At 49.8% G+C, this 461,373-nt stretch carries 460 protein-coding genes, 6 tRNA genes, 2 other RNA genes, 8 pseudogenes, 4 riboswitches and 4 other annotated features (2 of these 484 only partly in view); of the genes and pseudogenes, 386 read left to right on the top strand and 90 right to left on the bottom strand.

Annotated features, from left to right (window positions below; all coding sequences use genetic code 11):
- Window positions 1-408, bottom strand: partial view of a transglycosylase domain-containing protein gene (locus NYR52_RS12985; RefSeq protein ID WP_132222826.1) — the 5' portion only. 1,941 nt of this gene lie to the left of the window's left edge; the window shows 408 of its 2,349 coding nt (coding positions 1-408); it begins with the start codon at window positions 406-408; the stop codon falls past the left edge of the window.
- A gap of 81 nt (window positions 409-489) precedes the next feature.
- Window positions 490-707 (top strand) — a binding site (T-box leader).
- Between the two features lie 44 nt (window positions 708-751).
- Here NYR52_RS12985 and tyrS point away from each other — a divergent pair.
- Together tyrS and NYR52_RS12975 are read left to right on the top strand one after the other, a co-directional pair.
- The gene (tyrS, locus tag NYR52_RS12980) at window positions 752-2,011 is read left to right on the top strand and encodes a tyrosine--tRNA ligase (protein WP_259435780.1); all 1,260 of its coding nucleotides are present in this window, start codon (window positions 752-754) and stop codon (window positions 2,009-2,011) included.
- Window positions 2,012-2,201: 190 nt separating this feature from the next.
- A complete protein-coding gene (locus NYR52_RS12975) occupies window positions 2,202-2,585 on the top strand; it encodes a hypothetical protein (RefSeq protein ID WP_259435779.1) in 384 nt (127 codons plus the stop codon).
- 68 nt (window positions 2,586-2,653) lie between these two features.
- On the opposite strand, the gene NYR52_RS12970 is transcribed toward NYR52_RS12975, so the two are convergent.
- From NYR52_RS12970 to trmB, 3 genes are all read right to left on the bottom strand, one after another.
- Window positions 2,654-3,064: an NUDIX hydrolase gene (locus tag NYR52_RS12970; RefSeq protein ID WP_132222820.1), complete on the bottom strand. Its 411-nt coding sequence runs from the start codon at window positions 3,062-3,064 to the stop codon at window positions 2,654-2,656.
- A 350-nt stretch (window positions 3,065-3,414) separates the two neighbouring features.
- The gene (gene rpsD / locus NYR52_RS12965) at window positions 3,415-4,017 is read right to left on the bottom strand and encodes a 30S ribosomal protein S4 (RefSeq protein WP_022736862.1); all 603 of its coding nucleotides are present in this window, start codon (window positions 4,015-4,017) and stop codon (window positions 3,415-3,417) included.
- A gap of 261 nt (window positions 4,018-4,278) precedes the next feature.
- Complete coding sequence (trmB, locus tag NYR52_RS12960; protein ID WP_246026946.1) at window positions 4,279-4,959, bottom strand: tRNA (guanosine(46)-N7)-methyltransferase TrmB; 681 nt, start codon at window positions 4,957-4,959, stop codon at window positions 4,279-4,281.
- Window positions 4,960-5,132: 173 nt separating this feature from the next.
- On the opposite strand from trmB, the gene holB reads away from it, so the two are divergent.
- Entirely contained in the window at window positions 5,133-6,143 is a 1,011-nt protein-coding gene (gene holB, locus NYR52_RS12955; RefSeq protein ID WP_158283377.1) for a DNA polymerase III subunit delta', read from the top strand.
- Between the two features lie 179 nt (window positions 6,144-6,322).
- Entirely contained in the window at window positions 6,323-6,925 is a 603-nt protein-coding gene (locus NYR52_RS12950) for a histidine phosphatase family protein (protein ID WP_132222814.1), read from the top strand.
- On the opposite strand, the gene NYR52_RS12945 is transcribed toward NYR52_RS12950, so the two are convergent.
- Complete coding sequence (locus tag NYR52_RS12945; RefSeq protein WP_132222812.1) at window positions 6,907-7,749, bottom strand: diacylglycerol/lipid kinase family protein; 843 nt, start codon at window positions 7,747-7,749, stop codon at window positions 6,907-6,909. The genes NYR52_RS12950 and NYR52_RS12945 overlap by 19 nt on opposite strands.
- Window positions 7,750-7,799: 50 nt before the next feature.
- Here NYR52_RS12945 and NYR52_RS12940 point away from each other — a divergent pair, with 50 nt between their 5' ends.
- The 3 genes from NYR52_RS12940 to NYR52_RS12930 all read left to right on the top strand — a co-directional run bounded on the left by NYR52_RS12940 (window position 7,800) and on the right by NYR52_RS12930 (window position 9,387).
- Window positions 7,800-8,276 carry a PaaI family thioesterase gene (locus tag NYR52_RS12940; RefSeq protein WP_132222810.1) on the top strand — a complete coding sequence of 159 codons (477 nt, stop codon included), beginning with the start codon at window positions 7,800-7,802 and terminating at the stop codon, window positions 8,274-8,276.
- Between the two features lie 12 nt (window positions 8,277-8,288).
- A complete protein-coding gene (locus NYR52_RS12935; RefSeq protein WP_054095940.1) occupies window positions 8,289-8,723 on the top strand; it encodes an NUDIX hydrolase in 435 nt (144 codons plus the stop codon).
- A gap of 106 nt (window positions 8,724-8,829) precedes the next feature.
- Window positions 8,830-9,387 (top strand): hypothetical protein, encoded by a 558-nt coding sequence (locus NYR52_RS12930; protein WP_132222808.1) that lies wholly within the window; start codon window positions 8,830-8,832, stop codon window positions 9,385-9,387.
- Between the two features lie 26 nt (window positions 9,388-9,413).
- Here NYR52_RS12930 and msrC read toward each other — a convergent pair whose 3' ends face one another.
- Window positions 9,414-9,914: a free L-methionine (R)-S-oxide reductase MsrC gene (msrC, locus tag NYR52_RS12925; protein ID WP_132222806.1), complete on the bottom strand. Its 501-nt coding sequence runs from the start codon at window positions 9,912-9,914 to the stop codon at window positions 9,414-9,416.
- A 149-nt stretch (window positions 9,915-10,063) separates the two neighbouring features.
- On the opposite strand from msrC, the gene NYR52_RS12920 reads away from it, so the two are divergent.
- The 6 genes from NYR52_RS12920 (at window position 10,064) to hfq (ending at window position 16,615) form a co-directional block, all read left to right on the top strand.
- Entirely contained in the window at window positions 10,064-11,194 is a 1,131-nt protein-coding gene (locus NYR52_RS12920; RefSeq protein WP_132222804.1) for an aminopeptidase, read from the top strand.
- A gap of 22 nt (window positions 11,195-11,216) precedes the next feature.
- The gene (locus tag NYR52_RS12915) at window positions 11,217-11,699 is read left to right on the top strand and encodes a PTS sugar transporter subunit IIA (RefSeq protein ID WP_022736852.1); all 483 of its coding nucleotides are present in this window, start codon (window positions 11,217-11,219) and stop codon (window positions 11,697-11,699) included.
- A 79-nt stretch (window positions 11,700-11,778) separates the two neighbouring features.
- Window positions 11,779-12,825, top strand: a complete 1,047-nt coding sequence (locus tag NYR52_RS12910; RefSeq protein WP_132222802.1) for a M42 family metallopeptidase — start codon at window positions 11,779-11,781, stop codon at window positions 12,823-12,825.
- 193 nt (window positions 12,826-13,018) lie between these two features.
- Window positions 13,019-15,478 (top strand): DNRLRE domain-containing protein, encoded by a 2,460-nt coding sequence (locus NYR52_RS12905; protein WP_132222800.1) that lies wholly within the window; start codon window positions 13,019-13,021, stop codon window positions 15,476-15,478.
- Between the two features lie 230 nt (window positions 15,479-15,708).
- On the top strand, window positions 15,709-16,188 hold the full coding sequence (locus NYR52_RS12900) for a PaaI family thioesterase (RefSeq protein ID WP_022736849.1): 480 nt from the start codon (window positions 15,709-15,711) through the stop codon (window positions 16,186-16,188).
- A gap of 196 nt (window positions 16,189-16,384) precedes the next feature.
- Window positions 16,385-16,615 carry an RNA chaperone Hfq gene (gene hfq / locus NYR52_RS12895; protein WP_132222798.1) on the top strand — a complete coding sequence of 77 codons (231 nt, stop codon included), beginning with the start codon at window positions 16,385-16,387 and terminating at the stop codon, window positions 16,613-16,615.
- 65 nt (window positions 16,616-16,680) lie between these two features.
- Here hfq and NYR52_RS12890 read toward each other — a convergent pair whose 3' ends face one another.
- The gene (locus NYR52_RS12890) at window positions 16,681-17,046 is read right to left on the bottom strand and encodes a hypothetical protein (protein ID WP_259435778.1); all 366 of its coding nucleotides are present in this window, start codon (window positions 17,044-17,046) and stop codon (window positions 16,681-16,683) included.
- Between the two features lie 304 nt (window positions 17,047-17,350).
- Between NYR52_RS12890 and NYR52_RS12885 the strand changes: the two genes are divergently transcribed.
- On the top strand, window positions 17,351-17,632 hold the full coding sequence (locus tag NYR52_RS12885) for an Fpa/YlaN family protein (RefSeq protein ID WP_022736846.1): 282 nt from the start codon (window positions 17,351-17,353) through the stop codon (window positions 17,630-17,632).
- Window positions 17,633-17,732: 100 nt separating this feature from the next.
- Here NYR52_RS12885 and cax read toward each other — a convergent pair whose 3' ends face one another.
- Window positions 17,733-18,794 (bottom strand): calcium/proton exchanger, encoded by a 1,062-nt coding sequence (cax, locus tag NYR52_RS12880; RefSeq protein ID WP_022736845.1) that lies wholly within the window; start codon window positions 18,792-18,794, stop codon window positions 17,733-17,735.
- A gap of 227 nt (window positions 18,795-19,021) precedes the next feature.
- Between cax and NYR52_RS12875 the strand changes: the two genes are divergently transcribed.
- Entirely contained in the window at window positions 19,022-19,840 is an 819-nt protein-coding gene (locus NYR52_RS12875; protein WP_022736844.1) for an NYN domain-containing protein, read from the top strand.
- A 123-nt stretch (window positions 19,841-19,963) separates the two neighbouring features.
- Window positions 19,964-20,335, top strand: coding sequence for an Asp23/Gls24 family envelope stress response protein (locus NYR52_RS12870; protein WP_132222792.1), 372 nt, complete (start codon window positions 19,964-19,966; stop codon window positions 20,333-20,335).
- A 54-nt stretch (window positions 20,336-20,389) separates the two neighbouring features.
- On the opposite strand, the gene NYR52_RS12865 is transcribed toward NYR52_RS12870, so the two are convergent.
- On the bottom strand, window positions 20,390-20,734 hold the full coding sequence (locus NYR52_RS12865) for a YugN family protein (RefSeq protein WP_022736842.1): 345 nt from the start codon (window positions 20,732-20,734) through the stop codon (window positions 20,390-20,392).
- 185 nt (window positions 20,735-20,919) lie between these two features.
- Between NYR52_RS12865 and NYR52_RS12860 the strand changes: the two genes are divergently transcribed.
- The 8 genes from NYR52_RS12860 to NYR52_RS12825 all read left to right on the top strand — a co-directional run bounded on the left by NYR52_RS12860 (window position 20,920) and on the right by NYR52_RS12825 (window position 27,331).
- Complete coding sequence (locus NYR52_RS12860; RefSeq protein ID WP_259435777.1) at window positions 20,920-22,083, top strand: M20 metallopeptidase family protein; 1,164 nt, start codon at window positions 20,920-20,922, stop codon at window positions 22,081-22,083.
- A gap of 58 nt (window positions 22,084-22,141) precedes the next feature.
- The gene (locus tag NYR52_RS12855; RefSeq protein WP_310795320.1) at window positions 22,142-22,591 is read left to right on the top strand and encodes a CBS domain-containing protein; all 450 of its coding nucleotides are present in this window, start codon (window positions 22,142-22,144) and stop codon (window positions 22,589-22,591) included.
- Window positions 22,592-22,805: 214 nt separating this feature from the next.
- Entirely contained in the window at window positions 22,806-23,153 is a 348-nt protein-coding gene (locus NYR52_RS12850) for a cupin domain-containing protein (protein ID WP_132222788.1), read from the top strand.
- A gap of 226 nt (window positions 23,154-23,379) precedes the next feature.
- Window positions 23,380-24,423, top strand: a complete 1,044-nt coding sequence (spoVAD, locus tag NYR52_RS12845) for a stage V sporulation protein AD (RefSeq protein ID WP_259435776.1) — start codon at window positions 23,380-23,382, stop codon at window positions 24,421-24,423.
- Window positions 24,407-25,057 carry an SGNH/GDSL hydrolase family protein gene (locus tag NYR52_RS12840; protein ID WP_158283375.1) on the top strand — a complete coding sequence of 217 codons (651 nt, stop codon included), beginning with the start codon at window positions 24,407-24,409 and terminating at the stop codon, window positions 25,055-25,057. The genes spoVAD and NYR52_RS12840 overlap by 17 nt, the downstream gene beginning before the upstream one ends.
- Before the next feature lie 121 nt (window positions 25,058-25,178).
- Window positions 25,179-26,027: an SPFH domain-containing protein gene (locus NYR52_RS12835; RefSeq protein ID WP_132223018.1), complete on the top strand. Its 849-nt coding sequence runs from the start codon at window positions 25,179-25,181 to the stop codon at window positions 26,025-26,027.
- On the top strand, window positions 26,024-26,209 hold the full coding sequence (locus NYR52_RS12830; protein ID WP_022736833.1) for a type II toxin-antitoxin system antitoxin: 186 nt from the start codon (window positions 26,024-26,026) through the stop codon (window positions 26,207-26,209). The genes NYR52_RS12835 and NYR52_RS12830 overlap by 4 nt, the downstream gene beginning before the upstream one ends.
- A gap of 75 nt (window positions 26,210-26,284) precedes the next feature.
- A complete protein-coding gene (locus NYR52_RS12825; protein ID WP_132222782.1) occupies window positions 26,285-27,331 on the top strand; it encodes a S8 family peptidase in 1,047 nt (348 codons plus the stop codon).
- Here the strand turns inward: NYR52_RS12825 and NYR52_RS12820 are convergent.
- Both NYR52_RS12820 and mgtE read right to left on the bottom strand, forming a co-directional pair.
- Window positions 27,328-28,629 carry a hemolysin family protein gene (locus tag NYR52_RS12820; protein WP_132223016.1) on the bottom strand — a complete coding sequence of 434 codons (1,302 nt, stop codon included), beginning with the start codon at window positions 28,627-28,629 and terminating at the stop codon, window positions 27,328-27,330. The two genes, NYR52_RS12825 and NYR52_RS12820, sit on opposite strands and share 4 nt — an antisense overlap.
- Before the next feature lie 48 nt (window positions 28,630-28,677).
- A complete protein-coding gene (gene mgtE, locus NYR52_RS12815) occupies window positions 28,678-30,036 on the bottom strand; it encodes a magnesium transporter (RefSeq protein WP_259435775.1) in 1,359 nt (452 codons plus the stop codon).
- 88 nt (window positions 30,037-30,124) lie between these two features.
- Between mgtE and NYR52_RS12810 the strand changes: the two genes are divergently transcribed.
- Together NYR52_RS12810 and NYR52_RS12805 are read left to right on the top strand one after the other, a co-directional pair.
- Window positions 30,125-30,487 (top strand): hypothetical protein, encoded by a 363-nt coding sequence (locus tag NYR52_RS12810; protein WP_132222778.1) that lies wholly within the window; start codon window positions 30,125-30,127, stop codon window positions 30,485-30,487.
- A 125-nt stretch (window positions 30,488-30,612) separates the two neighbouring features.
- Window positions 30,613-30,750: a hypothetical protein gene (locus tag NYR52_RS12805; RefSeq protein ID WP_259435774.1), complete on the top strand. Its 138-nt coding sequence runs from the start codon at window positions 30,613-30,615 to the stop codon at window positions 30,748-30,750.
- 46 nt (window positions 30,751-30,796) lie between these two features.
- On the opposite strand, the gene NYR52_RS12800 is transcribed toward NYR52_RS12805, so the two are convergent.
- The gene (locus tag NYR52_RS12800) at window positions 30,797-31,138 is read right to left on the bottom strand and encodes a protease complex subunit PrcB family protein (protein ID WP_158283372.1); all 342 of its coding nucleotides are present in this window, start codon (window positions 31,136-31,138) and stop codon (window positions 30,797-30,799) included.
- A gap of 238 nt (window positions 31,139-31,376) precedes the next feature.
- On the opposite strand from NYR52_RS12800, the gene NYR52_RS12795 reads away from it, so the two are divergent.
- The 3 genes from NYR52_RS12795 to NYR52_RS12785 all read left to right on the top strand — a co-directional run bounded on the left by NYR52_RS12795 (window position 31,377) and on the right by NYR52_RS12785 (window position 35,233).
- On the top strand, window positions 31,377-32,864 hold the full coding sequence (locus NYR52_RS12795; protein ID WP_259435773.1) for a DEAD/DEAH box helicase: 1,488 nt from the start codon (window positions 31,377-31,379) through the stop codon (window positions 32,862-32,864).
- Window positions 32,848-34,710, top strand: a complete 1,863-nt coding sequence (locus tag NYR52_RS12790) for a helicase-associated domain-containing protein (protein WP_259435772.1) — start codon at window positions 32,848-32,850, stop codon at window positions 34,708-34,710. Before NYR52_RS12795 ends, NYR52_RS12790 begins: the two co-directional genes overlap by 17 nt.
- A gap of 100 nt (window positions 34,711-34,810) precedes the next feature.
- Window positions 34,811-35,233 carry a YlbF/YmcA family competence regulator gene (locus NYR52_RS12785; protein WP_022736824.1) on the top strand — a complete coding sequence of 141 codons (423 nt, stop codon included), beginning with the start codon at window positions 34,811-34,813 and terminating at the stop codon, window positions 35,231-35,233.
- Here the strand turns inward: NYR52_RS12785 and NYR52_RS12780 are convergent.
- Window positions 35,230-35,556, bottom strand: a complete 327-nt coding sequence (locus NYR52_RS12780; protein WP_132222768.1) for a hypothetical protein — start codon at window positions 35,554-35,556, stop codon at window positions 35,230-35,232. The genes NYR52_RS12785 and NYR52_RS12780 overlap by 4 nt on opposite strands.
- A 221-nt stretch (window positions 35,557-35,777) precedes the next feature.
- On the opposite strand from NYR52_RS12780, the gene NYR52_RS12775 reads away from it, so the two are divergent.
- The 6 genes from NYR52_RS12775 to NYR52_RS12750 all read left to right on the top strand — a co-directional run bounded on the left by NYR52_RS12775 (window position 35,778) and on the right by NYR52_RS12750 (window position 39,937).
- Window positions 35,778-36,032: a YlbG family protein gene (locus tag NYR52_RS12775; protein WP_022736822.1), complete on the top strand. Its 255-nt coding sequence runs from the start codon at window positions 35,778-35,780 to the stop codon at window positions 36,030-36,032.
- 224 nt (window positions 36,033-36,256) lie between these two features.
- Entirely contained in the window at window positions 36,257-37,471 is a 1,215-nt protein-coding gene (locus NYR52_RS12770; RefSeq protein ID WP_022736821.1) for an MFS transporter, read from the top strand.
- Window positions 37,472-37,706: 235 nt separating this feature from the next.
- Window positions 37,707-38,225, top strand: a complete 519-nt coding sequence (locus NYR52_RS12765; RefSeq protein ID WP_022736820.1) for a hypothetical protein — start codon at window positions 37,707-37,709, stop codon at window positions 38,223-38,225.
- 56 nt (window positions 38,226-38,281) lie between these two features.
- Window positions 38,282-38,641, top strand: a complete 360-nt coding sequence (locus tag NYR52_RS12760; protein WP_158283371.1) for a YkvA family protein — start codon at window positions 38,282-38,284, stop codon at window positions 38,639-38,641.
- A gap of 212 nt (window positions 38,642-38,853) precedes the next feature.
- Complete coding sequence (minD, locus tag NYR52_RS12755) at window positions 38,854-39,654, top strand: septum site-determining protein MinD (protein WP_022736818.1); 801 nt, start codon at window positions 38,854-38,856, stop codon at window positions 39,652-39,654.
- Between the two features lie 22 nt (window positions 39,655-39,676).
- Window positions 39,677-39,937 (top strand): cell division topological specificity factor MinE, encoded by a 261-nt coding sequence (locus NYR52_RS12750; RefSeq protein WP_054095945.1) that lies wholly within the window; start codon window positions 39,677-39,679, stop codon window positions 39,935-39,937.
- Window positions 39,938-39,990: 53 nt separating this feature from the next.
- Here the strand turns inward: NYR52_RS12750 and NYR52_RS12745 are convergent, their stop codons facing one another.
- On the bottom strand, window positions 39,991-40,839 hold the full coding sequence (locus NYR52_RS12745) for a hypothetical protein (RefSeq protein WP_132222764.1): 849 nt from the start codon (window positions 40,837-40,839) through the stop codon (window positions 39,991-39,993).
- A 301-nt stretch (window positions 40,840-41,140) separates the two neighbouring features.
- Between NYR52_RS12745 and NYR52_RS12740 the strand changes: the two genes are divergently transcribed.
- Window positions 41,141-41,563, top strand: a complete 423-nt coding sequence (locus NYR52_RS12740) for a hypothetical protein (RefSeq protein WP_132222762.1) — start codon at window positions 41,141-41,143, stop codon at window positions 41,561-41,563.
- 37 nt (window positions 41,564-41,600) lie between these two features.
- Here the strand turns inward: NYR52_RS12740 and NYR52_RS12735 are convergent, their stop codons facing one another.
- Entirely contained in the window at window positions 41,601-41,819 is a 219-nt protein-coding gene (locus tag NYR52_RS12735; RefSeq protein ID WP_022736814.1) for a hypothetical protein, read from the bottom strand.
- Between the two features lie 426 nt (window positions 41,820-42,245).
- Between NYR52_RS12735 and NYR52_RS12730 the strand changes: the two genes are divergently transcribed.
- Window positions 42,246-42,413: a hypothetical protein gene (locus NYR52_RS12730; protein WP_022736812.1), complete on the top strand. Its 168-nt coding sequence runs from the start codon at window positions 42,246-42,248 to the stop codon at window positions 42,411-42,413.
- A gap of 277 nt (window positions 42,414-42,690) precedes the next feature.
- On the top strand, window positions 42,691-46,266 hold the full coding sequence (locus NYR52_RS12725; RefSeq protein WP_259435771.1) for a bifunctional 2',3'-cyclic-nucleotide 2'-phosphodiesterase/3'-nucleotidase: 3,576 nt from the start codon (window positions 42,691-42,693) through the stop codon (window positions 46,264-46,266).
- A gap of 76 nt (window positions 46,267-46,342) precedes the next feature.
- On the opposite strand, the pseudogene NYR52_RS12720 reads toward NYR52_RS12725, so the two are convergent.
- Window positions 46,343-47,008: pseudogene (locus NYR52_RS12720) on the bottom strand (SOS response-associated peptidase).
- Between the two features lie 458 nt (window positions 47,009-47,466).
- Between NYR52_RS12720 and NYR52_RS12715 the strand changes: the two are divergent.
- Complete coding sequence (locus NYR52_RS12715) at window positions 47,467-47,715, top strand: hypothetical protein (protein ID WP_259435770.1); 249 nt, start codon at window positions 47,467-47,469, stop codon at window positions 47,713-47,715.
- A gap of 52 nt (window positions 47,716-47,767) precedes the next feature.
- Here NYR52_RS12715 and NYR52_RS12710 read toward each other — a convergent pair.
- From NYR52_RS12710 to NYR52_RS12700, 3 genes and pseudogenes are all read right to left on the bottom strand, one after another.
- Window positions 47,768-48,118: pseudogene (locus NYR52_RS12710) on the bottom strand (manganese catalase family protein); the annotation flags it as partial.
- 27 nt (window positions 48,119-48,145) lie between these two features.
- Window positions 48,146-49,123, bottom strand: coding sequence for a 3'-5' exoribonuclease YhaM family protein (locus tag NYR52_RS12705; RefSeq protein ID WP_259435769.1), 978 nt, complete (start codon window positions 49,121-49,123; stop codon window positions 48,146-48,148).
- Between the two features lie 203 nt (window positions 49,124-49,326).
- Window positions 49,327-50,871: a recombinase family protein gene (locus NYR52_RS12700; RefSeq protein WP_259435768.1), complete on the bottom strand. Its 1,545-nt coding sequence runs from the start codon at window positions 50,869-50,871 to the stop codon at window positions 49,327-49,329.
- 235 nt (window positions 50,872-51,106) lie between these two features.
- Between NYR52_RS12700 and NYR52_RS12695 the strand changes: the two genes are divergently transcribed.
- Entirely contained in the window at window positions 51,107-51,250 is a 144-nt protein-coding gene (locus NYR52_RS12695) for a hypothetical protein (RefSeq protein WP_022736805.1), read from the top strand.
- 128 nt (window positions 51,251-51,378) lie between these two features.
- Here NYR52_RS12695 and NYR52_RS12690 read toward each other — a convergent pair whose 3' ends face one another.
- A complete protein-coding gene (locus tag NYR52_RS12690; protein WP_259435767.1) occupies window positions 51,379-52,326 on the bottom strand; it encodes an alpha/beta hydrolase in 948 nt (315 codons plus the stop codon).
- 213 nt (window positions 52,327-52,539) lie between these two features.
- On the opposite strand from NYR52_RS12690, the gene NYR52_RS12685 reads away from it, so the two are divergent.
- The 4 genes from NYR52_RS12685 (at window position 52,540) to NYR52_RS12670 (ending at window position 55,620) form a co-directional block, all read left to right on the top strand.
- Complete coding sequence (locus NYR52_RS12685) at window positions 52,540-52,965, top strand: RrF2 family transcriptional regulator (RefSeq protein ID WP_158283370.1); 426 nt, start codon at window positions 52,540-52,542, stop codon at window positions 52,963-52,965.
- A gap of 526 nt (window positions 52,966-53,491) precedes the next feature.
- Window positions 53,492-54,076, top strand: a complete 585-nt coding sequence (locus NYR52_RS12680) for a hypothetical protein (RefSeq protein WP_022736802.1) — start codon at window positions 53,492-53,494, stop codon at window positions 54,074-54,076.
- 15 nt (window positions 54,077-54,091) lie between these two features.
- Window positions 54,092-54,970, top strand: a complete 879-nt coding sequence (locus tag NYR52_RS12675) for a nucleotidyl transferase AbiEii/AbiGii toxin family protein (RefSeq protein WP_022736801.1) — start codon at window positions 54,092-54,094, stop codon at window positions 54,968-54,970.
- A gap of 32 nt (window positions 54,971-55,002) precedes the next feature.
- Window positions 55,003-55,620, top strand: a complete 618-nt coding sequence (locus NYR52_RS12670) for a CHAT domain-containing protein (protein WP_022736800.1) — start codon at window positions 55,003-55,005, stop codon at window positions 55,618-55,620.
- Window positions 55,621-55,774: 154 nt separating this feature from the next.
- On the opposite strand, the pseudogene NYR52_RS12665 reads toward NYR52_RS12670, so the two are convergent.
- The 3 genes and pseudogenes from NYR52_RS12665 to NYR52_RS12655 all read right to left on the bottom strand — a co-directional run.
- Window positions 55,775-56,005: pseudogene (locus NYR52_RS12665) on the bottom strand (manganese catalase family protein); the annotation flags it as partial.
- A 12-nt stretch (window positions 56,006-56,017) separates the two neighbouring features.
- A complete protein-coding gene (locus NYR52_RS12660) occupies window positions 56,018-56,275 on the bottom strand; it encodes a spore coat protein CotJB (protein ID WP_029071875.1) in 258 nt (85 codons plus the stop codon).
- Window positions 56,272-56,529 (bottom strand): spore coat associated protein CotJA, encoded by a 258-nt coding sequence (locus NYR52_RS12655; RefSeq protein WP_022736797.1) that lies wholly within the window; start codon window positions 56,527-56,529, stop codon window positions 56,272-56,274. Before NYR52_RS12655 ends, NYR52_RS12660 begins: the two co-directional genes overlap by 4 nt.
- Window positions 56,530-56,874: 345 nt before the next feature.
- Here NYR52_RS12655 and deoR point away from each other — a divergent pair, with 345 nt between their 5' ends.
- The 9 genes from deoR to NYR52_RS12610 all read left to right on the top strand — a co-directional run bounded on the left by deoR (window position 56,875) and on the right by NYR52_RS12610 (window position 65,112).
- Window positions 56,875-57,816 (top strand): DNA-binding transcriptional repressor DeoR, encoded by a 942-nt coding sequence (gene deoR, locus NYR52_RS12650; RefSeq protein ID WP_132222737.1) that lies wholly within the window; start codon window positions 56,875-56,877, stop codon window positions 57,814-57,816.
- A gap of 310 nt (window positions 57,817-58,126) precedes the next feature.
- Window positions 58,127-58,792: a deoxyribose-phosphate aldolase gene (gene deoC / locus NYR52_RS12645; RefSeq protein WP_259435766.1), complete on the top strand. Its 666-nt coding sequence runs from the start codon at window positions 58,127-58,129 to the stop codon at window positions 58,790-58,792.
- A gap of 29 nt (window positions 58,793-58,821) precedes the next feature.
- Window positions 58,822-59,217 (top strand): cytidine deaminase, encoded by a 396-nt coding sequence (locus tag NYR52_RS12640; RefSeq protein WP_189319056.1) that lies wholly within the window; start codon window positions 58,822-58,824, stop codon window positions 59,215-59,217.
- A 78-nt stretch (window positions 59,218-59,295) separates the two neighbouring features.
- A complete protein-coding gene (locus tag NYR52_RS12635) occupies window positions 59,296-60,474 on the top strand; it encodes a NupC/NupG family nucleoside CNT transporter (protein ID WP_259435765.1) in 1,179 nt (392 codons plus the stop codon).
- A 184-nt stretch (window positions 60,475-60,658) separates the two neighbouring features.
- A complete protein-coding gene (locus tag NYR52_RS12630; protein WP_259435764.1) occupies window positions 60,659-61,960 on the top strand; it encodes a pyrimidine-nucleoside phosphorylase in 1,302 nt (433 codons plus the stop codon).
- A gap of 178 nt (window positions 61,961-62,138) precedes the next feature.
- Window positions 62,139-62,354 (top strand): alpha/beta-type small acid-soluble spore protein, encoded by a 216-nt coding sequence (locus NYR52_RS12625; protein WP_022736790.1) that lies wholly within the window; start codon window positions 62,139-62,141, stop codon window positions 62,352-62,354.
- Window positions 62,355-62,490: 136 nt separating this feature from the next.
- Complete coding sequence (locus NYR52_RS12620) at window positions 62,491-64,056, top strand: acetate--CoA ligase (protein WP_259435763.1); 1,566 nt, start codon at window positions 62,491-62,493, stop codon at window positions 64,054-64,056.
- Between the two features lie 65 nt (window positions 64,057-64,121).
- The gene (locus tag NYR52_RS12615; RefSeq protein ID WP_022736788.1) at window positions 64,122-64,658 is read left to right on the top strand and encodes a hypothetical protein; all 537 of its coding nucleotides are present in this window, start codon (window positions 64,122-64,124) and stop codon (window positions 64,656-64,658) included.
- A 124-nt stretch (window positions 64,659-64,782) separates the two neighbouring features.
- On the top strand, window positions 64,783-65,112 hold the full coding sequence (locus NYR52_RS12610) for a hypothetical protein (protein WP_132222721.1): 330 nt from the start codon (window positions 64,783-64,785) through the stop codon (window positions 65,110-65,112).
- On the opposite strand, the gene NYR52_RS12605 is transcribed toward NYR52_RS12610, so the two are convergent.
- A complete protein-coding gene (locus NYR52_RS12605; protein WP_259435762.1) occupies window positions 65,113-65,487 on the bottom strand; it encodes a hypothetical protein in 375 nt (124 codons plus the stop codon). It abuts the gene before it with no gap.
- Between the two features lie 77 nt (window positions 65,488-65,564).
- Here NYR52_RS12605 and NYR52_RS12600 point away from each other — a divergent pair, with 77 nt between their 5' ends.
- The 3 genes from NYR52_RS12600 (at window position 65,565) to NYR52_RS12590 (ending at window position 69,476) form a co-directional block, all read left to right on the top strand.
- Window positions 65,565-66,692: a S8 family peptidase gene (locus NYR52_RS12600; protein ID WP_158283369.1), complete on the top strand. Its 1,128-nt coding sequence runs from the start codon at window positions 65,565-65,567 to the stop codon at window positions 66,690-66,692.
- Window positions 66,693-66,891: 199 nt separating this feature from the next.
- Window positions 66,892-68,865, top strand: coding sequence for a peptidoglycan D,D-transpeptidase FtsI family protein (locus NYR52_RS12595; protein ID WP_132222715.1), 1,974 nt, complete (start codon window positions 66,892-66,894; stop codon window positions 68,863-68,865).
- A gap of 11 nt (window positions 68,866-68,876) precedes the next feature.
- Window positions 68,877-69,476 (top strand): DUF502 domain-containing protein, encoded by a 600-nt coding sequence (locus NYR52_RS12590; protein ID WP_022736783.1) that lies wholly within the window; start codon window positions 68,877-68,879, stop codon window positions 69,474-69,476.
- A gap of 43 nt (window positions 69,477-69,519) precedes the next feature.
- On the opposite strand, the gene NYR52_RS12585 is transcribed toward NYR52_RS12590, so the two are convergent.
- Window positions 69,520-69,810 carry a gamma-type small acid-soluble spore protein gene (locus NYR52_RS12585; RefSeq protein WP_132222713.1) on the bottom strand — a complete coding sequence of 97 codons (291 nt, stop codon included), beginning with the start codon at window positions 69,808-69,810 and terminating at the stop codon, window positions 69,520-69,522.
- 82 nt (window positions 69,811-69,892) lie between these two features.
- Between NYR52_RS12585 and asd the strand changes: the two genes are divergently transcribed.
- From asd to NYR52_RS12570, 3 genes are all read left to right on the top strand, one after another.
- A complete protein-coding gene (gene asd, locus NYR52_RS12580; protein WP_132222711.1) occupies window positions 69,893-70,771 on the top strand; it encodes an archaetidylserine decarboxylase in 879 nt (292 codons plus the stop codon).
- Window positions 70,753-71,364, top strand: a complete 612-nt coding sequence (locus NYR52_RS12575; RefSeq protein WP_259435761.1) for a rhomboid family intramembrane serine protease — start codon at window positions 70,753-70,755, stop codon at window positions 71,362-71,364. Before asd ends, NYR52_RS12575 begins: the two co-directional genes overlap by 19 nt.
- Window positions 71,365-71,434: 70 nt before the next feature.
- Window positions 71,435-72,694, top strand: coding sequence for an MFS transporter (locus NYR52_RS12570; protein ID WP_259435760.1), 1,260 nt, complete (start codon window positions 71,435-71,437; stop codon window positions 72,692-72,694).
- 126 nt (window positions 72,695-72,820) lie between these two features.
- Here NYR52_RS12570 and NYR52_RS12565 read toward each other — a convergent pair.
- Window positions 72,821-74,170, bottom strand: a pseudogene (locus NYR52_RS12565) (IS1182 family transposase); the annotation flags it as partial.
- A 232-nt stretch (window positions 74,171-74,402) separates the two neighbouring features.
- Between NYR52_RS12565 and NYR52_RS12560 the strand changes: the two are divergent.
- Together NYR52_RS12560 and NYR52_RS12555 are read left to right on the top strand one after the other, a co-directional pair.
- Window positions 74,403-74,879 (top strand): gamma-glutamylcyclotransferase family protein, encoded by a 477-nt coding sequence (locus tag NYR52_RS12560; RefSeq protein ID WP_259435759.1) that lies wholly within the window; start codon window positions 74,403-74,405, stop codon window positions 74,877-74,879.
- A gap of 76 nt (window positions 74,880-74,955) precedes the next feature.
- Complete coding sequence (locus NYR52_RS12555) at window positions 74,956-76,323, top strand: aldehyde dehydrogenase (protein WP_259435758.1); 1,368 nt, start codon at window positions 74,956-74,958, stop codon at window positions 76,321-76,323.
- 47 nt (window positions 76,324-76,370) lie between these two features.
- Here the strand turns inward: NYR52_RS12555 and NYR52_RS12550 are convergent, their stop codons facing one another.
- From NYR52_RS12550 to NYR52_RS12535, 4 genes are all read right to left on the bottom strand, one after another.
- Window positions 76,371-77,207, bottom strand: a complete 837-nt coding sequence (locus NYR52_RS12550) for a sulfurtransferase (RefSeq protein ID WP_259435757.1) — start codon at window positions 77,205-77,207, stop codon at window positions 76,371-76,373.
- Window positions 77,208-77,325: 118 nt separating this feature from the next.
- The gene (locus tag NYR52_RS12545; RefSeq protein ID WP_259435756.1) at window positions 77,326-78,198 is read right to left on the bottom strand and encodes a metal-dependent hydrolase; all 873 of its coding nucleotides are present in this window, start codon (window positions 78,196-78,198) and stop codon (window positions 77,326-77,328) included.
- Window positions 78,199-78,361: 163 nt separating this feature from the next.
- Window positions 78,362-78,748, bottom strand: coding sequence for a DoxX family protein (locus NYR52_RS12540; protein WP_158283367.1), 387 nt, complete (start codon window positions 78,746-78,748; stop codon window positions 78,362-78,364).
- A gap of 168 nt (window positions 78,749-78,916) precedes the next feature.
- Entirely contained in the window at window positions 78,917-79,960 is a 1,044-nt protein-coding gene (locus NYR52_RS12535) for an oxidoreductase (protein WP_211341932.1), read from the bottom strand.
- Between the two features lie 453 nt (window positions 79,961-80,413).
- Here NYR52_RS12535 and NYR52_RS12530 point away from each other — a divergent pair, with 453 nt between their 5' ends.
- Both NYR52_RS12530 and greA read left to right on the top strand, forming a co-directional pair.
- Window positions 80,414-81,367: a 2-hydroxyacid dehydrogenase gene (locus NYR52_RS12530; RefSeq protein ID WP_259435755.1), complete on the top strand. Its 954-nt coding sequence runs from the start codon at window positions 80,414-80,416 to the stop codon at window positions 81,365-81,367.
- A gap of 242 nt (window positions 81,368-81,609) precedes the next feature.
- Complete coding sequence (gene greA / locus NYR52_RS12525) at window positions 81,610-82,086, top strand: transcription elongation factor GreA (RefSeq protein WP_022736771.1); 477 nt, start codon at window positions 81,610-81,612, stop codon at window positions 82,084-82,086.
- A gap of 286 nt (window positions 82,087-82,372) precedes the next feature.
- On the opposite strand, the gene NYR52_RS12520 is transcribed toward greA, so the two are convergent.
- Window positions 82,373-82,747, bottom strand: coding sequence for a group I truncated hemoglobin (locus NYR52_RS12520; protein WP_132222691.1), 375 nt, complete (start codon window positions 82,745-82,747; stop codon window positions 82,373-82,375).
- Between the two features lie 369 nt (window positions 82,748-83,116).
- Window positions 83,117-83,272 carry a hypothetical protein gene (locus NYR52_RS12515; RefSeq protein ID WP_022736769.1) on the bottom strand — a complete coding sequence of 52 codons (156 nt, stop codon included), beginning with the start codon at window positions 83,270-83,272 and terminating at the stop codon, window positions 83,117-83,119.
- A gap of 179 nt (window positions 83,273-83,451) precedes the next feature.
- Here NYR52_RS12515 and NYR52_RS12510 point away from each other — a divergent pair, with 179 nt between their 5' ends.
- The 4 genes from NYR52_RS12510 to tkt all read left to right on the top strand — a co-directional run bounded on the left by NYR52_RS12510 (window position 83,452) and on the right by tkt (window position 88,662).
- On the top strand, window positions 83,452-83,808 hold the full coding sequence (locus NYR52_RS12510; protein ID WP_022736768.1) for a hypothetical protein: 357 nt from the start codon (window positions 83,452-83,454) through the stop codon (window positions 83,806-83,808).
- Between the two features lie 166 nt (window positions 83,809-83,974).
- Window positions 83,975-86,131, top strand: coding sequence for a RelA/SpoT family protein (locus tag NYR52_RS12505; RefSeq protein ID WP_132222689.1), 2,157 nt, complete (start codon window positions 83,975-83,977; stop codon window positions 86,129-86,131).
- Between the two features lie 12 nt (window positions 86,132-86,143).
- Complete coding sequence (dtd, locus tag NYR52_RS12500; RefSeq protein WP_132222687.1) at window positions 86,144-86,587, top strand: D-aminoacyl-tRNA deacylase; 444 nt, start codon at window positions 86,144-86,146, stop codon at window positions 86,585-86,587.
- Between the two features lie 68 nt (window positions 86,588-86,655).
- Complete coding sequence (tkt, locus tag NYR52_RS12495; RefSeq protein ID WP_259436769.1) at window positions 86,656-88,662, top strand: transketolase; 2,007 nt, start codon at window positions 86,656-86,658, stop codon at window positions 88,660-88,662.
- Window positions 88,663-88,979: 317 nt separating this feature from the next.
- Here the strand turns inward: tkt and NYR52_RS12490 are convergent, their stop codons facing one another.
- Complete coding sequence (locus NYR52_RS12490; RefSeq protein ID WP_259435754.1) at window positions 88,980-89,354, bottom strand: DUF423 domain-containing protein; 375 nt, start codon at window positions 89,352-89,354, stop codon at window positions 88,980-88,982.
- A 474-nt stretch (window positions 89,355-89,828) separates the two neighbouring features.
- On the opposite strand from NYR52_RS12490, the gene hisS reads away from it, so the two are divergent.
- From hisS to NYR52_RS12470, 4 genes are all read left to right on the top strand, one after another.
- The gene (hisS, locus tag NYR52_RS12485; protein WP_259435753.1) at window positions 89,829-91,142 is read left to right on the top strand and encodes a histidine--tRNA ligase; all 1,314 of its coding nucleotides are present in this window, start codon (window positions 89,829-89,831) and stop codon (window positions 91,140-91,142) included.
- A 13-nt stretch (window positions 91,143-91,155) separates the two neighbouring features.
- The gene (gene aspS, locus NYR52_RS12480; RefSeq protein WP_259436768.1) at window positions 91,156-92,928 is read left to right on the top strand and encodes an aspartate--tRNA ligase; all 1,773 of its coding nucleotides are present in this window, start codon (window positions 91,156-91,158) and stop codon (window positions 92,926-92,928) included.
- A gap of 70 nt (window positions 92,929-92,998) precedes the next feature.
- A non-coding RNA gene (gene ssrS, locus NYR52_RS12475) (6S RNA) lies at window positions 92,999-93,179 on the top strand.
- Between the two features lie 79 nt (window positions 93,180-93,258).
- Window positions 93,259-93,837, top strand: coding sequence for a 5' nucleotidase, NT5C type (locus tag NYR52_RS12470; protein WP_132222678.1), 579 nt, complete (start codon window positions 93,259-93,261; stop codon window positions 93,835-93,837).
- 110 nt (window positions 93,838-93,947) lie between these two features.
- Here NYR52_RS12470 and NYR52_RS12465 read toward each other — a convergent pair whose 3' ends face one another.
- Complete coding sequence (locus NYR52_RS12465; RefSeq protein ID WP_375163205.1) at window positions 93,948-94,577, bottom strand: spore coat protein; 630 nt, start codon at window positions 94,575-94,577, stop codon at window positions 93,948-93,950.
- Window positions 94,578-94,686: 109 nt separating this feature from the next.
- Window positions 94,687-96,021, bottom strand: a complete 1,335-nt coding sequence (locus tag NYR52_RS12460; RefSeq protein ID WP_259436767.1) for an AAA family ATPase — start codon at window positions 96,019-96,021, stop codon at window positions 94,687-94,689.
- Window positions 96,022-96,203: 182 nt separating this feature from the next.
- Here NYR52_RS12460 and NYR52_RS12455 point away from each other — a divergent pair, with 182 nt between their 5' ends.
- The 16 genes from NYR52_RS12455 to mltG (NYR52_RS12380) all read left to right on the top strand — a co-directional run bounded on the left by NYR52_RS12455 (window position 96,204) and on the right by mltG (NYR52_RS12380) (window position 110,908).
- The gene (locus tag NYR52_RS12455; RefSeq protein ID WP_259435752.1) at window positions 96,204-96,893 is read left to right on the top strand and encodes a YczE/YyaS/YitT family protein; all 690 of its coding nucleotides are present in this window, start codon (window positions 96,204-96,206) and stop codon (window positions 96,891-96,893) included.
- Window positions 96,835-97,254 carry a cysteine metabolism transcriptional regulator CymR gene (gene cymR / locus NYR52_RS12450; RefSeq protein ID WP_022736758.1) on the top strand — a complete coding sequence of 140 codons (420 nt, stop codon included), beginning with the start codon at window positions 96,835-96,837 and terminating at the stop codon, window positions 97,252-97,254. Before NYR52_RS12455 ends, cymR begins: the two co-directional genes overlap by 59 nt.
- 10 nt (window positions 97,255-97,264) lie before the next feature.
- Window positions 97,265-98,419, top strand: coding sequence for a cysteine desulfurase family protein (locus tag NYR52_RS12445; RefSeq protein WP_259435751.1), 1,155 nt, complete (start codon window positions 97,265-97,267; stop codon window positions 98,417-98,419).
- A gap of 13 nt (window positions 98,420-98,432) precedes the next feature.
- The gene (locus NYR52_RS12440; RefSeq protein ID WP_259435750.1) at window positions 98,433-98,939 is read left to right on the top strand and encodes a hypothetical protein; all 507 of its coding nucleotides are present in this window, start codon (window positions 98,433-98,435) and stop codon (window positions 98,937-98,939) included.
- Between the two features lie 594 nt (window positions 98,940-99,533).
- A complete protein-coding gene (gene recD2, locus NYR52_RS12435; RefSeq protein WP_259435749.1) occupies window positions 99,534-101,792 on the top strand; it encodes an SF1B family DNA helicase RecD2 in 2,259 nt (752 codons plus the stop codon).
- Window positions 101,793-101,924: 132 nt separating this feature from the next.
- Window positions 101,925-102,425 carry a PRC-barrel domain-containing protein gene (locus tag NYR52_RS12430; protein ID WP_259435748.1) on the top strand — a complete coding sequence of 167 codons (501 nt, stop codon included), beginning with the start codon at window positions 101,925-101,927 and terminating at the stop codon, window positions 102,423-102,425.
- A gap of 20 nt (window positions 102,426-102,445) precedes the next feature.
- The gene (locus NYR52_RS12425) at window positions 102,446-102,646 is read left to right on the top strand and encodes a YrzR-like zinc ribbon domain (protein WP_022736753.1); all 201 of its coding nucleotides are present in this window, start codon (window positions 102,446-102,448) and stop codon (window positions 102,644-102,646) included.
- A gap of 35 nt (window positions 102,647-102,681) precedes the next feature.
- On the top strand, window positions 102,682-102,864 hold the full coding sequence (locus NYR52_RS12420) for a hypothetical protein (RefSeq protein WP_022736752.1): 183 nt from the start codon (window positions 102,682-102,684) through the stop codon (window positions 102,862-102,864).
- A 145-nt stretch (window positions 102,865-103,009) separates the two neighbouring features.
- Window positions 103,010-104,083 carry an AI-2E family transporter gene (locus NYR52_RS12415; protein ID WP_259435747.1) on the top strand — a complete coding sequence of 358 codons (1,074 nt, stop codon included), beginning with the start codon at window positions 103,010-103,012 and terminating at the stop codon, window positions 104,081-104,083.
- Window positions 104,084-104,417: 334 nt separating this feature from the next.
- The gene (gene alaS / locus NYR52_RS12410) at window positions 104,418-107,042 is read left to right on the top strand and encodes an alanine--tRNA ligase (protein WP_132222664.1); all 2,625 of its coding nucleotides are present in this window, start codon (window positions 104,418-104,420) and stop codon (window positions 107,040-107,042) included.
- 78 nt (window positions 107,043-107,120) lie between these two features.
- Entirely contained in the window at window positions 107,121-107,372 is a 252-nt protein-coding gene (locus tag NYR52_RS12405) for an IreB family regulatory phosphoprotein (protein WP_022736749.1), read from the top strand.
- Window positions 107,373-107,414: 42 nt separating this feature from the next.
- Window positions 107,415-107,843 carry a Holliday junction resolvase RuvX gene (ruvX, locus tag NYR52_RS12400; protein ID WP_029071864.1) on the top strand — a complete coding sequence of 143 codons (429 nt, stop codon included), beginning with the start codon at window positions 107,415-107,417 and terminating at the stop codon, window positions 107,841-107,843.
- A gap of 2 nt (window positions 107,844-107,845) precedes the next feature.
- The gene (locus NYR52_RS12395) at window positions 107,846-108,163 is read left to right on the top strand and encodes a DUF1292 domain-containing protein (protein ID WP_022736747.1); all 318 of its coding nucleotides are present in this window, start codon (window positions 107,846-107,848) and stop codon (window positions 108,161-108,163) included.
- 16 nt (window positions 108,164-108,179) lie between these two features.
- Complete coding sequence (locus tag NYR52_RS12390; protein WP_132222662.1) at window positions 108,180-108,452, top strand: DUF1292 domain-containing protein; 273 nt, start codon at window positions 108,180-108,182, stop codon at window positions 108,450-108,452.
- Between the two features lie 111 nt (window positions 108,453-108,563).
- Complete coding sequence (gene mltG / locus NYR52_RS12385) at window positions 108,564-109,640, top strand: endolytic transglycosylase MltG (RefSeq protein ID WP_259435746.1); 1,077 nt, start codon at window positions 108,564-108,566, stop codon at window positions 109,638-109,640.
- A 197-nt stretch (window positions 109,641-109,837) separates the two neighbouring features.
- Window positions 109,838-110,908 carry an endolytic transglycosylase MltG gene (gene mltG / locus NYR52_RS12380; protein WP_132222658.1) on the top strand — a complete coding sequence of 357 codons (1,071 nt, stop codon included), beginning with the start codon at window positions 109,838-109,840 and terminating at the stop codon, window positions 110,906-110,908.
- 70 nt (window positions 110,909-110,978) lie between these two features.
- Here mltG (NYR52_RS12380) and NYR52_RS12375 read toward each other — a convergent pair whose 3' ends face one another.
- Window positions 110,979-111,536 (bottom strand): hypothetical protein, encoded by a 558-nt coding sequence (locus NYR52_RS12375; protein WP_132222656.1) that lies wholly within the window; start codon window positions 111,534-111,536, stop codon window positions 110,979-110,981.
- 49 nt (window positions 111,537-111,585) lie between these two features.
- Window positions 111,586-112,092, bottom strand: a complete 507-nt coding sequence (locus tag NYR52_RS12370; protein ID WP_132222654.1) for a M57 family metalloprotease — start codon at window positions 112,090-112,092, stop codon at window positions 111,586-111,588.
- 477 nt (window positions 112,093-112,569) lie between these two features.
- On the opposite strand from NYR52_RS12370, the gene NYR52_RS12365 reads away from it, so the two are divergent.
- From NYR52_RS12365 to NYR52_RS12340, 6 genes are all read left to right on the top strand, one after another.
- Window positions 112,570-114,156, top strand: coding sequence for a PhoX family protein (locus tag NYR52_RS12365; protein WP_259435745.1), 1,587 nt, complete (start codon window positions 112,570-112,572; stop codon window positions 114,154-114,156).
- 99 nt (window positions 114,157-114,255) lie between these two features.
- Complete coding sequence (locus tag NYR52_RS12360; protein ID WP_259435744.1) at window positions 114,256-116,085, top strand: peptidoglycan D,D-transpeptidase FtsI family protein; 1,830 nt, start codon at window positions 114,256-114,258, stop codon at window positions 116,083-116,085.
- Window positions 116,086-116,193: 108 nt separating this feature from the next.
- A complete protein-coding gene (locus tag NYR52_RS12355) occupies window positions 116,194-116,529 on the top strand; it encodes a hypothetical protein (protein WP_022736738.1) in 336 nt (111 codons plus the stop codon).
- Between the two features lie 319 nt (window positions 116,530-116,848).
- On the top strand, window positions 116,849-117,679 hold the full coding sequence (locus tag NYR52_RS12350) for a hypothetical protein (protein WP_259435743.1): 831 nt from the start codon (window positions 116,849-116,851) through the stop codon (window positions 117,677-117,679).
- Window positions 117,680-117,969: 290 nt separating this feature from the next.
- Entirely contained in the window at window positions 117,970-118,791 is an 822-nt protein-coding gene (locus NYR52_RS12345; protein WP_259435742.1) for a MerR family transcriptional regulator, read from the top strand.
- A gap of 67 nt (window positions 118,792-118,858) precedes the next feature.
- Window positions 118,859-120,619: a CocE/NonD family hydrolase gene (locus tag NYR52_RS12340; RefSeq protein WP_259435741.1), complete on the top strand. Its 1,761-nt coding sequence runs from the start codon at window positions 118,859-118,861 to the stop codon at window positions 120,617-120,619.
- A gap of 275 nt (window positions 120,620-120,894) precedes the next feature.
- On the opposite strand, the gene NYR52_RS12335 is transcribed toward NYR52_RS12340, so the two are convergent.
- Window positions 120,895-121,194: a MerR family transcriptional regulator gene (locus NYR52_RS12335; protein ID WP_054095956.1), complete on the bottom strand. Its 300-nt coding sequence runs from the start codon at window positions 121,192-121,194 to the stop codon at window positions 120,895-120,897.
- A 250-nt stretch (window positions 121,195-121,444) separates the two neighbouring features.
- Between NYR52_RS12335 and NYR52_RS12330 the strand changes: the two genes are divergently transcribed.
- From NYR52_RS12330 to sigK, 3 genes are all read left to right on the top strand, one after another.
- Window positions 121,445-121,792 carry an HPr family phosphocarrier protein gene (locus NYR52_RS12330; protein ID WP_259435740.1) on the top strand — a complete coding sequence of 116 codons (348 nt, stop codon included), beginning with the start codon at window positions 121,445-121,447 and terminating at the stop codon, window positions 121,790-121,792.
- Window positions 121,793-122,179: 387 nt separating this feature from the next.
- A complete protein-coding gene (locus NYR52_RS12325; protein WP_259435739.1) occupies window positions 122,180-122,554 on the top strand; it encodes a hypothetical protein in 375 nt (124 codons plus the stop codon).
- Between the two features lie 333 nt (window positions 122,555-122,887).
- Complete coding sequence (sigK, locus tag NYR52_RS12320; protein WP_022736728.1) at window positions 122,888-123,595, top strand: RNA polymerase sporulation sigma factor SigK; 708 nt, start codon at window positions 122,888-122,890, stop codon at window positions 123,593-123,595.
- Between the two features lie 224 nt (window positions 123,596-123,819).
- Here the strand turns inward: sigK and NYR52_RS12315 are convergent, their stop codons facing one another.
- Window positions 123,820-125,322: a malate:quinone oxidoreductase gene (locus NYR52_RS12315; protein ID WP_132222638.1), complete on the bottom strand. Its 1,503-nt coding sequence runs from the start codon at window positions 125,320-125,322 to the stop codon at window positions 123,820-123,822.
- Window positions 125,323-125,801: 479 nt separating this feature from the next.
- Between NYR52_RS12315 and NYR52_RS12310 the strand changes: the two are divergent.
- From NYR52_RS12310 to NYR52_RS12300, 3 genes and pseudogenes are all read left to right on the top strand, one after another.
- Window positions 125,802-125,966: pseudogene (locus tag NYR52_RS12310) on the top strand (DUF2975 domain-containing protein); the annotation flags it as partial.
- A gap of 25 nt (window positions 125,967-125,991) precedes the next feature.
- A complete protein-coding gene (locus NYR52_RS12305) occupies window positions 125,992-126,180 on the top strand; it encodes a helix-turn-helix domain-containing protein (protein WP_259435738.1) in 189 nt (62 codons plus the stop codon).
- Window positions 126,181-126,287: 107 nt separating this feature from the next.
- Window positions 126,288-127,466, top strand: a complete 1,179-nt coding sequence (locus NYR52_RS12300; RefSeq protein WP_310795318.1) for a NupC/NupG family nucleoside CNT transporter — start codon at window positions 126,288-126,290, stop codon at window positions 127,464-127,466.
- A 121-nt stretch (window positions 127,467-127,587) separates the two neighbouring features.
- On the opposite strand, the gene NYR52_RS12295 is transcribed toward NYR52_RS12300, so the two are convergent.
- The 5 genes from NYR52_RS12295 to NYR52_RS12275 form a co-directional block, all read right to left on the bottom strand.
- Complete coding sequence (locus NYR52_RS12295) at window positions 127,588-128,979, bottom strand: peptide MFS transporter (RefSeq protein WP_132222632.1); 1,392 nt, start codon at window positions 128,977-128,979, stop codon at window positions 127,588-127,590.
- 668 nt (window positions 128,980-129,647) lie between these two features.
- Window positions 129,648-129,944 (bottom strand): hypothetical protein, encoded by a 297-nt coding sequence (locus NYR52_RS12290; RefSeq protein WP_132222630.1) that lies wholly within the window; start codon window positions 129,942-129,944, stop codon window positions 129,648-129,650.
- 89 nt (window positions 129,945-130,033) lie between these two features.
- Window positions 130,034-131,527 carry a protein kinase domain-containing protein gene (locus tag NYR52_RS12285; RefSeq protein WP_259435737.1) on the bottom strand — a complete coding sequence of 498 codons (1,494 nt, stop codon included), beginning with the start codon at window positions 131,525-131,527 and terminating at the stop codon, window positions 130,034-130,036.
- A gap of 307 nt (window positions 131,528-131,834) precedes the next feature.
- Entirely contained in the window at window positions 131,835-133,292 is a 1,458-nt protein-coding gene (locus NYR52_RS12280) for a hypothetical protein (protein WP_259435736.1), read from the bottom strand.
- Window positions 133,293-133,411: 119 nt separating this feature from the next.
- Window positions 133,412-135,142, bottom strand: coding sequence for an aromatic amino acid hydroxylase (locus tag NYR52_RS12275; RefSeq protein ID WP_132222624.1), 1,731 nt, complete (start codon window positions 135,140-135,142; stop codon window positions 133,412-133,414).
- Window positions 135,143-135,366: 224 nt separating this feature from the next.
- On the opposite strand from NYR52_RS12275, the gene NYR52_RS12270 reads away from it, so the two are divergent.
- Window positions 135,367-136,194 (top strand): aldo/keto reductase, encoded by an 828-nt coding sequence (locus NYR52_RS12270; protein ID WP_259435735.1) that lies wholly within the window; start codon window positions 135,367-135,369, stop codon window positions 136,192-136,194.
- A gap of 48 nt (window positions 136,195-136,242) precedes the next feature.
- Window positions 136,243-137,073 (top strand): TatD family hydrolase, encoded by an 831-nt coding sequence (locus tag NYR52_RS12265; protein ID WP_259435734.1) that lies wholly within the window; start codon window positions 136,243-136,245, stop codon window positions 137,071-137,073.
- Between the two features lie 56 nt (window positions 137,074-137,129).
- Here NYR52_RS12265 and mtnA read toward each other — a convergent pair whose 3' ends face one another.
- The 3 genes from mtnA to NYR52_RS12250 form a co-directional block, all read right to left on the bottom strand.
- A complete protein-coding gene (mtnA, locus tag NYR52_RS12260; RefSeq protein WP_132222618.1) occupies window positions 137,130-138,176 on the bottom strand; it encodes an S-methyl-5-thioribose-1-phosphate isomerase in 1,047 nt (348 codons plus the stop codon).
- On the bottom strand, window positions 138,169-139,389 hold the full coding sequence (gene mtnK / locus NYR52_RS12255) for an S-methyl-5-thioribose kinase (protein WP_259435733.1): 1,221 nt from the start codon (window positions 139,387-139,389) through the stop codon (window positions 138,169-138,171). Before mtnK ends, mtnA begins: the two co-directional genes overlap by 8 nt.
- 69 nt (window positions 139,390-139,458) lie before the next feature.
- A riboswitch (SAM riboswitch) is annotated at window positions 139,459-139,621 on the bottom strand.
- A gap of 155 nt (window positions 139,622-139,776) precedes the next feature.
- Window positions 139,777-140,559: a carbon-nitrogen family hydrolase gene (locus NYR52_RS12250; RefSeq protein WP_132222614.1), complete on the bottom strand. Its 783-nt coding sequence runs from the start codon at window positions 140,557-140,559 to the stop codon at window positions 139,777-139,779.
- Between the two features lie 105 nt (window positions 140,560-140,664).
- Here NYR52_RS12250 and NYR52_RS12245 point away from each other — a divergent pair, with 105 nt between their 5' ends.
- From NYR52_RS12245 to mtnD, 5 genes are all read left to right on the top strand, one after another.
- The gene (locus NYR52_RS12245) at window positions 140,665-141,852 is read left to right on the top strand and encodes a pyridoxal phosphate-dependent aminotransferase (RefSeq protein ID WP_259435732.1); all 1,188 of its coding nucleotides are present in this window, start codon (window positions 140,665-140,667) and stop codon (window positions 141,850-141,852) included.
- Between the two features lie 60 nt (window positions 141,853-141,912).
- A riboswitch (SAM riboswitch) is annotated at window positions 141,913-142,071 on the top strand.
- A gap of 65 nt (window positions 142,072-142,136) precedes the next feature.
- On the top strand, window positions 142,137-143,354 hold the full coding sequence (locus tag NYR52_RS12240; protein ID WP_259435731.1) for a 2,3-diketo-5-methylthiopentyl-1-phosphate enolase: 1,218 nt from the start codon (window positions 142,137-142,139) through the stop codon (window positions 143,352-143,354).
- The gene (locus NYR52_RS12235; protein ID WP_132222608.1) at window positions 143,351-144,013 is read left to right on the top strand and encodes a 2-hydroxy-3-keto-5-methylthiopentenyl-1-phosphate phosphatase; all 663 of its coding nucleotides are present in this window, start codon (window positions 143,351-143,353) and stop codon (window positions 144,011-144,013) included. The genes NYR52_RS12240 and NYR52_RS12235 overlap by 4 nt, the downstream gene beginning before the upstream one ends.
- Complete coding sequence (locus NYR52_RS12230) at window positions 144,010-144,660, top strand: methylthioribulose 1-phosphate dehydratase (protein WP_259435730.1); 651 nt, start codon at window positions 144,010-144,012, stop codon at window positions 144,658-144,660. Before NYR52_RS12235 ends, NYR52_RS12230 begins: the two co-directional genes overlap by 4 nt.
- Before the next feature lie 12 nt (window positions 144,661-144,672).
- Complete coding sequence (mtnD, locus tag NYR52_RS12225; RefSeq protein WP_132222604.1) at window positions 144,673-145,185, top strand: acireductone dioxygenase; 513 nt, start codon at window positions 144,673-144,675, stop codon at window positions 145,183-145,185.
- 48 nt (window positions 145,186-145,233) lie between these two features.
- Here mtnD and NYR52_RS12220 read toward each other — a convergent pair whose 3' ends face one another.
- Window positions 145,234-145,422, bottom strand: a complete 189-nt coding sequence (locus tag NYR52_RS12220; RefSeq protein WP_132222602.1) for a hypothetical protein — start codon at window positions 145,420-145,422, stop codon at window positions 145,234-145,236.
- A 261-nt stretch (window positions 145,423-145,683) separates the two neighbouring features.
- On the opposite strand from NYR52_RS12220, the gene NYR52_RS12215 reads away from it, so the two are divergent.
- The 12 genes from NYR52_RS12215 to NYR52_RS12160 all read left to right on the top strand — a co-directional run bounded on the left by NYR52_RS12215 (window position 145,684) and on the right by NYR52_RS12160 (window position 156,749).
- On the top strand, window positions 145,684-146,784 hold the full coding sequence (locus NYR52_RS12215) for a M24 family metallopeptidase (protein WP_259436765.1): 1,101 nt from the start codon (window positions 145,684-145,686) through the stop codon (window positions 146,782-146,784).
- 170 nt (window positions 146,785-146,954) lie between these two features.
- Window positions 146,955-147,404 carry a riboflavin biosynthesis intermediates N-glycosidase gene (gene ybiA / locus NYR52_RS12210; RefSeq protein WP_259435729.1) on the top strand — a complete coding sequence of 150 codons (450 nt, stop codon included), beginning with the start codon at window positions 146,955-146,957 and terminating at the stop codon, window positions 147,402-147,404.
- Window positions 147,405-147,771: 367 nt separating this feature from the next.
- Window positions 147,772-148,362 carry a DedA family protein gene (locus NYR52_RS12205; protein ID WP_132222599.1) on the top strand — a complete coding sequence of 197 codons (591 nt, stop codon included), beginning with the start codon at window positions 147,772-147,774 and terminating at the stop codon, window positions 148,360-148,362.
- 227 nt (window positions 148,363-148,589) lie between these two features.
- Window positions 148,590-148,769 carry a hypothetical protein gene (locus tag NYR52_RS12200; protein ID WP_022736705.1) on the top strand — a complete coding sequence of 60 codons (180 nt, stop codon included), beginning with the start codon at window positions 148,590-148,592 and terminating at the stop codon, window positions 148,767-148,769.
- Between the two features lie 292 nt (window positions 148,770-149,061).
- Complete coding sequence (locus NYR52_RS12195) at window positions 149,062-149,586, top strand: YqeG family HAD IIIA-type phosphatase (RefSeq protein WP_132223010.1); 525 nt, start codon at window positions 149,062-149,064, stop codon at window positions 149,584-149,586.
- Between the two features lie 29 nt (window positions 149,587-149,615).
- Window positions 149,616-150,716: a ribosome biogenesis GTPase YqeH gene (gene yqeH, locus NYR52_RS12190; protein ID WP_211341935.1), complete on the top strand. Its 1,101-nt coding sequence runs from the start codon at window positions 149,616-149,618 to the stop codon at window positions 150,714-150,716.
- A 53-nt stretch (window positions 150,717-150,769) separates the two neighbouring features.
- Window positions 150,770-151,639 carry a shikimate dehydrogenase gene (locus NYR52_RS12185; RefSeq protein ID WP_259435728.1) on the top strand — a complete coding sequence of 290 codons (870 nt, stop codon included), beginning with the start codon at window positions 150,770-150,772 and terminating at the stop codon, window positions 151,637-151,639.
- Between the two features lie 6 nt (window positions 151,640-151,645).
- Window positions 151,646-152,230, top strand: a complete 585-nt coding sequence (locus NYR52_RS12180) for a nicotinate-nucleotide adenylyltransferase (RefSeq protein ID WP_022736701.1) — start codon at window positions 151,646-151,648, stop codon at window positions 152,228-152,230.
- Window positions 152,220-152,816, top strand: a complete 597-nt coding sequence (gene yqeK / locus NYR52_RS12175; RefSeq protein ID WP_259435727.1) for a bis(5'-nucleosyl)-tetraphosphatase (symmetrical) YqeK — start codon at window positions 152,220-152,222, stop codon at window positions 152,814-152,816. Before NYR52_RS12180 ends, yqeK begins: the two co-directional genes overlap by 11 nt.
- Window positions 152,813-153,154, top strand: coding sequence for a ribosome silencing factor (gene rsfS / locus NYR52_RS12170; RefSeq protein WP_022736699.1), 342 nt, complete (start codon window positions 152,813-152,815; stop codon window positions 153,152-153,154). The genes yqeK and rsfS overlap by 4 nt, the downstream gene beginning before the upstream one ends.
- A 51-nt stretch (window positions 153,155-153,205) precedes the next feature.
- Window positions 153,206-153,436, top strand: a binding site (T-box leader).
- Window positions 153,437-153,489: 53 nt separating this feature from the next.
- Entirely contained in the window at window positions 153,490-155,958 is a 2,469-nt protein-coding gene (leuS, locus tag NYR52_RS12165; protein WP_259435726.1) for a leucine--tRNA ligase, read from the top strand.
- Window positions 155,959-156,116: 158 nt separating this feature from the next.
- Window positions 156,117-156,749, top strand: coding sequence for a helix-hairpin-helix domain-containing protein (locus tag NYR52_RS12160; protein ID WP_259435725.1), 633 nt, complete (start codon window positions 156,117-156,119; stop codon window positions 156,747-156,749).
- A 47-nt stretch (window positions 156,750-156,796) separates the two neighbouring features.
- On the opposite strand, the gene NYR52_RS12155 is transcribed toward NYR52_RS12160, so the two are convergent.
- Window positions 156,797-157,990, bottom strand: coding sequence for an ornithine--oxo-acid transaminase (locus NYR52_RS12155; RefSeq protein WP_154987205.1), 1,194 nt, complete (start codon window positions 157,988-157,990; stop codon window positions 156,797-156,799).
- A 184-nt stretch (window positions 157,991-158,174) separates the two neighbouring features.
- Window positions 158,175-158,287: riboswitch (SAM riboswitch) on the top strand.
- Between the two features lie 92 nt (window positions 158,288-158,379).
- Here NYR52_RS12155 and NYR52_RS12150 point away from each other — a divergent pair.
- The 8 genes from NYR52_RS12150 (at window position 158,380) to NYR52_RS12115 (ending at window position 167,033) form a co-directional block, all read left to right on the top strand.
- Window positions 158,380-159,513 carry an aminotransferase class I/II-fold pyridoxal phosphate-dependent enzyme gene (locus NYR52_RS12150; protein WP_259435724.1) on the top strand — a complete coding sequence of 378 codons (1,134 nt, stop codon included), beginning with the start codon at window positions 158,380-158,382 and terminating at the stop codon, window positions 159,511-159,513.
- Window positions 159,514-159,594: 81 nt separating this feature from the next.
- Window positions 159,595-160,755, top strand: coding sequence for an aminotransferase class I/II-fold pyridoxal phosphate-dependent enzyme (locus NYR52_RS12145; RefSeq protein WP_259435723.1), 1,161 nt, complete (start codon window positions 159,595-159,597; stop codon window positions 160,753-160,755).
- Between the two features lie 179 nt (window positions 160,756-160,934).
- Entirely contained in the window at window positions 160,935-161,492 is a 558-nt protein-coding gene (dcd, locus tag NYR52_RS12140; RefSeq protein ID WP_132222583.1) for a dCTP deaminase, read from the top strand.
- 149 nt (window positions 161,493-161,641) lie between these two features.
- The gene (locus tag NYR52_RS12135; RefSeq protein ID WP_259435722.1) at window positions 161,642-164,047 is read left to right on the top strand and encodes a DNA internalization-related competence protein ComEC/Rec2; all 2,406 of its coding nucleotides are present in this window, start codon (window positions 161,642-161,644) and stop codon (window positions 164,045-164,047) included.
- 114 nt (window positions 164,048-164,161) lie between these two features.
- A complete protein-coding gene (locus tag NYR52_RS12130; RefSeq protein ID WP_022736691.1) occupies window positions 164,162-164,713 on the top strand; it encodes an RNA polymerase sigma factor in 552 nt (183 codons plus the stop codon).
- A complete protein-coding gene (locus NYR52_RS12125) occupies window positions 164,703-165,404 on the top strand; it encodes an anti-sigma factor family protein (RefSeq protein WP_259435721.1) in 702 nt (233 codons plus the stop codon). The genes NYR52_RS12130 and NYR52_RS12125 overlap by 11 nt, the downstream gene beginning before the upstream one ends.
- A gap of 18 nt (window positions 165,405-165,422) precedes the next feature.
- The gene (gene holA, locus NYR52_RS12120) at window positions 165,423-166,445 is read left to right on the top strand and encodes a DNA polymerase III subunit delta (RefSeq protein WP_158283360.1); all 1,023 of its coding nucleotides are present in this window, start codon (window positions 165,423-165,425) and stop codon (window positions 166,443-166,445) included.
- A gap of 12 nt (window positions 166,446-166,457) precedes the next feature.
- Window positions 166,458-167,033: a hypothetical protein gene (locus tag NYR52_RS12115; RefSeq protein ID WP_259435720.1), complete on the top strand. Its 576-nt coding sequence runs from the start codon at window positions 166,458-166,460 to the stop codon at window positions 167,031-167,033.
- A 52-nt stretch (window positions 167,034-167,085) separates the two neighbouring features.
- On the opposite strand, the gene NYR52_RS12110 is transcribed toward NYR52_RS12115, so the two are convergent.
- Window positions 167,086-168,387: a phytoene desaturase family protein gene (locus NYR52_RS12110; RefSeq protein ID WP_132222573.1), complete on the bottom strand. Its 1,302-nt coding sequence runs from the start codon at window positions 168,385-168,387 to the stop codon at window positions 167,086-167,088.
- Window positions 168,388-168,627: 240 nt separating this feature from the next.
- Here NYR52_RS12110 and NYR52_RS12105 point away from each other — a divergent pair, with 240 nt between their 5' ends.
- Window positions 168,628-169,089, top strand: coding sequence for a 2-thiouracil desulfurase family protein (locus NYR52_RS12105; protein WP_132222571.1), 462 nt, complete (start codon window positions 168,628-168,630; stop codon window positions 169,087-169,089).
- Between the two features lie 85 nt (window positions 169,090-169,174).
- On the opposite strand, the gene NYR52_RS12100 is transcribed toward NYR52_RS12105, so the two are convergent.
- Window positions 169,175-169,687 (bottom strand): CcdC family protein, encoded by a 513-nt coding sequence (locus tag NYR52_RS12100; RefSeq protein WP_259435719.1) that lies wholly within the window; start codon window positions 169,685-169,687, stop codon window positions 169,175-169,177.
- A 141-nt stretch (window positions 169,688-169,828) separates the two neighbouring features.
- Window positions 169,829-170,073: a binding site (T-box leader), on the top strand.
- Window positions 170,074-170,114: 41 nt separating this feature from the next.
- Here NYR52_RS12100 and trpS point away from each other — a divergent pair.
- Window positions 170,115-171,092 (top strand): tryptophan--tRNA ligase, encoded by a 978-nt coding sequence (trpS, locus tag NYR52_RS12095; protein WP_259435718.1) that lies wholly within the window; start codon window positions 170,115-170,117, stop codon window positions 171,090-171,092.
- Window positions 171,093-171,175: 83 nt separating this feature from the next.
- On the opposite strand, the gene rpsT is transcribed toward trpS, so the two are convergent.
- Window positions 171,176-171,442, bottom strand: a complete 267-nt coding sequence (rpsT, locus tag NYR52_RS12090) for a 30S ribosomal protein S20 (protein ID WP_022736683.1) — start codon at window positions 171,440-171,442, stop codon at window positions 171,176-171,178.
- 205 nt (window positions 171,443-171,647) lie between these two features.
- On the opposite strand from rpsT, the pseudogene gpr reads away from it, so the two are divergent.
- From gpr to NYR52_RS12065, 5 genes and pseudogenes are all read left to right on the top strand, one after another.
- Window positions 171,648-172,391, top strand: a pseudogene (gene gpr, locus NYR52_RS12085) (GPR endopeptidase); the annotation flags it as partial.
- A gap of 443 nt (window positions 172,392-172,834) precedes the next feature.
- Entirely contained in the window at window positions 172,835-178,558 is a 5,724-nt protein-coding gene (locus NYR52_RS12080) for a DNRLRE domain-containing protein (RefSeq protein ID WP_259435717.1), read from the top strand.
- Between the two features lie 70 nt (window positions 178,559-178,628).
- On the top strand, window positions 178,629-179,099 hold the full coding sequence (locus NYR52_RS12075; RefSeq protein WP_102992999.1) for a tol-pal system YbgF family protein: 471 nt from the start codon (window positions 178,629-178,631) through the stop codon (window positions 179,097-179,099).
- Between the two features lie 460 nt (window positions 179,100-179,559).
- Window positions 179,560-179,844, top strand: a complete 285-nt coding sequence (locus NYR52_RS12070) for a hypothetical protein (protein WP_259435716.1) — start codon at window positions 179,560-179,562, stop codon at window positions 179,842-179,844.
- A 59-nt stretch (window positions 179,845-179,903) separates the two neighbouring features.
- Entirely contained in the window at window positions 179,904-180,221 is a 318-nt protein-coding gene (locus NYR52_RS12065) for a hypothetical protein (RefSeq protein WP_146130565.1), read from the top strand.
- Window positions 180,222-180,929: 708 nt separating this feature from the next.
- Here NYR52_RS12065 and NYR52_RS12060 read toward each other — a convergent pair.
- On the bottom strand, window positions 180,930-181,256 hold the full coding sequence (locus NYR52_RS12060) for an immunity protein CdiI family protein (protein WP_259435715.1): 327 nt from the start codon (window positions 181,254-181,256) through the stop codon (window positions 180,930-180,932).
- A 433-nt stretch (window positions 181,257-181,689) separates the two neighbouring features.
- Between NYR52_RS12060 and NYR52_RS12055 the strand changes: the two genes are divergently transcribed.
- The 16 genes and pseudogenes from NYR52_RS12055 (at window position 181,690) to deoC (NYR52_RS11980) (ending at window position 199,586) form a co-directional block, all read left to right on the top strand.
- Window positions 181,690-183,465 (top strand): recombinase family protein, encoded by a 1,776-nt coding sequence (locus NYR52_RS12055; protein ID WP_259435714.1) that lies wholly within the window; start codon window positions 181,690-181,692, stop codon window positions 183,463-183,465.
- Window positions 183,434-183,826: pseudogene (locus NYR52_RS12050) on the top strand (GPR endopeptidase); the annotation flags it as partial. The gene NYR52_RS12055 and the pseudogene NYR52_RS12050, both read left to right, overlap by 32 nt.
- A 179-nt stretch (window positions 183,827-184,005) precedes the next feature.
- Window positions 184,006-185,139: a stage II sporulation protein P gene (gene spoIIP / locus NYR52_RS12045; protein ID WP_259435712.1), complete on the top strand. Its 1,134-nt coding sequence runs from the start codon at window positions 184,006-184,008 to the stop codon at window positions 185,137-185,139.
- Between the two features lies 1 nt (window position 185,140).
- On the top strand, window positions 185,141-185,491 hold the full coding sequence (locus NYR52_RS12040; protein ID WP_259435711.1) for a DUF3679 domain-containing protein: 351 nt from the start codon (window positions 185,141-185,143) through the stop codon (window positions 185,489-185,491).
- Between the two features lie 130 nt (window positions 185,492-185,621).
- The gene (lepA, locus tag NYR52_RS12035; protein ID WP_132222555.1) at window positions 185,622-187,439 is read left to right on the top strand and encodes a translation elongation factor 4; all 1,818 of its coding nucleotides are present in this window, start codon (window positions 185,622-185,624) and stop codon (window positions 187,437-187,439) included.
- Window positions 187,440-187,514: 75 nt separating this feature from the next.
- On the top strand, window positions 187,515-188,666 hold the full coding sequence (gene hemW, locus NYR52_RS12030) for a radical SAM family heme chaperone HemW (protein WP_132222553.1): 1,152 nt from the start codon (window positions 187,515-187,517) through the stop codon (window positions 188,664-188,666).
- A 93-nt stretch (window positions 188,667-188,759) separates the two neighbouring features.
- Window positions 188,760-189,791 carry a heat-inducible transcriptional repressor HrcA gene (gene hrcA, locus NYR52_RS12025; protein WP_106341466.1) on the top strand — a complete coding sequence of 344 codons (1,032 nt, stop codon included), beginning with the start codon at window positions 188,760-188,762 and terminating at the stop codon, window positions 189,789-189,791.
- 86 nt (window positions 189,792-189,877) lie between these two features.
- Complete coding sequence (locus tag NYR52_RS12020; RefSeq protein WP_132222551.1) at window positions 189,878-191,416, top strand: TCP-1/cpn60 chaperonin family protein; 1,539 nt, start codon at window positions 189,878-189,880, stop codon at window positions 191,414-191,416.
- 17 nt (window positions 191,417-191,433) lie between these two features.
- The gene (grpE, locus tag NYR52_RS12015; protein ID WP_246026939.1) at window positions 191,434-192,033 is read left to right on the top strand and encodes a nucleotide exchange factor GrpE; all 600 of its coding nucleotides are present in this window, start codon (window positions 191,434-191,436) and stop codon (window positions 192,031-192,033) included.
- A gap of 43 nt (window positions 192,034-192,076) precedes the next feature.
- Window positions 192,077-193,912: a molecular chaperone DnaK gene (gene dnaK / locus NYR52_RS12010; protein ID WP_132222549.1), complete on the top strand. Its 1,836-nt coding sequence runs from the start codon at window positions 192,077-192,079 to the stop codon at window positions 193,910-193,912.
- Window positions 193,913-194,036: 124 nt separating this feature from the next.
- On the top strand, window positions 194,037-195,167 hold the full coding sequence (dnaJ, locus tag NYR52_RS12005) for a molecular chaperone DnaJ (RefSeq protein WP_022736664.1): 1,131 nt from the start codon (window positions 194,037-194,039) through the stop codon (window positions 195,165-195,167).
- Between the two features lie 54 nt (window positions 195,168-195,221).
- Entirely contained in the window at window positions 195,222-196,166 is a 945-nt protein-coding gene (gene prmA / locus NYR52_RS12000) for a 50S ribosomal protein L11 methyltransferase (RefSeq protein WP_132222548.1), read from the top strand.
- A 17-nt stretch (window positions 196,167-196,183) separates the two neighbouring features.
- Window positions 196,184-196,921: a 16S rRNA (uracil(1498)-N(3))-methyltransferase gene (locus tag NYR52_RS11995; protein WP_132222546.1), complete on the top strand. Its 738-nt coding sequence runs from the start codon at window positions 196,184-196,186 to the stop codon at window positions 196,919-196,921.
- Between the two features lies 1 nt (window position 196,922).
- Window positions 196,923-198,272, top strand: coding sequence for a tRNA (N(6)-L-threonylcarbamoyladenosine(37)-C(2))-methylthiotransferase MtaB (gene mtaB, locus NYR52_RS11990; protein WP_132222544.1), 1,350 nt, complete (start codon window positions 196,923-196,925; stop codon window positions 198,270-198,272).
- Window positions 198,273-198,474: 202 nt separating this feature from the next.
- The gene (locus NYR52_RS11985) at window positions 198,475-198,918 is read left to right on the top strand and encodes an NUDIX hydrolase (RefSeq protein WP_132222542.1); all 444 of its coding nucleotides are present in this window, start codon (window positions 198,475-198,477) and stop codon (window positions 198,916-198,918) included.
- Window positions 198,915-199,586 carry a deoxyribose-phosphate aldolase gene (deoC, locus tag NYR52_RS11980; RefSeq protein WP_132222540.1) on the top strand — a complete coding sequence of 224 codons (672 nt, stop codon included), beginning with the start codon at window positions 198,915-198,917 and terminating at the stop codon, window positions 199,584-199,586. The genes NYR52_RS11985 and deoC (NYR52_RS11980) overlap by 4 nt, the downstream gene beginning before the upstream one ends.
- On the opposite strand, the gene NYR52_RS11975 is transcribed toward deoC (NYR52_RS11980), so the two are convergent.
- Both NYR52_RS11975 and NYR52_RS11970 read right to left on the bottom strand, forming a co-directional pair.
- The gene (locus NYR52_RS11975) at window positions 199,580-200,560 is read right to left on the bottom strand and encodes a Na/Pi cotransporter family protein (RefSeq protein WP_132222538.1); all 981 of its coding nucleotides are present in this window, start codon (window positions 200,558-200,560) and stop codon (window positions 199,580-199,582) included. The genes deoC (NYR52_RS11980) and NYR52_RS11975 overlap by 7 nt on opposite strands.
- Before the next feature lie 337 nt (window positions 200,561-200,897).
- Window positions 200,898-201,242, bottom strand: coding sequence for a hypothetical protein (locus NYR52_RS11970; RefSeq protein ID WP_132222536.1), 345 nt, complete (start codon window positions 201,240-201,242; stop codon window positions 200,898-200,900).
- A 96-nt stretch (window positions 201,243-201,338) separates the two neighbouring features.
- Between NYR52_RS11970 and NYR52_RS11965 the strand changes: the two genes are divergently transcribed.
- The 21 genes from NYR52_RS11965 to NYR52_RS11865 all read left to right on the top strand — a co-directional run bounded on the left by NYR52_RS11965 (window position 201,339) and on the right by NYR52_RS11865 (window position 217,905).
- Window positions 201,339-201,683: a histidine triad nucleotide-binding protein gene (locus NYR52_RS11965; protein ID WP_132222534.1), complete on the top strand. Its 345-nt coding sequence runs from the start codon at window positions 201,339-201,341 to the stop codon at window positions 201,681-201,683.
- A 240-nt stretch (window positions 201,684-201,923) separates the two neighbouring features.
- Window positions 201,924-202,106: a 30S ribosomal protein S21 gene (gene rpsU / locus NYR52_RS11960; protein ID WP_022736655.1), complete on the top strand. Its 183-nt coding sequence runs from the start codon at window positions 201,924-201,926 to the stop codon at window positions 202,104-202,106.
- A 14-nt stretch (window positions 202,107-202,120) separates the two neighbouring features.
- Entirely contained in the window at window positions 202,121-202,567 is a 447-nt protein-coding gene (locus tag NYR52_RS11955; protein ID WP_022736654.1) for a GatB/YqeY domain-containing protein, read from the top strand.
- Between the two features lie 56 nt (window positions 202,568-202,623).
- A complete protein-coding gene (locus NYR52_RS11950; protein ID WP_132222532.1) occupies window positions 202,624-203,265 on the top strand; it encodes an NfeD family protein in 642 nt (213 codons plus the stop codon).
- Window positions 203,266-203,324: 59 nt separating this feature from the next.
- Complete coding sequence (gene floA, locus NYR52_RS11945; RefSeq protein WP_132222530.1) at window positions 203,325-204,308, top strand: flotillin-like protein FloA; 984 nt, start codon at window positions 203,325-203,327, stop codon at window positions 204,306-204,308.
- Complete coding sequence (locus NYR52_RS11940) at window positions 204,305-204,484, top strand: hypothetical protein (protein WP_259435710.1); 180 nt, start codon at window positions 204,305-204,307, stop codon at window positions 204,482-204,484. The genes floA and NYR52_RS11940 overlap by 4 nt, the downstream gene beginning before the upstream one ends.
- A 78-nt stretch (window positions 204,485-204,562) precedes the next feature.
- Complete coding sequence (locus tag NYR52_RS11935; protein ID WP_022736650.1) at window positions 204,563-204,754, top strand: alpha/beta-type small acid-soluble spore protein; 192 nt, start codon at window positions 204,563-204,565, stop codon at window positions 204,752-204,754.
- Window positions 204,755-204,862: 108 nt separating this feature from the next.
- Entirely contained in the window at window positions 204,863-205,120 is a 258-nt protein-coding gene (gene yqfC, locus NYR52_RS11930) for a sporulation protein YqfC (RefSeq protein ID WP_035951802.1), read from the top strand.
- Window positions 205,121-205,133: 13 nt separating this feature from the next.
- Complete coding sequence (gene yqfD / locus NYR52_RS11925; protein ID WP_158283359.1) at window positions 205,134-206,327, top strand: sporulation protein YqfD; 1,194 nt, start codon at window positions 205,134-205,136, stop codon at window positions 206,325-206,327.
- Window positions 206,328-206,331: 4 nt separating this feature from the next.
- Window positions 206,332-207,300: a PhoH family protein gene (locus NYR52_RS11920; RefSeq protein WP_132222524.1), complete on the top strand. Its 969-nt coding sequence runs from the start codon at window positions 206,332-206,334 to the stop codon at window positions 207,298-207,300.
- Between the two features lie 22 nt (window positions 207,301-207,322).
- Complete coding sequence (locus tag NYR52_RS11915; RefSeq protein WP_259435709.1) at window positions 207,323-209,479, top strand: HD family phosphohydrolase; 2,157 nt, start codon at window positions 207,323-207,325, stop codon at window positions 209,477-209,479.
- Window positions 209,476-209,946 carry an rRNA maturation RNase YbeY gene (gene ybeY, locus NYR52_RS11910; RefSeq protein WP_132222520.1) on the top strand — a complete coding sequence of 157 codons (471 nt, stop codon included), beginning with the start codon at window positions 209,476-209,478 and terminating at the stop codon, window positions 209,944-209,946. Before NYR52_RS11915 ends, ybeY begins: the two co-directional genes overlap by 4 nt.
- A gap of 11 nt (window positions 209,947-209,957) precedes the next feature.
- A complete protein-coding gene (locus NYR52_RS11905) occupies window positions 209,958-210,653 on the top strand; it encodes a diacylglycerol kinase (protein ID WP_022736644.1) in 696 nt (231 codons plus the stop codon).
- A gap of 69 nt (window positions 210,654-210,722) precedes the next feature.
- Window positions 210,723-211,130 (top strand): cytidine deaminase, encoded by a 408-nt coding sequence (locus NYR52_RS11900; protein ID WP_132222516.1) that lies wholly within the window; start codon window positions 210,723-210,725, stop codon window positions 211,128-211,130.
- Window positions 211,120-212,022 (top strand): GTPase Era, encoded by a 903-nt coding sequence (era, locus tag NYR52_RS11895; protein ID WP_054096030.1) that lies wholly within the window; start codon window positions 211,120-211,122, stop codon window positions 212,020-212,022. Before NYR52_RS11900 ends, era begins: the two co-directional genes overlap by 11 nt.
- 82 nt (window positions 212,023-212,104) lie before the next feature.
- Window positions 212,105-212,236, top strand: coding sequence for a YqzL family protein (locus NYR52_RS11890; protein ID WP_083464992.1), 132 nt, complete (start codon window positions 212,105-212,107; stop codon window positions 212,234-212,236).
- A gap of 17 nt (window positions 212,237-212,253) precedes the next feature.
- The gene (recO, locus tag NYR52_RS11885) at window positions 212,254-213,006 is read left to right on the top strand and encodes a DNA repair protein RecO (RefSeq protein ID WP_158283358.1); all 753 of its coding nucleotides are present in this window, start codon (window positions 212,254-212,256) and stop codon (window positions 213,004-213,006) included.
- A gap of 342 nt (window positions 213,007-213,348) precedes the next feature.
- Complete coding sequence (glyQ, locus tag NYR52_RS11880; protein ID WP_029071852.1) at window positions 213,349-214,236, top strand: glycine--tRNA ligase subunit alpha; 888 nt, start codon at window positions 213,349-213,351, stop codon at window positions 214,234-214,236.
- Window positions 214,233-216,314 carry a glycine--tRNA ligase subunit beta gene (gene glyS / locus NYR52_RS11875; protein ID WP_259435708.1) on the top strand — a complete coding sequence of 694 codons (2,082 nt, stop codon included), beginning with the start codon at window positions 214,233-214,235 and terminating at the stop codon, window positions 216,312-216,314. The genes glyQ and glyS overlap by 4 nt, the downstream gene beginning before the upstream one ends.
- 87 nt (window positions 216,315-216,401) lie before the next feature.
- Complete coding sequence (locus tag NYR52_RS11870) at window positions 216,402-216,980, top strand: GNAT family N-acetyltransferase (protein WP_132222506.1); 579 nt, start codon at window positions 216,402-216,404, stop codon at window positions 216,978-216,980.
- Between the two features lie 190 nt (window positions 216,981-217,170).
- Complete coding sequence (locus tag NYR52_RS11865) at window positions 217,171-217,905, top strand: Imm26 family immunity protein (RefSeq protein ID WP_132222504.1); 735 nt, start codon at window positions 217,171-217,173, stop codon at window positions 217,903-217,905.
- 62 nt (window positions 217,906-217,967) lie between these two features.
- Here NYR52_RS11865 and NYR52_RS11860 read toward each other — a convergent pair whose 3' ends face one another.
- Window positions 217,968-218,882 carry an IolE/MocC family protein gene (locus NYR52_RS11860; RefSeq protein ID WP_158283357.1) on the bottom strand — a complete coding sequence of 305 codons (915 nt, stop codon included), beginning with the start codon at window positions 218,880-218,882 and terminating at the stop codon, window positions 217,968-217,970.
- A gap of 210 nt (window positions 218,883-219,092) precedes the next feature.
- On the opposite strand from NYR52_RS11860, the gene ccpN reads away from it, so the two are divergent.
- The 13 genes from ccpN to NYR52_RS11795 all read left to right on the top strand — a co-directional run bounded on the left by ccpN (window position 219,093) and on the right by NYR52_RS11795 (window position 234,415).
- Complete coding sequence (gene ccpN, locus NYR52_RS11855) at window positions 219,093-219,716, top strand: transcriptional regulator CcpN (protein WP_029071851.1); 624 nt, start codon at window positions 219,093-219,095, stop codon at window positions 219,714-219,716.
- Window positions 219,717-219,743: 27 nt separating this feature from the next.
- Window positions 219,744-220,565: a pyruvate, water dikinase regulatory protein gene (locus NYR52_RS11850; RefSeq protein WP_259435707.1), complete on the top strand. Its 822-nt coding sequence runs from the start codon at window positions 219,744-219,746 to the stop codon at window positions 220,563-220,565.
- Window positions 220,562-223,213: a pyruvate, phosphate dikinase gene (ppdK, locus tag NYR52_RS11845; protein WP_259435706.1), complete on the top strand. Its 2,652-nt coding sequence runs from the start codon at window positions 220,562-220,564 to the stop codon at window positions 223,211-223,213. Before NYR52_RS11850 ends, ppdK begins: the two co-directional genes overlap by 4 nt.
- A 403-nt stretch (window positions 223,214-223,616) precedes the next feature.
- Window positions 223,617-225,455: a DNA primase gene (gene dnaG / locus NYR52_RS11840; protein WP_259435705.1), complete on the top strand. Its 1,839-nt coding sequence runs from the start codon at window positions 223,617-223,619 to the stop codon at window positions 225,453-225,455.
- Between the two features lie 58 nt (window positions 225,456-225,513).
- Window positions 225,514-226,608 carry an RNA polymerase sigma factor RpoD gene (gene rpoD, locus NYR52_RS11835; RefSeq protein WP_375163204.1) on the top strand — a complete coding sequence of 365 codons (1,095 nt, stop codon included), beginning with the start codon at window positions 225,514-225,516 and terminating at the stop codon, window positions 226,606-226,608.
- Window positions 226,609-226,837: 229 nt separating this feature from the next.
- A complete protein-coding gene (locus tag NYR52_RS11830; protein WP_022736629.1) occupies window positions 226,838-227,980 on the top strand; it encodes an acyl-CoA dehydrogenase in 1,143 nt (380 codons plus the stop codon).
- Window positions 227,981-228,152: 172 nt separating this feature from the next.
- The gene (locus NYR52_RS11825) at window positions 228,153-228,758 is read left to right on the top strand and encodes a GNAT family N-acetyltransferase (protein WP_054096031.1); all 606 of its coding nucleotides are present in this window, start codon (window positions 228,153-228,155) and stop codon (window positions 228,756-228,758) included.
- Between the two features lie 70 nt (window positions 228,759-228,828).
- Window positions 228,829-229,944 (top strand): 4-hydroxyphenylpyruvate dioxygenase, encoded by a 1,116-nt coding sequence (gene hppD, locus NYR52_RS11820; protein WP_132222494.1) that lies wholly within the window; start codon window positions 228,829-228,831, stop codon window positions 229,942-229,944.
- A gap of 113 nt (window positions 229,945-230,057) precedes the next feature.
- Complete coding sequence (locus NYR52_RS11815; RefSeq protein ID WP_259435704.1) at window positions 230,058-231,527, top strand: M1 family metallopeptidase; 1,470 nt, start codon at window positions 230,058-230,060, stop codon at window positions 231,525-231,527.
- A 100-nt stretch (window positions 231,528-231,627) separates the two neighbouring features.
- Window positions 231,628-232,371: a tRNA (adenine(22)-N(1))-methyltransferase gene (locus NYR52_RS11810; protein WP_259435703.1), complete on the top strand. Its 744-nt coding sequence runs from the start codon at window positions 231,628-231,630 to the stop codon at window positions 232,369-232,371.
- Window positions 232,347-233,453: a Nif3-like dinuclear metal center hexameric protein gene (locus tag NYR52_RS11805; protein WP_259435702.1), complete on the top strand. Its 1,107-nt coding sequence runs from the start codon at window positions 232,347-232,349 to the stop codon at window positions 233,451-233,453. The genes NYR52_RS11810 and NYR52_RS11805 overlap by 25 nt, the downstream gene beginning before the upstream one ends.
- 67 nt (window positions 233,454-233,520) lie before the next feature.
- Window positions 233,521-233,942, top strand: an RNA gene (gene rnpB / locus NYR52_RS11800) — RNase P RNA component class A.
- Between the two features lie 194 nt (window positions 233,943-234,136).
- A complete protein-coding gene (locus NYR52_RS11795) occupies window positions 234,137-234,415 on the top strand; it encodes a hypothetical protein (protein WP_132222486.1) in 279 nt (92 codons plus the stop codon).
- A 40-nt stretch (window positions 234,416-234,455) separates the two neighbouring features.
- Here NYR52_RS11795 and NYR52_RS11790 read toward each other — a convergent pair whose 3' ends face one another.
- Window positions 234,456-236,120: a hypothetical protein gene (locus NYR52_RS11790; RefSeq protein WP_132222484.1), complete on the bottom strand. Its 1,665-nt coding sequence runs from the start codon at window positions 236,118-236,120 to the stop codon at window positions 234,456-234,458.
- A 154-nt stretch (window positions 236,121-236,274) separates the two neighbouring features.
- Between NYR52_RS11790 and NYR52_RS11785 the strand changes: the two genes are divergently transcribed.
- The 9 genes from NYR52_RS11785 (at window position 236,275) to NYR52_RS11745 (ending at window position 242,561) form a co-directional block, all read left to right on the top strand.
- Window positions 236,275-237,339 (top strand): M42 family metallopeptidase, encoded by a 1,065-nt coding sequence (locus tag NYR52_RS11785; protein ID WP_132222483.1) that lies wholly within the window; start codon window positions 236,275-236,277, stop codon window positions 237,337-237,339.
- Between the two features lie 75 nt (window positions 237,340-237,414).
- Window positions 237,415-238,146, top strand: coding sequence for an isochorismatase family protein (locus NYR52_RS11780; protein WP_132222481.1), 732 nt, complete (start codon window positions 237,415-237,417; stop codon window positions 238,144-238,146).
- Window positions 238,147-238,232: 86 nt separating this feature from the next.
- Entirely contained in the window at window positions 238,233-238,847 is a 615-nt protein-coding gene (locus NYR52_RS11775; RefSeq protein ID WP_132222479.1) for a DedA family protein, read from the top strand.
- A 63-nt stretch (window positions 238,848-238,910) separates the two neighbouring features.
- Window positions 238,911-239,195 carry a 2Fe-2S iron-sulfur cluster-binding protein gene (locus NYR52_RS11770; RefSeq protein ID WP_211341929.1) on the top strand — a complete coding sequence of 95 codons (285 nt, stop codon included), beginning with the start codon at window positions 238,911-238,913 and terminating at the stop codon, window positions 239,193-239,195.
- 15 nt (window positions 239,196-239,210) lie between these two features.
- Complete coding sequence (locus tag NYR52_RS11765) at window positions 239,211-239,654, top strand: GNAT family N-acetyltransferase (RefSeq protein WP_132222477.1); 444 nt, start codon at window positions 239,211-239,213, stop codon at window positions 239,652-239,654.
- A 41-nt stretch (window positions 239,655-239,695) separates the two neighbouring features.
- Window positions 239,696-239,806, top strand: a riboswitch (TPP riboswitch).
- 60 nt (window positions 239,807-239,866) lie between these two features.
- A complete protein-coding gene (locus NYR52_RS11760) occupies window positions 239,867-240,466 on the top strand; it encodes a thiamine phosphate synthase (protein WP_259436764.1) in 600 nt (199 codons plus the stop codon).
- Entirely contained in the window at window positions 240,453-241,583 is a 1,131-nt protein-coding gene (thiO, locus tag NYR52_RS11755; protein WP_259435701.1) for a glycine oxidase ThiO, read from the top strand. The genes NYR52_RS11760 and thiO overlap by 14 nt, the downstream gene beginning before the upstream one ends.
- A gap of 4 nt (window positions 241,584-241,587) precedes the next feature.
- Entirely contained in the window at window positions 241,588-241,791 is a 204-nt protein-coding gene (thiS, locus tag NYR52_RS11750; RefSeq protein ID WP_022736614.1) for a sulfur carrier protein ThiS, read from the top strand.
- Between the two features lie 5 nt (window positions 241,792-241,796).
- Window positions 241,797-242,561, top strand: coding sequence for a thiazole synthase (locus tag NYR52_RS11745; protein WP_132222469.1), 765 nt, complete (start codon window positions 241,797-241,799; stop codon window positions 242,559-242,561).
- A 48-nt stretch (window positions 242,562-242,609) separates the two neighbouring features.
- Here NYR52_RS11745 and ftsW read toward each other — a convergent pair whose 3' ends face one another.
- Window positions 242,610-243,746 carry a putative lipid II flippase FtsW gene (ftsW, locus tag NYR52_RS11740; RefSeq protein WP_132222467.1) on the bottom strand — a complete coding sequence of 379 codons (1,137 nt, stop codon included), beginning with the start codon at window positions 243,744-243,746 and terminating at the stop codon, window positions 242,610-242,612.
- A gap of 289 nt (window positions 243,747-244,035) precedes the next feature.
- Here ftsW and rodA point away from each other — a divergent pair, with 289 nt between their 5' ends.
- The 9 genes from rodA to NYR52_RS11695 all read left to right on the top strand — a co-directional run bounded on the left by rodA (window position 244,036) and on the right by NYR52_RS11695 (window position 251,179).
- The gene (gene rodA / locus NYR52_RS11735; RefSeq protein ID WP_054095977.1) at window positions 244,036-245,193 is read left to right on the top strand and encodes a rod shape-determining protein RodA; all 1,158 of its coding nucleotides are present in this window, start codon (window positions 244,036-244,038) and stop codon (window positions 245,191-245,193) included.
- Window positions 245,194-245,362: 169 nt separating this feature from the next.
- Window positions 245,363-246,055 (top strand): zinc metallopeptidase, encoded by a 693-nt coding sequence (locus NYR52_RS11730; RefSeq protein WP_132222463.1) that lies wholly within the window; start codon window positions 245,363-245,365, stop codon window positions 246,053-246,055.
- Window positions 246,056-246,203: 148 nt separating this feature from the next.
- Entirely contained in the window at window positions 246,204-246,761 is a 558-nt protein-coding gene (locus NYR52_RS11725) for a YhcN/YlaJ family sporulation lipoprotein (protein ID WP_132222461.1), read from the top strand.
- A gap of 398 nt (window positions 246,762-247,159) precedes the next feature.
- The gene (locus NYR52_RS11720; RefSeq protein ID WP_132222459.1) at window positions 247,160-247,456 is read left to right on the top strand and encodes a DivIVA domain-containing protein; all 297 of its coding nucleotides are present in this window, start codon (window positions 247,160-247,162) and stop codon (window positions 247,454-247,456) included.
- Between the two features lie 15 nt (window positions 247,457-247,471).
- Complete coding sequence (locus NYR52_RS11715) at window positions 247,472-247,855, top strand: hypothetical protein (RefSeq protein WP_132222457.1); 384 nt, start codon at window positions 247,472-247,474, stop codon at window positions 247,853-247,855.
- 139 nt (window positions 247,856-247,994) lie between these two features.
- Window positions 247,995-249,611 carry a peptide ABC transporter substrate-binding protein gene (locus NYR52_RS11710; RefSeq protein WP_259435700.1) on the top strand — a complete coding sequence of 539 codons (1,617 nt, stop codon included), beginning with the start codon at window positions 247,995-247,997 and terminating at the stop codon, window positions 249,609-249,611.
- 299 nt (window positions 249,612-249,910) lie between these two features.
- Window positions 249,911-250,276, top strand: a complete 366-nt coding sequence (locus tag NYR52_RS11705; protein WP_259435699.1) for a hypothetical protein — start codon at window positions 249,911-249,913, stop codon at window positions 250,274-250,276.
- A gap of 94 nt (window positions 250,277-250,370) precedes the next feature.
- A tRNA-Gly gene (locus NYR52_RS11700) sits at window positions 250,371-250,441 on the top strand.
- A gap of 105 nt (window positions 250,442-250,546) precedes the next feature.
- The gene (locus NYR52_RS11695; RefSeq protein WP_259435698.1) at window positions 250,547-251,179 is read left to right on the top strand and encodes an O-methyltransferase; all 633 of its coding nucleotides are present in this window, start codon (window positions 250,547-250,549) and stop codon (window positions 251,177-251,179) included.
- A gap of 205 nt (window positions 251,180-251,384) precedes the next feature.
- On the opposite strand, the gene NYR52_RS11690 is transcribed toward NYR52_RS11695, so the two are convergent.
- Window positions 251,385-251,678: a PGPGW domain-containing protein gene (locus tag NYR52_RS11690; protein WP_259435697.1), complete on the bottom strand. Its 294-nt coding sequence runs from the start codon at window positions 251,676-251,678 to the stop codon at window positions 251,385-251,387.
- A 101-nt stretch (window positions 251,679-251,779) separates the two neighbouring features.
- Here NYR52_RS11690 and NYR52_RS11685 point away from each other — a divergent pair, with 101 nt between their 5' ends.
- The 7 genes from NYR52_RS11685 to NYR52_RS11655 all read left to right on the top strand — a co-directional run bounded on the left by NYR52_RS11685 (window position 251,780) and on the right by NYR52_RS11655 (window position 257,961).
- The gene (locus NYR52_RS11685; RefSeq protein WP_132222449.1) at window positions 251,780-252,340 is read left to right on the top strand and encodes a beta-class carbonic anhydrase; all 561 of its coding nucleotides are present in this window, start codon (window positions 251,780-251,782) and stop codon (window positions 252,338-252,340) included.
- A 15-nt stretch (window positions 252,341-252,355) separates the two neighbouring features.
- Window positions 252,356-252,826, top strand: a complete 471-nt coding sequence (msrA, locus tag NYR52_RS11680) for a peptide-methionine (S)-S-oxide reductase MsrA (RefSeq protein WP_259435696.1) — start codon at window positions 252,356-252,358, stop codon at window positions 252,824-252,826.
- A gap of 119 nt (window positions 252,827-252,945) precedes the next feature.
- The gene (locus tag NYR52_RS11675) at window positions 252,946-253,293 is read left to right on the top strand and encodes a CHY zinc finger protein (RefSeq protein ID WP_375163151.1); all 348 of its coding nucleotides are present in this window, start codon (window positions 252,946-252,948) and stop codon (window positions 253,291-253,293) included.
- Between the two features lie 106 nt (window positions 253,294-253,399).
- Window positions 253,400-254,440: a LacI family DNA-binding transcriptional regulator gene (locus NYR52_RS11670; protein WP_259435695.1), complete on the top strand. Its 1,041-nt coding sequence runs from the start codon at window positions 253,400-253,402 to the stop codon at window positions 254,438-254,440.
- 219 nt (window positions 254,441-254,659) lie between these two features.
- A complete protein-coding gene (locus tag NYR52_RS11665; RefSeq protein WP_132222445.1) occupies window positions 254,660-255,823 on the top strand; it encodes a cysteine desulfurase family protein in 1,164 nt (387 codons plus the stop codon).
- Window positions 255,820-257,019, top strand: a complete 1,200-nt coding sequence (thiI, locus tag NYR52_RS11660) for a tRNA uracil 4-sulfurtransferase ThiI (RefSeq protein ID WP_132222443.1) — start codon at window positions 255,820-255,822, stop codon at window positions 257,017-257,019. The genes NYR52_RS11665 and thiI overlap by 4 nt, the downstream gene beginning before the upstream one ends.
- Window positions 257,020-257,268: 249 nt before the next feature.
- Entirely contained in the window at window positions 257,269-257,961 is a 693-nt protein-coding gene (locus NYR52_RS11655; protein WP_259435694.1) for a TerC family protein, read from the top strand.
- Window positions 257,962-258,055: 94 nt separating this feature from the next.
- On the opposite strand, the gene NYR52_RS11650 is transcribed toward NYR52_RS11655, so the two are convergent.
- Window positions 258,056-258,130 (bottom strand) — tRNA-Gln (locus tag NYR52_RS11650).
- 189 nt (window positions 258,131-258,319) lie between these two features.
- Between NYR52_RS11650 and NYR52_RS11645 the strand changes: the two genes are divergently transcribed.
- The 12 genes from NYR52_RS11645 (at window position 258,320) to NYR52_RS11590 (ending at window position 265,797) form a co-directional block, all read left to right on the top strand.
- Complete coding sequence (locus NYR52_RS11645; RefSeq protein WP_158283355.1) at window positions 258,320-259,435, top strand: GspE/PulE family protein; 1,116 nt, start codon at window positions 258,320-258,322, stop codon at window positions 259,433-259,435.
- Window positions 259,407-260,450, top strand: coding sequence for a type II secretion system F family protein (locus tag NYR52_RS11640; RefSeq protein WP_259435693.1), 1,044 nt, complete (start codon window positions 259,407-259,409; stop codon window positions 260,448-260,450). The genes NYR52_RS11645 and NYR52_RS11640 overlap by 29 nt, the downstream gene beginning before the upstream one ends.
- Before the next feature lie 13 nt (window positions 260,451-260,463).
- Window positions 260,464-260,799 (top strand): competence type IV pilus major pilin ComGC, encoded by a 336-nt coding sequence (locus NYR52_RS11635; protein ID WP_132222439.1) that lies wholly within the window; start codon window positions 260,464-260,466, stop codon window positions 260,797-260,799.
- Window positions 260,796-261,233 carry a prepilin-type N-terminal cleavage/methylation domain-containing protein gene (locus NYR52_RS11630; RefSeq protein ID WP_259435692.1) on the top strand — a complete coding sequence of 146 codons (438 nt, stop codon included), beginning with the start codon at window positions 260,796-260,798 and terminating at the stop codon, window positions 261,231-261,233. Before NYR52_RS11635 ends, NYR52_RS11630 begins: the two co-directional genes overlap by 4 nt.
- Entirely contained in the window at window positions 261,230-261,607 is a 378-nt protein-coding gene (locus tag NYR52_RS11625; RefSeq protein ID WP_259435691.1) for a type II secretion system protein, read from the top strand. The genes NYR52_RS11630 and NYR52_RS11625 overlap by 4 nt, the downstream gene beginning before the upstream one ends.
- Window positions 261,549-262,079 carry a hypothetical protein gene (locus NYR52_RS11620; RefSeq protein ID WP_259435690.1) on the top strand — a complete coding sequence of 177 codons (531 nt, stop codon included), beginning with the start codon at window positions 261,549-261,551 and terminating at the stop codon, window positions 262,077-262,079. The genes NYR52_RS11625 and NYR52_RS11620 overlap by 59 nt, the downstream gene beginning before the upstream one ends.
- A complete protein-coding gene (locus tag NYR52_RS11615) occupies window positions 262,063-262,440 on the top strand; it encodes a hypothetical protein (protein ID WP_259435689.1) in 378 nt (125 codons plus the stop codon). The genes NYR52_RS11620 and NYR52_RS11615 overlap by 17 nt, the downstream gene beginning before the upstream one ends.
- 27 nt (window positions 262,441-262,467) lie before the next feature.
- The gene (locus tag NYR52_RS11610) at window positions 262,468-262,989 is read left to right on the top strand and encodes a shikimate kinase (protein WP_132222434.1); all 522 of its coding nucleotides are present in this window, start codon (window positions 262,468-262,470) and stop codon (window positions 262,987-262,989) included.
- Window positions 262,990-263,031: 42 nt separating this feature from the next.
- The gene (locus tag NYR52_RS11605; RefSeq protein WP_158283354.1) at window positions 263,032-263,253 is read left to right on the top strand and encodes a YqzE family protein; all 222 of its coding nucleotides are present in this window, start codon (window positions 263,032-263,034) and stop codon (window positions 263,251-263,253) included.
- A 166-nt stretch (window positions 263,254-263,419) separates the two neighbouring features.
- On the top strand, window positions 263,420-264,526 hold the full coding sequence (gene ispG, locus NYR52_RS11600; RefSeq protein ID WP_132222432.1) for a flavodoxin-dependent (E)-4-hydroxy-3-methylbut-2-enyl-diphosphate synthase: 1,107 nt from the start codon (window positions 263,420-263,422) through the stop codon (window positions 264,524-264,526).
- A gap of 133 nt (window positions 264,527-264,659) precedes the next feature.
- Window positions 264,660-264,872 (top strand): DUF378 domain-containing protein, encoded by a 213-nt coding sequence (locus tag NYR52_RS11595; RefSeq protein WP_102992916.1) that lies wholly within the window; start codon window positions 264,660-264,662, stop codon window positions 264,870-264,872.
- Between the two features lie 217 nt (window positions 264,873-265,089).
- Window positions 265,090-265,797, top strand: a complete 708-nt coding sequence (locus tag NYR52_RS11590) for a gamma-glutamyl-gamma-aminobutyrate hydrolase family protein (RefSeq protein ID WP_259435688.1) — start codon at window positions 265,090-265,092, stop codon at window positions 265,795-265,797.
- Between the two features lie 52 nt (window positions 265,798-265,849).
- Here NYR52_RS11590 and NYR52_RS11585 read toward each other — a convergent pair whose 3' ends face one another.
- Both NYR52_RS11585 and NYR52_RS11580 read right to left on the bottom strand, forming a co-directional pair.
- Window positions 265,850-266,863, bottom strand: coding sequence for a cytochrome d ubiquinol oxidase subunit II (locus NYR52_RS11585; protein WP_102992914.1), 1,014 nt, complete (start codon window positions 266,861-266,863; stop codon window positions 265,850-265,852).
- A 6-nt stretch (window positions 266,864-266,869) separates the two neighbouring features.
- On the bottom strand, window positions 266,870-268,210 hold the full coding sequence (locus NYR52_RS11580; protein WP_132222428.1) for a cytochrome ubiquinol oxidase subunit I: 1,341 nt from the start codon (window positions 268,208-268,210) through the stop codon (window positions 266,870-266,872).
- A 275-nt stretch (window positions 268,211-268,485) separates the two neighbouring features.
- On the opposite strand from NYR52_RS11580, the gene NYR52_RS11575 reads away from it, so the two are divergent.
- The 6 genes and pseudogenes from NYR52_RS11575 to NYR52_RS11555 all read left to right on the top strand — a co-directional run bounded on the left by NYR52_RS11575 (window position 268,486) and on the right by NYR52_RS11555 (window position 274,050).
- Window positions 268,486-269,460, top strand: coding sequence for a VanW family protein (locus tag NYR52_RS11575; RefSeq protein WP_259435687.1), 975 nt, complete (start codon window positions 268,486-268,488; stop codon window positions 269,458-269,460).
- Between the two features lie 154 nt (window positions 269,461-269,614).
- Entirely contained in the window at window positions 269,615-270,592 is a 978-nt protein-coding gene (locus NYR52_RS11570; protein WP_158283352.1) for a 3D domain-containing protein, read from the top strand.
- A gap of 411 nt (window positions 270,593-271,003) precedes the next feature.
- Window positions 271,004-271,069: pseudogene (locus NYR52_RS16780) on the top strand (SEC-C metal-binding domain-containing protein); the annotation flags it as partial.
- Window positions 271,070-271,180: 111 nt separating this feature from the next.
- The gene (locus tag NYR52_RS11565; RefSeq protein ID WP_259435686.1) at window positions 271,181-272,440 is read left to right on the top strand and encodes a hypothetical protein; all 1,260 of its coding nucleotides are present in this window, start codon (window positions 271,181-271,183) and stop codon (window positions 272,438-272,440) included.
- A gap of 106 nt (window positions 272,441-272,546) precedes the next feature.
- Window positions 272,547-272,858, top strand: coding sequence for a hypothetical protein (locus NYR52_RS11560; RefSeq protein ID WP_132222422.1), 312 nt, complete (start codon window positions 272,547-272,549; stop codon window positions 272,856-272,858).
- A gap of 370 nt (window positions 272,859-273,228) precedes the next feature.
- Complete coding sequence (locus tag NYR52_RS11555) at window positions 273,229-274,050, top strand: PHP domain-containing protein (protein ID WP_132222420.1); 822 nt, start codon at window positions 273,229-273,231, stop codon at window positions 274,048-274,050.
- On the opposite strand, the gene NYR52_RS11550 is transcribed toward NYR52_RS11555, so the two are convergent.
- Entirely contained in the window at window positions 274,047-274,481 is a 435-nt protein-coding gene (locus NYR52_RS11550) for a GNAT family N-acetyltransferase (RefSeq protein WP_132222418.1), read from the bottom strand. The genes NYR52_RS11555 and NYR52_RS11550 overlap by 4 nt on opposite strands.
- 24 nt (window positions 274,482-274,505) lie before the next feature.
- Window positions 274,506-275,015, bottom strand: coding sequence for a 2'-5' RNA ligase family protein (locus tag NYR52_RS11545; protein WP_022736572.1), 510 nt, complete (start codon window positions 275,013-275,015; stop codon window positions 274,506-274,508).
- Between the two features lie 120 nt (window positions 275,016-275,135).
- Between NYR52_RS11545 and NYR52_RS11540 the strand changes: the two genes are divergently transcribed.
- The 6 genes from NYR52_RS11540 (at window position 275,136) to NYR52_RS11515 (ending at window position 276,509) form a co-directional block, all read left to right on the top strand.
- Complete coding sequence (locus NYR52_RS11540) at window positions 275,136-275,663, top strand: phosphatidylglycerophosphatase A family protein (protein WP_132222416.1); 528 nt, start codon at window positions 275,136-275,138, stop codon at window positions 275,661-275,663.
- A gap of 241 nt (window positions 275,664-275,904) precedes the next feature.
- The gene (locus NYR52_RS11535; RefSeq protein WP_132222414.1) at window positions 275,905-276,084 is read left to right on the top strand and encodes a hypothetical protein; all 180 of its coding nucleotides are present in this window, start codon (window positions 275,905-275,907) and stop codon (window positions 276,082-276,084) included.
- A gap of 75 nt (window positions 276,085-276,159) precedes the next feature.
- Window positions 276,160-276,236: transfer RNA gene (locus NYR52_RS11530), tRNA-Met, on the top strand.
- Between the two features lie 4 nt (window positions 276,237-276,240).
- Window positions 276,241-276,317, top strand: a tRNA-Asp gene (locus NYR52_RS11525).
- A 12-nt stretch (window positions 276,318-276,329) separates the two neighbouring features.
- A tRNA-Ile gene (locus NYR52_RS11520) sits at window positions 276,330-276,405 on the top strand.
- A 29-nt stretch (window positions 276,406-276,434) separates the two neighbouring features.
- A tRNA-Val gene (locus NYR52_RS11515) sits at window positions 276,435-276,509 on the top strand.
- An 884-nt stretch (window positions 276,510-277,393) separates the two neighbouring features.
- Here NYR52_RS11515 and NYR52_RS11510 read toward each other — a convergent pair.
- Entirely contained in the window at window positions 277,394-278,602 is a 1,209-nt protein-coding gene (locus NYR52_RS11510; RefSeq protein ID WP_259435685.1) for an aminotransferase class V-fold PLP-dependent enzyme, read from the bottom strand.
- 998 nt (window positions 278,603-279,600) lie between these two features.
- Between NYR52_RS11510 and NYR52_RS11505 the strand changes: the two genes are divergently transcribed.
- Window positions 279,601-280,812: an ATP-grasp domain-containing protein gene (locus NYR52_RS11505; protein WP_259435684.1), complete on the top strand. Its 1,212-nt coding sequence runs from the start codon at window positions 279,601-279,603 to the stop codon at window positions 280,810-280,812.
- Between the two features lie 112 nt (window positions 280,813-280,924).
- Here the strand turns inward: NYR52_RS11505 and NYR52_RS11500 are convergent, their stop codons facing one another.
- Entirely contained in the window at window positions 280,925-282,247 is a 1,323-nt protein-coding gene (locus NYR52_RS11500; protein WP_054095986.1) for a DNA recombination protein RmuC, read from the bottom strand.
- Between the two features lie 185 nt (window positions 282,248-282,432).
- On the opposite strand from NYR52_RS11500, the gene NYR52_RS11495 reads away from it, so the two are divergent.
- The 3 genes from NYR52_RS11495 (at window position 282,433) to NYR52_RS11485 (ending at window position 288,258) form a co-directional block, all read left to right on the top strand.
- On the top strand, window positions 282,433-286,065 hold the full coding sequence (locus tag NYR52_RS11495; RefSeq protein ID WP_259435683.1) for a dynamin family protein: 3,633 nt from the start codon (window positions 282,433-282,435) through the stop codon (window positions 286,063-286,065).
- A gap of 329 nt (window positions 286,066-286,394) precedes the next feature.
- A complete protein-coding gene (locus tag NYR52_RS11490) occupies window positions 286,395-287,597 on the top strand; it encodes a M23 family metallopeptidase (RefSeq protein ID WP_259435682.1) in 1,203 nt (400 codons plus the stop codon).
- Between the two features lie 127 nt (window positions 287,598-287,724).
- Window positions 287,725-288,258, top strand: a complete 534-nt coding sequence (locus NYR52_RS11485) for a phosphatase PAP2 family protein (RefSeq protein ID WP_259435681.1) — start codon at window positions 287,725-287,727, stop codon at window positions 288,256-288,258.
- Between the two features lie 151 nt (window positions 288,259-288,409).
- Here the strand turns inward: NYR52_RS11485 and NYR52_RS11480 are convergent, their stop codons facing one another.
- Window positions 288,410-288,709 carry a hypothetical protein gene (locus NYR52_RS11480; RefSeq protein ID WP_259435680.1) on the bottom strand — a complete coding sequence of 100 codons (300 nt, stop codon included), beginning with the start codon at window positions 288,707-288,709 and terminating at the stop codon, window positions 288,410-288,412.
- A 199-nt stretch (window positions 288,710-288,908) separates the two neighbouring features.
- Here NYR52_RS11480 and NYR52_RS11475 point away from each other — a divergent pair, with 199 nt between their 5' ends.
- Window positions 288,909-290,231, top strand: a complete 1,323-nt coding sequence (locus tag NYR52_RS11475; protein ID WP_102992897.1) for a helix-turn-helix domain-containing protein — start codon at window positions 288,909-288,911, stop codon at window positions 290,229-290,231.
- A gap of 79 nt (window positions 290,232-290,310) precedes the next feature.
- Here NYR52_RS11475 and NYR52_RS11470 read toward each other — a convergent pair whose 3' ends face one another.
- Window positions 290,311-290,727 carry a DUF1885 family protein gene (locus NYR52_RS11470; protein WP_154987912.1) on the bottom strand — a complete coding sequence of 139 codons (417 nt, stop codon included), beginning with the start codon at window positions 290,725-290,727 and terminating at the stop codon, window positions 290,311-290,313.
- A 313-nt stretch (window positions 290,728-291,040) separates the two neighbouring features.
- Between NYR52_RS11470 and NYR52_RS11465 the strand changes: the two genes are divergently transcribed.
- The 3 genes from NYR52_RS11465 (at window position 291,041) to NYR52_RS11455 (ending at window position 292,226) form a co-directional block, all read left to right on the top strand.
- On the top strand, window positions 291,041-291,481 hold the full coding sequence (locus NYR52_RS11465) for a GAF domain-containing protein (RefSeq protein ID WP_154987911.1): 441 nt from the start codon (window positions 291,041-291,043) through the stop codon (window positions 291,479-291,481).
- 140 nt (window positions 291,482-291,621) lie between these two features.
- On the top strand, window positions 291,622-291,924 hold the full coding sequence (locus NYR52_RS11460; RefSeq protein ID WP_022736556.1) for a DUF3055 domain-containing protein: 303 nt from the start codon (window positions 291,622-291,624) through the stop codon (window positions 291,922-291,924).
- A 170-nt stretch (window positions 291,925-292,094) separates the two neighbouring features.
- Window positions 292,095-292,226, top strand: a complete 132-nt coding sequence (locus NYR52_RS11455) for a GapA-binding peptide SR1P (RefSeq protein ID WP_154987910.1) — start codon at window positions 292,095-292,097, stop codon at window positions 292,224-292,226.
- A 156-nt stretch (window positions 292,227-292,382) separates the two neighbouring features.
- Here the strand turns inward: NYR52_RS11455 and NYR52_RS11450 are convergent, their stop codons facing one another.
- Window positions 292,383-293,840, bottom strand: a complete 1,458-nt coding sequence (locus NYR52_RS11450; protein WP_259435679.1) for an aminotransferase class I/II-fold pyridoxal phosphate-dependent enzyme — start codon at window positions 293,838-293,840, stop codon at window positions 292,383-292,385.
- A gap of 539 nt (window positions 293,841-294,379) precedes the next feature.
- Complete coding sequence (locus NYR52_RS11445; RefSeq protein WP_259435678.1) at window positions 294,380-295,006, bottom strand: YktB family protein; 627 nt, start codon at window positions 295,004-295,006, stop codon at window positions 294,380-294,382.
- A 320-nt stretch (window positions 295,007-295,326) separates the two neighbouring features.
- Between NYR52_RS11445 and NYR52_RS11440 the strand changes: the two genes are divergently transcribed.
- The 6 genes from NYR52_RS11440 to NYR52_RS11415 all read left to right on the top strand — a co-directional run bounded on the left by NYR52_RS11440 (window position 295,327) and on the right by NYR52_RS11415 (window position 299,200).
- Window positions 295,327-295,518 carry a YkzI domain-containing protein gene (locus NYR52_RS11440; protein ID WP_102992891.1) on the top strand — a complete coding sequence of 64 codons (192 nt, stop codon included), beginning with the start codon at window positions 295,327-295,329 and terminating at the stop codon, window positions 295,516-295,518.
- Window positions 295,519-295,650: 132 nt separating this feature from the next.
- Entirely contained in the window at window positions 295,651-297,141 is a 1,491-nt protein-coding gene (locus NYR52_RS11435) for a leucyl aminopeptidase (protein ID WP_259435677.1), read from the top strand.
- Between the two features lie 94 nt (window positions 297,142-297,235).
- On the top strand, window positions 297,236-297,550 hold the full coding sequence (locus NYR52_RS11430) for an iron-sulfur cluster biosynthesis family protein (RefSeq protein WP_259435676.1): 315 nt from the start codon (window positions 297,236-297,238) through the stop codon (window positions 297,548-297,550).
- A gap of 117 nt (window positions 297,551-297,667) precedes the next feature.
- Window positions 297,668-298,504 (top strand): deoxyribonuclease IV, encoded by an 837-nt coding sequence (locus NYR52_RS11425; RefSeq protein ID WP_106341392.1) that lies wholly within the window; start codon window positions 297,668-297,670, stop codon window positions 298,502-298,504.
- A gap of 15 nt (window positions 298,505-298,519) precedes the next feature.
- Entirely contained in the window at window positions 298,520-298,792 is a 273-nt protein-coding gene (locus NYR52_RS11420; protein ID WP_022736490.1) for a YlaH-like family protein, read from the top strand.
- A gap of 123 nt (window positions 298,793-298,915) precedes the next feature.
- The gene (locus NYR52_RS11415; RefSeq protein ID WP_102992887.1) at window positions 298,916-299,200 is read left to right on the top strand and encodes a hypothetical protein; all 285 of its coding nucleotides are present in this window, start codon (window positions 298,916-298,918) and stop codon (window positions 299,198-299,200) included.
- Here NYR52_RS11415 and NYR52_RS11410 read toward each other — a convergent pair.
- Both NYR52_RS11410 and NYR52_RS11405 read right to left on the bottom strand, forming a co-directional pair.
- A complete protein-coding gene (locus tag NYR52_RS11410) occupies window positions 299,182-299,394 on the bottom strand; it encodes a YlaI family protein (RefSeq protein ID WP_181352746.1) in 213 nt (70 codons plus the stop codon). The two genes, NYR52_RS11415 and NYR52_RS11410, sit on opposite strands and share 19 nt — an antisense overlap.
- A gap of 299 nt (window positions 299,395-299,693) precedes the next feature.
- The gene (locus NYR52_RS11405; protein ID WP_106341390.1) at window positions 299,694-300,281 is read right to left on the bottom strand and encodes a YhcN/YlaJ family sporulation lipoprotein; all 588 of its coding nucleotides are present in this window, start codon (window positions 300,279-300,281) and stop codon (window positions 299,694-299,696) included.
- A gap of 132 nt (window positions 300,282-300,413) precedes the next feature.
- Here NYR52_RS11405 and NYR52_RS11400 point away from each other — a divergent pair, with 132 nt between their 5' ends.
- The 8 genes from NYR52_RS11400 to fabV all read left to right on the top strand — a co-directional run bounded on the left by NYR52_RS11400 (window position 300,414) and on the right by fabV (window position 306,598).
- Window positions 300,414-301,055, top strand: coding sequence for an MBL fold metallo-hydrolase (locus NYR52_RS11400; RefSeq protein ID WP_259435675.1), 642 nt, complete (start codon window positions 300,414-300,416; stop codon window positions 301,053-301,055).
- A 14-nt stretch (window positions 301,056-301,069) separates the two neighbouring features.
- Window positions 301,070-301,654 carry a TlpA family protein disulfide reductase gene (locus NYR52_RS11395; RefSeq protein WP_154986230.1) on the top strand — a complete coding sequence of 195 codons (585 nt, stop codon included), beginning with the start codon at window positions 301,070-301,072 and terminating at the stop codon, window positions 301,652-301,654.
- Window positions 301,655-301,668: 14 nt separating this feature from the next.
- A complete protein-coding gene (locus NYR52_RS11390; protein ID WP_022736484.1) occupies window positions 301,669-302,379 on the top strand; it encodes a cytochrome c biogenesis CcdA family protein in 711 nt (236 codons plus the stop codon).
- 62 nt (window positions 302,380-302,441) lie between these two features.
- Window positions 302,442-302,975 carry a thiol-disulfide oxidoreductase ResA gene (gene resA / locus NYR52_RS11385; protein WP_259435674.1) on the top strand — a complete coding sequence of 178 codons (534 nt, stop codon included), beginning with the start codon at window positions 302,442-302,444 and terminating at the stop codon, window positions 302,973-302,975.
- A gap of 15 nt (window positions 302,976-302,990) precedes the next feature.
- Window positions 302,991-303,311 carry a rhodanese-like domain-containing protein gene (locus NYR52_RS11380; RefSeq protein WP_228502743.1) on the top strand — a complete coding sequence of 107 codons (321 nt, stop codon included), beginning with the start codon at window positions 302,991-302,993 and terminating at the stop codon, window positions 303,309-303,311.
- 23 nt (window positions 303,312-303,334) lie between these two features.
- Entirely contained in the window at window positions 303,335-304,252 is a 918-nt protein-coding gene (gene cysK, locus NYR52_RS11375; protein WP_259436763.1) for a cysteine synthase A, read from the top strand.
- Between the two features lie 14 nt (window positions 304,253-304,266).
- Entirely contained in the window at window positions 304,267-305,388 is a 1,122-nt protein-coding gene (locus tag NYR52_RS11370) for a class I SAM-dependent methyltransferase (RefSeq protein ID WP_259435673.1), read from the top strand.
- 19 nt (window positions 305,389-305,407) lie between these two features.
- Window positions 305,408-306,598, top strand: coding sequence for an enoyl-ACP reductase FabV (fabV, locus tag NYR52_RS11365; protein ID WP_259435672.1), 1,191 nt, complete (start codon window positions 305,408-305,410; stop codon window positions 306,596-306,598).
- Between the two features lie 94 nt (window positions 306,599-306,692).
- Here fabV and NYR52_RS11360 read toward each other — a convergent pair whose 3' ends face one another.
- Window positions 306,693-306,920 (bottom strand): DUF2626 family protein, encoded by a 228-nt coding sequence (locus NYR52_RS11360; RefSeq protein ID WP_022736478.1) that lies wholly within the window; start codon window positions 306,918-306,920, stop codon window positions 306,693-306,695.
- Window positions 306,921-307,041: 121 nt separating this feature from the next.
- On the opposite strand from NYR52_RS11360, the gene NYR52_RS11355 reads away from it, so the two are divergent.
- Together NYR52_RS11355 and NYR52_RS11350 are read left to right on the top strand one after the other, a co-directional pair.
- Window positions 307,042-307,806: an enoyl-CoA hydratase/isomerase family protein gene (locus tag NYR52_RS11355; protein WP_181352745.1), complete on the top strand. Its 765-nt coding sequence runs from the start codon at window positions 307,042-307,044 to the stop codon at window positions 307,804-307,806.
- A gap of 188 nt (window positions 307,807-307,994) precedes the next feature.
- Window positions 307,995-308,612: an RsfA family transcriptional regulator gene (locus tag NYR52_RS11350; protein WP_102992879.1), complete on the top strand. Its 618-nt coding sequence runs from the start codon at window positions 307,995-307,997 to the stop codon at window positions 308,610-308,612.
- Between the two features lie 139 nt (window positions 308,613-308,751).
- On the opposite strand, the gene NYR52_RS16775 is transcribed toward NYR52_RS11350, so the two are convergent.
- Window positions 308,752-308,886 (bottom strand): hypothetical protein, encoded by a 135-nt coding sequence (locus NYR52_RS16775; protein WP_259435671.1) that lies wholly within the window; start codon window positions 308,884-308,886, stop codon window positions 308,752-308,754.
- 306 nt (window positions 308,887-309,192) lie between these two features.
- On the opposite strand from NYR52_RS16775, the gene NYR52_RS11340 reads away from it, so the two are divergent.
- The 36 genes from NYR52_RS11340 to ileS all read left to right on the top strand — a co-directional run bounded on the left by NYR52_RS11340 (window position 309,193) and on the right by ileS (window position 349,652).
- Window positions 309,193-310,512, top strand: a complete 1,320-nt coding sequence (locus tag NYR52_RS11340) for an acetyl-CoA carboxylase biotin carboxylase subunit (RefSeq protein ID WP_310795345.1) — start codon at window positions 309,193-309,195, stop codon at window positions 310,510-310,512.
- A gap of 12 nt (window positions 310,513-310,524) precedes the next feature.
- Window positions 310,525-310,737: a biotin/lipoyl-containing protein gene (locus tag NYR52_RS11335; protein WP_102992876.1), complete on the top strand. Its 213-nt coding sequence runs from the start codon at window positions 310,525-310,527 to the stop codon at window positions 310,735-310,737.
- 16 nt (window positions 310,738-310,753) lie between these two features.
- A complete protein-coding gene (locus NYR52_RS11330; protein ID WP_259435669.1) occupies window positions 310,754-311,671 on the top strand; it encodes a hydroxymethylglutaryl-CoA lyase in 918 nt (305 codons plus the stop codon).
- On the top strand, window positions 311,668-312,444 hold the full coding sequence (locus NYR52_RS11325) for an enoyl-CoA hydratase-related protein (RefSeq protein WP_259435668.1): 777 nt from the start codon (window positions 311,668-311,670) through the stop codon (window positions 312,442-312,444). Before NYR52_RS11330 ends, NYR52_RS11325 begins: the two co-directional genes overlap by 4 nt.
- 12 nt (window positions 312,445-312,456) lie before the next feature.
- Entirely contained in the window at window positions 312,457-313,992 is a 1,536-nt protein-coding gene (locus NYR52_RS11320; RefSeq protein ID WP_259435667.1) for an acyl-CoA carboxylase subunit beta, read from the top strand.
- A 69-nt stretch (window positions 313,993-314,061) separates the two neighbouring features.
- On the top strand, window positions 314,062-314,982 hold the full coding sequence (locus tag NYR52_RS11315) for a ketopantoate reductase family protein (protein ID WP_259435666.1): 921 nt from the start codon (window positions 314,062-314,064) through the stop codon (window positions 314,980-314,982).
- A 22-nt stretch (window positions 314,983-315,004) separates the two neighbouring features.
- Window positions 315,005-316,399, top strand: coding sequence for an MFS transporter (locus tag NYR52_RS11310; protein WP_259435665.1), 1,395 nt, complete (start codon window positions 315,005-315,007; stop codon window positions 316,397-316,399).
- A gap of 59 nt (window positions 316,400-316,458) precedes the next feature.
- On the top strand, window positions 316,459-318,099 hold the full coding sequence (gene bshC, locus NYR52_RS11305) for a bacillithiol biosynthesis cysteine-adding enzyme BshC (protein WP_259435664.1): 1,641 nt from the start codon (window positions 316,459-316,461) through the stop codon (window positions 318,097-318,099).
- Window positions 318,100-318,181: 82 nt separating this feature from the next.
- On the top strand, window positions 318,182-319,444 hold the full coding sequence (locus NYR52_RS11300; RefSeq protein WP_022736467.1) for an adenosylhomocysteinase: 1,263 nt from the start codon (window positions 318,182-318,184) through the stop codon (window positions 319,442-319,444).
- A gap of 139 nt (window positions 319,445-319,583) precedes the next feature.
- Window positions 319,584-320,015 (top strand): division/cell wall cluster transcriptional repressor MraZ, encoded by a 432-nt coding sequence (mraZ, locus tag NYR52_RS11295; protein ID WP_022736466.1) that lies wholly within the window; start codon window positions 319,584-319,586, stop codon window positions 320,013-320,015.
- A 16-nt stretch (window positions 320,016-320,031) separates the two neighbouring features.
- A complete protein-coding gene (rsmH, locus tag NYR52_RS11290; RefSeq protein WP_022736465.1) occupies window positions 320,032-320,964 on the top strand; it encodes a 16S rRNA (cytosine(1402)-N(4))-methyltransferase RsmH in 933 nt (310 codons plus the stop codon).
- Between the two features lie 47 nt (window positions 320,965-321,011).
- A complete protein-coding gene (gene ftsL, locus NYR52_RS11285; RefSeq protein WP_022736464.1) occupies window positions 321,012-321,377 on the top strand; it encodes a cell division protein FtsL in 366 nt (121 codons plus the stop codon).
- Window positions 321,378-321,444: 67 nt separating this feature from the next.
- Entirely contained in the window at window positions 321,445-323,208 is a 1,764-nt protein-coding gene (locus NYR52_RS11280) for a peptidoglycan D,D-transpeptidase FtsI family protein (protein WP_022736463.1), read from the top strand.
- A 202-nt stretch (window positions 323,209-323,410) separates the two neighbouring features.
- A complete protein-coding gene (locus tag NYR52_RS11275) occupies window positions 323,411-325,384 on the top strand; it encodes a stage V sporulation protein D (protein ID WP_022736462.1) in 1,974 nt (657 codons plus the stop codon).
- 243 nt (window positions 325,385-325,627) lie between these two features.
- Window positions 325,628-327,124, top strand: coding sequence for a UDP-N-acetylmuramoyl-L-alanyl-D-glutamate--2,6-diaminopimelate ligase (locus NYR52_RS11270; protein ID WP_132222343.1), 1,497 nt, complete (start codon window positions 325,628-325,630; stop codon window positions 327,122-327,124).
- Entirely contained in the window at window positions 327,121-328,515 is a 1,395-nt protein-coding gene (locus NYR52_RS11265; RefSeq protein WP_246026934.1) for a UDP-N-acetylmuramoyl-tripeptide--D-alanyl-D-alanine ligase, read from the top strand. Before NYR52_RS11270 ends, NYR52_RS11265 begins: the two co-directional genes overlap by 4 nt.
- A 9-nt stretch (window positions 328,516-328,524) precedes the next feature.
- Window positions 328,525-329,544 carry a phospho-N-acetylmuramoyl-pentapeptide-transferase gene (gene mraY / locus NYR52_RS11260; RefSeq protein WP_022736459.1) on the top strand — a complete coding sequence of 340 codons (1,020 nt, stop codon included), beginning with the start codon at window positions 328,525-328,527 and terminating at the stop codon, window positions 329,542-329,544.
- The gene (gene murD / locus NYR52_RS11255; protein WP_259435663.1) at window positions 329,541-330,917 is read left to right on the top strand and encodes a UDP-N-acetylmuramoyl-L-alanine--D-glutamate ligase; all 1,377 of its coding nucleotides are present in this window, start codon (window positions 329,541-329,543) and stop codon (window positions 330,915-330,917) included. The genes mraY and murD overlap by 4 nt, the downstream gene beginning before the upstream one ends.
- Window positions 330,918-330,953: 36 nt before the next feature.
- A complete protein-coding gene (gene spoVE / locus NYR52_RS11250) occupies window positions 330,954-332,054 on the top strand; it encodes a stage V sporulation protein E (RefSeq protein WP_022736457.1) in 1,101 nt (366 codons plus the stop codon).
- A 21-nt stretch (window positions 332,055-332,075) separates the two neighbouring features.
- A complete protein-coding gene (gene murG, locus NYR52_RS11245; RefSeq protein WP_132222337.1) occupies window positions 332,076-333,188 on the top strand; it encodes an undecaprenyldiphospho-muramoylpentapeptide beta-N-acetylglucosaminyltransferase in 1,113 nt (370 codons plus the stop codon).
- A 117-nt stretch (window positions 333,189-333,305) separates the two neighbouring features.
- The gene (gene murB, locus NYR52_RS11240; RefSeq protein WP_132222335.1) at window positions 333,306-334,214 is read left to right on the top strand and encodes a UDP-N-acetylmuramate dehydrogenase; all 909 of its coding nucleotides are present in this window, start codon (window positions 333,306-333,308) and stop codon (window positions 334,212-334,214) included.
- Window positions 334,215-334,228: 14 nt separating this feature from the next.
- A complete protein-coding gene (murA, locus tag NYR52_RS11235; protein ID WP_132222333.1) occupies window positions 334,229-335,494 on the top strand; it encodes a UDP-N-acetylglucosamine 1-carboxyvinyltransferase in 1,266 nt (421 codons plus the stop codon).
- A gap of 135 nt (window positions 335,495-335,629) precedes the next feature.
- Window positions 335,630-336,379: a cell division protein FtsQ/DivIB gene (locus tag NYR52_RS11230; protein WP_259435662.1), complete on the top strand. Its 750-nt coding sequence runs from the start codon at window positions 335,630-335,632 to the stop codon at window positions 336,377-336,379.
- Window positions 336,380-336,554: 175 nt separating this feature from the next.
- Window positions 336,555-337,793 (top strand): cell division protein FtsA, encoded by a 1,239-nt coding sequence (ftsA, locus tag NYR52_RS11225; RefSeq protein ID WP_132222329.1) that lies wholly within the window; start codon window positions 336,555-336,557, stop codon window positions 337,791-337,793.
- Window positions 337,794-337,844: 51 nt separating this feature from the next.
- The gene (gene ftsZ / locus NYR52_RS11220; RefSeq protein WP_022736451.1) at window positions 337,845-338,996 is read left to right on the top strand and encodes a cell division protein FtsZ; all 1,152 of its coding nucleotides are present in this window, start codon (window positions 337,845-337,847) and stop codon (window positions 338,994-338,996) included.
- Window positions 338,997-339,330: 334 nt separating this feature from the next.
- A complete protein-coding gene (gene spoIIGA / locus NYR52_RS11215) occupies window positions 339,331-340,275 on the top strand; it encodes a sigma-E processing peptidase SpoIIGA (protein WP_259435661.1) in 945 nt (314 codons plus the stop codon).
- A 2-nt stretch (window positions 340,276-340,277) separates the two neighbouring features.
- On the top strand, window positions 340,278-341,000 hold the full coding sequence (gene sigE / locus NYR52_RS11210) for an RNA polymerase sporulation sigma factor SigE (protein WP_022736449.1): 723 nt from the start codon (window positions 340,278-340,280) through the stop codon (window positions 340,998-341,000).
- Window positions 341,001-341,071: 71 nt separating this feature from the next.
- Entirely contained in the window at window positions 341,072-341,848 is a 777-nt protein-coding gene (sigG, locus tag NYR52_RS11205; protein ID WP_022736448.1) for an RNA polymerase sporulation sigma factor SigG, read from the top strand.
- A gap of 142 nt (window positions 341,849-341,990) precedes the next feature.
- Complete coding sequence (locus NYR52_RS11200) at window positions 341,991-342,272, top strand: YlmC/YmxH family sporulation protein (protein WP_223247953.1); 282 nt, start codon at window positions 341,991-341,993, stop codon at window positions 342,270-342,272.
- Window positions 342,273-342,370: 98 nt separating this feature from the next.
- On the top strand, window positions 342,371-343,192 hold the full coding sequence (gene pgeF, locus NYR52_RS11195; RefSeq protein WP_132222323.1) for a peptidoglycan editing factor PgeF: 822 nt from the start codon (window positions 342,371-342,373) through the stop codon (window positions 343,190-343,192).
- A 5-nt stretch (window positions 343,193-343,197) separates the two neighbouring features.
- Window positions 343,198-343,899: a YggS family pyridoxal phosphate-dependent enzyme gene (locus tag NYR52_RS11190; RefSeq protein ID WP_132222321.1), complete on the top strand. Its 702-nt coding sequence runs from the start codon at window positions 343,198-343,200 to the stop codon at window positions 343,897-343,899.
- Between the two features lie 21 nt (window positions 343,900-343,920).
- A complete protein-coding gene (locus NYR52_RS11185; protein ID WP_132222319.1) occupies window positions 343,921-344,343 on the top strand; it encodes a cell division protein SepF in 423 nt (140 codons plus the stop codon).
- 11 nt (window positions 344,344-344,354) lie between these two features.
- Entirely contained in the window at window positions 344,355-344,615 is a 261-nt protein-coding gene (locus tag NYR52_RS11180) for a YggT family protein (protein WP_022736443.1), read from the top strand.
- 4 nt (window positions 344,616-344,619) lie between these two features.
- Entirely contained in the window at window positions 344,620-345,405 is a 786-nt protein-coding gene (locus tag NYR52_RS11175) for a YlmH family RNA-binding protein (protein ID WP_132222317.1), read from the top strand.
- A 99-nt stretch (window positions 345,406-345,504) separates the two neighbouring features.
- Complete coding sequence (locus NYR52_RS11165; RefSeq protein ID WP_375163203.1) at window positions 345,505-346,479, top strand: DivIVA domain-containing protein; 975 nt, start codon at window positions 345,505-345,507, stop codon at window positions 346,477-346,479.
- A gap of 48 nt (window positions 346,480-346,527) precedes the next feature.
- Window positions 346,528-346,760, top strand: a binding site (T-box leader).
- Between the two features lie 117 nt (window positions 346,761-346,877).
- Entirely contained in the window at window positions 346,878-349,652 is a 2,775-nt protein-coding gene (ileS, locus tag NYR52_RS11160) for an isoleucine--tRNA ligase (RefSeq protein WP_132222315.1), read from the top strand.
- 231 nt (window positions 349,653-349,883) lie between these two features.
- Here ileS and NYR52_RS11155 read toward each other — a convergent pair whose 3' ends face one another.
- Entirely contained in the window at window positions 349,884-351,233 is a 1,350-nt protein-coding gene (locus tag NYR52_RS11155) for an amino acid permease (protein WP_132222313.1), read from the bottom strand.
- A 242-nt stretch (window positions 351,234-351,475) separates the two neighbouring features.
- Here NYR52_RS11155 and NYR52_RS11150 point away from each other — a divergent pair, with 242 nt between their 5' ends.
- From NYR52_RS11150 to pyrE, 11 genes are all read left to right on the top strand, one after another.
- Window positions 351,476-352,156: a TraR/DksA C4-type zinc finger protein gene (locus NYR52_RS11150; RefSeq protein ID WP_259435660.1), complete on the top strand. Its 681-nt coding sequence runs from the start codon at window positions 351,476-351,478 to the stop codon at window positions 352,154-352,156.
- 118 nt (window positions 352,157-352,274) lie between these two features.
- On the top strand, window positions 352,275-352,760 hold the full coding sequence (lspA, locus tag NYR52_RS11145) for a signal peptidase II (RefSeq protein WP_022736437.1): 486 nt from the start codon (window positions 352,275-352,277) through the stop codon (window positions 352,758-352,760).
- Window positions 352,761-353,699 carry an RluA family pseudouridine synthase gene (locus NYR52_RS11140; protein WP_246026933.1) on the top strand — a complete coding sequence of 313 codons (939 nt, stop codon included), beginning with the start codon at window positions 352,761-352,763 and terminating at the stop codon, window positions 353,697-353,699.
- Window positions 353,700-353,877: 178 nt separating this feature from the next.
- Entirely contained in the window at window positions 353,878-354,435 is a 558-nt protein-coding gene (pyrR, locus tag NYR52_RS11135; protein WP_375163150.1) for a bifunctional pyr operon transcriptional regulator/uracil phosphoribosyltransferase PyrR, read from the top strand.
- Window positions 354,436-354,575: 140 nt separating this feature from the next.
- Window positions 354,576-355,943, top strand: a complete 1,368-nt coding sequence (uraA, locus tag NYR52_RS11130; protein ID WP_259435659.1) for a uracil permease — start codon at window positions 354,576-354,578, stop codon at window positions 355,941-355,943.
- 62 nt (window positions 355,944-356,005) lie between these two features.
- Window positions 356,006-356,935, top strand: coding sequence for an aspartate carbamoyltransferase catalytic subunit (locus NYR52_RS11125; protein WP_259435658.1), 930 nt, complete (start codon window positions 356,006-356,008; stop codon window positions 356,933-356,935).
- On the top strand, window positions 356,932-358,209 hold the full coding sequence (gene pyrC / locus NYR52_RS11120; RefSeq protein ID WP_259435657.1) for a dihydroorotase: 1,278 nt from the start codon (window positions 356,932-356,934) through the stop codon (window positions 358,207-358,209). The genes NYR52_RS11125 and pyrC overlap by 4 nt, the downstream gene beginning before the upstream one ends.
- Window positions 358,210-358,243: 34 nt before the next feature.
- The gene (gene carA / locus NYR52_RS11115) at window positions 358,244-359,338 is read left to right on the top strand and encodes a glutamine-hydrolyzing carbamoyl-phosphate synthase small subunit (protein WP_259436762.1); all 1,095 of its coding nucleotides are present in this window, start codon (window positions 358,244-358,246) and stop codon (window positions 359,336-359,338) included.
- The gene (gene carB / locus NYR52_RS11110; RefSeq protein ID WP_259435656.1) at window positions 359,331-362,549 is read left to right on the top strand and encodes a carbamoyl-phosphate synthase large subunit; all 3,219 of its coding nucleotides are present in this window, start codon (window positions 359,331-359,333) and stop codon (window positions 362,547-362,549) included. Before carA ends, carB begins: the two co-directional genes overlap by 8 nt.
- 22 nt (window positions 362,550-362,571) lie before the next feature.
- On the top strand, window positions 362,572-363,288 hold the full coding sequence (gene pyrF, locus NYR52_RS11105) for an orotidine-5'-phosphate decarboxylase (protein WP_259435655.1): 717 nt from the start codon (window positions 362,572-362,574) through the stop codon (window positions 363,286-363,288).
- Between the two features lie 12 nt (window positions 363,289-363,300).
- Entirely contained in the window at window positions 363,301-363,879 is a 579-nt protein-coding gene (gene pyrE, locus NYR52_RS11100; RefSeq protein WP_022736428.1) for an orotate phosphoribosyltransferase, read from the top strand.
- A gap of 32 nt (window positions 363,880-363,911) precedes the next feature.
- On the opposite strand, the gene NYR52_RS11095 is transcribed toward pyrE, so the two are convergent.
- The 4 genes from NYR52_RS11095 to NYR52_RS11080 form a co-directional block, all read right to left on the bottom strand.
- Window positions 363,912-364,331: a GNAT family N-acetyltransferase gene (locus NYR52_RS11095; RefSeq protein WP_022736427.1), complete on the bottom strand. Its 420-nt coding sequence runs from the start codon at window positions 364,329-364,331 to the stop codon at window positions 363,912-363,914.
- Window positions 364,332-364,385: 54 nt separating this feature from the next.
- The gene (locus tag NYR52_RS11090; RefSeq protein WP_259435654.1) at window positions 364,386-365,033 is read right to left on the bottom strand and encodes an SdpI family protein; all 648 of its coding nucleotides are present in this window, start codon (window positions 365,031-365,033) and stop codon (window positions 364,386-364,388) included.
- Window positions 365,030-365,302 (bottom strand): autorepressor SdpR family transcription factor, encoded by a 273-nt coding sequence (locus NYR52_RS11085; protein WP_022736425.1) that lies wholly within the window; start codon window positions 365,300-365,302, stop codon window positions 365,030-365,032. Before NYR52_RS11085 ends, NYR52_RS11090 begins: the two co-directional genes overlap by 4 nt.
- Window positions 365,303-365,441: 139 nt before the next feature.
- Window positions 365,442-367,178 carry an Rqc2 family fibronectin-binding protein gene (locus NYR52_RS11080; RefSeq protein WP_259435653.1) on the bottom strand — a complete coding sequence of 579 codons (1,737 nt, stop codon included), beginning with the start codon at window positions 367,176-367,178 and terminating at the stop codon, window positions 365,442-365,444.
- A 97-nt stretch (window positions 367,179-367,275) separates the two neighbouring features.
- Between NYR52_RS11080 and NYR52_RS11075 the strand changes: the two genes are divergently transcribed.
- Both NYR52_RS11075 and dapF read left to right on the top strand, forming a co-directional pair.
- On the top strand, window positions 367,276-370,083 hold the full coding sequence (locus NYR52_RS11075) for a calcium-translocating P-type ATPase, SERCA-type (RefSeq protein ID WP_259436761.1): 2,808 nt from the start codon (window positions 367,276-367,278) through the stop codon (window positions 370,081-370,083).
- Window positions 370,084-370,101: 18 nt separating this feature from the next.
- Complete coding sequence (gene dapF / locus NYR52_RS11070; protein ID WP_132222295.1) at window positions 370,102-370,938, top strand: diaminopimelate epimerase; 837 nt, start codon at window positions 370,102-370,104, stop codon at window positions 370,936-370,938.
- A 55-nt stretch (window positions 370,939-370,993) separates the two neighbouring features.
- Here the strand turns inward: dapF and NYR52_RS11065 are convergent, their stop codons facing one another.
- On the bottom strand, window positions 370,994-371,677 hold the full coding sequence (locus NYR52_RS11065) for a DUF3153 domain-containing protein (protein ID WP_132222293.1): 684 nt from the start codon (window positions 371,675-371,677) through the stop codon (window positions 370,994-370,996).
- A 431-nt stretch (window positions 371,678-372,108) separates the two neighbouring features.
- Here NYR52_RS11065 and NYR52_RS11060 point away from each other — a divergent pair, with 431 nt between their 5' ends.
- The 5 genes from NYR52_RS11060 to bcaP all read left to right on the top strand — a co-directional run bounded on the left by NYR52_RS11060 (window position 372,109) and on the right by bcaP (window position 378,846).
- Window positions 372,109-372,621: a GNAT family N-acetyltransferase gene (locus tag NYR52_RS11060; protein WP_259435652.1), complete on the top strand. Its 513-nt coding sequence runs from the start codon at window positions 372,109-372,111 to the stop codon at window positions 372,619-372,621.
- A 182-nt stretch (window positions 372,622-372,803) separates the two neighbouring features.
- Window positions 372,804-374,156: a glucose-6-phosphate isomerase gene (locus tag NYR52_RS11055; protein WP_259435651.1), complete on the top strand. Its 1,353-nt coding sequence runs from the start codon at window positions 372,804-372,806 to the stop codon at window positions 374,154-374,156.
- A gap of 233 nt (window positions 374,157-374,389) precedes the next feature.
- A complete protein-coding gene (locus NYR52_RS11050; protein ID WP_259435650.1) occupies window positions 374,390-375,595 on the top strand; it encodes an ROK family transcriptional regulator in 1,206 nt (401 codons plus the stop codon).
- A gap of 399 nt (window positions 375,596-375,994) precedes the next feature.
- Entirely contained in the window at window positions 375,995-377,068 is a 1,074-nt protein-coding gene (locus NYR52_RS11045; protein ID WP_259435649.1) for a M42 family metallopeptidase, read from the top strand.
- Between the two features lie 365 nt (window positions 377,069-377,433).
- On the top strand, window positions 377,434-378,846 hold the full coding sequence (gene bcaP / locus NYR52_RS11040) for a branched-chain amino acid transporter BcaP (RefSeq protein ID WP_132222283.1): 1,413 nt from the start codon (window positions 377,434-377,436) through the stop codon (window positions 378,844-378,846).
- Window positions 378,847-378,892: 46 nt separating this feature from the next.
- On the opposite strand, the gene NYR52_RS11035 is transcribed toward bcaP, so the two are convergent.
- Together NYR52_RS11035 and NYR52_RS11030 are read right to left on the bottom strand one after the other, a co-directional pair.
- Entirely contained in the window at window positions 378,893-379,351 is a 459-nt protein-coding gene (locus tag NYR52_RS11035) for an Hsp20/alpha crystallin family protein (RefSeq protein ID WP_259435648.1), read from the bottom strand.
- Window positions 379,352-379,487: 136 nt separating this feature from the next.
- Window positions 379,488-381,119 (bottom strand): putative polysaccharide biosynthesis protein, encoded by a 1,632-nt coding sequence (locus tag NYR52_RS11030; protein ID WP_259435647.1) that lies wholly within the window; start codon window positions 381,117-381,119, stop codon window positions 379,488-379,490.
- Between the two features lie 166 nt (window positions 381,120-381,285).
- On the opposite strand from NYR52_RS11030, the gene NYR52_RS11025 reads away from it, so the two are divergent.
- The 23 genes from NYR52_RS11025 (at window position 381,286) to spoVM (ending at window position 402,243) form a co-directional block, all read left to right on the top strand.
- Entirely contained in the window at window positions 381,286-382,185 is a 900-nt protein-coding gene (locus tag NYR52_RS11025; protein WP_259435646.1) for a YicC/YloC family endoribonuclease, read from the top strand.
- A 118-nt stretch (window positions 382,186-382,303) separates the two neighbouring features.
- A complete protein-coding gene (gene remA, locus NYR52_RS11020; protein ID WP_029071822.1) occupies window positions 382,304-382,570 on the top strand; it encodes an extracellular matrix/biofilm regulator RemA in 267 nt (88 codons plus the stop codon).
- A gap of 12 nt (window positions 382,571-382,582) precedes the next feature.
- On the top strand, window positions 382,583-383,185 hold the full coding sequence (gene gmk / locus NYR52_RS11015; RefSeq protein ID WP_022736411.1) for a guanylate kinase: 603 nt from the start codon (window positions 382,583-382,585) through the stop codon (window positions 383,183-383,185).
- A 16-nt stretch (window positions 383,186-383,201) separates the two neighbouring features.
- Window positions 383,202-383,405 carry a DNA-directed RNA polymerase subunit omega gene (gene rpoZ, locus NYR52_RS11010; protein ID WP_022736410.1) on the top strand — a complete coding sequence of 68 codons (204 nt, stop codon included), beginning with the start codon at window positions 383,202-383,204 and terminating at the stop codon, window positions 383,403-383,405.
- 150 nt (window positions 383,406-383,555) lie between these two features.
- Window positions 383,556-384,764 (top strand): bifunctional phosphopantothenoylcysteine decarboxylase/phosphopantothenate--cysteine ligase CoaBC, encoded by a 1,209-nt coding sequence (gene coaBC, locus NYR52_RS11005; RefSeq protein WP_259435645.1) that lies wholly within the window; start codon window positions 383,556-383,558, stop codon window positions 384,762-384,764.
- Entirely contained in the window at window positions 384,751-387,246 is a 2,496-nt protein-coding gene (priA, locus tag NYR52_RS11000; RefSeq protein ID WP_259435644.1) for a primosomal protein N', read from the top strand. Before coaBC ends, priA begins: the two co-directional genes overlap by 14 nt.
- Window positions 387,247-387,330: 84 nt before the next feature.
- Window positions 387,331-387,807 carry a peptide deformylase gene (gene def / locus NYR52_RS10995; protein WP_259435643.1) on the top strand — a complete coding sequence of 159 codons (477 nt, stop codon included), beginning with the start codon at window positions 387,331-387,333 and terminating at the stop codon, window positions 387,805-387,807.
- A gap of 23 nt (window positions 387,808-387,830) precedes the next feature.
- The gene (gene fmt / locus NYR52_RS10990) at window positions 387,831-388,751 is read left to right on the top strand and encodes a methionyl-tRNA formyltransferase (RefSeq protein WP_259436760.1); all 921 of its coding nucleotides are present in this window, start codon (window positions 387,831-387,833) and stop codon (window positions 388,749-388,751) included.
- Entirely contained in the window at window positions 388,748-390,115 is a 1,368-nt protein-coding gene (gene rsmB, locus NYR52_RS10985; protein ID WP_310795316.1) for a 16S rRNA (cytosine(967)-C(5))-methyltransferase RsmB, read from the top strand. Before fmt ends, rsmB begins: the two co-directional genes overlap by 4 nt.
- A 181-nt stretch (window positions 390,116-390,296) precedes the next feature.
- The gene (locus NYR52_RS10980; protein ID WP_259435642.1) at window positions 390,297-390,995 is read left to right on the top strand and encodes a pirin family protein; all 699 of its coding nucleotides are present in this window, start codon (window positions 390,297-390,299) and stop codon (window positions 390,993-390,995) included.
- Window positions 390,996-391,188: 193 nt separating this feature from the next.
- Complete coding sequence (locus tag NYR52_RS10975; protein WP_022736403.1) at window positions 391,189-391,437, top strand: hypothetical protein; 249 nt, start codon at window positions 391,189-391,191, stop codon at window positions 391,435-391,437.
- 111 nt (window positions 391,438-391,548) lie between these two features.
- A complete protein-coding gene (locus tag NYR52_RS10970) occupies window positions 391,549-393,123 on the top strand; it encodes a spore germination protein (RefSeq protein ID WP_259435641.1) in 1,575 nt (524 codons plus the stop codon).
- A complete protein-coding gene (locus NYR52_RS10965; RefSeq protein WP_259435640.1) occupies window positions 393,120-394,283 on the top strand; it encodes a GerAB/ArcD/ProY family transporter in 1,164 nt (387 codons plus the stop codon). Before NYR52_RS10970 ends, NYR52_RS10965 begins: the two co-directional genes overlap by 4 nt.
- On the top strand, window positions 394,264-395,385 hold the full coding sequence (locus tag NYR52_RS10960; RefSeq protein ID WP_259435639.1) for a Ger(x)C family spore germination protein: 1,122 nt from the start codon (window positions 394,264-394,266) through the stop codon (window positions 395,383-395,385). Before NYR52_RS10965 ends, NYR52_RS10960 begins: the two co-directional genes overlap by 20 nt.
- Before the next feature lie 138 nt (window positions 395,386-395,523).
- Window positions 395,524-396,567: a dual-specificity RNA methyltransferase RlmN gene (rlmN, locus tag NYR52_RS10955; protein ID WP_106341662.1), complete on the top strand. Its 1,044-nt coding sequence runs from the start codon at window positions 395,524-395,526 to the stop codon at window positions 396,565-396,567.
- Complete coding sequence (locus NYR52_RS10950) at window positions 396,560-396,727, top strand: hypothetical protein (protein ID WP_158283344.1); 168 nt, start codon at window positions 396,560-396,562, stop codon at window positions 396,725-396,727. The genes rlmN and NYR52_RS10950 overlap by 8 nt, the downstream gene beginning before the upstream one ends.
- On the top strand, window positions 396,705-397,457 hold the full coding sequence (locus NYR52_RS10945; RefSeq protein WP_022736398.1) for a Stp1/IreP family PP2C-type Ser/Thr phosphatase: 753 nt from the start codon (window positions 396,705-396,707) through the stop codon (window positions 397,455-397,457). The genes NYR52_RS10950 and NYR52_RS10945 overlap by 23 nt, the downstream gene beginning before the upstream one ends.
- A gap of 33 nt (window positions 397,458-397,490) precedes the next feature.
- Window positions 397,491-399,179 (top strand): Stk1 family PASTA domain-containing Ser/Thr kinase, encoded by a 1,689-nt coding sequence (gene pknB / locus NYR52_RS10940; protein ID WP_259436758.1) that lies wholly within the window; start codon window positions 397,491-397,493, stop codon window positions 399,177-399,179.
- A gap of 22 nt (window positions 399,180-399,201) precedes the next feature.
- On the top strand, window positions 399,202-400,092 hold the full coding sequence (gene rsgA / locus NYR52_RS10935) for a ribosome small subunit-dependent GTPase A (protein ID WP_132222265.1): 891 nt from the start codon (window positions 399,202-399,204) through the stop codon (window positions 400,090-400,092).
- Window positions 400,093-400,094: 2 nt separating this feature from the next.
- Window positions 400,095-400,769 (top strand): ribulose-phosphate 3-epimerase, encoded by a 675-nt coding sequence (rpe, locus tag NYR52_RS10930; protein WP_259435638.1) that lies wholly within the window; start codon window positions 400,095-400,097, stop codon window positions 400,767-400,769.
- Between the two features lie 65 nt (window positions 400,770-400,834).
- Window positions 400,835-401,395, top strand: a complete 561-nt coding sequence (gene thiT, locus NYR52_RS10925; protein ID WP_132222261.1) for an energy-coupled thiamine transporter ThiT — start codon at window positions 400,835-400,837, stop codon at window positions 401,393-401,395.
- A 3-nt stretch (window positions 401,396-401,398) separates the two neighbouring features.
- Complete coding sequence (locus NYR52_RS10920) at window positions 401,399-402,064, top strand: thiamine diphosphokinase (RefSeq protein ID WP_259435637.1); 666 nt, start codon at window positions 401,399-401,401, stop codon at window positions 402,062-402,064.
- 89 nt (window positions 402,065-402,153) lie between these two features.
- Complete coding sequence (spoVM, locus tag NYR52_RS10915; protein ID WP_083465010.1) at window positions 402,154-402,243, top strand: stage V sporulation protein SpoVM; 90 nt, start codon at window positions 402,154-402,156, stop codon at window positions 402,241-402,243.
- A gap of 64 nt (window positions 402,244-402,307) precedes the next feature.
- Here the strand turns inward: spoVM and rpmB are convergent, their stop codons facing one another.
- Window positions 402,308-402,496, bottom strand: coding sequence for a 50S ribosomal protein L28 (gene rpmB / locus NYR52_RS10910; RefSeq protein WP_022736392.1), 189 nt, complete (start codon window positions 402,494-402,496; stop codon window positions 402,308-402,310).
- A 445-nt stretch (window positions 402,497-402,941) separates the two neighbouring features.
- Here rpmB and NYR52_RS10905 point away from each other — a divergent pair, with 445 nt between their 5' ends.
- The 10 genes from NYR52_RS10905 (at window position 402,942) to coaD (ending at window position 412,049) form a co-directional block, all read left to right on the top strand.
- Window positions 402,942-403,307: an Asp23/Gls24 family envelope stress response protein gene (locus NYR52_RS10905; RefSeq protein ID WP_022736391.1), complete on the top strand. Its 366-nt coding sequence runs from the start codon at window positions 402,942-402,944 to the stop codon at window positions 403,305-403,307.
- Between the two features lie 12 nt (window positions 403,308-403,319).
- Entirely contained in the window at window positions 403,320-404,999 is a 1,680-nt protein-coding gene (gene fakA / locus NYR52_RS10900) for a fatty acid kinase ATP-binding subunit FakA (protein ID WP_375163149.1), read from the top strand.
- A gap of 19 nt (window positions 405,000-405,018) precedes the next feature.
- The gene (gene fakB, locus NYR52_RS10895; protein ID WP_132222257.1) at window positions 405,019-405,888 is read left to right on the top strand and encodes a fatty acid kinase binding subunit FakB; all 870 of its coding nucleotides are present in this window, start codon (window positions 405,019-405,021) and stop codon (window positions 405,886-405,888) included.
- Window positions 405,889-405,914: 26 nt separating this feature from the next.
- The gene (gene sdaAB, locus NYR52_RS10890) at window positions 405,915-406,571 is read left to right on the top strand and encodes an L-serine ammonia-lyase, iron-sulfur-dependent subunit beta (protein WP_054096012.1); all 657 of its coding nucleotides are present in this window, start codon (window positions 405,915-405,917) and stop codon (window positions 406,569-406,571) included.
- A gap of 209 nt (window positions 406,572-406,780) precedes the next feature.
- Window positions 406,781-407,674 (top strand): L-serine ammonia-lyase, iron-sulfur-dependent, subunit alpha, encoded by an 894-nt coding sequence (gene sdaAA, locus NYR52_RS10885; protein ID WP_259435636.1) that lies wholly within the window; start codon window positions 406,781-406,783, stop codon window positions 407,672-407,674.
- Complete coding sequence (gene recG / locus NYR52_RS10880; protein ID WP_259435635.1) at window positions 407,671-409,719, top strand: ATP-dependent DNA helicase RecG; 2,049 nt, start codon at window positions 407,671-407,673, stop codon at window positions 409,717-409,719. The genes sdaAA and recG overlap by 4 nt, the downstream gene beginning before the upstream one ends.
- Before the next feature lie 114 nt (window positions 409,720-409,833).
- Window positions 409,834-410,136 (top strand): hypothetical protein, encoded by a 303-nt coding sequence (locus tag NYR52_RS10875; protein WP_022736385.1) that lies wholly within the window; start codon window positions 409,834-409,836, stop codon window positions 410,134-410,136.
- Window positions 410,137-410,241: 105 nt separating this feature from the next.
- On the top strand, window positions 410,242-410,724 hold the full coding sequence (locus NYR52_RS10870; protein WP_132222253.1) for a hypothetical protein: 483 nt from the start codon (window positions 410,242-410,244) through the stop codon (window positions 410,722-410,724).
- 273 nt (window positions 410,725-410,997) lie between these two features.
- Window positions 410,998-411,570 carry a 16S rRNA (guanine(966)-N(2))-methyltransferase RsmD gene (gene rsmD / locus NYR52_RS10865; protein ID WP_132222251.1) on the top strand — a complete coding sequence of 191 codons (573 nt, stop codon included), beginning with the start codon at window positions 410,998-411,000 and terminating at the stop codon, window positions 411,568-411,570.
- On the top strand, window positions 411,567-412,049 hold the full coding sequence (gene coaD / locus NYR52_RS10860; protein ID WP_132222249.1) for a pantetheine-phosphate adenylyltransferase: 483 nt from the start codon (window positions 411,567-411,569) through the stop codon (window positions 412,047-412,049). Before rsmD ends, coaD begins: the two co-directional genes overlap by 4 nt.
- Window positions 412,050-412,252: 203 nt before the next feature.
- On the opposite strand, the gene spoVV is transcribed toward coaD, so the two are convergent.
- On the bottom strand, window positions 412,253-413,464 hold the full coding sequence (gene spoVV, locus NYR52_RS10855) for a dipicolinic acid transporter SpoVV (protein WP_246026932.1): 1,212 nt from the start codon (window positions 413,462-413,464) through the stop codon (window positions 412,253-412,255).
- Window positions 413,465-413,558: 94 nt separating this feature from the next.
- Here spoVV and NYR52_RS10850 point away from each other — a divergent pair, with 94 nt between their 5' ends.
- The 35 genes from NYR52_RS10850 (at window position 413,559) to NYR52_RS10685 (ending at window position 443,509) form a co-directional block, all read left to right on the top strand.
- Window positions 413,559-414,368, top strand: coding sequence for a patatin-like phospholipase family protein (locus NYR52_RS10850; RefSeq protein WP_132222247.1), 810 nt, complete (start codon window positions 413,559-413,561; stop codon window positions 414,366-414,368).
- A complete protein-coding gene (locus tag NYR52_RS10845) occupies window positions 414,349-415,437 on the top strand; it encodes a SepM family pheromone-processing serine protease (protein WP_132222245.1) in 1,089 nt (362 codons plus the stop codon). Before NYR52_RS10850 ends, NYR52_RS10845 begins: the two co-directional genes overlap by 20 nt.
- A 41-nt stretch (window positions 415,438-415,478) precedes the next feature.
- On the top strand, window positions 415,479-415,997 hold the full coding sequence (locus NYR52_RS10840) for a YceD family protein (protein WP_132222243.1): 519 nt from the start codon (window positions 415,479-415,481) through the stop codon (window positions 415,995-415,997).
- 56 nt (window positions 415,998-416,053) lie between these two features.
- Window positions 416,054-416,236: a 50S ribosomal protein L32 gene (gene rpmF / locus NYR52_RS10835; protein ID WP_083465011.1), complete on the top strand. Its 183-nt coding sequence runs from the start codon at window positions 416,054-416,056 to the stop codon at window positions 416,234-416,236.
- 128 nt (window positions 416,237-416,364) lie between these two features.
- Window positions 416,365-416,937, top strand: a complete 573-nt coding sequence (gene fapR, locus NYR52_RS10830; protein WP_022736377.1) for a transcription factor FapR — start codon at window positions 416,365-416,367, stop codon at window positions 416,935-416,937.
- A gap of 12 nt (window positions 416,938-416,949) precedes the next feature.
- Window positions 416,950-417,939, top strand: a complete 990-nt coding sequence (plsX, locus tag NYR52_RS10825; RefSeq protein WP_259435634.1) for a phosphate acyltransferase PlsX — start codon at window positions 416,950-416,952, stop codon at window positions 417,937-417,939.
- Entirely contained in the window at window positions 417,890-418,933 is a 1,044-nt protein-coding gene (locus NYR52_RS10820) for a beta-ketoacyl-ACP synthase III (protein ID WP_132222984.1), read from the top strand. The genes plsX and NYR52_RS10820 overlap by 50 nt, the downstream gene beginning before the upstream one ends.
- A gap of 20 nt (window positions 418,934-418,953) precedes the next feature.
- Window positions 418,954-419,901 carry an ACP S-malonyltransferase gene (gene fabD, locus NYR52_RS10815; RefSeq protein ID WP_259435633.1) on the top strand — a complete coding sequence of 316 codons (948 nt, stop codon included), beginning with the start codon at window positions 418,954-418,956 and terminating at the stop codon, window positions 419,899-419,901.
- 22 nt (window positions 419,902-419,923) lie between these two features.
- A complete protein-coding gene (gene fabG, locus NYR52_RS10810) occupies window positions 419,924-420,667 on the top strand; it encodes a 3-oxoacyl-[acyl-carrier-protein] reductase (RefSeq protein WP_259435632.1) in 744 nt (247 codons plus the stop codon).
- A gap of 56 nt (window positions 420,668-420,723) precedes the next feature.
- On the top strand, window positions 420,724-420,957 hold the full coding sequence (locus NYR52_RS10805; protein WP_022736372.1) for an acyl carrier protein: 234 nt from the start codon (window positions 420,724-420,726) through the stop codon (window positions 420,955-420,957).
- A gap of 104 nt (window positions 420,958-421,061) precedes the next feature.
- Complete coding sequence (fabF, locus tag NYR52_RS10800) at window positions 421,062-422,306, top strand: beta-ketoacyl-ACP synthase II (RefSeq protein WP_259435631.1); 1,245 nt, start codon at window positions 421,062-421,064, stop codon at window positions 422,304-422,306.
- 15 nt (window positions 422,307-422,321) lie between these two features.
- A complete protein-coding gene (gene rnc / locus NYR52_RS10795; RefSeq protein WP_375163202.1) occupies window positions 422,322-423,011 on the top strand; it encodes a ribonuclease III in 690 nt (229 codons plus the stop codon).
- Between the two features lie 170 nt (window positions 423,012-423,181).
- Window positions 423,182-423,307 carry a hypothetical protein gene (locus NYR52_RS10790; protein WP_259435630.1) on the top strand — a complete coding sequence of 42 codons (126 nt, stop codon included), beginning with the start codon at window positions 423,182-423,184 and terminating at the stop codon, window positions 423,305-423,307.
- A 264-nt stretch (window positions 423,308-423,571) separates the two neighbouring features.
- On the top strand, window positions 423,572-424,369 hold the full coding sequence (locus NYR52_RS10785; RefSeq protein WP_259435629.1) for an IucA/IucC family C-terminal-domain containing protein: 798 nt from the start codon (window positions 423,572-423,574) through the stop codon (window positions 424,367-424,369).
- A 174-nt stretch (window positions 424,370-424,543) separates the two neighbouring features.
- A complete protein-coding gene (locus tag NYR52_RS10780; protein ID WP_132222231.1) occupies window positions 424,544-424,882 on the top strand; it encodes a tRNA-binding protein in 339 nt (112 codons plus the stop codon).
- 280 nt (window positions 424,883-425,162) lie between these two features.
- A complete protein-coding gene (smc, locus tag NYR52_RS10775; protein ID WP_259435628.1) occupies window positions 425,163-428,762 on the top strand; it encodes a chromosome segregation protein SMC in 3,600 nt (1,199 codons plus the stop codon).
- Window position 428,763: 1 nt separating this feature from the next.
- Complete coding sequence (gene ftsY / locus NYR52_RS10770) at window positions 428,764-429,750, top strand: signal recognition particle-docking protein FtsY (protein ID WP_259435627.1); 987 nt, start codon at window positions 428,764-428,766, stop codon at window positions 429,748-429,750.
- Between the two features lie 152 nt (window positions 429,751-429,902).
- The gene (gene ylxM / locus NYR52_RS10765) at window positions 429,903-430,235 is read left to right on the top strand and encodes a YlxM family DNA-binding protein (protein ID WP_132222225.1); all 333 of its coding nucleotides are present in this window, start codon (window positions 429,903-429,905) and stop codon (window positions 430,233-430,235) included.
- Window positions 430,236-430,259: 24 nt separating this feature from the next.
- Window positions 430,260-431,612 carry a signal recognition particle protein gene (gene ffh, locus NYR52_RS10760; protein WP_022736363.1) on the top strand — a complete coding sequence of 451 codons (1,353 nt, stop codon included), beginning with the start codon at window positions 430,260-430,262 and terminating at the stop codon, window positions 431,610-431,612.
- A gap of 36 nt (window positions 431,613-431,648) precedes the next feature.
- Window positions 431,649-431,906 carry a 30S ribosomal protein S16 gene (gene rpsP, locus NYR52_RS10755; RefSeq protein WP_022736362.1) on the top strand — a complete coding sequence of 86 codons (258 nt, stop codon included), beginning with the start codon at window positions 431,649-431,651 and terminating at the stop codon, window positions 431,904-431,906.
- 44 nt (window positions 431,907-431,950) lie between these two features.
- Complete coding sequence (locus NYR52_RS10750; protein ID WP_259435626.1) at window positions 431,951-432,178, top strand: KH domain-containing protein; 228 nt, start codon at window positions 431,951-431,953, stop codon at window positions 432,176-432,178.
- 15 nt (window positions 432,179-432,193) lie between these two features.
- Window positions 432,194-432,724 carry a ribosome maturation factor RimM gene (gene rimM, locus NYR52_RS10745; protein WP_022736360.1) on the top strand — a complete coding sequence of 177 codons (531 nt, stop codon included), beginning with the start codon at window positions 432,194-432,196 and terminating at the stop codon, window positions 432,722-432,724.
- A 10-nt stretch (window positions 432,725-432,734) separates the two neighbouring features.
- On the top strand, window positions 432,735-433,481 hold the full coding sequence (gene trmD, locus NYR52_RS10740; protein WP_029071815.1) for a tRNA (guanosine(37)-N1)-methyltransferase TrmD: 747 nt from the start codon (window positions 432,735-432,737) through the stop codon (window positions 433,479-433,481).
- Between the two features lie 95 nt (window positions 433,482-433,576).
- Window positions 433,577-433,924 (top strand): 50S ribosomal protein L19, encoded by a 348-nt coding sequence (rplS, locus tag NYR52_RS10735; protein WP_022736358.1) that lies wholly within the window; start codon window positions 433,577-433,579, stop codon window positions 433,922-433,924.
- Between the two features lie 91 nt (window positions 433,925-434,015).
- Window positions 434,016-434,558 (top strand): signal peptidase I, encoded by a 543-nt coding sequence (gene lepB / locus NYR52_RS10730; protein ID WP_246026931.1) that lies wholly within the window; start codon window positions 434,016-434,018, stop codon window positions 434,556-434,558.
- Window positions 434,559-434,646: 88 nt separating this feature from the next.
- Window positions 434,647-435,552 (top strand): ribosome biogenesis GTPase YlqF, encoded by a 906-nt coding sequence (gene ylqF / locus NYR52_RS10725; RefSeq protein WP_259435625.1) that lies wholly within the window; start codon window positions 434,647-434,649, stop codon window positions 435,550-435,552.
- Window positions 435,527-436,342, top strand: coding sequence for a ribonuclease HII (gene rnhB / locus NYR52_RS10720; RefSeq protein ID WP_132222217.1), 816 nt, complete (start codon window positions 435,527-435,529; stop codon window positions 436,340-436,342). Before ylqF ends, rnhB begins: the two co-directional genes overlap by 26 nt.
- Window positions 436,342-436,707, top strand: coding sequence for a YraN family protein (locus NYR52_RS10715; RefSeq protein ID WP_132222216.1), 366 nt, complete (start codon window positions 436,342-436,344; stop codon window positions 436,705-436,707). The genes rnhB and NYR52_RS10715 overlap by 1 nt, the downstream gene beginning before the upstream one ends.
- Before the next feature lie 402 nt (window positions 436,708-437,109).
- The gene (locus tag NYR52_RS10710) at window positions 437,110-437,964 is read left to right on the top strand and encodes a tyrosine-type recombinase/integrase (RefSeq protein ID WP_259436756.1); all 855 of its coding nucleotides are present in this window, start codon (window positions 437,110-437,112) and stop codon (window positions 437,962-437,964) included.
- A gap of 720 nt (window positions 437,965-438,684) precedes the next feature.
- Window positions 438,685-439,383, top strand: coding sequence for a thermonuclease family protein (locus NYR52_RS10705; protein WP_259435624.1), 699 nt, complete (start codon window positions 438,685-438,687; stop codon window positions 439,381-439,383).
- 291 nt (window positions 439,384-439,674) lie between these two features.
- Complete coding sequence (locus NYR52_RS10700) at window positions 439,675-440,430, top strand: YVTN family beta-propeller repeat protein (RefSeq protein ID WP_259435623.1); 756 nt, start codon at window positions 439,675-439,677, stop codon at window positions 440,428-440,430.
- Window positions 440,431-440,446: 16 nt separating this feature from the next.
- Window positions 440,447-440,626 carry a hypothetical protein gene (locus NYR52_RS16770; RefSeq protein WP_375163148.1) on the top strand — a complete coding sequence of 60 codons (180 nt, stop codon included), beginning with the start codon at window positions 440,447-440,449 and terminating at the stop codon, window positions 440,624-440,626.
- A gap of 635 nt (window positions 440,627-441,261) precedes the next feature.
- Window positions 441,262-441,618 (top strand): hypothetical protein, encoded by a 357-nt coding sequence (locus NYR52_RS10695; protein WP_132222210.1) that lies wholly within the window; start codon window positions 441,262-441,264, stop codon window positions 441,616-441,618.
- A 221-nt stretch (window positions 441,619-441,839) separates the two neighbouring features.
- The gene (locus NYR52_RS10690; protein WP_259435622.1) at window positions 441,840-442,802 is read left to right on the top strand and encodes a hypothetical protein; all 963 of its coding nucleotides are present in this window, start codon (window positions 441,840-441,842) and stop codon (window positions 442,800-442,802) included.
- Window positions 442,803-442,936: 134 nt separating this feature from the next.
- Window positions 442,937-443,509 carry a hypothetical protein gene (locus NYR52_RS10685; protein WP_259435621.1) on the top strand — a complete coding sequence of 191 codons (573 nt, stop codon included), beginning with the start codon at window positions 442,937-442,939 and terminating at the stop codon, window positions 443,507-443,509.
- 157 nt (window positions 443,510-443,666) lie between these two features.
- Here NYR52_RS10685 and NYR52_RS10680 read toward each other — a convergent pair.
- From NYR52_RS10680 to NYR52_RS10665, 4 genes are all read right to left on the bottom strand, one after another.
- A protein-coding gene (locus tag NYR52_RS10680) for an IS5 family transposase (protein ID WP_375163144.1) occupies window positions 443,667-444,507 on the bottom strand; the annotation gives its coding sequence in 2 pieces (ribosomal slippage) (window positions 443,667-444,170 and window positions 444,172-444,507; 840 coding nt in all).
- 288 nt (window positions 444,508-444,795) lie between these two features.
- Window positions 444,796-446,061 carry a PTS ascorbate transporter subunit IIC gene (ulaA, locus tag NYR52_RS10675; RefSeq protein ID WP_375163147.1) on the bottom strand — a complete coding sequence of 422 codons (1,266 nt, stop codon included), beginning with the start codon at window positions 446,059-446,061 and terminating at the stop codon, window positions 444,796-444,798.
- Between the two features lie 32 nt (window positions 446,062-446,093).
- Complete coding sequence (locus NYR52_RS10670; RefSeq protein WP_132222204.1) at window positions 446,094-446,360, bottom strand: PTS sugar transporter subunit IIB; 267 nt, start codon at window positions 446,358-446,360, stop codon at window positions 446,094-446,096.
- Window positions 446,357-448,426, bottom strand: a complete 2,070-nt coding sequence (locus NYR52_RS10665; protein ID WP_259435620.1) for a BglG family transcription antiterminator — start codon at window positions 448,424-448,426, stop codon at window positions 446,357-446,359. Before NYR52_RS10665 ends, NYR52_RS10670 begins: the two co-directional genes overlap by 4 nt.
- 829 nt (window positions 448,427-449,255) lie before the next feature.
- Here NYR52_RS10665 and NYR52_RS10660 point away from each other — a divergent pair.
- The 3 genes from NYR52_RS10660 (at window position 449,256) to NYR52_RS10650 (ending at window position 453,163) form a co-directional block, all read left to right on the top strand.
- On the top strand, window positions 449,256-450,782 hold the full coding sequence (locus NYR52_RS10660; RefSeq protein WP_259435619.1) for a YifB family Mg chelatase-like AAA ATPase: 1,527 nt from the start codon (window positions 449,256-449,258) through the stop codon (window positions 450,780-450,782).
- Window positions 450,783-451,018: 236 nt separating this feature from the next.
- Window positions 451,019-452,467 (top strand): glutamate--tRNA ligase, encoded by a 1,449-nt coding sequence (gltX, locus tag NYR52_RS10655; protein ID WP_259435618.1) that lies wholly within the window; start codon window positions 451,019-451,021, stop codon window positions 452,465-452,467.
- Between the two features lie 351 nt (window positions 452,468-452,818).
- Window positions 452,819-453,163, top strand: coding sequence for a GNAT family N-acetyltransferase (locus tag NYR52_RS10650; RefSeq protein WP_259435617.1), 345 nt, complete (start codon window positions 452,819-452,821; stop codon window positions 453,161-453,163).
- Between the two features lie 190 nt (window positions 453,164-453,353).
- On the opposite strand, the gene NYR52_RS10645 is transcribed toward NYR52_RS10650, so the two are convergent.
- Together NYR52_RS10645 and NYR52_RS10640 are read right to left on the bottom strand one after the other, a co-directional pair.
- Window positions 453,354-454,256, bottom strand: coding sequence for a sulfite exporter TauE/SafE family protein (locus NYR52_RS10645; RefSeq protein ID WP_259435616.1), 903 nt, complete (start codon window positions 454,254-454,256; stop codon window positions 453,354-453,356).
- Between the two features lie 557 nt (window positions 454,257-454,813).
- Window positions 454,814-455,677, bottom strand: a complete 864-nt coding sequence (locus tag NYR52_RS10640; RefSeq protein WP_132222192.1) for an AraC family transcriptional regulator — start codon at window positions 455,675-455,677, stop codon at window positions 454,814-454,816.
- 586 nt (window positions 455,678-456,263) lie between these two features.
- Here NYR52_RS10640 and NYR52_RS10635 point away from each other — a divergent pair.
- The 5 genes from NYR52_RS10635 to NYR52_RS10615 all read left to right on the top strand — a co-directional run.
- The gene (locus tag NYR52_RS10635; RefSeq protein WP_259435615.1) at window positions 456,264-457,337 is read left to right on the top strand and encodes a WD40/YVTN/BNR-like repeat-containing protein; all 1,074 of its coding nucleotides are present in this window, start codon (window positions 456,264-456,266) and stop codon (window positions 457,335-457,337) included.
- A gap of 310 nt (window positions 457,338-457,647) precedes the next feature.
- Window positions 457,648-458,457, top strand: coding sequence for an ABC transporter ATP-binding protein (locus tag NYR52_RS10630; RefSeq protein ID WP_259435614.1), 810 nt, complete (start codon window positions 457,648-457,650; stop codon window positions 458,455-458,457).
- An 86-nt stretch (window positions 458,458-458,543) separates the two neighbouring features.
- Window positions 458,544-459,476 (top strand): iron-hydroxamate ABC transporter substrate-binding protein, encoded by a 933-nt coding sequence (locus tag NYR52_RS10625; protein ID WP_022736331.1) that lies wholly within the window; start codon window positions 458,544-458,546, stop codon window positions 459,474-459,476.
- A 29-nt stretch (window positions 459,477-459,505) separates the two neighbouring features.
- Window positions 459,506-460,546, top strand: coding sequence for a FecCD family ABC transporter permease (locus NYR52_RS10620; protein ID WP_259435613.1), 1,041 nt, complete (start codon window positions 459,506-459,508; stop codon window positions 460,544-460,546).
- A gap of 2 nt (window positions 460,547-460,548) precedes the next feature.
- On the top strand, window positions 460,549-461,373 hold the 5' portion of the coding sequence (locus NYR52_RS10615) for a FecCD family ABC transporter permease (protein ID WP_259436754.1). It continues 183 nt past the right edge of the window; the window shows 825 of its 1,008 coding nt (coding positions 1-825); it begins with the start codon at window positions 460,549-460,551; the stop codon falls past the right edge of the window.

Here is a 461,373-nt window from a genome sequence, read left to right as displayed (position 1 = left end):
TAATAGAGATCGGGGAACCACACCTTTGTGCTTGTAAAAGTCGCGGTCTTCGACGGAGATAAAGGCATCTACCAGATACTTGCTCACATCGTTTTTGGATCGAATCAGTTTGCGCATGTCGCCACCATTGCGAAATGCGCCAATTCTCAGGGGTTGGCCTTGTCCGTCTTGGGTTTGGAAGTAAGCGTAGCTGTTTTGGAACAGACTGTCCAATTCCTTTTGGAAATCTTCTTTGGTGCGAATCGGTTCATCCTTCACCATGGCGGACACGATCCCCGCCCCGACTCCGATTCCCGCCGCAACCAAAATCAGTGCGACGGCGAATAAGACGTAAAGGGCCCCAAGGATTTTCTTGAATATGCGAGTATTGGAACTCTTGCGAGAACGCCGCATTTGGTGTTTATCCATTCACTTGATACCCTCCTCGTTCTAGGGTAATATTATAGCATAATCGCATGTCACAAGCCCCTGACTCGTCAGGTAACATATTGAAAAGCTGTGAACAAGCGCAGTAGTCGATGGATGGAATCCATGTCAGAGAGCTGGTGGTTGGTGCGAACCAGTGGATCGCTATCGATGAATTACACTTGGGAGCTGATGCCGGCCTAATGAGGTCGGTGTACGGAGCGATCCGTTATGCAATGAGGGGAAAGCCAATTCGTGCTTTCAATTAGGGTGGTACCGCGGAAATAAACTCCGTCCCTTTTGGGGGGCGGGGTTTTTTTATATTTCAAAAAGGTTGGTGGTAAACATGGGTACGCAAGAGCAAGCGATGAAGCCTGAAGTTCAGGCTGAATTGGAGAAACAACTGAAAATTATTCAACGAGGAGCGGCAGAAATCCTTCCAGCAGAAGGATTGATTTCCAAATTGCGCCGTTCGATTGAAACGGGAGAGCCGCTCAAGGTTAAATTAGGTTTGGACCCGACTGCGCCGGACTTGCATATCGGCCACACGGTGGTCTTCAACAAGCTGCGCGACTTTCAGAAACTGGGGCACATTGTGCAGTTGGTCATCGGTGATTTCACGGCCCAAATCGGCGACCCGACAGGCAAGTCGGAGACGCGCAAACAGTTGACGGAAGCGGAAGTAAAGGAAAACGCCAAAACGTACGCGGAGCAACTGTTCAAAGTGTTGGACCCGGACAAGACGGAAATCCACTTCAACAGCTCTTGGTTGAGCCCGCTCACTTTTGCCGATGTGACATTCCTCGCTTCCAAGTGCACGGTGGCTCGCATGTTGGAGCGGGATGACTTCTCCAAACGTTACCAAAGTGGGCAAGCGATCAGCATTCATGAATTTTTCTACCCGCTCATGCAAGGATACGACTCGGTGGCGCTCAAAAGTGATATCGAGTTAGGTGGAACGGACCAGACTTTTAACCTGCTCATGGGGCGTCAACTACAAAAAGAATATGCGCAAGAGGAACAAGTGATTCTCACCATGCCGTTGTTGGAAGGCTTAGACGGCGTGAAGAAGATGAGCAAAAGCTTGGGCAACTACATTGGGGTGGATGAGGACCCCAACAACATGTACGGCAAGGCGATGTCTATCCCAGATGAGTTGATGGTAAAATACTTTGAACTGGCCACGGATCTGTCGTTGGAGGAGTTGGAGGAGCTGAAACAAGGGTTGGCTGAGGGAACCATCCACCCGCGGGATGCCAAGATGCGCCTCGGTCGCACGCTGGTGCGGATGTACCACGGCGAACAAGCGGCGCAAGAAGCTGAGAACCACTTCAAGACCGTGTTCCAACAGCGAGACTTGCCGGATGACATGCCCGAAGTGCAGGTCAATGCCGCCGACTTGGAGGATGGACGGATGTGGATTGTCGCTTTGCTCAGCAAATTGGGGCTTGTGGCCACCAATGGAGAAGGTCGCCGCATGATCCAGCAAGGGGGCGTACGCATCAACCAACAGAAAGTGACGGACCCGCAGGCAAAAGTGGAAGTGCAAGATGGGATGGTTGTGCAAGTAGGTCGGCGAAAGTTTGCCAAAGTGATCTTGGGTTGATGTAAACTCGATACCAGGACGGCATGCCGATGGAGGATGCCTCCGTCGGCTTGTTTGTCCCGGTGTGATGACAAGCTGGCACGGAGCCAAATTCGGATAAATAAATCATCATCCTTTTACCGATTTTTCTCACTTTTCAGTATAATAGAGGTGAGTTTAAATCCGATTAAAAGGATGGGGATGATTTATTTTGGCTAAGCGAAGCAATAAAGGATTGCAGTCGCACGATCATGGACTGCGGGTGTGGGAGAAGTTGCACCATGAGTATTGGCATGAAGAGTTGATGGAAGAGATCAAGGCTGAATTGGAGGAAGCGGTGGCTAAAATGGAAGCCCACATGAAAGAGGAATGTGTGTGCGGGGACAGTCGTCTGGATGTAGCGTTTTATCGAGAAATGCTGTCATTGGTACAGACAGGGCATCACGAGCGCAACTTTCGGGTCTTGCCGTTCGTAGAAGAATCCTTGCGTCGGTATGTGGAGACGAAGCTGTCTGATCACAAGTGTCTTCGCCATCTTCTGAGGACGCGGCACCGTTGGGGACAGGATGTGTTAAATCAAACGCATGGCTGCTAACTGATGCTCAACGACTGGGAGAAACATGCTGGCTCCGCCTCCGGCCCATCAGAAGGCGGAGCCGACCCTTAATATTCTACAAAGAATGGATGTCTGCGTTCATCTAAACAGTAGAGAATCCGTTGTTTCATATGTCGCCATGTGACAAGGCGCATCGCTGTTTCAACCGGGAAATAGCCAGCATCTTCGTATTCATCGCCATTGGTGGAGATGCGGCCGCCGATCGGTTTGCCGATGAATAGAAAGTTGCAGATATTCGAGCGCACATTTTGGAATATGCCGCAGTATTTGACAAGTTTGATGAGAACCCCGGTATCTTCCTTGACCTCGCGAATGGCGGCAAGGCGGATGGATTCATTCTCTTTTACTTGACCACCGGGAAGCTCCCAACCGCGTTGAGGGTGTTTGATAAGCAGGATTTCCGCGTCATAGTTAAGGATCAACACATATGCGGCGAGAATATGCTTAGGTGGTGTCACAGGGATCACCTAACCTTTGAGGATTTTAAAAACGTTCTAACCGGTATGGAAAAGGGGTTTGGGGTTAAGCACCGGGAAACGGTGCAAAAAAGCGATATCTGATTTGAGCGGCGTTTTTGGAATGTTGAAACAACAGTAAGGCGAAGGAATGAAGAGATGGAGGATGAGATGGGGTAGTGAGAAGAGAAACAAACCCCTGTATCTATATTTTAGCAAAAATTGCTAATGAGTTATATATAGAAAGGGATAAATATATGTTAAATAAGATTCATAGTTCTCGCTGACACTTCATCACCATGAAAAAACGGCTGATCCATGGGATCAGCCGTTTTTTTATCAAATCCCCCAAATTAACGGGAGTAGAACTCAACGATCATGGTTTCGTTGATTTCGGATGGCATTTCGGAACGCTCTGGCAGGCGGTTGTAGGTAGCCTCCAGTTTGTTCTCATCGAAAGACATGAACTCTGGCAGGTATTGACGCTCTTCCAGAGCTTCTTTGATGATGCTCAGATTGCGGCTTTTTTCACGCAATCCGATCACTTCGCCAGGTTGTACTTGGTAAGACGGACGGTCGAGCTTTTTGCCGTTTACCGTGATGTGGCCATGCACCACCAATTGGCGGGCTTGGGCACGGGTGCGGGCGAAACCAGCGCGGTAAACGAGGTTGTCAAGGCGAGATTCCAGGAGTTTCATGAAGTTTTCACCATGAATCCCTTTCATCTTGCCTGCACGCACAAACAAGTTGCGGAATTGTTTTTCGCCCACGCCGTACATCAGGCGCAGTTTTTGTTTTTCTTGAAGCTGAAGTCCGTACTCACTTAATTTTTTGCGTTGGCCTGGTCCGTGTTGACCTGGGGCATATGGGCGTTTAGCCAACTCTTTACCGGTTCCGGAAAGAGAGATACCCAGGCGACGGCTCAGTTTCCATGTTGGTCCAGTGTAACGTGCCATTGTTATTGCTCCTTTCATCATTTGCATTTGTTTCTTGCAAATGACAGGGTGCTGATTCGCTAACGTTATCCGCGCCTTCCGGATAGCGGCGAAAGGCAGGACACCCATGAAGAGCTCATGGGGCGAATCAGTGAGGGTGATCCTCTCACCTATCGTTTGCATGCTATCCTCAAATTCCCTCGGAGGCAGTTTGAGCCATACAAAGAATAATTATAGGGGAAATCCATGAAAAGTCAATGTGCCGGCGGTTTGTTCCAGCTGTTAATTTTCGTCAGCTACAGCCCGCTCTTTGGGCGGAGTAACCCTCACATAGTGAATAGGCATGCCTCGGGAAGAGAACTTATCTTCGTATTCCGTGGTGATGTTGGTGGGGGCATAGGGACTGTGGTGCAGATCGCGGCTGATTTCGACCACTTCCCACCCCCGCTCTTCAAATTCTTCCAACGAGAAGTCGAACAGGGAGACGCTATCCGTTTTTAAGATCAGGTCGCCAGCCGGCGCCAACACTTGTTCATATAAATCAAGAAACCGGCGGTAAGTTAAGCGACGCTTGGCATGCCGCTTTTTGGGCCAAGGATCGCTAAAGTGCAGATAGATGCGGTCGACTTCTCCGGTTGCGAAAATGTCGGTTAAGTTTTCCACATCGGCCCATATATAGCGGAGGTTGGTGTTTTCGGTTGCTTCGCCCTTGCGAACAGCCTGCAAGAGCGGCTCTTCAATTCGTTCCACCCCGATCCAATTAATATCAGGTCGCAATGTTGATGCTTTGGCCAGGAATTGGCCTTTTCCCGTGCCGAGCTCTACATGAAGCGGATGGGTTTCATGAGGGAAGGCGGAGCGCCACTGGCCTTGCATCTGCCCTTTGTTGTCTTCTGTTGGGGTGAAGACAAGGGGATGTTCCATCAATTTTTGCTTTGCTTCAGGTTTTCTTCTTAATCTCATCGTTAGCCTCAACCATTCTTCCAAGTATTTTCGTGTTTTATTATAAACGGGCGGAACACGGAAAACAAAAGATTTATCCAGACAAGGTCGGAGCATAGGCTACTCGCGCCTTGCTTTTTCACCGCGCCCATGTGATGATAAAACCAAAATGGTGCGAGCGGAGGCTTGGTCAGATGTCTTTCCAAAATGCGATGCAACCCCGTTTGGCGGAGTTTTTCCAGCGCGCGATCCGGCAAAACAAGCTGGCGCACGCGTTTATTTTTTACGGCAAGCCGGGGACAGGCAAAAGGGAATTGGCGTTGGAATTGGCGAAAGCCGTCAACTGTGAAGAGAGCAAGGGGGACCCGTGCGACCGCTGTCCTTCATGCCTGCAAATTGCTCACGGCAATCATCCCGATGTGGTAACCATCCAGCCGGACGGGAATGTGATCAAAATCGCCCAGGTGAGGGAGCTGCAAGCCAAGTTTAAATACAGCGCGCGCCAAGGCATCACCCGCGTCGCCGTGCTGGAACAGGCAGACAAGATGCGCGATGAAACGGCCAACAGTCTATTGAAATTCATTGAAGAACCCAGCTCCCCCATGGTGGTGGTGTTGATTACGGAGAATTTATCCGACTTGCTTCCCACCATCCGATCCCGGTGCCAACGCATCCGCTTTCCTGAACTTTCTCCGGAGCAAAAGCGTCAGAAACTGGTGGAGGACGGTTTGCCGGCTAAAGTGGCAAGTGTGATGGCGCACCTGCCAGGAAAAGTGGATATGGAGGAGTTTGACCCGCAAGCGTTTGAAGAGACATGCCGGCGAATCATTGACTGGGGTAACCAAATTTTGGCCGGACAAATGAGCGCGCTGTTGACCCCGACTGAAAAATGGTTTCAAACTGAAGTGGAGCAAGGGCGAGCGGAGCAGCTTCTCGATGTCCTGCTCCTTTGGTATCGTGATGTACTTATGCATGTGACGGTAGATGGGGCGCGTGTTTTCCGGGAGTGGGAGGTGCGCTTTCCCGACCGATACGGGCAGGATCAATTGTTGCTTGCTATGGATAATGTCATGATCGCCCGTCGGTTGTTGATTCGACCGCAATACAACAACCAGAGCATTATCGAGCAGATGGTCATGTCGATCCAAGAAGGGCGGCTGACCATGGAGAACGGCTGGCAACTGATCTCCCTGTCCAAGGTTTGAGAGCGGGGCTCTTTTGTGAAAGAGCCCCGTTTTTTTTATGTCAAACGTGTGCGAGGTCGGTGTAAACAACAGATCACAGCAGGGTAAGCCGTAGGCTGAAAATCGGGCGGGGCACTTTTGTCAATAGATTCAATATATAATAGAAAAAAGCAGATCATATAGCAGAGAGGAAGACGAAAATGGAAACCCATGTATTTCTAGTGCGTCATGGTGTCACCGAGTGGAACCAAACAAAGCGCTATCAAGGGCATCAGGATGTGCCGTTGAGCGAGCTGGGGCGACAACAAGCGGAACGGGTTGCCGCCTATTTGGCCGATCAGCCGTTTGCCGCCATTTACTCCAGTGATTTGGAGCGGGCTCATGAAACCGCGAGGTGTATCGCGGCCAAACAGGGGATATCCGTCACTTGTTTTCCCGAATTTCGCGAGCGCCACGGTGGAGAATGGGAAGGACGCACGGTGGAAGAAGTGTTGCGGGAGTATCCTGACTGGGAGACGGTGCGGCTGACGGGTGGCGTGTACGGAGTGGAACCCACCACAGCGGTGCAGGAGCGGTTTGTGCGCAAGTGTGAAGAATTGGTGCACAAGCACCGCGGCGAACGGATTCTGATTGTGGCCCATGGCATGTGTATTACCGCCGCGTTAGGCGTGCTGACTCAAGGAGAAATCGACTTTGGGAAAACCAGGCTGGAAAATACAGCCATTTCCCATCTGACCCATCATGAATTGGATGGGTGGAAATTACGGTCGTTTAACCAGACCCCTCACTTGGAAGCAGAATAGAAGTCCGGCCAGATCAACATGCGCAGATGGCCTGGTAATACTTGCAGGCGAGTGGGGATAAACATATTTTTCTCCCCGTCGCAGTCCACCTTCAAGCTCGGCTCTGTGATGACTTCGAGGTGGGGAGTCTTGAACGAAATCAACCCTTCGGCACTCGGTCTTTCCGCTGTGAACAGCGAATAGGTGAGGGAAGTGACGGCAGAGAGGGAGAGTTCTTTGAAGATCAAGAAGTCCAACAACCCATCATTGACTTGGCTGTATGGGAAATACGCTTCCACTCCGCCGACATAGGAACCGTTTCCCACCAGTACCATTACTGCTTCGCCTTTGAAATGTATCCCATCTCCGTTTACTTCCACGTGGAAGCTTCGTTGTTCTTGGATCATGTGAAAGGCACTCAAGTAATAGACGATGCGGCCAAACTGCTTTTTTATTTCGCTGTCGATCTGTTCAGACACTTGCGTGATCAGCCCGATCCCCCAGAAGTTAAGAAAATAGCGGTCTTCATACTTTCCGACATCCATGGCTTCTCCCCTGCCTTCAAGCAAGGTCTCAACCGCCTCGTCAATGTTTTGGGGAATGCTGAGCGTACGCGAAAAGTCATTACAAGTGCCTAAGGGTAAGATGCCAAACACTGGGCGCCTTTCTAATTTGATGCATTCATGCACGATGCCGTCCCCACCAGTGGCGATAATGAGGTCGACGTCCGCCGCCTGCGAGGTGATGGCCCTGGCTCCATCACCGGGGCGATTGGTGTGAACCACTTCAATCGATCCCAACGCATGGCGGTGCGAGCTGGGGTTGCTTGCTAACCCTTTTTTGATTCGTTAATATAAAGTAAGACATAAAACAGTTGGCAAGGTAGGAAAGCGCGATGACATTGGAAACCTTATATCAAGAGATGCAAGACTTGACCCCATCGGAAGTGAAGACGATCCACAAATTGGTGCAAGCTTTGAAACGCACTCGTGTCAGCCCGCTTGCCTATATCGAAGAGATGATGAATTTTCAAGTGCTCGGTTATGATGCAGACAAAGGAGTTTACTTGCACCGCATGTTCATCACTGATGAATTGCGCAACCGCTTCAACATGTTGCATGGTGGCGTGACAGCGACGTTTATTGACACGGCGATGGGTTCGACCGTCATCCAAGCCGAGGGGAGCCAGGCGAAAGCGGTGACGCTGGATTTGAACGTGCATTTCCTCGCGCCGGGCGAAACGGGATGGCTGACGGCAGAAACGTCCGTCATCAAAAAGGGAAAAACCATCATCGTGATGGATACGAAAGTAACCGACGAGCGGGAAAAGTTAATCGCCACAGCTTCCTCAACCTTTTTTCGCTTGAAGTAGGTGGGGGCTAATATGAATAAACCTTATAAGATTGCTGCGAAAGCTATTATTTTCGATCGGGACCACGTGCTGATCTTACGCAAGTCTGAGGAAGAGCGGACGAGAAAAGAGACGCATGGGTGGGATTTTCCGGGAGGCGGATTGGAGCCTTCCGAACCGTTGATGGACGCGTTGTCCAGAGAAGTGATGGAAGAGACGGGTTTGCAAGTAAAGGTGGTTGCACCGGCTTACATCTATGATGAGATTCAAGAGGAGAAGCACTTGATTATCGTCAAGTTTGCCTGCGACCAGCCGTTGGGCCAAGTGCGGTTGAGCGCCGAGCATGAGAGTTACCACTGGGTGCCGTTGGCCGACTTGGATCAAGGAGAATTTCCCGATTGGATGAAAGAGGAGATCCGCCGCGCTTACCGCGTGTATACCGATTTTCGCGGGATCGAGCGCGAATGAAACCTTCCGCCGCTAGGAAGGTTTTTTTCTTGTTCACTGTAATGACAAGCTCTCAGCCCGAAAACATGCTATTATTTTTCTGATGAGGTTTTAGGAGGGGTATTTCTTGAAAAAAGGTTGGAAAGTGTTGGCCGCGATATGTTTGTCCAGCGCCCTCCTTCTGGGCTGCCAAGAAACTGAAGAGCTTGGAACAGGCACGGTCGTGGGCAATGAGAACAAAGTCGCGTTAGCCGAAGAGAGCAACCTAATGCAATTAAGTCCAGACGAATTGAAGGTGTATGCCGCCTTTAAAAAGAAATTTGATGACCGTGTGCTCAAAGAAGCCGACCCCATCATGGTCGCCAAGCTCTACTTCCATGCGATTGAAACCCATGATTACAACACGCAGTATGAACTGTTTGTTGACGATGTGGAACAAAGGGAATGGAGCAAGCAAGAGCATATGCAAATGATGAAAGAAGAAGGCCCCAAGATGGCTGAAAAGATGCGCAAGCTCTTCGCCCGGATGCAAGAAGTTAAGTTTATCGAAGTGGATCAAAAAACAGGCTATCTGGAATTTCCGGAAGAAGGGGAGAATCTGGGCCAGTTCCAGATGGTGAAGAACAAGGCCGGAATCTGGAAAGTCAAATTCCGCCCGATGCAATGGGGATACAATATGAAGTGAGGAAAGCCACGCGAATCGTGGCTTTTTTATTTTAATAAACTACTCCAGTCACACCCTTGGCACAAAAGCTCTGCTACCCGCTCCAGCGCCGTGCGGTCGGTGTCGTCGAAGCGGTTAATGACCGGGCTGTCAATATCTAGTACGCCAATGATCTGACCATCCACTTTCAAAGGAATAACCATTTCCGAGCGGGTGGCGGCGTCGCAGGCGATGTGGCCTGGGAAGGCATGTACATCTTCCACCAGCAACGTTTTTGCTTCTTGTACAGCTGTTCCGCACACGCCTTTCCCCACTGGGATGCGAATGCAGGCCGGCAAGCCATGGAACGGTCCGAGGACCAGTTCGTTTCCCTTCATGAGGTAAAATCCAACCCAGTTGACTTCACCGAGGGTATGGTAGAGGTGGGAAGCTGTATTGGACAAATTGGCCAACCAGTCCCTTTCCCCGTCAATCAGATGGACTACTTGGTTCACGATGCTGTTCAACCGGGTTTGCTTGTCTCCGGCCGCTTTTTCAAATGTGAACAATTCAATTCCTCCCAGTTATGGCATTTGTCATCAGGAAAATTCATGATAAAATAAATTATTGAGGGTTCGATTGTGCTGGAATTAGGCTTGACCATTTGATCTCGTGTCATTGTACAATGATCACTCACAAATGAAAAGGGGATGAAGTCATGCGGGATTCTCGTATTTCCAAATTGGCCAAAATACTGGTTGAACATTCGTGCAAGGTGCAAAAAGGGGAACGCGTTTTAATTGATGTTTTCGGAAAAGAGCGTGAACTGGCGCGCGAGCTGATCGCCGCTGTGTATGACGCTGGCGGTTATCCGTATGTGCAACTTCATGATGAGAAGATCACGCGTGCGCTGTTGCTCGGAACCTCTGAGGAGCACCAAGAAATCTGGGCGCGTCATGCACTCAACCAGATGAAAGACATGGATTGTTACATCGGCATCCGCGGAAGCGACAACGTTTCTGAGACGAGCGATGTGCCGGATGACAAAATGAGTCTGTATGCGCGCATGTTCAAACAGCCAGTACATAGCAACGAGCGGGTCAAAAACACCAAGTGGGTTGTGCTACGGTACCCGAACTCTTCCATGGCACAATTGGCCAACATGAGTACGGAGGCGTTTGAAGACTTTTATTTCCAAGTGTGCAATGTGGATTACGAGCGCATGGCGGAAGTAATGGAACCACTGGTGAAACGGATGGAGCAAGCAGATCAAGTGCGGATCGTCGGGCCTGGCACAGATTTGACATTCTCAATCAAAGACATCCCCGTGATTAAGTGTGCCGGGGAGTGCAATATTCCTGACGGTGAAGTGTACACGGCACCCGTTAAGGACTCGGTCAACGGAAAGATCACGTTTAACACGCCGTCCGTGTACCAAGGCGTCACCTTCGAAAACATCTGTTTCGAATTTGAAAACGGCAAAATCGTAAAAGCGAAAGCCAACGATACCGAGCGCATCAACCAAGTGTTGGATACGGATGAAGGCGCCCGCTTTATCGGCGAATTCAGCATCGGGGTCAATCCATACATCAACCACCCGATGAAAGATACGCTGTTTGATGAGAAGATCAATGGCAGCTTCCACTTTACGCCGGGTAACGCGTATGAAGATGCTGACAATGGCAACCGCTCCTCCGTGCATTGGGATCTGGTTTGCATCCAACGTCCCGAATACGGCGGTGGGGAGATTTACTTCGACGGAGAATTGATCAGAAAAGACGGGTTGTTTGTGGTTGATGACTTGATTCCGCTCAATCCGGAGAACCTAAAAAACAGCAATTCATTTTAAAAGAAGGTAGGAACTAGCACGCATGTTTTTTTGGAAGCGCAAGAAAGAAACCGAGATTTTGTCACCGCTCTCAGGACGGAAAATACCGCTGGAGCAAGTGCCAGATCAAGTGTTTTCTCAGAAAATGATGGGCGATGGCTTTGCCGTGGAACCGGATGCGGGCCTCGTGTGCGCGCCGGCGGACGGGGAAGTGATCAATCTGTTTCCAACCAAACACGCCATCGGTTTAAAAACTGCCGCAGGTGTGGAAATGCTGATCCATGTGGGAATTGATACCGTCGAATTAAACGGTGAAGGGTTTGTCGCCCATGTATCGGAAGGGGACAAAGTCAAAGCAGGTCAGATGTTGCTTGAGTTCGATATGGATTACATCAAGGAAAAAGGCAAGCCGTTAACCACACCGGTCATTTTTCCTCAACTAGCGGATTGGACCATTCGCGACCAAGTGCAGGAAAAAGTAGAAGCAGGAAAAACGGTGGCCGCCATCCTTGAACCGAAGAAATAAAATAATCGTGAATGGGGCTTCCTTCTGATATTGGGCAAGGCGAAGGAAGCCTTTATTCTGATTGCGGGGAGGGTGCCTAATGGCCTTTTTTCGAGAGAAAGAGACACGCCGGACATTGGTTCAATTGTTAAATATTCAAAGCCCCACAGGTTGTGCGCATGAGGCGATCCAATATATTGAACAGCGCATGGATGCCTTGGGTTTGCCGTGCAAAAAAAACAACAAAGGCAGTTTGATGGTGACCATAAAAGGGGAGGATGACGATGTCCATCGCTTGGTCACTGTGCATGTAGACACATTGGGGGCCATGGTGAAAGAGATCAAGGCCAACGGACGGTTGCGGTTGAGTAAAATTGGCGGATTTGGTTGGTTTTCCGTCGATGGGGCATATTGCTTTGTCAAAACGCGGTCGGGACAGGTTGTGCCGGGAACGATTTTGGCGACTCATACCTCTGTGCATGTGTATGCGGACGCCGAAGAGCAGAAACGGTCGGATGAGCATATCGAAGTTCGGCTAGACGCCAAAGTGAGCAACGCGGATGATGTGAAAGCACTGGGAATCAGCGTAGGTGATTATGTCGCATTTGATCCACAAGTGGTAGAAACAGAATCAGGCTTTATCAAAGCCCGTCATTTGGATGATAAGGCAAGTGCGGCCATTTTAATAGAATTAATGGCTGATATTAAAGAAAATAATATAAAATTACCGCATACAACGCATTTTTTCTTTAGTAATTTTGAAGAAGTGGGGTTTGGCGCCAATTCCAATATCCCTGCTCAAGTGCGTGAATATCTGGCGATTGACATGGGTGCCATCGGGGAAGGGCAGACGACGGATGAATTTTGTGTCTCTATTTGTGCCAAAGATGGAAGCGGCCCTTATCATTATGAACTGACCAGCAAATTGATCCGGTTGGCGGAAGAGCACGGAATTTATTATCAAGTGGACCTTTATCCGTATTATGCGTCCGATGGCAGCGCGGCTGTCAGAGCCGGATTTGATGTGATGCATGCATTGATCGGCCCTGGTGTGGACGCTTCCCATGCCTATGAGCGGACCCACCGAGACGCTTTGGAACACACTTATCGGCTTCTGTATCATTACTTGCAATCCGCCTCGCTTTGATGTGACGCGGTTGTGGAGAAAAACAAATCATTGAAATAAGCCTCAGTGATGAGGCTTATTTTAATTTTTCAACAAACCGTAATAAGTATTCAGTTGGAAGTGGTGCATGATGCAATAAAATGCAAATTGAGCCCTTAAAACCCCATAAAAATGCATCAACACGGGGCATGGGTTCCAGAGAGGAGTGAAGGAATTGAAACGACCTGCCAAGCGGCGCCAATGGCTGTCTGTTCCATTGCTGACTGCGATGGTGGCCATGTTGTTTCTATCGCCCAATCCGTCCGTTTTCGCGCAAAACAAAACCACTCCTGAACCGATGGGCAAAGTGAAGGAATTGGTCGAACTTCGGACGGAAAAGTCCAAAACTTATATCAAAAACGACGGAAAAACCTATGTCACGGAGCAGTACTTAGAGCCGGTTCATTATAAGAAGAACGGCACATGGATGGATATTCGGGAGCAACGCAAAGCCGAAATAAAGGCTAAAACGGCGGGGGCAGGGATGACTTATATCGAGTTGGGACATGCCACCCGCTTTGCGTTTGCCGGGATTTCCACTTCTCCTTCGCTGATCCGGTTTGAACAAGGCCCAGTAAAAGTTGATTTCGGATTGATCGATGGCAAGCGGGTAGCGGTTAGCCCATTGGATCATGGCATTCGCTATCCCAATGTGTATGAAGGGACAGATCTGGTCTACAAAGTTGGAGCTACAGGCGTCAAAGAAGAATGGGTGTTGCATAAGTACACGGGTCGATCCGTTTTTACTATGGCATTGAAAGTCAAACACGCCAAACCAAAGTTGCAAAAAGACGGTTCTATTCAGTTTATCAACGCGAAGGGACAATCGGTCTTTGAAGTTCCCGTCCCATTTATGTACGATCAGCAGGATGCTTCTTCCCACAAGGTGAAATTTGCCTTGCGTCAGCAAAATGGTGTCACTTATCTGGATATCAAAGTGGATGACAAGTGGTTGAGAGATCCAAAACGGGTTTATCCGGTGGTGATTGACCCAACAGTGGGTCTGCAAGGGGTGAATCAGACGTATGACAACCTCGTCTCCAGCAAAAACCCTACCCAAAATTATCGCTTGTATCCTTTTGTGATTACGGGTACCCACGCGGATTATGGCGTTGCGCGTACTTATCTCAAATTTGATTTGCCCGCACTTCCCACAGGAGCAAAGATTAAGGATGCTAAATTGTTTTTGCACCAATACGCCACCGCGCAAGAAGAGCAGGTGGATGTGCATCCGGTTACATCGGAGTGGATCAGCGGCGAGCTCACCTGGCAGAATCAGCCGACCGTGGGAGCCGCGGTGACCCAAACAAATGTGGCCGGTGCAGGGGAATACGCTTGGGATTTGACAGAACTGAGCAAAAACTGGTACAGCGGCACCCCTAACTATGGCATTTCTTTGCGCCATCATACGGAAAGCAATGACCGCAAATCTTTCCGCTCCAGCGATTATGTGGATGATATCACCAAAAGACCGAAGCTGTTGATCACCTATCAGGTAGATCCAAATGTCCCGATCGCCGAGCCGAAGATGGAGGCTAAATCGTATATTCTGATGGATTATCAGACAGGATTACCCCTTTTCGGTAGTCAGATGGATCAACCTCTCCCGCCTGCTAGCATGACCAAAATGATGACCGAATACATTGTGCTAGAGGAAATTCGCAACAATAAGTTGACTTGGGATGAAATGGTGCAAGTTAGCCCGCGGGTGGCGGGAATTAATGAAGCCCAGATCGATCTGGAAGCCGGCGAGTTGATGAGTGTAAAAGACTTGTTCATGGGCATGGTTGTATATTCGGCGAATGACGCTACTGCGGCTTTGGCCGAGAGGGTGTCGGGAAGCGAAACGCAATTTGTGCACCGGATGAATGAGACAGCCAAGGCATTGGGACTTAGAAACACGCATTTTCGCAATGCAACGGGGTTGGAGATGACCGATTACCCTGATCCGCCGCAAGTGGATGGGGAGCATGTGATGTCTGCGCGGGATGCTGCGATCCTGGCACGAACATTATTGCAAGAGCATCCTGAATTCACGCAGATGGTTTCCGTTTCCCAATATACGTTCCGCCCGGGGACGGAACGGGAAAAGAAAGTGGTCAACTGGAATCGCATGCTACCAGGCTTTGACCATTACTACCCTGGTGTTGACGGCTTGAAGACCGGTTCTACCCAAGCCGCTGGCTATTGCTTCACCGGAACGGCGCAACAGGAAGGGCGTCGACTGATCTCAGTTGTCATGGGTACTAGCTCTGAAGATGGCCGTTTCTTGGAGACGAAGAAGCTGTTTGATTATGGATTTAATCAATTTGAAACAGCCACTTTGTTAAAACGCGGTGAAGTGATCCAAGGAGCGAAGTTACGGGTTCCAAATGGGGACGGGCAATATGTCCCGGTCGTCAGCAAGTACGACATTCGCTTGCCGATTCACCGGGGTGAGCGAGATCAGTATGAGATTAAAGTCCGCTTCTTCACTGGCTTGAAAGCTCCGCTCAAAGCAGGGGCGATTGTCGGCGAAGCGCAAGTGTTATACCGTGGGAAGCCTTTGCAGACGATGACCACATTTCCGATCAGCATCACCCAGCGGGTCGAACCGGCAGGGCAATTGGAGAAGTTTTTCCAAAAGTTGTGGTAAACCAGTTTTGTCCAAGCCAAGGAACTGAGTCGCATACCCACCTTTGCTAAAAAGCGGAGGTGGGTTTTGCTTTGCCTCAGCCTCTTCTCTGACTTGTCAAGCTTTTCTTTATTAGGTGGGGGATATTGTTTAAAATAAGAATGATGATTAGCCTAGAGCGTGTCTGGTGGTAGCCAGCGACTCCCAGACACTCCCTGGAAAAAGCAGTAGGGGAAAGGAAACGGTGAGCCATGAATTTGGATGGAGAATTGCAACAGATCTTGCAGAATGGGACAGATGAAGAAAAGCAACTGTTGGCGCTAGCTGTGCAGGCGATCAAACAGAAGCGGGAGCGGAACAGCGCTTATATATCAGGGTTCATGGGGTTGAAAGGCCGGTTTGTGGAAGACGATGTATATGAATTTCGCGTTCCGGTAACCCCCTTCACCCTGAACAGGGCAGGAATTGTGCACGGGGGCATTACGGCGACACTGGCCGATTCGACGATTGGTTCGCTGATTAATCAGCGGTTGCCGGAAGGGTATAAAGGTGCCGTCACCGTGGAGTTAAAAGTGAATTATTTAAAACAGGGACTGGGAAAAGAGCTGATCTCTCGCGCACGATTGGTACATATGGGGTCTACTTTGGCCACGGCCACCTGTGAGATCACCAATGAAAAAAACAAATTGATCGCATTCACCACAGGGACGTTTTACATGATTAGAAAATAAGGATATGAGAGACATTCCGATGAGGGATGTCTCTCAGCTATGTTTGGGAAAGTGGGGTTTGTGGTAAATGGAATATAAATTCAAAATTTTTTATTTTATTTTTGCGGCGCCCTGCCGCTGTTCTCATATAGAGGAGGACCCCAGGGCGGCGCGGTGCCGGTCGGTTTAACCCTTTATGAAAGGATGAGCGCAGGGGATGTCGAACATCCTAGATCGTTTGCTGGATCAAATGCGAAAGGAACGCATCTTGGTCACCGTTTTCATGGGCACCGGAGTGACCGTTCGGGGGTATATTGCCGCTTTTGACCCCTTCATCGTTCTTCTTATCGATGACAAAGGTCGGCAGCAACTCATTTTTAAACACGCTATTTCCTCGATCCAACCCATGCGTTATGTTGACATTGATACAAAACAACCTGATAACTGAGCGGACGAATAAGCGAAAGGAGACATCTGCTCCCACTGGAGAGGAAGCGGATGTCTCCTTGCTTGTTACACCAGTTCCAGTTCTCTGATGTAATCGATGGGTTGCTCTTTGTTGCTCCCGTCAGCGAGATAGAGCAAGGCTGGTCCTCCTTCGCGAATTGGGCGACCGTCCTTAGCAAAACAGAGAATGGCGGTGCGCGCCTGATCGAGCGTCAGGGTGACCGCCTCATTTTGTTCACGGTGGCAGATGACTTTGGTCACCGACGCATCCGGTTCAGCCTTGTCCAAATAGGGACCCAACTCCATTGCTAATCCTTCCGTCCCTGCAATGCGTTCCTGCAGTGGAAAGCGGCGGTCATCCAAGATCCAAATGGAGGGGTCGAGATTGATGCGAAATGTGACATTGCCGGTAATAAGGATGATCGGACTCATGATATGCGATGCTCCTTTAAAAAATCACGTAATTTGTCAGTAAGGTTGAAGCTGTTCTACTTTAACTCACGATTACAGCTTCAGTTACCTCATTATAGCAGATGTCTATCAACTCACGCGTCGAAAAGGAGATGCACGAGAAGCGGGTGAAATTATTGGAAAAGCAATGAGTGCTTGCGGGGTGCGGTTTCTCGCAAGTTCTGTTTTTTTTGCAAAGAAATGTTGATCGTGATACACTGTGTTTAGTGTAAAGTATGGGCCGTTACTTATAGACCGATCGGAACGGTCGCTGGGGGGGGTTACTTTGACCACGCCAACACAGACCGATTTAAATCTAAAAGCCTTACAACTCTTGCAAGAGGATGCGGAAAAAATCGCTCAGCTGATTTCGGTGCAATTGCAAAACCTGATGTTACCGAAGTGTCCTCTTTATGAAGAAGTGTTAGACACACAGATGTTCGGTTTGTCACGCGAAATCGACTTTGCCGTTCGAGCTGGGCTCATCACTCGCGACCAAGGTCAACAGATTATTCATGATCTGGAACGGAAGTTAGCAGATTTATATTCCAAAATTCTCCCGTCTTGATGGGAGTGTGAACGTATGACTCCAATCGCGGAGTCTTTTTTTGTGCTAAACAAATCGGTCAGAAAAAAACGGACTTCCCTGTTGGAAGTCCGTTTGCTCATTACACCACGAAAAACACGGTGCCCAAAATCGTATATACGATCAACAGCAGAACCCCTTCATACCAGTTGGTCGATCCATCGCGAGAGATGGAGCTGGCGATAAAGGCGGACACGGCGATGGCCGCGATTTCGTATGTGCTGAAAATGATGTTCATGGGATTGCCGAACAGCCAGCTGATAAACACCAACATGGGCGCCACGAACAAGGAGATTTGCAAACTACTACCAATGGCGATCTCCACAGCTGCCCCGATGCGGTTTTTCATGGCCAAGAAAATGGCGGCGCTATGTTCGGCGGCGTTGCCGATAATGGCGATCAAAAAGGCGCCGACAAACAGTTCAGACCAGCCCAGCGCTTGGGCTACGGCTTCTACGCTATGTACGAGCCATTCACTCTGCAAGGCAACAAATGCGGTGGACACGACGAGTAGCAAGATGGAGACTCCTTTGCTCCATTCCGGCTCTTCTCCCTCGACATGGTCCGGCATGCCGTCAATTTTTTCACCCAACTCTTCTTTATGGGTAACAAGAGAGAAATACAACCACAAGAAGTAACCCAGGATGAGAGCACCGGAAATGATTAAGCTCACATTGTTGATCTTGGCCGAGGGCAATTGTTGCAAGAACACCGCGGGTACAAACAGGGCGATGACGGAAAGCATCATCAAAGATGCGTTGTGACCGGCCAGCATGGGATTGAATTGCTGCGTTTTGAATTTCAAACCGCCGGCGAACAAGCTAAGTCCAAGCACCAAGAGTAAGTTCCCTATAATCGACCCGGTTACGCTCGCTTTCACCATGTCAAAGAATCCTTCTTTGACCAGAAAGATGGCGATAATCAATTCGGCCGCATTGCCAAATGTCGCATTGAGCAGGCCGCCCAACCGCTCACCAGCGTAGTGAGCCACGTTTTCGGTCGCTTTTCCCAGCATAGCTGCCCAGAATAAAAGGGACAAACAGGCTGTCGCGAATTGCAATGGTTGGTTGTGAACGGTAAAATGAACAACGGTACTGATGAGAGTAGATAAGATCAAAACTGGATAAAACCACTTTTTGTTCAAGGTAGTCACCCCTTTAGTATAATGGTTGATCGACCTATTCGTTTGTCCCTCGACAAGAATAGAGAATGAATGATAAATACCACACCCAATCTAGCATACGAATTAGTGGAAAAATGTCAAATTCGATCAAAGAACGTTTGAGACGATTTTGGGCTGTTTTGGCAGGAAAACACTCGGAAAGATCGAAATAGTTCAACATGCTTGATAGATGGGAAAGGGGGGGGACGATGAGCGCCAAGGTTAAGGATACGGCGATATTTATTGATTTGGAAAATGTCTATTACGGCTTAAAAAAATATCATATGGATCCCGATCATCCCGATGAAACGCACAACCTCTTCCTGAGATTGCAGGAGTATTACGGCCGGGAAGCGATCCGGATGGTTGAAGCCTATGCCGACTTTGAGCAACTGGAGATATCGATGATGAGCTTGCAGAAAAAGCGCGTTCATGTGCATCAGGTATACGGAAACGGGCGGGACGGCAAAGAGCGCAAAAACGCGGCGGACATCCAGCTATGTTTGGATGCGATGGAAGTGCTTCACCAAATCCCGGAAATCCACACGTTTGTCATTGTCAGTGCGGATCAGGACATGATCCCGCTACTCGACCGGCTGTGGTCCAAAGGGAAGCGGGTGGAACTTTTTTGTTTATATGACGAAAGTTTGTCCAGATCAGCGCAATTACATGAGTTTTGTGATAATACCCACAATTTATTTGAATTTTTGAATATTCGTGAATTCCAAACGCTATCCCGGGTGGATCGGCTGATTCACAATGCTGTGGTCCAAATCTATGAGTGGTACCACGATCCGAACAACATTGGCAAAAGTTACGGAAGCACGTGGATCAAGAACGATTTCATGAGGAAGTTTCATGTGACGGATTTGGAAGCGAACGAGCTGTTCACCAAGTTGCTCAAGGGCAAGTACATTGTCCCGGTGGAGATCGAAATGGATGATAAAACGTATTATGGCTATAAAGTGAATTTGTCACACCCGCAAGTGCAGTTAATGGTCAAAATCGCTGGTTACAAAGTGAGTTGACAAGCGAAAAAGCAGGCGGGGCTTTTTTTTCCGTACAGCAGGAAAGCAGGCCGCGAACAGGCAATTTCATGTTACACTACAGGTGGGGATGCTTTGGAGCGCTTCACGAAAAGGAGGCTTCACATGGCTGAATCCAATGGAGGTTCCATACGGATCACCGACGGCGTGGTTGCGGTTATCGCCGGACTCGCGGCCGCGCAAACACAAGGGATCAGCGGTATGTCCAGTGGGATGACGGAAGGGATTAAAAAACGCGTCAGCGGCAAAGGGAACATGCGCGGGGTGCAGGTGGTTGTCCAGGACACCCAAGCCTCTATCAACCTGCGGGTGATCGTTCAATATGGATGCAGGATCAACGAGGTTTGCCACCGACTGCAACGCGATGTCAAGCAGGCCGTCGAGAATATGACAGGGCTGGAAGTGACACGGGTCAACGTGCGGGTGGATGGGGTGGAGTGGACAAAGGAAAAGCGGGGTTCGCAAACGGAGAAGTGAGAGAAGAGGGGGAATGGGTTCCGCCCTCTTTTTGTGCGTCTGAACGGATGAACGTCACGCCGTAAGCGCTTTTTCCAATTCAGCCAATTTCGCGTCCACTTCTTCTTTCAACGCGTCTGGAACTTCTGCGTTGTGATCCAGACCGTGTGGGAAAAAGTGGCGAACAAATGAAGGATGATCCAATTCTACCAACGCTTTGGGGTTTTCCAACATGTAGTTGTTGACGACTGTTCCCCGCAGGCGCAAGTAATAGTCCACGCCGTCCACTGTGTATTTTATTTCATAGGTCACTTTTTCAAAATCCCAGGTCCAGCGGATAAATTGAAGTTGCTTCATCAATTTTTCCAGTTCACGAAACTCTTTTCGAATACCTTTGGTTTTGATCTCTTGAAATATCATGGGAAATGTGCGCCTCCTTTGACTGGCACCATAGTAAGTCCTTATTAATGATAGTATGAACTTCCAGATCGCGCAACTGCAACACGCGTGACAGAAGTCCGACAACTGGCGAAAAGAAGCGTGGGATCAGCGTATTGGCGAGAGGTTAAACCAACCATTTCCATGGAGAAGGAAGGGACGGGAAAATGGAAGGATTAAAAAAAAGGGTGGCTGACCTGTTTCCGCAAATGGTTGAGTGGCGTAGGGATTTTCACCAGCATCCCGAGCTTTCGTTTCAGGAACAACAGACGCAACGCAAGTTGATCGCCTTCATGGAGTCGTGCGGACTGGAAGTAAAAACGGGTTGGGGCGGTTATGGGGTGACCGGATTATTGCGGGGGGCCGAGCCCGGTCCCACCATCGCGCTCAGAGCTGATATGGATGCGTTGCCCATCCAAGACGAGAAAATAGTCTCTTATCGCTCGCAAGTGACTGGGGTGATGCATGCCTGTGGGCATGATGGGCACATGACGATGCTGATGGGAGCGGCCCGCTTGTTGACCGAAATGCGGGATAGATTGGCGGGGAACGTATTGTTTTTGTTCCAGCATGCCGAGGAGTTGTTGCCGGGCGGCGCTAGGCAAATGATCGAAGCGGGGGTGCTGGAGGGAGTGGATGCCATTTTCGGCATTCACTTGTGGACGCCACATCCCGTCGGAACGATCAGCTTTTGTAGCGGCGAGCTCATGGCGGCGGCTGATTCGTTTGAAGTGGAAATCATCGGCAAGGGCGGGCATGGCGGCTTGCCACATGAAGCGACAGATGCGGTAGTGATTGCCGCGCACGTGATTACCCATTTACAAACCATCATTTCGCGGCAAGTAGACCCATTGGATTCGGGGGTTATCTCTGTCGGGGCGATTGAAGGTGGAAACGCGTTTAATGTTATCGCCGAGCGGTGCCGGATGAAGGGCACGGTGCGCAGTTTCAACAAAGGCGTCCGCGAAGCATTGGCCAAGCGCATGGAAGAAGTGGTTCGACATACCTGCCATATGTTTGGAGCTGATTATCAGTTTCAATATGGTTGGGGATATCCTCCGCTCATCAATCATGAAAAAGAGACGCGACAGCTGATGGAAGTTGCTCGCCAGGTGGGAACGGTTCAAGAGATGAAGCCGATCATGGGTGGGGAAGATTTCGCCTATTACTTGGAACAAATTCCTGGAGCGTTCTGTTTTGTGGGAGCAGGTAACCCCGACAAAGGGATCACCGCTCCGCATCACCATCCCCGGTTTGATATTGATGAAGAAGCATTGAAAGTGGGCACGGAGCTGTTTGTCCGCTTGATCTTGGAGCGCATTGGGCGTTAAAAGATGCCAAGTATGGCTAAAGAGAATCGGGCAATGATAAAGGGCAGGGAGGGGATCCATGATGCACAAACTGCGCGATATCATGTCCACCAATGTGACGGCGGTCAATCCGCAAGAAAACGTCTACAGTGTTGCCAGCAAAATGAGGGAACAGAACATCGGCATGGTGCCTGTCGTGGAAAACGGCCGGTTGCTGGGCGTTGTGACTGACAGAGACTTGGTGACACGCGGAATCGCCAACAAAATGCCCAACTCCAGTTCGGTCAGAGACATCATGTCCACCCACATTGTCAGCGGCACACCGGATATGACAGTGGATGAGGCGTCCCGGATCATGGCGGAAGCGCAAGTGCGTCGTCTTCCGGTTGTTGAAAACAATCAGGTGGTCGGCGTCGTTTCCTTGGGTGACCTGGCCGTCAACCAACCCTACCAGGATGAAGCGAGCCAGGCTCTCAGCGAGATTTCGGAGACGCATAACCCGCATGCATCAAATGATCTCCATTCATGATAGCAGGCTACCGGCTCCGGCTGGTGGCCTTTTTTTGTTTTTAGTGACAGAAATGGTTTGAATAATGCAGAAAAGGGATATTAGATTGGGTAAAGATGGAACGTTGCGGTTCGCAAGCGCGAACCAGTAGGAAGACGCTTGTGAACGGCGGCCAACCCAGCTTGATGGTGTAAAGAACTAGAGGAGCAAAAAAGGAAAGTTGGGGGTTTTTCAAGTGAACAAAATCTACTTAATCCGGCGCAATGAACGCGATTATATTCAAGTTGGTTCTGGCGTTTCAATGTCGTATTTGCGCAAAGAGGCGGACGAATACAGCTTGGTGCTAAAAATGGAGCCGGGGAGCCGTTTCCCTATGCATGGACATCACGGGGGCGAACAAATCTACGTGGTCAATGGACGGGTAAAAATCGGCCAGTATGAATTGAATGAAGGCGATTATTTTTTCACTCCGTTCAATCACACCCAAACGCTGGAAACAGAAGAAGGATGCAATCTGTTGGTGTGTTCAGCCAAAAAAGTGGATGCCGCGCACCATTTTTCACAAGCGGAAACAACCGCATAAAAACAAAGGGACACTCTGGACAGGGTGTCCCTTTTTTTGTGCATAAAGACAAATGGAAAACTGCACGATAAAAGAGAGGACGAGGGAATGGGAAACGATGGCCTCAAAGGAAAGGCGTTCTTGGTCAGCCTGATTGCGATCTAAGTGATGGGGACGGAGATCGCCATTATCTTTTGAATAACCGGCATGACATTCAACTTGATTACTAAATAAGGGGAAGAGAACCATGGCGAGTAACAAAATCGGGCAATGCACTTGGAAATTTGCAAATCATGTTCATGTCTTGTCCAGTGCAGCCACGGTGGGCCCCATGGAAGGGGAAGGAAAGCTTAAAGATAGTTACGACCGGATTTACCCCGATTTGTACGCAGGGCAGGACACGTGGGAAAAAGCGGAGCGCACCATGATGGAAGATGCGGTGACCATCGCCATACATAAAGCCGGGCTTACAGAGCGAGAAATCGATGTGTTCTTGGCTGGGGATTTGTTGAATCAAAACATCTCCTCCTCCTTTACGGCCAAGACGAACCAAATACCGTTTATGGGTGTGTACGGTGCCTGCTCTACTTCTATGTTGTCTCTCACATTGGCAGCGGCATTGGTGGACGCAGGGTTTGCTAAGTATGCGGTAGCGGCAGTCAGCAGCCACAATTGCACTGCCGAGAAACAATATCGGTATCCCACAGAATACGGGGGGCAAAAGCCTGATACGGCGCAGTGGACAGTGACGGGTGCGGGCGCTTGTGTGGTAGGCTCGGCGCACCAAGGCCCACGGATTACCCATGCCACGATCGGCAGTGTACAGGATATGGGGATCAAAGATCCGTTTGATATGGGATCGGCCATGGCCCCTGCGGCGGCGGACACGATCCAAAAGCATTTTCAGGACACAGGACGCTCACCCAAAGATTACGATCTGATCGTCACTGGAGATCTGGCCTCCGTCGGTTTGCCCATCGCCCGCGAACTGCTGGAGAAAGCCGGCTATGTTATGGGGGAGCGTTTCCAAGATTGTGGGTTGATGATCTATACCTCGGAACAAGACACTTTTGCCGGCGGAAGTGGGTGTGCCAGCAGTGCGGTAGTCACGTACGGGCATTTGCTACATGAAATGTATGTTGGCAAATACCAGCGGATACTGGTGGTGGCCACAGGTGCGCTCTTAAGTCCAATCTCTTACCAGCAGGGGGAATCAATCCCATGTATTGCCCATGCGGTGGTGTTTGAGAATGAAAAGGGGGGAGAACAAACAGATGCGGGAAGGTATTAAGCCAGTTTCTTATTTGGCATTGGGAGATTCATTAACGGAAGGAATTGGGGCGGAAAGCCCGACTAAGAGCTTCGTGTCCCAATTCTTCCAGCATATCAAACATTCGGATCGGTGCCATATGCGCAATTGGGGTGTATCAGGAATGACATCGGAGGAATTGTTGAGTTTGGTCAACAGCCCCGGCATGCACAAGCTATTTCCCAAAATGACCCATATTTCGGTCACCACCGGCGGATGTGACTTTATCGAGCTATATGAGCGCGGTCATTTCGGGTTGCGAGATTTGTTGAATACATCACGGCAAATCATTGATCGCGTGAAATCTATCTTATCTATTATCGTGATGAATAACCCGGCATCGAGAATTAGCCTGATGGGATTTTATCTGCCTCCTCCCGCCTATGAATGGGGATTTCAAACCAGTGCGGCGATTGTACAGATGATGAATCGCTCCTATGCCAAAATTTGTGAGGAAGTGGGTTGCCATTTTTTCAACCCCTACGATGTCTTCTTGCATCGGCAAGATTATTTTTTCGATGAAGTGCATCCCAATCAAGTAGGGCATGACGAATTGGCCAAATTGGCCATCCAAACAGTGGCCGGGGAATCCGGAACGATCCAAGCCCAAGTATGAAACAAAAAGCATCCTTGCCAAAAATCAATTTTGGGGGATGTCTTTTTATTATCAATGTGATATCATATGAATATAACAATGATAAATTTCTGAAAAAAGGAGTCGGTGACGCGTGAATAATATCAGGGAAAAAAAAGCGTTCCAAATGAACGGATTTCTCTTTCTGCTCATTGAATTGTTTTTATTGGGGGCGGGCCTTATCTTGATCTTTGGGATGGAAAGTTTGGCCTTGGGCATCATCTGCATCGCGCTGGTGCTCATCTGCGCCAACGGGTTTGGTTTAATCCAGCCCAATGAAGCCCATGTGTTAACGTTTTTCGGTCGTTATGTGGGGACGATTCGAAAGGATGGGTTTTACTGGACGAATCCGCTGGTGGGCCGCAAAAAGCTTTCTTTGCGGGTACGCAACTTTCACAGTGACAAGATCAAAGTAAACGATGCGGATGGGAATCCGATTATCATCGGTGCCGTGATTGTGTGGCGTGTAGTGGATACGGCCAAAGCGGTGTTTGATGTGGAGAACTTCAGTGCGTTTGTCGATGTGCAGAGTGAAACGGCGATTCGGGCGCTGGCTAGCCGGTATCCATATGATAGTCATGAGGAAGGCAATCCATCATTGCGCGGGGCACCAGAAGATGTAGTGGAAACATTGCGCGAGGAATTACAAGAACGATTGGAAATCGCTGGTGTGGAAGTGTTGGAAGCTCGGATCAGCCACTTGGCGTATGCGCCAGAGATCGCTCAGGCGATGTTGCGGCGCCAGCAAGCGCAAGCGGTAATCGCTGCCCGCAAGCAAATTGTCGAAGGGGCGATGGGTATGGTTAAGATGGCTTTGCAAGGTTTAGAACAGCAAGGAGTAGTGGAGTTGGACGAAGAGAGAAAAGCGGCAATGGTCAATAACTTATTGGTGGCTTTGGTCTCTGAAGGAGAAACGACTCCGGTGATCAACACCGGTTCGCTGTATTCATGAGTGCAAGTAAAAAACGCTTTCTCCTTCGGATTGATCAGCAACTCTATGACTCACTTGAGAAATGGGCAGCCGATGAATTTCGTAGTGTTAACGGGCAAATTGAGTTTTTGCTGAAGGAAGCAGTGCGTAAAGCAGGTAGGGCGCCTAAAAAGCGGACGGAAAATGGGCAGGATGAAAACTGAAAATCAACGGTTCTCTGGAGTAGAATCCAAGCAAAATCACCCCTTTATTCATAACTAGGATAAAGGGGTGATATTATGTTAGCGAATCATTGGCAGAGAGTGAACCTCGCCGATTTGACGGCTGAGCCAGCGGAAGATGCGATGGAAACGGTCAGCTGCCAAGAGAGACTGACCGCTTCCTCCTCTAAAAAAACGCGACGCCCCCGGCCATTGGTGGCGCAAACGAGCCTGACCTTGCCCTATTTCAAGGTAGAACGGGTGTTGGCGAAAGCACGGATATCCAACCAACGGCGTGCTACATCTCGCCAGATCTCTCCTTGGAACATCACCCGTGTCATCGGAAATGGACGCCCCAATCAGGGGGAAGGGGTGCGGGTGGCGATACTGGATACCGGGATCGACTTGTTGCACCCCGATTTGGCGGGCAATATCAAAGGGGGAATCAATATTGTCGAACCCAATCGCTATCCGCAGGATGACAATGGGCATGGCACGCATATCGCAGGGGTGATCGGTGCGCTGAACAATCAATTTGGTGTGGTGGGGATCGCGCCAAAGGTATCGCTGTATGCGGTAAAAGTGTTAGACCGCAACGGAAGCGGCACGATTAACAATCTGATCAAGGGGATTGAATGGGCGATTGACAATGGCATGCACATTCTCAATATCAGCATCAGCGGTGGCATGATTATTCCGCCCGCATTGGCGCAAGTAATTCAAGAGGCTACCAACCGCGACATATTAGTCGTCGCTGCCGCCGGTAACGCAGGCAATCCGTCTGGCAGCGGAGACACGGTCGAGATTCCTGCCCGCATCCCGCCCGTGATCTCGGTTGCGGCGTTGACGAGAGCCAATCGGAGAGCTTATTATTCAGCCACGGGCAAGGTGGATATCGCCGCGCCGGGTTCGCAGATTTTAAGCACGTACGCCAACCAACGGTATGCCGTACTGAGTGGCACTTCCATGGCAGCCGCTCATGTGAGTGGTGTACTGGCGGTGTATCGAGCGGCGTATCCGCGCGTGCCAGCGACGGCGCTCAAAAATCTCTTGTACGCCCGGGCAATCGATTTGCCTCCGCGCGGAGCGGACCCTTATACCGGCAGGGGATTGGTCCAAATCTAGTCTTCCGGCGACGCGGTTGGTTCGACTGCGGGCGGTAGGGGTTTGACCAAGATGCGGGTCACGCGCCTACCTTCCATTTCCTGCACGGAAAAGCGGTGTCCGTGGGCTTCAATCGCGGAGCCGGGCTTGGGTATTTCCTGCAACTGGGAAAAAAACCATCCGCCGATCGTATCATTGTCCTCATCTTCGATGGCGATGTGAAAATGTTCATTTACCTCTTCGATTAACAGTTGAGCGGAAATCGATGTTTCGTCCCCTTTTTGTTGAAAAAAAGGCCGTTCGTTGTCAAATTCGTCTTGAATCTCACCCACAATCTCCTCAACAATATCTTCAATCGTGATTAGACCCGCCGTTCCCCCGAATTCATCAATGATGAGAGCGAGTTCAGTGTGATGTTTTTGCAGGGTACGCAAGACATCTTTGATTTCCATCCCTTCGGGAACGAAAACGGGTGGACGCGCTACCTCAGTCAATACCGGAACTTTTTGGTTGACGATATCATTGTACACGTCGCGAATGTGAATGATGCCCAGGATGTCGTCTTTGTCTTTGTGACACAGGGGATAACGGGTGAAGGGGCTTTTCTGTATGATGTTCAGGTTTTCTTCCAAAGAGCGATCCCGATACAAGCAAACCATGTTCACGCGGGGAACCATCACTTCCCTGGCAATCCGGTTAGTGAAATCAAAAATATTGTCAAACAAGGACAGTTCGGTTTGGTCGATCATTCCGCTTTTATGGCTTTGTTCCACTAACATCCGAATTTCTTCTTCTGTGTGTGCTTGTTGCTGATCGGGTACCAATTCCACACCAATCCATTTCAAAATAAGGTTAGCCGCACCGTTTAAGAGCCAGATGGTCGGCTTGAAAATGACAAAAAACCAGTGCAACGGCTTGGCCGTCCATAACGCAGTAGCTTCTGCCCTGCGAATTGCCAATGACTTTGGTGCCATCTCTCCAAGGACGATATGTAGGAAAGTGATGATGGAAAAGGCGAGCACGAAGGAAACCACATGGATGAGCGGTTTGGTCATTCCCAGCCAAGCAAGCGCGGGGGTGAGCAAACGAGCCAAATAAGGCTCACCAATCCAACCCAAGCCAAGTGAAGCCAAAGTGATCCCCAATTGGGTTGCGGATAGGTAGGCATCCAGATCAGCCAATATTTTTTGCGCTGTTTTTGCACGGTGATGCCCTTCTTCGCTCAATTGTGCGATCCGGGTGTGTCTCACTTTGACAATGGCAAACTCGGATGCCACAAAAAAGCCGTTTAGCAAAACCAAAAATAGGATCATCACCATCTGTGACAAAAACGTCAAAATATCGGTAGCCAAGGAAGATTCACCCCCTTATGGATGTGTAAGTTGGTCGATGAATAGCGTGGCCAAGCCAAAATAGATCAACAAAGACAAGATATCGTTTAACGTGGTGATTACCGGTCCGGAAGCAGCCGTGGGATCAATGTTCATACGGTTGAGCAACAACGGGATCAACGTCCCGATTAAAGTGCCCAATAACAAGGTGGCAAACATGGCACCGCCGATGACCAGGCCCAGACGAGGTTGATGAAAGGCTAAGGCAACCAAAAGAACGAACAAAAAACTGCAAACCATGCTTACGAGAAACCCCGCCAGCCCTTCTTGCTTTAACATTTTTGCCATGAACGAAACACCAGTCCGTTCGTGTGGGAGTCGTTGGATTATTAAGGCCAAAGATTGCGTGGCAGCATTGCCGGTCATGCCCGCTACCATCGGCATGAAAGCGGTAAGCGCTGGTACCGCGGCGATTGTCGGTTGAAATAGATTGATTAAATTGGCGGTTGCCAAGCCGATAGCCAACAATAGCATCAGCCATGGGATTCGTTTTTGCGCCGAGCGCCAAGAGGAGACGGCTTGTTCATCCAGTCCGGAAGTTAATCCTGACAGGTGCTGGATATCTTCCTCTGCTTCTTGAATCAGCACGTCGATGATGTCGTCGACTGTCACGATGCCGAGCAACCGACGAGACGGGTCAATCACCGGGAGAGCCAAGAAATGATAGCGGCTCATAATGCGGGCCACTTCTTCTTGGTCCATGTTCACCGGAACAGATATTACCCGTTCCACCATGATTTCTTCGATGGACTGTTCCGGCTCAGCCAAAATCAATTCCCTCAGTGATAAAACCCCCACCAACGTTCCATCTGATTGCTGGACATAAAGATAATAGATCGTTTCCGACTCCTCCGCTTTGTGGCGCAACAAGCTGACTGCATCTTGTACACTCGCTTTGGGATGAATGCTGACGAATTCGTCTGTCATCAACCCGCCCGCACTGTCCTCCGGATAATCGAGCAAAGCGCGAACCTTGGCCGCTTCACGGTGTTCCATTTGCGTGAGCAAGTTTGTTCGCTCTGCGCTTTCCATGCTTCCCAACAGATCGACCACATCATCCCGCGACATCAATGCCAACACGTCGGCGATTTGATGTTTACCAAGACTGTGGATGATGTGGCGTTGCGTATGGAGATCGCATTCTTCCAATAGCGTCGCTACTTCTTCGGTTTCCAATAAGTACAAGAAACGGCGCCGTTCAAATTCGTTGAGGCGGAGAAAGAACTGTTCAAGGTCGTAGGGTTGCATTTCCTCCACCAGCTGACGGAAAGCGGCTTGGTCTTTGCGCCGCAGATGGTTGAGCAGGCGTTCCGATTCCTGGGTTCCCTTATTCATTGACCTGCGCTCCTTCTCCGTTTGACATAAGACAAGCTTGGTTGGCATAGGGTGAAATGAAGAATGATTGGATAAAGGAGGATTTTTAATGCACAATCAAGCTGTTCCCCCCTATATTCGGCCTTATTATGAGGGAGCGCATGTGCATGGCACGCCGCCTCATCATCACTACCATTACCCACCCATGCCGATGACGTCGGGGTGCTGCGGTGGCCCGATGGCTCATGTTATTCCGCACCCGGTAGCGCCAATGGTTCCCATGTGGCCATGGGGAATGCCATATGCGCCGAATCCGGTTTATCAGCCAACTACTCCTATGATGCCACCAGGACAGGGAAGTTATAGGCCGCCAGGTTACTATTCTCCGGTGTGGGAATCTCCTGAATCTCCGGAATCTCCTTGGATTCGAGCTTACCGCAAGCAAGAGCAAAATCAGAAGGGGAAAGAATAGCGAAGATAAAAGGAACGGGAATAGGATGTCTTGTTTGCTGAGTAATTTGGAAAAAGATGCCTCGGTAAACGGCTTATCAGAGGGGAAACTACCGACAGAACTTTAAACAAGGAGGAAAACGCATCATGAGAATCCCCGATCTGACACCGCTTACCGATCCGGAGATATATCAACCTCCGTTGCCGGAAATCATGACTCCCCAAGAGCCCGAACCGCTCCGCCACGAAGAACCTCACGCGCCAGAGCGGGTGAAGGAGGACTGAACACAAAAGGAACGGCCCTCGTGATGAGGGCCGTTCCTTTTGTGTGTCAGGATTTGCTCAGTCTGACTTCTACTTCGGCCGATCCGATGTTTTCTTGCAATTTGACCACTGCTTGCGGATAGCTGAAGGCTTGGGTTACCATCATGCCTTCTTTGGGCGGGATCTCTGTCGCGTTCACTATGATACGCGATCCTTGTTTGATGATACGATTCACCCGCACATCATAGCCGCCGGTCGGGCGCTCGCCGATGCTGACAATGATATGGTCACCAGAAACCACTTTGGCTGTGGCTTCGTGGGCGCGCCATTGTTCTCCTTCCCGTTTCACATTCTCAGGGATTTGGTCTGGTTTCAACTGGGTGAAAGGCAACGATTTTTCATTATCCATAGGTGATCCTCCTGAAGGTGGGGCATGATTCGTGCATCCAATGACAAACATCATGATAAGCAAGGGGAACCAAAACCAACGAAAAAAGGTTTTCAAGGGTATTCCTCCTTATATACCAAGAAATTTATATACTATAAGACGGTTTTCCTGCATGGGTTGTTGCGTAGTTCTCATGCCCACCCACCGCACATGGGTTTTCATGGAAACGGGCAAACTATGAGCGAGTGGAGGGAGTTAGATGAACCAAGAACAGCGACCATTTATTATCCATAGTGATGGGACGATTTTTGTCGAAAGGCGGCACCCGGACATCGTTAGCCTGTGCCGCGAATTGCGGATGCTGGCTTATCAGGTGAAAGAGACAGAGCAACTTTTCATGTTTCGACTGAACATCGATTCGGCCAGAGTGCGCCGTGCTACCGAGGAACGGACAGCGGAAGCTTGGATTCATTGGCTCCGTCAACATAGCAAATTGCCAGTGCCATCGCAAATTGCGCAGCGGATCAAAAAGGAATTTGCATCGACTCCATCGCCACCGTTTCCGGAGCCAAAAGAATTTCTTGATATAAACCTGGAGAGTTCGTCGCGCTTTGCCGATTTGCGCGATTATCAGCGACAGGCGGTGGAGGCTTACCTCGGATTGGCCCGTCAGGAGGGGGGTGGGATTATCCTGTTGCCTTGCGGTGCAGGTAAAACGGTGGTCGGCTTGGGAGTGATGGCCAAACTGCAAACGGAAACCCTGATTCTGGCCCCTAATGCAACTTCAGTCAAACAGTGGGAGCGGGAATTGTTGAACAAAACGACGTTGCGCGCGACGGAGGTGGGAACATATACCGCAGACCGGAAACAGATTCGCCCAGTCACCGTGACAACCTACCAGATGTTGACTCATCGAGATGTTCAAGAAGATACATATCCGCATTTACAGGCTTTGTGTCAACGGAATTGGGGGTTGGTGATATACGATGAAGTGCACATGTTGCCCGCGCCCGTGTTTCGCCTGACTGCTGAATTACATGCGGCGCGCCGCTTGGGATTGACGGCGACACTGATACGTGAAGATGGTAAGCAGAATGAAGTTTTTTCTTTGATCGGCCCATTGGCATACCAATGTTCATGGAAAGACTTGGAGCGACAAGGTTGGATTCGGGAGGCTGTATGCCGTGAGATGCGCATCCCCATGCCAGCAGATGCCGAGCGTGCTTACCAGATGGCAGATAAGAAACAACAGGTGCGAATCGCTGCCGAAAACCCAGCCAAACTGGAGGCTATCGCTCGCTTGCTGGCGTTGCACGAAGGTGAGCAGATGTTAATCATCGGCCATTATTTGCGGCAATTGGAAGAGATCGCCGGTCGGTTTGGCTTTCCGCTCATCACGGGGCGCATGCCGCAAGCGTTGCGGGAGGAATGGTATGAGAAGTTTCGTTCGCGGGAAATCCCTGTGCTGGTGGTGTCCAAAGTGGCAAATTTAGCAGTGGATCTTCCTTCTGCATCAGTCGGCATCCAAGTATCAGGCACGTATGGTTCCAGGCAGGAGGAAGCGCAACGGCTTGGTCGTGTTCTGCGAAGTTCGTCCTCTGGGGGTAAAGCCTATTTTTATCAGCTTGTGACAGAGAATACGGTAGAGGAAGAATATGCATGGCGGCGGCAGTGCTTTTTGGCGGAACAAGGATATCGCTATGAATTGGTTGAGTTGGAGGGATGGATGAATGGCACAGGAGCTTAGCCATTGTCTGAATCAGTTGTCAGATGGTGCGGTGGCTCAGATCGGTTTGCAATACGGGTGCCAAACGCGCAACGAACTGTGCCGCGCATTGCTCCAGGTGTCTCATTTTACTCAAGCGTGGGAGCAATTGGACCAGGTGGAGCGACAGGTGTTTCTATCGTTTCTGTTTGCCGCACGCGCGGGTGCTATTCCAGAAAGGGAAGGAGAAGTATGGGCGCGGGAGCACCGTCTCTCCCACTCGGCATGGCAGAGAGCGCTGGTGGGTTTAAGACACCGGGGCTGGATTTATGCCTTTCGGGATAAACATCGGCAACGCATCTATGTATGCCCTTTGGAAATCAGGCAATTGCTGAGTCGCGTTCTGTTTAAAGAGGATGAGGAGCCATGGCACAGGAAAGGGAATGTATCGGTTGAGGGAGAGCCCAGCTATGGATTGGGACAGGCGCTGTTTCATTTGTTAGCCCGATTGGAGCAGGAACCTTGGCGCCTGACGCGGACAGGAGGAATTCATAAGACAGATGCGCAAAAAATGGATGTGGAGTTGGGGTTGGATTCAGAAGCCCTGCGCTACACGCCTTGGTGGGGAACGGAGATGCCTCCTTGGGTAGCCTTTTTGCTCGATCTGGGTCGGCAGCTTGGGTTGATTGTGGAGGACGGGCACATCCTTACCGTTGATGCCAGTAGTTGGTGCCAATGGACGGATCAAGATTGGGAAGAATGGATGAACGGATTGTATTGGGAGGCACGAGAGTTGCTCTCGCAGCGGATTCCTGGTTTGGAGGCCGACTTTCTCCTGATGGAAGAAGTGGAGCCGCGCCAGTGGTTGCCATTGTCGCAATGGAAGGCAATAAAGCGGTGCTGGTACAGGGAAAAAGGGCGCAAGGCGCGGGAGGAAGAAGAACGGTTGGACGCGTTTGTCGCCGTGATGGCATCCGCCGGATGGCTGGAGATGGGTTTGACGAAATCGGGGGAACGGTGTGTACGGCTGACGGAGATGCCGCCATGGCAACAAGCCCCGCTTCCGGAGATGCCAATATATGTCCAACCGGATATGGAACTGATCGTGCCCGGCCATTTTCCACCGTCCCACCGTAGGCAGTTGGAGAAATTGGCTGATTTTATGGGAGGCGAACAAGTGCTGTTTTATCTGATTACGGAAGAGTCTTTGCACAGGGCGCGACGGCATGGCATGACCACCGAGCAGCAACTTGATTTTCTGGCAACCTGGAGCGGCCAACCGGTTCCGGAGGGGGTGGCGAGAAAAATCCGTGACGAAGCCAAGCGATCCCCGCTTGTTTTTCGCGAAACGCTGGTTCAATATGCCTTACCCCTGTCCCTGCCGCGAGAGCGGATTACTCCGCATTTGTCCGCATGGCAAGCGGTGCTGATGGAGGACGGACGGCTACTTGTTCCGCAAACGAAGACAACAGCGGTGGATCGTTGGCTGACTGAGGCCGGATTGGAAGTGGTAGAGCGAAAGCCGGAAAGCAGGGAGTCCGCCGAAAACGACGCGCGCGCGACAGGGGGGCACGATCGCATGCGCGATTGGCAAATAGAGGAGGAGCTGCCTGATCCCGATGCCGTTTCCCGGGGGCTCGAACATCTACCTAAGCTCTGGTGGAGCGGAATGCGCGCCTACCGGTTGCCGATGAAGCGGGAATTATTGCAACACGGGATTCATGGCGGCTTGCGTGTCAAAGTGGAGTGTGGCGGAGAAAGACAAGTGTTATATCCGCTTCGTATCGAGGAGCGTTCCGGTGATTGGTGGCTGACAGCGGAGCACAGCGGGCGTGAAGTGCAGTTGCCGCTGGCACAGCTGGAGAAACTCCAACTCATCGACGAATGAGAGCGGGCGCAGAGGATGGATGGTGCCATACGCTACCAGCTGGTTATAGATGCGAACGGGGAACTGTTAAGGTAGAATGGGGAGAGGGAGGAAAGTTAAAATGGAAACGTTAGATATGGCAGAAATACTCCTTGGCGCATACAAATTGGCCGATAAGATAAATGACTCAGAAGAAGTGGAAAGATATTTGGAGTGCAAACGGCGGTTGCAAGAAGATCAGGAAGCGCAACAGATCATTAAAGATTTTCAGCGGGTGAAAGAACGGTATGAGGAAGCGAAGCGGTTTGGCATTTTTCATCCCAATTACCATGAAGCGAAGGAAGAAGCTTTGCGTTTTCAAGAGAAGTTGCAAGCCCACCCCACCATTCAAGCCTTTCTGAAGGCTGAGGAAGAGTTGGATACGCTGTTGCACGATGTTTCAACGTTGATCGCCCAAGCGGTGTCGGATACGATCAAGGTGCCTTCTAACGATCCCAATCCAGTCGTCAAATCGGGACGCCGACCATGCGGCGGAGGGGCTTAAAGGTTTCTGTATAGGATGCAGTGGGGACACTGGTTTCCGCAACAAAAGCTTTTCTCATTGGGAACGGACAGCTGAAACCGGTAGATCAATCCCCGCCGCTCTGAATGGCGTACAAACGAAAGAGACGCTTGCCAAGCAGTTCCGTCAGTGAAGCGGGCTGCTTCTTTTTCTATGAACGATTCCACATGTTTTTGGTCAGATTGGCCTTCCACTTGAATATAGAAAAAAGAGGCCCCGGCAAAAGTCTTGTGCTCCAGCCGTTCAAACGGCAGGGAGTCCAAGTGCATCAAATGATCGACAAACAGATCCACAGGATGAATCATCAACTCTCACTCCACAGATGGGATATGCATTCATTTTAACAAAGTCGTGTGTGGATGGAACAGTACTGGAGCAATCGGAAAACGGTGTAATGGTTTCCGTTGAATCTGGCCGGCTCCAATGGTACCATGAGATTAGACAGATTTGTTACAAATCGTACCGTGTATTGACAAGATGGCAGCGCCCTCCGGACATATGGTATTGGCAAAGGAGATAATCACATATGGATATTGTGGAACGGTTAGGTCTGGCTGTGTGGGTTAAAGACATCAAGGCAGCCCGTTCGTTGGGACGCATGGGAAATATCCATTACATTTCTAAACGGTTAAAATACGTTTACCTGTATGTGGACGGCAAAACCGCTGATCAGGTGATTCACCGGATTGAGCGTTTGCCCTATGTGCAACGAGTTGAAAGATCGCAACGCACGAATATATCGTTTGATTTTGCCAAAAACAAGAGAACACAACAAGCATGAGTTCGCTCCTGCCACGATCGTGTGGCAGGTTTTTTGTGTTTATAACGGAATGTCGGTTGCATGGACATGGTTTTTCGCGGCGCAAGGATGCAACAAAGTGCCATCTGTTTATATTCCCGAGCCGATACACGGCATGACGGCCTTTTATCACGTGCAGGGAAAACAGATCCGGTTTGATGTTTCTGTACACGAAATTTAAAATGAACGTAAGGAGAGGATAGCGAATGGAGCAGTGGAAAAGAAATTTATATATCTTGATGTTTTCCCAGTTTCTCGTGTTGGGGGCCATGTCCATGGTCATCCCGTTTTTGCCGTTGTATTTGAAAGAGATGGGCACCAAACCGTCGGACATCAACTTTTGGGCCGGGATTATATTCGGTGCCAATTTTCTGTCGGCGTTTATCGTGGCACCCATCTGGGGTCGCCTGGCAGACCGGCATGGCAGGAAAATCATGATTTTGCGGTCAGGTTTCGGCATGGCGATCGTCATTTTTTTGACTGGCCTAGCCACATCGCCGTGGCAATTGTTGATTCTTCGTTTGTTGAACGGTACCATCTCCGGGTTTATTCCCGCTTCGATTTCCCTTGTCGCTACCAATACCCCGAAAGAACGGGTTGGTTACGCTTTAGGGATGTTGTCGTCAGGAGCTGTGGCGGGGTCGATTATGGGACCATTTGTTGGGGGAATGATGGCTGAGGTTATCGGATATAGCGAAATCTTTTTCTGGACCTCCGCTTGCCTGATGACGGCCAGCTTCATCGTATTGTTTGCGGTGAAAGAGGAATTTGTCCCAGTCAAAGAGGAGAAGCGGGCGAGCTTTTGGGCGGAAGGGTCTATGATTTTGCACCAACGCCCATTGGTGATTATGTTTACCGTGGCCATCTTATTGCAGTTCGCGACGTTGGGTCCGGGACCCCAAATGTCGTTGTTTGTGACGGAACTGGGCGTACCGGGAGGGTATGTCGCTTTTTTTGCAGGGCTGGTCATTTCTATTACCAGTTTTTCAAACATGATCTTTGCTCCGATTTTGGGCAAATTGGGAGACCGATACGGTTCGGAGAAAGTTTTGTTCGGTTGTTTGATTGCCACTGCATTGTTTTTTATTCCGCATGTGTTTGTCCATTCTGTCTGGCAACTGTTGATTTGCCGATTTTTATTGGGGCTTTGCTTAGGAGGATTGATGCCTTCGGTAAGCACGCTAATTCGAAAGTTTGCGCCGGCTGGTAAGGAGAGTACAGTCTTCGGCTATCTGACAAGTGCCAACTGCATTGGAAATATGCTGGGGCCAGCCACGTATGGGGTGCTGTCTGGTCTTATCGGGATTCGCGGCATCTTCTTGATTACGTCAGTCATTCTCTTGGTGGCAGCCTTATGGCTGAAAGCAGGATTGAAAGGCGCAGGCAAGGAGTCGATGGCGACGATGAAAAGCTCCGCTTGACGATCTGTGAACGCATTTTGGATAAAATGGTGAAATCTCGTCTAATCGGATAGAAATGTCGCCAGAAGGGGTATATGATGAACGGAACCGCGTTTCTCCGGTGCGCTCCCGGGGAGATGAGAGGACGCGGCATTTTTTGCGTGACAGGAAACGATTCTGCTCGAAATCATTCTTGTGCAAGGAAGAACGACTGGTTAATATTAATACCAGCAAGGTGCACTTAAGGAGCGATAGGATGAGTTTTTTACAAGAATTGAAACAGAAACTGGAAAAAGGGGTAGAAACGGCGGGTCAAATGTCTCAACAGATGTTGGAAATCAGCCGTTTGACATTGCGGATAAAAGGAAAAAAAGATGATATCGATCGGCTCATCGCCAATTTGGGCCGGGAAGTTTATCAAACGTGGGAACAAAATCAGGATCTGTCTGAGTCGGAAGCGATCAATCAGCTCTTAAAAACGGTGCGTGATCAATATGAACAGTTGCATGCCTTGCAACAGGAATTGGAAGTGTTGAAGCGGTCTAACCAACAGGCCGATCACGCGGAAGAAGTCACTCCGACGCTGGTAGAGGAGAGAGCAGATGATCTGGCCACCGTTGAAGCGCTCCCACAAGCTGAGGAGCACCAAGACGCGCCGGCCTCTATCGATATGGGTGGAACCCGCGTGGCTGTGTTATATCTTTGTCCTTTCTGCGCGCATCAGGTAGAGAGCGAAGCGACCAGTTGTTCGCATTGTCACAAGCGGTTTTATTGAGATGAATCTGCATTCGCCGTTTCATCCGCACGATCATGTTTGAGGAGGGGCTCTCGTTGGCTGAACATCCAGATCGACAACGCATTTGGAGCAAGCTGATGGCATTTAAACGTCGGGCCATGACCAAAGAAGGCTCGCAAACCATTGTGAATGAGTTTAACCACAAAGTGGAACGAGTCGGCGGGATCGACGCCATCATCGACAAATTGAAGATCATGTATCAATATTTTCGGGATCCAGAAGTACACGCAGCTAAAAAAGGGTTGATCGGGGCGGCGCTTCTGTACTTCATCATACCGACGGATGTTGTTCTGGACGTGTTGCCGGCGGTGGGGTATGTGGACGATATGACAGCCGTCCTCCTTGTTTGGCGCTTATTGTCGAGTGAACTAGAAGCTTATAAACATACCCGTTGACAACCGGTTGCTCGGTTGCGGCGTGAAAGTCCGATGGGTAAGGAGTCGGCAAGCGAACCTGCAAGGGTTTGGGGCTGATTTCTTACTTTTTTTATTTCTGCGGGTTTGCTACAATAATGTTGAATCTTGTAGAAAAACGCGGGAAACAGCCAATGTGAAAAACGAGTGGCGCTTCAGATACATAAGAGGGTTAGGAAAGGGGTAATCGCGGAATGAACCACAGGTCAATGGCTATCACCGTGACAAGTGGCAAGGGCGGAGTGGGGAAATCGACGACAGTCGCCTCGCTTGGTCTAGGCCTTGCCCAGCTTGGCTACAAAGTGTGCCTGGTGGATACCGATATCGGACTCCGCAAGTTGGATTTAATGCTGGGATTGGAAAACCGGATTGTGTATGACTTGGTTGATGTTATCGAAGGTGTGTGCCAATTGCGCCAATCACTGGTCAGACACAAAGAGTTTCCGGAGCTGGCCCTGTTGCCGGCAGCCCAGACAAGATACAAAGAAGAGGTCTCACCCGATCAGCTTACGGCAGTCGTAGATGAACTGCGTAAGGAATTTGATTACATCTTGATTGATTCTCCTGCCGGAATCGAGGGTGGGTTTCGTAATGCCATAGCCCCTGCAGATCGTGCCATCCTCGTAGTGAACCCCGAGATCCCGTCGGTACGTGATTCAGACCGAGTCATTGGATTGTTGGAAGCGGCCAATGTCAAACATATTGATTTGGTGGTCAACCGGGTTCAACCCGGCATGGTGCGAGATGGGGACATGTTGAGTGTTGAGCGTGTGCAAAGCCATCTGGCGATCAGCTTGCTCGGGGTGGTGCCGGAAGACAAACGGATCATCCGTTCGTCCAATACAGGAGAACCGGTGATTTTGGATGCCAAATCGATGGCCGGCAAAGCTTTTTCCAATATCGCACGCAGAATTGCTGGTGAAGATGTGCCTTTTTTGGAATTAGAGGAAACCAACCTGATCACAAAAATCAAACGTCTATTCAGTATTGCTTGAGTAGGCCATTGGGGTGAGCATTGTGGCTTTTTTAAACATGTTCGGTCGTGATAAAGACGAGCCGACCGCAGTGACGGCGGATGACCGGTTGTCACTGGTACTGAGCTTTCAACGTTCAGATATTGACGAGAAAAAAATCAAGATGTTTCGCACGCGCCTGATCGAGTTGTGCGATGAGTTCGGGTATGATGTGGTGGGGCATGTTGAAGTGATCCCACAGGCAAAAGAGAGAACCACTATTATCAACGCAAGCATCCCAGTCAGATTGAAAGAGCCGATTTAAAAGAGCACGGACCGTAATAGGTTCGTGCTTTTTTGTTGAGTTCGTTTACCATTTCACAAAAACTTATGATTGCGTAACCGCCGCTCCAAGAATTCCAGAATATAAACAGGAAAGGCTTTGTCTTCTGCAAGGGTGAAAATGGCGATGGAGACGCGGGTGCTGCCGTATGTACGCATCAGATCGATCATTTTGTTACGCGATTCGGGATTGAGGTGTCCATAACGTTCCGTGAAGGCTTTGATTACCATTTCTTCCTCATTGGTCAAAGCAGCTGCTTGATCTTTGTTGTTAAACGAAATGGGTTTGAATAGGGATTTGTTGTATGTATGAAGGTGGTCGATAGCGGTGGCTAGCTGTTGCTCTGCAGTCGACGAGAAATGGTCAAAGCCTGATTGATTGCGTGCGCTGTACTCATCAAGTGAAGGAATCGAGGCATGTTGCGGTTCCCAATCATGTATTTTCCGCCGGCGTCGCGGTCGTCTTTCGGGGAGATGAGTAAATTTGTCTGGATGCTTCCGTCTGAGCGTGTAAATGCGTTGATAGATGGCACCCTGGGTGCGGGAGAGCTGGCTTTCCAGTTCGGCAATGGCTTGGGACAACGGTTTTCCTTCCTCCAAAAATTGATTCACGGTCTTGATCACGAGTTCCTCTTCTTCTTCACTCCAGCTGTTCAAACGGTTTCCATCTCCCTGGTCATCATATGCGTGGAAGCGGTCGGGATATTCCGATCTCAGCTTTCGAACATGGGACATGATGCCCGCATAGCCTCGTTTTAATTGTTGTGACAATTCTTTTAAAATCTCACGCTCCCGTTTTCCTTCTTTTAATCCTTGATTCATCGTTTCAATGATAATTTGATTTTCCTCGTCAGTATATTTACCTTTTTTTGTATCAAAAATCATTGGGTTCGCCCCCTTTTGTCGATAATTATCGTCGAAATCTTTACTTATAAATATAACAGAAAAGACATAATCTTTTCTAGCACCCATCGTAAAAACTTTTCATACTCTGGTATTTTACAGTAAAACGGGAGGTTCGGCATATTGTTTGGTAAGAAAATTTAAGTAAATGAACATGAAATTATATATACAGCAGATGTTTAAATGGACAGGTATATAATGGCGGACTTTTGACCATAACCCATATTAGGCGCTATAAATTGGTTTTTTTTGGTTTTGTTCACTGCGGAAAGGGGAGATTTTCGTGAAACCGTTGTCAGTGAATGAGATGAGCGCATATTTGCGTTCGCGACCTGTCCAGTCTGAACAGGAAGAAATGTATCCCCATCGGTTGTGGGAACCATCAAAAAGGGCGGCCCTTGTTATTTTATGGGGTTTATTGATTTATCCACAACTGGACCCGGATTTGCGCCAACAAAAGAGAACTTATTCCATCCATGTCAGCCAGCTGATCAACTTGTTTGGCGACGCGCTTGGGCCTGATGGCGAGAATGCGTGGCCGGCCACGTTACGACTGTTAGCGCGCCATGATTATATCCGCATCAATGGAGAGATGATTACGCCGGGCACGGGCTTGTTTGTGGCTGTCGATGCGGCAAAAATGTATAAGATGTTCCGGTCTTCTGTTTTGTCGCGGGACATATTTCAGAGGCGGTTTGGTACATGACAAGCACCCCTACTTTCATTGTTGAAGGTAGGGGTGTTTAGTCGTGTTTGAGGGATTCGATGAAGAGTCTCAGGGTTTTGCGCTGCTCAGGTGATAATTCGAGGGCGATCTGAATAAGATGTTGAATATCTTCAGGGAGGTGATGGACGAATTGTTGCTGTTGTCCCAACTGATTAATCAGCTGCTCCAATAGATTACGCGACTCATTAATATGTTTGTAGGTTTGAATTAACAATTTTTCTGTCGGTTGAGTCATACGGTTCATCCTACTCTTTTTCAGAATGAAGGAGTTCATCAATTTCCTTTTTGATTCGGATAAGCTCCTCATGGCTCAATTTGTGAAGATCGCGAATCATCATTTCCAGTTTCATTGTGCGAAATTCTTCCAGAAAAGAAGGCATATATTGAGGGTTTACGGACACGAGCCAATAACTCCTTTCATATAATCGCTAGTTTGCCAGATTACTATTTTAACAGAGATTCGACGTGGGTCAATGTGAATATAGTGGGTTTTTTCCAGTTTTTTGTCGTGCTTTCGCCCCGTATTCAGTTTTTTCTCTCATTTAGGCGAAATTGTTTGAGAATGTGTCAAAAAATGTGGTTTAGCTTGTTTGCAATTGGGGTAAGTAAGCTTTAGTTCCTGAAAAACTATTATTAAAAAGAATGAATCGAGGTGCTTGCGATGGTTGAACAATTGAAAGCACTGGAGGAGCGTCTCTTTTCCGTGAAGCAGGAGTATCTTCTGGCAAAAGAGCGCCATGAATTTTTGGCGCAATACGACTTATATGAAGAGTTGAAACAGTTGAAACAAAAACGGCGGGAACTGAAAACAAAATTGGGATTAATGTAATAGATAGACAACGCAAAAGGTTGGCTTTCCGAGTGGGAGCCAACCTTTTGTTATGTGCGGAACCAGTATTTTTCAGGTTTGAGAACGAGAATGCCGTCAGCGCAAATGGACAAAACACCACTTTGTGTTAAAAAAAGGGAATTTTAAGAGAATATTTTTTGTTTGTGTATTAATTTATATTCATATTAATTGGTATCGTTTATTTGCTATACTATTTATTGCGAGTTTTTAATATAGCATGTCAAAGTCTGCAAATTGTTAAAAGGGTGAATGATGGATGAAAATGCGAATGTCCAGCCATGCCAGAAAGGTTTTATCTGCTTCAATCGCCTTGAGCCTCATTGCGGCACCTTTGATTTCAAATAAAGCAGAGGCTGCCAAATTTGACAAACACCATCTGCTGAAGTTGCGCATCATGGAAACAACAGATGTGCATACCAATCTCTTGAACTACGACTATTACAAAAACGCAGATTATGAGAAAGTGGGTTTGGCCAAAACGGCGACGCTGGTGAAAGAAGCGCGCAAAGAAGTGAAAAATACCGTACTCGTCGACAATGGGGATTTGATCCAAGGAACGCCGCTTGGAACGTACAAAGCGAAAATCAAGCCTTTGAAAAAAGGAGAAGTGCATCCCGTCTTCAAGGCTATGAACCTCATGGGTTATGATATCGCGACATTGGGCAACCATGAGTTCAACTATGGACTGGATTTCCTTGAGGAAGCTTATAACGACGCCAAATTCCCTTATGTGAACGCCAATGTGTATGTAGATGATCATGACAAGAATCCCAAGAATGACAAGAACCGGTTTAAACCGTATCAAATCATGAAAAAGAAAGTGGTCGATGAGCGGGGCAAAACCCATATGCTGAAAATTGGCTTCATCGGCTTTGTTCCGCCACAAATCAATGAATGGGACAAAACGAACCTGGAAGGGAAAGTCATCGCCAAAGATGTGGTGCAAACAGCCAAAAAATTCGTGCCTGAAATGAGAAAAAAAGGGGCCGATTTGGTTGTGGCCATGGCCCATTCCGGCTTTAGCGGCAACAAGAACAATACGGAAAATGTGATTTATTCCTTGAGCGAAGTGCCCGGCATCGACGCCATCACGTTCTCTCACACGCACAAGGTGTTTCCAGCGAAAAGTGAGGCCGCGCTTGATGAACTGTTCCTCGGCCCCGACAAGAAGCCGTTACCCGGCGTTAACAACCAACGAGGCACCATTAACGGGGTTCCGGCGGTGCAAGCTGGCTACGGCGGAGGCTCTCTGGGCATCATCGACCTCGTCTTGACCAAGGAAAAAGGAAAATGGCGGGTGGTCACTTCCCAGTCATTTACACGCGAGATATGGAAAGATATCAAGGACCCAGCCACCGGAAAAAACAAAACCGTCAGCACGGTTCAGCCTGATCGAGATGTGGTCAAAGCCATCAAAAAAGATCATGAAGCAACCGTTGCTTACGTGAATACCCCCATCGGCAAAACCACCGGCGACATTCACAGTTACTTTTCGCTGGTTCAGGACGACCCTTCGATCCAAGTGGTGACCAACGCGCAGAAGTGGTATGTGGAGAAATTGATCGCCACGTCGAAACCTGAATATAAAGATTTGCCCATTTTGTCTGTCGGCGCGCCATTCAAAGCCGGGCGCAACGGACCAGATGAATATACCGAGATTAAAAAAGGTGATCTTACGATTCGTAGCGCCGGGGATTTGTATTTGTACGACAACACATTGAAAGCGATCAAAGTCACCGGTTCCACGGTGAAAGAGTGGCTGGAAATGTCAGCAGGCAAATTTAATCAGATCATTCCCGGCAAGGCCGAAGAGCAGCCGCTGTTAAATCCGTCGTTTGCAGTGTACAACTTTGACGTGATCGACGGCGTACGTTATCAGATTGATGTCACGCAACCTGCGAAGTATGACACGAATGGCAACCTGATCAACGCCAAAGCGAACCGCATTGTCAATTTGACTTATAACGGTCAACCAGTCAATCCTGAACAGGAATTTATCGTGGTCACCAACAATTACCGCGCCAATGGAGGCGGCAACTTCCCTGGCGTCAAGGAAAGCGAATGGGTGTTGGACTCCACGGAAGAAAACCGCCAAGTTCTCATGGACTATATCGCTGAGCAAAAAGAGATCAATCCCACGGCCGACGGCAACTGGTCGATTGCCCCGATCGCCGGTGAAGCGCATGTTACTTTCACCACATCGCCACGTGCGGAAGCTTATCTTGAAGAGGGAAGCAATATCAAGCCGACGAACCAAACCGATGACAAAGGGTTTGCCATTTTCTCCATCGATTTGGGACAAGCGCCGCAACCGGAAGACAAAGTGAAAGTACAGTTGCTAGGCTTAAATGATTTGCATGGCCAACTTGACACTGACACCAAAGTGAAGCTGGACGGGCAAGAGGTTCTAGCTGGTAGCATGGAATACACGGCGGCAGCCATGAAACAGCGTGAAGCTGAAAACAAGAACACCCTGTTGGTTCACGCTGGCGACATGATCGGCGGTAGCCCACTTATCTCGGCATTGTATCAAGATGAGCCGACGGTAGAAGTGATGGAAGCGATGGGTTTTGACGTGGGCACACTGGGGAATCACGAGTTTGATGAAGGAATTGCTGAGTTGCGCCGGATGATTAAAGGTGGCGAACATCCCAAAGGGACGAAAGGCTACGATGGCATGAACTTCCCGATTGTTGCCGCCAATGCGTATGATACGTCGACAGGGGAGTTGATCACCGAACCATACACGATCAAAGAAGTGGGTGGCCAAAAAATCGGTTTCATCGGCGTGGTAACCCAGGAGACGCCACACATGATCGTCAAAAAAGGGAATGAAACCCTGGAGATCCGCAGTGAGGTAGAAGCCATCAACAAATATGTAGGCGAATTGAAAAAACAAGGGATTAAAGCGATTGTTGTGCTTGCACACAACCCCGCGGTGCAAGGTGGCAAAGCTGACGCTTTTGACGCATCAGAGATCGCTGAGCAAGTGGATGATGAAGTAGATGTGATTTTTGCTGCCCACAACCATGTACGTGTCAACCAAGTGGTGGATAACAAACTGATCGTGCAAGCGTATTCTTATGGTTCCGCATTTTCAGATGTGGATTTGGAAATTGACCCCGCCACGGGAGAAATCGTCAACAAGAAAGCCGAAATCGTCACCGTATACCAAAAAGATTACACACCGGACGCCACTGTGGCCTCCATCATTAAAAAGTATGAAGATCTGATCGCTCCGATCAAAGCGGAAGTGGTTGGTGTCTCCGCAACGGATCTGCCCAAAGGCTATCCGAGCACGGCGGCGATTGGTGATCTCGGGTTGGGCAATTTGATCGCAGACGGCATGAAAGCGGCAATGGACGCTGATTTTGCCCTGATGAATGGCGGCGGTGTTCGGTCTCCGTTAGATGCCGGGGATGTCACTTTTGGCGAACTGTTTGCGGTTCAACCATTTGGCAATGTGTTGAATAAAGTCAAGTTGAGTGGAGCAGATCTGGAAGAGATTTTAAACAATCAGATTAGCGACAGTGGTCTCGATTTTCATATCGCAGGTTTCAAATACACTTGGGATGCCAATACCAAACGGGTAGTGGACATCATCTTGCCAGATGGTAGCCGGATTGACAAAACCAAAGAGTACACGGTAGTGGTCAATAACTACATGTATGGCAATGAGAAATACGGCATTGCGGCTCGCGCCACCGATATGGAAGTGGGTCTGGAAGACTTGGAGGCAACCGTAGCATTCGTCAAAACGCTTCCCAAACCGTTTACGTATAAGCCGGAAGGGCGCATCCAGAAAGTGGGGAGTACCCCACTGACCCAATAAAGCGTTACTTGGGAATGTGTATGGAAAAAGACAAGGCGACGTTAACGCCTTGTCTTTTTTATGTCAAAAAGTAGCCTCAATGGGCAAGTGGCAACAAGATGGAGGGGTCATCGTTTTTTGGTGAATTGACCCGTGTGGATACGGGGAAAGCCTTCATTTCATCTGCGGGATAGGGTTGCAGCAAGGATTTTAGAAGTGCCAAATCCTCCATGTCTGGGTGCAACCAAGTTTCATAATCTTCGGTTCGAAGGATGGCCGGCATGCGGTCGTGCACTTCTTTGGCGATGGCATTGGGCGCGGTGGTGATAATGGTACAAGAAACGAGGGTTTGGTCTTCATGGCTCCAATGATCCCACAGCCCGGCAAAGGCAAACGGCTTGCCGTCAGCCATCTGAAAGCGGTACGGTTGTTTTTCTTTCCCGGTTTTCTTCCATTCATAAAAGCCATCGGCCAAGATCAAGCAACGGCGTCTTTTCAGCAGACCTTTGAATGTCGGCTTCTCGTCAAGGGTTTCGGCTCTGGCGTTGATCATTTTGTAGCCGATTTTCACATCTTTGGCCCAACCAGGAACGAGACCCTAGCGCATGTGTCGCCCCACCCGGGCTCCCTCTTCCAGCACCACCGACAGAATGGGTTGGGTGGGAGCGATATTGTAGCGGGGACTCACCTCATCGATCAACATCATCTCAAATTGCTTTTCCAATTGGTCAAGTTCAGCGGACAAGGAAAAACGGCCGCACATAGGATCACCTCCTTTTCATTGTAGCCTAGACACAAGCGAATCAAACAATAAAAATGAACCTAAGGGTTACACCTTTCCAGTCAATGGGAAACAAGGTCAAAGCGCCCCTAGCTATGATTCGTGTTTCATATTGGTTCATAAAGTTGATGAATAAAGGATTTTTTTATCATCAGTTGAATAGGAGCGTAAGTGATGTTCTTTCGACGAAAGGGAGGGGCATTTGTTTCAACAAAAGTTCGATATGACGGTGGCGCATCGTCAGCCATCTTTGCGCAAGGAGGGAGTATACGAACGTAAAATATGTTATTTCCCTGCTCGCCACCATAGCGACAGAATGGTTATGCAGTTACTTATGTGCCAAGTTGCTTGATGTCGCACTGGTGGAGGTTGCGTGCTTTGTTGGATCAATGTTTCTTATCCTTTTTATTTGTTCAACACCAAGGGAGGCTCCTGAGTAAGTGGATGGATGCGGAGATTCAGGCGACGACGGGGTTGAAAACGGAGAACGCCGCGATCCGGATTCGATTCACTCCGGTTTTGGCAGGGCTTGTCCTCTGTTTCATCATCACCATGGTGTGGACGCTGGTCGCGTTTGGACCAGACCTTATTGCGTAACTGGAAGGCAGTTTTGGACAGAAAAAATCCATGCTGATCCGTTAGCCAAAAATAAAAAAAGCCTGGAGACGCCTGCGCTTACCGCCTTGTGACCGCAGGCAGTCCCAGGCTTTTTCCGTTTTGCCGCAACCCACACAGATTAGCCTAAAAAAACTTCTTCTGGTCCCGATACTCCTTGAGCAACTCCACTGCTTCTCGAAAGCGTTGCGAGTGAACCACTTCCCGTTCGCGCAGGAATTTCAGCGCATCATTAATGTCCGGATCATCAGAAATGTCGATCAGCCATTGGTAAGTGGCGCGTGCTTTTTCCTCAGCGGCAATGTCTTCATACAAATCGGCGATCGGGTCGCCCTTGGCTTGGATATAGGTGGCGGTAAACGGAACCCCCGCCGCATTGTGATAGAAGAGAGCAGAGTCATGATCGACAAAATGTTCGCCCAGTCCGGCTTCCTTAAGTTGCTCAGGGGTGGCGTCTTTGGTTAATTTATATGCTATCGCATCATGGAGACGGAAAATGGTTACTTAACTGAAATAATCTTCTGTTTCATTGAGCAGTGAATGTTTTAACATGTCATTCTCAAGGGATTTTGTCCGTTTCACCCATTCCCCGGACTGGAGCGATTGCATTTCACTAAATATGCAGAACATCATCGCATCCAGCTTGTCAATCATATGCAGAACCACCGCTTCTGGAATTTTCGGCGTCACCGGTGATCCCCATTCCAACTTTCCATGGTGGGACAAAACCATGTGTTGGAGCAACTTGAACGCTTCCGTTTTTATCACGCCTTGCTGTTGCCCGAATCGTTGTAACAGTGTGGCGGAAAAATGGATATGGCCGTGCAGTTTTCCCTCCAGCGTATAATCCCCACCATCGCGGAGATGGGTCAATTCGCCGATTTTTCCCAGATCATGGTACAAGACACCGGCCAGGAGAAGATCCCGATTTAAGAAAGGATATTGCTGCTGCACTTTATTGGCGCATTCCATCATGGAGACAATGTGATGTAGTAACCCGTGAAGGGTTGCGTGATGATTCGTTTTCGCGGCAGGGTAGGAATATAAGCGCTCAGAGATTTCACGATCAGAGAGAACAGCTTCAGCGAGCGCTCGCAAAATGGGGTGCTCCATGGAGCTAACCATACCATGCAACCGTTGCTTGAGGCGGTCGGCTGATTGTTTGGGACGCGGCAATAATTGGTCGACCCAGGTGGCTTTGTCTTCGTCCCGCCATTCAAGGTGATCGACGCGGATTTGTATTTGTTTTTGATATTCGCTGGCTTCCCCTGTGATGTGAATAACATCGCCTTGCTGAATCTCACGCTCATACATTTTGATTTTTTCCTGCCAATCCCAAATTCGCCCGGGAAAGCTTTCACCGGATTGCGCAAACATAACTAGCTCTACATACTTCCGTTGTTCAGAGTTTTTATAAGTACGCACTTGCACAGCTTTCACAAAGAAGGGTTGATTGACGGAATCGCCGTGTTTAAATGTCAATGAGAATCACCTTTCTATGGTTGGTGTAGAATTCTTATGTTAATTCGGCTAAACAAACAAATGTTCCTCTTTTTTGGTGGAAAGTACAGGGGCATTAGGGTGTTAAACAAAAGAATGGGAGAAACATGAATGAAGGGATTCTTATAACTAAAAGAATCCCTTTTTAACAATGAAAAGGTGATAAGGAGTGGATATGCGGTCAATTATTTTAGCCGCGGATACAACTGTAGCTCGAATTCATCATTTTTCTGATGTTTCTCTTTGAGATAAACACATTTGTCTAGAATCAGCTTGAGCAATTGATTTTGTTGGTACGTTTTCGCGGCAGGGTAGACATCCAGTACGTGTTGGATTTCGCTGACCTTAGGTTGGAGGCATGCCGATGCACTTTGCTCCTGCCTTATGTCCGCTTCGACTTGTTTTAGCGCGGCCTCTGCTGCTTGCAGACGGTTGGTAATGCTTTGTGACCGTTTTAGAAACGTGGTTTCATCATAGATGCCTCTTTCCAACAGGTCATGAAGTTTTTCTTGCTGTGTTTGTAAGTGGGAGATTTCTTGGCGCAGGTTTTTTTCGAGCAACAAGTAAGTTTCCACTTTTTTTCCCTTTTCCGCGTCTGTGATCTCCGAAGGTTCGATAGTCATTTTGCAATGGGTTAGCCATTGGCGAAGCTGATTTAATATATGTTTTTCGACCAAGTCCAGGCGACTGCTTTTATTTGTACAGCCGGCTCCATTGCGATCACAGGCCAGGTATTGGTGCCGATTTTTGGTTCTCCCGTATTTCATCACCATAGCGGACCTGCACTTGCCGCAGATGATGAGTCCGGCCAAAGGGTTTTTCAAGGCTGTGCCAAGTTTCCAATGGGGATGAATTTTGTTTTTGCGAATGGCCTCAGCTCTGAAAAAGACGTCTTCAGGAATGAGCGGGGGGTGTTTGCCGTCGACAATGATGGCTTCCTCTTCGTTTCTCCGTTTTGCGGTCACGTTTTTTCCCGGTTCTTTGGATTTTTTTCGTTCAATGTGTCTCCAGCGGATTTTACCGATATAGACTGGATTGCGCAAGATTTGCAGGACAACATTATTCGTCCAATCCTTTCCGTTTGCCGAGGGTACACCCATGTCGTTTAATTTTTTGGCAATCTTGAGTGAGCCCAACCCGTCGTGGATATACCAGTCAAAGATCATCCTCACTATAGCCGCCTGTTCTTCGTTGATCGTTAAGGTATGGTCTTTGCCTACTTTTGTTTTATTGTAACCATAGGGCGCGCGAGCCCCGATGTAATTGCCATCCTTGACGGAGCGGATACGCCCTTGGTGCAGGCGCCGTTTGATGATTTTGAACTCTTTTCGGGCCATGAACGCTTCAAACTCCGAATACTCTTCATCAAATTCATCATCTAAGTTGTATGTTTTTCTTGGGGTAATAATGGCTGTTTTTGCCTGTTTAAATGTTTCCAATATGATACCTTGATCTTGCATGTTGCCCCGCCCCAGGCGGTCAATGTCCATGACCAAGACGGCATCGTAGTGACCAGATTCTACTTCTTGCAAAAGAGCCACCATCTCGGGGCGGTGTTGTATGCTTTCTCCTGAAGCGATTTCCTCCCTGACTTTGACTACATGGAGGTTTCTTTCCCGAGCCACATCGAACAGCACTTTCCGGTGTTTGGACAGTGTTTCACCTTCTCCGCGCTCCTCAGCTTCTTGGTCGGCGCGGGACTTCCTCAGATAGATGCACACCCGCTCCATCCGCTTCACTCCTTGCCTTTCTCTGGAGAATTTCCCACGACTGATGAGTTAGCTTGCCAGATCTTTCTATGCCATTTCTATTCTGCGTTTGGACACTTTATCGCTAAGATGTTATACGCTATGTGACCATTTACTTGATGGCATGGGACAAGTTGCTGAAAAATAAATTGAACTAAGCGCTTTTGCCAAGCGGAAAAGCTATTCTATCCATGTGATTGTGGGGGAGTGATGCGCGATGATTGAGAAGCAGATTGGCAAGACCAAAATCGTGATAATTCCGCCCAACATTTCAGATGAAGAGAATGAGCAACGCTGGAGTGACGTAAGAAGCTTGGTGGTTTCCATTTTGCAATCAAACCTGAAAAAAGAAGCCGGCTAGTAATAAATATGCTGGGCGGTGGAGAAGCCCAAATGGTAAAACGATAGATCCAAGATTTCGCATGCACAAAGACAGGCTACCCCATATGAGAGGTAGCCTGTTCGTATTCATCTGTTTCGCTGTTCCAATCATTCGGAAGCTGGAGCGGGATGCAATGCTCTTTTTAACGCGTTCATATATTCCATTCCGGCTCGTTTGCTAACCTCTGCTTCCGGTGCAAATACTTCAAAACCGTGGAAACAACCTGGATATAAATGGAATTCTACATCAACACCAGCTTCAACGAGTCGGGAAACATATTCGATGGTTTCATCACGGAAGGGATCTAATTGTCCTACACAGGTATAAGTGGGTGGAAGTCCTTTGAAATTATCGGCATGGATCGGTGCGGCATAAGGAGAAACTTCGCCTGAAGCATGTTCGCCCAAATACATTTTCCAGGCGGCGATGTTGTGGTCACGGTTCCAGACAGCTTTGGGTGATGTGATTTCCCGGCTGGAAGGAGAGGTGTTGCGGTTGTCAATCATGGGATATAACGGCATTTGGAAACAAATCGCAGGGCCCCCTTTATCACGGGCCATCAGTGTAACAGCGGCAGTCAATCCGCCTCCTGCGCTCCCTCCGCCAACAGCAATGCGTTTCTTATCTATGTTCAATTCCGCTGCAGAGTCTGCCATCCATTTCAAAGCGGCATAACAATCCTCAATTGCCGCAGGATAAGGATGTTCTGGAGCGAGACGATAATCGACGGACACAACGACACAATTGACTTCCAAAACTGTAATTTCGCAGTTGATATCATCTCGATCCGGATGACCGAGAACATAACCGCCACCGTGAATGTACAATAACCCAGGCAAAGGGGTGTCTGGCCGGTTTGCTGGTTCGTATACCTTCACCATTATCTCGCCAACCGGCCCGGCGATCATGCGTGTAGTCGTAATCACATGAGGGGACTTTTCATATTCGGGAATAGGGGCGTTACGCATCTTTTGGAGGTCCTCAGGTAACTTCATTTGCGGGAGAAGCGCTAAAACGGGTCTCAGTTCGGGCAAGACTCTGCTTTCAAAATCCATATGAATCATCCTCCATGGACATGGCCCTAATTTTTAAATTGTGACTACATTTGTCACAGTTGAATTATCAATTACCGGGGGAAAGTTGTCAAGACTTTTTCCTGATGTGATATAGTGAATGTAATTAGGGCTTGTCTAAGTATTGCTTTTGCCACTTGGCGTAACTGCCAGGCATGCCCTAAACGATCATCAACTGACATAGAGGTGGATAAGTTGCAGTTACTTATTCAATCTGGTGATCTGGGCCCGAGCTGGTTTCATGTGTCCCTTCGCGCGTTGGTGCTGCTATCCAAATCAGATTCGCTTATGAAAAGCCACGTCATTGCGGAAGCCTTGGGCGTGGATACTACATACATCAGGAAGATCTTGGCTTCGTTGTCCAAGGCCCAATTAGTGACGACAGTCAGCGGGCGGTACGGTGGATACGCTTTGTCCAAGAAAGCTTCAGATATCACTGTGGGCGACGTGTACCGTGCTCCTGGCAAGGGACAAACAACCCCCTATTGGTCGGTTCCGAAAACCGGTACGGAAAAAATGATTTCCATGATTCTCGCAAAAGCGGAAGAGCAATTTCAATCTGTGTTAAACAGCTATACGATTGAGGATGTCGCCCAACAAGCGCACCTGTTTGGGTCCTGATTGTGGATTATGGATATTTTTCATGTGGAAAATGCTCATACAGGATAGATGAATGATGAACGGAGGTGGAAAGCGGGCAGTGAAGCGAGAGCGACAACGAATATGATGATTGCCCGCGCCGCCTTTCAGGAAAGAAGCGGTTTTCAAATGGTTGGTTGTTTTATGGTGAGGAGAAGGTAATTTTTTGAAAGGGATATTTAACTTGAAAATTTATTAGCACTCGTTTTATTTTTCTTCTATTTATATTTTTTTGATTTTTTATAAACACATATTAACTAAGTATGCAAGCTGGCAATGTCGTTTCTTTAATCAGTATACCCAGCTTATTTTTTATTTCTCTATTTTTGGCTTTATTTGTCAGAGAACTGCTTGATCATTAGCATTTCATTGACAGTAAAAGACGGCATGGTATCAGGATTTATTTCAATATATGAAAAAGAATGCTAGAATGAAATGATAAACGAACATTTAGTGAGTTGTGCACAATATTGCTTGCTGAATGACAGAAAGGCTTAGGAGTGGGAGCATGGAATTTGAATTTCACATCACCGTGAATGATTTAACACTTGCTGAAAAAGATGCCTTTGTAGAGTTATGCAAATCGGAACAGGTGAAACCGCTCATGATTGTCCTGGATAAAGGAAATTACATCAATCAACCGATGTGTACGGGCGTGATTAAGCGCGCTGATTTCCATGAAGCAAAAAAAGAAATTGACCGCATCGCAAACGTGTTTCAAGAGCACGGGTTTACCGTCATGAGAACAAAAGTGGAGACATCTCCCAATGAAGAAACGTATTTTCACCAACCGCTGACCAAACACACCAAGCCTTATTTTGAGTGGCATGGCAAGGTGGAAGTGGAGGATGTTGCGATGGTGAAGCGTTTATGTGAGGGGTTGGGGGGACACGTTTCCCGGAACTCTTTAAATGCCAATGGCAAAGTGAGATTTATCACTGTCAGAGAATACGAAAGTAAAGAAATATTTTATGATAGAGTCAAGAAGATCCATGCTATTTTGCAAGCGAATGAGATTTCGTTGTTAAAAGAGCAATATGAATTATGCATCTATGACAGCAGAGAAGAGTTAGATAGTGGATGGCTTTCATGAAATGGGGGAATAGCTGTGATTAAACGAGAAGATATAAAAAAGATGGATTATGATGATAGAGAACTAGTTGTGTTAGAGGCGCTGTTGCGAAGAATTGCGTTGGTGAACGAGCCATTTGTGTTGAAAGGCAGCCTGTTGACGAGGCAATACTTGGAGGATCCAGGCATTCGATATGTAGAAGATATCGACTTTTTGTATCTGGGCAAAATTAAAGATACCAACCATGCGAATGAAACATTTACCAACTGGATGATTCAAGTGACGGAAATGGATTTGAACGACGGAATTAAGTTCACCAGCTTTCGGGAGAATGCGTTTTGGAGATACATAGATTATGCCATGGCGGATGACTTTCCGACGATCAATACCGATCTCACTTATGTGTTCACCGATGAGCCGGATGAGTATCATGAGTTGTACCTGGATATCTCGTTTAACTTAGAGATGGACTTAGAGCCCGTTCCGTTGGAGTATCGTCCCGTCTTCGGTGACTCTTTTATTGTTCCGTATTCTGTGCCGCTCTCTATCCAGGTCGCTTGGAAGCTACATCAAACGATTGTGAGACCGCGGTTCAAAGATCTTTATGATTTGAAATATTTGTTATCCCATCCATCCTATGACGACCAGGCGTTGCAAGTCACCTTGCAAACGCTCGTCAACGAATGCAGTATGGATGTCTCCACCACCAAAGCAGACATCAAAAAAGTCCTAGTGGATGATTTACGCGGTTTGTACCCTTCACTATCCAAGGATTATTTCTTGAGTAAATATGCCGCGGGTGAGAACCAAGAAGATTATTTCAACGCATTTGTAGCTGAGTTGCGAAAAATCATGGATCTTGCTGGCATTAACCAGAAGGCGTTTGATCAGTTGCCTGAGCCAACATGTAAATAATGATGGCAGACGGCTTAAAGGAGAGCATGGTTATGTGGAACCCTGTGGATACCCGCTTTTACGCTAAAAAGCTTCCCGTGGCCATCGCCGCCATCGATGATGGTTCGGAAGCCAATTTTATCCGCACATTGCTTGAACAGCTGAACATCGTCACGCTTTTGCATACGATCGGTACGCCGAACGACTTTTTGCAAGTGATCGGTCAGGAAGAAGAGGCGCCTCCGTTTTTGGTCATCAGCGCTCACGGTGACCAAGGGGGATTGATTTTTGGCGAATATATCGATGAGATTGATGTGTCTAGCCTACAGAACGGGGTCATGTATCCTTCGACCATTGCTGAGGCGATTCGCCTGCCAGGTACGGTAGTGATTAATACGGCTTGTTCGGCTGGCGTGAAAGAAGCTGGCGTAGCGTTTATGAAAGGAGAAATTCAGGCGTACATTGCGGCGGATGAGGATGTGACCGGGGAAACGACCGCATTGTTCCTTATGCATTTTTTCCATCAGTTGGTAAATGGGCGCTCGGTAGAAGAAGCGTGGGAACATGCCGCGGCCTATGATGAGGAGAGTCGTTTATACCGGTTGTATCTGCGAGAGGGGATTTATAAAGTAAGGGATGACGGGAAAAAGATACGTATTGAAGGGGAATAAAGCCAACGCCAACAAGTAATATCTATCGCATATGGGATATACCAAAAAAAGCTAGAGGGTAAAACCTCTGGCTTTTTTTTATAACCACATATGGCAAGGCCAACAAGCGCATGCTTTGCTTTTTCGAGTGAAATCTCCATGATGCGACAATTGATTTGTAAACCATGGTGGCGATCATTTCCAAATGGGCAAGCTCCTCCGTGCCGATGTCGGTGAGGAGGCCTTTGACTTTGGCGGGTAGGGTGTACCGTTGATTCAGGTAACGCAAGGCCGCGGCGAGTTCACCGTCGGCTCCGCCGTATTGTTCGATAAGGTATTTGGCCAAGGTGGGGTTGCATTTGCCCACTCTGACCGGGTATTGTAGTTTCTTTTCATAAATCCACATCGTTTCACACCTCTAAATTTCCCAAGGCCAAGGACTTTCATCCCAGCCGCACGGATATTGGTTAAGACTGTGACCGAAATTGGTCAGGGGACCGTATTGCTGCTCGTAGGCGGCCGCCAGTTTGGCCCTCTCTTGCGCATACCAATTGAACTGTTGCAAGGCGTTCATGTCGCCTGGGTGGGTGTCGAGATAAAGATTGAGCTCAACTAAGACGAAATCGATTTCTTGCAACTGTTTTAGCTGTTCAAATTGTTGTTTGCGGTCCATCATTGATCACCTTTATGGCGTTTGGATTTTTTACGGTAAGGACTGTAGAAAATCGGCCACAATGTGCCCCGTTTTAAGGCTTCGTTGGGGGGGAATTGCGGCAGGTCGGGTGGCTGAAAGCCGAGAAATAGGTTGGGTGGCACAACATATGTTTTTTTGCACAGGGGCGGGCAAGGGTCAAACGGGCTGACATAGGGATACCATGTTCGCTCTTGGTTGACAAAAGGATTGGGGTGGTGCCTGTGTGAACGTTCCAAGTGGATCATCCTTTCGCAGTTGCAGAATTCGATGAGGTCTTGGTTTCACTATATGACTGGGCGGTGAGAATATGCTTGTTCAACAGAAAATATCAGGGAGACGTGATGGTTTTTTGTTTCCTGGACAAAGGGATCTCCTTGAGAGTGGATGATGAGCAGATGTGGTATCCACTAGCTGTTAACACACAGCGGCGTGGCTTCATCAATGGATGGCAATCGTGGTAAACTGTGATTGGCAAGTGACAGCAAGCTGGGGTGCGTGGCCGATTTTGTACGTATAGCCGGTGGCACCGGATTGTGGGGAACAGGATAGAGACAGATCAAGTCGCAGGAGGGGGTGAGCTGATGGATCGTGAAAAACAACGGCTAAGCATCGAGGCGGCGAGACTCTATTATTTGTCTGATTACAGCCAGCAGGAAATTGCGGCCAGACTGGGGGTCTCCCGTCCGACGGTTTCCCGGTTGCTTCAGTACGCGAAAGCCCGGGGTTATGTGCGTATCGATATTGTTGATCCGCTGGAGGATTTGGCTTCCCTGGGAAAGGACCTGAAGAAAAAGTACAAGTTGGACGAGGTGTTCATCAGCTATTCGCCGGTGAATGAGTACAAGGAGATCCAGAAGCACATCAGCCGCAAGGCGGCAGAGTATCTTCATGAAACGGTGCAAGATGGGGACATTATCGGGGTGACATGGGGAACGACGATGTACTCCGTCGCACGCAATCTGCAACCGAAGCCGGTTAAAGGAGTAGAGGTTGTCCAGCTAAAAGGGGGAGTTAGTCACTCCCACATCAATACGTATGCCGCGGAGACGGTATATCTGTTCGCTGAGGCGTTTCACACGGTGGCCCGGTATCTTCCGTTGCCCGTCATTTTTGATAGCATTGAGTTAAAGCAATTGGTGGAAAAAGACCGGCACATCCAGCGGATCATCGAGCTGGGCAGACAAGCCAACATTGCTGTGTTCACGGTTGGTACGGTCAAGGAGGATGCGCTGTTGTTCCGTCTCGATTATTTTAGTAAAGAGGAACAGGAATTGTTGCAGCAGATCGGTGCCGGAGATATCTGTTCGCGGTTTTTTGATGCAGAAGGAAAGATCTGCATTGAGGAAATGGACAACCGCACGGTGGGAGTCAATCTCTCTGATTTGCGCAAGAAAGAAAAAGCGATTTTGGTGGCTGGTGGACAAAATAAGTTTGAAGCGATTCACGCTGCCCTGATCGGTAGATACGCCAATATCTTGGTGACAGACCAGTTCACGGCCAAAGCCTTGTTGGAGCATGGATAAAAACCTATATGGGATCACAAAACCTGTCGTAGACTTACGGCAGGTTTTTTATGGTGTGTGCCATGAGTTTTTGTATACAGGTAAAGTGAACCAAATTTCATAAGGTGTTTCACATTTGTTCAAAACGTGCTATGATAGCCATGAACTTAAAAACCAGCTAATAAAATCAGACAAAAATCAATTGGAATGAGAGCGTTCCGACTAAAATATGATAGCGGCTTCAAAAGAGATTCTACACATTTGCCAACGGAGCACTGTTTTTTTGCCGCCTGCGCTTAGCCGGATGCGCTCATATAAAGGAGAGATTCAGATGAATTTAGCCGGCATGATTGACCACACCTTGTTGAAAGCGGATGCGACCCAAGCAGAAATTGCCAAATTGATCGATGAAGCTAAGAAATACCAATTTGCATCGGTCTGTGTTAATCCGACTTGGGTATCTTATGCTGCGGAACAGCTTGCGGGCACACCGGTAAAAGTGTGCACTGTCATCGGGTTTCCACTTGGAGCGACCACTTCGGAAACCAAAGCGTTTGAAGCCAAAGACGCGGTTGCCAAAGGGGCTTCTGAGGTGGACATGGTGATTAACATCGGCGCGTTGAAAGACGGGGATGACAACCGGGTGATGCAAGATATCAAAGCGGTAGTTGACGCTGTCTCGGGCAAAGCGTTGGTGAAAGTGATCATCGAGACGTGTCTTTTGACTGATGAGGAAAAAGTGCGCGCTTGTGAACTGGCAGCGAAAGCGGGCGCAGACTTCGTAAAAACGTCGACCGGATTTTCCACGGGTGGTGCGACGGTAGAAGATGTTGCGTTGATGCGCAAAACGGTTGGTGAACAGTTGGGCGTAAAAGCTTCTGGTGGTGTACGTAGCTTGGACGACATGAAGAAAATGATGGAGGCTGGCGCTACCCGGATCGGAACGAGCTCCGGTGCTAAGATTTTGGAAGGCGGTCAAGCCACTTCTTCTTATTAAACCTTCGTGCCAAGGAGGAACCGACCATGTTGAAACAGCAGCTGATCAAAGAGGCGATTGAGGCTCGCAAGCAGGCCTACACCCCATATTCACATTTTCCGGTGGGCGCCGCGGTGTTGGCTGGCGGCAAGATTTATCGGGGATGCAATATCGAAAACGCTTCTTTTGGTTTGACTAATTGCGCGGAACGCACAGCCTTGTTTAAAGCGATTTCAGATGGCGAGCGCACCATTGAAGCAATCGCCATCGTGGCTGATACTGATGGCCCGGTGTCTCCGTGCGGAGCTTGCCGGCAAGTGTTAGCCGAGTTTTGCGATAAAAACACCAAAATCTATTTAACCAACCTTCACGGCGACACCGAGGAATGGACCATATCTCAGCTGCTTCCGGGCGCTTTTCAGGCCGGAGACATGGAGAGGGATTAATCCGCTGAGCGGTTCCTTCTCTGAAGGAGTTGAAAGCGCTTCAGACTCGGTTGCCCAATCATAGGAGAGGATTTAGTCATGAAATATATTATTGCCATTTTGGGCGTGCTTGTTGTGTTTATCTTGACATATGCGGTAAGTAACAATAGAAAAGAGATCCGTTATAAGCCGCTCTTTATCATGATTGCTTTGCAGATGTTATTCGCTTTTGCCTTGTTGAACACTGGCGCCGGCGAATTCCTCATCAGAGGGTTTGCGTCGGTATTTGAGAAGTTGTTGGCCTATGCGGCTGAAGGGGTTAATTTCGTATTCGGTGGCATGGCTAATGAAGGGCAAATGCCGTTCTTCTTGTCCGTCTTGTTGCCAATCGTATTCATTTCGGCACTGATCGGGATTTTGCAGTATACTAAAATTTTGCCGTTTGTCATCAAGTATATTGGCTTGGTGTTAAGCAAAGTGAACGGAATGGGCAAACTGGAGTCATATAACGCAGTTGCTTCCGCGATTTTGGGGCAGTCTGAAGTGTTCATTTCCGTCAAAAAACAATTCGGGATGTTGCCGAAGCACCGCTTGTATACCATGTGCGCCTCGGCTATGTCCACAGTATCGATGTCGATTGTCGGCGCCTACATGCAAATCATCGATCCAAAGTATGTTGTGACAGCACTTATTCTCAACCTGTTCGGCGGTTTCATCATCGCTTCCATCCTCAATCCATATGCGGTTGCCAAGGAAGAGGATATCCTCGAAGTACAAGATGAAGAAAGACAATCGTTTTTTGAAATGCTCGGGGAATATATTATGGACGGGTTTAAGGTGGCTTTCACTGTTGCGGCGATGCTGATCGGGTTTGTGGCGATCATTGCCATGGTCAATGGGATCTTCATGGGTATTGTTGGGATTTCGTTCCAAGAACTATTGGGGTATGTGTTCGCGCCGATTGCGTTCGTGATGGGCGTGCCATGGCATGAAGCAGTGACTGCAGGGAGCATCATGGCGACGAAGCTGGTGTCCAATGAATTTGTAGCAATGCTTGACCTTAGTAAACAGACGGCGCTATCTGCGCGGACAGTCGGCATTGTGTCTGTGTTCTTGGTTTCATTTGCCAATTTCTCGTCGATTGGTATTATTGCCGGCGCTGTAAAAGGGCTACATGAAAAACAAGGAAACGTGGTTGCCCGCTTCGGCCTGAAATTGCTGTACGGAGCGACGATGGTTAGTGTTTTGTCTGCAACGGTGGCCGGGTTGTTCCTGTGATTTTTGAACTGAGGTAAGACGTCTGACTTAGTGATGGCTTATCACCTGCGGGGGTGTGTCCAGCAAACTTTGTATTGTTTGTATAGACATACCCCGGTTTCCGTGATTTGGTGACAAATCACTTGTGGCGTGGCCGGGTTGGCTTAAAGCGGTTTAAACTGTCTAAAGCGAGGAGAGAATAAAGATGAGAATGGTCGATTTGATTGAGAAAAAACGCGATGGTGGAGAGTTGACCACCGAAGAGATCAATTTCTTTGTCCAAGGGTACACCAGAGGCGAAATACCCGATTATCAAGTTAGTGCCTTAGCTATGGCCATCTATTTCAGAGACATGACAGATCGGGAACGGGCCGATTTGACCATGGCTATGGTACGTTCGGGTGAAACCATCGATCTGTCGGCGATTGAAGGGATCAAGGTGGACAAACATTCCACCGGCGGTGTAGGCGACACAACCACGCTGGTTTTGGCTCCGCTTGTTGCCGCGCTGGACATTCCAGTGGCGAAGATGTCTGGTCGGGGACTAGGTCATACCGGTGGCACGATCGATAAGTTGGAAGCAGTGGAAGGGTTCCATGTTGAGATTAGCAAGGAACAATTCGTGGAGTTGGTGAACAAGCACAAAATCGCGGTGATCGGACAAACCGGCGATTTGACTCCGGCAGACAAGAAGTTATACGCCCTGCGCGATGTGACAGGCACGGTGAGTTCCATCCCCCTTATCGCCAGTTCGATCATGAGCAAAAAAATTGCGGCGGGTGCCGATGCCATTGTGCTTGACGTGAAGACGGGGGCCGGGGCATTTATGAAGACGGTGGAAGACGCCAAAAAATTGGCCCAAGCGATGGTGCGGATCGGTAACAATGTGGGCCGCAAGACGATGGCTGTAATCTCCGACATGAGCCAGCCACTGGGACGAGCTATCGGTAATGCGCTGGAAGTGAAGGAAGCGATTGATACATTGCGTGGGAAAGGGCCTAAGGATTTGGAAGAGCTTTGCTTAGCGCTCGGGCGGCAAATGGTATTTTTAGCCGGCAAAGCCGAATCGCTGGAAGAGGCGGAAGAGTTGATCAGAGGTGTCATACAAAACGGTAAGGCCTTGGAGAAATTTAAAGAGTTTCTTGCCAATCAGGGGGGTGACCCTTCCGTTGTGGATCATCCGGAAAAATTGCCGCAAGCGGCTTATCAAATTGAAGTGCCGGCCAAAACAGACGGCGTAGTCGCGGAGATGATTGCGGATGAGATCGGTACAGCCGCAATGTGGCTTGGTGCGGGCCGGGCAACCAAAGAATCTGAAATCGACTTGGCGGTCGGCCTGGTAATGAACAAAAAAATCGGCGATCCAGTTAAGGCCGGAGAGTCCCTAGTGACCATCCACGCTAACCGGGAGAATGTGGATGATGTGATCGAGAAGCTTTATGCCAGCATCCGCATCGACAAGGAAGCGCAAGCGCCAGTATTGATTCATGACATTGTGACAGAATAACACGCGCCGCAAAGGGCGACGCAAATCATATGGATGAAAGGGTTGCGGATGGCCGCAACCCTTTTTCTTTTGCCTAAGAAACAAGCCTTTGCAGCCCAGTTTATCCATAATTTCCTAGCATGCATTCGGGGCAAACGACGCAATATAAGACCAACAAGACATAAGGAGGTGAAAACACATGGCACAACAAGGACGCAACCGTAGCTCCAACCAACTGCTGGTTGCTGGTGCAGCCCAAGCGATTGATCAAATGAAATTTGAGATCGCACAAGAATTTGGTGTAACCCTGGGTGCTGACACCACTTCCCGCGCTAACGGTTCGGTTGGGGGAGAAATCACCAAACGTCTGGTTTCTTTGGCTCAGCAACAACTGGGTGGTGGCACGAGCTTCTAATAATTGAATAACTGGTTCCCAGTAGCGACCCGCGAGGGTCGCTACTTATTGTGCATTAAAAAGGATTTAACACTCATTTGAAAGAATATTTCTATAGATACCTTTTCTTTGATCTGATCTTTGGGGAGGGAATGGGATGACAATACGTTATAATATTGCTCAGGATATCGACCGACATGCTGCTGTAACTGGAAAGGTCGCGATTCATTGGCGAAATGAGGCAGGGGAAGAAAAACAAATTACATATGCGGAATTAAAGAAAAAATCTGATTCCTTGGCCCGAGGATTGGTTGCTTTGGGGCTCGCCAAAGGGGAGCGGGTGATGATTTTATTGCCGCGCGTGCCGGAAGCGTATATTGCCTATCTGGCTTGCTTAAAAGCGGGATTGGTGTTGTTGCCGGGGTCAGAAATGTTGCGATCCGGTGACATCGCCTACCGCATCCGACATGCTGAAGCCAAAGCGGTGATCGCTGACGCAACCTTGACGGCAGGGGTAGATGAGGCTTTGCGCGAAATTGGAAGCGCTGCCATCCGAATCGTCCACGGCCAAGCACAGGAAGGATGGTTGGCGCTGGATGAATGCACAGGGGATGCCAGCATTGCCTTGCCGGAAACAACAGCGGATGACCCCGCGTTTATCTCATACACTTCCGGGACCACAGGGGGACCCAAAGGAGTGGTTCACCATCACAGCTGGGCAGTTGCCCACCAACAGACGGCTACACAAGCGTGGCTTGGCATTCAAAATGGGGACAAAGTGTGGGCCACGGCGGGACCAGGTTGGGCCAAATGGATTTGGAGCCCGTTCGTTTCCACGCTGGGGGCAGGTGCGACAGCATTTGTTTACCAAGGTTCGTTTCATCCGGAAACCTATCTTCGCTTGCTAGAAGAACAAAAAATCAATGTCTTGTGCTGTACGCCGACGGAATACCGGTTAATGGCCAAGTGCGAGAAGCTCTTGGAGTATCGTCTCCCGACTCTGCGTAGCGCGGTCAGCGCCGGAGAACCGCTGAACAGGGAAGTGATCGATACTTTTCTCAACGCGTTTGGAGTGCAAGTGCGTGATGGCTATGGACAGACCGAGAACACCCTCCTGATTGCCAACTTGACTGGAATGCCGGTGAAGCTGGGCTCGATGGGGAAACCGACTCCCGGCAATCGGATTGCGGTGGTTGATGACGAGGGACAAGAAGTGAAGCAAGGGGAGGTAGGTCATATCGCTGTCCACCGCTCTTCTCCCGCCCTATTTAAAGGATATTATCAAGATCCGGAGCGGACCCAAGCGGCGTTTCGCGGGGATTGGTATCTCACCGGAGACCGAGCCAGAGTGGATGAAGAGGGTTACTTTTGGTTTGAGGGGCGGGCTGATGACATAATTATCAGCTCAGGTTATACGATCGGCCCCTTTGAAGTGGAGGACGCCCTCGTCAAACATCCGGCGGTGAAAGAATGTGCGGTAGTGGCCAGCCCGGATCCCATCAGGGGAACCATTGTCAAAGCATTTGTCGTGTTAAAGGAGAGCGCCATACCTACAGCAGAACTCATTCCCGAATTGCAAGACCATGTCAAAGCGTTGACTGCTCCGTATAAGTATCCGCGCGAGGTGGAATTCGTCACTTCCCTACCGAAAACGGCCAGTGGGAAGATTCGGCGAGTGGAATTGCGGGAATTGGAAAGAAAACGAAAAGGAACGGCTTCTTGAAAAGCGTTTTTTCTCTTCGATATAATAGATGCGATGTGCACGGTTGATCAAAGGAGCTAATGTTGATGAAATCATTTACTCATGGGATGTTGTTCAACTTTCAAGAAGCGGCCAGGGAGATGTTTGCCCGGGACATCAATCGCAAAGTGAACGACTATCTGGCCGCATATCCCCAAAGTTTGTTTGGTACGATTGACTTGGATAGTGAATCGATCTATGTGTACGGCCATCTACGCCAAGCTTCGTTTGATGAGGAGGCGGACCGCTGCGAGTTTGATTATGTAGCGGCCGAGGGGGAGCAGGGAGTGGAATCCTGCTCTTACGAAGAATTACTCATCACCCACGAGGCCGGTTTTGATATTATCGAAGAGGAAGACGGGTCTCCACTTTATTACGACGTGCTGTATGTGACGTTTATGGATGACGCGACCGGGAAAGAAACAACTTATTTCATCGCCGACGAAAAACGGGTGAACCAACCCTTAGCATATGTGGGCGAGTATTGGCGGCAAGTCTCGGAAGTGGCACGCGACATCGATTTCCAGATGTCTGGATGCAGCAAAGTTGATCTCGGCAAGGGCCCATGCGGCGGTGGAAAGTAAATGAAAAGGCAGAAGCTAACAGGCTTCTGCCTTTTTTTGTGGCCTATGGGTGTTTATCGTGCGAATGTGCAGGCGAATTTCATATTACTAAGATAAACGCTGGCGGTTGGTTAGGGGGGAGTGCGTGATGCAGCATACGCAAGCGCTGAAAGCTTTTGCCGATTGGATGAATCAATTAGTGGGAAAGCCGTTCATGGATGAGAGTCAATTGGAGCAGTTCATGTTCAAAGCGATGGAACGTTATCAGAAGCATGGAATACCCGGCTTTATTGAATATATAAGCCAAGTCGTCCATATGCCCATATCGCAAGAAGCGATGATGGGATTGATGAAACAAATGATGACACCAGAAGGCATGCGTGAGATATTGGGCCAATTGAACATGACGCCACCGGCACAGGTCAATGAGCTGATGTTGAAAAGAAAACAGAAGCAACCCCGCCGAGACCGATAATCACCAATGACGCTTTCTCTGTTTTAACACCGTCTGCACGATGTCGCGCATCGCTGGTGAGTTGAACATGTCCATCAAGCTGTTGCCAGTTTGGATTGGTTCTTGTGAGGTTTTGGAGTCGTCCGCTTTCGTTTTCTTTTGCGCCTGAATTTTGTTTAGTTTGGCCAAAGAAGTGATGATTTCTTTTAAAGTTTCTTTGTCCTTGGCGGCAAGATGCAGGGATTGCAGTGCATGGGCAAGATCATCAAGGTGGTTGGTTGTCTTTGAGAGCCGGTTGGTCCATTTTTGGATTGTCGACCAATGGTCTATTGCATTGTCGTCGCTGAGGGACAGTCGCAGTGAATCGTCAGATTGGGGTGGTTTCGCTTTGCTCATTCGTTATCACCCGCTTTGTTTTTTGTATGTACCATATTCAAGGTTTGGGCATTGAGTGCAGATGGGAGTGTGAGATCATGAATGATTCTGATTGGAGGCTCCCTTTCCCATGCAACCAAGCGTCATGCAAGAAGCGGATACGCAAGATCTACTATTTGCGAGATGGCATCCAGTTGGAGCGTTGTTTGAATAATCTGCGCCGTTTGGGTGTGCGGCCGATCCGCTATCTGTCCCAATTGGGCATGGTTATCGGGGAATATCAAGCTCCCGTCGTCCCCACAGAGTCGGTGCCTGATGTAGCTTACACGGAGCCGGATATTCGGCTGACAATCACGGAACCATATGTAGGCACCATGCTGTCGGTCAAGGAGCAAAATTTGCCGTGGGGCGTGCAGATGATTGAAGCGCCCAAAGTTTGGCCCGTCAGCCAGGGGCGAGGAGTGAAAGTAGCGGTCATCGACACGGGGATTTCAGCGGATCATCCGGCGATAAAAGACAATTATCGGGGCGGGGTGAACATTTTGTCCCCTTATTTCGCCCCTCAGGATTACAATGGGCACGGCACCCATGTAGCGGGGATCATCGCCGGCAACGGGGCGGGCTTGGGCATCATCGGGACGGCGCCAAAAACGGAAGTATATGCGGTAAAAGCATTTAACCGCAAGGGTAGCGCCAATTTGTCCGATTTATTGAGCGCCATCAATTGGTGCATTGAAAACGGCATGCAAGTGATTAACATGAGTTTCGGCATGGAAAAATTGAGCGAATCGTTGCGGCAAGCGATTCAGATCGCCCACCGCCGGGGTATTGTGATGGTGGCGGCCACAGGGAACCGGGGCCTCCCGTCAAGCATTGATTTTCCAGCTCGTTACCCAGAGACGATTGCCGTGGCTTCTGTTTCGCGTGAAGGTGTCTTATCTCAATTTAGCAATATGGGCAAAGGCGTGGATCTCGCCGCACCGGGGGAGAGAATTCCGTCGGCGTGGTTAAACGGGGCCAAGCGGGAAATGAGTGGCACTTCCATGGCCGTGCCGCATGTATCCGGCACGATCGCCCTCTTGCTCCAACTAAACCCTTATCTGAATCCTGAGCAAATTCGGTACATTTTGTTGCAGTCGGCGCTGAAGACATCGCGGTTGGAACGGGTGAGCGTGTTGAATTCATACCAAGCGGTGGAGTTTTATCGCAGGTTTTGGAATCGTTAAAAAATGAAAGGGCGGAGCTTTCTCCTGACGGGAAGAGCTCTGCCTGCTCTCCAACCCACTTATTTGGACAAGCCTGTACACTCCGCACAAAATTGTCGCTGGTTGGATGTGGGAATCCCCTCCCTCTTTTTCCTTGTGATGTGATACACTAATAACGAGTTGGAAATGCACTATAGGTTGCAAAGGATTGAGTGGTGGCATGTTTCAAGGCAGACGCAAAACTAGCTCAGCCGGGCTGCTCTCCGGAAGGTTGCACGGATTGTGGCTCATTGTCATCCTGTTGTTCGTTGTATTGATTCTACGCCTTAGCTCGATTCAGCTGGGGGCTGGAGCTGAATACAACCAGTTGGCGGTGGAAAATAATTTTAAGCAAGTGCCGCTGGTTGCATCGCGGGGAAAGATCTATGATCGGAACGGCAACATATTGGTTGAGAACCGTTCTCTGTTCACTGCGATTTACCTCGAACCGGACAGCGATAAAAAGAAAAAACTAGCAACGGCTAAGGAATTGGCCAATGTGTTAAAGATGCCGCTGAAAGATGTGCTGGAAGCGATGGATATCGGCTTGGATGCCAAGGGGAAACCCACCATGCGAAAACAGCCGCCTTACTATCCTAAAAAACTGAAGGACCGCTTGTCCGATGAAGAGATCGTGAAGATTTCGGAAAATCCGGATCGGTTTCCGGGCGTCAACATTTTTTCCGAACCGTTGCGCCAGTATCGGAAGGATAGCATCGCCGTCCAAACGATTGGTTATGTGCGTCCATACGCCGGGGCAAAAACCTCGATGAAGAAGTACAAAGCCTTGGCAGCGCAACCGAATCAAGCGGGTTACTTGGATTGGGAACAAGTGGGGATGGACGGCATCGAATACAGTTATCAAGATGAATTACGAGGAAAAAATGGTTACCGCTTAGTGCGGGTGAACTCGCAAGGGAAATTGGTTGAGGTATTGAAAGAAGTCTCCCCTAAACCGGGCAATGACCTGATAACAACCCTTGACCAGGATATGCAGTTAGAAGCGGAGGCATTTGTAGAGCAACACTTGGCTCGCTTACGCACACAAGCGGGGAACAAACGTGCCCCATATGCCCGCAACGCCTATGCGGTGGCAATGGAAGTAAAAACGGGGAGAATCAGGTCGATGGTTAGCTATCCTGATTACGACCCCAACATCTGGAACGGAAAAGTGGGAAGCGAAGATTATCGGAACCTCAGCTTTGTTATCAATAACGGCACGATCCGAGAGGCGCCATATGATGCCCGGGGATCTGCCTCTCCTCAATCGGAAGTGAAGCGCCACCCATTTTCCGTCTTACCGTCAGGCTCCACTTTTAAACCGTTGACGGTGCTGATGGGCATGATGGAAGGAGTAATTAAACCGACCACCTATTGGCGCGATCCAGGCGCTTTTTATTACGCCAAAGCGACCCCACCAATACGTAACTCAGGTCGTCACAATTACGGCCTGCTTGATCCTGTCAAAGCGATTCAAAAATCGTCTAACACGTTTATGGCTTGGTTGGGAACCAAGTGGTACCGCAGAGACAAGTTGGAAGCCGTCGAAAAGTTTGAGCAGTTGGCCCATGCCTTTGGACTGGGTATCAAGACCGGTGTTCCCTTGCCACGCGAACAAGATGGTTTGGAAGACTACAAGATCATCGCTAAGCGAAATTCGGGTATGGGGGCCATGGCGCTGGCTTCGTTTGGGCAAGCGCAGCGGTATACGGCATTGCAGTTAGCGCAGTATATGCAAACGTTGGGAAACAAAGGAACGCGCTTACGTCCGCAATTGGTTGAAAAAGTGGTGAATCCCACCACCGGGAAGACGAAAGAAATCAAACCGGAAGTGATGCAACGCACCCCGATTAAAGAGAACTACTACCAAACGGTAGTTCGCGGCATGGTACAAGTGACCAAGCCGGGGGGGACCGCGGCGGAACTGTTCAACCATTTGCCGTTTGATGTAGCGGCCAAAACGGGAACATCAGAACAGGACATCCCAGGTCGCGGACGAGTGGAAAATTCGGTGTTCGTCGCTTTCGCCCCTGCGAATGATCCGCAAATCGCCGTGGCCGTGATTGTGCCCGAAGGGGGTTATGGTGCGGTGGCGGCAGGCCCCATCGCCGACCACTTGATTACTTCTTACTATGAGAAGTTCATGAAGAAATGAGGTGGTTGTTTTTGCGGCGAAATGGTTTGATCAAACGCCTCAGCATCTATTTCCTAAATGGATTGCTTGTGTTTTTGCCGATTGCCCTCACTGTTTACCTCGTTCGTTACATTTACCAGCTTCTTAACAACTTAGGCATGAATTGGGCAGAAAAGGTGCTACCTTGGTCCTTTCCAGGGATGGGGTTGCTCTTTGTCATCGCTTTAATTTTGGTTATCGGTTTTTTGACCAAATTGTGGCTAACCAAAAAACTCTTTGATATGATTGAGGCGATATTAGATAAAATCCCCCTGGTCAGAGATTTGTACGGAACGCTCAAAGATACCATCCATTCGTTTATCGGTGAAAAGAAATCGTTTGACACCGTTGTATTTGTTCACCTGGGCGGTTCGCGCAAGCTTGGCTTTTTGACGGTGAAAGCGCCGGTATTTCGTACGGCGGACGGCAAAGAGTACGTGGGGGTTTATTTCCCGCAAAGCTATCAATTTTCAGGGGATTTACATTGGTATGAGCGGGAACAAGTGGAAGAATTGGATATGTCGGTGGATGATGCCTTGCGGCTCATCATTTCCGGCGGCGTCACACACAACCATAAATCCCATCTGCCATAATGGCGGATGGGATTTATGGGTGAAGCATGTACCACAAGCTTGATTATTGTTGGTTGTTACGCTTTTTAGCCTCAGATTGTTGGTTTTGTTGACGGACTTGTTGTACGTTGGTTTCGCTAGCGAACTCCGTGTTGAAGCCGCCTGCGGTCGCACCGGACATGCGGCCAGCTTGAGCGGATTGTTGGTTTTGTTGACGGACTTGTTGTGCATTGGTTTCGCTGGCGAACTCATTTGCAAAACCGCTGGAAGTACCTTGAGCGGATTGCTGGTTTTGTTGGCGAACTTGTTGTGCATTGGTTCTCGATTCTTGTGGAGTAAAGTTTTTGGTGTTCATTTTTTCACCTCCTTGTCGCTTATTATGGTGTCCGGTTAAGGTGAAGATATTACTGCCGAAATTTTCCTGTGAGGAGGATTATATGAAGCAAAGCATAACCAAAGCGATTTGGCGGGGGTTGCCCAAAAAAGGGCTCTCGCGCCTGATGGGAAAGGTGGCGCGGCATCCATTCAGTCGTCACCTGATACCCTTGTACATACGTCATTTTGACATTGACCTGGCTCCTGTAAAGAAACCACTAGATCAATTTGAGCATCTGCTTGACTTTTTTGTTCGCGAGCTTCATCCCGAAGCGCGCCCGATCTGCGGTGGGAAAGCCCAAGTGGTGAGCCCGGTGGACGGCACTGTGTCCGAGGGTGGGACGATCACGGAGGGTCGGTTGATCCAAGCCAAGGGGATTTCTTACTCATTGTCCCAATTGCTGGGTGGAAATGAAGCCGCGGTGAAACGCTTTGATGGCGGGCAATTTGTCACCATCTATTTAAGCCCGCGGGATTACCACCGCATTCATATGCCGATTGCCGGGAGAGTTGTTTCATCCACCTACATACCGGGTGAGTTGTATCCCGTCAATGAGATGGGCGTCCGGCTGGTGCCGGGACTATTTGCAGTGAATGAGCGGGTCATCACTTATATTGAAGGAGAGAGTGGGCTCACGGCACTCATTAAGGTGGGGGCCACCAATGTCGGTAGCATCAAAGTGACCTACGATCAAGCGATCGCTACCAATCCCAAACCGAGCCGACCTTTCGCGCACAAGGATTATGCTACTCCAGAACGCTTGGCCAAAGGAGCGGAGGTGGGGCGGTTTGAGTTCGGTTCCACTGTGATTCTTCTGTTTGAACCGGGACAAATCGAGTGGAGCATTCCTCTGGCCAAAGGAACGAGCGTGCGGATGGGACAAGAGATCGCCCGATTGGTCAGATTGGAGGAGGAAGCTTCTTGTTCAGACACACATTGATTCCGGTTCGGCGTTTTCCACAGCTATTTCCTGTTGTGACAGGTATCATCTTGGTTCAAATTGTCGTCTTCCTCATGTATGCCTTTAGTGGCAAAGGTGTTGGTCCGGCTGCTTGGGTCCAATTTGGGGCATTTGTGCAATGGCGCATTCAGGATGGGGAGTATTGGAGATTGGTCTCTTCTCTTTTTTTGCACGTCCATTTGCTTCAATTGTTGATGATGGGAGTTTCCTTGTATTTGTTTGCGCCCCAATTGGAATGGTTGTTTGGTAAGCTCTCATTTTTATTCATTTATTTGTGTGCGGGAATCGCTGGATATTGGGGTATTTATTTGACTGGCGTCGACGGGGTGATTACCGGAGCCAATGAAGCGATATATGGCCTGTTAGGCGTATATCTGTTTTTGGCGTTGCGGGGGATGATTCATCCCGTCATGGGCCGGATGGTTCTCGTTTTCGTGGTAATCAATTTAGCGTTTGGTTGGAATCTGCTGTTTGGACATATTGTTGCCCTGACTACGGGCTTTGTCTTGGCGATGATTTTCATTCAGTTCAAAAGTATGCAGTTTGATCAAGATGAGGATGATTGGCAGTAGGGGTGGAGCATTCCACCCCTTTTTCATATTCGAGGGGCAGTTGGTTAAGCTAAGACTGGTGAGCTAACCTATGCGACGAATAAACACATGGAGTAAACTGGATCGTTCAGCATGGCTATTGTTGCTGGAAAACGGCTTGTTTGCTGTAGCTACTGCTTTGTCTGGAACATTTGTCAATGTCTTTCTGTGGAAGATCAAAAAAGATTGGAGCATGATCAGCTGGTTTAATCTCATCCATTTCGTGGTGGCGGCGCTTACTTTCGTCGTGGCCGGATGGATGGTGAAAAAGGTTGACCGCGTGGTGTCGATTCGCTTGGGTGTGGCTATCTTGTCCTTGTTTTATTTGGTGGTTTGGTTGCTTGGCAAAAATGCGGCCGCTTATGTCTACTTGCTCGGTGCGCTGCTGGGGTTGGGAGCGGGGTTTTTCTGGCTGGCCTACAATGTGCTTTATTTTGAAATCACTGAGCGGGACAACCGTGATATTTTTAATGGGGCAAATGGACTGGTTACATCCATCACGGGGATCGTTGCCCCGTTTATTTCCGGTTTGTTGATTCGCAACATGGGACAGGTGCGCGGTTACCATTTCATTTTTGGACTGTCGTTATCTATTTTCCTAGCGGCGGTGGTGGTCAGCTTTCTTTTCAAGTCCCGATTGGCTCGGGGTGAATTCCAATTAGCCCGGGTGTTGCGTCTATTGGGGAAGCGTGATGCCCATTGGCGTTATGTCGGTCTGGCTATGGCCGCGCAAGGGTTGCGTGAAGGGGTGTTCTCCTTTCTCATCAGTTTGCTGGTGTATGTCACCACTAAAGATGAATTCACTGTAGGTAGTTTCTATACAGTGGGCTCCCTTGTGTCTATGCTGTCGTATTTTGTGGTCGGCAGAATGATGAAACCGAAATCACGAAATATGTTTATCTTGGTTGGGGCCTTGATGATGGGTTTGGTCATTTTGCCATTTGCGTTTCACATGAGTGAATGGACGATGTGGGTGATGGGTGTGGGTGGCGCGCTGTTTTATCCGTTTTACCTGGCGCCTCTCACTTCTACTGTGTTTGATGTGATCGGTGAGACCGAACAATCGGCGGCTTTGCGGGTGGAGTATGTGGTTTCGCGGGAGTTGATGTTAAATGTGGGACGTGTCACAGGGATTTTGCTCTTTATTTTGTGGGTTGCCCAAATCAAGGATCCCACCGAGTTGCGGTGGTTTGTGCTGGCCATCGGTTTTACTCAATTGCTGACATGGTTGGCGATTCGCAAGGTGCCGCTGGTTGGACGGGTGAAGAAACCATTGCCCGCGAACCCGGCACATCAGGGAACGGGGCGTTAACGCCCCTGAGAATGTTGACAAACCCTGCGAATCAACTTTGTTGATCGCAGGGTTTTTGTATATAAAAGGGATATAAACAATTAATGGATGAATATCAACCCATATAAACTTAAAACCACCTCCCTTACCTGCTCTCGAAAGCAGCATAGCCAACTTTTTTATGTTTTGAGCCACAGCAGTTAGGAGGCATTGCTCTTGAATTTTTGCAAGCCCCCTGTAGCGTGCGTATCGAAGACCATGAAGTTCCTTCGCGTCAGCGAAGCTACGTTCAATCGTTTCTTTTCGACGCTTATATAAAGTTTTTCCACGTGGGCTCAAGCGATTTTGTCTAACCCACTCTTTTGCATCTTCCCATACATGACGTGTTAGGATTTTTGTGTGGTTCTTTGACTTTGTGCAATTCTTAAGAAAAGGACATTGCTTACAAATCTCGGGATTGGATTTGTACTGTCTGTATCCTTCACGGTTGGTCGTTCGATATGTAAGTTGATGCTTTGCTGGACAAAGATATACATCTTGCTCAGGAATATACTTAAATCTCCATTTCGGAAAGAGGTCTTTATCTGGTCGAAAACTCCGATGTGCAATAACCGTAAAGATTCCTTGTCCTCTCAATTCACGACAAATAGGCATAGTTAAATAACCAGAATCCAGAGCAACAGCTTTCACCGAAAAGCCGAAGCGGCTTTTCTGACGATTTAACCTTTCTAAATAAGGAACTGAATCATGGACATTTCCTGGTGTAACAAATACATCTGTAATGAAGTTATGTAAACCATCGACAGTACGATGATCGAGATAGAAAAAGCCTTCGGGTTTTCCATCTCGAACCATATAACCACTATCTGGATCGGTCGTACTTACACGAATTTCTTTCGTTTCAACCTTTATGGGCTTTTTTTTTAAAGGCTTCTTTCCGTGCTCTTCTCGATCTTGCTCAATTGCTTGTTCTAAATCATCCATATATCCTTTGGGAGTAACTTTAACTAATTGTTTTTTGAACTTTCCTTTATTGGCATTGGCTTTAAGAAAAGTGGAGTCACTAAAAAGCTCTTTTCCTTGAATAAATCCATGTTGGATCGCCTGAATGACAATTTCATCAAATATTTCCTGATAAATAGTGGAGCTTTGGAACCGTCTTCGACGGTTTTGACTGAAAGTAGATGCATGTGGGACTGGGTCGGTTAGAGATAACCCTACAAACCAACGGTAAGCGATGTTAACTTTAATCTCCTCAATGAGTCGGCGTTCGGAACGAATGCCGAACAAATATCCAATGAGTAGCATTTTAAATAACATAATTGGGTCAAGACATGGACGCCCATTATCTTGGCAGTATAATTCTTTACATTTCTCAGCAATGAAGGAGAAGTCGATCGTTTCATTAATTTTCCGTAACAAGTGATCTCGTGGAACTAATTCTTCTATGTTAACTAGTTCTGGTTGATGTTCTTTACTCGGGTTTGTTCTAAACATAGAAAAAACTCCTTATAGAGTGTTTTTTATTGATTCGACAAAAAAGGCTGCTGACCCTGCCTTTCAAGGCAGTTTGTCAGCAGCCTCCGGGGCGTTAACGCCCCTTTTTTTGTGTATTTTCCCAGCTGAACGGGTAAAGAAGATGGACGGTTAAACATATGATGGTTAGAGCGCGTTCGGCCATTCGCGTTGACCGGTAGACAGAAGTCTCCGGATGAAGGGAGAGGAGAGCGTGTTATATTATTTTGCATACGGTTCATGCATGGATGAAGAGAGCTTCAAAGGGACGGTGGGCGAAGGGCGCTATCAGGTGCTTGGCTCGGCGACGCTTCCCGACCATCGGCTTGCGTTTACCATGTACAGCGAATATCGGCAGGGTGGGGTGGCAGACATTGTGCCGGCGCCAGGAGAAGAGGTAGAAGGTGTGCTTTATCGCCTCGATCAAGAAGCCTTGCCGGAATTGGATAAACGGGAAGGTGTGGATGTTGGCCATTATCGGCGCATTCGCGTGAAGGTGCGACATCGGGAAAGCTGGTTCGAAGCGGAAACATACACAGTGGTTAACAAATCTGAGGAAGAAATCCGGCCTAGCCTCGCTTATTTGCGTTTGATTCATCAAGGGGCCGTTCAGCAACTGAGTGAATCATACCGTCTCCGTTTGGTGGAACACTGGCGTGAACGGTTTGGGGTGCATTCGACATTTAAATGAATTGCTTTTCTTGAGAAAGTGAGGCTCATTTTCTATACTGAAGCTGATAACATCTGAGTGGGGGCGTGGTGAATGGATGCGACATAAAGAGATTTTTGAGAAGCAGAAGGAGTTTTACCTGACGGGGAAAACCAAGGAAATCGCCTTTCGCTTGGAGAGCTTGCGCAAATTGCAATCAGCCATCAAACGATATGAGCCTGACATTACCACCGCATTAAAAAAGGATTTGCATCGTTCAGAGTTTGATGCATATTTGTCGGAAATCGGACCGACGCTGGATGAGATCAAATATGTTAGCAAGCGTTTGAAAACATGGGCCAAGCCGAGAAAAGTTCCGACACCGCAAGTGCTGATGGGATCGAAGAGTTATGTGTATCCTGAGCCGTATGGGCTCACCCTGATTATTTCCCCTTGGAATTATCCATTCAATCTCGCGGTGATGCCGCTGATTGGAGCGATTGCGGCAGGGAACTGCGTCACACTCAAGCCATCGGAATGGGCACCGCATACGTCCCAAGTGATCATGCAAATGATTAAGGGGATTTTCGAGGAGGAATACATTGCGGTGATTGAAGGAGATGTGGAGACGAGCAAAGCGCTGTTAGATCTGCCGTTTGATCATATCTTCTTCACCGGAAGTGCGCAGGTAGGCAAAACGATTATGGAAAAGGCGGCCCAAACATTGACTCCGGTGACGTTGGAGCTGGGGGGCAAAAGTCCGGTCATCATCGATAAAGATGCCAATATTGAGCTGGCTGCCCGCAGAATTGTATGGGGCAAATGGTTGAATGCGGGCCAGACGTGCGTCGCGCCAGATTATGTGTTGATTCATGAAGAACGCAAAGATGTGTGGTTGGCGCAGTTAAAACAAGAAATCGCGCGATTTTACGGGAAAGATCCGCTGACGAGCGAGAATTATGGGCATATTGTGAATGAACGCCATTTTTCACGATTGGAGGCGTTCTTGGCTGATGGGGAGGTTGTCATTGGTGGCAAAACCGATGCGCAACGGCGTGTCATTGAGCCGACGGTGTTGACAGGAGTAAGCTGGGAGGCACCGGTGATGCAAGAAGAGATTTTTGGGCCGATTTTGCCGGTGTTTACTTTTACCGATCTGGATGAAGCGATTGCGGCAATTCGCAAGAAGGAAAAGCCATTAGCGTTATACTTTTTTTCGGAGAACGAGCAAAACCAAGAAAAAGTGATACGTTCCTTGCCATTTGGTGGTGGCTGCATCAATGACACCATTGTACACATCGGCAATCCACATCTGCCGTTCGGTGGTGTTGGCATGAGCGGGTTGGGTAATTACCATGGAAAGTACAGCTTTGATTGCTTCAGCCACGAAAAAGCGATTGTTAAGCAGACGACGCAGTTTGACATGCCCTTGCGATATTCTTTTACTAAGAATGCGCTCAACTGGTTGAAAAAATTTTACGGTTGATAAGATGGGAAAGGGATTCGCCCGTACAAGGCGAATCCCTTTTTTGTTTATTCATCTCCAGTGGCGACCGGATTGTCTTGGTATGAAATCCATTCACTCCAACTGCCAGCGTATAGCTTGACCTGTTGGTAACCGGCCTCCATGAGGGCGATAACATTGGGGGTCGCTGTTACCCCAGAACCACAATAGACGATCACTTCCTGTTCTTTGGAAATGCCGGCGAAGTGTTCAGCAAGCGCTTCTCCCGATTTGAAACGGCCGTCAGCGAGCTGGGTTTCTTTGAAGAAATAGTGTTTCGCGCCTGGTATATGTCCGGCCACGGGATCGATCGGTTCCTGTTCGCCGCGGTAACGTGCGCCTTCGCGAGAGTCGATGATCACCGTGTGTGAATCGTTAAGCTTAGCCTTCACCTCTTCCATGGAGGCCAACCAGCGGTGGTTGATCTGTGGATGGAAGGTGCGGGGCTGTGCTGTTGGCCGTTCGGCGGTAATCGGCAAGCCTTGTTTTTTCCATAAGGTGTAAGAGCCGTTCAACACTTTGGCCCGATGGTGCCCGAAATAATGAAGCAACCACCACAAACGTCCAGCCATGGCTCCCCCTTGATCGTCATAAGCGACGACGGTGACGTTGTCACCGATGCCGATGGCTCCCGCCTTGGCGGCGAACATATGGGGATCAGGCAGGGGATGACGTCCGCCGTGGACGGATGGGGGAGCGGACAAGTCTTGGTCAAGATCAAGATAAAAGGCGCCTGGGATATGATCACGGAGATAAGCTTCCTTTCCGGCGGTAGGTTGTCCAAGCTGGAAACGGCAATCCACGATAATCAATTGCGGATCGTTCAGGTGGTTGTATAGCCATTCAAGAGAAACGAGCTGAGTCATAAGCCGAGTCCCCCTTTTGAGAAATGTGTTAAAACGGGTATAACGCGACAATGCCTGACATCGGTGTTGGCGTCATGGTTCAGCGATTTGAAAACAGGGGTTGGATGGCCCTTTCGCTTCACCGTTTTTCGATGTATTCACTGAGGAACGATTCCCCGTCGCGGTAAAAACGCGGATCATAAATGCCCAAGCGTTTGCTGTCATTGACGATGACGACAAACGGCGACCATTCGTAGAGAACTTTTGCTTTGGGATTTTGATTGAACAAGGGGGACAAATCGGCTTCTTCATGCGATTTGAGAGAAGCCACTGGTTGGCTGGTCGACCATACGGTGGCATCCGTCAATTCCACATGGTTTCCGCTTTTGCCGATTACCCGAAAATGCCAAGGAACAAAGCTGGCTGCCAGTTCGACGCGGTCATAACGTTGCTCGGCCCGTTGTTCCACAATCAACCCTTGTGCTGTTTGGATGCTGAAATGAAGGAGCATTCCCAAAGCCACCCATTGGAAAATTCGCTGTTTGGGGATGTGTTTTTTTATATAAGAGAGCAAAAAACCGGCCAGGAAGATACCCCAAAAGACGAAGTCGACAATGGGAAGGGTTCCCAAGGTGATGCGTGCGGAGGAAAATGGCTCAAATAAGCCGGTGCCCCAGGCGTTGAAACAATCGACAAAATCATGAAGGGCGACTCCGAACAAAGACAGGTGGAAGAAGCGCCATTCTTTTTCTTTGAACATCAGCCGCACCAAAACGTAAAGAAGCAAAGCCCAAATAGGAATGAACAACAAGGAATGAGTTAGCCCGCGATGCCACATCTGTTCCATGATACGGCCCGTTTCGGTTACGCGGACAACCACGTCGATATCGGGGATTTGGTTACTGACCAATGACATAAACAACAGGGCTTTCCCTTCTTTGACGGGCATGTCCTCTTTTTTTAAGCACTGATACATCGTATAGCCAAACAGGCCGTGTGTGATTGTATCCATCGTGTCCCTCACTCTGTTTGTTGGAAGTTCATCATTTATTATAAAGGAAATAAAAAAAATCGTCATATGACGATGGAATGGAAGCAATATCAGACGAGCGCGAATTTTAAAAGGCAGTGGTTGTTTCCGGCTTGCGAATGGGATAGCCGAAAAGCCAAAAGCACTAGGGATGATGAGAGATATGGGAGATACTATATTCGCCAGGCCCAGTGAACATGAGAGAAATGGCGTTCACTATGATTAAGGCGTCAAATTCATACCCATCGATAAAGCCTTTGGCCCCTTTCACCGTGATGATGGTGCCACACATCAGCAGAATGGTACACAATCCGGCCAACCGGATGTGAATCCCCAAATAAAACGCGATGCCGCACAAAGTTTCCATCGTGGCGATGCCATAGGCGGATAAGGTGGGGAAAGGAATGCCAATCAGCTCGAAAAATTCCATGGTTCGGCTGATGAACAAGAGTTTTTGCAGTCCGTGGGCGAAAAGGATGCTCCCTAGGCCGATGCGAAGCATCAAGGGAGCAAGTGCGTTGGGTTGTAACATGATTTTCTCCTTTCTGTCTGTCATGCACCAGTGAGTGTGACCACATTCTACCTGCCGATTGTTGAAGAATGATGAAGGGATTTTTAAAAGCTAACAAATAATGCGGCTCCGCCTTTCGGTCGAGCCGCATTTCAATGAGATATAGAAGTAAATGTTGAATGGATTGATTTATATTTTTACTACTCTTCCTTCGTGTGCGCTGGTGATTGCTGCCGAAATGACTTGCATCGTTAGTCGCGCATCTTGAGCTGAGACGGGCACTTCGGCTTGTCCCCTGATCGCTTGGGCCAATTGTTGATAATACCTTTCATATCCTCCAGTCAGAGTAGGAACGGTACCTTGCAATTCTACCCCTTGCACAGTGGTGGAGAGAGTGGCTTGGAATTCCGGAGATTCCTGCCCCCACCCTGGATCGCCGGGTTTCATCCCTTGTTTCAACATTTCTTCTTGCGGGTCCATCCCGTATTTGGTCAATGTGCCAAGGCTGCCGTGCACCTGATATCGCGGCCCAGGTGCTTTAACCAGACAGCCGGCACGCAAAATGGCACGCAACCCTTTTTCGTATCCGAGGATGAGATGGAAGCAGTCAGTTACTAGGGCTTGCGGGCGTTGCTTCAAGAGGTCAGCCCACACTGTTTGAGGTGGACCGAACAATTGGATGGCCTGATCGATCAGATGAGGCCCGAGATCGTACAACACTCCGGCGCCTGGTACATCTTGTTCGCGCCAACGAATGCGCACCTCCGGGCGATACCGGTCAAAATGCGCTTCATATGTATGAACCGTACCGAGCAAACCTTGCTCAATCACCTGCTTGACCGTGAGGAAATCACTGTCGTAGCGGCGGTTGTGGTATACGCTTAGGATGCGGTTTTGCTCGGCGGCAAGTTTGATCAATTCATCAGCTTCAGCGACATCAACCACGAAGGGCTTTTCTATTACCACGTGTTTCCCGCTCAGCAAGGCTTCTTTGGCGTAAGGGAAGTGTGTGTCGTTAGGCGTGGTGATCACGACCAACTCGATGTCGGGATGCTCCCACAACGCACGGGGGTCGGCCAGTACCTCTACTTGGGGGAGCTGACGATGCACTTTGCTGGGATCAGAAGAAACGACATGAGTCAGGTTGAGGCCAGGCACCTGTGTGATGACGGGGGCGTGAAAGGTGGACCCCGAGAAGCCAAAGCCGATTAGTCCAACTTGTATTGCTTGCAATAGTATCACTCCTTGCATCGAACATAAGTTTGACAGAGAAAGACGGTGAGGAGAAAGTTTTGCCAGTAAAGCGGCTGAGAGCCGATGTTTTATCCGTCCTTTAAAGCATGCGTATGCGACAAACACCGGTAGCGGGCAATGCGTTGGCCCGCTTTTCCCACTTGTGCGAAGATGCTCCTGGGGATTGCCTTTGATCATGGTGGCGAATTGTTGATTAACCTCTTGCCAGCACTGCCATATTTGTTATTATAGCATTACGGGTTCACCAAGCAGTGAACGCCGGGAATGCATCCCAGAATAGTTGGTTTATCATTACCAACAAGAAAAATGATTATCATTTGATGATTATATAGGTTTTTTAGCAGGATATATAGGTCATTTTGTGGAATATTATAATAATTGCCAAAATAGTTCTTGGTTGTTGAACAGGTGAGGTCGAGGAGGAACGAAGGATTGAGACCGCGAGTCGTAGTGACCAAAGACATAGGGAAAGAACCGTTGGCCCGGTTGGCTAAGCATGCTGAAGTGGTGCTGTTGCCACCGGGTTGGACGGCTGTGGAGCTGATCCATCATTTGCAAACAAGCGAGGCCTTGCTCTGTAACGTGACTGACACTATCGACGAGGCTCTGCTTCGCGCTTGTCCCCGTTTGCGAATGATCAGCAATTACGGAGTGGGATTCAATCATATCGACATCGCTTACGCCCGCGAACAACAGATCATTGTGACCAATACGCCCGGGGTGTTGACGGAAGCCACGGCTGATTTGACATGGGCGTTGCTTTTGGATGTTTCGCGGAGGGTGAGTGAAGGCGACCGATTGGTGCGCGAAGGGAAATGGACCGGTTGGGAGCCTTTGTTCATGTTGGGAAGGGAAGTGTCCGGCAAATGCCTAGGCATCATCGGCATGGGACGCATCGGGCAAGCGGTGGCACAGAGGGCCAAAGGTTTTCGAATGCCAGTCATTTATCATTCGAGACGCCGCTTGCCAGAAGAACTAGAAAAGGAGCTAGGGGTTCAATATGTCGATTTGGAGCAGTGTTTGAGCGAGGCTGATTATGTTTCCATCCATTGCCCTTACACGCCCGAGACCCATCATCTGATCGGTGCGGCCGAATTGGAACGGATGAAGCCCACGGCGTTTTTGGTCAACACGGCCCGCGGCCCGATTGTGGATGAGACCGCCCTGATCAAGGCATTAAAGGCTGGGCGCATCGCTGGAGCCGCGCTGGATGTATATGAAGATGAGCCTTATGTGCCCATGGAATTGCGGCAATTGGAACAAGTGGTGCTGGCTCCCCATCTGGGTAGTGCCACAGAAGAAACCCGCTTAGCGATGGCTGATATGGCGGTGAACAATTTGATCGCCTATTTCCAAGGCGAAACTCCACCCAATGTTGTTTGTTAACCAAAAAACTTTAAGTATTCACTTGGAGTATTGATATAAATGTGCTAATATATTGTCCAGCTTGGCTTTTTAGTGAGTATTGCTGATGCGACATCACTAAATGGATGTGAAATCGTTACCAATGAATCTTTTGATCTGCGTAAAGTGACTAGAAGTATGCATAATACTGGCTGGTTTGGCATATGCATTTGACGGGGATCTATCACATTTGCAAGCTTATGTGATTAAGGAGGAAACGTTTGATGTCTCAAAATAAAAAAGAAGTTTTATTAACTGAAGAAGGCCTAGAAAAAGTAAAACAAGAACTAGAACTCCTAAAAACGCAGAAGCGCCACGAAGTAGCGGAACGCTTGAAAGAAGCGATTGCGCAGGGAGACCTCAGCGAGAATTCGGAATACGATGCGGCGAAGGAAGAGCAAGCCTTTATCGAATCACGGATCATTACGTTAGAGAACATGATTCGCAATGCGAAAATCATCGCTTCCAATCAAAATACGGGAGTGGTGAGTGTCGGTTCCAAAGTGACGATTGAGGAAATTCCGGATGGGGACAAAGAAACATATACTATCGTGGGCAGTGCGGAATCGGATCCCTCTTCATTTAAGATTTCCAATGAATCTCCGATCGGTGCAGAACTGATTGGCAAAAAAGTGGGCGAAGTGATCAACGTATCCACTCCGGGTGGGACGATTCAATTTAAAATCATCGAGATCGAGTAAAGTGAACCCCCGTTGGCGCGGGGGTTTTTTTACGCATGTCCAGAAGCGGAGCATAAGTCTAAAGCGATTGTAAACTTCAAATGTTTTATTTTTGCGAATCCATTGTAAAAAAGTTTGAAGCCGGATCAACGAGAAGGTAGAAGCGGCTCCCCAAGAGTGGGCAGGTTTTGACCTGCAATGGGCGGAGGGGTGCCTTGGTGCATGAGCGAAAACAGGGTGCGCAGACGATACAGATCCGTATGAGTGCAAGGCGGTGTGAGATGTCCGCCGGGGAAAACGGGTTCTCTCACTTATTGATGATATGCGGCTTTACGCTACGCAAGAAGGCTTCAATCCGCGCAATGTCTTCCAACGCGATTTGGTTTTTTCGCAATGCGCTGTTGAGGTGTTTAATGGCGATTTCATATTCCTCCGACGTGATGTTCAAACCACTGTGTGCTTTGCGCAAGGTATTTCCTTCATAGTGTATGGGTCCGCCCAACGCGTAACTCATGAAATAGGTGACTTGGTGGCGCTTTAGCACATCCATGTTCACGCCGATGAAGTGATGGTTGACACGGTCGTCTTCAAGCATGCGATCATAAAATTCATTGATCACAATAGTGATCAATTCTTCCCCACCCAGTCTCTCGTACAAGGTGCTTCGCGTGCTTCTCAGCATGATGGGTCCCCCATTCCCAAAGTGAAATAGACTAAAAATTTAATCAAATGAATGCGGATTAAGTTCTTCTCAATTATTTATGTAAGTTCTAGAACATCATTTGAAACTTAAAAGGAAGCAAATCATTTCTTTTCCAAAAACGCCCATTTAACTGATAATTGGTTTGCCAGAGCATGGTTGATCAAAACGTGCGCAGTTATAGAACCTTAACGGGGTCTTTTCATATTTTCAAGTGCAAATAGAATGTTGCGTCAATGTTTGATAAATTTCGTATATCATCATATGATATTTTTTACATTTGCGCAATGGTATTTCTATTTCATTAGAGCGAATTAAGTCCCATGATACCCATGGGACTTAATTAAATTCTTACTCATTATCATGATTTCCTGCTTGGCTATACATTTGTTGAATGGCGTTTTGCACATGGCGGATGCCCTCATCCAGACTGGAGTCCACCGCAAAGGAGGATTCCGCCGGTTGGGGGGAGAAATGGTGTTCCGTCTCTTGGCGCGGGTTGTGCATGGAAAGTCACCTCCTGAAGCGGATGTGGTGTTGACAATGGTTAACCTATCACCGCGCCTAATGGAATATGCGTGTCAGCCAACTGTATAATTATTGTAAATTGCCAGCAGGAAAAGGTTTGTCTTATGATGGAATGGGTATGATCATCTGAAAAACATCTGTTAAGGAGAGTATGGAAAGTGGAAGCGTTGCAAGAGGGATTTTCCGCATTTATTTCTGGATTTGCTCGCGTTTTTTTGGTATCGATTGTCATTTGGATGATTGGCTTGGTAGTGATTCTGTTTAAAGAAATGTTCCACTCGAGAGAGCTCAATTTACGCGATTACTTGCAAAAAGTGTGGAAAATGTTACTTTCGTCCTTTGAGTTTACCGCCTATGGGGCCGTGGTTGTCGGGCCCATTTTGTTCCTGCGGGCTGAAGAAGAAGAGCGGTTGACTTATGGGATGTTGACGGTGGCGGCGGTGATCCTGTCCATTATCTATTTGTATATTCGCAAACAGACAGGCGGGTTCAAGAAAGCCAAGCAAAGTGAATAGCCGCCACGTTTGCCGGTCGGTGTCAGCCGACCGGTTTTTTGCACACGTGGGAGGAGGCATTGTTTTCTGGTTTCCCGATACAGCAGTCTTTTCCAACGCTTTACTTTCCTATTGGTCTGAGTAATAATAATAGGAAAATTTCATTCTAGGTACGGAAGTGAGCGAAATGCCGGTAGAACAATTACTAAGCTTAGCCGCCACATATTTGACAGAGGATGACCTTGTGCAGCTGAGACGGGCTTATGAGTTTGCGGATGAAGCGCACAAAGGGCAATATCGTAAGTCAGGGGAACCTTATATTTTGCATCCCATCGCGGTGGCGGAAATTCTTGCCGATCTGCGCATGGATGTTCCTACGCTGATCGCCGCTTTGTTGCATGACGTGGTGGAAGACACGGGAGTGACGTTGGAAGAGATTGAAGAGCGCTTTGGGTCTGCGGTACGCCATTTGGTCGATGGTGTGACGAAACTGAAGAAACGGATGAAATTCAAATCGAACGAGGAGCATCAGGCGGAAAACCATCGCAAAATGTTTGTGGCCATGGCACAAGATGTGCGCGTAATCTTGATTAAATTGGCTGACCGCTTGCATAACATGCGGACACTCAAATATATGCCAGAACACAAGCAACGGCAGAAATCAACGGAGACATTGGAAATATTTGCTCCGTTGGCTCATCGCTTGGGGATTTCCAAAATCAAATGGGAGCTGGAAGACATCTCGCTCCGCTACTTAAAGCCCCAGCAGTATTACCGAATCGTCCATTTGATGAAGAAAAAGCGGGCGGAGCGGGAAAAATATCTCGACGAAATTATCGATACGTTGAAGACGCGCTTGGAGGAAATGGATGTCAAGGTAATGGACATCTCTGGTCGACCCAAACATATTTATAGCATTTATAAAAAAATGGTTACGCAAAATAAAGAGTTTAATGAGATATATGATCTGATGGCCGTACGGGTCATCGTCGATACCGTCCGCGACTGCTATGCCGTCCTAGGTATCATTCATACGGTGTGGAAGCCGATGCCAGGCCGTTTCAAGGATTATATCGCCATGCCCAAGACGAATATGTATCAATCCTTGCACACCACGGTTATCGGGCCGAAAGGGGAACCGATCGAGGTGCAGATCCGCACATTGGATATGCATCGAACAGCCGAGTACGGGATTGCGGCTCACTGGGCTTACAAAGAGGGGTCAGCGGTAGAGAAATCCAAGTTTGACGAGAAATTGAAATGGTTCCGTGAAATGATGGAGTTGCAACAGGAAGCATCTGATGCGAAGGAATTTGTGGAAAACCTCAAGATGGATTGGTTTTCTGATTCTGTCTTCGTTTTCACCCCGAAAGGCGATGTGATCGAATTGCCGATGGGTTCGGTTCCGCTGGATTTTGCTTATCGAATTCACACGGATATCGGTAACATGTGCATCGGGGCGAAGGTAAACGGCAAGATCGTCCCCTTGGATTATCCACTAAAAACGGGCGATATCGTCGAGATTTTAACGTCAAAGCACAGCTATGGGCCAAGCCAAGATTGGCTCAGCCTAGTCAAATCTTCCCATGCCCGGAGCAAAATCCGCAATTGGTTTAAGAAACAGCGTCGCGAAGAGAGTGTGGCCAAGGGCCGGGAGATGGTTGAGGCCTTGTTGAAAAAACATGATTTCACAGTGAGTGACGTGTTGACGTCGGATCGGATCGAAGATGTCACCAAAAAGTTTAATTTCAATGAGGAAGAAGATTTGTTTGCCGCTGTGGGATACGGAGGCATTTCTACCGCCCAGGTGGTTCATCGCTTAACGGATGGGTTGAAAGAAGAGCAGCAGCCCGTTGTCCTACCGGAAGTCAAGGCGTTGCCGATTCGCAAACATAAACTGGATCAAGGGGTTCGCGTAAAGGGTGTAGACAACTTATTGATCCGCTTGTCGCGTTGTTGCAATCCAGTGCCAGGGGACGAGATTGCTGGCTATGTGACGCATGGGCGGGGTGTAACGGTTCATCGGATTGACTGTCCCAATCTCAGTACCGTCCCGGATGAGCGCCGCATCGATGTCGAGTGGGACAGTCATGCAACCAAACATTATTATCAGGTGGACATCGAAGTGTCTGGGTTTGACCGCCAGGGTTTGTTAAATGAGGTATTGCAGGCGCTGACTGATTCCAAGACGGAATTGGCGGCCATCAGTGCCCGCGGTGACCGCAGAGGCATCGCTTCGATTCATGTCCGTATCAGCATTCAAAATATCAACCACCTCAAGTCAGTGGTGGAACGGGTCAAGCGCGTGCGTGACATTTACAGCGTGAGAAGAATCATTCAGTAAGGAGGACACCTGATGAAAATCGTGTTGCAGCGCGTGCGGGAAGCAAGTGTTACCGTGGAGGGCCAGACGACGGGAGCAATCGGGCCAGGCGTGATGTTGCTCGTCGGCGTGGCTGAAGGGGACACAGAAGAAGATGTGCGCTATTTAGCGGAAAAAGTAGTTCATCTGCGCATTTTTGAAGATGAGACGGGCAAGATGAACCGCTCTCTGTTGGACGTGGGCGGGAGCATCCTGTCCGTTTCCCAATTTACTTTATACGGGGACTGCCGCAAAGGGCGGCGCCCCAATTTCATGAACGCGGCGAAACCGGAACTCGCCCGGCCGTTGTATGAACAGTTCAACGCATGCTTAGCCCAATACGGCGTCACCGTGGAAACGGGCGTGTTTGGGGCGATGATGCAGGTTTCGTTGGTTAATGACGGCCCAGTCACACTTATTTTAGAGAGTAAAGCGTGAGTGGGTTAAAGTGGGTTGTGCTATAATAACCAAGAACATGTTGATGTGAGTATAGTTAAGGGGGATACATAGTGACAAAAGTAGAACAACAAGCGATCAATACCATCCGGATGTTGTCCATCGATCAAATTGAAGCTGCGAATTCAGGGCATCCGGGGTTGCCGATGGGAGCGGCGCCCATGGCTTACACACTGTGGGCACATCATATGAGCCATAATCCGGCCAATCCGGAATGGATAAACCGTGACCGCTTTGTTCTCTCTGCAGGGCATGGATCAGCCCTGTTATATAGCATGTTGCATTTGTTTGGATATGGCTTGCCGTTGGAAGAGTTGAAGCAGTTCCGGCAATGGGGAAGCTTGACGCCAGGGCATCCGGAAGTGAAGCACACCCCGGGGGTGGAAGCGACGACTGGCCCGCTGGGACAAGGGATCGCTAACGGTGTCGGTATGGCTATGGCCGAAGCGCATCTTGCCGCTACCTTCAACCGGGATGGGTTGAACATCATCGACCATTTCACCTATGTGTTGTGCGGCGATGGCGACTTGATGGAAGGGGTGGCTGCAGAAGCCGCATCGCTGGCTGGTCATCTCAAGCTGGGCAAGCTGATCGCTTTGTACGATTCCAATGACATTTCCTTGGATGGGGAACTGGCGCATTCGTTTACCGAAAGTGTGCAAAAGCGGTTTGAGTCATACGGGTGGCAAGTATTGCGCGTCGAAGATGGCAATGATGTGGAAGCGATTGGCCGCGCAATTGTTGAAGCGCAACAAGAAACCAGCCGTCCCACATTGATTGAAGTGCGTACGGTGATCGGGTACGGAAGCCCCAATCGCGCTGGTACTTCCGAAGCACATGGAAAACCCTTGGGCCAGGAAGAAGTAGCCGAAGTCCGGAAGTCTTACAACTGGGCTTATGAAGAGCCGTTTACGGTTCCGGCGGAAGTGAGAGCGCATTTTGAAGCGATCCAATCCCGACTTGCGGAAAAGGAAGCGGCTTGGAATGACCTGATGAAGCAATATGAGACAAAGTACCCTGAATTGGCACGTGCCTTGCGTCAAGCGATGAATGGGGAACTGCCGGAAGGATGGGATGCTGAACTGCCCAAATTCCAAGTAGGCGACAAGGCGATTGCGACTCGCGCCGCTTCTGGTGCAGCGCTTCAAGCTTTGGCCAAAGGCGTGCCGTCGTTGATCGGGGGATCGGCCGACTTGGCTTCGTCCAACAATACCATGATGAAAAGCGAGGGTATCTTCCATGCCGAAGATTACAGCGGCCGCAACATTTGGTTTGGTGTGCGCGAACATGCTATGGCGGCGGCGATGAATGGAATGATGCTCCACGGGGGCGTACGGGTTTATGGCGGTACGTTCTTGGTGTTTTCTGATTACTTGCGCCCGTCTGTTCGCCTGTCTGCGCTGTCCAAGCTACCCGTTGTCTATGTGTTGACACATGACAGCATTGCAGTCGGCGAAGATGGGCCAACCCATGAACCGGTGGAACATGTGCCGTCTCTGCGCCTGATTCCGGGCTTAAAGGTAATTCGCCCTGCGGATGCCAACGAAACGGTAGCCGCTTGGCAGTATGCGCTTAACCAAAATGAATATCCGGTCGCGCTGATCCTGTCCCGCCAAAATCTGCCCATTCTGCCGGGCACTGTGGACAAAGACCAAGAAATCATTGCAAAAGGTGCATACATTGTATCCGAAGCGGATGGTGACCGCTTGGATGGTATCATCATCGCGACGGGCTCTGAGGTGAGCTTGGGTGTGGAAGCACAAGCGAAACTGAAAGAAAAAGGTTTGAACGTGCGCGTGGTCAGCATGCCGTGCCGTGAGAACTTTGACGCACTCCCAGAAAGCGAACGCGAAGCGATTCTGCCTAAAGCCGTTCGTGCGCGCTTGGCTGTGGAAGCGGCTCATCCGATGGGTTGGGACCGCTATGTTGGCGAACATGGCGCTGTGATTGGAATCGAACAATTTGGTGCTTCTGCACCGGGCGGATTGCTCATGAAAGAGTACGGTTTCAGTGTGGAGAATGTGGTAGCGAAAATGGAAGCCATTTGCAAAAAATAATAACGGATAGAAAGTTAAACGGCCGCTGTGCAAACAGCGGCCGTTTGATTTGTCTGTGCGGGGGCAAGACTAAGATCGATCAATGAAATGGAAGAGGTGAACGAGATGCGGCGTTCCCCCCGCGAGATTGATATGCAATCGCACATGGTGCTCCATGGCTGGGCCGATCGGTTACAACCGATGCCACTCACAGACTTTCGCACTGTGGGCGGCGACAGGTACACGCAAATGAATAAAAAGCAGGCAAGCACTTTGCAGGCGATAAGGTGAAGACTATGATGGCCTAAGAATGATCGACCAGCTTCATGAAGCGTGCATCACAGGTGCTTGACTGCGGTGACGGCGACCAGAATCCAACCGGCGATAAACGCGACACCGCCAATCGGTGTGATGGCTCCCCACGTTTTGACTCCAGTGAGCACCATTGCGTACAAGCTCCCAGAAAAGAACAGAATCCCGGCGACAATCAACCATCCGCCGATATTCAGCAGGGAAGAGGATCCGTTTATTTTGGACATCAACAGGCCAATGGCCAAGAGGGCTAAGGCGTGAATGATGTGGTAATGGGCACCCGTATTCCAGTTTTGCAGCATTTTTTCGGTCACTTTGCCGGCCAGCCCATGGGCGCCGAATGCCCCGATGGCCACGGCGAGCGCCATGTTGATGCTACCTAGCATGATGAACAGTTTCATCCGTTTGGTCACTCCTCATTTCAACATAGGTTCTCCCCATACTATACCACATCCCCTGTTGTAAAAGCCGCGATCCCTACGTCATGGTGAAGGGGGGGGAGTGTTGCAAAAAAAACTTTTTTTCATTTCTTGACAAACCGATAACACCTGTTTAAAATGAGTTAACAAATCCGCATGAATCAACTACATACTTGACTCCTATGAAGGGAAAAGTAACCGTTTGACGGGCAACCAGAGAGGAGAACCCATCGGCTGCAAGGTTCTCTATGTTACGAAGCGGCGAAAGACACCTGGAGGATCTAACCGAACGCCGCATGCCGCGGTTAGTAGACTTAGACGTCATCCTGGCGATAACAGGATTTGAAGCGGGAAACTCCGGCAGATCGGGGTTTTCAATTAGGGTGGTACCACGGGAAACGTTAAACCAATCTCTCGTCCCTGACAATGAGGTCAGTGGCGGGAGATTTTTTATTTATGAGCCAAGTTGATCGAGGGGGGTACGCGGCAGTGAAGTTTCAAACTTCAACCAAATTGCAAATTCCTCGCGGCACGGATGATATCATGCCGGGGGAAGTTGAGCAGTGGCAGTGGATAGAGCAAAAAGCGCGAGAAATTTGCAGCTTATATGATTATCATGAGATTCGGACGCCGATGTTTGAACACACCGAGTTATTCCAACGCGGCGTAGGGGAAGCGACCGACATTGTTGAGAAAGAGATGTACACGTTCACCGATCGCGGCAATCGGCAGATTTCCTTGCGTCCTGAAGGCACCGCCGGTGTGGTGCGTTCGTTTGTGGAGAAGAAAGTGTTTGGTCAGCCTCAACCGACCAAATGGTACTATATGGGGCCGATGTTCCGGTATGAGAATCCACAGGCGGGGCGGCGCCGCCAATTTCACCAGTTTGGCGTAGAAGCTTTCGGTAGCCCGGACCCGTTGTTGGATGCGGAAGTGATTGCGCTCGGGATGCATTATTTCCAAGCGCTGGGGCTGAAAGATGTGCGGGTGGAAGTGAACACATTGGGAGATGTGGAAAGCCGATTGCAATATCGGGAGAAATTGATCGCTTATTTCGAGAAGCATATCGATAAGTTGTCTGCCGAGGCCAAATCACGGCTTTACAAAAATCCGCTCCGCATTTTGGATAGCAAGGATGAACGGACCAAAGAGATTGCGGCAGGGGCGCCGTCCTTACACGATCATTTGAATGACGACAGCCGCAAACACTTTGACACGGTGTTGCGTGCACTTGACTTGCTTGGCGTGCCCTATGTGGTCAATCACCGTCTGGTGCGCGGCTTGGATTATTACACGCACACCGCGTTTGAATACACGGTGGACATCCCAGGGGCGCAGGCAGGGAGCATCGGTGGCGGCGGCCGATACAACGGCTTGATCGAACAATTTGGCGGGCCAAGCATGCCGGGAGTCGGCTTCGGCATCGGATTAGAACGGGTGCTCTTGGCACTAGGGGTGCAACAAGTGGAAACACCGTCGAAAGCTGGGCTGGATTGTTATCTTATCACCATGGGAGAAGAAGCCAAGCTGGTCGGTATGAAAGTGTTGCAAACGATGCGCCAAGCAGGGTTGCGTGCAGAGCGCGATTATCTGGACCGCAAGATGAAAGCGCAATTTAAGGCCGCTGACCGTTTGCAAGCGAAGACGGTGGCCATTTTGGGCGAAGATGAATTGAAGCAAAATCAAATCAATGTAAAACAGCTCGCGACCGGGGAGCAGGTGACTATTGCACTGGATGAACTGGTCGCTTACATCAAGCAATTGCCTTAAGGGGGAGAACGTGATGGAAGGTGTCCATCGTACACATTTTGCAACAGAGTGCACAAAAGAATTAGTTGGGCAAAGAGTCACCTTAAACGGATGGGTCCATAAGCGCCGTGATCTGGGGGGATTGATTTTCTTGGACTTGCGTGACCGTTCGGGGCGGGTGCAAGTGGTGTTTAATCCGGAAATCTCCCCAGAAGCCGTCCGCATCGCTGAACAGGTGCGCTCGGAATATGTTTTGGCGATCACGGGGAAAGTGGTGGAGCGTGAACCAGGCACCGTCAACCCTAACATGAAGACGGGTGAAATCGAAATTCAAGGCGAGCAAGTGCATGTGTTTAACGCCGCAAAAACTCCGCCGTTCATGATCCAAGATGATCTGGATGTGGATGAATCGATTCGGTTGAAGTACCGTTATTTGGATTTGCGCCGTAGCAAAATGCAGAAGACGATGCTGATTCGGCACCGGGCGATGCAAATCGTGCGCCAATTCTTAGACCAGCACGGATTTGTCGAAATGGAAACACCCATGTTGACCCGTAGCACACCGGAAGGGGCGAGAGATTACTTGGTGCCGAGCCGGGTGCATGAAGGTTCGTTCTATGCATTGCCGCAATCCCCACAGTTGTTTAAGCAATTGTTTATGGTGGCGGGCATGGAGCGGTACTTCCAGTTTGCACGTTGTTTCCGCGATGAGGATTTGCGGGCTGACCGGCAACCGGAATTCACCCAGATCGACATTGAAGCCTCTTTCTTGCCGACGGAGACGTTCTTGTCGATGATGGAAGAGATGGTGGCAAAGCTGTTCCAAGAGACAATCGGTGTGGAGGTGCCTCGCCCGTTCCCGCGGTTGACGTATAAAGAGGCGATGGAACGGTATGGTTCAGACAAGCCGGATTTGCGCTTTGGGATGGAGTTGATCGACTTATCCGACATTCTGCGTGACTCTTCATTCAAAGTGTTTAGCGGAGCGATCGCTTCCGGTGGTCAGGTCAAGGCGATCACGGTGAAAGGTTGCGCTGATTGGAGCCGTAAAGAAGTGGACAACTGGGGTCAAGTCGCCCAGGCTTTCGGAGCCAAAGGGCTGGCATGGCTGGCTTTAAAAGAGGGCGGCTTGAAAGGATCGGTCGCCAAATTCCTCAGTGAGGAAGAAGTGACTGCGATCCAAAAAGCAACCGGGGCAGAGACGGGTGACATGCTGTTCTTCGTGGCCGACAACAAAAAAGTGGTTGCCGATGTACTGGGAGAATTGCGTGTTCGCTTGGCAAAAGCACTTAACCTCATCGACCCTGACCGTTATGCCTTCGCATGGGTGACCGAGTTCCCGCTGTTGGAGTACTCGGAAGAAGACAACCGCTATTATGCGATGCATCATCCATTCACCATGCCTATGGAAGAGGATGTGCCGCTGTTGGAGACTGATCCGGGACGGGTGCGCGCCAAAGCTTACGATATGGTCTTAAACGGTTTTGAAATCGGCGGCGGTAGCCAGCGGATTTACCAGCGCGACATCCAAGAGAAGATGTTTCAAGCGTTGGGACTTTCCATGGAAGACGCCAAAGAGAAATTTGGCTTCCTGCTTGAAGCGTTTGAGTATGGTGCACCGCCGCACGGTGGGATTGCCTTTGGCTTCGACCGCATTGTCATGTTGCTTGCAGGCCGCACCAACTTGCGTGAGTGCATCGCCTTCCCCAAAACGACAAGCGGCACTTGCTTGCTGACAGAAGCTCCGGCGCCGGTGGATGAACAACAGTTAAACGACTTGCACATCCAAATAACGACACAAAAATAGGCTTTCCTGTAATTGTAACAGCTGACAGCTTGATCTTGGCGCTGTGATCTGATAACATAAAATCAACAAACGAGTCCTGCGATGTTCGTGACACCCGAAAGTTTTGAGCCAACACGTTGACAAAGGGAGCTTGAAGTCACCCGAGGGAGTGGAAGCCACCGCCGAGTGGACCCATGAACTGCGGGTTCAGGGCACCCACCTGCTGATGAGGCAGGTTCAAAACTGACGGAGCACGGCATAATGGGGCTCCTTTTTTTGCGCATATCTCGCTGATTTTGGGGAAAATGTTATATGAAATGACTGATCTTGAGAGAAGGCAGGCGAGATGGCATGATCTTAGGTGTAGATATCGACGGCACGATTAAGGATACCCAACGCGCCGCTGTCGAAGTACATAACCGGGTCTTGAAGCGCAATGTTAAATTGGAAGATATCAGCGATTTATATCTTGATAAAGCATACGGAATTACTCCTAAGGAAGCGTCGCGCTTGTGGCGAAAGCTGGAGGTAGAGATTTATTCGCTTGGCGTTCCACTTCAGCATGCGGCTGAGGTGTTGAATGAACTGGTCAAGCAAGGGCATCGCGTTTATTTTATCACGGCCCGGCCAGGCTTTCCCAACGTCACGAAAGTGACAAAAGAGTGGTTGAAGAAACATGGGTTTCCCTACACTGGAGACAACTTGGTCATGAATTCGCAAGATAAAGCACGCAAAGCCAAAGAACTCGGTGTAGAATTGTTTTTTGAAGATGCCCCTAACCATATAGAAAATCTTGTTAAAAACAACGTACCCACGGTGATTGTCGATGCCGTGTACAACCGTAAAATGCCAAAGGAAATCAAACGAATTACCGATTGGCGGCAAGTGTATGCCCTGGTAGAAGAACATGTGAATCAGAATGAAGCATGATGAAATGAGTCCGCGTTTTGGTCAGAATGCGGGCTTTCTTTGCGTAGCCAAAAATTAGCTCAAGCAAAAACAGCCTAGCGAAAATGCTAGGCTGTTTTGCGCACTTATGGTCACTGCAGGGGAAGTTGGGGAGGAGTGGCCGGGCCGAAGGATGTGGTGAGTTGTTGCATTTCTTGTTGGGAGAATTGAGGCACTTGGTAGTAGCCCCGCTTATTTTGATAAAGGAAGACTTCATACGCCATCTCAATACAGTTAGGAATGCTGTCAGCCAATACGCGGCGCACAACTGGGTTGGTTGTTTCTGTGGCGGCCACGGCTTTATGGCTTGCTCCAGTCTTCAGCATACCCAGTATTTGCGACGAAATCCGTTGGTCGTTGATTTCGGACGGGTTGGTCATGGGCTTATGCGGTTGCCCTTGCTGCTTCATACCGTAGATTACGTTGTTGCCTTGTTTCATTTGATAGCGTGAAGTTGGTGTGGCAGGATCACGTCCCGTAGAGAAGCAGTCCACCAACGTGTTATATTCGTTCACCATGTACTGGTGTTGGCGTTGCATGATATCCGCCAACTCGGGATCTTGCACATGAGGCCGCAACATGACATAAGTGTTCATCGTGTTAACCGCATGCGACAAAATCTCATGTACGTCCAACACTTCATGCCCCGCATGGTTCATGACCGGTGGCACCGGATTCACCGTTTGGTTTTCCATTTGATTGTTCGCGTTCATCGGTTGCATGTGCATGTCAGAACTCCTCCTTCCTGAATGTGACATTAAGTAATATGTCCAAGTGAGGGGGTTCTACACATCATTGCCGATGGGAAGGAGAGGAAACCGGCGAATCGTTTCATTCCGGTCGGCCGTGATCCTCCCCTTTCATCCAGCGCAGGAATGCTTGCAATTTATGCTCATATCCATGCGAGCTGGGATGGTACAGGCGTTTGCCGAGGTGCTCGTCTGGCAGGTATTGCTGGGCGACATAGCCCCGAGGATAATCATGCGGATAGCGGTAACCTTTGCCCCTGCCCTGGGCTTTAGCCCCCGCGCCATGAGCGTCGCGCAGATGTGGGGGAACATCCCCGCGATGTTCTTGTTTAACCAAGGTGTTCGCTTCATTGATTCCCCGCACGGCTGAATTGCTTTTGGGAGCCGTGGCGATGTAGATGACCGCTTGCGCCAATGGGATTTGCGCTTCGGGCAAGCCAATGAAATCAACGGCATGTGCGGCGGCGGAAGCGATTAAGAGAGCGCGGGGGTCGGCCATGCCCACGTCTTCTGCGGCGTGGATGAAGATACGCCGGGCGATAAAACGAGGATCTTCGCCAGCTTGCAACATTTTGGCCAAGTAATAGAGTGCGGCGTCGGCGTCTGATCCACGCATGCTTTTGACGAAAGCGGAAATGGTGTCATAATGCTGGTCGCCGCTTTTGTCATAGCGAATGACTTTGCGTTGGATTGACTCTTCCGCCACTTCCAACGTGATGCGGCGAATGCCTGAATCGTCAGGTGGTGTGGTGACGACCGCCAATTCCAGTGCATTTAAGGCTGTGCGGCTGTCTCCTCCTGCACAGCGAATGAGGTGAGCTTTGGCCTCCGGTTCCAACTCAACTCGATACGCGCCCAGCCCGCGTTCGGAATCGGCCAGGGCGCGGTCCAACACGAGGCCCAGTTCCTCTTCGGATAGTGGCTTTAACGTAAAGAGCCGCGAACGCGACAGCAACGCGGCGTTCACTTCGTATGAGGGATTTTCAGTGGTTGCGCCAATTAAGATGACGGTTCCGTCCTCGACATGGGGAAGCAAGGCATCCTGCTGAGAACGGTTGAAGCGATGGATTTCGTCGATGAACAACACGGTTCGTTGCTCGTACATGTTGATTCGTTGCTTCGCCTCTTCTATGATCCGGCGGATGTCGCTGACACCGGCTGTAACCGCATTGATGCGTTCAAAGTAGGCACTGGTCTGATTGGCGATCACATGGGCAAGCGTGGTTTTGCCTGTTCCGGGCGGCCCATAAAAGATGATTGATGACAGCTGATCGGCTTCAATCATCCGTCTCAGCAATTTTCCTTTGCCAATGATATGGGTTTGCCCCGCAACTTCATCCAAGCAGCGGGGACGCATGCGGGCGGCAAGCGGCTCGCTTCGCCGCGATTGCTCCCGGCTGTATTCAAATAAATCCACCGTTTTTTCCGCCTTTCTGTCCATCCTGATTCTCCTATTTATGATAGTGTGAATTCCACACATTGGCTAGAGCGGGATGGATGGATTTTTTGCATGCGGGAAAAAATCATGTCGAAACGTAATAATCCTATGATAAACTTGACAAGTGTGGCCGTAAAATAACAGCTGAAGGATCGATGAGGATGCATAAGAGAAAGCGGGCTTGGGTTTGGCAGTGGATGTTTTTCTTCAGCGGATTGTGGACCATTTCTTTCGGCACGGTCTTTGCCATAAAATCAGATCTGGGTGTGGCGCCTTGGGATGTGCTACATATCGGATTGGCTCGGGTTTCATCGTTATCCATCGGCACATGGGTGACCGTCTTGGGAATCGTGATTGTGGCTGTTACGTGTTGGTTGAAACGTTCATATCCACAATGGGGAACGTTTCTTAATATGTTGCTCTTGGGTCCGTTTATTGATTTGATTATGTTTTTGAACCTGATTCCCGCTGTAAGTGGATGGGTGTTGCGCTTGGTTTACTTGACGGTCGGGGTGGCCTTGGTCGCCTTTGGGGTAGGGTTGTACATTGCGCCGCGCACCGGGGCGGGACCCCGCGACGGGTTGACTCTGGAGTTGGCAAAACGGACTGGCTGGTCGATTCGTGCCGTTCGTACTATAATGGAGGTAATCGTTGGAGGGACCGGCTGGCTTCTGGGTGGACCTGTACATATTGGAACACTCTTTTTTTGTTTTTTGACGGGGCCGTTAATGCAATGGTCCATTTCTTACTGTGAGCGGTTGTTAGAAAGAATAACGAAAAGGGGTGCCATTCTTGAAAATCTCAACCAAAGGAAGGTACGGACTTACCATCATGATGGATTTGGCTGCTAGGTACGGCAAGGGACCGGTACCATTGAAAAGTGTGGCCGAGCGTCACGCTTTGTCTGAGCATTATCTGGAACAGTTGATCGCTCCGCTTCGCAATGCCGGATTGGTACGGAGTGTGCGGGGGGCTTACGGTGGTTACAAGCTGGCGAAGGCTCCAGAGGAGATTTCGGCGGGAGATATCATCCGCGTGTTGGAAGGGCCGATCAGTCCGGTCGAGTTCAATGAAGAGGAAGATCCTGCCCGTCGTGACCTGTGGAAGCGGATTCGTGATGCGATCGCTAAAGAATTGGATACGACGACGCTTGCTTCTTTGATCAATTTCACGCATGATGGACACAATGACAACTATATGTTTTATATTTAGCGGGTGAAACATGATGGCAATTTATTTGGATCATGCCGCAACGACACCGATCCATCCACTGGTGAAAGAAGCCATGCTCCCCTATTTGGAGGAGGCGTTCGGCAATCCGTCCAGCATGCATCAATATGGCCGCGACGTGCGTGTGGCCATCGACCAAGCACGCGACCAAGTGGCGCGCGCGTTGGGAGCGGATGCTGGGCAGCTGGTGTTCACTAGCGGTGGGACTGAAGCGGACAATATGGCTTTGCTTGGCGTGGCTGCGGCATATGCGGAGACAGGAAAAAAACATCTCATTACCACTCAAATCGAGCATCATGCGGTGTTGGATGCCTGCCGGTATTTGGAGCGGATTGGCTTTGAAGTTACTTATCTGCCGGTCGATCACACCGGTATGATTGATCTCGAGCAACTGCGGCGAGTGATTCGCAACGACACGGCGTTGATTTCGATTATGATGGCCAACAATGAGATCGGTACGGTGCAACCCATTGAACAAATCGGCGAATTGGCGCGCGAGCGGGGTGTGCTGTTCCATACGGATGCGGTGCAGGCTTTCGGTTCTCTTGAGATCGATGTTAAGCGCCTGCCGGTGGATTTAATCTCGGTATCAGGTCATAAGATCAACGGGCCGAAAGGGATTGGAGCGCTTTATCTGGGGAAGAATGTGAAGTTTATCCCGAGGACTTTCGGTGGCTCCCAAGAACGACGCCGTCGACCCGGCACAGAGAACGTGATGGGGATCATCGGCTTCGCCAAAGCGGTTGAGCTGTCGCAAGCCTCCCGGGAACAACATATGGCGGACATGCGCGTCCTGCGCCAAGCGTTTGTGGAAGAGTTAAACAGACAACCCATTGAGTTTGTCGTCAACGGCCATCCCACAAAGAGTTTGCCCCATATTTTGAACGTCAGCTTCCCGGGAACCGATTCCGAGACCCTGCTCATGAATTTCGACTTGGCGGGAATCGCATGCGCAAGCGGCTCAGCTTGCACTTCTGGTACGCTGGAAGTATCCCATGTGCTTCAAAGCATGCATTTATCTGAAGAAAGAACCCGGTCAGCCATTCGCTTCAGTTTTGGGCGCGGCAACACCGTTGATGAAATCAAACGCGCCGCTGAAATGGTAGCCAGCATTGTTCACAGATTACAACGACATGAAGAGATTTGAGGGGAGAGGGACTGTGAATTTCAAAGAGCTAGATCAAATGGTGGGCTGGGAACAGGAAGTGGATAACATCGATTGGAAGTCGATGTTGGAGGATATTGATCGCGCTTTAATGGACAACTTGGCCGCGGAACTGGGCTTTCGCACATATGAACAACTGGAACACGCATCAGAGCGGATTGTCCAGGATTACTACATCGTTTACCTCTCCGACGGAAGATACGCATGGTGGAACCCGTTGAAGTATGCTACGGAAGATCCGCTGTACTTTGCCGACAAAGAGGAAATTGAACAATACATCACGGGTTTGCTGAGACTGGATAATGAACAGCGCGCCCAATTGCGGAGCGGACTGGCCCGCATTCCGCAGATGCATCGTTGCATCGTGTGCGAATATGAGTTCAATCCCAAAGATCCTGAGCGGCGTAAGTGGGACAGCTCAGAAGAACGGAATGAATTCTGCTCTGCGGAATGTGCGATGGAACATGTGATGACAGAAATGAAAGAAGACTTCACCGGATGACGTGACCTCTAGCAACTAGAGGTCGTTTTTGTAAGTCCTTCTTACCGAGCGTTTTTTGCGAGGTTAGAAGGACTACACTCCGCCGAGCGGAGTAACCGCAACACTTCTTACCGAGCGTTTTTTGCGAGGTTAGAAGGACTACACTCCGCCGAGCGGAGTAACCGCAACACTTCTTACCGAGCGTTTTTTGCGAGGTTAGAAGGACTACACTCCGCCGAGCGGAGTAACCGCAACACTTCTTACCGAGCGTTTTTTGCGAGGTTAGAAGGACTACACTCCGCCGAGCGGAGTAACCGCAACACTTCTTACCGAGCGTTTTTTGCGAGGTTAGAAGGACTACACTCCGCCGAGCGGAGTAACCGCAACACTTCTTACCGAGCGTTTTTTGCGAGGTTAGAAGGACTACACTCCGCCGAGCGGAGTAACCGCTACACTTCTTACCGAGCGTTGTTTGCGAGGTTAGAAGGACTACACTCCGCTGAAGCGGAGTAACCGCAACACTTCTTACCGAGCGTTTTTTGCGAGGTTAGAAGGAGGACGCTTTCGCATGGGGGCGATGATGAGGCGCATGATGAGAATAAGGTGTGCATGGAAATGAAGCAAGCGGAATTGGAATTGTATAAAGACAATTTCATCAAAGGCTCATTCATTCAAGAGATTTTTTACAACGAGGACAATGGATACGGTGTTTTTTTGATGCGCGTCAGCGAAGCGTCCGACGATAGGGTGGATGAAGAAGTGACGGTGGTGGGCCATATGTTGCGCCCGCATGAGGATGAGGTGTACACCTGTCATGGCGAATGGCGTGAACATCCCAAGTTCGGGCGGCAATATTATGCGCATCAAGTGAAGAAAGAAGTGCCGCGCTCAAAAGAGGCGATTGTGAAATATTTGGCGAGCGGCTTGTTTGAAGGCGTTGGCAAAAAAACAGCGGAGAAAATCGTTGCGCACTTGGGTTCTGACGCGTTGGACAAAATCGCTCAAAATCCCGAGGTTTTGACGGAGATCCGGGGCATCTCCCGTTCCAAAGCGCAGCGGATCGCCGAGCATCTGTATGAGCATCAGGCATTGGAACAGGCGATGGTTTATTTGTATCAGTTCGGCATCGGCGCGACCATGGCTCTAAAAATCGTCCAGGCATACAAGCACCAGACGATCCCCATCCTGAAGGAAAATCCTTATCGGTTGATAGATGATATCGATGGGATTGGTTTTCGACGCGCTGATGAGATCGCCCAAGTCCAAGGATTGGACGAATCGGCCACGGAACGGTTTCAGGCTGCCGTTTTGTATGCCATCAAAGAGGCATCCATGTCACAAGGGCATGTGTACCTCACTTGGGAGCAGCTAAACGCGCAAGTGAATGATCTGTTGGGCGAGCGAGCCGATGAGCTGTTTCCAGAAGATGCGCGTAAGCAAGGGTTGGAAAAGCTGCTGGACGACGAACGTCTGCTGTGTGAGGAAGACAGGTATTATATGCCGTCCCTGTATTATGCGGAATACGGTTGCGCGCTTCGGGTGAAACAATTGCTGGAGCAGGAATTGGATCTTGAATTTAGCGTGGCAGATCTCTACCGAGCGATCGGGGAGATTGAAGAGGAATTGGGTGTCAGCTATGCCGACAAACAGCGCGATGCGATGATTACGGCGCTGACGTCTCCGTTTATGATCTTGACGGGAGGGCCGGGCACGGGTAAAACGACCGTCATCCAGGGAATTTGCCAACTATATGCCCGTTTGCGGGAAATTTCCATTGACCCCGCAGATTATGAAGGGACGGATACGCCATATCCCATTCGCCTTGTGGCGCCGACAGGCAGAGCGGCAAAACGGATGTCTGAAACCACGGGTCTGCCGGCCATGACTATCCATCGTTGTTTGGGTTGGAAAGGCGATTTTTTTGAACATGATGCTGAACACCCGATCAGCGGAGCACTCCTGATTGTGGATGAAACGTCCATGTTGGACATCTGGTTGGCCAACCAATTGTTGCGTGCCTTGCCGAAAGGGATGCAAGTGATTTTTGTCGGAGACCAAGACCAGTTGCCCTCAGTCGGTCCGGGGCAGGTGTTGCACCATCTCCTGCAAGTACAAGCAATCCCCCGGGTTGAATTAAATGAAATATTTCGCCAGGCAGAAGGATCGTCCATCATTCGGTTGGCTCACTCCCTCAAACGGGGAGAGGTTCCTGATGATCTGATGGAGCGGTGGGCAGATCGACGCTTCTTTCCCTGCAAGAAAGAACAAGCTTTGCCGATCATCGTGAAAACGGTGGAAAATGCCATCAAAAAGGGTTACACCTTATTTGATGTGCAAGTGCTGGCTCCCATCTATAAGGGGCCGGTAGGGGTGGATCGCATCAACCAAGAGATTCAAGCTGCTCTCAATCCCAAATCCCCTGACAAAAAAGAGGTGACTTGGGGTGAAACAGTATTCCGATTTGGTGATAAAGTGCTCCAACTGGTCAATCATCCCGAACATCCCGTTTACAACGGGGATATGGGGATTATTTCGGCCATCGATGAAGATGCCGGCGGGGACCAGCCCGTGCTATGGGTGCGGTACGATCAGCTAGAAGTCCCCTACAAACGGACGCAATTGAATCAGATCGCTTTGGCTTATGCTTGTTCGGTCCATAAATCGCAAGGGTCCGAATTCGCGATTGTGGTGTTTCCCCTGTTGCACGCATACCGTCGGATGTTGGAACGCAATTTGGTTTATACCGGCATCACGCGCAGCAAGTCTTATTTGATCATGTGCGGCGAGCAAGAGGCGTTTGCGGAAGGGGTAAAGCGGCAGCGGGTCGATGGGCGAAACAGCTGTTTGAAAGATTTAATTGAAGAGGATTGGTAAACAGGGCTTCCCATGCACTGGGTGTGCGGGAAGCTTTTTTTATTTTGCCGGGAATTCGGCTTCCAACATCTCCCCCACATGCTTCAGCCCGCCTTACCCATACTATTCATTAGGCGGAGGAGGCGATCATCCTTGCGCAAATCCCAGGAAGTGATTGGGCTATCCATCATCCACCGCTACACAGGCAAACAGTTGGGGACGGTTTCCGATGTGCTCTTTGATTCCGCCAATGTCTGGCAAGGGATTTTATTGGAGCAGGGGGGCTTATTCAAACGGCGCAAGTTCATCCCGGCCAAGCGATTGTGTTCGGTCGGGGTGGATGCTGTCGTCGTTGAGAGCGAAGCGGACATACAAGATCTTCCCAAAGAAGCGGAGTCCTGGATCGGTCTTTGTTCCGGAGAGAAAAAGCTAAAAGGGCGCACCATTATGCTCAGCAACGGTCGAGAATTGGGGATGGTAGAAAATGTCTATTTCCAAGAAGAAGTGGGAACGCTGGTAGGGTACGAAGTATCCGAAGGGCTCCTGGCCGATCTCAGACAGGGGCGCAAAGTGCTGAGATGTGCTCATCCCCTTGTGTGGGGGGATGATGTGCTGATCGCGCCATTGGACGGGATCCGTATCAAAGAAAGTTAGCTTGAAGGAAGGGAAAAAGTATGCTTCGTTGCCCCAACTGCAATTCGCACGACCTGGGAAAAGTGGGAACCAACCAGTTGTATTGCTGGCAATGTTTTGTAGAGATGACGACAGATGATAAAGGGATTTCCTCCATCTACCAAGTGGAGGAAGACGGAAGTTTGACGTCCCTCAACGACCTGTTTTTTGAAGAGGATAGCCGAACGGTTTATTTGGATTAACTCATCTTTCAACCGTGCCAAAAGGAGGGAACCACATGAATCGCCCGATGGTGATCACCCTGATGCTGGGTAGCTTGCTGGCGATCGGAGCCAACGCTTTGATGAATGCGAGACGGCGGAAAAACAAATGGTTCCGTTATGTGTATCCCATGTTGAAGCAAATCAATGGGAACCGCATGATGAAACGGATGATGAGAAATCTCCCGCTGGCTAGGTAAACACCGCACCCTGGGCCGTATGGCGCGGCCCGGGTTTTTTCCGTTTGTGAGTGAAATGGCGGACATGTCGGAGATGCGATCATAAACTCTCTTTTTTTCTCGTATCTTAAGGGTAGCAAGTCTTGTCCGATTGGAGGGGGAGCTGTTGGAAAGGTGGAACCTCAGTAAAGCGCTACAAGTGTCCTTGCTGATATTGGTGCTACTGGGGATATTGTTCATGCTGTATCAGATCAACCCGTGGCTGCAAGTGGTGTTTCAGTTTTTGCGTGCCGTGTTGGGTCCCTTCTTTATTGCGATGGTCATCTCTTACCTCCTCCATCCGATCGTCAATTTGTTGAGCCACAAAGGCTTGTCCCGCTCATTGTCCGTTTTGTTGATTTACACGCTGTTCATCGCATCGTTGGTGATCCTCACGATGAAGACCGTGCCGATCCTTGAAGAGCAAATACAAGAACTGTCCGAGCATTTGCCGCAATGGAGCCAAAAGTTCCAACAGATGATGAAAGAATATAATGATCACAGTAGTGAATTGCTTCCGTATGGGGTTAAGCAAGGAATTGAAAATTCGCTGGGCCGGTTGGAAACGAAATTGACAGAACATGTTGAGAAGATGATGAGCGGGTTGGGAGCCACATTAAACCAGCTGTTTTTGTTATTTATCACTCCTTTCTTGGCTTTCTATATGTTAAAAGATATTCACTCCATCGAACGCTCCTTTTTTTCGCTGTTTCCCAAACAGCGACGCCGTGAACTGGTTCGGTTGATAAGAGATATGGATCAAGCGTTGGGAAACTATGTACGCGGTCAGTTTCTCGTGTGCTTGGTGATCGGGGTATTGGCGTATATCGGATACCTGATCGTGGGAGTGCCGTATGCGCTGTTGTTGGCGGCGATGGTAGCCGTGTTTAACATCATTCCGTATCTGGGACCGATTTTTGGAGCGATACCCGCTGTATTCGTCGCTTTGTTCCATTCGCCGCGCATGCTCGTGGGAGTGGTGCTGGTCAACTTGGCGGTGCAGGTTCTGGAGGGAAATGTAATTTCGCCGCAGATCGTGGGCCGTAGCCTTCACCTTCATCCTCTCGCCATCATTTTCGCGCTGTTGGTGGGTGGAGAATTGGGGGGAGTGTGGGGATTGATTCTGGCTGTACCCGTTTTCGCCATGGGCAAAGTGATGTTGGAACACATCGTGGATCATTTGACGAAAGTTAGGGTTTGAAACTTTCCATGCAAGCTTGTATAATGGGAAAAGACAATGCAAAAGCGAACAAGATGGTGATGAAACCGAGCGATCCTATCCCCCGTCAGAGAGAAAAGCCCTTGGCTGAAAGGCTTTTTCGGTTCAGGTTGGTTCGCGGCCAGTTTCGGAATGCAGCTAATCCCTGCCGGCATTGACCATGCCGTTATCCAAATGAAGTGACCGTGTTACATAGTCGGCTGTTGGCCGCTTGCATAAATGCGGTAAATAGGGTGGTACCGCGGAAACCTTTCCGTCCCTTACTGACAGGGGATGGAAAGGTTTTTTCTTTGCAAAGAAAAGGAGGCATACACACATGAAAGCAAGTGAGATTCGTCGCAAATACCTGGAGTTTTTCAAACAAAAAGGGCACGCAATTGAACCCAGTGCGTCGTTGGTTCCGGTCGATGATCCCACCTTGCTGTGGATCAACAGCGGAGTGGCAACACTTAAAAAGTATTTTGATGGCCGGGTCACACCAGAAAATCCACGCATTGTCAATTCACAGAAATCCATTCGTACTAACGATATAGAGAATGTGGGCTACACTGCACGTCACCACACCTTTTTTGAGATGTTGGGCAACTTCTCCATCGGTGATTACTTTAAAGAAGAAGCGATCACCTGGGCTTGGGAATTCCTGACTTCGCCCCAATGGATGGGTCTGGACCCCGATCGCCTATCGGTGACTGTCCATCCGGAAGATGAGGAAGCGTACCGTTATTGGCATGAGAAGATCGGCATCCCCAAAGAGCGCATTGTCAAGCTGGAAGGCAACTTCTGGGATATTGGCGAAGGGCCAAGCGGACCCAATACGGAGATCTTTTATGACCGCGGTGCGCACATCGGCGATCCCAACGATCCTGAGATGTATCCCGGCGGTGAAAATGAACGCTATCTGGAAATCTGGAACTTGGTGTTTTCTCAGTACAACCACAACCCAGATGGCACATACACCCCCTTGCCGAAAAAGAACATCGATACCGGGATGGGATTGGAACGGATGGCTTCAGTGATGCAAGATGTGCCGACCAATTATGACACCGATCTGTTCCTGCCGATCATCGAAGAAACCTGTCGCATCACCGGAGCGACTTACCGGCAGAACGAAGAGACCGACATCGCGTTGAAGGTGATTGCCGACCATATCCGCACCATTGTGTTTGCCGTGGGCGATGGCGTTTTGCCATCCAATGAAGGACGTGGGTATGTCCTGCGTCGCTTGTTGCGCCGCGCCGTCAGATACGGACGGAAGCTTGGCATGGAACGCCCATTCCTGCACGAGCTGACTTCGGTGGTAGCGGAAATCATGCGCGACTACTATCCAGAGCCAAGTGAGAAGAAAGCATTCATCGAACGGGTTATCAAAAGCGAAGAAGAGCGTTTCTTGGAAACCTTGAGCGAAGGTTTGCATATCTTGGAAAACGTAGTGGCTGAGGCGAAACGTGAAGGGCGCACCGTGATTGGCGGAGTTGACGCGTTCAAACTGTATGATACCTATGGGTTCCCCGTCGACCTGACCGAAGATTTCGCGAGGGAGCATGGGTTGGAAGTGGATCGTGCTGGCTTTGACCGGGAAATGGAATCGCAACGGGAGCGTGCCCGTGCTGCTCGTCAAGAAGTGGACAGCATGCAAGTGCAAGGGGGCGCTTTGAGTGAGCTTGAAGTCGCTTCGCAATTTGTGGGTTACACCGAACGTGTGCGGCAAACCCGAGTGAGTGCGATCATCATCGACGATCAGCTGTCCGAGTCGATTCAAGCGGGCCAAAAAGGACTCATCATTCTAGATGAGACGCCCTTCTATGCAGAAAGCGGTGGCCAAGTAGCCGATACGGGCTGGATTGCGTCTGCTGGCGGCAAGCTTCGGGTTGAAGAAGTGAAAAAAGGTCCGCGTGGCGAACATGTGCACACCGTTGTAGCTGAGGAAGGAACCGTGCGGCAAGGGGACGAGGTTCGCGCTGCTATCGATGAAACCTTGCGTCAGGACATTGTCAGAAACCACACCGCTACGCATTTGTTGCACAAAGCACTCAAAGAAGTACTGGGTGAGCATGTGAACCAAGCCGGTTCCTTGGTGGCGCCGGATCGGCTTCGCTTCGACTTCTCGCATATCGGCGCGATGACGGATGATGAAGTTCGTGAAGTGGAACGACGTGTAAACGAACAAATTTGGGTGAATACTAAGGTCAACATTATGCAAAAATCTCTGTCTGAAGCGAAAGCGATGGGTGCAATGGCCTTGTTTGGCGAGAAATACGGTGAAGTTGTGCGCGTCGTTCAAGTTGGCGACTACAGCTTGGAACTCTGCGGAGGCACCCACGTTGAGAGCACAGGGGAGATCGGTCTATTCAAAATTCTGAGCGAAAGTGGCATCGGTTCAGGAACACGACGCATTGAAGCGGTGACGGGCCGCCGGGCTTACGCTTATTTGGAAGAACAGATGGCGCTGTTGGGCAAAGCGGCAGCCTTGCTCAAAACCAAGCCGGCTGATGTGGCGGAACGCATTGAGCAATTGCAAGAACGAAATAAAGAATTGGCACGGGAAAACGAGTCGCTCCAAGCGAAGCTCAACCAAGCGGCAGTCGGCGAACTCATCAACCGGGTGCATGAAGTGAAAGGCGTGCCAGTACTGTGGGCGCAAGTCGATGCCAACAGCATGGATCAATTGCGTTCGATGGTGGACGATCTGCGTCAAAAGATGGGGCAGGGCGTCATTGTGCTCGGTTCCAATGCCGATGGCAAAGTGCAGATTGTCGCTTCCGTATCGCAAGATTATGTGAAAGCTGGCTTACACGCAGGCAAATTGGTAAAAGAAGTGGCTACCCTTTGCGGTGGTGGCGGTGGTGGCCGCCCCGATATGGCGCAAGCAGGAGGAAAACAGCCTGAGCGGTTGCCGGATGCGCTGAATCGGGTTGATGAATTCGTTGAAGCGCAAATATAGAATTTGACAGGAGAATGTCCGGGCTAGGGAGAAGAAAGTAAACGCTGGTCATCCAAACAGAGAGGTGTGAAATCATCCATGGATGAAACAATGAAGTTTAATTTTCGGGGTGATCAAGACCTTGACCCTAAGGATGTCTTGTTTCAAGTGTATGGGGCGCTACAGGAAAAAGGGTATAACCCGGTCAACCAAATCGTTGGCTATCTCATTTCCGGAGACCCGGCATACATTCCCCGCCACAAGAACGCCCGGACATTGATCCGCCGGCTTGAACGCGATGAAATCATCGAGGAATTGGTCAAATTCTACATCGAACAAAACAGTCAATAATAGCGAGGAAACCAACATATGGGGTTTGAGGAGTTCTCTTCATTGGATATAGATGCCCCTCGCATCCTCGGCTTGGATGTGGGGGAGCGGAGAATCGGTGTCGCGGTGAGTGATTCCTTGGGTTGGACGGCTCAGGGAGTCACCGTGATCGACCGCAAAGCGGGTGATTGGTGGCAGGCACTGGATCGCTTGGTTCAGGAATACCGCGTTAAAGAGATCGTGGTGGGACTGCCCCGCAACATGAATGGGACACTCGGTCCGCGCGGGGAAGCGTGCCAAGCGCTGGCCGAGCAAATCCGTACCCGTTATTCCCTGCCCGTCCACTTGTGGGATGAGCGCTTATCCACCGCCGCGGCGGAGCGGACGCTGATTGACGCAGACATGTCCCGGAAGAAACGAAAACAAGTGGTTGACCAGTTGGCGGCTACTTGGATCTTGCAAGGATATATTGATGCAAACAGGAGGATTTAAACATGGCAGAACAACAAGAATTTCTTATGATTCCCAACGAAGACGGCACTGAAGAAAAGTTTGAGATCCTGTATACATTTGAAAGTGATGAAACGGGCAAAAAATACATGTTCGTCGCGCCGGCGGATGAGTTGGAAAACGAACGGAACAACGAAGACGAAGAAGGCGTGGAAGTGCTTGCTTTCCGTTATACCGAAGAAGGCGACGATATCACGCTGGAGATGATTGAAGAAGACAACGAGCAGGAATGGGATCTCGTGGAGGAAATGTTTAACACCCTATTTTCCGGCATCGAACTAGAAGACGAAGAACATCAGTAAGCGAGGTTTTGGCACGATGGATGGACTGGGAGCGCGCGAGGTTCAGATCTTGCGGCAACAATTGGCCGACAGGCCGATGATTCATCAAGAAACCCCATATCATTTGGTGAATGAAGTGGACGTGGGGGGGCAACATTACGCCCTGTTACGCAAAGAGGGCGACCCTGCGGATGATGCTTATCTTTTTCGTGTCAACCAAGGAAGGTTGGAAGAAATTGAAGATGACAATGAATGGGAGAATATTGCCGAAGCTGTAGATGAAATGTTATATTTTCATGAATTTCAGTAAAAACGGGGAAATTTCCCCGTTTTTTTTTAAGCCATGTGTGATACCCTATAAAAGAGTTTTTTGACAAAAGAAGATCCTATTTTCACTGAAGTAGAAGGGGTACAAAGACATATGACATGGTTTTGGCGCATCTTCTTTACCTTTGTTCTCCTTGCCGGGTGGGGGGTATTAGGTTACTTCTATGTTGATTTTACGCTGGGATCACCAAAACGAACCAAACCAGTGGAAGTTGAAATCCCAAGCGAGTCCACCTTGCAAGAGATTGGAGAGATTCTTGAACAGAAGCGATTGTTGCGAGAGTCAACTTTTTTCCGTTATTATGCGAAATGGAAGAATAAGACCAATTTGCGTGCGGGAACGTTTGAAATCCTGCCGAATGAAACATTGGACCAAATATTGGTGAAGATTGCCGAAGGAAAAGAAAACAAAGTCAAAATCGTCGTCCCTCCAGGCTGGACGGTATATGAAATTGCTGATCGCTTGGAAGCTAAAGGCTTTGATAAAAAGGCGTTTTTGGAAGCGTTAAATAATAAGAAACCTCGGTATGCCTTTGAACATAAAATCGCCAAAAGCCCGGATCGCAAATATAAGCTGGAAGGTTATTTATATCCAGATACATATTATTTTAAGCCAAGTGAAAAACCCGAAGAGATCATTAACACGATGCTGGGACAATTTAATACCTATTATGAGAAACTCAATCTCGAACAGAAACTGCAAAACAATCCGCGTCTCAAGAACATGACGCTTGATAAGGTGGTCACTGTAGCATCGCTCATTCAGCGCGAGGGGCAAGACAAACAAGAATTGCCACGCATCGCCGGCGTTATTTATAACCGGTTGGATATTCGGATGCCGTTGCAAGTGGACGCATCGATTGTTTTCATGTACAGGGAGCAGGGGAAAAAAGTTACCCGGGTGTATCAAAATATGTACAAAGGCGTCAATCATCCATATAATACGTACATCAATTACGGCTTGCCCCCCGGACCAATCTCCAATACTACGGCGGAGGCGTTGGCAGCAGCTGTAAATCCGGAGAAACATAAATACCTGTACTACGTGACAAGGGAAGATGGGACAAAACGCCACTTCTTTGCCACAAAATTCCAACAGCATCAACAGTATAATGCAATTAGTAAAAGAAATAGAGAAAAAGGCCAAGCTATGCCGACAATCGGAGAGTAAATGGCCAGACCAAAATCACCTTCTCCCTCGGAAGGTGATTTTTACATTGGAGCAGATGGTCGAGATAAGGAGGGGGATCACGGCTACAAGTTCATTGGATGACTTTTCTTTGTGTGGATGTGGGGTCAGTTATGTTAATATGAAATAAAGTTTCGCAAAGACGATTGACTCTATATTAATAAAAGGAGTACTAGATAATGAAATGGTTTTTACGTATTTTCTTTACCTTGGTGCTCTTGGCGGGATGGGTTGGATTAGGCTTGCTCTATGTGGATTTCACATTAGGATCGCCTAAGCGGACAGAACCAGTACAATTAAAAATTCCGCCGCAAACCTCCTTGGAGGGCATTGGCCGGATTTTGGAAGAAAAAGGCTTGATTCGGAAATCCACCTTTTTCCGATATTATGTTATATGGAAAAACAAAACCAATCTGCGCGCGGGCAACTATGAAATCGCCCCAGGAGAAACACTGGATCAAATGCTGACCCGGTTTGCTGAGGGAAAGGAAAATACCGTTCGCATAGATGTTATTCCTGGTTTTACTGCTTATGACATAGCGGATCGCTTAACAAAAAATGGATTGGATGGACAGGGCTTTCTCAATGCGCTAAACAACAAGCCACCCAAGTTCGCCTTTGAAAAATCGATCCCTAAGCATCCGCAGCGCCCTTATAAGCTGGAGGGGTATCTGTATCCGGATACGTATTATTTTCCCAAAAAGGAAAAACCGGAAAATATCGTTAATGCAATGTTAGAGCGCTTCAACGAGCAATTGGTTGCATTAGATATCGAGAGAGAATTGAGGGAAAAGTCTCCGCTTTCTGGCAAAAGGATGACATTGGATCAATTGGTGACGGTCGCTTCCCTTATCCAACGCGAAGGCCAAGTGGCGAGTGAAAAGCCGATTATCGCTGGTGTGATTTACAACCGGTTGAATAAGAACAAAAAATTGCAAGTGGATGCGACCATCGTGTTTATGTACCGGATGAAAGGGCAAAAAATCAAGACGGTGCTGGAGCGGATGTATTATGAGAAGCATCCCTACAGTACGTATGCGATCACAGGATTGCCGCCAGGCCCGATTTCCACACCGACCAAGGTGGAATTGGAAGCGGCATTGCATCCGCAGAAACACCGGTATTTATTTTATGTGACCAGAGACGATGGTTCCAACCTGCATTATTTCGCAGAGACGGATCAAGGCCATCGGGCCAATCTCCAGAAGCGAGAGCGCAACCGCAAAAGCGCCCAAGCGAACAGCCAATAGGCGCATTGGCGCATGAGCTGATGCATGCTAATAAAAAGAAAGGTGCCGAATGAGATCGGCACCTTTCTTTTTATTGATCTTGGATGTCTTTGATCAGGGCTTGCTTTGTTTCCAGCTTTGCGATGGCCGGGGCGACTTTATGGGCGGGGGAGATGGTGTTGCCATCGACGGCGAATTTCCCTTGGTATGCGCCGATGATTACATAAGCATCTTGATTGGTGACGGAGCCTTGATATTTTTGCAAGAACAGGACATAAGACTGGTTCTTGTCCATAATCTTATTCCCTTCAATGGTTAAGTAGTTTTTACCGTCGAATCCGCCCGTTTCCAAAATGCGAATCGTTTTTTTGTCCGCATGGCCTTTGATTGTATTGTTGATATGAAAGTCCGTAACTGTAAAAAGCATGTTTTGATAGCGGATGCCTTGCTGTTTGGTCGATGCCGTACCTTCAACAATCAATTGGGCTTCTTGCTTCATTTCATCTACGCTGCTGTATTGCTTGTCCAAGGAGACGCCAACTTCCACCTCTTTTGGAGCGACGAAGGAAAAGTATATTCCACCCACCAGCAAAAGCCCGAGAGCGGTCATCATCAGGGTGTAAGCATTGCGCTTGATGCGTTTAACCATGGGATGGTTCCTCCTTTATGATCGGGATTGGGTTTGGGATGAAAGGGGATCAATAAATCGCATTTACCCCGTTAATATCGTCTTGTGTGGGGGAGTAAACGGTTCTTCCATCATTGTCATACATGACGGAACCTCCAGGCCCCAAGCGGTTTTCATGGCTCAGGCCCAAGGCGTGCCCCAATTCGTGGGTAATTACCCCTTTGCGTTTTTGGGAGGAATAACTATCTGTATAGTATGTGTTAATGGAGATATCCATGCGGTAAACCGTGCTTCCCGAGCTGGAGCCGACTGAGCATAATCCACTCCAAGACACGTTGCCGTAGTTGCCTGCTGTAGTGGTGATGCCAGGATTGGAACTGTAGGATAAATTGACATCGGTCCAGTTGCTCCATTCTGTTTTGCCGTTGTTGCACTGTGTGGTGTAATCGCCGTACATGTCGCACTCGTACGTGATATTGGGACTTGCCCATTTGTAACCCCATAGTACATAAGCGAATGTGGGAGACCAAGCACCTAAGACCAGTAAAAACGCGAAAATAGCCAACCCTTTTTTCATGTTGTGAACCTCCTGTGGCCAATAGGTTGATTGTGTTAATAATTTAATAATTAGATATCGAATTAAAATTACCTTTATTAAAATGAAAAATTATTATAATAGTATAATTATTACAATGAAATTTAATTATCTATCAAAATTGATCGTTAGCGTGTGTCCGTTGCATAGGATCGTGGTTCGCGGGCGCGTTTTCCCACTCATCTCAACGGTAAAAGGACTTCCTCGCCGCTTTGATCCCTCAGCAAGATTTGCGAGACACGTCCAGGATGCAATGTATCGGTTTTTGATATTTCTCAAGAGAGAGATGATGTTTCACCAAATATCGCGTGTGATTGAGATAGAAATAATTATTGAAATAGTATAACTATGTGATTCAAAACGGGATCTTTATCGTTCGTTTACGCGTTATTAACATCTTTCCATTAATTTAGAACATGATAGAAGATTGACATTTCCGGATGGAGAGTGAGTGTCAGCATGGCAGAAAATCATATTACGCGACGCGAATTCATGAAGTTTGTTGGTGTGGGGACGGCAGCATTGGTCGGAGCGACCACTGGACTGGAACAAGTCGCGGAAGCAGCGGAGAAGGGTACAACTGATGCGTTTAAAAAGATGGCCCACCGCCCCCCATTTCGCCCCATTTCCCCATCGGATCACGATAAGCTTGTTTTGCCCAAGGGATTTCGGCAGGATCTCATTGCCGCTTGGGGTGACGATATCGGCAATGGTGAAAAGTTTGGCTACAATTGTGACCTGACCGTTTACTTTCCCATCAATGGATCATCAAAACACGGACTGTTGTGGGTGAATCATGAGTATATCGGCACTGGGGCGCTCTTCATGTATGACGCTGACACGCCGGAAGCGGAGAAACATGCGATTGAACAATACAATGTCGGTGGAAGTGTCATTGAGATCAAGCTATCTGACGGCAAGTGGCGGTTGGTAAAAGGCAGTCGGTATGCGCGCCGGATTACAGCCAACACCATGATGGAATTGACCGGTCCCGCACGCGGGGATGCTGCCGTTGGCGGAGTCCATAATGTGAAAGGGACATTTGCCAATTGCAGTGGAGGCCGCACGCTGTGGGGTACGGTTCTCACTTGCGAAGAAAATTTTGAAGAAGATGCAAAGCGCTGGGGCCGCAATGACACCCATTATGGCTGGGTGGTGGAGGTGGACCCGTTTGATCCGTCTTCCACTCCGCAGAAGCATACGGCATTGGGACGGTTTTCCCATGAAAACGCAGCGATGACGTTGTCAAAGGATGGTCGATTGGTCGTCTACATGGGCGATGATTCCAATGACCAGTATTTTTACAAGTATGTGAGCAAGAAGAAGTATCAGCCGTCCCGGGGGAAAGACAATCGGTCACTGCTCAGTGAAGGCACGCTCTATGTGGCCAACTTGGCTGATGGCAAATGGGTGCCTTTGGATTTAGAAGAGAGTCCTACTTTAAAAGCTAGGTTTAAGACGCAAGGGGAAGTATTGGTGCATGCACGGGATGCGGCCAAGCTGGTGGGAGCGACCCCGCTTGACCGGCCGGAGGATGTGGAAGTAAATCCGCGTGACGGCAGTGTGTACCTCGCGTTGACTAACAACACCAATCATGGCAACTTCCATGGGCAAATCCTGCGTCTGATTGAAGATGGGGATGATGCCGCCGCGAAACGCTTCGTCTTTGAGGTATTTGCCGTGGGGGGACGGCAAAGCGGGTTTTCTTGCCCCGACAATTTGCTGTTTGACAAACAAGGTAACCTATGGGTGTGCACGGATATTTCATCTGGCAAGATGAACAAGGACAATACCTATGAATCGTTTAAAAACAACGGCCTTTTCTTTATCGCGACCCAAGGGCGACAAGCGGGAGAAGCTTTCCAATTCGCGTCCGGCCCCCGGGAAGCGGAAATGACTGGACCCGATTTCACCCCGGATCAGCGCACGTTGTTTATCGCCGTTCAGCATCCAGGTGAAGAGACCAAAGACCCAAAAAATCCAACTAGCCATTGGCCGTATGGAGATATTCCCCGTCCGGCTGTTGTAGCGATTCGTGGATTCTGAGACAAACCGGTTTTGAAACAACTTTGACAACAGGACTTATGCGTATACCCCGCTCATTTCCTGTCCAAGATGGAGAGAGAAGAGCGGGGTGTTCATGTTATGAGGAAGTGGCGTACTTGGCTTATCAGCTTTGGTATGATCGCCGCGTTTGGTTTGATTGTGTGGCGGCTTTATTATATCCAAATTGAGGCGACGCGCTCATTTTCCATGCGTGATCAGAAGGTGGATCTCATTCGTCTGGCGGAAGAGCGCCAACGGGAGGAGATGCTACTGAATAGCGGTCGTGGCGCGATCTTGGATCGCCATGGGGAGCGGTTGGCCGGAGGGGACGATTATCACCTCCTTGTGTTTCCGCAAACACTCCACCTGATGAAAGCGAAGCGGCAACAGTTTGCCCAATTGGCCTCGTTGATCCATATGCCACTAACCCAACTGGAGATTCAATTGGCGCAAATCCGGTTTCCGGGGCTGTTGTCCGGGCCAGCGGGGGAAGAGATTGTGTTGTCGCAGGCCGATAAGGAACAGATTCACCGCTTGCAATTGCCCGGCGTGATGGTGGTGCGTTCCGATTACCGGATGTCCATCAATCATCCGGCGCAACAGGTGTTGGGACGATTGGTTCAAAATCCGGGCTTAATGAAATCGTGGTATCCAGAGCAGGTGGCGAGTGGCAAGTGGACCCCCGATTCTCACTTAGGTGTGACTGGCATTGAGGCTGCGTTTGAACCTTTCTTGCATGGCAATGTTGAAGAGCGGTTGGCTTACACGACCATGGGTAGTGGACTGCCGTTAATCGGCGGGGGGATGAAACGAATAACGAGCAGAGCAGGAAACGATGAACATCCTTACACAGTGGTTACCACGTTGGACAAAAAGCTGCAATTGCGGGTCGAACAGATTTTGCGCCAGGAAAATGTGCAAGATGGCGCCGTTGTGGTGCAAGATGTTGCCAGCGGGGATGTGTTGGCGATGGCCAGCCGACCCGCTGTTCGTAAAGGTGTGCATGAGAACCAACCTTGGGATAACCGGGCGTTGCTGGAGACTGTACCTGGGTCCATTTTTAAGACGGTCGTCGCGGTGGCTGCATTGGAACAAGGGATTGTGAAGCCGGATACTGTTTTCCAATGCGACGGAGAATTGGAACAAGCCAGGTTAACTGACGACAAACATGGAGGACATGGTCGTCAAACGTTTGCAGAGGCTTATGCCAACTCCTGCAATGTAGTGATGGGGATGGTGGCCCAGAAGTTGGGGGCCGAGCATCTTGAAGCATATGCCAAAAGGCTAGGGTTGGCGCAAGAAGTACTTTGGTCAGGCAAAGTGTTCCATGATGAGCATTTCACCCAATTGCCCCAAGAACAGAAGGGCATGGTTTTTGCCAAGACAACGCCGAAGAACGATCCTGGAGTCATGGCGCAAACAGGTATCGGGCAGCGGGACGTACGGGTGACCCCGCTTCAGGCCGTCAATATGGTGACAGCCCTGTTTCACCAGGGAAAGCCTTTCAAACCGAGAGTGGTTAAGGAAATTCGCGATGGAACGGGGCGGGTGGTATATCAGTTTAAACCACAAGTATTGCCTGGGGCCAAGACGTTAAAGCCGGAGACGATTCAGGCGATGAAACAAATGATGCGGTTGGTGGTGGTGAAGGGGACTGCCAAATCGGTAGCCGGTACGACATGGTCACTGGCCGCAAAAACAGGGACAGCGCAAATCGGATTGGATAAAAGACGCTATAACAAGTGGATGATCGGCTTCGGCCCCTTCGAGAGGCCACAAGTGGCAATCTCCATTGTGTTGAGAAATATCTCGGATTCTGAAGATCCACGGGCCAAGCGTGTATTTAGAGCAGTGATGGAAGAGATCGCTAAACAGAAACCTACCGATGAAAAAGAGCATGTAGCAAAGAAGCAATCTGCCAAGAAATAGAAGATTATATGAATATAAAAGCAACCAGCGTGTGTTCTGGTTGTTTTGTTATGTCGTTATGATTATCATATAGGTAGGTTAAAAGGATAAGTCAAAGGAGTAGACACAATGAAGATCACCGTGAATCTGACAAAGGCTGAACTAGATTTGATTGAAGAGGCGCTCTTGCAATATCAAAATCTTTTGCTGAAATCGAAAGATCAGGATGAGATGGTATCGGATGAGCTAAAATTAGTTCAACGCGTATTGGAAGAATTTGGGATGGAAGGTTTGGAAAGTGAAGAGATGGATCAGGCGCAAGCACAACCTCAATCGCAAAAAGCGCTACCCATCCCACCTGCCAACAATCAATACCCAACCCAACCCAATCAGTTTCCAGGCCCGAATCAATATCATGGCCCAGGGACGTTTGTCACGCCAAACCAATACCCATTTTCCCGATAAGGTTAACCACTTCATTGGGAAGTTAGGGAACGTTTCGTTCGGTGGAAGGATGAAACGGCTAGCTATGACAGGATAAAGGAGTTGCACTCACCAGAGGCAACTCCTTTTTATGTTTGTCACTCTAAGTGAAAGTTCAAATATGTGAAAAGAAAAAACTGCTATGTTAATGTATAATCTTTTTATATAAAAGTGTGTTGATTACCCATTGAATGGAAAAGGTGATTGGAATTGGGTGGCCGAATATATATGAAATAGCGCCTTACCAGTTTTCCAGAGGCCGGACTCACCACACGAAGACATGATGCTTCGGGAGGCGTTTATGCAAGTCATACGAACGGGTGTGTTAGCCCTCGCACTGGTCATGGTACTATCAGCGTGTACCATGTCTTGGCAAGATGTGAAAACCGGATGGGGAAAAATAGACCCTACTTTGCGCGAGCCGACATTGGCGGAAATATTGGAATTGACCCAGACGACACTCAAAAAAGAAGCGGGTTGGACTTACCAGGTCAAACGTCAGGAGAAGTTGACCAGGAATCAACAGCAAACGGCGTCACAGTATGAAGCCAAGATCAATGTGACCAGTGACCCTTATGCGATGAGAAGTCAGGGCACGATCACATCCACTGGAAAAAGCGAATCCGAACAATTAGTGATGATTGGAGATAAAGGATATCTAAAGACCGGGAATGCACCGTGGAAAACGGGCACGCGTGCGGAAATGCGGACAAGTGTTGAAGACCCGACACAAGCACTCATTGAATTGGCGGCAGCTGTCAAACAAAAAAGCGCCACATTTCGCATGGTTGAAACCAATGGATTTTTCCGTGTCACTGCGGAGTTACCTCCCGGACGGGCGGCGGGGATATTAGGAAACAATGCCCGGGCCGAATTGGAGCCTTCCTTGGCGCAGCTACGGGGATGGGGCATCCGGGTGGATCCAGCAAATATACGTTTGAAATCTTATAAGAGAGAAGTACATATTGATTCGAAAACCCACGTGTTGCATGCTGTGTTGACCCAGTTCTCATTTGAGATTCCAACCCCGACTGGGACGGTGACGTATCAACAAACGCAAACGGCAGAAGTGGGTGGTGTGTTTAAGGAGAAAATCACTCTACCGATTGAGTTGAGGCCAAAAGCGAAGTGAGGTGCGGTTGTCGTTCATGTGGAGGGCCAATTGGCCGGAAAGGTTCCTTGTGTGAGGAACCTTTTTTTATTTTACCGTCATCATCTCGGTATTGTAATCCAGCAGATCTTACCGATGCGATGGGCTTCGTGGTCAGGGAATCAACAAGGATTCCCTATGGATTCTTCGTGGATTCCCCTTAATTGGGTGGCAGTAGCAAACGGGCGATTGTGGTCGGCTTGCAATTTTTTTACTTGACTTTCCACTTATATGGAAGGTTTATACTTCTAGTACAGAAAGGAGCTATTCCCATGTTTAAGGTCAGCGAGTTCTCAAAGTTAAGCCAAGTGCCCGCTAAAACATTACGTTTTTATGATCAAATTGAACTTTTAAAACCGGCCTACACGGATCAACAGAGCGGTTACCGTTACTACAAGAGCGAACAGTTGCTCGATCTGCATCGGATTCTGGCGTTTAAGGAGCTTGGCTTTACCCTTGAACAAATCAAACAGCTCTTGAAAGACAACGTATCTACAGTTGAAATGCGAGGAATGCTTCGTCTTAAGCAAGCAGAACTTCACTCGCTGATTCAGTCGGAAATGGAGCGTTTAAGGCGGATTGAGGTGAGACTTGTACAAATTGAACGGCAAAGTGACGGTCTTTCTCCGTATGAGGTTGTGGTGAAGAAGGTGGAGCCCTTATTGGTTGCGACGCTGAAAGAGACCACTAGCAGAGCAAGTATTCCCGAACTGTTTGAAGAAATTGATGAATATCTAAAGTGGAATAACTTACCACTCCCTGTCACCCATATGGTGATGTGGCATGGTTGTCCGGAATGTGAAAGCAACATCGATTTAGAAATCGCTTGCCCCATTCCGCGCAAGCTTCAAGATACCGCACGTTTTCGTACAGTGGAATTGCCGGGATTGACTGTTGCGGCGGTGACTCATATCAGCCGACCGGATGTGGATACGCCAGTGAGCATCGATCTGGGATCATGGATTGAGGAGAACGGCTATCAGATCAGCCCGGAAATGCCAAGCAGAGAAGTATATTTATCAACTGAAGAGGGTGACAAGCTGCGGTATGTAACTGAGAGTCAGATGCCCATTTTGAGAGCCGGGTGTATGTAATAAACCAGTATGCCAATATTTTAGTCAGTCAAGCATCAATGACAAAGCAAAAAAAGGAGCATGTGATATGACTGATTATCAGATGATTTCGGAATTTGATGTGCCCGTTAAGATGAGAGATGGGATTGTGTTGCGTGCAAATATTTATCGGCCCAATCGGGAAGGAAAATGGCCCGTTCTACTCCATCGCCATCCGTATAATAAAGATAACCCTCCTGTTTCTTTTGGGTTATACGATATTTCTCGTGCCGTTCGGCAGGGATATGTGGTCATCGTTCAAGATACAAGGGGAAGATTTGCTTCTGAGGGAGAGTGGGAGCTTTTTTCGACCAGTCAACAAGAAGCTTCTGATACCGTTGAGACCATCCGCTGGGCAAGCACGCTTCCCTATAGCAATGGTAAAATTGGTTCGTTTGGTGAATCTTATTCCGCATTTGTACAGTGGGCAGGCATGCTGCATCATCCACCTGAACTAAAAGCAGCAGCGCCTTCTTTTTCTTGGAGCGACCCCTTTGATGAATTGATATACCGGGGAGGAGCGCTGGAACTTGGGTTTTTGTCCTATTGGCAATTAGGAATGTATTTGGACACGCTCTCAAGAATTTATGCCGATGAGCAAGAACGATCCATTGCTTTGGCGCAGTTAATTTCAGACATTGATCAACTAAAAACGGAGATCAACGCACTACCATTGAAAAATTTTGCGCCTTTTGCCCGAAATAAGGTAGCTCCAGTCATTCTTCAACATTTTGAGCGAGGCATGGCTCAAGATGATGTAGATGCATTATCGTTGAAGGGGAAATATGACAAATTTACAGTTCCTACACTTAACATGGCAGGTTTGTACGATATCTTCTTGCAAGGAACCATTGAAAACTTTTTGCACATGCGTAACACAGGCGGTAGTCCAGAAGCTCGGCAGAGCAAATTAGTTATTGGGCCATGGGTGCATTTGGATCATAGCCATCAAGCTGGTGAAATAAATTTTGGAATGGCTGCCAACGTTGCTGTCGTGGATTTGGTCGGGCTCCAGTTGCGATGGTTTAATCATTTCTTAAAAGGAATGGATACAGGTTTCCTCAATGAAGCACCTGTCAAGCTATTTGTGATGGGCGAAAATGTTTGGCGCGATGAATATAAGTGGCCGCTTGCTCGAACTATTTATACTCCGTATTACTTGCACAGCCAAGGACATGCCAATACGCTTCTAGGTGATGGCGTACTTAGTACAATCGCACCCGATCAAGAGGCGGCCGATCATTATACGTATGATCCCTTGAATCCGGTCATCACGAAAGGTGGAGCGATCATGATGCCTCCTGACTTTCCTGGCGGTGCAATGGATCAGCGAGAGATTGAATCACGCGATGACGTATTGGTTTATACCACTCCCGTATTAGAAGAAGACATAGAAGTGACAGGGCCGGTGAAAGTGAAACTGTGGGCAAGCTCAAGTGCCTTAGACACCGACTTTGTTGCACGATTAGTTGATGTTCATCCCAATGGGTATGCACAAAATTTGACTGATGGCATTATTCGTGCCCGTTATCGCAATGTTGCTAAGGGGGAGGCTCCTAGCTTAATCGAGCCTGGAAAAGTTTATTTATATGAAATCGATTTATGGGCAACCAGCAATCTCTTCAAAAAAGGACATCGCATTCGCTTGGATATAACGAGCAGCAATTTCCCGCGTTGGGACCGGAATCCTAACACTGGCAGAAATCCGGGTGAAGATCAGGCTGCAGATGTTGTGATCGCTCGGCAAACCATCTATCATGATGCAGAACATCCTTCTTCTGTTATTCTGCCGATCATACCAAGAAAATAAGGTACTGTCTGTACTTTTGATTGGTTGGTCGTTTTTGGACGTATCTCCGATTTTCACTCAGTTAAAAAGAAATTACCGCTAATAATGAAAAAAGAGGAATCTTGCGCATTCCTCAAATATGTTTATTTATCCTTTGGTTTTCTATAAACCAGATAAATATCATATGATTATTGAATATTTGCTTATTTGTGTTTGGAAATCCTCGAAGAAGCAGCTGGAGCATGGCATCCGGCTGCTTCTTTTAGATCGCGTCTGCTGGTAAGTTGAGTTGCACTTCATTTACGCATGCCAAATGCGGCGTTGATTTGGCCCCGGATCATTTGATTCCGTAGCTGGCGGTGCTTCCGCTGGTTTTCCATTCGTTTGATCTCCACTGTTTGCAGTCCGTCTTCTATGTGGTTGGCAATATCCATCAACTTCTCAATATCCGAAAAGGAAAACTTTCGCGTCCCGCCTTTTGTCCGCTCAGGAAAGATTAATTGTCGTTCTTCATAATAGCGGATCTGTCTGACGGACAGCCCGGTCATCTCGCTAACCGTTCCGATATTGATGACTTTGCGATCTTTGTAAGACATAAGCCGCTCACCTCATATTCACTTTAACATAAAACCTGGCGGCTTCAGGCAGTTTTTGTTAGATTATCTCACATAAATAAATGTTGAAATGCGTTTTGTGTAATAAAATATGACGTGATTATAGAGTGGATTGAAACCATTATGACATAATGAAGTGACAGGAAAAAACGTGAGGTTAGAGAATCTTTCAACAATTAGAAATGGATGTTAGATGACAGCGGGATGTAGGAACAGGGAGGAGGCGGCCGACATGACGGAATATGTGACAGCTTGTCAAATCCCGTCAAAAATCAGCCTACTGGAAGTGATCCGCTTTGTGGAAAAAGCAGATCAATATGATTGCTATATAGTCATTGAAGCAAATCGAATTTCTATCAACGCCAAAAGCTTACTCAGCATGTGCGTGTTGGTGTCGGGTATTATTAAAGGTCCTGTCACTATTCGAACTTCTGGCGTGGATGCAAAAAAAGCGCTAGTGGCAATGGAACGGCTGTTTTCGCTTCACCTTGGTAGCGAGCAAATCGGCGCCGCGGCTGGTGTCGATTTGCCCCGTACCGAGATAAGCGCAAAACGGTTTTCGGCATCGTCGGATCAATAGAATGAGTGTGGTGTACACTTTTTTCAGGAGTGCAGTGCTCTTGGAAATGAGCGTGTAGTATCGTCGATTGCTGACTTTGAATTATTGTTATTGAGTAAAATATCGATACGGTTGGTTTATGGTTTATCGCGACGTAGCCAATGGAGTCCGTTCTAATGACCTGCTGATTATGGCATGTCATTGATGAACAGATTGATTGCTTATGCAAGCTGGGTGTGATGATTTGTGGCAAATTCGATCAGAGGATACCAAACAGGGCTGGATGGCTATAGCCTCAGCCGATCTGTGACCTAACATATAGACGCGTATTGATTTACGAAAGTTAGGTTTCGTAAACTAAAATGATAAACCCAGTGTTTATAAGGGGTTTGAGGCGGTTTGATTTGATTGTTTTTGACGGCAGGCATTGGCATTTTCTGTTTATTTCTCATTAAATCAAGTTATCTTAAAGATGGAGAAGAGATGAAAACGTTTGATGAACTGGCCCAAGAATTAAAACCCGTTGATCCCGATGTTTCCGCTGCTTGGAGAATTGTTTTAATTGGATTGGATACAGAGATATTAACGGTAAGGGAGCTACAAGAGGTTTATGAATGTTTGAAAGAAAATGTCGGCCGTGGCTTTGAAGAATTTGATTTTGATCCACATTTTCCTGATGGTGAGATTCGGGTTTCCTTATTAGATGAAGAAGTATTTTGCTCAAAGGAGTTGTTTATTGAGCATTTGGGAAAAGTGCTTCACAGTTATAACGAATCTGGTTAGAGTATAAGCGAAAGGTTAGGTCAAATTTCTTTTAAGTGGTTAACAAATAGCCCCACTCTTTTCACTCATCGGCGGTGGAAAAACAGGATTTTCGATGAGGAGGGAGTGGGGCTTTTTTATCGTTTGATTCGTTTGTAGGTATCTAATGATGTGTAGAAGGTATTCATTCGCTGTTCCATTGTTTTTACTAATTAAGGGAGTGCCATCCTGTGGAGATAGGACAATAACCGTTAAACATATACATAACAGTGGTGAATGGAACAGGAACCCAAAAGCCCAATTTGTCATAAGGTAGTATGGTCTGCGCTTACGATCGGGTGGAGGTGGAGTGGATTGTTTGGACTTTTCACAGCCGTGGCGATGGTGATCAAAGAAATGATCGCCTTTGTTTCGTATATTAAAAACAATGCCTTTCCGCAACCCTTATCAGAAAAAGAAGAAGCAGAATGCTTGCAGCGCTTGGCCCAGGGAGATCAGGAGGCAAGAAACAAGCTGATTGAACACAATCTGCGTTTGGTGGCGCATATTGTGAAGAAGTTTGAAAACACCGGTGAAGACAATGAAGATTTGATTTCCATCGGCACCATCGGTTTGATCAAAGCGATCGAGTCATACCAATCAGGCAAGGGCACCAAGTTGGCCACCTATGCAGCCCGGTGTGTTGAAAATGAAATCTTGATGTTTTTGCGGTCCCTGAAGAAATCGCGCAAGGATGTGTCATTGCATGATCCAATTGGCACAGACAAGGAAGGGAATGAAATCACATTCGTTGACATTTTGGGGTCAGATAAGGATGAAGTGGTGGATTCTGTGGAGTTGAAGATTGAACGGGATAATATCTATTCGCATCTTCACATCTTAGACAAACGGGAGCAAGAAGTTATCTGCTGCCGGTTTGGCTTAAATGGCGAGGAAGAGAAAACGCAACGGGAGATCGCCAAAGCGTTGGGGATTTCGCGCTCATATGTGTCACGGATCGAAAAGCGGGCGTTGATCAAGTTGTTGCATGAGTATTATCGGTCGGGAAAGAAACGGGAGTGAGGGTGTTTGCCCAGGTAGTGTTTGAACATCAGTTATGAACGGCATACGTATGATGGCCCATCCACGTTGGAGCGGACCAACTAGAAAGCGCCTTACCAGAGGTAGGGCGCTTAATTTTATGCCATTTTCTTTTCTGTTTGCGAAAAAATATGCCATGAGGACTGACTAGTCAGATGGGTATTGTCTGTGATGTCCATAGGGCCATTGTTCTGGTGTCTGATGGACTAACTAAAGACCGGTATTTTTTTGCTCAGGCCAAGCGTTTGTGATGTTTCAGTGCGAATTTCTTGGAGAAGTTTTGGGTTGTCGACGAGCGATATGCCATAAGAGGGAATCATTTCTTTGATTTTGGGTTCCCATTCTTTCATTTGTTGCGGGAAGCATTTTTGCAATACCTCCAGCATGGCGTGAACGGCTGTCGAAGCGCCTGGTGAAGCGCCGAGCAGGGCGGCGATCGAACCATCGGCAGAACTTACGACTTCCGTGCCAAATTGAAGAGTGCCTTTGCCTCCAGTCTCGGTATCTTTGATTACTTGCACGCGTTGGCCGGCCACGATAATGTTCCAATCCTCACTTCTAGCGTCAGGAATGAACTCGCGCAGTTCTTGCATGCGCTGTTCGTTCGATAACAGCAATTGCTGGATCAGGTATTTCGTCAAGGCCATCTCTTTTACGCCAGCCGCCAGCATGGTTAAGATGTTGTTCGGTTTGATGGAGCCAATCAAGTCAAAATAGGAACCCGTTTTTAAAAACTTGGGTGAGAAGCCGGCAAACGGCCCAAACAACAAGGTTTTTTTGTTGTCGATATATCTTGTGTCAAGATGCGGAACCGACATGGGGGGAGCGCCAACTTTTGCTTTGCCATACACTTTTGCATGATGCTGTTCAACTACTTCTTGGTTGTTACATACCATGAACAGCCCGCTTACCGGGAACCCTCCGATCCGCTTTGACTCAGGAATACCGGTTTTCTGTAGCAGTGGCAAGCTTCCGCCCCCGCCTCCGATAAAGACAAATTTGGCGGTATGGCGTTCGACTTTGCCGCTTTCCAGATTACGTACTTTGACTTCCCACAAACGGTCACCGGCGCGTTTGATATTCTTTACTTGATGCTTGTAGTGAACCTCGACGTTTTCGTTCTTTAAATGCTCAAACAACATGCGTGTCAAAGCGCCAAAGTTAACATCTGTGCCTGATTCAATTCTCGTCGCCGCGATGGGTTCCTTCGGTTGGCGGCCTTCCATGACGAGTGGAATCCATTCTTTTAGTTTTTTAGGGTCATCGGAAAATTCCATCCCTTGAAATTGATGATAGGCTGTAAGCGCTTCAAACCGTTTTTTCAAAAAGGCAACATTCTTTTCCCCTTGCACGAAGCTCATGTGAGGGATAGGCATGATAAAGTCTTTTGGATTGCAAATCAGGTTGCTTTTTACCAGATAAGACCAAAATTGCAGGGAGAGCTGAAACTGTTCATTGATTTTTATCGCTTTGCTAACATCAATCGAACCGTCAGGCTTTTCAGAGGTATAGTTGAGCTCACACAATGCAGCATGACCCGTACCCGCATTGTTCCATTCATTTGAGCTTTCCTCTCCTGCCTTTGCGAGCTTCTCAAACACTTTGATTTCCCATTCAGGTGCTAACGCTTTCAGCAATGCTCCCAGTGTCGCGCTCATGATTCCGGCACCAATCAAGATAACGTCTGTTTTTTTCGGCATGTTGCTCATTGCGATCTTCCCCTAAAAGTAGTTTCGTTCCAAGTCAGATAAATGTGAAGCAATGGACAAAGAATAAAACACGAATGAATTGAAAGAGGTCAGATAATATATTCATTATACAGTAGATAACAACAGAAATGTGAAATAAGAAACTTTCTACCTTGAATAGAAAATCTGAAAACACAATAAAAAAAGGACGGTGACTCGCCCCCATCTGTGTTTTTAACTCTTGGGCTTCCTTTTCATCACATTTCCTTCATCAATCCAAGGCACTTGGTAATGTTCGTTTCAACCGTTCATCCTGTTTCCGCTTGCTTGCTGACAAGACCGGTCCAGCGCTTGAAGTGAAGGGGTTCACAACCTTTTGAACACCGATCACACTAATGGGCAGCTGCTGTTCAACCGAACGTCACGCCTGCTACTCCCAACATATCGAATTTTTCTGTATATGGCAAGGGATGTTTTTCGGATGCCTGCGAGAGAGGGAGCCATTTGTTTACCTCTTAGCAGAGAAAGACGATGCTCCCGGTCTTATCCTCATCGACTTGGTTCCCATTTTTGCTTCGATGGTCATCGCCGTGTTCACTGCTGTTCTACAAAGACTTTTACACGAAGCCGTTGAGATCAAATCGGAAAATGACTTAATCATCTGAGGCAATAATCATCAACATTGATGTCATGCTGGCTGAAAGAAAAATGAGTGTCATGGAACTGTCCGAGAGCGTAGGCATCGCGATGGCCAATCTGTCTATATTGAAAATTGGAAAGGCAAAAGCGATTCGTTTGTCAACGTTGGATGCGATTTGTAAGACTTTGGACTGCCAACCTGGGGATATTTTAGAGTACAAAAGTAATGCATCTGATTAAGAGAGGTGATCCGATTTGGATCACCTTCTTTTTTAGAATCTTAGAAGGTTTCTTTGGTGAAAATAACCCCGACGATAAAAAGGCGTCAAGTTATGGAGGAATGAACCGTGTCGATTCTGTTTTCGTTGACGGGGTTGTTGTTGGTGTATGTACTGGGAAGGTTGATCAGTTTTAACCGCAGGGGGATTAAATACAGGCCCATTCTCACTATGTTGGTTGTGCAAGTGGTTCTTGCCTTTATCTTGTTAAACACCAAAATTGGGATTTCTTTGATATCCGCCATCTCCCGAGGATTTGAACGCTTGATGAGCATCGGGGTGAGTGGGGTGGATTTTGTGTTTGGTGGATTGGAAAACAAAGGCATATCCACTTTCTTTTTGGATGTGCTGCTCCCCATCGTGTTCATCTCTGTGTTGATCGGTATTTTGAGTTATTACCGTATCCTTCCTTTTATCATTAAATATGTTGGGCTAGGATTAAACAAAATCAATGGCATGGGCAAACTGGAAAATTATATCGCCGTGTCATCCGCGATCTTGGGGCAGTCGGAGGTTTTTTTGACGACCAAGAACCAGATCGGTTCCGTCTCCGAGCGGCGGTTGTACACGCTGTGCACTTCTGCGATGAGTGCGGTCAGCATCGCGATTGTTGGCGCCTATATGACGATGATTGAGCCTCGGTTCGTGGTGACGGCCATTGTGATTAATATTTTCTCGGCATTGATTGTTGCAATCATCATCAACCCGTATGACTTGGAGAATGAAGAAGATTTGGCCATTGAGCATGAACGAGAGTCAAATCTGTTTGAGAATATCAGTGAAAGCGTCATGGACGGGTTTAAAGTGGCTATTATCGTCGCTGCTATGCTAATTGGGTACATCGGGTTGATCCAGTTAATCAATGCCCTGTTTTTAACCGTGTTCACCATTTCATTTCAAACCGTGTTGGGATACATTTTCGCTCCGATCGCCATGTTGATGGGAGTGCCGTGGTCGGAGGCAATCCAAGCGGGAAGCATCATGGCTACTAAACTGGTTACAAATGAATTTGTGGCTATGCTTGACTTCAAGAAGATTGCAGGGCAGGTCTCCCCGCGCACGGCGGGCATCGTATCCGTTTTCTTAGTTAGCTTTGCCAACTTCAGCTCGATCGGCATTATTACAGGTGCGGTCAAAGCACTTCATGAGAAGCAGGGGGATGTCGTTGCGAAATTCGGTTTGAAATTGTTGTATGGTTCTACACTGGCGTCAATCTTATCGGCAACGATCGCCGGATTGTTCATCTGAATGGAAGGTTGAAAAGGAGCGCGTTGGCGACTCTTTTTTTATATAAAAAAATCATCCCCGCAAAGCAGGGATGATGAGGGCATGTCTGGCCTGTTCATCAGACACGCCCTGGTGCGATGGATTAAGCCATCATGCGGGTCAGCTTTTTGGATACCAACATGAGAACAAGGCCGAAGAAGATTGCCAGCCCGCCGATTACGCTGAAGATTTCCAAATAACCGAGCGTTGCGGTGAGTGCCGCTACTTGGCCCGCGACGATATTGGCGATACCGGTGCTAGCCAGCCATACACCCATCAGCAAAGATGCCAATTTGACAGGGGCGATGCGGCTGACCATCGACAAGCCAATCGGCGATAGGAACAGTTCGCCCAAGGTGTGGAACAAATAAGTCATCACGATAAACAGCAGGTTTGCTTTGACTACGATGTTGGTCTCATCGCTACCGGTTTGCAATACAGCGATAGCCAAGATGATAAATCCGGTACCCAACAGGATCATGCCCAAGCCCATTTTGATCGGTACGGGCAAATCGCCGCGTTTGGATCGTGCCAGCTTGATCCAGAGCATCGAAACCAGCGGCGCCAACAAGATAATGAACAAGGGGTTCACTGATTGGAACCAAGATACGGGGATGGTCCAACCAAACACTTCTCTGTCCACGAATTTTTCTGTGTACAAGGACAGGGACGTGCCGGCTTGTTCAAACCCGGCCCAGAAAAATACAACAAAACAGGTAATGATGATGATGGCCCAAGTTCGATTCTTTTCTTGTTTGGTCAGCGGTGCGTTGCTCACTTGCTTCTTGTCCACGGTTGCCGCTTTCACATTTGGCTTTTTGCCCAAGTCGCCAAGGTAACGGTTGCCTAGCATGTTAAAGATGATTTGTCCGATAATCATACCGATGGCAGCAGCCAGGAACCCATATTTGAAGCCGAATACTTCGACGCCGTTCACGGTTGTTTTGAAGAAGTCTTCAGCCAAAAATCCGCAAACGAGCGGAGCGAAAAATGCCCCTAAGTTAATCCCCATGTAGAAGATCGTAAAGGCGGCATCACGGCGCTCATCTTTGTCATCATACAATTCCCCAACCAAGGTGGAGATGTTTGGCTTGAAAAAGCCGTTTCCGATTATGAGCAAGCCCAAGCCCAGAAACAGGGCGGCTTTTGTTTGCGATACGAACAAAGCCAGGTTACCCAACGCCATCGTAACCCCGCCGATGGTGATGGCCAAGCGTTTGCCGATGAAACGGTCGGTCAGCCAGCCGCCGATGAGCGGAGTGAAGTACACCGCACCGGTGAAGAATCCGTAGATGCTAGCGGCGACTGCTTCACTAAATCCCAGCCCACCGCTGATAAATGTTTTTGTCAAATAAAGGATTAATAGGCCACGCATGCCATAATAACTGAATCGCTCCCACATCTCTGTGAAAAAGAGCAGGTATAGTCCAGGTGGGTGTTTTTTACGAGCCGCTTGCGGCGAGCCAGATGAATCCAGCTTCGTAGCTGTGTTCATTAGTAGTCCTCCTTCAACTATCGATGCATGATAAGATTAGTATGATCTTTAATGTAAAAAGAATTTATCTAATCACACGAGTTAATGTGTGATAGACTCGCGAATTAAAGCAAATAATGGAAACAAAAGTCTAAAAAAAACAAGGATACTTGCAGTTGTAAATGTTTGTTTCATCTCCAATCCTCAATCAATGCATCTGATCTGCGGCTCCAGGTGTTTTTATTCCGTGAATTGATTGAATTTAGGTACAAAAAAAGAAAAGATGTTTTATTTTCCAGAGATGTTTGCCACTGCGCTCGGGAAAAGGATTTTAAAAAATTTTATACAAAAACATAATCTTTTCTCATCACAGATTTTAAATGATTATCTACCGGTTAGTCAACAGAAGGATATGGAAGTATATTCACGAAGAATGGATAAATCTGCATGAAACCGCTTTTAGCCCCGATTTTTCTAAACCAAAAAAATAATCGAACCGTAAAAGAACGATTCGATTAAGGTTTGCAGATGTTCCGTTATACCATGATTATGGGAGAAGGTGCGGGCATATGTGGCGAAACAAGTTGGCCGGTAGAAGAGACGGCATCCCTTTCCCAATGAGTGATTTTATACGTGTGAAGCGAATGGGAAACAAAGGTAGAGCCGCTGGCCTATGTATCGGACACGCCCTAGTAGTTGTAGGTGATTTGGTACATCGTGAGCACGCTTTCACTGTTCATGCTACGGATATAGAATCGGTAATCACCAGCGATCATGTTGGTGAATGTGACGGCATTTGCTGTCTTGGTCAGTGTTTTGGTGATTTTTCCACCGCCGATCCTTTCCACGGTGATATCGTAGACGTAGTTGATGCAGGGCGCAACGCCTGGAATCCAAACCTTGATTGCTTTGCCGGCTTCGACCTGGCCGTTGAACACCAATGCGTCTCCTTCACTGATATTGGACCAATTTTGGATAACGTTCATCTTACCTGCCCCTTATACAGAGATGTGAAATGAAAAGTAGTCAGGGCTATTATATAATATTATTCATTTTGTGAATAGTATAGGAAATATTAACTTCTCCTGGTTACTTTCGTGTTGGGGTATCCAGCGTTTCTTACATCTTCTGCGCGGGCATTGGCCAATTCTTCATCGTCAAATTCGCCGGCCGAGACCACATAGACGGTGCCCGCATCACCGTTCTTTTCGTAATAATGGGCCGGAATGCCCTTGCTATTTAAAGATTTGACGCATTCATCGGCTTGAGCTTGCTCCGCGAACCGATCGACAATGACCACGTATGTAACTGGCGCCGGCTCTTGTGGCACTTGCGGCTTCTCTTGTCCGGGTTCTTGACCGTGCGGTCCTTCGTTTGCGGGTTCTTCTTTCACAGTGTCGTGATCAGGGTCCTGCAGGACAGGCACTGGTTCGTCGACCTCTGTTTGCTTACTTTGCTCCTTGTGGCCACTGTTTTTTTCCTTCCATGCTGTTGCTTCCGGCTTGACGTTTTGCAATGCCTGTTCGTTGGGCTCAGGAGGAGGTACTTGCCCAGTTTGCGGCTTTTGGAGCGCTTTTTCGCCGCTTACATTGAAATAGACAAAGCCTGAGATGAGGAAAAGGGGGATAATCCCCATCAGCGCAAACCGGAAAAATTTGCTCGGCTTGGTTGTTGCCACCGTCGCCGAAACGAGCGGTTGGTCTTCAGCGCTTTCTCCCCTGTTGATTGGAAGCGCCAGCGCGCGTGTCGGGGCGGTCAAGGCTTGTTGCAGGGCTTGCTTGAATTCTTCTGCTGATTGGTAACGGTCTTCCGGTTTTTTCGCCAGTGCTTTGTAGATGATATCGCATAACGCTGCCGGCAAGGCTTGGTTTTTGCCGCGTGGGTCTGGTACGGGATGTTGCAGGTGTTTTAGCGCGATGGCCACTGATTGGTCTGCATCAAAGGGGACGTCACCTGTGACCAATTCATACAGGACAATCCCCAGCGAGTACAAGTCTGAGGAGTAGTTGAGTTCTTGCCCGCAAGCCTGCTCCGGCGAGAAATAATGGACCGAGCCCATCACGGTGCCCGTTTTTGTGTATTGTGTTGCCGCACTTAGCAAACGAGAAATTCCAAAGTCGGTGATCTTGTAAGTTCCGTCGGCCGTCGCCATGATGTTGTGCGGCTTGATGTCCCGGTGGATAATCCCATGCTTGTGGGCGTGGGCCAAGCCGTCGCAAATTTGCATCACGATGGAAATCGCTTCCTTGGCAGGCAGGGGGCCTCGTTCTTCAATCAGATCGCCGAGGGTGGGTCCTTCGATCAGCTCCATGACCATGTAGTATAAGTTGTCTTCGTTGCCGATGTCGAATACATTGACGATGTTTGGGTGGGAAAACTTTCCTGCTGTCTGAGCTTCGCGAATAAATCGCTTAATTGCGGGTTCGCCTTCGTGCAACTTTTGATTCATGATTTTAATTGCTACATCGCGATTGAGATGATGATCCTTGGCCTTGTATACGACCGCCATCCCGCCTTCGCCCAAGAGATGGAGAATTTCATACCTCCCGCCGAGCTGTTTTCCTTCCACTGCTATCACCTTTCTGGGATGAAATCGTGCCGTCCCTATTTTGTGAATGAGTTGCAAACATTCCTGGAAAAGGTATTTTATACATAATAGATAAAGAAAAGATCGAATTGCGAAAGTTTATTCAACAAATAGTCAAGTAGTATTTGTTGGGGACGGGATAAGGACTATACTTGAGTCAGAAATGAATCTGATACAGAATTAGATATTTTATTTTCGCGCATATGGAAATATTTCCTGCCAACCTTTTGTGAAATTTGGAAGAGATTGAGAAGAGTGGCATTTATAAGTCAAAAGCAAACGAACCCATTCAGGTTCGTTTGCTTTTTTTCATCAGCCGTACCAAGAACCACGCGACAAAGCCCAAGGCGGTGGCGGGAATGAGGAGGAACAGGACGCAAAACCAGACAAACTCTGCGCTACCGACAGTGGGCAGGCCGGAGCCGGCAAATTTTTCAAAGATGCTCAAACCGTCAGCGATGGTTGAAACGAGGACAAAGGCGAAGGATAGTACAACCACCCAGGTGTTGAAACGCGTTTTCAAGTCTTCTTCACGCTCTTTTTCTTGTTTGGCTGCCTCCTCTTGCAATTGGCTTCGCTTTTGTTCCTTCAATTGAACCATCTGCGACAGAGAATCCAGTTCAAAATGCAGTTCTCCCAGCAACTGGTCAATGTGTAGATTGGTCTGAAAAAGGTTGTACACGGCCGTGTGGTGGGAGGTATTAGACACCTGCTTGAAGACCGACCGCAATTTGAACAAGATGATTTTCTCTTTCAACTCGGTGATGAGCCGGGCATCTTGCAGATACTGTTCCATCCGTTGGTGTAGCGACAAGTTGTGATCGGTTGTGCTGGTACCACTGAGCAGCGATTCGGAAGCCAGCATGGAGAAGTGCAATAAGGCGTAACGTTGGTGCAGGCTCAGCAGATAGAGATAAAAGTAAGTAGATTTCACATGGGGCAGGTAATTCATCTTGAAATATTTTTCGTTCTGAGGGTGGTTGCCGATAAAGGCCAGATTGGCGCAACCCTCCAAGGAGATGCCCCAGTAGCTGTTGGCGTACAATTGCAAAACTTCGGGATTGCCATGAGGGTGCTCATCCTGCTTGTTCGGGCTGTAACTGTCGGTATAGGTGCGACGCATCCAAAACAGAAGCGGCCCAACTTCCTCTTCTGACAATGGTTCATCCAACAGATAGGATTGAAAGACCAGTGCTTGAAACGGGGCATTCAAGTGGCTTGCTTCAAAGAAGGTGGTTACTTTCAGGGGAGCGAGCAGTTGTTGGGTCAGCTCGCGCAGATGGAGTTCCACTTGTTCCCCCTTCAGCAGATAGACGAGGCGCATTTTGCTGTTGTACAACTTTTTCAATTGATGGTTGGCTTCGATCAGCCGGTGGATGTCAGTCTGTTTGGGGTAATGGATGTCCAAAGTCAAAAAACCGACATTGCTCTCGAAGAGGGTGCATTCCACCTGGTTAATGGTGAGTTTGATGTCCGGCATGAATCCATTGGCAAAAGTCAAATAATGATTTGTTCCGGGCGGCAGGCCATGCGTTTGGCGCCCCTCTTTCGTGAGGTGATAGCGCTTGCCGATCACAAACGGGTATGATTCGGTTGATACCAATTTTTCAATATGAGTGAACAGACGATTCATATGTAAGTCTTTCGGCTCCCACCATTTACTTTGCTCCAGGGCCAACGTTGCTTCGGTGGCTTCATAAGCAAAAGGAACAATCAGGCGGGAGAGTTGTTTTATTACATGTGCCATAATCCATTGCCACTCCCATCCGTTGTCATGCTTTTTCTCCTAGCTAACCACAAATACGGGACGGGGGCAATCTAAAAAAGAACCCGCCCAAATGACTTGTGGCGGGTTAGAAAAGAGGGTTATCGCTTCGACACTACCGGGCAATCGATCAAAGTGATGCCATTTTGAATCAGTGAATCCAGGGCGGGATTGGCTTCCCGCAAGGTGTCCAGTTGTTCCCGCAAGCGGGTGACCCAAGGTTTGATCTGGTGCTCGGAGACGATCTCCAATATCTCCAGACGCAACAACCAATCTTTGGGATAATGGTGATCCAGCATCTCCATGATATTGCTTAAGGAATGGATGTCCCGCTGTCCTTCGCGGACTTCGCGAACGGCTTGATAGAGGTGATCCAATGTGGACAAGGCGGGGGCAGGATCGTCTTCTCCTTCGATGGCGGCGCTCACTTCATCGGCAAAATAGGTTTCTGGATCAGCCGCGCCAGCGTATACGGACGTGATGTGGCTACCGATGGCTAAATCGTAAGTTCCCCAATCGGGATGGAACAAGAGGTGGTCACCGCGCATGACGGAACATTGCTCAAATGACAGCAGAATCAGACGGCCGTTGCGGAAGATGGCGTCTTTTAGGATGCCTTTGAGCTTAATGCCACTGGTGTAATGAAGCTCCAGCTCAGTGCCGGGCGACCACCCGTCGTTGGCCCAGCGGTCAGAAGTCATCTCTTCCAACGGACAGGGCAGATCGCGCACATGGCCAATCGGTGCACCGAAGCCGTCGCAGTGCGTCGCTTTTCCATGGCCGGGCAAGGTGCACCCCTCAAAGGAAAGGGCGGTTGGTCCGGCAGTGCGCAAGTAGATCGCTTCTCCTTGTTCGTCATAGATCAATTCAGTAAAGACGCCGCTTACCTGCAGGCCTGAATTAAATTCGGCGGTGGCCAGATGGGCGGAACGCACTGCTTTTTGCAAGCTGGCGGTGCCTCCAACCCGAAAGGCCATCCGATCAGCGAAGCGCTCAACGGCTTCACTAAGTTCATCGAAATCCCGACAGACAAACAGTTGCGGTTGTGGTTTGGTGACATCGTAATCGGTTTGAATACATGCTTCCAAAGAAAAAGGAAGCTTGGTCACTTCCGGGGAGAGGCAGGACCGGCCTTCGCCGATGGAGGATAACAGTCCGGCGCCGTAGATTTTGGGATTATTTAAGTCGCCGATCAAGCCGTATTCCACCGTCCACCAGTACAGGCGGCCGATTTGGGTCGCTTCGGAAACCTCTGTCGCCGCGGCGATTCTCTCTTGCAACGCCTGTTCCGCGTCAGCGATGATGTCAGGGGTGGAACGGGGATCTTCCATCACGATCGTCAAGTGCCGCGTCGCTTCAAACACCTCATGTTCTTCTCGGTTCGCCAATGCCTTGGCGCCGATTTGTCCGAACCGTTTGACATAGTCGGCATATTTTTCGTCGGACAGGATCGGCGCATGGCCCGCCGATTCGTGAATGATATCGGGAGCCGGCGTGTACTGTATGTGTTCCAGCGTGCGGATCTCTGTAGCAATCGGCAACAGGCCACGAGCTTGGAAGTCAAAAAAGGCCACACCAGGAATTAAGCCGTTGATGGGAACGGCTCCCCAGCCAAACGGTTTCAAACAGGCATTCATTTTCTCGACGCTGGGGATTTGTTCTATATCAATGCCGGTTTTTTGCAAGCCACTCACATATGCTTGGTGGGCGGTATGCTGAAAAAAGTGGCGGTTTTGTCTCATCACGTATCGCCAAACAGCCTGGTTGACTGGAGTGTAACGTTGGTACTGCTGCTTGGCGACATAAGGTTGTAAATGAGCGGGTATGTTCATAATCTTTCCTCTCCCAAAATACTTTAGCACTAAAAAGCGTATAAGCTAAAAAGCGTTAAAGTAATTATAGGAGAGAAAAAGGGGACTGTCAATGCAAGGATGAATAAAAAGCATGAATAAATAGAATGTGTTTTTGGGAACTTTCTTTTTTCCAGTACCTTATGTTTAAATGGTAATAGAGGGGTTCTCCCTTCGCAGAGGAATCTGAAACGGGGGTTTTGCTGATGAAACATTTATCTGATGCGACCGTATTACATAATGGAGTGAAAATGCCTTGGTTCGGCCTAGGCGTATGGAAAGCAAAAGAGGGAGAAGAAGTGGAAAATGCGGTTAAGTCCGCAATCGCAGCGGGTTACCGTAGCATCGATACCGCCGCGGTGTACCAAAATGAAGCGGGTGTCGGTGCGGCGATCAAAGCGGCAGGAGTTCCCCGTGAAGAGTTGTTTATCACTACCAAGGTGTGGAATGCCGACCAAGGGTATGAGTCCACGCTGCAAGCGTTTGAAGCAAGCCGAACCAAGTTGGGACTGGATTATGTTGACTTGTATTTGATTCATTGGCCGGTAAAAGGAAAGTACAAAGAGACATGGAAAGCGTTGGAGAAATTGTACAAGGACGGGAAAGTACGGGCGATTGGAGTGAGCAACTTCCAAGTTCACCATCTGGAAGATTTGATGGCTGATTGCGAAGTGAAGCCGATGGTAAACCAAGTTGAGTTTCATCCGTACTTGGTGCAAACGGAGTTGCGGGCTTTCTGCAAACAGGCAGGCATCCAATTGGAGGCGTGGAGTCCGTTGATGCAAGGGGAGGTGTTCCGTGTCCCGCTTCTGCAAGAATTGGCGGAGAAATACGGCAAAACCCCCGCTCAAATCGTGTTGCGTTGGGATTTGCAACATGGCGTGGTCACCATTCCGAAATCGGTTAACCCCGAACGGATTAAAGCGAATGCCGATGTGTTTGACTTTGAATTGAGTGCGGAGGACATGGCGCGCATCGATGCCTTGGACAAACACCATCGCTTCGGTCCCGACCCAGACAACTTCGATTTTTAAGCGCATGGCAAAACATCCCTTGGTTTCCCGCCAAGGGGTGTTTTCACAATGTGGTCTAGGTACCGGGAACAACTGACAGAGACGAGACAACCCAAAGGAGCCAAACCAATGTTGTTTGACGCCCATATCCACCTTGAAAAATATGATGACGATGAAATAGCTACCATGTGCGCCGATCCCTCCCTTGTGGGGATGATTGCCGTGTCCATGGATCATGCTTCCTCGCGCCGAACCTTGGCTTTGAAAAAGCGATGTCCAGAAAAAGTGTATGCTGCATGCGGTTTCCACCCTGAGCAACCTATGACGGAGCAGGAAGCTTTCATGGCTTGGATTGAAGAGAAACAGCAGGAGATCGACGCCATTGGGGAAATCGGCCTGCCTTATTATCTGCGGCGAGAACGACTTGCCCAAGGGATGGACTGGAATGAGGATACATATCTGTCGGCGCTGGACCAATGGCTTCGCTTGGCTGAACGTTTGCACAAGCCAGTTGTTTTGCACGGGGTGAGGGAAGATGTGCGGACGATTTTGTCTTACCTTGACTGCTATTCGCTTCCCAACGTGCAGTTTCACTGGCTGAAGACCGACGAAAACACATTGTGCCAACTGGCGGAGAGGGGAATCTACGTTTCTTTCACACCGGATCTATTGTATAAGGAAGAAACGCGGAAAATCGCGACTGCCTACCCACGCCACCTCATATTGCTTGAAACGGATGGGCCTTGGCCGCATGACGGGCCTTGGGCGGGAATGCGCACCCATCCTCGCATGCTGGAACGGGTATTGGACGAACTGGCCATCCTCCGCGGTGAGGAGAGCGAACCGTTGCGCCGGGCGCTCATTGAGAATGCGCGTAGGTTCATCGGGTCAAAGGGATGAATTCACCATACCGCCGACAAAAACGTAAATCCCCCCAAGGGTGCCGGGGGGATTGGTTATTTTAAAGCAGGTTCAGATTGTTTTAACTTGGCCAAAGCTTCCTGATAGTTGTCGCGCACGATCCCTTTTTCTGTGATGATGGCGCTGATATAGCGGTGCGGTGTTACATCAAAAGCCGGATTGAACACGTTGGTGCCGCTGGGAGCGACCGGATGGCCGTGAAAATGGGTGATCTCTTCCGGTGCGCGTTCCTCAATCGGGATGGCGTCCCCTGTCGCCGTCTCGAGGTCGATCGTGGACAAGGGAGCGGCGACATAAAACGGGACACCGAATTCTTTGGCCAGAATCGCCAACCCCAGTGTGCCGATTTTGTTGGCAGTATCCCCGTTGGCCGCCACTCGGTCGCAACCGACGATGACAGCAGAGATCGGTTTGGTGGCCAGCGTGTGGGCGGCCATGCTGTCGCTGATCAGGGTGACATCTACTCCCGCTTGTTGCAATTCCCACGCGGTCAGGCGGCTGCCTTGCAACAAGGGACGCGTTTCACAGGCATAAGCCGACAAGTGGATATCGCGTTCTTTAGCCAGATAAAGTGGGGCCAGGGCCGTGCCGTAACGGGCAGTGGCAATCGCCCCTGCATTGCAGATGGTGAGAATGGTATCCCCATCGTTCATAAGCGACAAAGCGTGTTCGCCGATGCGTCTGCACACATCCTCGTCCTCTTTTTGAATGGCGAGCGCTTCATTTTCTATCAGTTGCCGGGCTTCGGCCACGTCGGTAGCCGTTGCCGCTCTGGCGACGACCCGATCCAGCGCCCAGAACAGATTGACTGCCGTGGGGCGGGATGAAGCCAGATAATCGCGCTCCCGCCGCAACGATGCCAAGAAATCAGTCAAATTGGTTGTTGAGGTACGATTGGCCCATACAGCGAGAGCGAAAGCGGCGGCCATGCCGATGGCCGGTGCCCCCCGCACCTTCAACGCCTTGATGCATTCCCATACCTCCGCGGTCGTCGTGCAATGAACATACACAGTATCATGGGGAAGGCGTTGCTGATCCAATATCCGTACATGATCACCGTGATACGCAATCGATCTAAGCATGGGCAACCCCCCTGATCGACTCGGACAAGTGCGTGATCCGCGTCAGTTGCCGGCGCTGCTTGATCAATACGCTTCCCAAGGTGAGCGCTTTGTCTTTCAGGCGCAATTGTGTTTCCTCGTCGGAGATGGAGTCAAGATCAGCCACATGGGCCAACCCGATGGTGCGGCGGATCACTTCGCAACCCGCAAAGCCGATGGTATCTTCCAACAAGCGCTCGAAGAAATCGTCTTCTACACCGGCCACCCGCATATAGACATCTTGCCCTTTGGTCTGCCAGAGGTGGGTGAATTGCTCCTTGAACCGTGTCCAAGTTTCTTCGATCACTTCCAGCAGATACTCTTGGAACGTTCGCCGTTGTTGCGGGTCCGGGCTGTGGTGGAAGTGGGAGAGATAATTGAGCGCGAGATTGGCGAAGAATTGCCCGATGTCAAAAGCGATGGGGCCATAATAGGCGAATTCGGGATCGATCACCTTGGTCGAATCAGTGGTGACGAAGATGCTGCCGGTGTGCAAATCCCCATGCACCAGTGCTTCAGCTCGGGTTAGGAAAGCATGTTTCAACTTCGCGGTTTCCCGTTTCAGTTCCAGATCGTTCCACAGCAATTCGACAGAAGATTGCAATGCTTTTGGGAAATCGTTGGTTTCGTGATTGAAGAAAGGATCGGTGAACACCAAGTCTTCGGTGATTTTGCACAATTCCGGATTGATAAACGCCCGCACCTGTTCCTTTTTGTCCAAGGGACTAAGGAAGAAATCGCTGGTGTGAAACAGCGTTTGCGCCAGGAAAGTAGCGATGTGCTCGGCTAGCTTGGGGTAGACCTGCCCTTGTATCAAGCCTTTGCGGAGGATCACATGATCAGAGAGGTCCTCCATGACTGTGCAAGCCAAGCGCTCGTCGGTATGGTGCACTTTGGGGACAAGCGCCGGCACGTACTCTGCCGCTCTGCGCAGCGCCTCGCTCTCAATCCGGGCACGGTCTAAGGTCAGCGGCCAGCTTTCGCCGACGACTTTGGCGTAGGGCAAGGCTTGCTTGACGATCAAAGACTTGCCTGTAGCTGGTTCTACCACATGAAAGACGTAGTTTAAGTTCCCATCACCGATTTCTTTGATCTCCAATTGATTCACATCAGCAAAATGGTTTAACGGCGCAACGACTTGAACCACTGTTTCCGTTGTCAAGGGATGGTATCCTGCATTGGCGTGCCCGCCCATTGGAAGTCCTCCTTTGGGCATATAAAAAGAGCCTCTTCCTATCAGAGGCTCGGATCATTCGTTCCAAGCCTCTTATCTCGCAAAACGGGATGTTTTGCTGGAATTAGCACCGTGCCTTGCGTGGTTTTCACCACGGCTCCCTCCTGTTGACGGGCGCCCCATCTCACGATGGTATTACGGTCGGTTGCTGGGCTTCATCGGGCCATTTCCCTCCACCTGCTCTGGATAAGAGACTGCTTCCATATGCCGTTGTCTTTAGATTGATAAGGGAATGATACACCCTCACGCAGATCATTGTCAATCATATTCATTCATTTCGGATGAGATTAGTTTCATTTGGTGATTCTTTATATTTTTTTCTGAAGGGCATTCCGTAGCCAAGGTGTTTTAATATAATTCTGGGCGTCGGTCACTGAAAATGGGGATGCGCCTACGGATTTGTGGAACCTGCGCAAGATCGATCTCCGCCACCAAGGTTTCTTCCTCAGGGCCTGCTTCGGCCACGATCTCTCCCCAGGGGTCGATGATGAGCGAATGGCCGGCGAAGGCATTGTCAGGATCATTCCCCACACGATTGCACGCGATGACGTAGCATTGATTTTCGATTGCCCGGGTGATGAGCAGATGGCGCCAATGCGCGAGCCGTGGCATCGGCCATTCAGCGACGACGAACAGCACCTGTGCTCCAGCAACGACATGTTTTCTGATCCATTCGGGAAAGCGAATGTCATAACAGATGACCCCGGCGCAAGGAATGCCATCCAGCGCGAAGGAACCCATTTGTTCGCCGGGCTGTAGGTATTTCTCTTCGTTCATCAGGCGAAAGAGGTGCACTTTGCGGTATTCACCCACTTGTTCACCGCGGCGGTCAAAGGCGATGAGTGTGTTCCAGGTGCCGTCTTCTTGTCGTTCGGCGACTGAACCGGCAATGATGTGCACGCCGTGTTGCCGAGCGAGCTTGGACATGAACGCTTTTGTCTTCATAGCCATCGGATCGGCGATCTCATCCAAACGGGTTAAATCATAACCGGTGGTCCACAATTCCGGCAAGATGATCACATCCGGTTTGTCGGCGGCCGCGGCGGCGATTTTTTGTTCAGCCATGGCCATGTTTCGTTCCGGTTGCCCGAAGGCGATATCCATTTGAATCACAGCACATTTCCATTTCATAGGAGATGCATCCTCCCAAAAAAGACTTTGACAGATTCCCCACAACGATATAACATAACTGATTAGAATTTCAAGAACATTTCCCAGAGAGTGGATGTGAGAATCTTGAGCAAATTTCAGCGTGCGGAAGCGTTGGATCGCTTGCCGGAGCAATTTTTTGCCCGCTTGGTTGGTCAAGTTGGCCGTTTGCAGGCGCAAGGGCATGACGTGATTAATCTGGGTCAAGGCAATCCTGATTTGCCGACTCCCGCGCATATCGTGGATGCGTTAAAGCAGGCTGCCGATAATCCGCAACATCACAAATATCCGCCGTTTCGAGGCCACGCGTTCCTCAAGGAGGCGGTCGCACAATTTTACTTACGGGAGTACGGGGTGAAGCTAAATCCCGAAACGGAAGTGGCAGTGCTGTTTGGCGGAAAAGCAGGGTTGGTGGAAATCTCGCAATGTTATCTCAACCCCGGCGATGTCGCATTGGTGCCCGATCCGGGCTATCCCGATTATTGGTCGGGGATTGCCATGGCTGGCGCTGAGATGGCGCTGATGCCGTTGTTGGCTGAAAATCGGTTTTTGCCTGATTTTGCTGCCATTGATGAGAAAGTGTGGGACAAGGCCAAGCTGATGTTTCTCAATTATCCCAACAACCCGACAGGCGCCGTAGCCAATGCTGAATTTTTCGCCGAAGTGGTGAGCCGGGCCGAGCGGCACGATGTGCTGGTCGTTCATGATTTCGCGTACGCCGCGATCGGTTTTGACGGATTGAAGCCGATGAGTTTTTTAGAGACACCGGGTGCCAAAGAGGTAGGCATTGAGATTTATACGATGAGCAAAACCTACAACATGGCCGGTTGGCGCATTGGATTTGCGGTGGGGAATGAGCAAGTGATTGAGAGCATTCAGTTGCTACAAGACCATTTTTATGTCAGCTTGTTCGGCGCGATTCAGCAGGCAGCGGCGACTGCACTGACGGGTTCGCAGGATTGTGTGCGCGAATTGGTAAGCACATACGAAAGACGCCGCGATGCTTTTATCGACCGGTTGCACGAGCACGGATGGCAGGTGGAAAAACCAGCCGGCTCCTTCTTCTGTTGGCTTCCGGTGCCGGAGGGGCATAACTCGCTCTCGTTTGCTAACTTGCTGTTGGAACGCGCCCATGTTGCCGTCGCTCCCGGATTGGGCTTCGGACAGGCGGGGGATGGTTATGTGCGGGTGGGCATGCTGGACAGCGAGAAGCGTTTGATTGAGGCTGCTGACCGGATGGCGGCGTGCTGCCCTGCGAAAAACGGATTGACATAAGCGCATGGGTATGTGATAATGACGGGGAAAATTGAAAATTGAAACGGAATTATGTTATTTCTCTCATCAAGAGCCGGCGGAGGGACGAGCCCGATGAAGCCCAGCAACCGACCGTAATGCCATCGCGAGATGGGGCGCCCGATAAGATCAGGGAGCCGTGGTCCATAACCACGAAGGCACGGTGCTAATTCTTGCAGCGAATCAGCTGAGAGATGGGAGGAAGTGGAGTCTGTGGATCATCCCTTCCTCGCGAAGGGTTTTTTTATTTGTGAGGAGTGAGTGGTATGGGTCATGTGGTGGCGACATATCTTGTGCACGAGCAAAAAGCAGACTTGCACAAAAAAGCGGAGAGCATCGCACTGGGGCTTACAGTCGGTTCGTGGACCAACCTGCCGACAATTGAACAAGCTCAATTGGAGCGACATAAGGGAGAAGTGGTGGAAGTGGCCCCGCTCCCGACTGACGGTGAGGGCACAAAAGGGCTGATTTCAATCAAATATCCTGCGGCAAATTTCTCCTTAGATTTGCCAGCGATTTTGACCACGGTATTTGGCAAGCTTTCGCTTGACGGCGAGATCAAATTGGTGGACCTCACCTTCTCCCCGGAGGTGGCAAGCGCTTTTCCAGGACCGCGATATGGCATTGACGGCATTCGGCAAACGCTCGGCGTGACGGGCAGGCCGTTGGTGATGAGCATCTTCAAGGCCATGTTGGGCCGGGATCTGTCCTATTTCCAACAGCAGTTGCGCGAGCAAGCCCTGGGAGGCATCGACTTAGTCAAAGATGATGAGATATTGTTCGACAACCCCCTGACCCCTTTTAAAGAGCGGATTCGCGCGGCCAAGGAAGTGCTTGGTGCCACCGAGTCGGAAACAGGTCACAAGACTTTGTACGCGGTGAATCTGACCGGACGCACATCAGAATTGAAGGAAAAAGCGAAGCGGGCGGTTGCATGGGGGGCTGATGCCCTGTTGTTTAACGTGTTTGCCTATGGGCTGGATGTGCTCATCGAACTGGCGGAAGACGAGGAAATCACCGTGCCGATCATGGCCCATCCCGCCGTTTCCGGCGCGTTTACCTCTTCATCCCGTTACGGTCTGGACCGGGCGCTTTTGTTGGGCAAGCTCTTGCGTATGGCCGGGGCCGACTTGGTCTTGTTTCCATCCCCTTACGGAAGTGTTGCGATCCCTCAGCAGGATGCGTTGGCGATTAAAGAGCATTTGTTGGCGGAATCGGATATCCACCGCCGGGCGTTTCCTGTTCCTTCTGCCGGGATTCATCCGGGATTGGTACCTGCGCTGGTGCGTGACTTCGGCATAGATTGTGTTATCAACGCGGGAGGGGGCGTACATGGTCACCCTGACGGAGCAGTGGGCGGCGGCCGCGCGTTTCGGCAAGCGATTGAAGTGGTGTTGGCTGGTGGAGAACTGAGTGACGTAGACGATGCCCGGCCGGAGCTGGCCAAGGCGCTATCTTTGTGGGGAGGAGCGGGGCGGTCATGAGCAAGCAGCCGATCTTGTTTTGCGATTTCGATGGCACAATAACAGAGACAGACAATATCATCGCCATTATGAAAAAGTTTAATCCGCCCGGTTGGGAGGCGATCAAGGAGGATGTGTTGGCCCAGCGCCGGTCGATCCGTTCAGGCGTGGGGGAAATGTTTGCCATGTTGCCCTCCTCCTTAAAAGAGGACATTGTGCAGTTCGTGCTGGAACATGCCCGCCTGCGCAGTGGATTCCCCGAGTTTGTCCGTTTTGCCCAAGACCATGGCATTCCGCTGTACATTGTCAGCGGAGGCATTGATTTCTTTGTCCATCCCATGCTGGAAGGGCTTGTAGATCAGGCCAACATTTATTGCAACGGCAGTGACTTCAGTGGGGAGACGATCCGCATCTTGTGGCCCCACGCCTGTGATGAAAGTTGCCAAAATGATTGCGGCTTGTGCAAACCGGCCATTTTGAAACAGTATCCCAAAGAACGGTACCATCGCATCGTCATCGGCGATTCCATCACTGATCTGGCCGCGGCCAAACAGGCAGATGAGGTGTTTGCACGCGATTTCCTAGTAAAGAAATGTGAAGAGTTGGCTATCGCCCACACACCCTTTAACACGTTTTACGATATTATCTCATCCCTTGAGCAAAAGGGGGTTGTCGCATGAGTGTAGTAGCCCGAAAATGGCAGGAATTGACTGAAATCAAAGATGAGTTGGCCAGTCGGGACTGGTTTCCCGGAACCAGCGGTAATCTGTCGATCAAGGTGAACGACAATCCTCTGCTATTTCTAGTCAGTGCCAGTGGCAAGGACAAACGCAAACGGACGATGGAAGATTTCCTGCTCGTCGATGGCGAGGGAAAGGCGGTGGAAGACACCGGACTAAAGGCGTCCGCGGAAACCTGCATTCATCTGGAGGTGTACCGCAACACGACCGCGGGGTGTTGTTTGCATGTGCATACGGTGGATAACAATGTCGTGTCTGAACTGTATGCAGAGCAAGGGTTTGTCACTTTTCGCAATCAGGAACTGATCAAGGCGTTTGGCATCTGGGAAGAGGATGGTGAGATCACCGTACCGATTGTGGAGAATTTTGCCGATCTGCCCACGTTGGCCAAAGAAGTGGCCGGGGTGATCGAAACCAGCACCAAAGCGGTGTTGATTCGCAACCATGGTGTCACCGTGTGGGGCAAAGACGGGTTTGAAGCGAAGAAACATTTGGAAGCATTGGAATTTCTGTTTTCTTACCATTTAAAAATGTTGATGTTGCAACCGCGGTGGACGGCTTCCCCCGCGACTGCGGCTCACGCATAGGAGGAATGGATCATGGCAGAATTGCGTTTTCATGACAACGATCAGAGAGTGAGTCACCCCGATGAGGTGAGCACATATTTGAACAGCCAAGGCATCATTTATGAAAAATGGGACATTACGAAGTTGCCCGCGCGGCTCAGTGATAAATACAATTTGGACGAAGAAGAGAAAGCGGAGATTATCCAAACGTTCCGAAAGGAGATCGATGATTTGTCGGCACGGCGTGGCTATGTGACTGAGGATGTGATTTCTTTGTCCGAGGCCACCCCCAACTTGGATCAGTTGTTGGAAAACTTCAAAGCTGAACATCACCACACCGATGATGAAGTGCGGTTTATTGTGAGCGGCCACGGCATTTTTGCGATTAAGGGGCAGGATGGCCGATATTTCGATGTAGAGCTGGAGCCAGGTGATCTGATTTCGGTGCCGGAAAACACCCGCCATTATTTCACGTTGATGGCAGACCGGAAAGTGGTGGCGGTACGCATCTTTAAAACCAAAGAAGGTTGGACACCGATCTATTAACCAAAAAGCAGCTTCTCTCATAGGAGAGAAGCTGCTTTTTTCGTAGATTCACCATTGAAACGAAGATTCCCCGTCTTGGTGATCCAAGTCGAGCGGATGGCTGAATGTGTCTGGTTCGTCATTCAGCTTTTTCAAACAAGATTGGCAAACCAAGACGTTTTTACCTTTCTTCGTCAAACGCGCTTCGTATTTGGCGGCCACTTTTCCGCAGCTTTCACACAGATACGTTTTCTTCATCAGTGATCCCCCCGTAAATACTCATGAGTTTACATGCCATGCAAATGGGAGTGAGCCCGAACAGTCAGCTGGGAAAGCATCCGAGTATAATAAGAATTATTTTCCCGGAACATTATATGCTTAAACCAGATTATATCGATCATATTTGAAAAATTTTTATGCGTGTGTAAATGATCCGTTTCGTTATAATAAAAGTTAGTGATATCTTATGACTACATAAATTCATTGGCAGTTCGGCCATGGTATAGGAGTGTTTTGATGATGGAACGTAAATGGGAAAACATCTCGCAATGGTTGAAACAGGAGGGGGTAGAGATGGCATTTGTCCATTCCACTCCAAATGTTTTCTATCTCACCCGCTTCTTGTGCGATCCCCATGAACGGTTGATGGGCGTCTTTCTGTTCCCGGAAGCGGACCCGTTCCTCGTTTGCCCAAACATGGAGCAAGCACGGGCAAGGGCGGCTGGCTGGACTGAACAGATCATCGGTTACGATGATGCAGAAGATCCATGGTTGATGATTGGCGAGGCGTTGCGCAAGCGGGGAATTGAGCGCAATGCCACCATTGCGGTCGAAAAAGAGTCGTTGCCCTACGCTCGTGCAGAAGCGCTACTCAACGTTGTGCCAGGGGCGTCTTTCACGGCAGTGGACGCACAGATCAACCAAATGCGTCTGGTGAAAAGCGCGGATGAGCTCGTTATTTTGAGACAGGCAGCTTTGATTGCCGATGAGGCAGTGCAAGTGGGCTTGGATGCACTGGAGCTGGGCCGCACTGAGTTGGAAGTCGTGGCTGAGATCGAATTGGCTATGAAGAAAAAAGGAATCCGGGAAATGTCCTTCCCCACCACCATTCTGTTTGGAGCCAACTCCGCTTTGCCCCACGGCACACCTGGCGACCGGCCGCTGAAAAAGGGAGATTTTGTCCTGTTTGACTTGGGCGTCGTGTTGGATGGTTATTGCTCTGACATTACGCGCACGTTTGTATATCAGGAAGCCAGCGAGGAACAACGCGCCATCTATGACGCCGTGCTGACTGCGCAAGAGGCGGCGATCAATGCATGTCGCCCTGGTGTGCGGATGGGTGATGTGGACTTGGCAGCTCGCAACCTCATCAGTGAACGCGGTTACGGCGAGTATTTTAACCACCGCCTTGGCCATGGTCTGGGAATTGGCGTGCATGAATTTCCTTCGATTCATGAACGGAACGACGACCCGTTGTTGACCGGCATGGTGTTTACCATTGAGCCGGGCATTTATGTTCCGGAAGTGGGCGGTGTCCGGATTGAAGATGATGTTCACATCACGGCGGATGGAGTGGAGTTGTTGACCCGGTTCCCGAAAACGTTCCAAATCATCGATTGACGATAGGTAAACCATATCACGAATTGCCAGCGGCGCACTACCATGTTGTCAGATGATGTGACAAGCGCGTTGCAAATGGCGTCAGGAGGAGGCAAGCTTGGCAGAGCAGGATGCTCCGTTCGCCTCCTCTTTTTGATTTGCAAAACACTAGTTGTAAGGGGGGCGCGGCTGTGGCGATCTCATTTTATCGCGTGAACGAACCATATGGTTGTTTCTCCAATTTTTCCCCACATCCGATTGTGCTGGATGGGAAAGAATGGCCAACTACCGAGCACTATTTTCAGGCGCAAAAGTTTGTGACGACGGCGCCAGATTATGCAGAGAAGATCCGGTTGGCGCCGTCACCTATGAAGGCGGCACAATGGGGGCGTTCCCGAAAAGCGCCTTTACGGTCAGATTGGGAGTCGGTGAAAGACGATGTGATGCGGCGTGCGGTTTATGCCAAGTTTAAAAGCCATCCGGAAATTCGTGATGTGTTGTTGGCGACGGGTGAAGAGAAGATCGTGGAGTTGACGACCACGGATATGTATTGGGGCGTCGGCAGTGATGGGACGGGAAAAAATCGATTGGGCATCATTTTGATGGAGGTGCGTGAGCGTCTGCGTCAAGAGTTGACGTAGTCTACATGGCCAACGACAACGGCTTATTCGCTGTTGCTGGTCGAAACGTGTCAAGGGTTGTTCACTATCACCTGCTCTTATGACCTGCTAAAATAAAATGGTGAGATCATGAAATGGGTTGTGCGGTGATAAACAATCATGCTCGTTGGTAACACACATGATTGTGAAAGAATAGACAGAACGGAAGATGTGGGGATGATTCCAGAAGTGTGCGGGACACGCCAATTGTTGGGAGATGCACCGGGAGGTACCCGATGTGATATACTGATTCTAGATTCCCTAAAAATGAAATTTTGTGCGATCATGAATATAAATGCGCGTGTAAACGTTTTGCAGGCAGGCTAACAAGACAGCAGGGAGTGGACTTATGCTACAAATTGCTTTGGATTTTTTGGCTAAATGTGGAATGTGGGGGCTATTTGTGGCCACGGCGATTGAAGCGTCGTCGTTGCCCTTTCCAGGAGCTCTTTTCGTTCTGATCTACGGTTACCTGATGGATGTTAGCCCATGGACCCTCGTCCTGATCTCCGCTATCAATAGTGTTGTATACGTTGCGTTCAGTTTAATTCCTTTTTATCTTGGCACCCGGATTGAGAAGTTTTCCAAAAAGAAATTTGACCAGAAAAAGATTGAAAAAGCGCAAATGTGGTTCAAAAAATACGGGGAATGGAGCATCACCCTGTCCCGCCCAACCGGGTTTGGTAACTATATTTCTTATATTTCGGGCATGAGCCGCATTTCACTGTGGCGCTTTATCGTGTTTAGTTATCTGGGGGTTTTTCCATGGAACACCGTTTTGCTGTTTGTCGGGCGAAAGGGGAATTTGGACACGGTTCAGCATTTTCTTGATCTCATGGAGAAATTTGGTTACATTTTGGCAGGCGTGGTCGCTTTGGCGTTTGGCGTCTGGTATCTTATCAAAAGAAATAAACAGAGTACGCAATGTGAAAAAGGCTAAATTGGCAAAGGAGCCAGCGTGTAAAACCAGCGAACATGTTGTTTGCTGGTTTTTTAGTTGGCAGGACGGCATTTGTCTTGTCAATGATCTGGATGCAACTGGGACGAAGACAAGCGTTTTGTTTCTGATTTATGTGAATGCTTGATGAGAATGGGAAGAACCGCTTGCATCCTGTATTCATAACCAGCAAAATAAGAGGGAGACAATGGAGTTGGAGGAATGGATACATGGCAACATACCGATTGGAACGAGTTGGAGAAATGCTTGAAGATAAAGGATACAATGTGATAGAGACGGAAGCGGAAGAAGTGATCGCTTGGTTCCAGTACTTGTCTGACGCGGACTTGTTTCTGGCGGTTCTCGCCGAAAAAGAGCGGATGGAAGCGGAGGAGGGACAATCTTCGTAACAGTGAACCTGATGAATCACCACTGCGTCGACATGTGTGGATGCTTCTGGGATGTGTCTGGCAAATCAAGTTGGCAGGGAATAAGCAGAGGAACCCCCTTTTCTTGAGCAACGCCTCACCACGTGGGAAGCGGATGAGAAAATGGTTTTCGAGCTGCTGGCCTATTCATCAGACACGTCTTAATCAGATCGGCGATGTCCGGTCTTTTTGTTTTTTGCAACCCTTGGTTGCGCTGTGATATATTTATTGCCGACAAGTCTCAAGGTGGACGGTGTGAGATGTGCTAAAATTCATGGTACCTGATCTGTTTGCACAGTCGATATACGTCATTGATTATGAGGAATTAAAACGGAGAGGTGTCAGGGGAATCATTGTCGACTTGGACAACACATTGGTCGAATCGACGCGACCTGACGCCACCCCGCGGTTAGTCACCTGGCTAGATGAGTTGCGATCTATGGGTTTTAAGGTGATGATTGTGTCCAACAACAATCGGACACGTGTGGCCCATTTCGCTGATCCGTTGGGGCTTCCGTACATCCATGCGGCGAAAAAGCCTTTGTTGTCCGCTTTCCGAAAGGCGCTGGAGCGGATGGGAACCAAACGGGAGGAGACGGTGGTGATCGGGGACCAGTTGTTAACCGATGTGTTCGGCGGCAACCGCATGGGTTTGTATACCATCCTCGTTGCGCCGGTTTCAAACATCGATGGGTTCTTCACGAGAATTAATCGTCGTATGGAGCGCTTCGTGTTTAGCTTGCTAAAGCGGAAAGGTCATGTGCAGTGGGAGCGTTCCAATAAAGGTGAATCAACGTAGAAAGCAAGGTGGAAAGACGATTGAACGACATGCATGAGATTCGTTGCGAAGGATGTGGCGTCGCTATTCAGAGCGAAGACCCCAAACGGGTCGGTTATGCCCCGGCACAGGCGCTCAATCGGGAGTCGGTGTTGTGCCAGCGGTGTTTCCGCATCCGGCATTATGGGCAGATTGAAGCGGTGGAACAAGATCCTGATGCATATTATCGGTTGTTGGATGCGATTGCATCGACGGATAGCTTGGTGGTGTTGGTGGTCGATTTGTTTGACTTTGCCGGGAGTTGGATTCCGGGACTGCATCGCCGCATTGGGAATAATCCGTTATTGCTGGTTGCTAACAAGGTGGACTTGTTTCCCCCTTCGACCAAATGGGGACGTTTGCGGGAATGGGTGTACCAGTCTGCACGAGACATGGGGGTTCATCCTGTAGAAGTCGTCATGTGCAGTGCTGCCAAGGGTATGAAAATGCGCGATGCTGCCCAAGCGATTGAGTATCATCGCCGTGGGCGGGATGTGTACATAGTCGGTACAACCAACGTAGGAAAATCTACGTTCATCAATGGCCTGATCAAAGAGGTTACCGAAGAGGGGGAGGACGTGATTACCACCTCACCTTACCCCGGCACGACATTGGACGCCATTCGCATTCCGCTGGATGATGGAAAAGAAATAATCGACACGCCGGGGATCGTCCGCAAAGACCGCGTGAGCGAGTGGGTCGAGCCCAAAGAGCTGAAGTTGGTCGTGCCTCAATCGACGCTCAAACCAAAAGTTTATCAGCTGAACGAGGAGCAGACGCTGTTCTTTGGGGGATTTGCCCGGTTTGACTTTGTGCGCGGGCCAAAGCAACCGTTTGTCTGTTATTTATCCAACCGGCTGTACGTTCATCGGACAAAATTGGCACAAGCCGATGACATTTGGCGGAAGCATCGCGGTGGCTTGCTGACGCCGCCCCGCAATTCGGAGGCGTTGCCCGGATGGAAGAAACATACGATCCATTTAAACGGCCGCCAAAAGCAGGATATCGTAATTTCCGGACTGGGTTGGGTCGCGTGCGGCAAGGAAAAAGCTACGCTGGAAGTGTGGGCGCCGGAAGGAATTCAGGTGACGACACGTCCGGCATTGATCTGACGCGGGCTGTCGGGCAAGCATAAAGAGATCGCATCTCTCAAGGGGGAAGAGGAATGGGGTTCATTGACAGCCATACAGGGTTGCTCGGTTTACTCGGTGATCCGGTGAGTCATTCCAAATCGCCGGTTATGATGAATGCGGCATTGGCCGAACTGAATGCTCCTTATGTGTACTTGGCGTTTCGGGTTTCCCCATCTGCGCTGGAGGAGGCAGTGAGGGGATTGCGGGCGCTGGATGTGAAGGGATGGAATGTTACCATTCCGCACAAAGTGGCGATCATGGAACATTTGGACGGATTGGATGATACGGCGCGGGAGATTGGTGCGGTTAATACCGTGGTGAAACGGGAAGGCAAGTGGATCGGTTATAACACCGACGGAGCTGGCTATCTTCGCTCCTTGCAGGAACAGATCTCGTTTGAACCGGCCGAGCAACGGGTGGTTCTCTTGGGAGCGGGCGGAGCGGCACGGGCTGTCGGTTATGCACTGGCGGCGGCTGGCGTTTCTTCGATTACCGTTGCCAATCGAACAGTGGCTAAGGCGGAGGAGTTGGCGCACCACTTGTCCCGCTATACCCAGACAAAAGCCGTAGCCGTAAATGATAGCCGGAAAGAGATTGAAGCTGCCACGTTGATCATTAACACCACGTCGGTGGGGATGGTGCCGCGGACGGAGGAGATGCCGATTCCGGGTGAATGGCTCAATGCCCATCATTTGGTGAGCGATCTTGTCTACCATCCGCGCATGACGGCCCTGTTGCAAGCGGCCAAGGCCAAAGGCGCAATCATCCATACCGGTGAAGGCATGCTCTTGCATCAAGCAGCCTTGGCGTTGGAGTTGTGGCTCGGGAAAAAGGCGCCAGTCGAAGTTATGCGCAAGGTGTTGGAAGCCTCCTTGGCGGGAAAAAGGGAACAGAAAGAGTGAATCATCATGAGAGTAGGGATATTTGGCGGGACCTTCGACCCAATTCATCTGGGTCATCTCATCTTGGCGGAACAGGCGCGCGAGGTTGCCGCATTGGATCAGGTTTGGTTTATCCCCGCGGCGGAACCGCCGCACAAATTGGACAAACGGATCTCGGCCAGTAACCACAGGGTCAACATGGTTCGTTTGGCGATCCAACACCATCCTTGCTTTCAACTGTCTACAATGGAACTGGAGCGGAAAGGTCCTTCCTATACGCATGACACGGTGCGGATGTTGTCGGAAGCACATCCAGATGCCCAGTTTTACCTCTTGGTCGGGGCGGACATGGTGAAAGATTTGCCCAATTGGTATAAAATAAAGGAAATCCTGCAATCTGTCCAAGTCATTGGTTTGGGAAGGCCGGGCGTGGAGGTGGAAAGCTTGCCTGTTTACGTGAAAAATCGCCTTCATTGGATACCGGACCCGACGCTGACGAACATTTCCTCCACCATGATCCGCCAGCGTCTCAGTCAAGGGAAATCAGCGCGTTACCTTGTTCCGGATGCCGTTTACCAGTATATGAAGGAGCATGGGTTGTATGGATCTTGAGATTTTATTGCAAGCTACAAAAGAACAGATGCCGATCTCACGGTGGGAACACACCCTCAGGGTGAAAGATACCGCTCTGCAGCTGGCAGACCGGCTGGGCATGAACCCTCATCCCGTAACCGTCGCAAGCATTCTGCATGATTATTGTAAGTTCTGGCCCGACACCGAGCTGGCCGAACGGATTCGGCAATCGGATTTGCCGAAGGATCTGCTCCAATACAACAAAGAATTGTGGCATGGTCCGGTCGCTGCCATCGTAGCCCGCGATCAATTTGGCATAACCGATCCCGATGTGCTTCATGCAATCCAGTACCACACGTCGGGGCGCGAGGGCATGTCCCAGCTCGAAAAAGTGATTTGGCTAGCCGACTATATTGAACCGGCGCGCCAATTTCCGGGATTGGACGAAGTGCGGTTGCTGGCGGAAACAAACTTGGATCAAGCATTGCTAAAAGCGCTGGAAAACACGATCCAATTCTTGATTCAGAGGAAGCAAAAAGTGTACCCACCAACGCTGTTGGCCCGCAACTGGTTGTTGGACCAAGTGGCGCAAATGCAAACGGAATCAAGGGAGGAATTTTTTTGAACGTAGTGGAAATCGCACAATTGGCGGCCACCGCTGCCGAGGAGAAAAAAGCTCAAGATGTGACGGTTCTTGACATTCGCGGGATATCGGGATTTGCCGATTATTTCGTCATCTGCCACGGGAATTCCCAAACGCAGGTACAAGCGATTGTGACCGGCATCAAAGAGAAGATCGTCGAACTCAACCTACCACTCAAAGGAATCGAAGGATATCAGGATGCTCGCTGGGTTCTTATTGACCTCGGGGATGTGGTTGTGCATGTTTTCCACAAAGATGAGCGTGAATTTTACGGTTTGGAACGACTGTGGGGCGACGCTCAGCAAGTGAAAGTGCAATAAAGCGTTGACACTGATTTTCCCCTTTGCATATAATGATGAAAAACATATGATTTCACAGCTATGATAAGGAGTAGTACTCCGCTTGGCTCAGCACAGAGAGTTGACGGTTGGTGCAAGTCAATCTGAGGCAGTGGACGAACTCGCCTTATCGCCCTGGAGGGGAACGAACTTTTAGTACCCTTCAGCGATTCATCCCCGTTACCGGATTTTGAGTGAGTACTTGATTTGGTGCTAATTAGGGTGGTACCGCGGGAATTGGTTATTCAACCTCTCGTCCCTAGCTGAGACTAGGGGCGGGAGGTTTTTAACTTTTTTAGGACAGGAGCGTACAGGTCATGAGAGAGTATACGCCAAAAGAAATTGAGCGCAAATGGCAACAGGCGTGGCAGGAAGCGCGCCTGCATCAAACGGATGAAGATGAGAGCAAACCCAAGTATTACGCATTGGAGCAATTTCCTTACCCTTCCGGTGAAGGATTGCATATGGGGCATATGCGGGTTTATTCCATCGGTGATGTGGTGGCCCGGTTCCGGCGCATGAACGGCTACCGCGTCTTGCATCCGATGGGGGCGGACGCGTTCGGCTTGCCTGCGGAAAATGCGGCGATCAATCGCGGCATCAATCCCAGAGAGTGGACCTTGTCCAACATGGAGCGCATTCGCAAAGAGCAAGCGCTGATCGGTGCTTCCTATGACTGGGACCGTTATATTGGTACTTGTTTGCCTGAGTATTATAAGTTTACCCAATGGCTGTTTTTGCTGTTCTATGAGCGGGGATTGGCTTACCGCAAGAAGGCCTTCGTCAATTGGTGCCCCGACTGCAACACGGTATTGGCCAATGAACAGGTGGAAGACGGCAAATGCTGGCGTTGTGATTCAGAAGTGACCAAAAAAGAGTTGGAACAATGGTTCTTACGCATCACTGACTATGCGGAACGTCTGCTGGAAGGGTTGGACCGCCTGCCGGACTGGCCTGACAAGGTGCGGGCGATGCAGCGCAATTGGATCGGCAAGAGTGAGGGAGCGCATGTCACATTTACGGTGCCCGAATGTGACGATGAGCCGGTGACCGTCTTCACCACCCGGCCTGACACCCTGTTTGGGGTGACTTACATGGTGGTGGCGCCTGAACATCCCTTGGTGCCTCGTTTGGTGAAAGGCAAAGAAACGGAAGCAGATGTGCTCGCTTTCATCGAACAGATGAAAAAACAATCTGAGATCGAGCGCACTTCCACCGAGGCAGAAAAAGTGGGCTTGTTTACTGGTGCATACGCCAAGCATCCGCTTACGGGAGAAAAAGTACCGATCTGGGTGGCCAATTATGTCCTGATGGATTACGGCACGGGCGCCGTGATGGGAGTGCCTGCGCATGATGAGCGCGATTTCCAATTTGCGTCCAAATACGGATTGCCCATCAAAGCGGTGATTCAACCAGCAGAAGGGGAACCGTTGCCAGAGCCGTTGACGGAAGCGTATACCGAAGACGGGGTACTGACCGGTTCAGGAGACTTTGACGGGATGCCTAACCGCCAAGCGGTGAAGGAGATCGCCAAGTTCCTGGAAGAGCGGAAGCAAGGCGGTTGGACGACGACATACCGTTTGCGTGATTGGCTCATCTCCCGTCAACGGTATTGGGGCACGCCCATTCCGATGATTTACTGTGACTCGTGCGGAGCGGTGCCGGTGCCCAAAGAGCAATTGCCGGTTATGTTGCCGGAAGATGTGGTGTTTGATGGAAAGCGCAACCCGCTGACCACTTCGGACACTTTTGTGCAGACGACGTGTCCTCGTTGCGGCAACAAAGCGCGCCGTGAAACAGATACGATGGATACGTTTATCGATTCTTCCTGGTATTTCATGCGTTACACGGACGCGCAAAATGAAGATGAGCCATTTACGCCGGAAAACGCGGCCAAATGGTTGCCGGTGGATGAGTACATCGGTGGTATTGAACATGCGGTATTGCACTTGCTCTACTCCCGCTTCTTCACCAAGGTTCTCTACGATGCGGGCTTGGTGCCAGTGGACGAACCGTTCAAAAGCTTGTTGACACAAGGCATGGTGTTGAAAGACGGATTCAAAATGTCTAAATCCAAAGGCAATGTGGTGAGCCCTCTGGAAATCATCGAGAAATACGGTGCGGACACGGCTCGGCTCTTCATCCTGTTCGCGGCTCCGCCTGATCGCGATTTGGAATGGAGCGATTCCGGTGTGGAAGGCAGCTATCGGTTCATCAACCGCGTGTGGCGGCTGATCGCCCAGCATGAAGCGCTGTTTGCGCAAGATATCCCTGTGCAGGGCGAACCGCAAAGCGGCGAAGCAAAAGAACTGCGCCGCCTGATGCATCAAACCATCAAAAAAGTGACTAGCGAGATCGGGGAGCGTAGCCATTTCAATACTGCGATCAGTGCGATCATGGAATTGGTCAATGGGCTGTATGCCTATCCCGAGCATGCTGACCGCGCAGTGCTGAAGGAAGCGCTGGAAACACTGGTGGTCTTGCTGGCTCCGTTCGTACCGCACGTGACAGAAGAACTGTGGCAGTCGATGGGGAAAGAAGGCAGCGTGCACCGCGTAAACTGGCCCACCTACGATGAACGGGCCTTGGTGCTGGACGAGGTGGAAATCGCTGTGCAGATCAATGGCAAGGTGCGGGACAAGTTAGTCGTTGCAACCGATGCCAGCCGAGAGGAAGTAGAAAAGCAGGCGTTGGAAACCGAGCGCATCCAAGCGTTGATCGAGGGAAAAACGGTACGCAAAGTGATTGTGGTGCCTGGTAAACTGGTAAATATCGTAGCAAATTAAGGCGGATGTAGCCAAATAAGAGGCTCCGTTCCCGGTATATGGGGGCGGAGTCTTTTGTCGTTCTGGCAGCACACAGTGGGGTATCAGCCCTATTGTGCAAATGGAGAGAAACAGGTATAGTGTGGGTAATTGGAAAAAAATGTCGGAGCGTGAAGGCGATGGTTTACTGGGGTTGGACACCGAGGGAGAAGGGCTTGGCGATTGCGTTGGCGGGGGTTGTGTTGACGGTGGGGGCAGTCTGGCTGTTTGGACAGGAAGAGCGTCCTGACAGGCAGGAATGGATGGAATACCCTGTTCAGGGCAATCCGCCCGTGACCGAAAGACCTGCGGCGAACATGAGCAAGCAAGTGAGTAAGAATGCGATCATCATCGATGTGAAAGGAGCAGTGCATAAGCCAGGCATTTATCATTTTAATACGGAGGCGAGAGTGTATGAGGCGCTGGAGCGCGCTGGTGGGGCGCGAGACGAGGCTGATCTGGGACGGGTAAATTTAGCTGAGCCGCTCCGGGATGGGATGGTGTTATACATTCCTAAACAAGGGGAGCAGGGGACACCGTTTATGGAAATGGCGATGGCAAACTCCGCAGATGCCAGCGGGAAGATCAATGTGAACACCGCGACGGTAGAAGAGTTGGACAAGCTAAACGGAATCGGTCCCAGTAAAGCGGAAGCTATCGTCCGCTACCGCGAAGAACACGGGCCGTTCCAATCGGTGGAAGACATCGCGCAGGTGCCCGGCATCGGTGCGAAGACAGTGGAGAAATTTCGCGAACAGATCACAGTGCATTAAAGGAAAAAGCGATCCAGACAAACTGGATCGCTTAATAAGTAACGCGCTTATTTGGACATGATTTTGCGCACTTTTTCCAGCGCGAGATCCAACTCTTCTTTCGTGATGGTGAGCGGAGGCGCAAACCGGATGGTGTTGTCGTGGGTTTCTTTGCAGAGCAACCCTTCTTTCATCAGTGCTTCACAGTATGGACGTGCTTTCTCATACAGTTCCATGCCGATGAAGAGGCCCTTGCCGCGTACTTCTTTGATAATCGGGTTTTCGATTTTCTTCAATTCGGTGATGAAGTATTCACCCAACTCACGAGAACGGGTGGTGAGATCATCTTCCACCAGAACATCGAGGGCGGCGATGGACACAGCACAAGCGAGTGGGTTGCCGCCGAAAGTGGAGCCGTGCGAACCCGGATCGAAGACGCCCAAGATTTCTCTGTCAGCAGCGACTGCGGAAATCGGCATAACTCCGCCGCCCAATGCTTTACCCATAATGTACATGTCCGGCTTCACGCCTTCCCAATCGCAGGCGAAGAGCTGGCCTGTCCGCCCGAAACCGGTTTGTACTTCATCGGCGATGAAGAGGACATTGTGTTCTTTACAGATTTCCAAGGCTTGGCGCAGGAAGCCCTCCGGTGGAACGATGACTCCCGCTTCCCCTTGGATCGGCTCCAACATGAAGGCAGCCGTGTTTGGGGTGATAGCCGCTTTAAGCGCTTCCAAATCGCCATAAGGGATCACTTTAAAGCCGGGTGTGAGCGGACCGAATCCACGTTGGTATTCTTCGTTGGAAGACAGCGAAACAGCGGTGATGGTGCGGCCATGGAAGTTATCTTCACAAACGATGATTTCTGCTTGGTTGTCGGCTACTTTTTTCACATCGTAAGCCCAGCGCCGAGCTGCTTTGATAGCCGTCTCAACAGCTTCCGCACCCGTGTTCATGGGCAGAACCATTTCTTTGCCGGTCAGCTCAGCGACTTTCTCATAAAACGTGCCCAATTGGTCGTTATGGAAGGCGCGGGAAGTAAGCGTCACTTTGTCTGCTTGATCCTTCAACGCTTGGATGAGTCGCGGATGACGGTGACCATGGTTGAGCGCAGAGTAAGCACTTAACATATCCATGTAACGATTGCCATCGGCGTCTTCCACCCACACGCCTTCTGCTTTGGAGATGACGATTGGCAGGGGATGGTAGTTTTTCGCTCCGTATTTATCCGTGAGTTCAATCACTGCTTGGTTTTTGGACATGGATGATGAACCTCCCTTGTAATTTACCCAATTAACATCATTTTAGGTAATAAAGTGCGCGAAATCAATGAAATGTATACTATTTCACTGTTGCGCATAAATAACAGACTTGACGGATAAAAAAGGAGTGGGTATAATCACCTTATCATTAAATATGCAAACGTAATAAACATTCATATTGTTTCTCTTATCAAGAGCGGCGGAGGGACTGGCCCGATGAAGCCCGGCAACCTCGGTGAGATGGTATCACCGGAAGGTGCCAAATCCTGCAGAACAAAAAGTTCTGAGAGATAAGAGGAGACGGTCCGTCCGCGCGCGCAAACCTCTTCTCTTGTCGAGAAGGGGTTTTTTGTTTGCCAAATTTCCGCATCAAAGGAGAGGACACACCGATGAGAATGGAAACAGCGTTGGCGCAAATCGGGAACAAACAGGAACGGAATACAGGAGCAGTGAACTATCCGGTCTACTTTTCGACGGCATATGAGCATGTTGACGGAGTGAGCACTGGATATGATTATTCACGGGCTTCCAATCCGACGCGAGACGTGCTAGAGGAAAGTATCGCCCGATTGGAAGAGGGGGACGGCGGATTTGCGTGCAGTTCGGGAATGGCAGCGATCCACACGTTGATGGGTTTGTTTAGCCAGGGGGATCACTTGATCGTTTCGTTGGATCTGTACGGTGGAACGTACCGGCTGTTTGAGAAGGTGATGACACGGTACGGTTGTTCCTTTTCTTATGTGGATATGCGGAACTTGGCGGATATTGAGCGGTTCATTCAGCCTAATACCAAAGCGATCTTCATCGAGTCGCCCACCAATCCGTTGATGAGTGTGACAGATGTTGCCGCGGTCTGCCGGCTGGCTAAGGAACGAGGACTGATCACCATCGTGGACAATACGTTTATGACGCCTTTTTTACATCGACCCCTTACGTTGGGAGCGGATATCGTTATTCACAGCGCCACCAAATACCTGGGTGGGCACAATGACGTGTTGGCCGGGTTGATCGTGACCAAGGGTGAGGAACTGACGGAACGGGTCGCCTTTTTGCAGAAAGCGATTGGCGCGGTGTTATCTCCATTGGATTGTTGGTTGTTGATCAGAGGGATGAAAACCTTGGCGCTCCGCATGAGGCAACATGAGGCCAACGCCCAAGCGATTGCTGCTTATTTAGAGCGCCATCCGGCCGTTGACGCAGTATATTACCCCGCGCTGGACTCTCGAAGCAAAACCTTGCTCACTGAGCAGGCGGACGGGTTCGGCGGGATGTTGTCATTCCGCTTGAAGCGCAAAGAGTGGGTGCATCCGGTTCTCAACAATTTGAAGATTATTACTTTTGCGGAAAGCCTGGGGGGCGTGGAAAGCTTGATTACCTATCCGGCCACGCAAACCCATGCCGACATTCCGGTGGAAATCAGGGAGCAAACAGGTGTCTGTGACCGCTTGTTGCGCTTGTCAGTGGGGATTGAACATCAAGAGGACTTGATTGCCGATTTGGCACAAGCCTTACCGCAAGAGTAAGCACGAAATCCGGTTCCGCTGCGGGAGCTTTTACACACAGCCAAACGAGTGCGGTAAGTTAAAGAAAGGGATGAGGATGAGATGAGGTTTGACACAAAGTTGTTGCACAATGGGAATGAGATCTGTTCAGTTACGGGTGCGTCGAGCATTCCGATCTACCAAGCTTCCACGTTTCACCAATTTTCAATCGACCAACCAGGAGAATTTGATTACGCCCGTTCGGGAAATCCGACCCGTCAGGCGTTGGAAGCGACGATCGCCCATCTGGAAGGCGGGTGTAGGGGATTTGCGTTTGCTTCCGGGATGGCGGCGATTTCCACCGTATTTCTCCTTTTCTCACGTGGAGATCATCTGGTGGTTTCTCAGGATGTATATGGTGGCACCTATCGCGTGTTGACCAACGTATTTGAGCGGATGGGAATTGAGACGAGTTTCGTGGACACGACGGATTTGGAACAGGTGATGCAAGCGATCAAGCCTAACACCAGAGCGCTGTATATTGAGACGCCGTCCAACCCGCTGTTGAAAGTGACCGATCTTCGGGGAGTCGTCAACATCGCCCAAGCGCATGGTCTCCTCACGATTGTGGACAATACCTTCCTCACCCCGTATTATCAGCGCCCATTGGAATTGGGCGCCGATATTGTCATCCACAGCGCGACCAAATTCATCGGGGGCCACAGTGATGTGATCGCTGGATTGGTTGCAGTCAAAGACCGAGAATTGGCGGAGTCATTAGCGCAACTGCAAAACGCATTTGGCGCAGTGCTAGGCGCTCATGATGCTTGGCTGGTGATGAGAGGGATCAAAACGTTGAAGGCGAGAATGGAACTGTCGACAAGAAGTGCGGAAAAAGTGGCCTTGTGGCTGCAACAGCATCCCGATGTGGAGCGGGTGTATTATACCGGCCTGCCGTCGCATGAAGGCCACTTTGTACAGGACGCGCAAGCCAGTGGGCACGGGGCTGTCCTCTCCTTTGATCTTGGCGATGGAGATAAGGTGCGCCAATTTTTACAACGCGTCAAATTGCCGATCGTGGCGGTCAGCCTAGGTGCGGTAGAATCGATTTTGTCTTATCCGGCGCTGATGTCCCATGCCTCCATGCCACCGGAAGTCCGGTTAAAACATGGGATTACGGATGGACTGTTGCGGTTGTCGGTCGGTCTGGAAAGCGCCGACGATCTGATTGAAGACCTGGCACAAGCAATGTCTTTTAGCGTGTCGGTAGCCGTGGGGAGATAGCACACGCAGGAACTAAATATTCATGCGTGACAAGTCGCTTCTGGGGAAAGGTTCACTGTTTTTACCCACACATGCCCTCGACCGCAGTCTAATGCCTCCTAACACAGGGGGCGCTTTTCTTTTCGCCTAATTTATGTACAATAATAAAGAACGATCCAGCAGAGAAGGAGTTATCCAAAATGACAATCAAATCGGATAAATGGATACGGATGATGGCGAGAGAACGGAAGATGATCGAACCATTTATCGATCGCAATGTGGGAAAGGGGGAGGCCGTCAGCTTCGGCTTGTCCAGTTACGGATATGACCTCAGGGTGGCGAATGAGTACAAGATTTTCCACAATGCGTTAAATTCGGTGATTGATCCCAAAGAAATCAGTTCCGATTCCTTCGTGGACTTTCAAGGAGAGGTATGTATTATTCCGCCGAACTCGTTTGCTTTGGCCCGGTCGGTGGAGTATTTCCGCATTCCCGAAAACGTGCTGGCAATTTGCGTTGGCAAATCCACCTACGCGCGTTGCGGCATTATCACCAACGTCACCCCGTTGGAACCGGGCTGGGAGGGATATGTGACATTGGAGATCTCCAACACGACTCCCCTGCCGGCGAAAATATATTCCAATGAAGGATTGTGCCAAATCCTGTTCTTGGAAAGCGATGAAGCGTGCGAAGTTTCTTATGGGCATAAACAAGGAAAATACCAAGGCCAAACGGGTATTACGTTGCCGAAAGTGTAAAGCTTCAGATCGTGCGAAGGAAAAAGCCGCATTGCCGGCAAGAGAACACTCATGTGCGACATGGGTGTTTTTTTGTTGAAATCTGTTGGAAAAAGAAGGGAATGAGCGTGGCGCGGGAAGAAAGAACTGGGCGAAAAGGAGGTGGGAGAATGAAACGGCCTTTGGTGGTGTTAAGTTTGGCGTGGGTGCTCGGCTACTTCGTACATGGATGGTGTCGACTCCCCGCCACAGTCTACCTGCTCGCCGCGCCGGTCGCACTGCTGGGTGGCGGATGGGCGTATTACCAATGGCGGAAAGGGGTTTTTATCACCTTGCTATTGGTAGGCGTGTGCGTGGCAGGAGGGCGGATCGCATGGGTGGAGGGGCATGCGGTGTCGGCACTTTCGCCACTGATCGGGGCATCCGCTGAGTCCTCCCGATCCTTGCCGGTGGTAGGCAAAGTCACCTCCCTGCCTGAACGTGATGGAGATCGCCTCATGTTTGTGCTCGATGTGGAGCGGTTGCGCGTGGGTGGGAAGTGGCGACATTTGCTGCAACGGGAACCGGTGCAAGTCACGCTAACTTTGTCCGATCCCAGCCAGTGGCGGAGAGCTTTGCAGATCAAACCCCAGCAGACGGTAGCGATGCCACTCACTTTTCAACGTCCGCCCTTGCCGCGCAATCCGGGGGCCTTTGATTACAGGGAGTACTTGGCACGGCGCGGCATTCACTGGTTGGCTGAAGGAAAGTCGCTGTCCAAATTCCGTCTGTTGGCCGTTAGCAAATACCACCCCTTGTATTGGATGGGCGGAGTGCGGAACTGGGCAAGTGAAACCGTGAAACGAATTTATCCGGAGCAGACAAGCGGTGTGATGCGGGGCATTTTGCTGGGCGAGAGAAAAGCGGTTCCCGAACGGATTGAACAGGATTACGCTACCCTTGGCATCATCCATGTCTTGTCCATTTCTGGTTTGCATGTCAGTGTGTTGCTCGCAGTCGGATATTGGGGATTGAAGCGGCTTGGCATGACCCGGGAAAAAGCGGCAGGCACAGTCATGGCTCTGCTTCCGTTATACGTTATCCTGACCGGTATGGGCGCCCCTGTGATCCGGGCGGCTTTGACAGCTGGAATGGTTTTGCTCGCTACCCTTTTGCGTCGCCAGCAAGATGTGCTATCTTTCTTGGCCCTTTCATTTTTGCTCCAATGTGGCTGGAATCCGCATGTATTGGAAGAAGCAGGTTTTCAATTGACCTATGCCATCACCGCTGCATTGGTCATTGGGACGGGGAGTCTGGGTGATGCCCTTCCTCTTCCATGGGCTTGGGCGCGACAAGCATTAGCGGGAATGCTGATTGCTCAAGGGGTTTCGTTGCCGTTTGCACTGGTTCATTTTCATGAATATTCGCTTCTGTCGGGTGTCGCCAATCTATTGTTTGTGCCCATTGTCAGCTTAGTGGTGACGCCCTTGGGGATGGTTTCGGTGTTGTTGGCGGCAGTTTGGGAAACGGGCGCCCGTGCGTTGGCCGAGATGGTTACGCTTTGCCTGTATATCGTGGATGGGGGCGTTGGCATGCTGGCGCAGTTGACCCCATTGCATCGCTTGTGGCAAACCCCGCCGGGTTGGTGGCTGATGGCATACGCATTGGCGAGTTGGTATCTTTTTGCTGCATGGTGTGGGGCATTTCGCAATTATAGCGGCGCGCATCGCGTCTATGGGTGGATTTGCTGGATCGGCTTGCTCTTTATCGCCGCAAGCATAAAAATAGGGAGCGATACGACGCGCATCACATTTCTGGATGTGGGTCAAGGAGATTGTGCGGTGGTTGAAGCGAAATCAGGTCAGGTGATTGTAATTGACGGCGGCGGGCGCGATGTGCGGGATAGGGAGGCTTCCTTTGATGCCGGCAGGAGAGTAGTGGTTCCTTTTCTTAAATTCCGAGGCATCAACCAGATTGATACATTGGTGATGACCCACGGCGACTTAGATCACATCGGCGGGGTGAAGGCCATTGTGGAGCGCATACCGGTCAAGCGGGTGGTGCGCAATCCCTCCCCCATCCAATCTCCCATGGAGCGCGAAGTGATGACAGCGATCCGTCGCAGGGGCATTCCTGTGCAGGTACCGCGTTTGCAGCGATGGGAAAGGCTTGGGGAAGGCGTGAATTGGCAATTTTACCATCCGGGAATCAGCACACGTCATGAAAGAAATGAAGATTCGCTTGTTTTTCTGTTGACGGTAGAAGGGGTGCGGTTTCTTTTCACCGGAGATGCGGGAAGTCCGACAGAAGACCAGTTGCTGCGCCAAGTGAGCCTGCCCGATATTCATCTGTTGAAAGTGGCTCACCATGGCAGTCGATCAGGTACGCAATCCAAGTGGTTGGAAGCGCTTAAGCCGGAGCATGCAGTCATTTCTGCCGGTAGGCGAAACCGCTACGGGCATCCCGCTCCAGAAGTGATCCGCCGCTTGCAGAAAGAACGGATACATATTTGGCGGACAGACCTTCAAGGAGCGATCCAAGTGGAGGTGCAAACGGGTCGGCTACGGATTGCTCCCTTTTTACAAAATGACGGATAGCGCGTTGGAATAACAAAAAGGCAAACTTTTTTCAAAAGGGATCTGGCAAATTTATGGTACACTGGTTGCAACATCGATCTGAACGAGAAAGTCTAAATGGTAGGAGGGGTTTTGTTGCTCGACTCTGATTTGATCCGGCGCGCGCAACAGGGAGACAGGCAAGCTGTCGTCCAAGTGTTGAAGCAATTGGAAGTCGCAATGTACCGCACAGCGTATTATTTGTTAAACAATGAGCAAGATGCTCTGGATGCAACACAGGAAGCCTTGTTAAAGGTGTATAAGCATTTGCCGACATACAAAGGGGATGCCATGATCCACACTTGGGCGCAACGGATTGTGACCAATGTCTGTATGGATATGTTTCGTAAAAGGAAGAAGGTGGTGTTAATGCGGGAAGATTTTTGGCGTGAAGATGTTAAGGCCGTCCGCGAAGTGGAAGGCGGCGCAATGATGACTGATCTGAAGCAGGCTATTTCCCGCCTGCCGGAAACGCAACAAACGGCGGTCGTGTTGCGGTATATTCAGGAGTACAATTACCAAGAGATCGCTGAAGCGATGGGGATGCCGATCAATACGGTCAAATCGCACTTGTTTCGGGCACGCAAGCAGTTGAAACAATGGCTGGCGGCTTATAAGGAAGGAGGGGCCACCACCCATGGATCGTGAAAAATGGATTGAATGGATGCAACGCGACCTTGATGGTGATTTGACGCAAGTGGAAAAGGAGATGTTGGAGAAGCATCTGGCCCGCTCGCCTGAAGATGCACGCATTTATGAAGGGTTTCGCTCCTTGTCCGATGAGCTGTCCCGATTGCCGCAAGTGATGCCGCCGACTAGTATGGTTGATTCGCTCTTGGCGGAAATGGAGGACAAACCGTCCGAGTCCCGTCCGAATCCATCCGGCTGGATGGCGCGCTGGCGTCCGTCTCGACGAGTGGCTGTCGGCATGGCGGCTCTGTTTGTCGTGGGATTTGTGAGCGGTGTGTGGGTGAATGGGTGGTTGATGAGCGATCCGCCGAAACAAACGATGACTTCGCGCGACGGCAGTCCCTTCGATCGAAAAAATGCTAGCAAAGTTTCGCCTGATGTACTTATCACCATGAGCAGTGAAAAAGACGGACAGTCCCATATTGCGTTTTCTCCGGATCGTGAATATCAAGCGATCTGGACCGACAACCACCTTTTGGTCAAAACCAAGGATTCGAAAACCACCTATTCGCAAAAGCTGTTCGTCGGCGGGAAAAAGCCGCGCATGCAATGGATTTCCGCCCGACGCGTCAAAGTCTCTTATCAGGATGAAAAAGGGGCTTCCAAACAGCTCACTATTGATGTCGAGCGGGGCGAAAAGGTAAACTAGGGTGAAGAGGTGAAGTCAGTGAACCAGGAGCTTTTACGGGAGCTGAAGCAGAACAAGATTCACCCAGTTTACTTTCTTTATGGCACCGAGCGCTTTTTAATTGAAGAAGCGCTGTCGGGGTTGCGTGCGCATGTGATGCCCGAGAAAGATGAGTTTGGTAATGCGGTTACATTGGATTTGGAAGAAACGCCGATTCAGATGTTGGTTCAGGAGGCGGAGACGCTTCCTTTTTTTGGTGAACGCCGCTTTATCGTGGGCAAAAACGCGCAGTTTTTAACCGCCAGCAAAGGAAAAAGCGGTGTCTCCCATGATTCGGACGCACTGATCCATTATTTAAAAAATCCGTTGGAAACCAGCGTGGTGGTGCTCACCCTGCACGGTGACCATTTGGACAAGCGTAAGAAGGTAGTGAAGGAATTGTTGGCCGGCGCGCGTACGGCGCAATTTGACTCGCTCAAAGGCAAAGAGGCTGCGGAATGGGTTGTGCGCCAGTTGCGCGAGCGACAGGTGCGGATCGACGCCGATGCGCTGAAAGAACTGCTTGTCTTGGTGGGAAATGATTTGCACCTCTTGCATCAAGAATGCGAGAAATTGGCCACGTTTGTGGGTGAGAACGGAGTCGTCACCCCAAAGATCGTATCGGAATTGGTTCCGCGCACGTTGGAGCAGGATGTGTTCAAACTGACAGAGAAAATCGCGGAACGAAAGTTGGAAGACGCCTTTCATATCTGGCATGATTTGCTGTTCCAGAAAGAAGAACCCGTGCGAATCTTGGCGCTGGTCATTCGTCAATTCCGCCTGATGTTTCAAGTGAAGACGTTGGCGGGAAAAGGGATGAGTGAACGTGAGATGGCGCAACAGCTGAAAGTGCACCCCTATCCGGTGAAATTGGCTTCGCGCCAAGCGAGGGCTTTCAGTGAAAAGCAGTTGCGTTCTTTGCTAGCGATGGCCATTGCGGCTGACCAGGAGATCAAATCGGGAAAAGTGGACAAGGAATTGGCTGTCGAACGATTGCTGTTCCGATTGCATATGTCCGCTTGAAAGGAGCAATCAATGATGCAAGACCAACAACGACAAGCTTTGCGCAAACGGCAATGGCTGTATCTCAACGGACTGCTTGTTGCCGTGTTACTTTTGTTGGGACTGTTGCTGGCGTTCAATGTCACCGCCCCGCAGTTTTTCTTAGTGGTGGGGTTGCTCTTTTTGGTGACGCCTGTCAGCATCTGGGTGTTTAAAGAAAGCAACCCCTTGTTGCGAGCGCTCCCCGGCATGGGAGAATTGTCACAATATGAACATGAGAAGCTGGGGGAAAGCTGGGGGAATTATCAGTTCTCCACTGCTTTGTTGCAAACGGCCTGTAGTTTGTTTTTCTTTGTACAGGCCTTCATCCGCGAAGGAGGGGCCCCATTTCGCGAAGGGATACCGATTTGGTATTTCATTGTCGTTCCGGTGATCATACTTTTGATTATCAACTTAAACCATCGCTCGCACATTAAGCGGATGGATGGGAAGACGCCGGAACAACTGCATACTTACGCTGAAGAAAAAAAGTTATTTTCCACTGTGTTTGCATCCGTGACCTTGGTGATGACATTGATCGGCACCTGTGTGGTCATGTTATTAAGTTGATGTTAAATACAAAAAGCCCGGCTCGCTATTTGCAAGCCGGGCTTTTTACGAATCAATCCTGTTCTTCTTCAACAGGGTGTTTCATGATACGGCGGGTGGCTTCATAAGCGGAGGTGAAGGAAAGCTCGGACAGTTGCCCTTTTCCTTGACACCAGTCACCTGCAAAATAAGCGTTGGCCAGGCTGTGGAATTTGACCGGCATCAGCCGTTGGTCATCAATGCATTTGATTTCCTGTACCGTCGCTTTTTTGGACACGCGTTTAGCTACAAGACGGTCGCGCCAGCCGGGGAAGTGCTTGTCATAAATGGATTCGATGATGGCTACTTTCTCATCGGCTTTGTTTTGGGCGATCTCCTCATCATTCAGATAGGCGACAGCTTGCATCAATTGTCCGCCCTCAGGTACACAGGTCGTGTCATAGTATGAAATGTCTGTGATGAATACCTTTTGCGCTTTTTGATAAATGTAAGTAAACGGGCTGGAAATCCGTTCGGAAAGGCCGACGTCGTACACGACCACACTGGTGGGGGAGTAACGAACATATTCTTCGAAATACTTTTGCAAAGGCGTTTCCGCAAACAATTGGCTACATTCTTTGGGCGGTATGCAGAATAGATAATGATCTGCGGTGTACACCGTGTCTTCTTTGCCGTAGATGGCTGTGATTTCCTTGCCGTCCAAGTCGATCCGGCTCACTTTTTCTTTGGTGATGATGCGTCCGCCGTTTTTTTCGATGATGTCGGCGAAAGCCTGCACGATCGCTTGCCAACCGCCGCCGATGTAAGAAACGGCCCGTTGGGTCGCGAACAGGCGCCGGTAGTAATCGAAAAACAACGTCGAAGGAATGCGTTCCGGTTCATTGGTGAAAAAGTTGGATGAAGCGATGGTCAAAAGCAAATCGCGGACTTGTGGCGTTTCTTTTTGTAAATACTCACCAATAGGGATGCCTTCTTCCCCGCGATTGATGGAGGACATTGTTTTGAACACTTCATAAGCAAACCGCAATTTGTTTTGTGAATCCAGCACTTTGGTACGGTAAAGCCCTTCCAATGTTGCCGGCATCGGCGTTGTATACGATCCCATGTCATAAAAGGCTTTGGATGGGGAAAAATCTTTCCAATCGACATTCAATCCAATTTCATGTTCAAATTTGCGCAAAATGGACTTGTCGCGGGCGTAAATGGCATGCGCTCCAAAGTTGAAATTAAATCCTTTCAACGGAATGGTAATCGCCCGGCCACCCAATTTGGGCGCTTTTTCCAACAAGGTCACATCGTATCCATTGTGTGCGAGCCGAGCGGCGGCGCTTAAGCCGGCCAAACCTCCACCCACCACAATCGCTTTTTCAGACACGTAGAAACACTCTCCTCCAGTAAACGGTTACAAAGCGGAAAAAATTGAGATATCGATCACTTTCCTATTTTATCAAGTTTAAAACACTTAGAGTAGGCTTTTATTTGAGTTCGGAAATTTCTTGCTAGTGCGTTTGATTTCCGGTCCGGAAGGGATGTTGATAAGGATGTGAAGAAGGGGTACATTAGGGCGTGATGGATAAACAAATGGAGTTATATGGAAGACAAGGGAAGGGATACGATGAAGAGAAAATTGGTGAGTGCTTGTTTTGCCGGTATCCATTGCCGGTATGATGGCAAGCACAATCGGGTGGAGCAGATTCAGGAACTCATTAAGCGGGGGGAGGCGGTGCCCGTCTGTCCTGAGCAGCTCGGCGGGTTGTCCACTCCACGCAAACCAGCGGAAATCGTTGGTGGTGATGGGCATGATGTGTTGGATGGAAAGGCAAAAGTGGTCACCGTGGACGGAGAAGATGTGACCGAAGCGTTTGTGCGGGGAGCTTATGAGGCGTTACGCGTAGCCCAAATGCTGGGGGTGGAGGAGGCAATCTTGAAAGAGAAAAGCCCCTCATGCGGCAATTGCATCGTATATGACGGCACCTTTCAAGGCGTGAAGAAAGCAGGACAAGGAGTGACAGCGGCATTGCTTAAGCGCCACGGGATTAACGTCGTGTCTGAGGAGGAGTGGAAACAAGAGTCATAAGCAAGCTTTAATGGAAAACGCGTCCCGCGACATTATGGCGTCTTGCAAAAAAAATGGGCCCCCCGAAGAAGGAGGGCTTACCTTGTCAGGCTGTGGGCGAGGGGACGTTTTTCTGCCCAAGCTGTTCTTTGATCTTTTTATATTGGAACAGCATGGCGACGCGCCACGGCAACAACATGCCAAAGGCGAGAATGAAGAAAACGCCGCCTGTCTGGAAGATGCTGATATGATGTTCGATGTAGTTGTGCAAGGCGAGGCGCACCACAAACAATCCGCTCAAAATGACGACGAAGGCGCGAGACTGCTTCAGGTAGATGTCGTCCCCTTTAATTTCAAATGCGGATGTTTTGATGAGTGGCAACGAGAAGAACAAGGCTCCTGCCAAAAAGGACAGGATCGCCCACGAGAGAGGGATGCGGCATTCTGGAAACACGAACATCAGGAAACCGGTGCTCATCCCCAGGGGCGGTATGATGATTTTTTTTGCTGAGGTCGGCTTTTTGGAAGCTCTCAACCGCATGATAAAAAAAGTTGAAGCCATGGCGAACCCAATGATCGGCGCGATGGTTGTGAGTTGAATCGGTAAAATTTGTCCCATATCCGTCCCTCCTGATTCTAGAAAAAAACTAGCACATTCCCGGCCCTTTGTAAATAAGGGCTCGCTTGACTTTTTGGCAATATTGAAGCAAAATGAATATCATTAAGTATCCTATGCGAATGGGAAAATTTTCATACTGGCACAACGGCGATGATAAAGGAGAGTAGTATAGGAGCGGCCGCATAAGAGAGTTGGCGGGAGGTGCGAGCCAACCGGTCCCCCATATGAATGGGCTTTGGAGCCGTTTTCCTGAACGCGGGGGCATATGATAGATTCCGTCAGTAAGGAAATCCGGGTTATTCCGTTATGAATGAATGAGGTGTGCCCGAAGTATATGTTTTTCGGGCAAATAAGGGTGGTACCGCGAGTTCAAGCTCGTCCCTTACGGGGGCGGGCTTTTTTATTTTCTCAAAAGGAGTGTGTCAAGATGGAACGCGTATTATCAGGCATCCAACCGACTGGCGCCGTGACCCTGGGGAACTATATCGGGGCGATGCAACGGTTTGTCCAAATGCAGGAGGAGGCCGACTGTTATTTCTGTGTGGTGAATATGCACGCCCTCACCATTCCGCAAGACCCCGAATTGCTGAAGCAAAGAACCATTGATTTGGTGGCTATTTATCTGGCGACCGGGCTTGATCCGGCCAAGTCCACCATATTTGTCCAATCTCAGGTTCCAGCCCATGCAGAAGCGGCTTGGTTGTTGCAATGCGTTGCCCGCGTCGGCGAACTGAATCGGATGGTGCAATTTAAAGAGAAGGGCAAAGGGTCCGAATCCGTTTTGGCTGGACTTTACACCTATCCCGTTCTGATGGCGGCTGACATTTTGCTTTACAACCCCAAGCGGGTGCCGGTCGGTGAAGACCAAAAACAACACTTGGAATTAACGCGCGAAATTGCTGAGCGTTTCAACCGTGATTACGCGGAGATTTTCACGTTGCCCGAACCGTACATCGGCGAAGTGGGTGCCCGGATTATGGGGCTGGACAATCCGACCAAAAAGATGAGCAAAAGCGCCGATAGTGAGTTCAACTATATCACACTGCTGGATGAACCGAAGAAGATTGAGAAAAAGCTGAAGCGCGCCGTAACCGATTCAGAGAATGTCATCCGCTTCGATCCGGTTGCGAAGCCAGGTATCAGCAACTTGCTCAACATTTACAGTAGCCTGTCAGGCAAGTCGATCAAAGAATTAGAGAAACAGTATGAAGGATTGGGGTATGGTCAGTTTAAGAAGGATCTGATTGAAGTGACGATCGATCATCTCGCGCCGATCCAGTCGCGTTTCCATGAAATCCGCAATTCTGGCGAAGTGGAGCAAGTGCTAAAACAAGGCCGGGAGAAGGCGGCGGCGGTGGCTGATGAAACATTGAAACGCATCAAAGACGCCATGGGCATAATCTAAATGAAAAGATCTCGTCCCAAAACCTGGGGCGAGATCTTTTTAAATAAAAGCGACCCAACAAAGCGGGTCGTTCATAAGCTGCATTACGCTTGCAATGCTTGCAGTTTTTTTACGAGGCGGGATTTTTTGCGAGCCGCAGCGTTCTTATGGATCAGGCCTTTGGTTACGGCTTTGTCCAAAGTGCGAGCAGCCTCTTTGTACAGAACGGTTGCTTTTTCGTTGTCTTGTTGTTCAACGGCAACCAAGAACTTTTTCACAGCCGTACGCATAGCAGACTTTTGGGAAGCGTTGCGCTGACGGCGAATTTCGTTGGTTTTAGCGCGTTTGATTGCGGACTTAATGTTAGCCAATACATTCACCTCCTGTGGGATTCTGATCTCCGCATCCCATTTATGCAACATGCAATATTCTAGCATGAGCTATGGCAAAAAGCAATAACACAAGCCAGAGGAATAAATAAATCAACAAAAAGCAAACTATTAGCGGATTGTCGGGGAGGTGTCCCGAACAAAGGTGGCATCCACCCATGGATGCAACGGGGAGGAAGATTCATTCATGAACGCAGAGCGCACTGAACACCAAATCGATTTGTCTGGCTACTCCATCCGCACAGACCTTGCACGGGAAGCGCATCAGATGGCGGTAGATGAGCGGGGGGGCACAAGCGACATCCCCGGCGTACGGATTGAAGAGAACACCGAAGAAGGCATCACCACCAGCTGGATCTGGATCGATGACCAAGCGGGCAGTGAAGCGATCGGCAAAGTGCCTGGCACTTATCTGACGTTGGAAGTGCCGGCACTAAGAAGCAGAGATTCCATGCTGGAAAAACGCGTAAGTGAACACTTTGCCCAGCAATTCAGCCGTTTTTTGGATGAAGTTGGCATTGGCCTTGACGACTCCGGCCTGATCGTCGGCCTCGGCAACTGGAATGTCACGGCTGATGCCCTCGGGCCGCTTGTGGTCAAACACACCCTCGTCACCCGCCACCTGTTTGAGCTGGCGCCAGAATCTGTCGCTGAAGGGTATCGGCCGATCAGCGCACTCTCGCCGGGCGTGCTGGGCATCACGGGGATCGAGACGAGCGAGATCGTGCGCGGCGTGGTGGAAAAGACGAAACCGGACTTCGTCATCGCCTTTGATTCATTGGCGTCAAGAGCGCTCAGCCGCGTGAACACCACCATCCAAGTAGCTGACACCGGTATTCATCCTGGCTCAGGGGTGGGCAACAAGCGCAAAGCACTCACCAAAGAAACACTGGGTGTACCGGTGATTGCGATTGGAGTTCCGACAGTTATAATATTGCTGGTATGGAAACGATCCATTTATTCAAAAGGATTGCTAGGACGTTTCCTGTTCCCATCAAAAAACAGGTGTTAATAAAAGTTGGTTGAGTTGTTCAGTCAGAGGGATTTTAAAAACTAGTGACAGTTTACTTTGACATCATATAAATGCATTATATCAAGATGAAAAACTTAAAACTGATAAGTCTTTTATTGATTATGGGCCTGGCAAGGAGGTGCCGGGCTTTATTTTTTCAAATCGTTTTGATGGTACTTTTACATAATAGAGTATAAATTGCTTAAAATAGGATAAAATATATAATCTGTTTATAAAAAAAATAAATTAAAAGATAGATAAAAATAATTGATTTATTATTTATAACTTATTAAATTATATATTGTAGTTGTGACTATTTTGTGTCACGAAACAACTAGCATGTGAAGAAAGAAGGGATATGTTTGCAATTTTTTTATGCTGAACGATACGCGCGAATTCGTAGCATTGTATCGATTACCATTGCATTGACATTGATCTTCACTCTCTGGCCACAAGCAACATTTGATGTATTGGCTGCTCCCGCACCCAAGCCAGTTGAATTGGAACACATGCGGACTGCCACTTCCAAAACTTATATATCTCCAGACAAAAAGACATATACTTTGGAAGAATATTTGGAACCTATTCATTATAAAAAGGGTGATAAATGGGTAGAAATCGATAACGAGATAAAAGAGATAAAAGAAGTCAAATTAAAAAAAGCGGACGCTGTAGATGATGCTGAACTTTCCCTCACAAATGGAGGAAACCAATTTCAAGTGGGGTTTGCTCCACGTAGCCGGGGCAAGAAAGTCGTTCGTTTGCAATTGGGACAAGCCCACATCGATTTCGGGTTGGTTGATGGTGCCAATGTAGCTGCGAAAAAAGATAAGAACAAAGTGACATATCCCTCGGTTTATCCATATACGGATCTGAGCTATTATGTCACCAATACAGGTTTTAAAGAAGCCTGGGTGTTGCAAAAATATACTGGACAGTCTACTTATACATTATCTTTAAAAACGAAAAATGTGGATGTCAAACAAGAGAAAGACGGTTCTCTTTCATTTTTGGACAACAAGGGTAACACGGTGTTTGCCATCCCTCGACCTTTTATGGTGGATGCCAATGATGAGCAATCCTTTGGTGCCAGATATGAATTGCGTGAGGAGAAAAACCAAACATTTATAGATTTGAAAGTGGATACCGCTTGGTTAAAGGATGAAAAGCGGGCATATCCAGTAGTGATCGATCCATCTGTTTCGGTGCAAGGTGCACTTAAGACATACGATGCCACAGTCACAAATTCCACTAATGGTAAAAATGTTAACTTTGGCACTTCTTCTTATTTGCTCACAGGAACCTATACTGATCCGACTTATGGTACGGGAGAATATCGTTCGTATCTCAAGTTCGCATTATCTCCATTATTGAGTGGGGCTAATATTTCTTCAGCGACGCTTACATTGCATCAATACGCAACCACTCATGCAGAGCAAGTCAATGTTTATCAAGTCAACTCGGATTGGAACTCAACTGATATCAAGGGAAGCAACCAACCGTCATCTGGTACAACACCTATCTCCACGAAATCGGTTGGAGCTGTGGGAGCTTATGATTTTGATATCACTTCACTAACAAAACAATGGTATGCAGGCACCAGCTCCAACTATGGTGTGATGTTACGCCTGAATTCGGAAAGCAATAACCGAAAAGGATTTCGTTCCAGTGACTATCTCGACCCTGATCCAAACAACTCGCAAAAGCCCAAGCTGACCATTACTTATACCATTGATCCGATAGGTGTAGAAAGTTTCTGGACGACGGCTGCCTCTAATGTGAATACTTATAACGGTAACTATTATTTGCAAGATACGGATGTCAGTATCAGTGGCCGCGGTCCAAGTTTGTCAGTGGAACGAGCTTATAACAGCCGTTCAAACAAAAGTGGTATTTTTGGCTATGGTTGGATTTCCAATCTAGAACAAAGTCTATCCATGGATTCCGATGGTCCTGTTGCTTATACTGATGCCGATGGCACCACACATACGTTTATACCGGAATATGGATCGGGCGGAGTATCAACGGGTACGTATAAAGCGCCTGATGGAGTCAACTTGGAATTAGTGAAAAACAGTAACGGTACCTTTACCCTGATAACATCGGATCAGACAAAATACAATTTCAACTCAGCCAAAAAGTTGGTCTCGATTTTTGATAGCAACAATAACACGACAACGATCGCTTATACCGATAACCTGCCCACGTCCATTACTGATGCGTCAGGTAGACAAATCACACTGGCTTATGATACCAACAACCGAGTCAGCAAAGTGACTGATCCAGCGAACCGCTCAGTGGAGTACACCTATGACGCGAACGGCAATTTGACTGGCATCACACACAAGGATGCAACAGGTTCGGTGGTGTCAACAGAGGCATATGGCTATGACGATAACCACAACCTTACATCGATTACTGATCCAAACAACCATACGAAAACAATCAGTTATGACACGGACAGTGACCGGGTGAATACTGTATCTTATCCCATCACAGTAAATGGTGCGAAACAAACGGCGAAAACAACATTTAGTTATGATGCAGTCAATAACACCACCACCGTCATTGATCCAAAAGGAACGAAAACGATTTATACCCATAACACGTATGGAAATGTGATCCAAACAACGCAAGATCCGACTGGTTTCAATATTAAGAACACGTTTGATTATGACGACAAAAACCAATTGATCAGCCACAAAGACGGCAACGCCAACGCAACTGACAGCACGGGTACTTACAATTATACGTATGATGAGAAAGGAAATCTGACTAGCACCAGTACGCCACTCAACAACACGAGTAGCACCACTTATGACAGCAAGAACAATCCGGTGACGGAAACAGATGCCAACGGCAACACCACAACCAACGAATATGATGATAAAAACAATTTGACGGCCTCTACTGATCCAGTCGAAAAATCAACTGCGACCAAATACAATGCCTATGGCAACGTCTTGTCGGAAACATCGGCGATGAGCCCTGGCAATAACTTGGCTATCAATGGGAGTTTTGAGCTGGATCGCAACAGTGACAATTGGCCGGACAATTGGAGCAAAGTGCCGAGTGGATCCGTTAATATCTCTTGGGATAGTACAGGCCTTACAACAGATGGCATCACCTTGGGGAATAAAAGCATCAAAATTTCCAATGTCTCTGGGGCTACGGCCATTGCCAGTGATAAAGTTGCTTACGATCCCAATAAAACCTATGTACTGAGCGGATATGTAAAAACGAGTGGCGCACAGGGACGAGGTAGCATCTATGCGTTTGCGTTCAACTCCAAAACTGGAGCGTCCACAGCCATCGCCGGTGCTGGCATTACAGGCACGCAAGAAGCGACCCGCATCCACTTGTCTCTCGATCCGGGAACATTGACAGGATATGACCAGTTGCAAATACGCGGGTATATCAGCGGAATCAATGGCCAATATGGAGGAACGTATTGGTTTGATGGCTTGCAAATCGAAGAAGGGCATTACGGAGCATATAACGTATTGGAAAACAGCGACTTTGAACGAGATATCGATCCCGCTGGCGACAAAATTCCAGATCGTTGGTATTTGCAAGGAGACACAGCGGCAGGGGACGGCCTAGATGCCACAGAAACATATAGTGGTGTACGTTCAGTCAAATTGGTTGGGGATTCAGCAAAATACAAAACGGTGTACCAAGATGTCAACTTAAAGGGTGGAGCGGGTTCGATCTTAACTGTATCTGGCTTTTCCAAAACGGAAAATCCGAACCCAAATGGCATTTACGGATACATTATCAATACCTATGATTCCAGTGTGGGAACTGATGTAGTGGAGAAGTTTACATTTAACTTTGATCGCTCAAAGTCTCACGATTGGCAACATATTGCCAGTGAGATAAAAACGACCAAATCCTTCGATCGAATCAGGGTGTACTATGAGTACAGCAATCAAACGGGAACAGCTTGGTTTGATACCGCCAAAGTGGTACCAGATGCCATTACCACCTACCATGGCTATGACAGCAACAACAACTATGAAACGTCAACTACCGATCCTGAGCAACGGGTCACACAACGCAGTTATGATACGGTTGGCAACACGACCAGTGAAAAGGTTGGATTGGACACGACGAAGTTCACTTACGATGCGCTGGATCGCCTGACTAAGGTGACCGATGCGAAAAATCACACCACCGAATACCAATACGATGCGGCGGGCAACAAAACCAAGGTCATCAACGCCAAAAACAAAGAAACAACCTATACTTACAACGAATTAAATCAAATAAAAAGTGTTACCGACGCTAATAACAAAACGACAACGTATGACTACGATCTGAATGGAAACCAAACCAAGATCACATACCCGAACGGTAACAGTGTTTCGTATGGCTACGACAGTGTTAACCGACAAGACGTTATTTCCTACAATGGTACGCAAACATACACTTTTAACTATGATGCCAACAATAACCTCACCAAGGAAACCGATGTAGTTAGCGGCAAATCGACTGAATATGCCTATGATGCTGACAACCGCCTGAAACAAGTGAAAGAGCCAAATGGCAATCAAACGGATTATACCTATGACGCCAATGGAAACGTAACCCAACAAAAGCTGACCGCTGGATCTACAGTGATTACACAAGACTATGGGTATAATGGGAACAATCAACTAACCAAAATCACATCCAATGGTACCAACCAAGCATGGTTCAACTACAACGAGCAAGACCAAGTTGCTCGCCGTAAAACGGCTGACGGCAACATGACCTTCAACCGGTATAATGGCGCGGGAGATTTGATAGCACGCGACATTTTTGACAAAAACGGAAACCAGATTGACAGCTTTGTCTATACTTACAATAATAAAGGCAATATTACATCAGTCACATCCAAAGCGGGCACGACCTCGTATGTGTACGATGAACTTGATCAATTGACCAAAGAAACCCGTCCCGATGGCACGACTTATGAATACACCTATGATGCTGTGGGTAATCGTCTAACCAAAAAGGTAACGTCTCCAAGCGGAACGGTGACGACAACCACTTATACTTATGATGATGCAGATCAGCTTACTTCCGTCAACGGTACGACCTACACCTACGACACCAACGGCAACCTGCTAAGTGATGGCAACAAGACGTACGTCTATGACGTGGATAACCGATTGACCACTGTTAAAGACAGCGCAGGAAATACGATCGCTTCGTTCACCTATCGTGCGGATGGCATGCGGAAGACGATGACGACGGCATCGGGTACCATTACGTTCCATTATGATCAAAACAACAATGTGGCGTATGAAACAGATCAAAGTGGAGCGGTTGTAGCGAGCTACACCTATGGTTCAGAAAATGAACCTGTTAGCATGTTTCGTGGTGGAAAGACGTATTTCTATCAGTTGAACGGGCATGGGGATGTGGTAGCACTCACGGATCAAACAGGTGCTGTTGTAAACACTTATACCTATGATGCATTTGGAAACCTCGTCAACCAAACGGGTACGGTTGAAAATCCCTATACCTATGCCGGTTATCGGTATGATAAGGAAACGGGATTGTATTACTTGCAAAGCAGGTACTATAATCCAGAGACGGGAAGATTTTTGACGAGGGATACATTTGAGGGATTTGAAAAAGAACCACTGAGTCTGAATAAGTATACGTATGCAGAAAATAATCCTGTAAATAGCATAGATCCTACTGGACGATGGTCTTTTAAAAGATCATTAAAAAAGTTATTACATCGAGTTGTTTCTGCACTATTTAGTGATATGAGACAAAATACCCTTACAAACATTGCATTCTTATTTTTAGGAGGATTTGGTGCAGGGTTTAAGACATATAGAAAGTTAAGGTCTGAATTTCATCTGTTTGAAAAATATATTTTGCGAAGATCTTTCAAATCATTTCTTCGTGGAGCACTCGGAGGATATTTGCTTGGAAATGTAATAGGTACTGCCAGTAGAATAGCTTCTGCAGGAAACAAGCTATTTAATTACGAGGGCTGGTTTGATCGTACTCATGTAGGTAGATCGATTGATAAAGGTTTAACACGAGTAGAGCGGTATCTTCATAATCGAATTAACCGTTGGTAATATTGTAAGTTAATAATAAAGAGCTAGAAATAAATCTTTTTCTAGCTCTTTTCAAATGGAGGTTATATCATTGGGCTGGATCCGTTTATTTATCGGTGTTTTAGTAATTACTTGGCTTATTTATCAATGTTTTTTCAAAAAAATCCGTACCTTCAATGATATCTTAGAACGATCCCATAATTATGAGTTTCTTCTGCGAAATAAGAAATTAGCCATTCAAACATTGCAGGTGGGATTGAAACGAGATTTAAATGAGTTGGAACGAGCAGTATTAAATTACAATATAGGAAGGCTTTATTATGATACGGGGGAAATAGATCAGGCCATCGTTTATTTTGATAAAGCCTATCCTATTTTGATTCAAGCGGAAGGGATAAAGGTGAAAGATCAATTTATCAAAATCATAATAGCATATTTGGAAAAAGGTATGAATGACAAAGCAAATGAGGTTTATCAATATTGTATGAAACATTCTTTATCTAAACGAAGATATCAAAGACTGAGAAAGAAATATACGCAGTTATTTGAAGACCAAGGATGAAAAATGTGTAATGGGTGTCTTGTTGAACATCCCATGATTGTGCAGCTCAATCGGGCGTCAAAGTTAAATTGAACTCCTTTTTAATAAGGTGGTATGGTACAGTACTTGCCACCTTATTAAACAAAGGGGATTTAAGACGATGATCAATGAACTGAAATAGAAGTTTAATGATAACTATCGAAAGGTAATTCTGTTTCTTTTTTATTAATTATATTTTCATGTCATTTGTTTTGTTGTGTATATATTTTAATAGTATCGAATATGCGTTACTTTTATGCTTGATTAATGGGATAAATATTGTTTGGATTGAACATAAGTGGAAGGTAAACGTTAAACTAAAAGGGACGATCTATAGAAGGTTTGTAGATTATCCTTTATGTTTTAATTATATAATTATTTTCGTATTTTTAACTACAGAGTAACTACTATTTGGAGTCAACAACTAAGGGAGAAAAAGAAATTGAGTAGAAAAGAAAAAATAGAAGTAAATGTAAGTGCAATAGGATGTGTGCTAGTAGCAGGATTATTATTTATTTTAACGGATTATGTTCATGATGAGCTAAAGTCGTTATTACAAGTAGGGTTTGTTTGGGTGGTTCCATGGGTACCGTTTCTGGTTAAATTTTTATTTGCACAGAATAAAAAGGATTATTTATCGCGGAACAAAAAGTTGTTTTTAGGTTTTTTTATATTCGACTGTGTGCTTAGTGTTTTGGAGTATAAATATATGCCTATTTCATATTGATGCTCATGCAAAAAGGGATATGCTCTTTGAGTATATTCCTTTTCATTATAGGAAGGGGAATGAAGAGCGGGATATTCCCTATAGACGTAAATAAAGGTGATCAAGGGCTTAAGCCCGATTTCATGCAGCTTTGTTTAGAGATTCCGATTTTTACATCGATGTTAGTTGATATGTTTATGGACATGATGAAAACGATCTCCGAACATCGTTATGCTATTGCTATGCTTTATTTATTTTTATTTGTGGGAGGAATTTTGTTAAGTTCCATGGTTATTATTTGCGAAATAGTAGGTGTATCTAGATTGAAAAAAATCATTCATTCGTTTATTAACACTAAACAAGGGGATGAGACAAATGGGAGAAAGCCGTATACTTGAAGCTTTAAAGCGTTCGCTTTATAAAGGGATGATTGTTTCTGTTTATTCCGATCGGAATCAGCCGGGAAATTTCTCTGCTGGATTTATAGATGCGATCTCCGATGAGCAGTTTGTTATGAAACATGTAACTCCTGAGGGCACAAATGATGGTTATATCATAAGAAATCGAAGATGTCTTCAGAGTAGATGTTCATGGAGAGTATGAACAAAGGCTGAGACTACTGTACACGCTTCAAAAGCAGAGGCATGAGGATTTCTTAAACGGTGCCGTAACGGAACAATCTAATCTATTTGTAGAATCTCTCACCATTGCTCAAGCAAGAAATTTAATCGTAACCATTTGCATTGATGAAACTGAGAGCCAAGATGACATCACTGGATTTGTTAAAGAGATCAATACGGAAGAGGTTACGATTGCTCGCATTTCGTCAAATGGATCAAATGATGGAGAGTCCATTTTTTTAATTGAAGATATAACCAAAATGAATTGTGATACTACAGCGGAAAGATTGATTAAGCAATTGTACAATCATCAACATAAGTGCTGAAAATCAGTCAGGCTTAATGAACCCCTTACAAATCTTATAATGTGGATGTCATGTACAAAAGGGCACAATCAGATGGATTGTGCCCTTTGAAATAGAGTGGATATGGTGGATTATATTTTTGACAAAACATTTAGGGAATTAATCGGCTTTGGGAAGCCGTCTATTTCTCTTCAATGATCAATTTGTAAGGGTGATATTCGATTTTATATGTATTTGCTAGTTCCTCGCTTAATTTTTTGGCTAATTTTTCCCCATCTGCGTTTAACGATTCCGCAAAAGATGGTGTGATCCCATTGTAATGATGGGAGGCAAGATGGTTATCAAACGTAGTATTCCATTCATGTAATTCTGCTTTTACCTCTTCTGATATGGGTAGTTCATCAAGATCTAAGTTTGCTTTACATGTGTTACACCAAAGCGGATCAGCAGACACTTCCGCTTCAACAAGAATGTGAAAGGTCTCATCGCAGAAACATACATTTTTCATTTTATTTGCCTCCAGTGAGTAATTATAATAATCCATTAGATTTTACTAGAGTGTTGATAAATAGGCCAGTAGCTTCAAATCCGTTTTCAGCTTTGCTTCACATGTCTATCAGCCCTATGGAATGGCTACCGTCTGGATAGGAAATAATGTTGATCAGAAGTGGAAAGGGCTGACATGACCATGACTGATTACAACATTAGAATAGTCCATGCAAAGAACAAGTTGTCATCTGCTGAGATTGAGCGCAGGGTGGATGATTTCCAAAAAGTTTTTATCCAGGTCGCTTCCAGGTATTACAGCCAGAAGGCGAAAAATCAGCTGGAAAGGGGAGAAGATTAAATCTCTCCTTTTTTCTTTGTTTGCGCCCGTGTTCTCAATCGATGTATAATACCAGCAATAATATGACAGTAGGATAGAAAAGGAGATAGACAGAATGGGGGAAAAGCTACGAGTTGCTTTGTTTATGAGGGCGAGTACGAACAAGCAAACAAGCCAGGGGAAAAAGAAAGCAGCTTCCAGGGCAGGGAAAATGTCCGCCAGACCCATTTCAGATGAGAATGATCTGCCCCTGCAAAAAGAGAAATGCATGGAATATATCGCGAATAAGCCGGATTGGATATTTACAGGGCTGGAGTATGTGGAGGCGGGTGTTTCTGGGTTTCACACGCATGTCAGCAAGAGAACGGGTTTAAATCGGGCGTTTGAGGATGCCAAAAAGGGCTTGTATGACATTTTGTTGGTGTATAAGCTGGACCGAATCGGCAGACGATCTACCGAAAGTTTGAACCATGCTATCCGGTTTCTGCGGCATTGCCGCATATGGGTCGTGGACAAGGACAGGGAGTTTACCAATAACGGAGATGCAGATGAGATCTTAAACTTCATTGAGTTTTGGTCAGCCAAGAAAGCGTCCATGGACACCAAAGTGCGTGTTACTGACATGATGAAATTGATTCACAAGGAAGGGTTTTGGACTGGGGGCAACCCACCCTATGGATATATCAATCATCCTGAAATGTCCAATATGTTGCAGATCAATCCCAAAGAGGCGGAAGTGGTGAAAGAAATATATCGGCTTTACACCTCTGAAGGGTATGGCATGTTAAAAATCGCGGGTATTTTAAACGAAAAAGGGTTAAAAACGAGAACCGGCAGAGAGTGGAAAGCAGAAGGGATTCGTAAAATTCTCCGCAACACCATTTACAAGGGGTATTTATCCTATGGAAAAACCAAAAAAGTAGAAGGAGAGTTTGGTTCCTATCAAAAGTACACCAAAGAAGGAGAAGAGCTTGTATCCGAGCGGTACTGGGCAGAGTATGAGATTGTTCCTGCCGAGGTGTGGGAGAGAGCTCAGAAAATGAAAAAAGCCCGGGTAGATGTCGCGTCACATTTTGGTGGTAACACTCCCGTCAGAAAAGGAACGGGCAAAGGCCTGCTCGTGGGTGTGTTAACTTGTGAATGTGGGAGCAGCATGACTTATGGCAGCCGGAGGGACTGGCTTGACCATAAGAGAACCAAAAGAGGCGAATTGTATGGCATTTACAGGTGCCTGAAAAGGCTTAAAGCAGGGGTTCAGGCATGCGGAGCAAAGAAAGGTTCACACAGGGCGGAGAAGATCGAGTCTGCGGTGATTGAGAAAGTAAAAGAATATCTGAAGGAAATGGTAAACTCCAATGTGTTGGTGGAGATTCAAAAACAGACTTTAAACGCCTCCAAGGAGATTGAAGAGAAGCTAGCACAGTCGAAGCAAGACATGGAGCAATGGCAAAGGGCAAAAGAAAACGCCAATAACCATCTGTTGAAGATTTTGATGGGTGAGGAATCCCCTTTTTCTGAAGCCCAGCTTAAGGAGTTGTATGAGAAAGCTGTAAAAGAGTTGGAAAGCGCGCAAAGGCTGTATGAAGAGATGAAGGCACTGAAAGATGCCAATGGGCTTTCAGAGATTGATGTGCTCAAGTTGCAAGATCTGTTGTTGGATTGGGGAGCGCTATTTGACCAAGCCACCACGGAGGAAAAAAGACAAATGTTGGGAAGCATTGTTGATTATGTTACGGTCCGCGAGGAGACGATTGAGGTAGCGATTCACTTTGATGTGGTTAAGTTTTTTGAGGCGGTGAGTTGCGCGCGAGAAACGGCTGCGGCATTTGCTCATGCTGGTACAGATTCATACCGGCAAAATAATGACAGTAGGAGTTCCTACAGTAGTTGATGCAGTAACCATCGCCCATGACACGATCGATTATGTGTTGTCCCATTTAGGACGGGAAATGCACGGGGTGCGCGGCAATCCGCTAGACCCGCATAACCGGCCGAGTGTGCGGGACTTGCAAAACTACCAAGTACCGCCGGAAACGCAGACGCGCATGATGGGGATGTTTGGATCGCTTGATCCCGAAGACAAGCGGCAACTGATTCACGAGGTGTTGTCACCGCTCGGGCAAAATCTGATCGTCACCCCAAAAGAAGTGGATTCTTTCATCGGTAACATGGCCAAGCTGTTGGCAAACGGATTAAACTGCGCCTTGCACGGGGCGGTGACCATGGATAACGTTGCTTCGCATGTGAGTTGAGCGTGGCAATGTGGAAGATGGGTCATGAACGGCTGTTTTGCGCCGGCATGGCCCTTTTCTTTTTGCCGAAGGATGGCGCTCTCTTTTCTATCAGCCTTTGAAATGAAGCGTGCTAGGTTCTACTTCGATTTCGTCTCTCATAAGTTGTGGAAGAGATGAATTGATAGAAGGTGGACCTGGTGAAAAAACGGTATCACAGCTTTATCACCGTCAACATGTCGCAACCCAGGACGAGGCAGACGTTCGTCCTGCTCTGTTTGGCTGTCGCCTTTACTTTCGCTTTGGCGGGAGCGCTTGCCATGGGACAAGCCAAAAGCCGATTGGCTTCTGCAGAATTTAGCCGCATCACCTCCCATATCTCGTCCAAAACGCTGTTGATGGCGATGAGTGAAAATATCCCGTATTTGCAAGAAAAGATGCAGGAAGCCGGAATGGAAGAGATCGCGTCTCGAATGGCTTTGGAATTAGCTACTAGCATTGATCTGAGAGACCCACGCACGTATTTGGGAAAGGAGCTTCCCATGTATGACTTGTTTGACAGTGAAATCGATGTGGCGAACAGCGATTTTGATTACACATCGATTCCGATTGAATCCCCGCCGCCTCCAGAATTGGAGCAAGAGATCATCAAAGCGATGGAAGACCCCGATGAAGATTTGAATGAACGTCCCACCGGTTCGATCAAAAATAAACAAGTGTTGATTTACAATACGCATTTTTGGGAGTCTTATCTGCCGGAGTTAGGAAAGAAAGATCCCCGCTTGGCTTCCGACGTACGGAAAAATATTACCACTGTATCCAAGCATATGGCCAACCAACTGGAGAAGATGGGTGTGGGGGCGGTGACCGTCAAACGAAAATACACATGGAATTCCGGTTCGTATGTCCAATCGCGAAAAATGGTAAAGGCCGCCATGGCGCAATATGAGGATGTCACCTATTTGATTGACTTACATCGCGATGCCCAACGGCGCCCCAAGACGACCAAAGTGGTGAATGGCAAAACCTATGCCCGGCTCGCTTTTGTGGTGGGTAGGGAAAGCAAGAACTATGAGGAAAATCTGCGGCTGGCGCGCGAGTTGTACAAACGGCTGAACGAGGTGGTTCCCGGAATTTGCAGCACGGTGATTATTAAAAAGCGCGAAAAGGGGAACAACGGAGAGTATAACCAATCGTTGTCACCCAACAGCCTGCTCGTTGAGGTTGGGGGGGTGGATAATACGTTTGAAGAAGCGAACCGTTCGGTAGAGGTGTTGGCCCGCGTCATCGCGGAACGAATCGGTAAGGCCAAACCTGTCTCGAACGGGCGGTGAGGTGAGTGAAGTGCGCGTCATACTGCAATGTTGTTGTCTCATCATTATGCTCATGGTTGGCATCGGCATCGGCATTAGCCATGCGGAAAAAAATATGCAGGCGATGCAAGGGACGGAGGGAGCGCCGCGTGCGATACAGATCACCCCGACAGCGCAGGGACGGATAGAAATCGCTGTTTTGGGGCAAACAGTAGAGACCGAACACCCCGCATCGGTGGCCAATCAGGAGAAAGTGGTTGCGCAGGTGCGGCAGGGCACCAATCTTATGGCGGCCATGGGCAATGAAGTAGGCGCGGGGATCAGGCAATTTACACGCGAATTGGCTGCGTGGATGTTTCGTTGGGCTGAGTGACAGCCTTATTTTTTTTGCCCGTTTATGGTTAACTGGTAGGTGAACAGGAAATGCATTGAAGAGCGGGGGGCAGATTGTTATAATTAAGCAATGCAGTCTTGCTATGCACGCAGGAGGGAAATGAACGGGAATGGATAAGAGAGAACGACAAGCAATCATCCGCAATTTTTCGATTATCGCACATATCGACCATGGCAAGTCCACCTTGGCCGACCGGATCCTTGAGAAGACCGGAGCACTTAGCGAGCGGGAAATGCAAGATCAGTTCTTGGACAAAATGGATTTGGAACGAGAACGCGGCATCACCATCAAATTGCAATCCGTGCGCCTGCCGTATAAGGCCAAAGACGGGAAAGAATACATTTTGAACCTGATTGACACACCGGGGCACGTGGACTTCACGTATGAAGTGTCCCGCAGTTTGCAGGCGTGCGAAGGAGCGCTCTTGGTGGTGGACGCATCCCAAGGCGTGGAAGCGCAAACGCTGGCCAACGTTTACCTGGCGTTGGAGAACGATCTGGAGATCATTCCCGTCATTAATAAAATCGACCTGCCCAGCGCAGACCCCGAACGGGTGAAGAAAGAAGTGGAAGACGTCATCGGTCTTGATGCCAGCGATGCAGTGCTCGCTTCGGCCAAAGCGGGGATCGGGATTGAGGAGATTTTGGAGCAGGTGGTGGAAAAGGTGCCCGCGCCAGAAGGCGATCCAGATGCTCCGCTCAGAGCCCTGATTTTTGACTCCGTTTACGATCCCTACAAAGGAGTTATCATCTACATGCGGGTGGTGGACGGTACGATCAAAAAAGGTATGCGCATGCGGATGATGGCCACGGAAAAGGAATACGACATCACCGAAGTGGGCGCGTTTGCTCCTCATCCGGTGATCATGAACGAGTTATCGGCGGGCGAGGTTGGCTTTGTGGTGGCTAACATCAAAAACGTACGCGACACCCGTGTCGGCGATACGATTACAGATGCCAACAATCCTGCCGATGAGCCTTTGCCCGGATACCGGCGGATCAATCCGATGGTATTTTGCGGGCTGTATCCAGTGGAGTCCTCAGCGTACGATGATCTGCGGGAGGCGTTAGAAAAGCTGGAACTAAACGATGCTTCACTCACCTATGAACCAGAGACGTCAACAGCGCTCGGCTTTGGTTTCCGTTGCGGATTTTTGGGGCTGTTGCACATGGAGATCATCCAGGAGCGGATCGAGCGGGAGTTCGGCATTCCATTGATTACGACTGCGCCGAGCGTAGTGTACAAAGTATATCAAACGGACGGCAAGGTGCTGGAGATTGAGAACCCGACCCTGATGCCGGAAATGCAGAAGATCGATCGCGTTGAAGAGCCTTATGTGAAAGCATCGATCATGGTGCCTAACGATTATGTCGGCACGGTGATGGAGATTTGCCAGAACAAGCGTGGCAACTACCTCGACATGAATTATCTTGATACCAACCGGGTGACGCTAACCTATGAATTGCCGTTGGCTGAAATCGTCTACGACTTCTTCGATCAATTGAAATCAAGCACCAAGGGATATGCCTCCTTCGATTATGAATTGATCGGTTATAAGGCTTCCAATTTGGTGAAGATGGATATTCTCTTAAATGGAGAAGTGGTGGATGCGCTGTCTTTCATCGTCCATCGTGATCGCGCATACCAACGCGGACGTGCGCTGACCGAGAAGTTGCGCAAACTGATTCCACGCCAGATGTTTGAAGTGCCGATCCAAGCGGCGATTGGCAACAAAGTCATCGCCAGGGAGACGATCAGCGCGATGCGCAAAAACGTGTTGGCCAAATGTTACGGTGGGGACATCAGCCGAAAACGGAAACTGCTGGAGAAGCAGAAGGAAGGGAAGAAGCGCATGAAAGCGGTGGGAAGTGTGGAAGTCCCACAAGAAGCGTTCATGGCGGTTCTCAAGATCGATGACAACAAGTGAGGGTAAGCCGCAGGCGGGAAATGAGTCCGCTTGCGGCTTTTTTGAGCAATCATTTCAATAAGGAGGAGAAACTTTATGGCTCCCCAAGCCGTCTATATACATGTCCCGTTTTGCACGCACAAGTGCCATTACTGCGATTTCACAGCCTATGCTGTGGGAGGACAACCTGTGGACGATTATGTGTCCGCACTGGATAAAGAGATGGCCCTGACAGTGGCCAACACCCCTCCGGGAATTATCCGGTCCATCTTCATCGGCGGAGGGACGCCAACGGTGTTGACGCCCAAACAGATGGAGCGCCTTTTGGCAAGTGTCCGGCGCCATTTTCCCAACTGGGATGAAAACATCGAATTTACCATTGAAGCCAATCCGGGAACAACCAGCCCTGAATTGCTTCGGGTGATGAGAGAAGGCGGGATTAACCGGATCAGCTTTGGTGCGCAAACGTTCCGTCCGGATTTGCTGGAACGAATCGGCCGGGTCCATGGGGTGGAAGAGATTAAACGCGGCGTGGAGTTGGCACGGCAGGCCGGCTATAATAATCTGTCGCTCGATTTGATGTTTGGTTTGCCAACGCAGACCGTCGATGACATGGAAACAACACTCAAAGAAGCGGTCGCATTGGCGCCAGAACACTTTTCTTGCTACAGCTTAAAAGTGGAAGAAGGGACATTGTTCCATCATTTACAAGAGCGCAAAGAGCTGCCGTTGCCATCGGAGGATGCGGAGTTGGCCATGTACCAATTGACCCGCTCCTATTTGGCCGAACAAGGGTATGCGCAGTATGAAGTGAGCAACTTTGCCAAACCAGGCTATGAAAGCCGCCACAATCGGACTTATTGGCTGAATGAAGAGTATTACGGCCTGGGAACAGGCGCGCACGGCTATGTGCTTAAACGGCGCCACGCCAATATCAAAGGTGTCAAAGAATATATTCAACGGTTGCAGGACAACCAACTTCCCATCCAAGAGAGTTATCAAGTGACTCGCGAGGAAGAGATGGAGAATTTCATGATCTTGGGCTTACGGTTGATGGAAGGAGTGAGCCGGGAGAAGTTTGCGCGCTTGTACGGGATGGAGTTGGAGCGAGCATTTGGCCAGGTTCTGACACCACTGATGAACAAAGGATTGCTTGAGCGGAGCGGAGATCGCTACCGTTTAACGGAAAAAGGATTGATTTTTGGCAATGAAGTGTTTGTCGACTTCATTGGTGGGATTGAATTATAAACGGATAGATTGACATCATTTCGCCCCTTTGGTAATTTAAAATTAGTATTTTAGCACTCGACCATAAGGAGTGCTAACAAAGGGGGGAGGCAGATGTTATCCGAGCGCCAAAAACGGATTCTCTGGGCTATTATTGATGATTACATTATCTCAGCAGAACCTGTCGGCTCACGTACCGTTTCCAAAAAGAAAGGGGTCAATGTGAGTGCGGCGACCATCCGCAATGAGATGGCCGATTTGGAAGAGATGGGTTTTTTGGAGCAACCACATACATCTGCCGGTCGCATACCTTCGCAGAAAGGGTATCGTTTCTATGTCGATCATCTGTTGAAACCATATATGTGGTCGAAAGATGATCTGATGGCATTGCATGATTTTTATGCTTATAAAGTGGATCATGTGGAGCAAGCCATTAAGCACATGAATTCCATTCTCGCTTACTTGACCAATTGCATGACATTTATCCTGGGCCCCAACTTGTCAGAGAGTCGGCTTAAGCACCTGCACATCATACCACTGTACGACAGGCTGGCGGTGTCCATCTTGGTGACTGATACGGGCCATGTGTATCAACAACGGCTCTTGTTGCCAGAGGACATTCCATGGTCGACGCTGGAGAAGTTGGTTAATCTCCTGAATCACCGCTTAAGCGGTGCCTTGATCTCTCGTTTGGATCAGATCGTGGCGCAAGAGTTGACGGATGAATTGCAACGGCATGTCGATCACTTTGAGAAGTTGTCTGACCTCACCAATCAACTATTGCACACGGAACAGGAAGACCGGGTTTACACGAGCGGGACGACGCGCATCTTGGAACAGCCAGAGTTTCGCGATGTGGATAAAATGAAGTCGATCTTGGATCTCGTGGAAGCCAACGATGGGTTAGTTCAACTGTTGAAGCATAAGACGGACGGGGTGCAAGTGCGAATTGGTTATGAGAATGATTTGAAAGCTGTGCAAGATTGTAGCGTTATCTCCGCTTCTTATATGATAAACGGCAAACCGGTTGGAACCATCGGGGTGCTCGGCCCGACTCGGATGGATTACGGGCGCGTCATTGGAATTCTTGATTTTTTGGCAAAAGATTTCTCCAGACGGTTGAGCACGCTCTATGAAAAAGAATAAACTAAGCATATTAGGATGCATCACGCGTATAAGGGGTTGCCAAAAGTGACGCCCCCTGCGCCAAAGTGAAAGGAAGGAGAAATCCGGTGCCGGATAAAGTCCACTTACACCAAGACGAAGAAAAACCGTTCCTGTCAGCGCTTCAAGCTAATGCCCAAGCTGTAAAATCTGTCTCGCAAGCGGTTGCGCCCACGCTGGGCCCCAAAGGTCTTGACACGATGCTTGTCAATTCCAAAAATGAAGTGGTTGTGACCAATGACGGGGTGACCATCTTAGATCGGATGGCGATTAATCATCCAGCAGCCAAAATGATCGTCAATGTGGCCAAAGCGCAACAGGCCGAAGTGGGTGACGGAACGACAACCGCCACCCTGCTTGCGTCCGCGCTTGTTGATGAAGGGCTGAAGCAGGTATTGCGGGGCGTCCCTGTGACTAAAGTGATTACCGGGATTCAGCGCGGAACCCGCTTCGCCCTGATTAAGATGCAGGAACGGGCCCGCATGATTTATGAGATGGATGACGAATGGTTGCAACGGATCGCGTTCACCGCTAGCCGCGAAAATGAGGACATCACTTTGGCCGTCATGGAAGCGGCGCATTTGATGGGGCGCGAGAAGTTGTTGGAAAAAGGATTTAAACTATCCAGTTGCGTGGTTGCCCATCCACGCATCGAAAGTAAGGTGTTCGCTGGGATCGTTGTCAGCAAACCGCGGATGAATTCCCAGATGCCGCGGACACGGCAAAACGCGCGGGTGTTGGTGCTGGCCGACGCATTGGAGCCGGAGGCATTCTCTGACGATGTGCGGACGGATGAAGCGTTCAGCCGCAAGGAACGCCTGCGGGAAGAATTTTATGTCATGCTGGAGCACTTGATTCATTTAAATGTAGGCCTTATCGTTACGGAAGGGGCCGTCGATCCCCATGCGGAAGAAGTTCTTGCAGACGCGGGAGTGATCGTGGCGGCCGAGGTGGCGAAAGAAGAGCTGAACAAAGTGTCTGAATATACTGGAGCACGCCAAATCAAACGGAGCGGTCTGAAGAAAAGTCCGGAGGAGATTGAAGCCCTGCTCGGTCTATGCACTGAAGTGGAAGATGATGAAGCGCTGTCCAGAATCCGTATCAGCGGCGGACAAGGTACTCCGTTCGCCACGATATTGGTCGGAGCAGCGACAGATGAAGTGGTCGAAGAACGCGAACGGATTTGCAAAGATGCAGCTTCTGCGGTGCAAGCGGCCATTCATGGTGGATTTGTCCCGGGCGGCGGTGCCGTGGAATTGGCGATTGCCCGGGATGTTGAGCATTTCCGTAACACAGTGCAGGGGATGGAACGGTTTGGCGTGTCGGCGGTGTCCGAAGCGTTGCAACGCCCGATGAGCCAGGTCGTCGCCAACGCTGGGTTTAACCCCTTGGAAAAAATCGAGGCAGTCAAAGCATTGCAATTGAAACGCCAGTCTGATTCCTTGGGAATCGATTGCGATCGGGGGATCGTTGCGGATATGATTGAGATGGGGGTAGTCGACCCTCTTCCGGTCAAAGCGCATGCGCTTAAAACGGCTGGCGAAGTGGCTGTTGCGATTTTGCGCATCCACACGATCGTGCAAATGAAAGAAGACCCTGTTTTCTAACATAGGAGGACCTGTCAATGATGAAGCATGAAAATGAAGAGCTTCAGCATCCAACTGGAAGCCAGGAACCCTCGAATGAAGGTCCATTCGAGGAGCAGGAAAGTATACATACCGGCGCCGAGGCATCCTCGCCCGAAAAATCCCTTGAGCAAGAGCTGGAAGAGGCCAAGTTGCTGGCGGAGAAATGGAAAAGCCAAGCGGAACAACACCGTGAGCTTTATCTGCGCGCTCTCGCCGACTTGGAGAATTTCCGCCGCCGCGCCCGCAAGGATAAGGAAGATGCCGTGAAATACGCGGTGGTTCCTTTCTTGGAAAGTATCTTGCCTGTACTTGACAACTTTGAACGCGCCTTGGATGCGGCCGATCAAAGTAAAGACGCGAAAATGTTGCAAGAAGGAATTGAGATGGTATATCGTCAATTCTTAAATGTTCTGTCCGAAGCCGGTTTGACGATGATCGAAACTGAAGGAAAGCCATTCAACCCGCATGAACATAACGCGGTCATGCAAGTCGAGGCGGAGCATTTGGCGCCGGGTATGATTGTAGAGGAGCTGCAAGCGGGTTACCGTTATAAAGACCGTGTGATCCGCCCGTCAATGGTTAAAGTGAGCCAATAAAAATACTACTTACGCAAAGGTTGAAGTAGGAGGTTAACAGTCAATGGGTAAAGTGATTGGAATTGACTTAGGGACAACCAACTCATGTGTAGCATTTATGGACGGCAATGAAGCTGTCGTCATCCCAAACGCAGAAGGCGGACGAACCACCCCTTCAGTGGTTGGGTTTTCCAAAACGGGTGAACGGTTGGTAGGGGAAGCCGCCAAGCGCCAAGCTATTACCAATCCAGAGAAAACCATCATTTCTATCAAACGCTATATCGGTACGAACCACAAAGTGGACATTGATGATAAATCATACAGCCCACAAGAGATTTCCGCAATGATTTTGCAAAAGCTGAAAGCTGATGCGGAAGCTTACCTGGGCGAACCGGTGACGCAAGCGGTCATTACCGTTCCAGCTTACTTCAACGACAGCCAGCGTCAGGCGACCAAAGATGCAGGTCGGATCGCTGGTTTGGAAGTACTGCGTATCATCAACGAGCCGACAGCAGCGGCGTTGGCATACGGTATGGAAAAGACGGAAGACCAAAAAATTCTTGTCTTCGACTTGGGTGGCGGTACCTTCGACGTATCGATTCTGGAACTGGGCGATGGCGTGTTTGAAGTGTTGTCGACCAGCGGGGACAACCAATTGGGTGGTGACGATTTTGACCAAGTCATCATCGATTACCTCGTACAAGAGTTCAAAAAGGAAAACGGCATTGACATCAGCCATGACAAAATGGCAATGCAACGCCTGAAAGACGCAGCGGAAAAAGCGAAAAAAGACTTGTCCGGTGTGTTGACCACAACCATCTCCCTGCCGTTTTTGACCGCTGACGCGACCGGTCCGAAACACTTGGAAGTTTCATTGACTCGCGCTAAATTTGAAGAATTGAGCGCTGATCTGATTGAACGTACCATGGTTCCAACCCGTCAAGCATTGAGCGATGCCGGACTCACACCAAACGACATTGACAGAGTGATTCTGGTTGGTGGATCGACTCGGATTCCTGCCGTGCAAGAAGCGATCAAACGCCTGATCGGTAAAGAGCCGAGCAAAGGGGTAAACCCGGATGAGGTCGTAGCGATGGGTGCAGCGATCCAAGGTGGTGTCTTGTCCGGTGACGTGAAAGACATCGTTCTGTTGGACGTAACTCCGCTGTCACTCGGGATCGAAACCTTGGGCGGCGTATTCACCAAATTGATCGAGCGTAACACGACGATCCCGACCGAGAAATCGCAAATTTTCTCCACCGCGGCTGATAACCAAACTTCCGTGGACATTCACGTTCTGCAAGGTGAACGTCCAATGGCAGCTGACAACAAGCCGCTCGGCCGGTTCCAGCTGACTGACATTCCGCCGGCACCACGCGGTGTTCCGCAAATCGAAGTGACCTTCAAAATCGACGCCAACGGGATTGTGCACGTTTCGGCAAAAGACAAAGCAACAGGTAAAAGCCAAGCGATCACGATCCAATCTTCGGGCGGTTTGAGCGATGAAGAGATCGAACGCATGGTGAAAGAAGCGGAATTGCACGCTGAAGAAGACAAAAAGCGCCAAGAGGCAGTCGAGCTTCGCAACAAAGCGGATCAACTGATCTTCACCACTGAGAAAACGATCAAAGATCTCGGCGACAAAGTGGGAGCAGCTGAACTGGAGCAAGCAAACAAAGCGAAAGATGACCTGAAAAAAGCTCTTGAAGACAATAATCAAGAAGAAATCAAAAAAGGTATTGAAGTCTTGGAGCAAGCTGTGCAACAATTATCTGTAAAACTGTATGAAAAAATGCAACAAGAAGCAAACCAAGGCACAGGAGCACAAGCTTCTGCAAGCAAAAAAGACGACAATGTCGTCGACGCCGAGTACGAAGAAGTGAAAGACGAAGAGAAATAAAGAGGAGAAGGGAAGAGTTCTCCTCGACTGGAAAGTCAATGTCGAGGCTCTGCCTTGGCTTGGCTTTCCATTTTTTGTGGATATCGTAGTTTAGATGGGTTGAGATAGAAGAGGAGGTGACCCGGTGAGCAAACGTGACTTTTATGAAGTTCTGGGTGTTAGCCGCAATGCTTCTGATGATGAGATTCGCAAGGCCTACCGAAAATTGGCACGCAAGTATCACCCAGACGTGAACAAAGATACGGATGCAGAACAAAAGTTTAAAGAAGTGAAAGAAGCATATGAAGTATTGAGCGATCCGCAGAAAAAAGCAAATTACGATCGCTACGGTCATGCTGATCCCACCGGTGGTTTCGGCGGCGGTGGCGGTGCGGGTGCCGGATTTGACGCTGACTTTGGGTTTGGGGACATTTTTGATATGTTTTTTGGTGGAGGAAGACGCAATAATCCCAATGCCCCACGTCAAGGCGCTGATCTGGAATACCGCCTGCAGATCGAATTCAAAGATGCCGTTTACGGTAAAACAGTGGATGTCGTCATTCCGCGTACCGAAACATGCGATCAGTGCCACGGTTCGGGAGCCAAGCCGGGAACCAAGCCGGAAACCTGTTCCGTCTGTCAAGGAAGCGGACAAACCGAAGTGGTGCAAAACACACCATTCGGCCGCGTAGTCAATCGCCGAATCTGCCACGCTTGTAATGGGACGGGCCAATTGATCCGGGAGAAGTGCACCAATTGTTCCGGCCAAGGGCAAGTGAAGAAGAAGAAAAAGATCAACGTCAAAATTCCGGCTGGTATCCATGAAGGGGCGCAATTGCGGGTAAGCGGTGAAGGCGAACCGGGAGTGAACGGTGGACCGCCGGGGGACCTCTACATCACGATTTATGTCAAACCGCATGAGTTTTTCAAGCGGGATGGCGATGATCTGACATGCGAACTGCCAATCACCTTCGGCCAAGCTGCTTTGGGCGATGAGGTGATCGTGCCGACCTTGAACGGGCGTGCACGCTTGAAGGTTCCGGCGGGTACGCAGACCGGTACGGAGTTCCGCCTGCAAGGAAAAGGGGTACCGCGTTTACGCGGATATGGCGAAGGCGATCTGCGCGTCAAAGTGCGCGTAGTCACACCAACCAAGCTGACCGAAGAGCAGAAAGAAGCCCTGCGCAAGTTCAGCCGGCTTTGCGGTGAATACATCAACCAAGAGCAGTCCAACAACTTCTTCGATAAGATGAAACAAGCGTTTCGCGGCGAATAATGAAGGTAAACGGGCATCTTTGCCCGTTTTTCTTTATCATGTGGAGGGATTGAGTTGAATTGGATCGAGATATGTGTCCATACCAGCCAAGAGGCGACGGAGGCGGTTAGCTATATTTTGCAAGACCTCGGCGGCGATGGGGTTTCCATCGAAGACCCTGAAGTGCTTCACCGCGAGTGGGACAACTGGTATGGGGAGATCATTGAATTGTCTCCAGACGATTATCCGCAAGAGGGTGTGCGCGTGAAAGCCTATCTATCATCGTTGGTTTGCCCGGATGCGGACGCATTTGTCGCGCAGGTGAAACAACGGTTAGAGGATTTACGCTCTGCTGGATTCGATGTGGGACCAGCCGCTGTCACGACACAAGAAGTGAATGAATCCGCGTGGGCGGATGAATGGAAAAAATATTACAAGCCAATCCGGGTGACCGACCGCATTGTTATCAAACCCCATTGGGAAACCCATGAACCGACATCCGCGGATGAGCATGTCATCGAGCTTGATCCTGGTATGGCATTCGGCACCGGTACCCACCCGACTACTGTTCTGTCCATCTGTTTGCTGGAGAAATACCTTCAGCCGCAACAGCGAGTTATTGACGTGGGATGCGGAAGTGGGGTGTTGAGCATTGTTGCGGGTAAACTGGGAGCCGGACCGGTTATGGCCTTGGATTTGGATCCGGTGGCGGTGGAAAAAGCGCAGGAGAACATCGCCATCAACGGATTGTCGGCACAAGTGACCGCTAAAGAGGGGGATTTGCTCAAGGGCGTGGCCGATACGGCTGAAGTAGTAGTAGCCAACATCCTGGCGGAAATCATATTGAAGTTTGTTCATGATTTACCGCGTGTTTTGGTTCCTGGCGGAGTGTTTATCGCTTCCGGTATTATTGAGGAGAAACGGGAACTCGTGGAAGAAGCGCTCACCATGATGGGACTTGAAGTAATGGAAACCATTCACCAAGATGGCTGGGTAGCCATTGCGGCAAAAAAATGGTAGACTGGTAGGAGTGTCAAATGCAAAGATATTTCATTGCTCAAGAACAAATCGTGGAGACATCCATTCGACTGGTCGGAGATGATGTCCATCACATAAAAAACGTGATGCGCAACAAACCGGGTGACCGAATCATCTGTTGCGCTGGACAGGGCTTAGACTATCTGGCGGAGATTGAATCCATCGATGGTGACCAGATCATAGCCCGTATCGTTGAGCGGACGCCTTCGCGGGGAGAGCCCCGGACGAAAGTCCTGATTGCACAATCCTTGCCCAAAGGGGACAAGTTGGAGTGGATTTTGCAAAAAGGAACGGAGTTGGGTGCTTCCGCCTTTTTGCCGTTTTCGTCGGAGCGGAGTATTGTGAAAATCGACGCTCGCAAAATCGGCAAGAAACGGGAACGGTGGGAGCGGATCGTGAAAGAGGCAGCTGAACAAGCCCATCGGGGCAAGCTGCCGACAGTGGCCACCCCAATGTCCTGGAAAGCGCTCTTGCAAGAAATCGGGAATCGGGAATGCGCATGGATTGCGTATGAAAAAGGAGGTCTCCCCTTGGCCGAAGCGATGGCCTCAGCCAAGGATGAGATCTTGTTGATCGTGGGCCCGGAAGGTGGGTTTACGGAGTCGGAGATCGAGGAAGCGAAGGAGGCCGGCGCAGTGCCGATCTCGCTTGGTTCACGTATATTGCGAACAGAGACGGCGCCGCTGATGGCGCTATCGTGCATCTTGTTCGCAAGGCAAGATTTAGGGGGTGAATAACATGAGAACAGTTGCGTTTCACACGTTGGGATGCAAAGTGAACGCATATGAGACAGAAGCGATCTGGCAACTGTTTATGAAAGCGGGTTATACCCGGGTGGATTTTGAAGACAAGGCAGATGTGTATCTCATCAACACATGCACGGTGACCAACACAGGCGACAAAAAGAGCCGGCAAGTGATTCGCCGTGCGATTCGACGTAACCCGGACGCCGTGATCGCTGTGACCGGTTGTTACGCGCAAACGTCGCCTGCGGAAGTGGCGGCGATCCCAGGGGTGGACATCGTGGTTGGCACCCAGGGGCGCGACAAGCTGACAGAGTATGTAGAGCAGTATTTGGCTCAGCGCCAGCCGATCAATGCGGTTGGCAATATCATGAAACAGCGCGAGTATGAAGAGCTGGATGTGCCCGACTTTGCTGATCGGACCCGCGCATCGCTGAAAATCCAAGAAGGGTGCAACAACTTCTGCACATTCTGCATCATCCCGTGGGCGAAAGGTCTTTCCCGTAGCCGCAAACCGGAAAACGTCTTGAACCAAGCCCGCCAGCTTGTGGCTGCCGGTTATAAGGAAATTGTTTTGACCGGGATTCACACGGGCGGATATGGCGAGGACTTTGAAAACTACAAGTTGGCCGACCTGCTCTGGGATTTGGACAAAATCGAGGGGCTTAATCGGGTGCGGATCAGTTCGATTGAAGCGAGCCAGATCGATGAGCGCGTGATCGAAGTGTTGAATGCGTCTGAAAAAATGTGCCGCCACTTGCACATTCCTCTCCAAGCTGGGGATGACGAAGTGTTGAAGCGGATGAGACGCAAATACACGACAGCGGAATTCAAAGAGAAGATCATGCAATTGCATGAGGCGATGCCCAATTTGGCCATCACCACTGACATGATTGTAGGTTTCCCAGGCGAGACCGAAGAGCAGTTTAATAATGGCTATCGTTTCGTCGAAGAGCTGAAACTGTATCAAATGCACGTCTTCCCTTACTCCAAACGGACAGGGACGCCTGCTGCGCGCATGCCGGATCAAGTGCCGGAAGAAGTAAAACATGAGCGCGTTCGCAAATTGATCGAGCTTTCGGAACGCTTGACGGTGACATACGCGCAAAAATTTGTCGGCGATGTGCTGGAAGTGATTCCGGAGCGTCCATACAAAGAAGACCCGACGAGTGGGTTGTATATGGGGTATTCCGATAATTATCTGCAAGTGGCGTTCCCGGCGACGGAAGAGATGGTGGGGAAAGTATGCCGCGTGCGGATCGATAAGGTTGCATCGCCTGAATATTGCCTGGGCACATTTGTCCGCGTAGTTGATGATGTGCCACGGCCAGCGCGTGTCGGTTAATGCCAGTCAAGAGGAACAGCCGTGAAGCTCCCAAGTTTGGGAGTCCGGCTGTTTTTTTGCATCGGCAAGTCGGCATACCCAAAGACAACACCGCGAGGCGCTGAATCTTGTGCCGGTTCCTTGACTGTGCTATGATCGCTGATGCATGGTGGCGGCAACATTGAGTGACACGCCTTCAACCAGAAGGAAAGGGAGGACGCAAATGAAAGAGATTTCGGCAGGTGGCGTGGTCTATCGCGAACGGCCCCACGGGTTGGAAGTCCTGATGATTGAAGACCGGTTTGGCCGTTGGACCCTGCCCAAAGGCAAAAAAGAAGCCGGAGAGACGGATGAAGAGACTGCTTTGCGGGAAATTCTTGAAGAGACGGGTATCGAAGGGAAGATTGTTTCTTTCTTGCAAACGATTACATATGCTTACACGCATGAAGAGCATGGCACCGTGGAAAAAACGGTTCATTACTATCTCGTTCGAGCCATTTCGGGCGAAGAAACCCCACAATTGGCGGAAATTAACGGCGTTGTTTGGTGCTCGCTCGCGGAGGCATGGGAGAAACAAACGACAATGGGTTACGATAACAATGATGAAGTACTCAAATTGGCTCTGGACAAACTGGAATCAATGAGAAAGGATGGAGAGCAAGGATGAACGCTAAAGAGTTGGCAGCGATGATTGACCATACGTTGCTGAAGGCAGATGCGACCAAAGAGCAAGTGACCCGGTTGTGCCAAGAGGCAAAAGAGCACGGTTTCGCTTCGGTATGTGTCAATCCATATTGGGTCAAAGAAGCGGCGTCCCGCTTGGCAGGCAGTGATGTGGCTGTTTGCACGGTGGTAGGTTTTCCACTGGGGGCGACGACGCCTGAAACCAAAGCGTTTGAAACCAAAAACGCCGTGCAAAATGGGGCGAGCGAAATTGATATGGTCATCAATGTAGGCGCACTCAAATCGGGCGATGTGAAAGCAGTAAAGGAAGATATCCGTGCCGTGGTTGAGGCGGCCGATGGTGCGTTGGTTAAAGTGATTCTGGAAACAGGGCTTTTGACAGAGGAAGAGATTGTGGCTGCGTGTGAGCAAGCCAAAGCGGCGGGGGCCCACTTTGTGAAAACTTCCACCGGTTTTGGCAAAGGAGGCGCCACCGTTGAAGCTGTTCGCCTGATGCGGCAAACGGTGGGTTCGGATTTGGGAGTGAAAGCTTCCGGAGGCGTGCGTGATAAAGAGACAGCGTGGCAAATGATTCAGGCCGGCGCCAACCGCATCGGCGCCAGCGCCAGTGTCGCTATTGTCAGTGGCGGTAAAGGCACGAATGCTTATTGACGCCGTGTAGCGGGGACAGCAGTTGCTTTTTTCCACGCCGTCGATTCATCGGGTACCAAGCGGGAAATGAATGACGCGAATTCATGGCAAAACGGCATCACGGCAATGGAGCAAATGATGTTGAACAGGGTTTGAATGTGTGCCACTTGTGTTGCCGGATCTGAGGACAGATAGGGACTGATTTCGCTGATGAACGGAATCAGAGGGGTGAAAATGGCTGTTCCGGCTACATTGAGCAATAAATGGGCGAGCGCGACTTGCTTGGATGCGATATTTGCTCCCACCGATGCGATCATCGCCGTGACGCAAGTCCCGACATTGCTGCCGAACACCACTGCGATTGCAAAGGGAAGGGTGATAACCCCCGTGGCGTAAAATCCCATTGCGATCGCGATGCATGCGCTACTGCTATGGATCAGCGCGGTCAAGAGCATTCCGACAAGCAATCCGCTGACGATGGGATTGCCGCTGTGTTGGATGAACCACTCCACCCAGCCCATTTCTCTCAAAGGATCGTTAATCGTTTGCATTAAGTGGATGCCCCAGAAGATCGCCCCAAAACCGATCAGGACTTTTCCTATGAGACGCAAGGTGTCATGCTGAAACACGCGCAGGATGAGGCCGATGATCATAAGCGGAACCGCGAAATCCTCAATTTTTAGTGTCAACAGCTGTGTGGTAACGGTCGTGCCGATATTGCTGCCCAGAATGATGCCGATGGAGTGGGCAAAAGATAGAATGCCTGCATTAACAAACCCGATCGTAAGCACAGTGACTGCGGTGCTGCTTTGCAGGCAGGCGGTGGTGGCGATCCCGGTGGCAAATCCGCGGATCGGGGTGCGGGTGAAACGGAGCAAGATGTGGTGCAATCTTTCGCGGGCGAGAGCTTCCAACCCCGTCCGCATCCACCCCAAACCATATAGAAAAATGGTTAAGCCGATAAAAAATGGCAGGATAATCGCAGTCCAAACCATGGCGCACCTCCTTGTCCTTTTCACATGTATATGGTGGACAGGGAGGGGGAATGACCAGTAAAATGAAAATAAGCCCTTAGACAAGGGCAACCAAGCTGTGGACAATTCCCGATGAGCGAGATTTTTGAAAACTTCAGTGACTGGAAGGATTCGATCAAGTTGTCGCCGTAGAGCTGTCATTCTGGTGATGGCAAGGACTTGCCCGTTGCCGGCGTTCGGCGGCTGAGTCACTGACTGTGTGATTAGACTCAAAAATCGGCTCCGGGCCATGTTGTCTGCCAGCTTCAAACCCTTGAACCGGATCATCATCCCATGCAACGTGTGCAGGAAGGGAGATTCACCGCTTGGTGTGCTTCGGGAATTTTGGGAGATAGGGTGGGCTTTCAAGCTCACTGAAATCAGGATGGTACAACTCTGGAAATCCGGGCAGGGCGCGAGCTTGTTCAGGACGATTAGAGGAGCGGGGCTCTGTCGCGCCGAAAATGTGCCAAGTTCCAGTGTCCAAATCTTCTGCCAACCGTGGCGCGGTGAATTGGGTGAATAAATCGTCAGCTTCGTGCTCGGCCTCTAGATTACTGAGCGGGTTTTCTTTTTTTTTGTATATGGAGGCGAGTTCTTCTTTGACGATTTTGCGAATCATTCGCGTCAGGTGTGATGCGCGAGTGGAAGATGGTTGTGACATGGCCTGCGTCTCCTTCCTGTGCAAGAGTGTTATATCATATGTTCTTGGGAAAAATGGGTGAATGATCAGGTGTGTTTTTCCAGTGGAGGTTAACAGATGGAACAGTGCATTTTTTGTCAAATCGTCGAAGGGAAAATCCCATCCAAAAAAGTGTATGAGGATGAGCATGTGCTGGCGTTTCACGATATTTCGCCAGTTGCGCCAACGCATGTGCTAGTTATTCCTAAGCGCCACATCGCCTCGCTGATGGAAATTGCGCCGGAGGACCATGTCCTGCTGGGGAAAATTTTCTCAGCTGTTCAGACGGTTTCCCGTGAATTGGGGCTTGCTGAGAAGGGCTTCCGTGTAGTAAATAATATAGGGGAAGATGGTGGACAAACCGTCCATCACATTCATTTTCATGTGATTGGTGGCAGAACTTTGACTTGGCCGCCAGGCTGATTTTGACATAAGCCGGCATGCTAAGTTATAATAAAAGTTGACTGCTTACATTCCAACGGTTTTGTCAGGGTTTCTGCTCTGAAGTTGGGCATCGTTGGCAATTTCACATTTGCAGGTGTTGTTGGTGCTGATCCTCCTGAGGGGATGAGGCCGCTAACTGCGTGGAAATGTGTGGGTCTTTTCCTTGAGTTAGGTTGCCCGCCCAAGCGGCCTAACGGACCCGTGGAGGGAGGGAATAGCATGGTTGAAACCCGAGTGCGTAAAAATGAATCGCTGGATGCCGCTTTGCGTCGTTTTAAGCGTGATGTCGCAAGAGCAGGCGTTTTAAGAGATGTGAGAGATCGCGAACGCTATGAAAAGCCCAGCGTGCGCCGTAAGAAAAAAGCGGAAGCCAACGCTCGCAAAAGAAAGCGTAGCAGGTAGTGAGGTGTCAACAGTTGAGTCTTTCAACCCAATTGGATCAAGATATGAAGTTGGCTCTCAAAAATAAAGACAAAGGCAAGCTCTCCACCATCCGCATGCTCAAAGCGGCGTTGAAAAAAGTGGAGATCGACAAACGCCGTCCGCTCACCGATGACGAAATCCTTGACGTCATCACGAAACAAGTGAAACAACGGCGGGATTCCATCGCAGAATATGAAAAAGCCGGGCGTGACGAGTTAGCCGCAAAAGAAAAAGAAGAGATGGTTATCCTGGAATCATACTTACCTGAACAATTGAGTGAAGAGGAAGTTCGCGCAATTGTGGCTGAGGCCGTGAAGCAAGTCGGCGCTTCATCCAAAGCGGATATGGGTAAAGTGATGGGTGCCATCATGCCTAAAGTGAAAGGACGCGCGGATGGCCGTTTGGTCAACCGTTTGGTGTCGGAGGCTTTGGGTTCGTAACAGCGTGTCCATGACACGCTGTTTTTTTATAACAAGCGAAGGGAGTAAGAACACAGATGGCAGAATTCGCTCAGTTGTTGACTCATCCCGTCGTCATGACGTTGCTCTTATCGGTTGGTTTGATTGGCTTGACCGTCGAATTGCTGTCCCCCGGCTTGATTTTCCCCGGACTTGTTGGTGGCTTAATGTTCTTTGCCTATTTTTGGGCTGTCTGGATGGCGGAGCCCATGGGCTGGCAGCCACCAAGCCTATTCGTGCTCGGGATCGTGCTGTTGATTCTGGAGATGCTGTTGCCCACGCTCGGGATTATGGGGGCTTTGGGGAGCATTGCTCTCATCGCCTCCTTGGTGATGACTGCCTCCAGCTTGTGGGTGGTGGGATGTGGCTTTTTGTTGGCTTTGGTTGTGATTTGGATCCTGTTTAAATTCTTTGGTCTGAAGATCGGTTGGAATAAGTTAGTGCTGCGAGACGAACAAACTAATGAGGCGGGCTATGTGTCCGCGGAAGACCGAAAGTGGCTCTTGGGGAAGGAGGGAATTGCTATCACCCCGCTTCGTCCGTCCGGATACGCCCAGTTTGGCGAACGCAAAGAAGATGTTGTGAGTGAAGGCGATATCATTCCCAAGGGAGCCAAAGTGAAAGTGATTGCGGTCGATGGCATGCGAGTAGTCGTCCGAAAATATGTTGCAGATGAATAAAAATCGGGTATGTATAAAGTGTTGCATCTCCGTGTTTGAAAGCTAAAAGGAGTGATTATATGGAAACAAGCATCATTGGATTTGGATTTATTGTCATCCTCGTGATTATTGGATTGTCTATCCTCTTTTCTTTTGTGCCGGTCATGTTGTGGATCAGCGCAATGGCTTCCGGCGTATATGTGGGGCTTACCACATTGATCGCGATGCGGTTACGCCGTATTGTCCCTGCCCGCATTGTTAATCCGCTCATTAAAGCGCGCAAGGCGGGGTTGACCGTTGATTTGTCACAGTTGGAAACACACTATCTGGCAGGAGGGAATGTGGACCGCGTGGTGGATGCCCTGATTGCGGCGCAGCGGGCCAACATTGACCTCGTGTTCGAACGGGCTGCGGCAATTGACCTTGCCGGACGGGATGTGTTGGAAGCAGTACAAATGAGCGTTAATCCCAAGGTGATTGAAACCCCGGTTGTTTCGGCGGTGTGTAAAGACGGGATCGAGGTAAAAGTGATTGCACGGGTTACAGTTCGCGCCAATATCGATCGCCTGGTCGGGGGAGCGGGGGAAGAAACCATTATCGCGCGCGTCGGCGAAGGGATCGTTACCACCAACGGTTCGGCAGACAGTCACAAAGAAGTGCTTGAAAATCCTGACATGATTTCCAACATGGTTTTGTCCAAAGGGTTAGATGCAGGCACTGCTTTTGAAATTTTGTCCATTGATATCGCCGATGTCGATATCGGGGAAAATATCGGGGCGAAGTTGCAGATCGACCAAGCGGAAGCCGATAAGAAGATTGCGCAGGCCAAAGCCGAGGAGCGCCGTGCCATGGCCGTTGCACTTGAACAAGAGATGAAAGCCAAGGTGCAAGAGATGCAAGCTAAAGTGATCGAGGCGGAAGCGCAAGTGCCACTGGCGCTGTCAGAGTCGCTCCGGTCGGGCAAAATGGGTTTCATGGATTATTATGCGTTGCAAAACATTGAAGCCGACACCAAAATGCGCCGTTCCATCAGTCAAGATCAAGCACAGGATGGCGAATCATGAGGAACAAGGAACGGAACGGGTTGAAAGTGGATGAAGCGCGGCAAGAGGTAACAACCCCGCCGAAGAAGCTTCCTTCATTGGGAGCCCACTCGTTAAAACAGGCGTTTGTCATCAAAGAAATCCTCGATCGGCCGCGTGCTCTGCGTCCATATCGGCGATTTGGGTTGTTTCGGTAAGCTTGGAAACAATTATCCCTGTTAGTCCCATCTTCTTCTTTTCATACTAAGTGTACCAACATGAAGGAGGTGGGGAGGATGGCCCGATCCAATCGTAACCGCTTATTGGTGCCGGGTGCGGCTCAGGTGCTCAACCAATTTAAAGAAGAGATTGCGGCTGAGTTTGGGGTGAATCTAGGGTCAGACACGACGTCCCGTGCAAACGGCTCAGTCGGTGGAGAGATCACCAAGCGCTTGATATCTCAAGCACAACAAGATATGAAAATCTAATACGTTGGTGCAAGCGGCACAACTTTGGTTGTGCCGCTTTTTACTTTTCATAAACGAAGCCAACCAGGCATAAGAGTTAGCAAGAAGAAGAAAAGGGTGCAAACATATATGCGCAAATGGGCATCTGATTTTTTCGACTTGCCGGCGGATGTGACGCAAGAACTGCCGCGTGTAGAAATGTTGGGAAGCTCCCAATGTCTTGTGGAGAACATTCGCGATGTGGAGCGGTTTGAGCCCCAGCAATTGACGTTGAAGCTCACGCAAGGGCGGCTGTCAATCCGCGGCCAAAGTCTGAACATTAAAACGATAACGCCTGGCATGATATTGATCGAAGGCCAGATACATTCATTGAGTTATGAGGAGTAAGGGGCGAGCACATGTGCAATCCATCTACGGAAAAGTGGAATTGGTCTGCAAAGGGGAACGGTTACTCGATTGGATAAACCAAGCTGTGCAAGCACAAATCCCATTGGAACACATACGCTGGGAAGACAGTGGAACCATCCGCCTCACTGTCCCCCTGCCGCATTTTTTTCGCCTGTACGCCTTGGGCCGGCAAACGGGGGTTCGGATGCGCATGGTGCGGAAAGAAGGGGTGCCGTTTCTATGGAAGCGGGCGAAGCGCAGGAAATTCTTCTTCATCGGCATTCCTCTTTTTTTCTTGATGTTGGTGACGTTGAGTTCATTCATCTGGAATGTTCAGATTGAGGGCACTGAACGCATTCAAGCGCAACATGTACAAGCACTCTTGAAACGGGAAGGGGTATATCGCGGTCAGTGGAAAGGAAACCTTCCAGACCGCGAACAGGTGCAACACCAATTGCTCATGCAGTTGCCGCAGGCAGCTTGGATTGGCATGCGCGTAGAAGGGACACGCGTGGTAGTTACCGTGGTCGAAAAAAAAGAAGTGGGTCGGCCGGGGGGAGACGAAGCCGGGGCGGGTCCCGTTCATTTGGTATCAACCAAAAATGCGCTCATATACGATATGCAGGTCATCCGTGGAAATCCCCAAGTAGAAGTGAATGATGTGGTCAAAAAGGGGCAAATTTTGGTATCCGGCATCTATGGTAATCAAGATGACCCCAAATCGGGAAAAATAGTGGGAGCCCAAGGTAAAGTGTGGGGGGAAGTGTGGTACGAATCAGATGTGTCCGTGCCGCTTGAACGTAAGCGCAAAGTGTATACGGGTGCAAAGGTGAAACGGAAGCGCCCCTACCTGTTTGGCTGGGTGATTCCAAATCCATGGGGGGAACCGGTGGGTTTCGCCAAACACGAGACAAAGGAGCGCGCTTATGCCCTGTACGTCGGGAAATGGCCCTTGCCGGTTGGATATATAGAAGAAGAAATTATGGAAGTCGAATGGGTGGAGGAGAAGTGGGAACCGAAGCAAGCGATTCAGCTTGGACGCGCGAGGGCCAGCGACGAAATGCGGCAAAAATTGGGGCGGGACGGACGGATTCTTGGGGAAAAAGTTTTGCACACTCGCGTGGAGAATGGTAAAGTTTATTTGAAAGTACACTTTGATGTGATTGAGGATATCGTTAAAAAACAACCGATTCTGCAAGGAGAATGAGCCATTGCAAAATCATGAAACCACAGTGAAAATCAGAGTGCGGGATACCGCGGAAGCGCTTAGCCTGTTTGGGCCACAAGATGCGCATTTGAAGCAGATTGAAGCCAACACCAACGCAAAGATCCATTCACGCGGCGAAGAGATTGTGATCCAAGGGCCGAAGGAAGAAACGGACGTCTTGGAGCCGTTGTTCAACGTTTTGTTGAAGCTGATCCGCAAAGGAATGACTTTGACTGACCGGGATGTCATTTATGCCCACCGTTTGGCCAAGCAAGGCATGGTTGACGACTTGTTGGATCTGTTTCAAGAAGAAGTCGGCGTCACGCAAAAAGGGAAAGCGGTGCGTGTCAAATCCATCGGACAGCGCCATTATGTTTCCGCCATCAAAAAGTCGGACATCGTGTTTGGTGTCGGACCTGCGGGGACAGGTAAAACCTTTTTGGCTGTCGTGATGGCGGTGTCGGCATTAAAGTCACATATGGTGAAGAAAATCGTCCTCACCCGCCCGGCGGTGGAAGCAGGTGAAAACTTAGGGTTTTTGCCCGGTGATTTGCAAGAGAAAGTGGATCCGTACCTCCGTCCGCTTTATGATAGCTTATACACCATGTTGGGTACCGAACAAGTGAGCAAGATGATGGAACGAGGTCTGATCGAGGTTGCTCCGTTGGCGTATATGCGGGGAAGAACGCTTGAAGATTCGTTTGTCATTTTGGATGAAGCGCAGAACACTACGCCGGAACAGATGAAGATGTTCTTGACCCGTCTGGGCTTCGGTTCCAAAATGGTGATAACGGGGGATGTGACCCAAGTGGATTTGCCCAGAGGAAAGCAGTCGGGTCTGAAAGAAGCCGAGCGTATTTTGGCTAGGGTACCCGAAATTAAGTTCATCCATCTGGGGCAGGAAGATGTTGTGCGCCACACGTTGGTGCAGAAGATTATTGATGCATACGAGCTTGATGAAAATCAGGAATAAGAGATAAGGAGCCGGTTCAACGATGAAAGAGAAAAAGGAACCGTCATCCACAGGCGCGCTGTCATGGTTCACTGACAGATGGAAAACGAGCATACGCATGCATTTGTTGTTATACGCGATCTTTGGGATCGCGTTCTATTTATTGCTCATAAAACATATTTTACCTGAGCGGGTAGAGATACAAACGGGCATGGTGAGTCCGGAAACCATCGTCTCTCCAGTGACTAAGATTGACTTGACGGCTACCGAAGAAGCCAAGAAACAGGCGGCAGAGAAGGTGGACCGGGTTTATGCCAAGGATGATCGGTTGACCAATCAACAGATAGACAAGATTGACCGTTTTTTCGCGGATATCCGCAAAATCCTTTCCGATGACGGCCTGTCCCAAGCCCAAAAGGAAAAACAAGTGAAGACGGTGTTGAATGAAACGATCTCGGATGATTTTCCAGAGTCCTTCTACCATACGCTGTCCACCTTGTCTCCTGAAGCGTTGACGGATGTACGTTTGAAAGCGCGTGAAATTGTTCATGACATTTTGGAAAAAGGTGTTCGCCAATCTGAATTGAAGGAGAAGCGCGAATCCGTCGACGACAAGATTTTGGCTACGATGATTGAAAATTCATTGGACTCCAAGGCGCGGGTCGTCCTTAGGGAGATTGCCAAAAAAAGCATTGTGGCCAACGAATTTTACGATGAGAAGCAGACGGAACAACTGCGCGATGCGGCCAGAGAGGCTGTTCGGCCGATCCCGATCAACAAGGGACAAATTATCGTCGCGTTGGGTGAAGTGGTTACAGAAGACCAATACCGCAAGCTGGAGGAGTTGGGGTTGCTACGCAAGGACAGCAATTTTTTGCCCCACTTGGGCTTAGGCCTGCTGGTGATTTCCTTGTTAAGTGCCCTGTTCTTCTACATTCGCCGTTTTCACCGCTCCGTATTCCGGAACAACGCAAGGCTAGTTCTGTTGTTCAGTGTGTTGTTGTTAACCCTTGTGGGGATGAAGTTTATCGCCTTTGGGCAAAATTTGGAATGGAGTATGATTGGCTATCTGGCTCCGATCGGTTTGGGAACCATGTTGATCACCCTGCTTTTAAATATGGAGCTCGCCATCGTCTGTGCCATGCTGTTGGCTGTGGCCGCAAGCATGATATTTAATGGAGAGAACCATTTGTTGTTCGATTTCCGGTATGGATTGGTCTCTTTGATCAGCGGTACCGCCGCGGCGTTCGCTTTGACTGATATGCGCAAGCGTGGCGCCATATTGAAGGCGGGGGCGGTTGCAGCCGTGGCGAGTATGTTTCCGATTACCGCTTTGCATTTTATGTTGCCTTCAGAGGGGACCTGGACGGTTCTACTCCAATCGCTGGCTTTTGGCGTGCTCTCTGGGTTGTTTTCAGCCGTGTTGACAATGGGCTTTTTGCCCTACTTTGAAACGGTGTTCGGCATCCTGTCTCCCATGCGCTTGATCGAACTCAGTAATCCAAACCATCCGTTGCTGCGGGAGTTGTTAATCAAAACCCCGGGTACCTATCATCATTCAATCATGGTTGGTAATTTGTCTGAGGCGGCTGCGGAAGCGATCGGGGCAGATGGGTTGTTGGCCCGCGTGGGTTCGTATTACCATGATATCGGGAAAACGAAGAGGCCGCAGTTTTTCATTGAAAACCAACTGAAACGCTTAAATCCCCATGACAAGATTTCACCTAACTTGTCCAAAACGATCATCATTTCCCATGCGCGGGATGGTGTAGAGATTTTGAAGCAACATAAAATCCCCAAGCAGATCCAGGATATCGCGGCACAGCACCATGGGACGACCTTGATCAAATACTTCTACTACAAAGCATTGCAGCAGGAAAGAGATGGCGATCAGGTGCGTCAAGAAGATTACCGCTATCCAGGACCGAAAGCACAGTTTAAAGAAGCGGCGATCGTGGGGATTTGCGATTGCGTCGAAGCGGCGGTTCGTTCGTTGCAGCGGCCGACGCCGTCGCGCATTCAAAACATGGTTCACAAGATCATCCGGGATCGCTTGGAAGATGGACAATTCAACGAATGTGATTTAACCTTGAAAGAGTTGGAAATCATTGCTAACTCGATTTGTGAGACCCTGCAAGGCATTTTCCATTCACGAATCGAATATCCGGAAGAACCCGTCAAAGGAGCAAAACAAGGATGAAGTGTAAGATCGAGCTAAATGTGGAAATAACATTGACACCAGATGAACAACATGCGATCAACTGGGTGGAAGCCGCGCTCAATCGGGCGGCAGAGGTGGAAGAACTGCCGCCCGTCGAAGTCTCGGTAACCATTGTGGATAATGAACGCATTCATCAATTAAACAGAGAATATCGCGATGTGGACAGACCGACGGATGTCCTCTCCTTTCCGTTGTGGGAGCCGGATGAGGAATGGGTGATCGATGAGGAAGAAGAGCGAGTGGCACTCGGCGATATCGTGATCTCCCTTCCCAAAGCCAAGGAGCAGGCTGAAGCGTATGGCCACTCCCTGGACCGTGAAGTAGGTTTTTTGGCTGTCCATGGCTTTTTACATCTGCTTGGCTATGACCATGAGACCAAAGAAGAAGAGAAAGAAATGTTTGCGAAACAGGAGGAGATTTTAAGCCTGGTTGGTCTCCATAGATAGGAGGCAAGCTTGTGTGGGTGACAAAACTGATTAAAAGCTTCATTTTTGCGTTGGAGGGATTAAAATATACGATCGGTACCCAGCGCAACATGCGGATTCATTATATCGCGGCTTTAATCGTCTTATTGCTCGCCATGTACCTCCCGATGAGCAAAGTGGAAGTCTTGGTTTTATTTGTTACGATCATCTTGGTGCTGTTCGCCGAATTGATCAATACGGCGATTGAAGCGTTGGTTGATCTGGTGACTGAAGAGTATCACCCATTGGCTAAAGTGGCCAAGGATGTGGCGGCCGGTGCTGTTTTGCTGACGGCAGGCTTGGCTGTGATCGTGGGCTTTAGCGTGTTTTATCCCTATCTTCAGTCATTGTTTTTTTCACTCAAGACGTCAGAAACGGCGTCCTATCCCGCCAATATGGGATTAGCAGTTATCATTGTATTTAATTTCTTTTTGACGATGTTTCTCAAAGGGTGGTTGCACCGTGTGGATTTGGCTGGTTGGGAACCCAGCATGATCACGTCGCTCTCTTTTTGCGTGGCCGCTTTGATCATTGCGGTGACAGGGAACCTCTACATCGGGTTATTGGCTCTGTTGCTTTTGGGGATGGTGATGGGCGTCCGTTTGCGGGATCAAGTGAACCGCAAGCCCATCCTGCTCGGCGCGGCCTTGGGAACCATCGTGGCCGGAATCGGGGTGCAATTCTTGTAATGCTCCCCTTTTTTTTTCTATAATAATGGAACCCTGTTTAGCATGTGATTGTTGTTTAAGGAGAAGAGGATGGAAATGGAAAAGTTGATCGAAGCTGCAAAATCGGCAAGGCAGCGGGCGTATGTGCCCTATTCTCAGTTTCCCGTCGGTGCGGCTTTACTGACGGCGGATGGGAAGATCATCGCCGGCTGCAACATAGAAAATGCGTCCTATGGATTAAGTAACTGCGCGGAGCGGACAGCGCTGTTCAAGGCTGTGTCGGAGGGGTACCGAGCGTTGGAAGGGATTGCGATTATCGCCGACACCCCGGGGCCGGTTTCCCCTTGTGGAGCTTGCCGTCAAGTCATGGCGGAGTTGTGCCCGCCTGATATGAAAGTGTGGCTTGCCAACATGAAGGGAGAAACCATGGTGACGACAGTGGGTGAGTTGTTGCCGGGAGCGTTTGGAAAGGAAGATTTAGATGGCCATGGACAATAATTACCGCTCGGGATTTGTAGCATTGATCGGTCGCCCAAATGTGGGCAAATCCACGCTGATGAACCATGTGGTGGGGCAAAAGATCGCCATCATGTCAGATAAACCACAGACGACTCGCAACAAAATTCGTGGGGTGTATACCGATGAGAGAGGGCAGGTCGTCTTTTTAGACACGCCGGGAATTCATAAGCCACATTCCAAATTAGGGGAGTTTTTGGTCAAGACAGCCCGGGATGCCCTCGATGAAGTGGATTTGGTGTTGTTTTTGATTGATGCCGCGGAAGGGTATGGGCCAGGGGATCGCTATATCATGGAAAATCTGCGCAATGTGAAAACCCCTGTGTTTTTGGTCGTCAACAAGATTGACCAAGTTCATCCTGATGAGTTATTACCGCTGATCGACCGTTATCGTAAGGAATATCCGTTCAACGAGGTCGTGCCGATTTCGGCGTTGCAGGGTAACAATACCTCTACGTTGATGGATTTGTTGATAAGCCATTTGCCGGAGGGCCCGCAATATTATCCCGCTGACCAAGTGACGGATCACCCAGAGCGGTTCATTGTCGGGGAATTGATTCGTGAAAAAGTGTTGGAGATGACTCGCGAGGAAATTCCCCATTCGGTGGCAGTGGTGATTGAGGAGATGAAGCGGCGTGAAGACAAAGACATTGTCGACGTCCGCGCGGTCATTTATACCGAGCGTCCTTCCCAAAAGGGGATTTTGATCGGAAAGAAAGGCTCATTGCTGAAGGAAGTGGGGAAACGGGCCCGCGAAGAGATGGAGCGATTGCTTGGAACCCGTATCTTCCTCGATCTGTGGGTGAAAGTGAAGAAGGATTGGCGCAATGAGGAGATGATGTTGCGGCAATTCGGATACCGCGAAGAAGAGTAATACCAATTTTTCCATCTAATACTCCTCGCCTTTCTAGTTCATCCTAAGTTTGTGTATCGCACAGCCGAAAGGATGATGCTAGTTGCGAAATCTGGCCTGGAATATCTTTCAGCGAACGGGAAGCGTTGACGCTTACCTGTTGTACAGAGATTTGGCAGTGCCCCGGCAAACGGACGGAAATGACCGCCCGGAAGAGGACGAGGAGGACGGTTAGGAGAAAGGGCGATTCGCTTGTTGAACAAATTTGAAGGGATTGTCCTGAAGGCTCGGGATTATGGGGAAAGCCATCAGATTGTGACGGTGTTCACTGAGTTTTTGGGCAAAGTGGCCTTGATGGCCCGCGGGTCCAAAAAAACGAAGAGCCGTTTCAGCGCCGTGACCGAGCCTTTCACCGTCGCCCATTTCGTCAGCTTCGGCGGCGGTGGCATCGTTTCCTTGTCTCAAGCGGATCTGTTGGATTCGCATCATGGGATCCGTTCTGATTTATTGCTTACTACATATGGAGCATATTGGTTTGAATTGATTGATAAAAGTTTGGCGGAGAAAGAACCGCATCCTGCTTTTTACCGCCTTCTGAAAACCATGCTGACCCGGCTGGAACAAGGGACCGACCCTGAAATTTTGACCAGGGTCATCGAGTTGAGAATCCTTTCTCTGGCCGGAAGTGCACCCGTGTTGGATCATTGCACGCATTGCCTTCAAGATGCGCGTCCGGTTCGGTTTAGTGTGACCCAGGGCGGCTTTTTGTGCGAAGCATGCGCCCATCTTGATCCACGCGGGCTTTCGGTATCGCCAGCAGTAGCCCGCATCTTACCGCTGTTGGGCCGCCTTGCCCCCGAACGAATGGGCGAAGTGTCGGTCAAAGCAGAAACAAATGAACAGCTGGAGACGTTGCTCCGCGCGTTTATGCAAGAGCATCTGCCTTGGGAGTGCAAATCGCACGCTTTGCTTGACAGCATACGCAAAACTTGGGCTGGCGGATGATTGACAACGGCTTTTGGTTTTGTTATATTTTTTGCCATGAAACGCTTGCTTGTGATATAGAAGCAAGCCGCAGGCTAGATCAATGCGAGTGTGCGCGAAGAAGGAAAAGGAGTAGCCAAGACGGCCGTGCAAAGCGAACCGGGGAGGGTGGAAGCCTGGTGACGGTGCTTGGTGAAGGGCAGTTCCGGAGCGCACCATACTGAGAGCGGGCTGGCGATACGTTGTCAGCCAAATAGGGTGGAACCGCGGGAAATAACCTCTCGTCCCTATGGCAAACACTTCTTTTGTCATGGGACGAGAGGTTTTTTAGTGTTTAAAAAGACGTGGGGGGTTGTGTATTTCATGAATATGCAACAAATGATCAAACAGTTGCAGGAATTCTGGTCGTCACAAGGTTGCGTCCTCGTGCAACCATACGACACGGAAAAAGGGGCTGGCACGCTGAATCCGATGACGTTTTTGCGCGCGCTCGGCCCGGAGCCATGGAAAGCGGCGTATGTGGAGCCTTCGCGCCGTCCAGCTGACGGGCGCTATGGCGAAAATCCCAACCGGTTGTATCAACACCATCAATTTCAAGTCATTTTAAAGCCGGTGCCAGAGAATATCCAGGAAATTTATTTGGACAGCTTGAAGGCACTGGGGCTTGATCCGCTTCAGCATGACATCCGCTTTGTGGAAGATAACTGGGAAAATCCCACTTTTGGTGCCGCGGGATTGGGCTGGGAAGTATGGGTTGATGGAATGGAAGCAACCCAGTTCACCTATTTCCAACAAGTGGGGAGCATGGATGTAGAGCCGGTGTCGGTGGAGTTGACCTACGGTCTGGAGCGACTGGCACTCTACATACAAGACAAAGAGAATGTGTATGAGCTTGAATGGGTGGATGGCGTAAAGTATGGTGATGTTTTCCAGCAACCCGAATACGAGCATTCCAAATACACATTTGAAATCTCGGATAAAGAATGGCTGTTCCAATTGTTTGACCAGTATGAGCGTGAGGCGAAGAGAGCGTTGGAAGAGAATTTGGTTTTCCCGGCATATGATTATGCGCTGAAATGTTCCCATACCTTTAATCTGCTCGATGCACGGGGAGCGATCAGTGTGACCGAACGCACCGGTTACATTGGCCGGGTACGCAACCTATCACGCCGCATCGCCCGCGCGTACATTGAAGAACGTGAAAAATTGGGCTTCCCATTATTGAAAGACAAGGGAGGGGAATCGAAATGAGCGAACGGGATTTGCTATTGGAAATTGGTTGCGAAGAGGTGCCGGCGCGGTTCATTGACGGGGCGGTACAGCAACTGGGAGATAAGGTGTCCGCTTGGTTGACAGAAAATCGCATTCAGCATGGAGCAGTGAAAACCTATGCGACACCGCGGCGCCTGACGGTGCTTATCCACGCTGTGGCTGAGAAGCAAGCCGACAAGGAAGAAGAAGTGAGAGGCCCAGCAGCGCGGATTGCTAAGACCCCGGACGGAGGCTGGAGCAAAGCAGCGGAAGGATTTGCGCGCAAAAACGGGTTGACCGTCGACCAGCTCACGTTGAAAGAAGTGAAGGGTGAGACTTATGTGTTCGCCCAATTGCATCAGCCAGGTGAAGAGACGGTTGCCCAGCTGCTAAAGGGGTTGCCGGAAGTGATCTCCAGTTTGCACTTCCCAAAAACCATGCGGTGGAATGACCGCACCCGATTCATTCGCCCGGTGCGCTGGTTGGTCTGCTTGTTTGGAGAAGAAGTGGTGCCAGTGGAATGGGCGGGGTTAAAGGCTGGCAATCTCACCCGTGGACATCGTTTCTTAGGACAGGAAATTGCGCTCTCCACACCGGAGCGCTATGTAGAGGACTTGCGCGGCCAATATGTGCTCGCCGACGTCGAAGAACGCCGCAACTTGATTTTGAGCCAATTGCGGCAACTGGAGGAGACGCACAACTGGAAAATCCCCGTTGATGAGGGACTGTTGGACGAAGTGACGCATCTGGTGGAATACCCGACTGCGTTTTATGGCACATTCTCCACAGAGTACTTAGCAGTGCCTCGTGAAGTGCTGATTACTACCATGCGCGAACATCAGCGGTATTTCCCGGTGGAAGACCGATCCGGCCAATTGCTTCCATTCTTCGTGGCTGTTCGCAACGGTGACAGCAACGGGTTGGAGAATGTGGCCAAAGGGAATGAAAAAGTATTGCGCGCGCGGCTGGCCGATGCCCGCTTCTTCTACGATGAAGATTTGAAATTGCCGATAGAAGAGGCCAATGCGAAGCTGGCCAACATCGTCTACCAAGAAGAGTTGGGTAGCGTCGGTGACCGGATCGGACGGATTGGAGAGGTGGCTCGGATTTTAGCCGAACAAGGGGGCTTGCCAGTCGACCGATCCAAACTGGATCGCGCTGCCGCGATTTGCAAATTTGACCTGGCTACGCAAATGGTCGGGGAATTCCCGGAATTGGAAGGCATCATGGGCAGCCATTATGCATTGGCGCATGGAGAAGACGCGGAAGTGGCAAAAGCGATTCATGAACACTACCTGCCCCGTTTTTCAGGAGATGACGTGCCGCAGCATCTGCTCGGCGGATTGATCGGTTTGGCAGACAAAATGGATGCCATCGCCGCTAGCTTTGGTATCGGCATCCAGCCGACAGGTTCGCAAGACCCCTATGGCCTGCGTAGAAAAGCGGCCGGCATCGTGCAGATTCTGCTGAGCCCCTCCTTCCAGTCGCTTTCGCTCACTGCGTTGATCAAAGCGGCGGTGGATCAGTTGGCGCAGGCTGGTCTTCTCAAAGTAGAACGCCTTGAGGTAGAACGGGATTTGCTCCAATTCTTCGCTTTGCGCCTGAAAGCCGTCATGCAAGAGATGGAGATTCGCTATGATGTGATCGAGGCGGTGTTAGGAGGAGAACTGTCGTATCCAGCGTTTATCATCCGCAAAGCGCAAGTACTGATGGATCAGTTGGATCGAGATGCGTTCAAATTGGAAGTGGAAGGTTTCACCCGCGTTGCCAATTTGGCGGCCAAAGCAGACGATACAGCGGTGACGGCCGACTTGTTCGCTGATCCGGCTGAACACAGCTTATATGAAGCCCTTAACCGCGCCAAAACGGAGTGGGAGCGGGCCAAAGAGAACGATGATCCCAGCGCTCTCTACCACGCCCTGATAATCATGGTGCCGGAAATCCATCAATATTTCGATCAGGTCATGGTCATGGTTGATGATGAAACGGTGAGAAAAAACCGCTTGGCCCTGTTAAGGGAAATCACGTCGTTGACAAGCGCATTTGCCGCGTTTGAACATGTGGTTTTCCCTTCCTGATTTGTATGCAAAACGCAAGCTTTCACTCGCTTGCGTTTTATTTACAATGTGGATTCCCATCACTCGCTGTGAAGGAGGAAGAGGACGTTGTTTTATTTTCAGGTAAATGAACAGCTTTCATTAAAGTTGCCCACACAAGCAGATCGGGAAGAGTTATACGCGGTCGTCGATCAAAATCGCTTCCATTTGCGTCCTTGGCTGCCTTGGGTGGATGATATGAAATCACCCGACGACTATGAATCCATCATAAAAAATTGGTTGAACCAGTACGCTGACAATCAAGGATTCCAAGCAGCGATGGTGCTTAAAGGCCATATTGTCGGCATGATTGGTTTCCATCAGTTAAACTGGCTCAACCGTCAGGGGGAGATCGGTTACTGGCTTGCTGCCGATCAGCAAGGAAAAGGGCTGGCAAGCGCTGCAGTCCGGGCGCTTCTTGCAATTGGCTTTGAGCATTATGGTCTCAATCGCATCGAGATTCGGGTGGCAGCCCCCAACCATCGAAGCAGGGCGATCCCAGAACGATTGGGATTTCGTCAGGAAGGGATATTGAAGGAAGCTGCCCATCTGTATGGGCGATTTGAGGACATCGTCATATACGGGATGACAGCGACGGATTATCATCAGGGAGTTGGAAGGGAAGGCACCGGTTGTAACATAAAATAAAAGATTTAAAATAAGATGTGGAACCATTATGTATGCTGATTAGCCATGGAATGGGAAGTAGTGATGGATGCGGACGGATAGGGTTTTACACGCTATCCGCTTCTGTCTGCATCGATGAAAGGCAACAATCGGCATCGTTTTTGAAACCATTAGATATATGCCAAATATTGGGAGAGTGTGATACCCGATCATGCCAAGAAAAAAAGAGACAACACCAAAGAAACCGCATCCGCATGAGCAAGAGTTGAGCCAAATGTTAAGTGAGACTTGGGTTAATCTCGCCCGCACCAGTGTCGAACAAATCGGACGCACACCGACATTGGAAGAATGGCAGGGCATCATGCAAGTCTCCCTCGCCATCGCGGGAGAACGCGCCAGTGACGAACTGGCTGGCAAGCAAGTGACCGATTGCAAAATCAAAGTGAAAAAAGCGCCCAAATCGGCCAAATCAGATCAAATTCAACCGGGTGACATCGTGGCAATACCGCTGTTGGACGGTAAGCTGACCGGATACGGCATGATTGTCCGCGGTGGGAAGCCGGATGAGCCTTGGTACCTCGAATATTATGATCTGTTTAGCAAAAGAGCGATGACCTTGGCCACCTTCAAGAAGAAAGAGAAAAAACAAATATTTACTTTGTGTACGGAGGCGGCGCCGATTCTGACTGGCGCTTGGAAACGGATCGGCAAAATGCCGTTTGATGAGGCCGCCTATCAACTGCCTGATTTTTATGGATACGACATCACGTTTTTTGGGAACAGCCGTTTATATTATATCAGCCGTGGGGCGGCCAATTCGCCGGATGCCAGGGAATACGGCGTCTCCAAAGAGGAGGCAGAAGCAGTGCGCAATCCAGACGGCATCCATTCACGACAGCAAGTGGAATCCTGGTTGTATGAGGTATTCGTAAGTGCCAATCAATAAAGCAATCGAGGCCGGAGGGAAAACGATCTTTCCCCATGGCCTCGGCATAAAGATCATACCTATTATGTCCGTTTTAATTCATGAAGTGTGGCCAACGATTGCTGTAGCGATTCTTTTCCGCCGACCGCCAGTACAATGGGGAGAGAGGGGTCGACTTGCTCAGCGAAATCGATCAATTCATCGTAGGCAGATTCGGGAAATGGGATGTGACGGGTGGAAGGGGTGTCTCCCCAACTGAGCGCATAACCCAACCGTACCAGTCCGATGCGTTCTTTGCACAGTTCATGGAAACGAAGCCAATGGTTTGGAGCGTGCAAAATCTCTTGTTCGGTGGCTCCGGCAAAAAGGCTCCGGGAGCGGTGCATATAAGTGAGCGCATTGGACGTAATCCGGGCATGAGCCGTGTCAAAACAGATCTGCACGGGGGCTTGCTCGGTTAATTGCAAAAGATGGCGGGGAGTTCGCAGAACTGGGTAAAGCATGGAATGACCCGGTTCAAAATAAGTATCTCCGCCCATCGGAGCATTTTCGATGAACAACTCAATGTTGGCCGCCTTGCCGATTTCGTGCAGTTGGTTGAGTTGTGCGGCGATGCGCTTTACCAACTCGCTTTTCATTTCTTGCAATGAATGGAAATCGGTTGGGTGATCATCCATGTATTCAAAGATCGCACCGAGTGGCACCGGAGCGGCGTGACATACCAAACGGGGTTTTTCCAAGTTTAGCTGGGCGATGAGCGCAATCCAATGTTTCCATTCTTCCAATGGAAAAGAGGAGGTGCCCAATCCCAGAGAAACAGGAGCTCTGAAGGCGACCGGTGTGAGCTTTGACAGTTGCAGCAGCTCCGATAGCTCGGTGGCTGAATAGGTATCGCTGGGGAGTTGCAATTCAATCTGCTGGCAGCCGGCGTCCGCCGTTTGGCGCAACGCGTGAAAGTGAATGGGACAATATGCGGCAATCGGATTGGTGAACAGCATGTTATTCATCTCCTATGATTAGTTAGAATCCATGTCCAATACTTCATTAGATTTTTGCAATCTAGTTGCTTATAGCGTAACCTATGAGCCAAAAAATTGCAGTGGTAAAAACAGAATCATTTAGTATATACTATATCTAGATTATCATAAAATAGTATGTCATATTAAAATGAGATATTTTGCTCCACCAGGGGGTGTAAGCGTATCGAACTGACGAAACGCCAAGAAAAAATCCTTGAGATCGTAAAGGCGGAAGGCCCGATCACAGGTGAACAAATCGCGGAAAAGCTCAAGTTGACTCGAGCGACATTAAGGCCTGACTTGGCCATCCTGACCATGGCTGGTCTGTTGGACGCCCGGCCTCGCGTTGGCTATTTCTATTCCGGAAAAACGACAAACCAACTGCTGGGTGAACATATCCGCAATTTATCTGTGCGAGATTATAAGTCCCTGCCAGTCGTGGTTCGGGAGGAAACATCCATTTACGACGCGATTTGCACGATGTTTTTGGAGGATGTGGGTTCCCTGATTGTGACCAAAAATGAGGGACAATTGGTTGGCGTCGTTTCCCGCAAAGACCTGTTGCAAGCTGCAATGGGTAAGCAAGAACTGCGTTCGATGCCTGTTGGCGTCATCATGACGCGCATGCCGAATATCGTCACGTGCACGCCCGACGACACGCTCTATTATGCGGCGGTACAGATGATGCGGCATGAAGTTGATTCACTTCCTGTCGTGCGCCCGTTCCAAGATCGTCCCCAGGAGATGGAAGTGGTCGGTCGGATCAGTAAAACTACCTTAGTGAAAGCATTTGTCGAACTAGGACAACCGTAACCCGGTTGAAGGAGGGAAGCCCAATTCATGATTGAACATCAACCTGTCGTTTATGTGGTGTCTGACTCTGTAGGTGAGACGGCGGAGTTTGTGGTGCGGGCGGCATCCATCCAATTCAATGGAGCGTCCCTGGACATTCGCCGCATTCCTTACGTCTCCGATAAAGAAACCATCAAAGAAACGGTGCAAGCCGCCAAAGAGGAAAATGCCCTGATCGCGTTTACATTAGTGTTGCCAGAATTGCAACAGCTATTGATTGAAGAGGCTGAACGGAAAGATGTGCCGTATGTGGACATCATGGGGCCGATGATCCGCGGCATGTCTCGCCTGTACCAAATGCAACCACGCCAGGAACCGGGCTTGATCCACAAGCTGGATGAAGATTATTTCCGCAAAGTGGAAGCGATCGAGTTCGCTGTCAAATATGATGACGGAAAAGACCCGCGCGGCGTGCTGGGGGCGGATGTGGTGTTAATCGGGGTGTCACGCACTTCCAAAACCCCATTATCCATGTACTTGGCGCACAAACGGTTGAAAGTGGCCAATGTGCCCCTTGTGCCAGAAGTAGAACCACCTGAAGAATTGTTTGAGATTCCGGTGAACCGATGCATCGGTTTGACGATTGATCCGCAACAATTGAATAATATCCGCCAAGAACGCTTGAAGTCACTGGGCTTGGCCACAGGCGCCAACTATGCGAGCATGGAACGGATCATCTATGAGCTGGAATACGCGGATCGCGTAATTCGGCGGCTCGGATGTCCAGTGATCGACGTTTCCAACAAAGCGGTAGAAGAAACAGCGAACATGATTTTGGATATGCTCAAAAAGGGGGGCACTCGGGCATGACTGTGAAAACCATCTATTCATTTGCAGAAGGGAAGGCCGAGTGGAAAGAATTACTAGGGGGGAAGGGAGCCAATCTTGCGGAGATGACGCGGGTGGGGCTCCCCGTGCCACCCGGATTCACGATTACCACTGAAGCTTGTCGCCGTTTTTTTGCTGAAGGCGAACAACTCCCGGAGCAAGTTGCGCGTGAACTGCGGGAAGCGTTGGACGATTTGCAAGAACAGACTGGAAAGTGGCTGGGTAACCCCGACGCTCCTCTGCTGTTATCCGTACGGTCGGGCGCGGTGCATTCGATGCCAGGCATGATGGATACGATCTTGAATCTGGGCTTGAATGACGACACGGTGGAAGGATTGGCCAAGCAGACCGGCAATCCCCGTTTTGCGTATGATTGTTACCGCCGTTTGATCCAGATGTTCGGCAATGTGGTGTTGGGGCTTGATCATTTCCGCTTTGAGCAGATCATGGAGCGGCACAAGCAGGTTGCGGGTTTGCGCTTGGATACCGAGCTTTCCGCCAAGCATCTGCAAGCGATCATCGAAGAGTATCAAGGGTTTATCTTGGAAAAGTCAAAACGGCCATTTCCGCAAAATCCGCTGGAACAATTGCGGCAGGCGGTGGAAGCCGTATTCCTCTCCTGGAATAACGCTCGCGCCCGTGTTTATCGCAAGATTCACCGCATCCCGGATGATTTGGGGACGGCGGTCAATGTGCAGGCGATGGTGTTTGGCAATCGCGGCAATGATTCCGGAACCGGGGTGGCCTTTACGCGCAATCCCGCGACGGGTGAGCAAAAATTGTATGGGGAGTTTCTCTTGAACGCTCAAGGCGAAGATGTGGTGGCGGGCATTCGTACGCCGCGGCCGATTGGGGAGCTGGCTGAGAGCATGCCAGAAGTGTATGAGGAACTCATGATGATTGCAAAGCGGTTGGAACTGCATTATAAAGATATGCAGGATATCGAATTCACGGTTGAACAAGGCAAGCTGTATATCTTGCAAACGAGAAACGGCAAACGAACCGCCCAAGCCGCGGTCAAAATCGCTGTTGACCTCGTAAATGAAAACGTTATCAACCGGGAAGAGGCCTTGATGCGTATTGAACCGGAAATGATTGAACGGTTGCTTCATCGCCAATTTGCGGAACTGGGTGAACGCAAACCTTGGGTTAAAGGTTTGCCGGCTTCGCCTGGAGCGGCGACGGGCCGTATCGTTTTCAGCGCTGACGATGCTGAGCGTTGGGCGAAAGCGGGTGAAGCGGTAATTCTGGTGCGACCGGAAACGACACCGGACGACATCCACGGCATTCTTGCCGCCAAAGGGATTCTTACCAGCCGGGGAGGCATGACCAGCCATGCCGCCGTTGTCGCCAGGGGCATGGGCAAGGCGTGCATTTGCGGATGTGAGGAGTTGCGCATCGATGGTAAGCGAAAACAGGTAACCGCAGCTGGACAAACCTTGCATGAAGGGGATCGCATCTCCATCGACGGTGGCACGGGGATGGTCTATCTTGGTGAGTTGCCGCTGATCGAACCGATGTTGTCAGCTGAATGTGAGGAATTGCTTGCATGGGCGGACGAGGTGAGACGCTTGCAGGTACGCACCAATGCCGATACACCGGAAGACGCCAAGAAAGCGCGTGCGTTTGGTGCGGAAGGTATAGGTTTGTGCCGAACCGAACATATGTTCATGGATGCAGGCCGTTTGCCTGTTATGCAAAAGATGATTATGGCTGAGACGCTTGCGGAGCGCAAGGAGGCCCTGGAAGAGCTTTTACCGATGCAGAAGGAAGATTTCGTCGGGTTGTTCCGCGCGATGGAAGGGTTGCCCGTCACCATCCGATTGTTGGACCCTCCGTTGCATGAGTTTGTGCCAGACTTGGAAGAGCTAGTGGTATCACAGGCTAAGCGTGAGAGCATGGGTGATGTGGACCCGCAACAGCGGAAACAACAAGAGCAATGGATCAAAAAAGTGCGGGCATTAAGTGAAGCCAATCCGATGCTGGGACACCGCGGTTGCCGTTTGGCTTTGACTTACCCGGAAATCGCTGAGATGCAGGTGGAAGCGATTGGTCTGGCAGCAGCCGAATGCCTGTCTCAAGGTATTCCGGTACAGGTGGAGATCATGGTTCCGCTGGTCGGCCATGTAAATGAGCTGAAGCGATTGCGCCAGATCATTGAAGGAGTACTGGCACGGCATAAGGCGGCAAATGGTTCATCTATCGCTTTTCGGGTGGGAACGATGATCGAGGTGCCACGGGCGGCGTTGACCGCTGATGAGATTGCCGCTGAAGCCGACTTTTTCTCCTTCGGTACCAACGATTTAACGCAGATGACATTTGGTTATAGCCGTGATGATGCGGAAGGAAAATTTCTGCATGCTTATGTGGAAGAAAAAATCTTGCCAGAGAATCCGTTTATGGTGCTGGACCGTGACGGGGTAGGCAAGCTGATCCGTTGGGCAGCCGAGCAAGGGCGGAAAACCAACCCGCAATTAAAGTTGGGCATTTGTGGAGAGCATGGTGGCGAACAAAAATCGATTCAGTTTTGCCATGAAGTGGGGCTCGACTATGTGAGTTGTTCTCCATACCGCGTACCGTTGGCTCGACTCGCCGCCGCGCAAGCAGAGATTGCACGACGTAGCCAGTAGGGAATCGTCTGTTTTAAGGATAGATAGATGGGACAAGGTCTCAGAAGCGCCAGGCATTTTGCGATGTCCAAGATTTACCCGGAAAATTCCGGGTATTTTTTGTTGAAATGGTTCTATGATAGAAGTAAGATAAAAAGTTAAGGGGTAGGAAATGCCATAACTCGACAACAAATTACAAAATCCGTCAATTGTAAAAAAAGGTTAACAGAAGGAGAACCTATATTTATGTAGAATAGGAGGATAGGATAAGTAAGTGCCAAGGATTGATCAGTAAATATTACCAATTGAATTTGAGGCTTACTGAGAAGGACTTTGACGAATGTTGGCGAATAGATAACATTCGTTCCGCACATCACACTCCTATTTACATCTATCGGAAATGTACAGAAAGCAGTGATTCTGTATGGGGGGACGAATCCCTGACGAAGTGATTGACCAAGTACGACGGCATTTTGATATAGTAGACATTGTTCAACAGTATGTATCTCTTAAGAAAAGTGGCCGCAATTATTTCGGATTATGTCCATTTCACTCTGAAAAATCGCCCTCATTTTCTGTAGCGCCCGATAAACAGATTTATTATTGTTTTGGTTGCGGTGCCGGTGGAGACACCATTAAGTTTGTCATGGATGTCGAACAGCTCACCTTCGCAGAAGCCATTCGCCATTTGGCCGATCAGGCGGGTATCCACGTTCCCGAAACGGGACCGTCTGAGACAGATCCCGCTGAGATTGAGCGGATGGAGATGCGCAAGGCCATGGACTTGGCAGCGAAGCTTTACCATCATGTGCTGATGAAGACGCGCTATGGGGCAGAGGCGCGTAATTATTTGGTAAAGCGTGGTGTTTCGCCGGAAGCGATGGAAGAGTTTCAGCTAGGTTACGCGCCTGCATCGTTTGATTTTCTCCTGTCGTTTTTGAAGGGAAGGGATTTCAACGAAGCGCTGTTAGAAAAAGCGGGGCTTTTATCCTTGCGTGAAGACAAAGGTATGAAGAAGTACTTTGACCGCTTTCGTGACCGCATCATGTTTCCGATCATGGATTCGCAAGGCCGGGTCATCGCGTTTGGCGGGCGGCTGTTGGGCGAAGGGCGCCCCAAGTACATGAATAGCCCAGAGACGCCTATCTTTTCAAAAGGGAATTATTTATTTAACCTCCATCGCGCACGTTCGCACATTCGCAAGGAACAACAAGCGATCTTGTTTGAAGGTTACATGGATGTGATATCTGCTTGGCAAGCGGGCTTTCCAGGTTGCGTGGCTACGTTGGGTACTTCGCTCACTGATGATCAAGCGCGGATTCTGAAACGCAATACTGAAACGGTCATCCTTTGCTATGATTCCGATCAAGCGGGTCAGAATGCGGCGGCCCGGGGGATGGAGCTATTGAGGAAGCAGGAGTGTACAGTCAAAATTGCACAAATGCCCCACGGTATGGATCCTGATGATTACATTCTCCGGTTCGGGGGAACAGCATTTAAGGAAGAAGTCCTGTCCGCGGCTTTGACATTAACCGCATTTAAACTGGAAAACCTAAAGAGACACCACAATCTTCATGATGAAGACGATCGGATGAAATATTTGGCGGAAGCGATTGGCACAATTGCGGAATTGCCGCTGGTTGTTGAACAAGATCATTACCTGCGGCGATTGGCCGAAGAGTTTGGGCTCTCGCTGGACGCGCTGAAGGAAGACCTCAGGCGCGCAAAAAAACGGAAAAAGGGCGAGACCAGAAGGGATAAAGAGGGCTTCAGGTGGAATAATGGGTATCGAGAGCCTGGCAAACATTTGCTCGCTGGGACACAAGTTCATTCCGTCGCGGAAAAATCGGAAATGTACCTCGTCGCCCACATGATGAGGAGCCGCACGGTTACGGAATGGGTGAAAGAAAAGATCGGCGCAGATTTTAATACGGAGATATACGCAGCGCTTGTTGCCTATCTATATGTCTATTATGATCAGGGGAATCCCGAAGACATGGGTCGATTCATCAGTTCTCTCCCCGATCAGGCGCTTATTTCCAAAGCAAGTGAATGTGCGATGCTTGATGTACCTGAACATTTACCGGAAGAAGCGTTGTTGGATTATGTCCGGCATATAAAGAACGTCCCCATATTGAGAGATATTGAAGAAAAAGAAAAAATGGTTGAACGATTATCGCGTGCTGATGAACCCGTCAAGGCCGCGCAGTTGATGCAAGAGATCGCGCAGCTGAGGAAACAGCTTCAAACACGGATGAAGTAGGAGTTCATCAGAAAGGAGGAAATCGATCTTGGCGAAAGAACAAAATGTGGATACTGAGATGGAATTGACGCTCGACCAAGTGAAGGAGCAGCTTGTTGAGGGCGGTAAAAAGCAGGGTGTGGTCACCTATAAGACGATTATGGAGAGATTGGCTCCGTTTGACCAAGATTCCCAGCAGATCGATGACTTCTTTGAGCAATTGAGTGAGCAGGGAATTGAAGTAATCAACGAAGAGAATGATGATGAGTTTGAAAGCCCAGACGACGTGGAAATGGAAGAGGACGACTCTTATCTTGACGAAGATCTGAGTGTGCCTCCTGGGGTGAAAATCAACGATCCGGTGCGCATGTATCTGAAGGAGATTGGACGCGTACCCCTGTTGACCGCAGAAGAGGAAGTGGAATTGGCAAAACGGATCGAGCATGGAGATGAGGAGGCTAAGCGCAGGCTTGCCGAAGCGAACTTGCGTCTGGTGGTCAGCATTGCCAAACGTTATGTTGGGCGCGGTATGCTCTTTCTCGATTTGATCCAAGAAGGAAACATGGGTTTAATCAAAGCTGTAGAAAAGTTTGATTTCCGCAAAGGATTTAAGTTCAGTACTTATGCCACTTGGTGGATTCGCCAAGCGATCACCCGGGCGATTGCCGACCAAGCGCGGACGATCCGGATCCCTGTGCATATGGTGGAAACGATTAACAAGTTGATTCGGGTGTCAAGACAATTGCTACAAGAGTTAGGGCGCGAACCCTCACCTGAAGAGATTGCTAAAGAAATGGGCCTAAGTCCGGAAAAAGTGCGTGAAATCATGAAAATCGCCCAAGAGCCCGTATCGCTGGAGACACCGATCGGTGAAGAGGACGATTCCCACTTGGGTGACTTCATTCCGGATGATGATGCGCAAGCGCCCGCGGATGCTGCGGCTTATGAATTGTTAAAAGAACAATTGAAAGAAGTTCTTGATACGCTGTCCGAACGGGAAGAGAATGTTCTGCGACTGCGTTTTGGTTTGGATGATGGACGCACCCGCACCTTGGAGGAAGTGGGCAAAGTGTTTGGTGTTACCCGTGAGCGCATTCGCCAGATTGAAGCGAAAGCGTTGCGCAAGTTGCGCCATCCCAGCCGCAGCAAACGCTTGAAGGACTTCTTGGAATAAAACCAAAACCCATCCATTCTGCTTCTTTTCACACCCTGCCTACAGGGTGTGTTTTTGTTTCGTTTGTTGATTCAATTTTAATCCTTTTCCCAGTCCAATGCAAATAAGTTTCGGACAATTCTCGGCCGGGCGTTGTTGCATTTTTAAAAATTATTGAAGTACTCCAACAAATGAACCTATAATAGAAATGGAAACGCTTGCAACAAGTCAGCGAAGAGGAGTGGGGTTCATGAATTATGATTTAACAGCAGAACAAAAAATGATTCGCAAACTGTTACGTGATTTTGCAGAAGGAGAAGTGGCCCCGGGAGCAGATGAACGAGATCGAAGCAAACGCTTTCCAATTGAGATATTCGAAAAAATGGCTGACCTCAATTTGATGGGTCTGCCTTTTCCGGAAGAAGTGGGCGGTGCTGGAGCGGATACGGTGAGTTTCGCGATCGCTGTGGAAGAGTTGAGCCGCGTGTGTGCATCCACCGGCATCACCTATTCGGCACACATTTCGTTAGGTTGCGCCCCCATTTACCTGTTTGGAACGGAAGAGCAAAAGCAACGCTACCTCGTTCCATTGTGCCAAGGAAAAACGCTGGGGGCGTTCGGCCTGACGGAACCAGGGGCGGGTTCAGATGCAGGAGGCACGAGAACCCGAGCGGTCAAAGATGAAAACGGCTGGGTTATCAACGGCAGCAAGTGCTTTATCACCAATGCGAGTTATGCCAAGTTTCTGGCGCTGACGGCGGTGACAGGCCAGTCGGATGAGGGCCGGCGGGAAATCACCGCATTTATCGTGCCTACAGACGCACCTGGTTTTCAGGTATTGGATAATCTGAATAAGCTGGGCCTGCACAGTTCCAATACCACCGAGCTGGTGTTGGAGGGCGTTCGGGTTCCTGAAGACAGCGTTCTGGGGGAAATTGGGCAGGGTTTCAAGCAATTTTTGATTACGCTTGACGGAGGGAGAATCGGCATTGGGGCGATGGCAGTAGGAATCGCTCAGGGCGCCTATGAATTGGCGTTAAATTATGCACGGCAACGCACGCAATTCGGGCAATCCCTGTCCAAATTCCAAGCGATTCAACATAAGCTTGCAGATATGCACATGTTGATCGAATTGGCCCGCACGTATGTGTACAAAGCGGCTTGGCTGAAGGATCAAGGGCGCAAATTTACCAAAGAGGCTTCGATGTGCAAGTTGTTTGCCTCAGAAATCGCGATGAAAGTGTGCAACCAAGCCGTACAAATCCATGGCGGCTGGGGGTACATTCATGATTATAAAGTGGAACGTTTCTTCCGTGATGTCAAATTGACGGAGATTGGTGAGGGAACATCGGAAATTCAACGAAACATCATTGCCAGAGAAATTGGTTGTTAATGTAAAGATGGTTGTTTGAAGAAAATACGAACTTATTTTTTCAAAAAGAGTAAAATGACGAAATGTTTAGCCGAATCCGTGCCGGATTCGGTTTTTTTTAAAAAAACGATTCTGTAAAATTTGGTTAGAGTCATATCAATGGAAATGGGGGGAGTCTGTTGCGATGAAGCCGATGCCACCGATACTCAAAGATTTTCCCCATTCGTTTGAGACAGAACGGTTGCTGATCCGCCTTCCCCTTCCCGGTGATGGGAAGTTGGTGTATGAAGCAGCGATGGAGTCGCTGGATAGCTTGCGGCAATGGATGATTTGGGCCAACAAACCATTGTCAGAAGCAGAGATGGAAGCAAATGCAAGACAAGCACATTGCCACTTTTTGGAGCGGGTCGACCTGCGGTTTCATTTGTTTGACAAAGAAAATCACATGTTCGTGGGGAGCAGTGGATTGCATCGGATTGACTGGAGCATTCCCAAATTTGAGATCGGGTATTGGTGCCGCACCCAATGTCAGGGGAAAGGATATATTTCCGAAGCGGTTCGCGGGCTGACTGTGTTTGCGTTTGAGATTTTGGGAGCGAATCGGGTAGAGATCCGCATCGACCAGCGCAATGTACGCTCGCGCAAAGTAGCCGAGCGATTGGGGTACACACTGGAAGGGGTGCTGCGCAATCATCAGTCGGCGGTTGATGGACGCTTGGAAAATACATGTGTCTACGCAATGGTGCCCGAAGAATTTCGGAGCCTTTCATTGCGTAAAAGCGCAGGCGCATCGCTGTGAATGCTTGCGCCTTTTTTTTGTACGCGTTAATCTGAATATAAAGAAATATTTTTCATCGGGAGGGGTTAGCATGAGTAAGGAACAGATGATGCCGGAACTAAAAAATGAATTCTTCCCCATTCAGGATATTGATTATTTGGAATTATACACGGGCAATGCCAAACAAGCGGCCTACTATTTTTGTCAAACTTATGGCTTCCGGTTAACCGCTTATTCCGGGCTGGAAACAGGGCAAAGAGAAAAAGCCTCTTATCTGTTGGAACAAGGGAATTTCCGGTTGGTAGTCAGCGGCGCCTACTCCCCAGAACATGAAATTACCACATTTGTCAACTTGCACGGTGATGGGATTAAAGATATTGCCCTCCGTGTGGATGATGTGGAGCGCGCATTTTCGGAAGCGGTTTCAAGAGGGGCCAAAGTGGTGAAAGAGCCACATGTTGTCAAAGATGAGCAGGGCGAATTGAAAAAAGCAGTCATCGGAACATACGGCGATACAGTACACACATTGGTGGAGCGGAAACAATATCAAGGTGTTTTCCATCCGGGCTTTGTTGCCGTAGATAGCCACATCCCCTCCCAGTCGACCGGCGTATTGGGCATCGACCATGTGGTAGGCAACGTGGAGCGAATGGAAGAATGGGTGGAATATTATGAGCGGGTGATGGGCTTTAAGCAGCTGATTCATTTTGACGACGAAGACATTAGCACAGAATACTCCGCACTCATGTCTAAGGTGATGCAAAACGGAACCGGACGCATCAAATTCCCGATCAATGAACCGGCCGAAGGCAAACGTAAATCGCAGATTCAGGAGTATTTGGATTTTTACCGCGGTCCAGGGGTGCAACATGTAGCGCTGATTACCGAAGACATCGTGGCCACGGTGGAAGCGATGCGCAAGAACGGTGTAGAATTTTTGGACACCCCAGACACATATTACGAGGAGCTGACCAAACGCGTAGGCAACATCGACGAGAGCATTGAGGACCTCAAGCGGCTTAAAATCTTGGTTGACCGCGACGATGAGGGATATTTGCTCCAGATCTTCACCAAGCCGATCGTGGATCGTCCCACCCTATTTTTCGAGATTATCCAGCGCAAAGGTGCGAGAGGATTCGGTGAAGGCAATTTTAAAGCGCTGTTTGAAGCGATTGAACGGGAACAAGCGCGTCGTGGCAACCTGTAACATTTAATACAGCTGTGCCGTAAGCAAAGGTAAAAAATGCAAATGGGTCATACTTTAACCAAGAGTGGGCATCCTGATAAGAGCCCACTTTTTTGGTTTGAGGTGACTTGTTCATGAAGCATCGATTATTTTCTTTCGGCATAAGCTTGGTGATGGTTGCGATGGCGTTTGCCTCAACTTACAACCATATTGAGCAAGAGAATCCGGCCACTTCGGCTCCTGCGATACATAAACCAAAAGCGACCGAAATCCCCGAATCAGGGAGCCGTCCCTTCTACCAAATTGACGCTGCCTATCACCCTGAAAGGGACGAAGTGACGGCCAAGATGGAAGTGACGGTTCCCAACAAGCAACGCGAAGCATGGCGAGAAGTCTTTTTTCATCTTTATCCCAATGTGTTTCGCAAATGGAAGTATGGAGAAGAAAGCAAACCGAGCAAGCCGGGTCATATCCAGGTGCATCAGGTCAAAGTGAACGGACAACCGGTGAAGGAGAAACTGGTGCGCGATGAAATCATGAAGGTTCCTTTGCGCGAACCGCTAACACAAGGCCGCACGGCACGGATCACCATGGACTTTACCCTGCGGTTGCCGTACGGGGGAACGCGATTAAACACGTTTAAACAGACAGCCTTTTTGGCACAGTGGTATCCTATGTTGGCGGTTAAGGATCGGGACGGATGGCAAGTCGAGCCGTATACGACAGTGGGTGACCCGTTCTATTCCGAGATATCCGACTTCGCTGTTACGTTTCGCATGCCCAAGGGGTACCGCTTGATTTCGACAGGCAGAAACGCAGATACTACCAACTCCGTTGTGACTGTAAAGCAAGACCGGGTGCGGGACTTCGTCGCCGTCTTGACCAAAGATTATCGCAAGCGGAGCGCCAAATCGGGCCAAACTGACGTCAATCTTTGGTATTTGCCGGACATGGAGCGATCAGTGAACCCCCTTCTTAAAGCGGCGGTGCAAAGTATGGAATTCTTTGGGGAGATCTATGGCACCTATCCGTATGATGAAGTGGATGTGGTGTTGGGAGAAACCGGATTTGGCATTGCGGGCATGGAATATCCCGGCTTGATCACATCCATTCCAACCATGGCGACAGAAAAAGGCATTCAACCGGCTGTCAGCGTGGTTGCACACGAATTGGCTCACCAATGGTGGTATGGAGTGGTGGGCAATAATCAGGCTAAAGAACCGTGGCTGGATGAAGGGTTGACCACGTTCTCCGAATTCCTGTTCATGAAGGAGAAGATGAAATCCAATGAGCAAGAATTCTTGCGCCGAGCTACTCAGAAAACAAACGAGATTCACCAAGCAGCTGGTATCACTTGCGTGGACACCCTTTATTCTTATCCCGACATGGTTTATGGACTCATGGTGTATATTCGGCCGGCAGCCATGATGTTTGAGTTGATGGATGAAATTGGGCGGGAGAATGTGTTGAAAATCATGCGCACATATTATGAGCAATATCAATTTAAAACCGCGACGACGCAAGACTTTATTCGAGTGGCCAATCGTACTGCGGGCAAAGATTTGACTCCGTTTTTCCACAAATGGTTGTATTTCGGGAAATAAATGTGGGAGAAGCCGGGATGATCCCGGCTTTTTCTTGTGGATGGGGATGATGTTATAATGAGAGAGGCGAAGGACTGTTAAAAAGGAGAGACATGAGCGGATGGAATCGAGTATCAAGCTATGGCAATTGTCGGAGCGCTTAAAGACGATTGCTTCTTTTATTCCCGATCATAAGCGGGTTGCCGACATTGGAGGGGACCATGCTTTGCTCCTCACACTAGTGGCTAAAGAGAACCGCTTGCAAAAAGGTATTGTCGGGGAAATAAACCGTGGGCCCCATCAAAACGCCAGTGAGCGGGTGAAGCTGGCGGACTTGACCAATTTGATCGATGTGCGTTTGGGAGACGGGCTCGCCGTGATTCAACCTGGGGAAGTGGAGGTTGTGGTCATTGCCGGCATGGGCGGGGCGTTGATCGCTTCCATCCTGGAGCAAGGCAAGGATAAACTGGCAGGGGTTGAGCGCCTGATCCTGCAACCCAACATAGGGGAAAGCCGGGTGCGATGCTGGTTGGAGGAAAACGGCTTTCGCTTAGTGGAGGAAACCATTGTGGAAGAAGCGGGAATTTATTATGAAATCCTAGTGGCTGAACCAGGAAAGCCGGGTTATGCGGCAGATCAAATATTGGGCCGGGACATGGCCAGAGAAGTGGGGCCGCTCTTGTGGGAGAGGCGACATCCGCTGTTACATAAAAAATTGCAGGAGGTTGTGGCTGGCAAACGGAAGATCCTTCGCCAGCTAAACCTGGGGAAAACAGAGCAAGCTATCGCACGCAAACGGGAACTGGAGAAGGAGATTGAAACTTGGGAGAGGGTGATTCAATGCCTATCAAAGGAAAACAATTGATACAAGTGCTGGAGGCGTTTGCACCGGCAAGCCTTGCTGTGGAAAAAGACCGTATCGGCCTGCAGGTGGGAAATCCGGACAGCGAGGTTACCGGTGTGCTCGTTACATTGGATGTGAATGAAGATGTGGTTGAAGAAGCGATCCGTCAAAAAGCCAACTGGATCGTTGCCCACCATGCAGTGATTTTTCAACCACTGAAGGCATTGCGCTCAGATCAGCCAGCGGGGCGGTTGTTTCACAAATTGTTGAAGCATGACATGAATGTCTACATCGCGCACACCAATCTGGATGCGGCCGCTGGCGGCGTCAATGATGTGATGGCAGAGAAGTTGGGTCTTGGTGCGGTAGACGTGCTGATCGGCTACCGTGAAGACAAACTGAAGAAACTGGCCGTATTCGTGCCAGAATCGCATCATGAGGCGGTGCTTGACGCGATGTGCGAAGCAGGGGCAGGTTGGATCGGCAACTACAGCCATTGCAGTTTTCAGGTGGAAGGTACAGGTACATTTATGCCCCGCGAAGGCACGAATCCTTATATTGGACAGCGGGGAACGCTGGAGCGGGTCAATGAGCGCCGGATCGAAACCGTTGTGCCGGAAAGTAAGCTGGCACAAGTTCTTGCGGCCATGTTGGATGCCCACCCATATGAAGAGGTTGCTTACGATGTTTACCCACTTGAGCTGCAAGGTAAGAAACAGGGGTATGGACGCATTGGAGAACTGCCTCATGCACGGACCCTCCGCGACTTTGCCGCGCAAGTGAAGCAGGCGTATGGCGTGGAAGGATTGCGTGTGGTGGGAGATCTTGACCGCATGGTGAAGCGGGTAGCACTGGTAGGCGGTTCGGGAAGTCGCCACATCGAAGATGCCAAACGCGCTGGTGCGGATGTTTATATTACCGGAGACGTCGATTTTCACACGGCGCAGGATGCTTTGGCAATGGGCTTGAGCATTATCGATCCGGGTCATCATGTTGAACATCATGTGGTGCCGCGGGTATGCGATGTCCTGGAACGGGGACTGGGAGAACAAGTGCCGATCATGGCTTCAACCGTCAACACGAATCCCTTTCGCTTCCTCTGATGTTTCCAATGTCCACCAGTTGCTTTGCCTGTGAGTATTTGATACAATGAATTTTGCTTGAGACGGGAAAGTAAACAAGGCAATCGCCGGTGGAGTGCCGCAAGGCCCCACGGGAGGAAAGTCCGAGCTCCACAGGGCAGGGTGCCGGCTAACGGCCGGTGGGGGCAACCCTAAGGCTAGTGCCACAGAAATGTAGACCGCCGATGGAGGTGTCTCACCTCACAGGCAAGGATGCAACGGTGCGGTAAGAGCGCACCAGCAGCATGGAGACATGCTGGCTAGGTAAACCCCACCTGGAGCAAGACCTGATAGGAGATCGGCGCGCTTACGCGCGCAACTGTGGCCCGCAGTGATCTCGGGTTGGTCGCTTGAGCCTTGTAGCAATGCATGGCCTAGATAGATGATTGCCACTCCAATGGGTGGAAGACGTCCACAAGCCGTCGTTATACCACTCGGAGAACAGAACTCGGCTTATTGTTTGCTTTCCACAGGTAGCTTGTGACACCAAGACGCTAAGGCGTCTTTTTTATTTCTCCTTTTTGACGGAATATTCCATCGTTGGGAGTCTGTAGCGGATCGATCAGCCATACTGGGGATGGGAGACCCAAACCCGCCTGATTTGCATAGGGTGGCTTCCATAATGACATGCTAAAGACAAATCCCTTAGTGAAGGTTGGTCGTCTATGCATGATGATTTCGCTTCTTATGAAGCTTATCTAGAACGGTACAAGATGTTTTATGACGAGGAGGGGGATGGCCGCCCTCCCATCGTGTCGCGCGAGCAGTTTGCGGAGACTTTCCGTTTGCTCAAGGAAAGCTACCAAGCGTATGAGGATATGATCCGCATGGGGCATGTGGATCAAGCGGCCAATTATTACACCCAAGTAATCAATAAATTGGAGAACACCTTGGCTATCGCTGACGCTTCGGACAATTTCCACAAACAAATCTTCAATGATTAAGCCGTGTCTCAGTTGGACACGGCTTTTTGCATTGCCTAGCTTACTCTTCATCCAGCAGATGATGTAATTGATGGGCGTCGCGAATCAACGCTTCTTTGCGGTGATAAGGAATATGCCGGTCAAACAGAACCAGACTGGGTAACTCCTCTAACAGATGGAGAGCGAAAGGAAGACGATCTAATAAAATGCATGTGAGCAAGCGGTCTGCTTTGCGAATTAACAGGGGGTGTTCGGTCCACTGCGTCAAATCTTCATGCAGGCGAAACGTTTGGTACATCCGGCGCACTGCTTGAAATGTTCGGAAACGGCGGCTCGGGTCGTAGCGCAAGACTTCTCCCATCAAGTTTCGAGTGCTGGAAATCAGTTCCCATTCATTTCCCTGATATTCAAAATCGCCGTTTTGCAATGAAATACCTGAAGCGGATAAACAGTCAAAACCGCTGTAAGTCCAAGGGGCTGGCCCTTTTTTCATTTTGGTGAGGCGAAGGGACAAGATGGCTTTCCTCTTGCCCCGCAATACCCGCGTCAAGTCCAATGTGACGGGCACCCACGACTCCGAAGCATGACGGGTGATGCTGCTTTGCCAAACGACGCGATTGTCGATCAGCACTTGTTTTGTATACGTTCCTGCACCGGTGTTGGGGGGATAAACGCTCATATGCCAAAAAGAGAGTTTGGCCTGTGTGCGTGGGTCCAGATAAATCCGTTGACGCCATTCTACATAGTGGCCAGGTGCATCATCATCGTGGGTCGAAACGGCTGGCGCGAAAAGATTGGCATAACTAACTCCTGATTTGGCGACCGCATCGCCCTCTTCCTGAAGAAACTCTTTGTGCAGCACATAGGTGACCACCCCATCCAACCGCCGCAATTTCAACCGACCCAAGGCTATTTTCAGAGCGTTAGCCACATATTGCGCACTCGGATTGGCCGGGGTAGCAGAAAGGCGGCTGGCGTAAATCATCAGGATGAAGGGGAGACGGGTTCGCTCCAGGCGAGCTTGCACTTCGTCCAATTGTTCAATCATGCGATCCGTTTTTTGCGTGTTGCGGTAATGATCATCACGAAAGGACATGACCACCCCATCAAAGAGATGTCGGTAGTGTGTGAGCAAGGCGTTGTCGAGGGCTGGGTAATAAATTTGCGGATAAAACAGAAACCCAGGATTTTCTTTACGCCCTGCTCCCTTCGCTTTGGCTAAATAAGCCGGGGTGAAGAAGGTCAAATTATCGTTGAAATCATCCATCACGATGCCTTTGAGATTGGGGAAATGCCGTCCAAGGCGGCCGACGGCGCGAAACCAAGCGACATAATCCGTGCCAAATGGCTCCGACCGTTTCAATTGTGCTTCGGAAGGGGGCACCAGATAGACCCATACATTGATACCCGCTTGGCGGGCGGCCGGCAAAAACTCTTTGCGCAAATCATCCCAATCCGACTTTTCATGCCAGATCAGGTAGAAGTACGTATTGGCATGCAACTCTTTCAACCGCTGAATGGTTCGGGGGGTGTCCACGTGAACCATTCCATCGGCCCGCGGCTTTTTTTCCCTGATTTCGCCGCCGTAATCCCCAAGGATGGGATAAGGGGAAGGGGGAGCGGCTGTGACGGAGACAGGCTGAATGAGAGTGAAGATCAATGCAAAACACAAGCTGACGAGCCAACATCGACACTTCCAGTTTCGTTTGAACAGCCAACTCACCATAGTTACTTTCTCCTAAAGTAAGGACATTCTTCTGCTTAGTGTGAAAGCATCATCGAAAGAATATGTATGAACATAGAAAGAGGATCGAAAGGAAACACTGAGAAACAACCGGGAGTTTCCCATGAGAAGATTTTTATGAGGAAGAGGTGTGCCAATGCGTTTGCTGCAAGAGTTGACGGAAGCCAAAGGCGTTCCGGGATATGAACAGGAAGTGCGCGCCATCATGGAGCGGGAATTAAAAAAGCAAGATGTAAACCTGATCACGGATGGATTGGGAGGCATTTTTGGCGAAAAAAAGGGGACAAGCGACCAACCTCGGATATTGTTGGCCGGGCACTTGGATGAAGTCGGGTTTATGGTGACAGAGGTGACCAAAAGCGGTTATTTGCGATTTGCGCCATTGGGTGGATGGTGGAGTCAAGTGTTATTGTCGCAACGGGTGTCGATCGTGACAGAGAAACGGGTGTTTACTGGGGTGATCGGTTCTCGCCCGCCGCATGTATTGACATTAGAGGAACGGAACAAATTGGTGCCTATCCGCGAGATGTTTATCGATGTGGGGGCCCACAGTGATGAACAAGTAAAGGAATGGGGAATCCGGGTGGGTGACCCGATTGTGCCCATTTGTCCGTTTGAAATCATGCCCGATCACGACACCATCTTAGCCAAGGCGTTGGACAACCGGATCGGTTGCTATTTGTCTATCGAAGTGTTGAAACGCTTGCAAATGGAGAGCCATCCCAATACAGTGATTGCCGGTGCAACCGTACAAGAGGAAGTCGGATTGCGGGGGGCGGCCACCGCACCGTATGTAGTGGAACCGGATATCGCGTTCGCTTTGGATGTGGGAGTGGCAGAGGATTCCCCGGGCAATGAGGGGAGCGGCAAAGCCAAGCTGGGCAAAGGGCCATTGATCACGTTTTTGGATGCTTCGATGATTCCCAACATCCAATTGCGGAACCTGGTGATCGATATCGCCGAACAAAAGCAAATCCCCTACCAAGTGGATACAATGACGGGAGGGGGCACTGACGCCGGCAAGTTCCATCTGTACAAAAAAGGGGTTCCCTCTTTGGTGATCGGGGTGGCAGCTCGTTATATCCACAGCCATGTTTCTATGATCAGCAAGTCCGATTTGGAACACGCTGCCGAATTGTTGGTAGAAGTAATCAAAACACTGGACGCAGCCAAAATGAAGGAGATAACCCGTTTTATCTGACCCATTCCTTCTTTTAAATCAAGCTTGTCTTTGTTAAGATGAGAGCGAATCATCATAAAAGCGGAGGCGATCCAGTTGCAACATCATGTTGAAGCCATCGGTCATATGGAGAGGGTCGTGGCTAAAGCCCCCGTCTGGTCCATTGCTCAGATTAAGAACCAATTGGGGGCCTGGGAACGGGTGTATCTTGTTTTTGTCGATGTGTTGAAAGGGTTTTGCGATGTGGGGCCTTTAGCCAGTCCGCGCGTGCGTGAAATGGTGAAACCTGTGTCAGAGTTGGCTCAAACGCTCATAGCGCAAGGCTTGCCGACGGAAAATATCATTTTCCTCAATGACGACCATCCGGCTGATGCAGTTGAATTCACTGCATTTGCGCCCCATTGCGTGCAAGGCACAGTGGAGGCGGAAGTGGTGGATGAATTGAAGTCGGTCTTTGACGCGCCGGGCGTCCAACTGTTTCGCAAAAACGCCACCAACGGGTTGTTTGGAGTAAATGGAGAAGGCGTCCGATTTTGCGACTGGTTAGAACAGGTATTCGCCGCTGGCCCCAGTTCTTTTATCGTGGTAGGAGATTGTACCGATTTATGCATTTACCAAAACGCGATGGGCATCCGGTTGCTGGCCAATCAAGTTAACGCTCGAACGCAAGTGATTGTTCCTGTTTCTCATGTGCGGACATACGATTTGCCAGTGGAGACAGCCAAACAGATCGGGGCGATGGCCCATCATGCGGATCTGATGGACACCGTGTTTCTTTATCACATGCAGTTAAACGGAATTAAACTGATCTCTGGCATCACCGACTGACCATAGGCGGGATCGCATCTTTTGCTGGACGGGAAAGTATGATATTCTTAAGTTGTTTGTACGTATTGGGTAAACGGGGTTAGACCATGGAACAAACATTATTGGAGCTGTTACAACAATACGGGTATATCGGGATTTTTTTCTTTTTGGTGTTGGGGATCGCGGGATTGCCGTTGCCGGATGAGATCATGATGACGTTTCTCGGTTATCTCACCTCAACGGGTCAACTTAATCTCTACCTCGCTTTCCTCAGTTCGTTCTTGGGATCGGCTTGCGGAATCAGCATCAGCTATTATTTGGGAGTGCGCTTGGGGTATCCGTTCCTCAAGAAATATGGTGGCAAGATATTTATTACGCGCCGCCGCTTGCGAATCACGCAACTCTTGTTCCGCAAGTATGGAAACTGGTTGCTATTTGTTGGATATTTCATTCCTGGCGTACGCCATGTCACCGCTTACCTCGCCGGCATTTCCAAGATATCGCTAGCCCGGTTTTCCCTGTTCGCCTATACGGGGGCGTTTTTTTGGTGCGCTACCTTTATCGGTCTGGGGCATGTGCTTGGCGCGAATTGGGAAATGGTTTTCGGTGTGATGCACAAATACGGCGCCCGATTGTTATGGATTGTGCTTCCCGTTGTGGCGATCTGGTTGGGTTGGTACTTATGGAACCAAAACAACAACTCCTATCACACGAAGCAATAAATAGCAAAGCAACACACCATCACATGTTGACGTGATGGTTTTTTCATGGGGGAGGGCTGAACAATGGCTAAAGTGAGTATTCAAGTCGCCGGACAGATGAAAGAAATGGAAGTGGCTGAAGGAGCCAATCTTTTGCTGGAAGCGGCGTCACAGTCGATTCCGATTCCGTTCAAGTGCACGACAGGTCGGTGTGGAACATGCCGCGTGCGTGTGATCGAGGGGAGTAGCCAATGCAGTGATTACACAGATCCGGAATTGCACCATTTGAGTGAAACGGATTTGGCTTCCGGCCGGCGTCTGGCATGCCAAACGTTTATTTATGGTGATGTCACCATAGAAATCCCTTAAAGGAGCGAGTAGCCGATGATGCGCATACTGGACGTGAAAGATCCGGTCACATTAAGCCGGATCGTGGAGATCCAACAACGAGCCTACCGTATTGAGGCCGAGATCATCGGTTGTGATCAATTGCCGCCGCTTAACGATACAGAAGATTCGCTGAAATGCTCGCCGGAAACCTTTATTGGTTATTATGAGCGGGATGTGCTGGTTGGCGTCCTTTCATATGAACAGAAAGGGCAGCTGGTAGAGATTTGCCGGTTGGCGATTCACCCGGCATACTTTCGCCGGGGAATTGCTTCGCGCTTGCTGTCGCATGTGTTGGAACTGGATGATGCCACCATCTGGGAGGTGCAAACAGGGCAAGCCAACCGTCCTGCAATCAGCTGTTACTTAAAGCATGGATTTACGGTCGTGGAATCATTTACTTCGCCAGAAGGGATACAATTAGTGAAGTTGAGAAAATAATTGTTTTGATTTAAAATGAGATTGGACAAATGAATAAGTTGTCGTACCACTAGGGGTGCACAGGTTGTGCTGTGCTGAGAGGAACAAGTCGGTTCCAACCCTTTGAACTTGAACTGGGTAATGCCAGCGAAAGGAAGTGGGGAAGATCGTGAACCCTTTTTTGATTAGTAGCCCGATATCCCCATGGATATCGGGTTTTTTATGTTGTGGTGATGAAATTGGAATTGCACGTGATTTCAAGTCCTAAGCAGACCGTGCAGGAGTTGGCGCGATGTTGGCTTCGACTGGTGCCGGAGGTGGATTGGTTTCATTTGCGGTACAAGCAACTGTCGGATGACGAGTTGATGCAAAGAGCCAAAGCGCTGTTGTCTGTTGGCATTCCGGCGAAATCGTTGATCGTCAACAGTTCTGTGTCCGTGGCGGAAGCGCTGGGACTGGGGGGGATTCATCTCCCTGAGCGGATGCCGTTTCCCGCTATGTCCCCGGCGATGCGGGTGGGAAGGTCGGTTCATTCATTGGCGGCGGCAGAGCGGGCCGCAGCCGAAGGAGCCGACTATCTGATGGTTGGCCATATCTTTCCTTCCGCTTCCAAGCCGGGATTGCCGCCGTTGGGAAGCGACCGGCTTCGGGTGTGGGTGGAGCAGGTTAAGATTCCGATGATTGCCGTCGGAGGCATCGACGCAGGCAATGTGGCAGAGATCAAGCGTGCAGGTTGCCATGGCATTGCTGTCATCTCTGCAGTGGCCAATCATAAACAACCCGAGCGTGTGGCCAGAGAGCTGAGAAGAAGGTGGGAAAATGCAGACTGCTGAGGTGTTGATTATTGGGGGAGGCGTGATGGGATGCTCCATCGCCTTTCATTTGGCCCGGCGGGGGATCAAAAGCGTGGTCGTCGAGCGAGATGCTATTGGGAGCCATGCTTCATCTGCGGCAGCGGGCATGCTGGGGGCACAGGTGGAGATGGATGAACCTGGGCCTTTGACCGATTTCTGTTTACAGAGCCGCTCGATGTTCCCGGCGTTGCAAGCGGAGTTGCTAGAACGGACCGGGGTGGACATTGAGCTGAACCGGGCTGGGTTGCTGAAGGTAGCCCGATTTGATGAAGATGTGAAGCGCTTGCGGGAGCGTCAGGCATGGCAGACTGCTTATGGACAGACTGCGCGTTGGCTGAAGCCGGAAGAATGTTTGGCGCTTGAACCGAGTCTTCACCCGGAAGTGAGGGGCGGATTATACTTACCAGAGGATTGGCAGGTATCCGCTCCCAAGTTGACGCAGGCATTGGCGGCAGCGGCGCAACGGTTGGGAGCCAACCTGGTGCAAGGCACCGAGGTGCGGGCGATTGAGCGTAGCCCCGATGGGACGTGGCACGTTGATACCACGCAGGAGCATTGGATTGCGGACTGGATTGTTATCACCGCGGGAGTATGGAGCCAGTCCATCGCCGAGAAATTGGGTTGGCATTTGCCGATGACGCCCGTTAAGGGGGAGTCATTGGCATTGCGACCAAAAGAGCCGCTGTTTAGCCGGACGCTGTTTGGCCCGGAGTGTTATCTTGTGCCCAAGGCCAATGGTGAAATCATTGTAGGTGCGACGGAACGGGATGGGGCATGGGACGAAGAGGTGACCGCCGAAGCTGTGCAGAGATTGTTGCAATCCGCTTTTAATTTGGTGCCTAGATTGCGGGATAGTCTGCACACCCGTAGTTGGGCCGGGTTGCGGCCCGGTACGCCAAATCGATTTCCCTATGTCGGACAGTTGGGCGATGAGAACCGGGCAGTGATTGCGACCGGTCATTACCGAAACGGTATTTTGCTCAGCGCTGCCACAGGCGATGCCGTTGCTCGACTGCTACTGGGAGAGCCAGCGCCTGAATTGGCCGCGTTTGCCCCGATGAGCCAGGCGGATGTACAGAAGTGGGAGGAGGGATAAAAACGTGATCATTCAGTTGAATGGAGAGCCATTCACTGTGGCTGAAGGCACAGAGACGGTGGCTGATTTGGTCGCCGCCTTAAATTTGGTGTCGCGCATTATCGTCGTGGAACACAATCGGACGGTATTGACGCGAGATGATTATCCGCGTGTGGGATTGCAAGATGGAGATCAAGTAGAGATTGTTCAATTTGTGGGGGGAGGATGAGCCATATGCTCAAAATAGGAAATCATACATTTCATTCTCGTCTGTTTTTGGGAACTGGCAAATTCCCGTCGTTTGAGGTGCAAAAAAAGGCGGTAGACGCATCAGGCACGGAGGTGCTGACCTTTGCGGTGCGTCGCATGAATATTTATCAACAAGACCAGCCTAATTTTTTGGAGATGCTGGATTTGACAAAATATAAGCTCTTGCCGAACACAGCCGGCGCCCAAACGGTGGATGAGGCGGTGCGGATCGCGCATTTGGCCCGGGCTTCCGGTTTGTGCGACATGATCAAGGTTGAAGTGATCGCTGACACGAAGACCCTGTTGCCTGATCCTATCGCCACGCTGGAAGCGACGAAGATCTTGGTCGAAGAGGGGTTCACGGTACTTCCGTATACTTCTGACGACCCGATCTTGGCACGAAAACTGTGGGAAGCAGGTGCCCACGCGATCATGCCGGGAGGATCTCCTATCGGGTCAGGGCAAGGCTTGTTAAATCCGTTGTACCTCCGCTATATCATTGAAGATTCCCCTGTGCCTGTCATCATCGATGCGGGCATCGGTTCTCCGGCCGATGTGGCGCAAGCGATGGAATTGGGGGCTGACGGGGTGTTGTTAAACACGGCTGTATCGGGAGCAAAAGATCCGGTCAAAATGGCACAGGCGATGAAATGGGCCGTTGAAGCCGGACGGCTGGGCTGGGAGGCTGGGCGTATCCCCAAAAAGGTTGTGGCTACGGCCAGCAGTCCGACAGAGGGCATGTTGGACTGAGTGCATGAAAAAGGCCAAATCGGAATGCGCATCCGATTTGGCCTGGTTTTACATATGGACAGGTCGAGCGACGGTTGGGCGCTTGCTTGTCTTTTCTTTTTTGGTGCGATAGCGAGAGATGTTAAGCAACATGCCTAAGCCGATCATTTTGATAATCAGAGCTGTCCCCCCATAGCTAATCAGCGGCAGAGGAACGCCAGTCACGGGGAGCAGAGCAGTGACAACACCTAAGTTAAAGATCGATTCGATGGCCATCAAAGTGACGATCCCGATTCCGAGCAGTGTGCCAAATTGGTCGGGCGCCTGCAATGCGATCAACACTCCGCGCACGATGAACAGGATGAACAACAAAATCACAAACGATCCCCCGACAAACCCCAATTCTTCTGAGATGATGGAAAAGATGAAGTCGGTATGAGCTTCAGGCAGATAAGCGAGCTTTTGGATGCTTTCGCCCAATCCCACTCCTGTCAAGCCACCGGGGCCGATGGCGATGAGCGATTGAATGATCTGGTATCCTTCATCATTGGGATTGCTAAGCGGGTTTAATAATGTGTGCAGACGCTCGATCCGGTAATCGCTAGTCAGCATGATTAAAATCATGGCCGGGATGCCGGACATGAGCAATAAGGCTAGGTGCTTGATGCGCGCGCCGGAGCAAAAAATGATCACAAAGCAGGTGGTGACGATGATAACAGTTGCGCTGAAGTGGGGCTCCAACACCAACAAGGAAGAGACCAAGCCAATAACGATCAGCGGCGGTAACAAGGCCCGCTTGAAATTGTCCAACAGGGGTTGCTTTTTTACCATGATCGAAGCAGTATAGATGATCATGCCTAGCTTCACAAGTTCCGACGGCTGGAAATCAAAGAAGCCCAAGTCGATCCAGCGGCGCGCGCCGTTGCGTACTTCGCCGAACAAAAGTACGGCCAATAGGAAGAAAAGCGAAAGAAACAAGATAATCCCTACGTATTTGCGGTAAACTTGGTAGGGGATGTTGGAGACCACAAAAAACAGCACTAGTCCCAACAATCCGTAGACCAATTGCTTTTTGAAAAAATAGTATGAGTCCTGCAAATCCACATAGCCTTTAAAATAACTGGCGCTAAACACCATGATGAGGCCGATACCTAACAAGGTAAAAGTGATCAAAATCAGCCAAAAGTCAGGTTTGCCGCGTTTCATAACTACAATCTCCTTTTAGCGAAGAGTTATCCTTTATCCTAAATGGCGTGATGGTAAACGGCTCCGCCTCCCGGGATGGCGGGGAAACAGGAAAATAGGTTTACCAGCGCATGTTCGTTTGTTAAGCTGTGATTAGTTGTGGCGGGACTGAAGACAAGCGTGTCCGCGGGCGCAGGAGTTGTACCTGCAAAGCCGCGCACGGGGCGAATCGGCGTAGTACCGTGCGCTGTCGTCAGGAAGTGTCACAGGTGATGGTCAGACTCTGATTGCAATAAAGGGGCAAGGGATCATGAGAACAGTCCAGAAAAAGAGGTTCTTAATTCTTAACATTGATCCATTTATTATCATGATGGTATTGGTATTGGCAACTATCAGCATTGTTGCCATATCGAGCGCAACTTACACCGATGACCCCACTTATGTAAATAAGCAGATTGTATGGTATGTAGTGGGTTTTCTATGTATGTCTATTTTTCTCCTGTTGGATTATAAAATTTTGTCACAAGGGAGATTTCTGTACATTTTGTTTGGTTTCAGCGTGTTGCTGAACTTGTTGGTGATGGTGCCCGGTTTGGGGGTCGAGGTGAACGGTGCCCAGCTGTGGTTTCGCATCGGTGGTTTTCAGTTTCAACCTTCGGAAATGATGAAGCTGATCCTGATTTTGATTTTAGCCAAAGTGTTGGCGGAGAAAAAGGGTCACCCTTGGTCCGACCTGTCTTCTCTTGGGCGCATTTGCTTGTTGTTTGGGGTGCCGTTTCTCATTATTTTAGCACAGCCTGACTTGGGGACGTCACTCATCCTCTTCGGTATTCTGCTTAGCATGTTGCTGGTGAGCGGACTCGATTGGAAATGGTTTGTGAGCGGGCTTTTGGTCATTGGTTCAATCGCGGGCAGCGTTCTTCTTCTATATGTTACAGACTCTCCGCTGTTGCACGTCATTCTTCAGCCGCACCAGGTCAAACGGATTCAAATTTTCATCGATCCGGCATCTGACCCGTCGGGAGCGGGCTACCAATCAACACAGGCAAAGATCGCGATTGGCTCCGGTATGTTACATGGCAAGGGCTTCCATCAAGGGACGCAGGCGCAAGGTAATTGGATACCAGAACCGCACAATGACTTTATTTTCGCTGTCTATGCAGAGGAATTCGGCTTTATCGGCGCCAGCATTCTCATTTGCGCCTATCTGCTATTGATATACCGCATGTTGGTTGTCGCCTTGCGTTCGGATCACCTATTTGGAACCTATATTGTGGCGGGAGTCATGGGGATGTTTGTGTTTCAAATCTACCAAAATATCGGAATGACGATCGGCTTGATGCCAATCACGGGAATCCCTCTTCCCTTGATTAGCTATGGGGGCAGTTCGTTGTTGACGCAAATGCTGGCGATTGGATTTGTGGTCAATGTGGGTATGCGCACCCAGACGGATGCACTGTCTTTTTGAAATGCATATCACTTCATGGCACCTATGGCTTAGAAGCCCGGGTGCTATTTATTCTGTTTTGGAATTGGAAAAACAAACCTATATTTTTACAAATTATTGATTTCTATCAAATCGCTGTCATGTTTTTAGATGAAACGGGGTAAGGTTATGATAGGGGGGAAGGACAGAGATGATCAATGCATTGTTTGGTTTCACATTTGTTGTCGGTTTGGCGTTGACCCTATGGGCTCAGTGGAGAGTGAAAAGTAATTTCAACCGCTGGTCGCGGGTCGCAGCCAGATCGGGAATGACCGGGGCTGAAGTTGCTCGGCGCATTCTTGATGACAATGGATTACACCATGTACCTGTTCAAGTGGTGCCAGGACGTTTGTCGGACCATTATGACCCGACCGCGCCTGCTGTCCGCTTGTCCGAAGATGTCTATTATTCAAACTCGATTGCGGCTATTTCAGTGGCGGCGCATGAGTGCGGCCATGCCTTGCAACATAAAGAGTCCTACGGGGCATTGGTATTTCGCCACCGCATGGTTCCGGTACTGAACTTTACATCCGGAGCGGCGCCCTTCCTGCTGTTTGCTGGCGTTGCTTTTCGTATGGCCGGCCTTCTGGTGTTGGGTCTTATTTTCTTTTCCACAGTGGTTCTTTTCCACTTGGTGACTCTGCCTGTGGAATTTAACGCCAGCGCCAGAGCCAAACAAATCATGGCGCGGCAAGGGTTTATCAACGGTGTGGAGGAAGAGCGGGGAGTCAACCGGGTGTTGGGTTCAGCTGCATTCACCTATGTTGCCGGAGCGTTGGTCGCTTTGATGGAGTTGTTACGATATATTGTGCTTTTGCTTTTGCAAAATGGCAGTGATGATTGATACGGGAAAGCAAATGGGCTTTCCCGTTTTTTTTGCCAATAACCTCCTTAGTTTCCTGATTCTCTACTGGCGATTAGACACATAATCGCCGGGGCGCAACCCATACTAACCCTGAGCGGAACCAGTTGAACCAAGGGAGGCAGATCGCGTGAACAGTAGAAAATGGATGACGGGCGCAGTAGCCGCTGGGCTGTTGGTAGCGACATTGACCGGATGTGCTACCAATAACAAAGAAGCGGTGGAAAAACGGCAAGATCAGGGCATGCGGACAACGAGAGTAACCGACCGGACTTACAGACAAATCAATCGTCCGGAGTATCCCAATGTCGCCAGAAACCGCTATGACACCTTGGATGACAACATGGCGCGGGGGGTTCGGTTGGCAGACAATGTGGCGTACGAAGTGGCCCGCATGCCTCAAGTGAACTCCGCCTCGGCGATTATCATGGGCCGAACCGCTTACCTTGGAGTGATGCTGAAAAAAAGAGTTGGGGACGGGAAAATATCCCAAGACCTAAACCGACAAATTTCCGCTCGGGTGCGTGCTGTTGATCCTAGCATCCGCCGCGTGTATGTGTCGCAAAACCCTGATTTTGTCAAGCAGATGAACAACTATGCCCAGGATTTGCGACAAGGTCGCCCAGTGCAAGGTTTTTTCAAAAACTTGATGGATATGATTCGGCGGACTTTTCCGGAAGCCAGATAATGGATTTGGGGGCGGGAGAATTTCAACCGCCCTTTTATTGTTTCTATAAAAATCACTGGGTGTTTTGTCATTTGGCCGTTGGTTGAAACAGCAGGGTTGAGCGGCCGTGGCGGAAGCCGGATTGATTCGATCAGGGCATGATGAAAGGGGACGCATTGGTGTAATGGGTTTTGTAGGGAGTCATTATAAGAAAATGGGCTGGAACCGTGTCATTCCAAAAGGAAAAATGAACTTTTAATAAATTTCACTCTTCCTTAGAAACGGAATCTTGGTTATTCTATAAAATAAGATGGGATATATTCATCAACGCATCTGAATCTTCATACAAAGAAGATGTTTCATCGAAAATGTTTTTATATAATGAATGTAAATGGAATGCAAAGGGGAGCGTGTTGTAGATGAAAAGAATCACTCCGATGGAGATCTTTAATAAAGATTTCAAGCATGCCATAAGAGGGTACGATATCGAGGAAGTGAATGAATTTTTGGATTTAATCATAAAAAGCTATGAAGATGTATTGCAGGAAAACGAATATTTGAAGGAACAGCTTAAAAAGGCCAAAAGTGCCGCCGGCCGGCGCACAGGTAACACCGCGCCACATGCGGCCGTTGGTAATAGCGGCGGGGAATATGACGAAGTGATTAAAAACATCCTTAACCGGTTGGAACATCTCGAATCATTGGTGCTCAGATAAAAGGGGGATGGCGATTTGTCCAAACTTCAGCGTTTTTTCAGCGGCGTGGTGGAAACCAGTGACGATGCCAAGGAGAACGCGTTGCGAACAAGGTATTACCGTGACCGTTTGTCAAACGCCGTGGCCGCGCTCAAACAGATTCCTGCTCAAGCATCTCGCTTTCGGCTGATTCATGTTGATAGTACCAGAGGTGAGGTGATGCTGGAATATGCCAATGGGTTGGGATTGAAGCATGATTTGGTGGTCACTGTGATTGAGGTGTCGCCGATGCGACTGGCGGTAGATGTGCATGCGGCTTTGCGGGCTCGTTTTGTTGATATGGGATGGAATGTACAGGCGATCAGCATCATCTATGCCATGCTGGATCGGCAGTTGGCCAAGGATGAGCGGTTGCATTGAAGGTGGCATGAGGGGTGCGCCTGCGCACTTCTTTTTTCGCAAAAATATTCAGTTTATTCTATTTATATAATATAATGTGTTTATTACGTCATTTATTGCGAAAAGTGAAGGGATTGGCGAGGGAAAAGGGGGAATCGATGTGAAACGGATTGGATTTATATCGTTGCTTATCCTTTTAGTGGCAAGCGCATGTCTTTCCGGTTGCACCTCTGGGGCCGGCCAAGGCACGGCGGACGACAAGACATTGCAATTAATTTTGAGCGGTGAACCAACTTCGCTTGATCCGGCTGATGCGTTCGACTCTGATACTTTGGACGTGACACACAATTTGTTTGAAGGGTTGATGCGCTTGGACAAGGCGCACAAGCCGCAACCAGCCGTGGCGGACAAAGCGGAGTTGAGCGCAGATGGCCTTTCTTACACATTCAAGTTAAAAAAAACTTATTGGTCCAATGGCGATCTATTGACAGCCCATGACTTTGAGTACGCTTGGAAACGTGCGCTCAACCCGAAACGAGCTTACCAGACCGCTTTTTTGTTTTACTTCATCGAAGGGGCGGAGGAGTATAACACAGGCAAAGGTACGGAAGACCAGGTTGCCGTGAAAGCGGTTGATGACATGACGCTAGAGGTAAAATTGAAACAACCCACTCCGTCTTTTTTGGAATTGGTGTCATACCCTGCTTTTTCACCGGTTAACCGAAAAGTGGACACACAAAATGCAAATTGGCATGCCGAAGCGAAAACATATGTGAGCAATGGCGCCTTCAAATTGGCCGAATGGAAGCACGACGCTGAACTGAAGGCGGAAAAAAATGAAAAATATCATAACAAAGACAAGGTGAAGCTGACTACCCTCCATTACACTGTCATCAACGATAACAAGACCGCCTACACGATGTTTAAAACGGGTAAGTTGGACGTCGTGTCAAAGTCGCAGGTTCCAGCCGACTTGGTTCCTTCCCTGATGGAGAGTGGAAAGCTAAAACCATCTGATGGGAACGGACTCGCTTTTTTCCGGTTCAATGTGGAAAAAGAGCCGTTTACCAATCAAAAAGTGCGTAAAGCGTTTGCCCTTGCCATTGACCGTAAAACCATTGCTCAACAGATTATCGCCGGGGGAGAGCAACCCGCTTACGGCTATGTGCATCCATCGGCGCCTAACGATTTTCGCCAAATCGGTGGCAATTTGATCCAGGATAATCAGACCGCCGAAGCGAAGCAGCTGTTGGCCGAAGGGATGAAAGAAGAAGGTTGGGACAAATTGCCGGAAGTTACTTTGCTGTACAGCAATTCTAATGAGAAGAATAAGAAAGTGGCGGAAGCCGTCCAAGAGATGATCCGCAAAGGCTTGGGTGTGAACATCCGGTTGCAGGCCAAAGAGCGAAAAGTGTTCTTTGCCGATGAGCGGTCACAAAATTACAAGATGTCCTTGTCCAGTTTTTTGGCCGATTATAACGATGTGTACAACTATTTGGAAAGCTTCCAAACGGGACATTCCATGAATCGAACCAATTGGAGCAATGCTAAATACGACGAGCTGTTGAAGGAAGTGGCCAATACGGCAGATATCAAAGAGCGAGACCGGTTGCTCCATGAAGCGGAAAAAATCCTGATCGAGGAAGCACCATTGACGCCTTTGTATTTCTATACCAATGCGGTAGTGGAGCAACGTGGGATCACCGGCATCCTTCGACATCCGGTAGGCCCGTCAGATTATACGCAAGCCGACAAGGTGAATGATGGTAACGATTAATATGTGTGGGAATAAAGACGGATTCCCAGCTGCTTCCTATGCGTCGGGGGCGCTCACTTTATACCACTTATGCGCCAACTCGGATCGCTGGATACCTGTTTACCTGTGCTAGGTGGCAGACGCCGTGAGCAATCGAAAAACCATTTGCAAATAAGCCTGTTCAGGGTTCCCCTGGAAAATAAAAAGTCCGCGAAGTATTCCCGCGGGCTTTTTACTTTTTCAAATGGGGTTTATTAACAGGTAGAGCCATAGGAAAAAGGAGCATACTAACTGCAGGATAGCGAGAAAGGAGGGGTAAGATGGCTGACAGACCAAATCAACATACAGACGAAGAAAGACGCGTGTCCAAATTGGATCATGATGAGGAAGTGGCGGCGGAGTTTTCACCAACTCCTGCGGGCATTCCCATTCGTACCAACAACAAGGAACGCAATGAGAGGGAAGGTGCGGATACGGAGAACAGCGGGGTGGGACTGGGAATTACCGCGCTTATTTTGGCAGTGCTCTCCTTTTTTATGTTGCCGTTCCTTCTCGCGCCGGCGGGAATTATCATCGGTGCGATTGCGGCACGCCGTGGGAGCAGTTGGGGAATCTGGGCGGTTGCGGTCGGCATCATCGCGGTGATTGTTTCCTTGATCGTTTTGCCATTTCGGCTGATATTTTAAGCACCCCAAAAAGCTCCCGCTTTGGGGGCTTTTTGTGCTTGCCAACAGATTGGTTCTCTGTTAAAATATTAAATGTCAGCGAACATATTAATATGCGGATGTAGTTCAATGGTAGAACTCTAGCTTCCCAAGCTAGCAGCGCGGGTTCGATTCCCGTCATCCGCTCTCACATTTTTTGGGAGAAGAGATACCTGCAAAGGTATCTTTTCTTTTTATTTAACGCTAAAATTAATTTGTAGGGTCACCAATACAATAAAGGGGAGAAGTTTCTTGCGGGAACAAGAATATGTTCGTTCGCTATTCGCCCAAGAGGATGAAGTGTTGAAAAGCATCGCACCCGGTTTGGATGAGCGGGGTATGCCGCAAATATCGGTGCCGCCGGAAGTGGGCAAAACCCTATATCTGTTGGCAAGGTTATCCGGAGCCAAACGTGTATTGGAAATTGGAGCGCTGGGCGGATACAGTACGATCTGGCTGGCGCGTGCACTGCCTGCGGACGGGCAAGTGATTTCGCTGGAATTGAAGGAGGAACATGCGGCATTCGCGCGGGAGAATGTGGCCAAAGCCGGGCTGGCAGATCGCGTCACGATTATGGTGGGTGATGCCAAAGAGAGTTTGGCTAAGCTGGTGGAAAGTCAAGAGAAATTTGACTTTTTCTTTCTCGATGCTGACAAGCCCAACAATCCGTACTACCTGGAACAAGCGATTGCATTGGCTTCGCCCGGCGCGGTGATTGCTTGCGATAACCTTTTTCAAAGAGGCCGGATTTTTGATGAATCTTACCAAGGGCCTGCTCCAGTGACGATTCGTCGGTTCAACCGACAACTAGCCGAAGATCCGCGGTTGGAATCCATTATCCTGACCATCGGGGACGGTTTGGGCGTGTGTCGCGTCAAAAAATAAAAACTTCCCTGTGATGGGAAGTTGCCTTTAGTGCTACGGAACAAGTGTAGGCGCTTATTACTGAATCGGCGCCTACTCTGCGAATTTTGCAGGATGGGATGTGTCAGTGTTCAGCAAGTCATGCCAAATATCGGTGGATAGCGAAGACACTGCTCTTTCAAGGTGCGTTTTCGCGCGTGAAGTGGAAAAGGGGTGGCAACAGCTTTCATTCTTGGTCGGGGGAATTTGCACCCCAATTGCGTTTTCTCTTGTTGGGAGGAATGATCCAACCTTCCACTCGATGAATCCAAGAGTCGAATGTGGCCGACAGCTCGGGGTAACGCGATTTCAAGCGTTCCAGCCACCGCTTGGCCCAAGGGGAGCTTTTTGACAAAAGATAAAGCCCGATCAGAAGGAAGAGGATGCCCTGTAAAAACGGAAGGAATAATCCAAGCACGCCGAGAATGAGAAAAAACCAGCCAAAAATGTTATAGAGCAACATGCGTTTCGTCGAATTCATGCAACGAATCGAACTCCTTTGATGCGTGTTTTTTAACAGTATACCCGAGCTGCGCATGGATGAATATGAAGGATTTTTGGCAATGAACTGGGGGGATTCTGATGAGCCAATTGGAAAACATCTTGCAACATAATCGCGAATTTGTGGAGAATAAAGCTTATGATCCATATAAAGCAAACCGATATCCCCTCAAGAAGCTGTTGGTCGTCACTTGCATGGACACGCGATTGGTGGAATTGCTTCCTCGGGCGCTCAACCTCAAAAACGGGGATGCCAAAGTGTTGAAAACAGCCGGTGCGCTGATTTGTCAGCCATATGGTAGCATCATGCGTAGCGTGTTGGTGGCTGTCACGAAGTTAGAGGCTCAGGAGATCATGGTTGTCGGCCATCATGATTGCGGTATGGTCGGCTTGACAGCGGAAACGGTGTTGGAGGAATTGAACGAACGCGGCATCACGGACGCTGATCTTACCCGCTTGAGCGAAGATGGGGTGGATGTAGGCACATGGCTGCGCGGGTACAAAGATGTGGAGACAGGCGTGATGGAAAGTGTTAAAATGATCCAAAACCATCCTCTGTTGCCCAAAGATGTGCTTGTGCACGGATTGGTGATCCATCCGGAAACCGGAGAATTAACCTTGCTTCACGATGGAAGAAAATGAGTGGAGGGTATGGATATGGCATTGGCGACATTTGGTGCAGGATGTTTCTGGGGAGTAGAAGAGACGTTCCGCAAACTGCCGGGCGTTTTGAACACCGCCGTCGGTTATATGGGTGGGACGAAAGAAAACCCCACATACGAAGAAGTGTGCACAGATAAAACAGGACACGCAGAAGTGGTACAAGTCGAGTTTGATCCGGAACAAATCACGTATGCAGATCTGCTGGATGTGTTCTGGAACAACCACAACCCAACCACTCTCAACCGTCAAGGCCCCGATGTGGGCACTCAGTACCGTTCCGTCATTTTTTATCATGAAGAAACGCAAAAGAAACTTGCGGAGGAATCTAAGCAAGCGTTGGATCGCTCGGGTCGCTTTAAAAATCCGATCGTCACCCAAGTGGAACCGGCTACGACTTTTTGGCGGGCTGAAGAATACCATCAGCGCTATCTGCAAAAGCGTGGCATGGATTCTTGCCATCTGTGACGCTACCCCTAACCGTGATGGGTTGCTCCTTATTTGGGGTGGTTCGCGGACTATAACTTGGACATGGGCTGCCCTCTTTTGGGCTGGCCCATTTTCGTTTTCAGAAGGGAGATGGTCCAGTGGGCGAGGTGATTATTCACGGAGCTGTTGTCGACGAAGAAACCCGATGCGTCCACTATCGTAGCGAGCGGGATATCATCGCGATTCGTTTTGCGTGTTGCGGTCGTTATTATCCTTGCATCAAATGCCATCAAGAGGCGGAAACCCATTTGGTCAGAACCTGGAAACCGGAGGAGTGGGATCAAAAAGCGGTCTTTTGTGGCAGTTGCAAACAAGAGCTGTCCATACGGGATTATCTTTCAGCCGCAGGGGCTTGTCCGTCGTGTGGCCGATCGTTTAATCCAGGGTGCCAAAAACATTGGCACCTGTACTTTGAGATCGGGCAACAGTTTGGATGTCCACGGTAAAACCTTTTTCGATCGTTTGCAAGCTGGTTTAGCGCTGTTTAACCAGAAAATGTGCGGCAACTGGAGTATAATGAAGGTGAACAATGATGGGTGAAGGAGCGCTTTTATGGTTACAATCAAAGATGTTGCAAGACGGGCGGCTGTTTCCCCTTCAACCGTTTCCCGTGTGATCGCGGGAAGCAACCGGATCAGCCTTCAAACGAAGCTGCGTGTGCAACAGGCGATGGAGGAATTGAATTATGTTCCCAACGCTATTGCTAGAAGTCTGGCCAGAAGCCATACGCGTACCATCGGTTTTACAGTTGCCAGGCAAGCCGATGAAGCTTTTGCCAACCCTTTTTTTTCAGAAGTGATGAGAGGGATGTCTACGGTTGCCCAAGCGCGTGACTACAATATATTGCTGTCGATTAATCCATCCGCGGAAGAGGAGCGGGAAAAATGTATGCGCTTAATCAAAGAGCGGCGTGTCGACGGGATAATTGTATCCACCTCCCGGATGAAAGACCGCTTGATTGATGCCTTGGCAGAAGAACAGATTCCGTTTGTGCTCATCGGACGAAGTGCGGAAAAGCCCGTGCTGTCGGTCAATAATGACAATGTACAAGCGGCACGAACGGCGACCATCCACCTGTTTGAACAAGGCTATGAACGGGTCTTGTTTCTTGGTGGAGACCGCCGCCTTGTGGTGACGCAAGATCGCTTGGCCGGTTACAAGCAAGCATGTTACGAATGGCAACGCGCATATGATGAAGCCTATGCGCTTGAAGCGGAGTTTTCGATCGAAGGTGGGTACCGGGAGCTTTTGGAAGCAAAAGAGAGAGGGATTGCCTTTGACGCTGTGCTGGCGGCGGACGATTTGTTGGCACTGGGCGCGTTCAAATACGCTGAGACAAGCCATTACCGGGTACCTGAACAATTGGGTGTGGTTGGTTTCAATGACTCGCCGCTCCTTTCGTTTGTAAGCCCCCCGATGACCAGCGTCAGAATATTGGCATACGAATTGGGGATTGAGGCGATGGAGCTGTTGATCGACACGTTGGAAAAACCGGCCAAGGCGGGGATGAAAAAAGAGATTCTGCTCCCTTCTGAACTGATCGTGCGCGCATCAAGTGTTCGAAGCGGGGGAGAGAAGACTGCCGGAAGGTAAGGAAGGTATGCTAGGGTGTGTCTGGCAACGCGTGAAGCGAATGAGAAAATAGTTTTGGAGCTGCTGGCATATTCATCAGACACGCTCTAGTGGGAAGGGAACTGTCAGCATGATACTGATTTGTCAAGAAGCTCACACCTGACCGTCATGTCAGGTGTTTTGTTTTATGTTAGAATGGTGAAGTTATAGAAGTGAGGAGAATGAAAGGAGGGTTGTGCGATGATCTATTTGGACAACAGTGCGACGACGCAAACAGACGCCGACGTGATCAAGGTGATGGCAGATGTGATGGCCAATGTGTACGGGAATCCGTCTTCTCTGCACGGGTTGGGGGTCAAAGCGGAACGGCTGATGGAGCAAGCCCGTAAAATCATTGCTCAAGAGCTCGCTGCCAGTCCGCAGGAAATCATTTTCACCTCGGGCGGAACCGAAGCAAATAATATGGCAATCAAGGGAGTGGCCGAAGCGTATCAGCACCGGGGCAAGCACATCATCACCACCGAGTTGGAGCACCCTTCAGTCTATGATACATGCAAACAGTTGGAACAGCGGGGATGGCGGATCAGCATGCTCCCTGTTGACCATTTGGGCCGCGTCAGCCCTGAATTGGTGGAACAATCCATAACAGAAGACACTGTGCTGGTTTCAGTCATGCACGTCAACAATGAAATCGGAACCGTTCAGCCAATCAGTGAGATTGGGAAACGGTTGAGACGTTATCCCAAAGTTTTGTTTCATGTGGATGCTGTCCAATCGTTTGCCAAGCTTCCCATTCATCCCGAACAATGGGGGATTGATCTATTATCGGTGTCAGGGCATAAATTTCACGGGCCGAAAGGAATCGGCTGTTTATATAAGCGAAAAAATCTACAATTGACGCCCCTTATTGCCGGCGGTGGACAAGAGCAAGCCTTGCGATCGGGCACGCAAAATCTACCCGGTATCGTCGGTTTGGCAAAAGCGACTGCGCTCGCAGGCAAACAAAGGGATGCCTTTATGGAAAGGTGCCGTGCATGGAAGGAGTGGCTGATTCAGCGCATAACCGCTGAAATCAAGGAGGTCCGCGTCAATGGTGATCTGACCGGTAACGGTGGGGCTCCCTACATATTGAGTCTCTCTTTCCCCGGACTGAAATCAGAGGTCATCGTGCATGCATTGGAGCAAGAGGGGGTATTCGTTTCCAGCAAATCAGCGTGTTCATCCAAAAAAGAGGTTCCCAGTCGGGTGCTCAAAGCGATTGGGTTGGAGGATGAAGCGGCGGTGGGCTCCATACGCATCAGCATGGGCTTGATGACGACGGAGAAAGAGGTGCGCCATGCGGCGGAAGCCTTGCTAAAGGTGATTCCATCATTACAACAAGTGATAAAGGTGCGTAAGAGATGAAAAGAAACTGCATTTTGGTGCGATATGGTGAACTGGCCTTAAAAGGCAAGAACAAAGCGGAATTTGAAGACCGTCTGGTAAAAAATATCCGTGACAAAGTGAGAAGGTTTCCAGGCGTTCAAGTGAACAAAACCCATGGGCGCATTTTTATTGAGTTCGGGGAACAAGCTGTCGAGCCTATTTTGGAAGAAGTGTCTCAAGTGTTTGGCTTGGTAGGCATCAGCCCGGCGATTCGTGTCGCCTCTGATTGGGAAGAAATTAAAGGTGCGGTGCGGGAGTTGGTTGAGTCACAACGTGATGCCGTCCGCACGTTCAAAGTGAACAGCAAACGGGCCAATAAAACGTTCCCCCTCGGTTCACAAGAGATGAATCATCGGTTGGGTGGCTATCTGTTGGGGATGTTTCCTCAGCTCAAAGTAGATGTGCACAATCCGGAGTTGACCGTTCATGTCGAAGTACGTGGGAAATATTCTTACGTTTACGGCAATGACATCAACGGGCCGGGAGGCTTGCCTGTCGGTGTGAGCGGGCGCGTAATGTTGCTCTTATCCGGAGGGATTGACAGCCCTGTCGCAGGCTACTTGGCGCTGAAACGCGGTGCTGAATTGCATGCGATCCATTTTCACAGTTATCCGTTTACCAGCGAACGGGCCAAACAAAAAGTGATTGATTTGGCGCAGACGCTTACGCGTTACGGTGGCCGCATTAAGTTACATGTGGTGCCTTTTACCGAAATCCAAACAGAAATTAACAAACACTGTTTTGAGTCGTACTCGATCACCGTCATGCGGCGCATTATGTTGCGGATATCCGAAGAGGTGGCTAAGCGCAATGGGGCGTTGGCGCTGGTAACTGGGGAGAGCTTGGGCCAAGTGGCCAGTCAGACACTTGAGAGCATGAATGCAATTAATGATGTAACCCGTATGCCGATTTTGCGCCCGGTGATCGGAATGGACAAACATGAGATCATGAATATCGCCAAGCGCATCGGCACTTATGAAACATCGATTTTGCCTTATGAAGATTGTTGTACCGTCTTCTTGCCCAAAGCGCCCAAAACCAAGCCAGATAAAGAAGTGGCTCGTGCGCAAGAAGCGAAGTTGGACTTGGAGCGGTTGATCCAAGAAGCGGTTGATGGCGTCGAAGTGATTGATTTAGTTCCAGAACAGCCGGATGAGGAACTCTCTTATTTCTGAACGATCGCAGGCTAACGTGCCGGGAAGGGAAGCAGGCTACTTATGGTTGTACGCCTTCCTGTCATCGCGCGACCCGTTTTATCATAAGGATAGGGTGACAAGCCTCCCGGCGCCCCTTTGACCGGGGCAAGTGCCGAACCTGCCGGTGTGAATCGTTCATTTGTGTGCATCCTTGTTTCGTCCTGGGTTGGGGGATGAGGATTCGGGGTGGATGGATTTGCAGATTACTGCTAGATGAGGGGCTGAACAATGGAAGCGATTGGGTTTATGGATTTGAAATTTTGGGTTGGTTTTTTCAACATCATTATCTTGGACCTTATTTTAAGTGGCGACAATGCGGTAGTCATCGGCATGGCTGCGCGGAATCTGCCGGAACAGCAACGGAAGAAAGCGATTTTCTTTGGGGCGGGGGCGGCGATTCTGTTGCGAGCAACCTTGACCGCCGTCGCCACATATCTGTTGGAAATCCCGTTGTTGATGACTATGGGCGGGTTGTTGCTGTTGTGGATTGCCCTCAAGCTCTTGCTGGAAGAAGATGAAGGCCCTCATGTATCAGTGGGTACCACCTTGGTTTCAGCTATCAAAACGATTATCATTGCCGATGTAGTGATGAGTCTTGACAATGTGGTTGCCGTCGCTGCCAGCGCCCATGGGAACGTATTCTTGGTTCTGTTTGGACTGGCTCTTAGCATTCCCATCATCATGTGGGGCAGCGGATTGGTGGCAAAGGTGATGAATCGCATTCCATGGTTGATGTATGTCGGATCGGCCATACTGGGTTATACAGCTGGTAGTTTGATTGTCGAAGACCCGTATATTTCCAAAACATTGCTGGAAGGACAGGAAGGCTGGAGCATCGGGATTCCGATCGTATTGGCGGTTTTGGTCGTTTTGATCGGGTATACGCTCAAAAAAAACATGGGCAAACAAAAAACGGCATAGTCTGTGAAGAATGGCTTCCATTTGGGGAGCCATTCTTTATATGGTCAGGTTGAATGAAAAAAGTGGTTGTCCCATCTGGGTCAACCACTTTTTTTGGCTGGGGAAGTAGGATTCGAACCTACGCATCACGGAGTCAAAGTCCGTTGCCTTACCACTTGGCTATTCCCCATCGCCGGCATCATTATTGTATGCCGATGGGACTCATGTCATGCACCATCCATGAAATTTTTTTATTTTTATTTTTTGAAATGAATCGAATAGACGTTCTGTTGTTGGTGAAAAAAGGCAGGATTTTTCATATTAAGGTAGAAAATGTCAAATCGACTCCAAATTTGCTTGGATGAAATGGAGAGATGGGATGGTGGGGAAGAAACACGATGTCATGCACTTCATCAATCAGTTATTGACTAAAGCAAGCCAACAGCGGGCGAGTGACATTCATATTGAGCCACAGGCAACGCATGTGCGGATTCGACAACGCATTGATGGATTTTTGCTTGAGACGGATCAGATAGCCAAAGCATTTGCCAATGCCCTTATCTCCCATATTAAAATCACCAGCCACTTGGACATCGGTGAGAAACGGATGCCCCAGGATGGAGCCATGCGATGGGAGGAAAAGGATGTTTGCCTAGATGTCCGTGTGTCTACTTTACCGACGGCCCATGGCGAAAAAGTGGTGTTACGATTGCTCAAAAACGAGCAACAAGCCTATCAGCTGGATGATTTGGGGATGCAACCCGCAGAACGGGAAAGAACGGAGCTTCTCTTGCGGCGGGGAAGCGGACTCGTCATTGTGTCTGGGCCAACCGGATCAGGCAAAACGACTACCTTGTACGCCATGATTCAAGCATTAAACCGGACAGAGGCCAATATTGTCACCTTGGAGGACCCCATTGAATTGAAGCTACACGGAGTTAATCAAGTCCAAATCCGCCCAAAAGCAGGTTTGACCTTTGCCCGGGGGTTGCGGTCGGTATTGCGCCAAGACCCTGACATCATCATGATCGGGGAGATCCGGGATGAAGAAACGGCCAATATTGCGATAGGTGCGGCGCTATCAGGTCATTTGGTGCTCTCTTCACTACACACATCTGATGCCATTCGGGCAGTCACTCGCCTGGTTGACATGGGCATCGCACCGTACCGTGTCGCCGCTTCGTTGTCGGGGGTGATCGCGCAACGGTTGGTGCGCCTGGTTTGTGACCAATGCGGTGGCGAGCGGTGTCCTGTCTGCCAACACACGGGATATCATGGGCGAACGGGTGCATTTGAAGTGGTGGGAATGGATGAGGATCTGGAACAGCTGATTGCCAAGAGGGCCTCGTTGGCCGACATGCGAGCTCTTTTGCGGGAACGTGGGGTGAGGGGGCTCAAAGAAGCGGTAAAAGTGTTGGTAGATCAGAATCGGACTACTTATGAAGAATGGATGCGGGTGATCGAAGGTGTGGAGAAAGAACAAATGGAGTGCTGAACAGTACATGTTATACAGCCAGCAGATGGCCCATTTGCTGGACAGTGGGATCCCGTTGTTGACCAGCTTGGATGTGCTTAAGGAACAACGGTTGATCTCCAAACGGTTTTACAAGCGGCTGGTCCATCTGTTGAATCAGGGATTTAGCTTGTCCAATGCTTTGGAAAAGTTGGCTTTCCCTGCTCTTTTCATCTCATTCATCCGGGCGGCCGAGGAACACGGGGATTACGCACATGGTTTTAAACAATGCGAGTCTTACTATGAGACGAGAGCCCACTGGACCCGCGAGCTCGGCAAGTCGCTCATCTATCCGCTATTGGTGCTGGCGATTGCCAGTTTGGCCTTATTGTTCCTGTTGGGGGTCGTGTTGCCCCGATTTACCGAACTGTACCAGATGATGGACGTGCCACTTCCGGGACTGACCGCTTGGCTGTTTACCGTGTATGCTTCCGCAGGGGCTTGGATGCCGAAGGCAACGGTGTGGGTCGGGGGCGGATTGACTGCTTGTGTGGTGGCACGCATTGCTCCCAGGCCGATTCGAGCGTGGCTGGCTAGAGGTTTGTTTTGCTTGCCACTGGTGGGAAGCATGTTGAAACATCGGCTGACTCATTTTTTTGCCATTCAATTGGGTTCGCTTTTAAAGGCGGGGGTTCCGTTGCTTGATGCACTTCAGGCTTTGCGCAAGATGACACCGTGGCCGGTGCTCGATCGGGTTCTCAACGCCATCGTGGACAGTGTGATGGGCGGTGCCTCATTGTCGGAAGCGATTAGCAAAAGCGGTCGCGGTTTGTTTTTACCGTCGCTTGTGAAAATGGTGGCATTGGGTGAGGAAAGTGGGAAGCTCGACCAAATCCTGCTCCACTTGTCCCATGGTACGGGGATGGTCATTAAAAACCGGTTGGAGCGGTTCACCCGCAGTGCTGAGCCATTGTTCATTTTTATCATCGGCTTGTTTATCGCCGTGATCATCATCGCGATGTTTTTGCCATTATTACACCTGGTGCGGGCGATCTAAAGGAGGTGGAAGGATGAAAGGTAGAAGCTTTTTTGGTGAGAGGGGCTTTACTTTGATGGAGATGCTGATTGTCGTGTTCATCATCGGCGTGATTTTGACCATTGCGTCTCCCAACTTGCTGGTGGCAGGGGAGAAGGCTAAACGGCAGGCGGATCGGGCCAACCGGCAGATGATCGCCGCCCAAGCCGATAATTATTATCTGGAGTATGGAGAATATCCAAATGATGTGAAGGAGTTGGTGCGCCGCGGATACTTGCGTTCTGCTCCAAAATGTCCATTTGGTGGCGAATATCTGATACGACGCTCTTTGAACATTACGGCGGAGCAGAGGGTGGTATGCGCCAAATGAAGACCGGGGAACGGGGATGGACGCTGATTGAGTTGGTGATGGTTATCATCGTGTTAGGATGGATGTTTTCTATCGCTTATCCCGCTTTCGCAACCATGGGGGAACGGACAGAACGGCAATTTTTTCTTGGGGCGTTGGCCAGTGAGCTGTCTTTAGCGCAGACGGAAGCCGAGAGCAGGGAGAGGGAAGTGACGGTAATTCTTGATAACGCTCGTAAACGAATCACAGTTAGCCAAGGTACTAAACGTCAAAGAATGTTGCTCATTCCGGACAAATATGTTGTGACCAGCAATTATCCGAGGAATCAGATCATTTTTCGTGAAACTGGACAAGTGCGTGGGGGGACGATCTGGTTAAAGCGCCAAGGGGAACCGATTGGCAAAGTCGTGGTCCATGTGGCTTCGGGTCATCCAAAGGTGGAGTTGGGGCCATGAATGGGCGGGAACGTGGTTTCACCTTAGTTGAGACGATAATGGCTTTTTTGGTGTTTGGGGTTTTGACTGCTTTTGCTGTTCCCTTGTGCCGAGAATTGAATCTGCAACTTCATGAACAACAAATGGAGATGGAGATGGTTCGCATCTTGGAAGATAAAATGGAAAGTCTGGCGAGCGACGCGGGATTAGCGGGTTCGGGTGCGGAAAGGCTCCCTGGTCGGACAGAGGGAAGCGGCCCCTACCACGTTTATTGGCGGGCGGTTGAGATTGAACCACGTCTGTATGAAGTGTGGGTGGAGGTGAAAGGAAAGGATCGTGGCGGGAAAATCCATAAAAAACGCTGGGTTACGCACCGGTTTGTCGAAACGCAGTGATGACGCTGGCTTCACCTATGTGGAACTTATGATCGCCTTCATGCTTTTGCTGCTGTTGTTGCCGGCCCTGTTCTTCATCGCCCATGCGTTTGAAACCAACCTGAAGACGTTTGTCGGGCAACAGGAATTACAACTCGAGTACATGGCTTTCCGGCCCTTGGTCGAGCGAGACATTGCCCAAGCGATACATATTGTCACCATGGAAGGCGGAGTGCTGGAGCTGATCCATCCCGATGGGAAGGCTGTTCGGTACCAGACAAGCAATCGGCAAGTGATCAGGCGAGTCAAAGAGGCTGGTGCGAACCGGTTTTCAGGGGCGACGGTCGTGCTTCGGCATGTGTATTATATGGGATTTCACCCAGAGCGGCGGGGTGTTCGATTGGATATGGGATTGCAGAATTGGCTGGCAGATTTGGATATAAAGATCTTCATTGCGGGAAGGATGGGCGTTCACCATGCGGCAGACCGATGAACGTGGCATGGCGTTGCCGGCAGTGACAGCTGTGACCACTCTGCTGTTCACCTTTGCAGCTCTTGTGGCCACCATGGCTGTGCGTGCGGATAAGGCAACAAGGCTGTACGAAGAGCGGATGAGAGTCAAATACGCGACCGAAACAGGGGTTGCCAAAGTCCAACAGGATCGGTCATTGGGAAAGCGCCAGCCGGAGACGCTACTCAATGTGGGTGGCGTGATGGTGGTCGTTCAGGTCGAAGAAAAAGAAGACGGCACCTTACGAGTGGTAGCGACCGGTCACGGCGAACAGGGTGTGCGGCAAACCATTGCCGTTTTGCTGGATCAAAAGACACTGGCGATTATCAAATGGATTGGGTAACATGGTTAATAAAAAACGGAGGCAACCATGCAACACAACAAACGGCATTTGGCACTGATCGGGATGATGGGGACGGGGAAGACCACGGTTGGACGGGCGGTTTCAGAGCTGCTTGACATGACGTGGAGAGACACGGATCAGGAATTGGTGGCTAAATGGGGATGTTCCGTTGCCGAATTTTTTGCCCGTTATGGGGAAGAGCGGTTTCGAGAGGAAGAAACGGCGATGCTACGCACCTGTTTGGAAGAACAAAGGCTCCTGTTGACGACAGGTGGAGGGATTATCTTACGCGAGCAAAATCGCCAGCTCTTGACCCAATGGGCTTATGTTGTTCATCTAGACGCTGATCCTGATGAAATCATTGAGCGCCTGCGACGTTCTGAAGAGGAGCGCCCCTTGCTCCGTGGTGATCTGTCTGCACGGGTGCACGCTATTTACAAAGCCCGACGCGACTTTTATCGCTTCGCCGATTTGCGAGTGGACACGACGGGCCGCGCGGTCAGCGATATTGCGGAGGAGATCGTCCGTGCATGGCGGGAGCATGTTTAAAGGCGGACGGCATCGGCTATGCTAGTGGTGAGGTGGGGCGATATGTCTTTCAAGGATTGGGTCTGTTATCTATTGGAACGCTGGCTATGGTACGTTGAGACGCCCAAGCACGAACGGAAAGAATTAAAACAGATGAGAAGGGTGCCATGGACGGTCAGATGGTTTGGATTGATTCCTTTTTCTATGAAGATGGCCGTTGACAAACAACGGTCCCGGCTAAGAAGTCGCACCATGACTAAGCGTTCCATCAGAGAAGCTGAATGAATTGGCTCACCACAAATGAAGTTGAAAATGAAAGATTATGTGAAGGAGCAGATGATGCTCCTTTTCTTTATATATGTGTGGTATACTTTGTAATTGAAGTTTCCAAGTCCTAATTGATAATCATGAAACATGATGCCATGTTGTCGTAAAAAGGAGAGAATCCTTTATGTATCATCGTACGGAAACAAGAGTGGTTAAGGTCGGAAACATACAAATCGGTGGGAATGACCAAGTGGTCATCCAAAGCATGACCACGACCAAGACACATGATGTAAAAGCCACTGTCGCGGAAATCAAGCGTTTGGAAGAAGCAGGATGTCAAATTGTGCGTGTCGCTTGTCCGGACATGCGTGCCGCGGAAGCGATTGCGGATATCAAAAAAGAGATAAACATTCCGCTTGTTGCTGACATTCATTTTGACTATAAGCTGGCCTTGAAAGCGATCGAAGGCGGCATTGATAAAATCCGCATCAACCCGGGGAACATTGGGCGCCGCGAAAAAGTGGAAGCGGTAGTGAAAGCGGCCAAAGAACGGGGGATTCCGATTCGGATTGGAGTTAACGCCGGCTCATTGGAAAAGCGAATTTTGGATAAATACGGTTATCCCACCGCGGATGGTATGATCGAAAGTGCCAAGCATCATGTAGGCATTCTGGAAGATCTCGATTTTAAAGATATCATTATTTCCATGAAGGCGTCGGATGTGCGTTTGGCGATTGAAGCGTACCGAAAAGCGGCGGAAACGTTCCCTTACCCATTGCATCTGGGAATTACCGAATCAGGCACGCTTTTCTCCGGCACGATCAAAAGCTCTGCCGGATTGGGTGCTTTATTGGCAATGGGCATCGGTAACACCGTTCGTATCAGCCTGAGCGCCGATCCTGTGGAAGAAGTGAAAGTGGCGCGCGAGTTGTTGAAATCGTTTGGTTTGGCTGCCAATGTTGCTACGTTGATCTCTTGCCCCACGTGCGGCCGGATCGAAATTGACCTCATTAGCATTGCCAATGAGATTGAAGAATACATTTCGACTGTCAAAGCGCCGATCAAAGTGTCCGTGCTCGGATGTGCAGTCAACGGGCCCGGTGAGGCGAAAGAAGCGGACATCGGGATCGCCGGTGCACGGGGAGAAGGGCTATTGTTCAGACACGGCCAGATTGTGCGCAAAATCCCTGAAAAAGACATGGTTGCCGAACTGAAGAAAGAAATTGACAAACTCGCTGAAGAGTATTACCGCAAGCAAGCGGCCGACACCAAAGAGGAAGTGAAGGTGTGACGGTCGTTCATGCGCCCCTGTCAGGGCATTTCGTCCTGGCGGGGGCGTTTTTTCGTCATGGTGGGATGGTTATAAACTCCATGGTTTGAAGCCATACTATGAGTAGACCTCGCCATGGAAAGGAGGACAGGGAATGAGAAGTTTTGCCCTAACCTTGGTTATTATCGGAGCGTTGAATTGGCTGTTGATTGGATTGTTTCAGTGGGACTTGGTAGCGGCGATATTTGGCGGTGACACGATTCGGGAATCTTCCGCATTCAGTCGGGTGATTTACAGCTTAGTTGGCTTGGCGGGGATTTACGCTATTCGTTTCTTCTTTGATGAACGGGCGACAGTAAACGATTGAGTGACATGCGATATATGGAGCCTCAGGTAGATGCCTGGGGCTTTTTTGAATGGCACAAACTCTCTATAAAGGGGAGTTAAATGTCTAACTTAACATATGGATGAACTCTTTTATAATGGAAGTGAATACACTGCATGCGAATGATTCATACAGATGGAAATATTCTGTGCAATGCGCATCAGCAAACATGATAAATCCAGACTGGGGAGTGTGGAGAATGAACCCGATCATTGGGATCACGATGTCTCGGGAACACGAACAGCAACAGATTTTGTCAAGAGCATACAGCGATGCAGTCATCCAAGCGGGCGGTGTGCCCTTGTTAATCCCGTATACTACTTCGGACTCAGTGATTAAAGAGATGAGCCGGGTACTGGACGGCCTGTTGTTGTCGGGAGGAGGTGACATCGACCCCACATTGTTTGACGAAGAGCCTTTGCCGGGATTGGGGCGGATCGATCCCGACCGGGACGAGATGGAGATCGCGCTCATCGAACAATTCATTTCTCAAGATAAACCGATCTTGGGCATCTGCCGGGGGTGCCAAATCCTGAATGTTGCTTTGGGCGGAGGGATGTTCCAAGATCTTCCCTCACAAAAGAGTGACTTGTTGCAACACGCTCAACAAGCTCCGCGATACCATGCCTCCCACACGATTCATATCGAAGAAGGCACGCTTCTCCACCAAATTTATTGCAAGTCGGTGGCTAAGGTTAACAGCTTCCATCATCAAGCGGTCAGGGAAGTGCTGGCGCCCTTGCGAGTGAGTGCGGTGTCTCGGGATGGTGTGGTGGAAGCGTTTGAAAGCGAACAGCATCGATTTGTGATGGCCGTTCAATGGCATCCAGAAGAGATGGTGCATATCGATTCTGACGCTGCCAACTTGTTTTCGGCGTTTGTGGAAGCATGTCGGCAACAACCATAATCTTCGATGTGCATGCGAAAAGCCCCCCGATACTCACCGGGGGGCTTTGGAATTATTTTTCACCGCGCACATATTTGGCGTTAAACAAGAACAGCCACATCAACAGTGCGATGGAAGGGATGAGCAAGAATAAACCGGCAATAAAGGCGCCGACCAAGGCCCAACCCATGGTACTGTTTGTCAGCGCACTCGAAATGGTGACGTAATCATATAACAGATAAGGCATATGTGACATTCCGTAACCGAAGAAAGCGTAAGCGAATTGGAACATGACAAAGATAAATTGAATGCCTAAGTTCTGACGCTTCCACATCAGATAGACTGCGACACAGAAACAGAGGAAGGAAGCGCCAAACATCCAGCCAATGGAGAGAGCGTTCTCGAAATGAACCGGATTATGTTTGGATAAGCTCCAAAATACCAGCAGACTGGCGAGAATGGTAGGGCCGCTCCAGAATAACGTGTATTTGCGCAACAGCTCACGAGCAGCTGTGTCTCCGGCCCGATCAGCGTAAAAGGTGAGAAAGCTGGCGCTGATGTACAAAATGCTCACCAGAGCCAAGAACACCACGCTCCAAGAATAGGGGCTGGTCAATAGACGATCTGCGTGGAAAACCACTTCCGTGCCAACTTTTTCAATAAATCCACCTTCCGAAATGGTTAAGACGGTGGACAGCGAAGCGGGAATGAACAAACCGGTCATGCCGTACAAGAACATATACACGCGGCTCTGGCGGGCGCCGTAATTGGCAAAAGCGTAAAAGGAGCCGCGGATCGTCAACAGAATCAACGCGATGGAACCGGGAATCAACAATGCCGTGCCATAATAATAAGCGGTGTCTGGAAAGAAGCCGACGCAACCGACGACAAAAAAGATGAGAAAAACGTTGGTAACTTCCCAGACCGGCGACAAATAGCGACTGATGATGTTATTGATGATATGGTCTTTTTTGGTCAACATGCTGTAGTACGAAAAGAACCCGGCTCCAAAATCAATCGATGCCACAATCAGATACCCGTACAGAAAAACCCATAGGACCGTAATCCCGATGATTTCTAATTTCATGATCTTTCACCCCTTTTGTTCCCCTGCGAGCATGTTCTCAAGCTCCGCTTCAGCGGGTTGGTTTTTGAAGAGGCGATTGAGAACGACCAATGCGACAATGGTCAGGATGAGGTACAGGATAGAGAACAAAATAGTCATCAGCGCAACACTATCTGAGGTGGTCGCAGCTTTGTCCACACGCATGATACCGGTGATAATCCATGGCAAGCGACCGACCTCGGCGAAAATCCAGCCGCATTCAATGGCGATAAATGAGAGCGGCCCCCCAAGGATAATCGCGCTTAGCAGCCATTTGTTCCATTCGCTCCCTTTTTTTCTCCACCAACAGTACAGGAAGACGGCAGAGACCAGTGCCAGGTATACGCCGATCGCAACCATGATGTCGAAGAGATAATGGATGTACAGCGGCGGGTGGTTCTCCTTTGGAATATCGTTTAAACCGATCACTTCCGTTTTGGTTGAATTGCCTGCCAGGATGCTTAAGGCATTCGGAATTTTGATGGCGTAGTGAACTTCATTCGTTTCCTTATCCAGCACGCCTCCAAAGTAGAGGGGCGCTTCTGATTGCGTCTCAAAATGCCATTCGGCTGCGGCCAATTTGGCAGGTTGGTATTTGGCCAAGAACTTGCCGGAAATGTCTCCGGCCACAAATGTGAGCAAGGAGAAGATGAGACCGGCGATCATGGTTAACCGCAATGCTTTTTTATAATAGGCGTGCTTATTGCCGCGCAAGATATGGTATGCGGCGATGGCAGCCAACAAGAAGCCGCTGGTCAGATAAGCAGATGAGACGACATGGGCCACTTTTGATGGTGTGGCCGGGTTTAGCATGGCTGCGATGGGATCGATGTCCATCAGTTTGCCATCGGCGGCGATGGTGAATCCGGCTGGCGTGTTCATGAAAGCGTTTACCATCGTGATAAACACGGCGGACATGGTTGAGCCGATGATGATGGGAATGGAAGTCAGCCAGTGGATAATCGGTTTTTTAAACCTATCCCATGTGTACAGATAGATACCCAAGAAAATCGCTTCAAAGAAAAAGGCGAACGTTTCCATAAAGAGTGGCAAGCTGATGATGTTTCCAGCTAATTGCATGAATTTGGGCCACAGCAGGGAAAGCATGATCCCGATGCATGTTCCCGTCACCACACCAACAGCCACTGTGATGACAAAGCCACGGGTCCATCTTCGGGCAAGCAGGATATAGTGGGGATCTTTGGTGCGGATTCCCCAATATTCGGCAAGGGAGATGAAAACAGGTACCCCCACCCCGATGGTCGCCCAGATGATATGGAAAGCCAATGTCGTTTCCGTAAGTACGCGACTCCAGAATACTGAATCCATCCAATCACTTCCTACCTGTTCATTTTCTTTTTCATTATACGTTCACATAACTACTTTGTACACTATTTCACTAACTTTGACAACAAAATTCAACAAATAAACATCAAATCACATCGTAAATGTTCAATAATGAACATGAAAAATGCTCCGGGATACCGCGCGTCTAATCCGCTGCTCTCTAGCACACTTATTTATCCGGCATCACTGCTTGATTGTGAAAGGTCATAGCTTGGTTCGTTTTGGTGCACACTAAGCGAAAAAAAGGGAGTGCGGCGATGAACAAGAACATGCATGTCATTTTGCTGATTCTCCTGGTCGCCTTGTTGATCTCGATGCTGTCTGTACCTGTTGTGGCCGCGTCTTCTCCTGTGCCAGCGGCAATGGATGCCGATTCATCTTTTGCACCCACTTTGGTTTTGGAACATAAGGGTCAACAATGGGTTTTCCCTTTGCGAGACATTGGGTTTGACGGGATTGATCCCACTACATTGAACCGCACGTTGGCGCTGGAGTGGATAGCCGGCGTTCTCGAACGGGACTTGAATCGTCCTGCGCGCTCCGCTTACTACCACGAGCGACGGATTGTCCCAGAGCAAGCGGGGTTGATAGTGGATCGCCAACGCATTGAGGAGTGGTTTGATCGTATCCATGAGGTCATGGGCCAACCGCTCGCAGTTCCGGTCAACATAGTAAAACCCAGGCTGACAGCGGCGAAACTGCGGCGGTTGAAAGAGAAACAAATCGGAAGTTATCTTACTTATTACAATGAATGGAACAGAAATCGCGCGCACAATATTCATCTGGCGACAGAAGCGATTGATCATAAAGTGTTGATGCCCGGTGAGGTGTTTTCGTTTAATAAGACAGTTGGGCCGCGCTCGCAGGCCAGGGGTTACCGTCTCGCCCGCATCATTGTTAAAGGGGAATACAGTGAAGGGGTTGGCGGAGGAATTTGCCAAACCTCGTCTACTTTGTACAATAGCGTGGACAAGGCTGGGCTCAAGATTGTAGAACGGCAAAGGCATAGCAAACAAGTGGCCTATGTGCCGAAGGGCCGGGATGCCACGGTGTCTTGGGGCGGGCCGGATTTTAAGTTTCAAAACCAGTTGAACGAACCGATTTTGATAGTGGCTAAAGCCAGCAACGGCCGATTGCTCATTTCTATTTATGGGCCGGAAGAAATTCATGCTAAACCGCGAAAGGTTCCGGTTGCACCCAAACAGGCGGCTTTGCTGGAAGAAGTGGAATAAATTGTCGCGAGCGGTCATAAGCTAGGCTCCGTGGGCATAAATCTCAATTAAAATGGATGAATCTATGACAATCCTGCTAGAGTCATAGATTAGGGAGAAAACATCTGCTATAATGGCTTCATTGCTTAGGCTTTACTGCAGAAGGAGGATGTCGATGAAAAAGTTCCTTCTACCCAGCCTCGCGATGTTTTTCATCCTGCTCACGGGCTGTTCCGGTTCCTCACAAACAGTGAAAATTACTTTCAGCGATCAAGATAAAGCACTGCAATTTGAACGCTCAAGAGATACATTGGCAGAAGCGCTGGAAGGCCAAGGCCATAAGATTGACGAGTTAAAACAGCGCTACCAGCCAAGCATCGGTTGGGATCAAAAAATCGAAGGCCACAGCGAGATTACATTGAAGTGCAAGTGCAAAGTCTCCTTGCGTGTGGCGGGCAAGGACTTTGGCACCTTTGAAACCTTGCAGCCCACAGTAAAAGGAGTTTTGCAAGAGAAAAAGGTTGTTCTGACCGAGTGGGATGAGCTAAACATGCCGCTGGATAAGAAGATCATGAACGGTACCAATATCGTGGTCGATCGCATCGAGCAAAGGCTGCAGAAAAGAGTGGAAGAAATCCCTTATAGCACGAAAGAGATAAAAACAGATAAATTAGCAGAAGGAAAAAAAGAAGTGAAAAAAGAAGGGGAGGAAGGGAAAAAGATTTACGAAGTCCTCCTCGTCTACAAAAACGGCATGCCAGTCATGGAAGACGGTAAACCCAAAGCAACGGAAAGACTTGTCCAAACAATCAAGCCCGTCGACAAAATCGTGAGCATTGGCACGAATAAAGAGATGGCGAAAAAAGATGATGTGGATCTGACTTCAGCCAAGACATTAACAGTGGAGGCGACAGGTTACACCCATACCGGAAGCCGTACGGCGACCGGCACTTACCCCAAGCGGGGCACCATCGCGGTGGATCCCAGTGTGATTCCGCTCGGAACCAAAATGTATATACCGGGCTACGGCTATGGTGTTGCTGAAGATACAGGTGGCGCGGTCAACGGCCATATCATTGACCTGTTCTTTGAAACGCGGGCTGAGGCACTCAAATGGGGTCGCCGGACAGTAACTATCAAGATTTTAAAATGAGTGAAAAAAACCTTGCGATGAGCAATTCATTGCAGGGTTTTTTATTTCTGACATGGAATCATTAAATAAGAATCTTCCGTGGCTCCCTTTATCTCTCAATCATCCCTTTATTCAACTATCCATTTCTTCCATCCCTCGGAAAAATTTTCTTCAAAAGCGTGTTTTAAATCGTTAAAATAAAGGTATAGTTACTCCAGGATACAAAGCAAATTGGGAAAATGGCATTTAGGATGAGCAGAAGCATGAAACGACTTCGGGGTCATATTGCCACCCCGATATCGTGTGATGGTCCAGTGAATGGACAGGTGAGAAGGATATGCGGAATGGGTTTTTGTGGAAAAAATCTCTTTGTCATATCCTAACCTTTCATATATACTTAATGGCAAGGAAACTAGCATCCGAGGTGTGAGTATGGTAGGCCGGAATGAACCTTGCCCCTGCGGCAGTGGGAAGAAGTATAAGAAATGTTGTGAGAGAGTTGTAGCGCTTGATTCAGTGGAAAAGGCCAGAGCTGAAAGAGAGAGCCGCTTAAAACACGACCTCTTGGTCGATCTGCAACATTGGTTTACAGGGCGGATCTCACCTGAGATGCAGAAAAGATGGGCACAACGCTTTAAAAAACTCATGCAGTTGCCTTTAGACCAGCCGATTTCCCAAGAATATGCCACTTACTTTCGCTTTTGGCTCCTGTTTGACGCACCTTGTTTAAACCGCCGGCGACCGGTAGAAGTGTGGCGCTCTACCATTCGCAATGCCCCGCACAAGGAACGCATGGCCCGCAATATGAGCGAGTCAACCTTTACCTGCTACGAAATTTCACAGACCGACGAACACACCCTGACCTTGACATCCTTGACAACGAAAGAGCAAGTCCAGATTCAAAAAGGGGAATCGATTCCCAGGGAAAAGCTTGTTTTTACTCGATTGCTTCGTGTTGGTCAACGATATGAATTCTTTGGCCCTTATACATCTTTCGCGCATGAGATGAGAGGGGAGATACTCGTGCAGCTTGAGAAATACAATCATCCAGAAGAAGAACGTCAGGAATACACCACCTGGGAAAACGGTTGGAAGGTTTTCGGTTGGTCTATCAAACGAACAGAAGAGGTCGAGCAAGGGATGTTATCTGCGCCTGTTGTGACAGAGCCCATGGTGGAAGAAACGGCTTTCTGGCCGGTCGTTGAGCCGAAAGAAGAGGAATTGCCTTTGCGAGTGATGCAACATTTGGAACAGTTTTATTTCAACCATGTGGCCACATTACAAAAGGGAACGCAAACTTTGTACAGCCGTTCATTGGAATTGTTGTACAAATATTTGTCGATGCGTTTTGGTCAATCGTTCGACTGGTCGATGCTGGATGAGGAAGTCCTGTGCCATTTTTTGAGCGTATGGTATTTGGATCAAGGCAAAGTAAGTGCTCCTGGTTCAAAAATCTTCCTCAATACCCTAAAATATCTGTTCCGCTGGTTGAAAGAAGAAGGCATCAGCGATGCGTACCTGTCATTCAGAAAGGTATATGCCTCGTTGATCCGCGCGTTGCCTGTCGCGGTTGAAGCGAAAAAATGGATGGAAGAGAATGGTGTCAAGCCAGACTATCGCAACAACGAAGAAACTGGTTCCACACAGATGGTGATGTTGGCTTTCTCTTCAACAGGTCCGGCGCTGTTGATCGAAGACAAATGGCTGCCAGTGAATCTGCTTGGCGTGCCCACCATGTGGAGTGAGCATCGCTTCTGGGTTCACGGGACTGTACAGATGGAACCGTCCGGCTGTTATTTCACACGGATCGATGGGCTTTATCCAATCATTTCATTGGACAACCAATTAAAAGTGTTAGGCCATAAGTGATAAGGTAGCCGTGCTGAACCAATGCATGGGCTACCTTATTTTTGCATGAACCTCTCCATCTGTTGAGATACTAACAGTACACTCAGCGTAAAGGGGGGCTCTTCTCATGTTTGGCTTTTTGCGTAAAAACAAGTTCAAAGAGATGATAAATGAAATGGCAAAAGAACTGGGGATCAAACAAGACGCGCGCGGCAAAAACGGCCAAGAAGTGACCCAGCTCGCCGAAGAGTTCAGTAAGGAATTGGGTTTGAAGCAGAAGCGCACCCCAGCGGGCCAAAAGGATTTGGTCAAAGAAGTTATGACTGAAGCGGGGAAAGAGTTGGGAATTACGGAGAATACAACTTCCACCAACATGAGTCCCGACCAGTTGGCCCAGCGGATTAATGAAGAGATTCAAAAACGGAAGAAATCACGCTGAGTGAAGCGAGCACCCAAATGGATCGGGTGCTCGTTTACATTCACGACTCTCATGTCGGTTGCGCGAGGCTGTGTGTGGGTCCATGGCGGGCTGTCATTTGTCGGGTTAAAGGGAAAGGCGATAGACTTGACCAGAGGCCAGGGTTCTTATATTGCTCATAGGTCGCACACACACATTTGTCAGCGCTTTGGCGCGCAATTGCATAAATATCTTGCCGTTGTGATCGCTTTATTACCCTCGTCAAGAAATAAGTAATCCTCTTTTTTTTGTGAAATTTTCGCATGGTGCGGTACAATGATATGGGTAAGATGGTGCATCAGGCCAACAAGTCGGAAAAAATGAATATATTGTTTGACAGGAGGAATGTAGTGTGGGACGTGTAGATTTGCATGTACATACGACGGGATCGGACGGATTATTTACTCCCTCCGAAGTGGTGAAATTGGCTAAGGAAGTGGGGCTTGCCGGATTGGCAATTACTGACCACGACTCGGTCAGCGGAATAGAAGAGGCGTTATCCGCAGGACGCGAATGGGGTATCCATGTAGTCCCGGGAGTGGAAATAAGCACGTTGTGGCAAGGGAAAGAGATTCATATGTTGGGGTTACATATCGATTATCGCGACCCGTCTTTACTTGAAAAGTTGAAGCGGCAACGTGAGGTGCGGCAGACGCGCAATCGCATGATGATCGAAAAATTAAATGAGTTGGGGATTGAAGTGACCATGGAGGAAGTCATGGCCAAAAAGAAAGGGGAGGGCCAAGCTGACAATGTGGGGCGGCCGCATATTGCTGAAGTGTTGATTGACAAGGGGATTGTACAATCAATGGATGAAGCGTTTGACCGATATTTAGGGCGGGATGGGCAAGCTTATGTAACGCCGCCGCGCATCAGCCCGATCGAAGCGATCCAATTGATCCACCAAAGCAAAGGGAAGGCCGTCATCGCTCATCCCGGATTGTATGAGCAAGACGACTTAATTCCTTTGTTGGTGGAAAATGGATTGGACGGCATTGAAGTGAACCATCCGGATCACACGGATGAAGCCAAACAGCGGTATGCCGAAATGGCAAAAACATTTGGGCTTTTCGAGACGGCCGGATCGGATTTTCATGGGGAACGGCACGGCTCGATGTACCATGCGATGCTTGGCACATGCACGGTGGATGAAGGGATTTTGACCAAGCTTTAAATCAGCTTCTTCTTCATCGATACGTGCGGGATACCTGCATCAACAAACGGCTCACCCATGACGTGATAGCCCAGCTTCTCATAAAACGGGATCACCGGCATTTGGGCGTGGAGGACGATCGCGTGGGCTTGTTCTTGGCGGGCTTGGGCTTCTAACGCTTCCATCATGAGGCGCCCGGCGCCGCTGTGGCGTTTGGATGGTAGCACAGCGACCCGTTCGGCTTTGGCCACGTTACGGTTAACCCACCGCATCCGGCAAGCGCCCACCGGTTGTCCGTCCTCAAGCGCCACAAAATGCAACGATCGCTCATCATATTCATCTGATTCCCGCGTTTCAGGTACTTTTTGCTCTATCACGAACACCTGGCGGCGAATAGCAAAAGCCCATTCCCTCTCCATCGGTGTTTGGGCGATGATGACGGTGACGGCCATGGGACGACATCCTTTCGGATCAGATCATTTTTTCAACAGGAATGTTTGATGAATACTCCAAGAGCCGTTTTCCAGCTGGTACATAAGGTGGAAACGGTCAATTTTCGATTCTAATTCAAATTGCCTCAACCGTAGGGTGCCATACACATCATGTAGCTCTTCTTCCGACATTTTCTGCCCAATGGTGAGATGTGGGATGTAATCATAAGGCATTGGAATGGGATCCAAGGAAGCACTGATCTGGTTGTGCAACGTTTCCAAAGGTTTGCTGTCTTTGATCGCCAGATAGATGGTATGGCTGGTAGGATAGAAATGGCTCACTTTGTGGAACTGGATGGTGAAGGGCTTGTTTTGCTTGGCGATTTCTTCTAATTTCTGGACCGCGTCTTCCACTTTTTCATCAGGCAGTTCAAACTTTTCCCGCAACGTAATATGGGGTGGAATGAGGCTGTAATGCGGGTCGTACCGCTTTCTATAGGAATTGACTAGGTCTTGTACGTGTTTTTGTGGAAAAACTGCAATGCCGAAAAACATAACACATTCCCTCCTTGAACAGAAAAATGGCGCATTTCTTATATTATATCTTTAAATTTTGGTTCACGCATCTTTTGTGGACAATTGATTATGGTAAGATGGCTTATGGGAGGGAAACAGATGAGAAGAGTACACAGCAGTGAAGTGAAACGTACAGTGATGAAAAGCTTGGAAGAACGCGGAGTCAGTATCGAGGCAATTGCTGAAATTGTTCACGAAATGCAGAGCCCTTATAACCCGAATCTAACCATGGAGCAGTGCGTCGACAGCGTGCTGGCCGTGCTGAATAAACGGGAATTGCAACACGCTATTCTGGTAGGAGTCGAGTTAGACCGCTTGGCGGAACAGAATATGTTGTCTGAACCGCTCTTATCCCTTGTCAAAGGGGATGAAGGGCTGTTTGGTTGTGATGAAACATTGGCGTTGGGTTCTGTTTTGGGCTATGGGAGCATCGCCGTCACTACCTTTGGTCACTTGGACAAGCATAAAATTGGGCTCATTCGCGAGTTGGACACCAAAAAAGGTGGACGGGTGCAGACGTTTATGGATGATTTGGTCGCCAGTGTCGCGGCTGCAGCTTCAGGACGCCTGGCACACCGTTTGCGCGATGAGGAAGAGCGGGCTTCAGCCCAACAGCTGGAAGATTGAGCAAATAGCAGGCCTATCGATGCAAATAAGCCGTTGTCACAATCGACAACGGCTTTACCATTTGGCCGTGAGGAGGGAATATTGGTCGGCTCGTGAACAGTTAAGCCCGACAAGGTTGCTTGGGTTAATATAGCATATGCGGGAAGGGTCTGCGCGCTCTGGACGAAACGGAAAATGTGCAAGCGCCCTTAGGCATGAAAAATGGAAAACAGCGAAAAATAAGAGATGAAAGGAGGAACGCATGATGCAATGGGTATATTGGGCCAAATTATATGACAGCCGCTTTCAAGCGCGGTGTTTGGCGGCACGAATGCAGGAGGACTGGTGGCTGTACGGGTATGATAGCCCGGAGCGTGTAGAGGTGTTTCGTTCCAAAAAAGGGCGTTATGGCGTTCGTTATATTTGGGATAAAAAATCTTAAAAAAAGGCCTTGCACTTTTGAAGAAATTGATGTATATTAATAAATGTCGCTGATGACGATTAAAACAATTAATATCGCGGGGTGGAGCAGTCTGGTAGCTCGTCGGGCTCATAACCCGAAGGTCGCAGGTTCAAATCCTGTCCCCGCAACCAACTCGGAGCTGTGGTGTAGAGGCCTAACATGCCTGCCTGTCACGCAGGAGATCGCGGGTTCGAATCCCGTCAGCTCCGCCACTTCACCATCATGGGCCTATAGCTCAGTTGGTAGAGCAGTCGGCTCATAACCGATCGGTCACAGGTTCGATTCCTGTTGGGCCCACCAACTTATCTAAAAACTACATATTTTCACTTGGGCAGTTAGCTCAGAGGGAGAGCGCTTCCTTGACACGGAAGAGGTCGTAGGTTCGATTCCTATACTGCCCACCAACCAAACCCTTGCACATTTGCAAGGGTTTTTTGTTTGATAGAGGAGTAAGTTGCGTTTTTATGGTGAATTGATGAAAGCGAGAGAGTTAATCACTATTATTGTTCGATGTAAAACAATAAATCATGGAAAAGGGTGCTTGGTTACTGATTGGATATGGTGTTCGGCTATGGATCCCCTTGCTGCGTATATTAAATCATACTACATAGTATATACTGATTATAATGGCTATTTTGCGAGATAGGAGGTGGAAAAGTGCTAAATGGGGATCTGTGTTGATTTTTTTTATCTTGATTGTTATTGCAACTTTGCATTTAAAAACGATGCGCGGGAATAAGAAGAATGGAATACATTTGGCCTGAACAGATACCGAAATTAAGGTATATATCTTTTCTAGGTAACTACGCACATTTGATAAAAATACTCAAATTCTGTTATGAAATGATGTATTGAAAGAAAAGAATTATAGCACCTCAAATAGATAAAGCCAAGGGTTTGGAAGTCATCTTTCAGTGTTTAAACAAACGACAGTAAGCATATGTATGGTGCAGGCTGAAGGCAAAAAAAAGGTCTCCGCCGAGGGGGTGCGCTAGAATGGATTCGACGGAGACGAGGAAGAGTTAAGAAAACCATTCATTGTGGGGATTCGAAGATAAGCGAGACAGTGCTATCCTCGAACGCTATTAAGTATAACACATTTATTCAATATGTTACAGTTTTTAATTGAGGAATGCATTAATTATTAATACTTATTTGCTCATAAATAGGAAATTAATACATGATGGCATCATCCATGCCCAGCATGAGAGGGGTACTCCTGAGGGCGATTAAAGCAAAAGTGATGGGATGCGTGCAGATGCGTTGATGTGATGGTGGACGCTTTTTTTTATTCACGGTGCGAGGCGACGAGGACGGAGGTGGAATGTTGTCCTCCCTGCTTGCGGGCGTGGTGAATCGCAGCTTCAAGGATCACGAGGGCACGGATCAATTCTGTATGGGAATGGAAGGCGTGGATGGAAAAGCGGATGCCTTCCGGGCGCGGCAGATGGCGAATGTATAGATGGTGCTTTAGACAGTAGTCCACGATTTCCTCGTGGGCAAGGCCTTCTATACGGAAGCATACCAAACCGGAAGCGGGGAAGGAGAGGTCGGTGAACAGAGTGACATCCGGCAGAAGCAGAAGCTGCTGTTTGAACCAGGTGGCCAAATGATGGATCTGCGAGGTGACCGCGGGAAGCTGGTACTGATCCAAGAGTTCTAAGCCACGGGTGAAGCCGGCAATTAAGGCAATGTTTTTTGTGGAGCCTTCCATTTTTTGCGAATCCATCTTCCAATCTATCTGCCCGTCAAGGGAAAAGCCGGTGATGGATTGGTAGCCTGCTGCAAGGGGCCATAGTTGCTCAACGAGCTTGGTGGTGATATAACAAGCGCCGGTGCCGGTGGGACCCAACAACCACTTGTGGCCGGAGAGAGCATACGCATCACAACCGATGGCTTTAACATCGACGTCTACATTTCCGGCGCCTTGCGCTCCGTCGATAAGGGTGAGCACGCCGTGGTCTCGGGCCAGGCGACAGATGTCAGCGACAGGCAGGATGCGGCCCGTGTTCCAGGTGACATGGCTTGCGACGATCAGGCGTGTGCGTTGATCGATGGCTTTAGCCAACGCGCCGATCATCTCTTCATCTGTTTTGTCGTCGGGATCGACAAGGGTGACAGAGAGATCGTACCGTTTTGCGATGTTGAAGCATGGTACGAGACTGCTGACATGCTCGTGAGCAGTGATGATGATTCCATCTCCTGCTTGCCAAGGGATGCCGGCGATGATCGCATTCATGCTGAAAGTGCCGTTTTCCGTCAGCGAGATTTCGCTAGGGTGGGCTCCTAACAGAGAAGCCAGCTTCTGACGGGCTTCCATGCAGACTGATTCGGTAACCAACCAGGGCTTGGGAGATGGGGATTGGAGGGAACGGTTCGCTTGAGTGATCGCTTCATGAATCGGTTCCAAAAGCGGTACGCACGTTCCTATGTTAAAGTAGAGGCTGTCACCCAAAGGAGGGCATAGGTCTTGGAAGTGTGGCCAACGGGTTGGCATTCGGGCATCATCCTTTATATAGCTTGAAATTCGTTGTTTATATTATATAAATTTGCAAATAGAAGAACAATTCACTTTTGGTGTGAGATGGTAAAGTGATTGGAAAGTGGTTAAAACATTAATAAAATCACGAGAATTCATCATGCCTGATCTTAATATGAAGATGCCATGCACTAAGCGGCCTTATCCCGCAAAGGGAAGTGATCGAGATTGATTAGAATTCTATCTGTTTTGCTGGGGATTCACCAAAAATTTTTACATGTGAAGGATAGATCGTGTAGCTAAGGCATGCTGAAACAACCTCTTTTTTCAATGGCCGGTCCCGGCGTAAGGAGCGAAGAAGAAGGGCATACTGAAGCAAAAAAAGGAGGTTGTCATTAACAACAATCAGCAGCAAAGCAGATTGGAAGGACAGATTGAGGATCAGGTGAAATGCGCGTCGCGGATGGAAGAAGCGTGTCAGGATATTCGCATTCCCGCGCATCTGGTGGCGGAAGTGCAGGATGAGGAATCGACATCATGATTGACCGCTCCTGCCGTTATGGGGGAGCGGATAGTAAAGTTAATAAATAGATTGACAAAATATTATGTTTTCTCTAATATTAAAAAGAACCCCTACTGATTGGACATGATGTGCCGACGGTTTAACCTCTTCTTCTAAAGGTTAGACCAACGTCTTCAGGTTTCCGCCAGAGGATGCCCACTCCACGGGAAATAGCGTGCGTCCGTCGTATCATCTCCAGCAATTATGATGTGAATACTCGGTTCAACGATGAGTCTGTTTTGCGGTGAGGAAGAGCTTGCTTGTCAGCCAGCTCAGTGTAGACGAGCCCCTGCAGGAGCGAGATTTTTGAAAGCGGAGTTGCTTGTCGCTTAAGAAAACCACGGAACGCAGGCTCAAAAATCAGCTCCGGGCCACTTTGTCAACAAGTTCGAGCTTGCTAGCTGGGCAAGCTTGGTGTGTTCACACATCTTGGATTGAAAGGGGAACGTTTGGGTTGAGCATTTTAATTTTCAATCGCTTGCCTTATTATGATGTACCCTATGACAAATGGCTGGAGGACTTGAACGAACCGTTGGTGATCCTGACGGAACAAAAATTGGCGCCGGCGTTTCAGGAGAAAGCGCGCGCCTTATCTTTTGAAAATTATGACTATAACAATGCGGTTGAATTTGTCGCTTTACAGATGGCGAAAAAGAACCCATTTCGCCGGATTGTTGCAACTGCTGAGCGGGATATTTTGCGCGCGGCAAGACTTAGGGAGCATTTGGGGATCGAAGGCCAGTCGTTAGAGAGCGCGCTCGCTTTTCGTGACAAGGTGAAGATGAAGACGCTGCTCAAAGCGGCCAATGTGAAGGTTCCCCCGTTTGCTGAAATCACTTCGGTGATCGATTTGGTTCGTTTTATCGAAGCAGAGGGATATCCCGTCGTGGTGAAGCCAGTCGATGGCATGGGCTCTCGAAATACAACGATTTTGCATGACGACGAAGACACCATCGCCTATTTAGCAGAGGGATTGACCCCCCATTTGGAAGTGGAGAAGTTTATCGAAGGTGAAATGTACCACATTGATGGTATTGTGCTTGATGGGGTGATAGAGCTCTGTTGGCCTTCCAAATACTTGAACAACTGTCTTGCATTTCAGGAAGGGAAGTATCTCGGTAGCTATCTGCTGGAACCGGAAAATCCGCTTACGCCCCGTTTGCAGCGTTATGTTACGAACGTGCTTCATATCTTGCCCACGCCGCAATATACCACTTTTCACGCGGAGGTGTTCCACACCCCCGAGGATGAGTTGATATTATGTGAAATCGCTTGCCGGACCGGAGGTTCCCGCATTTGTGAAGAATACCGCCAAGCATTTGATTTGGATTTGACCAAACTGGCGGTGCAAGCCCAATGCGGATTGCCCGTGACTGTGCCCGAGCAAGTGCGGAGCGGGCGGGGACCCAAGACGCAGATTGGCTTTATTGGCATCCCGCCGAAGCAAGGGGTTTTTCTCTCCGCCCCCAAAGCGGACGAGCTTCCTGATTGGGTGACGGAATACCGTTTGCTGGCGGAGCCGGGCCAATATTTTGATGGGCCGCATACCAGTGTGGATTATACGGTGACATTGGTGGTGACTGGGGAGACCGAAGGGGAAGTGTTGGCGAGGTTAGAAGAGGTGGCTGACCTGTTTGAACGGAACACGGTATGGCAATCGAAGTGATGTGAACAGCGTGACATAACTGCAACAAAGATGCCTGAGCAGTTGAAAAAGGAGCCGGGCCCTTTTTCAACTGCTTAGGCTTTTTTATAGGCAATAAATGCAGTTTTCGGGTTCATTCCCGCTCGTCATTGGCCGCGAGTGGCAAGGTTTCTGAGCCACCGAGCTCGGGAAGGTTTTCCACCCGGTTCAGTTTCTTTTTCATCGTCTCCGTTTGCTTGGTCGCTTGACCGATTGTTTTGCTGGCCTCGTCCAACTTGCGCTGAGCTTTGGTCAAAGTATCGCCAAACTTGAATAATTCTGTTTTTAACAGACTTAACCATTTCCACGCTTCATTGGTGTGCTTTTGGATTGCCAGCGTGCGGAACCCCATGTGCAGGCTGGTCAAAAAGGCGGACAATGTGGTGGGGCCGGTAATCGCGACTTTGTATTGGCGCTGGATATGCTCCCACAGTCCGGGCCGCCGTAAAATCTCGGCGTACAAACCTTCGATCGGCAGAAAGAGGATGGCGAAGTCGGTGGTTGTCGGGGGATTGATGTATTTATCCGCTATTTTTTTGGCTTCTTGCTTAATCCGTGCTTCCAAGTTTTTCAATGCTTCTTGGACTTGATCGGCTTGTCCGCGCTCTTGTGCTTCGGTGAGGCGTTGGTAATCGTCCAAGGGAAACTTGGAATCGATCGGGAGCAACAGATGTGAGCGTTCCGCGTCTTTGGCGGGCAATTTAATGGCGAATTCGACATTCTCTTTGCTATTCTCTTTGACTGTGGCGTTTTTGCTATATTGATCCGGCGTTAGCAATTGTTCCAAAATGTTTTCCAGCTGGATTTCCCCCAAGACCCCACGGTTCTTCACATTGGACAAGACTTTGCGGAGATCGTCGACGCCGGTGGCCAGATGGTGCATTTCCCCCAAGCTTTTATGAACCCGTTCCAATCGCTCGCTGACCATTTGGAACGATTCACCCAGCCTTTGTTCCAACGTTTGATGCAATTTTTCGTCAACCGTCTGCCGCATCTGCTCTAGCTTTTGCTGGTTGGCTTCCTGAAGCTGGTTTAATTTTTCTTCTACTTTGTCTCGTAGCAGTTCTTGTTTGCGTTCAGTCATGATGGCCATTTCGTTGAGTTGTTTGGAAAAACTGTCCAGCAGGTCTTTTTGTTGACGTGAACTTTCACGAATGGTGGAGATGGTGGATTGGGTGAGATTGTTGAAGGAGTTGCTCAGGTCGCGCCGATTTTCAATGATCGAGCGATTCCATTCCAACCGATTGGCGGCGAATTCTTCGCGCATTAATTTTTCCAATCGCTCTTGGTTAAGTTCCAACCGTTCCACTTGTTTGCGTAACGATGAATCATTTCCTTCGCGATCCGCCCGCTGAAAGATGAGATACAGAATCACCGCGTTCAAAAGGAGGGAGATGATCCCGATGATTGTTGACATGTTGAACACCTTCTTTTATGGAATCGAGTATCTTCCATTATAACTGATTTGGAAAATATTGTTCAGGCTCTTTGGCTGGTGCGCTGGCTCTTGTTTTTCCAAGGAGGCGCTTTCTTGCGCGAATATGGTAAGATAATGAACGTATGCAGAGTTTAGACTGAGTTCAAAAGGAGAAGCGCACTTTCATGATTGACGTGAAATTCCAACCGGTTTTGCACCGCTTGGCGGCGGTGGAACAAGCCATGGGTGAGCGCCATGATGAAGAGCATCGGGAAAAAATGGCGGATTTGATGCGAAAAGTGGCCAAAGGGGAATGGACCATCGCATTTTGCGGGCATTTTTCGGCGGGCAAATCTTCTATGCTCAATGAGTTGTACGGTGAGTCGATCTTGCCGACCAGCCCGATTCCGACCAGTGCCAATGTGGTGAAAATCATGGCTGGCCAGGATGAGGTTACGTTATTGTTGAGCACCGGAGAAGTCCATCGTTTTGCTGGGGTCTACACTGAGCAAGAGTTGAAGGCCTTGTGCAAAAATGGGGAAGAGGTGCTGGCAGTTCACATCAAGCGCGAGACAGAAGCTTTGCCTGAAGGTGTCGCGCTGTTGGACACCCCGGGAGTGGATTCCGCCGATGACGCGCATCAGGCGGTCACCCTATCTGCCTTGCATCTGGCGGATGTCATCTTTTACATGATGGATTATAACCATGTGCAGTCAGAAGGGAATCTTTCATTTATTAAGCAGCTGATCGCACGAAAAGAGGAAGTTTATCTGATCATCAACCAGATTGATAAACATCGCGATGCAGAGCTTCCGTTTGCCACATATCAAGCAAATGTGGAGAAAACATTTGCCGAGTGGGGAATTCAGCCGGCTGGCGTATATTATACTTCGCTTGCTGATCGGTCGCATCCGGCCAATCAATTGGCGGAATGCAAGGCACTGATCCGGCGACTGATGCACAAGAGAGATCGGATGGAAGAGAGCGCGCGCAAAGAAGCTGAGTATCTGATCGGTGAACATCTGGACGCGCTTAGGGCGCGAGAGCGAGAAGAACGGGTGAAGCTGGAGAAAGTGTTACACGCGGTTACGCCGCCTGCTGGTCGCAGCATGAGCGAGTGGCTGGCTGAGTGCGAAAATGAGTTGAGCCAACTTGCCGGGCAAAGCGAACGGGAGCGGGAGGCGTGGGTTCACGGCCTGAACCGTTTGCTACAAAACGCTTACCTGATGCCGGCAGATCTGCGCGAGGTCGCACGCGCTTACTTGGAAACGGTGTTGACGCCGTTCAAAGTGGGTTTTCTGTTCAGCGCCAAAAAAACGGAGCAAGAGAAAGAACGGCGTCGTCTTGCATTTTATGAACAATTGCGCCAGACGGTGGAAACGCAACTGGAAGTTCATCTCAAGGCGCATCTCATGCAGTTTGCCAAAGAGCGGCAATTGGACACGGACCCCATCAGCGAAGCGATTTACCAGCCTGTCTCATGGGTGACCCCGGAATTGCCGGCCCAAGTGATCAAACCGGGAGCGGAGTGGTCAGGTGCCTATGTGTTGACTTACGCCGAGGATTTGGCACAAGCAATCAAAAAACGGGCGCGCGAATGGGCGGAAACCATCTATGACCGTATGGCGGGAGAACAGGCTGAACGGATGCAAGCGCTACAAACGCAGTTGACAGCACAAATCAACAACATCAAGCAAGCGTTGGCAGCGGAACAGCAGTTGGCGGCGAAAGATCGGGAACTGGCCGAATATGAAGCATATCTCCTTCAGGTAGTTCGCGGCGATATTGACGTCGCCGAGTTTGACCTTGCTTACCTGCTCCATGAAGAGATCCCAGGTGCCCGGCAACGCTATGAAGTTAAGCTGACCGATGCAACGGTTGCATTAGAGCAGCCGACTATAGCGCGGGTGGCCGATGCGCCGCAAGCACCTAAAGCGGCGATGCGGACGAATTGGGTGCTACAATTGGTGAAACAAGCGGAACAAAGCTTGCAAGAGTTGCCAAACTTCGCTCAGCTGCGTGAGGAATGGGCGGAAAAACGGGCTCGCATCGAGGGAAAACAATATACGGTGGCGTTGTTTGGTGCGTTTAGTGCGGGAAAATCCTCCTTTGCCAATGCGTTGTTGGGTGAGCGCGTATTGCCGGTGTCTCCGCATCCTACGACGGCTACGATTCACCGTATCTGCCCGCCGACAGAAAGATATGCCCATGGGGAGGCGGTCATTCGTTTCAAATCGCGGGAAGCCCTTTATCAAGACCTTAAGCAAGTAGCTGCCTTATTCCAGCGAGAAGTGGAATCCCTGGAGGCGGCGGTGGCGGGGATCGAGGAGCTGTTGCGCGAACCGACCACTTTCACCAAGCAGAAGCTAGCGCTTCCCTTCTTGCGGGCTATCCAACAAGGATACGGAGAGTTAGCGGGCGAGCTGGGTGGCGAAAAAGTGGTTTCGCAAGCAGAGTGTGAAGCCTTCGTAGCCAACGAAGCGAAATCGGCGTTTGTGGAATCCGTCACTTTGTATTATGATGTGCCGTTGACCCGCCAGGGGGTCACCATCGTGGATACGCCCGGAGCGGATTCGATCCATGCGCGTCATACGGAAGTGGCCTTTCAATACATTAAAAACAGCGATGCCATCATATATGTCACTTATTACAACCATCCTTTTTCCCGCGCCGACCGTGAATTTCTCATTCAGTTGGGCCGGGTGAAAGATGTCTTTTCCCTGGATAAGATGTTTTTTGTGATCAATGCCGCTGACCTGGCTTCATCCGAAGAGGAGCTGGCCATGGTGCGTCAATATTTTGAAAGCCAGTTGCAACAATACGGCATTCGTCATCCGCGCTTGTTTGCTCTGTCCAGCTTACAGGCTTTGGCCGATTCCGAGGACGAGCGCATGGCACAATTTAAGCAAGCGTTTCTGTCGTTCATTCTGCACGACCTGACAGAGGTTTCATTGAAACAGTTGGGGAGTGAAGTGCAACGGGCCGAGCACATGCTGGAACAGATGGGGCAAGCTCTAACACAGAGCAAAGCAGAAAAGGAAGCGAGCAGGCAGGCGCTGGTTGCCGAGCGGGAAGCGATGGAACGCATCATCAGTACCAGTGGTGGGAAAGCAGAAGAGCAGGCCTTGGAACAAGAATTGAATGAGCTGTTCTATTATGTTAAACAACGGATGTTTTATCGCTACCATGATGTGTTCACTGAGATATTTAACCCGTCAGCGCTGAAGGAAGATGGACAGGTAAAAGAGAAATTGCAAGGTTGCGTCTGGGAATTGGTTGAATTCATCAAACACGACCTGTCTCAGGAAATGCGGGCGACGGCACTTCGGATGGAAAAATGGATCGCACGGACGGAAAGCGCTTTGGCGCAGACCATCGCCAAGCGTTTGGAAGCTGTACGCCCTGACTTTCAAACCACTTTCCACAGTGAGGAGGGCATTGCTTCCCCCGTGCTGAAAGAACCGATGACCAATCTATCGTCCGCCTCGTTTAAAAAAGCGCTCAGCTTGTTCAAAAGCGCCAAAGCCTTTTTTGAAAAAGGGGAAAAAGCGCGGATGGAAAGTGAATTGAAGAGCGTGCTGGAACAGGAAGTGGCTACCTATCTGGAACAGTGCAAGACGGAGTGGGGCCCGCACTATGCCATGGCATGGCAAGCAGCGGTGGACCGGGTAAAACAAACATTGCGCGATCAAGTGATTCATGAATATGAATGGCTGTTGCAAGGATTTGACGAAACCCTCCCACTCGATGTGTTCATGGCAGCCCAACGGCGGTTCGTCGAAGTGAGCGCGGAGTTGAACAAGGTATTGACTGAATAAGGCTGCATGCGGCGAAAATGCCTGCTTGCGATGAAGCGGCGCTTGGCTGCTTCGGCTACGAAAACCCTTCGCCCATGAGGTGCGGAGGGTTTTTACAATTGAACGCAGGGAAACGCAATTTCATTGAATCGAAATATTTACGCTACAGAGAGCGGTTGACCCTCCATTTCGACTCAGCTTACAATGGTTAAGCAAAAGGGTAAATGGCTTGCATGCGTCAAGCTTGCCTATCGGTTATTCCAAAAGCCGCCGTTTAAGAGAAAAAGCCATTTTCCTTTCTCAAGATGTTGAAATCGCTTGTTTTGTTCCTGACTGATGAGAAAAACGGCATGATCAAGGAAATGACCATGAACAAGGCATCTTTATTCATAACGATGGTAAGCTTGTTCGGACTGATTGTCTTTATGCCTCCAAGCAATAAAGCGTGGTTGCAAATGATGGAGGAATGGGTCAAAGCCGATTTGACGTCAACGGAATCCCCATCCTCGTCTGGGGAAAGACCCAAACCGATTGCGAAGCCCAAGACGCCTTCTGTTACGGCTAAACCTGATCCCAAGCCCGACGAAGAGCAACCGAACCCTGGCAAACAGCAGGGCGTCGCTTTGACGTTGATCCACAAAAACGGGTCCGCCTATATCAAACTGGCTGAGGTAAAACGGCACCTGCCGATCAAGGGACGGGTTGATTTGCGGTCGGGCAAGATGACGCTCACCTACCGCGAGGCCCGGCTTGAGTTGGTTCGCAACATTGCGGTCATGAATCTGAACGGCATTTACGCGCCACTCAAGGAGCCGCCGCTCATCGAGGAGTCGGAGGTTTTCATTCCCGTGTCTATCCTGCAAGAGGTGTTCGGGCAATCACTCAACATCGAGGGTGGCAAGGCGATATGGATCGCGGATGAGGATGCTGTACCGGCTTTCGCCCAGCAACCAGACTTGCCAACCTTCTCTGTTAAGGGCATGATCCAATATCTGTCTTTTGTCGAAAAGCCGATCAAGGGCGCGCATGTCAGCACCAGAACTTCCCATTTGCCTGGCGCTCCCCGGACATATCGCAATGGGGTGCATGAAGGGCTTGATTGGTATAGTTATGGCACCGGTACTCGGATCGACCGCAACACGCCCGTTTATTCCATCGCTGATGGAGTGGTTGTGCGGGCAGATCATGATTATCGGGAAATGACGACGCCAGAGCGGGAAGCGTTGTTGGCGAAAGGGGCCGACAATGATGGCCAAACCCCTGAGGACATTCTTGATCGCATGCGGGGTCGCTCGGTTTGGATTCAACACGACAAAGGGTTGATGGCCCGCTATGTGCATTTAGAACGGATTGATCCCCACGTGCAGGTAGGACAAAAAATCAAAGCTGGTGACATCATCGGTTATGTGGGGAATTCCGGAACGAGTGACGGAGCGAAGGGCAACGACGAGGGATTGCATTTGCACTTAGATCTGTTTCTCTATGGAGAATGGTTCTGGAAACAATATAGTTTAAAAGAGCGCAGGATGATTTTGGAAGGTGTTTTCAATTGATAAACATAGACATGAGTGTTGATCTCCCGGCAAAGATTAACACCCCATTTACCTTCTCTTCAACTAATTTGATTACCATGGCAATGTATAGGAATTTTACGCTGAAGCGGGGCGGAGGTGAGGCGGTTTGAAAGGGATTGCTTCGTGGGTGACCCGATATGACCATTCATTGATTCAACTGGTCAATTGTCATTGGAAATGCCGTTGGTTGGATTGGTTGATGCCGCGGATCACTCATCTGGGTGGCCCCACAGCTACGATCGGTTTTCTGCTTGCGTGGTACCTGTTTATGCCCAAAGAGTTTAAAACATGGGCGGTTGAAGGTGTGATCGCCCTCGCGGGAAGCCATTTGATCGTGCGCGTGCTGAAGATGTTGATGCCTCGAATCCGTCCTTATCTGCGGTTGGAGCATTTGCATACGTTCCCCAACCCGCTGACGGACTATTCTTTTCCGTCGGGGCATACGACAGCGGCGTTCTCCGTCGCGATGACGTTTATCTTGCATTCGACGGTATTTATGGCTATCTTACTGCCATATGCCATCATTGTCGGATTTTCTCGCATGTATCTGGCTTTGCATTACCCCACTGATGTGTTGATTGGCACTTGCTTGGGTAGTGCGTTTGCTGTGGGTTCAGTTTACTTGTTTCAAGTGATATGAACCTCCTTTAGCCCCTTTCCCAGACGAGCTGCCTAGGAAAGGGGCTGAATCCTTAGCATTGACACTTACCATACACCGGTAATTATGCTACAATATAGAATAGACCAACTTTTCTCCATGCCCCTACCAGCCGAGTTGATGGGGCTTTTTTCTATCCAAATATGTCATAAACTTTCCCACTGATAAAAGTGATTGTTTCATCCATTTTGACCATGTGTCCATCGACAAAGTGGATGTGGATCTCCTCACCTGTGTCTGTGATCAACGTGATTTGCAGTGGATTGCGATGGGTTGGTACAAACTGAAGCTGTGCTTCCACATTTGCTTCTCCCGTTGGGGAGGGGGATTGTTCAATAGTGTGCAATTGCATATGATATTGTGGTTGTGTGGCAAGGTCAAACAGGAAGGGGTGTAGTTCTGAAGGCTTTCCGGAGATGAGCAATTTTAGCATCGCTTCAATCCTTTCGTTTTATTTTACTGAAAATTTATTATTGTGATACGAAGAGTATACATCCTGGAAAAATTTATGTCAAACCGGCCTTCCATTTGAAAATTTAATAATCTTTCTATCAAATGGTTAGAATGCGGTAAAATTTCAATTAATTTGTTGGGGTTGCGATGCAATCCTTGATGAAGAGGTGAATGAGCGAATGGAGTATATTCATCCCAGCCAAATTGGTGAATTGTTGCGCAAACGGAGGAAAGAACTAGGTCTGAGGTTAGAGGATCTGGCTGATGACTTTATTTCCCCTTCCACGATCAGCAATATTGAGCGGGGCATCACCTATGTAAACGAGGAAAAGGTTCGGTACATCGCTGACAAACTGGGTGTGAACCTAGAGCAGATTCATGAATTGTGGGCAAAAGAAAAGCAGGAAGAAGAGCAAATGGAATTAAAGCTGGCGGCGGTGGAAAGTATCGTTGACTTGATGAATCCGGACAAAGGCTTGGAGAAATTGCGCAAATTGGCGGTGCCTAACAATCACTTGTCCACAGCCTATGTTCATTTTTTGCGAGGGAAAATCTATTTGCAGAAGAAAAATTGGGTGAAATCACAAAATCATTTTTTAGAAGCGATTCGGATCGTCGACCAGAAGGGGGAGTGGCAGAAAAGCAACATAAAAGCGGCTAGTTATCATGAACTGGGGCGCATTGCGATGGAAGTGCATGATGCGGACCAAGCCTTGAAGTATGTAGAAGAAGGCATAGAGCATTTCCAAGAGGCGGGTGAGCGCAGCGATTATAAAAGCATGTTGCTAGCGGCGAAGGTGAAAGTGTTAGAAAAGCTGGATCGGATCGAGGAAGGACTGCGGCTGATCGAAGATTTGTGGCAACAGATCGATGAGATCAAAAATGTGGAAGTGGCGCTAAATTTGTCGCAGTCACGGGTTTCCATGCTGACCAAGCTCAAATTGTATGATGAAGCGGTGAGCCACGCTACCGCAGGGATTGAACTGGCCCGTATCAACAAAAAGCCGGAACATGCATCCGAGCTGTGGATGATGCTGGGCGGCATCCATTTGCGCAAGGGCCAATGGGATGAGGCGGAGGATTGTTTCCGCACCGCACTCTGCTTGCAAGAAAAAATTAAAGCGGATGAATTAAAAATAAAAACGCATACATATTTGGGGATGGTGTTGCTGGAACAAGGCAAAAGCGACGAAGCCAAACAGGTGTTGGAAGAGGCTGTGGCTATTTGTGAACGAAATCACCAAACCATGCCACATCGGGAAACGTACATTGTTTTGGGGGACTGTCACGCTAAGCAAGGCGCTTACAGTGATGCGATTCAAGTGTATGAGAAAGTGTGGAAGATGGCACGCAAAAAGGGGGACAAGCCACAAGAGCACAAGGTGATTCTCAAGTTGGCCCGCTGTTACGAGCAACAGGACAAAGAGAAATTTGCCGAGTTTTTGCAAGAGTTGTACCGCGTGGAAAATGAGCTTGACCTGGAGTTGGATGTCCCTTATTGACAGTGAAGCTGATTCGGCAGGTTAACCGCTATGAGCGCAAGTGGAATGAAGGCGCCCTGGGAGATTCCCAGGGTGCTTTTCATTTGCGCGGATTGTAATAAATGATACGGCCGTTGAACAAATGGAGTTCGCCTTTAAGCTGTTTGGCTATGTACTTGGAGAATTCGTTTCCTTTGGCGAGGTCGCCGTGCGTCGCTTGCTCCGGCAAAACCAATTGGACGTAGGGGGTGCCGGAATCTTCTTCCTGGCTGACGCCAATCACTAAGCCGCGGTATAAGTGGGGCTCCGTTCCTTTTAGAACCAGATAGGGGACGCCGTCTTGTTCCTGTTCTTCGATGGTGTAGGGGAAGGCGGCCGCTTGATAATCCCAGTCCAGTTGTTGGCCGGTCAGCGAAGTCATATGTTGGTAGCGAATCAAGAGCTCCTTCACATCGGCCAGAGTAACGTCAGTTTGCGCAGAACCTTTCACCAGCTTGATGTATGCGCTTTTATTCAATGAAAACTCGCTCCTCATCCATGGCTAATGTTTTTTTACTTCCATCTTAGCACGGGGCGAAATGGTTGCGCAAATCAATCAAATCTCATTATTTGGACACTGATCGCATTGCCATGGTTTGAATAGTGCTTTGCCGCAACATGTTTGAGGTTCGTTTTTTTCGGAAATAGGAAGGTAACGGAAAAATCGCGCGATTTTTGCAAGCTTAATGATGGATTCATCACGTTTTTTAAAAAATTGAAATATAATGACTTGTCCCGTGTATGCGGTCATGTTAAAATTTTTTCTATTCTACGGATTTGGAGGCTTTCTGATGCGTAAAGTGGATTTGCTCGACGAGTTACGCTCAGAGATCGGCGTCGTTTCAGATAAATGCGCGGATCAAGTGAACGATCTTTACCAATTTGTGTGTGAGTCATTGCAAAAAAAGATGCCCGGTTACCAATGGGTAAGCATATATTTGGTTCAGGATTACGCTTTTGTGTTACGTCACGATGAAGGGGAGCGAATCCTGCCACAGAGCATTCCTTTCGGGGAAGGGTTGATCAGTGTAGCTGCAGCTAGAGGGAGCATGGTTCGTGAACGATTGTCCGGAAGGGTCGAAGTGTATATGCCATTCTATCGAGGGCATCATTTGATCGGCGTGCTTGTTGTGATCGCCAAACGTGCTAATGTGATTGATGAAGAAGATGTTTCTCTGTTTATGGAGTTGGCGTCTCTTTTTGAAACGAAAGTAGAAAAATATAATTCATGAAAAAAAGGTTTCATTGATATGCGGGTGGGGAAATAAGTAATAGCCCTGTCCCACGGGCTTCTGTGTAAAACCACTTGACCGAGGACATTGCTTTTCGCAATGTCTTTCCCATTCTTCAAAGAAAGTGAGGAGGAGATTAGATGAGTCTTTATGAACGACTGTATGACGAGTCCGAAAAAGCGAAAGTGCGCTTCGTCGGTTTCATTTCCGAGCACGGCCGATACGACTTCGGAATCGTGTACACCCACATGTTTTTTGGTAAGCCGCTTGTTGTTTGCATGCAAACCGGACGCTCCTCTCTGCTTTCAATGGAGGATACTGAGAATTTGGAATATCTGCAGAAGATCTTTAATCTTCGTTCACGAGAAGAAGCGGAGGAGATTGCGCTGTTTTTCAGAAGCAACCTTCCCGCGATTACCATGGAAATAGAAGCAGAGCATTGATAGTGAGAGCAAGTCTTCGGATTTGCTCTTTTTTTTGTGCGCTTTTTTTAGGGAAATGGGCAAAATAAATCACCCTTTGACATAAATAGTATGTCATAATATAATATAAGTGACATCATAATAAGAGCGCTTACAAAAAAGCTTGCAAATCAGTTCGGGAGGGAACTTCAATGGAAGCGATTGTGTGCCAAACATGTGAAGAAGTGATTACTTATGTGCCGGCAGAGAAGGTGGGCACGTTGTATGGCAAATGCCCGGGCTGCGAAAACACGGAACCAGCTGCCACCGCGAAAAGCGAATAAGTGAGCGAATGGTCAGCTGGAACATGGCGGCCAATTGGCGCTGTGAACATCTGTTACGATGTGCTAACAGGAAGATTGATTAAATAAAAAGCCCGCCGTTGAAACAATGGTGCGGTTCACATAAACGTTGAAAGCCACCGTCAATTAGACGGTGGCTTATTTGATTACTCGAATCTTACGCATAGTGGGGTCTTCCGGCCCTTGGACGGGGAGTCCTGCTTGGAGATGTTCTTCGATATAGTAGATGTTTTCTTCGGTGATCTCTTCACCCGGCGCCAAGATGGGAATGCCAGGAGGATAGATCATGATAAACTCGGCGATTACCCGGCCGGCTGCTTCTTTCAGCAAGATGGATTCCGTCTCACTGTAAAACGCTTCGCGCGGAGACAGCACCAATCTGGGGATCTCAGGAAGGCGGATTTCCACCGGAGAATGACATTTGTCTTGGTAAAAGCGATCAGACATGTCCTTGAGTGCGTTAAGGAGTTGATCGATGGTTTCTTGGGTGTCTCCAGGTGTGATCAAGCAGAGCAAGTTATGCAAATCGCTGAGTTCTACTTCGATCTGGTAATTTTCGCGCAACCAGTTTTCTGCTTCATTCCCATTGATGGTCAGGTTTTCCAAATGGATGAGAAGTTTGGTTTCATCCAAATCATAAAGCGCGTCGCTTCCCAGCCATTCTCGACCGACGCAGCGCAATCCGGCAATTTCATTGATTTGCCGTCTGGCGTAATCGGCCAGGCGCAGGGTTTCTTCGATGATCGCTTCGCCGTTTACGGCCAAATAGCGGCGGGCGGCGTCCAGCGATGCTAACAGGATGTAGGACGTGGAAGTCGTAGTTAGCATGCTGATAATAGATTGCACGCGAGCCGGGTTAACCAAACCCTCGCGGACATTTAACACAGAGCTTTGAGTGAGCGAGCCACCCAATTTGTGGACGCTAGTCGCGGCCATGTCGGCGCCGGCGTCCATTGCCGAGAGGGGCAAACGGTCATGGAAGTGGGTGAGTACCCCATGTGCTTCATCGACGAGCACGGGAATGCCGTGTCGGTGAACCAGATCGACAATCTCCTTGAGATTGCCAGCAACGCCGTAATACGTGGGATTAATGACCAACACTGCTTTGGCTTCCGGGTGGAGCGCCAACGCCTTTTCCACTTGGCTGGCAGTGATGCCGTGGGCGATACCCAAGGTTTTGTCCATTTCCGGATGCACAAAAATGGGCAACGCTCCCGCCAAGATGATCGCCGACAGGACGGATTTGTGCACATTGCGCGGCACGATGATTTTGTCGCCGGGGCCGACGACGGACATGACCATGGTCATAATCGCTCCGCTGGTGCCTTGGATGGAGAAAAAGGTATGATCCGCGCCAAAGGCTTCTGCCGCCAGCTGTTGGGCTTCCTGAATAATGCCCTGAGGATGGTGCAGGTCATCGAGAGGGGCGATATTGATCAAGTCGATCGACAAGGCGTTCAACCCGATGAAATCACGGTATTCGGGATCCATGCCCTGCCCTTTCTTATGGCCAGGGATGTGAAATTGGATCGGGTTGAGGTTTGCGTGTTCTCTCAATTTCGTAAATAAAGGAGTTTGGTATTGTTTATTGTTCATATGCGTTGCCTGCCTTTACCTTTATCGCTTTATCACATAAACCGCATGAACATACGGAAATGGTTGATCATATGCACGACCGTTAGTATAACAAAAACAATACGGCAACAAAAGAAAAATTTCATAAGTAAAATTAGACAGTTGGTTGAACGGGGAAAGACGGCGGAAACACGGCAAAAAACGCCTGCAAGATGTTTTTTTATACTGCGGAGAGTGCTTGGGGGCAAGGGAGTTGAAAGGTGTAAGCGGGTTTCAAAGCATGTGGGAAAGCGAAATGGGAAATGGCGGGGCAATGGATGGTCTGGTTGACCGCAGCTGGACCTTCTTGCGTAAACATATCGTTCTAACACGTGTCTGATAAAGGCAAGCGGCTTCAAAACCGTTTTTCTCATGCGCTTTACACGTGACGAGGCGCTCATCGAGAAAAGGGTTTTTCCACCGCTTCTTTTCGCCAACTTGATTTGCCAAGCACGCCCTAGGTAGCGTTGTAACCAGGCTCGATCTGGTTGCACAAATGTTTCTAAAAAGAGGTGGCTGGTTTATTCCATCGCCAAACGGTACAGTGGGTTTAGCGTTTCGCAAGTGGATTCGATCTGCTTGATCAAATCGTCACCTGACAATCGACAAGCTTCTTGCCGTGGAATGACGCGGCCGCACAAAAACTCCGCCTTTTTCACTTTTTCCAAGCGCTCGAGCATCTTGTGAGCCTGCTCGTCGGTCAAGTCCGCTTTGCGGATGACATCGGGCCGGGTGTGGTCTTGGGAGAAATAGTATGTATCGGGAATCAGGGCCCAGTAGCGGTCGAACTCTTCGCCCAATCGGCGGGCAAAGGGTTGCTTCCGGTCGCATTCGTAGATCAGGGCGAACCAGATGAAGAGATGATTGTCGCGAATGCCTAATTGAAAGTGGGGCAATCCCTTGTATCCGCGCTTGCTCGTGGACCAGGCTACCCAGGTTTCGTCCGGCGGATTGACGGTGCGGCGGGCGTGTTTGGCGATATGCGTGCTGACGGGTTCGCCCAATTGCACGGTCAGAAAGGAGGAAAGGTGTTGCCCGATGATATCAAACTTGGGTTGAATGTGTTGTTTGATCGCGTTCATGCGAGGTTCGAGCCCATCAATGTCAAAAATCTGAAAGTCTTGTTCAATAAAACCGGGTATCGTCATGATCATCACCATCCGTATCATCAAACTGAGTCCGGCGGCTCAAGGACGTTGCCGGAACCAAAGAAAAGCGGTTGCGGACTTATCTTACCACATTCACGAGATAGATAAAAATTTTAGAGAGTTAATTTCTAAAAATTTAAAAATTTATTTGAGTGGTTCACCGTGCCCCTTGCTAGGTTGATAGCGTAACATAATTGAGAAAGTTGATTTGTGTCCCAGGTTTAATTCACCTTGGTTGGGGCAATGCTGTATCCAAGCTAACCTTTAAGGTCGGTGGTTGGGACCCAAAGCCCAAGCATATAAAAGGGGTGTAGTGGACCATGGAAGAGGTAATCAGAGTCTACCGTTGCCAAGATGCGGAGGAGCGCATTCCGATTCTGCGAATGGAATTGGATGAGGAGTTGGAGAAGCTGTACGAAGCCCTAAAAAACAACAACTTTCACAGGATTGATCAAATCAAAGCTAGACTGGAAGAAATAAGAAAAGAGATGCTCATGTTGGAAGTTTTATAAAACAATTCCGTCTATTTTTGGAGAAAAGGAAATAAATTAGAATTTGTCGAAAGTGTAACATGTGAAATTCTAGATCGTGTGTTACACTTTTTATTTTTTTCTACTTATTCCAATTATTCAGGAGGCGTAATCATGGAGTGGAAATTGACGAGAGAGCCGTTGGCCTCTGTGGCGACGGACGCAATTATTGTATTTCATTCCAAAGAAAGAGAATCGACACAAGGTATGGCCCGTGAGATTGATGAGGCCCTCGGTTTTCGGATTTCCAGCCTGATCACGGCAGGGGAGATAACTGGCAAACTGGGGGAAGTCACCCAGTTGCACAATTGGGGTAAGATTCCGTCTGGGCGTGTGATTGTGGTCGGTTTGGGTGAAGGGGACCAGACTGATCTGCACCAGTTCAGACATGCGATTGCGGCGGCGAGCCGCGCAGCCAAGCAAAAGGGGTTAAAAAGCTTGGGGATTGGGTGTCCTTCTTCCGTCATTGACCGTTATAACGCGGTTGATGCGGTACAAGCGATTGTGGAGGGCGTCGAACTTGGGACGTATGAGCACCAGAAATACCAATCCGAAACGAAGAAGCAGGAACTGAAATCGGTGTTAATCAGTATTCCGCAACTGAATGAGCAAGCGGCTCAAGCAGGGATCGAACGGGGGCAGATTTTCGCCCGCGCTACCAATTTCGCTAGGTATTTGTCCCATGAACCAGCTAACTTATTAACACCCCAACAGTTTGTCGATCATGCCAAACAAGTTGCCGAAAAACGCGGATTAGACATGGAAGTATTGGACGAATCGCGCTTGGCAGATTTGGGTATGCAAGCGTTATTGTCTGTGGCGCGTGGCAGTGAAGCAGGGGCGCGCATGATCGTGCTGTCTTATCAAGGGGCGCCTGAGAGCACCGAAGTACTCGGACTAGTTGGCAAGGGTGTGACTTTTGATAGTGGCGGCCTCCAGTTGAAACCCTCACCGTACATGTTGGACATGAAAGAAGATATGGCTGGCGCGGCGGCGGTGTTGGCGGCGATGGATGCGATTGGGGAATTGCGTCCTCACAGCAATGTGTTGGCGGTTATCCCTGTCTGCGAGAACATGGTCAACGGCCAAGCGTATCGTCCGGGCGATGTGATCCGGTCCTTCAGTGGCAAGACGATCGAAGTGGCTCACACTGATGCCGAAGGGCGGATTATTTTGGCCGATGCGATCTCTTATGCTAAACGGAAGGGAGCCACCTGCTTGGTCGATGTGGCTACACTGACCGGCGCCGTTGTGGTTGCCTTGGGGCATGAAGCGACAGGGATGATGAGTAACGATGAAGAATGGGCCGATGAAGTGAAGGCGGCGGCCCGCATTGCCGGCGAACGGATGTGGGAATTGCCGATGTACAAAGAGTATGGCATCTATGTTGAAAGTGAGATTGCCGATGTGAAAAATGAGGGGGGAAGCCCGGCAGGATGCATTCAAGGCGGCTTGTTTTTGCAGGCGTTTGCTGAAGAAACCCCTTGGGTGCACTTGGATATCGCCGGATCAGCCACAGCGCCGCGCGAATCAGGCATTTTTGCCAAAGGGGCAACTGGAGTGGCTGTGCGGACACTCATCCAGTTGGCGGTTCGTTTCGGTTAGGGCGAGGTTAATCGGAGTGATGGAGCAGATGCTCCTCCGCTCCGGTTTTTTTGTGTAAAATAGATGGGAATAAAAGAAAAGCGGGGCGGTTGAAATGCATATCGAGATATCCGCTGGGGCTCTCTCCCGGCTGTTGGAAGCCAAGCCGACAGAGGAAGCCGCATTGCGCGTTGCCGTGATCACCGAAGGGTGCGGTTGCGGTGCCGATGTCGTGTTTGAGATGAATTGGGATTATGTGAAGCCAGATGACTTGGTGGTGGCAGTGTCACCTGCCCTCCGCATGGTGCTGGACCGCGAGAGTGCCCAATTTTTCGGTGCTGATTTGGCGGTGGATTGGCATGACCGGAACCAAGCATATGTTTTGAAAAACAAAGAGCAGATCTTCAGCAACCGATTGCTGCTCTACTGAGGGGCCTGTTCGAAGCCAAAGTGGAAGAGTTGTTGCCCCCTACGGAAGATGTTACAATGGAGAAAGTGGAACGGCGCCCGAAACAGCGGCGCTTTTTGTCTTTCAGGAGGAATCGAGATGAAAATAGGTTGCCATATCAGTGTTGCCAAAGGATTCGCCAAAGCGGCATCAAAAGCCAAGTCGCTGGGCGCCGAATCGTTTCAAGTCTTTACGAAAAATCCGCGCGGTTTAAGGCCGAAAAAGCTGGACACCGTCGATGCGGAACGAGGAAGAGCATTTTGTGAAGAGCATGGGATCGTGCTGGTTGCGCACACCCCTTACATCACCAATTTGTCCACCCCCAAGGCGGATTTGCATGAAGTGACGATTCGTTCAATCAAAGAGGATTTGTCCATTGCAGAGGCATACGGTGCAGTCGGGGCGGTCGTTCATTGTGGCAAGCATGTGGGCGAAGGGGAAGAGTACGGACGCAAACGGATGGTGGAGACGCTCAACCTCATTCTGGCTGAATACGAAGGAAGCACCAAATTGCTTTTGGAAAACACTGCGGGTCAAGGTAGCGAGCTGGGATTGACGATCCGTGAACTGGTGGAAATCCGTGAAGCGACGGATTACCCGGAAAAAATCGGTTTCTGCTTTGACACGTGCCATGCTTTCGCCGCCGGGATCTGGACGGAAGAATCATTTGCGTCGATGGTACAGGAAATGAAGGAGACCGGCTATCTTGAACAGCTAGTTGCCATTCACTTCAATGATAGCAAAGCGCCTTTTAACAGCCGCAAAGATCGCCACGAAAAAATTGGCAAAGGTGAAATCGGAGCGGCGGCCTTGGCCTTGTTTTTGCGTGATGAGGCGTTCGCTCACCTGCCGGTCATTCTGGAGACACCGGTCGACGATGAGTCGGAATACGCGGACGAAATTCAGTATTTGCATCAATTGAAACAAGAGGGTTGAGGAGGGAGAAGCGAGATGGATGCTGTGCAAACCTGGCTGAACAGCCTGTCGCCGTGGACGATCTATTTCATCATCGTGGTGTTGGCGGCCGTGGTGTATAAGGTGGCTTTCGCCATTCGTCTGCCGCTGTTGAAACAAGTCATCGTTTATGTGGTGCTGGCGGTGGGGTGCCTTTTGTTGACATTGTTCCATTACATGGGCTTCCCCGTGATTCCCATTCTCTTTTTCACCGTTATCCTTATTGCTGTCACAAGGATCAGGCTCTATTTTGTGCGAAAACAAAATTAGTTGGGGGGGGCGGCTAGAGCGATAGGTCAGTAAAAAAAGCGTTCTGGCCGCTCCCGATCCGCGGAAAAAGGGGCAACCGGACAAGCCCCTTTGCGCCGCCAGGAATGGGAGAGGAGAATCAAAATGCAGTTGAAAGACGCATTGTTTAATTGGTTGCAGATCCAAGTGGTGTGGGACAAACGGCCCAGCGACCGTTCCGCCAAGGAAACGGTGCATTTTTTTGAAGAAATGTTGCGTGAGGATCATCAGGTGACGATTGTGGAAAAAAAGGCGGAGGGCGATAATTACCTCATCACCTATGAGCAAGCGGGCGAACCGTCGCAAATTGCATTTCCGCGCGATCAGGCAGACAAATTGTTAAACGACATCATCAATGAACCGAAGTACAATCAATCTTTCGGGGATTGACTGGATAGAGCGTCAGCGGGGTGGCAAAGTGTGCTTCCCGTCTGGCCAGCAAGCCTGCGCTGCTCCACTTGCTGAGTAATGCGTTGGCGGCAGTCCGGGCAGATTTGAATGCGGTGCGGATGTTTCCTGATTTTTTTGGCGATCAGCTTCTCAGGTTGAAAAGGCTGATCACATAGGATGCAGATCACTTTCACGGCGATTCCGTCCTTTCCGTGCAGATGGTTACAGCTAGGGTGTGTCTGGCAAATCAAGTTGGTGGGGAAGAAGCGGCGGAAAAACCTTTTCTCGAGGAGCGCCTCGTCACGCGTGAAGCGAATGAGAAAATGGTTTTGGAGCCGCTGGCCTATACATCAGACACGCCCTAGTATACTACATGTCCGGGAGCTGAAGCCAACTTGGGTTAAAGCTTAAAAACGCAACAAACACAACTCCGCAAGGGAAGCCTGCGGAGTTGTGCCTTTTTGAGGTGTTTACAGGAACGGCAAGATTAAGGTCACTGACGGGCAGGAGCTCGCCGAGACTGGTTAAGCCGTTCCTGATTGATTTTGTCCGGTTTCTGTTCGGACTTCTCCGTCTCCCGGGAAGGCAACGGAGCGATGCGGGCGGCGATTTCGGCCAGTTCTTCCATCAGTCCGCCGATGGGCCGGCCTCGCCGGATGTCATCGTTTAGCTCACGTATGCGTTGCACCAGGTCGGTGTCAGCGGTAACCAGCGCTTTCGCCCCTTGCGGATCTTCCCGCAACGCTTCCGCCACCGTATATTTGATGGTGCCTACACGTCCCCGGTCCAAAGTGGGTTCCAGATCGATTCCCACCAGCGTGTATCTACCAATGACGATGGCATTGGCTCCTTTCACATGGGGCACGCTCGTCGCGATGCGCACCAACCGGTCGGCCACCGCCTGAGGAGAACGGTCACGGCGAGGTTCAGGTGCTGTTTGTTTGACACGGCGCACCTCAGGAATCTGTTTGTGTGTACCAGGAGCAGATTGATTGGCCGGAGGCTTATTCTCTTGTTGGCAACCCGCCAAGATGGCGAGTGAAACGATGAGAGGGATGGTCAGTCTATATAAAAACCGCATGCGCCACCTCTTCCTTTCTACGCGTTTGTCCCATAGTCTAACCCGTTTGTGCCGCCGCCATGTACCAGCTTTGAACCGAAGCAAAGTTCGTGTAGAATGGGGGATGGAAGAGTGAGGTTAGGAGGCTTAACCATGAAAATAGAGACCTTTGTCTTCGGTCCGGTGATGACCAATTGTTATTTGGTGTATGATGAAGGGAGCAGACGGGGATGGGTCGTCGATCCTGGTATGAACCCAGATGCGTTGCTCGCGCGTATCAGAGAGCTTGATATAAAGGTGGAAGCGATTTTGTTGACCCACGCCCATTTTGACCATATCGGTGGGGTTGAAGCGGTGCGCGAACTCTCAGGGGCACCCGTTTACGTGCACCGCGAGGAAGCGGATTGGCTGACGAACCCGGAGGAAAACGGTTCCCTTTTTTTTATGGGAGTGCCGATGAAGTGCCAGCCAGCGGAGCGAGTGCTGACGGGCGGAGAGTCGATCGAACTGGTCGGCCAAACGTTGAAAGTGTTGCACACGCCTGGTCATTCCCCTGGCAGTGTAACTTATGTCTGGGATGACGTGATATTCAGCGGGGATGTGCTGTTCCAACAATCGATCGGGCGAACCGATTTGCCCGGCGGGGATTATGAAACGCTGATGCAGTCTATCCACCAGCAATTGATGAATTTGCCCGAAGCGACCCGGGTGCTGTCTGGTCATGGGCCGGAAACGACGATTGGTCAGGAACAAATGACCAATCCTTTTGTCACGGGCGGCTTGACTAATAGGTAAAGGAGTCTAGGGGGATGAAAGGAAAAAACCTGATCATCTTTTGTGTATTGCTCGCGTTGGTAGGCATAGCGGTGTGGACGGGGATCGAGGATCGGCAAGCACCGGCGAGCGGCGGCACGAAAACGGATGCAGCCATCCAGTGCAAAGGAGAAAGCAGGCCAGAAGAGGGATACTGCGCGCCAAACTTCACTTTGCGCACGATCGATGGCAAAGAAATCGAGCTTTATCGCAACCAAGGAAAGCCCACCATCATCAACTTCTGGGCGACATGGTGCCCACCGTGCAAAAAAGAAATGCCTTATTTCCAAAAGGCGTATGACCAATACAAAGACAAAGTGAACTTCATCATGGTCAATGAAACATCGCAAGAAAAAGATGAAACCAAGATCAAACCCTTCCTGGACAAACATGGGTACACGTTCCCGGTGGTGCTTGACCCGCTTGAAAACAAGCGGACGGTCGGATTCGACCAATACGGATTGTATGGCATTCCCGCAACTTATGTAGTGGGGGCCGACGGGAAAATCCAGTATCGCTTCATCGGGGGAATGGAAGAAGAGCAGATGGCCATGCTGATGCAAGAGTTGTCTAGGTGGTAATGGGAGGAGAAATCATGGCAGGGTTAAGTGTTTGGCTGGCGTTTGGCGCGGGGATTTTGTCATTCATCTCGCCATGCTGCTTGCCGCTGTACCCTTCGTATCTGTCGTATATCACCGGGATTTCGGTGGCACAACTCAAAGAGCGGGAACGGTCCGCAGAGATAAAGAGAAACACGATGTTGCACACCCTTTTCTTCATTTTGGGTTTTTCCTTGCTTTTTTACGCGATCGGCTTCGCGGCCAGTTGGGTGGGTACGGCATTCAAAGCATATGACGATCTGATCCGGATGATTGCCGCGGTTTTGCTGATTGCGTTCGGGCTGTTTATGCTCGGCGTCTTCCAGCCGTCGTTTTTGATGCGTGAGTACAAATGGCAAGTGACCAAGAAAAACGTCAGTTATTTTAGCTCGTTCATCGTGGGGATCGGTTTTGCCGCCGGTTGGACACCCTGCGTCGGCCCGATCTTGGGGAGCATCATCACCATGACCACCCTCCGTCCGGAAATGGGCTTCACATATTTGACTTCTTACATCTTGGGCTTTGCCATTCCGTTTTTTATCATGGCTTTTTTCATCGGCAAAACGCGCTGGATTTTGAAATACTCCAACCAAGTGATGAAAGTCGGGGGCGGCCTCATGGTTTTGTTTGGCGTGCTCTTGTACACCGATCAGATGTCGGTCATCGCGGCTTGGTTGACGCAAGTGACCGGATTTACCGGGTTTTAGCTGAAGTGGTGCGCCATTTCAGCTTTTTTGTTACAATTTGATGGGAAAGACAGGTGATGAATGTGAGCAAACAAACACGGTATTGGGTCAGACGCCTTTTGTTTGTCGTGATGCTGGGGTTGGTCGGTTATGCCTTGTACCAATCTGTGGCCCAAGGGGAAGGGAACCGTCCCGAACCGGGTCGTCCTGCTCCTGTTTTCCAATTGACGACGCTGGACGGCAAAGAGGTTTCGCTTGAAGATTACAAAGGAAAAGCGGTTATGCTCAACTTTTGGGGTTCGTGGTGTGAACCGTGTACCAAAGAGATGCCGGCTTTGCAAACCGTTTATGAAAAATACAAAAACCAAGGCTTTGTCGTGCTGGGTATCAATATCGCGGAAACGGATTTCACGGCCAACGCATTTGCCAAACGGATGGGCATTTCGTTTCCGGTACTTATGGACCGGCAACGTGATGTGGTGAAATTGTACGATGTGGTGCCGATCCCTAGCTCATTCTTCATCGATCCAGAGGGAACGCTGAAGCAGAGGGTGGAAGCTCCACTTACGGTGGAACAATTGGAGCCGATCGTGCAGTCGATTTTACCCAAAAAATGATAAGGAGCGGTCATGATGGGACAATACAAAGATATTGAAGCAAGTCGGTTAAGCGAAGCGGCGGATGAATTGCAACAATATGTGCTAGTGGACGTGCGCACGGATGAGGAGTACCAGGAAGGGCACATTCCGGGAGCTATTCACATCCCGCATGATCAAATGGAAGCGCGGCATGAGGAACTGGCACCGCACAAAGGGCAGAAAATCTTGTTGATTTGCCGGAGCGGCCGCCGTAGCGTGTTGGCGGCTCAAGTGCTGGCTGCGCGCGGATACACGGAGTTGTACAACCTCAAAGGGGGAATGCTGGAGTGGACGGGTCCGCAAACCAAGGAGTAGAAAGCAAATCACAGCACGCGCGGGTGGCCCAGCAAGTGCTCGATTTAATTGGAATGACGCCGGTGGTCAAGCTGAACCGGCTTGTTCGCCCAGAGTGGGCAGAGGTGTATGTAAAGCTAGAAAAAATGAATCCGGGCGGCAGTGTGAAAGATCGAACCGCCTACAACATGATTCGCGATGCCGAAGAAAAGGGCCTGCTCAAGCCGGGTGCGACCATTATCGAGCCGACGAGCGGCAACACGGGGATCGGCCTGGCGCTGGTCGGTGCCGCCCGTGGGTACCGGACGATTCTGGTCATGCCCGACACAATGAGCAAAGAGCGGGTGATGCTGTTAAAAGGGTATGGCGCAGAAGTAGTGTTGACGCCAGGGAACGAACGGATGCCGGGGGCGATCAAAAAAGCGGAAGAGCTGATGGCATCGATCCCTGGTTCGTTTATGCCATCACAATTTGAAAATGCCGCCAATCCTGATGTTCATCGGCGCACGACCGGTCCGGAAATTCTCAAGCAAACACAAGGGCGTTTAGACGCGTTTATCGCTACGGCGGGAACGGGCGGTACCATCACCGGAGTTGGCGAGTATTTGCGTCAGCATATTCCGAGCATATTTATCGGGGTGGTGGAGCCTAAGGGATCACCAGTGTTGGCCGGGGGCGTACCGGGGCCACATCAAATTCCGGGTACCAGTCCCGGTTTTGTACCGCCTGTGCTGAACCGTTCCGTTTTTGATGAAATTTTCCATGTGAGCGACGAGGAAGCCCTCAATGTAACGCGTGCCCTCGCTTGCCAAGAAGCGTTGCTGTTGGGGCCTTCTTCCGGAGCTTCTGTCTGGGCGGCTCTCAAAGTGGCCGAGCGTCTCGGCAAGGGCAAGCGGGTCTTGTGCATGGCTCCAGACACGGGTGAACGGTATCTGAGCACCGAAGTGTTTAATTTTTCATAAGAGAGGGCTGTGCCATGACCCAACCGCTCTTAAATGAAATCGTCGCGGAGATCGAGCATTCCCCTCATCAGGCCATCCCGTTTTCGCGGTACATGGAATTGGCTTTGTACCACCCGGAGTGGGGCTATTACCAGACAAATCGAACCAAGTTGGGCAAAGAAGGGGATTTCTTCACCAACGCCCATGTCGGAACGGTCATGGGCCGGGTCTTGGGACGTTTGTTCTGGCGTATGGTGGCGATGACGGGAAACGAAGAGGAATGGGTGCTGGTGGAGATGGGCGCGGGAGACGGGCGTTTGATGGAGCAAGTGGCCAATGAATGGCTGGCTCAGGGCGGGAAGTCGGACAAGCTGCATGCGTACTTGGTGGAAACAAGCCCTCATCACCGCCGATTGCAACAAGAACGCCTGGGTTCGCATCCTATCTCGTTTCATTGGTCTAGGCGCCTTGAGGAAGTGCCACGGGCCAAATACTCTTTTTTATATACCAATGAGTTGGTTGACGCCTTCCCGGTGCATCGGATAAAAAAAGAAGGGGGAGCCATTTGGGAAGCGTATGTATCCAAGGGGAAGAACGGACGCCTAAGCGAATGTTGGTTTCCCCTGAAAGAATCTGACGATCCCGCCGTATGGGAGAGGGGCCGGATCCTAGCGGAGGGGCAGATTGCCGAAGTGCCCGTCGCTGCCCGTGAGTGGCTCAGTCAAGTGACGGGCTGGTTGGAAAAGGGAATTCTCTTGACGATCGATTACGGCGGAGAAACGGAAGAACTGCTGGCCCGGAGGGAAGGCACGCTACGGGCTTACCGCGAACACCGGTTGTGGACAGACCTCTATCACACACCGGGGGAGATGGATTTGACAGCCCATGTGGATTTCACATTGCTTCGGCTGTGGGGGGCGGAGTTGGGCTTACACACATTTGCCTGTCTGTCCCAAGCCGAGTTTTTGCTCAGGGCTGGCGTATTGGATCTGCTACCGGCCACTCCGGCGCGTGACCCGTTCAGCGCCGAGGCGAAACAAGCGCGGGCCGTCACCCATTTGATTCATCCGCAAGGGATGGGCGAGCGCTTCCGCGTTTTGTTGCAAGGCAAAGGCGTGTCCGCGTCCGACATGGAACAGTTGGTTCCCAATTTATGAAAACGAAAGAGGATGGAAAATGATCATTAAGCCTAAATTCCGTGGGTTCATCTGTACGACGGCACATCCGAAAGGCTGTGCGCAACAGGTGCGAAACCAAATTGATTATGTTAAAAGTCAACCGGCCATCAATGGCCCGAAAAAAGTGTTGGTGATCGGCGCTTCAACCGGTTATGGATTGGCTTCCCGCATCACGGCAGCCTTTGGCGCTGGGGCGGATACGATCGGTGTCTTTTTTGAGCGTCCGAGCTCGGGCAACCGCACAGCTACCGCAGGGTGGTACAACACGGCAGCGTTTGAGGAAGCAGCGCGCGAAGCGGGGTTGTTCGCCAAAAGCATCAATGGGGATGCTTTTTCCAATGAAATCAAACAACAAACCATCGAAATGATCAAACGGGAATGGGGCAAAGTTGATTTGGTGGTATACAGCTTGGCCGCCCCCAAACGGGTTCATCCGGAGACAGGAGAAGTGTTTTCATCCGTTTTGAAACCGATTGGCCAAACGTTCTCCAACAAAACGGTTGATTTCCACACCGAGGAAGTGTCGCACATATCGATTGAACCGGCGACCGAGGAAGAGATTCGCCATACGATTGCAGTGATGGGCGGCGAGGACTGGAAGATGTGGATCGATGCTCTCCAAGAGGCCGACGTGTTGAATGAAGGGGCTAAAACGGTCGCATACTCGTACATCGGTCCCGTTGTGACCCATCCCGTGTATCGCGAGGGAACCGTGGGTCGTGCCAAAAACCACCTGGAGGCGACGGCTCATGAGCTGGACAAGCAGTTGAAGGAGATTGGCGGCGAGGCGTATGTATCAGTAAACAAAGCGCTTGTTACCCAGTCCAGTTCGGCGATCCCAGTAGTGCCGCTGTACATATCGCTTCTGTACAAAGTGATGAAAGAAAAAGGCCTGCATGAAGGATGCATCGAGCAGATGTACCGCCTGTTCAACGAACGCCTGTACACCGGCGGCGAGGTGCAGGTGGATGAGGAAGGGCGCATCCGTATCGACGATTGGGAGATGCGGGAGGATGTGCAAGCGGAAGTGTCAGCCCGTTGGTCCAAGGTGGACTCGGACAATCTGAAGGAGCTTTCGGATATTGAAGGGTACCGCAGAGATTTCTTCCAACTCTTCGGATTTGAAACTGATGGGGTTGATTACGAAGCGGACACTGAAGCCAATGTGACGATTCAGAGCTTGGCCTGACGCATGTTGGGAAGGACTCGGACTCTTGATGTGTTCCGAGTCCTTTTTTGACCATAAAAATAAGCTCCCTGTGAATCCGGGAGCTGTGCACTGATTAATGCATCATAAATGTGGAATACCAGACCATGCCGACAAACGACACGAACATATATCCACCGAAAAGATACATATAGGTTCTTTCGGTCAGCTTCAGGTAGCCTAACACGACAAACAGAATCGTTTGTACCGCGAACAGGGCCGCCGGAATGTACATATGACCCGCTAAGAACATGAGTGCAATCACGAAAGTCCAGAAGCCGAGGACGCGAAACATGCGGTCCATGTGCCACACTCCTTCCTACTTGGATGCGTTATGTAAGGGCATCCACTGTCGCCATATTCTAACATGCTTATTATACCCTCAGGCATCGCTTGTATCAAGCAAAAGGGAAAGGATGTTCAAAATGCAGACACTTCTTGTGCGAAAACAAGGGCCGATCCAATGGATCCGTTTTCACCGCCCAGATGTGAGAAACGCGGTCAATCCGCAAATGATGGGGGAGCTAGAACAAGTCTTGACTGAGATCGAACAAGATCCACAGTGCAAAGTGGTCATTTTCTCCGGAGATGAGCGAGCTTTTGTTTCCGGTGGGGATTTGGATGCGTTGCACCAATATGGGCACAAACATGAAATCCAGCCGATCATGGAGCGGATGGGACGAATTTTGGAACGGGTCCATGGATTGGCGCCATTGACGGTTGCATTTGTCGAAGGGGCGGCTGTTGGTGGGGGCTGCGAAATCGTGGCTAGTTGCGATCTATGTTTTGCTTCGGCGACGGCCCGGTTCGGCATGATCCAAGTGAAGCTGGGCATTACCACTGGATGGGGAGGAGCGGGACGCTTGATGCGGAAGATCGGGCCAGCACGAGCTCTGCCCCTGCTACTGACAGGACAGATTCTGTCTGCGTCCGAGGCGAAGGCATCCGGGTTGGTTGATGTGTTGCTCGATGGAGAGCGGGCTGACCAGGCTGTACAGGAGTTCGCCGAACAAGTGGCGAAGGCGCCGCTGGAGATCATCCGATTTTATAAGGGGCTGGCTGAAGAGGTGAATCGGGGTGTGCCCTCGGCGGAGCTGTATGCCCGGGAGGCGGAACAGTGCGCCAGTCTGTGGGAATCAGAAGAGCATGCGCAAGCGGTACGCGAATTTTTGGCGCGGCGGAAATCATAAGCCGCAGCCAAACCGCTTAGGTTAAGGCGTATGACACCGGTAAGCCGCGGGGAATCGTGTATACTTCCTCTTCCACATGGCAATAAAAATTAGTAGAGCCATATACTATGTTTTATATCAATTGCATAAAGATAAAACGGAAACGTTTGTTAGACGCGCATGAGCTGTGGAAGATGGGAGGTACTCGTATGGCTGTAAAGCGCCAGGATGCGTGGACACCGGATGATGATATGATCTTGGCCGAAGTGACGCTCAGGCATATCCGCGAAGGCGGCACGCAACTCTCGGCATTTGAGGAAGTGGCGGAAAAGCTGGGGCGGACACCGGCTGCTTGCGGTTTTCGCTGGAACAGCACCGTGCGAAAAAAATATGAGGCGGCGATTCAAATTGCCAAGTCGCAACGACAGAAGCGATTGCAAGAACGGAATCGCAGCCAGTCTCACCGGGTCAAATCCGGCGAGGATGCGACCGGCGATTCCTTGTATACGATTGACAATATCATCCGTTTCTTGCGGCAATACAAGAATGAAGTGGCTGAGCTAAAACGCCAACAAAAATTGTTGGAAAAAGAAATTGAGGAGAAAGAGGCGCTTCTTAGCAAGCTAGAGGCCGAAAACAACGAAATGAAAGCGCATCTGGAACACGTGCAGAGTGATTACCGACTGGTGAACGATGATTATCGGACCTTGGTGCAAATCATGGAGCGCGCGCGAAAAATGGCTTTGCTGACGGAAGAAGACGAGGCACTCAGCAAAGCGAAATTCCGGATGGAGGAAAACGGCAACCTGGAGCGTCTGGACAAATAACGAAAAAAGACCCGCATACAACGTTTGTGTGGGTCTTTTTAAACGTTAATCTCTCCGTTCATCTCCTGGCGGGAGTCAGACATAAGGGGGTTCGACGCGGTCGCGGGAAGGGAAGGCATGACGGGGCCAAAGCCCATTTTCAACCAAAACGGGCGAGATCGCCAGAGAGCGTTGGGCTTGATGGGTGGGCGTGGGCGACCAATGCCCGACCAAGTCTTCGCTCCCGATATTGCGGCAAGACTTCTAGTTTCCAGATTTTGTAGAGCCAAGGCATGCTGCTGTTCCCCTTCAATATAGATGCCGTAAAGTGGAGAGTGGCAATCGTTTTCGACCAGATGGGTTTGTAGATCGTCCATGAACTGGGTAAATTGTTTTTATGTGTTTTGTGAATGATCCTGAGGTGTTCCATCTGAAAAAGTTTTTATGCGCTCCCTCCTAGGGGTTCTTCGTTTTTCATTGTATCCTAAAAGTGATCATGTTATTCTGAGAAGGATTAAAATAAATAATTGTCGAATTTTTTGCGATAGAAATATTTTTAATAAGAATGCAATCAGGTGAGGTGAGGCTGGATTTGCGAAAAGTGCTGATTGCCAACCGTGGGGAAATCGCTTGTCGGATCATCCGCACGTGTCAAGAGCGTGGCTGGAAAAGCGTGGCTGTTTATTCAGAAGCGGATCGGATGATGCCGTTTGTGGAGATGGCGGATGAAGCCATCTGCATTGGGCCGCCGCCTGTGGCCAAAAGTTACCTCAACCAAGAGGCGATTTTGGATGCGGCTAAGCGCACCCAAGCAGATGCTCTGCATCCCGGATACGGTTTTTTGTCGGAAAACGCCCAGTTCGCCAAACGGGTTCAAGAAGCGGGGATCCGATGGATTGGACCGGAACCGGAAGTGATCCAGTTGATGGGAGACAAGGTGACGGCTCGTGCCACTATGAGTCAAGCAGGTGTGCCGATCGCTCCGGGGACGGGGGCGCTTGCATCGTTGGAGGAGGCATGCCAAGCCGCAGCGGAAATCGGTTATCCTGTCATGATCAAAGCGAGCGCTGGCGGCGGCGGAATCGGGATGCAAGTCTGTCCGAACGAAGAAGCGCTGAGGCAGTCGTATGCCTCGATTCAAACCAAAGCCCGCGCCTATTTCGGCGATGCGGCTGTTTATATTGAAAAGTGGGTCTCACCTGCCCGCCATATTGAAGTACAGATCGCCGCGGATGCGGATGGACAAGTGGTCCATCTGTTTGAAAGAGACTGTTCTGTGCAACGGCGCAATCAGAAAGTGATTGAAGAGAGTTTGGCTCCGGCACTGGATGCGACCATAAGGAAGCGGATGTACCAAGCTGCCGTCGCTGCTGCCCAAGCGGTGAAGTATACAGGAGTGGGAACGGTTGAGTTCTTGCTCGGTTCGGATGGGGAGTTTTATTTTTTGGAGATGAATACGCGGTTGCAAGTGGAGCATCCCGTGACAGAAATGATCACTGGGTTGGACATGGTTGCGATGCAATGTGATCTTGCTTGCGGAGAAGCGCTTGCTCTAAAACAAGAAGATGTTTCGGTGCAGGGACATGCGATCGAATGGAGGATTTACGCGGAAGATCCAGTGACGTTTTATCCTTCTCCGGGCATGATCACGGTGTTTGAACCGCCAATGGGTGAAGGTATTCGCGTCGATGCGGGAGTGAAGGAGGACACGATGGTGTCACCTTACTATGATCCGCTCTTGGCCAAATTGATTGTAAGCGGTTCCAACCGAGAAGAGGCTCTCGCCAAGAGCCACCAGGCTTTGGAGGCCTTCAAAGTGGAGGGGATCAAAACCAATCTGCCCTTGTTACGCCGATTGGCCCAGGAGCCGATGTTTACGACAGGCAAATACGATACGCAAATCATATCTCAACTCAAATAGGAGGGAATGCGAATGGCACAAGTAAAATCGACAATGGCAGGCGTGGTGTTAGCGATTCATGCGCAACTGGGGGAGCGGATTGAAGTGGGGCAAGATGTGATCTTGCTGGAATCGATGAAGATGGAAATTCCTATTCAAGCCGAAGTGGCAGGTACTGTGAAAGAAATCAAGGTGCAAGTGGGTGATTTTGTCGAGGATGGAGCGGCGTTGATCGAATTGGAGTGAGCCAGGGGGGGAGTGCATGCAGATCAAACTAGTAGAAGTGGGCTTACGGGACGGATTGCAGAATGAACGGATCATATTGGGAACGGAAGACAAAGTGAGAGTGGCTAAAGGGCTTTTGGCGGCGGGGATTCGCCACCTGGAGGTAACCTCTTTCGTCTCTCCGCGCTGGATTCCGCAGTTGGCTGACGCTACCCAATTGGCGCATCAATTGCCTTCTCTTGCCGATGTTGTCTATCGAGCGCTCGTTCCGAATCGCAAAGGAGCAGAGCGGGCCGCGCAAACGCCCATTCACGAGTGGGCTGTCTTCATGTCGGCTAGTGAGACGCACAACCGCAAGAACATCAACAAGAGCATCAGCGACACGTATCCGGTGTTGCGTGAAGTCATGGAGATGGCCAAAGAGCAAGGTATTCGTGTGCGAGGGTATGTTTCGACGGTATTTGGTTGCCCTTACGAAGGAAAGGTGTCAACAGCGCAGGTGTTGCGCGTGTGTGAGCAATTGCTCCAGATGGGGGTGTATGAGATTTCGCTTGGCGACACGATTGGTGTGGCTACGCCCAAAGCGGTGAAAAGCCTGTTACAAGAGTGTCAGCAACATATTCCCCTAACGCAGATCGCGGGCCATTTCCATGACACAAGGGGCACGGGACTGGCGAATGCCTATACGGCTCTGGAGATGGGTGTGCACACGTTAGATACATCCTTAGGCGGATTGGGAGGATGTCCCTACGCGCCAGGCGCATCAGGAAACTTGGCCACGGAAGATGTCTTATACCTGTTGCAACAAGAGGGGATCGACACCGGCATCGATCTGGCGCGCGTCTGCGAAACGAGTGAATTTGTGCAGACCAAATGTCGCCGGCCGTTGCCTTCCAAAGTGTTGCAAAGCCATCTGGCGCAAAAAAGACAAGAGAAAAGGGGAGATGAGTCATGAACGCGATCCGCTTGGAACGGCGCGACGGAATTGCCTTGGTGACGCTTAATCGACCGGCATCCCACAATGCATTAAATCGCCCGTTGTTGCAAGAATTATCCCAATTGACGGAAGTGCTAAGGGAGGAGCGCGATACGCGCGTGGTCATTTTCACTGGTGCTGGAGAAAAGGCGTTTTGCGCCGGCGCGGATTTGAAAGAGCGCCAGACGTTCACAGAAGAGGATGTGCGCCAGTTTATTGTGCTGATACGCGACACTTTCACCCGCATCGCGGAGTTGCCTCAGCCTACCATCGCGGCAATCAACGGGGTTGCATTCGGCGGGGGAATGGAACTGGCTTTGGCGTGCGACTTGCGGTTGATGGATGAGGCGGCACGGATGGGATTGACAGAGACATCGCTTGGCATCATTCCGGGGGCGGGCGGAACACAGCGCTTGCCGCGGTTGGTTGGTGTGGCCAAAGCGAAAGAACTGATCCTCATGGCCAAACGGTTCGGTGCTGCCGAAGCATTGCAGATGGGTCTGGTGAATGCGATTTCAGCACCGGGGGAGGTGCTGAGCCTCGCTTGGGAGTGGGCTGAAACCTTGAAGCAAAATGCCCCATTGGCATTGATTCAAGCCAAATGGGCCATCGACCACGGATTGGAGACGGACATCGGTGCAGGACTTTTGTTGGAAACCAAAGCCTACGATGTCTTGATCCCAACCAAAGATCGCCTAGAAGGTCTGGCCGCTTTTCAAGATAAGAGAAAACCGCAATATCGCGGAGAATAAGGGGTGGAACCGATGAATGACCAATTGATAGCGAAACTGGCTGAGAGCGAAACCCGAGTGAAAGCGGGGGGAGCGCCCAAATATCACGAAAAATTAAAGCAACAGCAGAAACTGTTTGTGCGCAAACGCTTGGAGCTATTATTTGATGATGATTTTCAGGTGGAAGACGGCCTGTTCGCCAATTTTTCAGCGGGTGACCTGCCGGCAGACGGCGTTGTGACGGCCATGGGCAAAGTGAACGGACAAATGGTTTGCGTCATGGCTAATGATAGCACGGTGAAGGCGGGTTCATGGGGCGCCCGAACCGTCGAGAAAATCATCCGCATTCAGGAGACGGCAGAGAAGTTAAAAGTGCCGCTGATTTATCTGGTAGACTCCGCGGGGGCGCGGATCACCGACCAGATTGAGATGTTCCCAGGACGCCGGGGTGCAGGTCGCATCTTTTACAACCAAGTGAAATTGTCGGGGATGATTCCGCAAGTGTGCGTCCTGTTTGGCCCGTCTGCAGCGGGAGGAGCGTATATCCCCGCTTTTTGCGATATTGTCATCATGGTGGACAAAAACGCGAGCATGTACTTGGGATCGCCGCGGATGGCGGAGATGGTGATCGGGGAAAAGGTGACGCTGGAAGAAATGGGCGGTGCCCGTATGCACTGTACAGTCAGCGGGTGCGGCGATGTGTTGGCAGCCAGTGAAGAAGAGGCCATCGCATCCTGCCGTCGCTACTTGAGCTATATGCCTGCCAACTATCAAGCGCCGCACCGACCTGTTGCAGGCAAGTCGCCCGAACAGGGAGTCCGGCCGCCGTCCAAAGTAATCCCCGACCACCAGAATGCGCCATTTGACATGCAGGAGCTGATTCGGGGGTTGATTGATGAAGATTCCTTTTATGAGGTAAAGGCGTTATTCGCCAAAGAGATGATCACTGGCTTTGCCCGGATTGATGGCCGGCCGGTGGGGATTATCGCCAACCAGTCCAAAGTGAAGGGCGGAGTGATATTTATCGACTCTGCGGATAAGGCAACGCGATTTATCAATTTATGCGATGCGTATAACATTCCTTTATTGTTCTTGGCTGATGTGCCAGGTTTCATGATCGGTACACAGGTGGAGCGGGCCGGAATCATTCGCCATGGCGCTAAGATGATCTCGGCGATGTCGGAGGCCACCGTACCCAAAATCTCCGTCATCGTTCGTAAAGCATATGGTGCCGGCTTGTACGCCATGGCTGGCCCGGCGTTTGAACCGGACTGCTGTTTGGCCTTGCCCACGGCGCAGATCGCTGTCATGGGCCCCGAGGCGGCTGTCAACGCCGTCTACAGCAATAAAATCGCCGAACTGGAAGAACCTGAACGGACTGAATTTGTGATGGCCAAACGGGAAGAGTACCGTGAGGACATCGACATCTACCGGTTAGCGAGTGAATTGATTGTGGATGGAATTGTTGCCCCGGATGATTTGCGTGGGGAATTGATCCGGAGATTTTCCGCCTACGAAAGCAAGCAAATGAAATTTGGTGAGCGAAAACATCCGGTTTATCCGGTGTGATAACATGTGTATGATAAAGAAGGAGCCTTCAGCTGTTGGCTCCTTTTTCATATGAGAGGAGGGGGCGAGATGAAGACGGCCATCATCGGGGGCGGCGCGTTGGGGCTTTTGTGGGGTGCCCGATTGGCTCGGGCGGGTTTTCCGGTGACAATGATCGTGAGGACACAGAGTCAGGCCGCCACGATCAAGAAGATGGGAATGACCGTACAAAGCTTATCAGGCGGCGAATGGACCGTGTCGACAGAAGCGTGCGCCAGCTCATCTCTTCCATCCGGTAAAGCCGACAGTGTGTTCGTCATGGTGAAGCAAATGGACCTGCCGGCGGTCACCCCGCTAATTGCGTCCTTGGCTCATGAGGAAACGCAAGTTTTGTTCTGGCAGAATGGATGGGGACATGGGGAAATCGTCAAGAAACTGTCTGCGCAGACTTGCACCTACTTGGCTGTGACCACGGAAGGCGCTTTGCGGTTGGGGGAGAATCGGGTGGCGCATACTGGAAATGGCGAAACGTGGGTCGGCCCGTATCCGTCTTCGCGCAAGGAACCGCATCCTGCATTGGAGCGCTTATGGCAACTGGAACAAAAGATGGCATGGGATCCAGACATTTTGGTTCGGATCTGGGAAAAACTAGCCGTAAATTGCGTCATCAATCCCTTGACGGCGTTGGAGGATGTGCCAAATGGCGAAGTGGGACATCCGCGGTTCGAACAAATGAAGCGGGCGATCATTGAAGAGACGGTTCGCGTTGCTCGCGCGGAAGGCATCCGGCTTGACACGGCCGCTGTGAAGGAAAGGGTGGAACGGGTCATTCGTTTGACCGCTCGCAACCACTCGTCAATGTTGCAGGATATGAAGCGAGGACGGAAGACAGAAATTGCCCACATCAATGGAGCGGTGGCGGAACTGGGCGCCAAATGGGGCATTCCCACCCCCGTCAATGCAGAGTTGGTGCGACGGGTTCAGGATAAAGAAGTGCAGATTGGATGTTGAACACGCTGGAGGGAGTATTATCTTGACACGTTTTAAACGGTTCACGTTGGAAACGTATGTAGTGGCGATGGTTGCGATCGCCATTGATGCGATCATCCTGGCTCCGGCCTTGCCTTTTGTGATGAGTGAGTATCATGTGCCCATTCATTGGGGAGTGTGGACCATCTCGTTGCACCTTGCTGTTTTTTCCATGGCTTTGCCGGTGATTGAAAATGCGGCGATGAGCATAGGACGTATGAAAATATTACATGTCGCTCTGGGGCTTTTATTTGTGGGAACGTGGATGGTGTTCACGGTTAAGTCTTGGGTGTGCTTGATGTGTGGAAGAATCATTCAAGCAGTGGGCATAGGTGGCGCCATTCCCTATATTTCTGTGCAGGTTCGCCGCATCATGGCCCAACAAAATCGTCAATGGCAATCGATGGCCATGTTGGTGTTGGGGAGCACGGTGGCCTCCATCCCGTGGTTGGTTTCAGGACTTATTGAGTTGCTCGGTTGGCGGTTTGCTTTTTTGTTCCACGGGTTGGGGGGCGTGGCTTTGTTTGTCGTCTCCCGCAGATGGGTTTGTTCTGACCGCCCCCAACGAATGCGCGTCACCGGAGGGGCGTCCATTTTCTTTTTCGGGCTGATCTTGTTTTTCGTCATGGCTGGATTGACGAAGACGGATTTGTTGGGGGGATGGCCTGCTATTGCGCAACCGGATGTATTGCCTTTGTGGATCATGGGCGTGGGAATGATTGTTCCGTTGTTGATGGTGGAACGGCAAAAAAGCCAACCGTTTTTTGAACCGCATCTTTTCGCCAATTGGCGGTTTTGGCTTCTGTATGGCCAAGCCGGACTATCCGGATTCATTTGGACGGGGTTCGTGCTAATACCTTTTTGGGCTGCGTACAGTTACGGATTTGATCATATCACTGCTGGTGCATTGTTCTGTTACTTGGTACTTTGCTCTTTGTTTGCACTGTCATTGGTGCAGTCGGTGGCGAGAGCATGGGGCTTTCGATGGACGGCAGTGTTCGGGTATGGACTGAGTGCGCTGTCTTTTCTCGCTTTGGCGCTAAACCCGCCGTTTGTCTGGTCATTCACCGCGTTTGGTTTGCTTAGTTTCGGCCTGAGTTTTGTGTTAGCCGCGCCCGTTCATCAGCCGCTGTTTGCTTGGGTGCCCAATCGGCGCATGCGCAGTGGGATGATGGCGTTGGGGATGTTTCGCGTGGCGGGGGGAGCAATCGGCCTTCTCACCGTGAGCCGAATTTTCACCGCGGCCGATACCCGGCTGTTGTTTTGGACAGCGGATATGGCCTTGCCATCGCAAGTGGTTGCCGCGGGAGTGTCAAGTGTTTATTGGTTTTCGGCCTTTGCATCGCTCGCAGGCATTTTTCTCAGCATGTTGGTGCGATTTCAGCGTCCCGTTCTATGAACTTTTCGTGATATACTATAGAAAGGTAAGCAAAGTATACGATAAAGAAGGAGTCACATATGGAAATCAAAGCGAGCAGGCTACCCGTTGGCAACCCGTTTATGGAGCGTTATCTGGCTGATGACGAATGGGTGCGGGCTTTTTATGAGTATAATCCATGGGATGAATGTAGCGTTTCGAATCGATTGGAATACATTGAGCAGGAGTGGCGCGGTGCTGATCGGGCGGAGCTGGCCGAGGTCATACGGGCGTATCACACTCCAGAGCTGTTGCATCCGGCTGTTGAGCGCAATCTGACCCGCTTGGCAGATTCCAAAAGCTTGGTTGTTATCGGAGGGCAACAGGCGGGGCTGATGACTGGCCCATTGTATACCTTGTACAAAGCAATCACACTGATCCAGTTGGCGAAACAGGAAGAAGCCCGATTAGGGCGCCCTGTCATTCCGGTGTTTTGGATTGCAGGTGAAGATCACGACAGCGAAGAAGTGAATCACATCCATGTGCATGACCGCCATGACGGCTTGACCAAAGTGGAATGGACGGGACAGCTGTCAGGCAAGCAACCCGTGTCCATGCAAATGATGCAACCAGAGGAGATGGCAGCCTACCTGCAAACATTGATCCAGATCATGGGGGATGGTGCGGAGAAACGGGAATGGCTGGAGGAGATGCAAGAGTTACTGGAGGGCCCGGTCGGCTGGACACGGCATTTCGCACGGATCATGCACCGTCTGTTCGGTCGGGAAGGGCTCCTGCTGATCGACTCGGCTGATCCTGGTTTGCGCCGCTTGGAAGCGCCGTTTTTCACTGTTTTGATTGATCAAAGCGCATCAATTCAAGAACGAGTGCAACAAGCGAGTGCCGGATTGGTGGCGTCGGGCCTTACCGAACCAGTACATTTGCAAGATGGGCAAGGAAATCTGTTTTTGATGGAAGCAGGTGAACGGCAAGCCTTGTACCGTGGTGTGGGAGGCTGGGTAACCAAAAACGGCGAAACGCGGTTGACGCACGAAGAACTGGTCAACATCGCGCATGAGTCGCCGGTGCGATTGAGCAATAATGTGATCACCCGGCCATTGATGCAGGAATATCTGTTTCCAACCCTTTATTTTGTGGGTGGGCCCGGTGAAGTGGCTTATTGGGGTTTGCTCAAGCAAGCCTTTGCACAAGTGGGTTTGCGTATGCCAATCGTGCTTCCCCGCCTACAGGTGACGATCCTGGATCGCAGGGTGCAAAAGCGCATGAATGAGTTTGGGCTTTCTGCGACAGATGTGCTGGCTGGCCTCGATGATAAGCGGGAAGCGTGGTTAGCAGAGCGGGTGCCCTTTGCGCTTTCGGAACGCTTTGCCACAGCCAAACAGATCATCGAGCAGGAATACGAAGCGCTGATAACTGATCTGGAGCAAGGGATTGGCAGAAATACGCGGGAAATCGGGCAAAAGAACCTGAGCAAAATTTTAGCGCAAGTAGAGTATTACCAGCATTTCACTGAGAGAGCCGTGCGGGAGAAACACCAGGTTGAGTTGCGCCATTGGGAGGAGCTGTCGCTGGCAGTCACGCCTGACGGCAAATTGCAAGAACGGGTGTATAACTTCCTTTCTCTTTGGAACGCTTGGGGATTGGATTGGCTACACCGCCTGTTGGAAACCCCGCTGGTCGGCCAAGGGCGGCGGCATGTGCATTATTGTATGTTCTTATAATCCGAATTTGTTAATGGGATTACTTGATGTATAATATATCTGTTGGTGAATAAAGAAACGCATGCATTTGAGGAGGAGCGACATGAATAGTTTGGATAAAAGCACCATCCGCGATGTTAACTTGGCTCCGGCGGGACGCCTGAAAATGGATTGGGCCAAGGAACATATGCCCGTGTTAAACCGCTTACGCGAACGGTTATCGGTAGAGAAGCCCCTGGCTGGTAAAAAAGTAGCAATCTCTTTGCATTTGGAAGCGAAAACCGCTTGCTTGGCGGAGTTGATTCGTGACGCTGGTGCAGAAGTGACAATTACCGGGAGCAATCCGCTTTCTACCCAAGATGATATTGCGGCAGCACTGGCGGTAGCGGGCATCACCGTTCATGCTAAATACGATCCCACGCCGGAAGAATACAAAGAACACCTGATCAAAACCTTGGAAGAAAAGCCGGATTACATAATCGATGATGGCGGCGACCTTGTGGGAATCCTGCACAGTGAGCGCCCAGACCTCCTGGAGAATGTGAAGGGCGGTTGTGAAGAAACCACGACGGGCATTTTGCGCCTGCGTGCGTTGGAAAAAGCAAAAGAGTTGCGGTTCCCGATGATCGCCGTCAATGACGCTTGCTCCAAATTCCTGTTTGACAACCGGTATGGAACGGGCCAATCGGTGTGGGACGGAATCAATCGCACCACCAACTTGGTGGTCGCCGGCAAAACCGTCGTCGTGGTCGGCTATGGCTGGTGTGGACGTGGCGTGGCTATGCGGGCCAAAGGGCTTGGAGCTCGCGTTATTGTGACCGAGGTTGATCCAATTAAAGCGACTGAGGCGTACATGGACGGCTACCTGGTCATGCCGATGAGCGAAGCGGCGAAGCAAGGGGATTATTTCGTGACCACCACCGGCAACAAAAACGTGGTGAACGCCGATCATCTCCGCGAGATGAAACATGGCGCGATTTTGGCTAATGCCGGCCATTTTAATGTGGAAATCGATGTAGAAGCGCTGGAGCAAATGAGCGTGAGCAAACAAACGGTACGCAAAGACATTGAAGAGTACACCCTTGAAGACGGACGGAAGCTGTACCTGCTCGCTGAAGGGCGTTTGGTCAACTTGGCCGCAGGTGATGGCCATCCAGCGGAAATCATGGACATGACCTTCGCACTCCAAGCGCTCTCGCTGTTGTACGTGGCGGAGAACCATGAACAGATCGGGCCGCGCGTGCTGGATGTACCGTACCAAATCGATGAGCAAGTCTCCCGGTACTTCTTGGAGGCTAACGGTGTCCAAATCGACAGTTTGACCCCGGCGCAGGAAAAATACCTGGCGAGCTGGGAACTGGAATGAATGGAAAATGATGTAAATTAGGCTGTTAAATCCTGCACATGAGTGCAGGATTTTTTAATGGGCGTGTGGTATAATTACCAATGTGGTGGAAAGTGGAGGGAAGTGGTAGGGAAGGGGGAGAGAGGGGAGTGACAGTGGGATGTTCATGGGTGAGTTTCGGCACAATATCGATGAAAAAGGACGGATCATTGTGCCAGCCAAGTTTAGAGAGGGACTTGGCGATTCATTTGTTATAACCCGCGGATTAGACCACTGTTTGTTTGCATACCCTCAATCCGAATGGAAACAATTAGAACAGAAGTTAAAAACCCTTCCATTTACCAAAGCAGATGCACGTAAATTTACGCGTTTTTTTTTCTCAGGAGCTTGTGAAGCGGAATTGGACAAACAAGGCCGCGTTAACATACCCAACCATCTCCGCGAATTTGCTCAGCTGACAAAGGAATGCGTCATCATCGGCGTCTCCTCACGCGTAGAGATTTGGTGCAAGGAGCGGTGGGATGAGTATTATGAGAGCTCCGAGGAATCATTTAATGAGATCGCAGAAAGCATAGTAGATCTGGATCTGTAGTCAAAGGATGAACAATGTGTTTGAACATGTAACCGTATTACGAGAAGAAGCAGTGGCTGGTTTAAATCTGAAGCCGGACGGGGTGTATGTCGACTGCACGCTAGGCGGGGCGGGACACAGCCGCCTCATTGCTGAGCAGCTGGGTCCGTCAGGCACACTGATCGGATTGGATCAAGACCAGATGGCGCTTGATCATGCCGAGGAGCGCTTGGTCGGCGTTTCTTGTCGGCTCCATTTGGTCAAAACCAATTTTCGGCACATCGCCCGTGCCGTTAAAGGGTTGGGATTTGAATCGGTTGATGGCATACTGTTTGACTTGGGGGTATCTTCTCCGCAATTGGATCAGGGAGAAAGAGGTTTTAGCTACCACCAAGAAGCCCCCTTGGACATGCGAATGGACAAAGAGCAGGAGCTGAGCGCCTTTCAGGTGGTGAATGAGTGGCCTGAAGAGGAGCTCGTCCGCATCCTGTTTGAATACGGGGAAGAGAAGTTTTCACGCCGCATCGCTAAAATGATCGTGAAAGAGCGTAGCAAGGCGCCAATATCGACCACACTGCAATTGGTCGACATCATCAAGCAAGCCGTGCCTGCGCCAGCGCGCCGAACGGGGCCACACCCTGCACGACGCTCATTTCAAGCGATCCGTATCGCCGTCAATGATGAATTGAACGCGTTTCGCGATGCGCTTGCCGACTCGGTCGGACTTCTCCGCCCACAAGGCCGAATCAGCGTCATCACATTCCATTCGTTGGAAGATCGCATATGCAAGCAGTTTTTTCTAGAAGAAGCCAAAGGATGTGTTTGTCCACCTACCTTTCCGGTTTGTACCTGCGGACAGACACCAAGGCTAAAGATCATTACGAGGAAACCGCTTTTACCAACAGATAAAGAAATAGAGAGAAATCCAAGAGCACGTTCTGCCAAATTGAGGGTCGCAGAGAAAATATAAAAAAAGAGGGATGAAGGAGAAGTCGGTAGCGTGAGGAGGATTCATATATGAGACGGGATCAATATAACGTTGCGGTCGCCCGCCCCTTTGAGAAGCCTTATACGAAAGTGCGGGACAAAAAACAGAAAGCGCCCCGCACGATCGTCACGGTGGGCGAAAAATTGCTATACTTGTCTAGCGTCATCGTCTGTGTGGCGTTAGCGTTGGTGGTTTTGTCCAAATATGCCAAAGTCAACGAATTGAATGTGGCGTTGCAAGAAACGAACGCAGCCATTGAAGAAGCACACAAGGTCAATTTCAAACTGGAGACGGAGAAAAAAAAGCTGGCGGATGTTGAGCGGATTCGAAAGTTTGCGGAGAGCAACGGCTTGGAATTGACCACCCCCAAATACCTCCCGTCGATTCGGCCATGATGAGAGAGTTTTCATCGACTAACAGCACCACCAATGAAATGGATTCGTAGATGGGAGAGGCTGAATCATGGGCTCGCTGATTAAGAAGAGCAAAGAGCGTTCTCTTCTGATCGGACTCCTATGGTTGCTCTGTTTGGTTGTGTTGATTTTCCGCCTGTTTTGGTTGCAAACTTTTAACCATGATGAGTTGTTGGCTCAAGCAAAAGAAGAGTGGATCAAATCAGAAAAGATCAAGCCGAAGCGTGGCAGTATCTATGACCGAACCAAGGGACAACCATTAGCATGGGAAGTGGACGCTTACTATTTTGTAGCTGATACAAGCAAAGTCAAAGATGTGAAGGGGACGGCAAACGTGCTGTCGCCCATTCTGGGTATCGATCGGGATGTGTTGATTCGCAAATTGAGCGTGAAAGATGGTTCAGTTGAGCTTAGGGACAAAGGCAAATACAAATATCCCGAAAACGTGTACCGTCAAGTCGTGGCGTTGCGGGAAAAAGGGAAGATCCATGGTATTTACGCCTTCTCTACAACGATGCGTCAGTATACCCGTTCAACAGCTGCGCATCTTTTGGGGTTTGTGAATGTGGATGGCAAAGCCGTCGGCGGCGTCGAGCAGTTTTATGACAAGCTGTTGCGTGGCGAAGCGGGCTATGTCAAATATCTCAAGGCGAAAAATGGCATGATGATTTCGGACACGCCGGATAAAAACCAACCGCCGCAACAAGGGAAAGATCTCGTACTTACCATTGATTCTCAAATTCAATCGCAGGTCGATTTGGAGCTGGAAGAAGCGATCAAAAATTATCAAGCCAAAGGCGGAACGGCGATTGTAGCAGATCCTCACACTGGCGAGATTTTGGCCATGGCCAGCCGGCCGACATTTGATTCAAACTCGTACGCATCCACATTGAATGACGAAAATCGGACCAACCGAGCGATTGAGAGCCAATTTGAACCGGGGTCAACCTTTAAAATCGTGACATTGGCCGCGGCGATTGAAGAGGGGATCTTCAACGCAAACAAGACTTTCCAATCGGGTGCGATCAACATCGCTGGCCAAATCATTCGCGATTGGAATGGCACCGGATGGGGGGAGATTAGCTTCCGGGAAGGTGTCAAGCAATCGAGCAATGTGGCATTTGTTCTGCTGGGCAAGGCGCTGGGGCCCAAGAAACTGGCTGATTACATTGACCGGTTTGGCTTCGGCAAGATTACCGAGCGATTTGGTAAAAAGACCGGAATCGATCTTCCGGCAGAGGCACGGGGCGTGTTTTTTGGTCGTGACCTCTATCCGGCAGAATTGGCTGCCACATCTTTCGGGCAAGGTGTATCTGTCACCCCGATTCAACAGGTTGCTGCTATTTCCGCTGTGGCCAACGGCGGAAAGTGGATCAAACCCCATGTCTTGAAAGAGGTGTGGGAACCTCAGCTTAAACGTAAAGTGAAAGAGGTCAAGCCCGAGAGTAAGCGTATTATTCAGGAGTCGACGGCCAAAAAGGCCCGTGAGCTATTGCGTGAAGTGGTGCGCAGTGGTACGGGAACCAAGGCGGATTTGGCAGGGTATCGCGTAGCCGGCAAAACAGGTACAGCCCAAAAGCCAGACCCTACCGGCAATGGATATTTGAAAGGCAAGCATATGGTCTCATTCATTGGTTTTGCTCCTTATGACCATCCGGACTTGGTTGTTTATGTGGCCATTGATGAGCCGTTTGTGGAAGGTGGAGAGGCGTCAGGCGGTACGGTAGCCGCTCCTGTCGCCAAAAGCATCTTGGAGAAAGCCCTGCCGATTCGCAAAGTCGAACGAAACCAATATGCGGACGGCGTAAAATGAGAAGCGCTGCGCTCCGCTGATAGGCGGTCGGCCGGTCAATCATATAAATGGAAAGCCTGGCAAGGAGTCGGGCTTTGCCAACAAACCACCAGTTGCATCAAGGGCAACTGGTTTTTTATTGCCATGGGAAGCTTGTCATTTTTCTTTTCTCGTTCACATAGCTTGAAGGTAAGAAGAGACTCCGGAAGAGAGGAAGGAAAACATGCGTGGTCGACGGGTAGTAGTCAGGAAACGGTTGTTCTCCTTGTTACTCATCGCTGTCTTCATATTGACGGCGTTGATGGGTAGATTGGCTTATGTCCAATTATTTCAAGGTACGTGGTTAGCGGAAAAGGCGAAAGACCTGTGGAGCCGCGACATTCCTTTTGAAGCGAAGCGGGGGAAATTGCTTGATCGCAATCGAAAAGAGCTCGCTTACAATGTAAGCACGCCATCGGTCATGGCCATACCGGCACAGCTCAAGGACCCGGCCAAGACGGCAAAAATACTGGCCAGCATTTTGCAGGGGCCTGAAGAAAAGATTTATGAACAAATCACCAAAAGAGAAGTCATCAATCGCATCACGCCGTGGGGTCGGAAAATATCCGAAGAAAAGGCTCGTGAGATTCAAGGGCTTCGGTTGCCGGGAATTGCCGTCGTCGAGGACAGCAAGCGGTTTTATCCATACGGCTCGATGGCAGCGCATGTCCTGGGGTTCACAGGCATTGACAATCAGGGGCTGGCGGGCATTGAGCTCATTTATGATGAAAAGCTGCGCGGAACCAAGGGCTACGTGTCATTTAGCACCAACGCCAGGGGGGAGAAACTTCCCGGTGGAGTGGATCGCTACACACCGCCCCGTGACGGAATGGACTTGGTCACCACCTTGGATTATCAGATCCAAACCATCATTGAACGCGAGCTGGATCAGGCAATGGCTGAATACCAGCCGGAGAATATCTTGGCGATCGCGATGGACCCGCAGACGGGAGAGTTGCTGGGGATGGCCAGCCGCCCTACCTTTCGCCCCGATCAATACCGGACAACCAATCCGTTGATCTACAACCGCAATTTGCCCATCTGGAAAACGTACGAACCTGGTTCCACCTTCAAGATCATCACCTTGGCGGCCGCATTAGAAGAGAAGAAAGTAAGTCTCAACGAGTCATTCAGTGATCCCGGATATATCATGGTCGGCGGTGCCCGCTTGCGTTGCTGGAAAGCGGGTGGGCATGGACATCAAAACTTTCGGGAGGTTGTGGAGAATTCCTGTAACCCCGGTTTTGTGACCCTGGGGCAACGCTTGGGTAAAACCACCCTTTTCTCATACATCCGCAAATTTGGGTTTGGACAAAAAACGGGTATCGATTTAAACGGTGAAGCCAAAGGCATTTTATTCAAAGAGAGTCGGGTAGGGCCAGTAGAGCTGGCTACCACCGCTTTCGGCCAGGGAGTGTCGGTGACACCGATTCAGCAAGTGGCCGCCGTATCCGCGGCGATCAATGGGGGAGTGCTGTATGAACCGCACCTGGCCAAAGGATGGGTTGATCCGGAAACAGGAGAGATGGTGGAAGAAATTAAACCCAAAGTGAAGCGACGCGTGATTTCCAAAGAAACATCCTATCAGGTTCGCAACGTTCTAGAGAGCGTAGTGGCACGGGGTACAGGCCGCAAGGCGTTTGTCGATGGATACCGAGTGGGAGGTAAAACAGGAACAGCGCAGAAAGTAGGGCCAGACGGACGGTATATGAGAAACAACCATATCGTTTCGTTTATCGGGTTTGCCCCCGCCGATGATCCCCGTTTGGTAGTGTACGTCGCAGTTGACAACCCGAAAGGCATTCAGTTTGGCGGTGTGGTCGCTGCGCCGATTGTGGGCGACATCATTGAAGACAGCTTGCGTTATATGAAAGTGCCTAAGCGCAAAAATCAGATTCCCCCAGAAGATACACCGCTAACTCCGGCGTTGGTGGGCACACCCAATTTGACCGGACAAGATATTGAACGCATTCGCAACAGCTTGTTCTCATTTCCGCTTCAAGTGTACGGAGAGGGGCGCATTGTGGTCGATCAGATGCCAAAACCCGGCCAGCGGGTGAAAAAGGGCACCACCATTAAGATCTATCTAGGTGATGGGGAGAAGAAAAATGGACGGACTTCTGCACCAAAGCAGGGAAATCGGTCCAATGCTTTGTGATTTCTTTGCAAACAATTTGCAAACAAAATGCAAACGGAGAGAAGTGGTAAACGGGTGCAGTTACTGGGTTTCCCCTGTTTGTCTGGCGTGAGCGGTCTGTCAACGCGCCGCCACGGATGATGGTGTGACAAGTGACAAATAAAACAAAGGAGATTAAAATAGTGGATGTGCATCATCTTGTGCCAGGAATGATGAACCTGGCTTTTTGCTTGTCTGTCCGCTTTTTTGAAAAGGAGGAGCAACATGCAGTTGAAAGAGTTGATCCGGCCGTTGCTGGTACATACGGTGACGGGAGATCCCAATGTGGAAATCACCGGCATCCAAATGGACTCCCGTCTTGTGAAACCGGGAGATTTATTTGTTGCTGTGCGTGGTTTCACAGTTGACGGGCATCAGTATGTATCCGCCGCCATTCAAAACGGGGCTGCGGCCGTGATGGTGGAAAGTCCGGTCGACAGCGACGTGCCGGTCATCATGGTGCCGGATAGTCGGCGGGCGTTGGCGGTTGTCGCGGCGGAATATTACCGTCATCCAACGCGCGAATTAAAATTGATAGGCATCACGGGCACCAACGGAAAAACGACCACTTCCTATCTCATCGAGAAATTGCTCGGTGACGCCGGACATCCCGCGGGGGTGATCGGCACAGTCCAGATGAAGATTGGAGACAAGATTTTTCCGGCCAAACATACGACCCCGGAAGCGCATGATCTGCAAAAAGGATTTCGGATGATGCGGGACGAGGGTTGTGAGTATTCAGTCATAGAAGTCTCTTCGCATGGTCTGGCATTGGGGCGGACACGCGGTAGTCAATTTCACATTGGCGTGTTCACCAATCTGACGCAAGATCATCTGGATTACCATAAGACGATGGAAGAATATCGCCAAGCTAAGGGGCTCCTCTTCAGCCAATTGGGCAACCGTTATACGAGCGAGCCGGGGGAAAATGCGTTTGCTGTGCTGAATGCGGATGATGAGGCATCGGCCTACTACGCGGCGATTACACCAGCGCAAGTGGTTACCTACGGGATCGATCGTCCCGCGGATGTGCGTGCCTCAAACATTCGCATCACTGGGCGCGGGACCGCGTTCACATTGGAAACATTCCGCGGTTCTTGCGAGATAACGCTCCAATTGATCGGCAAGTTTAACGTGTACAATGCCCTAGCTGCTATTAGCGTCGGCTTGATCGAGGGATTGCCATTGGCTGAGATCAAACGGAGCTTGGAGCAAATTCCGGGGGTGAACGGCCGATTCGAGCCAGTGCATGCAGGCCAACCTTATACTGTATTGGTTGACTATGCTCACACACCGGATAGTTTGGAAAATGTGCTTACCACCATTCGCGAGTTTGCGCAGAAGAAGGTTACTTGCGTGGTGGGATGCGGTGGGGATCGCGACCGCACCAAGCGGCCGTTGATGGCCAGAATTGCGGCCAAATACAGTGATTGGACGATTTTCACCTCTGACAATCCTCGTTCGGAGGAGCCGGAAGCCATCATCGAAGACATGTTGGCAGGTATCGACCCGGCTGAACGTGACAAAGTTGTCACGATTGCTGACCGCCGCCAAGCGATCACAGAAGCGATCCGGTTGGCTGAGCCGGGAGACATTATTTTGATCGCTGGGAAAGGGCATGAGACGTACCAAGAGATTCAAGGGGTGCGATACGATTTTGACGACCGCCAAGTGGCTCGGGAAGCCATCGAAGCTAGAGCGGAGGGAGGAAACGGCCAATGAGCATGGAACGGACATGTGAGTGGATAAGCCATGTCACAGGGGGAAAACTTGTCGGCACCCCCACGGCGCGGCATCTGCTTGTGCGGGGAGTTTCGACGGACACCCGGACGCTTCAGGCCAACCAATTGTATGTCCCTCTGGTCGGAGAGCGGTTTGATGGTCATCAGTTCCTGAATCAAGCGGTGGACAAAGGGGCTGCCGCGGCATTGTGGAGTTCTCACCAGCCGTTGCCGGAAACACCACCCATCCCACTGATCGTTGTGGATGATACGCTGTCGGCTTTGCAACGCATCGCTTCCAGCTATCGGGATGAGATGCAAGTACAGGTAGTGGCAGTGACCGGCAGCAATGGGAAGACGACAACCAAAGACTTGATCGCAGCCGTGTTATCGGAAGCGTATCGGGTGCATAAAACCAAAGGTAATTTGAACAACCACATCGGGGTTCCCTTGACGTTGACGTCCATGTCGGAAGATACCCAAGTGGCTGTGGTTGAGATGGGCATGAACCATGCTGGCGAAATCGAGGTTTTGTCACACCTTGCTAAACCGGATGTGGCCGTGATTACCAACATCGGTGAATCCCATCTGGAGTTTCTCGGAAGCCGAGAAGGAATAGCCAAAGCCAAATTGGAAATTAAAAAGGGACTGAATGAGCGAGGGCCGCTCATCTATGACGGAGACGAGCCACTGTTGGCAGGATTGTTGGCTGATGATCCGCATCCTAAGGTGCGGGTGGGCTGGTCTGACGAACTGGATGAGTCACCGGTAGATGTGGAGATGGTCGGCGTTGAAGGGTTCCGTTTCCGTTCGCGTCGATGTGGCACGCCGTTTGTTTTGCCACTATTGGGCAGGCATAATGTCAAAAACGCCTTGATGGCTGTTGCGGTCGGCCGGGCTTTGGGTATGGAAGAGACCGCAATTGCCCGCGGACTGGCCAAAGTGCAACTGACGGGGATGCGCCTAGAATTGAAACAGGCAACCAACGGCATGGACATCATTGATGATGCGTATAACGCCAGCCCCACATCCATGCGCGCAGCCATCGACTTATTGATGGAGCTGGCGCAGGGGAAGGAAAAGTGGGCGTTGCTCGGCGACATCAGAGAAATTGGAAGCACGGAAGAGCAATACCACAGGGAACTGGGAGCTTATGCCGTAGAAAAAGGGGTTTCGCGGCTATATACAGTCGGTGAACGGGGCCGCTGGATCGCCGAAGGTGCGCGGTCGGCCGCTTCAGGGAGTGCGTGCGTCATCCACCATTTCTCTTCCCACGAAGAAGCGGCGCAATTGCTGTCCGCTGAGGGAAACGCGCATATCCTGTTGCTCGTAAAAGCTTCCAGAGCAGTGCAATTAGACATCGTGATACGAAAATTAACAGAAGGAGCGTAGAGGGAGACAATGGGGAATATAGATTATCGCATCTTCTTGGTTCCGCTTGCAGTGGCGTTTGGAATAGCGGTGATATTAGGCCCGGTGATCATTCCGATTTTACGCAGATTGAAGTTTGGGCAGAGCATTCGTGAAGAAGGCCCACAAGCGCATTTGAAAAAGGCGGGCACGCCGACCATGGGCGGGGTCATCATCATGACGGCGATCGCGCTTACGGCGGTTCCGTTTAGCAGCATTCAACTGTTGAACAAAAATGAGTCCGTCATTAACGCTGACTTATTCTTCTTGCTGTTTGCCACCCTGGGCTATGGGATTCTCGGGTTTTTGGACGATTACATCAAGGTCGTGATGAAGCGCAACCTGGGTCTGACGGCGAACCAAAAATTATTCGGGCAATTATTTATCGGTTTGGTCTTATTCTGGGTGTTGTTGCAAGTACGTACACCAAAGGGCGGGTTTATCTTCGACGTGACGGTTCCGGGAACGGATTGGACGATCCAGCTCAACTGGCTGTATTTGCCGCTCTTGTTGGTGATGATGATTGGGGCGTCTAACGCCGTGAACTTGACTGACGGCTTGGACGGGTTGGTTTCAGGTACTGCTGTTTGTGCGTATGGCGCATATGCCATCATCGGTTACATGCAAAGCAATCCGACGGTTACCATCTTCTCTGTCGCTGTCGTCGGGGCATTGCTTGGTTTCTTGGTTTTCAACGCCCATCCGGCCAAAGTGTTTATGGGGGACACCGGTTCCTTGGCCTTGGGTGGGGGGATCGCCGCATTGGCGGTTATCACCAAGACAGAACTCTTGTTGCCGATCATCGGTGGGGTGTTTGTACTGGAAGCCATGTCTGTTATGATCCAAGTGGCTTCGTTCAAGCTGCGTGGCAAACGCGTTTTTCGCATGAGTCCGCTTCACCATCACTTTGAATTGGTCGGTTGGTCCGAATGGCGAGTGGTAACGACGTTCTGGTTTTGGGGATTGATTCTCGCTGTGATTGGAGTCGTGTTAGAGGTGTTCATTAAATGAGTCGTTTGACGAAGGAAAACTGGACAGGTCGTTCAGTTGTCGTACTGGGATTGGCAAGGAGCGGGGTGGCTGTCGCCAAGCTCCTTCACCATTTGGGGGCGAAGGTCGTGGTCAACGACTTGAAACCACGCTCGGCTTGCCCAGAAGCGAGTGAGCTGGAAGCGCTCGGCATTCCGGTCATTTGCGGTGAGCATCCTGATGATTTGATTCATGAGCAAGTAGAAATGCTGGTCAAAAATCCGGGCATCCCTTACCGGGCCAAGCCTGTTCAGCAGGCGTTGGCGGCCGGTGTGCCCGTGGTGACAGAAGTGGAAATCGCGGGCGCGTTGTCTGAGGCGCCGATGATTGGCATCACTGGTTCTAACGGTAAGACGACCACGACGTCGTTGGTAGGGCAGATTTTGACGCGCTCCCAAGTGAAGTGCACTGTAGCTGGCAACATTGGTCAAGCGTTGGCCGATGTGGTGGAACAGGTGACAAGCGGCGAATGGTTGGTCGCCGAATTGAGCAGTTTCCAATTGAAGGGAACCGATCAATTTCGCCCACGTATTGCAGCTTTGTTAAACGTATTTCCGGCTCACCTCGATTATCACGAAACCATGGAAGATTATGTGGCGTCGAAGCGCAAGGTTTTTGCCAACCAAGAAGCCGGAGACATTGCTGTTTTAAACGCCGATTCACCGGTTTGCCGGGAAGTGGCGAAGACGATTTCCAGCGATATTTGGTGGTTTAGCCGCACTGCCCCGGTGGAGCAGGGGGTTTATGTACAAGATGGTGTAATTTACGTGATTAACGAAGGTCAGACGCAGGCGATCTTGCCTGTGGATGAAGTTGCGCTACATGGCGATTTCAATTTGGAAAACGCCTTGGCAGCTGCTGCGATCACACTGGCCGCTGGGGCCACGCTTGATGCAGTGGCGCAAACGTTGCGCGAATTTCACGGCGTGGAACATCGGCTGGAATATGTGGCGACCATCAACGGTGTACGTTATTACAACGACTCTAAAGCGACCAATGCCCAGGCGGCTATCAAAGCGCTGGAGGCTTTCACAGAGCCAGTCGTGTGGATCGGCGGGGGCTTGGATCGCGGTGTTGATTTCAAAGAGCTGGTTCCGGTGTTACGTGGCCGCGCTAAAGCTGTCATCACTTATGGACAATCCAAGTCGATTTTGGCTGAACGTGGACGCGATGCCGGGGTGCCAACCGTGCAGGTAGTCGATAATTTGGAAGAAGCGGTGAGCAGGGCCGCTGGTCTGGCTCAAGACGGAGATGTGGTGCTTTTGTCACCGGCTTGTGCCAGCTGGGACCAATACACCTCTTTTGAAGAGCGGGGTAGCATATTTAAACAAGCCGTGCATAGGCTTCAAGTATAAGAAGCTTGCCCAAATCTGTAAGAGGTGAAAACGCCCATGAAAAATGTACGGACTTCTCCCGATTATGTGATTGTTGTCGCGATCTTGCTCTTATTATCCATCGGTGTCCTGATGGTTTACAGCGCGAGTGCTGCATTTGCTTATCACAAATACGGAGATGCCTTTTATTTTGCCAAACGGCAATTTTTGTTTGCCGCCTTGGGCGTTTTCGCGATGTTATGGATTTCTCGGCTGGATCCTCAGAAGTTTTATGAGTGGTCAAAACCCGGCCTTATCATCTGTTTTGTTTTATTGATTGTCGTATTGATTCCGGGTGTCGGCATCTTGCGCAACGGAGCGCGCAGCTGGCTGGGGATCGGGGCGTTTAGCATCCAACCTTCGGAGTTTATGAAATTGGCGATGATCGCTTATTTGTCAAGGATGTACGCAAAACCCGGATTCCCCATCGAATCGTTTGCCAAAGGGTTTGTGCCTGGGCTGATATTGCTGGGCCTGGCCTTCGGAGCCATTATGCTACAACCGGATTTGGGGACGGGAACTGTCCTGATGGGGACGGGTCTCGTCCTGATCTTTGCGGCTGGCGCGCGAATGAAACACCTGGTGGGCTTTATGCTGTTGGGAATTGTGGGTTTCGTGGGTCTCGTGCTGGCTGCTCCTTATCGAATCCAACGGATCGTGGCATTTCTCAACCCCTGGGAAGATCCGCTGGGTGCCGGCTATCAATTAATTCAATCGCTGTATGCGATCGGGCCGGGAGGATTGCTCGGATTGGGATTGGGAATGAGCAAACAGAAGCACCTTTATCTCCCGGAGCCGCATACTGATTTCATTTTTTCCATTTTGGCTGAAGAGCTTGGGTTTATTGGCGCCGCAACAGTGATCTTGTTGTTCGCAATCATCGTGTGGCGCGGCGTGCGCGTGGCCATTACATCACCTGATCTGTTTTCCAGTTTGGTTGCGATGGGGATTACGGCGATGATTATGATTCAAGCAGTAATAAACATCGGCGTGGTATCAGGAGCCTTTCCCGTGACCGGCATCACTTTGCCGTTTTTGAGTTACGGGGGGTCATCGCTGACATTGACGTTGGCGGCCGTCGGGATTTTGCTGAATTTGTCCCGGTTTTCAAACAGATGATTCGGGTGAGGAGGAGAGAGGATGAAGCGCATTTTGCTATCTGGTGGTGGAACGGGTGGACATATTTATCCAGCATTAGCCATTGCGCGCACAGTGAAGAAACGATATCCTGATGTAGAAATTGCTTATATTGGAACAGAAGATGGACTGGAATCGCGAATTGTTCCCAAAGAAGGGAACATTCATTACTATACAATAGAGGTTCAAGGATTCAAACGGAGCATTTCTTGGAAAAATGTAAACACGATTCGTACATTCATCAGCGCAGTTAAACGATCCAAAGCATACATAAAGGAATTCCAGCCGGATGTGTTTGTGGGGACGGGCGGTTTCGTTAGCGGACCACCGGTATATGCCGCCCACCGCATGGGAATTCCTACGCTCATCCATGAGCAAAACGTCGTGTTGGGAATGACGACGAAGTTTTTGTCCCGATATGTGGATGTGGTGGCGATCAGCCTAGAGGAGTCACAAAAATATCTGGGGCGTGCCAACCGCATTGTGTTTACGGGAAATCCCCGCGCGACCGAGGTGGTGCAGGCAAGTGCCACCCAAGGACGCAAATCATTGGGGATTGCCGATGTGCATCAGCCGATTGTCTTGCTGTTCGGCGGTAGCCGCGGTGCCAAAGCGATCAATGAAGCGGTCCTGCAGATGGTGGACCGGATGAAAGAACTTCCCCATGTGCATTTTGTCTATGTCACGGGGGAAGTTCATTTTGACGCCATCCGCTCACGGATTCCGATAGAAGAATACCCCAACCTGTCCGTCAAGCCGTTTTTGTACAATATGCCGGACATTCTTGCGGCGACCACTCTTGTTGTGGGACGAGCTGGTGCTTCCACCTTGGCGGAATTGACGGCGCTGGGCTTGCCTTCGGTATTGATTCCTTCGCCTTATGTGGCAAATAACCATCAGGAAGCCAATGCGCGATGGTTGGAAGAGCAGGGTGCTTCTAAAATGCTGTTGGAGAGCGAATTGACCGGAGAGACGCTGTGGCGAGAAATTAAACGCCTGCTTGAAGATCCGGAAGAACATCATGATATGAGTGAAGCGGCACGTCGGTTGGGACGGCCGCAAGCAGCTGAGGTGTTAGTAGATGAATTGGAGAAAATTGCAACAGCCCGCTTTTAATAAGCGCATGCAAGCCAGTGGGCTTTTGTCACATTGCCTGCGCACTGGCATAAACTGTGGTAAACCACTGTCGGTTGGGTTGCAGTCGGAGATGTTTGGTGAGGGGGGACATAGCAAATGAAGCAAGTGATCGAGGAATTGAAGTTAGCGGGTGTGACCGATGTAAGAGAAAATGAACCGTTGTCCCGCCATACCACATGGAAAGTGGGCGGACCCGCCGACATGTTGATTTATCCGCGCAATGAAGAAGGGTTGGAGAAAGCGATGCGGATTGTAAGAGAGCATCGGTTGCCTTGGCGCGCGATTGGTCGAGGCTCTAACCTGCTCGTCCGCGACGGGGGCATTCGCGGTGTTGTGTTCAAGCTGGACGAAGGATTTAACAGTCTTTCGATCGACGGCACCAAAGTGGTTGCGGGAGGAGGGTATTCCACGATCCTGCTGGCCACGATGACCGCCAAACAAGGCTTGACCGGATTGGAGTTTGCTGGGGGCATTCCGGGCAATGTTGGGGGCGCCGTCTACATGAATGCCGGGGCACACGGTTCAGAGATAGCCCGCGTGCTGGAATCGGCGAAGGTGCTTTTGGAATCAGGCGAATGGGTGACACTTTCCAATGAGGAAATGGCGTTTAGTTACCGGACTTCTATTTTGCAAACGGAGATGAAGGGGATTGTCACTGAAGCCACTTTCCGTCTGGAACGGGGCAACAAGGAAGAAATCACGGCCCAATTGGCCAAGTTCAAAGATCGCCGCAGACAGACCCAACCCCTGCAATATCCATGTGCGGGCAGTGTTTTCCGTAATCCTCCTGGCGACTATGCGGGACGGCTGATTCAGGAAGCCGGGCTCAAAGGGTACCGGATTGGGGATGCGGAAGTGTCCGAGATGCACGGGAACTTCATCATCAACCGCGGCAACGCGACGGCGGAAGATGTGTTGAACTTAATTGCTTATGTGAAGAAGACAATCGAAGAAAAATACCAGGTGGTGTTGGAGCCTGAAGTGCAGGTGGTGGGTGAAGCGTAAACGGAGGTGACATATTGGAAGGATTTGTCATCGAAGGTGGAACGCCATTAACGGGGCGGGTGCGTGTACAAGGAGCGAAAAATGCAGCCCTTCCTATCTTGGCGGCCACCGTGCTCGCTGCCGGAACGTACGAAATTCACGATGTGCCCCAACTGACGGACATCGATGCGATGTGCCGCATCTTGGAAAGCCTTGGCGCCAAAGTGGAACGCGCCGGGCACCGGGTTACTGTGGATACGGTCGGGCTCAATCAAACCCACATTCCGGATGAGCTGATGAGCCGTATCCGCTCATCCATTTTTCTGATGGGGCCCTTGCTTGCAAGATTGGGCAAAGTGACCGTGTCACGCCCCGGAGGATGCGCCATTGGCAAACGGCCGATCAATTTACACTTGAAAGGATTGGCTTGTTTGGGAGTGAATGTGGTGGAAGAAGGGGATATCATCGCGTGTAGTGCTCCTGAGTTGAAGGGGGCAGAAATTGCCCTGGACTTCCCCAGTGTTGGAGCGACTGAGAACATCATGATGGCCGCAGTGTGTGCCACGGGAGAAACCGTGATCACCAATGCCGCGCGCGAACCGGAGATTGTCGACTTAGCCGCGTTTCTCAATAAGATGGGAGCCAAAGTGCAAGGGGCGGGTGAGTCTACCATCGTCATTCAAGGGGTCCCGAAGATGCAGGCTACGAATCATTCGGTCATGCCAGATCGGATCGTCGCCGGAACGTTGATCATTGCGGCCGGAGCAACTGGCGGTGAGGTGGAGCTTGACAACGTGGTGCCAGAACATCTGGAAAGTGTCATTGAACCATTGCGACAGACCGGGCTCGCCATTGAAACGGCAGAGAGGGGATTGCGGGTAAAGGCAGATCGAAAGCTAAATGGCATTCCGCACATCGTCACCACTCCTTATCCGGGTTTCCCGACGGATATGCAACCGCAAATGCTAACGCTACTCACCTTGTGTGAGGGAACAAGCCGCGTGACGGAAAAAATCTTCGATTCCCGCTTGAAGCACGTGGAGGAATTGAAAAAAATGGGGGCCGAGATTCGGCTGGTAGGGGATACCGTGACAGTTCACGGTGTCAGACGGCTGAAGGGCGCCCATGTATGCGCGACAGACTTGCGCGCCGGTGCTGCTCTGGTGATCGCGGCGCTAAACGCGCAAGGAAGATCGGTAGTTGCCGGAGTTGAACATGTCGATCGGGGATATGAACGGCTCGATGAAGTGATCGCCCAACTGGGAGGACAAATTCATAGAGTGGCCTTGAAAAAACAGTAGCACATCCCGTGCTTCTGTTTTTTGTGTTAAAATTCATGTGAGCCCCGGCTGTTTGTGGTAATATATAGGGAAGACTATAAGATTTAGTGTGAATGAACAGACAGACGATTGGTGTTGTGGAAAGGAGTCACTACCATGGATGAGCGTATTCCTCACTTTCGCTCACGGGTAGGAAGAAGACGTTCCCCTGCACCCTGGTTGTTCGTGTTCATCTTTGTGTTTTTTTTGGGAATGTTATTTATCCTATTCTTGCGTTCACCGCTTAGCAAAATAGAAACGATCCATATCAGTGGTCATCATCTGGTGAAAGCGGATGAAATATTGGCGAAAACACGGATGAAAAAAGGAATTTCTTATTTCAGCATCGATGGCGCAAGTGCAGAGCAAGCGCTTATGCAGTTGCCTGAAGTGAAAAGAGCCAGCGTGGTCACACGCTTTCCCAATCAGGTGTACATACGAGTAGAAGAGTGGCCTCCCGTCGCAATATTCGAAACAAATGATCAAAAACTCCTGCCCATACTCTCAAATGGAACGATACTTGCCGCAAGGCCCTATCTGACGAATCGGCCGCATCAGCCGATTTTCAGGGGATGGGCCCGCATGAACCCGACTTTCACCTCAGCAGTAAAGCAAATTGCTCGATTGCCCGAACCAATACGCAAAAAATTTATCACCATATCCCCTGCCGCTACCGATGCGGAACAGGTGGAAATCCAGAGTGACAGACAACATCGGATTTATGTCCGAGCTAAAGAATTAGCTGACAAATGTCAATATTATCCCTCATTTTACCAGCATCCGCCAGGAGCGATCTACTTGTTGGAGAGCATCTGGTTTGCACCGGAGAGGTTAGGGAAGCCCCAACTTCAATCGGAGACGGAATGAGGATATTTCCATGATTGGGAAAATATGTAAGTTTGAGGAAGAAAAATGAACAGTTTTAAGAGGGGAAATTCCCCCGGCTGTTGAATATGGTTTGTAAGTATTTCCTCCCTTTCCCTACTTACAGATCTCTTTATTCAAACAGAGTTTTACTTCTCGGGCAAGGAGGTGCCCAGGATTGAGCAATGAAGATTTTGTGATTGCTTTGGATTTAGGCTCATCACAGGTTCGTGTTATCGTAGCAGAAATCAATCCGGACGGAACAACGCACATTGTTGGTGTTGGAACAGCTGATTCACTGGGGATGAAAAAGGGAGCCATCATCAATATCGATCAGGCGGTTCAATCCATTCGTGAAGCGGTAGACCATGCCGAACGCATGGTTGGAATAGAGATTTCGGAAGTCTATATCGGAGTGTCTGGGCATCATGTCTCATTGCAACCCAGTCATGGTGTGGTAGCAGTGGCCAGTGAAGACAGAGAGATCGGCTATCATGATATTGACCGTGTTTTACAGGCAGCCCGTGTCATTGCCATACCGCCGGAACGGGCAATTGTCGAAGTGGTTCCGAAACAATTCATCGTTGATGGATTAGATGATATCCGAGATCCGAATGGGATGATCGGCGTTCGTTTGGAGGTAGACGCGCTCATTGTCACCGGAGCGAAAACGATTATCGAAAATTTACTTAGATGCATCGAACGTGCGAATTTGAGCATCGCGGGCATGGTTTTCCTGCCATTGGCGGTCAGCGAACTCTGTCTGTCCACGGATGAGAAGAACCTTGGCGTGGTCGTGGCTGATATCGGCGGTGGGACGACGACGTTGACGGTGTTCCAACAGGGACATTTGGCCGGCACTTCGGTGATTCCCATCGGTGGGGAGTACATCACCAATGACATCGCCATCGGCTTACGAACGCAGACTAGCACCGCGGAAGAAGTGAAATGCAAATACGGTGTGGCCAGCAAGGATTTTGCTGATGTAAATGAAACATTTCAAGTGCAAACGATCGGCACGACGCGTGAGCGAACGGTCACCCAGCTGGAACTCTCGCAAATCATCGAACCCCGGTTGGAGGAGATGTTTCATCTGATCAAGCAGCAAGTTAAAGCAATGGGATTTTCCGATGAGCCCGCTGGAGGGTACGTGTTAACAGGGGGGGTCATGGCCACCAAACAGATCATTCATGTCGCCCAGAGCCAATTGGGTGCCGCGGTACGCATCGCTGTCCCCAAAAACATCGGTGTCAAAGAGCCAGCGTATACGGGAGGGGTGGGGATGATCCACTATCTGCAGAAACGGGGCGTGCTCCAGCCGACCAACCCGAGACCTGCCCACCCTCCGCGACAGAAAGGGAAACGGCCGCCTTCTGCGTTAGAGAGAGTGAAGAGTTGGTTAAGTGAATTCATCTAGGTCATTTGATTATTGTTACATCAGTAGAGATTGTATTGGAGGGACAAGATCATGTTAGATTTTGATCTGGAAATGGAACAAATCGCCCAGATTAAAGTGATCGGTGTGGGTGGTGGCGGTAGCAATGCGGTTAACCGCATGATCGAAGCGGGGGTGCAAGGGGTCGAATTCATCGCCGTTAACACTGACGCCCAAGCGCTCAGCCGTGCCAAAGCCCCTATCCGTTTGCAAATCGGGGAGAAGCTGACACGTGGCTTGGGGGCTGGTGCCAAGCCGGAGATTGGCAAAAAAGCGGCCGAAGAGAGCCGGGAGCAGCTTGAAAATGTATTGAAAGGCGCAGACATGGTGTTTGTTACTGCGGGTATGGGAGGCGGAACAGGAACGGGGGCTGCACCGGAAATCGCTTCGATCGCTCGGGAATTGGGCGCACTTACCGTCGGCGTGGTCACCAAGCCGTTTACCTTTGAAGGAAGACGGCGGGCGAGCCAAGCTGAACAAGGGGTAGCCGCGTTGAAAGAGAACGTGGACACGTTGATCGTCATCCCCAACGACCGATTGTTGGATATTGTCGACAAAAACACGCCCATGCTGGAAGCGTTCCGTGAAGCGGATAACGTCTTGCGGCAAGGTGTGCAAGGGATTTCCGATTTGATTGCCGTTCCTGGCTTGATTAACTTGGACTTCGCCGACGTGCGTACGATTATGACCGAACGTGGTTCCGCACTGATGGGTATCGGGTCGGCAACGGGCGAGAGCCGCGCAGCGGAAGCGGCCAAAAAGGCGATTTGCAGCCCATTGTTGGAAACATCTATCGATGGTGCGCGCGGGGTACTGATGAATATTACCGGTGGAACCAACTTGAGTTTGTACGAAGTGTATGAAGCGGCCGATATCGTGACACAAGCCTCGCATCCGGAAGTTAACATGATTTTCGGTGCGGTGATCAATGAAGACTTGAAAGATGAGATCTTGGTCACGGTGATCGCGACGGGCTTTGACCATGAGCAACAAGAGAAACACATTTCGATACAACCCCCCAAATCAAGCAAGCCGATGTTTGTCAATCAGCAATCGCAAAAAGAAGAGCCGACTTTCTCCCCATTTAGCCGTGTTGAAAAGGAAAAACAAAACGCAAATAATGATTTCATCGATCCTTACGGGCATTTGGAAGTGCCGACTTTCTTGCGCAACCGCAAAAAATAGAGGAGCGAGCCAAGGCGGGGAGCTTTGCATCAACTGGGAGTGTTGTTCCAGGAAACGACCACGGCTCGCCCGGAATCAGGCTGCTTGTCAATCAGCGAGGAGATACCTTAAACAGGTATCTCTTTTTTTGTTGGGCTTTTCCAATCTTGAGTGCAGGACGAAGCTGGCACGTTAGCAGAGGTTCCCAGCATGACATGAGCAGGGATGCCGGCAGGAGTGGGCGGTGAACCTCAGCGTTCGACGAAACAAGTCAAAGAACCAATCCAAGAAGCGACAGACTTTGAACCAAAGCTTGGGATATACTGATTTCACTTCAATCTGAAGGGGGAAGGGCATGGTTGTTTACGCCGATATGATTTTCCTCCTCAACGGAACCATTGATTACTTGCTGTTGTGGTTGACGGCGGGTATTCGCAAACAACCGACCAAAGTTTGGCGGTTGTTGCTGGCCGCGTGCGTGGGTGGCGCCTATTCGATGTTGCACTTATGGCCGCAATTTGCGTTGGCGTATTTCTTTCCAGTCAAAATCTTGGTTTCTTTGGCGATGGTGGGGATCGCGTATGGATTTCATCACCCGTTGGCGTTTATTCGCAATCTCGGGGTTTTTTACTTGGTTTGCTTTATCGCCGGCGGAGCGATGATCGCTTTTCATTATGTCATTACAGGAGACAGCCAAGTGGCTGGTGGGCTGTATTTGACCCACTCTGCTCAGGGCTGGGGTTCTCCTGTATCATGGGCCCTCATTTTGTGTGGATTTCCGCTTGTGTGGCTGTACACCAGGTTTTCGTTGCGTTCATTGAAGGAAAATCATCGGATTCAACAGTACATGACCGAAGTTCGCATCCATCTCAACCAGCACTGCTTGGAATGTGTCGGGCTTGTTGACACCGGAAACCAACTGCGTGATCCAATTACCCGGACGCCGGTGATGATTGTGGAACTGGATCGGTTGAAAGTTTGTTTTCCGGAAGAATTAGAACAGATGTTGCGCCAGTGGGATTGGGAAGCGGGCTGGTCCAATTTGCCGGCGGCTTGGATAAACCGGATTCGAGTCATCCCATATCGGGCCGCGGGGAAAGAACAGGAGATGATGATCGCCATCAAACCGGATGTTGTGGAAATTTTGCAAGGGAATCAATGGCATAAAATCAAAAAAATTCTCATAGGTATAGATGTCGGGCGCCTTTCGTCTGATGGGACTTACCAAGCGATTATTCATCCGTCCTGTTATGATCTTGAGCCGCGGGAGCAGATAGAACAAATCGTTGGGGGGGTATGAGGATGTTTGTCAAATGGAGATTGGCGGTGCAATTGTTTTGGTACCGTCTACTTATGCAAATCGGCTTGAAAGGGGAAGAAGTTTATTATATCGGCGGGAGTGAGGCCCTGCCTCCGCCGTTGACCCGGGAGGAAGAAGAACATCTGTTGGAAAAGTTACCGAGCGGGGATTCCGCTGTTCGGGCTTTGCTCATTGAGCGCAATCTGCGGCTGGTGGTCTACATTGCACGCAAATTTGAAAACACCGGGATTCACATTGAAGATCTGGTCTCGATCGGCACGATTGGCCTGATTAAAGCCGTCAACACCTTTGATCCCACCAAGAAAATCAAGCTGGCTACCTATGCTTCCCGATGCATTGAGAATGAAATCCTCATGTTTTTGCGGCGCAACAACAAAATTCGTTCAGAAGTTTCTTTTGATGAGCCGCTTAATACAGACTATGACGGGAATGAATTGTTGTTGTCAGATGTGCTAGGCACAGAGAATGACACTATCTACCGCGACATTGAAGATGAAGTAGATCGCAAGATTTTGCGGACGGCGCTGTCGAATCTATCAGATCGGGAGCGTAAAATCATGGAGTTGCGTTTTGGGTTAAATGGCGGCGAAGAGAAGACCCAGAAGGATGTAGCTGACATGCTCGGGATATCGCAGTCTTACATTTCCCGTTTGGAGAAAAGAATTATTAAGAGATTGCGTAAAGAATTCAATAAAATGGTTTAATTTCCTTCTTATTATAAATCCCCTTCCTCAGGACATACTGAAAATTAGTTCCAGCCTGAGGAGGGGAATTCATGGCGCGAAACAAAGTGGAGATATGCGGCGTTGATACTTCTAAACTCCCCGTTCTTAAAAATCAGGAGATGCGGGTGCTGTTTCAACAGCTGCAAGCGGGTGACCGTTCCGCGCGCGAAAAACTGGTCAATGGGAATCTACGCTTGGTATTGAGTGTAATCCAACGCTTTAACAATAGAGGGGAATGCGTGGATGATCTGTTTCAGGTTGGTTGCATCGGATTGATGAAAGCGATTGACAACTTTGATCTCGGCCAGAACGTCAAATTTTCTACCTATGCCGTGCCCATGATTATTGGCGAGATCAGAAGATACTTGCGTGATAATAATCCGATCCGTGTGTCCCGATCGTTACGAGACATCGCTTACAAAGCGTTGCAAGTTCGGGATTCGTTGACAAATCTGCATTCGCGTGAACCCACGATTTTGGAAATTTCACGTGCGTTAAACGTGCCTAAGGAAGATGTGGTGTTCGCATTGGACGCCATCCAAGATCCGGTTTCTTTGTTTGAACCGGTGTATCAGGACGGTGGCGATCCCATTTTCGTCATGGATCAATTGAGCGATGAAAAGTCCAGAGATGCCCAGTGGCTGGAAGGAATCGCTTTAAATGAAGCGATGAGCAAGTTAAATGACAGGGAAAAAATGATTTTGTCCATGCGCTTTTTTGAAGGTAAGACGCAGATGGAAGTGGCTGAAGAAATAGGGATTTCCCAAGCTCAGGTTTCTCGCCTGGAGAAAGCGGCCATTGCTCAGATGAACAAGTTTATCACCTAAATAGAATAGATTCGCAAGCCTATGCTTGCTCAAAAGCCCAATCGCCTAGGATTGGGCTTTTGTATGGAAATAGGCCGTACATTTACGGGAATCCGCACATATACATATAGAAATAACCATTGTGCGGAAAGTGGGGAGACGTGTGAAAATATCAGAGTTGCAGGCGAAAGATGTCGTCAATATTGCTGATGGTCGTAAATTGGGCCAAATCTACGACTTGGATTTGGATTTGCGACGGGGCGTGATTCATGCCATTGTTGTGCCGGGTGAAAGCAAATGGTTTGGTTTTGTTAGCAGTGGCCACGAATGGGTCATCCCATGGCGGCAAATTGTGAAGATCGGTTCGGATGTGATTTTGGTACGTTTGGAAGAGAGTGTCGAGCGGCGCGGTTATTATTTGCCGGATGAGGCCGCTGTCGATTAAAAGTTGCAGCGGGCCGGGAAAAGCGCTGGAGGAGGCGGATTGCGCCTCCTTTGTTGACAATGGAAGATATGGTAATATGAAACGAAGGGGGGGAGTGTATGGAACCATTTCAATACCGTGACAACAAAGTGCCCATGTTTGAGCTGACCGCGTGGCAGAATCAATTTCCGCACCTCCGTGTCGGTTTCAGTGCGAGAAGGGCGGGCGAAGATGCCGACTGCCGCAATTATGCACTCCACGTGGGAGATCGGCCGCGGCAAGTGGTGGACAACCGCCGGGAATTGAGCGAAGAACTGGACTTTTCCTTTGATGCTTGGACCTGCGCGGAACAAGTCCATGGCGTACATATTGAACAAGTGTCGGCGGCGGATCGCGGCAAAGGGAAGGACGGACGCCAAACCGCCTACCAAGAGACTGACGGCCTTTTTACCCGTGAGCCAGGGGTTTTGTTGGCAGCGTATTTCGCCGACTGTGTGCCTTTGTACTTTTATCATCCGCAATCAGACTTGGTGGGAGTGGCTCATGCCGGCTGGAAAGGGACGGTTGGCCAAATTGGCGCCCACATGATTAAACGTTTTTGTGAACAAGGCGCGAAGCCAGAAGAGATATGGGTGGCTATCGGTCCGTCGATCGGGCCTTGTTGCTATGAGGTTGATGAACGGGTGATAGGCCCGATGCGTGAAGCGATACACAGCCAAGAGGCGCTGGAGCGGATTGCGGTGAGTCATGTTCCCGGCAGGTGGCAATGTGATTTGAAGCGAGCCAATGCCGAAATTTTTTTGCAGGCGGGGATATTGCCTGAGCATATGGCTGTAAGCAAATGGTGTACGAGTTGCGATCATTCCTACTTTTACTCCCACCGCCGGGACAAAGGAAAAACGGGACGGATGGTCGCTTGGATCGGAAAGCAGGAAAGGTGATTCTCATGAACGAATTTGGTAAACATTGGGAAAAGGTGCAAGAGCGTATTCAAGCAGCTTGCCGGCGGGCTAACCGGGATCCGCGCGAAATCGGGGTGGTGGCTGTCACCAAATACAGCGATGTGGAGGATACCGCCCGCTTGCTTGACTTAGGCCTAACCCATGTCGGGGAGAATAAGGTACAGGACGCTGTTCCCAAATGGAAAGTGCTCGGCGACCGTGGCACTTGGCACTTCATCGGACACATGCAACGCAACAAAGTAAAAGAGATCATCGGCCGGTTCCAATACCTGCATTCACTGGATCGGATTTCCCTGGCGCAGGAGATTGACCGCCGGGTGCGTCAAAAAGAAGCTGAGCCTTTGTCCTGTTTTTTGCAGGTGAATGTGTCGGGTGAAGAAAGCAAATTTGGAATTTCCCCGAAAGAATTAGAAGAATTTGCGAAAGAAGTGGCGAATTATTCTACGATTGAGGTGGCCGGACTGATGACCATGGCGCCCATCGTCGAAAATCCGGAGGAAGTACGGCCCATCTTCCGCGAACTGAAGCGGTTGCAAAAACAATTACAACGGTTAGACCAGCCCCGTTTACGTGTGCCTCATTTGTCCATGGGCATGTCTCAAGATTTTGAGATCGCGATTGAAGAAGGGGCCACATGGGTCCGGCTTGGATCTGTGTTAGTTGGAGGAGGCAAACGGGGACGGTAGCCTTTGAAGGAGGCGAAATCAATGACTTTCATGGAGAAGATCATGGGCTTTTTCGGTGTGAGCGAAGACGACGATTCATACGATGATGATGAGCTTGAACATGAAGATGGGACAAGCCGTCATCTAAAAGGGAGGAGCAATATCGTATCCTTGCACACGCAAAAAAACATCCGCCTCGTCTTGTTTGAACCCCGTAGCTATGAAGAATCTCCCGAAATCGCAGATCACCTGAAAAGCCATCGTCCGGTTGTTGTCAATCTCCAACTCGTCCGTCGTGATCAAGGCGTGCGCATCATCGACTTTTTGAGCGGAACAGTATATGCTTTAGGGGGCAATATTCAAAAGTTGGGCAACAACATTTTTATTTGCACCCCGGCCAACGTGGATATCACGGGCTCGATCACCGATTTCCTGAAAGATGATGAGCTAAAAGATTTGAGGTGAACAGAAAGCTCATGTTGATTTATCAAGTGGTTGACACGTTATTTACCATCTACCAATTTGTGCTGATTATTTACATCCTTGCGTCATGGTTGCCGCAGGTGTATGAATCCCCCGTCGGACAATTGCTTGCGCGCTTGTCAGAACCGTACTTGTCAGTCTTTCGCCGATTCATCCCGCCGATCGGTTTTATTGACATCTCGCCGATTGTGGCGTTATTCGCCCTCCATTTCATCCGATTGGGCGTCATGACCATCATCAGTTGGGTGATCTGATAAAGTGAGACGAGAGAAGGAAACATTGTTCATGCACTTCCGCCCAGAGGAGCGGATCGTGGTTGAACGTGCACTTGATTGGGCGTGGAAAGTGGCGCATCAGCACCAAACGGTGTTGACCAATTTCCTCGATCCTCGCGAGCGGGACATTGTCAACATGGTGGTGCGGCGCCAACCCGACTTGAATGTATGGTCGGATGGCGGGCATGCGGATGCGGAGCGCCGCCGTGTGTTTATCGCACCCGACTACGTTGTGGAAGACCCTGAGATGTTTGGGCTCACGTACTTGCGCATAGAAGCAAATAGTGGAAAGAAATTGGAACACCCCGATGTATTGGGGGCGCTTCTCGGGCTAGGCATCAAGCGGGAAAAGCTGGGTGACATCCTTCCTCATGACACCGGATGCGACCTGGTTGCCGCTTCTGAACTGGAGGGATTGCTCCTGATGCAAGTTGGACAAATCGGTCGCGAGCATGTTAACATAAGAACGATTGCTCGCGATGAACTGGCTCATCCCTCGCAAAAGAAGAGGGTGCACGCGGTTACGGTTGCTTCCCTGCGCATCGATGCGGTGCTTGCCGAAGGGTTTCGGATCTCCAGGTCAAAGGTGGCGCAACTCATAAAAAGTGGAAAGTGCAAAGCCAATTATAAGATTGTAGATCAGCCTGACTTTACGGTTGCGCAAGGGGATCTGCTTTCACTTAGAGGATTCGGACGGTTATATGTCGAAAGTATTGGCGGCAATACCAAAAAAGGGCGCATTTGGTTAGACTTGGTGGAATTCGCATGAATGTCAAGTCTTTTTTGAAAGTCGCTTATAGAATTTCGGCGGGATATTTGGTAATATTGTCGAATAGAAAAGATTGTATTTGTCCAGGAGGTGCGGATGATGCCGCTAACGCCTTATGATATACACAATAAAGAGTTTAAAAGATCGTTCCGTGGATATGATGTAGATGAAGTAAACGAATTTCTTGATCAGATTATCAAAGATTTTGAATTGCTGACCCGCGAGAAGCTGGAGTTGGAACAGCAAGTGGAAGAGTTGCAAGCGGAGATCGAACGCTTGATGGAAGGCGAATCCATGTTCCAAACGGGTCCGCAACCACAACCGGTGCAGCAGGTGCAACAAATGCAACAGATGCAACCGCAACCGACGCAAGCACCGATGCCCCGTTATTCGGAGCCGATGCCGATGCAACCACCTGCGGCAACACTGGCTTCCATGGAGCAAAGCATTCACAAGTCGATTCGCGTGGCACAAGAAGTGGCGGAAGAAGTGCGCTTGAACGCCAAAAAAGAAGCCGAGTTGATCGTGCAAGAAGCGGAGAAAAACGCAGACCGTATCATCAACGAGGCGTTGCAAAAAGCCCGCGCCATTCACAGCGAATTGCTTGATCTCAAACAGAAAGCGACAGTATACCGCGCCCGTTTCCGCACCTTGGTGCAATCCCATTTGGATATCTTGGAAAACTCCGATTGGGAATCCTTGGAGGAATTGGAGCAAGGTTTGGAAGAGAAAGGGAAGCAAATCGAGCAGTATGCCGAGAGCCAACCAACGGAGCTTCTGTTGGAGCAACCATCCCATGGGTACCAAGAGTATGCAACGCAAGAATTTGACAACAATGATTTCCATACAGGTCAGGACTTCCATACAGGTCAACAGGATTTCCATACAGGTCAGGACTTCCACGCAACGCAAGAGTATCACACCAATGAATTCCATAACATGGAAGATACCAGCGTGATTGACAACAGCATGTTGGATGAAGTGGCAGCCACCTATATGGATGAAGAGGAAGAGCCGCGCCGGGAGTTGCGCAGCAGAAAATCCCGTACATTAAAGAAAAAAGCGATGTTTTAACTGGCTTAACCTGCCACCGTTCGATGAAATTACTCAAATAAATAGAGTCCAACGGTAAGGAAAGGGAAGAGTAGATAGATGTGCTCGCGTTCCAGCGAATTAGGGGTGGTGAAAGCCTAATCCGAGTATCTATCGAAAATCACCCTGGAACTGTCACCTGAACCTTGGAGTAAGGTCGACCGCGTCATTCACGTTACGGATGTGCAAGTGGCTTTGTTGTCTGTTGAGCCAGGACATAAAGCTAGTAGGGTGGTACCGCGGGAAACCTTCTCGTCCCTTGAGGATGAAGAAGGTTTTTTTTATTGTCAGAACCGATCTGAACCTGGGATATTCCAATGAATGGCGCAAGTCGTTGTCCAGAGAGAGAAACGAAAACAGAATAAAAGGAGTCATGTTCTATGGCAGACTACAGCAAAACAGTCAATCTACCGAAAACTGAATTTCCGATGCGGGGAAACCTCCCGAACAAGGAGCCAGAAATGCAAAAATGGTGGGAAGAAGTGAACATCTACCAACAAGTGCTTGATAAGCGGAAGGGAAATCCTAGCTTTATTCTGCATGACGGCCCCCCATATGCCAACGGCGACATCCATATCGGGCATGCTTTGAACAAAACGCTGAAAGATTTTATCATTCGTTACAAGTCGATGAAAGGGTATTATGCCCCCTATGTTCCCGGATGGGACACCCACGGATTGCCGATTGAACATGCGGTGGTGACCAAGAAAAAAGTGGATCGTCGCAGTGTGGATCCGGTGGAGTTCCGTGAGAAATGCAAGGAGTACGCGCTTTCCTTTGTCGAGAAGCAAAAAAGTCAGTTCAAGAGATTGGGAGTCCGGGGAGATTGGGACAATCCGTACATCACCCTGTTGCCTGAATATGAAGCGGCGCAAATTCGCGTATTTGGTGAGATGGTTAAGCAGGGTCACATCTATCGCGGCATGAAGTCGATCTATTGGTCCCCCACTTCGGAAACCGCGTTGGCGGAAGCTGAGATTGAGTACCATGATAAGCGTTCTGCCTCCATCTATGTGATGTTCCCGGTGAAACAAGGTAATGGTGTGTTGCCTGTGGACGACACCTATGTGGTGATCTGGACGACGACGCCTTGGACGATTCCGGCCAACGTGGCGATCTGCCTAAATGAAGAATTGGAGTATAGTTTGGTTGAAACCGATGGCCGCAAACTCTTGATGGCTACTGCCTTGGTTGAAGAAGTGATGAAAGTGGCGGAGCTGACAGAGTATAAGACGGTTGCACAATACAAGGGAAGCGATTTGGCCGGTGTGGTATGCCAGCATCCTTTGTATGATCGGGAAAGCCCGATTGTGTTTGGTGACCATGTGACGGTGGATGCGGGAACCGGTTGTGTGCATACGGCTCCTGGACACGGTGAAGAGGACTTCCGCGTTGGCCAAAAATACAATTTGGAAGTGCTGTGCCCTGTAGACGACAAGGGTCGGCTGACGGCGCAAGCACCCGGATTTGAAGGGCTGTTTTATGATGACGCCAACAAGCCGATCACGGAGAAATTGGCGGAACGTGGCTACCTGTTGAAGCTGCAATTCATCACGCATCAGTATCCACATGATTGGCGCACCAAAAAGCCGGTCATCTTCCGGGCAACAGAGCAATGGTTCGCTTCGGTTGATGGGTTCCGTCAGGCGATGCTCGATGAGATCAAAAAAGTGAAATGGACGCCGGCCTGGGGTGAATTGCGCATTCACAACATGATCGCGGACCGGGGAGACTGGTGTATTTCCCGGCAACGGATCTGGGGAGTGCCATTGCCGATCTTCTACTGTGAGAAATGTGGCGAGCCCCATATCACAGAAGAGACGATTGAATTTATTTCCGACCTGTTTGCACGCGAAGGCTCGTCCGCTTGGTATGCCAAAGATGTGCATGAATTGATGCCGGAAGGACAATCCTGCCGGGCTTGCCACGGTACGGAGTTCCGCAAAGAAACCGACACGATGGATGTGTGGTTCGATTCAGGTTCCAGCCATAAGGCGGTGTTGGAGGGTCGTGAAGATCTGAGTTGGCCTGCTGATCTGTACTTGGAAGGTTCCGACCAATATCGTGGATGGTTCAACTCTTCCTTGTCCACCGCGGTAGCGACCAAAGGGCAGGCTCCTTATAAGCAAGTGCTCAGCCATGGGTTTACGATGGATGGTGAAGGGCGCAAGATGTCCAAGTCATTGGGCAACACCATCGAACCTGCCAAAGTGATCAATATGTATGGGGCCGATATTCTGCGCTTGTGGGTTGCTTCTAGCGATTATCAATCGGATCAGCGTCTGTCGGATGCCATTCTGAAGCAAATCGCTGAAGTGTATCGCAAACTCCGCAACACCTTCCGTTTCTTGCTGGGGAATTTGCATGGCTTTGATCCAGCTACAGACCGTCTGCCATATGAGCAATTGACCGAGCTGGACCGCTTTGCCTTGGCGAAGTTGCAACGGTTGATCGACCGGGTGACCAAAGGGTATGACGAGTATGACTTCCATCAGGTATATGTGGACTTGCACACCTTCTGCAATGTGTTCTTGAGCCAGTTTTATCTGGATGTATTGAAAGACCGCCTGTACGTATTGCCAGATGATGCCCCAGTGCGCCGTTCCGCGCAAACCGTGCTTTATGACATGTTGCAAGCTTTGGTGACGATGGTGGCACCGATCATCCCGCACACTGCTGATGAAGTGTGGAAACACGTGCCAGGCGTGACAGAGATCAGTGTGCAATTGGCCGATTTCCCAGTCAGCAATCCTGCGTATGCAGATGAAGCGTTGGAGGTCAAGTGGGATCGCTTGCTTGAGTTGCGCGATGTGGTGTTAAAGGCGTTGGAAGAAGCACGGGCCGCGAAATTGATCGGCAACTCGCTGGGGGCCAAAGTGGTGTTAACCCCGAATGAGGAAGTGGCCACCCTGCTGGCTGAATCTGAAGAATTGGATCAACTCTTCATCGTATCGCAAGTGGAGTTGAAGCCAGCTTCGGCGGATGTAAGCAAGGAAGCGAAATTGCACGTTGAAGTAGAAGTGGCTGAAGGGGAGAAATGCGACCGTTGCCGCATGATCCTGCCGTCTGTCGGCACACACGCTGACCATCCGGAGTTGTGCAGTCGTTGTGTGGACATTGTGCGTGAGCATTATCCTGATGTGACTGCCGAATAAAATATGCTGGCCTCACGCATGCTAGAAGCTTAAGAATGGAGGCTAAGCAGGATTTTGTCAACGAATGAAAGACCCCATTAGCACATGGGGTCTTTTTTATTTGGCATCGGCGCTTGTTAAAGGCAGGATAGGTTGTAAAGGCGTGAAGAAGCAGCCAGAAGGGTAAGCCCCGGCGATGCAGAAGCAATCAAAAAAACGCACCCCCACGGCGGGGATGCGTTTTTGCTTTTGTTATGAGCGGACCGTTTGCGATGCCGCTTTTGGCCTAATAAACAAGGAGGCCAGCGTCAGCACAACCACCACGCTGAGGTAGACGGCATTGTTGACCAGATTTTTCGGATCAGCCAGAATGAAGCCGAAGATGACGAGCAAAATCAGCACCGTCAGCCCAGTCAAATAAGGGAAGAATGCAACCCGGTATTTCAATTGTCCGTCATATGTGGGTCGTAACTTGAGTTGGGCTAGGCAGATCAAGATCCAAATGAGCAAGACTGTCAGCCCAGGAATGCCCATCAGATATTGAAAGACAGAGTCTTTGGCGATGAAGGCCGCGACAGCGCCCAACAAAAGGCCGACACCACTGATCATCAGCCCGAATACGGGCACCCCTGTCTGACTGGTTCGGGTAAACAGCGCTGGGGCTTCCCCATCCCTCGCCAACGAATAGATCATGCGCGAGGTCGCGTACATGCCCGAGTTGGCTGCGGAGATAACAGCAGTCAACATGATGAAGTTCATCACATGGGCTACGCCTTTAAGTCCTACCGCAGAGAGCACTTGCACAAACGGACTGGCTTGTGAGCCTACTTGATCCCATGGAACCAGCATGGTGATCAACAAGATTGGCAAGGCGTAAAAGAGGCAAATGCGATAGATGACGCCTTGCATCACTTTGGGAAGGGTGTGGTCGGCGTCTTTCATTTCGGTGATGGAGAGCCCGACCAGTTCGGTGCCACCATAGGAAAAGATTACGATCAATAACGACGAAATCACACCCATCCAGCCGAGTGGAATGAATCCGCCGTGAGCTGTCAGGTTACTTGCCGATGGTGGATCGGCAACAGGGATGAGGCCCAAGATCAACGCTGCACTCAACAAAATGAAGACAACCAGCGTGACCACTTTGATCCCTGTAAGCCAAAACTCGATTTCTCCGTATAAGCGCACGCTAAACAAATTGATGAAAATGACAAAGAGTGCGGAAAACAAGCTGAGCGCCCAAACGGGAACATTGGAAAACCAATAATGCAAAAAGGTGCCGGCTGCAACGATTTCCAGCGCCATCACGATGATCCAGAGAAAAAAGTAAAGCCAACCGACGATAAAGGATGTCCGGTAACCAAATGCACGGTGAATAAATCCACGCAAATCGACGCCTGGAATAGCCATCCCCATTTCAGCCAAGGCGCTCATGACGATGAAGAGGAGGCCTCCGGCAGCAAGATAAGCGATGATAACCCCGGGGCCGGCGGCGGAGATGGTTTCCGAACTGCCTTGAAAGATGCCTGTACCGATGGCACCACCTAATGCCATCATTTGTACGTGTCGGGGCAGCAGTTGTTTTTTTAATTGATTGCCCATGTTTGTCCACCCTTTCGCTTCATTGCCTAAAAGCATAACAGCAATAAAGTATTTTGGGAAGGGTGTAATTAAAATAAAGTTAATTGGAAATAATCTAATACCTATTGAGCATAAATGGTCGTGATGGTGATTGTTGCTCACCCGCTTCATTTTCTCTTTCCATCCTCCCATTTCCAGAGGAAATCGAACCGACTCGGGACAGCATAAACAGTAAGCAAATTGACTTGATGGGAGGCATGAATATGAACGGGCAACAGTTGGGCCTATTGCGGCAACAATTGCTACAAGAAAAGCAAGAAATCGAAGAGCGGATGGCGCATAATGACAACTATGGCACGGCAACGGGGATGAACGCCTCAGTTGGAGAATTGTCTGGCTACGATAACCATCCCGCCGATTTGGGAACGGAGATGTTTGAGCGTGGCAAGGATTTGGCTTTGAATGAAGCGGATGAACGTCATCTGCAAGAGATTGAAGAAGCCCTCAACCGGATGGAACAGGGCACGTACGGAATTTGCAAACAATGTGGTCAAGAAATTCCGTTTGAACGACTGGAAGCCATGCCGACAGCTGATTATTGTGTTGAACACCGTCCACATCCCCACATCTCTTCCAACCGTCCGGTTGAAGAACAGGTGGTGCAACCAGGACATCACCATCACGACGAAAGTGACTACAATTTTTATGACGGTGAAGATGCTTGGCAAGAAGTGGAACAGTATGGGACGTCGAATCCGCCGGATTTTTTTGCAGAAGCCCGCAGTTACAATGAATTGACAGTCGACCACAATGAACAGCGCGGGTATATCGACTTGGTCGAAGGCTTTGCGATTACTGATATGGATGGGAATTCAGCCGAAATCACCGAGATTACTCACAACCAGGCATACCGCCAAAAAAGATCGCGAAGAGACCCTTCGTGACCCAGACCAAGACTTTATCGGTTAAAAGGGTGTCTCAACTTGTTCGGACAGATTGCCCTGTGCTACAATCAGATGGAAAAAGGAAACTGTTCGACTGTGGGAGACAGGAGGAAGACAGTTGAGATATTTTTTTACCTCACTCGGCATTTTGATTTTGGACCAATGGACAAAGTGGTTAGTGGTTCACCATATGAGCTTGTATGAATCGATTCCGGTGCTCCAAGGCTTTTTTTACATCACCTCGCACCGCAATCGTGGAGCAGCGTTTGGGATTTTGCAAAACAAGCAGTGGTTATTTATCATCATCACCTTTATCGTGATCGGTTTTGTGCTGTATTATTTATGGCAACTGAAACATGAGCGTCCAATCATGTCCTTCTCGTTTTCCTTGATATTGGGAGGAGCGATCGGCAACTTGATCGACCGGTTGCGGAGTGGGGAAGTGGTCGACTTTTTGCATTTCCAATTCGGCTCTTATCAATTTCCTATATTTAATGTTGCCGATTCAGCGATTGTGGTCGGTGTGATCGTGTTGATCATCCTCACTTTGATCAGCCCCACGGTTGAACCGAATGAATCGTTGTCTGAAGCGAGGGACTCTTAAATGGCAGAAACAATGGACATCGTGGAGCGCCACGAGTGGGAAGTTACAGAGGAATATGAAGGAGAGCGGCTGGATAAGTTCCTGCCGTCTTTTCATGAGGAGTGGTCTCGGGCGCGGGTGCAAGATTGGATCCGCGACGGGCTTGTCCGAGTAAACGGGCAAGTGAAGAAAAGCAATTACCGTTTGAAGCAGGGCGATCAGGTTGTGTTCGATGAACCGCCCATCGCGGAATTGGAGGTGGCCGCGGAAGCGATCCCGCTGGATATCCGTTATGAGGATCAAGATGTGATTGTGGTCAACAAGCCGCGCGGCATGGTGGTTCATCCTGGAGCTGGAAACGAGACGGGGACACTGGTCAACGCATTGTTGGCCCATTGCAAGGGAGAGCTGTCCGGCATTGGCGGGGTGGCTCGCCCAGGCATCGTCCATCGGATCGATAAAGACACCTCTGGTCTGTTGATGGTGGCTAAAACAGATTTGGCTCATCAGTCCTTGGTGGAACAGTTGAAGGAACACTCCGTTGAACGGGTGTATGTCGCTGTGGTGCACGGGGTGATCCCGCATGAGCATGGCACCGTAGACGCCCCGTTGGGACGTGATCCTAACCATCGCCAGCGGATGACGGTCATTCATAAAAACAGCAAGCACGCCGTCACGCATTTCACTGTGCTGGAACGGCTGAAAAATGCTTCATTAGTGGAGTGCCGCCTGGAAACGGGGAGAACGCATCAGATTCGTGTCCATATGAAGTACATCGGTTATCCGCTTATCGGCGACCCCGTATATGGACCGAAAAAGAACAGTCATCCGATTACGGGGCAGGCACTACACGCCAAGGTGATCGGTTTCACCCATCCTCGGACAGGTGAACGGATTCGCATCGAAGCAGAACTTCCAGCGGATATGGAAAATTTAATTCGTACATTAAAGATGAAATAGAACCATTTTCTGTTGACAACCGCTTCCAACTGATGCATAATACATCTAAGCGAAGGGAACCTTTAAATCCAGTCCAGAGAGGCTGGCAAGGGCACGGTTTAATATGGGTGCAGTATGTCTTCCAGTGCTTCTTGTCCAGCGATGGCCAAGAAGCTTTTTTTGTGCCCTGTAAGATCAGATGAAAGAGGGGGAAACCGGTTTGGAAAAAGAAAAAGTGATTCTGGATGAAGCGGCGATCCGCAGGGCGCTAACCCGGATTGCCCATGAGATCTTGGAACGCAACAAGGGCATTGACCATTGCATCTTGGTCGGCATCAAGACAAGAGGAGCGTATCTCGCCCAGCGTTTGGCGGAACGGATTCACCACATCGAAGGAAAAACGATGCCGATCGGTGAATTGGACATCACCTTGTACCGGGATGATCTTACTGAAAAGCATGAGCATCCTCAAGTGAAAGAGACGGATGTGCCGGACATCACTGGCAAAAAAGTGATTTTAGTGGATGATGTACTCTACACGGGGCGCACCGTGCGGGCGGCGATGGATGCCTTGATCGACCGGGGCCGGCCGCAGATGATCCAGTTGGCGGTGCTGGTCGATCGCGGACATCGTGAGCTGCCGATCCGTCCCGATTACGTCGGCAAAAACGTGCCGACTTCCCGCACGGAGTTGGTATCTGTCTGCTTAAGTGAAGTGGATCAAGGAGAAGATCGGGTAAGCATTACAAATCGATAAGTAAGTCCCTTTTAATTCGGTCCCGTGAGGCCGGCAAAGGGAACGCGGAATTGCGCTGTCATTACAGGTATGCTGCGTCTCTTTGCCATGCGGGCGAAAGAGGCGCTTTTTTTATGGAGCTGGAAAAGGAGTGGAGTGAGATGAAAGACAAGACAATACGAATGGATGTGCATGAACGTCCCGCATGGTATGAATGGATCATGCTCAGTTTTCAACATTTGTTTGCCATGTTTGGAGCAACGGTGCTGGTTCCGCTGTTGACTGGGATGAACCCGGCAGTCGCCCTCTTTACGAGCGGAGTGGGGACGCTTGCCTACATGATTGTGACCAGAGGGAAAATACCGGCTTATCTCGGTTCTTCATTTGCTTTCATCGTTCCCATCCTGACGGTCTCGCAAGGTGGCAAGAACATGGGGGAAGCGTTGTTCGGCTGTTTTGCGATCGGAATTATGTACGGGGTGGTCGCGCTGGTCGTCTACAAGTTTGGTATCAAGTGGCTTGACCACCTGTTGCCACCGGTGGTGATCGGTTCGGTGGTTATCGTGATCGGACTAGCCCTCGCTGGCACCGCGGTTGATATGGCTAGCCAAAAAGATGTGATTCAAAACATGCCGCAAACGGCGCAAGAATGGCAGAACATTCAAGGCACAATCAAAACTGTCGACCCGGAGCAGGGTACGGTGACGGTTCACACCTACTCGCTGGAGAACTTTTTGGTGGCTTTGGCTACTTTGGCCATCGCCATTGTTACCAGTATGTTTGGCAGGGGATTCCTCAATATCATCCCCATCTTGGCCGGGGTGGTCGGGGGATACCTGATCGCCATCGCGGCGGGCATGGTCGACTTTACGCCTGTGAAAGAAGCGGCATGGTTTGCGGTACCCGCATTCACCAAGCCGGTTGTATCCTGGCATGCGGTGTTGGTGATGCTGCCGGTTACGCTCGTGGTGCTGGCCGAACATATCGGGCACCTGATTGTAACAGGGAACATCATGGATCGGGACTTGACTCGCGATCCCGGATTGCACCGCTCCCTGTTGGGCGATGGCATTGCGGTGAGTGCGGCGGCTTTGATTGGTGGTCCCCCCTCCACGACTTATGGGGAGAATATCGGTGTCATGGCGATCACTCGCGTGTTTAGTGTCTGGGTGATCGGGGGCGCGGCTTTGCTGGCCATGAGCTTTGCCTTCATCGGGAAATTGTCTGCGCTTATCCAAACCATTCCCACCCCGGTTATGGGTGGTGTATCGATCCTCTTGTTCGGCATTATCGCCTCAGCGGGCTTGCGCATGCTGATTGAGCATCGGATCGACCTGGGAGAACGGCGCAACCTGGTCATCGCAGCAGTCGTACTGGTGATCGGCATTGGCGGTGCGGTTCTGCGCTTCGCCGACATCCATCTGGAGTTGGAAGGGATGGCGCTCGCGACAGTGGTAGGGATTGTGCTCAACGCAATCTTGCCGCGGCAACAAAGGCAAGCGGGTGCGCAAGAAGCGGAAGTAGCTTAAATGCGTGACTACAAGCTGGGGGCGTTTGCTACCCGCCACATTGACAGAAAGAGGGAGATCAGATGGCGTTGATGACGCAGGAGTGGAAACAGGAACATTTGCTGGATACAAGCCAGCTCACCCTGAATGAGTTGAAAGCCATTTTGGCTCGCGCCCGGTATTGGGAAGAAAATTGGCGTCCGGGCATGGGGCCATACCGCGGCCGGTTCGCAGCTAATTTGTTCTTTGAGCCCAGCACCCGCACACGGTTTTCTTTTGAAGTGGCTGAGAAAAAGCTGGGAATGGAAGTGGTCAACTTCACCCCTGACGTTTCTAGCACCGCCAAGGGAGAATCCCTGTATGACACCGTCAAAACCTTAGCGAGCCTTGGGGTGGAAGTGGCCGTTATTCGGCACTCTGATCCGGAGCAAATGAAAGCTTTGGCAAGGCAAGAAGTGGGTTGCAAAATCCTAAATGCTGGCGCGGGTCATTGGGCCCATCCCACCCAAGCGCTGTTGGATTTGTACACGATGCTCAAACATTTTGGCGACTTGTCCGGCAAGACGGTGGCGATTGTGGGGGATATCGCCCACAGCCGTGTGGTGCACTCCAACATGTGGAGTTTGAAGCGGTTCGGCGCCCATGTGATCTTGAGCGGTCCGCAAGCGATGCGCGACCGCGACTGTGAACAGGAGGCTCCCTATGTGCCATTTGAAGATGCGTTGCAGACGGCGGATGTGGTCATGATGCTAAGGGTGCAACTGGAACGGCATCAAGAAAAGTTGTTCACATCCAAGCAGGACTACCATGAACGATATGGGTTGACACTTCAGCGTCTTCGCTTGATGAAACCCGAAGCAATCATCATGCATCCGGGCCCGTTTAACCGAGGCGTAGAAGTGGCCGATGAAGTGGTTGAACATCCGCGGTCGAAAATTTTTGAACAGAAATCGAACGGTGTGTGGATTCGCATGGCGGTACTGGAACACGCACTGGAGGGGGAGAAAGCATGAAACGGATCATCAAAAACGGATGTTTGCTCGACCTGCAGACGGGAACGATAAATAAACGCGATATCCTGATTGACAACGGCTTGATTCAAACGATAGCAGAGAATGTGAGCGATCCTGAAGCGGAAGTGATCGATGTTGCCGGCAAATTGGTCGTTCCGGGATTGATCGACATGCACGTTCACTTTCGTGAACCCGGGTTTGAGAAGAAGGAAACGATTGCGACGGGTAGCGCGGCCGCGGCCAAAGGCGGTTTCACCACGGTGGCCTGCATGCCGAACACCCGGCCAGTGATCGATTCGCCGGAGACGGTGCGGCAAGTGTTAAGCCGTGCCCAAGAGGCTGGATTGGCGCGAGTGCTCGTCTACGGTGCGATCACCGTGCGAGAACTGGGCCAAGAGTTGACAGACATGGAAGGATTGAAAGAAGCTGGTGTGTTTGCGGTTACGGATGACGGAGTTGGGGTGCAAAGCAGCCGCATGATGAAAGAAGCGATGCGCCGCGCTCACAGTCTGGGGTTGCCGGTGGTCGCTCATTGCGAAGACGACACGTTGGCCAAAGGAGGCTCAGTCCATCAGGGGGTATTTGCTGCCAAGCACGGTTTGAAAGGTATCCCTTCCGAAGCGGAGGCGATCCATGTCGGACGTGACATCTTGTTGGCGGAAGACATCGGAGTTCACTACCATGTGTGCCACATCAGCGCTGAGCAATCCGTACGCTTGGTACGGGAAGCGAAACAGCGTGGGCAAAAAGTGACGGCAGAAGTGACGCCTCATCACTTGCTGCTGTGTGACGAAGATATACCGGAACCCAATGCGATGTGGAAGATGAATCCGCCGCTCAGATCCAAGCAAGACCGGCAGGCCCTGATTGAAGGCTTGAAGGATGGCACGATCGACATCATTGCCACCGACCATGCGCCCCACACCAGTGAAGAGAAAGCGTGGGACATGGAGAAAGCGCCGTTTGGTATCGTCGGCTTGGAGACGGCTTTCCCTCTCCTGTACACCCACTTGGTGCAAAAAGGGGTGTTAACCCTGGCGGAGCTGGTGGATAAAATGACGCGGAAACCGGCTGAGATCTTCGGTTTGCCGTATGGGGAATTGGCTGTTGGCAAACCGGCGGATGTAACGGTGATCGATCTGGAGACGGAACGGGAGATCGACCCAACCACATTTAAGTCACTGGGTCGAAACACGCCCTTCGCCGGCTGGAAGGTAAAAGGATGGCCGGTTTTGACCCTGCTCGAAGGTGAAATCACTTGGCGGGAGATCTGAGCTTGCGCTGGCATGACAAGGAGGAGATGAAATGATGAAAGCAAGATTGCTTTTGGAAGATGGAACATTATTTACCGGCACTTCGTTCGGCGCTGAAGGGAACTCCTTGGGAGAAGTTGTTTTCAACACCAGCATGACCGGATATCAGGAGATATTGACCGACCCCTCTTATTGCGGGCAGATTATCACGATGACCTATCCTTTGATTGGCAATTACGGGATTTCCCGGGATGATAATGAATCGCTCCGCCCGTACGCCCACGGTTTGGTGGTACGGGAAATCGCCGAGTACGCCAGCAATTGGCGCAATGAAATGCCACTTTCCACCTTTCTAAAGGAATATGGCATCATCGGGATCGCTGGGATTGATACGCGCATGCTGACGCGCAAGTTGCGCCAGAGCGGAGTGATGAAGGGCATTATCACTACCGGGGATGAGACGATTGAAGCACTGATGGAGCAGATGGGCACACCGCTGATGCGCGATCAGGTCGCCCGCGTGAGCACCAAGAGCATCCACATTGCGCCAAGCTATGGCAAACGCGTGGTATTGGTTGACTTCGGAGCAAAGCACAACATCCAACGCGAGTTGGTAGAACGGGGTTGTGAAGTGATCTCCGTGCCGTACAACACGCCAGCAGAAGAGATTCTCCGCTTCCGCCCCGACGGGATTATGCTTTCCAATGGCCCTGGGGACCCCAAAGATGTGCCGGAAGCGATCACCATGATCGGCAAACTGTTGGGGAAAGTGCCAATGTTCGGCATCTGTTTGGGGCATCAGCTGTTCGCCTTGGCCTGTGGAGCGGATACAGTAAAAATGAAGTTTGGCCATCGCGGCGGCAATCATCCAGTCAAAGAATTGGCAACGGGCCGCACTGTCATCACCTCGCAAAACCATGGGTATGCCGTCAATCCGGAGTCAGTGAAGGGAACCGGGTTGGAAATCAGTCATATCGCCTTGAACGATGGTACCGTGGAAGGGTTGGTGCATCAGTCGCATCCGGCTTTCTCAGTGCAGTACCATCCCGAATCGGCGCCAGGTCCGCTTGATTCCGGATACTTGTTTGACCGATTTGTCGAAATGATGGATACGTTTGCCGTGCGGAAGGGAGAGGGAGTCCATGCCTAAAGATCCAACACTGAAGAAAATTCTCGTCATCGGTTCTGGGCCGATTGTTATCGGGCAGGCGGCCGAGTTTGACTATGCCGGTACGCAAGCATGCCAAGCGTTGAAAGAAGAAGGGCTGGAAGTTGTTCTGGTAAACAGCAATCCTGCCACGATCATGACTGACACCAACATGGCTGATCGGGTGTATATTGAACCGCTCACCGCTGAGTTCATTACGCAAGTGATCCGCAAGGAACGGCCAGACGGCTTGTTGCCGACGTTGGGCGGGCAAACGGGACTTAACCTGGCGGTTGAATTGGCGAAGCAAGGGGTGCTGGAACGAGAAGGTGTACGCCTGTTGGGGACTGACCTCCGAGCCATTACCAATGCTGAAGATCGCGATTTGTTCCGCAGCTTGATGAATGAATTAAATGAGCCAGTGCCAGAAAGTGTGATTGTCCAATCTGTTGAAGAAGCGGTGAACTTCGCCGGGGAAACGGGATATCCCGTGATCGTGCGCCCCGCTTACACCCTGGGCGGAACCGGTGGCGGGATTGCCCACACCGAAGCGGAATTGAGGGATATCGTCGATAACGGCTTGCGCTACAGCCCAATCAACCAATGCCTGATCGAGAAGAGCATCGCCGGGTATAAAGAGATTGAATATGAAGTGATGCGGGATGCCAATGATAACTGCATCGTCGTCTGTAACATGGAAAACTTCGATCCGGTCGGTGTGCATACGGGAGATAGCATTGTGTTCGCGCCAAGCCAAACCTTGTCCGACCGTGAATACCACATGTTGCGCACGTCCGCGCTCAAGATTATCCGCTCCCTGAATATCCAGGGGGGATGCAATGTGCAGTTTGCACTCGATCCGCATTCTTTCCAGTACTATGTGATCGAAGTGAACCCGCGCGTGAGCCGCTCCTCCGCGCTGGCATCGAAAGCGACGGGTTACCCGATTGCGCGGATTGCAGCCAAAATCGCCATCGGTTACACCTTGGATGAACTGAAAAATCCGGTGACCGGCGAGACCTACGCTTGCTTTGAGCCAACCTTGGATTATGTGGTGAGCAAAATCCCGCGCTGGCCGTTCGATAAATTCGTATCAGCCAACCGCAAGTTGGGCACGCAGATGAAGGCGACAGGCGAAGTGATGGCGATTGGGCGAACCTTGGAGGAATCGTTGTTAAAAGCGGTTCGGTCGCTGGAAATCGGTTTGGATCACATCGCGTTGCCAGATGCAGAGCAACTTGACGATGCCACCTTGCGCGAGCGGATACACGTGGCCGATGATGAACGCCTTTTCCTCTTGGGAGAATGGTTCCGCAGAGGGCATACATTGGAGGAGGCGCATCAACTCAGCAAAATCGACCGCTTCTTCTTGCACAAACTGGAACGGATCGTCAAACTGGAGCAGCAAGTGGCTCAAGCAGAGGTCTTGGATGTGGATCTGCTCCATGCTGCCAAACGCATGGGCTTCACCGATAAAACCATCGGTCGCCTGCGCAACCAATCTGAAAAAGAGATTCGTACCTTGCGCCTGGCACATGGCCTGCAGCCGGTATACAAAATCGTGGACACGTGTGCAGCCGAGTTTGAAGCGGAAACACCTTACTACTACTCCACTTATGAACAAGAGGATGAAGTGAGTAAATCTGAGAAAAAGAGCATCGTCGTGCTGGGCTCAGGACCGATCCGCATCGGGCAAGGAGTGGAGTTCGATTATGCCACTGTGCATGCGATCTGGGCCATCCGGGCTGCGGGATATGAAGCGGTGATTATCAACAACAACCCGGAGACGGTATCGACTGACTTCAACACTTCGGATCGCCTGTACTTTGAACCGCTTTACAAAGAAGATGTGCTCAACATCATCGAAAAAGAAAATCCCCTTGGCGTCATCGTGCAATTTGGGGGGCAAACTGCTCTCAATCTGGCGCGTGATTTGCGGGAAGAAGGCATTAAGATTTTGGGAACCTCGTTGGAAGAGATCGACCGGGCCGAAGACCGCAAGAAATTTGAAAAGCTACTGAACGATACCCAAATCGCTCAACCGCCGGGTGCGGCAGTTACTTCTGTCGAAGAAGCGGCCCAAGTGGCAGCCCGCCTTGGCTATCCTGTGCTCGTGCGCCCATCCTATGTCTTGGGTGGACGTGCGATGGAGATTGTCTACAGCGAAAGCGAACTGCGCTCTTATATGGAAGTGGCGGTACAGGTCAATCCGGAACATCCGGTACTGATCGATCGGTACTTGCTCGGTAAAGAGTTGGAAGTGGACGCCATCTGCGATGGTGAAGACGTGCTGATCCCGGGCATTATGGAACATATTGAACGGGCCGGGGTACACTCTGGCGACTCGATTGCTGTCTACCCACCGCAATCCATCACACCGGAGCAAAAGGCGCGGGTGATCGAGATCACGATGCAAATCGCCAAGTCATTGCATACCAAAGGATTGATTAATATCCAGTTTGTTCTCTTCAAAGGCGATATCTATGTGTTGGAAGTGAATCCGCGCGCTTCCCGGACTGTGCCGTTCTTGAGCAAAGTGACCGGCATCCCGATGGCGCAAGTGGCTACCCGGATCATGTTGGGCGAGTCACTCCAAGAGCAGGGGTATGCCAACGGCTTGTGGCCGGAAAGCAAGGAAGTGGCGGTGAAAGTGCCGGTCTTCTCCTTCGCGAAGTTGCGCCGCGTCGATATCACGCTGGGACCGGAAATGAAATCCACCGGCGAAGTGATGGGACGGGATCGCGATTATGCCCGCGCGGTGTACAAAGGGCTATTGGCGGCAGGCATCTCCTTGCCCCGTTTTGGTACGGTGGTGGCGACCATCGGGGACAAAGAGAAAGAGGAAGCCGTTTCGCTCATGAGACGGTTCCATCAGTTGGGATACAAGATCGTCTGCACCAGCGGAACGGCAGATATCTTGGAAGCGGCGGGCCTGCCGGTTGAGCGTGTGAACAAATTGCGAGAGGGCTCCCCACACATTCTGGACTTGATTCGCCAAGGCAAAGCGGACTTGGTAGTCAACACTTGGACGCGTGGGCGTACACCGGAACGGGATGGGTTCCGGATCCGCCGTGAAGCGGTAGAGAACGGCATCGCCTGCCTTACCTCGCTGGATACGGTCGAAGCGCTGTTAATCACATTGGAGTCGATTCACATGAGCGCAGACCCGATTGGCCAACCTGCTGTCGGCGCCCGCTCGGCAGTCTTGGTTTAGGGCGAAAGGGGAGAGAGTGGACATGGTAGTGGACGAACGCATTTTCATTGCCTTGGATTATCCGGGAGCAAAGGAAGCGGAACGGCTGTTGGCGCATTGGGCGGGCACAGCCAAGCCGGCCATCAAGGTGGGGTACCAACTGTTTTACGCGGTTGGCCCCCAGTGGGTGGCGGCCCGCAAAGAGGAAGGGTACACCGTTTTTTTGGATTTGAAATTGCATGATATCCCCAACACGGTTGCCAAAGGTGTGGAATCGCTCAGCAGCTTGGGGGTTGATTTTCTCACGCTCCATGCCAGTGGCGGCCGAGCCATGATCGCGGCGGCGCGGGAGATGGCTGAGAAGAAAAGCGGAGTGGGCGGACGCATGCGTTTGCTCAGCGTGACGCAACTAACTAGCACGGATCAAGCGATAATGAATCAGGAAATCGGCATTCCCGGTACGGTGAAGGAGTCTGTGACGCATTATGCGAGGTTGGCTTACGAAGCAGGAGCAGACGGGGTGATTTGTTCGGCTCATGAGGCTGGCGATGTGAAGGCAGTAACTGGCTCTCAGTTCTTGGCGGTTACGCCGGGGATTCGCCCCGCCGGAGTGAACGCAGATGACCAAAAACGGATTATGACGCCAAGCGGGGCCATCCAGCGTGGAGCGGACTACTTGGTGGTCGGGCGGGCAATCACTACGGCAACTGATCCGAAGCGGGCTTATGAAGCCATTGTGGCAGAAATCAACCAAGGATAGGGAGAGGTTTAGATGAGTTGGTCTTTGCAAGAAGCGATTGAACGGACAAGCGTATTGAAAGAGGGGCATTTCTTGCTTTCTTCTGGACGCCATAGCGCCCAATATATGCAATGTGCGCAACTGTTGCAATACCCTCATGACGCGGGCAAGGCAGGCGAAGCAATCGCGGAGCTGTTCCGCGACGAAGCCATCGATGTGGTGGTCGGTCCGGCTCTGGGCGGGGTGATCATCGCCCATGAAGTGGCGAGGGCACTCGGAGTACGCTGCCTGTTTACGGAACGCAAAGAGGGTGTCATGGAAATGCGGCGCGGGTTTGCGGTGAAGCCAGGTGAACGCGTTTTGGTCATTGAAGATGTGGTGACAACGGGTGGGTCGGTTAAAGAAGTGATCGCCCTGTTGGAAGAAATGCAGGCGGAGGTCGTGGCGGTTGGCTCCATCGTGGACCGGACGGGCGGACATAATCCATTTGCCTGTCCGTACCGCGCACTGACAGAAATTAAGATTGAGAGCTATACTCCGGAAGAATGTCCGCTTTGCCGGGAGGGCATCCCCGTAGTTAAACCGGGTAGCCGCACCCCGGCCAAAGGATGAGAGGGTAGCAAAGGAGCGGCGAGCAGCAGTTATTAGGCCGGCGATGACAAATCGCTGGCTTTTTTGTGTTGAAACAGCCAGGTGCCTGTGTCTTTGCGCACATCCGTGCCACGGTCGGTAAGCAGGTCGCGGGCGCAGAGGAGATGGATGATTTCCACTTGCTTCAATTCCTTTAGCAAATGGTTGATTAACTTCTGGCCGATGCGGGTTTGAGGATAGCGCTTGTCTACCACCACCTCTTTAATGTATGCACACAGGCGTCCAACTGTTACCGCCCGGGAGAAGCCAATCAATTGCTGGTCTGCCCAGACTCCGACTGTAAGCCCTTCTTGGAGCATGAGTTCGGTCTGGGCGATGGTACGGGCATCGGCTGCGGCTTGCTGGTTGCAGAGGGACAAGATAGCGGCAGGGGAGATCGGGCGTTCATGATGAAAGGCGATTTGGATACTCATATAAATCCTCTCCTTATAAATGGATGAAATAGGGGAAAGATAGCTCTTTCCCGGTTAAGTTCTGTTATGTTTGTACAAACGATAGGAGTACCAGTAAATGATAGCCAAGCCAATGATGATGGCGGCAAACGGCAGGATGGATCTAAGCGGTACTGGCAAGAAGAGGCTGATGATCATAAGCAAACCGATGAAGAATAACACCTTGCCGCCAAACCGGTGGGTGAGTCGCCAATTGTCTTCAGACGTGATGGACCACGGTGTGCGGATACCGAAAAAAAACGTTTGTCGCACTTGCGGCAGGTAATTGCCTATCGCCATTAACAGAATGCCGATCAGCAATTGGATGAGGAGAGGGATATTTATCGGATAACCCAAGGTGATCGCTAAGATGGATAAGAACACGGCGCACAAGACAACGGTGGAATACAAGAGCAAGATGGAATATGCTTTGCTATGCATGACATAACGGTCGCGGCGTGGGTCCCAGTTGGGCAGGAAGGTGAGTAACAAATTTATGCCTAAGGGTATGAGTCCGAATAGTAGCAGCATGTTTTTTGACCCGTATCTGTCGATTTGCCCTTTGATATTCCAGTGCAAGGGCACCCGGTCTGGCAACAGGTCATGGCAGTACAGGAAGACTCCAAACGTTACAAGGGCGATGACCCAGGATAAGATAAGATATGGTTTGTGCAAATGTTTCATGGTGTTTCATTCCCCTTTCCGCTCACATTGATGAGCCATGTGATCACATCCTGAAACACGGTGGTGTTGAGGGAATACACGATGTATTGGCCTTTTTTTTCGGACATGACCAAGTCAGCGCTTTTCAGGATGTTCAGGTGGTTGCTGATTGATGGTTTAGAGATATCGAAGTGATCTGCGATTTCTCCTGCTGTCAGATCCCCTTTTTTCAGCAAATCCAAGATTTGACGGCGGGTGGGATCTGCCAATGCTTTAAAGACGGTGTTCACTTTTCACACTCCGTTAGATAATTAGATAATTAACTAAATAACTTATGATCTAACTATATCATGAGTGGAAAAATAAAACAAGAGAGGAAGGTACCCAGTTTTTGCGCATAAATAAAGCCCCAGCCAACATTTGCGTTGGTTAGGGCTTGGCTTGCTTCATCTTGTTTTTTTTCGTTTGCAACAACTGCTTGATCGTATCTTCGTCTGGTGTGACGTAAATGGTCTGCTGTTGTTCATAGATCACGAAGCCGGGTCGGGCGCCTGAAGGTTTTTTTACATGCTTGATCAGTGTGAAGTCCACTGGTACTTGGCTGGATTCTCGCGCTTTGCTGAAGTAGGCAGCCAACATCGCTGCTTCCATCAGGGTTTCTTCGCTGACTGTTTTGGCACGAATCACCACATGGGAGCCGGGAATGTCTTTCGTATGCAACCAAGTGTCGGTCGCGCGAGCCAACTGGTGCGTCAGATAATCATTTTGCTTGTTGTTTTTTCCAATCAGAATGGTGGTGCCGTCTGAAGCTTGAACGGCAAGCGGAGCCGGAACCTCTTTTTTCTTCCTCTGATTTTTTTTCGGTTGAGCTCTGAGCCAGCCTTCTTCCACCAACTCCTCACGAATTTGTTCTACTTCCCGCAGGGTTGAGTTTTCTAACTGTACCAATACTGACTCCAAGTAAGCTTTATCCTGTTTGGCTTTTTCGATTTGCTCTGCGTTCCATTTTTTAGCCGCTTTCAGCTTGTTGTACTTTTTGAAATAGCGTTGCGCGTTTTCGGCAGGGGTTAACAACGGGTCTAACGCAATGGTTGTTTCCGGCGCTCCTTCTTCATAATAGTTAACTACGCGGACTTCCGTGTCGCCCCGCTTGATTTGATGCATGTAAGAAGTGATCAGTTCCCCGCGGATGCGCCAAATATCCGCTTGGTCGGCTGAGGCTAGTTCGTCTGTTAAAATAGTGATTTTCTTTTCGTGTTTGTCAATTTCGTTTTTCAATTTGCGGATCAAGTCGACGGTTTGTTGCCGCACTCGGTCTCGCTCCGCTTTGCCGAAAAAAAAGTGTTCCAAACATGCGCTCATCGTCGGGTAGCTTTTGGCCTCCCCTGTCACATGGGTCAACGGCCACAAAGAGAAGAAGCTCTTGTCGGCTGTTTTCGTGATGGTGGGTGCATACTGGTGTCTCCTGGCTTTGGCCATCACTTCGTCAAATGCGCGCCATAACTGGTCACGGGTGGCCATCCCAGCCATGTGGATGATTTCTTTGGCGATCAAAGGACCTAAGCCGGTGAATCGCGCTACCATCTGTTTGTCCAGGCGGCCGCTATTGTAATCGAAACCGGCAATAAATGCTTCATGGCCGATGGATAACGGATCGACCTTGTCTTGGGCTGGTGGAGCTACATAAGCCGCGCCAGGGTAGATTTGGCGATGCTGGCTGACGGCGTGGCCAACCCGTTTGATTCCGTCGATAATCGTATGGGTGGCGGGGTCGATTAGGATGATGTTGCTGTGTCTCCCCATGATCTCGATGATGAGACGCCGTGTCACTTCATCCCCCAATTCGTCGCGGGAACGGAAATCGAAATGGATAATCCGTTCCATGCCCACTTGTTTAATCGCTTCGACAATCCCACCTTCACTGTGCTTGCGCAGAAGCATGCAGAACATTGGCGGCTCCGGGGGATTCTCCTGTGGAATGTCCGTCAACTGCACCCGTGCGTATGCGGGATGTGCAGATAAGAGCAATTTATGGTTTTTTCCTTGCGAGCGGATGTGCAGTACCAATTCCGCCTCGCCCGGTTGATAAACTTTTGTGATCCGTCCACCAATCAATCCCTGTAATTCGTGCGTAATTGCATGCGTAACCAATCCATCAAATGACATGATTCGTTCATCCTTTTCTTTTTCATACCATCCATTGTATCACAAATTGCGGGAGAGCTTGCCAGGGTATAACAACGGGATGCCGCTTTTTTGTTTCATGTTTGCGTGCTTGTCTGAATACATTGTTCAAAGAAGAGTGGACAAAGGGGGAAGAACGTTGTCAGAACGAGCTCGTTGGGTGGATTGGGAAGTCGAGCGAGTGGCTGCTCATTTCAAAGTGGATCTTGCAAGCGGACTCAGCGACAAAGAGGCCAAAGAGCGGTTGAAGCAAGTCGGTCCCAACCAGCTGGCTGAAGGGGAAAAAGCCTCCTGGTTGTCGTTGTTTATCGAGCAATTTAAAGATTTCATGGTGTTGGTGCTGTTGATCGCCACGCTGATCTCGGGATTGCTGGGGGAATATACGGATGCGATAGCTATTATCGCCATTGTGCTCTTGAATGCCGTATTGGGTTTTATTCAGGAGATGCGTGCGGAAAAGTCGCTCAGCGCGCTGAAAAAGTTATCCGCACCGACAGCAAAAGTGTTGCGTGAGGGCGAATGGAAGCGGGTGGATGCTTCTCAACTGGTGCCCGGAGATGTGATCATGTTAGAAAGCGGGGATCGTATCCCAGCGGATGTCCGGTTCGCACAAACAGAAGGATTGTATGTGGAAGAATCAGCGTTGACCGGTGAATCGGTGCCGGTGACCAAGCAGTCTTCCAGCTTGCCTCGCGCCGAAGTGGCATTGGGTGACCGCAAGAACATGGGGTATATGGGTACCATGGTAGTGCGCGGGAACGGCTTGGGGATTGTTGTTCACACCGGCATGGCGACAGAAATGGGACGGATCGCGCACCTTTTGGAAAACACCGAGACGATGGACACGCCGCTGAAACGACGGTTGGAGCAGTTGGGCAAAGTGCTGATCGTGGTTGCTTTGCTGTTGACGGCTTTAGTTGTGTTCACGGGCATTTTGCACGGCCATGATGCGTACAAGATGTTTTTGGCTGGGGTGTCTCTGGCAGTGGCCGCTATCCCTGAAGGATTGCCTGCGATTGTCACCATTGCGCTCGCACTTGGCGTGCAACGGATGATTAAGCGGCGAGCGATTGTCAGGAAGCTGCCTTCTGTCGAAACTCTTGGTTGCGCCACGGTGATTTGTTCGGACAAGACGGGGACGCTGACGCAAAACAAGATGAGCGTGACCCATCTATGGGCGGATGGCAAACGGATACAGGTAAGTGGGAGCGGGTATGTACCAGAAGGGGAATTTCAAGCCGATGGCGCCACTGTGAAAGTGGAGAAGGAGCCCGCTTTGCGGCGGTTGCTGGAAGTAGCAGCTTTATGTAATAACGCCCAGCTGATACAAAAAACAGAGAAAAACGGCTTGCTCAAGAAGTCGGAAGCGTGGGTGGTTAACGGCGATCCGACCGAAGGGGCGCTGTTGGTTGCGGCGGCCAAGGCGGGACTCGACAAAGAGCACCTGGCTGGGGAATGGGAAAGGATCAAAGAGCTTCCCTTTGATTCAGAACGGAAGATGATGTCAGTCATTCTGGAGAACAAAAGCAAAGGGCGCGTGGTGTTTAGCAAAGGTGCTCCCGATGTGTTGCTGACAAAATGTACCCATCTGTTGGAGCAGGGGCGCAAAGTGCCGTTGACCGACGCCAAGCGGGAACAGATTCTGCGCCACAATGAGGAGTTGGCAAGCATGGCTTTGCGCAACTTGGGCTTCGCTTACCGGGAATTGGATAGTCGGCACACAACCCTGAAGGAAGGGCAGTACGAGCAGCAATTGGTTTTTGTCGGCTTGGCGGGGATGATCGACCCTCCACGAGCGGAAGTGAAAGAAGCGATCAACGTTTGCCGGAAAGCGGGAATCAAAACGGTGATGATCACAGGCGACCACCAGACTACGGCAGTAGCCATTGCGCGGGAACTGGGAATCAAGCGCCCACAGGGTTTGACACTCACCGGACAAGATCTCTACAATATGAGTGATGATGAATTTCAAAAGAAAGTAAATGACGTCGATGTATATGCTCGTGTTTCGCCGGAACACAAATTGCGGATTGTGAAAGCATTGCAACAGGCGGGCCAAGTAGTGGCGATGACAGGGGATGGGGTGAATGACGCTCCGGCCATCAAATCGGCTGATATCGGTATCGCCATGGGTATTACCGGAACGGATGTCTCCAAAGAAGCTTCCTCCCTAATCCTGGCAGATGACAACTTTTCAACGATCGTGGCAGCGGTGGAGGAAGGAAGGAACATCTATGAAAACATCCGCAAATTCATCAGTTATTTGCTGGCGAGCAACGTCGGCGAGATTTTGATTATGTTTTTGGCTATGTTGGCCGGTTTACCTTTGCCGCTGGTGCCCATTCAGATCTTGTGGGTTAACTTGGTGACCGATGGCTTGCCTGCAATGGCGCTCGGTATTGACCCGGCCGAGGAAGACACCATGGTGCGTTCGCCGCGCAACAGCCGTGAAAGTGTGTTTGCGCGCGGTGTGGGCTGGAAGATCGTGACGCGAGGGCTCTTGATCGGAGCGAGTTCGTTGATGGCTTTTTGGGTTACTTACTTAGAGACGCCGGACGATTTGGTGCGGGCGCAGACGGTTGCCTTCGCTACATTGGTGTTCGCCCAGCTGATCTATGTATTTGATTGCCGTAGCCAAGGGACGATATTCCAACGCACTCCGCTGGACAATCTGCCGCTGGTATTGGCGGTGCTGTCATCCGCTGTCCTGTTGTTGGCAGTGATTTATTATCCGCCGTTACAGCCCGTATTCCATACGGTTTCGCTCGGCGTGCGCGAGTGGATTTTGGTTATAGTTACATCGACGCTTCCTGTCATATTGGCGGGCATCCTTGACTTGCTCCGCCCCATGGCCAGACGTACCCAAAGAATGATGCACAGCTCATGACCTGAGAGGAGAGACAGAATGAAGTTCACCAAGATGCATGGCTTGGGCAATGATTTTGTGGTGATTCATATGCCCTTCGCCCCCGACTTCACTGAGCTTGCCGCGTTGGCGCCGCGTATTTGTGACCGCCACACCGGGGTGGGGGCGGATGGAATCGCCGTGTTGTACCCATCCACGGCTGCCGATATCGCCATGAGGATTATTAACAGTGACGGTAGCATCGCCGAACAATGCGGAAATGCGATGCGATGTGTGGCCAGATATGTTTATGAGCGGATGAATGGTTTGCGGAAGCAGTTTACGATTGAGAGTAAGATCGGTGTGCAACCGGTTTGGATCGAAGCCGAAGCAGGCGTAGTTAGCCGGGTGCGCATCGACATGGGACAACCGGTGTTGACGCCTCGGGAGATTCCACTTGAGCTTCCAGGGGAATCTGCGATTGAACAAACGCTTTCGGTTGAAGGGCGGTCGTTTGTTTATACAGCGGTCAGCATGGGCAATCCCCATATGGTGATTGCTGTGGAGGATGCAACCGCATTTCCAGTGGCAAAGTGGGGACCGTTGCTGGAGAAGCATCCACTTTTTCCCAACAAAACAAATGTTGAATTTGTGACTTACCATTCTTCGGATGAAGCGACCATGCGGGTATGGGAACGGGGGGTAGGAATCACCCTGGCCTGCGGTTCCGGTGCATGCGCTACCGTTGTGGCTGGTGCGTTGGCAGGGAAATGCGGGCGAAAGGTATTGGTGCACTTGCCTGCGGGGGACTTGTTTATTGAATGGTGTGAGGAAGATGATCGCGTATACATGACCGGGCCAGCGTCATTTGTATATGACGGGGTTTGGCTGGGCTGATGTCAATACGTGTAGGCACCCTTTTCTGGTGAAGAGGGTGCCTTTCGTTTTATGTTTAACTTTGTTGGAACGAATCGGACGGTGTGCCTTGCCGCCTGCTTTTCTTTTTGACGACCCACCACGCCGCGCCAGCAAGGATCAAAATCAGAAGGGTGACACCCCAGCCGATGAAGTTTGGGTATTTGACGTTCAAATCGATCGGTGTTACTTCACCGGGTGCGATTTGCCAAGTAAGTGTTTTGCCATCTTCGCTGACAGTTGTTGCATTATGCGTTTGAGGCTCAATCGGCAACGTCAGGATGAAACGCAGATTAGCACTATCATTCAGCAAGGGGAGGTTCATGCCGTTCATGTCCACCTTGGTGTGCAGTTGCATCTGATGAAACCACAAACCTTGCTGTTGCGTGAATTGAGGTGCGTCTACTTTCAGGAGGGCAATAGGTGAAATTGTTTTAAACTCGGGGCCGGGTGGATGGGCTTTTAAGTTATCCACTTCCTTGCGAGCGATCCACCCCACCTTGTCGCCCTGTTTGATCTCTGTCAGATGGTAGCCGTATTGTTCCAAGCGTTCGCGCAATTGGGCGAATTGAGAGAGCAACAAGGGGTTTGTTTCCACTTTCAGTTCATAAATTCCCGAACCGTCGGAGTGAACCGTTAGATGAAAATGCCCATTAACGCAACCGCTCAGCGTTAACAAAAGTATGCACAGGCAACTGAGAGTAAGTAGTTTTCGAGGCATGAATCCACCTTCTTTCAAGCAATCTATTAAGTAGCCTTACTATATCTATTTACCAGACATCTCTTTGCCTGTCAGTTTGCCTGCATACACTAGATCATACTAGAAATCAGCGGGTGATGCATCCCTGATGAGAAGAAAAAGAAATCATATGTTTGTGTGGTGGATTTTTTATTGGTTTATAGCAAGGGATGATGCTACATTTAGAAGAGCGAGGTTCTGAAAAGGTAGAAACGGGGTAGGATATAGACGGATATATTATTAGATTTTTTTTATTTTTCGGTTATCTGTCCGTTGGGTGGGACATCAGCATGCTCCCTAAAAGAAGGAGGCAAGCTGTTTTGTGGGGCAACTGTGCCCAAACGGTTTACCGCTTAAGGAGCATGTGGGTGGTGTTCCAAAACAGCCGTCGGAGTTAACAGAAAGGAGTTATCATGCGATTTGATACAAAACGAGTCATGGTGATCCCGTTCACGGCAGAACGGATGAAACAGGCAATCCATAACAAGGAAAAGTTGGCTGAATCCCTTCATATTCACATTCCAGATGACTGGCCGCATCCCGATTTGGCGGAGGCCTTGCCCGTCGTGTATGAACAAACGCGTTTGCAATCAAACGAACGGGTTTGGAATGCGTTGGCGATTGACAGAGAGGCGAACAGCTTGATCGGAGATGTGGGATTCAAAGGTGGACCGGATGCTTCGGGTGTGGTCGACATCGGCTACAGTATTGTCCCTGCCTATCAAGGACGGGGCTATGCCACGGAAATCGCTCTAGCGGCTGTAGATTGGGTGAAGCGGCAACCGGGGGTCAAACGGATCACCGCCAAGTGCGACATGGAGAACAAAGCGTCTGTGCGCGTGCTGGAGAAATCGGGGTTTGTCCGCGTTGGACAAGACGGAATCTGGTTGAAATGGATGTGGAAAAAGGCGAAACGGAACGAGTAAGAACCCCGTTTTGGTTCATCCTAAGACAAGGTGCACCGCTGATGGGCTCCCTGCTTTCAATGGTAACGATTTCACCAAGCTTCGCGCCGGTTTTCGCTTTTGAAATTGGAAGATGATTAGGGTAAAATGTGTGATGATTTGGCAACTGTTGCTTCAGTAAATGAAAAATGGATGGTGAAAAAATGAATCTTTTATCTTTCGACTATTCCAAAGCACGTTCTTTTATACAAGAACATGAAGTTAGCCAATTGGGTCCAGCGATTCACTTGGCGCATGACATGTTACATAACAAAACGGGTGCGGGTGCGGATTTCTTAGGATGGGTTGATTTGCCACGCGATTATGACCAAGAAGAGTTCGCCCGCATCAAACGGGCCGCCGCCAAAATCCAGTCCGACTCTGATGCCCTCGTCGTTATCGGTATCGGCGGTTCTTATCTGGGAGCGCGGGCAGCGATCGAGATGCTGACCCATACATTCTACAACCAGTTGCCGAAGGGCAAACGGAATACGCCAGAAATTTATTTTGTCGGCCATCACATCAGTTCGGTCTATGTGGCTGAATTGCTGGAATTGTTGGAGGGCAAAGAGGTGAGTGTCAACGTCATTTCCAAATCAGGCACCACGACGGAACCCGCCATCGCTTTCCGCATCTTCCGCGAGTACTTGGAATCCCGCTACGGCAAGGAAGAAGCGCGCCGTCGCATTTACGCTACAACGGACCGCGCCAAAGGGGCATTAAAGAAATTGGCTGAGGAAGAAGGGTATGAGAGCTTCGTTATTCCCGACGATGTAGGCGGGCGTTATTCCGTCCTGACTGCGGTGGGTCTGTTGCCGATCGCAGTGGCGGGCATTGACATTGATGCCATGATGGCCGGGGCACAAGCCGGTATGCAACTGTATGGAAACGCAGATTTGGAGCAGAATGAGGCTTATCAGTATGCAGCCGTGCGGAATGCGTTGTATCGCAAGGGCAAAACCACGGAGTTGTTGGTCAATTACGAGCCTTCCCTGCAGTATTTCAGCGAGTGGTGGAAACAGTTGTACGGTGAGAGCGAGGGTAAAGATTACAAAGGCATCTTTCCGGCTTCGGTCAACTTCACCACGGACTTGCATTCCATGGGTCAGTACATCCAAGAAGGCCTGCGCAACATCTTTGAAACGGTTGTTTTTGTGGAAAAATCGGCCAAAACGATGGTGATCAAGGAGGATGCAGAGAATCTTGACGGCCTGAACTACTTGGCAGGTAAAGATCTTGATTTCGTTAATACCAAAGCGTTTGAGGGAACCATGTTGGCCCACACCGACGGCGGGGTGCCCAATTTGGTAGTGAAAGTGAAAGAACTTTCCCCCTTCGCGTTTGGACAGTTGGTTTACTTCTTTGAAAAGGCTTGTGGCGTGAGCGGTTATTTGCTCGGTGTGAATCCGTTTGACCAACCAGGAGTGGAAGCGTACAAGAAAAATATGTTTGCTTTGCTCGGCAAACCTGGTTTTGAAGCGGAGCGCGAAGCGTTGTTGCGCCGATTGGAGAAGTGACTTGTGAAACATGGCGGCTATCCTGCTGCCATGTTTTACTTTTGTAGTATGCGTGCTGGGTCTAATTGGCAAGATGGATTGGAAAGGGATTTTTTATTTTTGCGTCAAATAAAATATATGTTTCACTTGAATAAAAATATAGACAAGTGGTCATTTTGCGCCTAGTATGAACGTTGACCACCCCACATCGCGTGGAAGTCACTCTGTTGATCCAGACTGAAAGGGGGAAGCGAATGCAGACGGGAAGTTTCCAGTGGATGAAATCATTGAATAAGTCAACAATTTTGAACATGGTCCGTGTGCATGGCCCTATCTCGCGGGCGGAAATCGCGAAGTTGACCAAGTTGACGCCACCAACCGTGACCAATATTGTCAATGAACTGTTGCAAGATGGCTTGATTGTGGAAAGCAATTTGGGGGAGTCGACTGGTGGACGTAAGCCGATCATGCTCCGCATCAATGCGTCTCGATTTTATGTGATCGGCGTGTACGCCCGTTTGGGAAGGCTGGATGCCGCAGTTGCTCACCTTGATGGCAGGATGGTTCACCAATGTGCCCAGGAATTGCCCTTACAAATGGATCAATCAGCCTTCATGGAAGCGTTGAAAGCGATTGTGAAAGAGGCATTGGCCATGGCTGGCGCAGATGGGCAACCTGTCCTCGGCATTGGAGTAGGAGTGCGCGGGCTTGTCAATCCTCGCTTGGGAGAGTTAGTGTTCGCACCCCATTTTAATCTGAAACACGTACCGATCAAAACGATGTTGGAAGAGACTTGCCAGTTGCCGGTGGAAGTGGAGAATGATGTACGGGCGATGGCTTTGGCGGAAAGCTGGTTCGGTCAAGGGAAAGAACTGGACAATTTTGTCACTGTCTATGCCGGAGCTGGGATTGGCTCGGGCATCATCTTGAAAAATGAATTGTACCAAGGCGTCTCATATGGGGCAGGAGAGATTGGTCACACCACGATTGACATAGCCGGCCCGTTATGCCGGTGCGGCAACAAAGGGTGCCTTGAGGCGCATGCATCTACCCCGGCTCTCGTCAAGCGGGCTCGAAACATGATGGAAGGCGGCAGAAAGAGCGTTTTGCACGAAATGGTGCAGGGAAAGTTGTCCCAATTGACTGAAGAGCACCTTTTTGTGGCACTCAAGCAGGGAGATGAGTTGGCTAGAGAGATATTTGTTTATGCTGGGGAATGTTTGGGAATTGGCTTGGCGAACTTGATTAACATCTTTAATCCTTTACGTATCATTGTCAATGGGAGCCTGACCCGTGCAGGCGCATGCTTGATGGAACCGCTCGCGCACACCGTAAAAAAACACGCATTGTCCTCATCGGCGAACAATTTGTCGATCACGGTATCCGATTTGGGGAACCGGGCGGCATTAATCGGCGCATACACACAGGTGTTGCGCAAGATTTTCGCACCGAGTGCGTAAAATGTGATAAGTAGGCCCAAAGGCTTGCGATGGTTGCTCTCAAGCAGGTTCAAATAAGCGCGGAAGGTTATGAATATTCTTATCATCAGTGGGACCTGTATGTTTGGGAATCCGATCGCGAACGAACATGGGTAATGAATTAAAAAAGTAATTAGAAACAAAAGATAATCAAGAGATAAAAGAAAAAATAGATTGAATCATAAGTAAAAATTATGAAATAATAAAAAGGCATACTGTTTCGTATGTCGAAAGAGAGTGCTTCTGAGGTACATTACATAGGTGAATCTAATCTTTTTTCAAAAACATACTTCGGCCCGGTGGGGCAAGTTAGATGGGGCAATGGCTGGACGTCTTGATATTTGGCCATCTGTCACTTGCGCACGATAAGGAGGAATCAATATGGACCGGTTGGAGCAATTGATGAAAGAGCTGAGTGAAGCGAATGGTGTGCCAGGGTTTGAACGAGATGTGCGCATCAAGATGGAACACCATCTGGCTCCTTTGTCTGAAGAGATTTTGCGTGACCGGATGGGTGGGATTGTAGCCAAAAAAACGGGTGATGCCAATGGCCCCCGCATTTTGCTGGCTGGCCATCTGGATGAGATCGGTTTTATGGTGACGCAAATCACAGACAAAGGTTTCTTGCGGTTTCAACAATTGGGCGGATGGTGGTCGCACAATGTGTTAGGGCATCGCGTGACTGTTCAGTCTCGCAAAGGGGATTATGTCGGCATCATCGGTTCCAAAGCGCCACATGTGCTGGGTGCGGAGGAGAAAAACCGCTTGGTTGAACTTAAAGAGATGTTTATCGACGTGGGCGCGACGAGCAAGGAAGAAGTGGAAGAGATGGGAATCCGCTTAGGTGATCCCGTGGTGCCGATGTCTGACTTTTTTATGATGCGTGGCGGACAATGGTGGTGCGGCAAGGCCTTGGACAACCGTGCTGGTTGCGCTTTGGCGATCGAAGTGTTGCGGGAACTGCAAGGGCAAGATCATCCCAACACGGTTTATGCCGGCGCGACCGTACAAGAAGAAGTAGGTATGCGGGGAGCCTCTGCCTTGGCTCAGTTGGTGCGCCCAGATGTGGCGTTTGCGCTGGATGTTGGCCTGGCTTATGATACACCAGGGTTTGAGAGCTATCCGGCCAAAGCCGATTTGGGGGAAGGACCGACGATGTTTTTGTTGGATCATTTTATGATCGGTCATGGCAAGTTGCGGGACTTGGTGCTAGATACTGCCGAAGAACTGGGGATTCATGTACAATTGGACGCGCTAATGGGTGGCGGAACCGACGGCGGCAAGTTTCATCTGCACGGCATCGGTTGCCCCACGGTGGCCATCGGCTTCCCAACCCGTTATGTACACAGCCACAACTCCGTGATGGCCCGGAGAGATTTTGAACAAGCGTTGCAATTAGTCACGGCTGTGGTGAAAAAGTTGGATAACAAACGATTGGAAGATATTTGTTATTAAACCAAAATTTAAAAAAATATAAAGCGGCTTTTTTTACTGAAAGGGGTTGAAAAACCCCTTTAATTTTTTTATGATAGTAATCACATTAAGAGTTTTTTTATCCCATTTCAAAATGCCTTTTGTAATAATTTGCACGCAAAGACTTGAATTGTTTAAAAATTCAGGAGGGGGAGAAAACCCAAAGCCAATCACGGCTTAGAGAAAAGGGGATATCCAGCTAAAAAAGAAAAAACCACAATACCCTGCGGAATATTTTTGTAATCTTAAATTTTCACAATACATCAACAAAAGGGTTTGTTTCTGATATTTTTGGCTGGATAGAAAAATCGTAAGATTAACACTGTTTGGTAGGGAGGGAGTTTGGTATGAGTTTATTGCGAACTAAGGATATTGGCGCGCTATTAAAAGAGGCGCAGAGCAAAGGCAAGCTGAAACGGGATTTGGGAGCTTGGGATTTGACGCTCCTGGGGATTGGCGCAATTATCGGAACAGGGATTTTTGTATTGACCGGTGCAGGCGCGCTGACAGCCGGACCTGCCTTAATCCTTTCGTTTATCATCGCCGGCGTTGCCTGTGCGTTCGCTGCTTTGGCTTACGCAGAATTCGCTTCTTTGGTGCCGATTTCCGGATCGGTTTACACTTACAGTTATGCGACATTGGGTGAATTGATCGCTTGGATCATCGGTTGGGACTTGGTGTTGGAGTATCTTTTCGCCGTGAGTTCGGTGGCTGTTGGTTGGTCAGGGTATTTTCAGTCATTGCTGGGCGGCTTCGGCATCCATCTGCCAGAAGCGTTGACTGCCGCACCTGGCGCCAAAGAGGGCGTTACCAGCTTCTTTAACTTGCCGGCATTTTTGATCGTGATGCTAATCACATTCTTGCTTTCCCGCGGTATCTCCGAATCCAAAAAGGTAAACAACATCATGGTTGTGATCAAAGTAGCCGTGGTGCTCCTCTTCATCTTTGTCGGAGTGGGCTATGTGAAGCCAGCAAACTGGGAACCGTTTACACCGTTTGGATTTGAAGGCGTTTTCCAAGCTGCGGCGCTGGTGTTCTTCGCTTATGTCGGTTTTGACGCTGTTGCGGCCGCTGCGGAAGAAACCCGCGACCCGAAACGGGATCTCCCAAGAGGATTGTTGTGGTCGTTGGGGATTTGTACACTCCTTTATGTAGTTGTTACAGCCATTATGACTGGGGTTGTGCCATTTGCCCAATTCAAAGGCCATGAAGATCATCCGGTTTCCTTGGTGTTGCAAATGGCTGGACAAGATTGGGTTGCCGGTTTGGTTGACTTGGGTGCGATTTTGGGGATGACCACCGTTATTTTGGTCATGCTGTATGGACAAACCCGGATTTTCTTCTCCATGTCCCGGGACGGGCTGTTGCCAAAAATGTTTTCACAGGTTCATCCCAAGTATAAAACGCCGTTTACCAGCACATGGATTTTGGGAACTATCGCTGCATTCATCGCTGCGTTGCTGCCATTGCAAAAACTGGCGGAATTGGTGAACATCGGTACATTGACCGCCTTTACGCTGGTGTCTGTCGGGGTGATTGTCCTGCGCAAGACCCAACCTGATTTGCCACGTGCCTTCCGGTGCCCGGGCGTGCCGGTCATTCCGTTGATTGCGATTGGAGCTTGTCTGTTCCTGATCTCCAAGTTGGCGGTTATCACTTGGATCGCGTTTGGCGTATGGTTGCTGATCGGATTGGTGGTATACTTCACCTATTCCCGCAAGCATTCGCTGTTGAATGATTCCTCTGCATCAGGCAAATAAGAAATGATGACAGACAAAAGCATCCCCTAAGTTGGGGGATGCTTTTTTACGTGTCAGTCTTACGTTGTTTGATTTCGATGCGGCGGGGGGATGGAGTGTCATGTTTCGGCACGGTGACTGTCAGCAACCCGTGCTCGTACTCAGCCGTGACGTGATCCAGGTTGGCGGTTTCCGGCAAGGTGATCGAGCGGTGAAACGAGCTGTATCTGCGCTCAGCTTGATGCATGTTCTCCCCTTGTGATTGAGTAGTTTGCTTATGTGCCCCTTTGATGATTAATGAGCGGCCGTGCGCTTCGATTTCAACCACGTTGGGGTCAATTCCAGGAAGTTCGGCTTCGATCACAAACCGATCCGTTTCTTCCTTGAAGTGGATGGCTGGTATCTGTGGCATGGGGTGGGTGAACAACGGGTTTTCAAAAAAACGCTCAAAGGTGCGGTTGATCTCTTGATGCAATCGAGTAATGGGATGATGGGTGGATGGAAGATTTTGTCCGCTGATGCGCATGAAGTCACCTCCTTTACTTCGCGTCGGTTGTTTTGTGCTTAGTATGGAGCGGTATACGTCAAATATGCAAGCAAAAAGCTGCACCCTTTCCAAAAGAGTGCAGCTTTTATCTTTTTCAAGATTTGTTGCCCTATTCTCACGCAGGGATATCCGATTTGGAAGGGCGTAACAGCTTCAATTTGGTAAACAGCCGGATCAACCGGGTTCCCATGGGGAACATTCGCAATTCTTGTTCGGTGATCGTTTTGCTGATAATCAGTGCGATGATGTAGATCACGCCCGCAACAACGCACAGGCTGAGCGCAGCCAAGGTGTTCGTCAGTCGGGAAGCGTGCTCCAAATCCATGGTGTCGTTGATGAAAAGGTAAGCACCGGTCAACGCAATCCCCATGATCAGAGTGCTGAAACCAGGTTTGATAAATTGGCGAGTCAGCGAGAGCTTCACTCCCGTCACACGAATGACCATCCACATGTTTAGCGCACAGACAACCAGGTAAGCCAGCACCATGGCTAAGGCTGAACCAGCAATGCCCATGATCGGAATAAAGATGAAGTTGCCGATGACTTTGCAGACGGCGCCGATCAACAAATGGCGTACTGGCACTTTGTTGTGTCCAAGGCCTTGCAAAATGCCCGAACTGGTCACAGCTAATGTGCTGAAGATGGCTGAGAATGCCAAGACGGACAGCGTGACGGTTCCGGCGTCATCCTGATACATCATCACGTTGAGCGGACGCGCTAGAATTGCCAACATTACGCAGGAGGGTAAGCTGATAATTGTGGTCATTAACCACGCTTGTTGCGTCTTGTGCTCAACCGCCGCCATCTCTTGTTTGGCGACATGGGCCGAGATGGCTGGGATCAAAGCCAACGTCAGAGAGGAGGAGAAGGTAGAGATCACATTGACAAACGGCTCTCCTCGACTGTATATGCCAAACAGCGTATTGGTCATGCTGGCTGTGTTGCCTTCCGCCATCAGCAGGCGGGGGACGGTGAACGAATCGATCAGACCGATCAGAGGCAACACCAAGGACGCAAGCGAAATCGGGATAGCGTACTTCAAGATTTTTTTGGCCAGTGGAAACAGTGGTTCCTTCGTTTTGGTCACATTTAGACCAGCTTGTCTGGCCGTATTCAGATCGCGGCTATTGTACCACATGACAACCACCAATCCGGCGATGGCGCCAGTCAAAGCGCCGGAGGTCGCTCCTGCCGCCACCGTCTCCTGCGGCAAGTTTGCTTGAACCATCCAGTAAGTGAGCCCGATCACCGTTCCCACTCGTACCACTTGCTCGACGACTTGCGAGACCCCGGTCGGCATCATTTGTTGGTGGCCTTGAAAGTACCCGCGGTAAACAGCCATGATCGGTACAAACACGATGGCACACGCCAGTACCTTCAGCGAGGATTCGGTATCCGGGTTGTTCAGCATTACGTTGGCGATGAAATGAGACCCGAAGAACAAGAGTGAAAAAGCGATTAAGCCGCTGATGCTCAAAATCAACGATGCCGCCTTCAATACCCGGCGCGCTCCCGCATGATCGTTGTTGGACAAACGTTCAGCCACAAACTTGGATACAGTGATCGGAATGCCGGCTGAAGCGATCATGAGCAGAATCGTATAAAACGGAAATGAAATACGATAGAGCCCAACGGTTTCATCACCGGCGATGTTCTGAAACGGCGCCCAGAACAAACTGCCGATGATTTTCGTGAACAATGTTGCTACACTTAAGATAACAGTTCCTTTTACCAATTTGTTTGACATGTCGTCAACATCCTTCTATTCCTTTGTCTACAATGCACTATTCTATCAGGAACGGGCGATAAATTCGACCTGCAGGAATTGAATGCATTGTAAAGAATAGGGATGATCCCCTTGATTTTGGAGATAATTTGGATGGAAATGAGAGAAGAGAGTGTGGGGTTTAGCGATGACAACACAAGAGAAGCTGACTGCAATGAGCATGACAGGATATGGGAGGGGAGAAGTGGAGACGGCGGAATGCCGCGTCACAACTGAGATTCGCTCGGTGAACCATCGCTTTTTAGATGTGGTGGTGCGTCTGCCACAAGGATGGATGTCTTTGGAGGAAGATATCCGTAGACTTGTGCAATCCGTGGTACGTCGGGGGCGAGTGGATGTCTTTGTTTCTCTGGAGGGGATGGCACCGCCGGAGCGAAAAGTGGAGATCGATTGGCAATTCGTTGAAAGTTTTATGGCGGCAGGAAGTGCATTGCAACACAAATGGGGAATCGAACCTCAATTGACTTTGGCTGACCTGATACATAAACCGGAATTCTGGATAATAGAAGAAGTTAAGCGGGACGTGGAGGAATATAAGGATATTTGTCTCAAAGCCGTGGAACAGGCATGCATCCGCTTGAAAGAAATGCGTATGCGAGAGGGATTGCGGCTGGCGGAAGATGTGTCCGCAAGACTGGCAGAGCTGATGAAAATAGTCGGGCAGATTGAAGCCGAAGTGCCACAGATCAAAACGCATGTAGAGTCCCGGTTGATGGCGCGGTTGTCAGAAATGCTGGCTGATGTGGATACCCCTCCGGAACGGGTGGTGGCAGAGGTGGCGATCTGGGTGGACAAAGCTGACATCACTGAGGAACTGACCCGTCTCAAAAGCCACGCTGAACAATTTCAAGCGGCCTTAAAACAACCAGAGCCTGTGGGCAGACGTCTCGATTTTCTGGTGCAGGAGATGAACCGCGAAGTGAATACGATCGGCTCCAAAGCCAATCTCCACACCATTAGCGCTTTCGTGGTTGATTGCAAGAGCGTTCTTGAAAAAATGAAAGAACAGGTGCAAAATATGGAGTAAAACATTGATTCTCGCCAAAAAAGTGTCTAAAATAGCGTAGTAGGATCAAGAGATGCTTGAGAGAAGATAGCAACCCCATTTGACAAATATGAGACAATGGGCGAGGAGGTACTCACGCTTGGGGATCAAATTAATCAATATCGGTTTCGGAAACATCGTTTCAGCGAATCGCATCGTTTCGATTGTGAGCCCCGATTCTGCGCCAATTAAGCGCATCATACAAGAAGCGCGCGAACGCGGGGTGCTCATCGACGCAACCTATGGCCGGCGCACACGGGCGGTCATCATTACCGACAGTGACCATGTGATCCTGTCAGCCGTTCAGCCGGAGACGGTGGCGCACCGGTTGGCAAGCAAAGAACAACATGAAGAGATCGTAGAGTAGGAAGGACTAGCTATGAGAGCCGATTATCAAAAAGAAGGACTATTGCTTGTAGTTTCAGGTCCATCCGGCGTGGGGAAAGGAACGGTTTGCGCGGCGTTGCGCAAACGGATGCCCGAGCTTACGTATTCCGTATCGGCTACAACCCGGGCGCCGCGTGAAGGGGAAGTGGACGGGGTCAATTATTTTTTCAAGACCGTGCCCGAATTCCAAAATATGATTGAACAAGATGAATTGATTGAGTGGGCCCAGTATGTTGGCAATTATTACGGAACCCCGCGTCGGGTGGTGGAAGAGACGTTGGCTTCTGGCCGCGATATCCTGTTGGAAATCGAAGTGCAGGGTGCCCTGCAAGTGAAGGAAAAATTTCCACAAGGCATCTTCATTTTTCTCGTTCCCCCCACCTTCGAAGATCTGCGCAAGCGGATTGAGGGGCGAGGGTCCGAGACGGAAACTTCTTTAAACAGCCGCTTGCATGCCGCGAGCGATGAATTGAAACAAATTGAACACTATGATTATGTGGTCATTAACGACAAAGTGGAGAAAGCGTGTGAACGGATTCAGAGCATTATCCTCGCCGAACACTGTCGGAAAGACCGACTGGTCATTAGTGAATAGATGGGAGGGAAATCAATTGCTGTATCCATCTATTGACCTGTTGATGACAAAAGCGGACAGCAAGTATTCGTTGGTTGTTGTCGCTTCCAAGCGGGCGCGTCAATTGTTGGACGGTCATGAACCGCAATTGCAACCGCGTTCCAAAAAGTACGTGGGTGCCGCTTTGGAAGAGATCGCTGCGGATTTGCTTGTTCCAACCAACCGCACACCAAACAAATAACTGTTGAAGGACGGGGACGTTTCCAGACGATGCTAGTTGGAGGCGTTCCCCTGCTTCCGTTTCGAGAGCGGACGGCTCATTCCCGTCCGCAAACGCAATGTTTTAAAGCGGCGTTTGCCGCTAGGTATCGCATCGACAGAAGAAAGAGGGATGCTCATGCGCGGGAAACGCGTGGTTTTGGGAGTGACAGGGGGGATCGCGGCTTTCAAGGCGGCATCGATCGCGAGCCAATTGACCCAGCGCGGGGCAGATGTTCGCGTGATTATGACGGCTTCCGCTACCCAATTCATCACCCCCCTGACAATGCAAATCCTGTCCCGCCATTCCGTCGCCGTCGACACGTTCGATGAGCGCAATCCGGCGGTGGTGAACCATATTGACTTGGCCGATCACGCCGATTTGTTTTTGATCGCTCCGGCCACGGCTAACTTCATGGGCAAGCTGGCAATGGGGTTGGCAGATGATATGCTGACGACAACACTATTGGCGACGCTCGCCCCGATTGTGGTAGCGCCGGCGATGAATGTACATATGTACCAAAATGCCGTTGTGCAGGAGAATATGAACCGTCTTCGGGCACGCGGCGTCCGATTCATCGATCCAGCGGAAGGGCAATTGGCTTGCGGTTATGTGGGGCAGGGGCGAATGGCTGAACCGGAAGAGATCGTGGCGTGGGTTGAACGCTTCTTTGATACTAACCGCCCACTGGCGGGAAAAAAGGTATTGATCACGGCGGGGCCGACGCAAGAGCCGATTGATCCTGTCCGCTATATCTCCAATTATTCTTCTGGCAAGATGGGCTATGCCCTGGCAGAAGCGGCGGTGGCTGCGGGGGCGGAAGTTATTCTCGTCAGCGGTCCGGTTTCGCTCCCTACCCCTGAAGGCGTAACCCGAATTGATGTTGTCCGTACGCGAGAGATGAAAGAGGCCGTCATGCGGATGCTACCGGAAGCGGATGTGATCATCAAGGCCGCGGCGGTGTCCGATTATCGGCCGAAAGTGGAGTTGGCTTCAAAGCGGAAGAAGTCTTCCTCCGAATGGTTGCTGGAGTTGGAGAAAACGGAGGACATCGCGAGTGAAGTAGGCAAACGCAAACGGCCCGATCAATTGTTTGTCGGCTTTGCCGCGGAAACGGATCGGGTGGCGGAGTATGCGAAATCCAAGCTGGTGCGCAAAGGGCAGGACTTGGTTGTGGCTAATGATGTCACTCTGCCGGGAGCCGGCTTTGGCACCGACACCAATATTGTTACCATCTATGACCGGGATGGGGAAGTGTGTGCTCTGCCTTTGCTCAGCAAACGCGAAGTGGCCGAGCGGATTATCCAGTTGATCGGAGAGCGATTGCATGAACGGCGGTAAGTGCATTGCCCAGGTGATCGTAGATGTGCCAACCAAGGCGACGGACCGACCCTTCGATTATCTGGTTCCCGAAAGCTTGCGTGGGGAAGTGCGGATCGGTTGCCGGGTTAAGGTACCGTTTGGCCCGCGCAAAGTGTTGGGGTATGTGGTCGATTTGAAGGATGAAGCGGAAACACCCCGCCTCAAAGCCATATTGGATGTGCTGGATTTTGTGCCCCCCCTGACGCCGGAATTGGTGCAGCTGGGCTTTTTTATGGCTGACGAGTACTTATGCCGTACGATGACAGCGCTCGCTTCCATGGTACCGGCAGTGTTGAAGGGGACTTATGCAAAAGTGGTGAGTCTCGGGCCTGGGGCTTCTGCCGAAACAGATTCGCTGATCGACCTGCCGGCCGTACCGCTGTTTGCCCGGTTGCGCGAAAACAAAGAGTGTTCATGGGATGAAGCTTTGGATGCGGTTGGTGGTGATGCTCGCTTGTTGCGCCGATTGGCAGAAGCGGGCCGGATACGAGTGGAAGAGCGAATCGGTGACCGGGTAACGAGGCAAAAAGTGATGTGGGTGTGGCCTAAGCAATCGACGGATGAGCTTAACCGGACATTGGAGCGGCTATCAGGGCGGGCCAAACGGCAGAAAGAGGTGCTTCGCTATTTTGCGGAACAACCGGAAGCCATTCCTCTGCCCACTTTGCTGGCGGAATTGCGAGTGGCGCGTTCCACCGTCCAAAAGCTGGTGGAGATGGAGGTGTTGGCATGGGAAGAACGGGAAGAATACCGTGACCCATTTAAACACCGGTCGTTTCAGCCTACCGAGCCATTGCCGCTGACACGGGAGCAGGCGGCGGCACTGACGGCGATCGTAAAGCCGATTCATGAACGCTGTTACCATTCCGTGCTGTTGCAAGGTGTCACAGGAAGCGGCAAGACGGAAGTGTATTTGCAAGCGATCGCTGAAGCGCTCAAACTGGGTCGTGAGGCGATTGTACTCGTGCCGGAGATTTCGCTCACACCGCAGATGGTCGAACGGTTTAAAGGGCGATTTGGCGATCAAGTAGCCGTTTTGCACAGCGGATTGTCCAGTGGTGAGCGCTTTGATGAATGGCGCAAAATCCGACGCGGAGAAGTAAAAGTGGCTATTGGCGCCCGGTCGGCTATCTTCGCTCCGTTTAAACAAATTGGCCTGATTATCATTGATGAAGAACATGAATCTTCCTACAAACAAGAGGAAAACCCTAAATACCACGCCAGGGAAGTAGCCGCGTGGCGGGCACGGCACCATGGAGCTACCCTGGTGCTGGGATCGGCTACCCCCTCGTTGGAAACGCATTACCTTGCTGACTCCGGGACACTTGAACGAGTGGTGCTTCGGGAGCGAGTCCACGGCCGACCCTTTCCGGTAGTGACGATTGTGGATATGCGGGAGGAATTGCGCAAGGGAAACCGCACCATGTTTAGCGGCACGTTAAAAGAAGAGTTGTTGGCGTGCGTTGAGCGCGGGGAGCAAGCGGTGTTGTTTTTGAACCGTCGGGGTTTCTCCACGTTCGTGATGTGCCGGGAGTGCGGGGAAACGTTGATGTGCCCCCATTGTGATATTTCGCTCACTTATCACCAAACGAACCGCACGGTGCGATGTCATTATTGCGGCTATGCAGAACGGGTTCCCAAAGAATGCCCCTCCTGCCAGAGTCCGCACATTCGCCACTTCGGCACAGGAACGCAACGCGTGGAAGAAGAGTTGGTACGCCGTTTCCCTGGCATCCGTGTCATTCGGATGGATGTGGACACGACCAGCCGAAAAGGGGCGCATGAACGTTTGTTGACTTCGTTCGGCGAAGGAAAGGCTGATGTGCTGCTTGGCACGCAGATGATCGCCAAGGGCCTCGATTTCCCCAAGGTCACCCTGGTTGGCGTCATCGCGGCGGATACGATGTTGCACTTGCCTGATTTTCGCGCTGCTGAGCGGACATTCCAATTGCTGACGCAAGTGAGTGGGCGGGCGGGGCGGCATGAGAAGCCGGGAAAAGTAATTATCCAGACCTACTCCGCCGAGCATTACAGTATTGAGCTAGCCGCATCTCATCAGACGGAAGCGTTTTACCGTCAAGAGAGTTTCATGCGCAAACAGCACGCTTATCCGCCGTATTGCAGTTTGTTTACCATTTTGCTCAGCCATCCCGACCAAGTGACCGTGATGCGTGCAAGCCAGGAGATGGCCCGAGTGATTCAAAGGGGGATGCCGGCGGAGTGCCAGTTGCTCGGTCCGGTTCCTGCACCAATCCCCCGTTTAAAGGATCGTTATCGGTTGCAAATGCTGGTGAAATATCAAGCGGAACGGGGTGACGGGGACAGGCTGAAACCGTTGCTTAAGGAAGCAGTGGCGATGTTTGACGATCCAGACCTCAGGATCAGTGTGGATCGGGATGCAGGAGAGCTCATGCAACCTGTCCGCGGAGATCGGTTCACTTTGTGGGCAGAAAGAAAATAGAGTGATGTTGAACATTTCATTTTCCATAGACCGGCTCCTGTCAAACAGCCGGAAACATAACTATTAGATAAAGGAGAGAGTCAGATGGCGATTCGCAGGATAGTGCAATACCCAGACCCGGTGTTAAAGAGCAAAGCTAAGCCAGTTACCAAGTTTCATGACCGCTTGCACAAATTGTTGGATGATATGGCCGAAACGATGGCAGATGCCCGCGGCGTCGGTTTGGCTGCCCCGCAAGTCGGGATTTTGAAGCGGGCAATCGTTGTTGACATTGGTGAAGGGTTGATTGAAATGGTCAATCCCGAAATCGTGGAGCAGCGCGGAGAACAATTGTCACCTCCGGAAGGGTGCTTAAGTGTCCCTAATCTGATTGGCGATGTCCGCCGGGCCAACTATATCAAAGTGAAGGGTCAAGACCGCTATGGCCAGCCGATGGAGATTGAGGCAGAAGGATATTTGGCGCGGGCCTTCCAACATGAAATCGACCATCTGAACGGCGTCCTCTTCATCGATGTGGCGGAAAGAGTGTACCGTCCGGATGCAGAGGGGGATGCGGATTGAGTGAACAGGTGAGGATTGTGTTTATGGGAACCCCGGATTTCGCGGTTCCCTCTTTGCAAGCATTGGTAGAAGAAGGGTATCACGTAGTCGGGGTGGTGACGCAACCTGACCGTCCCAAAGGACGCAAGCGGGAGCTAACCCCCCCGCCAGTTAAAGTTGCTGCACAGGCATTGGGCTTGCCTGTGCTCCAGCCTGAGAAGCTGCGAGAGCCCGCGTCATTGGATGAAGTGCTGGCTTTGCGTCCCGACTTGATCGTAACGGCGGCTTATGGGCAGATCTTGCCGGAGCGGCTTTTAAATGCCCCGCAGCATGGATGCATTAATGTCCATGCTTCCCTCCTGCCCCGTTACCGAGGTGGGGCCCCGATTCATTGGGCGCTGATCAATGGGGAACGGGAGATGGGCGTGACCATCATGTACATGGTCAAAGCATTGGACGCGGGCGACATGATCGCTAAACGGGCCATTCCTGTGGGTCCGGACGACCATGTGGGTACGATGCATGAGAAACTGAGTCGGCTTGGTGCGGAGTTGTTAAAAGAAACGTTGCCGGCGCTGTTAAAGGGTGAGATCGAAGCAGAACCGCAAGTAGAAAGCGAGGCGACATTCGCTCCCAACATCAAGCGGGAAGACGAACGGATTGACTGGAGCCGCCCCGCGGAAGCGTTGGCCTGCCAAGTGCGCGGGCTGTGCCCATGGCCGGTGGCCTTTACAACATGGAAAGGAAAACCACTCAAGATCTGGTGGGCCATTCATACAGATGAACCTTCCGATGCGCCGCCGGGAACGGTGACGCAAGTGGACGAGCAAGGCATTGTGGTTGCGACTGGCAGTGGCTCGCTCATTTTGAAAGAGGTACAGCCGGCAGGAAAGAAACGCATGCCCGTGTCGGAGTTTGTGCGCGGCCGGCCGATGGAGATTGGTGAACGGTTGGGTGAAGCATGATGAAAAAGACGGTATCAGCCCGAGATGTCGCGCTTGATGTGCTGCTCCAGGTGGAACAGCATCAGGCATACAGCAATTTGGCGCTTAACCAGGCTCTTTACCACAGCGGACTGGATGATCGCGACAAAAGGTTGGCGACAGAATTGATCTATGGCACCGTGGCACGTTTAAACACCTTGGATTGGATTGGGAACCTCTTGGTGAAAAATGGGCTTCGTTCCCTGCAACCTTGGGTGCGCCAGTTGGTAAGAATGAGTTTGTACCAATTGCGCTATTTGGACAAGATCCCAGAGCGGGCTGCGGTGCATGAGGCAGTGCAAATCGCTAAACGGCGAGGGCACCGGGGCATATCCAGCTTGGTGAATGGCGTGTTGCGCTCGTATCTGCGCCGGCAGGATGAGTTTCGCTTGCCTGACCGCCCTGCCACCCTCAAAGAAAAAGCGCTCCGCCTTTCACATCCAGAGTGGATGGTTAAGCGGATGGAAGAAGTGTACGGCGCCGCCGAAACGGAACAGGCTCTCCTGTCTAATCTGACGCCACCTAAAGTAAGTGTCCGGGTGAATCAGCTTAAGCTGAAACGGGAAGTATTCCTCGAACAGTGGAAACAATTGGGTCTGGGAGAAGCTGTGGCATCGCCTTTGGCACCGGAGGGCGTGGTGATTCAGCGGGGCGGAAATCCGGCCTTTAGTCCGTTATTCCGGGAAGGGCTGTGTACCATCCAAGATGAGAGTTCCATGCTGGTCAGCCGGATCTTGCACCCTCAACCGGGGATGCGGGTGTTGGACGCCTGTGCCGCTCCGGGTGGGAAAACGACACACTTGGCTGAATTGATGCAGAATCAGGGGACGATTGTTGCTTGCGATATACACGCGCATAAATTGGAGCTGATCCGAAGCAACGCCGACAGGTTGGGGATTGGGATTATCGCCGAACAGCAAACCGATGCACGTGAGGCGAGTGCTTCGTTTGCGACCGCTTCTTTTGACGCCATTTTGCTGGACGCTCCTTGTTCCGGCCTAGGGGTGATCCGCCGCAAACCAGATATCAAATGGAGTAAAGAGGCGCAAGCGATTGAACCATTGGTTAAGTTGCAACGGGAGCTACTGGAGGAAGTGGCTTCTCTGCTAAAGCCCGGGGGTGTGTTGGTTTACAGCACTTGTACCTGGGAGCCACGTGAAAACAGGGAGCAAGTGGAGTCGTTTGTGAAGCGCCATCCGGAGTTTAAGCTGGATTCGACGTTTATCCAGAACTTGGCACCCGCGGTGAGGGAGCGAGTTGTCATCGGTGACGGATGGATTCAATTGTTGCCGCACCATTTCGGGAGCGATGGCTTCTTTATTGCACGCATGCGCAAAATCAAGTGAAACCGTTAGTATGTCTCGTTATTGTTTGGTCTCTTACCGCCATATCCAGCGCGGTAAGAGCCTTTTTTTCATGAATCAAGCCTTTAGCTTGCATGAACAAGATGGATTAGCGGCCAATGCGGCAGGTGTAATAATCGATTGTCATCAACATACTAAAATGGAGGTTAAAGGGGGCATAACCGTGTTTAATATTATTCGTTCAGAAGAAAGATACCAAGCTGATTATGGTTGGTTGCAGACAAAATACAGTTTTTCGTTCGGCCCATATTATGATCCGGACAATATGGAATTTGGGGCGCTGCGTGTGTTGAATGACGATATCGTGGCGCCAGGGACCGGCTTTGATTTTCATCCGCACAACAACATGGAGATCGTCACGTATGTGATTTCAGGAGAGTTACTACATCAGGACAGCATGGGCCACAAAGAGGTGATTCGGGGGGGCGAAGTACAGTGCATGACGGCGGGAACCGGCATTTATCATTCTGAAACAAATCCCTCGTCCACCCAACCGGTTCATTTGTTGCAGATCTGGTTTTATCCCGAGCAACAGGGACTCACCCCCACTTATGATCAAAAAGCATTTCCGGTCAGGGAGCAGAAAAATATGTGGATCCCAGTGGTGACTGGACACAAGACGGAGGAAGCGCTACATATCCACCAAGATGTGAGCGTGAGCATAGCCACATTGGAAGCGGGCAAAACGCTGACCTGTGAGCAAGCATCGGGACGGCGGTTCTTTTTGTTTGTCATCGAGGGTGCTTGTTTGGTAAATGGGGAGCGGTTGGAGGCCGGCGACAGCATCCGGGCGGTCGGAATCGAGCAACTTGAAGTGGCAGGGCTGAGTGATGTCCATCTGATGTGGATGGATTTGGCGTAACAATCCCATTCCAAATGGAAGGGAAACAGCGGGTTAGTCCGGTGGCGACGACTAGCCTACGTCTCCTGTTTTTTCTGTCTACCTCCAGATTATTGCTCCAGTTTGACGAAACTTCTGCATAGATTGTCACATTTTTGTCGAAATTTGTTTTATGATAAAAGAGCAACGATCGTTGGAGGAAGGGGATTGGCATATGCTGTACGGGATTTTTGGTATCCTGTTGTTTCTCGGTGGGGCGCTCGTCGGCTATGAGGCCTTTAAACTGTGGACGAGCCCGGTGCATGTAGGGATAGAAAAGGTCAGCCTGGCGGGTTGGGTGTTAGCCGTCGATGTGCCGGAAGCCGAAATCGTGAAGTATATCATTTCTTTCCTCATTTTGAGCGGAGTGTTGTTTCTCGCTTCTTTGTATCTGTTTAAACGGGCCTGGCTAAAGCAGAGCTGAAGCAGCACCAGTGGCATCTTCCATAGGGGGAACCTGATTGGTTCTCCCTTTTTCGCGTGCCTTGATGCATACCGCGCGGCTTTTGGTGAGAAGTTAACAATGGTGATGTATATGAGTAATCCATCTTTTCGCATTTGGCGAAGGAAAGAGCAGCGAAAACAAAAGAAGCTTGATGAACATTATGAAAAGCAATTGAATGCGGCGTTGGGGGATGAGCCGATCAAACCGACCGCCAAAGAAAATGCCGACTTCATCAATAAGGTGTTAGGGGATTGTTCCGATTTGGTCACCCGCTCGTTCACCATGGAGGGAGAGGTGGGGTGCGCTGTTCTGTTCATTGATGAGTTGGTCAACAAGGAAGTGGTTCACAACTTTTTGTTGCGCCCACTCATCAACAGTGAAAAGACTCGTCAGTCGGCAGACGAATTATGGACGATGATTACGCAAAACATCGTGGAAGTGGGGGAGACCAAGGAAGCAGATGATCTGAAGACGGCGGTGGACGCCATCTTGAGCGCGGACACCGTTTTGTTCATTGACGGGCTACAAAAAGCGCTGATTGTCGGAACCAAGGGATGGGCGACGCGAGGCGTGAGTGAGCCGAGGGCGGAAGCCGTAGTACGCGGACCGCGTGAAGGCCTCAGTGAGACGATGTGTTTCAGTTTGGCGATGATTCGCCACCGCTTGCGTGATCCCAACTTCAGGGTGAAGTACCACACCATCGGCAAACGCACCAAAACCACTGTGGGCTTGCTTTATATCGAGGGCTTGAGCGATCCCAAAATCGTCAAAAAAGTGACAGACCGCCTGAAAGAAATCGAGATTGACGGGGTGCTGGAAAGCGGGTACATCGAAGAGATGATTCAGGATCAAATATGGACGATGTTTCCACTGGTGCAAAACACGGAGCGCCCCGATACCGTCGTTGCCCATCTGCTTGAGGGGAAAGTGGCCATTTTGGTTGAAGGGACGCCGCACGCATTGATTGCGCCGGCGGTGTTCACCCAATTTTATTTCAGTCCGGAAGATTATTATGAGAAATGGTACCACTCTACTTTTTTGCGGTTCATCCGCTTGATGAGCATGATTATCGCATTGTTGCTGCCTGCGCTGTACATTGCGTTTGTCTCCTTCCACCCGGAGATGCTTCCGGCCAATTTGGCGATTGCTATGGCCGCTGGTCGGGCGACGGTGCCCTTCACGGCCACTTTGGAAGCGTTGCTAATGGAGATTAGTGTGGAAATACTGCGCGAAGCAAGTATCCGCTTGCCTGTCCCGATCGGCCCCACGATTGGGATTGTAGGTGCGTTGGTGATTGGTAATGCGGCGGTCACAGCCGGTCTTGTCTCTCCGGCCATTGTGATTGTCGTTGGTCTGACCACGATCAGTTCGTATGCCAACCCCAGCTACAACGCCGCTATTGCTGTGCGGTTGCTTCGGTTCGGCTTTATCATTTTAGCAGCGATGTTTGGTTTGTTCGGAGTGATGATGGGACTGATGATCATGGTATTGCATCTGGTGCAGTTGCGTTCGTTGGGCATTCCGTACATGGCGCCGTTCTCGCCGCTTAACTTGCGGGATTTGCGCGATTCGTTGGTGCGGGTTCCATGGAGATGGATGAACCGGCGGCCCGCTGTTTACCGCTCGCAAGATCCGACCCGCCAAGGAAAGGGGGAGGCCGAATGAGCAAACTTCGCTCCGAACCTGATGTTGGTCACACGATTTCCCCTTACCAAGCGTTCGTTCTGATGTACCAGTCGATGTATGGGGTAGGGATCTTGAGCTTGCCGCGAGATGTGGGGAAATTCACGGGGAATGATCTGTTATGGGTCATCGTGGTATCCGGTTTGACTGTGTGGGGGATCGTCATGCTTAATACCTGGTTATCCCAAAGATACCCAGGGATGACCATCATGACGTATGCTCCTCGGATATTGGGAAATGACAAGCGTGAATGGGTGGGAAAGGTGCTCACTTTTCCGATTTTGGCAGGCTTGGCGATTTTTTGGATCTTGGGGATGTCCATCAGTACACGTGTTTTTGGCGAAGTGGTGGTGACCGGGGTCTTGGTTCAAACCCCTATCGAAGCGGTGATCTTGGTGTTTCTGATCGCCAGCGCCATTGCCGGGGGCAGCCATCCCACCAATATGGCCAAGTTTAACGAGTTTATGTTTCCCTTTACCTTGATCCCCATCCTGTTGTTGGTGATTGCGCTGATTCAGCGTGGGGAGTTGGCGAATCTGTTTCCGATGGGCGAAGCCAATTGGCCATTGATTTTGCGAGGTGTGGTCAGTGCCACTTATTCGTTTGCCGGTTACAAGATCCTGTTGATATTCAGCGGCTATTACGCCAAACCCTATAAATCGTACCAATCCCACTCCACCGCAATGTTGAGCGTGACATTTATTTATTGGTTTGCCTGTTTGACTTCGCTGAGTGTGTTTGGCAAAGACGAGATTAACAACATTTTGTATCCGGTTTGGGAATCGATTAAGGTTGTCTACTTGAAAGAGCTGTTTTTTGAACGGATGGAGTCAGCGATCTTAGCGATCTGGCTAATCGCGGTGTTCTGTTCCATCTCGAACTTGTTGATGAGTTTGGTGCAGGCGCTGATGGATGCTTTCCATCTGCATGAAAAGTGGAGACGTTGGGTTTCGTTTGGCATTTTGCCCATCGTTTACTTTATTGCACTGACTCCCCAAAACATCAAAGTGGTGGGGATTTATGCTTCCCGACTGGGCATATTTGCCCTTATGTTGGCACTTTCCATTCCTGCCATTCTTTTGCCAGTTTCATTGATCCGCAAGAAGAAAGGAGAAAGCCCTAGTGAAACGACGGCTAGTTAAAGGAATACTCGCTTTGCTGGCGTTCATCCCGCTGGTCGGGTGCTGGAATGCGCAAGAGATTGAGAAGCGCACGATTGTCGTTTCCATGGCGATCGACCGAAATGAAAGCGGGGGGTTGACGGTTAGCATCCAAGTTCCCAATCCGCGTCAAATCGCCGGTGGTAGCGGTGAGGGAGGCGGCGGAGGTGGTGGAGGCGGGGCGGTTGAAGTCTATTCGGGAAGCGGCCCGACACTGGAAGCGGCGTTTGGGGAATTGAGTCGCAAATCGATTTATCCCATGTTTCTGGGGCATATGCAAACGCTGATCTTTAGCGAGGAATTGGCCAAACAAGGCATCGCCCCGATTCTGGACTTTCTGCGTCGCGATCCGGAGATCCGACGACACATGTACCCCATCGTCGTGTCTGGCAATGCCAAAGATGCATTAACTGTTCAGCCCAAATTGGAACAGATCCCTACTTATTATGTGCGCAACTCCATTGAAAGTCAGATTGACTTGGAGAGAGTGTACGACATGACTCTGGGGAAAGCTTTTGTCGACCTGAGCCATCCAGGTAAGCAAGTGCCGTTGTTCTATTATTTCAACGCGACGAAGGATGGCTTCAAATACAATGGAATGGCTGTTTTCCATGGCGACAAAATGGTTGGTACGCTGGATCCTAATGAGATGAACATTGTGCTCAATGTACGTGAAAAAAAGGCGGGTAGGGAAGTCGTAGCCGTCTGCTCCGGAGGAAAGATCGTTTTCAGGCCACACAAAGTGAAGCGCCGATTCACCATCACCAATCAACCGAAAGCGATGATTGCCATCGAGTTGGCGGGAGAGGTGTTGGAGAGCAGTTGCAACTTCACGATCAAGGATGAACGCGCGCTTGAGAAGGTGAATAAGATCGTCGCTAGCCAGTATGAACAGATCGCTCGAAAAGTGACCGCCCGAGCTCAGCGAGAATTGAAGACGGATGTGTTCCAGCTCCGAAACCACGTTCATTCTTACTACCCTCAAATATGGAAAAGAGTTAATTGGGATACTGCGTTTCCCCACATGCCGATCCAGATGAAGTATGATGTCAATGTGAAACGAATTGGTTTGAAAGCCCAATGATGATGGGGAGAGGAGTGAAAAAATCTTCACGTCCTGTCCCTTTTCATTCCGATGGACTATGATATAATAAGGAAAGTTTTGAATGGGACAGTCTGTTCAAAGCGTCTGGTAGTTTAAAGAAACTGGTGAGAATGAATGATGAAACCTTTTGCATATGATTTGACTTTCCCAGGATGGAAAGAGTGGATGAAAGAAAATCAGCAGCCAGCTTTCCGCGCGAAACAAGTGATGGACTGGCTTTATGTCAAACGGGTGGATGCGTTTGATGAAATGACCAATTTGCCCAAGGATTTGCGGGAGCGGTTGAATGAGACGTTCCGCTTGCAACCGTTGGACGTATTGACCACCCAAGTCTCTTCCGATGGGACAGTGAAGTTTTTGTTTGGTTTGCATGACAAACATGCCATTGAAACGGTGATCATGCGCCACCAATACGGCATCAGCGTCTGCGTGACCACGCAAGTTGGTTGCCGTGTCGGTTGCACGTTTTGCGCCTCCACGCTGGGCGGGTTAAAACGGAACCTGAGCGCAGGCGAAATCGTGGCCCAGGTGGTGCAGGCCCAGAAGTATTTGGATAAAACGGATGAGCGTGTGAAATCCGTCGTGGTGATGGGTTCAGGCGAGCCTTTTGAAAATTACGAACCAACCATGGATTTCATCCGCATCATCAATGATCCCGCCGGTTTACATATTGGACAGCGGCACATCACCGTTTCTACCAGTGGCGTCGTGCCCAACATCTATCGCTTTGCGGATGAGGATTGGCAAGTGGGCTTGGCGATCTCGCTCCATTCACCCAATACCGAGCTACGTTCCAAATTGATGCCGATCAACCGGCGGTATCCGCTGGCTGAATTATTGGACGCCTGTTGGTACTATTTAGAGAAAACGGGGCGTAGACTCACTTTTGAATACGCTTTGATCGGGGGCAAGAATGACCAGCCTGAGCATGCGCACGAGCTGGGCAAACTCTTGAAGGGGATGAATTGCCTGGTCAATCTGATACCCGTCAACTATGTGCCGGAGCGGGATTACACCCGCACGCCGAGAAAACAAGTGTTTGAGTTTAAACGCATCCTCGACTCCTATCGCGTTAACACCACCATCCGCAGAGAGCATGGCCATGATATCGATGCGGCGTGTGGACAATTGAGAGCAAAGCATAGTAATGTAAATGCGTGAGATAGATATTCTCCTGAAACCGGCATTTGCGTTGCATGCCGCGTTTACCGGCGGTTCCGGTAACCATGCAGTGACGCGTTCTCTTTGCATTGATATGGCAAGCGGACAACGAAATAAAGGGAAAGGGGTAACCGGAGATGTTGATGGCACGGCGTACTGACATTGGCCGCGTGCGCGATCTCAACGAAGACAGCACAGGTCTTTTTGTCACCGATTCCGGAACGGTGATCGCCATTGTCGCGGATGGCATGGGCGGTCATCAAGCCGGTGATGTCGCTAGCAGCGAAGCGGTGGACACCATTCAAAACGTGTTAAAGATAGAGAATTTGAACGTCTCCACCGATGAGAAAAGCGAAGTCTTGTTACATGCGGTGGGCAAAGCGAACGAACGAGTCTATACACTCGCCACCGAGAATAGTCATATGCAAGGGATGGGTACGACCACGATCGCGGCGATTGTGGATGAGCATGAAGTGGTTTTGGCCCATGTCGGCGACAGCCGCGCGTATGTGTTGCATAATGATGGGTTGTACCAGTTGACCGAAGATCATTCCTATGTGAACCTCTTGATCAAGCACGGGCAGATCACGGCGGAAGAAGCACGCAATCATCCGCAGCGCAATATGATCGTCCGCGCAGTGGGTACCAGTGAAGATGTGGAAGTGGATTTGGTCAACACGCCGTGGTCGGAGGGGGATTTCCTGCTTTTGTGTTCTGATGGGCTCACCTCCATGGTTAGCGAGCGGGAAATCGGCATCGTGTTGTCATCCACAAGCATGAGTATAGATGAGAAAGCAGATAAGTTGATCCAACTGGCATTGGAAGCTGGTGGAAATGATAACATTTCCTTAATTCTTCTACAACATACAGGAAGGTCGGCTACATCTTAATCGGGTTCAAGGAGGAACGAGGTGACCATGCAGATGGAAGGGAAGAAGCTGGGGGGACGGTACGAGATAGTGAGCCGTGTTGGCGGCGGAGGGATGGCGGTTGTATATAAAGCGAAAGACTTGCTCCTCCATCGTTATGTGGCCATTAAAGTGCTGAGCGAATCCCTTAGCAACGACTCAGAATTCATACGTCGCTTTAGTCGGGAAGCGCAAGCTGCTGCGAGTTTGTCTCACCCCAATGTAGTCAATGTTTATGATGTGGGGAAAGATGGATATACGCACTACATCGTCATGGAATTGGTTGAAGGGCCGACATTGAAGCAATACATTTTGGAGCGTGGGCCGCTGCCGGTGCAAGAGGCTGCCAACATCGCGATGCAGATCTGTGACGGTTTGGCGCACGCGCACGAAAACCAGATTGTGCACCGCGATATCAAACCGCATAATATCTTGCTGGGTTCCAATGGTCGAGCCAAAGTGACCGACTTTGGGATCGCCCGTGCAGCGAGTTCGTCTACGATCACTCAGACGGGTTCGGTGATGGGATCAGTTCATTATTTTTCGCCGGAGCAAGCGCGTGGCGGCGTGATCGGCGAAAAGTCAGACCTTTATTCATTAGGGATCGTGCTGTATGAGATGTTGACGGGGCGCCTGCCGTTTGACGGGGACTCTGCGATTTCCATCGCTTTGAAGCATTTGCAGGAACAGCCGGATGATCCGCGTCGGTTCAACGAGCAGATTCCTGATAACATGGCGGGCATCATCATGAAAGCGCTGGACAAAGATCCGAACAACCGCTTCGCTTCTGCCCGCGATATGATGCACACTCTGCAACAAGCGGTGCAAATGGGGCCACGGATGGAGTCTAATTGGAGCGCTTCGCCCAAGCCCACACAGAAGCAGATGTACCAGACGATTCCGTTGACCGATGACGACAACGACCCGCCTGTGGCCACGATGAAAGAGGAGCGGGAGCCGTCATATCGCTCACCGATCCAGCGGCCGGAGATCCGCTCCAGCACGCAGAAGCAGCCTGGCCTGGGCGACAAGACGCTGGCCAACTTGGAGCGGTTGAAAAACGTGCCCAACGGCGGTGACCAAACGATTTTCCAACGCACCGTCGTCTGGTTGGAAAATGTGCAGGCCAAACTGCCGTGGTGGCAAAAGCTCTTATTCGGACTCTTTACCGTCTTTGTGATCCTCGTCATCAGCGTCTGGGGTTTCAATCAAATCTGGGGCTTGTTTAGCGGTGGCAGTGACGAGCCAAATGTACAACAACAATCGGAATGGATTGTACCTGACAACTTGAATACAAAACAAGACGTGGAAAATTTCGTCAAGGAGAAAGGGTTGCCAGAACCGGAGTTCCGGTATGAAAAAGGCGAAGCGGATAAGGTGTTAGAAATTTCCCCCTCTCCTGGGGAGAAGTTTGATAAAAACACCCAGTTCAAGGTGAAAATAGGTGTCGAGGGCCAGCCTTTGGATAATTTTTTCGGTAAATATGAAACTGGTATGAAAAATATAGCCTATAGTTCGGACTATAAAATCGTGCTTTATCGGTGTCCTGATCCCGAGGGAGCAAGGGCCGGTTATGCCAAGATATATAAACAAGAGCCAAAGGCCGGCACATATGTGAAAAAAGGGGACACAGTAAAAGTTTATTCGTACATTACTCAGATGCCAGAATGCAGAGAAACTCCTTGGAGTCAGGTGAAAGGATAATACGGTAAAAAGGAGGTCCTATATGCCGGCAGGGCAAATCGTCAAAGCGATCAGTGGATTTTACTATGTGCGCTCGGAGACGGGGGAAGTGTTTCAATGCCGGGCGCGCGGCGTGTTCAAATTTGAAAAGAAAAAACTGACTCCGCTGGTGGGCGATTTCGTTGAGTATGACGTGACGGGGTTGGACGAAGGCGTTGTGACCTCCGTCCAACCCCGTTATTCTGAATTGACACGCCCACCCATCGCCAATGTGGATCAGGCGATCGTCGTTTGTTCCCTTCGTGAACCGCATTTTCAACAGATGCCGGTAGACCGGTTTCTGGTGCATGCGGAGCGGGAAGGATTGGACATTGTGATTGTGATGACCAAGCGGGATTTGATTGAAGATGAGAGCGAGATTGAACGAGTGAGAGAGATTTATCATGCAGCTGGATATCCGGTGGTTGCCACCAGCATTCATACCGGCGAAGGGCTGGATGAGGTTCGGGAACGGTTGGCGGGGAAAGTGTCTGTGTTTGCAGGGCAGTCGGGTGTGGGCAAATCCTCTCTGCTCAATCAGCTGTTGCCGGGTCGGCGATTGGAGACAGGTTCGGTGAGCAAGAAGCTGGGGCGGGGCCGCCATACGACGCGACAAGTGGAGCTGTTGCCGCTTGACAGCGGCGGACAGGTGGCCGACACCCCCGGATTCAGCCAATTGGCGTTTCAGGGGATGGAACCCACCGATCTGGGCGCCTGCTTCCCGGAAATGCGCGAACGGGCGGAAGCGTGTCGATTTCGGGGCTGTCTCCATCTGAACGAACCGGGGTGCGAAGTGAAAGAGGCGCTTTTAAACGGGGAGATCCATCCGGATCGTTACCAGCATTACGAAACGTTTATGAATGAGATCAAAGAAGCGCTTTTAAGGAGGTATTGAGCATGATTAAAATAGCCCCATCGATATTGTCGGCCGATTTCGCGCGGCTGGGAGATGAGGTCAGGGAAGCAGAACAGGCTGGCGCCGATTGGATTCATGTCGATGTGATGGATGGCCGGTTTGTGCCCAACATCACCTTGGGTCCGGTGGTGGTGGAGGCGATCCGGCCCCATACTCGCCTGCCACTGGATGTTCATCTGATGATTAACGATCCGGATCACTATATCGAAGCTTTTGTCAAAAGCGGTGCGGATGTGGTGTCAGTGCACCAGGAAGCTTGTCCCCATTTACATCGCACCGTATACCGCATCAAGGAGCTGGGTGCCAAGGCAGGTGTGGTTATCAATCCAGCGACGCCCGTTTCGCTCATCGAGTCGATTCTACCAGATGTGGATTTGGTCTTACTCATGACCGTCAATCCGGGGTTTGGTGGTCAGAAGTTCATCTCCAGCGTGTTGGACAAGATCGGACAAGTCCGCAGATTGCTGGTTGAGCGCAGCTTGTCTCATGTCGATGTGGAAGTGGATGGCGGAATCAATGCACAAACGGCAGCACTCGTCGCTCAAGCGGGTGCCAATGTCTTGGTCGCCGGGTCAGCGGTATTTGGACAAGCGGATCGCCAAGTAGCGATGGTTGCTATCCGGGAGGCGGGCGAGCGGGCGTACAGTCGTGGCTGACGCTTTTTTGTTTGGTTTGAGTAGGATAACCCGTCCTATGGCATAAAGAAGGAGACGGTAACAGCATGAGACAAGGACAACGTTTAGTCAGTATGGTGGAAGTGGCCATCATGGCTGCCATTGCGATTGTCTTCAACCACTTGACGCCGTTTCAATTGTGGCCCAACGGGGGATCGATTACCCTCTCAATGGTGCCCATTGTGGCGGTGGCGTTTCGTCGTGGAGTGAAACCCGGACTGATGTGCGGCCTGTTGACGGGGGCATTGTTGATCGCTTTAGGTGGAACGGTTGTCCACCCAGTGCAGGCCGCGCTCGATTATCCGATTGCGTTTGCCGCCGTTGGCCTGGCCGGGTGGGTGCGGCTTAGCGAGGGGCGTTCCCGCCAACGGCAATTATGGCTGATCGGTTTAGGCGTGTTGGTGGCTGGAGGCATTCGTTATTTGGCCCATGTCGCGTCAGGGGTCGTTTTTTTCAGCGAGTATGCGGGTAACCAGCCGGTGCTGTTGTATTCGCTTGGTTACAACGCCACGTTTATGGTACCGGAAGTGCTGATCACGCTTGCTGTTTGTGGTGGCGTGTATTGGACTGCCCCTCAGCTATTGTGGCGTCGTGAACGGAGGGGATGAGGTTTGTCTCGGCAACCGATGGTTTATGTGGTCGCGGGGGGCGAGGTGACCGAGGAAGAATTGATGGCCATCCAAGTGGAACCGGGATTTGTGATCACGGCAGATGCGGGAGCACAAGCTTTATTGCGGATGGGAATGAAACCACACTTGGCGGTGGGTGATTTTGATACGACGGGTCGCGGATTCGTGGGCGAATTGGCCCGGCTAAAGGTGCCGACAGAAGCATTGCCGGCGGAAAAAGCGGTGACCGATTTGCATTTCGCGCTGATCAAAGCCGTGGAGCGAGAACCGGATGAAGTGCGGATCTTGGGGGCGCTCGGCGGCCAGCGATATGATCACATGTTGGCCAACATCGCTTTGTTGGAGTGGTTGGCGGAGCAGGGTGTCGGCGGCGTGTTGCTCCACCGCACCAACCGCATCCGCTTGTTGGTCGGACCGGGCCGACTCTCCCTCCCACGGCAAGGTTTTCAGTACGTGTCATTGATTCCGCTGACGAAAGAGGTGCAGGGCGTGCGGACGGTCGGGTTGAAATATCCGTTGCACAGCGAAACCCTGCATCGCATCGAGAGCAGGGGGATCAGCAATGAATGGAGCGACGCCGAAGCGATGGTGGCGATCCAAGCAGGGAAGCTTTTGGTGGTGGAGAGCAGGGAAGGGCTCGTCCCTTAATTCCCTGTTCTAGGTACCATTTTCACCCTATAGAATATAAATAAGTTGATGACATGTATCGCGGTCGATTCGACCGGGACGGTTAAGGGGTGAGAACGTTGCGTTTCTATACCATCAAGCTGCCCAAGTTTCTAGGCGGCGTCGTCAAAGCGATATTAGGCATGTTGAAGAAAGACTGAGCATCAACCCCCAGTTGTTGCAAAAACAAAAAAAGCACCCGGTGAGGTGCTTTTTCTTTTGGCTTTACACGCGGGTGACCAAGCCGGATTTGAGAGCACGGGTGCTCACATATACGCGTTTTGGTTTGCCATCAACGAGGATACGCACTTTTTGTACGTTTGCTCCCCATTTCTTTTTGGTTTTGCGGTTGGAGTGGCTAACTTTATTTCCGGTACGTCCTTTTTTGCCAGTAATATAACATACGCGAGCCATTCTTCTGCACCTCCTCTGTCTTTCGTGCGAAAGGCTTCCGGGGATGGATAGGATCCAGTGGGAAGCCCCAACGAAAATGGCAGGATCGTCCATCTTCCTGCGTCATGCTGATGGCCTTTCCCCATAATGGAAGACTGGGGATTCTTGAGTGACCGCTTCGATGGAAGGGCGACCCAAGCGCACTCCGCCGGCCCAGCGGTGCCACGGATTTCATTGTCATCGGAAAGGTGCCGGACTGGCAGTACAGTTTACCGCTTTGTCCAGCCGACTTCCTTCATCCGTTCGATAAGGACTAAACACCAGCACATTGTAGCATACCTCTTCTTTACTTGCAAGGTGCAGAAGAGTTCAGTATCATGAATGTGTTGTTATCCTTTAAATCATCTTGACAGTATTGTACAATTGTTCTAGTTAGCAAAGAAACCTCACTTCGGGAGGAATATGTATGAGCTTAGAAGTTTCCACGCAATATGGACAAATCGAAGTGGCCAATGAAGTGATTGCGACGGTAGCGGGCATTGCTGCGATGGATTGCTACGGTCTTGTTGGCATGGCTTCGCGCAGTCAACTGAAGGACGGAATCACTGAACTGCTGAGACGGGAAAACTTGAGCAAAGGGATTGAAGTACGTTCGGAACACGGTGAAATCGTGATCGACATGCATATTATTGTCGGCTACGGCACCAAGATTTCGGAAGTGGCTCACAACGTTCAATCAAAAGTGAGATATACCCTTGACCAAATGATTGGACTCAAGGTGAATCAAGTCAACATCTTTGTACAGGGTGTGCGGCTGGTGAATGAGGATTAAGGAGGAACACTGTTGGGACAGCAATTTATTGACGCAACAATGTTTTTACAGATGATGCGCGCCGGTGCGCGTAGCTTGAATAATAATGTGGAAACGGTGAATGCCCTGAACGTTTTCCCTGTGCCGGATGGGGATACGGGAACCAACATGAACCTGACCATCACTTCCGGTGTGCAGGAAATGGAGAAATCTGCCACGGCTGAGACCGTGGGTAAGCTGGCGGAAGCGCTTTCTCGGGGGCTCTTGATGGGTGCGCGCGGCAACTCGGGCGTGATTTTGTCCCAGTTGTTCCGCGGCTTCTCCAAAGCAGTTGCCGATAAGGAGCGGATTAACGCCCGCCAACTGGCCGACGCGTTTCAACGTGGGGTGGAGACGGCTTACAAAGCCGTGATCAAACCCGTTGAAGGGACCATTTTGACGGTGGCGCGCGAGGCTGCCGATGCGGGGATGAAGCGGTCTTGGGGCACTGAAGATCCGTTGGTGATCATGGAAACGGTGTTAAATGAAGCCAAGCGGACACTGGCGCGGACGCCGGACATGTTGCCCGTGCTGAAGACGACAGGGGTTGTCGACGCCGGCGGTCAGGGGCTGGTCTTTATTTATGAAGGGATGTTTGCTGCCCTTTCCGGACAAGTAACGGCTGAAGCTACCGAAGTTTCCGCGTTGCCCGATCTGGATACACTGGCTTCGATGGCGCATGAGAATTTCCAGGCCAAGATCGATCCATCGGAAATCGAACACGGCTACTGCACGGAATTTATCATTAATCTGAAAACCGACCGCCGCGAAACCAAACCGTTCGACGAAGAGGTGTTTCGCAACGAAATCGGCCAGTTTGGCGACTCGCTACTGGTTGTATCCGACGAAGAATTGGTAAAAGTACATATCCATGCGGAGTTTCCGGGGGATGCCCTCAACTGCGCCATGGCATATGGGGATTTGACACGGATCAAAATCGACAACATGCGTGAACAACACGCAGCAGCGGCCGGCGAAGCACCAGCAGCCAAACCTGCGCCAAAAGCTGCGCCGGACAAAAAGTACGGCATTGTGGCCGTGGCGGCAGGCCCGGGGATTGCTGACATCTTCCGTTCGCTGCAAGTAGATGTGGTGATTGAAGGCGGTCAGACGATGAACCCTTCGACAGAGGAGATTGTCAAAGCAATCCGCCGTATCAATGCGGAGCATGTCATCATCCTGCCCAACAACAAGAACATCATTTTGACGGCAGAGCAAGCAGGCGAAGTGGTTGACACACCAGTGACCGTGCTGCCGACGCGCACCATTCCGCAAGGCTTGTCCGCTTTATTGGCCTTTGATGCCGATGCAGAGCCGGCTGCCAATGAAGAGCGTATGCGGGAAGCGTACCAAGCGGTGCAATCGGGTGAGCTTACTTACGCCATCCGCGATTCCAAGCTGAACGGGCATGAGATCAAAAAAGGTGACTACCTTGGAATCCGCGAAGGCAAGATCGAGCTGGTCGGCCAGGAAGTGACCGAAACGGCGGTGGAATTGGTGACGCGGATGATCGGTGAAGGGGCGGATGTGGTGACGATCATCTACGGTCAAGATGTGACCGCGGACCAAGCCGAAGCCCTTCAAAAAGCGATCGCGGAGAGACATCCTGATGTGGAAGTAGAAGTCCATGAAGGCGGGCAACCGGTTTACTACTATCTCTTCGCCGTAGAATAAGCTTGTGGGAGGTCTCAGCATGGGAAATGTGAAAGTCTTTTGTGACAGCACTGCCGACATTCCGCAACATCTGATCGAGGAGCTGGATGTCACGGTCATTCCGGTCAAAGTTCAAGTGGCGGGAGAATCGTATTTGGATCGGGTGACGATCACGCCCGCTCAGTTTTATCAAAAGATGAAAAGCACGCCGGATCTGCCGATGACTTCGCAACCGTCTCCGGTTGAGATCACCGAGGCGTATCGGGAAGCGATTGAAGCCGGGGCGAAGGAGATTTTGTCGATCCATATTTCGTCCAAGATGAGCGGCACTTTCCAAACGGCGTTGTTGGCTAAATCGATGATTGAAGAGGAATACCCCGATATCCGCATCGAGGTGATTGACAGCCGGGCAGTGACATACGCGCTGGGCGTGCTCGTGGTGATGGCGGCCCGGGCGGCGAAACAGGGGCGCTCTTTGGCCGAATTGCAAGAATTGGTTCAGCGCTTGCGCGAGGAGCAATTACTTGTGGCATTGGTCGATACCTTGGAATATCTGCAAAAAGGTGGCCGGATCGGGAAGGCGTCAGCGTTAGTCGGTTCGCTCTTAAACATCAAGCCGATTATCTCAATCAATGACGAAGGCGAGATTTACGCGATCGACAAGGCGCGTGGGAAGAACAAGGCGCAAGCCAAAGCGTTTGAGATATTGAAAGAGAAGGGGCCATCCGGACCGGTTTCTGCGGCGATCCTGCATGCCGATGAAAAAGAACAAGCTGATATCTGGCTGGAAAAAGTCAAAGAGTTGTTCGATGTCAAAGAAGTGGTCGTTGTCGATCTTGGACCGGCTGTTGGAACCCACGCGGGACCAGGCACCATCGGTTGTTTGCTGGTTCCCGTGGAGGAAAGTTAACTTGCTGTCGTGATTGAGGTGGAAAAATGAAGTACCGAACTGTTTTTGATATTATAGGTCCCATTATGATTGGTCCTTCAAGTTCTCACACAGCCGGGGCGGCAAGAATCGGACGTGCGGCCAGGACGATCTTCGGACGCCAGCCCAAGCGCGCCATCATCACGCTGTACGGATCGTTTGCGAAAACCTACCGCGGGCATGGAACCGATGTTGCACTGGCAGGTGGACTGTTAGATTTTGATACTTTTGACAAACGAATGGTGCAATCGCTCGACATTGCCCGGGAAGAAGGAATGGAGATCATTTTTCGGGAATCTGAAGAGCTGACGGATCATCCCAATACGGCGCGGATCCGTTTGGAGGATGAAGAGGGCGAAGTGGAAGTGGTGGGTGTCTCGATCGGCGGCGGCAAGATGGAGATCATCGAATTGAACGGTTTTGACTTGAAGTTGTCAGGCAATGATCCTGTGCTACTCGTTTTGCACCAAGACCAGTACGGAGCGGTAGCCAGTGTGGCCACTGTATTGGCCAAACATCAAATCAACATCGGATTTATGCAAGTGTCGCGGAAAGAAAAAGGCTCCCAAGCACTGATGTCTATCGAGACAGATCAGAAAGTGGAGGAAGAAGTGCAAGCGGCAATCAGGAGCTTACCCGGCATCCATGCCGTGACGATTTTATAATCCGCCAGAGTAACCGCCGTTCCTTGTCGACCGGCGGTTTTCTTTGACGGATGATATTGGCAACCCTGCGCTGCTTTCGCATGGTTTATCATGGAGATAAAAAGGGATTTTTCCGGTTTGAATGGAAAAGGGGTGAAGCCCCGCTTGCGTTGGGAACGGGTGTGGCAATAGATCCGGAAAATTATGTGACAGAGAAGGGGATTGGAACGATGAAGTTTCGAACCGTGGCAGAATTGGTAGAGCTGGCGGAATCAGAACACCTGAAAATATCAGATGTGATGCTTGCCCACGAAGCAACGGTGTTTAATCGGCCGGAGGAAGACATCTTTGATGAGATGGGGCGCAACCTCGATGTGATGCTTGAAGCGATTAAACGGGGATTGACCGAAGACATTCGCTCGCATAGCGGTTTGACGGGCGGAGATGCCAAAAAAATACAGGAGTACAAGCGCACCGCACCGGTCTTGCTTTCAGGCGGGACAGTATTGGATGCGGTTTCACGAGCCACTGCCGTTTCGGAAGTGAATGCGGCCATGGGCACGATTGTCGCCACCCCGACAGCAGGAGCATGCGGGATTCTGCCAGGTACGATTGCTACTGCGGCGGAAAAACTGGGTTCCGATAGGGAAACGATGATCCGTGGATTGTTCACTGCGGGAGCGATTGGCTTCTGTATTGCCAACAACGCCTGTATCTCAGGAGCTGCTGGCGGATGCCAAGCTGAAGTCGGCTCTGCTACGGCGATGGCAACAGCGGCGGTGGTGGAGATGGCCGGAGGAACGCCTTCGATGTCTGCGGAAGCGGTAGCCATCGCATTGAAAAACATGCTCGGCTTGGTGTGTGATCCGGTAGCCGGCCTGGTGGAGGCGCCCTGCGTTAAACGAAACGCGATGGGTGCTGCCATTGCGATGGTGGCAGCAGATATGGCAATGGCGGGTGTGAAAAGTGTGATCCCTACAGATGAAGTAATCGATGCCATGTACAAAATCGGCCAATCGATGCCCGTGGCTCTGCGTGAAACAGCTTTGGGCGGTTTGGCTGCTACTCCCACAGGCCGGGTGCTGGAACGGCAAATTTTTGGGACGATCGACCAGAAATCATGAATTTGAGCCAAATTCCGGTGGATGCCCTTCCCGGAGTGGGAGAGCAACGGAAACAAGATTTGGCCGAGCTGGGGATTCACACGATTGCCGATTTGTTGGCGCATTACCCTTATCGTTATGAAGATTATCGCTTAAGCGATTTGTCGCAAGCTGAACACGATGACCGAGTGACGGTGCGAGGGCAGGTTTTTGGACAGCCAAGCGTCCGCTGGTTCAATAAGAAAAAGTCACGCATGACCGTCAAACTGGATGTCGACGGTGTGATGGTGAATGTTATTTGGTTTAACCAAGCTTATTTGAAAGACAAGATCCGGGCTGGCCAAACATTGGTCGTTTCCGGCAAATGGGACCGGCATCGTCTTTCGATCAACGCCGACCGCACATTTGTGAGTCAAGTGGAACAGGAGAAGCATCTGGGTCGGTTGGAGCCGGTGTATTCTGTCACCAGTTCGATCAAAATGCATTGGTTGCGCAAATTGATTTATGAAGCATTTACGCAATATGGGCGGGAGATAGAAGAAATCTTGCCGCAGGAATTGCGTGAGCGGTATAAACTGATCCCGCGCGCCCAGGCCATGTACTACCTCCATTTTCCCAAAGGCAAAAAGGAAGGCATGCAAGCGCGACGCCGTATGGTGTATGAGGAATTGCTGTTGTATGAACTGAAGCTCATGTGGTTGAAAAAAATAACCCGCACGGAAACGGAAGGGATCGCCCATCGGTTTTCTGACGACGAGGTGGAAGCATTCATTGCTAAGCTGGCATTCCCGCTGACCGGCGCGCAACGACGCGTGGTTGAGGAAATTTTGTCCGACATGAAGGCGCCACACCAGATGAACCGCTTGTTACAAGGAGATGTGGGTTCGGGAAAAACGGTGGTGGCCGCCATCGCCTTGTACGCCAACTATTTGAGTGGACACCAAGGGGCGCTAATGGTGCCGACGGAAATCTTGGCTGATCAGCATGCTAGCTCCATCAGCAAGCTGTTAGCACCGTTTGGGGTGAATGTCGTCCCATTGACGGGAAGCATGACAGCCAAGGAGCGGCGGGAAGCGCTGGGGCAGATTCAGATGGGCTTGGCCAATGTTGTCGTTGGCACTCACGCCTTGATTCAAGAAGCGGTGGTTTATCGTGATTTGGGTTTGGTCATCATGGATGAACAGCATCGTTTTGGCGTCAAACAACGGGCTACCTTAAGGCAAAAAGGGGGCGCACCGGATGTGTTGCATATGACAGCCACACCGATTCCACGCACATTGGCGATCACCGTGTTCGGGGAGATGGATGTGTCGACGATTGACGAAATGCCAGCTGGCCGCCAGCCGATTGACACGTATTGGGTTAAAAAAGACCTGTGGCCCCGCATCGTCAATTTTATTGCCAAGGAGTGCCAAAGTGGGCGCCAAGCTTATGTGATTTGTCCGCTGATTGAAGAGTCAGAGAAGCTGGATTTGGAAAACGCTCAGGAAGTGTTTGAACAGCTGGCTACACAGTTGGCACCGATCCGGGTCGGCTTGTTGCACGGACGGATGGCCCCGGCGGAAAAAGAAGAAGTGATGCGGTGTTATGCGGAAAATGAGGTGCAAGTGCTAGTGTCAACCACTGTGGTCGAAGTGGGTGTTAACGTGCCCAATGCGACAGTGATGGTGATTTATGACGCCGACCGCTTCGGCTTGGCGCAATTGCACCAATTGCGTGGCCGGGTTGGGCGCGGTGGGGGTGCTTCCACCTGTGTGCTGGTGGCTGATCCTAAGTCGGAAATGGGCGTGGAACGGATGCGCATTATGACCGAAACGACGGATGGATTTGAAATTTCTCGCCGAGACTTGGCATTGCGCGGACCGGGTGATTTCTTGGGTGTGAAACAGAGTGGCCTCCCCGATTTCAAGTTAGCCGATTTGAATGAAGATGTCCGGGTATTGGAGGTGGCGCGCACGGATGCGGCATGGTTGGTGAATCAACCGGACTTTACCACCCGTCCCGAGTGGCGTCCCCTCGTGGAATATTTGCGTGAAAACCAATTGGAAACGCTCAAGCTTGATTAAGCCCGTCTAATTGAGACGGGCTTTTTGGTGTTTTCGGGGCTGGCTTTGCGGCGCACAGTCATGCCCGGAAGCGTATGCATAAGATGAAGCGTTGACACTACGGGGGTGAACAGTGTGAGTAAAACAGCGTTTTACCGTGAATTGGCGCAGGAGATCAACCAAACGGTTGGCAGGGAAGCGGTGACTACCGAGCAGCTAAAAGAATTGGTTCGCCAAGCGAAGATGATTCGGCGAACGCAAGGGCTGATGGGACTGCTGGCATTTGCTAACCAGTTGCCGTACCGCTTTCTCACACCGCATGAAGTGCAAATGATCCAACGTTCGCCGCGATACAGAGAGCTGTCTAGGCGCACCTTGCAAATGTTGGTGATGGAAGGGGTGATCACCCCGTTTGAAGCGAATATGGTGCGAATCTGATCGTCAGCGATTTAGGCGGCGGGCATGGGTGTCCATCCATACGGTGGTTGCCGTGGTTTCATATGGTATAGGGATTGATTTGACCACCTAAGGGAGAGGAAAGGAATGAAGAAAAAGCACCCGAAAAGAAATGTGATGAATAAGCGGGCTCTCAGAACACAAAATCTGGAAAAACCCGTTTTCGGCTTCATCGATGAATTTCCATGGGAAGAGGCCGGAGCGATGGGGGAACCGAAGCCACCGTCAAACCGGGGTTTCTCCGAGTACATGGCTGACAGCTGGGAAGAGGATTGGATTTTCGGTGGTGGATGGGAGCCGCATCACGAAATGCCCACGCCGATGGAAGTGGATAAAAAGCGCAAAGGGGACGGAAAAAAGAAGAAGTTTTCGCCTTATGCCGAATCATCTGAGCCGACGTCACGGCTGGATGAAGTGGAATGGCCCGATTTTTCCGAGCTGGCCGCGGATGACTGGGATACGCAAAACGACATGGAGGAATGTCCGCCCGGTTTTGATGAATTGTCTCAAATCCGCTTGTCACAGCGGTCCAAAAAAACGAAAGCGAGAAAAGGGAAAGCCAGATCGTAAAAAATAGGCTCGCGGATATTTCCGCGAGCCCGATGTATCTTCCACAACATCGGTGTCAGATACTTAATGGGAGAGGAGAAACCGGAGGAAGAGCTTATGGGGAAACGTAAGTCTTCTCCGCGGTTTGACAACATCATCACGACGCTGTCATCAATTAGGATTGCCGGTTTACCCTTTTTTATACATCTTGCAATCATTTTATTTTAGATCTTCTTTATGGTAGGATTAAACGTGTTATGTTCAATTGAACTAAGAGGAGCAAGGTGACAATCCATGCGAATTATTGCTGGCAACCGCAAAGGAACGCGGCTGAAAATGGTGCCTGGCCAACATGTTCGACCGACGGCTGACCGTGTGAAGGAATCGCTGTTTTCGGTGATCGGTCCGTTTTTCGACGGCGGATACGCCCTCGATTTGTTTGCCGGTACGGGTTCATTAGGTTTGGAAGCGCTTAGTCGAGGGATGGAGCGCGCTTTTTTTGTGGATCAATCTAGGACAAGTTGTGAGACGGTCAGAGCAAACGCAGCGTTGGCAAAGTTGTCGGACCAAGTGGAAATCATGCGCCGCGACGCCAGGGCGGCATTAAAAACCTTGAACGAACGGGGCATTCGATTTGACATCATTTTTCTCGATCCGCCTTACCACAAGCAATTGCTCATTCCCGCTTTGACGGAGATCGCCGAGCTTGGTTTGGTGGCGGAGGAGGGGGTAGTGGTGGCGGAGCACCCAAGCCAAATCTCCATGCCTGAAAAGGTGGGGCGACTGACCTCTTTCCGTAGCTTGTCCTATGGTGACGTGGCGATGACGTTGTATACAACGGAAGAGAAAGAAGGGGAAAACATATGAAAGTAGCCGTCTATCCAGGAAGTTTCGATCCGATTACATATGGCCATTTGGATATTATTGAGCGTGGGGCCAAGGTGTTTGACAAGATTATTGTTGCTGTATTGGTCAACTCGTCCAAAAAGCCCCTGTTCAGTGTAGAAGAACGCAAAGCGTTGATCAGTCAAGCGACGGCTCATTTGCCGATGGTGGAAGTGGACAGTTTTGACGGCTTGCTCGTCGATTACTTGCACAAGCGGCAAGCTAACGTCATTCTGCGCGGCCTCAGGGCGATTTCTGATTTCGAATATGAATTGCAACTCGCATCGACCAACCGCCAATTGCGCCCGGAAGCGGAAACCTTCTTTTTGATGACAAGCAATCAACATTCGTTTATCAGTTCCGGCATGGTGAAAGAAGTGGCCAAACACGGAGCCGATGTCAAAGAGTTGGTACCAAATCATGTGGCAATGGCATTGGCCAAAAAATTTGGCCGCGAATAATTTCCTGCACTCCAAGCGGGCTGGGCAAGTGTGTATGGATATATGGGAGGCGGTAAAACATCCGTTTCTGATGAACGCTGATGGACAAGTGCAGTGAATGAAAAAAACGGTGTTTTAGCGCTTCCCATCTCCTTTCTTCAGGGCCCTACCGCAAAAGAAACAAGAGCTCTCACACTGCCACAGCATGAGAGCTCCCCTCATTCTCAAGAGATGGAACGATGGCGTATGCGTTCACATAAAATAAAGATACAACTCAAAACCAAGATCGTGATGGAAGTCCATTCCAATCCCGTCCACAACGGCGTTCGTAGCGGATGAAACACGGACACCGCTGCGGGCATATGGTGCAAATGCTTTTGCAACAACGGATACAATAGAACAGTCAAAGCGCTGGAGATGATCGCATGTAACAAGCGGGCTACAAAGTACGGAGCGTAGCGGATATCCGTTCGGCTGATCATGCTTGCCACTTGCGCGTGGATGGAAAGCCCGTTGAAGCCGATGACTAGGCTGACGATGGTCAATTTGAACATCAGCGGAATAGCAGGCGAAGCGGCGCTAGCTAGTTGCGATCCCAATGTGATTTCAAACATGCCGGCGGTAATCGCTTCCGACAGGCTGGCCGGAAAGGATAAAAACTCCAAAACGTGCGCGATGCCCCTGTTGAATAGTGTGGTTACGCCCACATAATTGACTAAATGCGTGAGCACCGAGAACATCATGATAAATCCACCGATCAATAAGAGGGTTTGCACGGCCGAAGTGACTGCTTGGCCGATCAATTGTCCGAGTGTTCTGCCATCTTGCAGGCGGGCTCGATGCATCGCCCGCAAGGCTCGCAACAGGATGAAGCCTGTTTTTTTGACCGGCGGTTTGGAAGGTGGCGCTTTCGGCTCATGAAATCGCATGAGGAAGCCGACGGCAAACGCTCCTAAATAATGGGCGAGCGCGAGGATAATGCCGACTGAGGTGCTCTCAAAAAAACCGACGGCCACGGCTCCAAAGATAAACAGCGGTCCGGCGGTGCTGGTGAAGGAAACAAGGCGCTCCCCTTCTTCCCGTGAGATTAATCCCTGTTCTCGTAAGCGGGAGGTAAGTTTGGCGCCCATCGGATTGCCTGAAATCAATCCCACTGCCATTACAAAACCGCCTGCACCTGGTACGCGGAACAAGGGCCGCATCAAGGGTTCCAATAAAACGCCCATAAAATGGACGACTCCGAAGCCCATCATCATCTCTGCCGTGATAAAAAAAGGGAGCAATGCCGGGAACACGACATCCCACCAGATTGACAATCCCCGGATGGATGAGCGGAAGGCTTGCTCCGGATACATCAGTAGCACAACCGCGATAAAAAACGCGATGAACGCAAATGTGACCGTTTTTAATTGACTTCGGAGAAGGGGTTGCATCATATTTATTCTCTCCTCGTGGACAACTCAGACATTAACATGTCTACGTAAAACGTGCGTGATTTAGACCGTTTATTCTAAGAATGGAGGGTGGTTCATGGCACGCCCCAAAATCGGCCTGGCGTTGAGTTCAGGTGGTGCGCGAGGGATGGCGCATCTGGGTGTGGTGAAGGTATTGAAGGAAGCGGGAATCGATGTCCAATATGTGGCTGGGAGCAGCATGGGAAGCGTGGTTTCAGTCATGGTGGCCAATCGATTGAATTTGGATTTGTGCGAAAAGTTGGTTTCCGGTCTACGGGTGAAGCATTGGTTGGATCTGACGGTGCCCAAAATGGGCTTGGTTATGGGAGAGAAAGTGCAAGAACTGATCCGCCTGTTGGCTCACCGCAAACGGATCGAAGAACTGCCGATTCCTGCGAGGATCGTGGCCACTGATCTAGTCAAAGGGGAGCCGGTTGTATTCAAAGAGGGGCCGATTGATGTCGCGGTGCGTGCCAGCATTGCCATTCCCGGCATATTTGAACCGGTGCGGATCGGTGATCAGATATTGGTCGACGGGGGCGTCATTGATCGCATTCCGATATCGGTGGTGCGGGAAATGGGAGCGGATTTTGTGATTGCCGTTGATGTCATCCCCAGGGTAAACAAAGCCAAGATCAAAAATATTTTTGATGTGATTGCACAAACTTTAGTTATCATGGAGAAAGAAATAACCAGCCAGCGCTGGCCGATGGCGGATTTCCTCATCCATCCCGATGTGGCTGACATTTCGCCGACGGCGTTTAACCGGATGGATGAATGCGTCAAGCGCGGAGAAAGGGAAGCGCGAAAAGTTCTGCCCCAACTGCTGGCGTTAATTGAGAATTGGCAAGGAGAGAAATCACGAGATGAGCTTGAATCGGTCTGACCAACGGAATATTTGGGGGGTGATTGCCCTTTCCATCCTCTGTTTTTTGATCGGAGGTGCTTTTTTGATCCCCATCCCTTACTTTGCCATCGGCCCTGGCAAGGTGGTGGAAGTGGGGCCCTTGGTGACCGTTGGCAAAGAAAAGGGCAACGAGGAAGGGAGTTTTCGGCTGACCACGATATCGATGAAGCAGGGGGCTCCTGTCGACCTATTGCTGTCGCGCTGGACAAGTACTACCGAACTGGTTCCAGAAGAAAACATTTTGGCCGAGGATGAGGATAAGCAGGATTACCAGCGCAGACAAACCATCAATATGCGCTTGTCACAGAATCAGGCAATCGTGGCCGCCTTTCGCCATGCCAAACGGCCTGTTTCCCAAAAAGTGTTGGGAGTTGAAGTGGAGCGAGTGCTGAAAGAAGGAGCCTCTTCTCTTAAAGAAGGGGATGTGATCAAGCGGATTGACGGAGAGCAAGTTGATTCGACACAGCAATTGATATCCCGTCTCAGCCGCAAACGAGCGGGTGAACGTGTGGCATTAACTCTTTTGCGCGATGGCAAAGAGATGCAAATTACCGCGTTCTTGGTCCCTTTGCGGGTTGACCCGGGGTCTAAGCCGCGTGCTGGGCTGGGAATCGTGCCGGTGGAAAAAGTGGAAGTGAAAACAACACCCCCTACCCACATCGATGCCCGGGAGATCGGTGGCCCTTCCGCAGGCCTGATGTTTGCTTTGGAGGTCTTGAACCGGTTGGTTCCGGAAGATTTAACCCGAGGGTACCGGATTGCGGGAACGGGGACGATCACGGCAGAGGGGGAAGTTGGACAGATCGGGGGGATTCAGCATAAAGTAGTGGCCGCGGATAAAGCGGGCATGGATGTGTTTTTTTGCCCCAAAGACATTCGTCCCGAAGATCAAAATGAAAAAACGGCTAAGCAAACGGTGAAGCGCTTGGGAATCAAGATGAAAGTGATTCCTGTGTCCAATTTGGATGAAGCAGTTCAGGCGCTGAAAAAGTTGCCGCCGAGGGAACAGGCATCTTTCAAGTCAAAAACATTGACAGGTGTCGCTTAAGTGTCTTATAATAACCCTGTTTTTACACAAGGAGTGGAATCATGCAGATTTCCCTGCACAAGTTGAACCAAGCAAAAGACGGGCAACTCGTGATACGTGAAACGGTCGCTCTGGACACGATGCCTGGTGAAGTCCCAGGGCTGATTCGGTTAGCGCCCGTAGAGGTCGAGGCCCGTGTGACGCGGCTCGATCCACACTTGATCGAAGCAGATGTCGAAGAGGAAAGCAAGGCGACTTTCACTTGTTCGCGCTGCTTGCAAGAGTTTGAAACACCGGTTCATGTCAAGTGGACGGAGTTGTTCACGGATGAGGCGCATCGGGCCGTGGAGACAGAGGAGCAGGAGATCCACTATTTTGAAGGGAACGAGTTGGATCTTTCCCCATACATTCGGGAAGCGCTTATGCTCCAACTACCTTACATTCCGGTGTGTCGGGAAGATTGCAAAGGACTCTGTCCAAAATGTGGCGTCAATAAAAATGCTGATTCCTGCAATTGCCAAGTGGAGAAGATCGATCCACGTTTGGCGGCTTTGCAGGATTGGCTCGATCAAAACAAATAAAAGACGTGTGAAAACTTCCCGGTCTTATGTTACATTCTTATAGGGGGTGAAACAGTATGGCAGTACCATTTAGACGCACTTCTAAAACTCGTAAGCGCAAACGTCGCACCCACTTCAAACTTTCCGTACCAGGTATGGTAAATTGCCCGCAATGTGGAGCTCCAAAGCTTTCCCATCGCGTGTGCAAAGAGTGTGGGCACTACAAAGGCTCTGAAGTTGAAGGCGTAGTAAACGAGTAATAGCGAGCCAAGAGCCGACGGTGAAGTCGGCTCTTTATATTTTTTCCATTGCCCAATAAGCATTTTTTTTATATACTGACTTAGTACCTGGTATTAGAATGTGGTATTAAAGAGAGGTGGGCTCCGCTATGCGCATCCCAAAAAAAGAGAGACAAAGGATAATCGCTCAATCCTTTCAGGAAGAACCATTTTTGACAGACGAAGAAATGGCCAAGCGGTGTAATGTAAGCATCCAAACGATTCGTCTGGATCGCGTTGAATTGGGGATTCCCGAATTGCGGGAACGAATCAAGCACATGGCGGAGAACCATTTTGATCCTGTAAAATCGCTGTTGCAGGAAGAAGTGATCGGAGAGATTGTCGATTTGCAACTGGATCAAAGTGGTGTGTCCATTCTGGAGATAAACAAAGAGCATGTATTCGCCCGCAATCAGATCGCCCGGGGGCATATCCTTTTCGCCCAGGCCAACTCGCTTGCGGTGGCCATCGTCGATGCAGAGGTGGCTTTGACGGGATCAGCGGGAATTCGATTTGTGCGCCCCGTCCGATTGGGAGAGAAATGTATAGCGCACGCTAAGGTTATCAGAAAGCAAATTAACAACAGTTTGCAAGTGGATGTGAAAACCAAAGTGAATGGCGAGATTGTCTTCCAAGGAATTTTTGATGTGTACCGCTTGGAAGACGGGCGTGTATCCATGTGAGGAGGAACAACAATGCGGATTGCAATAGACGCGCATGGTGGAGACCATGCCCCTCAAGCGGTGATCGAAGGGGTTAAAATGGCGTCGCGAGAGTGGCCCGACACCACCATCATTCTTGTGGGATGCGATGAGAGCGTCTTGCCGGAGCCGCTGCCGGGAGTGGTCTTTAAAAAAGTAACAGAAGTCATTGAACCAGACGACGAACCCGTACGGTCGGTCCGCCGGAAAAAAGATTCCTCCATTGTCGTTGGATGCCGGATGGTGAAAGAGAAAGAAGCCGACGCTTTTATCAGTGGCGGAAATACGGGTGCGCTGATGGCTGCGGGCCTGTTTTACACGGGACGTTTGCCTGGGGTCGATCGGCCTGCGCTAGCACCGGTTTTGCCGACCTTGTCAGGGAAAGGGATTTTGGTGCTGGATGTAGGGGCTAACCCCGAGGCACGTGCCGAACATTTGCACCAATACGCCAAATTGGGCAGTGTGTATGCCGAAAGGGTGTTGGGATTTGAAGCCCCGCGCGTGGGCCTGCTTAACATCGGGACAGAAGAGGGCAAAGGGACGGAATTGAACAAGGCGGCGTTCGCTTTGTTCCAAGAAGACGAATCCCTTCGCTTTCTGGGAAATGTTGAAGCGCGTGAAGTGTTGTATGGGCCGTGTGAAGTGTTGGTCTGCGACGGATACAGCGGCAACATCCTGTTGAAGAACACGGAAGGAGTTGCTAAAGCCGTTTTTGATCGCCTGAAACAGGAGCTTACACAAAATCTGCTCACCAAACTGGCGGGTGCCATCTTGAAGCCGGGATTGAAGCGTTTCGCCAAAGAGATGGATTACAAAGAACATGGCGGCGCTCCGTTGCTGGGACTGGCCGGTTCGATCATCAAAGCTCATGGATCGTCTGACGCCACCGCGTTTTTCAATGCGATACGGCAGGCGCGCCGATTTGTTGAAAACAATGTCATGGTTCAACTGGAAGCGGAATTTTCGCGTGGGAGAGGAGAGTGACGGCGTGGGCGCAGTTGGAATTCTTGGGACAGGTGCATATGTACCCGAAAAAGTGCTAACCAATGCCGATTTGGAGAAGATGGTCGACACCAATGATGAGTGGATCGTATCGAGAACGGGGATTCGTGAGCGGCGTATCGCCGCCCCGGACCAAGCGTCCTCTGATTTGGCTGTCATAGCAGCTGAGCGGGCTTTGGCCCATGCGGGATTGACAGCTGACCAGCTGGATTTGATCATTGTGGCGACAGTGACGCCGGATATGTCGTTTCCAGCGACAGCCTGTTTGGTGCAAGACAAACTCGGTGCGACCAAGGCGGCAACGTTCGACCTTTCCGCAGCGTGCACTGGGTTTTTGTACGGGGTGTCTACCGCAGCCCAATTTATCCAGAACGGCATGTATAAGTACGCGTTGGTGATTGGGGTGGAATGCCTGTCCCGCATCGTGGATTGGTCAGACCGTAACACCTGCGTCCTGTTTGGGGATGGCGCAGGGGCGGCTGTGCTTGGCCCGGTTGAAGACGGATACGGTTTCCTCTCTTACGAATTGGGAGGGGACGGCTCAGGGAAGGACTTGCTGAAGCTGGAAGCGGGCGGCTCACGTAAGCCGGCATCTCAACAGACATTGGATGAACGCTTGCATTTCATTTATATGAACGGCAGAGAGGTGTTCAAATTTGCTGTCCGTGTGCTGGGCAATGCGACAGAAGAAGCACTTGCTAAAGCTGGTCTTGGCAGAGAGGACATCGATTTCCTGATCCCACACCAAGCCAACATCCGCATCATCGAATCGGCGGTCAAGCGGTTCGGTCTAACTGAGGACAAGGTGGTTGTCAACTTGGATCGTTATGGCAACATGTCTTCGGCATCTGTGCCGGTGGCTTTGGATGAAGCAGTGAAATCAGGCAAGATCAAAAAAGGAGACACACTGGCCTTGTGCGGGTTTGGCGGAGGACTCACCTGGGGTGCCACCATACTCAAATGGGCGCTTGATTAAGTGCAATGGGAGGAGACATGATGGGTAAAATCGCTTTGATCTTTCCGGGACAAGGATCGCAAACAGTGGGAATGGGGCAGGACATTTGCGAACACAGCGAGACGGCGAAGCAGATTTTTGAAGAAGCGGACGCCACATTGGGCTATGCATTGTCGGAGCTTTGTTTTCACGGCCCGGAAGAGGAGTTGCGCTTGACGGCCAACACGCAGCCCGCCATTTTGACCACCAGTGTCGCGTTGTATGCCGCGTTGCGGGAAAAATTACCACTCACGCCGGATTTTGTGGCAGGACACAGCCTTGGAGAATACTCCGCGCTGGTAGCGGCGGGAGCGATGAGTTTCCGCGATGCGGTAACGACCGTGCGCAAGCGGGGGATCTACATGGAAGAAGCGGTGCCGGCGGGTGTCGGGGCCATGTCCGCAATTATGAATCTGGAGCGCAACAAGTTGGATGAGGTTTGCCGGAGCGTGTCCAAAGCGGGGCATGTGGTTGAGCCAGCCAATTACAATTCACCGGCCCAGATCGTCATCTCCGGACATGCCGCCGCAGTAGCTGAAGCAGGTGAACAGGCGGCAGAAGCGGGAGCGAGACGGGTTATTCCTCTGTCGGTCAGTGGTCCATTCCACTCCTCTCTGATGCAACCAGCGGCCGAACGGCTTAAAGCGGCACTGAGTCAAGTGATTGTACACGACGCCTCCGTGCCGGTCGTGGCCAACGTGACGGCGGAAGCTGTTTCGAGTTCGGCGGAAATCGTGGAATTGTTGGTTAAGCAAGTCGCTTCGCCCGTGTTGTGGGAGGATAGCGTGAGATACATGCTGAATCAAGGGGTGACCACTTTTGTGGAAGTGGGTGCCGGCAGTGTACTCACTGGTCTGGTGAGAAAGGTTGACCGCAAAGTGAAGGCGATTTCCATCCAGGATACACAAACGCTGGAGCAAGCGATTGAACAGCTTCAAACTCTCAGCTAGATGAACAGGAGGGAAACCGGGTATGTTAAACGGTAAGACGGCAGTGGTAACGGGCGGATCGCGGGGGATTGGGCGCGCGATTGCCATTACATTGGCAGAAGCCGGCGCCGATATCGTCATTTTTTACGCCGGGAATCATGCGGCTGCAGAAGAAACGATTCAATCTGTGCGGGAAAAGGGCCGGCAAGGCTTAGCCTTGAAAGTGGACGTATCTGACAAGGAGCAAGTTGATGCGGCGATGAAAGAGGTGGTGTCCACCTTTGGGCACGTCGATATTTTGGTGAACAATGCGGGCATTACGCGTGACAATCTGCTGATGCGCATGAAGGAAGACGAGTGGGATCAAGTGATTGCCACCAATCTCAAGGGCGCCTTCCTCTGCACCAAAGCAGTGATCCGACCCATGCTCAAGCAAAAAGGCGGACGCATCATCAACATCAGCTCCGTCGTCGGCGTGGCGGGAAACCAAGGACAAGCCAACTATGTGGCGGCCAAAGCAGGTTTGATTGGACTTACCAAAACCACGGCCAAAGAATTGGCAAGCCGTGGTATCACCGTGAATGCCATTGCGCCTGGGTTCATTGAGACGGACATGACGTCTGTGTTGGACGAAGCCTTGAAGGAGCAAATGCGTTCCGAGATACCGCTTGGGTATTATGGTACCCCGCAAGACATCGCTGAGGCTGTTAAGTTTTTGGCTTCAGACTCCGCGCGTTACATCACCGGACAAACAATTCATGTCGATGGTGGCATGGTGATGCAATAAGATGACATTGCTTGTGGGGAAGTTGTCCCGTATAATACTGAGGGGAGGTGAAAGATATGGCAGATACGTTAGAACGTGTAAAAAAGATCATCGTTGAGCGTCTGGATGTGGATGAGGCGGAAGTGACGCTGGAAGCGTCCATCAAAGAAGATTTGGGTGCCGACTCACTCGACGTAGTGGATCTCATCATGGAATTGGAAGATGAGTTCGAATTGGAGATCGGCGATGATGAAGCTGCTAAAATCTCCACGGTTGGAGATATTGTAGAATATATCAACAAACATAATTAATCGCTACTTCATACTTACTGTATAAAGTCCCGCTCTTGTTGCGGGACTTTATACACAACGTACTAAAAAGCGTATCAGCTATGTTGAGAAAGGCGGTGGATCAGGTGAATAAGAGGGTTGTGATCACCGGTCTTGGAATAATTTCTCCCCTTGGTAACGATGTAAACACATTCTGGAATCATCTGATCGCAGGCAAGTCCGGGGTGGGGAACATCACCCATTTCGACACAACGGACTATGCAGTGAAGATTGCCGCAGAGGTCAAGGATTTTGACCCGCTGAATTATATAGATAAAAAAGAAGCACGCCGCATGGATCGATTTGTGCAATTTGCGGTGGCGGCGGCCAAAGAAGCACTGAAGCACGCTGAATTGGACATGAACAAAGTGGACGCCAACCGTGTAGGGGTTTATGTGGGCTCCGGGATCGGCGGACTGTCGACTTTGGAAAACCAACATCGCGTGTTGATGGAGCGAGGACCGCGCCGGGTTAGCCCATTCTTTGTGCCGATGATGATTGCTAACATGTCTTCGGGCATGGTGTCCATCCACACTGGTGCCAAAGGGCCCAACAGCGCGGCGATCTCGGCTTGCGCGACCGGCACGCACTGCGTCGGCGACTCGTTCAAGATGTTGCAACGCGGCGATGCCGATGTGATGTTGGCAGGTGGCACGGAAGCAACCATTTTGCCAATGGCCATAGCTGGTTTTTCGGCGATGGGTGCCTTGTCCAGCCGCAATGATGATCCGCAAAAGGCTAGCCGTCCGTTTGACCGTGACCGTGACGGATTTGTCATGGGTGAAGGAGCGGCAGTGTTGGTGTTGGAAACGCTGGAGCATGCACAAAAACGCGGTGCCAACATCATCGCTGAAGTTGTGGGATATGGGATGACGGCTGACGCCTATCACATCACCAGCCCCGACCCACAAGGAGATGGCGCGAAACGAAGCATGGAGATGGCGCTGTCCGATGCCGGTCTGAAACCGGAGGACATAGATTACATCAACGCCCATGGTACATCAACCGATATTAACGACAAATTTGAGACGATGGCGATCAAAGCTGCTTTCGGTGAACATGCGCATAAGTTGGCGATTAGCTCAACCAAATCCATGATGGGGCACTTGCTGGGTGCGGCGGGAGCGATTGAAGCGGCAGTGCTGGCGCTTACGCTCAAAGAGCAAATCATTCCGCCGACAATCAATTTGGAAAATCCGGATCCCGAATGTGATTTGGACTATGTGCCGAATGAAGCGCGTAAGGCGCGCGTCCGGGCCGCCATTTCGAACTCACTCGGTTTTGGCGGGCACAATGCCACCATCTGCATCAAAGAGTTTGCGGAAGCGTAAGGGGATGAACACATGATGGATTTATCTGAGTTGGAACGGTCCATCGGCTTGACCTTGAAAAACAAAAAATTGTTCCAACAAGCTTTTACTCACACTTCATTTGCCCATGAACGGAAAAACAGCGGGAAGTTCCCAGACAATGAGCGATTGGAGTTCTTGGGAGACGCGGTGCTTGAATTGGCAGTGTCGGAATACTTGTTTCACCGTTATCCGCAGATGAGCGAAGGTGAATTGACACGCACACGGGCACGTGTGGTGTGTGAAGCATCCCTTGCTTCTTTTGCCAAAGAGCTTGATTTTGGGCGCTTTGTGCGATTGGGAAAAGGAGAGGAGATGACGGGAGGCCGCACCCGTCCTTCCCTCTTGGCCGATGTGTTTGAAGCTTTTATCGGAGCCTTGTTTTTGGATCAGGGCTTGGATGAGGTGCGGCGGTTTTTGACCAGATTGGTCTTTCCGAAAATCAATGATGAATGGCTGGCCAACATGTTGGACGCCAAAAGCCAGTTGCAAGAGCTGGTTCAACAAGAGAGATTGGGTGCCTTGGAATATCGGATTGTGGATATGCAAGGCCCTGCGCATGATCGCCACTTTGTGGCTGAAGTGTATCTTGAAGACCGATGCTTGGGACAAGGCGCGGGCCGTTCCAAAAAAGAAGCAGAACAACAAGCGGCGCTCATCGCCCTTAAAACTTGGAAAGCAAGATAATGTGCAAACCACCGCCTGCTGGGAATCGGTGGTTTTTCTTATTGTCCATGAGGGAATAGACAGTTGAGCATATCTTCAGAGAGGGGGCGAAATATGGCTGACATCCAATTAGGGACGATGCTTTTCATGCTTCTCCAGCTCGTTGAGTTTCTAGCGTTAGCGTTTTTTTCTTGTTGCCGGGTGTTTTGGTCATCAACAGCTGGAAGCGTTTGAAACGGATCGAACAGCAGAATGAAACCATCATCCGTCTGTTGCGGGAACGTTCGGTGGAAGCAGAGCGAAGAGACACAGAATAGCGGAGGGATTTATTGTATTTGATCTAATCTCACTGTGATGGTGCCAACTTTTCCTTGCCGTCAAGCCCCCCTTTTTTCGAATCTTGGAAAGAATGTTATCAGAATTATATTATTAAATTAATAAATAATTCATTGTATAATCACCCTCCTTTTCATTTATGTAGAAATTTTTTTCAATACCTGTGGATATGTCTGTGCAAATCCGATATAATGAGAATAAATATCATTATCGAATGGGTGAATCGGTGAAAGGAGAGGGAAGGCATGATGGCATTGGAACGGTTGGAAAATAGAGAACGGGTGTTGTTGGAAAACCAGTTTCAAGTCGCTCCGTCGTTCACGCCTGCCTCGCCTTTGTCTTTTACGGCGTTGGAATTGTTGGATGGGCAAAAGTGCCATGATATGATAGCAAGGCTTGCTGAAACGATCGGTGGTGCACCGATGGTGGCGGTGGCGTCCCAGTTCAGCAAAAAATATACGTTTATGGTGATTGTGCCGGCTCTTTTTACGATGAGTGTGCTGAACAAAGGGTTGGACTTATCCCTTGGCAATGTGGTGATCGACCTGGAACAGCCGGGCGAAAAATCTCCTTTTGCAGCCAAGCTCAAACGGTGGACGGTCACCAAGCCTGGTTCCCGGCGCGAAGCTTGGCGCGAACGGCTGATCTCCCAGTTGATCGGACGACATGTGGTGCCGCTGTGGCATCAGCTCCATGAATCGACCGGTGTTCCGCTCGCCATTTTATGGGAAAACTTTGCTCTGTACGTATATTGGTTGTATGAAACAAAGTTGGTGGGATTGGAAGGGGAAGAACGGAATCGAGTTGAAACTGATTTTCATTATTTGCTCAATGAAACACCCGCTTCCCTGTATGCAGAAAAAATACAGCCGTTGGCGCGTTTTCACAGTCCCAAATGTTGGCCTGCCCATGCGCCTGAACCGGTGCGGATTCGCAAAACCTGTTGCCTCTATTACCAAGTGGGCGACAAGACCTGCAAAACTTGCCCGCGAAATTGTTTCACTATTACCGAACCTTGTCGTGATACGCCGCTTGAAGGCTGACTTCTCACCCGAGAGTCGGCTTTTTTGTTTGCTCTCCTTTCATGCAGGATGAGCGGGGAGAAAGAGAGAAGTATTTCATGCCGGGGAGGTTTGTACAAGCAATAGCGACCGGGTGTAAACCCGGGCCGGATGAGCTCCCGCAAGCAACAGAGATAACTGAAAGGGATGAAGTTGATGAAGAGTATCAGTTATGACGACTTTTTGAAAGTGGATCTCAGAATCGGTCAAATCATCCGGGCAGAGGTGTTTGAGAAAGCGCGAAAGCCGGCGTACAAGCTATGGATTGACTTCGGTGAGGAGCTGGGGGTCAAACGAAGCAGTGCGCAAATCACGCAACTTTACCACATTGATGAGTTGGTTGGCAAACGAGTGGTGGCTGTTACCAATTTCCCACCGAAACAGATTGCTGACTTTATGTCTGAAGTGTTGGTGTTGGGGGTTGATTCCAAGGTGGGTGGTGTCACCCTGTTGGGAGTAGACCATGAAGCCCCACTGGGCACGCGGGTGTATTGAGCAAGCACATTCCCTGAATCCTCACCAGGGAATGTTTTTTTATGCTAAAATAGATCAGTTCATTTGATTGAAACGCGCCACTTGCAGACTTGTTCTGTGGCCGTTCTTTTGGATGGACTGGTGCGTGTCTGATGCATAGACCAGCGGCTCTAAAACCATTTTCTCATTTGCTGCCGCGCGTGGCGGAGGCGTTCTCGAGAAAAGGTTGTTCTGCCGCTTTTTTCCACCGATGTGATTTGCCAGACACATCCTGGTGAATGATGAAGAGAGGAGGGGGCTTATGTATCTTAAACGGTTAGAGATGAGTGGTTTCAAATCGTTCGCCGATCGCACAGAGCTGGAGTTTGTTCCGGGTGTGACCGCCGTTGTTGGGCCCAATGGCAGTGGCAAGAGCAATGTCACCGACGGCATTCGTTGGGTGTTGGGGGAACAGAGTGCCAAATCGTTGCGCGGAAATAAGATGGAAGATGTTATTTTCGCAGGAAGTGATACACGCAAACCGGTCGGTTATTGCGAAGTCTCCATGACCTTTGATAATTCGGAGCGGCGTCTGCCCGTCGATTATGAGGAAGTCACAGTGACGCGGCGGGTATACCGATCCGGAGAAAGCGAATATTTCCTTAATAAGCAATCCTGCCGCCTCAAAGACATTCATGAGCTGTTCATGGACACAGGTATAGGTAAAGATGCATATTCCATGATCGGACAAGGCAAAATTGACGAAATCCTCAGTTCCAAATCGGAAGATCGGCGAGCCATCTTCGAAGAGGCGGCGGGGATTGTCAAATACAAAGCCCGTAAAAAAGAAGCAGAGAAAAAGCTGGAAGGAACGGAGCAAAACCTTTCCCGTATCCACGATCTCATCCATGAAATCAAAGGGCAAGTGGAACCGCTTGCGGAACAGGCCGAGCGAGCGAATCGCTTCAAAGAATTGAAGGCGGAATTGCAAGAAGTGGAAATCGGCTTGTATGTACATAAAATTGAAACGCTACATGAAGAATGGCAAGAAGCTTCCCAAGCGGTAAAAAGCCTGTCCCAAGAGCAGGTCAGCTTGGCCGCTGCTGTCAGTGGACGTGAAGCACAGCTGGAAGAGCTGAAAGCGAAACTGCTTGAACAAGAACAAAACTGGGAGCAGGTTCAGACGGCGTTGCTGTCGGTGAGTGAAGAGTTGGAAAAGGCAGAGGGACAACGGGAAGTGCGGCTGGAGCGGGTGAAGAACCGAACGGAAACCCAGCAGCAATTGTCTGAACGCATCCGCGAGCTGGAGGCAGAGTGCGCGCGTCTAAAGACAGAAGAAGAGCAGACCGGCGATCTTCTTGCACAAAAGCGCGCCGAACTGGCTGAGCTGGAACAGCAACTTGAGAAGTTGGAGTTACAACTCTCTCTGTCATCGGCCGATGACGCCGACCAACTGGATGAGTTGTCCAAAAAAATCCAACAACATGGCAACCGGTTGGCGGCACTCTCCAGTGAAAAACAATACATGACTGAACAACTGGCCGAGCTGGTGGAGCGAATCAAGGATTTTGCCGAGCAAAAACAGGCTCTCTTGCAAGCCAAAGAGGCCCAAGCGGGACGATCCGATGAGATCGCCGACCAATTGAAGCAGGTAGAGGGCGAGCTACGGGAGGCGGCCGAACAGGTTCGCGTCTTGGCAGAGCAACGCGGTCAAATCGAGCAGGAGGAGAAAGCCCTCGCTGACCGTAGCCGCAAAGTGGAACAACAGCTCAACCGCCTACGTTCCCAGTATGAATGGATCAAAGAGACAGAAGCCGAGCACCAAGGGTTTATGCAAGGCGTGAAAGAGGTGCTTAAGGCTCGCGACCGGGGCATTTCATCGTTAGCTGGAGTCCATGGCGCGGTGGCGCAGTTGATTCAAGTGCCGCGAGAGATGGAAGCAGCGATTGAGACCGCACTTGGTGGCGCGCTACAACATGTGGTGGTCGAAGATGAGAAGACCGGTCGCCAAGGTATTCAATACCTGAAGGAAAAACGGTTGGGCCGGGCCACCTTTTTGCCGCTCGATGTATTGAAAAGCCGGATGTTGCCGCAACAAGAAATAGCCAAATGCGAGTCGCAGCCTGGATTTGTAGGGATTGCGGCCAATTTGGTCAAAACGGAGCCCCGCTATCGCCGGTTGATTGAGCATTTGCTCGGGCTGGTCGTGGTTACTGAGAACATGGAACAAGCCAACCGAATGGCCCGCAGTTTGAGTTACCGTTACCGGGTGGTTACTCTAGACGGCGACGTGGTTAATCCGGGTGGATCGATGACCGGGGGTAGCCGCCATCAGACCAAAAGCAATCTCTTGGGTCGGTCACGCCAACTGGAAGAATGTGAGAAGGAGCTCAAACGGGCGGAAGCCGCTTGGCGCCAAGTGGAGCAGGAGTTTGAAGCTTTGCACCTGCGCAAACAAGCACTTGAGCAGGAGTGGGAAGCAGTGCGGGTGCGCGGGGAAGAGCGGCGCTTAAAAGAACAAGAGCTACGCGGCAAAGAGCGGGAGTTGCAGGTGGAAGAGCGTGCTTTGGACGAACAATTGCGCACACTCAACCAAGAGCATGAAAAGTCTCTCAAAAGAAAAGATGAACTCCAAGAGCAGTTGGCGCGGACAGAGCAGAGCATCGTCGAATTGGAGCGGGAGAAGGAGCTTCTGGGCGTGCTCATCAGTGAATCACAAGAGCGGGTCAAGCAGCAAGCCAATGTGAAAGAAGAAGTTGGCGCGCAAATGACCGAATTTAAGGTGCGCCGCGCCCGCTTGCATCAAGAAGTGACCAACCTGGAAGAAAACTTGGGCCGACTCCGGCAAGAGTGGGCACGGCTGGACAAACAGAAACAGGCCGCACAAGCGGAATTGCGTAGCCTGGATGAGGCGCGCGAGTTCAACACACAAGAAATGCAATCACTGGAGGAACGCATCGCCGAGCTGCGCGCTCGCAAGGAAGAAGTGCAACAACAGCTGGGCGAAACAAGGAGTTTGCGGGAACAGATGATCTCAGACCGCGAGGTACAGGAAAAGGAATTGCGTTCCACCCAGCAAAAATTGCGCAAGCTGGGCAATAAGTTGCATGAACAAGAAGTGCGTGCCAATCGTCTGGACGTGGAGCTTAATCACTTGTTGCAGAAGCTGGCTGAAGAATACGAAATGAGTTACGAACGCGCCAAACAAACCCACCCCGTTCCCGAACAGCCTGCGGAGGCTGAACGGCGGGTACGTTCATTGAAGGGGCAGATCGCGGCGTTGGGCGAAGTAAACCTGGGTGCGATCGAGGAATATGCTCGTCTGAAAGAGCGGCTCAGCTTTTTGGAGGAGCAGGAGGCCGACTTGCTTGAAGCCAAACAAAAGCTGTATGAGATTATCAGCCAATTGGTCGAAGAGATGGGACGGCGCTTCGGAGAGGCGTTTGATATGATCCGAGCGGAATTCCAGCAGGTGTTTGTACAGATGTTTGGCGGCGGCCGCGCAGATTTGAAGCTGAGCGATCCGGACAATCTCTTGGAGACAGGGATTGAGATTGTGGCTCAGCCTCCAGGCAAAAAGTTGCAAAACCTCAATCTGCTGTCGGGTGGAGAACGCGCATTGGCTGCGCTTGCCCTGCTTTATTCGGTGTTGCGCATCAAGCCGGTGCCGTTCTGTGTGCTGGATGAAGTGGATGCGGCTCTCGATGAGGCCAACTTGACTCGTTATACGCGTTATATGCGGGAGTTTGCCAACCGGACGCAGTTTATTATCATCACCCACCGCAAGCACACCATGGAGGCATGTGACGTGCTGTATGGAATTACCATGCAAGAATCAGGTGTGTCGAAGCTGGTATCTGTGAAGCTGGAAGAGTATGATGGATTTAGCGAAGTTGCCGCTAGCAAGAAACAGGAGGAGTAGCATGAGTTTTTTCAAACGCTTGCGCGAAAGCGTCGCGCAAAAGACCGAAGCGGTTACACAAAAATTTATGACTGGACTCAGCAAGACCAGCAACAATCTGGTCGGTGCGATCAACGAATTGTTCACCGGTCGTTCTAAAATTGATGAAGAGCTGTATGAAGAATTGGAGGAGATTCTCATCACGGCGGATGTCGGCGTTGAGACGACAATGGAATTGGTCGAACGTTTGCGTGCCGAGGTGAAACAGCAAAAGATCAAAGAACCGCAACATCTGCAACCCATTTTGTCCGAGCTTATCGGTGAGATGATGGACGGTGCGGGTGAGGAAGGATTGCGGATCAAAGAAAATGAATTGACCGTTATCCTGTTTGTCGGTGTAAATGGTGTGGGGAAAACGACCACCATCGGCAAGTTGGCGCACCGCTTTAAAAACGAAGGCAAAAAAGTGGTGCTGGCCGCGGGCGATACCTTTCGCGCCGGGGCGATTGACCAGTTGGAGACATGGGGACAACGCGTTGGCGTAGACGTGATTAAGCACCAGGCGGGAGCGGACCCGGCAGCGGTCATCTATGATGGCATTCAGGCGGCCAAATCCCGCCGTGCCGACATTCTCTTGTGCGACACAGCCGGCCGACTGCAAAACAAAGTGAATTTGATGGAAGAGCTGAAGAAGGTATTCCGCGTGATCCGGCGCGAAGTGCCTGACGGCCCCCATGAAGTATTGCTGGTGCTGGACGCTACAACTGGACAAAATGCGTTGCTCCAAGCCAAACAGTTCGGTGAAGCGGTCGACGTGTCTGGTATTGTCCTGACCAAACTGGACGGCACGGCCAAAGGCGGCATTGTCATCGCCATCAGCAACGAATTGAAGATTCCGGTGAAGCTGGTCGGCTTGGGCGAAAAAGCGGATGACTTGCAAGACTTTGACAAGGAGCAGTTTTTGCATGCGCTGTTCAAAGAGATGATCGACAAGAACGAGACGGATTAATCTGAACGGCGGGCGACGTACCTTTATCGGCTCAGTGAATATTGCGACTTTCATCTTCATCAAGGAAAAAACCTTGACAAGAGGTAGCGGGCTCCGCTATAGTATACTCCTGTAAAGGTTGACGCCTTGACGGTGTAAATGAGGTGACTCCGATGCTGGAGCAAACCACAGAGATGAACCTGTTGTATGATTTTTACGGTTCACTCTTGAGAGACAAACAGCGCACCTTGTTGGAAATGTATTACCATGAAGACTGGTCGCTCGGTGAAATCGCGGAACACCAAGGCGTATCACGACAAGCGGTGTTTGAGGCGATCAAGCGGGCCCAGACGACGCTGACTGAACTTGAAGAGAAGCTGGGCTTGGTGCAAAAACACTTGGAGCGGCAAAAGCTCGCCCAAGAGATCCTGGCCCGATTGGAAGAAGTGCCGGAAGCGCGTCTGAAGGTCGAATCGCTCGTCAAACAGATGGTTGACCTCGATTAATCAGCGATTGAAGGAGGGGGAACCATGGCGTTTGAAGGCTTGTCAGAACGATTGCAGTCCGTCATGAAGAAGTTGCGCGGTAAAGGAAAAGTGACCGAAGCTGATGTGAAAGAGGCCATGCGAGAAGTACGCTTGGCTTTGCTGGAGGCGGACGTCAACTTCAAAGTGGTCAAAACCTTTATCGACCGGGTCAAAGAGCGCGCGGTCGGACAAGAGGTATTGCAGAGCTTGACCCCCGGGCAGCAAGTGATCAAAGTGGTCAATGAAGAGCTGCAGGAGCTGATGGGTGGGGAGCAAAGCAAATTGGCCCAAGCCAATAAGCCGCCAACCAAAATCATGATGGTCGGTTTGCAAGGTGCCGGTAAAACGACGACTTCTGGCAAATTGGTTCGTTATTTGCAAAAGCAAAACCGACGCACCCTGCTTGTAGCCGCGGACGTATACCGCCCTGCGGCGATCAAGCAATTGGAAGTGTTGGGTGCGGATTTAAATACACCCGTATTCTCGCTCGGAGATCAGGCCAACCCTGTGGACATCGCAGAGCAGGGAGTGGCTAAAGCTTCGGCGGAGGGCTTTGACTATGTGATCATCGACACCGCAGGCCGCCTGCATATCGATGAACAGATGATGGACGAACTGAAGCAGATTCGTGAACAGATTCGTCCCGATGAGATTCTGCTCGTCGTCGATGCGATGACGGGGCAAGATGCGGTGAACGTGGCTGATCACTTTAACAAACAATTAGGGCTGACCGGCGTGGTGCTCACCAAGTTGGATGGGGACACCCGCGGTGGGGCAGCCTTGTCGGTCAAGTCGGTGACCGATTGCCCGATCAAGTTTGTCGGGATGGGTGAGAAGACGGATGCCTTGGAGCCCTTTCATCCCGACCGGATGGCTTCTCGCATCTTGGGGATGGGCGATGTGCTCAGCCTGATCGAAAAGGCGCAATCCGCCGTCGATAAGGAGAAAGCCAAGGATTTAGAGCGGAAGATGCGAACGCTCAGCTTCACGTTTGATGATTTCTTGGACCAGTTGCAACAAGTGCGCAAGATGGGTCCACTGGAAGACATGCTGTCTATGCTCCCTGGCGCTGGCCAGATAAAGGGGTTGAAAAACATCCAGGTGGATGAAAAACAGCTGTCGCGTGTAGAGGCGATCATCAAGTCGATGACGCCGAAGGAGAAAGAGCATCCGGAAATCATCAACGCCAGCCGTCGCAAACGTATTGCGGCGGGAAGCGGGACGACGGTCCAAGACGTAAACCGGCTGTTGAAGCAATTTGAAGACATGAAGAAGATGATGAAGCAGTTTTCCAATATGGCCAAAGGCATGAAGAAGAAAAAACGGGGCGGTTTCCGCTTTCCGTTTATGCCATGACGGCCCATTATACCCTGTTTAGGAGGTGAATTGACAATGGCAGTGAAAATCCGTTTGAGACGCATGGGTGCCAAAAAAGCGCCTTTCTACCGTGTGGTGGTTGCTGACTCCCGCGCGCCGCGTGACGGTCGTTCCATCGATGAGATCGGGTACTACAATCCATTGACTGAACCGGCTACGGTGAAGATCGATGCAGAGAAAGCCCAAAAATGGCTGGCTGAAGGTGCCCAACCATCTGATACCGTCCGCAATCTGTTCCGCCGTGAAGGTATCCTGAAAAGCGACAAAGAGTAATTTCAGAGCCGTTTCTGGTGCGGAAGACCGGAGGGTCATCATATATGAAAGAACTGATTGAATGGATTGCGGTCTCCTTGGTGGATCATCCTGATCAAGTGATGGTGACGGAACGGAAGACCGAAGAGCGGGTCGTCTATGAATTGTCCGTCGCTAAAGAGGATCTGGGCAAGGTGATTGGCCGACAAGGGCGGATCGCCAAAGCGATTCGCACGGTGGTCAATGTTGTGCATGGGAAGGAGAAGCGGCGTGTGTGGGTGGAAATCAAGTGAAGGAGAAGATGCGGCATGAACACAGCTGAATACCTTAATGTCGGTCGTCTGGTCGGTACGCATGGCGTTCGCGGTGAAGTGCGCGTTTACTCGGACACGGATTTCCCCGATGTGCGTTTTGCCCAAGGCAGTTCGCTTCTCCTCGTTCATCCCAGCCTGAAGGAACCGCTCCCATTGACGGTGGAAAAGGGCCGTCCCCATAAATCGGTGTGGCTGGTCAAGTTTAAGGAGTGGGACAACATCAATCAAGCTGAGCCTTACAAGGGCGGCAAGTTGGTGGTATTGAAAGAGGATCTCGCGCCAGTAAACGAAGAAGAGGGGGAGTTCTACTTCCACCAAATCATCGGCTGCACCGTTGTGACGACAGATGGGAATGAGTTGGGCAAAGTGCGGGAGATCTTGCCTTTGCCGGCCAATGATGTGTGGGTGGTGAAGCCCGACGGCAAAGGGAAAGAAATGTTGCTCCCATATATTGCGGATGTGGTAAAAGACGTGAACATCAAGGAGCGGCGGATCACGATCGAGTGGATGGAGGGGCTGGACTGACGTGCCACAGATACGATTTGATGTGTTAACCCTTTTTCCGGAGATGTTTTCGGGATTTTTGCATTCCAGTATTATCAAAAAGGCTCATGAAAAAGGGCTGGTTGAAACACACCTCATCAATTTTCGCGATTACGCCACGGACAAACACCGTATGGTGGATGACATGCCCTATGGTGGCGGCGGTGGCATGGTGCTCAAACCCGAACCGATCTTCTCGGCGGTCGACGAGCTGCTGTCCGGTACCGACGAACGTCCGCCCATCCTGCTGATGTCTCCGCAAGGTGTGCCATTCACGCAGAAGAAGGCTGAAGAGCTCGCCCAGCATTCCCATCTCATCTTCCTTTGCGGCCATTATGAAGGATATGATGAACGGATTCGCCAACACTTGGTCACAGAGGAGATCTCCATCGGAGACTATGTCCTCACAGGAGGCGAATTGCCCGCCATGGTCATCATGGATAGCGTAAGCCGGCTGGTGCCGGGGGTGCTGGGCAATGAATCTTCCGCGGTGACGGATTCCTTTTCCACCGGGCTTCTTGAGTATCCGCAATATACGCGGCCGGCAGAGTACCGTGGATTCAAAGTGCCAGATGTCCTGCTTTCGGGACATCACGCGCGGATTGAACAATGGCGGCGCCAAGAATCGCTCCGGCGCACATGGGAGCGGCGGCCTGACCTGCTTGAGACCGCTCCGCTCACTGATGAAGATCGCCGGTTCCTACAGGAGTTGGCCAAGGATGCGCGCCAAGGCGAGTAATTGTTTTCAATCAGGTCGTATGATACAATATTCTCCGTTCACAGGCAAACGGAGCCAATGTTTGGATTTTGGTTATGGAAAGGAGGTTGGCTGACATGCGTCCAATCATTCGTGAAATCACCGAAGGACAACTTCGTCAAGATATCCCTCAATTCCGTGCGGGTGACACCCTGCGCGTGCACGTGAAAGTAAAAGAGGGTCAACGCGAGCGTATCCAGATCTTTGAAGGCGTTGTAATCCAACGTCGTGGTGGTGGCGTTTCCGAAACGTTCACTGTTCGCAAAATCTCTTACGGTGTGGGTGTTGAGCGTACTTTCCCATTGCACTCCCCACGCATTGAGAAAATCGAAGTGACCCGTCGCGGTAAAGTACGTCGTGCGAAACTGTACTACCTGCGCAACTTGCGCGGTAAAGCGGCTCGCATTAAAGAACTGCACCGCTAAGCGTTTCATAGAAAAGGGCTTGGATATTCAAGCCCTTTTCTCTCATTTATTTCCTTTTCCAAGTAAGGCAGGCAAATGGGGGAACATGATCATGACACTGCCGATGTCTCGCTCGGAGCGACTGCGGAGACAAAAAAGAATCAGGGCGAGAGAATGGATGGTTGCGGTTTTGCTGGCTGTCTCGTTGGCGATCGTGATCCGTATCTTTGTGTTTGAACCTTTTAATGTCGTTGGACCCTCTATGAAAACGACATTGGAAACAGGGAATCTGATATTGGTAAACAAGTTGGTCTACCGTTTCGAAGAACCGGAACGGGGCGAAGTGATCGTGTTTCATGCGCCACAACGCAAGGAATATGTGAAACGGGTTATCGCGTTGCCGGGTGAAACAGTGGAGGCCAAAAACAATAAAATCCTGATCAACGGCAAGATTATGGAAGAGCCCTATCTTGCGACCGATATGCGCACACGCGATTTTGACCTCGTGCGAGTGCCGTCGGGCAAAGTGTTTGTGTTGGGAGATAATCGGCTGGATAGTACAGACAGCCGTGTCATCGGACCTGTTGGCATGTCCGAAATCGTCGGCCGTGTGGAAATGGTTTATTGGCCGTTCCAGATGTGGAAACTACTTTAATAGCTGACAACCAAAGGGCTTGAGATGATCAAGCTCTTTTACATATCATGAACAGTGAGAAAATAAGGGTCAGGAAAGGATTCGCACAATGATGAACACGATTCAATGGTTCCCCGGGCATATGGCCAAAGCCCGGCGCCAAGTGACGGAAAAACTACATCTGGTCGATATCGTTATTGAGCTGCTTGACGCGCGGTTGCCGCTGTCTAGTCGCAATCCGATGATGAATGAGATCGTGAAGGACAAGCCGCGGTTGATCTTGTTGACCAAAAGCGATTTGGCGGACGAGCAGGTCACCAAAGAGTGGAAAGCATATTTTAGCGAACAAGGCATTCACGTTTTGCCGATCGACGCCCAATCAGGCAAGGGAGTTAATCAGATTGTGCCGCAGTGTGAACGGGTGTTGGCACCTTTGTTCGCTGCCCGTGAGAAAAAAGGCATCAAATCGCGGAAGTTTCGCGTGATGGTGGTGGGAATTCCCAATGTAGGCAAATCGACTATCATCAACCGCTTAGCCAAACGAAACGCTACCGTCACCGGTGATCGACCTGGCGTTACCAAAGCGCAGCAGTGGATTCGGGTGGGCCAAACGATGGAAATCTTGGACACCCCCGGCATTTTGTGGCCCAAATTTGATGATCCCACCGTGGGGATGCGGTTGGCTGTCAGTGGCGCGATCAAAGGGGAAATCCTGCCTATTGATGAAGTGGCCCGCTATGCGTTGACGTTTCTCGCCGAGCGTTATCCCACCGCCTTGATGGAACGGTATAAGTTGAAAGATGTGGCATCGCTCGACCGGGTGGAGCTGATGGAGGAGATCGGCAAAAAGCGCGGTTGCCTCATCCGCGGTGGGGAAGTCGATTATGAAAAAGTAGCGGAGATTATTCTAACCGATTTTCGTTCGGGCAGAATCGGGCGCATCACATTAGAAAAACCGGAGGATTGGTTAAAGGAAGAGGGGAATGCGGATGAAACGGACCATTCCCGAGATTAAAGCTTGGTTGCAGGCAGTGGATACTTTGTCGCCTGAAGAGTTGCAAGAGCTGTTGACCGATGACAGGGTTGGTGTCCGCAAATTGGCGGAGAGTTATCAAAGGGAACAGGCGCGCAAGCAAAAAGAGCGGGAACGCGTGGCCAAGATGTGGCAGTATGAGCAGGAGTGTTGGTCGAAGGGTCTGACTCTTGTGGCAGGGGTCGATGAAGCAGGGCGCGGCCCTTTGGCCGGACCAGTTGTCGCCGCTGCGGTCATTTTGCCGCCCACCTTTGATGCGACGGGGCTAAACGACTCCAAGCAACTGTCAGAAGAGATGCGCACAGTTCTGAAACAGCGCATTGAGCAGGAAGCGTTGGCAGTAGGGGTGGGGATTGTGGATGCGGCGCACATCGACAAGTACAATATCTTGCAAGCCACATATCATGCGATGCGGATCGCCTTGTCCCAATTGACACCCACACCCCAAGCGATCTTGGCAGATGCAGTAAAGATTCCAGACGTGGACATACCACAGCAAGGAATTATCAAAGGTGACAGCTTGAGCCATTCTATCGCCGCTGCTTCCATCATTGCCAAAACCACCCGGGATGAATGGATGAAGCAGGCAGCGCAGACGTATCCCGCATACGGATTTGACCAACATATGGGTTACGGTACCCCCGAGCACCTTGAGGCCTTGCGCCGATATGGTCCCACACCCTTGCATCGACGCAGTTTTGCTCCAGTGAGGGAAGTGATTGAAAACAGCGGGGTTCAAGGGACGCTGTTTGCCGAAGGGAGTATCCGTTAATGAACAGGGACCGGCGTCAAACGGTTGGGCGTATAGGCGAAGAAGCAGCTGCCCGCCTGTTGATGAAGAAGGGCTATCGCATTTTGGATCGCAATTGGCGAAGCAAGCTGGGTGAAATTGATATTGTTGCCAGCCAAGGTGAGTTGCTGGTCATCGTAGAAGTGCGGACGACGACTGGCAACCACTTTGGCGCAGGAATGGAGTCAGTCGACTATCGCAAGCAACAAAAAGTCCGAAGATTGGCAACGCAATATGCGCAAAAGCATCACCGACTGGGCTGCCCGCAACGGATCGATGTGATATCGGTCTTATTGTCCCGCGATTTGACACCGGTGCGGATCGACCATATCGAGGGAGCCTTTTGAGGTTTTAAGTTATAAAAGATAAACAAAGCTGTTGGCAAAAGCCAATAGCTTTTGTTATGAAGCTCATCACTTGTTAGCCGCTTGTGCGCCACGGCGGTTGTTTTCGATGAACGTGTTGCCCTTCGTCAAGGCTTTCGAATCCTTCATTTTTGGATGGTGGAAAAATGTACGAACGCATCTTGCTTCCATGGTCCATGTCGTAAGAATTTTCTGGAATAAGGAGGTCGGAAGTATTGAAGAGAGAATCCACTTGCTTGTCTGAAAAATACGGGGTGCCCTTGAAATACGTATGCTCATTGCTCAGAGCCAGTTTCAAAAACTTGCTAATGCAAAACAACCAATGAGTTGTCCTTCATTTGTTCAATTCGTATAATAAAGAATACATTCGAGGGGGTGATATTCATGGATTTTAGTGTATTTGCAGACTTCATTGATGAATTTACTAAATGGTTGGCAGAGGCGGGCAGAAAACAGCGGACAATTGACGAATATTTAACGGCTGTCTTCATATTCTACACTTGGTTAAGCCATAAATATAAAATCGATTTCCGGCCGGATCAGGTAATGTCTGCACATATCATTGAATGGCAGAATGAAATGCTGCATTTGGAGAAACTGTCCCCTTCCACTGTTCACAAACGAATGGCCTCATTAAAGTCTTATTGGAATTTTTTAACTGAGAATAACATTGTTGACCATAATCCTTTGTCTGAGATCAGCGCACCCAAAATACAATCCAATCACCCTTCACATTCGTGGTTAACAACGGAAGAAGAAAAAAAGTTGCTTGAAAGAGTAAAATCTGAAAAAAACGATTGGAAACGGCATCGTAATCTTTGTATTGTGTATTTAATGATGATGGCTGGCTTTACGGTTTCAGAAACTGTCCTGTTGAATTGGGATCAAGTTTTTTGGAAAGATGGATTAATCTTGATTAAAAATGAGCACAAAATGACGCGAACGGTACCGATGAACGAGTTGCTCACTCAGTCACTGATCGAATGGACTCCCTATCTAAAAAAGAAGCAAGACGGGCCGGTTGTCATTTCCCAACTCAATGAAAGAATGACGAGACAAGGTATTCATTATTTAATCAAGAAGTTTTTTCAGGATATCGGGTTGGAGCAATATTCAGCACAAACTTTGCGGCATACATTTTGCCGCAGGCTCATTGAAGCCAACATGGATTTAAAAGAGGTATCCAAGTTGGCGGGTTATGCCAGCATTGAAACAACAAAGAGATATTTAAACGGGTAGGCAACACTCTTTGCATCCCTCATTAAACTGCCAAAGCAATGGCTGTTTAATGGGGGATTTTTGTTATGCCATTTAATAGTGTTGCTCCTACTTGATCTTTAGATATTAAAGGAGTTAAGTAAAGTTGTTTCACTTTATCAAAGATATAACCTGTATCAATTAATGTGTCTTCCTTGCAAAGTAATTCCAAGCTCTTAACATTCGTAGAAGGTGTATCCCGATTCGTATGAAAGGATAAAAAATTGGAGTCGCTACCAAAACAAATGGCGAAATAGGGGAAGGGTGTCTACTTTTTATAGGCATGATACTCTTTTTCCAGCAAGTAGGGGGGGAGAAAATTTTGTACACCTGCTCTGGTTCAAGTCGTTGACGCACAACAATGGCGTCAATGCCTGTGCTGATCAAAGTAAAGCTTCGTGGCAGAGGTCATTAAGTATAATGTGGTAAGTTTTCTTCCTCTGTCACTACGTGATTTCCCCTGATTTTAATTCTATATATTCCATTCTATTGAATTCGGTAAAAAAAAACAAGCGATCTTCGGTAAAGAAAAAAAGTCGATTTTAAGACATATGAATAGCAAAAGTAACTTAGGCTCGGATTTTCGAGCTTAATTTTCTTTACCGAATTTGATTTTTGAATTTCAGTGTGATAAGTTTAATTTCGAAAAAAATTCAATTGGAAATAAATGCACCTTGACATTATGAAAAGGAGAGAGAAGTAGTGGCCAGTTTGAGAAAAGCAGTTGTACCGTTCCTGTTGATGGGGCTGTTGGTTACCGCAGGTTGTGGTAATGAGGAAAGAATTGAAGTACCAAAACAATCGGTGTCAGTGGTGGATGGAGACACGATTAAAGTCAAAATGAAGAAAAAAGAGGAAACAGTCCGGTTATTGTTTGTGGATACACCAGAAATTAATCACCCGAATTTCGGAAAGCAACCGCTTGGAGATGAAGCAAAAGACTTTACTCAGAAATTGATCAATGAAGCGAAAAAAATTGAGTTGGAAAAAGAAGAGACGAAGAGAGATAAATATGGCCGATTCCTTGCCTATCTGCATGTGGATGGGAAGTTATTGCAGGAAGAGCTGGTGAAGGAAGGATTTGCTCGCATTGCTTATGTGGAACAACCAGACGCCAAATATCTGGAAGAGCTAAGAGACGCGGAACAAGAGGCGAAACGCAAAAAGATTGGAATTTGGCAATGGGACAATTACACAAAAAAAGATGGTTTCCATGTTGAAGCGCTAAAAAATGAGAAGAATATTTTTGTTGCGAGCAAGAATAGCGATGTATACCATCCGATCGGCTGTCATGTTGTGAAAGAGATTAAACAGGAAAACCTCATGTACTTTTATTCGGAGCAAGAAGCCATGAGAACAAACCGGCACCGCAGTGAAGTGAAAGGATGTTGGGACAATTAGCAAGTTGGCTACTGAGTATATCCTGTTCAAACCAATTGCCGTGCAAACATATGTCCGACATCAGGCAAAGAGATGATAGTCAAACTTCGCGAATAAAAAAGGTCGAAGTATCTTAGTAGGGTGCGTTAACCTTAATATAACCGGATTATATGCATTCATTTTAATTGAAGTGAACGGAATCTACCGTAAGGGATAATAAGAAATTTAGTGAAATGTTGATGCACAACATCCCTTACAATTTACTTCCCTTCTGCATTTCTTATAGTAGAACGTGCAGAAAGGAAGTGTGAAATGGCCAGAGCTTATGTGACAAACTATGATTCTTCTGAGGTCACCGTCATCGATACGCAAACACGTCAAGTCATCGCCAACATCGGCGTTGGGGAGCGTCCGTCTGGGGTGGCGGCCTTACCCAATGGAAGTCGCGTTTATGTCACAAATGCAGACTCTAACAACGTTTCTGTTATTAATACCTTAACAAATAGGGTAGTTGCTACGATATCTGTACAATCAAGGCCTATTGCGGTGGTAGCCTCACCTGACGGAAGCCGAGTCTATGTAGCGAATCAATCATCTCATACTGTTTCCGTCATTGATACGCAATCAAACCAAGTGACTGGGATGATACCCGTTGGACAAAATCCGTCAGGAATCACAGCCTCACCTAATGGAACACGCTTGTATGTTACGAATTTTGGAAGTGAAACGGTTTCTGTTATCAATACACAAACAACTCGGGTGATTGGCGAGGTATCCGTTGGACAGTCACCAATCGGGATCGCGGTGACCCCCAACGGCAGGCGCGTCTATGTGGTGAACTCTAGAAGTAACAGTGTTTCCGTCATCAATACGCAAACAAATGAAGTTATCACTTCGATATCTGTCGGTTCAACACCAGCCATGGTAGCAATCACTCCTAACGGAAGCCGTGCTTATGTTTCGAATCAATATTCTAATAACATGTCCATCATCAATACACAAACAAATCAAGTGATTGAGACGATCCCTGTTGAACGACAGCCATTCGGACTGGCAGTAACCCCCTGATGGTAGATACATCTATGTGGCTAATTCGGACATAAATAACGTTTCCGTGATCGACGCTCAAACGAACCAGATAGTCGATATGATACCCGTCGTGTTAACCCCTTTTGGGATAGCGATCACGAACATCCCAAATAACCGTGGCAGTCGTTTGAAAAGATCCGTGGCGAAGCGCCGCAAGCGCAGATCCAATAGATAAAGACAAATGGTCACAGTGAGTTCTCACGTGGGACTGAAGGGCATGAATGACCTCTTCTATTCGGGAGTGGCCAAGTTATAATAGGTAAGCAACCCATATATAGTCTAGGATAAGAAGTCATTTTGCTTAGGGTGTGTTTGGTGAATCAAGTTGGTAGGGAAAGGAAAAACCATTTCTCCAGGAGCGCCGATGCACAAGTGAAGCGAATGTGAAAATGGTATTGAGCCGCTGGCCTATTCAGCAGACACGGTAAAAAGGAAAGGTTCCCCTTGGTAAACAAGGTTGGAACCTTTCCTTATTTTGAGCTTACTTGGTTAACTGAGGCGTCCTTTTTATATAGATCGGTACCTTCCAAAACGGGTTGTAGAAATAATTATTAAAGAACAACAATAGTTAAATAAATTCCTACAAAGTAAAGATAAACCAGATGTGTTTTAAAACACATAGATGAAATATTTAGTATTTAGTAATATTAAATTGATAATAGAATATACACCCTTGGAGTCCATTGAATTCGTGAGAAAACAGTGATGGAGATCATGGTCGTAGTGCCGAACATGCTTGGTGTGCCAGTGGCTGCAAGATTGCAGTCCATTTGACTAATTATAAAATATCCTTGGAAAGGAGATTGTAATATGAAAAAATGGCTAAGTGTGATCGCTGTGATGATGATTTTTACTATTGCGATGATTAAACCCAGCATCACATATGCTGCAATATCTGGAACCCTTTATCCTGCTGAATGGACAGGGACACAAATGTTTACACATTATAAGCATCTGGGTGCCACAAAATTAGTTACACTATGTAGTGGCGGTGATTCGGAATTAGTAATGATGTTAAGATGGGAAAATGGAAGTTCTACCTTAGTAGGAACTCGAACCATTCCTTGTGATGGAGTAAAATACACAACCAGTTGGTGGGCAGAAACCGGGACGTATCAGTTTGTCGTTGCTAACAATTATCATACTATCCAGTATACGATCTACTAAAATGGTTAAAAAGGAGCGGTTTATTCCGCTCTTTTTTATGTAATAAAAGATGGACCCTAACCGCAATGTCTGGTAGAACAGCCACTGTTAAGTAGAAGGTATAAGGGGATATTTAATTGAAAAAAAGGTGATTGAAATGTTAATAATGTATCCATTTTATATTCTATTTTCAGGTCATTGAATGATTACGTCTAAGACAATCATAAAAGGAGGAAGCTCAAGTGAATATCAATGAAGAAGATCAAGTCATCTTTGAAAATGCCCATCGCCTTTTAGATGATGTAAGTGATGTTGTGGAAGGACCGCAAAATTTTACTGTTGGCTTTTCGTTTCATGCATATAAAAAATGGATCGATTCAATAAATGTTCAAGGAGAAAAATTTGAATTCCTGAACAATGCTAATCATGAACACGAGCTAACGGGGAAATTGATGTTCGATAACGTGACAAAGAAAGATATTCCCTATACATTGATTGTGTTGCAAGGGAATAAAGCAACAAAAATAAAAACGAAAAATAGCGGATGGAAATCAAGCATACATGTAATTGCAAAAAGAAATGCTACCATTGAGGTACCCATATCGATTCAATGGAATCCAAAAGATGCTGAGGAATTAACTTTCTTTCCTATTGAATTGACAAAAAGCATGGAGTATCAACGATACGATGGATTTAATCTTAGTTTGATTCGGCTTTTCGTCCAAAACGAGAAAAGCATGACACTTGATCCACCGATGATAGAAAAGCAGTCTTTTCAAATTGATAGTAACTTTCAAGAGAGAGGCCTATCATTATACCCAACTCCCTCATTGATCGACGAAAATCATAAACCTAGTAAATTAATACCGAAAAACAATCAGTTTTATGTGAAAAGCAAAGTGGGAGGATTACATATTGCGCCTATTCCTTATGAAACAAATATAAGTTTAATCTGGGTCGATGAAGATGGAAATACGAGAATGGTAGCTGAAAATATTCCGATAAAAAAAGAAAAGGAAACCATCGTTCCTTTTGTACTATCATTAATCGAAAGCATGAGTAAACACCGTAAGCGTCAGTTTATTATCGTATTATCCAATCGTAATAGACAAATTTTAGCGGATGCAGTGGCACTTCAGCAAAAAAGAAAAATGGGATTAACTACTTGGCAAAATGTAATTGAAATTTATCCAGTAGCTAAATAAAACAACAATTCATTGTATTAGTTGTTATCTAGACATTTGGGGAGTTAAAAAAGAGATGGCTTTTTGTCATCTCTTTTTATTCGTTATAGGCTATTTTTAAGTTGATAAATATTTATTAGGGCGGTGCCAAGTCGATGGAAAAAGTTTTGCATAGATGGAAAAAGGTCATGACGGAATGTGGTTTTGCAGTCGGGCCGACAGATGAACATGTAATGAAAGAGATTCAAAGATCATTAGATCCAGGTGAAAAGTTACTTAAGTGGTATAAAGATTATGCACCCAGAATGGGAGAATTGGATTTTGGGGGAAATCCGATTCAATTGTATGAGCCAGAAGAGATGATCGAAGTTCAGGTGAATTTTAGTCATGACTTGGCAAGTATGCAAAGTAATCCAGAATGGAGAAATGATTGGATTGTAGTTGCTGATAAAGGGTTAGATCCTTTTATTTTAGATAAGAAAGAGGGGAATCTTTATCATGCATGGCACGGCCAAGTGTCTATTAACTTAAGAGAAATCGCACCAAGTCTAAATGGATTTATTGAGACATTAACTGTGCTATGTGAGGTGTGTTACTTAAAATATGAGGGTCAATTTTTGAATGATGAATGGGAATTTGATAAAAAAATCCTACGAGAAATTGAGAATAGGTTAAGAGCTATTCTGCCTTACGATTCTGTGGAAAATTGGATCTCGATGTTGGAGTAGGATACAGAAGAGGTATGACGATGACGATTTGAATAAGGGGTTATTTAAAACAACAAATGACTCCTTATTTTTCATTGTAGAACTATGTGTATCCATCACAAGCAAGTACTAATAATATTTTCTCTCTTACTGGGACTAGGGCGTGTCTGGTGAATGATTAATTGAGCCACATGATCAAGGAAATCAAGGTAATGGCGGCACAAAAATAAACCGCCCGTTTTTCATAACGAGTGGCGAAGCCACGCCATTGCTTCAGGCGGTTAATACAGCGTTCAATCACGTTTCGGCGTGAATATTGTTCTTTGTTGAAGGTCAGAGGACGCCCCGGCTTTTTGGCCCGACGCTCCGCCTGATCTCTGCGTTCGGGGATGGTATGGGAAATCCCACGTTTTTGAAGAAATCGACGACAAGACGGATAACTGTAGCCGCGATCGGCAATCAGATGATCCGGCCTCTTGCGAGGCCTTCCTTTTCCCAAACAGGGAACGGAAATGGAATCGAGTAATGCTTGTAATTGGGTACAGTCATGCTGTTGACCGGGAGTGATTGTAAAAGCAAGCGGTCGACCTTTTCCGTCACAAGCAAGATGGATTTTGGTCGTCAGACCTCCGCGGCTTCGTCCGAGTGCCTCATTCTGGAAGCGAGGGTCCCCCTTTTTTCGGCGCGCCTGCGGCGTGCTGATGAGCTCGGACAATCGTGCTGTCAACGAAAACAACCCAATCGACATCGGAAACGGCGTGGGAGTAAGTCTGAACATGCTTAAGCAAGCGATCCCACGTCCCATCCTTTTGCCAACGTGTAAAACGATAGTAGCAAGTTTTCCAAGAACCATAACGTGCAGGCAGATCCCGCCAGGGAGCTCCCGTCCCAAACTTCCACAGGATTCCGTTCAAAATGGTTCGGTGGTCTTTCCACTGTCCGCCTCGTTTCCCATTCGAAGGCAATAAAGGCTCGATCTTTTCCCAAGCCTCATCTGTAATCTCATAACGCCGTCTCATCATGATGTCTCCTTGCTTTTGTTGTTATGAACATTCTAACAGGAAATCATGATGGATTCACCAGACACGCCCTAATAGATTTAAAGTATTGATTAATTAATTATTCCGCAATGATACATAGACAGGTCAGATGGCTCAAATGCTCTCTCGTCAAGTAGACATCAGGCAGAAAAAGCCGATTTTCATGAACAAAAAAGGCGCTTACAATGTGTGCAATGTGAATGTTTCACACACTGTAAGAGCCTTTCGCACGAGTGCGAATCATTTGAGCAATGATTGCACGCGGGCTTAAAACCATTGTAACAAATAACTGAGAATGAGTCCTACCACGCCAAAGTCGGCGTCACCGAATGTCGTACCTTCGAATCCCAATGATCCCAATGCCGGAAGAAGCAACGCCGGCAAAAAACTGATGATCAATCCATTGGCGAACGAACCGAAAAACGCACCGCGACGACCGCCAGTCGCATTCCCAAACACGCCCGCAGTGGCTCCCGTGAAAAAGTGGGGCACAAGACCGGGCACAATCACTTTCAAACCAAGCATTGGAAGAAGAAACATGCTGGTCAACCCGGCCAAAAAGCTGGACAAGAACCCAATGATCACGGCATTCGGGGAAAACGGGAATACGGTTGGGCAATCAAGTGCCGGTTTGGCTTGGGGCACGATTTTTTCGGCGATTCCCTTGAACGCTGGCACAATTTCCGCGATGAGCATGCGCACTCCGTTCAATACCACGTAGACGCCGGCCGCAAATGTGATGGCTTGAATGATGGAATAAACCAAATAGTTTTGGCCACCGGACAATTTCTCCTGAATATAGGCCGGCCCGGCAAAGCAAGCCACGATGACGAACAGGATGGCCATGGTCAAGGAAACGGCTACGGAGGTGTCACGGAGAAAACTTAATTGTTTCGGGACTTTGATCGTTTCCGTGGACTTCTCCTTGTTTCCGAACCATTTGCCCACCCATCCGGAAACGAAATAGCCGATCGAACCGAAGTGTCCGACCGCAAACTGGTCGGAGCCTGTGATCTGGCGGACAAACGGTTGCAATATTGCAGGCGACAGGACCATGAGTGCCCCCAAAATGATGGACCCGGTAAAGACCAATGCCACTCCACTCACACCGTTGGTCGTTAAAATCACCGCGATAAGACAAGCCATGAACAACGTGTGGTGCCCTGTCAAAAAGATGTATTTCAATGGCGTGAAACGTGCCAAAATCAAGTTGACCACCATGCCGAACACCATGATCAAGGCCGTCGCCGCGCCGAATTTGTTTTGCGCCACGGCGACAATCGCTTCATTGTTGGGAATCACTCCGTTGATGGCAAACGCCTGGTTGAACATCTTCCCGAACACATCGAGCGACCGCACGATGATCTCCGCTCCGGCGCTGACCAGGATAAACCCCAACACCGTTTTCAAGGTGCCAGACACAATCTCCCCAATCCCCTTCTTCTGCAACAAAAGGCCGATCAGGGCAAAAATCCCAATCAAGATCGCAGGGGTCCCTAAAATATCATTCATCATGATTTGCAAGATGTGCATTGGCTTCCCTACTTTCTCCAGATACTATTCGGTTATTGCAGATGCTGAGATAATTTGGCTTTGATTTCTTCCAGATCCATGATGTTTTCCAAGCCAACGATCTTCCGCACGCCGTTATCCAGTTGGGAAATAATATCATTGGCCCCCAGATAAAGATCTGCGCTTTCAGTGTGGGCCGTCGTCAAGTCAGTGTGTTCCACTTCTGCTTCCTTGTTCAACTCTTTCAGGGCTTTTTTCACATTTAGCTCCATGATGAAACTGCTCCCCAGCCCATTTCCACAAACAACTAGGATTTTCATGCTTCCATTTCTCCTTTCGAATACTTGTCCATCAAGTCCAACACGTTTTCCTTTGTTTCCGCGTCGATGAGGGATTGGATTTCCTCGGGCTGCGCCAGTAATTCGGACAATTGGGCCAGCGCCCGCAAATGGGATTCGTTGTCCGAGGCGGCAAGCACAAACAAGAGTCGCACGGGTTTGTTTTGCGGAAAGGAAACTTCTTCGTTCAACTGCATAAAGCTCATCGATAATTGGTTGACTCCTTGTTCGGGGCGCGCGTGGGGGATCGCCACCTTAGGTGCGATCACTACATAAGGCCCTAACTCATGAATCGAGGCAATCATTGCCTCTGCATAACCCGGTTCGACAGAACCGTTGTCTACCAAAGGTTTAGCTGCCAATCGAATTGCCTCTTCCCAATTTCTTGCCTTTTTCCGCAATTGGACGGTATCTCGTGTAATCAGTTCATTTAACACGGGTTTTTCATCCTCTTTTCTGACTGGAAGGGGGGATTGAAGGGACTTCAAAAGTCCCGATAACGCTTGAGTAAGCCCTTTACGGTCATGAACATCCGCATATTGTTCGATCACATGCAACAAAAATGGCACATTGGCCGCATGATCAGCGATGCCATACAGTTCTTTCGACACATCGTATCGCAGGCGCTCTTTCTCCTCGTGGGATAAAATCGGTTTCACCACGAACAGCTTTCGGTCTGTCCTCAGGAAGACCGTGGAGAAAACCAATTCATGATCCATGGGATAAGAAGAAAATTCCCGAACCGTCAATGCATCCAAAAACAAAATGTCCGGAAACAGTTCGCGCAACGTACGTATGAGCAGATGGGAGACGGCAATCCCCTTTGGGCAAACGACAACGGCTTTTGGACGTTGGGCAAGCTCCACCCCTTGGCGCCGCAAACAAGCGCCAAAATGGATGGTCAAATAAGCTGTTTCTTCTTCCGGAATGTCGACGCCCACCCGCCGGGCAAAAGGGGAGACGCATTTTTTAACGAGATGGTGCAGTTCCGGATGTTCCAGCAAAATGGAGGAGGCAAGGGGATTTTTTAATTCCAGCCCATACTTGATCCGGTAATAAGCCGGAGTTAAGTGCATGGCCAAGAGATCGGTCAAGAGTTCCTTTTCGGCGAGGTTGACACAAGCCACATTTTCAAACCGATCGACCATCGATAAGGCCACCTCCCGCATCACTTTTCCTTTTTCCGGGGTGGATACGTTGGTGGCGAGAAGCAACAAGGCCAGGTAAGCCTGCTCGCGGCAACGGTGTTCCGGAGCCAAGTCTTCCACCAAATCATCCAATAATGTACCACTTGCCTCATACTCGGGCGTATGGATGATTTCTTGTAGATCTTTTTCCTTGATGCCGATCCACTTTGCCTGTTTGATCCGTTGTCTGATCAGGAGGCACTCATAGGTGAGTTGCACCAGGCGTTCATCCGTGTAACGGACCCCGAGTTGCCGTTCGACGGTTTCCAACCGACGATACAAGGAATCGAACGAAATGGTTTGCATTTGCTTTATCGCTTCCCTTAACACCATCTCTCCATTTTCTTGTTCCAAGGCGGTGAAGACCAATCGATGTAGCAGGCTACGAAGATTCCTTTCTTTTCCCACCAAATGATAGCCGTTGTCCCGTGAATATTTGAGTTGTACGCCAACTTCGCCAGCAAGCGCATTAGCCTCTTTCAAATCGGCCAATGCTGTATTGCGGCTTACCTGAAGCAAGCTGCAGGCGTGGACGAGTGACCAATATTCTGTCACACCAAGAAGGGATAAGAGAATCAAGCGAACTCTTTCCTCTGCCGACCAGACATACTGGTGTTTGCTCTCAGCCAAAGGAAGGTGTGTCAACTTCTCCCTGATGCCAGGCGGACAAGTGAATCCCGCTTGACGTTGGTATTTCACCGGCTCCAGATGTTGGCTTGCCAACCATGCGTTGATTTTCTCCAGGTCGTAATTGATTTGCCTGCGTGACAGGAGGAGTCGTTGTTCCAATTGCTTCATTGTGCAATGCGGTTGGAAAATGATTTCTTTAAGCAGACTCAAGCTTCTATCATCTAGTTGCATTGAACATCCCCTCTTTGCCTTCATTATAGTGAGATTTTTTTATATCTAGAAAGCGTTTTCGTTGCAAATGTTGTAAATTATATTGTACAACATTGGGATGAATCCTTGCGTTTAAACAACAGTGGAACTTGGAATCAGGGATACGCATGCGACAGTGAGGAGGGATCGACACCTCGTCCAGTGGTTCAGGTTGGTGTTTGGGTGTTATTTTCAGAATCAAAGTGATTGGATAAATATGATTAATCCTTGAAGGAGGAAAGAATATAATGAGTTCGGCTATGAGAAGACGAGGGAGGACCTTTGCCGGGTGTTGGCTAAATCGAATTGGGTATTTAGTGAGATAAACATGTTATGCTAAGCACAGACAGTATCAGAGAATTTATATCAAAAGTCTGTGAACCTACCGGGATTTGTACATGATCGGAGGTTATGATGAATCTGGTTGATATAACTGATGTTCACATACGGGTTTAGTTGCCACCATGGAGGTATTGAAAGGGAGTAAGTAAATAATAGTTGCCCTTTCCAGACTGAATGTTCTTAAGATGTTGTGCTTATTGTAGAATTTCTAATACGGAGTGATTATCAAAAGGGATGGTCAGAGTTCCAAAACTATTTTCTCATTCGCTTCACTTGTTCATTGGCGCTCCTTGAGAAAAGGTTTCCTACATCCCAGTATCTTTTAGGCTCTTACCTTGTAGTTAAATTCAAAGCAAGAGTCTTTTTATTTTGTACACAGGAATATTTGCTTGAAATAGGCACAGACAGGAAAATTGTCGATTGATCTAGAAAAATATGGGAAAAGCTACTTATTTCCGGGGGAATATGAGTGTACACCAAACTATACAGCGCCAGTGTCTTGGGAATTGACGGACGATTGGTTGAAGTAGAAGTGGATATCAGCAACGGCTTGCCGTCGTTTGATATTGTCGGCTTGCCCGATTCGGCGGTGCGAGAAGCCAAAGACCGCGTCCGGGCAGCTATCAAAAACAGCGAAGCCCACTTTCCGTTGCAGCGTATCACCACCAACTTGGCACCGGCTGATGTGAAAAAAGAAGGATCCGGTTTTGATTTGGCCATCGCCTTGGGAGTGTTGATTGCTAGCGGCCAGTTGACTGCCGATTCGCTTCAGCGCATCCTTTTTATCGGCGAACTGGCTTTGGACGGAAGCTTGCGCCCTTTAAGTGGTGTGTTGGCCATGGTGATGGCGGCCCGGGAAGCGGGATTGGAGGAAGTGGTTCTTCCAGCGGCCAATGCGGCGGAAGGAGCATTGGTGGACGGCTTGCGGCTGGTTCCGGTTGTTTCATTGGCACAGGCAGTTGCCTATTTCCGAGGGGAATGGCGACCCACTGGCGGCCCAACTGAGCAAATGTGTGAGGAATCAGTCTTTTCGGTTGATTTCGCCGATGTGCAAGGGCAGAGCCATGTGAAACGGGCCATGGAAGTGGCTGCCGCGGGCCAACACAACTTGTTGCTGATCGGTCCGCCTGGCTCGGGCAAAACGATGTTGGCCAGAAGGATTCCCACCATTTTGCCCAAGATGAGTTTGCAAGAGTCGTTGGAAGTGACCAAGATCTGCAGCATTGCAGGATTAATCAAAGAGCGGGGCCGCCTGATCACCGAACGCCCTTTTCGTTCACCTCATCACACCATCTCCACTGCCGGCTTGGTGGGCGGGGGAACCGTGCCAAAGCCGGGGGAAGTGAGTTTGGCTCATCGTGGCGTGCTGTTCCTTGATGAACTGCCAGAGTTCTCTAAAACCGTGCTGGAAGTGCTTCGCCAGCCCTTGGAAGACCGTGAAGTCACCCTTGGCCGGGCCCGTGCTGTCCTGACATTTCCTGCCGAACTGATGCTGGTAGCGAGCATGAACCCTTGCCCGTGCGGTTACTTCGGGTACGAAGAAGACCGCTCCTGTACATGTACGCCGCATCAAGTGAGCCGCTACCGTTCTAAAATCTCCGGCCCGTTGCTGGACCGTATTGACATCCACATCGAAGTCCCCAAAGTGGATTTCAAGACATTGAGTGGCGCAGAAACAGGGGAATCCTCGTCTACCATCCGCGAACGGGTCAACCGCGCTCGCGAGCGACAAGCCCACCGTTTCCAAGGGAAAGAACACAGCACCAACAGCACCATGAGCACGGCCGACATCCGCGAACACTGTGCCCTGGACAAAGAATCACGCCAATTGATGAAGCAAGCCTTTGACACCCTGGGCTTAAGCGCCCGTGCCCACGACCGCATCTTGAAAGTGGCACGCACCATCGCCGACCTCGACGGAGCGGAGCAGATCAGCGCTTCCCACATCGCCGAGGCGATCCGCTACCGTGCGCTGGATCGGAAGTTTTGGGAGTGATGGGGAGCTTATGTTCTTCAAGCTATAAACAACTATAAAGAAGGAAATTGGTTCGATTCCTATGGTTGGAGTTAAGGGTAGAGCTACATACAAAAAAGCGGCTAAATTTTTTTAAGAGGATTGGTTAAAATGATTCAATATAGTTATAATAAAGGGAATAATTGATTAGATTTTGCGAGTATCTTCAAATTAAGTGAATTATGTAGTTCCAGTACTAGGAGAAGGAGGGATAGATCATGGTTCGATTGCGATTTGCTCCCAGCCCTACAGGTCATTTACACATTGGAGGAGCAAGAACCGCTCTTTTCAACTTTTTGTATGCAAAAAAGTTTGGTGGGGATTTTATTTTACGGATCGAAAATACTGATCAAGCTAGAAATGTAGAAAGCGCTACTGAGAAGTTTCTCGAAGGATTTAAATGGCTTGGTTTGGATTGGGACGAGGGTCCAGATGTCGGAGGCGCCTATGGACCATATATACAAATGGATCGTTTGTCCATTTATCAAAATTACATCGAGCGATTGGTAAGAGAGGGGAAGGCATATTATTGTTACTGCACAAAAGAAGAGGAAGATTTGGAACGAGAAAGGCTCAAAGCATTGGGCAAGGTTTATCATTACTCAGGCAAATGCCGCTATTTGGATGAGAAAACACAAAAGCAATATGAGAAAGAAGGTCGTTCCTATACGATTCGTTTTCGGGTTCCTGATGATCAAGATGTTTTATTCACGGATTTAGTGCGTGGTGACATGAAGTTTAACACGAATGATATCGGTGATTTCATTATTGTTAAATCAAATGGAGTTCCAGTATATAACTTTGCTGTCACTGTGGATGATGCACTAATGCAAATCACCCATGTGATTCGTGGTGAGGAACACTTGTCTAATACCCCTTGCCAAATCTTGTTGTACGAAGCCCTTGGATGGAAGACTCCTGAGTTTGGGCATCTTCCGTTGATCTTGAATCCGAATGGTAAAAAGCTTTCAAAGCGTGATGAGTCAATCATTCAGTTCATTGAGCAATATAAGGACTTAGGATATCTGCCGGAAGCGCTTGTCAACTATTTGGCTTTGCTAGGTTGGTCGCCCAGTGGTGAATTAAGTGAAGAAGAGATTTTTTCGTTAGACGAACTGATCCAACATTTTTCTATTGATCGAGTAAGCAAAGCGGGTGCGATTTTTGATGTGGAAAAGTTGGCTTGGATCAACGGTCAATACATCAAAAAAGCAGACTTAGACCGCATTGTTGATATGGCCATCCCATACTTGCAAAAGGAAGGGTATATTGGGGAGAATTTTGATCGTGAGTGGTTAACACACCTGGTTAGTCTCTTCCAATCGGGTATGAGTGCAGTAAGTGAAATCACTCAACTGGCAAAACAGTTTTTTGTCGATGATGTTTCATATGATGAGGAAGCGAACCAGATCCTTGCAGGAGAATCCGTTTCCGTGGTACTGTCTGCATTCCAAGCGAAAGTGAACACGTTAGAAGAGTATACACCAGATAACATCAAAGCTTTGCTAAAAAAAGTACAAAAGGAAACGGGTTATAAAGGTAAGCAGTTGTTTATGCCGGTCCGTGTAGCGGCAACAGGCCAGAATCATGGACCAGACCTGAATAAGACCTTATACCTTTTAGGAAAAGAAAAAGTACTTGAACGTATTAATCAGATAATTAGTTAATAGGAATGCACCTTCTTAAACTAAAGAAGGTGCATTTTTCTTGGTTTTATTTAGGCGACCAGCGATGACCACAAACGTCACATTCGTATCGGTAGCCTTCTGTGATGGTAACGTCACTGCTCTTACACTTTGGACAATCCTCTTTTTCCTGTGTCCATGAACGCTTGAAAAAGTCAGTATGAATGGAGATATCTACACGTCTAAATTTTGGTTTCATTAGCCATGCACCTCCATTCCGTTTTTATATGCGTTTGTCCAGTACATATTTGCTTTGAGATATAATTTTCAGAAGGTGTAAAAAATAATGATTCATTGCTATATATATTATAACATTAATTAATTTCAGAATAAATGTTCGATGGGCGTAACAAGCCGCATCGTCTGTTTTATGTAGTTGTTGATGAAGACGGCATTGTTGGTTATGGGGAATTAGTAGAAAGAGGTTATGCTGAGTATGAATTAACTCGGATTTATCTTCTTCCAGAATTTCAAGGCAAAGGGATAGGTAAACGTCTTTTGAGACAATTGATCAACGATGTATCTCCTCTTCGTCGGATGTTTGCTTGGGTGGAAAAGGAGAATGGTGGTGGACGCTCCTTTTATGAATCGATGCAGTTTCACGTGGAGGAAGAAATAGAAGATCATTTTTTTGGTACGGTGACCCATTTGTTGAAATATGTTAGAAAGTGGGAGTAAGAAGTGATACAGAGATCTAAAGGGCAAAAAGAGATCTAAAGGGCAAAATTTGAAGCCCTTCTTTTTTAATTCGACTTAGATTAAAGGCAACTCTGTTCAAGCAGACCCAAGCGTATATGCAAAAAAAGCCGCTTTGATTAAAGCGGCTTCAGTATTTCTTATTCCGGACAACCCAGTCCTGACAGCAGCATTAAAGTGCCTTTTCTTCCTGCTTTGTTTGCTGGATTTGTTTATAATGGCGCACAATGTTGTATGCGACAGCGCCCGCCCACAGCAAGGCGAAAAAGAGATAGACTCCATTTTGCACGGCATCGGAACCGATATCAAAGGCGCCAAATAATGTTTTGAGGTTCGTAATGATAATTAGTCCCCCAACCAACACACCGAGAATGGTAGCCGGAATCTTACGAACCAACCAAGCGGCGATGGGAGCAGCCACTACTCCTCCTGCCATCAATGCCAAGACCCATTGCCAATGAAACTGCTCCGGGCCCAATGAAATAAAAAAGCCAATTGTGGCGGCGGAGGCGATGGCAAATTCACTGGCATCTACGGAGCCAATCACTTTGCGCGGTTCAAGCTCATTGCGTGACAGCAAGACCGGCGTAGTGAGTGGGCCCCAGCCACCTCCTCCCGTAGAATCAGCAAAGCCCGCGATGAAGCCGAGCGGAACAAGCAATTTTTTACTGGGTGTGCGGTTGGTATCGGCATGGGTAATTTTCTTGGAGTCAGCAAGCAAAAATCGCAGAAGTACATAAATACCTAAAGCAAACAAGAAAACGGCGATATACGGTTTAACCACATCCCCGGGCAAGTTGCTCAAAAAACAAGCTCCGATAAAGGCGCCCAGGGAACCAGGGAGAATCAGGCGATAAACGGTTTGCTTATCCACGTTTCCAAAACGGATGTGAGATACGCCTGAAGCGGCAGTCGTGACGACTTCAGCCATGTGAACAGAAGCAGAAGCGATCGCCGGAGAAACGCCAAATAGAAGTAAAAGCGAACTGGAAGTGACGCCATATGCCATCCCTAAGGAGCCGTCCACCAATTGGGCGAAAAGCCCGATGATGGCGAAAATGATAAGCCGTTGCATAAAAATCCTCCTTTAACGGACAATATCCATCTAATTACTCAGATTTAGATAATGAGATGTTAGAGCGAGTTCATTCCAACCGACATCCTGATGGGCATGTATGATTAAGAAAATTGCGACACAAGAAAATCATCTCAAGCTGTCGTGTCATGCGATTCGCCCTATGCAAAAGGTATCGCTTGCTACATAAGCATGCTTTTCGATAAGCAACTCCACTAAGTCGAGTCAATTGGTCGAGATATGATCCTGCTAAATCAATCTATTCATCCAGCGCCAAAAAATTGCTTAAAGCATAAAACATACTTAATTGATATGAATTATTTGATTTAAAATAATCATATCCATCTGTTAACCGCCTGTCAAGAATGAGATTGAAAAGTGAAATCTCGCTTCTTACTTAGTGAAAATAGGCCCTTGCTCCATAGTTATTCTTTATTCAGCGGCATACAGAAAAGGATGGGAGAGTATCCCATCCTTCTTCCCATTCGGTACCGCGTTGCAAGAGTGGAACCGTTTCGTCTGCTTGCTTTGCGCCAATGCGCATGCCTTGGTTGTGATTATTCTACAGGAATCCAGATTTCTGAGTAATAGTCTGGCTTGAAGGGATCGTCATCGTCGTACACTTCGAGTTCGGGTGTGCCGGCCAGTTTATAACCGCTTGAGGGAAACCATTCAGAAAAGATTTGTTTCCATGCTTTTTGCATGGCATGGGGCATCGGGCCGTGAACTTCAAAAACAGCCCAGGTAGTTGCAGGAATTTCCAATTTCATTAATCCGTCTGGCGTCTCCCCGTCATGTTCCACAGCGATCCAATAGTCTATTGCTTTTTCCGGTCGCACATTACTTTGATCGACGCAAACGCCCAATATTCCTTTGATTTGGCCGTTGTTCAGTTTTAGCAATGTTTTGTCTCTTTTCTCCTCATTTATTTCCTGCCAGAATTTCGAGATGCCTTCGAGGTTTTCATTATTGACCAAAGAAAACTCCCTTTTGATCCCCACCACTTGAAAACGGTCTCTCTTAATCATCTTGTATTGCATGGGCTCTGCTCCTTTCAGATTAACCTGTATCACCAGGCGGTTGTATGCTTTCAGCTTTCCTGTACACTTGCGCGCCTCGCTGGGAGTCACGCCGTGTTGTCGGCGAAATGCCTTTGAGAAAGCTTCAGGGGTGTCATAACCATATTTGAGGGCGATATCAATGACTTTGCTGCTTGTTTTGGCAAGTTCTTGGGCGGCTAGGGTTAATCGCCTGCGCCGAAGGTATTCACCAACGGAAATGCCAGTCAAAATAGCGAAGGTGCGCTGAAAGTGAAAGGGAGATGTGTTCGTCTGCCTGGCTATATCCTCGGCGGTGATATTGTCCAGCAAATGCTTTTCCATATAATCGATGGCTTTTTGCAATGATTCAACCCATATCATGGTTCTCACTCCTTACCGTGATCATAACAAGCAATTTCTTGTCCGTCCTGTTCGTTTGTGCTATGTGCTGACAGGGTGAGGTAAAGTCTTTGGGAAGTGGGAAGTGAGGGGAGATTAGATTAGGATGTGTCTGATGAATAGACACGGCTCCCAAACCATTTTCTCATTCGCTTCACTTGTGCATCGGCGCTCTTCGCGAAAAGGTTTTTCCGCCGCTTCTTCCCCACCAACTTGATTGGCCGGACACACCCTGGAAAACATTGTAGTTGCGGGCGGGTGAGGTCAGAGTCAAAGCTGAATACGAGGAACGGCGATTGTGGGACCTCTTACATGATAGCACGTTGAATCCCCGGCGAATCGATCACTGCCAGCCTGCAGGCGTGACCGAACATGTCTGCATTAAGGATAAATTTATTTAGAATAATTGTTAGGTAATTTTAAATTGTAGTTTATATTTGTTATTATTTAAATGTAGTATGATTATTTGTTTGTTCGTGGAAGTAATCGGTTGCAAGTCTGTTTTTAGGGTGTCATTAGCTGGCATGTTTGCAAGTCCAAACAAATGAATGCAAAGGTGGGTGTTTCCATGACGAAGCTGTACTTGGCGATGGAAAAGGATCTACTGGTGGTGGATGTGCAAGGGGAACGAATCACAACCAAGCCAACGTTGCAGGGAATGCAACCGATTTGTGTGACATTCGATCCTTTTCGGCCGGAGCGTGTGTACTGCGGCACCTTTGGTCGGGGACTGTGGCGCAGTGATGACGGGGGAGAGACGTGGGAGCCTTGCGGTTCACCTGGCCTCTACACGGAACCGCTGATGGGGCGGGGAATTAATCAGGCTATTGTAACGGCGGTTGCAGTAAGTCCCGTTCAACAGGCTAACGGCTATGGTGTGGTGTTTGTGGGGACCGAACCGACCGCTTTGTACCGCTCTGACGATGGCGGGGACACTTGGACGGAGCTGGAAAACGTCCGCCTGTTGCCATCGGCGGCCACTTGGAGCTTCCCACCTCGCCCCCATACCAGTCACATCCGCTGGATCACGCCAGATATTAAAGAAGGGGAAAAAATCTATGTTTCCATCGAGGCTGGCGCATTCATTCGCAGTCTGGATGGCGGCCAAACATGGGAAGATCGGAAGTTTCGCGGGCCTTTGGATACGCATACCTTGCTGACTCATCCGATGGCTCCGGGTCGGTTGTATGCGGCGGCGGGTGACGGATTGTTTGAGGTGGGGCGCGAATACTTGGAGAGTAAGGACGCTGGTCTGACTTGGGAGAGCAAAGCTGAAGGGCTTAAGCATCATTATCTTTACGGTATGGCAGTGGACCCGGGAAATCCCGATGTGATTATCGTATCGGCATCGGTTCATGCGATGGAAGCTCATCATCTGCACCATGTCACACCGGAATCCACCATCTACCGTAAAGAAGGAGATCAGCCGTGGCAGGAAGTGAGGGAGGGGCTTCCACCGACGGAAGGCATGGTGATTCCCATTCTTGCAGCTAATCAAGATGAGCCAGGCGTTTTTTACGCTTTGACCAATCAAGGATTGTATCGCTCGGCGGATACTGGTTTGACATGGCGGCGTTTGGAGATCGACTGGAAAGAGGAGTATGAGCGGCAGCATCCGCATGCGTTGGCGGTGAGAGGCTAATACATCAACGTGGGATCTGGATAGCATTGGATTAAATAAAATAAAAAGATGGCAGGTACCTATGAGGCTGACCGTTTCTTTGGGTCAGCCTCATTTTGATTTTAAATAAGAATACAGTGTAAGGGATGGTTTTTATTTAGTAGCAACAGTTGACACAACGGCGAGAGCAAACTAAAATATCATTTGAGATCGAGAATCGTTATCATCCATTGCAAGGGTGAAAATCGGAGTTTGTGTCAAGCGTTCGCCGCATGACTGATTGCAACACATCACGTGTTGTCTTTCAGGTTAAGGCGATTGGAGGGAGAAAATGTCCAGGCTTTTTACTGAGAACTTAAGAATAGCCTATGGAAGCCAAGATATCGTCAACAATTTGAACTTAACCATTCCAGACGGGAAAATCACTGCGATCATCGGACCAAATGGGTGTGGCAAATCGACTGTGTTGAAGACCATGGCGCGCATTCTTTCCGCAAAATCAGGAGCAGTGTTTTTGGACGGCAAAGACATTACGATGGTAAAAACGAAAAAGATTGCGCAAAAGATGGCGATATTGCCTCAGTCGCCGGACGCCCCGGAAGGGCTTACTGTAGCCGAACTCGTTTCTTATGGAAGGTTTCCATACCAAAAGGGGATGGGCAGGCTACAAGAAGCCGACTGGAAAGTAATCAATTGGGCCATGGAGATCACCGGCGTTTCCCAATTCAAGGACAGAGCGGTGGATGCTTTGTCAGGCGGACAGAGACAGCGGGCGTGGATCGCGATGGCACTGGTCCAGGAAACCGATATCATTCTGCTTGATGAACCGACAACGTATCTTGACTTGTCGCATCAACTGGAGATATTGGAACTGCTGAAACATTTGAACGAAAAGGAAAAGCGCACCATTGTGATGGTGATCCATGACCTCAACCATGCGGCTCGTTTCGCGGATCACATCGTGGCGATGAAAGCGGGAGAATTGGTTAAAGAAGGGACAGCGGAGGAGATCATCACTCCCGAAATCCTTCAGCGTGTCTTTAACATCGATGTTGAAGTTGGCATAGACCCGCGGACGAAAAAGCCGATGTGCCTCACATATGATTTGATTGATCGGTCTTATGCCGCAGTGAGTGATTGATGTGAGAGAGCTTGGCGGAACAGCGTTTTTTGAGAAATAATCGAGAATGATTTTTATTATTAAAATAAGTTGGAGATGAGAGAACAATGCGCATACATAAAAAACGGATGCTTTTCAGCATAATCATGATGGTTATGGCGGTCTTACTGGCCGCATGTGGGGGCAATGCGGGTCAATCGACCACGGATTCCACATCAGAAACCAGAACGTACCGTTCTGAACAAGGGGATATCAAAGTCCCTGCGAAACCGCAGAGAGTGGCTGTGCTGGCTGCGACTTATGCAGGAAACTTGCTGAAACTTGGCATCAAGCCGATCGCTGTCAATGAATGGCCGAAAGGAAACAAATTTTATGAAGGTCAGTTGGATGATGTGGAAGTGGTCACCGAAGATTCCGTGGAGAAGCTCTTGGCGTTAAATCCCGATTTGATCATTACCTACTCCAACGATAAAAATCTTAAAAAATATGCTCAAATCGCGCCAACGGTCGCATTTACTTATGAAAAATACGACTATCTGCAACAGCATATCGAGATTGGCAAGCTGGTAGGTAAAGAAAAGGAAGCCAGAGAATGGGTTGCACAGTGGCAAGAGAAGGCAAAAGCCGAACGTAAAAAAGTTCAAGCTGCTATCGGTGAAAATGCCACCGCTACCGTGTTGGAAACGTTCGGTAAAGACATGTACGTGTATGGAAAAAACTGGGGTCGTGGGACAGAGGTCATCTATCAGGCGCTTGGCTTGAAACCGACCAAAAAGTTGGAACAGGATGTGTTCGGGCCTGGGTATAAAGCGATTTCCAAAGAGGTGATTCCACAATACGCAGGTGACTACCTCTTTGTTGGCCAAGGGGATGATTCGGCAGACAATTCGTTTATGCAAACCGATGTTTGGAAAGGCATTCCTGCAGTGCAGAAGAACCAGGTGATTCTCTTCGACTCCAAATCTTTTTATTTCAATGATCCGATTTCCCTAGAAAAAGAGATGGAATTCATTGTTGACTCCCTGACGAAAAGAAAATGACTTCAAAGTCTGATAAAGGATACATGCCCATGATTTTTAGCAAAAACAAACGGATGCAAGCAGGAGACGCCGTTTTTTCCCGACCGGTCATCGGGGTTACAGTCCTTGGGTCTGGCATCGTTCTCCTCATGCTCAGCATGGCGTTTGCCATTTCGGTCGGGGCGGCTGACATTGACTTTTTCACTGTGTGGCGATCGATATTTGACTATGATTCAACGCGAGAGGCGGATCAAATCATTGTCAGCCTCAGGTTGCCTCGCGAGCTGGCAGCAGCGGCCGTGGGGGCGGCCTTGGCGGTCAGCGGCTCCATCATGCAGGGAATGACCAGAAATCCTCTCGCCGACTCCGGTTTGCTCGGTTTAAATGCCGGTGCCAGTCTGGCCCTGGCGTGTGTCTTTGCTTTTTACCCGAGTGCCACCTATTTATCGGTCATGATCGTTTCTTTTATCGGTGCCGGAATCGGGGCTGCGATGGTGTTTGGCTTGGGTTCTTTGAAACGAGGGGGCTTAACCCCCCTTCGCATCACATTGGCGGGGGCTGCCGTCTCAGCTTTATTGTCAGCGATGGCGGAAGGCATTGCTCTTAATTACAAGTTGTCCCAAGAACTCACTTTCTGGACGGCCGGAGGGGTGTCAGGGACAAACTGGGTTCAACTGAAATGGCTGTTGCCCGTCGTCGGCGTTGGCATCGTGATCGCCATCATGTTTTCAAAAGGGTTGACGGTGTTAAGCTTTGGTGAAGAAATCGCCAAAGGGTTAGGACAGCGCACGTTATTGACGAAAACCGTCCTTATGTGTGTCGTGCTCATCTTGGCCGGGGCAGCCGTTTCCATCGCCGGGGCCATTGCTTTTGTCGGTTTGATGGTGCCTCATATGATTCGCTTTATGGTGGGTACAGATTACCGGTGGATTATCCCCTGTTCGGCCATTTTTGGGGGTATGTTGATGGTGCTGGCCGATACGGCGGCGAGACTGGTTAATGCACCATATGAAACGCCAGTGGGAGCCATCGTTTCCATGGTTGGTGTGCCTTTCTTTCTTTATCTCGCGCGAAGAGGAGGGAGAAAGTGAACATGATCCATGCGAAACAGCGCGCAAGAGTTCGGCTTGCAGTCATCATTGCTCTGCTGTTCCTGTTGGCACTGATTGTGGTGAGTGTGGCGACGGGGTTTGTGTCGCTGTCTCCCGAGCAATTGGTGCGGACTTTATTGGGGCGGGGCACGGAAAAAGAAGAGTTGATATTATACGGCTTTCGGTTGCCGAGAATAGTGATCACGGTTTTGGCAGGAATGGGTCTGGCTGTTTCCGGTTCGATTTTACAAAGCATCACCAAAAATCCGCTGTCAGATCCAGGTGTGTTGGGGATCAATGCGGGAGCTGGATTCATGGTGGTGGTCTATGTGATGTTCTTTACCGTAGAATCATCCACTTATGTCTATATTCTCCCGCTGTTTGCGTTGTTGGGTGGCATTATTACGGCTATCTTCATTTACACCATGGCCCATAAAAAAGGAGAGGGGGTCGACCCGACTCGGCTGGTGCTTATTGGTGTGGGGATGGCTGCTGCCCTTAACGGCGGGATCATCACGTTGACTTCCCGTCTGGGACAGGAAGAAGCCTCTTTTTTTGCCAATTGGATGGCGGGCCGGATTTGGGGAGACGACTGGACATTTGTGTTGGCGTTGCTACCATGGATTCTTGTTTTGCTTCCCATTGCATGGGCGAAGTCCCATGTTTTGAACACATTGCATTTGCATGAGCATGTGTCCATCGGGTTAGGTGTTCATGTAGAGCGGGAAAGACGCTTGCTCATTTTGATCGCGGTGGCCCTTTCGTCAGCTTCTGTGGCAGTGAGTGGAGGGATCGCTTTTGTCGGTTTGATGGCTCCGCATATCGCT

The sequence above is a fragment of the Laceyella sacchari genome (assembly GCF_024927925.1).
GTDB lineage: Bacteria > Bacillota > Bacilli > Thermoactinomycetales > Thermoactinomycetaceae > Laceyella > Laceyella sacchari.
Note: the sequence above shows the minus strand (reverse complement) of the source record. Positions and strands in the feature narration are given on the sequence as shown.

Coding starts and splice junctions, on each gene's coding strand:
- tyrS (WP_259435780.1), top strand. CDS start 752: ATGGGTACGCAAGAGCAAGCGATGAAGCCTGAAGTTCAGGCTGAATTG.
- rpsD (WP_022736862.1), bottom strand. CDS start 4,017: ATGGCACGTTACACTGGACCAACATGGAAACTGAGCCGTCGCCTGGGT.
- trmB (WP_246026946.1), bottom strand. CDS start 4,959: ATGAGATTAAGAAGAAAACCTGAAGCAAAGCAAAAATTGATGGAACAT.
- holB (WP_158283377.1), top strand. CDS start 5,133: ATGTCTTTCCAAAATGCGATGCAACCCCGTTTGGCGGAGTTTTTCCAG.
- NYR52_RS12950 (WP_132222814.1), top strand. CDS start 6,323: ATGGAAACCCATGTATTTCTAGTGCGTCATGGTGTCACCGAGTGGAAC.
- NYR52_RS12940 (WP_132222810.1), top strand. CDS start 7,800: ATGACATTGGAAACCTTATATCAAGAGATGCAAGACTTGACCCCATCG.
- NYR52_RS12935 (WP_054095940.1), top strand. CDS start 8,289: ATGAATAAACCTTATAAGATTGCTGCGAAAGCTATTATTTTCGATCGG.
- NYR52_RS12920 (WP_132222804.1), top strand. CDS start 10,064: ATGCGGGATTCTCGTATTTCCAAATTGGCCAAAATACTGGTTGAACAT.
- NYR52_RS12915 (WP_022736852.1), top strand. CDS start 11,217: ATGTTTTTTTGGAAGCGCAAGAAAGAAACCGAGATTTTGTCACCGCTC.
- NYR52_RS12910 (WP_132222802.1), top strand. CDS start 11,779: ATGGCCTTTTTTCGAGAGAAAGAGACACGCCGGACATTGGTTCAATTG.
- NYR52_RS12900 (WP_022736849.1), top strand. CDS start 15,709: ATGAATTTGGATGGAGAATTGCAACAGATCTTGCAGAATGGGACAGAT.
- hfq (WP_132222798.1), top strand. CDS start 16,385: ATGTCGAACATCCTAGATCGTTTGCTGGATCAAATGCGAAAGGAACGC.
- NYR52_RS12890 (WP_259435778.1), bottom strand. CDS start 17,046: ATGAGTCCGATCATCCTTATTACCGGCAATGTCACATTTCGCATCAAT.
- NYR52_RS12875 (WP_022736844.1), top strand. CDS start 19,022: ATGAGCGCCAAGGTTAAGGATACGGCGATATTTATTGATTTGGAAAAT.
- NYR52_RS12870 (WP_132222792.1), top strand. CDS start 19,964: ATGGCTGAATCCAATGGAGGTTCCATACGGATCACCGACGGCGTGGTT.
- NYR52_RS12865 (WP_022736842.1), bottom strand. CDS start 20,734: ATGATATTTCAAGAGATCAAAACCAAAGGTATTCGAAAAGAGTTTCGT.
- NYR52_RS12860 (WP_259435777.1), top strand. CDS start 20,920: ATGGAAGGATTAAAAAAAAGGGTGGCTGACCTGTTTCCGCAAATGGTT.
- NYR52_RS12855 (WP_310795320.1), top strand. CDS start 22,142: ATGATGCACAAACTGCGCGATATCATGTCCACCAATGTGACGGCGGTC.
- spoVAD (WP_259435776.1), top strand. CDS start 23,380: ATGGCGAGTAACAAAATCGGGCAATGCACTTGGAAATTTGCAAATCAT.
- NYR52_RS12840 (WP_158283375.1), top strand. CDS start 24,407: ATGCGGGAAGGTATTAAGCCAGTTTCTTATTTGGCATTGGGAGATTCA.
- NYR52_RS12830 (WP_022736833.1), top strand. CDS start 26,024: ATGAGTGCAAGTAAAAAACGCTTTCTCCTTCGGATTGATCAGCAACTC.
- NYR52_RS12825 (WP_132222782.1), top strand. CDS start 26,285: ATGTTAGCGAATCATTGGCAGAGAGTGAACCTCGCCGATTTGACGGCT.
- NYR52_RS12820 (WP_132223016.1), bottom strand. CDS start 28,629: ATGGTGATGATCCTATTTTTGGTTTTGCTAAACGGCTTTTTTGTGGCA.
- mgtE (WP_259435775.1), bottom strand. CDS start 30,036: ATGAATAAGGGAACCCAGGAATCGGAACGCCTGCTCAACCATCTGCGG.
- NYR52_RS12810 (WP_132222778.1), top strand. CDS start 30,125: ATGCACAATCAAGCTGTTCCCCCCTATATTCGGCCTTATTATGAGGGA.
- NYR52_RS12805 (WP_259435774.1), top strand. CDS start 30,613: ATGAGAATCCCCGATCTGACACCGCTTACCGATCCGGAGATATATCAA.
- NYR52_RS12800 (WP_158283372.1), bottom strand. CDS start 31,138: ATGGATAATGAAAAATCGTTGCCTTTCACCCAGTTGAAACCAGACCAA.
- NYR52_RS12795 (WP_259435773.1), top strand. CDS start 31,377: ATGAACCAAGAACAGCGACCATTTATTATCCATAGTGATGGGACGATT.
- NYR52_RS12790 (WP_259435772.1), top strand. CDS start 32,848: ATGGCACAGGAGCTTAGCCATTGTCTGAATCAGTTGTCAGATGGTGCG.
- NYR52_RS12785 (WP_022736824.1), top strand. CDS start 34,811: ATGGAAACGTTAGATATGGCAGAAATACTCCTTGGCGCATACAAATTG.
- NYR52_RS12780 (WP_132222768.1), bottom strand. CDS start 35,556: ATGATTCATCCTGTGGATCTGTTTGTCGATCATTTGATGCACTTGGAC.
- NYR52_RS12775 (WP_022736822.1), top strand. CDS start 35,778: ATGGATATTGTGGAACGGTTAGGTCTGGCTGTGTGGGTTAAAGACATC.
- NYR52_RS12770 (WP_022736821.1), top strand. CDS start 36,257: ATGGAGCAGTGGAAAAGAAATTTATATATCTTGATGTTTTCCCAGTTT.
- NYR52_RS12765 (WP_022736820.1), top strand. CDS start 37,707: ATGAGTTTTTTACAAGAATTGAAACAGAAACTGGAAAAAGGGGTAGAA.
- minD (WP_022736818.1), top strand. CDS start 38,854: ATGAACCACAGGTCAATGGCTATCACCGTGACAAGTGGCAAGGGCGGA.
- NYR52_RS12745 (WP_132222764.1), bottom strand. CDS start 40,839: ATGATTTTTGATACAAAAAAAGGTAAATATACTGACGAGGAAAATCAA.
- NYR52_RS12735 (WP_022736814.1), bottom strand. CDS start 41,819: ATGACTCAACCGACAGAAAAATTGTTAATTCAAACCTACAAACATATT.
- NYR52_RS12730 (WP_022736812.1), top strand. CDS start 42,246: ATGGTTGAACAATTGAAAGCACTGGAGGAGCGTCTCTTTTCCGTGAAG.
- NYR52_RS12725 (WP_259435771.1), top strand. CDS start 42,691: ATGAAAATGCGAATGTCCAGCCATGCCAGAAAGGTTTTATCTGCTTCA.
- NYR52_RS12700 (WP_259435768.1), bottom strand. CDS start 50,871: ATGGAGCGGGTGTGCATCTATCTGAGGAAGTCCCGCGCCGACCAAGAA.
- NYR52_RS12695 (WP_022736805.1), top strand. CDS start 51,107: ATGATTGAGAAGCAGATTGGCAAGACCAAAATCGTGATAATTCCGCCC.
- NYR52_RS12690 (WP_259435767.1), bottom strand. CDS start 52,326: ATGGATTTTGAAAGCAGAGTCTTGCCCGAACTGAGACCCGTTTTAGCG.
- NYR52_RS12680 (WP_022736802.1), top strand. CDS start 53,492: ATGGAATTTGAATTTCACATCACCGTGAATGATTTAACACTTGCTGAA.
- NYR52_RS12670 (WP_022736800.1), top strand. CDS start 55,003: ATGTGGAACCCTGTGGATACCCGCTTTTACGCTAAAAAGCTTCCCGTG.
- NYR52_RS12660 (WP_029071875.1), bottom strand. CDS start 56,275: ATGATGGACCGCAAACAACAATTTGAACAGCTAAAACAGTTGCAAGAA.
- deoR (WP_132222737.1), top strand. CDS start 56,875: ATGGATCGTGAAAAACAACGGCTAAGCATCGAGGCGGCGAGACTCTAT.
- deoC (WP_259435766.1), top strand. CDS start 58,127: ATGAATTTAGCCGGCATGATTGACCACACCTTGTTGAAAGCGGATGCG.
- NYR52_RS12635 (WP_259435765.1), top strand. CDS start 59,296: ATGAAATATATTATTGCCATTTTGGGCGTGCTTGTTGTGTTTATCTTG.
- NYR52_RS12630 (WP_259435764.1), top strand. CDS start 60,659: ATGAGAATGGTCGATTTGATTGAGAAAAAACGCGATGGTGGAGAGTTG.
- NYR52_RS12625 (WP_022736790.1), top strand. CDS start 62,139: ATGGCACAACAAGGACGCAACCGTAGCTCCAACCAACTGCTGGTTGCT.
- NYR52_RS12620 (WP_259435763.1), top strand. CDS start 62,491: ATGACAATACGTTATAATATTGCTCAGGATATCGACCGACATGCTGCT.
- NYR52_RS12615 (WP_022736788.1), top strand. CDS start 64,122: ATGAAATCATTTACTCATGGGATGTTGTTCAACTTTCAAGAAGCGGCC.
- NYR52_RS12605 (WP_259435762.1), bottom strand. CDS start 65,487: ATGAGCAAAGCGAAACCACCCCAATCTGACGATTCACTGCGACTGTCC.
- NYR52_RS12600 (WP_158283369.1), top strand. CDS start 65,565: ATGAATGATTCTGATTGGAGGCTCCCTTTCCCATGCAACCAAGCGTCA.
- NYR52_RS12595 (WP_132222715.1), top strand. CDS start 66,892: ATGTTTCAAGGCAGACGCAAAACTAGCTCAGCCGGGCTGCTCTCCGGA.
- NYR52_RS12585 (WP_132222713.1), bottom strand. CDS start 69,810: ATGAACACCAAAAACTTTACTCCACAAGAATCGAGAACCAATGCACAA.
- asd (WP_132222711.1), top strand. CDS start 69,893: ATGAAGCAAAGCATAACCAAAGCGATTTGGCGGGGGTTGCCCAAAAAA.
- NYR52_RS12570 (WP_259435760.1), top strand. CDS start 71,435: ATGCGACGAATAAACACATGGAGTAAACTGGATCGTTCAGCATGGCTA.
- NYR52_RS12555 (WP_259435758.1), top strand. CDS start 74,956: ATGCGACATAAAGAGATTTTTGAGAAGCAGAAGGAGTTTTACCTGACG.
- NYR52_RS12550 (WP_259435757.1), bottom strand. CDS start 77,207: ATGACTCAGCTCGTTTCTCTTGAATGGCTATACAACCACCTGAACGAT.
- NYR52_RS12545 (WP_259435756.1), bottom strand. CDS start 78,198: ATGGATACAATCACACACGGCCTGTTTGGCTATACGATGTATCAGTGC.
- NYR52_RS12540 (WP_158283367.1), bottom strand. CDS start 78,748: ATGTTACAACCCAACGCACTTGCTCCCTTGATGCTTCGCATCGGCCTA.
- greA (WP_022736771.1), top strand. CDS start 81,610: ATGTCTCAAAATAAAAAAGAAGTTTTATTAACTGAAGAAGGCCTAGAA.
- NYR52_RS12520 (WP_132222691.1), bottom strand. CDS start 82,747: ATGCTGAGAAGCACGCGAAGCACCTTGTACGAGAGACTGGGTGGGGAA.
- NYR52_RS12515 (WP_022736769.1), bottom strand. CDS start 83,272: ATGCACAACCCGCGCCAAGAGACGGAACACCATTTCTCCCCCCAACCG.
- NYR52_RS12505 (WP_132222689.1), top strand. CDS start 83,975: ATGCCGGTAGAACAATTACTAAGCTTAGCCGCCACATATTTGACAGAG.
- dtd (WP_132222687.1), top strand. CDS start 86,144: ATGAAAATCGTGTTGCAGCGCGTGCGGGAAGCAAGTGTTACCGTGGAG.
- NYR52_RS12490 (WP_259435754.1), bottom strand. CDS start 89,354: ATGAAACTGTTCATCATGCTAGGTAGCATCAACATGGCGCTCGCCGTG.
- hisS (WP_259435753.1), top strand. CDS start 89,829: ATGAGCCAAGTTGATCGAGGGGGGTACGCGGCAGTGAAGTTTCAAACT.
- aspS (WP_259436768.1), top strand. CDS start 91,156: ATGGAAGGTGTCCATCGTACACATTTTGCAACAGAGTGCACAAAAGAA.
- NYR52_RS12470 (WP_132222678.1), top strand. CDS start 93,259: ATGATCTTAGGTGTAGATATCGACGGCACGATTAAGGATACCCAACGC.
- NYR52_RS12465 (WP_375163205.1), bottom strand. CDS start 94,577: ATGCAACCGATGAACGCGAACAATCAAATGGAAAACCAAACGGTGAAT.
- NYR52_RS12455 (WP_259435752.1), top strand. CDS start 96,204: ATGCATAAGAGAAAGCGGGCTTGGGTTTGGCAGTGGATGTTTTTCTTC.
- NYR52_RS12445 (WP_259435751.1), top strand. CDS start 97,265: ATGATGGCAATTTATTTGGATCATGCCGCAACGACACCGATCCATCCA.
- recD2 (WP_259435749.1), top strand. CDS start 99,534: ATGAAGCAAGCGGAATTGGAATTGTATAAAGACAATTTCATCAAAGGC.
- NYR52_RS12425 (WP_022736753.1), top strand. CDS start 102,446: ATGCTTCGTTGCCCCAACTGCAATTCGCACGACCTGGGAAAAGTGGGA.
- NYR52_RS12420 (WP_022736752.1), top strand. CDS start 102,682: ATGAATCGCCCGATGGTGATCACCCTGATGCTGGGTAGCTTGCTGGCG.
- alaS (WP_132222664.1), top strand. CDS start 104,418: ATGAAAGCAAGTGAGATTCGTCGCAAATACCTGGAGTTTTTCAAACAA.
- NYR52_RS12405 (WP_022736749.1), top strand. CDS start 107,121: ATGGATGAAACAATGAAGTTTAATTTTCGGGGTGATCAAGACCTTGAC.
- NYR52_RS12395 (WP_022736747.1), top strand. CDS start 107,846: ATGGCAGAACAACAAGAATTTCTTATGATTCCCAACGAAGACGGCACT.
- NYR52_RS12390 (WP_132222662.1), top strand. CDS start 108,180: ATGGATGGACTGGGAGCGCGCGAGGTTCAGATCTTGCGGCAACAATTG.
- mltG (WP_259435746.1), top strand. CDS start 108,564: ATGACATGGTTTTGGCGCATCTTCTTTACCTTTGTTCTCCTTGCCGGG.
- mltG (WP_132222658.1), top strand. CDS start 109,838: ATGAAATGGTTTTTACGTATTTTCTTTACCTTGGTGCTCTTGGCGGGA.
- NYR52_RS12375 (WP_132222656.1), bottom strand. CDS start 111,536: ATGGTTAAACGCATCAAGCGCAATGCTTACACCCTGATGATGACCGCT.
- NYR52_RS12370 (WP_132222654.1), bottom strand. CDS start 112,092: ATGAAAAAAGGGTTGGCTATTTTCGCGTTTTTACTGGTCTTAGGTGCT.
- NYR52_RS12365 (WP_259435745.1), top strand. CDS start 112,570: ATGGCAGAAAATCATATTACGCGACGCGAATTCATGAAGTTTGTTGGT.
- NYR52_RS12360 (WP_259435744.1), top strand. CDS start 114,256: ATGAGGAAGTGGCGTACTTGGCTTATCAGCTTTGGTATGATCGCCGCG.
- NYR52_RS12355 (WP_022736738.1), top strand. CDS start 116,194: ATGAAGATCACCGTGAATCTGACAAAGGCTGAACTAGATTTGATTGAA.
- NYR52_RS12350 (WP_259435743.1), top strand. CDS start 116,849: ATGCAAGTCATACGAACGGGTGTGTTAGCCCTCGCACTGGTCATGGTA.
- NYR52_RS12345 (WP_259435742.1), top strand. CDS start 117,970: ATGTTTAAGGTCAGCGAGTTCTCAAAGTTAAGCCAAGTGCCCGCTAAA.
- NYR52_RS12340 (WP_259435741.1), top strand. CDS start 118,859: ATGACTGATTATCAGATGATTTCGGAATTTGATGTGCCCGTTAAGATG.
- NYR52_RS12335 (WP_054095956.1), bottom strand. CDS start 121,194: ATGTCTTACAAAGATCGCAAAGTCATCAATATCGGAACGGTTAGCGAG.
- NYR52_RS12330 (WP_259435740.1), top strand. CDS start 121,445: ATGACGGAATATGTGACAGCTTGTCAAATCCCGTCAAAAATCAGCCTA.
- NYR52_RS12315 (WP_132222638.1), bottom strand. CDS start 125,322: ATGAGCAACATGCCGAAAAAAACAGACGTTATCTTGATTGGTGCCGGA.
- NYR52_RS12305 (WP_259435738.1), top strand. CDS start 125,992: ATGCTGGCTGAAAGAAAAATGAGTGTCATGGAACTGTCCGAGAGCGTA.
- NYR52_RS12295 (WP_132222632.1), bottom strand. CDS start 128,979: ATGAACACAGCTACGAAGCTGGATTCATCTGGCTCGCCGCAAGCGGCT.
- NYR52_RS12290 (WP_132222630.1), bottom strand. CDS start 129,944: ATGAACGTTATCCAAAATTGGTCCAATATCAGTGAAGGAGACGCATTG.
- NYR52_RS12280 (WP_259435736.1), bottom strand. CDS start 133,292: ATGGCACATGTAATAAAACAACTCTCCCGCCTGATTGTTCCTTTTGCT.
- NYR52_RS12275 (WP_132222624.1), bottom strand. CDS start 135,142: ATGAACATACCCGCTCATTTACAACCTTATGTCGCCAAGCAGCAGTAC.
- NYR52_RS12270 (WP_259435735.1), top strand. CDS start 135,367: ATGAAACATTTATCTGATGCGACCGTATTACATAATGGAGTGAAAATG.
- NYR52_RS12265 (WP_259435734.1), top strand. CDS start 136,243: ATGTGGTCTAGGTACCGGGAACAACTGACAGAGACGAGACAACCCAAA.
- mtnA (WP_132222618.1), bottom strand. CDS start 138,176: ATGCTTAGATCGATTGCGTATCACGGTGATCATGTACGGATATTGGAT.
- mtnK (WP_259435733.1), bottom strand. CDS start 139,389: ATGGGCGGGCACGCCAATGCAGGATACCATCCCTTGACAACGGAAACA.
- NYR52_RS12250 (WP_132222614.1), bottom strand. CDS start 140,559: ATGAAATGGAAATGTGCTGTGATTCAAATGGATATCGCCTTCGGGCAA.
- NYR52_RS12240 (WP_259435731.1), top strand. CDS start 142,137: ATGGGTCATGTGGTGGCGACATATCTTGTGCACGAGCAAAAAGCAGAC.
- NYR52_RS12235 (WP_132222608.1), top strand. CDS start 143,351: ATGAGCAAGCAGCCGATCTTGTTTTGCGATTTCGATGGCACAATAACA.
- NYR52_RS12230 (WP_259435730.1), top strand. CDS start 144,010: ATGAGTGTAGTAGCCCGAAAATGGCAGGAATTGACTGAAATCAAAGAT.
- mtnD (WP_132222604.1), top strand. CDS start 144,673: ATGGCAGAATTGCGTTTTCATGACAACGATCAGAGAGTGAGTCACCCC.
- NYR52_RS12220 (WP_132222602.1), bottom strand. CDS start 145,422: ATGAAGAAAACGTATCTGTGTGAAAGCTGCGGAAAAGTGGCCGCCAAA.
- NYR52_RS12215 (WP_259436765.1), top strand. CDS start 145,684: ATGGAACGTAAATGGGAAAACATCTCGCAATGGTTGAAACAGGAGGGG.
- NYR52_RS12205 (WP_132222599.1), top strand. CDS start 147,772: ATGCTACAAATTGCTTTGGATTTTTTGGCTAAATGTGGAATGTGGGGG.
- NYR52_RS12200 (WP_022736705.1), top strand. CDS start 148,590: ATGGCAACATACCGATTGGAACGAGTTGGAGAAATGCTTGAAGATAAA.
- NYR52_RS12195 (WP_132223010.1), top strand. CDS start 149,062: ATGGTACCTGATCTGTTTGCACAGTCGATATACGTCATTGATTATGAG.
- yqeH (WP_211341935.1), top strand. CDS start 149,616: ATGCATGAGATTCGTTGCGAAGGATGTGGCGTCGCTATTCAGAGCGAA.
- NYR52_RS12185 (WP_259435728.1), top strand. CDS start 150,770: ATGGGGTTCATTGACAGCCATACAGGGTTGCTCGGTTTACTCGGTGAT.
- NYR52_RS12180 (WP_022736701.1), top strand. CDS start 151,646: ATGAGAGTAGGGATATTTGGCGGGACCTTCGACCCAATTCATCTGGGT.
- yqeK (WP_259435727.1), top strand. CDS start 152,220: ATGGATCTTGAGATTTTATTGCAAGCTACAAAAGAACAGATGCCGATC.
- leuS (WP_259435726.1), top strand. CDS start 153,490: ATGAGAGAGTATACGCCAAAAGAAATTGAGCGCAAATGGCAACAGGCG.
- NYR52_RS12160 (WP_259435725.1), top strand. CDS start 156,117: ATGGTTTACTGGGGTTGGACACCGAGGGAGAAGGGCTTGGCGATTGCG.
- NYR52_RS12155 (WP_154987205.1), bottom strand. CDS start 157,990: ATGTCCAAAAACCAAGCAGTGATTGAACTCACGGATAAATACGGAGCG.
- NYR52_RS12150 (WP_259435724.1), top strand. CDS start 158,380: ATGAGAATGGAAACAGCGTTGGCGCAAATCGGGAACAAACAGGAACGG.
- NYR52_RS12145 (WP_259435723.1), top strand. CDS start 159,595: ATGAGGTTTGACACAAAGTTGTTGCACAATGGGAATGAGATCTGTTCA.
- dcd (WP_132222583.1), top strand. CDS start 160,935: ATGACAATCAAATCGGATAAATGGATACGGATGATGGCGAGAGAACGG.
- NYR52_RS12135 (WP_259435722.1), top strand. CDS start 161,642: ATGAAACGGCCTTTGGTGGTGTTAAGTTTGGCGTGGGTGCTCGGCTAC.
- NYR52_RS12125 (WP_259435721.1), top strand. CDS start 164,703: ATGGATCGTGAAAAATGGATTGAATGGATGCAACGCGACCTTGATGGT.
- NYR52_RS12115 (WP_259435720.1), top strand. CDS start 166,458: ATGATGCAAGACCAACAACGACAAGCTTTGCGCAAACGGCAATGGCTG.
- NYR52_RS12105 (WP_132222571.1), top strand. CDS start 168,628: ATGAAGAGAAAATTGGTGAGTGCTTGTTTTGCCGGTATCCATTGCCGG.
- NYR52_RS12100 (WP_259435719.1), bottom strand. CDS start 169,687: ATGGGACAAATTTTACCGATTCAACTCACAACCATCGCGCCGATCATT.
- trpS (WP_259435718.1), top strand. CDS start 170,115: ATGGAACGCGTATTATCAGGCATCCAACCGACTGGCGCCGTGACCCTG.
- NYR52_RS12065 (WP_146130565.1), top strand. CDS start 179,904: ATGAAGAGCGGGATATTCCCTATAGACGTAAATAAAGGTGATCAAGGG.
- NYR52_RS12060 (WP_259435715.1), bottom strand. CDS start 181,256: ATGAAAAATGTATGTTTCTGCGATGAGACCTTTCACATTCTTGTTGAA.
- NYR52_RS12055 (WP_259435714.1), top strand. CDS start 181,690: ATGGGGGAAAAGCTACGAGTTGCTTTGTTTATGAGGGCGAGTACGAAC.
- lepA (WP_132222555.1), top strand. CDS start 185,622: ATGGATAAGAGAGAACGACAAGCAATCATCCGCAATTTTTCGATTATC.
- hemW (WP_132222553.1), top strand. CDS start 187,515: ATGGCTCCCCAAGCCGTCTATATACATGTCCCGTTTTGCACGCACAAG.
- hrcA (WP_106341466.1), top strand. CDS start 188,760: ATGTTATCCGAGCGCCAAAAACGGATTCTCTGGGCTATTATTGATGAT.
- grpE (WP_246026939.1), top strand. CDS start 191,434: ATGATGAAGCATGAAAATGAAGAGCTTCAGCATCCAACTGGAAGCCAG.
- dnaK (WP_132222549.1), top strand. CDS start 192,077: ATGGGTAAAGTGATTGGAATTGACTTAGGGACAACCAACTCATGTGTA.
- NYR52_RS11995 (WP_132222546.1), top strand. CDS start 196,184: ATGCAAAGATATTTCATTGCTCAAGAACAAATCGTGGAGACATCCATT.
- mtaB (WP_132222544.1), top strand. CDS start 196,923: ATGAGAACAGTTGCGTTTCACACGTTGGGATGCAAAGTGAACGCATAT.
- NYR52_RS11985 (WP_132222542.1), top strand. CDS start 198,475: ATGAAAGAGATTTCGGCAGGTGGCGTGGTCTATCGCGAACGGCCCCAC.
- deoC (WP_132222540.1), top strand. CDS start 198,915: ATGAACGCTAAAGAGTTGGCAGCGATGATTGACCATACGTTGCTGAAG.
- NYR52_RS11975 (WP_132222538.1), bottom strand. CDS start 200,560: ATGGTTTGGACTGCGATTATCCTGCCATTTTTTATCGGCTTAACCATT.
- NYR52_RS11970 (WP_132222536.1), bottom strand. CDS start 201,242: ATGTCACAACCATCTTCCACTCGCGCATCACACCTGACGCGAATGATT.
- NYR52_RS11965 (WP_132222534.1), top strand. CDS start 201,339: ATGGAACAGTGCATTTTTTGTCAAATCGTCGAAGGGAAAATCCCATCC.
- rpsU (WP_022736655.1), top strand. CDS start 201,924: ATGGTTGAAACCCGAGTGCGTAAAAATGAATCGCTGGATGCCGCTTTG.
- NYR52_RS11950 (WP_132222532.1), top strand. CDS start 202,624: ATGGCAGAATTCGCTCAGTTGTTGACTCATCCCGTCGTCATGACGTTG.
- floA (WP_132222530.1), top strand. CDS start 203,325: ATGGAAACAAGCATCATTGGATTTGGATTTATTGTCATCCTCGTGATT.
- NYR52_RS11940 (WP_259435710.1), top strand. CDS start 204,305: ATGAGGAACAAGGAACGGAACGGGTTGAAAGTGGATGAAGCGCGGCAA.
- NYR52_RS11935 (WP_022736650.1), top strand. CDS start 204,563: ATGGCCCGATCCAATCGTAACCGCTTATTGGTGCCGGGTGCGGCTCAG.
- yqfC (WP_035951802.1), top strand. CDS start 204,863: ATGCGCAAATGGGCATCTGATTTTTTCGACTTGCCGGCGGATGTGACG.
- NYR52_RS11915 (WP_259435709.1), top strand. CDS start 207,323: ATGAAAGAGAAAAAGGAACCGTCATCCACAGGCGCGCTGTCATGGTTC.
- ybeY (WP_132222520.1), top strand. CDS start 209,476: ATGAAGTGTAAGATCGAGCTAAATGTGGAAATAACATTGACACCAGAT.
- NYR52_RS11900 (WP_132222516.1), top strand. CDS start 210,723: ATGGAAATGGAAAAGTTGATCGAAGCTGCAAAATCGGCAAGGCAGCGG.
- era (WP_054096030.1), top strand. CDS start 211,120: ATGGACAATAATTACCGCTCGGGATTTGTAGCATTGATCGGTCGCCCA.
- glyQ (WP_029071852.1), top strand. CDS start 213,349: ATGAATATGCAACAAATGATCAAACAGTTGCAGGAATTCTGGTCGTCA.
- glyS (WP_259435708.1), top strand. CDS start 214,233: ATGAGCGAACGGGATTTGCTATTGGAAATTGGTTGCGAAGAGGTGCCG.
- NYR52_RS11865 (WP_132222504.1), top strand. CDS start 217,171: ATGCCAAGAAAAAAAGAGACAACACCAAAGAAACCGCATCCGCATGAG.
- NYR52_RS11860 (WP_158283357.1), bottom strand. CDS start 218,882: ATGCTGTTCACCAATCCGATTGCCGCATATTGTCCCATTCACTTTCAC.
- NYR52_RS11850 (WP_259435707.1), top strand. CDS start 219,744: ATGATTGAACATCAACCTGTCGTTTATGTGGTGTCTGACTCTGTAGGT.
- ppdK (WP_259435706.1), top strand. CDS start 220,562: ATGACTGTGAAAACCATCTATTCATTTGCAGAAGGGAAGGCCGAGTGG.
- dnaG (WP_259435705.1), top strand. CDS start 223,617: ATGGGGGGACGAATCCCTGACGAAGTGATTGACCAAGTACGACGGCAT.
- rpoD (WP_375163204.1), top strand. CDS start 225,514: ATGGAATTGACGCTCGACCAAGTGAAGGAGCAGCTTGTTGAGGGCGGT.
- NYR52_RS11830 (WP_022736629.1), top strand. CDS start 226,838: ATGAATTATGATTTAACAGCAGAACAAAAAATGATTCGCAAACTGTTA.
- NYR52_RS11825 (WP_054096031.1), top strand. CDS start 228,153: ATGCCACCGATACTCAAAGATTTTCCCCATTCGTTTGAGACAGAACGG.
- hppD (WP_132222494.1), top strand. CDS start 228,829: ATGAGTAAGGAACAGATGATGCCGGAACTAAAAAATGAATTCTTCCCC.
- NYR52_RS11815 (WP_259435704.1), top strand. CDS start 230,058: ATGAAGCATCGATTATTTTCTTTCGGCATAAGCTTGGTGATGGTTGCG.
- NYR52_RS11810 (WP_259435703.1), top strand. CDS start 231,628: ATGGAATCGAGTATCAAGCTATGGCAATTGTCGGAGCGCTTAAAGACG.
- NYR52_RS11805 (WP_259435702.1), top strand. CDS start 232,347: ATGCCTATCAAAGGAAAACAATTGATACAAGTGCTGGAGGCGTTTGCA.
- NYR52_RS11795 (WP_132222486.1), top strand. CDS start 234,137: ATGCATGATGATTTCGCTTCTTATGAAGCTTATCTAGAACGGTACAAG.
- NYR52_RS11790 (WP_132222484.1), bottom strand. CDS start 236,120: ATGGTGAGTTGGCTGTTCAAACGAAACTGGAAGTGTCGATGTTGGCTC.
- NYR52_RS11785 (WP_132222483.1), top strand. CDS start 236,275: ATGCGTTTGCTGCAAGAGTTGACGGAAGCCAAAGGCGTTCCGGGATAT.
- NYR52_RS11775 (WP_132222479.1), top strand. CDS start 238,233: ATGGAACAAACATTATTGGAGCTGTTACAACAATACGGGTATATCGGG.
- NYR52_RS11770 (WP_211341929.1), top strand. CDS start 238,911: ATGGCTAAAGTGAGTATTCAAGTCGCCGGACAGATGAAAGAAATGGAA.
- NYR52_RS11765 (WP_132222477.1), top strand. CDS start 239,211: ATGATGCGCATACTGGACGTGAAAGATCCGGTCACATTAAGCCGGATC.
- NYR52_RS11760 (WP_259436764.1), top strand. CDS start 239,867: ATGAAATTGGAATTGCACGTGATTTCAAGTCCTAAGCAGACCGTGCAG.
- thiO (WP_259435701.1), top strand. CDS start 240,453: ATGCAGACTGCTGAGGTGTTGATTATTGGGGGAGGCGTGATGGGATGC.
- NYR52_RS11745 (WP_132222469.1), top strand. CDS start 241,797: ATGCTCAAAATAGGAAATCATACATTTCATTCTCGTCTGTTTTTGGGA.
- ftsW (WP_132222467.1), bottom strand. CDS start 243,746: ATGAAACGCGGCAAACCTGACTTTTGGCTGATTTTGATCACTTTTACC.
- rodA (WP_054095977.1), top strand. CDS start 244,036: ATGAGAACAGTCCAGAAAAAGAGGTTCTTAATTCTTAACATTGATCCA.
- NYR52_RS11730 (WP_132222463.1), top strand. CDS start 245,363: ATGATCAATGCATTGTTTGGTTTCACATTTGTTGTCGGTTTGGCGTTG.
- NYR52_RS11720 (WP_132222459.1), top strand. CDS start 247,160: ATGAAAAGAATCACTCCGATGGAGATCTTTAATAAAGATTTCAAGCAT.
- NYR52_RS11705 (WP_259435699.1), top strand. CDS start 249,911: ATGGCTGACAGACCAAATCAACATACAGACGAAGAAAGACGCGTGTCC.
- NYR52_RS11690 (WP_259435697.1), bottom strand. CDS start 251,678: ATGAATTCGACGAAACGCATGTTGCTCTATAACATTTTTGGCTGGTTT.
- NYR52_RS11685 (WP_132222449.1), top strand. CDS start 251,780: ATGAGCCAATTGGAAAACATCTTGCAACATAATCGCGAATTTGTGGAG.
- msrA (WP_259435696.1), top strand. CDS start 252,356: ATGGCATTGGCGACATTTGGTGCAGGATGTTTCTGGGGAGTAGAAGAG.
- NYR52_RS11670 (WP_259435695.1), top strand. CDS start 253,400: ATGGTTACAATCAAAGATGTTGCAAGACGGGCGGCTGTTTCCCCTTCA.
- NYR52_RS11665 (WP_132222445.1), top strand. CDS start 254,660: ATGATCTATTTGGACAACAGTGCGACGACGCAAACAGACGCCGACGTG.
- thiI (WP_132222443.1), top strand. CDS start 255,820: ATGAAAAGAAACTGCATTTTGGTGCGATATGGTGAACTGGCCTTAAAA.
- NYR52_RS11655 (WP_259435694.1), top strand. CDS start 257,269: ATGGAAGCGATTGGGTTTATGGATTTGAAATTTTGGGTTGGTTTTTTC.
- NYR52_RS11645 (WP_158283355.1), top strand. CDS start 258,320: ATGGTGGGGAAGAAACACGATGTCATGCACTTCATCAATCAGTTATTG.
- NYR52_RS11635 (WP_132222439.1), top strand. CDS start 260,464: ATGAAAGGTAGAAGCTTTTTTGGTGAGAGGGGCTTTACTTTGATGGAG.
- NYR52_RS11630 (WP_259435692.1), top strand. CDS start 260,796: ATGAAGACCGGGGAACGGGGATGGACGCTGATTGAGTTGGTGATGGTT.
- NYR52_RS11625 (WP_259435691.1), top strand. CDS start 261,230: ATGAATGGGCGGGAACGTGGTTTCACCTTAGTTGAGACGATAATGGCT.
- NYR52_RS11615 (WP_259435689.1), top strand. CDS start 262,063: ATGCGGCAGACCGATGAACGTGGCATGGCGTTGCCGGCAGTGACAGCT.
- NYR52_RS11610 (WP_132222434.1), top strand. CDS start 262,468: ATGCAACACAACAAACGGCATTTGGCACTGATCGGGATGATGGGGACG.
- NYR52_RS11605 (WP_158283354.1), top strand. CDS start 263,032: ATGTCTTTCAAGGATTGGGTCTGTTATCTATTGGAACGCTGGCTATGG.
- ispG (WP_132222432.1), top strand. CDS start 263,420: ATGTATCATCGTACGGAAACAAGAGTGGTTAAGGTCGGAAACATACAA.
- NYR52_RS11595 (WP_102992916.1), top strand. CDS start 264,660: ATGAGAAGTTTTGCCCTAACCTTGGTTATTATCGGAGCGTTGAATTGG.
- NYR52_RS11590 (WP_259435688.1), top strand. CDS start 265,090: ATGAACCCGATCATTGGGATCACGATGTCTCGGGAACACGAACAGCAA.
- NYR52_RS11585 (WP_102992914.1), bottom strand. CDS start 266,863: ATGAAATTAGAAATCATCGGGATTACGGTCCTATGGGTTTTTCTGTAC.
- NYR52_RS11580 (WP_132222428.1), bottom strand. CDS start 268,210: ATGGATTCAGTATTCTGGAGTCGCGTACTTACGGAAACGACATTGGCT.
- NYR52_RS11575 (WP_259435687.1), top strand. CDS start 268,486: ATGAACAAGAACATGCATGTCATTTTGCTGATTCTCCTGGTCGCCTTG.
- NYR52_RS11570 (WP_158283352.1), top strand. CDS start 269,615: ATGAAAAAGTTCCTTCTACCCAGCCTCGCGATGTTTTTCATCCTGCTC.
- NYR52_RS11565 (WP_259435686.1), top strand. CDS start 271,181: ATGCAGAAAAGATGGGCACAACGCTTTAAAAAACTCATGCAGTTGCCT.
- NYR52_RS11560 (WP_132222422.1), top strand. CDS start 272,547: ATGTTTGGCTTTTTGCGTAAAAACAAGTTCAAAGAGATGATAAATGAA.
- NYR52_RS11550 (WP_132222418.1), bottom strand. CDS start 274,481: ATGGCCGTCACCGTCATCATCGCCCAAACACCGATGGAGAGGGAATGG.
- NYR52_RS11545 (WP_022736572.1), bottom strand. CDS start 275,015: ATGTTTTTCGGCATTGCAGTTTTTCCACAAAAACACGTACAAGACCTA.
- NYR52_RS11540 (WP_132222416.1), top strand. CDS start 275,136: ATGAGAAGAGTACACAGCAGTGAAGTGAAACGTACAGTGATGAAAAGC.
- NYR52_RS11535 (WP_132222414.1), top strand. CDS start 275,905: ATGATGCAATGGGTATATTGGGCCAAATTATATGACAGCCGCTTTCAA.
- NYR52_RS11510 (WP_259435685.1), bottom strand. CDS start 278,602: ATGCCAACCCGTTGGCCACACTTCCAAGACCTATGCCCTCCTTTGGGT.
- NYR52_RS11500 (WP_054095986.1), bottom strand. CDS start 282,247: ATGTCAACAATCATCGGGATCATCTCCCTCCTTTTGAACGCGGTGATT.
- NYR52_RS11495 (WP_259435683.1), top strand. CDS start 282,433: ATGATTGACGTGAAATTCCAACCGGTTTTGCACCGCTTGGCGGCGGTG.
- NYR52_RS11490 (WP_259435682.1), top strand. CDS start 286,395: ATGATCAAGGAAATGACCATGAACAAGGCATCTTTATTCATAACGATG.
- NYR52_RS11480 (WP_259435680.1), bottom strand. CDS start 288,709: ATGCTAAAATTGCTCATCTCCGGAAAGCCTTCAGAACTACACCCCTTC.
- NYR52_RS11475 (WP_102992897.1), top strand. CDS start 288,909: ATGGAGTATATTCATCCCAGCCAAATTGGTGAATTGTTGCGCAAACGG.
- NYR52_RS11465 (WP_154987911.1), top strand. CDS start 291,041: ATGCGTAAAGTGGATTTGCTCGACGAGTTACGCTCAGAGATCGGCGTC.
- NYR52_RS11460 (WP_022736556.1), top strand. CDS start 291,622: ATGAGTCTTTATGAACGACTGTATGACGAGTCCGAAAAAGCGAAAGTG.
- NYR52_RS11455 (WP_154987910.1), top strand. CDS start 292,095: ATGGAAGCGATTGTGTGCCAAACATGTGAAGAAGTGATTACTTATGTG.
- NYR52_RS11450 (WP_259435679.1), bottom strand. CDS start 293,840: ATGAACAATAAACAATACCAAACTCCTTTATTTACGAAATTGAGAGAA.
- NYR52_RS11445 (WP_259435678.1), bottom strand. CDS start 295,006: ATGACGATACCCGGTTTTATTGAACAAGACTTTCAGATTTTTGACATT.
- NYR52_RS11440 (WP_102992891.1), top strand. CDS start 295,327: ATGGAAGAGGTAATCAGAGTCTACCGTTGCCAAGATGCGGAGGAGCGC.
- NYR52_RS11435 (WP_259435677.1), top strand. CDS start 295,651: ATGGAGTGGAAATTGACGAGAGAGCCGTTGGCCTCTGTGGCGACGGAC.
- NYR52_RS11430 (WP_259435676.1), top strand. CDS start 297,236: ATGCATATCGAGATATCCGCTGGGGCTCTCTCCCGGCTGTTGGAAGCC.
- NYR52_RS11425 (WP_106341392.1), top strand. CDS start 297,668: ATGAAAATAGGTTGCCATATCAGTGTTGCCAAAGGATTCGCCAAAGCG.
- NYR52_RS11420 (WP_022736490.1), top strand. CDS start 298,520: ATGGATGCTGTGCAAACCTGGCTGAACAGCCTGTCGCCGTGGACGATC.
- NYR52_RS11415 (WP_102992887.1), top strand. CDS start 298,916: ATGCAGTTGAAAGACGCATTGTTTAATTGGTTGCAGATCCAAGTGGTG.
- NYR52_RS11405 (WP_106341390.1), bottom strand. CDS start 300,281: ATGCGGTTTTTATATAGACTGACCATCCCTCTCATCGTTTCACTCGCC.
- NYR52_RS11400 (WP_259435675.1), top strand. CDS start 300,414: ATGAAAATAGAGACCTTTGTCTTCGGTCCGGTGATGACCAATTGTTAT.
- NYR52_RS11395 (WP_154986230.1), top strand. CDS start 301,070: ATGAAAGGAAAAAACCTGATCATCTTTTGTGTATTGCTCGCGTTGGTA.
- NYR52_RS11390 (WP_022736484.1), top strand. CDS start 301,669: ATGGCAGGGTTAAGTGTTTGGCTGGCGTTTGGCGCGGGGATTTTGTCA.
- NYR52_RS11380 (WP_228502743.1), top strand. CDS start 302,991: ATGGGACAATACAAAGATATTGAAGCAAGTCGGTTAAGCGAAGCGGCG.
- NYR52_RS11370 (WP_259435673.1), top strand. CDS start 304,267: ATGACCCAACCGCTCTTAAATGAAATCGTCGCGGAGATCGAGCATTCC.
- fabV (WP_259435672.1), top strand. CDS start 305,408: ATGATCATTAAGCCTAAATTCCGTGGGTTCATCTGTACGACGGCACAT.
- NYR52_RS11360 (WP_022736478.1), bottom strand. CDS start 306,920: ATGGACCGCATGTTTCGCGTCCTCGGCTTCTGGACTTTCGTGATTGCA.
- NYR52_RS11355 (WP_181352745.1), top strand. CDS start 307,042: ATGCAGACACTTCTTGTGCGAAAACAAGGGCCGATCCAATGGATCCGT.
- NYR52_RS11350 (WP_102992879.1), top strand. CDS start 307,995: ATGGCTGTAAAGCGCCAGGATGCGTGGACACCGGATGATGATATGATC.
- NYR52_RS16775 (WP_259435671.1), bottom strand. CDS start 308,886: ATGCCTTGGCTCTACAAAATCTGGAAACTAGAAGTCTTGCCGCAATAT.
- NYR52_RS11335 (WP_102992876.1), top strand. CDS start 310,525: ATGGCACAAGTAAAATCGACAATGGCAGGCGTGGTGTTAGCGATTCAT.
- NYR52_RS11330 (WP_259435669.1), top strand. CDS start 310,754: ATGCAGATCAAACTAGTAGAAGTGGGCTTACGGGACGGATTGCAGAAT.
- NYR52_RS11325 (WP_259435668.1), top strand. CDS start 311,668: ATGAACGCGATCCGCTTGGAACGGCGCGACGGAATTGCCTTGGTGACG.
- NYR52_RS11320 (WP_259435667.1), top strand. CDS start 312,457: ATGAATGACCAATTGATAGCGAAACTGGCTGAGAGCGAAACCCGAGTG.
- NYR52_RS11315 (WP_259435666.1), top strand. CDS start 314,062: ATGAAGACGGCCATCATCGGGGGCGGCGCGTTGGGGCTTTTGTGGGGT.
- bshC (WP_259435664.1), top strand. CDS start 316,459: ATGGAAATCAAAGCGAGCAGGCTACCCGTTGGCAACCCGTTTATGGAG.
- NYR52_RS11300 (WP_022736467.1), top strand. CDS start 318,182: ATGAATAGTTTGGATAAAAGCACCATCCGCGATGTTAACTTGGCTCCG.
- mraZ (WP_022736466.1), top strand. CDS start 319,584: ATGTTCATGGGTGAGTTTCGGCACAATATCGATGAAAAAGGACGGATC.
- ftsL (WP_022736464.1), top strand. CDS start 321,012: ATGAGACGGGATCAATATAACGTTGCGGTCGCCCGCCCCTTTGAGAAG.
- NYR52_RS11280 (WP_022736463.1), top strand. CDS start 321,445: ATGGGCTCGCTGATTAAGAAGAGCAAAGAGCGTTCTCTTCTGATCGGA.
- NYR52_RS11275 (WP_022736462.1), top strand. CDS start 323,411: ATGCGTGGTCGACGGGTAGTAGTCAGGAAACGGTTGTTCTCCTTGTTA.
- NYR52_RS11270 (WP_132222343.1), top strand. CDS start 325,628: ATGCAGTTGAAAGAGTTGATCCGGCCGTTGCTGGTACATACGGTGACG.
- NYR52_RS11265 (WP_246026934.1), top strand. CDS start 327,121: ATGAGCATGGAACGGACATGTGAGTGGATAAGCCATGTCACAGGGGGA.
- mraY (WP_022736459.1), top strand. CDS start 328,525: ATGGGGAATATAGATTATCGCATCTTCTTGGTTCCGCTTGCAGTGGCG.
- murD (WP_259435663.1), top strand. CDS start 329,541: ATGAGTCGTTTGACGAAGGAAAACTGGACAGGTCGTTCAGTTGTCGTA.
- spoVE (WP_022736457.1), top strand. CDS start 330,954: ATGAAAAATGTACGGACTTCTCCCGATTATGTGATTGTTGTCGCGATC.
- murG (WP_132222337.1), top strand. CDS start 332,076: ATGAAGCGCATTTTGCTATCTGGTGGTGGAACGGGTGGACATATTTAT.
- murB (WP_132222335.1), top strand. CDS start 333,306: ATGAAGCAAGTGATCGAGGAATTGAAGTTAGCGGGTGTGACCGATGTA.
- NYR52_RS11230 (WP_259435662.1), top strand. CDS start 335,630: ATGGATGAGCGTATTCCTCACTTTCGCTCACGGGTAGGAAGAAGACGT.
- ftsZ (WP_022736451.1), top strand. CDS start 337,845: ATGTTAGATTTTGATCTGGAAATGGAACAAATCGCCCAGATTAAAGTG.
- spoIIGA (WP_259435661.1), top strand. CDS start 339,331: ATGGTTGTTTACGCCGATATGATTTTCCTCCTCAACGGAACCATTGAT.
- sigE (WP_022736449.1), top strand. CDS start 340,278: ATGTTTGTCAAATGGAGATTGGCGGTGCAATTGTTTTGGTACCGTCTA.
- sigG (WP_022736448.1), top strand. CDS start 341,072: ATGGCGCGAAACAAAGTGGAGATATGCGGCGTTGATACTTCTAAACTC.
- pgeF (WP_132222323.1), top strand. CDS start 342,371: ATGGAACCATTTCAATACCGTGACAACAAAGTGCCCATGTTTGAGCTG.
- NYR52_RS11190 (WP_132222321.1), top strand. CDS start 343,198: ATGAACGAATTTGGTAAACATTGGGAAAAGGTGCAAGAGCGTATTCAA.
- NYR52_RS11185 (WP_132222319.1), top strand. CDS start 343,921: ATGACTTTCATGGAGAAGATCATGGGCTTTTTCGGTGTGAGCGAAGAC.
- NYR52_RS11180 (WP_022736443.1), top strand. CDS start 344,355: ATGTTGATTTATCAAGTGGTTGACACGTTATTTACCATCTACCAATTT.
- NYR52_RS11165 (WP_375163203.1), top strand. CDS start 345,505: ATGCCGCTAACGCCTTATGATATACACAATAAAGAGTTTAAAAGATCG.
- ileS (WP_132222315.1), top strand. CDS start 346,878: ATGGCAGACTACAGCAAAACAGTCAATCTACCGAAAACTGAATTTCCG.
- NYR52_RS11155 (WP_132222313.1), bottom strand. CDS start 351,233: ATGGGCAATCAATTAAAAAAACAACTGCTGCCCCGACACGTACAAATG.
- NYR52_RS11150 (WP_259435660.1), top strand. CDS start 351,476: ATGAACGGGCAACAGTTGGGCCTATTGCGGCAACAATTGCTACAAGAA.
- NYR52_RS11140 (WP_246026933.1), top strand. CDS start 352,761: ATGGCAGAAACAATGGACATCGTGGAGCGCCACGAGTGGGAAGTTACA.
- pyrR (WP_375163150.1), top strand. CDS start 353,878: ATGAAAGAGGGGGAAACCGGTTTGGAAAAAGAAAAAGTGATTCTGGAT.
- uraA (WP_259435659.1), top strand. CDS start 354,576: ATGAAAGACAAGACAATACGAATGGATGTGCATGAACGTCCCGCATGG.
- NYR52_RS11125 (WP_259435658.1), top strand. CDS start 356,006: ATGGCGTTGATGACGCAGGAGTGGAAACAGGAACATTTGCTGGATACA.
- pyrC (WP_259435657.1), top strand. CDS start 356,932: ATGAAACGGATCATCAAAAACGGATGTTTGCTCGACCTGCAGACGGGA.
- carA (WP_259436762.1), top strand. CDS start 358,244: ATGAAAGCAAGATTGCTTTTGGAAGATGGAACATTATTTACCGGCACT.
- carB (WP_259435656.1), top strand. CDS start 359,331: ATGCCTAAAGATCCAACACTGAAGAAAATTCTCGTCATCGGTTCTGGG.
- pyrF (WP_259435655.1), top strand. CDS start 362,572: ATGGTAGTGGACGAACGCATTTTCATTGCCTTGGATTATCCGGGAGCA.
- pyrE (WP_022736428.1), top strand. CDS start 363,301: ATGAGTTGGTCTTTGCAAGAAGCGATTGAACGGACAAGCGTATTGAAA.
- NYR52_RS11095 (WP_022736427.1), bottom strand. CDS start 364,331: ATGAGTATCCAAATCGCCTTTCATCATGAACGCCCGATCTCCCCTGCC.
- NYR52_RS11090 (WP_259435654.1), bottom strand. CDS start 365,033: ATGAAACATTTGCACAAACCATATCTTATCTTATCCTGGGTCATCGCC.
- NYR52_RS11080 (WP_259435653.1), bottom strand. CDS start 367,178: ATGTCATTTGATGGATTGGTTACGCATGCAATTACGCACGAATTACAG.
- NYR52_RS11075 (WP_259436761.1), top strand. CDS start 367,276: ATGTTTGCGTGCTTGTCTGAATACATTGTTCAAAGAAGAGTGGACAAA.
- dapF (WP_132222295.1), top strand. CDS start 370,102: ATGAAGTTCACCAAGATGCATGGCTTGGGCAATGATTTTGTGGTGATT.
- NYR52_RS11065 (WP_132222293.1), bottom strand. CDS start 371,677: ATGCCTCGAAAACTACTTACTCTCAGTTGCCTGTGCATACTTTTGTTA.
- NYR52_RS11060 (WP_259435652.1), top strand. CDS start 372,109: ATGCGATTTGATACAAAACGAGTCATGGTGATCCCGTTCACGGCAGAA.
- NYR52_RS11055 (WP_259435651.1), top strand. CDS start 372,804: ATGAATCTTTTATCTTTCGACTATTCCAAAGCACGTTCTTTTATACAA.
- NYR52_RS11050 (WP_259435650.1), top strand. CDS start 374,390: ATGCAGACGGGAAGTTTCCAGTGGATGAAATCATTGAATAAGTCAACA.
- NYR52_RS11045 (WP_259435649.1), top strand. CDS start 375,995: ATGGACCGGTTGGAGCAATTGATGAAAGAGCTGAGTGAAGCGAATGGT.
- bcaP (WP_132222283.1), top strand. CDS start 377,434: ATGAGTTTATTGCGAACTAAGGATATTGGCGCGCTATTAAAAGAGGCG.
- NYR52_RS11035 (WP_259435648.1), bottom strand. CDS start 379,351: ATGCGCATCAGCGGACAAAATCTTCCATCCACCCATCATCCCATTACT.
- NYR52_RS11030 (WP_259435647.1), bottom strand. CDS start 381,119: ATGTCAAACAAATTGGTAAAAGGAACTGTTATCTTAAGTGTAGCAACA.
- NYR52_RS11025 (WP_259435646.1), top strand. CDS start 381,286: ATGACAACACAAGAGAAGCTGACTGCAATGAGCATGACAGGATATGGG.
- gmk (WP_022736411.1), top strand. CDS start 382,583: ATGAGAGCCGATTATCAAAAAGAAGGACTATTGCTTGTAGTTTCAGGT.
- coaBC (WP_259435645.1), top strand. CDS start 383,556: ATGCTCATGCGCGGGAAACGCGTGGTTTTGGGAGTGACAGGGGGGATC.
- priA (WP_259435644.1), top strand. CDS start 384,751: ATGAACGGCGGTAAGTGCATTGCCCAGGTGATCGTAGATGTGCCAACC.
- def (WP_259435643.1), top strand. CDS start 387,331: ATGGCGATTCGCAGGATAGTGCAATACCCAGACCCGGTGTTAAAGAGC.
- fmt (WP_259436760.1), top strand. CDS start 387,831: ATGGGAACCCCGGATTTCGCGGTTCCCTCTTTGCAAGCATTGGTAGAA.
- rsmB (WP_310795316.1), top strand. CDS start 388,748: ATGATGAAAAAGACGGTATCAGCCCGAGATGTCGCGCTTGATGTGCTG.
- NYR52_RS10975 (WP_022736403.1), top strand. CDS start 391,189: ATGCTGTACGGGATTTTTGGTATCCTGTTGTTTCTCGGTGGGGCGCTC.
- NYR52_RS10970 (WP_259435641.1), top strand. CDS start 391,549: ATGAGTAATCCATCTTTTCGCATTTGGCGAAGGAAAGAGCAGCGAAAA.
- NYR52_RS10965 (WP_259435640.1), top strand. CDS start 393,120: ATGAGCAAACTTCGCTCCGAACCTGATGTTGGTCACACGATTTCCCCT.
- rlmN (WP_106341662.1), top strand. CDS start 395,524: ATGAAACCTTTTGCATATGATTTGACTTTCCCAGGATGGAAAGAGTGG.
- NYR52_RS10950 (WP_158283344.1), top strand. CDS start 396,560: ATGCGTGAGATAGATATTCTCCTGAAACCGGCATTTGCGTTGCATGCC.
- NYR52_RS10945 (WP_022736398.1), top strand. CDS start 396,705: ATGTTGATGGCACGGCGTACTGACATTGGCCGCGTGCGCGATCTCAAC.
- pknB (WP_259436758.1), top strand. CDS start 397,491: ATGGAAGGGAAGAAGCTGGGGGGACGGTACGAGATAGTGAGCCGTGTT.
- rsgA (WP_132222265.1), top strand. CDS start 399,202: ATGCCGGCAGGGCAAATCGTCAAAGCGATCAGTGGATTTTACTATGTG.
- rpe (WP_259435638.1), top strand. CDS start 400,095: ATGATTAAAATAGCCCCATCGATATTGTCGGCCGATTTCGCGCGGCTG.
- thiT (WP_132222261.1), top strand. CDS start 400,835: ATGAGACAAGGACAACGTTTAGTCAGTATGGTGGAAGTGGCCATCATG.
- rpmB (WP_022736392.1), bottom strand. CDS start 402,496: ATGGCTCGCGTATGTTATATTACTGGCAAAAAAGGACGTACCGGAAAT.
- NYR52_RS10905 (WP_022736391.1), top strand. CDS start 402,942: ATGAGCTTAGAAGTTTCCACGCAATATGGACAAATCGAAGTGGCCAAT.
- fakB (WP_132222257.1), top strand. CDS start 405,019: ATGGGAAATGTGAAAGTCTTTTGTGACAGCACTGCCGACATTCCGCAA.
- sdaAB (WP_054096012.1), top strand. CDS start 405,915: ATGAAGTACCGAACTGTTTTTGATATTATAGGTCCCATTATGATTGGT.
- sdaAA (WP_259435636.1), top strand. CDS start 406,781: ATGAAGTTTCGAACCGTGGCAGAATTGGTAGAGCTGGCGGAATCAGAA.
- recG (WP_259435635.1), top strand. CDS start 407,671: ATGAATTTGAGCCAAATTCCGGTGGATGCCCTTCCCGGAGTGGGAGAG.
- NYR52_RS10870 (WP_132222253.1), top strand. CDS start 410,242: ATGAAGAAAAAGCACCCGAAAAGAAATGTGATGAATAAGCGGGCTCTC.
- rsmD (WP_132222251.1), top strand. CDS start 410,998: ATGCGAATTATTGCTGGCAACCGCAAAGGAACGCGGCTGAAAATGGTG.
- coaD (WP_132222249.1), top strand. CDS start 411,567: ATGAAAGTAGCCGTCTATCCAGGAAGTTTCGATCCGATTACATATGGC.
- spoVV (WP_246026932.1), bottom strand. CDS start 413,464: ATGATGCAACCCCTTCTCCGAAGTCAATTAAAAACGGTCACATTTGCG.
- NYR52_RS10850 (WP_132222247.1), top strand. CDS start 413,559: ATGGCACGCCCCAAAATCGGCCTGGCGTTGAGTTCAGGTGGTGCGCGA.
- NYR52_RS10845 (WP_132222245.1), top strand. CDS start 414,349: ATGAGCTTGAATCGGTCTGACCAACGGAATATTTGGGGGGTGATTGCC.
- NYR52_RS10840 (WP_132222243.1), top strand. CDS start 415,479: ATGCAGATTTCCCTGCACAAGTTGAACCAAGCAAAAGACGGGCAACTC.
- rpmF (WP_083465011.1), top strand. CDS start 416,054: ATGGCAGTACCATTTAGACGCACTTCTAAAACTCGTAAGCGCAAACGT.
- fapR (WP_022736377.1), top strand. CDS start 416,365: ATGCGCATCCCAAAAAAAGAGAGACAAAGGATAATCGCTCAATCCTTT.
- plsX (WP_259435634.1), top strand. CDS start 416,950: ATGCGGATTGCAATAGACGCGCATGGTGGAGACCATGCCCCTCAAGCG.
- NYR52_RS10820 (WP_132222984.1), top strand. CDS start 417,890: ATGTCATGGTTCAACTGGAAGCGGAATTTTCGCGTGGGAGAGGAGAGT.
- fabD (WP_259435633.1), top strand. CDS start 418,954: ATGGGTAAAATCGCTTTGATCTTTCCGGGACAAGGATCGCAAACAGTG.
- fabG (WP_259435632.1), top strand. CDS start 419,924: ATGTTAAACGGTAAGACGGCAGTGGTAACGGGCGGATCGCGGGGGATT.
- NYR52_RS10805 (WP_022736372.1), top strand. CDS start 420,724: ATGGCAGATACGTTAGAACGTGTAAAAAAGATCATCGTTGAGCGTCTG.
- rnc (WP_375163202.1), top strand. CDS start 422,322: ATGGATTTATCTGAGTTGGAACGGTCCATCGGCTTGACCTTGAAAAAC.
- NYR52_RS10785 (WP_259435629.1), top strand. CDS start 423,572: ATGATGGCATTGGAACGGTTGGAAAATAGAGAACGGGTGTTGTTGGAA.
- NYR52_RS10780 (WP_132222231.1), top strand. CDS start 424,544: ATGAAGAGTATCAGTTATGACGACTTTTTGAAAGTGGATCTCAGAATC.
- smc (WP_259435628.1), top strand. CDS start 425,163: ATGTATCTTAAACGGTTAGAGATGAGTGGTTTCAAATCGTTCGCCGAT.
- ftsY (WP_259435627.1), top strand. CDS start 428,764: ATGAGTTTTTTCAAACGCTTGCGCGAAAGCGTCGCGCAAAAGACCGAA.
- ylxM (WP_132222225.1), top strand. CDS start 429,903: ATGCTGGAGCAAACCACAGAGATGAACCTGTTGTATGATTTTTACGGT.
- ffh (WP_022736363.1), top strand. CDS start 430,260: ATGGCGTTTGAAGGCTTGTCAGAACGATTGCAGTCCGTCATGAAGAAG.
- rpsP (WP_022736362.1), top strand. CDS start 431,649: ATGGCAGTGAAAATCCGTTTGAGACGCATGGGTGCCAAAAAAGCGCCT.
- NYR52_RS10750 (WP_259435626.1), top strand. CDS start 431,951: ATGAAAGAACTGATTGAATGGATTGCGGTCTCCTTGGTGGATCATCCT.
- rimM (WP_022736360.1), top strand. CDS start 432,194: ATGAACACAGCTGAATACCTTAATGTCGGTCGTCTGGTCGGTACGCAT.
- rplS (WP_022736358.1), top strand. CDS start 433,577: ATGCGTCCAATCATTCGTGAAATCACCGAAGGACAACTTCGTCAAGAT.
- lepB (WP_246026931.1), top strand. CDS start 434,016: ATGACACTGCCGATGTCTCGCTCGGAGCGACTGCGGAGACAAAAAAGA.
- ylqF (WP_259435625.1), top strand. CDS start 434,647: ATGATGAACACGATTCAATGGTTCCCCGGGCATATGGCCAAAGCCCGG.
- rnhB (WP_132222217.1), top strand. CDS start 435,527: ATGAAACGGACCATTCCCGAGATTAAAGCTTGGTTGCAGGCAGTGGAT.
- NYR52_RS10715 (WP_132222216.1), top strand. CDS start 436,342: ATGAACAGGGACCGGCGTCAAACGGTTGGGCGTATAGGCGAAGAAGCA.
- NYR52_RS10710 (WP_259436756.1), top strand. CDS start 437,110: ATGGATTTTAGTGTATTTGCAGACTTCATTGATGAATTTACTAAATGG.
- NYR52_RS10700 (WP_259435623.1), top strand. CDS start 439,675: ATGGCCAGAGCTTATGTGACAAACTATGATTCTTCTGAGGTCACCGTC.
- NYR52_RS10695 (WP_132222210.1), top strand. CDS start 441,262: ATGAAAAAATGGCTAAGTGTGATCGCTGTGATGATGATTTTTACTATT.
- NYR52_RS10685 (WP_259435621.1), top strand. CDS start 442,937: ATGGAAAAAGTTTTGCATAGATGGAAAAAGGTCATGACGGAATGTGGT.
- ulaA (WP_375163147.1), bottom strand. CDS start 446,061: ATGCACATCTTGCAAATCATGATGAATGATATTTTAGGGACCCCTGCG.
- NYR52_RS10670 (WP_132222204.1), bottom strand. CDS start 446,360: ATGAAAATCCTAGTTGTTTGTGGAAATGGGCTGGGGAGCAGTTTCATC.
- NYR52_RS10665 (WP_259435620.1), bottom strand. CDS start 448,426: ATGCAACTAGATGATAGAAGCTTGAGTCTGCTTAAAGAAATCATTTTC.
- gltX (WP_259435618.1), top strand. CDS start 451,019: ATGGTTCGATTGCGATTTGCTCCCAGCCCTACAGGTCATTTACACATT.
- NYR52_RS10650 (WP_259435617.1), top strand. CDS start 452,819: ATGTTCGATGGGCGTAACAAGCCGCATCGTCTGTTTTATGTAGTTGTT.
- NYR52_RS10645 (WP_259435616.1), bottom strand. CDS start 454,256: ATGCAACGGCTTATCATTTTCGCCATCATCGGGCTTTTCGCCCAATTG.
- NYR52_RS10640 (WP_132222192.1), bottom strand. CDS start 455,677: ATGATATGGGTTGAATCATTGCAAAAAGCCATCGATTATATGGAAAAG.
- NYR52_RS10635 (WP_259435615.1), top strand. CDS start 456,264: ATGACGAAGCTGTACTTGGCGATGGAAAAGGATCTACTGGTGGTGGAT.
- NYR52_RS10630 (WP_259435614.1), top strand. CDS start 457,648: ATGTCCAGGCTTTTTACTGAGAACTTAAGAATAGCCTATGGAAGCCAA.
- NYR52_RS10625 (WP_022736331.1), top strand. CDS start 458,544: ATGCGCATACATAAAAAACGGATGCTTTTCAGCATAATCATGATGGTT.
- NYR52_RS10620 (WP_259435613.1), top strand. CDS start 459,506: ATGATTTTTAGCAAAAACAAACGGATGCAAGCAGGAGACGCCGTTTTT.